Annotated in this window: 396 protein-coding genes, 4 tRNA genes, 3 rRNA genes, 2 other RNA genes, 8 pseudogenes and 1 riboswitch (2 of these 414 cut by a window edge); of the genes and pseudogenes, 252 read left to right on the forward strand and 161 right to left on the reverse strand. The window is 69.9% G+C overall.

Going from position 1 to position 452,742, the window contains the following annotated elements:
* Positions 1-298: the 3' portion of a hypothetical protein gene (locus ACW7GZ_RS08405; RefSeq protein WP_457004256.1), read on the forward strand. 20 nt of this gene lie to the left of the window's left edge; the window shows 298 of its 318 coding nt (coding positions 21-318); the start codon falls outside the window, past its left edge; its stop codon occupies positions 296-298.
* Positions 299-433: 135 nt separating this feature from the next.
* On the opposite strand, the gene ACW7GZ_RS08410 is transcribed toward ACW7GZ_RS08405, so the two are convergent.
* The 4 genes from ACW7GZ_RS08410 to ACW7GZ_RS08425 form a co-directional block, all read right to left on the reverse strand.
* Positions 434-1,081 (reverse strand): hypothetical protein, encoded by a 648-nt coding sequence (locus ACW7GZ_RS08410; protein ID WP_457004258.1) that lies wholly within the window; start codon positions 1,079-1,081, stop codon positions 434-436.
* 60 nt (positions 1,082-1,141) lie between these two features.
* On the reverse strand, positions 1,142-2,080 hold the full coding sequence (locus tag ACW7GZ_RS08415) for a hypothetical protein (RefSeq protein ID WP_457008764.1): 939 nt from the start codon (positions 2,078-2,080) through the stop codon (positions 1,142-1,144).
* A gap of 873 nt (positions 2,081-2,953) precedes the next feature.
* Positions 2,954-3,898 carry a 5'-nucleotidase, lipoprotein e(P4) family gene (locus ACW7GZ_RS08420; RefSeq protein WP_457004261.1) on the reverse strand — a complete coding sequence of 315 codons (945 nt, stop codon included), beginning with the start codon at positions 3,896-3,898 and terminating at the stop codon, positions 2,954-2,956.
* Positions 3,899-3,971: 73 nt separating this feature from the next.
* A complete protein-coding gene (locus tag ACW7GZ_RS08425; RefSeq protein WP_457008765.1) occupies positions 3,972-5,951 on the reverse strand; it encodes a UvrD-helicase domain-containing protein in 1,980 nt (659 codons plus the stop codon).
* A gap of 108 nt (positions 5,952-6,059) precedes the next feature.
* Between ACW7GZ_RS08425 and ACW7GZ_RS08430 the strand changes: the two genes are divergently transcribed.
* Positions 6,060-6,683, forward strand: a complete 624-nt coding sequence (locus ACW7GZ_RS08430; RefSeq protein WP_457004266.1) for a thymidine kinase — start codon at positions 6,060-6,062, stop codon at positions 6,681-6,683.
* Position 6,684: 1 nt separating this feature from the next.
* On the opposite strand, the gene ACW7GZ_RS08435 is transcribed toward ACW7GZ_RS08430, so the two are convergent.
* Genes ACW7GZ_RS08435 through mutM form a run of 3 tightly spaced genes read right to left on the reverse strand, consistent with a single transcriptional unit; the run spans position 6,685 to position 10,978 of the window.
* Positions 6,685-9,522 (reverse strand): protein kinase domain-containing protein, encoded by a 2,838-nt coding sequence (locus ACW7GZ_RS08435; protein WP_457008767.1) that lies wholly within the window; start codon positions 9,520-9,522, stop codon positions 6,685-6,687.
* 30 nt (positions 9,523-9,552) lie between these two features.
* A complete protein-coding gene (locus ACW7GZ_RS08440) occupies positions 9,553-10,116 on the reverse strand; it encodes an ECF-type sigma factor (protein WP_457004270.1) in 564 nt (187 codons plus the stop codon).
* Positions 10,117-10,153: 37 nt separating this feature from the next.
* Positions 10,154-10,978: a bifunctional DNA-formamidopyrimidine glycosylase/DNA-(apurinic or apyrimidinic site) lyase gene (gene mutM / locus ACW7GZ_RS08445; RefSeq protein WP_457008769.1), complete on the reverse strand. Its 825-nt coding sequence runs from the start codon at positions 10,976-10,978 to the stop codon at positions 10,154-10,156.
* A gap of 154 nt (positions 10,979-11,132) precedes the next feature.
* On the opposite strand from mutM, the gene ACW7GZ_RS08450 reads away from it, so the two are divergent.
* The 3 genes from ACW7GZ_RS08450 to ACW7GZ_RS08460 all read left to right on the forward strand — a co-directional run bounded on the left by ACW7GZ_RS08450 (position 11,133) and on the right by ACW7GZ_RS08460 (position 14,104).
* On the forward strand, positions 11,133-12,341 hold the full coding sequence (locus tag ACW7GZ_RS08450; protein WP_457004274.1) for a DesA family fatty acid desaturase: 1,209 nt from the start codon (positions 11,133-11,135) through the stop codon (positions 12,339-12,341).
* Positions 12,342-12,465: 124 nt separating this feature from the next.
* Positions 12,466-12,759, forward strand: a complete 294-nt coding sequence (locus ACW7GZ_RS08455) for a hypothetical protein (RefSeq protein WP_457004740.1) — start codon at positions 12,466-12,468, stop codon at positions 12,757-12,759.
* A gap of 88 nt (positions 12,760-12,847) precedes the next feature.
* Entirely contained in the window at positions 12,848-14,104 is a 1,257-nt protein-coding gene (locus tag ACW7GZ_RS08460; protein WP_457004276.1) for a putative Na+/H+ antiporter, read from the forward strand.
* Positions 14,105-14,125: 21 nt separating this feature from the next.
* Here ACW7GZ_RS08460 and ACW7GZ_RS08465 read toward each other — a convergent pair whose 3' ends face one another.
* From ACW7GZ_RS08465 to ACW7GZ_RS08490, 6 genes are all read right to left on the reverse strand, one after another.
* Positions 14,126-14,644, reverse strand: coding sequence for a hypothetical protein (locus ACW7GZ_RS08465; RefSeq protein ID WP_457004278.1), 519 nt, complete (start codon positions 14,642-14,644; stop codon positions 14,126-14,128).
* Between the two features lie 137 nt (positions 14,645-14,781).
* Positions 14,782-16,557: a sodium:solute symporter family protein gene (locus ACW7GZ_RS08470; protein WP_457004280.1), complete on the reverse strand. Its 1,776-nt coding sequence runs from the start codon at positions 16,555-16,557 to the stop codon at positions 14,782-14,784.
* 10 nt (positions 16,558-16,567) lie between these two features.
* Positions 16,568-16,825, reverse strand: a complete 258-nt coding sequence (locus ACW7GZ_RS08475; protein WP_132985879.1) for a DUF4212 domain-containing protein — start codon at positions 16,823-16,825, stop codon at positions 16,568-16,570.
* Positions 16,826-16,853: 28 nt separating this feature from the next.
* On the reverse strand, positions 16,854-18,248 hold the full coding sequence (locus ACW7GZ_RS08480) for a DcaP family trimeric outer membrane transporter (protein ID WP_457008771.1): 1,395 nt from the start codon (positions 18,246-18,248) through the stop codon (positions 16,854-16,856).
* Positions 18,249-18,362: 114 nt separating this feature from the next.
* A complete protein-coding gene (locus ACW7GZ_RS08485) occupies positions 18,363-18,980 on the reverse strand; it encodes an exonuclease domain-containing protein (protein WP_457004284.1) in 618 nt (205 codons plus the stop codon).
* A 1-nt stretch (position 18,981) separates the two neighbouring features.
* Entirely contained in the window at positions 18,982-20,799 is a 1,818-nt protein-coding gene (locus ACW7GZ_RS08490) for a putative nucleotidyltransferase substrate binding domain-containing protein (protein ID WP_457008773.1), read from the reverse strand.
* Between the two features lie 111 nt (positions 20,800-20,910).
* On the opposite strand from ACW7GZ_RS08490, the gene acs reads away from it, so the two are divergent.
* Together acs and ACW7GZ_RS08500 are read left to right on the forward strand one after the other, a co-directional pair.
* Positions 20,911-22,857 carry an acetate--CoA ligase gene (gene acs / locus ACW7GZ_RS08495; RefSeq protein WP_457008775.1) on the forward strand — a complete coding sequence of 649 codons (1,947 nt, stop codon included), beginning with the start codon at positions 20,911-20,913 and terminating at the stop codon, positions 22,855-22,857.
* Between the two features lie 6 nt (positions 22,858-22,863).
* On the forward strand, positions 22,864-23,532 hold the full coding sequence (locus tag ACW7GZ_RS08500) for a response regulator (protein WP_457004290.1): 669 nt from the start codon (positions 22,864-22,866) through the stop codon (positions 23,530-23,532).
* A gap of 2 nt (positions 23,533-23,534) precedes the next feature.
* Here the strand turns inward: ACW7GZ_RS08500 and ACW7GZ_RS08505 are convergent, their stop codons facing one another.
* The 12 genes from ACW7GZ_RS08505 to ACW7GZ_RS08560 all read right to left on the reverse strand — a co-directional run bounded on the left by ACW7GZ_RS08505 (position 23,535) and on the right by ACW7GZ_RS08560 (position 40,883).
* Entirely contained in the window at positions 23,535-24,638 is a 1,104-nt protein-coding gene (locus ACW7GZ_RS08505; protein WP_457004292.1) for a toxic anion resistance protein, read from the reverse strand.
* A 19-nt stretch (positions 24,639-24,657) separates the two neighbouring features.
* Positions 24,658-25,404, reverse strand: a complete 747-nt coding sequence (locus ACW7GZ_RS08510) for a hypothetical protein (RefSeq protein WP_457008777.1) — start codon at positions 25,402-25,404, stop codon at positions 24,658-24,660.
* A 2-nt stretch (positions 25,405-25,406) separates the two neighbouring features.
* Positions 25,407-30,758 (reverse strand): DNA repair ATPase, encoded by a 5,352-nt coding sequence (locus ACW7GZ_RS08515; protein WP_457008779.1) that lies wholly within the window; start codon positions 30,756-30,758, stop codon positions 25,407-25,409.
* Positions 30,759-30,819: 61 nt separating this feature from the next.
* Complete coding sequence (locus tag ACW7GZ_RS08520) at positions 30,820-32,694, reverse strand: hypothetical protein (protein WP_457004297.1); 1,875 nt, start codon at positions 32,692-32,694, stop codon at positions 30,820-30,822.
* A gap of 34 nt (positions 32,695-32,728) precedes the next feature.
* Positions 32,729-33,358: a hypothetical protein gene (locus ACW7GZ_RS08525; RefSeq protein WP_457004299.1), complete on the reverse strand. Its 630-nt coding sequence runs from the start codon at positions 33,356-33,358 to the stop codon at positions 32,729-32,731.
* Positions 33,359-33,485: 127 nt separating this feature from the next.
* Positions 33,486-36,944: a hybrid sensor histidine kinase/response regulator gene (locus ACW7GZ_RS08530; RefSeq protein ID WP_457004301.1), complete on the reverse strand. Its 3,459-nt coding sequence runs from the start codon at positions 36,942-36,944 to the stop codon at positions 33,486-33,488.
* A 215-nt stretch (positions 36,945-37,159) separates the two neighbouring features.
* A complete protein-coding gene (gene rpmG / locus ACW7GZ_RS08535) occupies positions 37,160-37,324 on the reverse strand; it encodes a 50S ribosomal protein L33 (protein WP_133322566.1) in 165 nt (54 codons plus the stop codon).
* A 10-nt stretch (positions 37,325-37,334) separates the two neighbouring features.
* A complete protein-coding gene (gene rpmB / locus ACW7GZ_RS08540; protein ID WP_343276403.1) occupies positions 37,335-37,571 on the reverse strand; it encodes a 50S ribosomal protein L28 in 237 nt (78 codons plus the stop codon).
* Positions 37,572-37,838: 267 nt separating this feature from the next.
* On the reverse strand, positions 37,839-38,771 hold the full coding sequence (locus ACW7GZ_RS08545; protein ID WP_457008781.1) for a ParB/RepB/Spo0J family partition protein: 933 nt from the start codon (positions 38,769-38,771) through the stop codon (positions 37,839-37,841).
* A complete protein-coding gene (locus ACW7GZ_RS08550) occupies positions 38,768-39,556 on the reverse strand; it encodes a ParA family protein (RefSeq protein ID WP_457008783.1) in 789 nt (262 codons plus the stop codon). The genes ACW7GZ_RS08545 and ACW7GZ_RS08550 overlap by 4 nt, the downstream gene beginning before the upstream one ends.
* A 67-nt stretch (positions 39,557-39,623) precedes the next feature.
* Complete coding sequence (gene rsmG, locus ACW7GZ_RS08555) at positions 39,624-40,265, reverse strand: 16S rRNA (guanine(527)-N(7))-methyltransferase RsmG (RefSeq protein WP_457008784.1); 642 nt, start codon at positions 40,263-40,265, stop codon at positions 39,624-39,626.
* Positions 40,266-40,289: 24 nt separating this feature from the next.
* Positions 40,290-40,883, reverse strand: a complete 594-nt coding sequence (locus ACW7GZ_RS08560) for a 4'-phosphopantetheinyl transferase family protein (protein ID WP_457004309.1) — start codon at positions 40,881-40,883, stop codon at positions 40,290-40,292.
* A 115-nt stretch (positions 40,884-40,998) separates the two neighbouring features.
* Between ACW7GZ_RS08560 and ACW7GZ_RS08565 the strand changes: the two genes are divergently transcribed.
* Together ACW7GZ_RS08565 and ACW7GZ_RS08570 are read left to right on the forward strand one after the other, a co-directional pair.
* Positions 40,999-42,378: an AMP-binding protein gene (locus tag ACW7GZ_RS08565; protein WP_457008786.1), complete on the forward strand. Its 1,380-nt coding sequence runs from the start codon at positions 40,999-41,001 to the stop codon at positions 42,376-42,378.
* Positions 42,379-42,466: 88 nt separating this feature from the next.
* Positions 42,467-42,724, forward strand: coding sequence for a GlsB/YeaQ/YmgE family stress response membrane protein (locus tag ACW7GZ_RS08570; protein ID WP_457004312.1), 258 nt, complete (start codon positions 42,467-42,469; stop codon positions 42,722-42,724).
* 82 nt (positions 42,725-42,806) lie between these two features.
* On the opposite strand, the gene xth is transcribed toward ACW7GZ_RS08570, so the two are convergent.
* A complete protein-coding gene (gene xth / locus ACW7GZ_RS08575; RefSeq protein WP_457008788.1) occupies positions 42,807-43,586 on the reverse strand; it encodes an exodeoxyribonuclease III in 780 nt (259 codons plus the stop codon).
* Between the two features lie 84 nt (positions 43,587-43,670).
* Here xth and ACW7GZ_RS08580 point away from each other — a divergent pair, with 84 nt between their 5' ends.
* Positions 43,671-44,216, forward strand: coding sequence for a gamma carbonic anhydrase family protein (locus ACW7GZ_RS08580; RefSeq protein WP_457008790.1), 546 nt, complete (start codon positions 43,671-43,673; stop codon positions 44,214-44,216).
* Between the two features lie 84 nt (positions 44,217-44,300).
* Here the strand turns inward: ACW7GZ_RS08580 and aroE are convergent, their stop codons facing one another.
* The 5 genes from aroE to ACW7GZ_RS08605 all read right to left on the reverse strand — a co-directional run bounded on the left by aroE (position 44,301) and on the right by ACW7GZ_RS08605 (position 49,507).
* Positions 44,301-45,140 carry a shikimate dehydrogenase gene (aroE, locus tag ACW7GZ_RS08585; protein WP_457008792.1) on the reverse strand — a complete coding sequence of 280 codons (840 nt, stop codon included), beginning with the start codon at positions 45,138-45,140 and terminating at the stop codon, positions 44,301-44,303.
* Positions 45,141-45,207: 67 nt separating this feature from the next.
* Positions 45,208-46,197 (reverse strand): porphobilinogen synthase, encoded by a 990-nt coding sequence (gene hemB, locus ACW7GZ_RS08590; RefSeq protein ID WP_457008794.1) that lies wholly within the window; start codon positions 46,195-46,197, stop codon positions 45,208-45,210.
* A 101-nt stretch (positions 46,198-46,298) separates the two neighbouring features.
* Complete coding sequence (locus tag ACW7GZ_RS08595; RefSeq protein WP_457008796.1) at positions 46,299-47,903, reverse strand: PA domain-containing protein; 1,605 nt, start codon at positions 47,901-47,903, stop codon at positions 46,299-46,301.
* Complete coding sequence (locus ACW7GZ_RS08600) at positions 47,896-48,330, reverse strand: post-PEP-CTERM-1 domain-containing protein (RefSeq protein ID WP_457008797.1); 435 nt, start codon at positions 48,328-48,330, stop codon at positions 47,896-47,898. The genes ACW7GZ_RS08595 and ACW7GZ_RS08600 overlap by 8 nt, the downstream gene beginning before the upstream one ends.
* 193 nt (positions 48,331-48,523) lie before the next feature.
* A complete protein-coding gene (locus tag ACW7GZ_RS08605; RefSeq protein WP_457004326.1) occupies positions 48,524-49,507 on the reverse strand; it encodes a chorismate transformation enzyme, FkbO/Hyg5 family in 984 nt (327 codons plus the stop codon).
* Positions 49,508-49,646: 139 nt separating this feature from the next.
* Between ACW7GZ_RS08605 and ACW7GZ_RS08610 the strand changes: the two genes are divergently transcribed.
* The 10 genes and pseudogenes from ACW7GZ_RS08610 (at position 49,647) to ACW7GZ_RS08655 (ending at position 57,562) form a co-directional block, all read left to right on the forward strand.
* Complete coding sequence (locus ACW7GZ_RS08610; RefSeq protein ID WP_343255523.1) at positions 49,647-49,913, forward strand: phosphopantetheine-binding protein; 267 nt, start codon at positions 49,647-49,649, stop codon at positions 49,911-49,913.
* 22 nt (positions 49,914-49,935) lie between these two features.
* Positions 49,936-50,619 (forward strand): ketosynthase, encoded by a 684-nt coding sequence (locus tag ACW7GZ_RS08615; protein WP_457008799.1) that lies wholly within the window; start codon positions 49,936-49,938, stop codon positions 50,617-50,619.
* 38 nt (positions 50,620-50,657) lie between these two features.
* Positions 50,658-51,434 carry a lysophospholipid acyltransferase family protein gene (locus ACW7GZ_RS08620; RefSeq protein ID WP_457004329.1) on the forward strand — a complete coding sequence of 259 codons (777 nt, stop codon included), beginning with the start codon at positions 50,658-50,660 and terminating at the stop codon, positions 51,432-51,434.
* 18 nt (positions 51,435-51,452) lie between these two features.
* Complete coding sequence (locus ACW7GZ_RS08625) at positions 51,453-51,731, forward strand: hypothetical protein (protein ID WP_457004331.1); 279 nt, start codon at positions 51,453-51,455, stop codon at positions 51,729-51,731.
* Positions 51,728-52,615, forward strand: a pseudogene (locus tag ACW7GZ_RS08630) (LpxL/LpxP family acyltransferase); the annotation flags it as partial. The gene ACW7GZ_RS08625 and the pseudogene ACW7GZ_RS08630, both read left to right, overlap by 4 nt.
* Positions 52,616-52,745: 130 nt before the next feature.
* Positions 52,746-53,366: a LolA-related protein gene (locus tag ACW7GZ_RS08635; RefSeq protein ID WP_457009143.1), complete on the forward strand. Its 621-nt coding sequence runs from the start codon at positions 52,746-52,748 to the stop codon at positions 53,364-53,366.
* Positions 53,367-53,475: 109 nt separating this feature from the next.
* Positions 53,476-55,770, forward strand: coding sequence for an MMPL family transporter (locus ACW7GZ_RS08640; protein ID WP_457009145.1), 2,295 nt, complete (start codon positions 53,476-53,478; stop codon positions 55,768-55,770).
* The gene (locus tag ACW7GZ_RS08645) at positions 55,767-56,213 is read left to right on the forward strand and encodes a phosphotransferase (protein ID WP_457008801.1); all 447 of its coding nucleotides are present in this window, start codon (positions 55,767-55,769) and stop codon (positions 56,211-56,213) included. The genes ACW7GZ_RS08640 and ACW7GZ_RS08645 overlap by 4 nt, the downstream gene beginning before the upstream one ends.
* Positions 56,214-56,220: 7 nt before the next feature.
* Positions 56,221-56,988: a 3-oxoacyl-ACP reductase FabG gene (fabG, locus tag ACW7GZ_RS08650; RefSeq protein WP_457008803.1), complete on the forward strand. Its 768-nt coding sequence runs from the start codon at positions 56,221-56,223 to the stop codon at positions 56,986-56,988.
* Positions 56,989-57,076: 88 nt separating this feature from the next.
* Complete coding sequence (locus ACW7GZ_RS08655) at positions 57,077-57,562, forward strand: hypothetical protein (protein WP_457008805.1); 486 nt, start codon at positions 57,077-57,079, stop codon at positions 57,560-57,562.
* 9 nt (positions 57,563-57,571) lie between these two features.
* On the opposite strand, the gene ACW7GZ_RS08660 is transcribed toward ACW7GZ_RS08655, so the two are convergent.
* The 7 genes from ACW7GZ_RS08660 to ACW7GZ_RS08690 all read right to left on the reverse strand — a co-directional run bounded on the left by ACW7GZ_RS08660 (position 57,572) and on the right by ACW7GZ_RS08690 (position 66,477).
* Positions 57,572-58,855, reverse strand: a complete 1,284-nt coding sequence (locus ACW7GZ_RS08660; protein ID WP_457004340.1) for a cation:proton antiporter — start codon at positions 58,853-58,855, stop codon at positions 57,572-57,574.
* Positions 58,856-58,873: 18 nt separating this feature from the next.
* On the reverse strand, positions 58,874-60,493 hold the full coding sequence (locus ACW7GZ_RS08665) for an NAD(P)/FAD-dependent oxidoreductase (protein WP_457008807.1): 1,620 nt from the start codon (positions 60,491-60,493) through the stop codon (positions 58,874-58,876).
* Positions 60,493-61,332 (reverse strand): glycosyltransferase family 2 protein, encoded by an 840-nt coding sequence (locus tag ACW7GZ_RS08670; RefSeq protein WP_457004344.1) that lies wholly within the window; start codon positions 61,330-61,332, stop codon positions 60,493-60,495. Before ACW7GZ_RS08670 ends, ACW7GZ_RS08665 begins: the two co-directional genes overlap by 1 nt.
* The gene (locus tag ACW7GZ_RS08675; protein WP_457008809.1) at positions 61,325-62,134 is read right to left on the reverse strand and encodes a beta-ketoacyl synthase chain length factor; all 810 of its coding nucleotides are present in this window, start codon (positions 62,132-62,134) and stop codon (positions 61,325-61,327) included. The genes ACW7GZ_RS08670 and ACW7GZ_RS08675 overlap by 8 nt, the downstream gene beginning before the upstream one ends.
* A complete protein-coding gene (locus ACW7GZ_RS08680) occupies positions 62,131-63,327 on the reverse strand; it encodes a beta-ketoacyl-[acyl-carrier-protein] synthase family protein (RefSeq protein WP_457008811.1) in 1,197 nt (398 codons plus the stop codon). The genes ACW7GZ_RS08675 and ACW7GZ_RS08680 overlap by 4 nt, the downstream gene beginning before the upstream one ends.
* Positions 63,328-63,428: 101 nt before the next feature.
* Positions 63,429-65,684, reverse strand: a complete 2,256-nt coding sequence (locus ACW7GZ_RS08685) for a S9 family peptidase (RefSeq protein ID WP_457008813.1) — start codon at positions 65,682-65,684, stop codon at positions 63,429-63,431.
* Positions 65,685-65,775: 91 nt separating this feature from the next.
* The gene (locus ACW7GZ_RS08690; protein ID WP_457008815.1) at positions 65,776-66,477 is read right to left on the reverse strand and encodes a glutathione S-transferase N-terminal domain-containing protein; all 702 of its coding nucleotides are present in this window, start codon (positions 66,475-66,477) and stop codon (positions 65,776-65,778) included.
* A gap of 194 nt (positions 66,478-66,671) precedes the next feature.
* Between ACW7GZ_RS08690 and ACW7GZ_RS08695 the strand changes: the two genes are divergently transcribed.
* Together ACW7GZ_RS08695 and uvrD are read left to right on the forward strand one after the other, a co-directional pair.
* A complete protein-coding gene (locus ACW7GZ_RS08695; RefSeq protein ID WP_457008817.1) occupies positions 66,672-69,347 on the forward strand; it encodes a bifunctional diguanylate cyclase/phosphodiesterase in 2,676 nt (891 codons plus the stop codon).
* A 9-nt stretch (positions 69,348-69,356) separates the two neighbouring features.
* Entirely contained in the window at positions 69,357-71,537 is a 2,181-nt protein-coding gene (gene uvrD, locus ACW7GZ_RS08700) for a DNA helicase II (RefSeq protein WP_457004355.1), read from the forward strand.
* 118 nt (positions 71,538-71,655) lie between these two features.
* Here uvrD and ACW7GZ_RS08705 read toward each other — a convergent pair whose 3' ends face one another.
* Genes ACW7GZ_RS08705 through ACW7GZ_RS08715 form a run of 3 tightly spaced genes read right to left on the reverse strand, consistent with a single transcriptional unit; the run spans position 71,656 to position 73,256 of the window.
* Positions 71,656-72,231 (reverse strand): manganese efflux pump MntP, encoded by a 576-nt coding sequence (locus ACW7GZ_RS08705; RefSeq protein WP_457008819.1) that lies wholly within the window; start codon positions 72,229-72,231, stop codon positions 71,656-71,658.
* A gap of 24 nt (positions 72,232-72,255) precedes the next feature.
* A complete protein-coding gene (locus ACW7GZ_RS08710) occupies positions 72,256-72,966 on the reverse strand; it encodes a DUF502 domain-containing protein (protein ID WP_457008821.1) in 711 nt (236 codons plus the stop codon).
* Entirely contained in the window at positions 72,957-73,256 is a 300-nt protein-coding gene (locus tag ACW7GZ_RS08715; protein ID WP_457008822.1) for a DUF2782 domain-containing protein, read from the reverse strand. Before ACW7GZ_RS08715 ends, ACW7GZ_RS08710 begins: the two co-directional genes overlap by 10 nt.
* A gap of 74 nt (positions 73,257-73,330) precedes the next feature.
* Between ACW7GZ_RS08715 and polA the strand changes: the two genes are divergently transcribed.
* The 3 genes from polA to ACW7GZ_RS08730 all read left to right on the forward strand — a co-directional run bounded on the left by polA (position 73,331) and on the right by ACW7GZ_RS08730 (position 78,174).
* Positions 73,331-76,096 (forward strand): DNA polymerase I, encoded by a 2,766-nt coding sequence (gene polA, locus ACW7GZ_RS08720; protein ID WP_457004362.1) that lies wholly within the window; start codon positions 73,331-73,333, stop codon positions 76,094-76,096.
* 501 nt (positions 76,097-76,597) lie between these two features.
* On the forward strand, positions 76,598-77,605 hold the full coding sequence (gene glk / locus ACW7GZ_RS08725) for a glucokinase (RefSeq protein ID WP_457008824.1): 1,008 nt from the start codon (positions 76,598-76,600) through the stop codon (positions 77,603-77,605).
* 83 nt (positions 77,606-77,688) lie between these two features.
* A complete protein-coding gene (locus tag ACW7GZ_RS08730; RefSeq protein WP_457004366.1) occupies positions 77,689-78,174 on the forward strand; it encodes a DUF421 domain-containing protein in 486 nt (161 codons plus the stop codon).
* 3 nt (positions 78,175-78,177) lie between these two features.
* Here the strand turns inward: ACW7GZ_RS08730 and hemF are convergent, their stop codons facing one another.
* The 5 genes from hemF to ACW7GZ_RS08755 all read right to left on the reverse strand — a co-directional run bounded on the left by hemF (position 78,178) and on the right by ACW7GZ_RS08755 (position 82,454).
* A complete protein-coding gene (gene hemF / locus ACW7GZ_RS08735) occupies positions 78,178-79,110 on the reverse strand; it encodes an oxygen-dependent coproporphyrinogen oxidase (protein ID WP_457008826.1) in 933 nt (310 codons plus the stop codon).
* 79 nt (positions 79,111-79,189) lie between these two features.
* Positions 79,190-79,888, reverse strand: coding sequence for a DUF4755 domain-containing protein (locus tag ACW7GZ_RS08740; protein ID WP_457008827.1), 699 nt, complete (start codon positions 79,886-79,888; stop codon positions 79,190-79,192).
* A 28-nt stretch (positions 79,889-79,916) separates the two neighbouring features.
* Positions 79,917-80,750, reverse strand: a complete 834-nt coding sequence (locus tag ACW7GZ_RS08745; RefSeq protein WP_457008829.1) for a hypothetical protein — start codon at positions 80,748-80,750, stop codon at positions 79,917-79,919.
* A gap of 27 nt (positions 80,751-80,777) precedes the next feature.
* A complete protein-coding gene (locus ACW7GZ_RS08750) occupies positions 80,778-81,626 on the reverse strand; it encodes a hypothetical protein (protein ID WP_457008831.1) in 849 nt (282 codons plus the stop codon).
* 51 nt (positions 81,627-81,677) lie between these two features.
* On the reverse strand, positions 81,678-82,454 hold the full coding sequence (locus tag ACW7GZ_RS08755; protein ID WP_457004375.1) for a hypothetical protein: 777 nt from the start codon (positions 82,452-82,454) through the stop codon (positions 81,678-81,680).
* A 194-nt stretch (positions 82,455-82,648) separates the two neighbouring features.
* Between ACW7GZ_RS08755 and ACW7GZ_RS08760 the strand changes: the two genes are divergently transcribed.
* The gene (locus ACW7GZ_RS08760) at positions 82,649-85,384 is read left to right on the forward strand and encodes a protein kinase domain-containing protein (RefSeq protein WP_457004377.1); all 2,736 of its coding nucleotides are present in this window, start codon (positions 82,649-82,651) and stop codon (positions 85,382-85,384) included.
* Positions 85,385-85,488: 104 nt separating this feature from the next.
* Here ACW7GZ_RS08760 and ACW7GZ_RS08765 read toward each other — a convergent pair whose 3' ends face one another.
* A complete protein-coding gene (locus tag ACW7GZ_RS08765; RefSeq protein WP_457004379.1) occupies positions 85,489-87,876 on the reverse strand; it encodes a prolyl oligopeptidase family serine peptidase in 2,388 nt (795 codons plus the stop codon).
* A 192-nt stretch (positions 87,877-88,068) separates the two neighbouring features.
* On the opposite strand from ACW7GZ_RS08765, the gene ACW7GZ_RS08770 reads away from it, so the two are divergent.
* The 4 genes from ACW7GZ_RS08770 to ACW7GZ_RS08785 are packed head-to-tail and all read left to right on the forward strand — an operon-like array spanning position 88,069 to position 94,081.
* A complete protein-coding gene (locus ACW7GZ_RS08770; protein ID WP_457004381.1) occupies positions 88,069-89,478 on the forward strand; it encodes a cytochrome ubiquinol oxidase subunit I in 1,410 nt (469 codons plus the stop codon).
* Positions 89,478-90,491 (forward strand): cytochrome d ubiquinol oxidase subunit II, encoded by a 1,014-nt coding sequence (cydB, locus tag ACW7GZ_RS08775; RefSeq protein ID WP_457008833.1) that lies wholly within the window; start codon positions 89,478-89,480, stop codon positions 90,489-90,491. Before ACW7GZ_RS08770 ends, cydB begins: the two co-directional genes overlap by 1 nt.
* Positions 90,492-90,546: 55 nt before the next feature.
* Positions 90,547-90,819, forward strand: coding sequence for a YcgL domain-containing protein (locus ACW7GZ_RS08780; RefSeq protein WP_457004385.1), 273 nt, complete (start codon positions 90,547-90,549; stop codon positions 90,817-90,819).
* Entirely contained in the window at positions 90,812-94,081 is a 3,270-nt protein-coding gene (locus ACW7GZ_RS08785; RefSeq protein ID WP_457008835.1) for an ankyrin repeat domain-containing protein, read from the forward strand. The genes ACW7GZ_RS08780 and ACW7GZ_RS08785 overlap by 8 nt, the downstream gene beginning before the upstream one ends.
* Positions 94,082-94,090: 9 nt before the next feature.
* Here ACW7GZ_RS08785 and ACW7GZ_RS08790 read toward each other — a convergent pair whose 3' ends face one another.
* Together ACW7GZ_RS08790 and ACW7GZ_RS08795 are read right to left on the reverse strand one after the other, a co-directional pair.
* The gene (locus ACW7GZ_RS08790; protein WP_457004389.1) at positions 94,091-94,948 is read right to left on the reverse strand and encodes an energy transducer TonB; all 858 of its coding nucleotides are present in this window, start codon (positions 94,946-94,948) and stop codon (positions 94,091-94,093) included.
* A gap of 57 nt (positions 94,949-95,005) precedes the next feature.
* Entirely contained in the window at positions 95,006-97,045 is a 2,040-nt protein-coding gene (locus tag ACW7GZ_RS08795; RefSeq protein ID WP_457008837.1) for a choice-of-anchor V domain-containing protein, read from the reverse strand.
* Positions 97,046-97,205: 160 nt separating this feature from the next.
* Between ACW7GZ_RS08795 and ACW7GZ_RS08800 the strand changes: the two genes are divergently transcribed.
* The gene (locus tag ACW7GZ_RS08800; RefSeq protein ID WP_457008839.1) at positions 97,206-98,051 is read left to right on the forward strand and encodes an energy transducer TonB; all 846 of its coding nucleotides are present in this window, start codon (positions 97,206-97,208) and stop codon (positions 98,049-98,051) included.
* A gap of 89 nt (positions 98,052-98,140) precedes the next feature.
* Here ACW7GZ_RS08800 and rho read toward each other — a convergent pair.
* A pseudogene (rho, locus tag ACW7GZ_RS08805) lies at positions 98,141-99,427 on the reverse strand (transcription termination factor Rho); the annotation flags it as partial.
* An 899-nt stretch (positions 99,428-100,326) separates the two neighbouring features.
* Positions 100,327-100,653, reverse strand: coding sequence for a thioredoxin (trxA, locus tag ACW7GZ_RS08810; RefSeq protein WP_457004397.1), 327 nt, complete (start codon positions 100,651-100,653; stop codon positions 100,327-100,329).
* A 218-nt stretch (positions 100,654-100,871) separates the two neighbouring features.
* Between trxA and rhlB the strand changes: the two are divergent.
* The 10 genes and pseudogenes from rhlB to rpoH all read left to right on the forward strand — a co-directional run.
* Positions 100,872-102,554 (forward strand): annotated as a pseudogene (gene rhlB, locus ACW7GZ_RS08815) (ATP-dependent RNA helicase RhlB); the annotation flags it as partial.
* Between the two features lie 278 nt (positions 102,555-102,832).
* The gene (locus ACW7GZ_RS08820) at positions 102,833-103,525 is read left to right on the forward strand and encodes a cell division ATP-binding protein FtsE (protein ID WP_457004401.1); all 693 of its coding nucleotides are present in this window, start codon (positions 102,833-102,835) and stop codon (positions 103,523-103,525) included.
* Complete coding sequence (gene ftsX, locus ACW7GZ_RS08825) at positions 103,518-104,465, forward strand: permease-like cell division protein FtsX (RefSeq protein ID WP_457004403.1); 948 nt, start codon at positions 103,518-103,520, stop codon at positions 104,463-104,465. The genes ACW7GZ_RS08820 and ftsX overlap by 8 nt, the downstream gene beginning before the upstream one ends.
* A 50-nt stretch (positions 104,466-104,515) precedes the next feature.
* The gene (locus ACW7GZ_RS08830; RefSeq protein WP_457009147.1) at positions 104,516-105,313 is read left to right on the forward strand and encodes a response regulator; all 798 of its coding nucleotides are present in this window, start codon (positions 104,516-104,518) and stop codon (positions 105,311-105,313) included.
* Positions 105,310-106,023, forward strand: a complete 714-nt coding sequence (ung, locus tag ACW7GZ_RS08835) for a uracil-DNA glycosylase (RefSeq protein WP_457004405.1) — start codon at positions 105,310-105,312, stop codon at positions 106,021-106,023. Before ACW7GZ_RS08830 ends, ung begins: the two co-directional genes overlap by 4 nt.
* The gene (locus tag ACW7GZ_RS08840; RefSeq protein ID WP_457004407.1) at positions 106,020-106,703 is read left to right on the forward strand and encodes a hypothetical protein; all 684 of its coding nucleotides are present in this window, start codon (positions 106,020-106,022) and stop codon (positions 106,701-106,703) included. Before ung ends, ACW7GZ_RS08840 begins: the two co-directional genes overlap by 4 nt.
* A gap of 98 nt (positions 106,704-106,801) precedes the next feature.
* Entirely contained in the window at positions 106,802-107,317 is a 516-nt protein-coding gene (locus ACW7GZ_RS08845) for a hypothetical protein (protein ID WP_457004409.1), read from the forward strand.
* Positions 107,318-107,354: 37 nt separating this feature from the next.
* Positions 107,355-107,873: a hypothetical protein gene (locus ACW7GZ_RS08850; protein ID WP_457004411.1), complete on the forward strand. Its 519-nt coding sequence runs from the start codon at positions 107,355-107,357 to the stop codon at positions 107,871-107,873.
* Positions 107,874-107,900: 27 nt separating this feature from the next.
* Positions 107,901-108,422, forward strand: coding sequence for a hypothetical protein (locus ACW7GZ_RS08855; protein ID WP_457008841.1), 522 nt, complete (start codon positions 107,901-107,903; stop codon positions 108,420-108,422).
* Positions 108,423-108,601: 179 nt separating this feature from the next.
* Entirely contained in the window at positions 108,602-109,480 is an 879-nt protein-coding gene (gene rpoH, locus ACW7GZ_RS08860) for an RNA polymerase sigma factor RpoH (protein ID WP_457004414.1), read from the forward strand.
* A 100-nt stretch (positions 109,481-109,580) separates the two neighbouring features.
* On the opposite strand, the gene zupT is transcribed toward rpoH, so the two are convergent.
* On the reverse strand, positions 109,581-110,390 hold the full coding sequence (gene zupT / locus ACW7GZ_RS08865; RefSeq protein ID WP_457004416.1) for a zinc transporter ZupT: 810 nt from the start codon (positions 110,388-110,390) through the stop codon (positions 109,581-109,583).
* 164 nt (positions 110,391-110,554) lie between these two features.
* On the opposite strand from zupT, the gene ACW7GZ_RS08870 reads away from it, so the two are divergent.
* Complete coding sequence (locus ACW7GZ_RS08870) at positions 110,555-111,388, forward strand: NYN domain-containing protein (RefSeq protein ID WP_457008843.1); 834 nt, start codon at positions 110,555-110,557, stop codon at positions 111,386-111,388.
* A 75-nt stretch (positions 111,389-111,463) separates the two neighbouring features.
* On the opposite strand, the gene ACW7GZ_RS08875 is transcribed toward ACW7GZ_RS08870, so the two are convergent.
* Positions 111,464-113,689, reverse strand: coding sequence for a primosomal protein N' (locus tag ACW7GZ_RS08875; protein WP_457008845.1), 2,226 nt, complete (start codon positions 113,687-113,689; stop codon positions 111,464-111,466).
* A gap of 440 nt (positions 113,690-114,129) precedes the next feature.
* On the opposite strand from ACW7GZ_RS08875, the gene ACW7GZ_RS08880 reads away from it, so the two are divergent.
* The 6 genes from ACW7GZ_RS08880 (at position 114,130) to ACW7GZ_RS08905 (ending at position 122,627) form a co-directional block, all read left to right on the forward strand.
* Positions 114,130-115,593 carry a DUF3106 domain-containing protein gene (locus tag ACW7GZ_RS08880; protein ID WP_457008847.1) on the forward strand — a complete coding sequence of 488 codons (1,464 nt, stop codon included), beginning with the start codon at positions 114,130-114,132 and terminating at the stop codon, positions 115,591-115,593.
* Positions 115,590-116,975: an MATE family efflux transporter gene (locus ACW7GZ_RS08885; RefSeq protein ID WP_457004424.1), complete on the forward strand. Its 1,386-nt coding sequence runs from the start codon at positions 115,590-115,592 to the stop codon at positions 116,973-116,975. The genes ACW7GZ_RS08880 and ACW7GZ_RS08885 overlap by 4 nt, the downstream gene beginning before the upstream one ends.
* Before the next feature lie 105 nt (positions 116,976-117,080).
* On the forward strand, positions 117,081-118,973 hold the full coding sequence (sppA, locus tag ACW7GZ_RS08890) for a signal peptide peptidase SppA (protein ID WP_457004426.1): 1,893 nt from the start codon (positions 117,081-117,083) through the stop codon (positions 118,971-118,973).
* Between the two features lie 5 nt (positions 118,974-118,978).
* On the forward strand, positions 118,979-119,755 hold the full coding sequence (locus ACW7GZ_RS08895) for an SDR family oxidoreductase (RefSeq protein WP_457004428.1): 777 nt from the start codon (positions 118,979-118,981) through the stop codon (positions 119,753-119,755).
* A gap of 281 nt (positions 119,756-120,036) precedes the next feature.
* A complete protein-coding gene (locus ACW7GZ_RS08900) occupies positions 120,037-122,043 on the forward strand; it encodes a vWA domain-containing protein (RefSeq protein ID WP_457004430.1) in 2,007 nt (668 codons plus the stop codon).
* Between the two features lie 20 nt (positions 122,044-122,063).
* A complete protein-coding gene (locus ACW7GZ_RS08905; RefSeq protein ID WP_457008848.1) occupies positions 122,064-122,627 on the forward strand; it encodes a hypothetical protein in 564 nt (187 codons plus the stop codon).
* Between the two features lie 9 nt (positions 122,628-122,636).
* Here ACW7GZ_RS08905 and ACW7GZ_RS08910 read toward each other — a convergent pair whose 3' ends face one another.
* From ACW7GZ_RS08910 to ACW7GZ_RS08945, 8 genes are all read right to left on the reverse strand, one after another.
* Complete coding sequence (locus ACW7GZ_RS08910) at positions 122,637-123,326, reverse strand: DUF4124 domain-containing protein (protein WP_457008850.1); 690 nt, start codon at positions 123,324-123,326, stop codon at positions 122,637-122,639.
* Positions 123,326-124,108 carry a DUF4124 domain-containing protein gene (locus ACW7GZ_RS08915; RefSeq protein WP_457004436.1) on the reverse strand — a complete coding sequence of 261 codons (783 nt, stop codon included), beginning with the start codon at positions 124,106-124,108 and terminating at the stop codon, positions 123,326-123,328. Before ACW7GZ_RS08915 ends, ACW7GZ_RS08910 begins: the two co-directional genes overlap by 1 nt.
* Before the next feature lie 39 nt (positions 124,109-124,147).
* Positions 124,148-124,708, reverse strand: a complete 561-nt coding sequence (locus ACW7GZ_RS08920; RefSeq protein WP_457004437.1) for a Sua5/YciO/YrdC/YwlC family protein — start codon at positions 124,706-124,708, stop codon at positions 124,148-124,150.
* Positions 124,709-124,715: 7 nt separating this feature from the next.
* Positions 124,716-127,250, reverse strand: a complete 2,535-nt coding sequence (locus ACW7GZ_RS08925; protein ID WP_457004438.1) for a DNA topoisomerase I — start codon at positions 127,248-127,250, stop codon at positions 124,716-124,718.
* A gap of 157 nt (positions 127,251-127,407) precedes the next feature.
* Positions 127,408-127,593, reverse strand: coding sequence for a pilin (locus tag ACW7GZ_RS08930; RefSeq protein ID WP_457004440.1), 186 nt, complete (start codon positions 127,591-127,593; stop codon positions 127,408-127,410).
* A gap of 135 nt (positions 127,594-127,728) precedes the next feature.
* The gene (locus tag ACW7GZ_RS08935; RefSeq protein ID WP_457004441.1) at positions 127,729-128,202 is read right to left on the reverse strand and encodes a DUF494 family protein; all 474 of its coding nucleotides are present in this window, start codon (positions 128,200-128,202) and stop codon (positions 127,729-127,731) included.
* A 27-nt stretch (positions 128,203-128,229) separates the two neighbouring features.
* On the reverse strand, positions 128,230-129,378 hold the full coding sequence (gene dprA / locus ACW7GZ_RS08940) for a DNA-processing protein DprA (RefSeq protein WP_457008852.1): 1,149 nt from the start codon (positions 129,376-129,378) through the stop codon (positions 128,230-128,232).
* 74 nt (positions 129,379-129,452) lie between these two features.
* The gene (locus ACW7GZ_RS08945; RefSeq protein WP_457008854.1) at positions 129,453-130,574 is read right to left on the reverse strand and encodes a LysM peptidoglycan-binding domain-containing protein; all 1,122 of its coding nucleotides are present in this window, start codon (positions 130,572-130,574) and stop codon (positions 129,453-129,455) included.
* Positions 130,575-130,772: 198 nt separating this feature from the next.
* Between ACW7GZ_RS08945 and def the strand changes: the two genes are divergently transcribed.
* Both def and fmt read left to right on the forward strand, forming a co-directional pair.
* Positions 130,773-131,288: a peptide deformylase gene (def, locus tag ACW7GZ_RS08950; RefSeq protein WP_457008856.1), complete on the forward strand. Its 516-nt coding sequence runs from the start codon at positions 130,773-130,775 to the stop codon at positions 131,286-131,288.
* A gap of 24 nt (positions 131,289-131,312) precedes the next feature.
* Positions 131,313-132,239 carry a methionyl-tRNA formyltransferase gene (gene fmt / locus ACW7GZ_RS08955; RefSeq protein ID WP_457004448.1) on the forward strand — a complete coding sequence of 309 codons (927 nt, stop codon included), beginning with the start codon at positions 131,313-131,315 and terminating at the stop codon, positions 132,237-132,239.
* On the opposite strand, the gene ACW7GZ_RS08960 is transcribed toward fmt, so the two are convergent.
* Positions 132,236-132,991: a class I SAM-dependent methyltransferase gene (locus tag ACW7GZ_RS08960; protein WP_457004450.1), complete on the reverse strand. Its 756-nt coding sequence runs from the start codon at positions 132,989-132,991 to the stop codon at positions 132,236-132,238. The genes fmt and ACW7GZ_RS08960 overlap by 4 nt on opposite strands.
* Before the next feature lie 82 nt (positions 132,992-133,073).
* Between ACW7GZ_RS08960 and rsmB the strand changes: the two genes are divergently transcribed.
* Entirely contained in the window at positions 133,074-134,393 is a 1,320-nt protein-coding gene (gene rsmB / locus ACW7GZ_RS08965; RefSeq protein ID WP_457004452.1) for a 16S rRNA (cytosine(967)-C(5))-methyltransferase RsmB, read from the forward strand.
* Here the strand turns inward: rsmB and ACW7GZ_RS08970 are convergent.
* Positions 134,390-135,262: a glycosyltransferase family 2 protein gene (locus ACW7GZ_RS08970; RefSeq protein ID WP_457009149.1), complete on the reverse strand. Its 873-nt coding sequence runs from the start codon at positions 135,260-135,262 to the stop codon at positions 134,390-134,392. The two genes, rsmB and ACW7GZ_RS08970, sit on opposite strands and share 4 nt — an antisense overlap.
* Before the next feature lie 230 nt (positions 135,263-135,492).
* Here ACW7GZ_RS08970 and ACW7GZ_RS08975 point away from each other — a divergent pair.
* The 5 genes and pseudogenes from ACW7GZ_RS08975 to ACW7GZ_RS08995 all read left to right on the forward strand — a co-directional run bounded on the left by ACW7GZ_RS08975 (position 135,493) and on the right by ACW7GZ_RS08995 (position 139,104).
* Positions 135,493-136,310, forward strand: a pseudogene (locus tag ACW7GZ_RS08975) (glycosyltransferase family 2 protein).
* A gap of 41 nt (positions 136,311-136,351) precedes the next feature.
* Positions 136,352-137,389, forward strand: coding sequence for a CDP-glycerol glycerophosphotransferase family protein (locus tag ACW7GZ_RS08980; protein WP_457008857.1), 1,038 nt, complete (start codon positions 136,352-136,354; stop codon positions 137,387-137,389).
* A 99-nt stretch (positions 137,390-137,488) separates the two neighbouring features.
* Positions 137,489-137,695: a hypothetical protein gene (locus tag ACW7GZ_RS08985; RefSeq protein WP_457008859.1), complete on the forward strand. Its 207-nt coding sequence runs from the start codon at positions 137,489-137,491 to the stop codon at positions 137,693-137,695.
* Between the two features lie 110 nt (positions 137,696-137,805).
* Positions 137,806-138,045 (forward strand): annotated as a pseudogene (locus tag ACW7GZ_RS08990) (CDP-glycerol glycerophosphotransferase); the annotation flags it as partial.
* A gap of 105 nt (positions 138,046-138,150) precedes the next feature.
* The gene (locus tag ACW7GZ_RS08995; RefSeq protein WP_457004458.1) at positions 138,151-139,104 is read left to right on the forward strand and encodes a glycosyltransferase family 2 protein; all 954 of its coding nucleotides are present in this window, start codon (positions 138,151-138,153) and stop codon (positions 139,102-139,104) included.
* Here ACW7GZ_RS08995 and ACW7GZ_RS09000 read toward each other — a convergent pair.
* Genes ACW7GZ_RS09000 through ACW7GZ_RS09010 form a run of 3 tightly spaced genes read right to left on the reverse strand, consistent with a single transcriptional unit; the run spans position 139,028 to position 141,991 of the window.
* Positions 139,028-140,554 carry a PH domain-containing protein gene (locus ACW7GZ_RS09000; protein WP_457008861.1) on the reverse strand — a complete coding sequence of 509 codons (1,527 nt, stop codon included), beginning with the start codon at positions 140,552-140,554 and terminating at the stop codon, positions 139,028-139,030. The two genes, ACW7GZ_RS08995 and ACW7GZ_RS09000, sit on opposite strands and share 77 nt — an antisense overlap.
* A complete protein-coding gene (locus ACW7GZ_RS09005) occupies positions 140,538-141,068 on the reverse strand; it encodes a PH domain-containing protein (RefSeq protein ID WP_457008863.1) in 531 nt (176 codons plus the stop codon). Before ACW7GZ_RS09005 ends, ACW7GZ_RS09000 begins: the two co-directional genes overlap by 17 nt.
* Complete coding sequence (locus tag ACW7GZ_RS09010; RefSeq protein WP_457004464.1) at positions 141,065-141,991, reverse strand: lauroyl acyltransferase; 927 nt, start codon at positions 141,989-141,991, stop codon at positions 141,065-141,067. The genes ACW7GZ_RS09005 and ACW7GZ_RS09010 overlap by 4 nt, the downstream gene beginning before the upstream one ends.
* A 46-nt stretch (positions 141,992-142,037) precedes the next feature.
* Here ACW7GZ_RS09010 and dtd point away from each other — a divergent pair, with 46 nt between their 5' ends.
* From dtd to ACW7GZ_RS09050, 8 genes are all read left to right on the forward strand, one after another.
* Positions 142,038-142,478, forward strand: coding sequence for a D-aminoacyl-tRNA deacylase (gene dtd, locus ACW7GZ_RS09015; protein WP_457004466.1), 441 nt, complete (start codon positions 142,038-142,040; stop codon positions 142,476-142,478).
* Positions 142,479-142,533: 55 nt separating this feature from the next.
* Positions 142,534-144,432 (forward strand): RNA polymerase sigma factor RpoD, encoded by a 1,899-nt coding sequence (gene rpoD, locus ACW7GZ_RS09020; protein WP_457004468.1) that lies wholly within the window; start codon positions 142,534-142,536, stop codon positions 144,430-144,432.
* A 167-nt stretch (positions 144,433-144,599) separates the two neighbouring features.
* Positions 144,600-144,980, forward strand: coding sequence for a hypothetical protein (locus ACW7GZ_RS09025; protein ID WP_457008865.1), 381 nt, complete (start codon positions 144,600-144,602; stop codon positions 144,978-144,980).
* A 137-nt stretch (positions 144,981-145,117) separates the two neighbouring features.
* Positions 145,118-145,193 (forward strand) — tRNA-Ile (locus tag ACW7GZ_RS09030).
* A 142-nt stretch (positions 145,194-145,335) separates the two neighbouring features.
* On the forward strand, positions 145,336-145,851 hold the full coding sequence (gene fabA, locus ACW7GZ_RS09035) for a bifunctional 3-hydroxydecanoyl-ACP dehydratase/trans-2-decenoyl-ACP isomerase (protein WP_457004471.1): 516 nt from the start codon (positions 145,336-145,338) through the stop codon (positions 145,849-145,851).
* On the forward strand, positions 145,851-147,059 hold the full coding sequence (gene fabB / locus ACW7GZ_RS09040; protein WP_457004473.1) for a beta-ketoacyl-ACP synthase I: 1,209 nt from the start codon (positions 145,851-145,853) through the stop codon (positions 147,057-147,059). Before fabA ends, fabB begins: the two co-directional genes overlap by 1 nt.
* A gap of 234 nt (positions 147,060-147,293) precedes the next feature.
* Entirely contained in the window at positions 147,294-148,418 is a 1,125-nt protein-coding gene (locus ACW7GZ_RS09045) for an alkene reductase (protein WP_457008867.1), read from the forward strand.
* A gap of 236 nt (positions 148,419-148,654) precedes the next feature.
* Entirely contained in the window at positions 148,655-149,554 is a 900-nt protein-coding gene (locus ACW7GZ_RS09050; protein WP_457008869.1) for a pirin family protein, read from the forward strand.
* A gap of 262 nt (positions 149,555-149,816) precedes the next feature.
* Here the strand turns inward: ACW7GZ_RS09050 and ACW7GZ_RS09055 are convergent, their stop codons facing one another.
* From ACW7GZ_RS09055 to ACW7GZ_RS09065, 3 genes are read right to left on the reverse strand one after another with little or no spacing between them, the layout of a single operon-like run.
* The gene (locus ACW7GZ_RS09055; protein WP_457008870.1) at positions 149,817-150,389 is read right to left on the reverse strand and encodes a YceI family protein; all 573 of its coding nucleotides are present in this window, start codon (positions 150,387-150,389) and stop codon (positions 149,817-149,819) included.
* A gap of 1 nt (position 150,390) precedes the next feature.
* Positions 150,391-150,972 carry a cytochrome b gene (locus ACW7GZ_RS09060; protein ID WP_457004478.1) on the reverse strand — a complete coding sequence of 194 codons (582 nt, stop codon included), beginning with the start codon at positions 150,970-150,972 and terminating at the stop codon, positions 150,391-150,393.
* A 12-nt stretch (positions 150,973-150,984) separates the two neighbouring features.
* Positions 150,985-151,692, reverse strand: a complete 708-nt coding sequence (locus tag ACW7GZ_RS09065) for a pirin family protein (RefSeq protein WP_457004480.1) — start codon at positions 151,690-151,692, stop codon at positions 150,985-150,987.
* Between the two features lie 301 nt (positions 151,693-151,993).
* On the opposite strand from ACW7GZ_RS09065, the gene ACW7GZ_RS09070 reads away from it, so the two are divergent.
* On the forward strand, positions 151,994-152,587 hold the full coding sequence (locus tag ACW7GZ_RS09070; RefSeq protein WP_457008872.1) for a YceI family protein: 594 nt from the start codon (positions 151,994-151,996) through the stop codon (positions 152,585-152,587).
* A gap of 66 nt (positions 152,588-152,653) precedes the next feature.
* Here ACW7GZ_RS09070 and ACW7GZ_RS09075 read toward each other — a convergent pair whose 3' ends face one another.
* Positions 152,654-153,298 (reverse strand): TetR family transcriptional regulator, encoded by a 645-nt coding sequence (locus ACW7GZ_RS09075; protein WP_457004483.1) that lies wholly within the window; start codon positions 153,296-153,298, stop codon positions 152,654-152,656.
* Positions 153,299-153,458: 160 nt separating this feature from the next.
* Here ACW7GZ_RS09075 and ACW7GZ_RS09080 point away from each other — a divergent pair, with 160 nt between their 5' ends.
* Genes ACW7GZ_RS09080 through ACW7GZ_RS09090 form a run of 3 tightly spaced genes read left to right on the forward strand, consistent with a single transcriptional unit; the run spans position 153,459 to position 159,344 of the window.
* Entirely contained in the window at positions 153,459-154,679 is a 1,221-nt protein-coding gene (locus tag ACW7GZ_RS09080; protein ID WP_457004485.1) for an efflux RND transporter periplasmic adaptor subunit, read from the forward strand.
* An 11-nt stretch (positions 154,680-154,690) separates the two neighbouring features.
* On the forward strand, positions 154,691-157,858 hold the full coding sequence (locus ACW7GZ_RS09085; protein WP_457004487.1) for an efflux RND transporter permease subunit: 3,168 nt from the start codon (positions 154,691-154,693) through the stop codon (positions 157,856-157,858).
* Positions 157,851-159,344: an efflux transporter outer membrane subunit gene (locus ACW7GZ_RS09090; RefSeq protein ID WP_457008874.1), complete on the forward strand. Its 1,494-nt coding sequence runs from the start codon at positions 157,851-157,853 to the stop codon at positions 159,342-159,344. Before ACW7GZ_RS09085 ends, ACW7GZ_RS09090 begins: the two co-directional genes overlap by 8 nt.
* Positions 159,345-159,483: 139 nt before the next feature.
* Here ACW7GZ_RS09090 and ACW7GZ_RS09095 read toward each other — a convergent pair whose 3' ends face one another.
* Positions 159,484-160,737: a TerC family protein gene (locus ACW7GZ_RS09095; protein ID WP_457004491.1), complete on the reverse strand. Its 1,254-nt coding sequence runs from the start codon at positions 160,735-160,737 to the stop codon at positions 159,484-159,486.
* Between the two features lie 156 nt (positions 160,738-160,893).
* Between ACW7GZ_RS09095 and ACW7GZ_RS09100 the strand changes: the two genes are divergently transcribed.
* From ACW7GZ_RS09100 to ACW7GZ_RS09120, 5 genes are all read left to right on the forward strand, one after another.
* Entirely contained in the window at positions 160,894-162,408 is a 1,515-nt protein-coding gene (locus ACW7GZ_RS09100) for a glucan biosynthesis protein (RefSeq protein ID WP_457004493.1), read from the forward strand.
* Entirely contained in the window at positions 162,396-164,324 is a 1,929-nt protein-coding gene (gene mdoH / locus ACW7GZ_RS09105; protein WP_457004495.1) for a glucans biosynthesis glucosyltransferase MdoH, read from the forward strand. The genes ACW7GZ_RS09100 and mdoH overlap by 13 nt, the downstream gene beginning before the upstream one ends.
* A gap of 78 nt (positions 164,325-164,402) precedes the next feature.
* The gene (locus ACW7GZ_RS09110; RefSeq protein ID WP_457004497.1) at positions 164,403-165,071 is read left to right on the forward strand and encodes an alpha/beta hydrolase; all 669 of its coding nucleotides are present in this window, start codon (positions 164,403-164,405) and stop codon (positions 165,069-165,071) included.
* A 5-nt stretch (positions 165,072-165,076) separates the two neighbouring features.
* Positions 165,077-166,147, forward strand: a complete 1,071-nt coding sequence (locus ACW7GZ_RS09115) for a sensor histidine kinase (RefSeq protein ID WP_457004499.1) — start codon at positions 165,077-165,079, stop codon at positions 166,145-166,147.
* Positions 166,144-166,872, forward strand: coding sequence for a LytR/AlgR family response regulator transcription factor (locus tag ACW7GZ_RS09120; RefSeq protein WP_457004501.1), 729 nt, complete (start codon positions 166,144-166,146; stop codon positions 166,870-166,872). Before ACW7GZ_RS09115 ends, ACW7GZ_RS09120 begins: the two co-directional genes overlap by 4 nt.
* 47 nt (positions 166,873-166,919) lie before the next feature.
* Here the strand turns inward: ACW7GZ_RS09120 and alr are convergent, their stop codons facing one another.
* Both alr and ACW7GZ_RS09130 read right to left on the reverse strand, forming a co-directional pair.
* Positions 166,920-168,002: an alanine racemase gene (gene alr, locus ACW7GZ_RS09125; protein WP_457004503.1), complete on the reverse strand. Its 1,083-nt coding sequence runs from the start codon at positions 168,000-168,002 to the stop codon at positions 166,920-166,922.
* On the reverse strand, positions 168,002-169,288 hold the full coding sequence (locus ACW7GZ_RS09130; protein WP_457008876.1) for a D-amino acid dehydrogenase: 1,287 nt from the start codon (positions 169,286-169,288) through the stop codon (positions 168,002-168,004). The genes alr and ACW7GZ_RS09130 overlap by 1 nt, the downstream gene beginning before the upstream one ends.
* 372 nt (positions 169,289-169,660) lie before the next feature.
* Between ACW7GZ_RS09130 and hemC the strand changes: the two genes are divergently transcribed.
* Complete coding sequence (hemC, locus tag ACW7GZ_RS09135) at positions 169,661-170,575, forward strand: hydroxymethylbilane synthase (RefSeq protein ID WP_457004507.1); 915 nt, start codon at positions 169,661-169,663, stop codon at positions 170,573-170,575.
* On the opposite strand, the gene ACW7GZ_RS09140 is transcribed toward hemC, so the two are convergent.
* The 3 genes from ACW7GZ_RS09140 to ACW7GZ_RS09150 form a co-directional block, all read right to left on the reverse strand.
* Positions 170,572-171,252, reverse strand: a complete 681-nt coding sequence (locus tag ACW7GZ_RS09140; protein ID WP_457004509.1) for a DUF481 domain-containing protein — start codon at positions 171,250-171,252, stop codon at positions 170,572-170,574. The genes hemC and ACW7GZ_RS09140 overlap by 4 nt on opposite strands.
* An 82-nt stretch (positions 171,253-171,334) precedes the next feature.
* Entirely contained in the window at positions 171,335-172,237 is a 903-nt protein-coding gene (locus tag ACW7GZ_RS09145) for a DmsC/YnfH family molybdoenzyme membrane anchor subunit (protein ID WP_457008878.1), read from the reverse strand.
* Positions 172,238-172,244: 7 nt separating this feature from the next.
* Positions 172,245-174,014: an SLC13 family permease gene (locus ACW7GZ_RS09150; protein ID WP_457004512.1), complete on the reverse strand. Its 1,770-nt coding sequence runs from the start codon at positions 174,012-174,014 to the stop codon at positions 172,245-172,247.
* A 267-nt stretch (positions 174,015-174,281) separates the two neighbouring features.
* Here ACW7GZ_RS09150 and ACW7GZ_RS09155 point away from each other — a divergent pair, with 267 nt between their 5' ends.
* Together ACW7GZ_RS09155 and ACW7GZ_RS09160 are read left to right on the forward strand one after the other, a co-directional pair.
* Positions 174,282-175,676, forward strand: a complete 1,395-nt coding sequence (locus ACW7GZ_RS09155; RefSeq protein WP_457004514.1) for an FAD/NAD(P)-binding protein — start codon at positions 174,282-174,284, stop codon at positions 175,674-175,676.
* A 7-nt stretch (positions 175,677-175,683) separates the two neighbouring features.
* A complete protein-coding gene (locus tag ACW7GZ_RS09160; protein WP_457004516.1) occupies positions 175,684-176,649 on the forward strand; it encodes a helix-turn-helix transcriptional regulator in 966 nt (321 codons plus the stop codon).
* A 15-nt stretch (positions 176,650-176,664) separates the two neighbouring features.
* Here ACW7GZ_RS09160 and ACW7GZ_RS09165 read toward each other — a convergent pair whose 3' ends face one another.
* Positions 176,665-177,288, reverse strand: a complete 624-nt coding sequence (locus tag ACW7GZ_RS09165) for a lipocalin family protein (protein WP_457008880.1) — start codon at positions 177,286-177,288, stop codon at positions 176,665-176,667.
* Positions 177,289-177,409: 121 nt separating this feature from the next.
* On the opposite strand from ACW7GZ_RS09165, the gene ACW7GZ_RS09170 reads away from it, so the two are divergent.
* The 11 genes from ACW7GZ_RS09170 (at position 177,410) to ACW7GZ_RS09220 (ending at position 188,336) form a co-directional block, all read left to right on the forward strand.
* Complete coding sequence (locus tag ACW7GZ_RS09170; RefSeq protein WP_457008882.1) at positions 177,410-177,655, forward strand: hypothetical protein; 246 nt, start codon at positions 177,410-177,412, stop codon at positions 177,653-177,655.
* Positions 177,656-177,729: 74 nt separating this feature from the next.
* Positions 177,730-179,838: a prolyl oligopeptidase family serine peptidase gene (locus tag ACW7GZ_RS09175; RefSeq protein ID WP_457008884.1), complete on the forward strand. Its 2,109-nt coding sequence runs from the start codon at positions 177,730-177,732 to the stop codon at positions 179,836-179,838.
* A 70-nt stretch (positions 179,839-179,908) separates the two neighbouring features.
* Positions 179,909-182,128, forward strand: coding sequence for a S9 family peptidase (locus ACW7GZ_RS09180; RefSeq protein WP_457008885.1), 2,220 nt, complete (start codon positions 179,909-179,911; stop codon positions 182,126-182,128).
* A gap of 263 nt (positions 182,129-182,391) precedes the next feature.
* Positions 182,392-182,832 (forward strand): YbaN family protein, encoded by a 441-nt coding sequence (locus tag ACW7GZ_RS09185; RefSeq protein WP_457008887.1) that lies wholly within the window; start codon positions 182,392-182,394, stop codon positions 182,830-182,832.
* Positions 182,833-182,841: 9 nt separating this feature from the next.
* Complete coding sequence (gene lptM / locus ACW7GZ_RS09190) at positions 182,842-183,177, forward strand: LPS translocon maturation chaperone LptM (protein ID WP_457008889.1); 336 nt, start codon at positions 182,842-182,844, stop codon at positions 183,175-183,177.
* The gene (gene dapF / locus ACW7GZ_RS09195) at positions 183,164-184,036 is read left to right on the forward strand and encodes a diaminopimelate epimerase (protein WP_457008890.1); all 873 of its coding nucleotides are present in this window, start codon (positions 183,164-183,166) and stop codon (positions 184,034-184,036) included. The genes lptM and dapF overlap by 14 nt, the downstream gene beginning before the upstream one ends.
* Positions 184,033-184,707, forward strand: coding sequence for a DUF484 family protein (locus ACW7GZ_RS09200; RefSeq protein ID WP_457004529.1), 675 nt, complete (start codon positions 184,033-184,035; stop codon positions 184,705-184,707). The genes dapF and ACW7GZ_RS09200 overlap by 4 nt, the downstream gene beginning before the upstream one ends.
* A gap of 38 nt (positions 184,708-184,745) precedes the next feature.
* Positions 184,746-185,696 carry a tyrosine recombinase XerC gene (gene xerC / locus ACW7GZ_RS09205; protein WP_457008892.1) on the forward strand — a complete coding sequence of 317 codons (951 nt, stop codon included), beginning with the start codon at positions 184,746-184,748 and terminating at the stop codon, positions 185,694-185,696.
* A gap of 112 nt (positions 185,697-185,808) precedes the next feature.
* Positions 185,809-186,360: an ATP-dependent protease subunit HslV gene (hslV, locus tag ACW7GZ_RS09210; RefSeq protein ID WP_457004532.1), complete on the forward strand. Its 552-nt coding sequence runs from the start codon at positions 185,809-185,811 to the stop codon at positions 186,358-186,360.
* An 8-nt stretch (positions 186,361-186,368) separates the two neighbouring features.
* Entirely contained in the window at positions 186,369-187,763 is a 1,395-nt protein-coding gene (gene hslU, locus ACW7GZ_RS09215) for an ATP-dependent protease ATPase subunit HslU (RefSeq protein WP_457004752.1), read from the forward strand.
* A gap of 138 nt (positions 187,764-187,901) precedes the next feature.
* Entirely contained in the window at positions 187,902-188,336 is a 435-nt protein-coding gene (locus ACW7GZ_RS09220) for a hypothetical protein (RefSeq protein WP_457004533.1), read from the forward strand.
* Positions 188,337-188,354: 18 nt separating this feature from the next.
* Here ACW7GZ_RS09220 and ACW7GZ_RS09225 read toward each other — a convergent pair whose 3' ends face one another.
* Positions 188,355-188,810 carry a nucleoside deaminase gene (locus ACW7GZ_RS09225; protein ID WP_457004535.1) on the reverse strand — a complete coding sequence of 152 codons (456 nt, stop codon included), beginning with the start codon at positions 188,808-188,810 and terminating at the stop codon, positions 188,355-188,357.
* Between the two features lie 108 nt (positions 188,811-188,918).
* On the opposite strand from ACW7GZ_RS09225, the gene ubiE reads away from it, so the two are divergent.
* The 3 genes from ubiE to ACW7GZ_RS09240 all read left to right on the forward strand — a co-directional run bounded on the left by ubiE (position 188,919) and on the right by ACW7GZ_RS09240 (position 192,676).
* Positions 188,919-189,677 (forward strand): bifunctional demethylmenaquinone methyltransferase/2-methoxy-6-polyprenyl-1,4-benzoquinol methylase UbiE, encoded by a 759-nt coding sequence (ubiE, locus tag ACW7GZ_RS09230; RefSeq protein WP_457004537.1) that lies wholly within the window; start codon positions 188,919-188,921, stop codon positions 189,675-189,677.
* Positions 189,678-189,774: 97 nt separating this feature from the next.
* The gene (locus ACW7GZ_RS09235) at positions 189,775-191,835 is read left to right on the forward strand and encodes a M1 family metallopeptidase (protein ID WP_457008894.1); all 2,061 of its coding nucleotides are present in this window, start codon (positions 189,775-189,777) and stop codon (positions 191,833-191,835) included.
* Between the two features lie 124 nt (positions 191,836-191,959).
* The gene (locus ACW7GZ_RS09240; protein ID WP_457004754.1) at positions 191,960-192,676 is read left to right on the forward strand and encodes a hypothetical protein; all 717 of its coding nucleotides are present in this window, start codon (positions 191,960-191,962) and stop codon (positions 192,674-192,676) included.
* Between the two features lie 74 nt (positions 192,677-192,750).
* Here the strand turns inward: ACW7GZ_RS09240 and ACW7GZ_RS09245 are convergent, their stop codons facing one another.
* A complete protein-coding gene (locus ACW7GZ_RS09245; RefSeq protein ID WP_457004541.1) occupies positions 192,751-193,683 on the reverse strand; it encodes a carbohydrate kinase family protein in 933 nt (310 codons plus the stop codon).
* A gap of 274 nt (positions 193,684-193,957) precedes the next feature.
* Between ACW7GZ_RS09245 and ACW7GZ_RS09250 the strand changes: the two genes are divergently transcribed.
* From ACW7GZ_RS09250 to rodA, 5 genes are read left to right on the forward strand one after another with little or no spacing between them, the layout of a single operon-like run.
* Positions 193,958-195,001 (forward strand): rod shape-determining protein, encoded by a 1,044-nt coding sequence (locus tag ACW7GZ_RS09250; protein ID WP_457004543.1) that lies wholly within the window; start codon positions 193,958-193,960, stop codon positions 194,999-195,001.
* A 23-nt stretch (positions 195,002-195,024) separates the two neighbouring features.
* Positions 195,025-195,975, forward strand: a complete 951-nt coding sequence (mreC, locus tag ACW7GZ_RS09255) for a rod shape-determining protein MreC (protein WP_457004545.1) — start codon at positions 195,025-195,027, stop codon at positions 195,973-195,975.
* Positions 195,972-196,457, forward strand: coding sequence for a rod shape-determining protein MreD (mreD, locus tag ACW7GZ_RS09260; RefSeq protein ID WP_457004547.1), 486 nt, complete (start codon positions 195,972-195,974; stop codon positions 196,455-196,457). Before mreC ends, mreD begins: the two co-directional genes overlap by 4 nt.
* Positions 196,457-198,469, forward strand: a complete 2,013-nt coding sequence (gene mrdA / locus ACW7GZ_RS09265) for a penicillin-binding protein 2 (protein ID WP_457008896.1) — start codon at positions 196,457-196,459, stop codon at positions 198,467-198,469. The genes mreD and mrdA overlap by 1 nt, the downstream gene beginning before the upstream one ends.
* Positions 198,466-199,578 (forward strand): rod shape-determining protein RodA, encoded by a 1,113-nt coding sequence (rodA, locus tag ACW7GZ_RS09270; protein ID WP_457004551.1) that lies wholly within the window; start codon positions 198,466-198,468, stop codon positions 199,576-199,578. The genes mrdA and rodA overlap by 4 nt, the downstream gene beginning before the upstream one ends.
* Before the next feature lie 57 nt (positions 199,579-199,635).
* Here the strand turns inward: rodA and ACW7GZ_RS09275 are convergent, their stop codons facing one another.
* Positions 199,636-200,376: a hypothetical protein gene (locus tag ACW7GZ_RS09275; protein ID WP_457004553.1), complete on the reverse strand. Its 741-nt coding sequence runs from the start codon at positions 200,374-200,376 to the stop codon at positions 199,636-199,638.
* Positions 200,377-200,573: 197 nt separating this feature from the next.
* Here ACW7GZ_RS09275 and mltB point away from each other — a divergent pair, with 197 nt between their 5' ends.
* The 9 genes and pseudogenes from mltB (at position 200,574) to rarD (ending at position 211,215) form a co-directional block, all read left to right on the forward strand.
* Positions 200,574-201,692 (forward strand): lytic murein transglycosylase B, encoded by a 1,119-nt coding sequence (gene mltB / locus ACW7GZ_RS09280; protein ID WP_457004555.1) that lies wholly within the window; start codon positions 200,574-200,576, stop codon positions 201,690-201,692.
* Positions 201,689-203,092, forward strand: coding sequence for a septal ring lytic transglycosylase RlpA family protein (locus ACW7GZ_RS09285; protein ID WP_457004557.1), 1,404 nt, complete (start codon positions 201,689-201,691; stop codon positions 203,090-203,092). Before mltB ends, ACW7GZ_RS09285 begins: the two co-directional genes overlap by 4 nt.
* 102 nt (positions 203,093-203,194) lie before the next feature.
* Positions 203,195-204,415 (forward strand): D-alanyl-D-alanine carboxypeptidase family protein, encoded by a 1,221-nt coding sequence (locus ACW7GZ_RS09290; protein WP_457008898.1) that lies wholly within the window; start codon positions 203,195-203,197, stop codon positions 204,413-204,415.
* A gap of 91 nt (positions 204,416-204,506) precedes the next feature.
* Entirely contained in the window at positions 204,507-204,785 is a 279-nt protein-coding gene (locus ACW7GZ_RS09295) for a DUF493 family protein (protein ID WP_457004561.1), read from the forward strand.
* Positions 204,773-205,456 (forward strand): lipoyl(octanoyl) transferase LipB, encoded by a 684-nt coding sequence (gene lipB / locus ACW7GZ_RS09300; protein ID WP_457004563.1) that lies wholly within the window; start codon positions 204,773-204,775, stop codon positions 205,454-205,456. The genes ACW7GZ_RS09295 and lipB overlap by 13 nt, the downstream gene beginning before the upstream one ends.
* Positions 205,457-205,619: 163 nt before the next feature.
* Positions 205,620-206,630, forward strand: a complete 1,011-nt coding sequence (lipA, locus tag ACW7GZ_RS09305) for a lipoyl synthase (protein ID WP_457004565.1) — start codon at positions 205,620-205,622, stop codon at positions 206,628-206,630.
* Positions 206,631-206,807: 177 nt separating this feature from the next.
* The gene (locus ACW7GZ_RS09310) at positions 206,808-208,991 is read left to right on the forward strand and encodes a carboxy terminal-processing peptidase (protein ID WP_457004567.1); all 2,184 of its coding nucleotides are present in this window, start codon (positions 206,808-206,810) and stop codon (positions 208,989-208,991) included.
* Positions 208,992-209,257: 266 nt separating this feature from the next.
* Positions 209,258-210,160 (forward strand): annotated as a pseudogene (gene yedA / locus ACW7GZ_RS09315) (drug/metabolite exporter YedA); the annotation flags it as partial.
* A gap of 179 nt (positions 210,161-210,339) precedes the next feature.
* The gene (gene rarD, locus ACW7GZ_RS09320) at positions 210,340-211,215 is read left to right on the forward strand and encodes an EamA family transporter RarD (protein ID WP_457009151.1); all 876 of its coding nucleotides are present in this window, start codon (positions 210,340-210,342) and stop codon (positions 211,213-211,215) included.
* 20 nt (positions 211,216-211,235) lie between these two features.
* Here rarD and ACW7GZ_RS09325 read toward each other — a convergent pair whose 3' ends face one another.
* The 4 genes from ACW7GZ_RS09325 to ACW7GZ_RS09340 form a co-directional block, all read right to left on the reverse strand.
* Entirely contained in the window at positions 211,236-212,561 is a 1,326-nt protein-coding gene (locus tag ACW7GZ_RS09325; RefSeq protein WP_457008900.1) for an ABC transporter permease, read from the reverse strand.
* Between the two features lie 15 nt (positions 212,562-212,576).
* On the reverse strand, positions 212,577-213,743 hold the full coding sequence (locus ACW7GZ_RS09330; RefSeq protein WP_457004570.1) for an ABC transporter permease: 1,167 nt from the start codon (positions 213,741-213,743) through the stop codon (positions 212,577-212,579).
* A 25-nt stretch (positions 213,744-213,768) separates the two neighbouring features.
* A complete protein-coding gene (locus ACW7GZ_RS09335; protein WP_457004572.1) occupies positions 213,769-214,461 on the reverse strand; it encodes an ABC transporter ATP-binding protein in 693 nt (230 codons plus the stop codon).
* Positions 214,462-214,538: 77 nt separating this feature from the next.
* Positions 214,539-215,768 (reverse strand): efflux RND transporter periplasmic adaptor subunit, encoded by a 1,230-nt coding sequence (locus ACW7GZ_RS09340; protein ID WP_457004574.1) that lies wholly within the window; start codon positions 215,766-215,768, stop codon positions 214,539-214,541.
* Positions 215,769-215,916: 148 nt separating this feature from the next.
* Between ACW7GZ_RS09340 and ACW7GZ_RS09345 the strand changes: the two genes are divergently transcribed.
* The 5 genes from ACW7GZ_RS09345 (at position 215,917) to ACW7GZ_RS09365 (ending at position 221,380) form a co-directional block, all read left to right on the forward strand.
* Entirely contained in the window at positions 215,917-216,831 is a 915-nt protein-coding gene (locus tag ACW7GZ_RS09345; protein ID WP_457008902.1) for an ABC transporter ATP-binding protein, read from the forward strand.
* Positions 216,831-217,607: an ABC transporter permease gene (locus ACW7GZ_RS09350; RefSeq protein WP_457004576.1), complete on the forward strand. Its 777-nt coding sequence runs from the start codon at positions 216,831-216,833 to the stop codon at positions 217,605-217,607. Before ACW7GZ_RS09345 ends, ACW7GZ_RS09350 begins: the two co-directional genes overlap by 1 nt.
* Positions 217,608-217,696: 89 nt before the next feature.
* Positions 217,697-219,574, forward strand: coding sequence for a CIA30 family protein (locus tag ACW7GZ_RS09355; protein ID WP_457008904.1), 1,878 nt, complete (start codon positions 217,697-217,699; stop codon positions 219,572-219,574).
* Positions 219,575-219,593: 19 nt separating this feature from the next.
* Complete coding sequence (locus ACW7GZ_RS09360; protein WP_457004580.1) at positions 219,594-220,781, forward strand: sensor histidine kinase; 1,188 nt, start codon at positions 219,594-219,596, stop codon at positions 220,779-220,781.
* The gene (locus ACW7GZ_RS09365; RefSeq protein ID WP_457004758.1) at positions 220,778-221,380 is read left to right on the forward strand and encodes a response regulator; all 603 of its coding nucleotides are present in this window, start codon (positions 220,778-220,780) and stop codon (positions 221,378-221,380) included. Before ACW7GZ_RS09360 ends, ACW7GZ_RS09365 begins: the two co-directional genes overlap by 4 nt.
* A gap of 49 nt (positions 221,381-221,429) precedes the next feature.
* On the opposite strand, the gene ACW7GZ_RS09370 is transcribed toward ACW7GZ_RS09365, so the two are convergent.
* The 7 genes from ACW7GZ_RS09370 to ACW7GZ_RS09400 are packed head-to-tail and all read right to left on the reverse strand — an operon-like array spanning position 221,430 to position 227,627.
* Complete coding sequence (locus ACW7GZ_RS09370; protein ID WP_457008906.1) at positions 221,430-222,806, reverse strand: leucyl aminopeptidase family protein; 1,377 nt, start codon at positions 222,804-222,806, stop codon at positions 221,430-221,432.
* Complete coding sequence (locus ACW7GZ_RS09375; protein ID WP_457004583.1) at positions 222,803-223,549, reverse strand: HAD family hydrolase; 747 nt, start codon at positions 223,547-223,549, stop codon at positions 222,803-222,805. The genes ACW7GZ_RS09370 and ACW7GZ_RS09375 overlap by 4 nt, the downstream gene beginning before the upstream one ends.
* A 19-nt stretch (positions 223,550-223,568) precedes the next feature.
* Positions 223,569-224,705: an AI-2E family transporter gene (locus tag ACW7GZ_RS09380; protein WP_457008908.1), complete on the reverse strand. Its 1,137-nt coding sequence runs from the start codon at positions 224,703-224,705 to the stop codon at positions 223,569-223,571.
* Between the two features lie 11 nt (positions 224,706-224,716).
* On the reverse strand, positions 224,717-225,172 hold the full coding sequence (locus ACW7GZ_RS09385) for a protein sip-5 (protein WP_457004587.1): 456 nt from the start codon (positions 225,170-225,172) through the stop codon (positions 224,717-224,719).
* A gap of 10 nt (positions 225,173-225,182) precedes the next feature.
* Positions 225,183-225,749 carry a phage holin family protein gene (locus ACW7GZ_RS09390; RefSeq protein WP_457008910.1) on the reverse strand — a complete coding sequence of 189 codons (567 nt, stop codon included), beginning with the start codon at positions 225,747-225,749 and terminating at the stop codon, positions 225,183-225,185.
* Between the two features lie 2 nt (positions 225,750-225,751).
* Positions 225,752-226,114: a hypothetical protein gene (locus ACW7GZ_RS09395; RefSeq protein WP_457008912.1), complete on the reverse strand. Its 363-nt coding sequence runs from the start codon at positions 226,112-226,114 to the stop codon at positions 225,752-225,754.
* Positions 226,115-226,154: 40 nt separating this feature from the next.
* A complete protein-coding gene (locus tag ACW7GZ_RS09400; RefSeq protein WP_457008914.1) occupies positions 226,155-227,627 on the reverse strand; it encodes a Do family serine endopeptidase in 1,473 nt (490 codons plus the stop codon).
* A gap of 455 nt (positions 227,628-228,082) precedes the next feature.
* Here ACW7GZ_RS09400 and ACW7GZ_RS09405 point away from each other — a divergent pair, with 455 nt between their 5' ends.
* The 6 genes from ACW7GZ_RS09405 to ACW7GZ_RS09430 all read left to right on the forward strand — a co-directional run bounded on the left by ACW7GZ_RS09405 (position 228,083) and on the right by ACW7GZ_RS09430 (position 233,582).
* A complete protein-coding gene (locus tag ACW7GZ_RS09405) occupies positions 228,083-230,242 on the forward strand; it encodes an adenosylcobalamin-dependent ribonucleoside-diphosphate reductase (protein ID WP_457008916.1) in 2,160 nt (719 codons plus the stop codon).
* An 82-nt stretch (positions 230,243-230,324) separates the two neighbouring features.
* Complete coding sequence (locus ACW7GZ_RS09410) at positions 230,325-230,861, forward strand: hypothetical protein (RefSeq protein ID WP_457004595.1); 537 nt, start codon at positions 230,325-230,327, stop codon at positions 230,859-230,861.
* A 62-nt stretch (positions 230,862-230,923) separates the two neighbouring features.
* Positions 230,924-231,736, forward strand: a complete 813-nt coding sequence (locus tag ACW7GZ_RS09415) for a TSCPD domain-containing protein (protein WP_457004596.1) — start codon at positions 230,924-230,926, stop codon at positions 231,734-231,736.
* A gap of 16 nt (positions 231,737-231,752) precedes the next feature.
* Entirely contained in the window at positions 231,753-232,205 is a 453-nt protein-coding gene (locus tag ACW7GZ_RS09420) for a hypothetical protein (RefSeq protein WP_457008918.1), read from the forward strand.
* The gene (locus ACW7GZ_RS09425) at positions 232,202-233,080 is read left to right on the forward strand and encodes an EcsC family protein (RefSeq protein ID WP_457008920.1); all 879 of its coding nucleotides are present in this window, start codon (positions 232,202-232,204) and stop codon (positions 233,078-233,080) included. The genes ACW7GZ_RS09420 and ACW7GZ_RS09425 overlap by 4 nt, the downstream gene beginning before the upstream one ends.
* Before the next feature lie 28 nt (positions 233,081-233,108).
* Entirely contained in the window at positions 233,109-233,582 is a 474-nt protein-coding gene (locus tag ACW7GZ_RS09430; protein ID WP_457004602.1) for a YbjN domain-containing protein, read from the forward strand.
* 33 nt (positions 233,583-233,615) lie between these two features.
* Here ACW7GZ_RS09430 and ACW7GZ_RS09435 read toward each other — a convergent pair whose 3' ends face one another.
* Positions 233,616-233,894 (reverse strand): hypothetical protein, encoded by a 279-nt coding sequence (locus ACW7GZ_RS09435; protein WP_457004604.1) that lies wholly within the window; start codon positions 233,892-233,894, stop codon positions 233,616-233,618.
* A gap of 109 nt (positions 233,895-234,003) precedes the next feature.
* Here ACW7GZ_RS09435 and ACW7GZ_RS09440 point away from each other — a divergent pair, with 109 nt between their 5' ends.
* Complete coding sequence (locus ACW7GZ_RS09440; protein ID WP_457008921.1) at positions 234,004-234,396, forward strand: hypothetical protein; 393 nt, start codon at positions 234,004-234,006, stop codon at positions 234,394-234,396.
* Here the strand turns inward: ACW7GZ_RS09440 and ACW7GZ_RS09445 are convergent, their stop codons facing one another.
* Positions 234,397-235,575, reverse strand: coding sequence for a PQQ-dependent sugar dehydrogenase (locus ACW7GZ_RS09445; RefSeq protein WP_457004608.1), 1,179 nt, complete (start codon positions 235,573-235,575; stop codon positions 234,397-234,399).
* Between the two features lie 236 nt (positions 235,576-235,811).
* Here ACW7GZ_RS09445 and ACW7GZ_RS09450 point away from each other — a divergent pair, with 236 nt between their 5' ends.
* From ACW7GZ_RS09450 to ACW7GZ_RS09490, 9 genes are all read left to right on the forward strand, one after another.
* The gene (locus ACW7GZ_RS09450) at positions 235,812-236,204 is read left to right on the forward strand and encodes an EF-hand domain-containing protein (RefSeq protein WP_457004610.1); all 393 of its coding nucleotides are present in this window, start codon (positions 235,812-235,814) and stop codon (positions 236,202-236,204) included.
* 96 nt (positions 236,205-236,300) lie between these two features.
* Positions 236,301-237,014 (forward strand): HAD family hydrolase, encoded by a 714-nt coding sequence (locus tag ACW7GZ_RS09455; RefSeq protein ID WP_457004612.1) that lies wholly within the window; start codon positions 236,301-236,303, stop codon positions 237,012-237,014.
* Positions 237,015-237,073: 59 nt separating this feature from the next.
* A complete protein-coding gene (locus tag ACW7GZ_RS09460) occupies positions 237,074-237,508 on the forward strand; it encodes a copper resistance protein NlpE N-terminal domain-containing protein (protein ID WP_457004614.1) in 435 nt (144 codons plus the stop codon).
* Between the two features lie 14 nt (positions 237,509-237,522).
* Positions 237,523-238,029, forward strand: a complete 507-nt coding sequence (locus ACW7GZ_RS09465; protein WP_457008923.1) for a hypothetical protein — start codon at positions 237,523-237,525, stop codon at positions 238,027-238,029.
* Between the two features lie 97 nt (positions 238,030-238,126).
* A complete protein-coding gene (dusA, locus tag ACW7GZ_RS09470; RefSeq protein WP_457008925.1) occupies positions 238,127-239,170 on the forward strand; it encodes a tRNA dihydrouridine(20/20a) synthase DusA in 1,044 nt (347 codons plus the stop codon).
* 43 nt (positions 239,171-239,213) lie between these two features.
* Positions 239,214-240,125, forward strand: coding sequence for an arginine deiminase-related protein (locus ACW7GZ_RS09475; RefSeq protein WP_457004617.1), 912 nt, complete (start codon positions 239,214-239,216; stop codon positions 240,123-240,125).
* Between the two features lie 160 nt (positions 240,126-240,285).
* Positions 240,286-240,669, forward strand: a complete 384-nt coding sequence (locus ACW7GZ_RS09480) for a hypothetical protein (RefSeq protein WP_457008927.1) — start codon at positions 240,286-240,288, stop codon at positions 240,667-240,669.
* A 67-nt stretch (positions 240,670-240,736) separates the two neighbouring features.
* Positions 240,737-241,423 (forward strand): response regulator transcription factor, encoded by a 687-nt coding sequence (locus tag ACW7GZ_RS09485; protein ID WP_457004620.1) that lies wholly within the window; start codon positions 240,737-240,739, stop codon positions 241,421-241,423.
* A gap of 73 nt (positions 241,424-241,496) precedes the next feature.
* Positions 241,497-242,891: an ATP-binding protein gene (locus tag ACW7GZ_RS09490; RefSeq protein ID WP_457004622.1), complete on the forward strand. Its 1,395-nt coding sequence runs from the start codon at positions 241,497-241,499 to the stop codon at positions 242,889-242,891.
* A 3-nt stretch (positions 242,892-242,894) separates the two neighbouring features.
* On the opposite strand, the gene ACW7GZ_RS09495 is transcribed toward ACW7GZ_RS09490, so the two are convergent.
* The gene (locus ACW7GZ_RS09495; RefSeq protein WP_457009153.1) at positions 242,895-243,641 is read right to left on the reverse strand and encodes a M90 family metallopeptidase; all 747 of its coding nucleotides are present in this window, start codon (positions 243,639-243,641) and stop codon (positions 242,895-242,897) included.
* 10 nt (positions 243,642-243,651) lie between these two features.
* The gene (locus ACW7GZ_RS09500; RefSeq protein ID WP_457004625.1) at positions 243,652-243,912 is read right to left on the reverse strand and encodes a hypothetical protein; all 261 of its coding nucleotides are present in this window, start codon (positions 243,910-243,912) and stop codon (positions 243,652-243,654) included.
* Positions 243,913-244,019: 107 nt separating this feature from the next.
* Between ACW7GZ_RS09500 and ACW7GZ_RS09505 the strand changes: the two genes are divergently transcribed.
* From ACW7GZ_RS09505 to ACW7GZ_RS09550, 10 genes are all read left to right on the forward strand, one after another.
* Positions 244,020-245,060, forward strand: a complete 1,041-nt coding sequence (locus ACW7GZ_RS09505; protein ID WP_457004627.1) for a biotin--[acetyl-CoA-carboxylase] ligase — start codon at positions 244,020-244,022, stop codon at positions 245,058-245,060.
* On the forward strand, positions 245,057-245,797 hold the full coding sequence (locus ACW7GZ_RS09510; protein WP_457008929.1) for a type III pantothenate kinase: 741 nt from the start codon (positions 245,057-245,059) through the stop codon (positions 245,795-245,797). Before ACW7GZ_RS09505 ends, ACW7GZ_RS09510 begins: the two co-directional genes overlap by 4 nt.
* Positions 245,798-245,806: 9 nt before the next feature.
* Positions 245,807-246,646, forward strand: a complete 840-nt coding sequence (locus ACW7GZ_RS09515) for an SPOR domain-containing protein (protein ID WP_457008931.1) — start codon at positions 245,807-245,809, stop codon at positions 246,644-246,646.
* A 28-nt stretch (positions 246,647-246,674) separates the two neighbouring features.
* Positions 246,675-246,750 (forward strand) — tRNA-Thr (locus ACW7GZ_RS09520).
* Positions 246,751-246,864: 114 nt separating this feature from the next.
* A complete protein-coding gene (rocF, locus tag ACW7GZ_RS09525) occupies positions 246,865-247,788 on the forward strand; it encodes an arginase (RefSeq protein ID WP_457004633.1) in 924 nt (307 codons plus the stop codon).
* Positions 247,789-247,924: 136 nt separating this feature from the next.
* Positions 247,925-248,080 carry an entericidin A/B family lipoprotein gene (locus ACW7GZ_RS09530; protein ID WP_457004635.1) on the forward strand — a complete coding sequence of 52 codons (156 nt, stop codon included), beginning with the start codon at positions 247,925-247,927 and terminating at the stop codon, positions 248,078-248,080.
* Positions 248,081-248,208: 128 nt separating this feature from the next.
* A complete protein-coding gene (locus ACW7GZ_RS09535) occupies positions 248,209-248,409 on the forward strand; it encodes a CsbD family protein (RefSeq protein ID WP_457004637.1) in 201 nt (66 codons plus the stop codon).
* Between the two features lie 153 nt (positions 248,410-248,562).
* Positions 248,563-249,903 (forward strand): tryptophan--tRNA ligase, encoded by a 1,341-nt coding sequence (locus ACW7GZ_RS09540; protein WP_457008933.1) that lies wholly within the window; start codon positions 248,563-248,565, stop codon positions 249,901-249,903.
* Entirely contained in the window at positions 249,900-250,208 is a 309-nt protein-coding gene (locus ACW7GZ_RS09545; protein WP_457004639.1) for a hypothetical protein, read from the forward strand. Before ACW7GZ_RS09540 ends, ACW7GZ_RS09545 begins: the two co-directional genes overlap by 4 nt.
* A 12-nt stretch (positions 250,209-250,220) precedes the next feature.
* The gene (locus ACW7GZ_RS09550; protein ID WP_457008935.1) at positions 250,221-251,174 is read left to right on the forward strand and encodes an MBL fold metallo-hydrolase; all 954 of its coding nucleotides are present in this window, start codon (positions 250,221-250,223) and stop codon (positions 251,172-251,174) included.
* A 57-nt stretch (positions 251,175-251,231) separates the two neighbouring features.
* Here the strand turns inward: ACW7GZ_RS09550 and ACW7GZ_RS09555 are convergent, their stop codons facing one another.
* The 4 genes from ACW7GZ_RS09555 to ACW7GZ_RS09570 form a co-directional block, all read right to left on the reverse strand.
* Complete coding sequence (locus tag ACW7GZ_RS09555) at positions 251,232-252,692, reverse strand: dihydrolipoamide acetyltransferase family protein (RefSeq protein WP_457008937.1); 1,461 nt, start codon at positions 252,690-252,692, stop codon at positions 251,232-251,234.
* Positions 252,693-252,818: 126 nt separating this feature from the next.
* A complete protein-coding gene (locus tag ACW7GZ_RS09560) occupies positions 252,819-253,826 on the reverse strand; it encodes an alpha-ketoacid dehydrogenase subunit beta (protein WP_457004645.1) in 1,008 nt (335 codons plus the stop codon).
* Entirely contained in the window at positions 253,823-254,896 is a 1,074-nt protein-coding gene (gene pdhA, locus ACW7GZ_RS09565) for a pyruvate dehydrogenase (acetyl-transferring) E1 component subunit alpha (RefSeq protein ID WP_457004647.1), read from the reverse strand. The genes ACW7GZ_RS09560 and pdhA overlap by 4 nt, the downstream gene beginning before the upstream one ends.
* Before the next feature lie 141 nt (positions 254,897-255,037).
* Entirely contained in the window at positions 255,038-258,697 is a 3,660-nt protein-coding gene (locus ACW7GZ_RS09570) for a Calx-beta domain-containing protein (RefSeq protein ID WP_457008939.1), read from the reverse strand.
* A gap of 134 nt (positions 258,698-258,831) precedes the next feature.
* On the opposite strand from ACW7GZ_RS09570, the gene ACW7GZ_RS09575 reads away from it, so the two are divergent.
* Both ACW7GZ_RS09575 and ACW7GZ_RS09580 read left to right on the forward strand, forming a co-directional pair.
* A complete protein-coding gene (locus ACW7GZ_RS09575) occupies positions 258,832-259,704 on the forward strand; it encodes a tryptophan 2,3-dioxygenase (protein ID WP_457008941.1) in 873 nt (290 codons plus the stop codon).
* 109 nt (positions 259,705-259,813) lie between these two features.
* Positions 259,814-261,385, forward strand: a complete 1,572-nt coding sequence (locus ACW7GZ_RS09580; protein ID WP_457004653.1) for a peptide MFS transporter — start codon at positions 259,814-259,816, stop codon at positions 261,383-261,385.
* Between the two features lie 74 nt (positions 261,386-261,459).
* Here ACW7GZ_RS09580 and ACW7GZ_RS09585 read toward each other — a convergent pair whose 3' ends face one another.
* Positions 261,460-263,067 carry a sulfotransferase gene (locus tag ACW7GZ_RS09585; protein ID WP_457008943.1) on the reverse strand — a complete coding sequence of 536 codons (1,608 nt, stop codon included), beginning with the start codon at positions 263,065-263,067 and terminating at the stop codon, positions 261,460-261,462.
* 13 nt (positions 263,068-263,080) lie between these two features.
* Complete coding sequence (locus ACW7GZ_RS09590) at positions 263,081-263,572, reverse strand: MarR family winged helix-turn-helix transcriptional regulator (RefSeq protein ID WP_457008945.1); 492 nt, start codon at positions 263,570-263,572, stop codon at positions 263,081-263,083.
* A 76-nt stretch (positions 263,573-263,648) separates the two neighbouring features.
* Between ACW7GZ_RS09590 and hppD the strand changes: the two genes are divergently transcribed.
* From hppD to ACW7GZ_RS09610, 4 genes are all read left to right on the forward strand, one after another.
* The gene (hppD, locus tag ACW7GZ_RS09595; protein ID WP_457004659.1) at positions 263,649-264,743 is read left to right on the forward strand and encodes a 4-hydroxyphenylpyruvate dioxygenase; all 1,095 of its coding nucleotides are present in this window, start codon (positions 263,649-263,651) and stop codon (positions 264,741-264,743) included.
* 323 nt (positions 264,744-265,066) lie between these two features.
* Positions 265,067-266,365, forward strand: a complete 1,299-nt coding sequence (hmgA, locus tag ACW7GZ_RS09600) for a homogentisate 1,2-dioxygenase (protein WP_457004760.1) — start codon at positions 265,067-265,069, stop codon at positions 266,363-266,365.
* A gap of 110 nt (positions 266,366-266,475) precedes the next feature.
* On the forward strand, positions 266,476-267,111 hold the full coding sequence (locus ACW7GZ_RS09605) for a lectin (protein WP_457008947.1): 636 nt from the start codon (positions 266,476-266,478) through the stop codon (positions 267,109-267,111).
* 96 nt (positions 267,112-267,207) lie between these two features.
* A complete protein-coding gene (locus tag ACW7GZ_RS09610; protein WP_457004663.1) occupies positions 267,208-268,161 on the forward strand; it encodes a sodium:calcium antiporter in 954 nt (317 codons plus the stop codon).
* Positions 268,162-268,197: 36 nt separating this feature from the next.
* Here the strand turns inward: ACW7GZ_RS09610 and ACW7GZ_RS09615 are convergent, their stop codons facing one another.
* The 6 genes from ACW7GZ_RS09615 to ACW7GZ_RS09640 form a co-directional block, all read right to left on the reverse strand.
* Positions 268,198-268,575, reverse strand: coding sequence for a Na+/H+ antiporter subunit G (locus ACW7GZ_RS09615; protein WP_457004665.1), 378 nt, complete (start codon positions 268,573-268,575; stop codon positions 268,198-268,200).
* On the reverse strand, positions 268,572-268,814 hold the full coding sequence (locus ACW7GZ_RS09620; RefSeq protein ID WP_457004762.1) for a K+/H+ antiporter subunit F: 243 nt from the start codon (positions 268,812-268,814) through the stop codon (positions 268,572-268,574). The genes ACW7GZ_RS09615 and ACW7GZ_RS09620 overlap by 4 nt, the downstream gene beginning before the upstream one ends.
* 68 nt (positions 268,815-268,882) lie before the next feature.
* Entirely contained in the window at positions 268,883-269,374 is a 492-nt protein-coding gene (locus ACW7GZ_RS09625) for a Na+/H+ antiporter subunit E (protein WP_457004667.1), read from the reverse strand.
* Entirely contained in the window at positions 269,371-270,921 is a 1,551-nt protein-coding gene (locus ACW7GZ_RS09630) for a monovalent cation/H+ antiporter subunit D (RefSeq protein WP_457004668.1), read from the reverse strand. Before ACW7GZ_RS09630 ends, ACW7GZ_RS09625 begins: the two co-directional genes overlap by 4 nt.
* Positions 270,918-271,280 carry a Na+/H+ antiporter subunit C gene (locus ACW7GZ_RS09635; protein ID WP_457004670.1) on the reverse strand — a complete coding sequence of 121 codons (363 nt, stop codon included), beginning with the start codon at positions 271,278-271,280 and terminating at the stop codon, positions 270,918-270,920. Before ACW7GZ_RS09635 ends, ACW7GZ_RS09630 begins: the two co-directional genes overlap by 4 nt.
* A complete protein-coding gene (locus ACW7GZ_RS09640) occupies positions 271,280-274,111 on the reverse strand; it encodes a monovalent cation/H+ antiporter subunit A (RefSeq protein ID WP_457008949.1) in 2,832 nt (943 codons plus the stop codon). Before ACW7GZ_RS09640 ends, ACW7GZ_RS09635 begins: the two co-directional genes overlap by 1 nt.
* Before the next feature lie 157 nt (positions 274,112-274,268).
* Between ACW7GZ_RS09640 and ACW7GZ_RS09645 the strand changes: the two genes are divergently transcribed.
* Positions 274,269-275,141 (forward strand): NAD-dependent epimerase/dehydratase family protein, encoded by an 873-nt coding sequence (locus ACW7GZ_RS09645; RefSeq protein ID WP_457004675.1) that lies wholly within the window; start codon positions 274,269-274,271, stop codon positions 275,139-275,141.
* A 32-nt stretch (positions 275,142-275,173) separates the two neighbouring features.
* Here the strand turns inward: ACW7GZ_RS09645 and ACW7GZ_RS09650 are convergent, their stop codons facing one another.
* The 3 genes from ACW7GZ_RS09650 to ACW7GZ_RS09660 form a co-directional block, all read right to left on the reverse strand.
* Positions 275,174-276,061, reverse strand: a complete 888-nt coding sequence (locus ACW7GZ_RS09650) for a DMT family transporter (RefSeq protein WP_457004677.1) — start codon at positions 276,059-276,061, stop codon at positions 275,174-275,176.
* Positions 276,062-276,139: 78 nt separating this feature from the next.
* Positions 276,140-276,625 (reverse strand): Mpo1 family 2-hydroxy fatty acid dioxygenase, encoded by a 486-nt coding sequence (locus ACW7GZ_RS09655; protein WP_457004679.1) that lies wholly within the window; start codon positions 276,623-276,625, stop codon positions 276,140-276,142.
* A gap of 71 nt (positions 276,626-276,696) precedes the next feature.
* Positions 276,697-277,668 (reverse strand): mitochondrial fission ELM1 family protein, encoded by a 972-nt coding sequence (locus tag ACW7GZ_RS09660; protein ID WP_457004681.1) that lies wholly within the window; start codon positions 277,666-277,668, stop codon positions 276,697-276,699.
* A gap of 85 nt (positions 277,669-277,753) precedes the next feature.
* Between ACW7GZ_RS09660 and ACW7GZ_RS09665 the strand changes: the two genes are divergently transcribed.
* The 5 genes from ACW7GZ_RS09665 to ACW7GZ_RS09685 all read left to right on the forward strand — a co-directional run bounded on the left by ACW7GZ_RS09665 (position 277,754) and on the right by ACW7GZ_RS09685 (position 281,913).
* Positions 277,754-278,344 carry a malonic semialdehyde reductase gene (locus tag ACW7GZ_RS09665; protein ID WP_457004683.1) on the forward strand — a complete coding sequence of 197 codons (591 nt, stop codon included), beginning with the start codon at positions 277,754-277,756 and terminating at the stop codon, positions 278,342-278,344.
* A gap of 97 nt (positions 278,345-278,441) precedes the next feature.
* A complete protein-coding gene (locus ACW7GZ_RS09670) occupies positions 278,442-279,104 on the forward strand; it encodes a pirin family protein (RefSeq protein WP_457008951.1) in 663 nt (220 codons plus the stop codon).
* Between the two features lie 65 nt (positions 279,105-279,169).
* A complete protein-coding gene (locus ACW7GZ_RS09675) occupies positions 279,170-279,370 on the forward strand; it encodes a zinc-finger domain-containing protein (protein WP_457004687.1) in 201 nt (66 codons plus the stop codon).
* Positions 279,371-279,395: 25 nt separating this feature from the next.
* Entirely contained in the window at positions 279,396-280,553 is a 1,158-nt protein-coding gene (locus ACW7GZ_RS09680; RefSeq protein ID WP_457008953.1) for a glycosyltransferase, read from the forward strand.
* Positions 280,537-281,913 carry an O-antigen ligase family protein gene (locus ACW7GZ_RS09685; protein ID WP_457008955.1) on the forward strand — a complete coding sequence of 459 codons (1,377 nt, stop codon included), beginning with the start codon at positions 280,537-280,539 and terminating at the stop codon, positions 281,911-281,913. Before ACW7GZ_RS09680 ends, ACW7GZ_RS09685 begins: the two co-directional genes overlap by 17 nt.
* On the opposite strand, the gene lpxL is transcribed toward ACW7GZ_RS09685, so the two are convergent.
* Complete coding sequence (lpxL, locus tag ACW7GZ_RS09690; protein ID WP_457008957.1) at positions 281,907-282,812, reverse strand: LpxL/LpxP family Kdo(2)-lipid IV(A) lauroyl/palmitoleoyl acyltransferase; 906 nt, start codon at positions 282,810-282,812, stop codon at positions 281,907-281,909. The genes ACW7GZ_RS09685 and lpxL overlap by 7 nt on opposite strands.
* A 67-nt stretch (positions 282,813-282,879) precedes the next feature.
* Here lpxL and waaA point away from each other — a divergent pair, with 67 nt between their 5' ends.
* Positions 282,880-284,184, forward strand: a complete 1,305-nt coding sequence (gene waaA, locus ACW7GZ_RS09695) for a lipid IV(A) 3-deoxy-D-manno-octulosonic acid transferase (RefSeq protein ID WP_457004695.1) — start codon at positions 282,880-282,882, stop codon at positions 284,182-284,184.
* Positions 284,185-284,199: 15 nt separating this feature from the next.
* Here the strand turns inward: waaA and ACW7GZ_RS09700 are convergent, their stop codons facing one another.
* The 3 genes from ACW7GZ_RS09700 to ACW7GZ_RS09710 all read right to left on the reverse strand — a co-directional run bounded on the left by ACW7GZ_RS09700 (position 284,200) and on the right by ACW7GZ_RS09710 (position 287,022).
* Positions 284,200-285,543: a TolC family outer membrane protein gene (locus ACW7GZ_RS09700; protein WP_457008959.1), complete on the reverse strand. Its 1,344-nt coding sequence runs from the start codon at positions 285,541-285,543 to the stop codon at positions 284,200-284,202.
* Between the two features lie 40 nt (positions 285,544-285,583).
* The gene (locus ACW7GZ_RS09705; RefSeq protein WP_457008961.1) at positions 285,584-286,237 is read right to left on the reverse strand and encodes a protein-L-isoaspartate O-methyltransferase family protein; all 654 of its coding nucleotides are present in this window, start codon (positions 286,235-286,237) and stop codon (positions 285,584-285,586) included.
* Between the two features lie 128 nt (positions 286,238-286,365).
* Positions 286,366-287,022, reverse strand: coding sequence for a TetR/AcrR family transcriptional regulator (locus ACW7GZ_RS09710; protein ID WP_457004701.1), 657 nt, complete (start codon positions 287,020-287,022; stop codon positions 286,366-286,368).
* A 93-nt stretch (positions 287,023-287,115) separates the two neighbouring features.
* Between ACW7GZ_RS09710 and ACW7GZ_RS09715 the strand changes: the two genes are divergently transcribed.
* Positions 287,116-288,252 carry an efflux RND transporter periplasmic adaptor subunit gene (locus ACW7GZ_RS09715; RefSeq protein WP_457009155.1) on the forward strand — a complete coding sequence of 379 codons (1,137 nt, stop codon included), beginning with the start codon at positions 287,116-287,118 and terminating at the stop codon, positions 288,250-288,252.
* 19 nt (positions 288,253-288,271) lie between these two features.
* Positions 288,272-291,358, forward strand: a complete 3,087-nt coding sequence (locus ACW7GZ_RS09720) for an efflux RND transporter permease subunit (protein WP_457004705.1) — start codon at positions 288,272-288,274, stop codon at positions 291,356-291,358.
* Positions 291,359-291,364: 6 nt separating this feature from the next.
* Here ACW7GZ_RS09720 and ACW7GZ_RS09725 read toward each other — a convergent pair whose 3' ends face one another.
* Positions 291,365-292,345 (reverse strand): homoserine kinase, encoded by a 981-nt coding sequence (locus tag ACW7GZ_RS09725; protein ID WP_457008963.1) that lies wholly within the window; start codon positions 292,343-292,345, stop codon positions 291,365-291,367.
* A 138-nt stretch (positions 292,346-292,483) separates the two neighbouring features.
* On the opposite strand from ACW7GZ_RS09725, the gene ACW7GZ_RS09730 reads away from it, so the two are divergent.
* The 5 genes from ACW7GZ_RS09730 to ACW7GZ_RS09750 all read left to right on the forward strand — a co-directional run bounded on the left by ACW7GZ_RS09730 (position 292,484) and on the right by ACW7GZ_RS09750 (position 300,241).
* The gene (locus ACW7GZ_RS09730; protein WP_457008965.1) at positions 292,484-294,322 is read left to right on the forward strand and encodes an FAD-dependent oxidoreductase; all 1,839 of its coding nucleotides are present in this window, start codon (positions 292,484-292,486) and stop codon (positions 294,320-294,322) included.
* Entirely contained in the window at positions 294,319-296,157 is a 1,839-nt protein-coding gene (locus tag ACW7GZ_RS09735) for a 2-oxoacid:acceptor oxidoreductase subunit alpha (RefSeq protein WP_457008966.1), read from the forward strand. The genes ACW7GZ_RS09730 and ACW7GZ_RS09735 overlap by 4 nt, the downstream gene beginning before the upstream one ends.
* A complete protein-coding gene (locus ACW7GZ_RS09740) occupies positions 296,154-297,209 on the forward strand; it encodes a 2-oxoacid:ferredoxin oxidoreductase subunit beta (protein WP_457004713.1) in 1,056 nt (351 codons plus the stop codon). The genes ACW7GZ_RS09735 and ACW7GZ_RS09740 overlap by 4 nt, the downstream gene beginning before the upstream one ends.
* A 175-nt stretch (positions 297,210-297,384) precedes the next feature.
* A riboswitch (TPP riboswitch) is annotated at positions 297,385-297,486 on the forward strand.
* A gap of 78 nt (positions 297,487-297,564) precedes the next feature.
* Complete coding sequence (thiC, locus tag ACW7GZ_RS09745) at positions 297,565-299,550, forward strand: phosphomethylpyrimidine synthase ThiC (RefSeq protein ID WP_457008968.1); 1,986 nt, start codon at positions 297,565-297,567, stop codon at positions 299,548-299,550.
* A 106-nt stretch (positions 299,551-299,656) separates the two neighbouring features.
* Positions 299,657-300,241, forward strand: coding sequence for a DUF4136 domain-containing protein (locus tag ACW7GZ_RS09750; RefSeq protein WP_457008970.1), 585 nt, complete (start codon positions 299,657-299,659; stop codon positions 300,239-300,241).
* Positions 300,242-300,318: 77 nt separating this feature from the next.
* Here ACW7GZ_RS09750 and ACW7GZ_RS09755 read toward each other — a convergent pair whose 3' ends face one another.
* On the reverse strand, positions 300,319-300,606 hold the full coding sequence (locus ACW7GZ_RS09755) for a contact-dependent growth inhibition system immunity protein (RefSeq protein WP_457008972.1): 288 nt from the start codon (positions 300,604-300,606) through the stop codon (positions 300,319-300,321).
* Between the two features lie 21 nt (positions 300,607-300,627).
* Positions 300,628-301,404, reverse strand: a complete 777-nt coding sequence (locus ACW7GZ_RS09760; protein ID WP_457008974.1) for an RNase A-like domain-containing protein — start codon at positions 301,402-301,404, stop codon at positions 300,628-300,630.
* 136 nt (positions 301,405-301,540) lie between these two features.
* On the opposite strand from ACW7GZ_RS09760, the gene ACW7GZ_RS09765 reads away from it, so the two are divergent.
* A complete protein-coding gene (locus ACW7GZ_RS09765; protein WP_457004723.1) occupies positions 301,541-302,233 on the forward strand; it encodes an ion channel in 693 nt (230 codons plus the stop codon).
* Positions 302,234-302,308: 75 nt separating this feature from the next.
* Here ACW7GZ_RS09765 and ppa read toward each other — a convergent pair whose 3' ends face one another.
* A complete protein-coding gene (ppa, locus tag ACW7GZ_RS09770) occupies positions 302,309-302,839 on the reverse strand; it encodes an inorganic diphosphatase (RefSeq protein ID WP_457008976.1) in 531 nt (176 codons plus the stop codon).
* Positions 302,840-303,060: 221 nt separating this feature from the next.
* Between ppa and ACW7GZ_RS09775 the strand changes: the two genes are divergently transcribed.
* Positions 303,061-304,635, forward strand: a complete 1,575-nt coding sequence (locus ACW7GZ_RS09775) for a M91 family zinc metallopeptidase (protein WP_457004727.1) — start codon at positions 303,061-303,063, stop codon at positions 304,633-304,635.
* 100 nt (positions 304,636-304,735) lie between these two features.
* A complete protein-coding gene (locus ACW7GZ_RS09780; RefSeq protein WP_457008978.1) occupies positions 304,736-305,386 on the forward strand; it encodes a hypothetical protein in 651 nt (216 codons plus the stop codon).
* 495 nt (positions 305,387-305,881) lie between these two features.
* Here the strand turns inward: ACW7GZ_RS09780 and ACW7GZ_RS09785 are convergent, their stop codons facing one another.
* Complete coding sequence (locus ACW7GZ_RS09785; RefSeq protein ID WP_457005424.1) at positions 305,882-307,912, reverse strand: sodium-translocating pyrophosphatase; 2,031 nt, start codon at positions 307,910-307,912, stop codon at positions 305,882-305,884.
* Positions 307,913-307,969: 57 nt separating this feature from the next.
* On the opposite strand from ACW7GZ_RS09785, the gene ACW7GZ_RS09790 reads away from it, so the two are divergent.
* Positions 307,970-308,602 (forward strand): hypothetical protein, encoded by a 633-nt coding sequence (locus ACW7GZ_RS09790; protein WP_457008980.1) that lies wholly within the window; start codon positions 307,970-307,972, stop codon positions 308,600-308,602.
* Positions 308,603-308,647: 45 nt separating this feature from the next.
* Here the strand turns inward: ACW7GZ_RS09790 and ACW7GZ_RS09795 are convergent, their stop codons facing one another.
* Positions 308,648-309,904, reverse strand: a complete 1,257-nt coding sequence (locus ACW7GZ_RS09795; RefSeq protein ID WP_457008982.1) for a 6-phosphofructokinase — start codon at positions 309,902-309,904, stop codon at positions 308,648-308,650.
* 125 nt (positions 309,905-310,029) lie between these two features.
* Between ACW7GZ_RS09795 and ACW7GZ_RS09800 the strand changes: the two genes are divergently transcribed.
* From ACW7GZ_RS09800 to ACW7GZ_RS09810, 3 genes are all read left to right on the forward strand, one after another.
* Positions 310,030-310,596 (forward strand): adenylate kinase, encoded by a 567-nt coding sequence (locus ACW7GZ_RS09800; protein ID WP_457005418.1) that lies wholly within the window; start codon positions 310,030-310,032, stop codon positions 310,594-310,596.
* Between the two features lie 4 nt (positions 310,597-310,600).
* Positions 310,601-312,007, forward strand: a complete 1,407-nt coding sequence (gene mpl, locus ACW7GZ_RS09805; RefSeq protein WP_457008984.1) for a UDP-N-acetylmuramate:L-alanyl-gamma-D-glutamyl-meso-diaminopimelate ligase — start codon at positions 310,601-310,603, stop codon at positions 312,005-312,007.
* Positions 312,008-312,068: 61 nt separating this feature from the next.
* Complete coding sequence (locus ACW7GZ_RS09810) at positions 312,069-312,653, forward strand: LON peptidase substrate-binding domain-containing protein (protein WP_457005415.1); 585 nt, start codon at positions 312,069-312,071, stop codon at positions 312,651-312,653.
* On the opposite strand, the gene ACW7GZ_RS09815 is transcribed toward ACW7GZ_RS09810, so the two are convergent.
* Complete coding sequence (locus ACW7GZ_RS09815) at positions 312,650-314,680, reverse strand: VTT domain-containing protein (RefSeq protein WP_457008986.1); 2,031 nt, start codon at positions 314,678-314,680, stop codon at positions 312,650-312,652. The two genes, ACW7GZ_RS09810 and ACW7GZ_RS09815, sit on opposite strands and share 4 nt — an antisense overlap.
* Positions 314,681-314,701: 21 nt before the next feature.
* On the opposite strand from ACW7GZ_RS09815, the gene ACW7GZ_RS09820 reads away from it, so the two are divergent.
* The 3 genes from ACW7GZ_RS09820 (at position 314,702) to ACW7GZ_RS09830 (ending at position 317,606) form a co-directional block, all read left to right on the forward strand.
* Complete coding sequence (locus ACW7GZ_RS09820; protein ID WP_457008988.1) at positions 314,702-315,409, forward strand: serine/threonine protein kinase; 708 nt, start codon at positions 314,702-314,704, stop codon at positions 315,407-315,409.
* Between the two features lie 145 nt (positions 315,410-315,554).
* Positions 315,555-316,376, forward strand: coding sequence for an SDR family oxidoreductase (locus ACW7GZ_RS09825; protein ID WP_457008989.1), 822 nt, complete (start codon positions 315,555-315,557; stop codon positions 316,374-316,376).
* 9 nt (positions 316,377-316,385) lie between these two features.
* Entirely contained in the window at positions 316,386-317,606 is a 1,221-nt protein-coding gene (locus ACW7GZ_RS09830; protein ID WP_457008991.1) for an acetylornithine transaminase, read from the forward strand.
* A 117-nt stretch (positions 317,607-317,723) separates the two neighbouring features.
* Here the strand turns inward: ACW7GZ_RS09830 and hemL are convergent, their stop codons facing one another.
* Both hemL and thiE read right to left on the reverse strand, forming a co-directional pair.
* Complete coding sequence (gene hemL / locus ACW7GZ_RS09835; RefSeq protein WP_457005405.1) at positions 317,724-319,016, reverse strand: glutamate-1-semialdehyde 2,1-aminomutase; 1,293 nt, start codon at positions 319,014-319,016, stop codon at positions 317,724-317,726.
* Between the two features lie 106 nt (positions 319,017-319,122).
* The gene (gene thiE, locus ACW7GZ_RS09840; RefSeq protein ID WP_457005458.1) at positions 319,123-319,761 is read right to left on the reverse strand and encodes a thiamine phosphate synthase; all 639 of its coding nucleotides are present in this window, start codon (positions 319,759-319,761) and stop codon (positions 319,123-319,125) included.
* An 87-nt stretch (positions 319,762-319,848) separates the two neighbouring features.
* Here thiE and ACW7GZ_RS09845 point away from each other — a divergent pair, with 87 nt between their 5' ends.
* Complete coding sequence (locus tag ACW7GZ_RS09845; RefSeq protein WP_457005403.1) at positions 319,849-320,031, forward strand: rubredoxin; 183 nt, start codon at positions 319,849-319,851, stop codon at positions 320,029-320,031.
* Positions 320,032-320,051: 20 nt separating this feature from the next.
* Here ACW7GZ_RS09845 and ACW7GZ_RS09850 read toward each other — a convergent pair whose 3' ends face one another.
* Positions 320,052-320,504, reverse strand: a complete 453-nt coding sequence (locus ACW7GZ_RS09850; RefSeq protein WP_457008993.1) for a DUF192 domain-containing protein — start codon at positions 320,502-320,504, stop codon at positions 320,052-320,054.
* A 769-nt stretch (positions 320,505-321,273) separates the two neighbouring features.
* Between ACW7GZ_RS09850 and ACW7GZ_RS09855 the strand changes: the two genes are divergently transcribed.
* The 7 genes from ACW7GZ_RS09855 to ACW7GZ_RS09885 all read left to right on the forward strand — a co-directional run bounded on the left by ACW7GZ_RS09855 (position 321,274) and on the right by ACW7GZ_RS09885 (position 327,677).
* Positions 321,274-322,818: ribosomal RNA gene (locus ACW7GZ_RS09855) — 16S ribosomal RNA — on the forward strand.
* A gap of 96 nt (positions 322,819-322,914) precedes the next feature.
* Positions 322,915-322,990: transfer RNA gene (locus ACW7GZ_RS09860), tRNA-Ala, on the forward strand.
* A 17-nt stretch (positions 322,991-323,007) separates the two neighbouring features.
* Positions 323,008-323,084 (forward strand) — tRNA-Ile (locus ACW7GZ_RS09865).
* 230 nt (positions 323,085-323,314) lie between these two features.
* A 23S ribosomal RNA gene (locus tag ACW7GZ_RS09870) occupies positions 323,315-326,198 on the forward strand.
* Positions 326,199-326,369: 171 nt separating this feature from the next.
* Positions 326,370-326,483 (forward strand): 5S ribosomal RNA (rrf, locus tag ACW7GZ_RS09875).
* The 16S, 23S and 5S rRNA genes sit together here with 2 tRNA genes alongside, the layout of an rRNA operon.
* Positions 326,484-326,605: 122 nt before the next feature.
* Positions 326,606-327,133: a hypothetical protein gene (locus ACW7GZ_RS09880; protein ID WP_457008995.1), complete on the forward strand. Its 528-nt coding sequence runs from the start codon at positions 326,606-326,608 to the stop codon at positions 327,131-327,133.
* Entirely contained in the window at positions 327,120-327,677 is a 558-nt protein-coding gene (locus ACW7GZ_RS09885; protein WP_457008997.1) for a hypothetical protein, read from the forward strand. The genes ACW7GZ_RS09880 and ACW7GZ_RS09885 overlap by 14 nt, the downstream gene beginning before the upstream one ends.
* Positions 327,678-327,718: 41 nt before the next feature.
* Here ACW7GZ_RS09885 and rpiA read toward each other — a convergent pair whose 3' ends face one another.
* The 7 genes from rpiA to ACW7GZ_RS09920 form a co-directional block, all read right to left on the reverse strand.
* Positions 327,719-328,366, reverse strand: a complete 648-nt coding sequence (rpiA, locus tag ACW7GZ_RS09890; protein WP_457008999.1) for a ribose-5-phosphate isomerase RpiA — start codon at positions 328,364-328,366, stop codon at positions 327,719-327,721.
* A complete protein-coding gene (locus ACW7GZ_RS09895) occupies positions 328,363-328,845 on the reverse strand; it encodes an EVE domain-containing protein (protein WP_457005395.1) in 483 nt (160 codons plus the stop codon). Before ACW7GZ_RS09895 ends, rpiA begins: the two co-directional genes overlap by 4 nt.
* The gene (locus ACW7GZ_RS09900; protein ID WP_457009157.1) at positions 328,842-329,390 is read right to left on the reverse strand and encodes a 5-formyltetrahydrofolate cyclo-ligase; all 549 of its coding nucleotides are present in this window, start codon (positions 329,388-329,390) and stop codon (positions 328,842-328,844) included. The genes ACW7GZ_RS09895 and ACW7GZ_RS09900 overlap by 4 nt, the downstream gene beginning before the upstream one ends.
* Positions 329,391-329,471: 81 nt before the next feature.
* Positions 329,472-329,657, reverse strand: a non-coding RNA gene (ssrS, locus tag ACW7GZ_RS09905) — 6S RNA.
* A gap of 93 nt (positions 329,658-329,750) precedes the next feature.
* Positions 329,751-330,044, reverse strand: coding sequence for a cell division protein ZapA (locus tag ACW7GZ_RS09910; RefSeq protein WP_457005393.1), 294 nt, complete (start codon positions 330,042-330,044; stop codon positions 329,751-329,753).
* On the reverse strand, positions 330,041-330,262 hold the full coding sequence (locus ACW7GZ_RS09915) for a TIGR02449 family protein (RefSeq protein ID WP_457005391.1): 222 nt from the start codon (positions 330,260-330,262) through the stop codon (positions 330,041-330,043). Before ACW7GZ_RS09915 ends, ACW7GZ_RS09910 begins: the two co-directional genes overlap by 4 nt.
* Positions 330,263-330,293: 31 nt before the next feature.
* Positions 330,294-332,486 (reverse strand): putative bifunctional diguanylate cyclase/phosphodiesterase, encoded by a 2,193-nt coding sequence (locus ACW7GZ_RS09920; protein WP_457009001.1) that lies wholly within the window; start codon positions 332,484-332,486, stop codon positions 330,294-330,296.
* A gap of 141 nt (positions 332,487-332,627) precedes the next feature.
* Here ACW7GZ_RS09920 and ACW7GZ_RS09925 point away from each other — a divergent pair, with 141 nt between their 5' ends.
* A complete protein-coding gene (locus tag ACW7GZ_RS09925; protein ID WP_457009003.1) occupies positions 332,628-333,176 on the forward strand; it encodes a UPF0149 family protein in 549 nt (182 codons plus the stop codon).
* Positions 333,177-333,186: 10 nt separating this feature from the next.
* Entirely contained in the window at positions 333,187-334,503 is a 1,317-nt protein-coding gene (locus ACW7GZ_RS09930) for an aminopeptidase P N-terminal domain-containing protein (RefSeq protein ID WP_457005385.1), read from the forward strand.
* A gap of 57 nt (positions 334,504-334,560) precedes the next feature.
* Here ACW7GZ_RS09930 and pepQ read toward each other — a convergent pair whose 3' ends face one another.
* The 6 genes from pepQ to rph form a co-directional block, all read right to left on the reverse strand.
* Positions 334,561-335,898 (reverse strand): Xaa-Pro dipeptidase, encoded by a 1,338-nt coding sequence (pepQ, locus tag ACW7GZ_RS09935; protein ID WP_457005383.1) that lies wholly within the window; start codon positions 335,896-335,898, stop codon positions 334,561-334,563.
* 65 nt (positions 335,899-335,963) lie between these two features.
* Positions 335,964-336,314, reverse strand: a complete 351-nt coding sequence (locus tag ACW7GZ_RS09940; protein ID WP_457005381.1) for a PilZ domain-containing protein — start codon at positions 336,312-336,314, stop codon at positions 335,964-335,966.
* Positions 336,311-338,785, reverse strand: coding sequence for a DUF1631 family protein (locus ACW7GZ_RS09945; RefSeq protein WP_457005379.1), 2,475 nt, complete (start codon positions 338,783-338,785; stop codon positions 336,311-336,313). Before ACW7GZ_RS09945 ends, ACW7GZ_RS09940 begins: the two co-directional genes overlap by 4 nt.
* A 101-nt stretch (positions 338,786-338,886) precedes the next feature.
* Entirely contained in the window at positions 338,887-340,038 is a 1,152-nt protein-coding gene (gene hemW, locus ACW7GZ_RS09950) for a radical SAM family heme chaperone HemW (protein ID WP_457005377.1), read from the reverse strand.
* 3 nt (positions 340,039-340,041) lie between these two features.
* On the reverse strand, positions 340,042-340,635 hold the full coding sequence (gene rdgB / locus ACW7GZ_RS09955; RefSeq protein WP_457005375.1) for an RdgB/HAM1 family non-canonical purine NTP pyrophosphatase: 594 nt from the start codon (positions 340,633-340,635) through the stop codon (positions 340,042-340,044).
* A gap of 3 nt (positions 340,636-340,638) precedes the next feature.
* Entirely contained in the window at positions 340,639-341,370 is a 732-nt protein-coding gene (gene rph, locus ACW7GZ_RS09960) for a ribonuclease PH (RefSeq protein WP_457005373.1), read from the reverse strand.
* 63 nt (positions 341,371-341,433) lie between these two features.
* Between rph and ACW7GZ_RS09965 the strand changes: the two genes are divergently transcribed.
* From ACW7GZ_RS09965 to ACW7GZ_RS10005, 9 genes are all read left to right on the forward strand, one after another.
* Positions 341,434-342,294: a YicC/YloC family endoribonuclease gene (locus ACW7GZ_RS09965; protein WP_457005371.1), complete on the forward strand. Its 861-nt coding sequence runs from the start codon at positions 341,434-341,436 to the stop codon at positions 342,292-342,294.
* A 10-nt stretch (positions 342,295-342,304) separates the two neighbouring features.
* Positions 342,305-342,922: a guanylate kinase gene (gene gmk / locus ACW7GZ_RS09970; RefSeq protein WP_457005454.1), complete on the forward strand. Its 618-nt coding sequence runs from the start codon at positions 342,305-342,307 to the stop codon at positions 342,920-342,922.
* A 120-nt stretch (positions 342,923-343,042) separates the two neighbouring features.
* Positions 343,043-343,345, forward strand: coding sequence for a DNA-directed RNA polymerase subunit omega (rpoZ, locus tag ACW7GZ_RS09975; protein WP_457005369.1), 303 nt, complete (start codon positions 343,043-343,045; stop codon positions 343,343-343,345).
* Positions 343,346-343,506: 161 nt separating this feature from the next.
* Positions 343,507-345,663 carry a RelA/SpoT family protein gene (locus tag ACW7GZ_RS09980; RefSeq protein ID WP_457005367.1) on the forward strand — a complete coding sequence of 719 codons (2,157 nt, stop codon included), beginning with the start codon at positions 343,507-343,509 and terminating at the stop codon, positions 345,661-345,663.
* Positions 345,664-345,737: 74 nt separating this feature from the next.
* Positions 345,738-346,121, forward strand: coding sequence for a RidA family protein (locus tag ACW7GZ_RS09985; protein ID WP_457005366.1), 384 nt, complete (start codon positions 345,738-345,740; stop codon positions 346,119-346,121).
* 3 nt (positions 346,122-346,124) lie between these two features.
* Positions 346,125-348,242, forward strand: a complete 2,118-nt coding sequence (gene recG / locus ACW7GZ_RS09990; RefSeq protein WP_457009005.1) for an ATP-dependent DNA helicase RecG — start codon at positions 346,125-346,127, stop codon at positions 348,240-348,242.
* Between the two features lie 17 nt (positions 348,243-348,259).
* Positions 348,260-349,192, forward strand: a complete 933-nt coding sequence (locus tag ACW7GZ_RS09995) for a nucleoside hydrolase (protein ID WP_457009007.1) — start codon at positions 348,260-348,262, stop codon at positions 349,190-349,192.
* 66 nt (positions 349,193-349,258) lie between these two features.
* Positions 349,259-349,501: a type B 50S ribosomal protein L31 gene (locus tag ACW7GZ_RS10000; protein WP_343254709.1), complete on the forward strand. Its 243-nt coding sequence runs from the start codon at positions 349,259-349,261 to the stop codon at positions 349,499-349,501.
* Positions 349,502-349,772: 271 nt separating this feature from the next.
* Positions 349,773-351,047, forward strand: coding sequence for a citrate synthase (locus tag ACW7GZ_RS10005; RefSeq protein ID WP_457005451.1), 1,275 nt, complete (start codon positions 349,773-349,775; stop codon positions 351,045-351,047).
* Between the two features lie 185 nt (positions 351,048-351,232).
* On the opposite strand, the gene ACW7GZ_RS10010 is transcribed toward ACW7GZ_RS10005, so the two are convergent.
* On the reverse strand, positions 351,233-351,910 hold the full coding sequence (locus tag ACW7GZ_RS10010) for a hypothetical protein (protein ID WP_457009009.1): 678 nt from the start codon (positions 351,908-351,910) through the stop codon (positions 351,233-351,235).
* A 45-nt stretch (positions 351,911-351,955) separates the two neighbouring features.
* Complete coding sequence (locus ACW7GZ_RS10015; protein WP_457009011.1) at positions 351,956-354,436, reverse strand: penicillin-binding protein 1A; 2,481 nt, start codon at positions 354,434-354,436, stop codon at positions 351,956-351,958.
* 244 nt (positions 354,437-354,680) lie between these two features.
* Between ACW7GZ_RS10015 and ACW7GZ_RS10020 the strand changes: the two genes are divergently transcribed.
* From ACW7GZ_RS10020 to ACW7GZ_RS10085, 14 genes are all read left to right on the forward strand, one after another.
* Positions 354,681-355,739 carry a pilus assembly protein PilM gene (locus ACW7GZ_RS10020; protein WP_457009013.1) on the forward strand — a complete coding sequence of 353 codons (1,059 nt, stop codon included), beginning with the start codon at positions 354,681-354,683 and terminating at the stop codon, positions 355,737-355,739.
* A complete protein-coding gene (locus ACW7GZ_RS10025; RefSeq protein ID WP_457005356.1) occupies positions 355,739-356,497 on the forward strand; it encodes a PilN domain-containing protein in 759 nt (252 codons plus the stop codon). Before ACW7GZ_RS10020 ends, ACW7GZ_RS10025 begins: the two co-directional genes overlap by 1 nt.
* Before the next feature lie 11 nt (positions 356,498-356,508).
* Positions 356,509-357,165 carry a type 4a pilus biogenesis protein PilO gene (locus ACW7GZ_RS10030; RefSeq protein ID WP_457005449.1) on the forward strand — a complete coding sequence of 219 codons (657 nt, stop codon included), beginning with the start codon at positions 356,509-356,511 and terminating at the stop codon, positions 357,163-357,165.
* Between the two features lie 7 nt (positions 357,166-357,172).
* Positions 357,173-357,706, forward strand: coding sequence for a pilus assembly protein PilP (locus tag ACW7GZ_RS10035; protein WP_457005447.1), 534 nt, complete (start codon positions 357,173-357,175; stop codon positions 357,704-357,706).
* Between the two features lie 14 nt (positions 357,707-357,720).
* Positions 357,721-359,664, forward strand: coding sequence for a type IV pilus secretin PilQ (locus ACW7GZ_RS10040; protein WP_457009015.1), 1,944 nt, complete (start codon positions 357,721-357,723; stop codon positions 359,662-359,664).
* Positions 359,665-359,802: 138 nt separating this feature from the next.
* Positions 359,803-360,795, forward strand: coding sequence for an AAA family ATPase (locus ACW7GZ_RS10045; protein ID WP_457005352.1), 993 nt, complete (start codon positions 359,803-359,805; stop codon positions 360,793-360,795).
* Positions 360,796-360,866: 71 nt separating this feature from the next.
* Positions 360,867-361,808 carry a DUF58 domain-containing protein gene (locus ACW7GZ_RS10050; RefSeq protein ID WP_457005350.1) on the forward strand — a complete coding sequence of 314 codons (942 nt, stop codon included), beginning with the start codon at positions 360,867-360,869 and terminating at the stop codon, positions 361,806-361,808.
* Positions 361,808-362,263 (forward strand): DUF4381 domain-containing protein, encoded by a 456-nt coding sequence (locus tag ACW7GZ_RS10055; protein WP_457009017.1) that lies wholly within the window; start codon positions 361,808-361,810, stop codon positions 362,261-362,263. Before ACW7GZ_RS10050 ends, ACW7GZ_RS10055 begins: the two co-directional genes overlap by 1 nt.
* Positions 362,260-363,273 (forward strand): vWA domain-containing protein, encoded by a 1,014-nt coding sequence (locus ACW7GZ_RS10060; protein ID WP_457005347.1) that lies wholly within the window; start codon positions 362,260-362,262, stop codon positions 363,271-363,273. The genes ACW7GZ_RS10055 and ACW7GZ_RS10060 overlap by 4 nt, the downstream gene beginning before the upstream one ends.
* The gene (locus ACW7GZ_RS10065) at positions 363,270-365,072 is read left to right on the forward strand and encodes a VWA domain-containing protein (RefSeq protein WP_457009019.1); all 1,803 of its coding nucleotides are present in this window, start codon (positions 363,270-363,272) and stop codon (positions 365,070-365,072) included. Before ACW7GZ_RS10060 ends, ACW7GZ_RS10065 begins: the two co-directional genes overlap by 4 nt.
* A gap of 4 nt (positions 365,073-365,076) precedes the next feature.
* On the forward strand, positions 365,077-366,738 hold the full coding sequence (locus ACW7GZ_RS10070) for a BatD family protein (RefSeq protein WP_457009021.1): 1,662 nt from the start codon (positions 365,077-365,079) through the stop codon (positions 366,736-366,738).
* 60 nt (positions 366,739-366,798) lie between these two features.
* A complete protein-coding gene (locus ACW7GZ_RS10075; protein ID WP_457005341.1) occupies positions 366,799-368,133 on the forward strand; it encodes a dicarboxylate/amino acid:cation symporter in 1,335 nt (444 codons plus the stop codon).
* Between the two features lie 206 nt (positions 368,134-368,339).
* Positions 368,340-370,328: a transketolase gene (gene tkt, locus ACW7GZ_RS10080; RefSeq protein WP_457005339.1), complete on the forward strand. Its 1,989-nt coding sequence runs from the start codon at positions 368,340-368,342 to the stop codon at positions 370,326-370,328.
* Between the two features lie 22 nt (positions 370,329-370,350).
* Positions 370,351-371,454: a PLP-dependent cysteine synthase family protein gene (locus ACW7GZ_RS10085; RefSeq protein WP_457005337.1), complete on the forward strand. Its 1,104-nt coding sequence runs from the start codon at positions 370,351-370,353 to the stop codon at positions 371,452-371,454.
* A gap of 19 nt (positions 371,455-371,473) precedes the next feature.
* Here ACW7GZ_RS10085 and modC read toward each other — a convergent pair whose 3' ends face one another.
* The 5 genes from modC to ACW7GZ_RS10110 form a co-directional block, all read right to left on the reverse strand.
* Positions 371,474-372,094 carry a molybdenum ABC transporter ATP-binding protein gene (modC, locus tag ACW7GZ_RS10090; RefSeq protein WP_457005445.1) on the reverse strand — a complete coding sequence of 207 codons (621 nt, stop codon included), beginning with the start codon at positions 372,092-372,094 and terminating at the stop codon, positions 371,474-371,476.
* Positions 372,095-372,126: 32 nt separating this feature from the next.
* A complete protein-coding gene (gene modB, locus ACW7GZ_RS10095) occupies positions 372,127-372,831 on the reverse strand; it encodes a molybdate ABC transporter permease subunit (protein ID WP_457005335.1) in 705 nt (234 codons plus the stop codon).
* 27 nt (positions 372,832-372,858) lie between these two features.
* On the reverse strand, positions 372,859-373,647 hold the full coding sequence (gene modA / locus ACW7GZ_RS10100) for a molybdate ABC transporter substrate-binding protein (RefSeq protein ID WP_457005333.1): 789 nt from the start codon (positions 373,645-373,647) through the stop codon (positions 372,859-372,861).
* 90 nt (positions 373,648-373,737) lie between these two features.
* Positions 373,738-374,553: a S1/P1 nuclease gene (locus tag ACW7GZ_RS10105; RefSeq protein WP_457005331.1), complete on the reverse strand. Its 816-nt coding sequence runs from the start codon at positions 374,551-374,553 to the stop codon at positions 373,738-373,740.
* A gap of 70 nt (positions 374,554-374,623) precedes the next feature.
* Positions 374,624-375,262 (reverse strand): OmpW/AlkL family protein, encoded by a 639-nt coding sequence (locus ACW7GZ_RS10110; protein ID WP_457009023.1) that lies wholly within the window; start codon positions 375,260-375,262, stop codon positions 374,624-374,626.
* A 168-nt stretch (positions 375,263-375,430) separates the two neighbouring features.
* Between ACW7GZ_RS10110 and gap the strand changes: the two genes are divergently transcribed.
* Together gap and ACW7GZ_RS10120 are read left to right on the forward strand one after the other, a co-directional pair.
* Positions 375,431-376,435 (forward strand): type I glyceraldehyde-3-phosphate dehydrogenase, encoded by a 1,005-nt coding sequence (gap, locus tag ACW7GZ_RS10115; protein WP_457005327.1) that lies wholly within the window; start codon positions 375,431-375,433, stop codon positions 376,433-376,435.
* Positions 376,436-376,787: 352 nt separating this feature from the next.
* Positions 376,788-379,499: a DUF2339 domain-containing protein gene (locus tag ACW7GZ_RS10120; protein ID WP_457009025.1), complete on the forward strand. Its 2,712-nt coding sequence runs from the start codon at positions 376,788-376,790 to the stop codon at positions 379,497-379,499.
* A gap of 46 nt (positions 379,500-379,545) precedes the next feature.
* Here ACW7GZ_RS10120 and ACW7GZ_RS10125 read toward each other — a convergent pair whose 3' ends face one another.
* Positions 379,546-380,229: a DsbA family oxidoreductase gene (locus tag ACW7GZ_RS10125; protein ID WP_457009027.1), complete on the reverse strand. Its 684-nt coding sequence runs from the start codon at positions 380,227-380,229 to the stop codon at positions 379,546-379,548.
* 5 nt (positions 380,230-380,234) lie between these two features.
* Positions 380,235-380,714, reverse strand: coding sequence for an RDD family protein (locus tag ACW7GZ_RS10130; RefSeq protein ID WP_457005322.1), 480 nt, complete (start codon positions 380,712-380,714; stop codon positions 380,235-380,237).
* A gap of 41 nt (positions 380,715-380,755) precedes the next feature.
* Between ACW7GZ_RS10130 and xerD the strand changes: the two genes are divergently transcribed.
* From xerD to purL, 3 genes are all read left to right on the forward strand, one after another.
* Complete coding sequence (gene xerD / locus ACW7GZ_RS10135; protein WP_457005320.1) at positions 380,756-381,730, forward strand: site-specific tyrosine recombinase XerD; 975 nt, start codon at positions 380,756-380,758, stop codon at positions 381,728-381,730.
* 154 nt (positions 381,731-381,884) lie between these two features.
* A complete protein-coding gene (locus ACW7GZ_RS10140) occupies positions 381,885-382,745 on the forward strand; it encodes a DsbC family protein (RefSeq protein WP_457009029.1) in 861 nt (286 codons plus the stop codon).
* 76 nt (positions 382,746-382,821) lie between these two features.
* Complete coding sequence (gene purL, locus ACW7GZ_RS10145) at positions 382,822-386,838, forward strand: phosphoribosylformylglycinamidine synthase (protein ID WP_457005316.1); 4,017 nt, start codon at positions 382,822-382,824, stop codon at positions 386,836-386,838.
* 37 nt (positions 386,839-386,875) lie between these two features.
* Here purL and ACW7GZ_RS10150 read toward each other — a convergent pair whose 3' ends face one another.
* Positions 386,876-387,394, reverse strand: a complete 519-nt coding sequence (locus ACW7GZ_RS10150) for a hypothetical protein (protein ID WP_457005315.1) — start codon at positions 387,392-387,394, stop codon at positions 386,876-386,878.
* Between the two features lie 40 nt (positions 387,395-387,434).
* Here ACW7GZ_RS10150 and ACW7GZ_RS10155 point away from each other — a divergent pair, with 40 nt between their 5' ends.
* Complete coding sequence (locus ACW7GZ_RS10155) at positions 387,435-387,566, forward strand: hypothetical protein (protein WP_457005313.1); 132 nt, start codon at positions 387,435-387,437, stop codon at positions 387,564-387,566.
* Between the two features lie 134 nt (positions 387,567-387,700).
* The gene (locus tag ACW7GZ_RS10160; protein WP_457005311.1) at positions 387,701-388,288 is read left to right on the forward strand and encodes an ECF-type sigma factor; all 588 of its coding nucleotides are present in this window, start codon (positions 387,701-387,703) and stop codon (positions 388,286-388,288) included.
* Here the strand turns inward: ACW7GZ_RS10160 and ACW7GZ_RS10165 are convergent.
* Positions 388,209-390,695 (reverse strand): protein kinase domain-containing protein, encoded by a 2,487-nt coding sequence (locus ACW7GZ_RS10165; RefSeq protein ID WP_457009031.1) that lies wholly within the window; start codon positions 390,693-390,695, stop codon positions 388,209-388,211. The two genes, ACW7GZ_RS10160 and ACW7GZ_RS10165, sit on opposite strands and share 80 nt — an antisense overlap.
* Positions 390,696-390,886: 191 nt before the next feature.
* Here ACW7GZ_RS10165 and gspE point away from each other — a divergent pair, with 191 nt between their 5' ends.
* From gspE to pncB, 15 genes and pseudogenes are all read left to right on the forward strand, one after another.
* On the forward strand, positions 390,887-392,599 hold the full coding sequence (gene gspE, locus ACW7GZ_RS10170; RefSeq protein WP_457005443.1) for a type II secretion system ATPase GspE: 1,713 nt from the start codon (positions 390,887-390,889) through the stop codon (positions 392,597-392,599).
* Positions 392,600-392,688: 89 nt separating this feature from the next.
* Positions 392,689-393,189 carry a hypothetical protein gene (locus ACW7GZ_RS10175; RefSeq protein WP_457005307.1) on the forward strand — a complete coding sequence of 167 codons (501 nt, stop codon included), beginning with the start codon at positions 392,689-392,691 and terminating at the stop codon, positions 393,187-393,189.
* Positions 393,190-393,319: 130 nt separating this feature from the next.
* On the forward strand, positions 393,320-394,537 hold the full coding sequence (gene xpsF, locus ACW7GZ_RS10180; RefSeq protein ID WP_457005441.1) for a type II secretion system protein XpsF: 1,218 nt from the start codon (positions 393,320-393,322) through the stop codon (positions 394,535-394,537).
* Positions 394,538-394,591: 54 nt separating this feature from the next.
* On the forward strand, positions 394,592-395,020 hold the full coding sequence (gene gspG, locus ACW7GZ_RS10185) for a type II secretion system major pseudopilin GspG (RefSeq protein WP_457005305.1): 429 nt from the start codon (positions 394,592-394,594) through the stop codon (positions 395,018-395,020).
* Positions 395,021-395,032: 12 nt separating this feature from the next.
* Entirely contained in the window at positions 395,033-395,506 is a 474-nt protein-coding gene (xpsH, locus tag ACW7GZ_RS10190; protein WP_457005303.1) for a type II secretion system protein XpsH, read from the forward strand.
* Positions 395,503-395,925 (forward strand): type II secretion system protein XpsI, encoded by a 423-nt coding sequence (gene xpsI / locus ACW7GZ_RS10195; protein WP_457005302.1) that lies wholly within the window; start codon positions 395,503-395,505, stop codon positions 395,923-395,925. The genes xpsH and xpsI overlap by 4 nt, the downstream gene beginning before the upstream one ends.
* Positions 395,922-396,533, forward strand: a pseudogene (locus ACW7GZ_RS10200) (prepilin-type N-terminal cleavage/methylation domain-containing protein); the annotation flags it as partial. The gene xpsI and the pseudogene ACW7GZ_RS10200, both read left to right, overlap by 4 nt.
* A 152-nt stretch (positions 396,534-396,685) precedes the next feature.
* The gene (locus ACW7GZ_RS10205; RefSeq protein WP_457009033.1) at positions 396,686-397,534 is read left to right on the forward strand and encodes a general secretion pathway protein GspK; all 849 of its coding nucleotides are present in this window, start codon (positions 396,686-396,688) and stop codon (positions 397,532-397,534) included.
* Positions 397,534-398,706 carry a PilN domain-containing protein gene (locus ACW7GZ_RS10210; protein WP_457009035.1) on the forward strand — a complete coding sequence of 391 codons (1,173 nt, stop codon included), beginning with the start codon at positions 397,534-397,536 and terminating at the stop codon, positions 398,704-398,706. Before ACW7GZ_RS10205 ends, ACW7GZ_RS10210 begins: the two co-directional genes overlap by 1 nt.
* Complete coding sequence (gene gspM, locus ACW7GZ_RS10215) at positions 398,687-399,316, forward strand: type II secretion system protein GspM (protein WP_457005297.1); 630 nt, start codon at positions 398,687-398,689, stop codon at positions 399,314-399,316. Before ACW7GZ_RS10210 ends, gspM begins: the two co-directional genes overlap by 20 nt.
* Complete coding sequence (locus ACW7GZ_RS10220; protein ID WP_457009037.1) at positions 399,306-400,106, forward strand: type II secretion system protein XpsN; 801 nt, start codon at positions 399,306-399,308, stop codon at positions 400,104-400,106. The genes gspM and ACW7GZ_RS10220 overlap by 11 nt, the downstream gene beginning before the upstream one ends.
* A 27-nt stretch (positions 400,107-400,133) precedes the next feature.
* Positions 400,134-402,356, forward strand: a complete 2,223-nt coding sequence (gspD, locus tag ACW7GZ_RS10225) for a type II secretion system secretin GspD (RefSeq protein WP_457009038.1) — start codon at positions 400,134-400,136, stop codon at positions 402,354-402,356.
* Positions 402,357-402,358: 2 nt separating this feature from the next.
* Complete coding sequence (locus ACW7GZ_RS10230; RefSeq protein ID WP_457005291.1) at positions 402,359-403,246, forward strand: glycosyltransferase family 2 protein; 888 nt, start codon at positions 402,359-402,361, stop codon at positions 403,244-403,246.
* A 17-nt stretch (positions 403,247-403,263) separates the two neighbouring features.
* A complete protein-coding gene (locus ACW7GZ_RS10235) occupies positions 403,264-404,133 on the forward strand; it encodes a glycosyltransferase family 2 protein (RefSeq protein ID WP_457009159.1) in 870 nt (289 codons plus the stop codon).
* Positions 404,130-405,311 carry a nicotinate phosphoribosyltransferase gene (pncB, locus tag ACW7GZ_RS10240; RefSeq protein ID WP_457005289.1) on the forward strand — a complete coding sequence of 394 codons (1,182 nt, stop codon included), beginning with the start codon at positions 404,130-404,132 and terminating at the stop codon, positions 405,309-405,311. The genes ACW7GZ_RS10235 and pncB overlap by 4 nt, the downstream gene beginning before the upstream one ends.
* A gap of 125 nt (positions 405,312-405,436) precedes the next feature.
* On the opposite strand, the gene ACW7GZ_RS10245 is transcribed toward pncB, so the two are convergent.
* The 3 genes from ACW7GZ_RS10245 to ettA all read right to left on the reverse strand — a co-directional run bounded on the left by ACW7GZ_RS10245 (position 405,437) and on the right by ettA (position 409,012).
* Positions 405,437-406,093: a hypothetical protein gene (locus ACW7GZ_RS10245; RefSeq protein WP_457009040.1), complete on the reverse strand. Its 657-nt coding sequence runs from the start codon at positions 406,091-406,093 to the stop codon at positions 405,437-405,439.
* A gap of 108 nt (positions 406,094-406,201) precedes the next feature.
* Positions 406,202-407,041, reverse strand: coding sequence for an orotidine-5'-phosphate decarboxylase (pyrF, locus tag ACW7GZ_RS10250; RefSeq protein WP_457009042.1), 840 nt, complete (start codon positions 407,039-407,041; stop codon positions 406,202-406,204).
* A gap of 309 nt (positions 407,042-407,350) precedes the next feature.
* On the reverse strand, positions 407,351-409,012 hold the full coding sequence (ettA, locus tag ACW7GZ_RS10255) for an energy-dependent translational throttle protein EttA (RefSeq protein ID WP_457009044.1): 1,662 nt from the start codon (positions 409,010-409,012) through the stop codon (positions 407,351-407,353).
* Between the two features lie 170 nt (positions 409,013-409,182).
* Between ettA and ACW7GZ_RS10260 the strand changes: the two genes are divergently transcribed.
* The 10 genes from ACW7GZ_RS10260 (at position 409,183) to thiL (ending at position 417,391) form a co-directional block, all read left to right on the forward strand.
* The gene (locus ACW7GZ_RS10260; protein WP_457005282.1) at positions 409,183-409,668 is read left to right on the forward strand and encodes an RcnB family protein; all 486 of its coding nucleotides are present in this window, start codon (positions 409,183-409,185) and stop codon (positions 409,666-409,668) included.
* Positions 409,669-409,797: 129 nt separating this feature from the next.
* Entirely contained in the window at positions 409,798-411,066 is a 1,269-nt protein-coding gene (glyA, locus tag ACW7GZ_RS10265) for a serine hydroxymethyltransferase (RefSeq protein WP_457005281.1), read from the forward strand.
* Positions 411,067-411,149: 83 nt separating this feature from the next.
* Positions 411,150-411,683, forward strand: a complete 534-nt coding sequence (nrdR, locus tag ACW7GZ_RS10270) for a transcriptional regulator NrdR (protein ID WP_457005279.1) — start codon at positions 411,150-411,152, stop codon at positions 411,681-411,683.
* Positions 411,684-411,688: 5 nt separating this feature from the next.
* Positions 411,689-412,408 (forward strand): DUF4272 domain-containing protein, encoded by a 720-nt coding sequence (locus tag ACW7GZ_RS10275; RefSeq protein ID WP_457009046.1) that lies wholly within the window; start codon positions 411,689-411,691, stop codon positions 412,406-412,408.
* Entirely contained in the window at positions 412,408-413,526 is a 1,119-nt protein-coding gene (gene ribD / locus ACW7GZ_RS10280) for a bifunctional diaminohydroxyphosphoribosylaminopyrimidine deaminase/5-amino-6-(5-phosphoribosylamino)uracil reductase RibD (RefSeq protein WP_457009048.1), read from the forward strand. The genes ACW7GZ_RS10275 and ribD overlap by 1 nt, the downstream gene beginning before the upstream one ends.
* A gap of 12 nt (positions 413,527-413,538) precedes the next feature.
* On the forward strand, positions 413,539-414,132 hold the full coding sequence (locus tag ACW7GZ_RS10285) for a riboflavin synthase (protein WP_457005274.1): 594 nt from the start codon (positions 413,539-413,541) through the stop codon (positions 414,130-414,132).
* Positions 414,133-414,221: 89 nt separating this feature from the next.
* The gene (gene ribB, locus ACW7GZ_RS10290) at positions 414,222-415,325 is read left to right on the forward strand and encodes a 3,4-dihydroxy-2-butanone-4-phosphate synthase (RefSeq protein WP_457005272.1); all 1,104 of its coding nucleotides are present in this window, start codon (positions 414,222-414,224) and stop codon (positions 415,323-415,325) included.
* Positions 415,326-415,441: 116 nt separating this feature from the next.
* The gene (ribH, locus tag ACW7GZ_RS10295; protein WP_457009050.1) at positions 415,442-415,909 is read left to right on the forward strand and encodes a 6,7-dimethyl-8-ribityllumazine synthase; all 468 of its coding nucleotides are present in this window, start codon (positions 415,442-415,444) and stop codon (positions 415,907-415,909) included.
* Positions 415,906-416,385 carry a transcription antitermination factor NusB gene (nusB, locus tag ACW7GZ_RS10300; protein ID WP_457009052.1) on the forward strand — a complete coding sequence of 160 codons (480 nt, stop codon included), beginning with the start codon at positions 415,906-415,908 and terminating at the stop codon, positions 416,383-416,385. Before ribH ends, nusB begins: the two co-directional genes overlap by 4 nt.
* 16 nt (positions 416,386-416,401) lie before the next feature.
* Positions 416,402-417,391, forward strand: a complete 990-nt coding sequence (gene thiL, locus ACW7GZ_RS10305) for a thiamine-phosphate kinase (protein WP_457009054.1) — start codon at positions 416,402-416,404, stop codon at positions 417,389-417,391.
* Positions 417,392-417,476: 85 nt separating this feature from the next.
* Here the strand turns inward: thiL and ACW7GZ_RS10310 are convergent, their stop codons facing one another.
* Positions 417,477-417,848, reverse strand: a complete 372-nt coding sequence (locus ACW7GZ_RS10310; RefSeq protein WP_457005264.1) for a YraN family protein — start codon at positions 417,846-417,848, stop codon at positions 417,477-417,479.
* Positions 417,845-419,026, reverse strand: coding sequence for a penicillin-binding protein activator (locus ACW7GZ_RS10315; RefSeq protein ID WP_457005262.1), 1,182 nt, complete (start codon positions 419,024-419,026; stop codon positions 417,845-417,847). The genes ACW7GZ_RS10310 and ACW7GZ_RS10315 overlap by 4 nt, the downstream gene beginning before the upstream one ends.
* 57 nt (positions 419,027-419,083) lie before the next feature.
* Here ACW7GZ_RS10315 and rsmI point away from each other — a divergent pair, with 57 nt between their 5' ends.
* The 16 genes and pseudogenes from rsmI to lpxC all read left to right on the forward strand — a co-directional run bounded on the left by rsmI (position 419,084) and on the right by lpxC (position 436,437).
* Positions 419,084-419,908, forward strand: coding sequence for a 16S rRNA (cytidine(1402)-2'-O)-methyltransferase (gene rsmI, locus ACW7GZ_RS10320; RefSeq protein WP_457005437.1), 825 nt, complete (start codon positions 419,084-419,086; stop codon positions 419,906-419,908).
* A 68-nt stretch (positions 419,909-419,976) separates the two neighbouring features.
* An RNA gene (gene rnpB / locus ACW7GZ_RS10325) (RNase P RNA component class A) lies at positions 419,977-420,357 on the forward strand.
* Between the two features lie 374 nt (positions 420,358-420,731).
* The gene (locus tag ACW7GZ_RS10330) at positions 420,732-421,178 is read left to right on the forward strand and encodes a division/cell wall cluster transcriptional repressor MraZ (RefSeq protein WP_343254290.1); all 447 of its coding nucleotides are present in this window, start codon (positions 420,732-420,734) and stop codon (positions 421,176-421,178) included.
* A gap of 56 nt (positions 421,179-421,234) precedes the next feature.
* Positions 421,235-422,131, forward strand: a complete 897-nt coding sequence (gene rsmH / locus ACW7GZ_RS10335; protein ID WP_457005435.1) for a 16S rRNA (cytosine(1402)-N(4))-methyltransferase RsmH — start codon at positions 421,235-421,237, stop codon at positions 422,129-422,131.
* Positions 422,128-422,391, forward strand: coding sequence for a cell division protein FtsL (gene ftsL / locus ACW7GZ_RS10340; protein ID WP_457005260.1), 264 nt, complete (start codon positions 422,128-422,130; stop codon positions 422,389-422,391). Before rsmH ends, ftsL begins: the two co-directional genes overlap by 4 nt.
* Positions 422,388-424,208, forward strand: a complete 1,821-nt coding sequence (locus tag ACW7GZ_RS10345) for a peptidoglycan D,D-transpeptidase FtsI family protein (protein ID WP_457005258.1) — start codon at positions 422,388-422,390, stop codon at positions 424,206-424,208. The genes ftsL and ACW7GZ_RS10345 overlap by 4 nt, the downstream gene beginning before the upstream one ends.
* Entirely contained in the window at positions 424,205-425,680 is a 1,476-nt protein-coding gene (locus ACW7GZ_RS10350) for a UDP-N-acetylmuramoyl-L-alanyl-D-glutamate--2,6-diaminopimelate ligase (RefSeq protein ID WP_457009056.1), read from the forward strand. The genes ACW7GZ_RS10345 and ACW7GZ_RS10350 overlap by 4 nt, the downstream gene beginning before the upstream one ends.
* Positions 425,677-427,095, forward strand: coding sequence for a UDP-N-acetylmuramoyl-tripeptide--D-alanyl-D-alanine ligase (locus ACW7GZ_RS10355; RefSeq protein ID WP_457005255.1), 1,419 nt, complete (start codon positions 425,677-425,679; stop codon positions 427,093-427,095). Before ACW7GZ_RS10350 ends, ACW7GZ_RS10355 begins: the two co-directional genes overlap by 4 nt.
* A complete protein-coding gene (mraY, locus tag ACW7GZ_RS10360) occupies positions 427,085-428,170 on the forward strand; it encodes a phospho-N-acetylmuramoyl-pentapeptide-transferase (RefSeq protein WP_457005254.1) in 1,086 nt (361 codons plus the stop codon). Before ACW7GZ_RS10355 ends, mraY begins: the two co-directional genes overlap by 11 nt.
* The gene (gene ftsW / locus ACW7GZ_RS10365; RefSeq protein WP_457005252.1) at positions 428,170-429,471 is read left to right on the forward strand and encodes a putative lipid II flippase FtsW; all 1,302 of its coding nucleotides are present in this window, start codon (positions 428,170-428,172) and stop codon (positions 429,469-429,471) included. The genes mraY and ftsW overlap by 1 nt, the downstream gene beginning before the upstream one ends.
* A complete protein-coding gene (murC, locus tag ACW7GZ_RS10370; RefSeq protein ID WP_457009058.1) occupies positions 429,468-430,922 on the forward strand; it encodes a UDP-N-acetylmuramate--L-alanine ligase in 1,455 nt (484 codons plus the stop codon). The genes ftsW and murC overlap by 4 nt, the downstream gene beginning before the upstream one ends.
* Complete coding sequence (locus ACW7GZ_RS10375) at positions 430,919-431,857, forward strand: D-alanine--D-alanine ligase (protein ID WP_457009060.1); 939 nt, start codon at positions 430,919-430,921, stop codon at positions 431,855-431,857. Before murC ends, ACW7GZ_RS10375 begins: the two co-directional genes overlap by 4 nt.
* The gene (locus tag ACW7GZ_RS10380; RefSeq protein ID WP_457005246.1) at positions 431,854-432,561 is read left to right on the forward strand and encodes a cell division protein FtsQ/DivIB; all 708 of its coding nucleotides are present in this window, start codon (positions 431,854-431,856) and stop codon (positions 432,559-432,561) included. Before ACW7GZ_RS10375 ends, ACW7GZ_RS10380 begins: the two co-directional genes overlap by 4 nt.
* The gene (gene ftsA, locus ACW7GZ_RS10385) at positions 432,558-433,793 is read left to right on the forward strand and encodes a cell division protein FtsA (protein WP_343254280.1); all 1,236 of its coding nucleotides are present in this window, start codon (positions 432,558-432,560) and stop codon (positions 433,791-433,793) included. The genes ACW7GZ_RS10380 and ftsA overlap by 4 nt, the downstream gene beginning before the upstream one ends.
* Positions 433,794-433,998: 205 nt before the next feature.
* A pseudogene (gene ftsZ, locus ACW7GZ_RS10390) lies at positions 433,999-434,977 on the forward strand (cell division protein FtsZ); the annotation flags it as partial.
* Positions 434,978-435,525: 548 nt separating this feature from the next.
* Positions 435,526-436,437 carry a UDP-3-O-acyl-N-acetylglucosamine deacetylase gene (gene lpxC, locus ACW7GZ_RS10395; protein WP_457009062.1) on the forward strand — a complete coding sequence of 304 codons (912 nt, stop codon included), beginning with the start codon at positions 435,526-435,528 and terminating at the stop codon, positions 436,435-436,437.
* A gap of 268 nt (positions 436,438-436,705) precedes the next feature.
* Here the strand turns inward: lpxC and ACW7GZ_RS10400 are convergent, their stop codons facing one another.
* Entirely contained in the window at positions 436,706-437,152 is a 447-nt protein-coding gene (locus ACW7GZ_RS10400) for a DciA family protein (RefSeq protein ID WP_457005243.1), read from the reverse strand.
* Between the two features lie 46 nt (positions 437,153-437,198).
* Between ACW7GZ_RS10400 and ACW7GZ_RS10405 the strand changes: the two genes are divergently transcribed.
* The 3 genes from ACW7GZ_RS10405 to mutT all read left to right on the forward strand — a co-directional run bounded on the left by ACW7GZ_RS10405 (position 437,199) and on the right by mutT (position 442,094).
* On the forward strand, positions 437,199-438,074 hold the full coding sequence (locus tag ACW7GZ_RS10405) for a M23 family metallopeptidase (RefSeq protein WP_457005241.1): 876 nt from the start codon (positions 437,199-437,201) through the stop codon (positions 438,072-438,074).
* 111 nt (positions 438,075-438,185) lie between these two features.
* Complete coding sequence (gene secA, locus ACW7GZ_RS10410; protein WP_457005239.1) at positions 438,186-440,915, forward strand: preprotein translocase subunit SecA; 2,730 nt, start codon at positions 438,186-438,188, stop codon at positions 440,913-440,915.
* 153 nt (positions 440,916-441,068) lie between these two features.
* Positions 441,069-442,094, forward strand: coding sequence for an 8-oxo-dGTP diphosphatase MutT (mutT, locus tag ACW7GZ_RS10415; protein ID WP_457009064.1), 1,026 nt, complete (start codon positions 441,069-441,071; stop codon positions 442,092-442,094).
* Positions 442,095-442,152: 58 nt separating this feature from the next.
* On the opposite strand, the gene coaE is transcribed toward mutT, so the two are convergent.
* The 5 genes from coaE to pilB form a co-directional block, all read right to left on the reverse strand.
* The gene (gene coaE, locus ACW7GZ_RS10420) at positions 442,153-442,785 is read right to left on the reverse strand and encodes a dephospho-CoA kinase (protein WP_457009066.1); all 633 of its coding nucleotides are present in this window, start codon (positions 442,783-442,785) and stop codon (positions 442,153-442,155) included.
* A gap of 55 nt (positions 442,786-442,840) precedes the next feature.
* Entirely contained in the window at positions 442,841-443,104 is a 264-nt protein-coding gene (locus ACW7GZ_RS10425; protein ID WP_457005233.1) for a BrnA antitoxin family protein, read from the reverse strand.
* Between the two features lie 50 nt (positions 443,105-443,154).
* On the reverse strand, positions 443,155-444,015 hold the full coding sequence (locus ACW7GZ_RS10430) for a prepilin peptidase (protein ID WP_457009067.1): 861 nt from the start codon (positions 444,013-444,015) through the stop codon (positions 443,155-443,157).
* Positions 444,016-444,022: 7 nt separating this feature from the next.
* A complete protein-coding gene (locus tag ACW7GZ_RS10435; RefSeq protein WP_457009069.1) occupies positions 444,023-445,294 on the reverse strand; it encodes a type II secretion system F family protein in 1,272 nt (423 codons plus the stop codon).
* A 172-nt stretch (positions 445,295-445,466) separates the two neighbouring features.
* On the reverse strand, positions 445,467-447,191 hold the full coding sequence (gene pilB, locus ACW7GZ_RS10440) for a type IV-A pilus assembly ATPase PilB (protein WP_457009071.1): 1,725 nt from the start codon (positions 447,189-447,191) through the stop codon (positions 445,467-445,469).
* A gap of 131 nt (positions 447,192-447,322) precedes the next feature.
* On the opposite strand from pilB, the gene ACW7GZ_RS10445 reads away from it, so the two are divergent.
* The 3 genes from ACW7GZ_RS10445 to ACW7GZ_RS10455 all read left to right on the forward strand — a co-directional run bounded on the left by ACW7GZ_RS10445 (position 447,323) and on the right by ACW7GZ_RS10455 (position 450,518).
* Positions 447,323-448,174 carry a glycosyltransferase family 2 protein gene (locus ACW7GZ_RS10445; protein WP_457009161.1) on the forward strand — a complete coding sequence of 284 codons (852 nt, stop codon included), beginning with the start codon at positions 447,323-447,325 and terminating at the stop codon, positions 448,172-448,174.
* The gene (locus ACW7GZ_RS10450; protein WP_457009073.1) at positions 448,167-449,402 is read left to right on the forward strand and encodes a glycosyltransferase; all 1,236 of its coding nucleotides are present in this window, start codon (positions 448,167-448,169) and stop codon (positions 449,400-449,402) included. The genes ACW7GZ_RS10445 and ACW7GZ_RS10450 overlap by 8 nt, the downstream gene beginning before the upstream one ends.
* A 66-nt stretch (positions 449,403-449,468) precedes the next feature.
* Positions 449,469-450,518: a glycosyltransferase family 4 protein gene (locus ACW7GZ_RS10455; protein ID WP_457009075.1), complete on the forward strand. Its 1,050-nt coding sequence runs from the start codon at positions 449,469-449,471 to the stop codon at positions 450,516-450,518.
* A gap of 61 nt (positions 450,519-450,579) precedes the next feature.
* Here the strand turns inward: ACW7GZ_RS10455 and ACW7GZ_RS10460 are convergent, their stop codons facing one another.
* Both ACW7GZ_RS10460 and ACW7GZ_RS10465 read right to left on the reverse strand, forming a co-directional pair.
* Entirely contained in the window at positions 450,580-451,461 is an 882-nt protein-coding gene (locus ACW7GZ_RS10460; RefSeq protein ID WP_457009077.1) for a glycosyltransferase, read from the reverse strand.
* A 7-nt stretch (positions 451,462-451,468) separates the two neighbouring features.
* Positions 451,469-452,742, reverse strand: the 3' portion of a protein-coding gene (locus tag ACW7GZ_RS10465) for an MOP flippase family protein (protein ID WP_457009079.1). Its footprint extends 184 nt past the window's final position; the window shows 1,274 of its 1,458 coding nt (coding positions 185-1,458); its start codon lies off the right edge, out of view; it ends in the stop codon at positions 451,469-451,471.

Below are 452,742 nucleotides of genomic sequence, written 5' to 3' on the forward strand. Positions count from 1 at the left end.
CTTTGTTGCCAACGCCACCAGCATGCGTGAGGCCGAGGCCAAGCTTTCCTCCGCCCGTGGTGGCGGCTGGCTGATCGCCCTCGCCCAGGTGCTGGGCAAGATCGCCGACAAGATGGGCGAAGCGATCGTCGCCAAGGCCAAGGAGATCGATACCGCCGGCCCCGACGCCGACAACATCAACGAGCTCAACGCCGAGCTGACTGCCATGAGCCAGGTCTTCAAGATGTTCATGGAAGCCGCGAGCAGCGTGGTCAAGACCATCGGTGAAGGCAACGCCTCCATGGCCCGCAAGCAGTAAGCGGAAACCATCGGAAAAAGAACGCCCTGCTTCGGCAGGGCGTTTTTTTTTGTTCTTCTCCCGGTTGAGGGAGCTTTCGGATGATTGCTCCGGGAGGGTGCGCGCTGCCCGCCGTGGATGCAGGGGGATGCCCGCTCAGTCCCTGCAGACGGGCATCCTGCGCATCACGAGGGTGCCGCCGGCAGGGTCGGGAACCGGCCGCACCTCATATTCCACTTTCCTGCAGTCCTTCATGTCGGCATGGCGCCTGCGGGCGCGTGACGCGGGTGCCTGCATCGCGCCCGGCTGCTCGAGGTCGTAGCTGAACCGCATTTGCGTGCCCTGCGGCAAGCCTCCCGCGTTGGCTTCCAGCAGTTCGATGACGACGACCAGGTCGAGCGACGAGGGCGACACGTTGCCGGTGATGGTGAATGCCTGGGGTGCAGCCACGCCGCCGCCGGCAATGCGCCCGCCGGGTTCGATGTCGACACGGATATCGCCCATGACACCGCTCCAGCCACCGTCCCTGGTCGCCCTGCCGTCGACTTCGAGTCCGGCGTCGCCGCGTGGATCCACGATGGCGCCGATGACGCGGAGTTGCGTGCCGCCGCTTCCGTCGGGAATGAACCGCGCCGTGCCCTTGCCGTGTTCGTCGTAGGCGGTGCCGCCGGGCGGCGACACCAGTACTTCGACGCGGCCTTCGTATGGGGTCAAGGGGAACGGCAGCTTGGGGTCGCCGCCGCCGTGGCACGCGCCAGCGGCAAGAACGAAGGCGAACGGCAGGCAGTTGGTCACGGGGCGCATGGTGTCTCGTCGGAAGGTGCGGTCCAGCCGGTGCGGCGCCGTGCCGGCGACGCTCCCGGATCAATCCTGGCGACGCGAACCCAGCCTTCTCGCGAGCAGCCAGGCCACCGCGGCGCTGAGCAGGCCGAACAGCGCGAATCCGGCGGTGGACGTCCGCGCCGCAGTATCGCCCACGGCCCCCGCACCGACCGGCAGCAGCGCCACGATCGCGAACGCGACGCAGCCATAGGCGATGATCGCCAGCAGCCAGAACAGCCACTGCATCATGCCTTCACGCAGCTCGCGCTCCACGGCAGCCGGATCCCGGTTGGCAGTGGCCGTATTGCCCTGTGCACCCAGGGCCATGAGCAGCGTCGACAGCCCGCCGGGCAGTGCATGCACCGCCCGGCGCAGCCCCCGGCGATGGGGACCTTCGCCGGTATAGGTCCCCGCAATGTCGGTGCGTGCGATGACCTGTGCACGATCCGCCGCCGCCAGCGGATTTCCGCTTCGGGCGTCGGCAGCCTGGACCTGGGTGGCCGCCGGTGCCGCGGGCGCGGCGACCACCGTGCTGCCAGCGGCCAGCGCCGTGGCGCTCGCGGGTGCCGCCGTTGCCGCGGTCGTGGCACTTGCCGCCGCCGGCAAGGTGCTCGCGGCAAGGGTTGTTGGTGCGGCGGTAGCGCGCGGCGGCATTGCTACCCGCTCATTCCCGGCCGCGTCGGCACGCGGAGGCGCGATCTCGGCGCGCTGCGGTGCCGGCACCGACGGCTCGGCGCGCGCGGCCGGTGCGGCGGCATGCGCCAGCGGCACGGCCTGGTGTGCAGGTTCCGCGCGCGCCGGAGCCATGGCGAGCTGTGCGTGCTGCGCCACGGGTACCTGGGTTTGCGCGGCGTGCATCAGGCCGGCACCGGCATGGGTCGAAGCCGCGGCATGCGTCACCGCGACCATGGGCACGACGCTGTGCATCGCCCCGGGCGCCGCCGGCGCGCGCCCGGCGTGCTCGGGGTGCGCGACATTCACGCCCTGCCCGGGAGCAGGGTGGGCGGGCGCCGCCGCCTGTGCTGCCTGGGAGCCGGCCTGGCCCGGCACGTGGCCCGGCGGATGGCCGGTGTGCAGCGGAGGCAGCCCCAGCAGCTGTTGCGGTAGACCGAGGACCTCCCGGAGCAGGCCTTGCCCCGGGTTGCCGTAGTGGCCGGGACCAGGGAGCCCCTGTCCGGGATGGCCATGGTGGGCGGGACCGGGGATGCCTTGGCCCGGGGGGCCGGGAATGCCGGGACCGGGAATGCCTTGGCCGGGATGGCCGGGAATGCCGGGACCGGGAATGCCTTGGCCGGGATGGCCGGGAATGCCGGGACCGGGGATGCCTAGTCCGGGGGGGCCGGGAATGCCAGGCCCGGGAATGCCTTGGCCTGGCTTGCCCTGACCGCCGCTGCTCCAACCCGGGAGCGCGCGTCCAGCACTCCCTCCCGGATCGCTGCCGAATCCGAGCGGAAAGCCGCCGCGATTGCCGCCGTGGAGCCCGGTATGGTTGGTCAACCAGCTCAAGTTGTGCGCGCCGGGCAGGAGCCCGGGACCCTTGGCGAGCGCGTTGTGGAGCGGGTTGACGGGAAGGATGGGCATCGCGCGCCTCATACTGGGCAGAAAACGGCATCAGGTGCCGCAGATGGATCGCCCCCAAGCCACCTTAGTCCGGTGCACGGGCTAAGGCACCCTCGGGTGGACCCGAGGTGGTCCGCGTCCGGCCTGGCTGTATCGCAGGCAAAAAAACGGGAGACCCGAGGTCTCCCGTGAAGCCGGCCTTGGCCGGAGGACTATGTTGTGGCGCGGACAGCCTACTCCCAGCCACTTCCTGATGCAATGCCTGAAATGTAGGCCGCTAAGTCATTGAAAATGTTACCGGTCGATCCGGAGCGCTTCGCGCTTCAGGGCACGCCGACTGGTGCGCGACTGCGTCCAGTCGTTGCCGAACGATGCCGGCTCCCAGGCACCGTAGGTCGGATTGGGCAGCATCCACCAGCGGTCGCCGAACCACCCGCGATGTTCGCCGTGCTGCGCGGCGTGTTGCTGCGGGGTATTCGCGGTGACCTGCACGAAGTCGCCGAGCTGGTCGCCGAACTGCATCAGGACCCGATGGCTGCGCCCGACCGCCTGGCGGCGGCAGGTCTTGCCGGAACCGGCCTGCTCGCAGCCGGGCACCTGCATCCCCTGGCCGAGGAAGACGTCCTCGTGCTGTACCGGCAGGCCTTCGCTGCGCAGGTTGGCGAGGGTGGCTTCGGTGAGCGTGGCGCTCCGGTTGGAGATGTAGAACACGGTGATGCCCTTCGCCGCTGCGGCGCGGGTGAAGGCGACCGCGCCCGGCACCGCGACCGCCCTGCGCTCCTCCACCCATGCGTCCCACGCGGGATCGGCGAACTCGGTGCCGTCGATCACCAGGCGCGCCTGGTAGGCGGAATTGTCGAGCACGGTCTCGTCGATATCGAGGATCACCGCGGGCGGCAGCGCAGCGGCATCCCCGGCCGCGGAGCGCTCGGCCGGGACCAGCGCATCCCACGACGGATCCGCGAGCGCGGCGTCCAGGCGTTCGGTGGCGGCGCGGAACACGGTTTCCGAGATCGCGCGGTATTCCACCGAGCGCTGCAGCCACAGCACCGCGTTGAGGTTGTCATCGGCCGGCACGGCATCGGGCGCGGGCGCGGCCGATGCGGCAGGGGAGCCGGATGCCGCGGGCGGCACGCTGGCGTCAGCGGCCAATGGGACGTGCCGGCATGCACCCAACGCCAGGGCGATGGCGAACAGGGCGGCGGTGCGTGAGACGGTCAAGCGCGGCTGGAGACGCATGGATGATTCCGGGTGCGGGACAGTCCCGGAGTCTATCCGGAACCCCACCGGTCCAAGGCGGGGGAGGGGTGGCTCAGCCTTCGAGCAGCGCCTTGATCGCGGCGAAGCCGACGTCGGCGCGCTCCTTCTTCCTTGCCGCGTCGACCACCGGGTCGGCGCCGTCGCGCTGCAGCTCGGCGGCCGGCAGTTCGTCGAGGAAGCGGCTCGGCACCAGCCGCAGGCGTTCGCCCCATCGCTGCGCCTCGCGTGCGTACGACAGCCACAGCTGTTCCTTGGCACGCGTGATGCCGACGTACAGCAGCCGGCGCTCTTCGTCGATGCGGCCCTCGTCGACGCTGGCCTCGTGCGGCAGGGTGTCGTCGTCCACGCCGACGATGAACACGTAGCGGAACTCGAGGCCCTTGGCCGCGTGCAGGCTCATCAGCCGCACCTGGTTGCCGGCGTCGCCCTTGTCGGCGTGGCTGAGGAGGGCGAGCGATGCTGCCAGCTCGCCCGGCCCTGCCCCGCCGCGTGCGCCGTCGAACCAGTCGGCGAGCTCGTCGAGGTTGCCGCGGCGGATGCGGAACATCTCCTCGGTCTTGCACTGCGCGCGAAGTGCGGCCAGCAGGCCCGAGCGTTCGTTGAGCGCACGCACCAGCTCCGCGGGCGTCAGCCGCGCGGCGTCGGCGCGCAGGCCGCGGACCACGTCGGCGAAGCCGGAAAGCGCGCTCGCTGCGCGAGGGGCCAGCTGTTTGAGCAGGCCGACCGATTCGATCGCGCGCGACATCGGCATGCCGGCGTTGCGTGACAGCTCGGCGAGCTTCGCCAGCGTGGTCGCGCCGACGCCGCGCCCCGGCGACTGCACCGCGCGCAGGAAGGCCGAATCGTCGTCCGGGTTGGCCAGCATGCGCAGCCAGGCCAGCGCATCCTTGACCTCGCCCCGGTCCAGGAACGCCGTGCCGCCGGTCAGGTGATAGGGCACGCGCAGCATCTGCAGCGCCTTTTCCAGCGCGCGCGACTGGAACTTGCCGCGGAACAGGATGCAGAACTCGCTCCACTCGACCTGGCGCGCGGCCTGGATGAACTGGATTTCCGCGGCCACGCGCTCGGCCTCGTGCGCCGCGTCGCGGCACTCGAGGATCCGGATGCGTTCGCCGTCGGCCTGCGCGCTCCACAGCGTCTTCAGGTGTTCGTGCGGGTTGTTGGCGATCAGCGCGTTGGCTGCGCGCAGCACGCGGTTGGAGCAGCGGTAGTTCTGCTCCAGCTTGATGACCTTCAGCGCCGGGTAGTCGCGCGCCATCTGCGACAGGTTTTCCGGATTGGCGCCGCGCCAGGCGTAGATCGACTGGTCGTCGTCGCCCACGCAGGTGAAGTTGCCCGTGTCCCCGGCCAGCGCCTTGAGCAGCCGGTACTGGGCGTCGTTGGTGTCCTGGCATTCGTCCACCAGCAGGTAGCCGATGCGTTCGCGCCAGCCCAGCGCGCAATCGGCGTCGTTCTCGAGCAAATGCACCGGAAGCCGGATCAGGTCGTCGAAATCGACCGCGTTGAAGGCCGCCAGGCGCGCCTGGTAGAGCTCGTAGACCATCGCCGCGTCGTGCTCGGGCGTGGAACGCGCCAGCGCGCGCGCCTGTTCGGGCGAGAGCCCGCCGTTCTTGGCACGCGACACCAGGCCCTGCATCGCCTGGATGGCATCGGGCTTGGCGCCCGGCATCAGGTCCTTGAACTGGGCCAATGAGTCGTCGGAATCGAAGATCGAGAAGCCGCGGCGCAGGCCGGCGCGCTCGTGCTCGATCTGCAGCATGCGCAGCCCGAGCGCATGGAAGGTGCAGATGGTCAGCCCTTCGGTGGCGTCGCCGCGGATCCGCCGCGCCACGCGCTCGCGCATTTCCTTCGCCGACTTGTTGGTGAAGGTGATCGCGGCGATGCGTTTTGCGGGATAGCGCCCGGAATCGATCAGGTGCGCGATCTTTTCCACGATCACCCGGGTCTTGCCGCTGCCGGCGCCGGCAAGCACGAGCAGCGGGCCTTCGACGTGTGCGACGGCCGCGGATTGCTGGGGGTTGAGGCCGTGCATGGGGGCTCCTGGACGACCGTTGATTGTATCAACGGCGGCGGGACCGAACGCGTGGCGGGCCGCGCGCCGCCGTCGCGCGGGGCCTCGCGCTGCCGCTAGACTTCCACGATGGCCAAGCTCTACTTCTACTATTCGGCGATGAACGCCGGGAAGACCACCACCCTGCTGCAGTCCGCGCACAACTACCGCGAGCGCGGGATGCGTGTGCTGATCCTCGCGCCGGCGCTGGACCATCGCGCCGGCAGCGGCACCGTGGCCTCGCGGATAGGCCTGCAGGCCGAGGCCCTGGCATTCGCCCGCGGCGATGACCTGCAGGCCATCGTGCAGGCGGATATCACCGCACAGGGCCGGCTGCACTGCGTGCTGGTGGACGAGGCGCAGTTCCTGACCCGCCCGCAGGCCTGGCAGCTGTCGGAGGTGGTCGATGCGCTGGGCGTGCCGGTGCTCTGCTACGGCCTGCGCACGGACTTCCGTGGCGAGCTCTTCGAAGGCAGCCAGTACCTGCTGGCCTGGGCGGACGAGATCCAGGAGATCAAGACCATCTGCCACAGCGGCAGCAAGGCGACCATGACCGTGCGCGTCGACGACCAGGGGCGCGCCGTGCAGGACGGCCCCCAGGTCGAGATCGGCGGCAACGAGCGTTACGTCTCTGTCAGCCGCGCCGAATTCAAGCGCGTCGTGCGCGGCGAGGGGCGCATCGAACCCTCGCAGCCGTCGCTGCCATTGGCCTGACTCAGGCCGGCGGTGGAGGCGGTGGCGCGTCGCATCGCTGCCTCCAGCGCTGCAGATCGCGCGCCACCGCGCCGCCTTCGGGTCGCGCCATCGCCACCATCTGTTCGAGTGCGGTGAACACCGCCAGCGACTCCTCGCGACGCGGCCCGTGGCAGCGCAGCGCGGCGGCCGTGGCCCGCGCCCGCCAGGCGATCTTGCGCAGCTCGGTATCGCTCTCCGGCAGGGTGGCGAGATGGTCGAGCCGGGCCAGGGCGCCCTCGGTGCCGAGCTCGGCTTCCAGCTGCGCCAGGGCCAGCTCGGCATGCCGGACAACCGGGCGGGTGGCGCCGTAGGCCGCGCTGGTCAGTGCCACCGCGCGGCGGAGCGCCGCGAGACCATCCTGCGTCCGGCCGCGCGCGGCGTCGACCTCGCCGGCCAGGCGCAGGGTGATGCCCACCAGGCCGTGATCACTGCCGAAGCGTCCACGGCGCAGGCGCAGCGACTCCTCGAGCAGTTCCGCCGCGCGCGCCTGGTCGCCGGTTTCGTGGAGCACCAATGCCTGGTTGAACAGGCCGCTGGCCAGCATCGCGTCGTTGCCGAGCTGCCGCCAGGTCGCATTCGCCTGCTCCAGGCCGGCGAGTGCCTCTTCGAAATCGCCGCGCTCCCAGGCCACGATCGCCAGGCTGCTCTGGTTGCGGGCCACGTCGCCGTGGGCAGGGCCCAGTCGCGAGACCAGCCAGGCGTGCGCATCGAGGAAGATCGCCTCGGCCTCTCCAAGCCGGCCGTTGTCCACCAGCAGCGCGGCCAGCTGGCGGCGCGCATCGACGGTCTCGCGGTGCTGCGGCCCGCGGACATCCAGCGCAAGCCCCAGGGCCTCGCGGCAGTCGGCTTCGGCCGCATGCAGGTCGCCCAGCTCGCGCTGCAGGGAGCAGGTCGCACGCAGGATGCCGATCGCCAGGGGATGCTGGGTGCCGAGGCGGTCGTGCAGCAGGTCGAGCGCAGCGCGCTGTTCGCGCAGGGCCAACGCACTTTCGCCCGCGGCCGCGCGCAGGATCGCGAGCTCGTGGAGACTCTCGACCACGCCGGCATCCTGCAGCGGATCACCGCGGCGGATCGCGAGTGCGCGCTGGAAGCCGGCGCGCGCCACGTCCAGTTCGCCGCTGTCGCGTTGGCAGCGTGCCCGCTGGGTATGGAAGTCGGCAGCCAGCTGTGGCAGTCGTTCCTGTTCGCGCAGGGCCAGGGCCTGCAGCGGTTGCATCACCGCGCGGCAGGCCCCGGGATCCCCAAGCAGGCGGCGGATGCGGCCCATGTCGATAGCGGCCTGCAGGGTCAGGCCGGGCGGCGGGTGTTCGATGCCGGCGATGATCGCCGCCTGGCGCTGCTGGAGTTCGAGGGCCTGGGAGTAGTCGCCCAGGCCCGTGCGCAGGCGGGCGATCACGCCCAGCAGTTCGGCCAGGGCCAGCGGTTGCTGGGCGAGCTCGACTTCGCCGCGACGCACGCCGTCGTCGAGGAGCCGATTCACGTCGATATGCGCGCCGCCGCGGGCGCTGCCGGCATTCTCGAACAGCCCGACCATGAAGCTCTGCAGCGCGCGCGCACGGGTGGCCTGCTGCACCGCCTGCTGCGCCTGCCACGCCACCATCGCCAGCGCCGCAACCAGCACCGCCGCGGTCGCGGTCCCGATGACCAGGGCCCAGCGGTGGCGGCCGAGGTATTTGCGCGCCCGGTAGGCCACGCTCTGCGGGCGCGCGCGCACCGGCTTGCCGTCGAGGTGGCGGCGGATGTCCTGGGCCAGGGCCTCGACCGAGGGATAGCGGTGCTCGGGCTGCTTGGACAGCGCCTTGAGCACGATGTTGTCGAGGTCGCCGGCGATGCGGCGGGCGTCACGGCGCGCTAGCGCGCGGGACTGCGCGGTGGCGGAATCGCCGCCGGCACCCTGCTGCCGCGCGAGTGAAGGCCGCGATGGATCGGCGCTGAGGATCGCTTCTTCCCACTCCGCGTCACTCTTGCGCTTGAGCCGGTAGGGCTTGCAGCCCGACAGCATCTCGTACAGCACCACGCCCATCGAATAGACGTCGGTCATGGTGGTGACCGGCTCGCCGCGGATCTGCTCGGGCGCGGCGTAGTGCAGGGTGAAGGCGCGCACGCCGGTGCGCGTGCCCTCGGCGCCGACGTCGGGCGTGTCGAGCAGCTTGGCGATGCCGAAGTCGAGCAGGCGGACCTCGTCGAGCGGGGTCACGAGGATGTTGGAAGGCTTCAGGTCGCGGTGGACGATCAGATTGGCGTGGGCGTGGCTGACCGCCTCGCAGACCTGCAGGAACAGCCGAAGGCGCGCCTCCACGGTCGGCGCGCGCAGGCGACACCAGTCGGTGATGGGCTCGCCGTCGACGTATTCAAGCGCGAGATAGGGCTGCTGGTCGGCACTGATGCCGGCGTCGAGCAGGCGCGCGATGTGCGCGTGCCCCAGGCGGGCCAGGATCTGCCGCTCGCGGGTGAAGCGCAGCCGCAGGTTGGGGTCGGCCAGCCCCGGCCGCAGCAGCTTCAGCGCCACCCGGCGCTGGTAGAGGCCGTCGGCACGGCTGGCCAGCCACACCTGGCCCATGCCGCCTTCGCCGAGCATGCGCTCCAGCCGGTAGGGACCGATCACCGCACCGCTGCGCGCCAGCGGCAGCTGCGAGACCACGGGTTCGGACAGGAAATCGTCCTGGCCCTCCTCGAGATCCAGCAGGCCTTCCAGGTCGTCGGCCAGCGCCGGGTCGTCCTCGCGCAGCGAAGCCAGGCTCTGCGCGCGCGCGTCGGGCCCGAGCTCGAGCAGGGCGTCGAGCAGCGGGGACAGGCGTTGCCAGCGATCGGGATCCATCAGCCGCGCGCGTGCCCGCCGGGCGCCCCGTCAGTCGGCCTTCAGCGAAGCCAACAGATACAGCCTCGCCTTCTGCCAGTCGCGGCGGATGCTGCGCTCCGAGCGCTCCAGCAGCTCCGCGATCTCGACCTCGGACAGGCCGCCGAAGTAGCGCAGTTCGACCACGTGGGCGAGCCGCTGGTCGACCGCGGCCAGGCGGGTGAGGGCGGTATCGAGCGCGAGCATGTCCTCGTCCAGGCGCAGGCCGCCCTCGAGGTCCTCGGGCAGGTCGGTGACCCGGTGCAGGTCGCCGCCTCGCTTCTGCGCCATGCGCTGGCGGGCGTAGTCGACCACCACGCTGCGCATGGCGGACGCGGCATAGGCGAAGAAATGGGCGCGGTCGTCGAACTGGGCCTCGCGGCGCCCGATCAGCTTGAGGTAGGCCTCGTGCACCAGGGCGGTGGCGTCGAGCGTCTGCCCGTACTGCCCGGCCAGCTGGCGCCGCGCCATGCTGTGCAGCTCCTGGTAGAGGGTGGCCAGCACGTTGTCGAGCGCGGCGCGGTCGCCGCCGCGGGCGGCATCGAGCAACAGCGTGATGTCTGCAGAGTCGACCATGGCACTCCCCCGTGACACCCGATCATAGCGCCTGTGATCAGCGCTGGCAGTTTCCGCACCAGACCGTGGCCCGCTGCGCGACCAACGCCTGGTTCAGCGGGCGGCCGCAGCGTGGGCAGGGCGCGCCGCCGCGGCCATAGACCGACAGCTCCTGCTCGAAGTAGCCCGGAGTGCCGTCGGGCGAGATGAAGTCGCGCAGCGTGGTGCCGCCCCTGACGATGGCCCGCGACAGCACCGCGCGGATTTCGACGGCGATGGCGGCGTAGCGCTCCCGCGATATGCGGCCGGCCGCACGCAGCGGCGACACGCCTGCGGCGAACAGCGCCTCGGCGACGTAGATGTTGCCCACGCCCACCACCACCCGCTGGTCCATCAGGAAGGTCTTCACCGGCGCCCGGCGGCCGCGGCTGCGGGCGAACAGGTAGTCGCCATCGAAGGCGTCGCCCAGCGGCTCGGGGCCGAGGGCGGCAAGCAGCGGGTGCATGTCGCCGGGCGGCTGCCACAGCAGGCAGCCGAAGCGCCGGGGGTCGGTGAGGCGCAGCACGCGGGCGGCGCCCGTGGGGTCGGCGAGGGCGATGTCGACGTGGTCGTGCAGCCCGGCCGGCGTGTCCGCGGGCAGCACCCGCAGGCTGCCCGACATCCCGAGGTGAAGCAGGGCGCTGCCGGTGGCGGTGTCGAGCAGCAGGTACTTCGCGCGCCGGCGCACGGCGTCGATGCGCTGGCCCGGCAGCAGCTCGCCGACCTCGGGCGGGATCGGCCAGCGCAGGTCGGGCCGGCGCAGCAGCACGCCCTGCACGCGCGCGCCTTCCAGGTGCGGCGCCAGGCCGCGGCGGGTGGTCTCGACTTCGGGCAGTTCGGGCATGGAGGCAGCGTGGAGGCGCTCGTGCCCGCGCGCAAGCCGCGCGCGCGTGGCCGACGAACGTGAAGCGGAGCCCGGCCATACGCCTGCGCAGGGGTGGCAATCGCCCGGGGCACATCCCATGATTGGAAGCGAACCCCCCCACTATCCCCACGCCATGCCTGCTTCCCTGCTCGACTTCCTCGCCGGTGGCCTCGTCCAGTCCGGTTTCTGGGGTCTCTTCGCGTTCTTCCTGATCGTCACCCAGCTGACCATCTTCACGGTGACCCTGTACCTGCACCGCAGCCAGACCCACCGCGGCGTCGACTTCCACCCGGTGCTGGCGCACTTCTTCCGGTTCTGGGGCTGGCTGACCACCTCGATGATCACCAAGGAGTGGGTGGCCATCCATCGCAAGCACCACGCGCGCTGCGAAACCGAAGAAGACCCGCACAGCCCCATGCACAAGGGCATCAAGGAAGTCTTCTGGAAGGGTGCCGAGCTCTACCGGGAAGCGCGGACGCACCGCGCCGACATGGAACAGTACGGCCGCGGCACGCCCGACGACTGGATCGAGCGCAAGCTCTATACCCCGCACGCGACGATGGGCCCGGTGCTGATGCTGGCCATCAACGCCACCCTGTTCGGCGCCGCGGGCGTTGCGATCTGGGCGATCCAGATGCTGTGGATCCCGTTCTGGGCCGCCGGCGTGGTCAACGGCCTGGGCCACTGGTGGGGCTACCGCAACTTCGAGACCACCGACACCGCCACCAACCTCAGCCCGTGGGCGGTGTGGATCGGTGGCGAAGAGCTGCACAACAACCACCACGCCTTCCCCAGTTCGGCCAAGTTCGCGCTGCGCCGCTGGGAGTTCGACATCGGCTGGGCGGTGATCAAGGGCCTGCAGGCGGTGCGCCTGGCCAAGGTCCTGCGCGTGGCGCCCTCGCTGGACGTGCGCCCGAACATCAACGTGCCGGACTCCGACACCCTCAAGGCCCTGCTGGCGCTGCGCTTCCAGGCCATGACCGACTACCAGAAGCGCGTGCTCAAGCCCGCCCTGCGCGAAGAGGCCGCCGCGGCCGGGGCGAAGCTTCGCGCGCTGCTGCCGCGCAAGCTGCGCCGGGGCCTGGTGGACGACGGCCGCTGGCTGAAGCCCGAGGCCCGCGCGGAGCTTCATGACTGGGTCGAGCAGCGCCCGCGCATCCGCACCCTGGTCGAGTATCGCGCCCGCCTGGCGGCCGTGCTTGAAGCGCGCAGCCAGAATGCCGCCGACTCGCTGGCCCACCTGCAAGCCTGGTGCCACGAGGCCGAGGCCAGCGGCATCCGCGTGCTGCAGGACTATGCCGCGCGGCTGAAGGGGTATTCGCTGCAGCCGGCGCGCGGCTGAGGCAGAGGGCGCCTCCGTGCCCGCAGTGACCGACATGGATACGCGGCGGCCCGGCTGGAAACAGCCGGGCCGCCGTGCGTTCGGCCCGGCGTTGCTGGGTGGCGCACTGGTTGCCGTGATCTCCATGGTCGCCGCGGCGCAGGTCACCGCCACCGGTGACTACCTCGAACGCATGGACTCCGATGGCGATGGCCGGGTGTCGCTGGCCGAGTACCTCGACTGGATGGGCTACGCGTTCCGGGAGATGGACCGCGACGGCGACGGCGTGCTGGCGTCGGCCGAGCTGCCCGGCGGAAAGGGCGGGCCGCTCACTCTCGAACAGCACCGCACGCGGCTGGCGGCGCGCTTCGCCAAGCAGGACGCGGACGGCGACGGGTTCCTTGATGCACGGGAGCTGGTCGCGCCCCCGCAAGCCTGAGCCGACGCGTCGGCGCGCGTGCCGCGCTGCCCGGCCGGCGACGAACTGCTAGCATCCTGCCAATGCCGGGACACGCCGCACAGCGCCGATGAATCCTGCGACGATCGAAGTCGTCGCCAGCGTGCTGTTCGCGCTGGCGATCGTGCATACCTTCAGCACCACCCTGTTCCTGCGCCTGGCGCAACGGCAGCCGGCGCACGCCGGCAGCTGGCACCTGCTGGGCGAAGTGGAAGTGGTCTTCGGCTTCTGGGCGATGCTGCTGGTGGTGGCCTTCGCCTTGCTCGAGGGCGTGCCCGAGGCCACCGCCTACGTCGATTCGCGCAACTACACCGAGCCCATGTTCGTGTTCGCGATCATGGTGATCGCGGGCACGCGGCCGATCCTGTGGGCGGCCACGCACCTGGTGGACGGCCTGGCGCGGCTGCTGCCCTGGCGCAACGGCCTGGAGTTCTGCTTCAGCGTGCTGGCCCTGGTGCCACTGCTGGGCTCGTTCATCACCGAGCCGGCGGCAATGACGCTGGCGGCGATGATGCTGGCGCGGCGCGTCTACGCGGTGAAGGTGTCCAACAAGGTCAAGTACGCGTTGCTCGGCACGCTGTTTGTCAACGTCTCGATCGGCGGCGTGCTGACGCCGTTCGCCGCGCCACCGGTGCTGATGGTCGCCGGCAAGTGGAACTGGGACATCGCCTTCATGATGGCGAACTTCGGCTGGAAGGCGGCGCTCGCGGTCGCGTTCAACGCCGCGGCCGTGGTGTTCGTGTTCCGCAAGGAGCTGGGCAGGCTGCCTTCGGCGAAGGAAGACACGAAGGTGCCGATGTCGATCCCGCTGGTCATCGTGCACCTGCTGTTCCTGGTCGGCCTGGTGGTGTTCGCGCACCATCCCGCGATGTTCATGGCGATCTTCCTGGTGTTCCTCGGCGTCGCCACCGCCTATCGCCAGTACCAGGATCGCCTGATCCTGCGCGAGGGCCTGCTGGTCGCCTTCTTCCTGGCCGGCCTGGTGGTGCTGGGCGGCATGCAGCGGTGGTGGCTGGAGCCGCTGCTGATGAACATGAGCAGCGACGCGGTGTTCTTCGGCGCGGCCGGCCTGACCGCGATCACCGACAACGCCGCGCTGACCTACCTCGGCTCCCTGGTCGAGGGCCTGAGCGACGAGTTCAAGTACATGCTGGTGGCCGGCGCGGTGGCTGGCGGCGGCCTGACGGTGATCGCGAACGCGCCCAACCCGGCCGGCATGTCCATCGTGCGGCGGCACTTCAACAACGAGTCGGTGCATCCGCTGGGCCTGTTGATCGCGGCCCTGCCACCGACCCTGGTGGCGATCGTGGCGCTGCGCTGGCTCTGAGCCCGCGTCCCGCGCCGGGGATCAGCTGCCGCAGGCGTTGCGCAGCACCGGATCATCCGCGGACAGCTGCACCCAGTTCGCATTCTTCAAGTGTCCGCCGTCCTCCAGTTCGACCTGATCGAGCAGGTCGGCCCGGCGGTGCGCGTCGCAATCGAACACCGCGCCGTACTGCCGCGTCGGCTCCCAGCGGCCGGCGAGGATGACCCGGGTCAGCACCTGGCCGGGCACGTCCGCGTGGCGGCGGTCGAAGCGGTGGTCGACGGCGATCAGCCGGTTGGTCAACGGCACCACGTAGGTCCAGGGGCGGTACCAGGAGCGCACGTGGTTGGTGGACGCGATCTCCACGCCGTCGGGGAAGGTGCCGGTGGTGCGGTCGAGCCAGGAATACTCGAACCAGATCGCCATCAGCAGCATCCCGGCGCCCGCGGCGGCGGGAACGATCCACTGCGGCAGGCGTTTGCGCAGGGCGATGTTGATCGAGAGCGCGATGCCGGCCAGGCCGAAGCCGGCGGCGATGATGGCGATGAACTCCAGCAGCATGGAAGCTCCCGATGCGGTGGCTGACAGGTGGACGGGAATTGTAGTCGTGACCCGGTGCGCCGGACCGCACGCGCCGGAAGCAGAGCGGCCCGCCCCCGTCGCCGGGAGCGGGCCGCCGTTTCAGTACCGCAGGCGGATCAGTGGCCGGTGGCCGCGCCCGCACCGCGCGGGACGCGGATGTCCTCGACCAGGTGCTGGATGTGTTCCGGCACCGGTGCAGTCACCTTCATCGTGATGTAGGCGGCGATGAAGTTCAGGAGCGCGCCGATCGCGCCGAAGGCCAGCGGCGAGATGCCGAACAGCCAGTTCTCGGGGGTGTCGGCCAGCATGTTGGTCCCCGGGATGAAGAACCAGCCCTTGTAGGTGAACAGGTACACGCTGGTGGCGACCAGGCCGGTCAGCATGCCGACGATCGCACCGGTGGAGTTCATCTTCGTGGAGAAGATGCCCATCATGATCGCCGGGAACAGGGAGCTTGCCGCCAGTCCGAACGCGAACGCCACGGTTTGCGCCGCGAATCCGGGTGGATTCATGCCCAGCCAAGTGGCGAGCACGATCGCCGCCGCCATCGACACCCGTGCTGCCAGCAGTTCCCCCTTTTCGGTGATGTCGGGTTTGAACGTGCGCTTGATCAGGTCATGGCTCACCGCCGACGAGATCGCCAGCAGCAGGCCTGCCGCCGTCGACAGCGCCGCCGCCAGGCCACCGGCCGCGATCAGGGCGATCACCCAGCCGGGCAGGCCGGCGATTTCCGGATTCGCCAGCACCAGGATGTCCTGGTTGAAGGTAACCATCTCGTTGCCCTGCCAGCCGCGCTCGGCCGCGATCGCCGCGAACTCGGTGCTCGCCTCGTTGTACGACTGGATCATGCCGTCGCCGTTCTTGTCCTCGAACGCCAGCAGGCCGGTCTGCTCCCAGTTGTGCATCCAGTCCGGGCGCGCTTCATAGGTGAGCGATTCGGCGGCACGGGTGCCTTCGGGGTAGATCGTGGTCAGGATGTTCAGGCGTGCCATCGCGCCCACTGCCGGGGCGACGGTGTAGAGCAGGGCGATGAACACCAGCGCCCAGCCCGCCGACTTGCGGGCGTCGGACACCTTGGGCACGGTGAAGAAGCGGACGATCACGTGCGGCAGGCCGGCGGTGCCGACCATCAGCGACAGCGTGAACAGCGTCATGTTGAGGGTGGAATCATGCAGCCCGGTGTAGTCGTTGAAGCCCAGGTCCACCAGGATCTGGTCGAGCCTGGCCAGCAGCGGCATGCCGCTGTCGACATGGGTGGAGAACAGGCCCAGCTGCGGGATCGGATTGCCGGTCAGCTGCAGCGAGATGAACACCGCCGGGATGGTGTAGGCGATGATCAGCACGATGTACTGCGCCACCTGGGTGTAGGTGATGCCCTTCATGCCGCCCAGCACCGCATACACGAACACCACCGCCGAAGCGATCAGCAGGCCGGTGTTGGTGTCGACCTCCAGGAAGCGCGAGAACGCCACGCCGGCGCCGGTCATCTGCCCGATCACGTAGGTGATCGAGATCATCAAGAGCGCCGCCACCGCCACCAGGCGCGCGGTCCGACTGTAGTACCGGTCGCCGATGAATTCGGGCACGGTGAAGCGGCCGAACTTGCGCAGGTAGGGCGCCAGCAGCATCGCCAGCAGCACGTAGCCGCCGGTCCAGCCCATCAAGTACGCCGAATTGCCGTAGCCGATGAAGGCGATCAGGCCCGCCATCGAGATGAACGAGGCCGCCGACATCCAGTCCGCGGCGATCGCCATGCCGTTCATCACCGGATGGACGCTGCGGCCCGCGGCGTAGAACTCGGAGGTGGAAGCGGCCCGCGCCCAGATCGCGATCGCGATGTAGACCAGGAACGAGCCGCCGACGAAGATGAGGTTGAGAGTGAATTGATCCATGGTCGGCCCCTTATTGCTCGTCCACGTCGTACTCGCGATCGAGCCGGTTCATGTACCAGGTGTAGAAAACGATGAGCGCGATGAAGGTCAGGATCGAACCCTGCTGCGCGAACCAGAAGCCGAGGTCGGTGCCGCCGATGCGGATGCCCGCGAGCAGCGGACGCAGGATGATGCCGAACCCGTACGACACCAGGGCCCAGATGCCCATGCAGATGAAGATGATCCGGAGATTGGCCTTCCAGTAGTTTTGTGGTGATTTCTCGGACATGGCTGTCTTTGCCCCTCAGGCAGGTGGATCAGAAGGTGTACTTGACGGTCGTCTGGATGCGCTTGAGGTCGCCCTTGCGGCTGTCCTCGAGCTCACGCTGGCCCCAGCCGATCTCCGCGCCGATGTCGAGCTTGGGGAACGGCGAATAGATCAGGTTGGCGTGGAACGACTGCGAGCGCTCGGTCGCGCCGAAGCTCTGCACGATTCCATTGGCATCGATGACGCTTCCCCAGCCGGCAAGCCCGCGGTCGTTGTCGAACTCCGCCACCGAATACATCAGGTTGCTGCGCAGCTTGCCGTTGAAGGCGTGCCGCCAGGCGACGAAGCCGCCGGCGCCGTCCTGCGCATGCAGGTTGCCGTTGGCGTCGAGCACCGAATCCGCGCCCAGGCCGAAGCCCAGGTAGCGGCCGATGCCGCTGCCGTAGTTGGCCATCCAGCGGATGTCGTCGTTGGCGCCGATGTTGAACCGGCCCGAGAGGCTGACCGCGGCCCCGGTCTCGCTTTCGTCGCCGGATTTGAGCTGGCGCAGCAGGCCGGCGGCGCTGAAGTGGCCCCAGTCGCCCTTCATGACGTAGCGCGCGGTCACGTCGGGCATCGAATCGCTGCCGCCGCCGTTGTTGCGCGCGGCGGTGGCGATGGTGCCGACCGTGGTGTGCGGGTTCTCCAGGGCCACCGAGAACGGGCCGCTGGTATAGCGGATCTGCGCCTGGCGGACGAAGGTGGTGCCTTCGGTGACGCCGACGAAGTCCACGGCCTCCGGCAGCGCCGCCACGTCCTGGAAGTTCGACCAGGTCTGGCCGGCCAGCCAGCTGTTCCAGCTGACGAAGGCCTGGCGCACGGTGATGCCGTGGGTGTTGGTGTTGACCTCGTTGCCGAGGTTGGCGCTGCCGCCGCCGTACATGTCGGCCTCGATGTAGGCGCGGAACTTGTCGCCGTCCTCGGTGGTGTGGTCGGCGGCGAACCAGAACCGCGAGAACGCGGCGTGGAAGTCGGTATAGGGATCGCTGTCGGGCTCGGCGCCGTTGGCGGTGACCGGGATCGTGCCCGGCACGTAGAACATGCGGCCGGCGGAACCTTCGGCGATCGCGCCGTCGCTGGTATCGGTGACCATGGCGTCGAACTTGATGAAGCCGCCGTAGGTGAACACCGCGTCCGGGTTGGCGAGGATCGGCTTGGACTGCAGCGGCGTCGCCGCCGGCTGCGCGACCTGGACCTGGTCGAGCCGGGTCTGCGCCCGGGTGATGCTTTCCTGCTGCTGTTGCTGCCCCTGCAGCAGGGTCTGGATCTGCGCTTCGAGCTGGGCCACGCGTGCCTCGAGCTCCTGTTCCTTCGCGCTCTGCGCGAAGGCCATGCCGGGTGCCGCCAGTGCGACCAGCACCGCGGTCGCCAGCAATCGCCGCGAGTTGCGTCGTTTCGTCATCATCGCTCCCTCCCACAGGATGCCCGCGCAGTGCGCGGTGTCCCGAGCCTGACCGCGTGGCGGGTGCCCGCCTATTCGCCATTGGTCGAATACGGCGGGCCGGACGCGCCTGCGGTGCTACCGGCCCGTGGTTCGGCGCGACCCCTGCAGCGCCAGCCAGCAGAGGCCGACGGTGACCGCGTCGCCCAGCGCGCTGTGGCGGTCCAGCAGCGGAACGCCGAGGTCGCCGGCGATGTGCTGGAAGTCGAGGTTGGGCGGCGCATTGGGCTGGGCGCGGCGTTCGCGCGCGGCGAAGGCATCCGCCAGGTCCGCGCGCGGGTTGGGCAGGCTGAAGCCGGTGAGTGCGCGCACGTGCGGCGACAGCATCGCCAGGTCGAAGGACAGGTTGTAGCCAAGCAGGGTGCGTCCCTCCAGCCAGTGCAGGAAATCGCGCACCGCGGCCGTGACCGCCACGCCTTCCGCGGCCTCGTCGGGGGTGATGCGGTGGTGGCGGATGGACTCGATGCCGAAGGCGCGGTCGGCGCGGATGCGGCGCTCAAAGCGCTCGGAGGTGACCACGCGACCGTCGCGCACGGGCACCGCGGCGAGGCTGAGGATATGGTCCTGCTTCGGGTCCAGGCCGGTGGTTTCCAGGTCCAGGCTGACCCATTCGCCGGGTGGCGCGGGCCGCAGCAGGGCGGCCCATTCGCCGTCGCCGGCCTTCCGCTTCAGCAGCCATCGCCGGAAAGCCCGCATCCTAGTCCCGCAGGTGGAAGCTTTGGCGGATGTGGCTGCGGAAGTCCTTGACCACGTGCAGTGCGTCGCGCATCAGCTCGCGGTCGAGCCGGCGCAGCCGCGACGGATCGATGTGGTTGCCGGGCGCCTTGCCGGCTTCCAGCGCGGCGAACTGCGCGTCCAGGCGCATGTGCTGGAACACGTTGAGTGCCTGCGGCAGGTCGCGGCCCAGGCCCGGCGACAGCTCGCCGCACTCGACCAGCGCGGCGCAGCGGTCGCGGCTTCCGGTGGCGGTGATCCCGTGGCGCAGCGCCAGGCAGCGCAGGCCGTGGACCACCGGGAAGATGCCGCCCTTTTTGATGTCGGTGCCGCCGCCACCGCCGCGGACCCGGCCGAAAAAGGTCAGCGGGGTGTCGAACTCGAGCGTGGCCGCGGCCAGGTGGTGGAGCAGGATCGCGTCGTCGCCCAGCGCCATCAGCGCGTCCTTGACCGGCGCGAACAGCGCCGCGTTGCCGGCCACCGGCCGCGCGTCGAGCGCGATCGACAGGTCCAGCGCGCCCTGGCCGCCATGCACGTGCTTCCACTGGCCGATGCGCTCGCGCCACTGCGTCGCGCCCATCCGCCAGTGCGGGTTGTCGACCATCACCCGGCCCGGGCACGGCGGATAGCCGACCTGGGCGAGCGCCGCGCTGAAGCGGTCCATCGCTTCCGCCAGCCCGGGCCAGTCGAGGTCGTCGGCGAGCACCAGGGCGTTGTCCTGGTCGGTCTTGAGCAGCTGTTCGCGGCGGCCCTCGCTGCCCATGGCCAGCAGGCAGATCCGGTCGCGGAGCTCGACCGGGACCACCAGCTCGAAGACCCGGCCCATGATCAGGCTGTTGAGCGCGCTGACCAGCTCGCTCATGTAGGCGATGCGCGCGCCGTGGACGTTCAGGCTGCGCACCAGCCGGGTCATGCCGGAGGCGGCCTCGGCGATGGCGTCGATGTCGCGGGCGCGCGCCAGGCGCAGGCTGATCAGGTGCGAATGACTGGCGAAGTGCGCCAGTACCTCGGCCATGCCCAGGGTGCCCGCCACCCGGCTGCCCTCGGTGACCACCACGCGCTCGATCTGGCGCTCGGTCATGTCGATCAGGGCCTGGAACAGCACTTCGCCGGTGCCGATGGTGGCCAGCGGGCGCGTGGCCAGCGGGCCGATCGGCGCGTCCAGCGGCAGGCGCTGCTGCGTCAGCGCATCCAGCAGGTCGGTGCGGGTGACGATGCCCGGCGCGTCGTGGTCGCGGTCGTAGACCAGCAGGCAGTCCACGCGCCGCTCGCGCAGGCGCGCGCTGGCCGCGGCGATCGTGGTCGTGGCGTCGACGCGCTCGGGCGGCGCCAGGTCGGCCTCGCCTACCCGGATCACCATCAGCTCGCCGGCGTCGCGCCGTTCGCTGCTGCTGGAGAGCCGGCCCTTGGTGGCCAGGCCTTCGTTGAAGTACGCCGCCACGCGCGGGTTGTCGGCCAGCAGCTGGCGGAACGTGGCGGCCGGGACCAGGTGGCTCAGGCAATCGCCTTCGCTGCGGTAGCTCAGGCGCGCGCGCCCGGCCATGACCGCCCAGGCGCCGATGACGTCGCCAGGCCCGTAGTCGGCGAAGCGCTCCTCGCGGCCGCGGTCATCGACCTGGAAGGCGTGGACCAGGCCCTTGAGGATGACGAAGACGTGCGGCGAGTCCTTGCCGGCTTCGATCAGGGTGGTGCCGCCGGGATGGAAGCCGATGTCGACGCTGGCCTGCAGGCGGTGGCGCCCCGCGTCGTCGAGCAGGTCGAACGGCGGCAGGCTGAGGTCCAGGCCGGGCACGGGATCCATGGCCGCATTGTGCGTCGCCCGCGCGGGGCGGTGAATAGACCAAGGTCTAAAAACCGCGCCGCCTGGCAATGCGGCAAACTGACCTGTACACGTTCCAGAGGGTGAGCCGCCATGTCCGAAGATATCTACCCCGTCCCCGAGGACTTCGCCGCGCAGGCCAACGTCACGCAGGCTGACTACGACCGCGACTACGCCGAGTCCATCCGCGATCCCGACGCGTTCTGGGGCCGCATCGCCGGGCGCCTGGACTGGATGAAGCCGCCGACCCGCATCCGCGACGTCAGCTTCGACCGCGAGGACTTCAGGATCCGCTGGTTCGCCGATGGCGAGCTCAACGTCAGCGTGAACTGCCTCGACCGCCATCTCGCCACCCGCGGGGACAAGACCGCGCTGGTATTCGAGCCCGACAGCCCCGATGGCGAGGCCAGGCGCGTCAGCTACCGCGAGCTGCACGCCCGCGTCTGCCGCCTGGCCAACGCCCTGCGCAGCCTCGGCATCGCCAAGGGTGACCGCGTCACCATCTATCTGCCGATGATCGTCGAAGCGGCCGTCGCCATGCTTGCCTGTGCGCGCATCGGCGCGGTGCACAACGTGGTCTTCGGCGGCTTCTCTGCCAACTCGATCGCAGATCGCGTCGGCGACAGCGGCGCCAAGCTCATCATCACCGCCGACGAGGGCCTGCGCGGCAGCAAGAGGGTGCCGCTGAAGGCGAACGTCGACGCCGCGCTCAAGCTGCCGGGCACCACCACTGTCGAGACGGTGCTGGTGGTGCGCCATACCGGCGGCGCGGTCGACATGCAGATGCCGCGCGACCGCTGGTACGACGCCGTGGTCGACGGCCAGCCGGACACCTGCGAGCCCGAGCGCATGAACGCCGAGGACCCGCTGTTCATCCTTTACACCTCGGGGTCCACCGGCAAGCCCAAGGGCGTGCTGCACACCACCGGCGGCTACCTGCTGTTCGCCGCCTACACCCACGAGTGCGTGTTCGACCTCAAGGAAGACGACGTCTACTGGTGCACCGCCGACGTCGGCTGGGTCACCGGCCACAGCTACATCGTCTATGGGCCGCTGGCCAACGGCGCCACCTCGCTGATCTTCGAGGGCGTGCCCAGCTATCCGGACGCCTCGCGCTTCTGGCAGGTCATCGACAAGCACCAGGTCACCATCTTCTATACGGCCCCGACCGCCATCCGCGCTCTGATGCGCGAGGGCGACGAGCCGGTGAAGCGCACCTCGCGCAAGTCGCTGCGCCTCCTGGGCAGCGTCGGCGAGCCGATCAATCCCGAGGCCTGGCGCTGGTACAACGACGTGGTCGGCGACGGCCGTTGCCCGATCGTCGACACCTGGTGGCAGACCGAGAACGGCGGCATCCTGATCTCGCCGCTGCCCGGCGCCTGGGCGACCAAGCCGGGTTCGGCCACCAAGCCCTTCTTCGGCGTGCAGCCGGCGATCGTGGACGCCGCCGGCAACATCCTGGAGGGCGAGGCCGAGGGCAACCTGGTGATCATGGACTCCTGGCCCGGCCAGATGCGCACCGTCTATGGCGACGACCAGCGCTTCTTCGACACCTACTTCGCCGCCTATCCCGGCAGCTACTTCACCGGCGACGGCGTGCGCCGCGATGCCGACGGCTACTACTGGATCACCGGCCGCGTCGACGACGTGATCAACGTGTCCGGCCATCGCATCGGCACCGCGGAAGTGGAAAGCGCGCTGGTGCTGCATCCCAAGGTGGCCGAGGCCGCCGTGGTCGGCTTCCCGCACGACATCAAGGGCCAGGGCATCTACGCCTACGTGACCCTGATCGCGGGCGAGGTCGAAAGCGACGAACTGCTCAAGGAGCTGGTCGCGCACGTGCGCAAGGAGATCGGCCCGATCGCCTCGCCCGACTTCCTGCAGTGGGCGCCGGCGCTGCCGAAGACGCGTTCGGGCAAGATCATGCGGCGCATCCTGCGCAAGATCGCCGAGAACGCGCCCGACCAGCTCGGTGACACCAGTACGCTCGCCGACCCGTCCGTGGTCGACGCGCTGCTGGGCAACCGACGGGGTGCGTGAGCGCACGTGGCCACCCTGCTGATCGCCGACGACCACCCCCTGTTCCGCGAAGCGCTGCGGGGGGTCGTTGCACGCGTGATGCCCGAGGCCACCCTGCGCGAAGCCGATAACGTCGACAAGCTCTACGCCCTGGTGGAGTCCGAGCCCGACGCCGACCTGCTGCTGCTTGACCTCAACATGCCGGGTGCACAGGGCTTCAGCGCCCTGGTGCACCTGCGCGCGCAGCACCCGGAGCTCCCGGTGGTGGTGGTGTCCGCGCGCGAGGAGCCTGCGGTGATGCGCCGCGCGCTGGATCACGGCGCCATGGGCTTCATCCCCAAGTCGGTGGACTCGGCCACGCTGGGCCGGGCGCTGGCGCAGGTGCTGGACGGCGACCGCTGGGCGCCGGCGGCCGCGCTTGCCGCCCCGGCCGCGGGTGCGGAGGAGCACGACGCCGCCAAGCGCGTGGCCGACCTCACCCCGCAGCAGTTCCGCGTGCTGCAGATGCTGGGCATGGGCCTGCTCAACAAGCAGATCGCGTGGGAGCTGGATGTATCCGAGGCCACCGTCAAGGCCCACATGACCGCGGTCCTGCGCAAGCTTGGCGCCAGCAACCGCACCCAGGCGGTGCTGATCGCCGGCAAGCTTGCCCTGGAGCCCGGCGCGATCGCGCCGCAGCCCGACGAAGGCGACTGAGCTCAGCCTTCCTGCGCGGGGGCGACCAGTCGCTTCTGCACGTCCTCGCGCAGCTGCACCAGCTCGACCTCGGCCTGGCGACGGGCCTGCATGCCGTCGCGATGGATGGTGCGGACTTCTTCCACGGTCTGGATCAGCTGTTCGTGGACGTGGCGCAGGGTGCCGATGTCGATCACCGCGCGCTGGTTCGCCTTCGCGGTCTCGACCGAGGTCTGCCGCATCATGTCGGCGTTCCTGCGCATGATCTCGTTGGTGGCATCGTCGATCGCGTTCGAGAGCTCGACCGCGTTCTTCTGCTCGTTGAGCGAGAGCTGGATCGCGAACTGGCGCTTCCAAGACGGGATCGTGATGTTGCGCACCGCGTTGAACTTCTCGATCAGCTGGATCGCGTTGGCCTGGATCAAACGGATCATCGGCAGTGACTGATCGGCGGCGTGCTGCATCACGGTCAGGTCGCCGACGCGTTTGTCGAGCAGGCGCATCGCGTTCTCGACCCCGGCGCGGCGGTCGCGCGAGGCCGGGTCTTCCTGGCCGGCCAGCGACTGCTGCTCGGCGGCCAGTTCGGCCAGGCGAACCTTGCCGGCAGCGACGTGCAGCCCCAGCGCGTGGCGCTCGTCGCGGACGATGTCGTGCATGCGGTCGAACTCGCCCACGCGCTGCGCCTGGGTGCCCTGCTTCTGCGCCACGTCGCGCATCAGCTGCTCGATCTGCTGGTTGGTGCTGCCGAACTTCTGCACCAGGTCGTCCTTCGACGCGCGCATGCGGTCGATCAGGCCGCCGATCACCGGCACCTTGGAACGCCCGGCGAAGCTCTCCAGATCCAGCGAACGCGCGATGCGCACGACTTCGCCGAGCTTGTCGCCGGCCTCGTCGAGGTCGCGGTTGCGCACCTGGTCGAGCATCTGGCTGGAGAAGGCCGCGGTCTTGCCCGCGGCCTCGCGGCCGAAGACATGCAGGTTGCCGGGCGTGATGTCCTGTAGGGACTTGCCGATCTCGGCGATGGCGCCGGCGTCGGCCGTGGTCAGCCCGAGGGTCTTGAGCGTGGCGTCGTCGAGCACGTCGGCGGCGGGGACGAGGGCGCCGTGGTCCGTGGGGTCCTGGCTCATGCGGGTTCTCCGTGATGGATCAATCGAGTTTACCGGCCATCGCGTCCACTTCGGACTCGATGGCCGCCCAGGCTTTGGCGGCATCGCCGGCGCGGCGACGGCCCGACGTGCCGGCCTCGGCCAGCGCCTGCTGGCGCCAGGCGGGAAGCAGGACGTCGCGGATGCGCCGGTAGCGTGCGAGCAGTTCGAGGTCTTGCGCATGCAGCAGTTCCAGCTGGCGCAGGCCGAGCTGTCGCGCGGTTTGCACGGTGGCGAGCTGTCCCAGGCGGCGCTCGAGGTTCGCGCGCCCCGGGGCTGCCGTGCCTGGCGGGGCGGCATCGGTGGTTGCGCCGGCATCCGCATGCGCTTCCAGCCAGTCGCGGGCACGCGAGATCGCGGAATCGAGGCCGGTGATGGCGGCTTCGGTCCTGGCCTGCAACTGCTGCTGGATGACTCCACGTGCTTCCAGCGCAGCCGCACTGCGGTCGGCCGCGGCGACCAGGGTGCCCATGCGCGTGCGCAGCGCCACGGCTTCCGATTCAGCCAGCACGTCGCGGCCCATGAGCCGTCCGACCAGGCCCACGCCGCGGCGCGCGCTGCGCGGGTCATGGGCTTGCAGGGCGCGACGCAGATCCTCCAGGCACGCCACGAGGGCGGCCGCGTCGGCGTGGTCGAGCGCGGCGGCGACCCGCGCTTCGAGTCCACTGTCCAGCGCATCCTGCCCATAGTGCAGCACGGCCAGCGCATCATCGAGATCGACGGGCGGATCCCCTTGCCCATTGGCCATGCTCAGACCTCGTCCGGCTTTTCGCCGTTGCGGATGCGCAGCTGGCGCAGCAGTTCCTCCAGCTCGATCTCCTGCGCAGTGGGAGTGCGCCTGCGCCGCGTCGGCGCGCTGCCAGGGGCCGGGGCGTCGGCCAGCTTCGTGCGCAGCAGGTCGAGGAGCTTCACCAGCGCGACGTTGAGCTCCGCCTGCCTGTCCTGGCCCTGCGACAGGTGCGCGAGCATCGGCTCGAACGCGCCGCGCATCGCTTCGGGAAGCGCCTGCAGCCAGGGCGTGTCGGTGGCACCGGTATCGGTCAAGGCATCGGCGGAGCGGACGGCATTTGCCTGCAGCGATGCAAGTAGCGCGTCCCATGGCACCTCGGCCTGCGCCGGGGCGCCGGCGCGCAGGTCCTGCAGCGACTGCAGGCCGGATGCGATGTCGGCCAGCTGAGCGACCACGCGGGCGCCGGTGTCGGCATCCTCGCCGCCCATGGCCTTGTTGCGCAGGAAGTCGCGCTTGACCTGCTCCCAGCGCGCGGACTGCTCCGTGGTCATCGTGCCGCGCAGCTCGGCCAGCTTGAGCAGGTTCTCCTCGGCGCCGGTGGTCAAGAGCTGCGACTCGCCCATGTAGTGGTCGGCGATCAGCTGCTGCAGCTCGGCGGCGTTCATCACCGGCGAGACCTTTTCCGCCAGCTTGTTCATGTTGCGGTAGCTGCCCTGGAGCTTGAACGGCGGCTCGGTGCGGTAGCGGTCGGACTGCGCGGCGCTGGCGATGTACTGCTGGTTGACGCGGTAGACCACGTCGCGCACCTGCATCAGCCGCTGCAGCGTGGCCACGATCTCGTTGACCTCGGCGCCGCTGTAGACGTGCGAAAGGTTGTTGGTGGACACGTCGTGACCCGAGGCCTTGTCGGCCAGCAGGTGCAGGTCGGACAGCTCGCGCGTGGCCAGTGGGGCCAGCACCGGGCTCGAGGTCAGGCTGTTCTCGATGTAGCTGAGCTTGAACGCCTCTTCCATGCCGCCAAGCACGTCGCCGAGATTGTAGATGTCGGCGCGGTTGGCAAGCATGTCCGGGATCCGGAACACCTCGCCGGACTCCGTGTAGGGGTTGCCGGCCATCACCACGCAGAATTTCTTGCCGCGCATGTCATAGGTGCGCGTGCGCCCCTTCCATACACCCTCGATGCGGCGCGTGCCGTCGCACAGCGAGATGAACTTCTGCAGGAACTCGGGATGGGTGTGCTGGATGTCGTCGACATACAGCATCGTGTTGTTGCCCATCTCCAGCGCCAGGTTGAGTTTTTCCAGCTCTTGGCGCGAGGTGGCGTCGGGCGCCTGCTCCGGGTCCAGTGACTTCACCTCGTGCCCCAGCGCCGGGCCGTTGATTTTCATGAAAACCAGGCCCAGGCGGTCGGCCACGTACTCCATCAGCGTGGTCTTGCCGTAGCCGGGCGGCGAGATCAGCATCAAAAGACCCATCAGGTCGCTGCGCTTGTTCTCGCCCACGGTGCCCATCTGCTTGGCGAGGTTGTCGCCGATGATCGGCAGGTAGACCTCGTCGAGCAGGCGGTTGCGGACGAAGGAGCTCAGGGGCCGCGCCTTGAATTCGGACAGGCGCAGCGCCTCGCGCTCGCGGCTGGCGATGCGCTGGCGAATCGCCTGGTAGCCCTCGAATCCCGGGATGAAGTGGCTGCAGTGCCGGCGAAAGCGCAGCAGGAAGTCGTCGATGGGCAGGGCCATGCGGCCGCCGGCCATGCGCGGGTGTTCGCCGAGCAGGCCCTCTACCCGCGCGATCAGGGTCGTGTCGACGATGCGGTGGCGCAGCGCGCGCCCGGTGAGCAGCAGGGCGATGGCTTCCGGCACGTAGCCGGCGAGCTCGGCGTACGCGCCCTGCGCGCACATCGCCTGCAGCCACTGCGCCGCCAGCGCCCACTGCGCGGCGGGGCGCACGGCCAGGCGCTCCAGCGAACGGTCGAAGCTGTCCTCCATGTCCGCGGCCTGCAGCTTCGCGCGCAGCGCGTCGACCAGGTCGCGCGCGTAGTGGCTGAAGCCGAAGGTCGGGTCGCCGCTGCGCAGCTCTTCGACCAGGTAGTCGGCGCCGATGCCGGCCAGCGAGGCGTCGACGGGGAGCGCGTGGTCGGCGACGAAGGTGCCCAGAGTTGTCGCGATGTCCCCGCGCAGCGCGTCCAGTCCTTCGCGCGAACCGAACAGGGTGTGCACGGCCTCTGCGCCGACGGCGCGCTGCGGCCAGGCCTTTGCTTCGGCATCGCCCTGCAGCTGCTGCCAGGCGACCAGCGCGAGCGCGCGCGCGACCGGCGCGTGCACCAGGGCGCCGGCATTGCGGTGCAGCGGCAGCAGGGCGCGGAGCAGCAGGGCGGCATCGTGGTCGTGGATGCCCTTCTCGTAGCCTTCGCGATAGCGCGGAGCCGCGAAGTCGCGGACCAGGCGCTCCAGGGCCTCCGGGTCGGCGGCGGCCTTGTCCAGGGCGTCCATGTCGAGGTTGTCGCGCCCGGCGACCGCGGCGTCCAGCACCAGGCCGGCCAGGTATTCGCCGCGATACAGCGCAGGTGACTCGGATTCCAGCGCCACCTGCCACCAGTCGCGCAGCGCTTCGAGCTCGTCGTCGTGAATGGTTTCGTAGTAGTCGGTACCGGTCAGGTGGATCGCCAGTGCGTCGCCCCGCGGCAGGATGGTCAGGTCCAGCGGCTGGGTGTTGACGCTGAAGCGGTGTCGCGGGCCGAGGCGGATGACATTGCCGCCGTCCTCGAACAGGTCGCTGCGGTCACGCAGGCTGCGCACCGCCTGGTCGCGCACGCCCTTCAGCCGTGCCTCGACGTCGTCGGCCTTGACGCTGTCGCGCAGCGCACGCAGCCGGTCCGCCAGCTCGCGCAGCTTGAGGATCAGCGGGTCGCCGGCGAAGAAGGCGTTGAGCTCGTCGGCGCTTGCGAAACGCTCGGTGCGCCGCGGCAGGCCGTCGAGGATACGCGCGGCGGCGTCGAACACCGCCTGTGCGCGGCGCTGGCGGTCGTCGAGGAGCGTCTGCTTGTGCCCCTCGAAGGTGTCCAGCAACTCCTCGCGCTTGGCGAGGATGTCGCCCAGGAATTGTTCGTGCTCGCCGAACTGGCTCTCCAGCTCCTCCAGCTGGACCATCAGCCGCGACAGCTGCTCGTCGGCGCGCTCCGGATCGGTGGCCAGGCCCAGGGCGCTGGTGATCGATTGGCCGAACAGGGTGAACTGCGCGCCGAACTGGGCCACGGCCTCGGCCGACCCCAGGCTGCGGCGCTTCTGTTCCGCGCGCGCGCGGGTCTGGTTCAGGCGCGCATAGATCGCGGAGATCGCCTCGACCACGGCCGTGCGCCGGGTGGCGTCGTCGACCTTCAGGCTGGCCATCAGCTCGGACAGCATGTCGAGCTCGGCGGACATCGCGCGCAGGCCGTCGAGCGCCTCGGCCAGTGTGCGTGCGGTCTCCGCCGCCTGCGCGTCCGCATCAAGCTGCTTCAGGCGCTCATGGAAGGGCTGCAGCGCCTTGTCGCCGCCGAGGAACCCGCCGGTGGCGGCGCCGATGGCGTCGTGCGCCTCCTGCAGCTCCGCGCCCATCGCGTCGATGGCGGCGGTGTCGATGTAGCGGAGGTCGCGGACGGTCAGCAGGTGGCCGCGCTGGCGCGAGATGTCGCGCAGCGCGTCGACGTATTCGCCGATGCCGGCCCAGTTCTCCGGCCGCAGCCGTCCGAGCAGGGCCTTCTGCTCCGCGTTCGCCTCGGCGATGGCGGCGCCGGACTGGCGGCGGATGTCCTCGACCTTCTCGTACTCGTCGAGCACCGATTCGCCGGTGGCGCTGATTGCGTGCAGCAGGTCCGCGGCGCCCTCGCAGTGTGCGTCGTCGATCCAGTGGTGCGCGTCGAACATGCGCCGCGCGTCGTCGACCAGCAGCTGGTAGCGCTGCAGCGAGGCCCGTGGTTCGTCGATCGTGCGCGCCAGCTCCAGCAGGTCGGAGACGCCGCGCACCAGGGCGGCGTTGCCGATCCGGCCCATGAAGCTGGTGCCCGGCGGGCGCCGGGCGGCGAACTCCTCGCTGGTGAACGGCGTCCGCCAGACCTGCATCGGGTGGATGCGGGTCGGCGCGTCGCCCTCGGCGTGGAACAGCACCATGCGCCCGTCGGCCAGCAGCGCATAGCCGTGGCCGAACACCGGGTTCTGCAGCGCGCGCCGGATCGAGTTGTAGACGAACAACGCCGAACGCCCGGCCTCGCGGTGGTAGAAGACGTACATCACGTCCTCGCCGTTGGGCGAGCGGATGCTGCGGCGGTACTGCATGCCGTCCATCTGCGCGTCGAAGGCCTTGTGCTCGCCGTTCTGCAGGTAGTAGCCGCCAGGGAACACGATGCCGTGATCCTCGGGGAGCTGCACGCAGGCCTGCACGATGGCGTCGATGCGGGTCACGGTGCCGGTGATCGTGTTGTAGACCAGGCCGCGCCATTCGGTCTCGCGGTAGGGCAGGATCTTCAGCAGCACCAGCGAGCCGACGCGCGCGAAGTCGATCGTGGCGTCGTCGAGCGACTGGGTCGCGTCCTCCACCGGCTCGCTGTACACGCCCTGGCCGGTCTCGGTGTTGTTCTCGACCTTGACCGTCAGGTCGCCGCCGGTGGTCTCGACAAAGACGGTGTCGAGGATGTTGAGGTGCGGATGGCGCCCGGTCTCCTCGAGGTCGCGGGTTGCGCGGGACCATTCGAAGTCGAAGGCCGGCGGCAGCGCGATGTCGCGCTCGCCGCGGGAGTCGATCCAGGTGAATTCGCCGCGGCTGGAGATCGCCCAGCGGAACACGCGCACGTCGCTGCTGCGCTCGCCGATCTGGAACGCGGCCAGCAGCTTGCCGTCGCGCACGATCAGCTGGAGCAGGCGCGCGTGCTTGTAATAGGCGTAGAGCTCGGTGAAGTCGTGGACGAAGCCGGGATCGGCGAGGAGCGTGTCCCTGAAGTCGACCGGGGTCACGTCGTAGCCGTCGGGGCCTTCGACCAGCCGGTACAGGCCGAACACGTCCTCGATCCGGGTCCGCGTCTTCAGGCCGAGGTAGACGTTGTAGCCGAACAGCAGCAGGTCGTCGCCGACCTGGACGATGTCGCGGCCGACGCAGTTGTTCTCGGTGCGGATGCGGAAGCGTCCGGCGACCTCCATCCGGCTGTCGCCGAATTCCTCCAGGCGGCGGGCGTTGAGCCCGTCGACGATGCCGCGGAGCTGTGCGCCCTGTTCGGCGAGGCGGCGCCTGAGCACTTCGTAGGCGCCACCCTGGGTGACGGCCTGGTCGACTGCGGCGGCATTGCCGGCGCCGGCCTCGGCTGCGGCTTGCGCGGGATCGGTGGTCGGGTTCGGTTCGGTCATCGACTGCGTCATTCCTGTACTGCGATGGCGCCCGCGCGGATCGCCACGCGGGCGTGCCGGGTCAGCGAGGCTCGCCGCTGTTCGCGGGCAGCGCGCGGCCGCCGCCGACGCCCAGGTACTTCTGCATCAGCTCCTGCACCACCGGGCTCTTGTCGGTCAGGCCCTCGATCGACTTGCCCAGCGAGATCGCCTTGATCAGGCTGTCGAACATGCCGCCGTCGCCGCCGACCATGTCGATGTTGGCGTTGCGCAGCGCGGTGGCGACGACCTCGGCGTTCTCCTTCGACACTTCCTTGCCCGCCTCGATCGAGGCCAGCGCCTGCTTGAGGCTGGTGTCGAGCGCCATGCGGTATTCCTCGTGGCTGCGCGCGTTGTCGGTCAGGGCGTCGATGGCCAGGAACTTTCTGGTCAGGCCCTCGGCCTCGGCGAACAGCTTCTCGGCCAGGATCGTGGCCTCGGTCTTGCCCTGCTTGAGGTTGGCGTCGGCCATGGCATCGACCACGCGGGCCTCGGCCACGCCGACCTTCTCGATCGCGATCGCGCCGGCTTCCTTGACCTGGGCCTCGGCCAGGCCGGGTGCCGCCTGCTCGGCGCGCACGCCCTCGGCCAGGGACTTCTTGGCCTCGGCCTGCTTGTGCGCGGCCTCCAGCTCGGCCTGGGCCAGGGTGGTGATCTCAACCGCGCGATGCCTGGCGGCGGTCTCGCTGGCCTCGGCCTCCTTGACCTGCTCAAGCAGCGCCTGCTGCGCGCGCGCCTCGGCGTCGAGGATCGCGATCTGCTTCAGGCGGTCGGCCTCGGAGACTTCGCGTACTTCCTTGATGCGCTCCTCCTCCTGCGCCACCGTCTTGTCGATGGCGATGCGCTCGCGGGTGATGTTGGCAACGTCCATCCGTCCCTGCTCGACGACCTTGTCGCGCTCGACGCCCTGCAGCTGCACTTCGCGATCGGTGGTGACCTGCTCCAGCTGCTTCGCGCGCTCGACGCGCTCGGCCTCGATGGCCACCGCGCGCTGGCGGTTCTGCTCGGCGACCTCCACCTCGCGCATGCGGTTCTGGTCGCGGATGTCGATCAGCTGCTGGGCCTCGATGCGTGCGTTCTCGGACAGCTGGCGCTGCTCTTCCTGCACGCGCAAGGTCTCGGCGGTCTCGCGCGCCTGGATGGTTTCGATCTCGCGCTTCTGGCGGGCCTCGGCCTCGGCCTGCTGGCGTTCCAGTGCCAGCGTCGCCTCGCGGGTCTCGACGTTCTTCTTGGTGATCGCCAGGTGCTCGTTCTGCGACAGCTCGTTGGTGATCACGTTCTGCGACGCGGTCAGCTCGGTGATCTTGCGGATGCCCTCGGCGTCGAGGATGTTGTTCGGATCCAGGACCTGCTTGGGCGTCTGCTCCAGGTAGTCGATCGCGACGTCTTCCAGCACGTAGCCGTTGAGGTCGTTGCCGATGACCTTGATGATCTCGTCGCGAAACTCCTGGCGCTTCTCGAACAGGTCGGTGAACTCGAACTTCTTGCCCACCGTCTTCAGCGCTTCGGAGAACTTGGCGTTGAACAGCTCGTCGACCGCGTGCTTGTCCGAGGCGCGGTCGGCGCCCAACGACTTGGCCACGCGCAGCACGTCGGCTTGGGTCTCGTTGACGCGCAGGTAGAAGGCCACCGCGATGTCGGCGCGCATGTTGTCGCGACAGATCAGGCCCTCCTTGCCGCGGCGATCGATCTGCAGCGTGATCAGGCTGATCTTCATCAACTCGGCGCGGTACAGCACCGGGATGATCAGCCCGCCGGTGAAGCGCACCTTGGGCGTGGAGCTGAGGTCGTTCACGATCAAGGCGGTGCCCTGGTCGACCTTCTTGTAGAAGGCCTTGAACAGACCGGCGATGCCGACCAGCACGACCAACAGCATGCCGATGCCGATCAGGAAGGGGGCGAACAGGGCGAATTCCATCGATGTTTCTCCAGTCGTGTCTTGTTCGTTTCGATCAAAGGTGTTCGTAGTCGCGCTCGGGCACGACGTTCCAGGTGTTTCTGTCGAGCGCATGTGCGATCAGGACGACCCGGTCGCCGCGCTTCATCCCGGCCGCCACGTCCCCGCGCACCTGCAGCACCAGCCCGGCGCCACCGTCGTCGAGATCGGCCATGCCGTGCGAGGCGTCCACGTCCGGGGTGCGCACCACCGCCACGCGGCCGAGCAGGGAGGTGGCCGCCGGCGGGCGCAGGCGCAGCAGCCAGCGCCGGACCGGCCGCAGCGCGGTGGCCGTGGCAAGGACTGCCGGCGGCAGCGCGAGCAGGGCAACGCCGGCGCCAAGCAGCCAGCGCAGCGGACCGGGGAAGTGTTGCAGCACCAGCAGCTGCACGAAATAGGTCGCCAGCCAGGCGAAGAACACCACCAGGGTGGCCACCAGCATCGTCGGCACCCCGGCCAGCCCGAGGCGGCCGAAGAGTCCGGCGATGCCGCCCGGTTCGGCGTCGACGCCCAGGTCGAGGGCGTCGAGGCCGTCGATCTCGACCAGGCCGATGGACGCCAGCAGCCAATAGGCCAGGCAGCCGCCAAGCAGGACGCTGTAGAGCAGCGTCGGAAATTCAAGCGATGTAGTGAGGAATGCCTCCATCTTGCCCTCCTGTCGGCCGATGCGATGCGAGCGGCCGGTTCCCCGGGCCGGACATGATGCCAGCCCCGGATGCCATCTGTTCAGTACAGGACGCGGACGAATGGTTGGATGTGACCGTCTTGAGGCATCAGGGCACATGACCCGCCACGTGTGCGCTCCGCTGCGCAGCCAGGAACGCACGCAGCGATGCCGGCTTGATCGGTTTGGTCAGCACGCGGTAGCCACGGGCACGCGCATCGCGCTTCACCTGGTCACTGCCGTCGGCGGTCACCAGCGCGCCGGGCACGCGCGGCCCGTGCTCGCGCAGTGCATCCAGCGTGTCCAGGCCATCCATCCGGTCGTGCAGGTGGTAGTCCACGAGCAGCACGTCGGGTGCCTGGGCCATCTTCTCCAGCGCCTCGTCCACGGTGGTCGCACGCAGCACGTCGATCTTCCAGCGTCCCAGCAGCATCGCCATGCCGGCGAGGATGTCGACGTCGTTGTCGACGCACAGCACGCACATGCCCTCGAGCGAATCCGGAAGCCCGGCCGCGGGCGTGGCCGCCGGTCGCGGCTCGGCGTGGGCGGCGCGCGGTGCGCTGATCGAGAACATGCTGCCGCGGCCGCTGCGCGAACTCACGTTGAGCGGATGGTCGAGCACATGGGAAATGCGCTGGCAGATCGAGAGCCCCAGGCCCAGGCCCTGCGCGTCCCAGCTCTCGGGGTGTTCGATGCGGAAGAACTCGTCGAAGATCTGCTGCAGGTGATACTCGGGTATGCCCGGGCCGGTATCCCAGACCTGCAGTTCGACCACCTCGCCACGGGCGCGCGCGGCCAGCACCACGCGGCCTTCGCGGGTGTAGCGCAAGGCATTGGCGAGGAAGTTCTGAAGCACGCGGCGCAGCAGGCGGCGGTCGCTGCGCACCGGCAGGCGCGGGGCATGTACGCGCAGGTCGATGCCACGCGCGGCGGCGAGCGGGGCGTACTGCGCGGCCAGTTCCGCCAGCAGCTCGGCGGCGTCGAAATCGAGCAGCTGCGGCTGCAGGGCCCCGGCATCCAGGCGGGAGACGTCAAGCAGGCCCTCCAGCAGCTCCTCGGCGGCGCGCAGCGAGGTGTCGACGCGCTCGGCAAGGTGGCGCTGCTCGGCCACGGTCTCGCTTTCGCGCAGCGCCGAGGCGAACAGGCGCGCGGCGTTGAGTGGCTGCAGCACGTCGTGGCTGACCGCGGCCAGGAAGCGGGTGCGCGAGGCCTGCGCGGCCTCGGCCTCCCGGGTGCGGATGGCCACGCGCTGTTCGAGCGTTTCGTTGACCTCGCGCAGCTCGCGCTCCACCCGTTTGTATTCGGTGACATCGCTGTAGCTGGTGACATAGCCGCCGCCAGGCAGTGGCTGGCCGCGCATCTCCACCACCTGGCCGTTGCTGCGCACGCGCTCGAACACGTAGGGAGAACCCGCGCGCATGTAGTCCATGCGCTTCTCGACCTCGGCCTCGATGTCGGGGTTGCCGCCGCCGAGTTCCCCGCGCAGCGCGTTGTAGCGGATCAGGTCGGCCACCTGGCGGCCGACGTAGAGCATGCCTTCGGGGTAGTCGTACAGCTCCGCATAGCGCAGGTTCCAGGACACCAGGCGCATCCCGCGGTCGACCACGCTCACGCCCTGGTCGAGGTTGTCGAGCGTGGCCGACAGGATGGCGCGGTCGAAGCGCAGGTCCTGGCCGGCCTCGTCGAGCACCGCGACCACTTCGGCCACGTCCATGCCGGAGCCCTTCAGCGCGCTGGTCATCACCAGCCGCGCCGAAGAGGCGCCGATCGCGGCGGCCAGCAGGCGTTCGGTGAACTGGGCCCAGCCGCGGTCGGTGGGCGTGGCCGGCTCCAGCTCGCGACCGCTGGCGACGGCGTGGTCGGCGAAGGCGCGGCGCGCGGTGGTGCCGCCGACGAAGCGACCGGCCAGGACCAGCAGGTCGCCAACCTGCATCGAGCTGTAAGGCACGCCGGTCCCCAGCGGGAGCTGCGCGGCGGCGTAGGGATCGAGGAAGGGCGCGATCCGCAGCCGTTCCTCGAAGCCCGGCCGCCAGCGCGCGGACACCAGGAGCAGCGCGCCGACGTTGACCAGCAGCGACCAGAAGGTGCCGTGTGTCAGTGCGTCCCAGCCTTCGAGCCCGAACAGCTGGCGCGGCCGCAGCCAGCCAATGCCGAAGGGGCCGTCGCGCAGCCACGCGCCATCAAGCCAGCCCGCATCGGTCAGCGTGGGCAGCAACAGCGTGTAGAGCCACATCGCGAAGCCCAGCAGAAGGCCGGCCTCCACGCCCTGGCGGCTGGCGCCGCGCCAGTACAGCCCGCCGATCAGCGCCGGCGCGAACTGCGCCACGGCCGCGAACGACATCAGCCCGTAGGAGGCCAGCGTGGTGTCGCTGCCGCTGACCCGGTAATAGCCCCAGGCCAGTGCGGCCAGGCAGACGATGGTCGCGCGCCGGATCCACAGCACGGTGGAGGCCACGTTGCCGTCGTGGCGCTGCGCCCAGCCCCGCGCCAAGAGCGGCGGCATGATGAGGTCGTTGGAGACCATGGTCGCCAGCGCCACGCTGGACACGATCACCATGCCGGTGGCCGCGGAGAAGCCGCCGACGTAGGCGAACAGCGCCAGCAGGTCGCGGCCCTCGCCGAGCGGCAGCCCGAGCACGAAGGTGTCCGCCGAAGCGACCGAGCCGTCGCCGTACATCGCCAGGCCCGCGGCGGTGATCGGCAGCACCGCCAGCGACACCAGCGCCAGGTAGCTGCCGAACATCCAGCGCGCGCGCCGGATGTCGGCCACGTCCATGCATTCCACCACCGCGACGTGGAACTGCCGCGGCAGGCAGATGATCGCGGTGAATGCGAGCAGGGTCTGGCCGATGAAGCCCACCGGCGGGGCCTCGGCCAGCAGCGTGCGCGTGGCATCGGCCAGCTGGAGCTCGCTGCCGGAGAACCAGAACACGGCGAACACGCCCACGAACAGCAGCGCCACCAGCTTGACCATCGACTCCAGCGCGATGGCCAACATCATGCCCGGGCGGTGCTCGGTGGCGTCCACCTGGCGGGTGCCGTAGAGGATCGCGAACAGCGCCATCAGCACGGCCACGTACAGCGCCGGGTCGCCGATGCTGGCCAGCAGCTCGTCGCCGCCACCGAGCACCTGCAGGCTCAGCGCCACCGCCTTGTACTGCAGTGCGAGGTAGGGCACCGCGGCGATCAGAGCGATCAGGGTGACCAGGGCCGCCAGCCGCTGCGCGCGCCCGTAGCGGGCGGCGATGAAGTCGGCGATCGACACTGTGCTTTGCGACTGCGCGATCAGCGCCAGGCGCTCGAGGATGCGCCAGCCGAACAGCAGCATGAGCAGCGGACCAAGGTAGATCGCGAAGTAGCCGATGCCGTTGTGGGCCGCGCTACCGACCGCACCGTAGAACGTCCACGACGAGCAGTACACCGCCAACGACAGGCTGTAGACCAGCGGCCGCATCCACGTGCCGCCGGCGCGCATGTGCACCGGGTGGCGGTCGCCCCACCACGCCACCGCGAACAGCAGCGCCGCGTAGCCCAGCGACACCAGCAACAGGATCCAGCCCGGCAGCATCCGCGTCCCCCTCCACGAGGAAAGAAGGCCCACCCCGCAGTCTTGTGGGAGCGGCTACAGCCGCGATCGGGGTCCGGGACTGTCAATCGCGGCTATAGCCGCTCCCACGGGCCATCGGGGGAGGATAGCGCGTGCCATCGCGGTCATGGCCGCTCCCACGAACGAAAAGGCCCGCCTTGCGGCGGGCCTTTCGAAAATCGCGTGAGGCCGGGGCCTTACTTGATCTTGCCTTCCTTGTAGATCACGTGCTTGCGGACGACGGGATCGTACTTCTTGATCTCCATCTTGCCGGGCGTGTTCTTCTTGTTCTTGTCGGTGGTGTAGAAGTGGCCGGTGTTGGCCGAAGAGATCAGGCGGATTTTGTCGCGCTTGCTGGGCATGTTGTTCTCCTCAGACCTTTTCGCCGCGGGCACGCAGCTCGGACAGGACCGAGTCGATGCCATTCTTGTCGATGGTGCGCATGGCAGCCGCGGAAACGCGCAGCTTCACCCAGCGGTTCTCGCTGGCAACCCAGAACCGGCGCTCGTGCAGGTTGGGAAGGAAACGGCGACGGGTCTTGTTGTTGGCGTGCGAGACATTGTTGCCGGTCTGCACGCGCTTGCCGGTCACCTGGCAAACTCGGGACATAACGCACCTCGATGGTGATTGGGTGTTCCCCATGGCCTGGGGGACGGCGGCCCCGGCGACTCCCGTGTGGGATGCGCCATGCGATGCGGGTCATTGGTTGCTGCCGGGCAGGCGCCGGATCGCATTCCGGGCCGCCGGGACCGCCTTGTGGGGCGGCCGGACGCAGCGAGCCAAGCATTATGCGGGTTCGCACCCATCCAAGGCAAGCCCGGACCCGTTCCTGGTCCCGACCCCGTTCCTGGCCCAGGCCAGGGCGTGCGATGTGTCTCAGCGCTGGCCGCGCAGCCGCTCCAGCACCCCGTCCAGCGAATCCAGGTCGCTGTAATGGATCACCAGCTTGCCCTTGTTCCCGCGGCCATGGGCGATGGTGACCTTGGCCGCGAGGACGCCGGACAGCTCGTTCTCCAGCGCCACGATGTCGGCCTGCGGGCGTGCGGTGCTGCCGCTGCCCTTTTTCTTCGCGGTCGTCGGCACCCGGCCGGCGGCGAACTGCTGGGCGCGATGCTCGACCTCGCGCACCGACCAGCCGTGTTCGGCGGCGTCGGCGGCAAGCTTGCTGGCCAGCTCCGGCGACAGCGTCAGCAGCGCGCGGGCGTGGCCCATCTCCAGGCGCCGGGCCTCGACCAGTGCGCGGATCGCCGGCGGCAGCTCAAGCAGGCGCAGCAGGTTGGAGACCGCCGCGCGCGAGCGGCCCACGGCTTCGGCAGCGGCGGCATGGGTCAGGTCGAACTCGTCGATCAGGCGCTGCAGGGCCTGGGCTTCTTCAAGCGGGTTCAGGTCTTCGCGCTGGATGTTCTCGATCAGCGCCATCGCCACGACCGTGCGGTCGTCGACTTCGCGCACCACCACGGGGATCTCGGCCAGGCCGGCTTCGCGCGTGGCGCGCCAGCGGCGCTCGCCGGCGATGATTTCGTAGGTGCGGTCGGGCAGGCGGCGGACCACGATCGGCTGGATCACGCCCTGGGCGCGGATTGATTCGGCAAGCTCGGTCAGTTTCGCCGGATCCATGTGCCGCCGCGGCTGGTACTTGCCCGGCGCCAGCGCGTCCACGGGCAGGGTGCGCAGGGCGTCGCCGGGGCGCGCCTCGAGCGCCGGCGCGTCTTCGGCGGCCTTGGGGCCGAGCAGGGCCTCAAGGCCGCGGCCGAGGCCGCGCTTCTTCGCCGCGCCGGCCTTGGCCGGCGGCTTCCTGGCTGCGGTCATGCCGCCTTCTCCTTCTGTTCGCGCTCGCGCTGGCGGCGGATCACTTCCCCGGCAAGGCCAAGGTAGGCGATGGCGCCGCGCGAGGCGCGGTCGTAGCCGACGATGCTCTGGCCATGGCTGGGCGCTTCGGCCAGGCGCACGTTGCGCGGCACGATGGTGCGGAAGACCTTGTCGCCGAAGTGGGTGACGAGCTCGGCCGAAACCGCGTTGGTGAGGTTGTTGCGGACGTCGAACATGGTACGCAGCACGCCTTCGATCTCGAGCGCCGGATTGAGCTTCTGCTTCAGCGCCTCGATGGTCTGCAGCAGCGAGCTCAGGCCTTCCAGCGCGTAGTACTCGCACTGCATCGGCACCAGCACGCTGTCGGCGGCGGTGAGCGCGTTCAGCGTGAGCAGCGACAGCGCCGGCGGGCAGTCGATGATGATGTAGTCGTACTTCGGGCGCAGCGGGTCGAGCGCGCGCTTGAGGCGCTGCTCGCGACCCTCCTCGTCCATCAGCTCGATCTCGGCCGCGGTCAGGTCGGTGTTGCCGGGCAGCAGGTCGAAGCCTTCGGGCGTGCGCACCAGGGCATCGGCGGCACTGACTTCTTCCAGCAGCACGTCGCAGGTGGATGCGGCCAGCTCGCGCTTGTCCACGCCGCTGCCCATGGTCGCGTTGCCCTGCGAGTCGAGGTCGACCAGCAGCACGCGCTTGGGCGTCTGCGCGAGCGCGGAGGCAAGGTTCACCGCCGTGGTCGTCTTTCCGACGCCGCCTTTCTGGTTGGCGATGGCGATGATGCGGGCCATGGGCTCGGTCTGCCTCGATGCAGGGGTGCGGCGGGAACCCGGAACGGAATCGTGACCGGGTCGGTGATTATGCCCCGGCGGGCGCCGCGCGGCCCACCACCACCAGGTGGCGTTCTGCGGCAAGCCCTGGCACGGCCAGCGGACGCACGGCTTCGACCTGCCAACCCGCGGGCAGCGCGGCGAGTTCGGCCTCGGGGCGCGCGCCCTTCATTGCCAGCAGCCGGCCGCCAGGCGCCAGCAGGTGGCCACCGACGGCGAGGATGTCGGCCAGGGTGGCCATGGCGCGCGCGGTGATCGCCTCGAAGGCGCCGGGCATGTCCACGGCCTCGGCCCGCGATTCGGCCACCTGCGCGTTGGCGAGTCCCAATGTGCGCACGGCCTCGCGCAGGAAGCGCGCCTTCTTGCCGTTGGATTCGACCAGGGTGACCTGCAGCCCGGGCAGCGCGATCGCCAGCGGGATGCCGGGCAGGCCGGCGCCGGTGCCGAGGTCGGCCAGGCTGGCGATGCCACGCACATGGGCCTGCATCGACAGCGAATCGAGCAGGTGCAGGGTCACCATCTCGCGCGGGTCGCGGATGGCGGTCAGGTTGTAGGTGCGGTTCCAGCGCGCCAGCAGCTCGAGGTAGCGGCGCAGCGGCGGGGCCAGCGCGGGATCCAGGCCAAGCTCGGCAAGGCCGGCATCGAGCGCGGCGTGGGGGTCGGTGTGCATGCGGCCATTGTAGGCGGCGCCGCGTCAGGTCCAGCGCGTGCGCCAGGCCACGGTCGCCAGGTAGTCGGGTGCCGGGCGGAACGTTTCCAGGGTCCAGTCGGCGGGGACGCCCAGCGCGGGGTCGCAGGCGGCCAGCTGCCAGGCCTCGCCCACGCACGCGAACACCAGCCGGTGCAGGCCGAAGGACAGGCCTTGGCCGTGCGCCTTGAGCACGGCCTCCTTCGCGCACCACAGGCGGACGAACGCCGCTTCGCGCGTCGCATCGGGCATCACCGCCAGGGCCGCGGCTTCTTCGGGCGCGAAGAAGCGGTCGGCCAGGACCTGGGCCTTGGGCCGCGGCCGCTTCACCTCGATGTCGATGCCCACGCGAAAGCCGCGCGCCAGCGCCATCAGCAGGCCTACTCCGCTGTGGCTCCAGCTGGCGTCCCAGTCCTGGTGTGGCGGGCCCAGCTGCGGGCGTCCGTGCGCGCTGCGACTGATCGACAGGCTGGCGGCGGGGACGGCGAGCTCGCTGGACAGCCAGTCCCGCACCAGAGGCTCCGCCGGCTGGCCGTGGCGATAGGGTCGCCATGCGCAGCGGACGGGGCCGAGCCGGACCTGGCCTGCAGACAGCGGCATCGGTGCGGGATTCCTTTGGATGGGGCGGACCACCAGCGTAAAGTACCGCCTCTGCCGGAGGGAATCGGCAGTCCGTACACAGGGGGGCGCAGGCGCGTCCGGGAGAATGCAGCGCATGTCGGCAGTCATTACCATCCACGGACGGCAGGACGTCGCCACCGGTCCATCGTCGCCGCTTGCGGCCGGTGCGCCGGGCCGCACGGTCGCCTATGGCCAGGGCGGCAGCGTGGCGCTGGAGGATTTCCTTGCCGAAGTGCGCGGCGTCGCTGCGCTGCTGCCCGAGCAGCCATTCGCCGTGAACCTGTGCGAGGACCGCTACCGCTTCCTGGTCGCGTTTGCCGCCGCCGCCGTGCGCGGCCAAGTGACACTGTTGCCCCCCTCGCGCACGCGCGCTGCGATCGACGAGGTCCGCGCCCGGCACCCCGACAGCTATTGCCTGGGCGATGCCGATGCCTGTGGCTGCGCCGACATGGCGCCGCTGCCGCACTACCTGCGCCTGCCCGACGTCCTGCCGCGCCTGGCCGGTGGCATGCCGCGGCTGCCCGACTCGGCCACTGTCGCCATCGGCTACACCTCGGGCAGCACCGGTGCGCCCAAGGCCAATCGCAAGACCTGGGGCAGCTTTGCCACCAGCACCGCGCAGAACATGGCCGCGCTGGACGGCCTGCTGCCCGCCGGCGCCACCGCGCACGTGGTGGCGACCGTGCCGCCGCAGCACATGTACGGCATGGAGATGTCGGTGCTGCTGCCGCTGGCCGGTGGCGTGGCGGTGCACCAGGCGCGTCCGTTCTTCCCGGTCGACATCGCCGCCGCGCTGGCTGCCGCGCCGCTGCCGCCGCTGCTGGTGACCACGCCGGTGCACCTGCGCGCGCTGGTCGAATCCGGCGTGGCGCTGCCGCCGCTGGCCGGCATCATCGCCTCCACCGCGCCGCTGCCGCCGGCGCTGGCCGCGGCCGCGGAAGCCGCCTTCGGCTGCGAGGTGCGCGAATTGTTCGGCTCCACCGAAACCTGCATCCTCGCGCGCCGGCGCACCGCCATCGACGAGGCCTGGACGCTCTTGCCCGACGTTGAGCTGCAGCCGCAGCCCGATGGCACCCTGGTGCATGCGGCGCACCTGGACGCACCTGTGGCGCTGGCCGACATCGTCGAACTCCAGCCCGGCGGCCGCTTCCGGCTGCGCGGGCGGCAGTCGGACCTGCTGGAGATCGCCGGCAAGCGCGCCTCGCTGGGCGACCTCACCCATCGCCTGCTCGCGATCGACGGCGTCCGCGACGCGGCGCTTATGCAGCTCGCGCCCGATGCCTGCGGCGTCTCCCGGCTTGCCGCCGCGGTGGTGGCCCCGGGCCTGGACGAGGCCGCGATCAGGGACGCGCTGCGCCAGGTAATGGATCCGGTGTTCCTGCCCCGGCCACTGCGCCTGGTGGACAAGCTGCCGCGCAACGACACCGGAAAGCTCCCGCGGCAGGCATTGCTGGACCTGCTTTCGGGGGCATGAGCCGCCGCTCGAACGCCCACGTCGCCATCACGAGTGAATCCCCAGACTGGCGTTGCGCCGTACCGGCGAGGACCAATCCGGAGGATCCATGAATTTCATCGTCTATCTCATTGTCGGCGGCATCGCCGGCTGGCTTGCCAGCATCATCATGCGCACCGACGGCCAGCAGGGCCTCCTGCTGAACATCATCATCGGCATCATCGGCGGCTTCCTGGGCGGCTGGCTGCTGCCCATGCTCGGCCTCGGCCTGGGTGGCGGTTGGCTCGGCTTCCTGATCACCGCGCTGATCGGCGCGATCGTGCTGCTCGCGATCGTCAACCTGTTCCGGCGCGGCAGCGTGCGCTGACACACCGCCGCAGACGTGTTTCGAGGAGGCCCGGGATTCCCGGGCCTTTCTCGTTCTCCAGTAGGAGCAGCTATAGCTGCTCCTACTGGGGGATTGCGAGGTCTACCCAGGCGGGGGCGTGGTCGCTGGGGCGCTCCCAGGTCCGCGGTTCGCGGTCGATGCCCGAGGCGACCGCGGCATCCCGCAGCGCATCCGACACCAGGGTGAAATCGATGCGCAGGCCGAGGTCGCGGCGGAACGCGGCTTGGCGGTAGTCCCACCAGCTGAAGATCCCGCCCTCGTCGCTGTGCAGGCGGAAAGCATCGTGCAGGCCGAGGTCCAGCAGCGCCTGCAGCGCGGCGCGCTCCGCCGTGGACGTCAGGATGTGGGTGTCGTTCCATACCTCCGGGTCGTGCACGTCGCGCGCGTCCGGGGCGATGTTGAAGTCGCCCAGCACCACCATCTTCGGGTGCCGCTGCAGCTCGTCGGCCAGCCAGGCGTGCACCGCCGCCAGCCAGCGCAGCTTGTAGGCGTACTTGTCGGTGCCCACGTCCTGGCCGTTGACCACGTAGAGGTTGACGATGCGCACGCCGTCGACGGTGGCCGCGATCACCCGCTTCTGCTCGTCCTCGAAGCCGGGAATGCCGTATTGCACGTCGGCGATGGCGCGCTCGCGGGCAAGGATGGCGACGCCGTTGTAGGTCTTCTGGCCCAGGAACACGCTGCGGTAGCCGAGCGCGGCCAGCGCGTCGTCCGGGAAACGCGCGTCGTCGAGCTTGGTCTCCTGCAGGCCGACCACGTCCGGCGCGAAGGCCTGCAGCCACTGCTGCAGGTGCGGCAGGCGGACGTTGAGGGAGTTGACGTTCCAGCTGGCGATTTTCATGCGGCAATGATCGTCGGTCCGTAGCGTCCAGGGCAAACACGCCCTGGCTCATGGCCGCGATCATGGCCGGGCTAGAATCCGCCCATGGCCAACAACAACATCAGACCCTACCGCGGCACGCTGCCGAAACTTGGCGAACGCGTCTACGTCGATCCGGCCGCCGTCGTCATCGGTGACGTCGAGATCGGCGACGACAGTTCCATCTGGCCGACAACCGTCGTCCGCGGAGACGTCAACTTCGTGCGCATCGGCGCGCGCTGCAACCTGCAGGACGGCACCATCGTCCACGTCAGCCACGCCGGCCCGCATTCGCGCATGGACGGCTATCCCACCCTCATCGGTGACGACGTCACCATCGGCCACGGCGCGATCGTGCACGCCTGCCGTATCGGAAACGGTGCCCTGATCGGCATGGGCGCGACGGTGATGGACGGGGTGGTGGTCGAAGACCACGGCTACGTCGGCGCCGGCGCGCTGGTGGCGCCGGGCAAGGTGGTGCGCAGCCGCGAGCTGTGGCTCGGCAACCCCGCGAAGATGGTGCGCGTGATCGACGACGCGGCGGTGGACGGCCTGCTGTACAGCGCCGCGCACTACGTGCGGCTCAAGGACGAGTACCTCGCCGCCGGCTGAGCCGGTGGTGTCCTGGCACGGCTGTGGGAGCGACTACGGCCGTGTCGCATCGCTCCCACGCAAGCCGGAAGAGGCGGCAAGGGGTCAGTCGGCAGTGACCAGGTGCGCATGCTCCGCGCGCAGTTCGCCGTAGATCTCGTCGGTCTCCGGCCGCACGCCGTGCCAGCGTGCGAACGACAGCGCCGCCTGCTCCACCAGCATGCCCAGGCCGTCGACCACGGCGTACGCGCCGCTGGCGCGGCCCCAGGCAAGGAAGGGAACGGCGGCCTCGCCGTAGTTGAGGTCGACCGCGGCCATGCGCCGGCCGACCAGCGAGCGCGGCAAGGTCGGCAGGCCGCCGCTGCGCGCGGCCGAGGTGGCGTTGACCACCAGTTCGAACTCGCCCAGCGTGCCGATGTCGGCCATGTGCCGCGGATGCACGCGGCCGGGTTGCCCGAGCAGGTCGGCCAGTGCGTCGGTGCGGGCCGACGTTCGGTTGACGATGTAGAGGTCGCCGATGCCGGCGTCCAGCAGCGCGGGCGCGACGCCGCGCGCGGCGCCGCCCGCGCCGATCAGGAGTGTGCGGCGCGCGCGCAGGTCGAGTGCGTGGCGACCGGTGAGATCGCGAACCAGTCCTTCGCCGTCGGTGTTGTCGCCATGCCAGTCTTCGCCGTTGCGCACCAGCGTGTTGACCGCGCCGGCGCGGCGCGCGCGCTCGGTGGTGTCGGCGCAGAGCGCGAGCGCGTCCTGCTTCAGCGGCAGGGTGACGTTGGCGCCGGCGCCGCCGCGATCGGCGAATTCCGCCAAGCGCGTGCGGAAGTCGCCGATGTCGGCGTCGATGGCGGCGTAGTCGATGGCGATGTCGGCGTCGCGGCCGAAGGCGGCGTGGATGCGCGGCGACAGCGAGTGCGCGACCGGATGCCCGAACACTGCGTAGTGCTTCATGACTGCCTCCCGGGTGGCCGTGGCGGCACATGGCGCACCGCCGATGGGTTCGAGTCTACGCCTCGGCTCAGCCTTCGCGCAGCCAGCGCGCGGCGTCGAGCGCGAAGTAGGTCAGCACGCCGTCTGCGCCGGCGCGCTTGAAGCCGAGCAGCGACTCGAGCACGCACTCGCGTTCGTCCAGCCAGCCGTTGGCGGCGGCGGCCTTCAACATCGCGTACTCGCCGCTGACCTGGTAGGCGAAGGTCGGCACTCCGAAGGCGTCCTTCACCCGGCGCACCACGTCCAGGTAGGGCATGCCCGGCTTCACCATCACCATGTCGGCGCCCTCGTCGAGGTCGGCGGCGACTTCGCGCAGCGCCTCGTCGATGTTGCCGGGATCCATCTGGTAGGTGCGCTTGTCGGCCTTGCCCAGCGCCGACGCCGAGCCGACCGCGTCGCGGAACGGGCCGTAGAAAGCCGAGGCGTACTTGGCGGCGTAGGCCAGGATCCGCGCATGCACGTGGCCCTCTTCTTCAAGCGCCATGCGGATCGCGCCAATGCGGCCATCCATCATGTCGCTGGGCGCGACCACGTCGGCGCCGGCGCGGGCGTGCGACAGCGCCTGTTTCACCAGCGCCTCGACGGTGATGTCGTTCTGCACGTAGCCGGTGGCGTCGACGATGCCGTCCTGGCCATGGCTGGTGTAGGGATCGAGCGCGACGTCGGTGATCACGCCGAGCTCCGGGAAGCGCGACTTCAGCGCACGTACGGCGCGCTGGCAGAGGCCTTGGTCGTCCCAGGCCGCGGCGGCGTCGAGCGACTTGGCCTCTGGCGCGGTGACCGGGAACAGTGCCAGCGCGGGCACGCCGAGTTCGCAGGCCTGATCCGCTTCGCGCAGCAGTTCGTCGATCGAAAGGCGCTCAACGCCGGGCATCGAAGGCACGACGGCGCGGCCGTCGGGCTCGTGCACGAACACGGGATAGATCAGGTCGTCGACGGTGAGGGTGTGCTCGCGCATCAGCCGGCGCGAGAATGCGTCGCGGCGCATGCGCCGGTAGCGGGTGTCTGGGTAGGCCATGCGGCCATTCTACGCCGGCCTGCCAGGATCGAAGTCCGGAGCAGGGAACAAAGAAGGCCGGCGCCCGTGGGCGCCGGCCTATGCTCAAAACCGCAGAGCGATCAGCGCTTGGTGCAGACCGTCACCGCGCTTGCCTTGGACCTCGGCACGAAGCCCAGATCGCGCAGGCGAGCCACGAACGGTGCGATGCAGCCGCGGTAGGCCGCGTTGCCGCTGCCGTGGGTGTCGCGGCACAGCGCATCGGCTGCCTGCAGGTTGGCGCCACCGGCCAGGCCGACCAGGCCGACCGCAGGCACGCCGGTGTTGCAGCTGCCTCCGTTGGTGGTTGCGTTGCCTGCGTTCAACGTCCAGCCCAGGTCCTCGTACAGGGCCGGGGTCAGGTCCAGGCGCACGCTGGAGTCCAGGTCCTGGTTGATCGACGGCTCCATCAGCGCGTTCGGGGAGTGGCTGACGTCGAAGTGCGAGAACGTGGAACCCTGGGCCAGAACGGCCGGCGAGTACATCAGCGCACGACCGGAGTCGTCGGTGCCGGCGAAGCTGCCCTCGACCAGCTCCATGCCCAGTGTCGCACCCGGAATGCCGGCCTTCAGCAGGTTGGCGTCGGCCAGCGAAACGCTGAGCGTGGGCACGGTGGCGTTCACGGTGGCGTCTTCGGCCATCTGGATCACGCCGGCGACGTTGTTGGCGACCACGACCGCGATCGCACCGGCATCCTCGGCCATCTTCGCTTTGATCTCGAACGCGCAGGTACCGCGGTCGACCACGGCGATCTTGCCGGCATAGGCACCAGCAGGCGAAGCCTCGCAGCCAAAGCTCGGGTCGGCGCTGCCGTCATCGACGAGCACCAGCTCGCCGTTGAAGTTGGCCGGAGTGGCCTCGGGGCCGAACTCCGCCGTGCCGAACAGGAACTCGCCGCTGACGGTGCCACCGCCGGTGAGCGCGATCTTCGATGCCAGCGCCATCGGCACCTGGGCGGTGACGTTGGCACCGGTCCAGGCCAGGCCGCCGCCGATTGCCGCCGTCCGGCGCTGGGCGTCGGTCATGTCGATCCAGTTCAGTCCCGAGACGTTGTCGAACACGAAGCTCGAATAGATGTCCGGGTAGCCGCTCTGCGGGGCGCCGCTGGCGAGGCTGTAGAAGCCCTGGAAGTTCAGGCCGTGGCCGATTTCGTGCATCACCACGTCGAGGAAGTTGATCATCCCCGCCGGGGTGTTGCCGTCCAGGCCGTAGTACCAGCCCGAAGTGTCCATGCAGCCGGGCGAGCCCAGGTTGGCGTTGAAGTTGCTGCTGATCTCGTCCTCGCCCTCCGACAGGTCGACGCCGGTGATCGAGTTGGCCAGTGCTTCGCCGTACCAGGTGCCGGGCACGGCGCCATCGAAGTCGCGCTGGATGAAGCGTGCGCCGGCCGAGCCGAGCACGCCGCCGGTGGCGGTGCAGGCGAGTGCGGTGAACTGGGCCTGGACGCGGATGTCCTCCTCGCTCTCCAGCACGGCGCCCCAGAGGTCGGCGGCGAACTGGTAGGCGATCTGGCGCTGCTCGCCGACGGTGGTGCCGGGGTTGTTGCCCACCGGCGTTGCCGGGGTGGGGTCGTTGAGGCCGACGCCCGGCGCGTTCATGTTGACCGGGATGATGGTCGCGGCGCTGGCTGCGCCGATGGCGAAGGTCGAGGCGGCCGCGAGTGCGCAGGCAAGGATCGTCTTATTCACGGGCGGACTCCACGGTGGTCGCGGGTGCGGAATGGCCGTTGGCATCGCCGTGGCCGATGACGATCGAACCGTCCTCGAGCTGGGTGGCGGTCACGTAGGACATCATGTCATCGGACACCTGCATGCTGACGCGGCCGTCGCGGTGGCGCTTCATCGTGCGCTCGGCTTCGGCGCGGGTCTTCGGGCCCGGCTTCGCGATCGACATGCGGTCGGCGGTGCGCAGGCGCGAGTTGGCTACGGCGGCGGCGCGCAGTTCGGCCTGTTCGGCTGCGGTCGGGGCGCGCAGGCGGCCGGTGGCGGGATCGATGGCGACGGTGACGCCGGCATAGGAGCCGGTGGCAGGTGCGTCGGCAGTGGCCGGTTCGGCCGCGTGCGCGGCGAAGCCGGCGGACAAGCCGGCCAGCAACAGCAAGGTGGTGCGTTTCATCGGAGTCAATCCTCGGAGTCGGGGCACCCGGGAAAATCGTGGCCTGAGCCACCGTTCCCCCCGAACGGTGCCTTCGTGGTCAATGCGAAGGTGTGCAGGCCGTGTCGCGTGGCCCGCCCCGAATATGCGCTGTGTCCGGATTTCACTCAATCATGCACTGCAACAAAACGGGTGCGAATGGTCGTTCCGGCGCTCAGGCCGCCGGGGCGCCATGCACGCCATCGATTTCCACCGCAAGTTCCTGGCGGCAGATGGCCGCGTGCAGCAGCAGCCGCGGCACGGCGTCGCCGAAGCGTCGATCCAGCGCTACGGCCACCAGCGGCAGGTCGTGGGCGTCACGCACGTAGACCTTGAGCCGCGTGCCGGCGCCAAAGCGCGCTGGCAGTGACGGGTCGTGGCGCCGCGCCGCGCCGACAAGCGCATCGAAGTTGGCGAAGGTTTCCTCGAGCTGGGCCAGCAGCTCGCCGTCGTGCATCGACGCATGGCCGACCACCGCCGCGGTGCCCGACAGCAGCAGTGGCATGGCGCTGCCGGCCGGGGGCAGCATCGCGCGCGCGAAGCTTGGCGCCTGCGGGCCGTACTGGCGCGGGTAGCGGTAGGCGCTGACCTGGCGCGGATTCTCCACCGGCGTGCCCGGCGCCGCCGAGGCCAGCCAGTACACCTGCACCACGCGCTCGCCGTCGCAGCGGCCGATGGCGGTGGCCGCCGGCAGCGTGCGCACATCGAAATCGCCCAGCCCGTGGGCGCGGCCGACGCAGAAGGCGCGGTAGCGCTCGTCGTCGCCGCTGCCCAGGGTGATCGCGTCGACGTAGTTCCACACGCGCAGCAGGTGCGGGGTGCGGCTGCCGGTGGTGAAGGCCGCCAGCCGCGCATAGGCGTGCCGTGCGGCGCCCTGGATATCGCCCTCGCGCTCCGGAACCTCGACCACGCCGAACAGCAGCTGGCCATCGCTGGCCCAGCGCACGCCATCGTCACGGCCGCGGATCACCGGCGCGCTGCCGCGCCAGACTTCGAAACCCGTGGTGCCGTGGGGCTCCAGCGGCACCCGCAGGTAGCGCGGATCATCGTGCGTGGCCGGCGCCGCGCCACCGAAGCCGAAAACCGCCAGCACGTCGTCGCAGCCCAGCAGGGGCGACGGGTCCGGTGCATCGACGTACTCGATCGAGAGCCGGGGCATGCCGGCGATTGCGGGGGCGTCACGGCGGACCGTGGTCCGGGAGCCGGTGTGTGTGTCTTCTGCGGGGTTGTGCATTTCGCGGCGCGCGTGGCCATGCGATCATCGGGGGCAAGATGATAGCCGCAACGGAAGCCGCAGCATGTCCACACAGTCCCCAGCCGAACGCGAACTTGCCGAACTCCTGGTCGAAGCATTGAGCCTCGATGACGTCGAGCCCGGTTCGATCGACCCCGAAGCGCCGCTGTTCAACGCCGGCCTGGGACTGGATTCGATCGACGCGCTGGAGCTGGCGCTGGCGGTGGGCAAGCGCTATGGCTTCCAGCTGCGTTCGGACAGCGAGGAGAATCTCCGGATCTTCGCCTCGCTGCGCGCGCTGTCGGCGCACGTCGAAGCCAACCGCGCCTGACGCCGGCGGCCCGGTGCCGGCCATGGGCCTGGCCCTCGCGGTCGCGATGGCGGTGGCCTACGCGGTGCTTGCGCACCTGGCCAGCGCCACCCTGGATGACCGCTACGCGTATGCCGCCCTGCTCTCGCTGGTGGTGATGATGCTTGCCGCGGGCCTGGCCGCGCGCCGCGCCTGGGCCTGGGCCGCGCTGCCGCTGGCGGTCGCCGCCTGCCACCTCCTGTACCGATCGGGCCACGCCGGGCTGCCGCTGCTGGTGGCGCCGGTGGTCTTCGTCGGCGTGATCGCGTGGCTGTTCGCCCGCAGCCTGTGGTCGCCGCGCGGTGCGCTGATCACGCGCATCGTCGTCGCCGTCGATGGCAGCACCCCGGACACGCTGGCACCCGGGCTGCTCGCCTACAGCCGCCGGCTGACCGCGGCCTGGGCGGGCGTCCTGCTGCTGCTGGGCACGGCCAACCTGGCGTTGGCGATGGTCGCCCAACCCGGCGGTCTGCTGTCCAGCCTCGGCCTGCCAGCGCCGGTCAGCATCACCCGCGAGCAGTGGTCGCTGTTCGCAAACATCCTCAACTATGGTCTGCTTGGCGGGTTCTCCGCCATCGAGTTTGCCTGGCGCAAGCATCGCCTTCCAGGGCACCACGGCAGCTTCGTCCACTTCCTCCGGCAGATGGCGGGGCTGGGGCCGGCATTCTGGCGAGATTTCCTGCGCTGAACAGGGGGTTGGCCGCGCCCTTTGGGTATGCTTTGCCGATGCAGCAGCGCGTCGACAACATGGAAGTGGCCGAACCGGCCCTGCAACGACTGGCCTGGGGCGTCCACAACGCAGCGGGCTTCGTCTTCATGCTGGCATGGACCTCAGGCCTGATCAGCCTGTCGCTGCTGGCGCTGCTCATTACCCGCCGCCGCGACCGGGCGCTGCGCATGGCCGCGCGCTGCTGGGCGCCCGTACTCCTCGCCGGGACCGCCGCGCGCCTGGAAGTGGAAGGCGCCGAGCGCATCGACTGGTCGCAGCCGCGCCTGCTGGTGTCCAACCACCAGTCGATCATCGACGTTTGCGCGCTGTTCCGCGCGGTGCCGGTGCCGCTGCGCTTCCTGCTCAAGCAGGAGATGGCCCGGGTGCCGTTCGTGGGCTGGTACGCGCGCGCCTGCGGCATGCTGTTCATCGAGCGCGACAATCCGCGCGCCGGGCCGCGCCTGCGCCGCGAGGCCGCGGCGCTGCTGCGCGACGGCCACACGCTGTGCCTGTTCCCCGAGGGCACGCGCAGCCGCTGCGGCGCGGTGGCGCCATTCAAGGGCGGTGCGTTCCAGTCGGCGATCGACGCCGGCGTGGAGGTGCTGCCGGTGGCGATCGAGGGTGCCGGCGCGGTGTTGCCGCCCGACGGCTTCCGCGCGCGGCCGGGGGTGATCCGGGTCCGTTTCGGCACGCCGCTGCCGACCGCAGGCAACGGCTCCAGCGCGACGGCCCGCCAGGCGCTGGCCGAAGCGGCCCACGCCTCGGTGGTCGCGCTGCTGCGCCAGGCATCCTGAGGCACCGTGCACGACCCGATGGAGTTCGTTGTCGCACACGATCATCCCTGCCTGCCGGGGCACTTCCCCGGCCGTGCGCTGGTGCCGGGCGTGGTGGTCCTCGACCATGTGCTGGCGGCGATCGAAGCCGCGCACGGGCCGCTGGGCCCACTGCGCCTGCCGCAGGTGAAGTTCGCCAGCCCGCTGCTTCCCGGCGAGGTCGCGCGCGTCGAGCTCGCCGGTGACGCACCCCGCTGGCGCTTCCGCGTGCTGCGCGAAACCACGCTGATCGCCTCGGGCGAGGTGGTGCGGGCATGAACGGCAGCTGGAAGCAGCGTCGCGAGGGTGGCGGCCGGCTCGCGGTATGGCTGCTGGGCAAGGTCAGCCTGTGTGGCGGCCGCGCGCTGGCGCGGCTGCTGCTGTATCCGATCACGGGCTACTTCCTTCTTCGCCGCGGCGAGGAGCGGCGTGATTCGCGTGCCTATCTCGGCCGCGTGCTGGGGCGCCCGGCAACACTCGCGGATGTCGCGCGCCACATCCACACCTTCGCCGCCACCATCCTTGATCGCGTGTTCCTGCTTGGCGGCGACATGCGCCGCTTCGACATCCGGGTCAGCGGCCTGGAGTCGCTGCACGCCGCGCTCGACCGCGGCCAGGGCGTGCTGGTGTTCGGCTCCCACCTGGGCAGCTTCGAGGTGCTGCGCGTGCTTGGCCGGCAGCGGCCGGAGCAGAAGATCCGGGTGGTGCTGGACAAGGCCCACAGCCCGGCGGTCACCCAGCTGCTGGATGCGCTGAACCCGGATATCGCGGCCTCGGTGATCGACGCCGGCCAGGACGGTCCGGCGATCATGTTCGAGATCCAGCAGGCCACGGCCGAGGGCGCGCTGGTGGCGCTGCTGGTCGACCGCACGCAGCCCGGCGGGGCGTCGATCGGCGCAGCCTTCCTCGGCAGCGAAGCCCGGTTCCCGATGGCACCGTGGCTGCTGGCCGCGGTGCTGCAGGTGCCGGTGCAGCTGGCCTTCGGCATCTATCGCGGCGGCAGGCGCTACGATCTCGTGTTCGAGCATTTCAGCGACGGCGTCGCGATCCCGCGGCGCGAACGCGCAGCGGCGCTGCCCGTGCTTATCCAGCGTTACGCTGCCCGGCTTGAACATCATCTCCGCGATGCACCGTTCAACTGGTTCAATTTCTACGACTTCTGGGGTGACCTTGAACACAGCCGAGGCCAGCAACACCGTATGCCGCACGAACACGGACAAGGGGCCGGAACGCGGGAATCCCCCGACCCGGAAGCGCACGCCCGGGACGCCGGCGTGGACGCTGGCGGCACTGCTGCTGGCGGCGATCGCGCTGCCGTCGGCCGCGCAGCCGGCGGCGGTCGATAGCGCCTGGATCCTGCAGCGCCTGGCGCGGCCGGCGCCGGTGCGCACGCCCTTCGTCGAACTGCGCGGCTCGCCCATGCTGAAGGCGCCGCTGCGCATCGAGGGCGAATACGCGCGCCCCGACGACAGCACCCTGGTGCGCGACGTCCGCGTGCCCTATGCCGAGACCACCACCATCCGCGGCGGCGAGGCGACCATCGCCCGCGGCGACCGCAGGCCGCGCACGTTCGCGCTGTCGCGCGCGCCCGAGCTTGCCGGCCTGCAGGCCAGCTTCGGCGCGCTGCTGGCCGGCGATGCGGCCGCGCTGCAGCGCGACTACCGCATCAGCGCCCGCGGCAGCCGCGAGGACTGGACCCTGGTGCTGGTGCCGCGCGACGCGGCGCTGGCCGCGAGCGTCCGCGACATCACCCTGCACGGCCGCGGCGCCGAGCTGCGCTGCATCGAGACCCGCCCGGCCGAGGGCGAGCTGCAGCGCAGCCTGCTCGCGGGCGCCGCGCGCGCCGCCATTGCCGCCGGCGACGGCGCCGCCTACGAGGCGCTGTGCCGCGACCCCGGCGCTGCGGCGCAATGAGTCCCGCGCGTCCGGGTCCGACGGGTCGCGCCGCGGTGGCGCGTTGAGTTCCGCGCGTCGCACCGCGCTGGCGCTGCTGTGGCTGGCGGCGCTGCTGGTCGCGGGCTGGATGATCGGCCAGCACCTTGAACTCAGCGGCGACCTGCGCCGCTTCATGCCCGAGCCGCGCACGCCGGCCCAGGCCCTGCTGGTCGACGAGCTCGGCGACGGGCCGGGGACGCGACTGCTGCTGGTGTCGCTTTCCGGCGCGCCGCCGGAGCTGCTGGCCGCGCAGTCGCAGGCGCTGGCCGACGCCCTGGCCGCCAGTCCCGATTTCGAATTCGTCACCAACGGCGCCGACGCCGGCCTGGACGCCGTGCCGGAATCGCTGCGTCCGTACCGCTACCTGCTTTCGCCCACCTTCGACGGCCGGCCGCTGGACGCCGCCTACCTTGGCGAACAGCTCGACGAGCGCCTGCAGGACCTGGGCTCGCCGATGGCAGCGTTCGTGGAGCCGCTGCTGCCCGCCGATCCCACGTTGGAGATGCTGGTCCTGGCCGAGGCCTGGCAACCGAAGGCCGCGCCGCAGCGCCTGCACGGGGTCTGGTTCGACGCCGCCGGCCGCGAGGCGCTGCTGCTCGCGCAGACCGGCGCCGCGGGCTTCGACCCCAGCGCGCAGCAACGCGCCTACGACGCCGTCTACGCCGGCTTCGCCGACGTGGCGGGCGACAGCGGCGCTGCGCTGCGCATGACCGGCCCCGGCGCGTTCTCGGTCGAGATCGGCGGCCGCACCGCGCGCGAGGCGCAGTGGATCGGCACCATCGACAGCATCGCTCTGGTCCTGCTGTTGCTGGTCGCCTACCGCAGCTGGCGCGCACCGCTTTTGGGCGTGCTGCCGCTGGCCACCGCGGGGCTGGCCGGGCTGGGCGCGGTGGCGCTGGTGTTCGAGGCCGTGCACGGCATTACCGTCGCCTTCGGCTTCACCCTGATCGGCGTGGTCCAGGACTATCCGATCCACTTCCTCAGCCAGCAGCGCGCCGGCATCAGCCCGCGCGACAACGTGCGCGCGCTGTGGCCGGCGCTGGTGACCGGCGTGGTCGCGACCTGCATCGCCTACCTCACCTTCCTGTTCTCCGGCGTCGACGGCCTGCGCCAGCTGGCGGTGTTCACCATCTCCGCGCTGGCGGCGGCGGCGCTGGCCACCCGCTTCGGGCTGCCGCCCCTGGTCGATCCCGCGCCGCGCGACCTGGCCGACTCGCCGGTGCTGCAGGCGCTGTGGCGCGGCATCGGGCGCCTGCCGCGGCCGCGCTGGTCGCTGCTGGTGCTGGCGCTGGCCTGCGTCGCGGTGCTTGCCAGCGCGCGCGGGCCGTTCTGGGAGAACGACCTTTCGAAGCTGACCCCGGTGCCCGCCGAAGGCATGGCGCTGGACGCGCGCTTGCGCGCCGAGCTGGGCGCGCCGGACGTCCGCTACGTGGCGGTGCTGCGCGGCGCCGACGCCGACGCCGCCCTGGCCGCGACCGAGGCGCTGCACCCGCGCCTGGACGCGATGGTCGCCGCGGGCGCCCTGGACGGCTACGACAGCGCCGCGCGCTACCTTCCGTCCGCGGCCACCCAGCGCGCGCGCCAGCAGGGCCTGCCGGCGCCTGCCGCGCTGCGCGCATCGCTTGCCGATGCCCTGGCCGGCACGCCCTTCCGCGAAGACGCCTTCGCCCCCTTCCTGGCCGACGTCGAGCGCGCGCGCGGCGCGCCGCCGCTGCGCCCCGGAGACCTTGCCGGCACGCCGCTCGCCAGCACCGTCCAGGGGCTCCTGCTCGACGGCGACGGCGGCGCGATCGCCCTGGTCTCGCTCAGCGGGCTGAACGACGTCGATGCCGTGGCGCAGGCGGCGGCCGATGCCGGCGGCGAGCTGCTGGACATGAAGGCCGCGTCCGAATCGCTGGTGGCCGAGTACCGCGGCCGCGTGCTCGCCGCGCTGGCGCTGGCCGCACTGCTGCTGGCGGCCACGGTGTGGATCGCACTGCGCGCCCCGGGACGGGTCCTGCGCGTGCTGCTGCCGATGGCGCTGACCACCCTGGTGATCCTGGCGGTGCTGCGCGGCCTGGGCGTCGAGCTCAACCTGTTCCACCTGGTGGCGCTGATCCTCGCCGCCGGCCTGGGCCTGGACTACGCCCTGTTCTTCGAGCACGCCGGCGACCGCCGCGAGGACCAGCTGCGCACCCTGCACGCGGTGCTGGTCTGCAGCCTGATGACCGCGCTGGTGTTCAGCCTGCTCGCGCTGTCGTCGATCCCGGTGCTGCGCGCGATCGGAAGCACGGTCGCGATCGGCGTGGTCTCGAACTTCGTGCTCGCACTGCTCGTCTCCCGCCACGACGCCGGTCCTGGACCCGCGGGGGCAGCCGCTCCCGCGGCGGAGGGCGACACATGATCAGCCGGGCGGAGATCCTGTCGCTGGTGCCGCACCAGGGCGCGATGTGCCTGTGGGACGAAGTCACGGCCTGGGACGCCACGCGCATCGCGCTGCGCGCCCGCAACCACCGCGACCCGGAGCATCCGCTGCGCAGCGCCGGGCTGCTGCGCGCGGTGCACCTGTGCGAATACGGCGCCCAGGCGATGGCCGTGCACGGCGGCCTGCGCGGGCGCGATTCCGGCGGCGCGGTGCGCCCGGGCATGCTGGTCGCGCTGCGCGGCGTGGACCTGCACGTGGCGCGGATCGACGATTTGGCGGGTGATCTCGAAGGCGAAGCCGAGCTGCTGATGGAAGGCGAGGCCAGCCAGCAGTACGCGTTCCGCATCCACCACGCCGGCGTGCTGCTCGCCGAAGGCCGCGCGGCGGTGGTGCTCGCGGATGCGGCGTCGATGCCGGGATAATCGCCGCATGAACCAGAACGCCACGTCCCCGGAAACCACCCCGCCGCAAGCCACCCCGCGCCGCGCGCTCGTCACCGGCGGCAGCGGCGACCTCGGCGGTGCGATCTGCCGCCAGCTGGCGGCCGACGGCGTCCACGTCATCGTCCACGCCAACGGCAACCGCGCGCGCGCCGAAGCGGTGGTGGCCGACATCTTCGCCGCCGGCGGCAGCGCCGAAGCCGTCGCCTTCGACGTCGCCGATGGCGAGGCCACGGCCGCTGGCATCGCCGCGCTGCTCGAATCCGGCCTGGTGCAGATCGTGGTCAACAACGCCGGCATCCACGACGACGCGCCCATGGCGGGCATGTCCGTGGAGCAGTGGCGGCGAGTGATCGACGTGTCGTTGCATGGCTTCTTCAACGTCACCCAGCCGCTGCTGCTGCCGATGGCGCGCACGCGCTGGGGGCGCATCGTCAGCGTGTCGAGCGTGGCGGCGGTGCTCGGCAATCGGGGCCAGGTGAACTACGCGGCGGCCAAGGCTGCGCTGCACGGCGCTTCGAAATCGCTGGCGCGCGAGATGGCCAGCCGCGGCATCACCGTGAACGTGGTGGCGCCGGGCGTGGTCGCAGGGCGCATGGCCGAAGCCGCCTTCCCGCCCGAGGTGGTGAAGCAGATGGTGCCCGCCGGTCGCGCCGGGACGCCGGACGAGATCGCCGCGGTGGTGCGCTTCCTGTGTTCGGACGCCTCCGCCTACGTCACCGGCCAGGTGATCGGCGTCAACGGCGGCATGGGATGAAGGCGGCCGGACGCCGATCCCGGCGGCAGTGACAGCGGATTCACCCGGGTGGGAAGATGATCCATCTCCATCCAACCCAGGTGATGCCATGACCGCCGCCCGCTTGTTCCGCATCGCCGCCGCCAGCGCCGTGTTGCTCCTGGCAGGCTGCGCCTCGTCGCACATCCTCACCGGCACGCCGCGTGCGCCGATCGACCCGGCGCTTGTGCGCGTGTACCACGGCGCGCCGGGCGTCCCCTATGAAGAGGTGGCCCTGCTCGAGACCGCCAGTGGCGCCTTCACCTACGGCGAGCAGAACAAGGCCGACTCGGTGATGCGCAAGCTGCGCGAGGAAGCTGCGTCGCTGGGTGCCAACGGCATCCTGTTCCAGGGCACGGCCCACGGCTACGGCGGCGGCGGGGTCAGCGTCGGCGCCGGGACCGGTCGCGTCGGCAGCCGCAGCTTCAGCAGTGGCGGCGTCGGCGTGAACATCAGTCCGCGGCAGAAGCACGCCCGCGGCGTGGCCATTTACCTGCCCAACCCGCCGCCCGAGCAGATGCCGCCGCCGCCGCCGGTGCTGCAGCCGGTCGACTGAGCCGCGGCGTCAGCCGCGCTGCCGTGCCCGCGCGGGCGCCTCGGCCACCGCGCGGTCCGGGGCCACCACGGCCGGCGCCGCGCGCCGACCCAGTGACAGGGTCACCAGCGGCCCGGTCATCACCGTGGTCAGGATCGCCATCACCAGCAGCATGGTGAACAGGTCCGGTCCGATGATCCCCGCGTCCAGGCCGACCTTGATCACGATCAGCTCCATCAGCGCGCGCGCGTTCATCAGCGAACCCACCGCGAAGCTCTCGCGCCAGCCGTGGCCTGACAGGCGTGCCCCGATCGCACCGCCGGCGACCTTGCCCACGACCGCCACCGCCAGGATCAGAAGCATCGCGCCGAGCGCCGCGCCGCTGAATGCGTCGGCGGTGGTGCCCAGCCCGGCAAGGGCGAAGAAGATCGGCATCAGGACCACGATCGCGAGGTACTCGACGCGCTCGATCAGCGACTTCAGCAGGCGATCGTCCCGCGGCAGGCAGGCACCGAACAGGAAGGCCCCGAAGACGGCGTGCACGCCCAGCCGGTCGGTGGCCGCGCCGCAGGCGAACGCGCCGATCAGCAGCGCCGCCAGCACCATCAGCGAAGGCACGCCGTCGGCGGCGTGCGTGCGCAGCAGCCAGGCATAGAGCGGCCGCAGCAGGACGAACACGATCACGGCGACGATCGCAAGGCCCGCGGTGGCGCGGATGAAGCCGCCGTAGCCGTCGCCGGCGCCGACCAGGGCCACCACCAGCGCCAGCATGATCCAGGCCAGCACGTCGGCGATCGCGGCGCCGCCCAGGGCCAGCCGTCCCAGGGGGGTGTGGGTCATCCCGCGCTCCTTGAGGATGCGCGCCAGGATCGGGAAGGCGGTGATCGACATCGCCGCGGCCATGAACAGTCCGAACGGCAGCAGGCCCACGCCCGCGGGCGCGTAGGGATGCAGCAGCGGCGACACCGCGAGGCCGAGCGCCATCGGAACCAGCACGCTGGCCACGCCGACCAGGCCGGCGGACTTCAGCTGCGCCCGAACGCCGTCTGGAGCGCGCAGCTCGACGCCGACGATGAACATGAAGAGTACGAGTCCCAGCTCGGCCAGCGATGCGAGGCCCGGCAGCGACTCCGGCGCGAACACCACGGCGTGGAGTTCCGGGAACCAGGCGCCGAACACGATCGGCCCTAGCAGCAGGCCGGCGGCCATCTCGCCGATGACCGGCGGCTGGCCGACGTGGCGCAGCAGCAGGCCGCAGGCGCGGGCGGTGAGCAGGATGATGACGAGCTGCAGCAGGAGGGGGCTGTGGTGCATGCGATTCTCCGCAGCGGCTCAGGCCGCGCTGTACCAGGCGTCGCCGAGCGAGGCCGGCTGGGCGCCCGTCCCGGCCAGCAGCGCGTCGAGGCCGTGGTCGCCGATCGCGGGATGCATGTCGCGCACGCGGGCCAGGACCTCGGTGGCCAGCGCTTCCATGCGACCGACGTTTTCGGCGATGCGCGCATCGAAGGCAGCGTCGTCGAGCGGGTCGCGCAGCGCGCGGTTGAGTTCGTGGAACCACTGGATCCCGTGCTGGTCGAGCGAGCGCCCGGTCCCCGCCGGCGCTGCCCCGGCGGCCGCATTGCGTTCGCCCCATTCGCGCAGCAGCGGCTGCATCGCGGCGTTGAGCGCGCTGGCGCGTTCGAACAAAGGCTGCAGGCGCACGTACATGCCGATGTCGGTGATGCGCCCGGTGAAGAACGCGGGCGCAAGCAGCGCCCAGTAGAAGGTGTAGTCCCAGATCACCTTGACCGGCAATACGCGCTCATCGCCGAACAGCGCGTACTGGCCCCGGTAGAGCGTCAGGGTGTTTTCGTAGAAGGAGAAGTACAGGCGTTCGTGCACCGCTGCGTACTGGGCGAACGGCCCGCCCGCGCGGTCGCGCGCGACCAGGTCGCAGATCTGGGTGTTCGCGATCGCGATGAAGTCGCTTCCCGGTGAATAGAAGGGATCCAGGAACAGGCCCGCCTCCCCGGTCAGCGCCCAGCGATCGCCGTACAGCCGGCGGCAGCCGTGCGAGAAGCCGCGCAGGAAGCGGAAGTCCTTCACCGCGTGTCCTTCGAGTGCATTGGCCACGCGCGGCTGGTGCCTGCGCAGCCACTCCATGGCCTTGTCGTGGCTGTTCATGCCCTCCAGCGGATGCATCCCGGCGTCGCAGACGATGCCGAGCGAGTGCGCCCCCGAAGCCAGCGGGATCATCCAGAACCAGTAGCCGGTGCCGCACATGTGGTTGGTCGAGCGCCAGCGGTCGGGCGGCGTGCAGCGGGTGCGCCAGGCCTCGTCCGCGGACCAGTCGTTGGGATCGAGGATGCCTTCGACCCGCCACCAGGCAGCGTTGGCATCGTGGCCGTTGGCCTCGGCCAGGCCCAGCTGGCGCTTGAGCAGGCCGGCGCGGCCGCTGGCGTCGACCACCCAGCGCGCGGCCAGGCTGCCCTCGGCGCCGTCGCGCGACCAGGCGATGCGATGGTCGTCGTCGCCCTCGCCGAATTCGACGCCGCGCACCACCACGCCGGCGCGGAACCCGATGCCCATCGTCCGCGCGCGCTCGCCGAGCATGTTCTCGAAGCGGCCGCGATCGATCTGCCAGGACGGCGTCGGCAGCCGCTGGCTGACGCCGATCTCGGTGCAGCGGTCGACGTCGCCGCGGCCGTCGGAGAAGAAGAAGCGGAAGCCGAACTTGCGGATCTGCTCCCGGTCGAGGTGCTCGCGCAGGCCAAGCACCTGGGCGAAGTAGTGGGCGCCGATCTCGACCGTGGATTCGCCGACCTTGAACGCGGCTTCGGGCGCCGGATGCGCGCGCCGCTCGAGCACTGCGATCGAGAGCGCCGGGTCCGCCTGCCGCAGCTGCAGCGCCAGCGTCAGTCCGGCCAGCCCGCCGCCGAGGATCGCGACGTCGACGCGATTCGCTTCGTCCATCAGTACTGGCCTCCGTCGGCCTGTGCGGTGCCGCCGCCGGCCTCGCCGGGCGCGGACGCCCCGCTGCAGTCGTCGATGACCGGCGGGTGCCGGCGTGCGCGCGCGTATCCGGTCATGACATCGCCGTGTCGCCAGATCTGGGCCACCACGTGCGAGGTGATCGCCCAGAGGTCGCGGAACAGGCGGAAGTGGCTCTTGCGGAACTCGACCGGGACGTCGGCGCAGGCATAGCGGGTCTCGATCGGTACCGCGACGACGCCGGCACCGGCCTCGCGGGCGGCCGAGATCAGCATCTGCGCCTCGAACGCGAAGCCTTCTCCGGCCACGTCGCTGAGCGTGAACACGTCGCGCGGGTACAGGCGCTGGCCGCTCTGGCTGTCGACCACGCGGAACCCGCAGGCCCAGCTGATGCCCCAGTCGCCGAAGTCGTTGCCCAGGCGCCGGTGCGGCGGCTGCGAGGCCCGCTTGCGCAGGCGGGCGCCCACGATCACGCAGCCCGGGTGGCGGTTCGCGGCGGCCAGCAGGCGCGGGATGTCCGCGGCGTCGTGCTGGCCGTCGCCGTCCATGGTGACCACCGCGCGCGCGCCCAGGCGCGCGGCCTCGGCAAAGCCGCTGCGCAGCGCCGCGCCCTTGCCCATGCGCCGTGGGTGCCGGACCACGCGGACGGGCAGGTCGGCGATGCGCGCGACGGTGTCGTCGTCCGAGCCGTCGTCGATCACGATCACCGTCTGCGCCTGCGCCAGCGCGCCTTCGACCACGTCGCGGATGCGCAGCGCCTCGTTGAGCGCGGGGATGACCACCGCGGTGTCTTCGCGGCGCAGCGGGAGGGACTCAGCCATGGGCAAGCTCCACCCGCAGCGTGCGGCCGTGCCCGGCGTGCAGCAGCGCGAGATCGCCGCCGGAGGCCAGCGCGTCGAACAGCGGCAGCATCGGCGCCATGGCGTTGGCTCCGCCGTGGCGGGCCAGGGCGCCCTGGCCCGCGGGCGCGTCGCCGTCGATCAGGGTGGCGCGCAGGCGGATGCCGCCGCCTTCCCGGTCGATGCCGTGGTGCGGGCCGGCGGCCAGCACGAAGGCGCCGCCCAGCAGGCCGGTGCTTTGCGCCATCGCCCCCAGCGGACCGGCGCCGGCGGCGTCGTACGCGGCCAGGAGCACCGCATCGTCGCCGCAGGCGAGCTGGACCAGCGCTTCCAGCAGGCCCTGGGCGAAGCTCGCGCGGTGCGCGCTCAGCGCGGTCGCCGGGCGCAGGCAGCCGGCACCGATGGTCCAGTAGCCGGCGGCGGCGTTGTGCACGGAGTTGTGGAATTTCGTCGGCGAGATCGCGCGCGGGTCGTCGGCCAGCGTCGCGCACATGTAGTCGGTGATCGCGAGGTCGCCGTGGGTGGAGGCGAACACCGATGGCAGTGACGCCGGGTCGCGGCCCGCGGCTTCGCAGGCGGCAAGCGCCACGTCCAGGGCCACCGCCACGGTTGGCGGCGCGCGACGGCGCTCGTTGGGCGCCAGCATGCGCGGCGACGGCTTGCCGCTGCCGGTGGCGGGGGTCCCGGTCCGTGCGTGGTCCACCGCGTCCTGCCAGGACGGCAGGCCGTCGGCCCAGAAGCCGATGCCTTCGATGCGTGCGATCAGCGTGTTGAGCTTCTTCATGCGCGTCCGAACACCAGCGCGGCGTTGTTGCCGCCAAAGCCGAAGGAGTTGTTCATGGCGTAGCGGATATCCGCGTCCTCCGCGTTGTCGAAGCGGATCTGCGGGCCGCAGGCCGGGTCCGGCGTCTCGCTGTGCAGGATGCCGGGCAGCAGGCCGTGCTCCAGCGCGAGCAGGGCGAACACCGATTCGACGATTCCCGCCGCGCCCAGGGTGTGCCCGGTCCAGCCCTTGGTCGAACTGGCGTGCAGGGTGGCCGGGAACATCGCCGCGACCGCCGCGGCTTCGATGGTGTCGTTGGCCGGGGTCGACGTGCCGTGCAGGTTGAGGTAGCCGACATCGCCCGCATCGATCCCGGCGCGTGCGAGCGCATCGCGCATGGCCAGGCGCGCGCCGAGGCCTTCGGGATGGGGCGCCGACATGTGGTGCGCGTCGCTGGACTCGCCGTAGCCGCAGAGTCGCGGCGCGTCGCCGCCGGGCACGGCGCGCTCCAGCAATGCGAAGCCGCCGGCCTCGCCAAGCGAGAGGCCGTCGCGGTCGCGGTCGAAGGGGCGGCACGGAGTGGCCGAGACCAGCCCCAGCGAGTTGAAGCCGAACAGCACGCTGCCGCACAGGGTGTCGACGCCGCCGACCAGGGCCGCGTCGACCAGGCCGGCGTGGACCAGGCGGGCCGCCTGCGCGAACACCTTGGCGCTGGACGAACAGGCCGTGGCCACGGTGACGCAGGGTCCGCGCAGACCGGTGGCCGCCCGCACGAAATCGCCCAGCGAGTGCGGCGTGTGCACGATCGGCCGCGCCAAGTCGGCCGGGAAGCGGGTTCCACCATCGGCGTCGTGCTCGAGGCGTGCGTAGGCCTCCTCGCTGGCGCCGATGCTCGACGTGGAGGTGCCGATGGCCACGGCCACGCGTTCGGCGCCGTGGCGCCGGCGGGCGCTGGCGATGGCATCCATCAGCCCGTCCTGCTGCAGCGCCATCCACGCCAGGCGGTTGTTGCGGCAGTCCCACTGCGCGAGCCCGTCCGGCAGCGCGGCCTCCTCCAGTCCGTCCACGCGCCCGATCCAGGCCGCCAGCGGATCGGGCCCGAAGTCGTTGCTTCGCAGTCCGCCGCGGCGCGAGCGGAGCGCGGCGAGCTGCGACGCGCGGCCGCGACCGAGCGCGGTGGTGGCGGTGTAGGCGGTGATCGCCAGGGCCGGCATGGGGGAAGGCGGCTGCGATGACGGCAAGGCGTGCACCCGGTGCGGGAAAGGCGCCGAGTATAGCGATGGCCGCGGGAGCGCCGTGGGAAGGGCGCGAGGGCTCAGTCGCCCAGGCAGCCTGCGAAGAAGCGCTCCGACAGGCGGTACCTGTGCAGCGCATCCGCGCCGCGCAGCCCGTGCTTGGCGCCCGGGTAGGTCATCAGCTCGAAGCGCGTGCCCGCCGCCTGCAGCCGCGACATCAGCGCGGTGGCGTTGCTGAAGAGCACGTTGTCGTCGGCCATGCCGTGGATGAGCAGCAGGGCGTCGTCGCGGATGCCGTCGAGGTGGGTGAACACGCTCGCGGTGCGGTAGCCGTCGACGTTGGCCTTCGGCAGGCCCATGTAGCGCTCGGTGTAGTGGGTGTCGTATAGCGCCCAGTCGGCGACCGGCGCGCCGGCGATGCCGCAGGCGTAGTGCCCGGGTGCCTGGCCGAGCAGCATCAGGGTCATGTAGCCGCCGTTCGACCAGCCGTGCACGCCGATGCGCCCGCCGTCGGCCCAGGGCTGCGCGCGCAGCCATTCAACGCCCGCGCGCTGGTCCTCGACCTCGACCGTGCCCTGCCTGCCGTACAGCGAGCCACCGAACTCCTGCCCGCGCCGCGGCGTGCCGCGGTTGTCGAGCGAGAACACCACGTAGCCCTGCTGCGCCAGGTACTGGTTGAAGAAGGCGTCGGCGCGGCCCGGCCAGGCGTCGAGCACGGTCTGCGCGGCCGGGCCGCCGTAGACATGGACGACGACCGGATGGCGCTTGGCCGGATCGAAGCCGGCGGGCCTGATCAGGCTGTAGTGCAGCGGGGTCCTGCCGTCGGCCGCGGTGAGCGTGCCGAACTCCGTGGGCAGGTGCGCGTCCAGGTGGCCGGCGTAGGGATGGCCCGGGTCGCGGGGATCGTTATCGACCAGCGCGGCGATGCGGCTGCCGTCGGCGCGGTACAGCTCGAGCTGCGGCGGCGTGCGCGTGTTCGACCAGCTGTCGACGTAGACGCTGGCGTTGCCGGCGAAGGTGATCGCATGCATGCCGGGCGTGGACGTGAGTTCGACGATGTCGCCGCCGTCCAGCGGGACCGAATACAGCGCGCGCCGGGTGGGCGAACCGCGGCCCGCGGTGAAGTAGGCCAGGCCCTTCGCCTCGTCCACCGCCTCCAGCGCGTCCACCGGCCAGTCGCCGCGGGTCAGCTGGCGCAGCCCGGCGCCGTCGGCGCCGGCGATGTACAGGTGCTCGAAGCCGTCGCGCTCGCTCGACCACAGGAAGCGGCCGTCGGCGAGGAAGCGCAGGTTGTCGTGCAGCGGCACCCAGGTGGCGGAGGTCTCGGTGGCGAGGCTGCGCTGGCGCCCGTTGGCCAGAGTGACCTCGACAAGCTCCAGCCGCTGCTGTCCGCGCGACTGGCGCTGGAAGGTGAGCCGCTGCGGATCGCGCCAGTCGACGCGGGCCAGGTAGATGTCCTGCTCCGGTCCCAGGTCGACGCGCGTCGGCGCCTCGTCCGGACGACCGGGACGGGCGACGAACAGTTCGACGCGGACGTTGTCGTCACCGGCCGAGGGATAGCGCTGCTCGACCACTTCGGTGCGGTCGGGATAGACCTCGTAGCGCTTCTGCATCGGCACCGGCGACTCGTCGATGCGGGCATAGGCGATGGCGGAGTCGTCCGGCGCCCACCAGTAGCCGGTGTGGCGGGCCATCTCCTCGTCGGCGACGAACTCGGCCACGCCGTTGCCGATGGCGCCGCCGCCGTCGCGGGTGAGCTGCACTTCGTCGCCGCTGGCCAGATCGACCACCCACAGGTTGCGGCCGCGGATGAAGCTGACGTAGCCGCCCTTCGGCGAGACCTTGGGATCGGTGGCGAAGCCGCCGCCGGAGGTCAGCTTGCGCACCGCGTCGCCGCCGCGCTCCGACAGGTCGTACAGGTAGAGCTCGCCGCCGAGCGGGAACAGCAGGCGCTGCGAGTCCGGGGCCCAGTGGTAGTCGACGATGCCCGACAGCGCGGCGATGCGCTGGCGCTCGCGGCGCGCCTTCTCCTCGTCGCTCAGCACCTCCTCGCCGGGGAGCACCACGGCTGAATCGACCAGCAGCGCGGTGTCGCCACTGGTGACGTCGTAGGCCCAGAGGTCAAGGCGGTTGCGGTCGTCCTCGCGGCCGCGCAGGAAGGTGACCTTCGAGCCGTCGGGCGCCACCTTGGGCCGCAGCAGCGTCGGTCCCGACAGCGCCGCGTCGCCGGTGATCGCCTCGAGGGTGAGCGGCTCGGCGCGCGCGGCATCGGGCGTGGCGGCGTGGGCGTTGGAGAGGGCAAGGGTCATGAGGGCGGTGGCCAGGAGCAGGCGCATGTGGCGGTCCGGGGAGCGGGCGAATGCCGCATGATGCCGCAGCCCCCGGCGCCGTGGGAGCGGCGCCGGGGGCGGGCGATGGCCCGGCGGTTCAGGCCGGGCCTGTGTTCCGGCCGAACAGGATGGCCTTCTGCTCGTCGCTCATCGGCTTGCCGGCGTCGGGGTTCACCTGCTTCGCGAGCGCATAGGCGCGCCCGGTGGCGGGGCGGGCTGCGATCGCGGCCTGCCAGCGCAGCACTTCGGGGAAGGGCTGCATGTCCAGCGGCGCGCTGGCGTAGGCGTTGATCCACGGATAGGCCGCCATGTCGGCGATGCCGTAGTCGTCGCCGGTGATGAAGGCACGGCCGGCCAGGCGGCGGTCGAGCACGCCCAGCAGGCGCTGGGCCTCCTTCCTGTAGCGATCGATGGCGTAGGGGATCTTCTCGGGCGCGTAGACGTTGAAGTGGCCGTACTGGCCGGTCATCGGCCCCAGCCCGGCCATCTGCCAGAACAGCCATTCCAGCGCTTCGATGCGGCCGCGCGGCTCGGCGGGCAGGAAGCGGCCGGTCTTCTCGGCCAGGTAGAGCAGGATCGCGCCGGATTCGAACACGCTCTGCGGCGCGCCGCCGTCGGCGGGGGCGTGGTCGACGATCGCCGGCATCTTGTTGTTGGGCGAGATCGCCAGGAAGTCCGGCTCGAACTGCGCGCCCTTGCCGATGTCGACCGGATGGATGCGGTAGTCGAGGCCCGCCTCCTCCAGCAGCAGCGTGACCTTGTGGCCGTTGGGGGTGGGCCAGTAGTGGAGGTCGATCATCCGTGGGCTCCGTGAAGGCGAGGCCCCAAGTCTAGGCCCGCGTGGCGCCCGCGAGGGTGGTGCCGCGCGCAACGCAACGTCGCCGGGGCACGGGACGGTTGGATCGCGTTGGGGCACGGACTCCGGTGCGAGTTAGGCTGCAGCTGCCGCATGTCGACGCGAACGGGCAACATCGACCGATGGAAGTGGAACCCTTGGACAGTGGGCGAGGGACGCCCGGCAGGAGCGACCGCGGCCATGACGGCCCGGATGCGGGTGTCGTGCGCTTCCGCCGCGCCTGGTGGTTCGGCGGCACCCTGGTGCTTTGCGTGCTGCTGGCCACGGTGGCCGTCGCCTGGAACGATCTCCGCGTGCGCCGCGACGCGGGCGCGCGCTACCTGCAGGCCCTGGTGGACAGCCATGCCCGCCAGACCGGGCAGCAGATCCGCAGCATCGAGCGCGCGCTGCATGGGCTGGCCGTCGGCCTCGAGGCGCTGGAGGGCGCGGCACCGGAGGCGACGCCTGTGTTCATGGAGGGCGCGATCGACAGGATCGCGCTGGGCCACCGCCGCGTGCTCGGCCTTCGCGTGGAAGCCGGGGCCCCGGCCTTCGCGTCCACGACCGGATCCGAACCCTACCGCCTGCAGTTCGGGCCCGCCGGACCGGATGCCGCGGGCCGCTGGGTCCTGCCGCTGGCGATGCCCTTCCGCCTGGCCGCGGACGACGGCCAGCCGACGCAGTGGCTGCGCGCCGACCTCGACGCCGACGCCTTCACGGAAGTGCTGCAGGAGCATGAGGTCGGTCCCGACGGCGTGTCGTCGCTGCTCGACCAGGACGGCGTGCTCATCGCGCGTTCCGACACCGGCACCCTGCATGCGGGCCTGGATGCCGGCGCGTCGCCGGTGTTCAGGGCGGTGGCCGAGCGGGACGGAGGGCTCGTGACATCGCGCAACCCCCTGGACGGCGTGGAGCGCATGGTCGACTACCGGCGCATCGGCGACCGGTCGCTGATCGCGACCGTCGGCATGACGCCCGACGCACTGTACGGTGGCTGGCGCGCGTTCGTGGCCACCCTGGCCTCCGGCATGCTGTTGTTGACCACGGCCTGGCTCGTCGGCATGTGGTTCCTGCGCCGGGCCGCGCTGAGGGAGGTGCGGATGCGACGGAGCGTGGCCGCCAGCCGCGACGCGGTGGGCCATCTGCGCGAGCACATGCGCGTCATGCGACGCGCGATCGAAACCTCGGACCAGGGCACGTTCATCCTGGAGGCGCCGCGCAACCAGCTGGTGTACGCCAACGCCGCATTCACCCGCCTGACCGGCGTGGATCCCGGTGATCCGCCGTCCGCCGTGCGCGCGTCGCTCAAGGCGCTGCTCGATCCGGCGGACGTCCGCCGCCTGCGCGGGGCCATGAGGCAGCCCCGCGGTGACGCCCTCGAGGTCACCGACCGCCGCGATCCCCTCGACATCCGCGACCTCGAGATCCGGCTGGCCGCGGTGCTGGATGTCGATGGCGCCGCGGCCAGCCTCGTCGGGGTCGTCGACGACGTCACCCTGCGCAAGCGCGCCGCCGAGGAAGTGGCGTTCCGTGCCAGCCACGACCTGCTGACCGGCCTGGCCAACCGCGACCTGCTGATCGGCTGCATCGACCGGGAGGTGGCCGATACCGAGGGCCGGGTCGCTGTCTGCCACCTCGACCTGGATCGCTTCCAGCTGGTCAACGACAGCCTCGGCCACGGCGTGGGCGACGAATTGCTGATCTCGGTCGCGCGCCGGCTCGAAGCCGCGGCCGGACCCCGGGCCACCGTGGCGCGCCTGGGCGGGGACGAGTTCGGCATCCTGCTTCCCGTCGGGCCGGGCGCCACGGTGCCGGCGCGCGTCGAGGCCCTGCGCCTGGCGGTGGCGGGGACCGTGGACGTGCGCGGCGCCACGCTGCACGTGACGCCCAGCCTCGGCTACAGCTGCTTCCCGGGTGACGGCGTCGATGGCACCGCCCTGCTGCGTGCGGCCAGCCAGGCCGGCGCGCGGGCCAAGCGCCTGGGGCGCAATCGCAGCGTGGGCTACAGGAGCGAGTTCGACTCCCGCGCAGGCGACCGGCTGCGGCTGGTCAAGGAGCTGCACGACGCGCTTGAGCGCGAAGAGTTCGAACTGGCCTTCCAGCTGCAGTTCGACGGCGAAGACCACCCCTGCGGCCTGGAGGCCCTGGTGCGCTGGCGGCATCCGGAGCGCGGCCTCCTCGCGCCGGGGGCCTTCATGGACGCCTGCGAGGACTCCGGGCTGGTGCTCACGCTGGGCCGCTGGGTGCTGCGCGAGGCGATGAGCCGGTGGTGCCTGCTGGACGCGTGCGGCTGGGGCGCACTGCGGATCGGCGTGAACGTGTCGGCGCTGCAGTTCCAGGAGGGACTGGTGCAGGAGGTCGGGCAGCTGCTCGCGGAGTTCGGGCTGCCGCGCGGCAGGCTGGAGCTGGAGCTGACCGAGAGCGTGTTGCTGGACAACCCGGCCGAGGCCCGCTCCGCCATGAAGGCGCTCGGCGAGCTGGGCGCCTCGTTGGCCATCGACGACTTCGGCACCGGGTACTCCAGCATGGCCTACCTCAAGGACCTGCCGGTCCAGCGCCTGAAGCTGGACCAGTCCTTCGTCCGCGACCTGGGGCGCGACCCGGAAAGCGAGGCGATCTGCGAGGCCATCCTGCGCATGGCCAAGGGCTTGGGCCTGGGCGTCGTCGCCGAAGGCGTGGAAGCCAGGCACCAGCAGGAATGGCTGCGCAAGCGCGGCTGCGACGCCTTCCAGGGCTACCTGCTTGCGCGGCCCCAGGACTTCGATTCCGTGCTCGAACGCCTGCAGCAGTTCGCCCGCGGCGAAGCCATGGGGCGGGCGCCGGGCCTGGCGTAACATGCGGGCATGGATGTTTCCCACCTGCTCGATGGGCTGAACGACGCCCAGCGCGAAGCCGTGTCCGCGCCCCCCGGCCACTACCTGGTGCTGGCCGGCGCCGGCTCCGGCAAGACCCGCGTGCTCACCCACCGCATCGCCTGGATGAACGAGGTGTTCGGCGTGCCGGTGCACGGCATCTTCGCGGTCACCTTCACCAACAAGGCCGCGGCCGAGATGCGCCACCGCGCCGACGCGCTGCTGCGCAACGGTGCCCGCGGGCTCTGGATCGGCACCTTCCACGGCCTGGCCCACCGCCTGCTGCGCCTGCACTGGCAGGACGCGAAGCTGCCGGAGGCCTTCCAGATCCTGGACTCCGACGACCAACTGCGCCTGGTCAAGCGCGTGGTGCAGCAGCTGGAGCTCGACGAAGCCCGCTTCCCGCCGCGGCAGATCGCCTGGTGGATCAACGCCCAGAAGGACGAGGGCCGGCGCCCGCCGCACATCCAGGACGGCCAGGACGAATGGTCATCGGTGATGCTCAAGGCCTATGCGCTGTACCAGGAGCGCTGCGACCGCGCCGGACTGGTCGACTTCGCCGAGATCCTGCTGCGCGCCCACGAGCTGCTGCGCGACACGCCGGTGCTGCTGGCGCACTACCGCCAGCGTTTCGCCCACCTGCTGGTCGACGAGTTCCAGGACACCAACGCCATCCAGTACGGCTTCATCCGCCTGCTTGCGGGTGACAGCGGGCAGGTGTTCGTGGTCGGCGACGACGACCAGGCCATCTATGGCTGGCGCGGCGCCAAGGTCGAGAACGTGCAGCGCTTCCTGCAGGACTACCCCGGCGCGCGGACGATCCGCCTGGAGCAGAACTACCGCTCCACCGCCGCGATCCTCGACGCCGCCAACGCGGTGATCGCGCACAACCCGGGGCGGATGGGCAAGAAACTCTGGACCGACAGCGGGCAGGGCGATCCGATCGACCTGTTCGCCGCCTACAACGAGATCGACGAGGCCGAATACATCGTCGGCCGCGTCAACGAATGGGTGCGCGACGGCGGCAGCCACGGCGATTGCGCGGTGCTTTACCGCAGCAACGCGCAGTCGCGGATCATCGAGGAAAAGCTGCTGGCCGCGCAGCTGCCGTATCGCGTGTACGGCGGCGTGCGTTTCTTCGAGCGTGCCGAGGTCAAGGACACACTGGCGTACCTGCGCCTGGTCGCCAACCGCGCCGACGACGCGGCCTTCGAGCGCGCGGTCAACACGCCCACCCGCGGCATCGGCGGGCGCACGCTGGACGAAGTGCGCATGCGCGCCCGCGCCGACGGCGTCTCGCTGTGGGAGGCGTCGCTGCGCTGCGCGCAGGGCGCGGGCCTGGCAGGGCGTGCGCGCAACGCGCTGGCCGCCTTCCATGCGCTGATCGACGCGATCGAAGACGAGCTTGGCGACCTGCCGCTGAAGGACAAGATCGACCACGTGCTGCTGCGGTCCGGGCTGCGCGAGCACTATGCGCGCGAATCGAAGGGCAGCCTGGACTCGCGCGTCGACAACCTGGACGAACTGGTCTCGGTCGCCTCGCGCTTCGTGCGCGGCGAGGATGACGAATCGGCCGCGCTGTCCGAGCTGGTCGCGTTCCTCGCCTACGCCGCCCTGGAGGCCGGCGAGGGCCAGGCCCAGGCCGGCGAGGACGGCGTGCAGCTGATGACCCTGCACAGCGCCAAGGGCCTGGAATTCCCGCTGGTGTTCCTGGCGGGGCTGGAGGAGGGCCTGTTCCCGAACGCGCGCTCGATCGAGGAAAGCGGGCGATTGGAGGAGGAGCGCCGGCTGGCCTACGTCGGCATCACCCGCGCGCGCCAGAAGCTGGTGCTCAGCCACGCCGAGACCCGGCGCCTGCACGGCCAGGACATGTACGGCATGCCCTCGCGCTTCCTGCGCGAGATCCCGCCGGCGCTGCTCAACGACGTGCGGCCGAAGGTGGAGGTGTCGCGGCCGCGCTACGCACCGGCGCCGCGGCGCGACTACGGGCACGCGGCGATGGAGGACACGCCGGGCATCGCGGTGGGCCAGGAGGTGGTGCACGCGAGCTTCGGCAACGGCGTGGTCACCGACATCGAGGGTGCCGGCGCGCATGCGCGCGTGCAGGTCAATTTCGACGATGCCGGCAGCAAGTGGCTGGTGCTGGCCTATGCCAAGCTGCAGGCGGTCTGACGGAGTCCCCGCCGCGCCGCGGCCCGGCTAGTCGCGCAGCCGGAAGCCCGGCGACTCGTTGAGCTCGCCGTCGGCCTCCAGCACCGCCCAGCGCTACCCGCGGGGCGTGGCCGGCCGTTCAGGCGGCGCCGCTGAGGTGCTCGAACAGGATCCAGGCGCCGATCGCCATCAGCAGCACGCCGCCTGCGGCCTCGGCGCGCTTGCCGGCGAGCGCGCCCAGCGCGCGCCCGAGCAGGATGCCCAGGGTGACCATCACCAGCGTGGTCAAGCCGATGGTCAGCGCCACGGCGAGGATGTTGACGTCGAGGAAGGCCAGGCCGACGCCGACCGCCATGGCGTCGATGCTGGTGGCGAAGCCGGTGGCGGCCAGCGCCCAGAAGCCGTGGCGTCGCCGTGCGTCGGCCGGGTCCCCGTCGCCGTCGTCGCGCAGCCCGACCCAGGCCATGCGCAGGCCCAGCAGGGTGAGCACGGTGAATGCGATCCAGTGGTCCCACGTGGTCACGTACGGTGCCGCCGTGGTGCCCAGCATCCAGCCCGCCAGCGGCGTCAGGCCTTCGATGACGCCGAAGATCAGCCCGGCGCGCAGCGCGTCGCGCAGGCGCGGCGTACGCATCGCCGCGCCCTTGCCGATGGCCGCGGCAAAGGCGTCGGTCGACATCGCGATGCCGAGCATGAGGATCGAAAGAGGGTGCATGCGGGATCCAGGGTCGGAAGCCGGCTACTCCCCAACGGAACCCGGAATTTTGCCACGCGGCAGGGTGATGCCCATCGACAGGTAGACGCTGGTCAGGACGTCGATGCCGAAATCGGCGGGCTTCACCCAGTCCGATGGTACGTACAGCAGGCCGCCGCCGACCGGGATCGGCGCGGTGGGCACCAGCACGGTCAGGTAGGTGCGGCCGTCGATGTGCACCGGCTCCGGGTTGGGCAGCAGGCCCAGCACCGCCACCCCGTCGCCGCCGAAGAAGCACCACACCGGGCTCATTGCCGCGATGTCGGCCTGCTGGCGGTCGCCGATCACCGAGACGAAGCGTTCGGCCAGCGCGTACACGCTGCCGACCAGGGGAATGCGGCGCATGGTGTTGTCGAGCAGCGCCTTGAACGGCGCCTTGAGCCGCGACTGCACCAGCAGGCCCAGCAGGTAGATCGCGGCGATGGTCAGCAGGGTGCCAAGCAGCCAGGCGACCACGGGATGGGCGGCGAACCAGTCGCCGAACACCGTGAACGAGCGCCCGAACAGGCTGCTGGGGCCGAGGGCGCGGTTGACGATGCCCACCGCCCAGCCCAGCAGCACCAGGGTGAGCACCAGCGGCAGCACCGCGAGCAGGCCGGTCAGCCAGGTTGCGACCATCGGCGGCAGGCGCTTCGACGGGTCGGCAGGTGCCCGATCCTGACCCTGGCCGTGGTGCGGCGGGGTGATCAGTTCCATTCGAACAGTTTGAAGTACACCGGCGACACGCCGTCGCGCTCGCTGTCGACGATGCCGTCGCCGTCGCGGTCGAACAGGTAGTAGGGCGCGCCGCGCGACGGCACGACCTTGAGCGCGCGCAGGCGGCCGTCGACGCGGTACTCGGTGACCACGTCGCCGTTGGCCTCGGTGCGGGTGGCCTCGACCGCGTCGGCCGGGATCACGTCGGCCGGCGCGCCGCTGGTGGCGCAGGCGCCGAGCAGGAGGCTTGCGGCGAGCACGGTGGCGAATGCGGCGGCGGAACGGTTCATGGCGATCTCCCGGGGCTGGCCACGATTATGCGCCAGCGGCACGGGCGAAGCCGGGGACACGTAGAATCCGCGGCATGACGCGACTCGTGCTGATCGATGGTTCCTCCTACCTGTATCGCGCGTTCCACGCGCTGCCGCCGCTGACCAATGCCGATGGCGAGCCCACCGGCGCGCTGTTCGGCGTGGTCAACATGCTGCGGGCGACGCTGAAGGAGCAGCCCGAGCACCTCGCCTTCGTGGTCGATGCGCCCGGCAAGACATTCCGCGACGACATCTACCCGCAGTACAAGGCCAACCGCCCGCCGATGCCCGACGACCTGCGCACGCAGGTGCAGCCGATGTGCGACGTGGTCGAGGCGCTGGGCATCCCGATCCTGCGCGTGCCCGGCGTCGAGGCCGACGACGTCATCGGCACCCTGGCGCTGGCGGCGGTAGGCCAGGGCATGGACGTCACCATCTCCACCGGCGACAAGGACTTCGCCCAGCTGGTGCGTCCGGGCGTGGCGCTGGTGAACACCATGAGCGGCACCCGCACCGATTCCGACGATGCGGTGTTCGCGAAGTTCGGCGTGCGGCCCGACCAGATCATCGACCTGCTGGCGCTGATGGGTGACAGCGTCGACAACATCCCGGGGGTCGAAAAATGCGGGCCGAAGACCGCGGCGAAGTGGCTGGCGGCCTACGACAGCCTCGACGGCGTGATCGCCTCGGCCGGGGAGATCAAGGGCAAGGTCGGCGACAACCTGCGCGCCGCGCTCGACCGGCTGCCGCTGAGCCGCACGCTTGCGACCATCCGCACCGATGTCGCGCTGGACGTGGGTCCGGCCGACCTCGCCCTGCGTGCGCCCGACGCCGACGTCCTGCGCACGCTGTACCAGCGCTACGGGTTCGTGCAGGCCCTGAAGGAGCTCGATGGTGGCAGCGCCAGCGGCGTGGTTCCGGCGCGCGCCTCGATGCCGCGCGCGGGCAGCGGCTTCGTCGCCCCGGCGCCGACGGCGGGCGATGCCGCGCTGGATCCGGCGCTGGCCGCGCCCGGCAGCCACGACCTGGTCCTGGACGTCGAATCACTCGAGGCCTGGATCACGCGCCTGCGCGACGCCGGGCTGTTCGCGCTCGACACCGAGACCGATTCGCTCGACGCGCTGCGCGCCAACCTGGTGGGCATGAGCTTCAGCTGCGAGCCGGGCCAGGCCGCCTACCTGCCACTGGCGCACGACTATCCCGGCGCGCCGGCGCAGCTCGACCGCGCCCGGGCGCTGGAGATGCTGCGCCCGTTGCTTGAAGACGCCGCGGTGCGCAAGGTCGGGCAGAACGGCAAGTACGACCTGCACGTCCTGCGCCGCCACGGCATCGACGTGGCCGGATACGCAGAGGACACGCTGCTGGAGAGCTTCGTGCTCGACGCCGGGCGTGCGCGCCACGACATGGATTCGATGGCCCGGCGCGAGCTGGGCTACCAGACCACCGCATACGCCGACGTGGCCGGGAAGGGTGCCAAGCAGATCCCGTTCTCCCAGGTCGCCCTCGACGACGCCACCGCCTATGCCGCCGAGGATGCCGACGTCACCCTGCGCCTGCACCGCGTGCTGTCGGCGCGGCTGGACGCCGAGCCCTCGCTGGCGGCCGTGTACCGCGACATCGAGATGCCGCTGGTGCAGGTGCTCGCGCGCGTGGAGGCCAACGGCGTGCTGCTCGACGCCGACGGACTGCGCGCCCAGGGCGCGGGGCTGGGGCGTCGCATGCTGGAGCTGCAGCAGCGCGCCACCGGGCTTGCCGGCCGCACGTTCAACCTCGATTCGCCCAAGCAGGTCTGCGCCCTGCTGTACGACGAGCTCAAACTGCCGATGCTGGTGAAGACGCCCAAGGGCCAGCCCTCGGCCAACGAGGAGGCGCTGGAGGCCATCGCCGACCTGCACGAGCTGCCGCGGGTGATCCTGGACTACCGCAGCCTGGCCAAGCTGCGCGGCACCTACACCGACAAGCTGCCGGAGATGGTCAACCCGGAGACCGGCCGCCTGCACACCAGCTACCAGCAGGCCGGCGCCGCCACCGGCCGCCTGGCGTCGAGCGACCCCAATCTGCAGAACATCCCGATCCGCACCGAGGACGGCCGCCGCATCCGCACCGCCTTCGTGGCGCCGCCGGGGCGGAAGATCGTGGCCTGCGACTACTCGCAGATCGAACTCCGGATCATGGCCCACATCTCGCAGGACGCCGGCCTGGTGGCGGCGTTCGAGGCCGGCGCCGACATCCACCGCGCCACCGCGGCGGAGGTCTTCGGCCGCGCGATCGACCAGGTCAGCGGCGACGAGCGCCGCGCCGCCAAGGCGATCAACTTCGGCCTGATGTACGGCATGGGCGCGTTCGGCCTGGCGCGCAACCTGGGCATCGGCCGCGCCGAGGCGCAGGACTACATCGCGCTGTATTTCTCGCGCTATCCGGGCGTGCGCGACTTCATGGAGCGCACCCGCGTGCAGGCGCGGGAGCAGGGCTACGTAGAAACCGTCTTCGGCCGCCGCCTGTACCTCGAATACATCAGCCGTGGCACCCAGCCGCAGCGCGCCGGCGCCGAGCGCGCTGCGATCAATGCGCCGATGCAGGGCACCGCCGCCGACATCATCAAGCGCGCGATGGTGTCGGTGGACGCCTGGCTCGCGCCGCACCGCGACCGCGCGCGGATGATCCTGCAGGTGCACGACGAACTGGTGTTCGAAGTCGACGCCGGGTTCGTCGAAACCCTGCTTTCCGAAGTGGTCGCGCGCATGACCGGCGCCGCCAGCCTGCGGGTGCCGCTGGTGGTCGACAGCGGGGTCGGCGACAACTGGGAACAGGCGCATTGACCCATTCAGGAGGCGGCCGGGGGCCGCTTCGGAGGCTGCCACGGAAGCACCGCCGACGCGTGCGCAGGCTGCCGGTAAACGCCCGCTGAATCCAACAAAAACTTAACCCCTGTCTTCACGAACCATCCATGTGCGGAGTGGTCATATAGCCCGTGACAGATGCAAGGTCTGTCGCAGATCACCTCCCCTCCCCTGGAGTTGATCGACCGGAACGAAGGCTTCTCCCCGAGCCCCGTTCTCCAGCCCCGCCGGCCCCCCCTGCCTGCGGGGCTTTTTATTGGTTCTTTTCCCAACTGCTCCGTTCTGGTCCGCGCCGCCCGTCCCGCGCACAGGGGGTGCGCTCCCCCGGCCTGTCCGCGGCCTGCTCCCAAGCCGGCCGCCGGCCATCCATGGCCGGCAGCAGGCATCGCACCACGGCGCCGCCAAGCGTCCGTGCGGGCCGTGCGGCGGCGTTCGCCTGGGTTAGCCTGTCGGGACCCATCGCATGCCGGAAGGGCGGACATGAGCGCGAACGAGCACCTGGCCCTGGTTGCCGACATCGGAGGCACCAACGCCCGCTTCGCCCTGTGCGACCCGGCGGCGGCCGTGCCGCGGCTGCTGCAGCCGCAGCGGCTGCGCAACGCCGGGTTCGCCAGCCTGCAGCACGCCGCGGAGCACTACCTGGCGCAGGTCGGGCTGCGCCCGCGGCGCGCGGCGATCGCGCTCGCCTGCCCGGTCGACGGCGACGAAATGCGCCTGACCAACCGCGCCTGGTCGTTCAACAGGCACGAGCTGCGCGAATCGCTCGGGCTCCGGGAGTTGCGCCTGGTCAACGATTTCGGCGCCATCGCACGCGCCGTCCCCGTGCTCGCAGCCGGGCAGCGCGCGTTCCTGCACGGGCCGGTGGACCCGCCCCTGCGCGGCCCGGTCAGCGTGTTGGGACCCGGCACCGGCTTTGGCGTGAGCCTGCTCGTGGAGCGCGCTGGCGGCGGCTGGCAGGTGGTGGAAACCGAGGGCGGGCACGTCGGATTCGCCCCGCTGGATGAGGAAGAGCGCGCGCTGGCCGACCGGGCGACGGCACGCCACGGTCGCGCGTCCTGGGAGCGGCTGCTGTCGGGAGCGGGACTGTCCGCGATCGACGCGGTGCTGCGCGAGCGTGCAGGTGGGCCGCCGGGCCCGCCGCGTGAGCCGGCCCAGGTCGTGGCCGCGGCGCTGGACGGCCATGACGCGGCCGCGCGCCGCGCGCTGGCCCGCTTCTGCGCCATCCTCGGCAGCGTCGCGGGCGACGTGGCCCTGCTGCACGGCGCGCGCACGGTGGTCATCGCCGGCGGGATCGTGCCGCGCTTCCTGCCTTTCCTCCGGAGCAGCGCGTTCCGCGAACGCTTCCTCGCCAAGGGACGCTTTGCCGCCTGGCTGGAGCCGGTGTCGGTCCAGGTCGTGACGCATCCCGATCCCGGGCTGCTGGGTGCAGCGGTGGCACTTCGCGACACGGACGCGGCGTGCGGCGGCGGAGTGGCGTCGGCGCACTGACGCAGCCTCCCTCCCGGGATGTGTCCGCGGCATCTTCACGACACGGCAGGCTGAATGATGGAATTCCCTTCGGAGCCATCGCCATGTCCGACCTGTTCGAACTCGCAATGCCGTGGTGGGAGTTCATCCTGCGCGCGGTGATCGTCTACTTCATCCTGCTGGCGATGCTGCGTCTGGCGGGCAAGCGTACCGTCGGCCAGTTCACGCCGTTCGACATGCTGGTGGTCGTGCTGCTCGGCACGGCGGTGCAGAACTCGCTGATCGGCGAGGATTTCTCGCTCCTGGGCGGCCTGATCCTTGCCATGACGCTGATCACCTGCAACTGGCTGGTCGGCTTCCTGACCGCGCGCAGTCCGCGCCTGGATCGGCTGGTGGAAGGCAGCCCGGTGCTGCTGGCGCGTGACGGCGAACTGTTCAAGCAGGCTTTGCGCAAGCAGAACCTGAACCAGCTGGACGTGGACGAAGCCGTGCGCGACAGCGGCCTGGACGGCCTTGCCGACGTCGGGCTGATGACCCTGGAGGTGGACGGCACCCTGACCATCGTTCCGCGCAAGGACGCCAAGGGCTGAGCCTCAGTCGAGCTCCGCCAGCCAGTCGCGCGGCCGCAGGTAGTCGGCCAGCCGTGCTTCGGCGCTCCCGGGCTCCGGCTGGTAGCCGTATTCCCAGCGCGCCAGCGGCGGCATGCTCATCAGGATCGATTCGCTGCGGCCGCCGGACTGCAGGCCGAAGTGGGTGCCGCGGTCCCAGACCAGGTTGAACTCGACGTAGCGGCCGCGGCGGTAGAGCTGGAACTCGCGCTCGCGCTCGTCGTACTGCATGGCGCGACGGCGTTCGACGATCGGCAGCCAGGCGTCGAGGAAGCCGTCGCCGACGGCGCGGGTATAGGCGAAGTCGCGCTCGAAGTCCCCGGCCAGGTCGTCGTAGAACAGGCCGCCGACGCCGCGGGTCTCATCGCGGTGCTTGAGGAAGAAGTACTCGTCGCACCACTTCTTGTGCGCGTCGTAGCGCGCCTGGCCACCGAAGGGCTCGCACAGCGCGCGCGCGGTGCGGTGCCAGTGCAGCACGTCCTCGTCGAAGGGGTAGAAGGGGGTGAGGTCGAAGCCGCCGCCGAACCACGACGCCACGGTCTCGCCGTCGCGTTCGGCGCGGAAATGGCGGACGTTGGCGTGGGTGGTGGGCAGGTAGGGATTGCGCGGGTGGAACACCAGCGAGACGCCGACCGCGCGCCAGGAGGCGCCGGTGAGCTGCGGCCGCGAGGCGGTCGCCGACGGTGGCAGGGCGCTGCCGGAGACGTCAGAAAAGCCGATGCCGGCCTGCTCGAACACCGCGCCCTCGCGCAGGATGCGGGTGCGTCCGCCACCGGACAGGCCGCCGGCAGCACTGTCGTCGGCGCGCGTCCAGGCGTCCTCGTGGAAGCGGGCGCCGCCGTCGGCGGCCTCGATGGCCGCACAGATGCGGTCCTGCAGGTCGGTGAGATAGCCGCGGACGGCGTCGAAATCGTTCATGCGGCAATTGTAAGGCGACCAACATCGCCCCGCAGGCAAGGACGAATTAGCTGGGGAATCATCGTCGGATCGGCCCGCCTCAGTCGCGGTTGATCGACTGGCGCATGATCTCCATCCACCGCTTCTGGTTGTTTTCGTTCGGCATGTCGATGCGCCATTCGGGATTGTCGATGTCGCGCACGCTCACGAACAGGCCGCTGTTCTTCCGGTTCTCGCGTTCGTTGCGCAGGTTGGCGCCTCCGGCCGCGATGGCCGTATATCCGGTGCCTCCAATGATCTCGCCACCGGATGCGAGATTGGTTTTCCATCCGCGGACAGCAGAGAACGGGTACGTCTGGATGGTGCTTCCGTTCTTCAATCGAACCGTCTCCTGGCCGGGATCGACGGCGATGCCGGTGTTGTCGGCGACATAGACGTACTGGGCTCCCTGGCCGAAGGCCTTGGCTGCAGTCGAGGTCTCGCTGCCGGAATCACCCTTGGTGCCGAACAGCAGATCCAGCAGGAAGCCGAATCCAACGAGCCAGCCAATCAAGGGGATCACGCCGCAAACCGCACCGAGGATCACCCAGCGCCCGACGGGCTTGTGCCTCCAACTGGCCAGCAGCCCGAATATGACCGCGCCAAAGCCGGCGCCAAGTGTGAGAGTAAAAAAGGCGGCAGTTGAGTCGTCCATGCTGTTTTCCTTGGATGTCCCACGGGTGACGGGGACGGTGTTGACACTGTTGATGATCTGGACCAGATCTTTGTCCAGCGGTCTCGTTCCGGTTGTCGCGGGCACGTACGGCTCAAAGCGACAAGTTCAAGGATTAGCGGCCTCGATGTCCGTCGGAGTCGAAGCCGGCGATCCACATGCGCCAGTCAAGAAACGAAGAGGTCATTCCGGTGTCTTCCAGGGTAATGAAGCCGGAAACCCACATCGCGTTGATCGCGGCGTCGAAGACCTTCTCGCCCATGTCCCTGTCGACGTCCACCATGAACAGCTTCCTCGGTGGGTTGGGCCCCGCTGTCCTTTTTGTTCCGGTCGTTTCAACGTACCCGAACAGCGGCTGCGCACTTTCGAAGCGCCTCAACTTCGCGCGGGTCAAGGCATCGCGCTTGTCGAAGCTGCTGGTCCTTCCCAGATCGTCCAGCTTGGTGAGCCGTGCGTTCAGGCAGGTCTGGAAACGTTCGGTTGTGGACTGTGTCGCGCTCGTCCAGATGCGGGCATCGATCGTCCAGCACGGAAGCGTCTCTCCGTACTCGACGAAGGTCAGCGCCACGCGGGGCCATGACAGCCTGCCCTGGATGGCGAGGTCGCGGTTCCCATGGGAGAAGACCCCTTCGAACGTGTTGGCCGCGCCGATAGGCGTGTAGATCGCCGTTCCGCCGCCTGCGTCGTTTGCGTCGTTTGCGTTGGGACGAGTCAGCGAGATGCCTGTTGCCTTCTTCAACCGATCACCAAGGCCCGCGAGTCCGGACCGCCTCGCGGGCCTGTTCTCCTGCGTGCTTGCTTCACTCTGCTGTTGTGCCTGGAGCTCGGCCACTTGTGCCTTGAGGCGTGCGTTTTCATCATTCAGTTCTGCGTTGCTCTGGGCGACGGCGGGAAGGGACGCCGTCATTGCGAGCGCCATCAGAAGTCGACAAGTCATGAGACGGTTCATACGGGTTTTCCTTGAAGTGTGCGGTGGTCAGAAGCCGAAATGCGCCGCTGCGCAGGTGGCTGCATCACCCTGGCAATCGTCGTCTGCCGGCACGTCTGCCGGCACGTCTGCCGGCACGCTGCCGTCGGGTCCATAGCTGGCAAGCACGCGGCCGGACTTGTCGGTGATCTGCACATGGGTGACCACCGCGTTGACCTTCTGGTCGTTCAGGTCCGCGGACTGGGCAAAGAAATGGACCTTCAGCTGCGGCCTGTCGTTGTAGCCGGTGCGCATGGACTCGATCCGGCGCGCGGCCGCTTCGTCCGCGACCGGGGCGAATGCAAGCTGGTTGTAATTGCTCCAGCCGATCTTGTAGCCGTAGTTGTCGTTGAAGTAGCGAGTCGTGCTGTCCGCGAACTCGCCGACAGCAAAGCCCTTGCGATCGAAGTCGTAGCTGCCCAGGTTCGCGTCGCTCACTTTCATCCAGCCGTAGGGGTTGGCCGCGGCCTGCGCGATCTGCTGATCCAGCTGCGGCCGGATTGCCTGCAGCAGGTCGTTCCTGCGGAAGGTGTCGCTCGTGCTGCGGTACTCCTTCGAGAACGGCTCGGCGAGCTTGGCGTAGTCCGGCGGCAGCTTCGAGGCGGCAACGTAATGGAACATGATCTGGTTGCCGCCTTCGAGTTGCGGGTACTCGGAAACCGGCTTGTTGGCGTCGGGTTGCGGCAGTGCGGCGGCCGCGCTTTCGACCTTGGCCTTGTCGGCGGCTGCGCCGAGCAAGCCGCTGGGCGCTGCAGCGTCGGCATTGGCGGCGGTGGTGTCGGCATTCCCGGCGTCCTTGCTGCAGGCGGACAGGGCCAGTGCCGAGGTGGCGATGAACACGAGCGTGGTTTTGCGCATGGAGGGATCTCCCTTTTGCGTGGATGTGTGGATTTCGTCGGTGAGGTGGAGTCAGGCGGCCGGCGGCAGCAGCACGCGCTTCAGGCCGACGCAGGCGACGAACAGCGCGGCCAACAGGCAGGCCCAGGCACCGAAGCCGGTGTCGATCATGTCGGCCATCTGGCTGGCCATCTGGCTGCTGATGTCGCCTCCGAAGGCGTCGCCCATGGCACGCGACGCCTTGCCCGCGGCGCCGATGATGTCGAACGCAGGCTTCAGCGTGGCGAGCAAGGGCAGCAGCAGGGCCAACCAGGCGAAGCGGCTGCGCCAGAAGACCGGCAGTGCGATCGACAGGATCGCCAGCCAGGGCCAGAACGCACCGCCGACCGAAGCACCCAGCGCCTCGGACAGCTCGCCCAGGCCGACGAGGCTGTAGCTCCGCCCGCCCATCCCGAACGGAGAGCTGACGGAAATGAAAGGCAGCCCCAGCGCGGACACAGCGAACACGCCGTAGGCGGCCAGCAGCGGAATGCCGAGCCTCTGGCGCCAGCCGGAGGCTGCGTTGCCGCCGGTGGTCGGGGCTGCGTCCCTGATCGACTGCAGGGCGGCGGCGCCGGACGAACCCAGCTTGCTGGCAAGTTGCCCGGCGCGCTCCTTGATCAGGACGTCTTCGGGCACCCGCGCGACGGATTCAAGATCGTCGCCGGCCAGGGCGATGTCGACCACCTGGTTCACGGTCGGCGCGATGTCGCTGCGCCAATGCCCGATCTCGAAGGGGAGCTGGCGGTTGTCGGCGGCGATCAAGCCGCGTCCGTCGCTGCCGTTGTAGTGGATGATCTTGCCTCGCATGCGGTGGCCCTCCCCCTGCGGCATCGGAATGGCCGCGTGGCCAGAACCGTGGCCCGGGAGGCGCAAACCTGTCCCCACGGCCTGCAAACGAAATTCAAACGAATCGCAAGCCCTTGTTTTCAAAGACAGGTCTTGCATTCGCCCCTGATTGCCCGCGAAGCTGCACCACAGCAACGGAGCCGGGGGGCGATGGAATGCAGGAGCAGGGGGATGCCGGCCAGCCGGTCAAGGCGTATTGCTGGAGTTTCGGCAACGCCGAGTTCGACGAGTCGCGCTGGCAGCTCAGGGTCGCGGACAACGCCGTCGAGCTGGAGCGCAAGCCGCTGGAGGTGCTGCAATATCTGTTGCGGCACGCCGGCGAAGCGGTGACCAAGGAAGAACTGCTGGGCGCGGTCTGGGCCGGGAGGATCGTGGTCGAGGCGGTGCTGACCAATGCGGTCGGCAAGCTGCGCAAGGCCTTGCGCGACGACGCGCAGGAGTTCGTCACGACCTTGCCGCGGGTTGGATACAGGCTGAGCGTGCCGGTGTCGCGCCGGGTGGTTGAGTTCCTGCCGGAGGCCAGTCGGCTCCAGGAGGGGGATGCGGTGCCGCGCAGGCCCAACTGGCGGCTGGAGGCGCCCCTGGCGCGAACGGAGGGCAACGAAGTCTGGCTGGCGCGGCACGCCAAGACTCGGGAGGAACGGGTATTCAAGTTCAGCCTTGCCGGCAAGGGCCTGGCGGGGCTGAAGCGCGAGGTGACGATCGCGCGCCTGCTGCGCGAGGCGCTGGGTAAGCGCGATGACTTTATCCGTGTACTGGACTGGGATTTCGAAGAGGCGCCGTATTTCGTCGAGTCCGAGTACGGCGGCACCAGTCTCGACCAGTGGCAGGGATTGCAGGAAGCCGCGCCGGCGGCGCGCGAGCGCAGGCTGGGGCTGTTCGTGTCTGCAACCGATGCCGTGGCAGCGGCGCATGGCATAGGTGTGCTGCACAAGGACATCAAACCGGCGAACCTGCTGGTGCAAGATGGGCCCGAGGGTACGAAACTGCGCGTGGCGGACTTCGGCAGCAGCCGGCTGTTCGATTCCTCCCGGCTCGACGAGTTGGGCATCACCCACCTCGGGTTGACCCGCACCCAGGCCATTTCCAGCGAGAGCGGCACGCCTCTGTACCTTGCGCCGGAGGTCGCCACCGGGCAGTCAGCGACCATCCGCAGCGACGTGTACGCGCTGGGCGTGACCCTGTATCAGTTGCTGGTCGGCGACTTCCGGCGTCCCATGGCACCCGGTTGGGAACGCGACATCGACGACCCGCTGCTGCGCGAGGACATTGCCGCGGCCGCGCACGGGAATCCGGAGCGTCGGCTGGATTCGGCCGCGGCTCTGGCCGACCGAGTCCGCAATCTGGCCGCGCGCCGGGAAAAGCGCGAACTGGAACTGGCGGTGCGCGCTCGCGTGGAAGAAGGCGAGAAGCGTCTGGCGCGCATGCGTGCGCGGAGGCCATGGATGATCGCGGCGATGGTAGCGTTGCTGGCCGGTACGACTGGCTCGCTGCTGCTGGCCCAGCGTGCGCACCGGGCTGAACAGCGTGCGCAGGAAGAGGCGGCGCGTGCGCAGGCCAGCCTCCGCACTCAGGCCATGCTCAATGACTTTCTCAGCGAGGACGTGATCGGCGCGGCAGCGCCGGATCGCAATAGCGGGCACCAGCCGACGGTTCTCGAAGCACTGGACAGCGCCGCGTCGGGTATCGGTGAACGGTTCAAAGACGATGCGGGTTCGGCAGGCACAATGCACCTGGTGCTTGCGGGTGCCTACCAGGCCGTAGCTCAGGTCGAGAAAGCGGAGGCGCAGTACGCGTTGGCCGCGACACATCTTGAGCAGGCGTTCGGCATCCATGACGCACGTGGAAGCGAGGCCCGCCTGGGGCGCAGCCACATGCTGCTGGAGCTGGGCCGATTCGACGAGGCGCGTGTGCAGCTCGACACGGCTGCCTCGCAGTTGGCCGGCATGGCCGACGCCACGGTGTCGCAGCGCTATCGCTTGGGACACACGCGGGCCTATCTCCACGAACGCCAAGCAGATTACAAGACGGCGGCAGCCGAGTATCGAAAGCTAGTCGAACTTGGCGAACAAGAGTCAGAGCTCGGTCGTGATCTACTGTTGAAATCGCGCGCCGAGCTCGGCTTCGCGCTGCTGGCCACGGGTGAGGCCGTCGAAGCCGAGCGCGAGCTGTCTGAGGCGCTGGCTGGGCTTGAACAGATCAACGGCAGGCTGCACTCACAGACCATCCAGGCGCGTCAGAACCTGGTGCAGGCCTTGATGCAGGTCGGCCGGCGGGTTGAAGCGCTCAAGCAGATCGACATGCTCGAGGCGGACCTGGTGCAGGTGCTGGGCACGAGCCACCCACAGCTTGGCAACGTCCATACCTTGCGCGCGATTTCGCTGGTGGCCGAGGAGCAGTTTGCCGAAGCCGCGGACGAGTATGGCAAGGCAAGCCGTCTGTTCGCCGAGACCCTCGGTGAAGATTCGCCATTCACTTTGAGCACGCTGCAGTATCGCGGCGAGGCGCTGCGCTGGGCGGGGCGCTCGGCCGATGCCGCACAGGCGCTGTCGGCGCGGCTTGCTGATGCTCATCGGGTATTCCAGGACCCCTCACCTGCCTTCGCCGAGTTCTCGATCATCTTGGCAATGGCCTATCTCGATCTCCATGATGAGGAGAGGGCGCACGCCCTGCTACAGGGTATCCACGCCGATGACGGCAAGATCGCCTTGGATGCGAACTCGCAGCGTCGTCCCTACCTGCGCCTGTTGGAGGGACGCATCAGCGAATTGCGGGGTGATCGGGGTACGGCGCTGGCCAAGTATCGAGACGCACTCGAAGCGCTGCCCAAGGACAGCGACTATTCCAGGGAGGTCCGTCTCCGCTTGTCGGCGGTGGAGGACGCAGGATAGATGGTCAGACGTAATCCGTCGCTTGGCCCAAGCAGGCGCTGGCGGCGGGCTGGTTACAGATGCCACTGCCGACAGCGGCAGGTCGCTCGAGCAGCCAGCCATTGCTACTTCAGCGCGCGCTCGAACAGCTCGTAAATCCGCCGGTATTCGTCGTACCAGGAGTCCGGATGCACGAAGCCGTGGCGTTCCATCGGATAGCTCGCCAGCTCCCACTTGTCCTTGCGCAGCTCGATCAGGCGCTGCGCCAGCATCACCGAGTCCCGGTAGAACACGTTGTCGTCGATCATGCCGTGGGCGATCAGCAGGTGGTCCTGCAGGCCCTCGGCGTACTCCATCGGCGATGACTTCGCGTAGGCCTCGGGATCGAGCTCCGGCGTGTTGAGGATGTTGGCGGTGTAGCCGTGGTTGTACTGCGACCAGTCGGTCACCGGGCGCAGCGCGGCGCCGGCCTTGAACACGCCCGGCTCGCGGAACAGGCCCATGAAGGTCAGGAAGCCGCCGTAGCTGCCGCCGTAGATGCCGACGCGATCGCGGTCGCCCTGGCGGCTTTCGACGATCCAGTCGATGCCGTCAAGGTAGTCCTCGAGCTCCGGATGCCCCATCTGCCGGTAAATCGCCGTGCGCCAGTCGCGGCCGTAGCCTTCGGATGCGCGGAAATCCAGGTCCAGCACGATGTAGCCCTGCTCGACCAGCAGGTTGTGGAACATCTGCTCGCGGAAATAGTTCGGGTAGCGGTCGCTGACGTTCTGCAGGTAGCCGGCGCCGTGCACGAACAGCACCACCGGGTACTCGCGGCCGGGCTCCATCGTCTCCGGGCCGTAGTACTTGCCCCAGATGGTGCCGGCGCCGTGCTTGGAGGGCACCTGCACGGTCTCGGGCTGGATCCATTCGCGCGCCTTGAACGCCGCGGTGCGGGTGTCGGTGAGCTGGCGCGCGGCACCGCCGGCGGCGTCGACCACCGACAGCTGCGGCGGCATGTAGCTGGTGGAGTGCCGCACCAGCACGCGGGCACCGTCGGGCGAGGCCACGAAGTCCTCGACGCCGTCGAGCGCGGTCAGCTCGCGCACCTCGCCGCCGCCGGTGCCGACGTGGCAGACCTCGTAGTCACCGGGGCGCGCGCGGTTGCACAGGAACAGGAAGCCCTGGCCATCGGCGGCCAGCACCGGCATCGAGGCCTCCCAGCGGCCGGAGGTCAGCGCGCGCGCGCGGCCGCCGGACGACAGGTACAGGTGCGACCAGCCGGATTCCTCGGAGAGGAACCACAGCGTGCGCGCGTCCGGCATCCAGCCGAACTCGTTGAAGCCCCAGTTGATCCAGGCGTCGTCGGTCAGCCGGTGCACCGGCTGCAGGGTCGCGGCCGACAGGTCGACCGTGGCCAGCCAGCGGTCCTTGTTGTCGACCGAATGCAGCATCAGCGCCAGGCCGCGGCCGTCGTCGCTCCAGCGTGCGCCGCCGGACACGTCGCCGCCCCAGCCTTCGATGCGCACGGCGCGGTTGCCCTCCAGCGCGTCCTTGCCGGCGGCCTTGCGCAGCGCGGCCAGCGGATCGGTGGTGATGCCCGGCAGCACGTCGGTCTCCAGCTCCCGCGCCTTGCCGTCGGCCACCGACACCAGCCAGAACGACTGCGGCGCCGGGTCGTTGCGGCCCACGCGGGTGCGCACGTCCTCGAACTCTTCGTAGCCGGACTCGGTGACGTACTTCGGCATCTTGCCGTCCTGGCCCTGGTCGGCGCCCTTGGCCTGGGTGACCGCGAACAGCCAGCGGCCGTCGGGCGACAGCGCGCTGCCCTGGATCTCGACGTCCTTGCCCAGGTAGGCCGCGGCCGGGGCGCGGGACGGGTCGGCGCTGCGCCAGGCCTCGGCCTGGGTGCGCATCTCCTCGCGGCGCTCGCGCTCGGTGCGCAATGTTTCGATGTAGCGGAGCTGGCGTTCGCGCAGGGCGTCGGCCTTTGGTGGCGTGCCGGGCGCGTCCTCGGCGCGGAGGCTGGCAGCCTGGCCGACGCCGGTGGCGGCGGTCCAGCGGAACCAGTCGTTGCCGCTGCGCCAGGACAACGAGCCGTCGCGGCCCCACTGCAGCTGGGATTCGCCGCCTTCGGTGCGGGTCAGCTGGGTCAGCGCGCCACCGCGCAGGTCGCGCACGAAGACATCGCCGTTGCGCAGGAAGGCCATGCGCGCGCGGCTGGCGTCGTACAGCGGATCGGCGGCGTCGATGCCGGCGCGCGCCGCGCCGTCCATCGGCACCACCGCGCCGCCGGTGACCGGCTGCGCGAAGGTGTCGCGCACGTTGCTGCCCTTGCGCTTGGCCACGTAGTACGCGGTGCCGCCGTCCCAGGACCACCACGCCCGCTCCACCGGTGGACCGATCCAGTCCGGGTCGGCCATGACCTGGTGCAGGTCGAGCGCCTGCCCGGGCTGGGCTGAAACCGTGGACGCCGGCGCGATGGCCAGCAGCAGGGAAAGCGGCAGGAGTGCGAGAACGGAGCGGTGGCGCATGGTGCGGGGATCCCCGGGAACAGTCGACGCGCCAGCGTATCAGCGCGCGCGCGCCGCGACTCTGGGCCGGTCGTCATGGCCCGGTGCCTGCACGCCGCAGCGGCAGGCGATTTCACGTCGTTTGGACACGACACGCGACGTTCGCGCGCAGAATGCAGGCTCGCGGCGCCCGGTCACGCTGCGGAGAACGGCGTGGACGCCCTGCTGCTGTCGCGGATCCAGTTCGGCTTCGTGATCTCCTTCCACATCCTGTTCCCGGCCTTCACCATCGGCCTGGCGCACTGGCTGGCCTTCCTGGAATGGCGCTGGCTGCGCACCCGCGACGCGATGTGGCGCGACCTCTACTTCTTCTGGCTCAGGATCTTCGCGATCTCCTTCGGCATGGGCGTGGTGTCGGGGATCGTGATGAGCTTCCAGTTCGGCACCAACTGGGCGGTGCTGTCCGAACGCGCCGGTGCCATCCTCGGCCCGCTGCTGGCCTACGAGGTGCTGACCGCGTTCTTCCTCGAGGCCAGCTTCCTGGGCGTGATGCTGTTCGGCTGGAAGCGGGTGTCGCCGAAGCTGCACTTCTTCGCGACCTGCATGGTCGCGCTGGGCACGCTGTTCTCGACGTTCTGGATCCTGGCCGCCAACAGCTGGATGCAGACGCCGCAGGGGCACGAGATCGTCGACGGCATGTTCCAGCCGCTGGACTGGTGGGCGATCATCTTCAATCCCTCCTTCCCCTACCGGCTGGCGCACATGGTGCTGGCCGCGTTCATCACCACCTGCATGGTGATCGGCGGGGTCAGCGCCTGGCACCTGCGCCGCGGCGTCCACGTCGACGCGGGGCGGCGGACGTTGAAGCTCGCGGTCGCCTTCGCCGCGATCGCGCTGCCGCTGCAGGTGCTGGTGGGCGACCTGCACGGGCTCAACGTCGGCAAGCACCAGCCGGTGAAGCTGGCGGCGATGGAAGGCCACTGGGAGCATGGCGAACCCGGCGCCGGCGTGCCGCTGGTCCTGTTCGCATGGCCGGACGCCGCCGCCGAGCGCAACCGCTACGAAGTCGCGGTCCCGCGCCTGGGCAGCCTGCTGCTGACCCACAGCTGGGACGGCGAGATCGAGCCCCTGACCGCGGTCCCGGCCAGCGAGCGCCCGCCGGTGGCGCCGGTGTTCTGGGGCTTCCGGATCATGGTCGGGCTGGGGGTCGCGATGCTGCTGTTGGCGCTGGCTTCGGCCTGGGCCTGGTGGCGGGGCTGGTTGTTCGAGTCGAAATGGCTGCTCAACGGCTGGCGGCTGCTGAGCCCGGCCGGGTTCATCGCGCTGCTGGCGGGCTGGTACGTGGTCGAGATCGGGCGCCAGCCCTGGGTGGTCTACGGCCTGCTGCGCACCAGCGAGGCGCTGAGCCCCAACATCACCGCCGCCGCGGTGCTGTCATCGCTCATCACCTATGCCGTGGCCTACGCGGTGATCTTCGGCGCCGGCATCCGCTACCTGCTGGGCCTGGTGCGCAAGGGTCCGCAGCCGTTCGAGGACGCGCCCGACACCGAGGGCGGCGAAAAGACCCCGGCACGCCCGCTGTCGGTCGGCGACCGCGACGACGCACGCACGGAGGGCACGTGATGGAGACCGCGACCTGGCTGCCGGTGGCCTGGTACTTCGTGATCGGCTTCGGCGTGCTGATGTACGTGCTGCTGGACGGTTTCGTGCTGGGCCTGGGCATCCTCGCGCCCTTCGCCGAGGACGGCGACCAGCTCGACAACATGATGAACACCGCCGCGCCGATCTGGGACGGCAACGAGACCTGGCTGGTCCTTGGCGGCACGGCGCTCTTGGCCGCGTTCCCGAAGGCGTACGCGATCCTGTTGTCGGCGCTCTACCTGCCGGTGCTGGTGATGCTGATCGCGCTGATCTTCCGCGGCGTGGCCTTCGAGTTCCGCTTCAAGGCGCGGCGCGCCAGGCGCTTCTGGGGCGGCGCGTTCGCGCTGGGTTCGATGGTGGCGGCGTTCGCGCAAGGGCTGATCCTCGGCGCGCTGGTCGAGGGCATGCCGCTGGAAGAGGGCAAGTACCTGGGCGGCGCCTTCGACTGGTTCAGCCCGTTCTCGATGCTGACCGGGGCCGCGGTGCTGTTCGGCTACGCCCTGCTCGGCGCCTGTTGGCTGATCCTCAAGACCGAGGGCCCGCTGCAGCGGGTGGCGCGCAACCTCACTCGCCCGCTGGTGCTGGTGGTGGTGGTGTTCATGGGCCTGGTCAGCGCCTGGCTGCCGTTCCTGGATTCGCAGGTCATGGCGCGCTGGTTCGAGGGCGGCAACTTCTGGTGGCTGGCGCCGGTGCCGCTGCTGGCGCTGGCGAACGCCTTCCTGCTGTGGCGCGCGGTGATGCGCGAGGGCCGGGACGTGGCGCCGTTCCTGCTGACGCTGAGCTTCTTCGTGCTCGGCTTCATCGGCCTGGTGATCGGCATCTGGCCCAACATCATCCCGCCCTCGCTGAGCATCTGGGACGCGGCCTCGCCGCCGTCGACCCAGGCCTTCACCCTGGTCGGGCTGGTCGCGCTGCTGCCGATCATCCTCGGCTACACGGCGTGGTCGTATTCGGTGTTCCGCGGCAAGGTGCAGGCCGACGCCGGCTACCACTGACGCGCCTTGCTTTATGCTTCCCGGTGCGCGCGTGCGCCCGCCGCCGGACCAGCAGATGCAAGCCTTCGTCTACAAGAGCCTGAAAAAGGCCGATACCTACATTTACCTCGCCGGCCGCGATGATTTCGGCCGCATCGCCGATCCGGTCCGCGCCGAGCTCGGCGAACTGCGCTTCGTGCTCGAGGTCGCGCTCGATCCCGGCCGCCGGCTGGCCCGCGAAGACGCCGACGTGGTGCGCGCCAACCTGGTGGCCCGCGGCTTCCACCTGCAGATGCCGCCGCGCGCGGACGTCGATCCCCTGACCGACGACTGGGGCACCGATGCCTGAGGGTGCGCCCCTGAAGCACGGGCTGCTGCTTGCCGCCGGCGTGGTGTTCGCACTGCTGGCCGGCGTGCCCGAAGCTCCCGTTGCAGCCGCCGCCGCCTGGCTGGCGCAGCCGGTACTGGCGCTTGGCCTGCGCGGCCTCCGTGGCGGCAGCCTGCCGGCCGGCGCCGGGCTTCGCCGCGACCTGCTGGCGCTGGCCCTGCTGTGGGCGCTGGCCATGGCGAGCACGGCGCTGCTGGTGGGTTGGCCGCTGTCGGCCCTGCTCGCAAGCGGCGGCGCATCGCTGGGCGCCGCGGTTGCCCTCAGTGCGACGGCGGGCCTGGGCGTGATCGCGCTGTGGCGGCTGTGGCCGCTGTGGCATCTGGTCGAGGGCGAAGGGGGCCGCGGGCTTGCGGGCCACTGGCATGCCCTGGATGGACACGATGGTTCCAGCTGGCGCGGCCTCGGCGCCGCGCTGGCGATCGCGGCGGTCCTGGCGCTGGGGCTGGCACTTGCCTGGCCGGGGCTGGTGGCCGGTGGCCTGCGCTGGCCGCTGGCTGCGCTGGCCGCGCTGGCCTGGCCGCTGCTGCACCTGGCCCTGTTGCGCACGCCGCTGCCGGTGGCGGAGCTTGAAGTGCTCGAGATGCCGGAGCCGACGAGCGCCGCGGAGGTCGACGACGCCGATGCCGATCCCGCCGTCGCCCTTTACGCTGCCGCCCGCAGCGGCCGCGTCGAGCGCGCGCTGGCCCTGCTCGGCGACGGCGCCGATCCACGTGCGCTTCCCGACCCCGAAGGCCGCGACCAGCGAGCGCTGCCGGTGCTTGCAGCGGTGCTGCCCGACCTGCGCCTGCTGCGGGCCCTGATCACGGCCGGTGTCGACCTCAATCACGCCCACGCCGGTCTGACGCCACTGCTGGCGGCCACGCGTGACAGCTGGCACGGCCGCCCTGAGGCGGTCATGACCCTGCTGGCCAACGGCGCCGACCCGCGCGCCGCCGACCGCGATGGCAATACTCCGCTGCACCACGCCGCGCGCAGCTCCGATCCAGGCGTCGCCGCCCTGCTGCATGACGCCGCCGCCGAGGTCGACGCACGCAACATCGAAGGAGTGACCCCGCTCGGAATCGCCTGCGGCTGCGGCAACTGGCGAATCGCGCGCTTCCTGCTGGAGCGGGGCGCGCGCACGGAGCCCGAAGGCGGGTCGCCGCCCCTGCTGGCCGCGGCCGGCGGCGAGGACGACGACGTCGCGGGCGTCGCGCTGCTGCTCAAGCACAAGGCGAAGCTGGATGCCCGCGATGCGCACGGTCGCAGCGCCCTGCACGAAGCGGCGCTTGCCGGCCACGTCGAAACCATGGCCGCGCTGATCGAAGCCCGTGCCGACGCCGATGCCCGCGACCGGCACGGCAGGAGCCCGCTGCACGAGGCCGCCGTGGGCGGCCACGCCGCCGCGCTGGACCTGCTTGCCGACCGCGCCGACCTGCATGCGGTCGATGGCGAAGGTCGGAACGCCCTGCATCTGGCCTGCCTGGGCGGGACCGGCACCGCGGCGCTGGCCTCGCGCCTGCTGGAGCTCGGGGTCGACGCCGGGCTCGTCGACGGTACGGGCAAGCGCCCCGTCGACCACGCCGCGGCCGGCGGGCGCTGGGCCATGGTGGCCGCGCTCGATCCCGAACACCCGCTGCCAGCCAGCGTGCTCGGCGACGACAGCGAGCTGCCGGCCGACCGGGCGCCACTGGAGGTGCTCCGCGAACAGCTGGGCGAAGGCCGCTTCGAGGGCCTAGAGCCGCTGGCCCAGCTGGTATCGCCGGCCGAACTCGGCGGCCTGCTGGTGGACGGCGACGTGGTGCCGGCGCCGGCGCGGATCGACTGGCTGCTGCTCAACGGCGCCGATCCCGACGCCCGCGAAGAAGCTGGCGACACCGCCCTGATGCAGCTGCTCGGCCGGGGGACCAAGGCCCTTGCAGCCACCCAGGCCCTGCTGCGTGGCGGCGCGTCCCCGGCCGGCGCCGGCGGCCTTGCGCGTTTCCTCGAGGCCTGCGTGCGCGAGGACCAGGCCGGTCGCGGCCTGGAACAGTTCGCGATGGAACTCATTGAACGTGGTGCCGACGTGTTCGCGCCTTCGCCATCCGGCGAACCCGCGGCGGCGCTGGCCGTGCGCCTGGGCTGGATGCGCCTGCTTGAACGCCTGGTCGCCGACGGCGTCGACCTCGACCACCGCGACGGCCACGGCATGACCGCCCTGCACCTGGCCGCGGCCCTCGCCCGCGAGCCCGCGCTCAAGCTGCTGGTCCAGGGCGGCGCCTCGCCGGACGTGCGCGCCGCAGATGGCCAGACCCCGCTCGGCGTGGCGCTTTCAGCGGGGCGCCGCGATCTTGCCGAGTGGCTCGACTGGCGCGGGTGGGCGCTGCCGCGGCGCCCGCTGCAGGCCAGCGACCTGCCGGCCGCGGCCATGGTTGGCGACAGCGACGCCGTGCGCCGCCTGCTCGACCTCGGCTTCCCGATCGATGCCGCCGACGACAAGGGTTGCACCGCACTGCTGCGCGCGGCCGGTGGCGGACACGCCGGAACCCTGGAGCTGCTGCTCGAGCGCGGGGCCGATCCGCAGCGCGCCGCGCACACCGGCGCCACGCCGCTCTCGGCCGCGGTCAGCATGCGCCACGTCGCGATCGTCGACCGCCTGCTTGTGGCCAAGGCCGCGTTGGAACATCGCCTGCCCGGCGACGTGACCGTGCTGATGCTGGCCGCGGCGCTCGGCATGCCCGATGTCTGCGCGCGCCTGCTCACCGCCGGCGCCAACATCCAGGCCGCCGACGCCCAGGGCCTGACGCCGCTGCACTGCGCCGCGCTCTACGGCTTCACCGCGCGCGACCGCCCGCGCCTGCTCGCCCTGTTCGACACCCTGCTGCTGGCCGGCGCAGAGCCCGACGCCGTCGCCGCCGGCGGGGTCACTCCGCTGCTGCTGCTGCTCGGCGCGCGCGCCGAGCCCGGCACTGCCTGCGACGAGGACGTGGTGCTGTCGGCCGTCGATCGCCTGCTCGACGAGGACACCCGCCTGGATGCGCAGGACCCGCGCGGCTTCGGTCCGCTGCACCTGGCCGCGCTACACGGCCTGCTGCGCCTGGCTCGCCACCTGCTGCGAGCCGGCTGCGATCCCGACCTGCGCGACGCCCTCAACCGGACCCCGCGCGAAGTCGCGGTGATGCGTGGCTTCATCGATGTCGCCGCCGAGTTCGCCCCGGCACAGGCCGGAGTGTCGATGGCCCGGTTCCTGCGCGACCGCAGCTGAGCCCCCGCCTCAGCTTCCCGGTTCGAGCGCCGAACGCAGTCGCAGTCCGGTCCCCGCCAGCATGGGCCGGCCGGGGATGCCCGCCATGCGGGCGTTGCCGTCGTCCTCGAGTGTCCAGGAAGGCCGGGTCTGCTCGCCTGGAACGTGCACGGTCCACTGGCCGTAGCCGGTCGGCTCGCCGAGGACGAACTCCACGGGAATGCGCATCACGTAGTCCGGTTTGCCGGCATGCGGCCCGGTGCTTGGGGGATGGAAGGTCCAGGTGCGGGCCTTGTCGGCGGCCGCCTCCGCCAGGCGCGAGCGGACGTGCGCCGCTTCCCTGGGCCGGGCCAGCACGGTGAGATTCACCTGTTCGACGTGCGTGTCCACCACCTGGCCGGAGGCATCCACGCGCAGTATCAGGTACACGATGCCGCTGGCGCCGGCGCGCAACATGTCGGTCGGGTAGCGCGGCGGTTGCATGATGGCCTTTTGCAGCCGCGCCTCTTCGGGCAGCTCGTCCTCGATCGAAGCCCCGGTGATCGAAATGCCGTACTGGTCGTCATCGATGCGGCGGGCCACCAGGCGCACCGAGAAGGGCGTCGATGAGGCCACCGGAATGCCGTCCACGGTCGCGGGATGGACGGTCCAGTGCGGCGCGTGCCGCATGACGTGCTGCAGCGCGAGCGGATCGACCTGTTCGCTGTCCTGGATCGAAAATCCGGTCACCGAGCCGTCTGCCGCCACGTCGATGCGCCCCTTGAGCAACATCGAGCCTTCCAGCTGCTTCATCAGTCCGCTGCGGGTCTGTGCCGGCGCCGGTCCGGCCAGCGCGAGCAGCAGAACCATCAATCCGCCGGCCAGGCGGCGCGTCCATTTGCCTTCCATGCGGTCTCTCCCTTTCCCCGATGTCCAGGCCGCGGAGCTTGCCACAATCGCCCGCGTTCAGTCCGCGGGCGAAAGCACCCAGGCCTGGCTGTCGATGCCGCTGCAGGTCGAGGCCTGCACCTTGCGGCGCATCGTGCGCGAGTGGTCCAGGCACAAGCCGTTCACGCGCAGCTCGCTGGCCGGCGTGGACGTGAAGCGCTGGTTGGCCTGGCCGCTGCAGGCCTGGAGCTGCACCGCGGCGCCATGCCGCGTCCCGGCCACCGTCGCGCAGCGGTCCGACGCCGGGTTGTACAGCGAACCGTCGCCTCGCAGCACCCAGCTCTGCCCGTCCGCGCCGGTGCAGGGCCATGCCGACAGGCCCGCCCCGGACACGGGGAAAGCAGGGTGCAGGCACTGCCCCGACAGTGTCGAGACCCTGGATGCGACCGTGTCGCCGGTGCCGACGATGCGGTACAGCGTGCCGGTCAGGCTGGCCAGGTACAGCTCGCCGTCGACGTCTTCGCCGAACGCGACCGGCTGGCTGATCATGCCGGCGGGGATCGGGTCTTCGACCCGCGGCTGGCCGTTGTCGAAGGTGATCGTGCGCACCGCGGTGTTGCAGTAGTCGGTGAAGAAGTAGCGCCCCGCCAGCGAGGGGTGGGACGATCCCCGGTAGACGCGGCCGCCGGTGATCGAGCAGTTGCCACCCGAATGGCTGGTCGTCACCAGCGGCTCCAAGTACGCGCCGCTGCAGCCGGAGGTGTTGTAGGGCTGGTCGCCCTCGTAGCAGCGCCAGCCAAGGTTCAGCCCGCCGCCGGTGCCCGCGGCGATGAAGTTGATCTCCTCGTACGCGTTCTGGCCGACGTCCGCGATCCAGAGGTCGCCGGTGAGCGAGTCGAAGGCGATGCGCCATGGGTTGCGCAGGCCCAGCGCGTAGACCTCGTCACAGCCGGCTCCGCCGTCACCGTCGGTATAGGCGTTGTCGGGCGGGATGCCGTAGTGGTCGCCAGTGGCCAGGCTGCAGTCAGGCGCGGTGCCGCCGCCGGCCCCGTCCACGTCGATGCGCAGCAGCTTGCCCAGCAGGCGGTTCGGGTTCTGGGAGTTGTTGTGGGGGTCGCCACCGCTGCCGCCGTCGCCCGAGGCGATGTAGAGGTAGCCGTCCGGGCCGAACTGGATGTCACCGCCGTTGTGGTTGCTGTACGGCTGCTCGAACTCCATCAGCACCAGCTCGGAAGCGGGGTCGGCCACGTCGGGATTGCCGCCGACGGTGAAGCGCGAGATGCGGGTGCGGTCCAGGCCGCTGCCCGGCGGGTCCCAGGTGTAGTTGACGTAAAAGTGGCCATTGCTCGCGTAGTCCGGATGGAAGGCCAGGCCGAGCAGGCCCTGCTCGTTGCCCGAGTCGTCCACGCGCGCGGTGATGTCGAGGAAGGGCACGGGCAGCACCACGCCGCTGTCGATCACGCGGATGCGGCCCGGCTGTTCGGCCACGAACAGCCGGGCGTCGCCGGCGTGGGTGATCACTACCGGCTGGCCGAGCCCGCTCACGAAGGGCTCCAGCACGGCGTCGGCCTCTGGCGGCGGCAGCGGCGGTGGCGGTTCGGAATCCCCGTTCTGCACGTTGACGGTCAGCTGGCGGGTGCCGATGCCGTCGCCGAGCAGGTCGAGTTGGCCATTGCTGGAGTTGCCGGCGGCGTACAGGGTCACCGGCCCGTTCCAGGCCGGCGCCTGCCAGCGGAAGCTGAAGCTGGTGCTGCCGTTGGCAAAGGCCTTGGGCTGCGTGTGCGAAATCTCGCCGCCGATCACATGCACGTCCTTGCCGGTCGCGCTGAAGCTCCCGGCGTCGCCCGATGCGGACACGCCAAGGCCGCCGGTGCCGCCGGGACCACCGCTGATGGTCACGGTGTAATCGGCGATCGTGCCGGCATCCAGGACCTGCGGGCCGCTGATGGTGACCGTGGGCGTCGCTGCGCCGGGCGCATGGCAGGCGGTGCAGGTGGATCCGCCGTTGGTACCGGGGTTACCCGAGAAGCCGTCGCGCCCGAAGCGACTGGCGTCGGCGCTGCCCCAGGCGAACAGGATGACGATGGCGGCACACGCGCGGATCCTGCTCTTGCCCATTGAACTCACCGATTCAGCCCCGAAGCCGCCGAGTATTGCGCATCGATGGATCGCGCGTCAGCCCGGGCCGACCCCACGGCCTGCGCTGCCCCGGGGGCGGACGCTATGATCGGCCGGGGAACATCGGGAAGGGAGACTCATGGGCAGGATATGGATTGGTTTGGCATCGGTACTGCTGGCAGCTGCCGTGTTCACGTTCCCGGCCGGGGCGTCGACGATGCTCAAGCGGACAGAGGCGAGCATGCTGGTGACCGGCTCGGTCGTGGTCGAGCCTGATGGGCGGGTGTCGACCTGGGAGGTCGACCAGCGCGACAGGCTTCCAGCGGAAGTGGTGAGACTGGTCGGCCAAACCGCGCCAACCTGGCGCTTCGAGCCGGTCCTCGTCGACGGCGAGGCGGTCAGGGCAAGGGCGCCCATGAGCCTGCGCGTGGTTGTCAAGGCGCTGGACGAAGGCAGCTACCAGCTCAGCATCCGCAGTGGCCACTTTGGTGACGACGCGACGGCTGGTGCGGGTGCGGGTACCGACCGCGTCACCTCACTGAAGATGGGGCCGCCGGCGTATCCGGAAAGGGCGCTGCGGGAGTTCGTCAGGGGCACCGTATATCTGGTGCTACGGATCAACCGCGCCGGAGCGGTGGAGGACGTGTTCGCAGAACAAGTCAATCTGAGGACCGCCGGCAGCGAAGCCGAGATGAAGCGGATGCGCGCGTTGCTGTCGCGCCCGGCGCTTGCCGCCGCGCGCAATTGGACCTTTCGCATCCCCACGACCGGCGAAGACGCGGATGCGGAGGGCTGGTCGTTGCGCGTTCCCGTGGACTATATGATCGGCGACGAGTCGGCGCCGGCCTATGGCGAGTGGCAGGCCTATATTCCCGGGCCGCTGCAAAGGGCGCCCTGGAGCGGTCGCGAGCTCCGCGCCGACGAAGGTCCGGACGCGATGATCGCAGGGCGTCTTTACCAGGAAGGCGCGGGGATGAAGCTGCTGACGCCGCTGGCCGAGGGCTGATCCGGAGGCGATCCGCGGCGCGAACGTTCCAAACGCAATGGGCCCCGCGATCGCGGGGCCCATTGGTTGAACGGTGGATCTTCGGAGGCTCAGCGCTTCATCGAAGCGAAGAACTCGTCGTTGGACTTGGAGGTCTTCATCTTGTCGAGCAGGAACTCCATCGCCGCGATCTCGTCCATCGGGTGCAGCAGCTTGCGCAGGATCCAGATCTTCTGCAGCAGCTCCGGCTCGATGAGGTAATCCTCGCGGCGGGTACCCGACTGGTTGACGTTGATCGCAGGGTAGACGCGCTTCTCGGTGATGCGGCGGTCCAGGTGCACTTCCGAGTTGCCGGTGCCCTTGAACTCCTCGTAGATCACCTTGTCCATCGCGCTGCCGGTGTCGACAAGCGCCGTGGCGATGATGGTCAGCGAGCCGCCTTCCTCGACGTTGCGCGCGGCGCCGAAGAAGCGCTTCGGGCGATGCAGGGCATTGGCGTCGACGCCGCCGGTGAGCACCTTTCCGGAGCTCGGCAACACATTGTTGTAGGCGCGGGCCAGGCGGGTGATCGAGTCGAGCAGGATCACCACGTCCTTCTTGTGCTCGACCAGGCGCTTGGCGCGCTCGATCACCATCTCGGCGACCTGCACGTGGCGCGCGGCCGGCTCGTCGAAGGTCGAGCTGATCACTTCGCCGCGCACGGTGCGCTGCATCTCGGTGACTTCCTCGGGCCGCTCGTCGATGAGCAGCACGATCAGGTGCACGTCGGGATGGTTGTAGGTAATCGCGCTGGCGATCTGCTGCATCATGATCGTCTTGCCGGCCTTGGGCGGCGACACGATCAGCGCGCGCTGGCCCTTGCCCTGCGGGGCCATCAGGTCGAGGACGCGACCGGCGATGTCCTCGCTGCTGCCGTCGCCGCGCTCGAGCTTGAACTTCTTGCGCGGGAACAGCGGCGTCAGGTTCTCGAACAGCACCTTGTTCTTCGACGCCTCGATCGGCTCGCCGTTGATGGTGTCGACCACGTTGAGCGCGAAGTAGCGTTCGCCGTCCTTGGGCCAGCGGATGCGGCCGGACAGGTGGTCGCCGGTGCGCAGGTTGAAGCGGCGCACCTGGCTGGGCGAAATGTAGGTGTCGTCGGGGCCGGCGAGATAGCTCGCCTCGGCCGCGCGCAGGAAGCCGAAACCGTCCGGTAGCAGCTCGAGCACGCCGTCGGCGACCACACCCTCGCCGTGGCGGGTCAGGACCTTCAGCAGGGCGAAGATCACGTCCTGCTTGCGGGCGCGGGCCACGCCTTCGTGGATGTTCAGCTGGTCGGCGATGTCGAGCAGCTTCTGCGCCGGCATCCGCTTGAGGTCCGACAGCGAGTACTGCGGGAAGCCCTCGGGAATGTTCGGCGGCGGCAGGCGGTTGGCCTGGTCGTTGTTGTCGGTCGGCAGGCCGTCGTCGCGCGGGCGATCGTTGCGGGGGCGGTCGCGGTCGCGGCGGTTGCGCGAACGGTCGCGGCGGTTGCCCTGCCCCTGCTGCTGGTCGCCGCCCTGGGCCTGGCCGTGCTGCTGGCCACCCTGGTGCTGGTTGCCCTGCGCGTGGCGCGGGCTGCCACCGTCCTGCGAGCCGGAGCGATCACCGCTGCCGGCTTCGGCCTGCGGCGTCGACTGGGGGGAAGCGGGAGCTGGAACTGGAGCCGGAGTCTGGGTCTGAGCCGGAGCCGGAGCCTGGGCCTGGGCCTGGGCCTGGGCCTGGGCCTGGGCGGGGGCCGGGGGCTGTGTGGCGGGCGCCGCGGCTGCCGCGGGTGCATCCGCCGCGGGCGCGGGCTTCTTCGCGGGGGCGTCGACCTTGAGCTCGGCCTGGACCGGCTTCTCGGCCTGGGTCCCGGTGGAGGCGTCGGCCTGGGCGGCGGCTGCCTTGGTTACGCGCGGCTTGCGCACGCGCTTCACGGCGGTTTCGCCGGGATCGGAAGGATTGTCTGACAAGTGCTGAACCTCGCTTGCTGCGAGCGCCCTGGACGGGCGGCCTGCGAATGGGCTGGTGGGGTGTTGCAGAAGGTGCGGCGCGATGGAGCGCGCCGGGGTACCGGTGAAACTAGCATCCTGCGGAGCTGGCGGCAAGCGCCGGCCTGCGGTGCCCGGAGCGGTTGAACGGGAAACCGGAACGGGGAGCCGCTGTAGGAGCAGCTATAGCTGCGACCCGGTGGATCAGAGCGTCTGCCCCGATCCTGGGTTTCCGCTCGCAGCTATAGCTGCTCCTACGGTGGCGACGCGCTCATGGTGGCAGCGCGTCAGGCGGCGGACGGGCCTCAGAGGGCCTTGTCGATCATCTGGGCGAGGACCGGCTTGCCGACGGCGCCGATCTGGGTGGCCTGGACCTGGCCGCCCTTGAACAGCAGCAGCATCGGGATCGAGCGCACGTGGTATTTCAGGGCGGTGGCGCGGTTCTGGTCGATGTCGATCTTCACCACCTTGGCGCGCCCGGCGTATTCGCCGGCGAGCTCGTCCAGGGCGGGGGCGATCATCTTGCACGGACCGCACCAGGGCGCCCAGAAGTCGACCAGGACCGGCTCCTCGGAGGCGAGGACGGTGGTGTCGAAATCGGTATCGCTGGCGTGGATGACGGCTTGGGTCACGGGGGTCTCCTGCATGGGGCGATCGGGCCGGCCCCGGTGGGCGGGCCGGTTGGCGGCCGCGGTAGCTGCTAAGCTTGGGCGATTCGCGGCCGATTCAAGTGGCTGCCCCGTCGGAGGGGGCGGGCCTGGAGCGGGCAAGCCGCCGCGACATCTCCACGGCAGTCTGCTTGGCTGCCGCCTTCCACGCAAGCGCGCCACGCCGCGCAGACTTCCGACGAATGACCGACAAACCACTTACCGACCTTACCTTCTCTTCCTTTGACCTCCACCCGCGGCTGCAGGCCGGCCTGGCGATCGCCGGATTCACGCGCTGCACGCCGATCCAGGCGCTGAGCCTGCCGGTGGCACTCCCCGGCGGTGACGTCGCCGGCCAGGCCCAGACCGGCACCGGCAAGACGCTGGCCTTCCTGGTCACGGTGATGAATCGCCTGCTGACCCGCCCGGCGCTGGCCGACCGCAAGCCCGAAGACCCGCGCGCGCTGATCCTTGCGCCTACCCGCGAGCTCGCCATCCAGATCCACAAGGACGCGGTGAAGTTCGGCCCCGACCTGGGCCTGCGCTTCGCCCTGGTCTACGGCGGCGTCGACTACGACAAGCAGCGCCAGCTGCTGCAAGAGGGTGTCGACGTCATCATCGCAACGCCCGGCCGCCTGATCGACTACGTCAAGCAGCACAAGGTGGTCAGCTTGCACGCCTGCGAAGTCTGCGTGCTGGACGAGGCCGACCGCATGTTCGACCTCGGCTTCATCAAGGACATCCGCTTCCTGCTGCGCCGCATGCCGGTGCGCACCGAGCGCCAAACCCTGCTGTATTCGGCCACGCTGAGCCATCGCGTGCTGGAGCTCGCCTACGAGCACATGAACGAGCCGACGAAGCTGGTGGTCGAGACCGAGACCATCACCGCGGCCCGCGTGCGCCAGAAGCTTTACTACCCGTCCGACGAGGAAAAGCTGCCGCTGCTGCTGGGACTGCTGTCCCGCGGCGAGGGCGCGCGCACGATGGTGTTCGTGAACACGAAGGTGTTCGTCGAGCGCGTCGCGCGCTCGCTCGAACGCGCCGGCTACCGCGTCGGCGTGCTGTCGGGCGACGTGCCGCAGAAGAAGCGCGAGAGCCTGCTGAAAAAGTTCCAGGCCGGCCAGCTCGAGATCCTGGTCGCCACCGACGTCGCCGCCCGCGGCCTGCACATCGACGGCGTGAAGTACGTCTACAACTACGACCTGCCTTTCGACGCGGAAGACTATGTCCACCGCATCGGCCGCACCGCGCGCCTGGGCGAGGAGGGCGATGCGATCAGCTTCGCCTGCGAGCGCTACGCGATCGGCCTGCCCGACATCGAGGCCTTCATCGAGCAGAAGATCCCGTCGGAGCCGGTGAGCGCCGAGCTCCTGACCGCGCTGCCGCGCAAGCCGCGCGAAGGCGTCGAGCTCCAGCCGGAAGAGGGCGAGAGCGTCAGCGAGATCTTCCGCGAGGCGCGCGAGCAGCGTGCCGCCGACGATGCCCGCCGCGGCGGTGGTCGCCGCGAGGGTGGTGGTCGTTCCAGCGGTCCGCGCAGTGGCGCTGATGGCCGGCCAGAGCGCGGCCCGCGCAAGCCGCGTTCGGACGTTGCCACGACGGCTGCGGATGGCGCAGTGGTCGGGAGCGTTGCGTCGCCAGTCGCGGCTCCGGACGCCGCGCCGCCAGCCGCAGCTCCGGTCGCGGCCTCGGGCGCTCCCGCTGCGCCGGCCACCGGAACAGGCGATGCCGCCCCGGGTGCCGAGGGCGAGCGCGCACCGCGCAAGCGCCGTCGTCGTCGCGGTGGTCGCCGCGTCAACGCTGAAGGCCAGCAGGTCGAGGGTGGCCCGCAGGCGGAAGACGGGCAGCCGAAAAGCGGCGGGGAAGCCGGTGCCGGGTCTGCGCGCGCTCCGCGGCCCAGGCCGCAGCCGCAGCCGCAGTCGAAGCAGCAGCCGCAGCCGCAGCCCAAGCCGCCACAGGCAGCCGGCCAGGCGGCTCCGTCAGCAGCGTCCGGCCCGGTGCAGGGGCCGTCGCTTCTGGGCCGCATCGGCCAGGGCCTGCGCAAGCTGGTCAAGCGCGCGCCGCGCTCGCAGCACTGAACCGGTCCGGTCACCCGACCGGATCCGCACGTCTGGCCGCAAAGCGGCCATCAAGCGATACTCGCGTCTCCCCCGACGCGAGTATCGCGATGCCGCAGGTCCTGCGCTTCGACAACGTCTGCAAGCAGTATCCAGGCGGCCACGTCGCGCTGGATGGCGTCAGCTTCGGCGTTGACGCTGGTGAAATGCTCTTCGTCACCGGACATTCCGGTGCCGGCAAGAGCACCCTGCTCAGACTCATCCATCTTTCCGAGCGGCCCAGCCGCGGCGCGGTGCTGTTCGGCGAGCGCAACCTGCTCAAGGTCCGCGGCGGCCGCGTGGCCCTGCACCGGCGCGAGGTCGGCGTGGTGTTCCAGGATCACCGCCTGCTCGCCGACCGCAGCGTGCACGACAACGTCGCCCTGCCACTGGTGCTGCGCGGCATGCGCCGCGGCGATGCCGGGCGCCGGGTGCGCCCGGTGCTCGAGCGCCTGGGCCTGGGTGCGCGCGGCAATGCCCTGCCCGGCGAACTGTCGGCGGGCGAACAGCAGCGAGTCGGCATTGCCCGCGCGGTGGTGGCCGAGCCGCGCCTGCTGGTGGCCGACGAACCCACCGGCAATCTCGACCCCACGCTGGCCGCGGAGATCATGGCGCTGTTCGCCTCCCTGCCCGGGCAGGGCACCAGCGTGCTGATCGCCAGCCACGACCTTGGTCTGGTCAAGCGCATGAAGAAGCGCGTGCTGGTGCTTGACCATGGTCGCCTGGCCGACGACATCGCGCCCGAGGACCTGGCCGATGAATGAACCCATCGCACGCGCCAAGGCATCGACCCGCTCGCGCCCCGGTGCCTGGCTCGACCACCATGCCTACAGCATCGTCGCCAGCCTCGGTCGCCTGTTGCGCCGGCCGGGCTCCACCGCGCTCACCATCGGCGTGATGGCGGTGGCGCTGGCGCTGCCGCTGGGACTGTGGCTGGTGCTGGCCAACGTCGAGCGCTTTGCCGGCGATGTCCAGGCCTCGCGCCAGCTGAGCATTTTCCTCAAGCAGGACACCGCGCCCGGGCGCGTGGCCGAACTGGTGGCGGAGCTCGGCGGCCGCGCCGACGTCGGCGTGGTCGAACACCGCACGCCGGAGCAGGGCCTGGAGGAACTGCGCGAACGCAGCGGCCTGGACGAGGCCATCGACCTGCTTGGCGAGAACCCGCTGCCGCACGTGCTGCTGCTGACGCCCGCCGGCGACGAGGTGCTGCTGGCCGACTCGCTGCGCACCCTGCCGGAGGCCGAGCTGGTCCAGCACGACGCCGCATGGCGGCAGCGCCTGGACGGCTGGCTGCGCTTCGGCGGCCGCGTGGCCTGGGTGCTGGCGACTCTGCTCGGCCTGGGCGCGCTGCTTGTGGTCGGCAACACCGTGCGCCTGGATATCCAGTCGCGGCGCGAGGAACTCGGCGTGCTGCAGCTGCTGGGCGCCAGTGACGGCTTCATCCGCCGGCCCTTCCTCTACCTCGGTGCCTGGTATGGCCTCGCCGCGGGCGCGCTGGCGCTGGGCCTGCTCACGGCGGCCGGCGCCGCCCTGCGTGTGCCGCTGGCGGAGCTTGCCGCAAGCTATGGCAGCAGCTTCGCGCTGACCGGCTTCGCGCCGCGCCAGGCACTTGCGGTCATCGCCGGTGCGACCGTGCTCGGCTGGATTGGCGCCGGGGCGGTCACCGGGCACTTCCTGCGCCAGACCCGGCCCACGGAGACCTGACCGTGACGGTGACCGATATCCGCCATCTCGATGGCAGCAATCCACGGATCATGGTGGTCGACGGTTCGCGGCTGGTGCGCAAGCTGATCGGCGACGTGCTGCGTGACCAGTTGCCGCAGGCCGAGGTCGTGTCCTGCGCCGGCCTGGCCGAAGCCCATGCCGCGCTGGCGGCCGCGCCCATCGACCTCGCCACCACCTCGCTGGTCCTTCCCGACGGGCACGGCCAGGAGCTGGCCATGGCCGTGCGTGCCGCAGCCGGCCAGCGCTACGTGCCGGTGATCGTGGTTTCGGGCAATGCGCAGGAACACCTCGAGGGCCGGCGCTTCAGCGACGACATCACCGACTATTTCGACAAGTCGCACGGCCATCGCGCACTGGCTGAATTCATCCGTGGCTACGTGCAGCCGGCGCCGATCCCAGGCGCGCGCGTGCTGTACGTCGAAGACAGCCGCACCGTGGCGCTTGCGACCACGCGCATGCTCAAGGCGCAGCAGATGGACGTGGTGCACCTGACCAGCGTCGAAGCCGCGCTGGAGTTCCTGCACGAACGCATCGCGGCCGGCGAGGCGCCGGGCATCGACCTCGTGCTGACCGACGTCTACCTCAAGGGCGAACTCGACGGCGGCCACCTGGTGCAGGCGATCCGCGGCGAATTCGGCTGGTCCAAGCGCCGGCTGCCGGTGCTGGTGATGACCGGCGATGCCAATGCCGAGAACCAGGCCACGCTGCTCCGCGATGGCGCCAATGACCTCGTGCTCAAGCCGATCGAGGAGCGGCTGCTGGTGACCAAGGCGCTGTTCCAGTTGCGGCTGTCGCGCCTGCCCGAAACCGCGGTGGCCGGAGGATGAGCGAAGCGGGAAGCCGCGTTCGCCTGGAATCATCCTGGAAGGCGCGGGTAGGCGACTGGTTCGAGCGCGATGACATGCTGGCGCTGTCGGCCTTCCTGCGCGAGCGCCAGGCCGCCGGCGTGCGGATCTTTCCTCCGGGTCCGGACATCTTCGCCGCCTTCGACGCCACGCCTTTCGAGGACGTGCGGGTGGTCGTGCTCGGCCAGGATCCCTATCACGGTGCCGGCCAGGCACATGGCCTGTCTTTCTCGGTTCGCCCGGGCGTGCGCGTGCCGCCATCGCTGGACAACATCTACAAGGAGATCCAGCGCGACCTCGGCATCGGTCGCCCCGACCACGGCTGCCTGCTTCCCTGGGCACGCCGCGGCGTGCTGCTGCTCAATGCCGTGCTGACGGTCGAAGAAGGATGCGCGGGCTCGCACCAGCGCAAGGGCTGGGAAGGCTTCACCGACCATGTGGTCGATGTGCTCAACCGCGAGCGCGAAGGCCTGGTGTTCATGCTCTGGGGCGCGTATGCGCAGGCCAAGGGCAAGGTGATAGACGCCCGTCGGCACCGCGTCCTGCGCAGCACGCATCCGTCGCCGCTGTCCGCGCACCGCGGTTTCCTCGGTTGCGGGCACTTCTCCGCGGCCAACGGGTACCTCGCCCGCAACGGCGGCGCGGCGCTGGACTGGTCGCTGCCGCCGCGCGCGCAGCTGGAGGCGCGATGAGCCACGCGCCGCTGCTGGTCTCGCTGCACCTGCCTAAAACCGCCGGAACCAGCTTTTCCGAAACCCTGCGCGCGGCCAGTGGCGAGGGCTATCGCGACGACTATGCCGACCTGCCCATGCAGTACGGCACGCTGTCCAGGCGCATGCACGCGGTGCGTGGCGGCTTGGCGCTGCGTGGACGCGTCCCGGTCGATGCGACCTGCATCCATGGGCATTTCCTGGCCTTGAAGTACCGCATCGCGCTGGGCCGGCGGCCGGCGCGCTGGATCACGTGGATGCGCGATCCCGTGCAGCGCCTGGCCTCGCACTACGCGTTCTGGCGCCGCGACTACGACGGCGGCGACCCTGCCCAGCCGCTGCGCAACCGGATGCTGGGCGAACGATGGACGTTCGAGCGTTTCGCGCTGGGGCCGGAGATGCGCGACGTCTACCGGCAGTACCTGTGGGGCTTCGACCCCGCGCGCTTCGACTTCATCGGCATCACCGAACACCACCATGCCGACCTCGAGCGCCTCGCGCGGCGCCTGGGCTGGGAGGCGGTGGCGGCCGCCGCGCTGGTGAATCCGGAGCGCGGGGCGTCGGGCTACGACATCGATCCGCGGCTGCAGGCCCGCATCGAACGCCACCATGCCGGCGACATCGCCCTGTACCGGTGGGCGCTGGCGCGACGCGGCGCCTGAAACCGCCGCCGGCGCTGGCGGGAGCAGCGCGCTTTCCTCGATAGGAGTGGTCAGGGCCGCCGGTTGGCGCGTCCGCAACCCGAGAGGAGACCTGTTCCATGCGCACTTCCACGATGCCGCCCCTGCTGGCGGCCAGCTGTGTCCTCGGCCTGGCGGCCGGACTGCACGTGCCGGATGCCGAGGCCGCCGCCCAGCGCCCCCGCTACACCCGTCCGAGCGGGATCTGCGAGGCGCCCCTGCCCGTCTACGACGCCCACCTGCGCAAGGCGCCGCTGAGGGTCGACAACGTCGGGAACCAGACAGTCTTCGTCAACTGCGCGATGCCGAGCGATCCGGTGGGCGACGTCGGGGAGGCCTGGGTCGAGATCCATTTCGCGTCCACGGCGGCGGCAAGTGCCACCGTGAACTGCACCCTGGTCACCGGTACCGCCGAGCTGCCGGTGTACGACGTGCGGTCGCGCTCGATCGCGCCGGGCAGCAGGAACTGGTTCACCTGGAGCAGCCTCGACAAGCAGAGCGCGGACGGCCTGTTCGCCTTCATGTGTTCGCTGGCACCGGGGATCCAGCTGACCAATGTCTACGCCCGCGAATACGACAGCGCCGGCGGCATCTGACATGTCCATTCTTCTTCCCGCATCCCGGAGCACATCCATGTTCGATCGCCGCATTCCACGCGCCCTGGCTTCGGCCGGCCTGTGCGTGTTCGCATCCCTCCTCCTGCAGCCCTTCGACGCGTCCGCCGCGACCACGCGCACCATCAATGTGTCGGCCACCGGCATCTGCGATGCGCCGCTGCCGCACTTCAACGTCAACCTGCGCCGGCGGCCGGTCGCGGTCCAGAACCAGGGCGCCCAGCCGGTCTTCGTCTCCTGCACGCTGGCCACCGACGACTACGGCCAGTCCAATACCGGCGCCGTGCAGGTCACGTTCAAGAGCAGCGGCAACGCCGCCAGCGTCAGCTGCACCATGGTGTCCGGGACGCGCGACGCGCAGGTGTTCTACGTGACCGCGGAGCAGGCGATCCCCGCCGGTGGCCGCGCCACCGTCGCCTGGCAGCAGATCAACAAGTGGAGCGGCTCGGGGACCTATTCCTTCAACTGCCACCTGCCCGTCGGCGTGGCCATGGAAACCGTCAGCTACACCCAGACCGACACCTCGGGCCGGCTCTGAGCCGTCCCACCCATGGAGAACCGATTCATGACCATGTCCTTCCATTGCCGCATGTCCGCCGCCGCCAGCTGCGCCCTGGCGCTTTTCGTGGTGCTGCACGCGTCTGCAGCCAGCGCCGCCACCGAGCGCGTGCAGCGCGTCAGCGCCACCGCGGTGTGCGAGGCGCCGCTGCCGGTCTTCGACACCACCCTTCGCAAGCGCCCGATCGGCATCAACAACGAGGGCGGCGCGTCGGTCTTCGTGTCGTGCTCGCTGCCCGCCGATTCCGCGGCGCCTCCCGGCGGTGCGTCGGTGAGCGCGCGCTTTGCCATGATCGGAGGCGCGGTGCCGGTCACGGTCGAATGCCAGCTGGTGGCCGGGACCCCCGACGCCCTGACGTACACCGCCGGCAGCATCGTGGTGCCGGCCGCCGGGAGCGCCTGGCTGACGTGGAACGGCGTCGACAAGGGCGCGGCCAGCGGGACCTTGAACTTCAGCTGCAACTTGCCGCCCCGCGTCGACCTGAGCACCATCATGTACAGGGAGGTGGATGCCGCCGGAGGCCTTTGATGGTGCGCGCGCCCTTGGCCGCACGGGGCCGGGGCGCGCTCCCGCGGCCGCCCGGCGGTCTCAATTCGCCTTTTTTATGCGGCGAGCCGTGATTTTCCGCGGCCATTGTTCTATCTGTAGGATGAATGAACTTTCTCATCGCTCAGCAGTCTTAACGGGCCACTGTTAAAATCGTCGCCATGACCGCAACCGCCCCCAGCTATCCGCTCGTTCCCAACAACCTGCCGATCCCCAGCGCGCTCGGCTCGCTGGACGCGTATATCGGCGCCGTGCACCAGATCCCGATCCTCTCGGTGGAGGACGAGCAGGCGCTTGCCCGCCGCTTCCACGACGAAGAGGACCTCGGTGCCGCCCGTGACCTGGTGATGTCGCACCTGCGCTTCGTGGTCCACGTGGCCCGCGGCTACAACGGCTACGGCCTGCCGCTGGGCGACCTGATCCAGGAGGGCAACATCGGCCTGATGAAGGCGGTGAAGCGCTTCGACCCCGACGTCGGCGTGCGCCTGGTTTCGTTCGCGGTGCACTGGATCCGCGCCGAGATGCACGAGTACATCATCAAGAACTGGCGCATCGTCAAGGTCGCCACGACCAAGGCGCAGCGCAAGCTGTTCTTCAACCTGCGCCGCAGCAAGAAGCGCCTGGGCTGGCTCAACGCCGCCGAGGTCAGCGCGGTGGCCAAGGACCTCAACGTGTCCGAGCGCGAGGTGCTGGAGATGGAGTCGCGCCTGTCCGGGCGTGACATCGGCTTCGACATGTCCGCCGACGAGGACGACGAGCGCGCGCCGCCGGCGCCGGCCGCCTACCTGATGTCGCGCGACGAGGATCCTTCGCAGGCCTACGAGCGCGAGGACAGCGAATCCAGCCAGCTCGAGCTGCTGCGCGAGGGCATGTCGCGGCTGGACGCGCGCTCGCGCGACATCGTCAAGCGTCGCTGGCTGGACGCGGACAACAAGGTCACCCTGCAGGAACTGGCCGACGAATACGGCGTCTCCGCCGAACGCATCCGCCAGGTCGAGGCCAACGCGCTGAAGAAGATGAAGGCGCTGTTCGCGGCCTGATCGCAGCGCGGATCGCTCGTCGAAAGCCCGGCCCAGGCCGGGCTTTTTCGTGATTGCGCCGCGTGCCGGACGCCGGGTCAGGCAGTCGCCGGCGCCGTGCTCACCACTTGAACAGCACCAGGCTGATCGCCAGCACGGCCATGCCGCTGACCAGCCCATACACGGTCTCGTGGCCCTTCGAGTAGCGCTTCGCCGCCGGCAGCAGTTCGTCCAGCGCCAGGAACACCATTACCCCGGCGATGACGCCGAACACGCTGCCGAACACCGCGTCGGATAGCCAGGGCCGCAGCAGCGCATAGCCGATGATCGCGCCCAGCGGCTCGGCCAGGCCCGAGAGCAGGCAGGCGCCGAAGGCATAGGCCTTGCTATTGGTGGCGAAGTACACCGGCACCGCGATCGCGATGCCCTCGGGCACGTTGTGGATGGCGATGGCGAAGGCCAGCGGCATGCCCACGCCGGGATTCTCCAGGGTGGCGAAGAAGGTCGCCAGGCCCTCGGGGAAGTTGTGCACGGTGATCGCCAGCGCGGTCAGCAGGCCGACGCGCTTGATGTAGGCGGCGTTGTGCTCGCGGAAGAAGGGGTCGTCGGCTTCCAGCCGCTCGTGCGGGTTCGGCACCAGGCGGTCGACCAGCATGATCAGGCCGACGCCGCACAGGAAGGCCATCGTGCCGAAACTGAAACCCAGGCGCTCGCCATAGCCCTGGCTGAAGGCGTCGATCGACTTGTTGAGGATCTCCGACAGCGACACGTAGACCATCGCGCCGCCGGCGAAGGCCAGGCCGAAGGCGAGCAGGCGCGCATTGGGCCGTGCCTGGGCGAACACCAGCAAGCCGCCGACGCCGGTGGCAAGGCCCGCCGCGGTGGTCACCGCCAGCGCGACGAGCAGGTTGGCGGGGGCGACTTCGATCATGCGTGGAGGCTCCTGCCTGGTCGATTGCAGCGAGGCCAAAGCGGCCGGCGGTGGCGTGGCGAGCACGCCAAGGTAGTCGAAAGGCCGCGGACGCGGGAAGGGCGGTGCGCCGGTTGCTATTGTGCGCGCATCGCGCCGCACCGGCGCCTGTCGAGGGTCCCCGCATGTCCGACCGGGAAAAGCGCATCGCACTGTTGATCGACGCCGACAACGCGCCGGCCTCGAAGATCGAAGTGATCCTCGCCGAGATCGCACGCCACGGCGTGGCCAACGTGCGCCGCGCCTACGGCAACTGGAAAAGCCAGCACCTGGTGGGCTGGGAGAAGTGCCTGCACACCTGGGCCATCCGCCCGATCCAGCAGTTCGCCTATACCAGCGGCAAGAACGCGTCCGACATGGCGATGGTGATCGATGCCATGGACCTGCTGTACGCGCGCAACCTCGACGGCTTCGCCATCGTGTCGTCGGATGCGGACTTCACTCCGCTGGTGATGCGCCTGCGCAACGACGGCGTGGCGGTGTACGGCTTCGGCCAGGAGAAGACGCCGGAGCCGTTCGTGCGTGCCTGCTCGACCTTCCTGTACCTGGAGAAGCTCGGCGAGCCCGACGAAGACAACGGCGACGCTCGCCAGGCGCCTTCGCCGGCGCAGCTGCAGCACGACGCTGACCTGGTGCGCCTGCTGCGCGGCGCGGTCGACGCCACCCAGGGCGAAGATGGCTGGTCGAAGCTGGGCGCGGTCGGCAGCCACGTTGGCAACCAGGGCTCGTTCGATTCGCGCAACCACGGCTATCGGAAGCTGAGCGACCTGATCGAAGCGATCGGCCTGTTCGAGCTGCGTCGCCAGGGACCGGTGATCGAGGTGCGCAATCCCAGTGCCCGCGGCGCCGTCCGCAAGCAGTCGTCCAAAGCCCCCGCGGAAGTAAGCGCCGCGAAGGCCGCCAGGAAGGGTGCGAAAACCACCAAGACCAGGTCCCCGCCGAAAGCCGACACCGTGTAGGAGCAGCTGTAGCTGCTCCCACAGGGTCGCGCGTAGGGAGCGGATGTTGCGGATGGCGCAAATGGCGCGGATCGTTCAGTAGAGGTCGGTGGGGTCCACGTCGAGCGACCAGCGGACGCGGCGTGCTTCCGGCCGCGCGTGCAGGCCCGCGATCACGGCATCGAGCACCGCGTGCAGCGCCGGCCGCCCGGGCGATGACAGCAGCAGCTGGGCGCGGTGCATGCCGGCGCGGCGCGGCATCGGCGCCGGGATCGGGCCGGCGACCAGCAGCGTCCGCGCCTGCGCAGGTGGCAGCGCGGTGCGCGCCTGCTGGAAGGCTTCAGCCGCCGCCTGCAGGAACGTGTCCGGCAGCCCTGCCTGCTGGGCTTCGGCGCGCAGCAGCGCCATGTGCGCGAACGGCGGGAAGCCCGCGGCGGCGCGCTGCGCCAGTTCGGCGTCGGCAAAGGCGCGGTATCCGCCGTTGACCAGCACGTCCAGCAACGGGTGCTCGGGATGGTGCGTCTGCAGCAGCACCTCGCCGGGGCGTTCGGCGCGGCCGGCGCGGCCCGAGACCTGGATCAGCAGCTGGGCCAGCTTCTCGCTGGCGCGGAAGTCGGCCGAGAACAGGCCTTCGTCGATCCCGACCACGCACACCAGCACCAGCTTCGGCAGGTCGTGGCCCTTGGCCAGCATCTGCGTGCCGACGAGGATCCCGGGGCCGTCCTCGAGCTTCGCCAGCTCGCGCGCCAGGCCGTCGCGGCGGCGGGTGCTGGCGCTGTCGATACGCAGCACCGGCACGTCGCCGAAGCGCGCGGCCAGCAGTTCTTCGATGCGTTCGGTGCCCACGCCCTGCGGCTGCAGCGCAAGGCCCGCGCAGTCGGGGCAGGCCATCGGCACCGGCCGCCGCGAGCCGCAGTGGTGGCACTGCAGGCGGCGGCCGCCCGAGTGCACGGTCATCGGGATCGCGCGTTCGGGCGTGCTGCAGCGCGGGCAGGCCGCGCTCCAGCCGCAGTCGTGGCAGAGCAGCACCGGCGCATAGCCGCGCCGGTTCTTGAACACCAGCACCTGGCCGCCGGCGTCGAGGGCGCGGCGGGTCGCGGCCAGGAGTTCGTCGGACAGCCCGGCGTGCAGGGGCCGCTTGCGGACGTCATGCACGCGCACCCGAGGCGGCCGGGCTTCGCCCGCGCGCTGGCGCAGCCGGAGGTGGGCATGGCGGCCGGCGCGCGCGTTGTGCAGGGTTTCAAGCGACGGCGTCGCGCTGCCCAGAAGCACCGGCACGTCCAGGGCCTTGCCGCGCACCAGGGCGACGTCGCGGGCGTGGTAGCGGATGCCGTCCTGCTGCTTGTAGCTGCCGTCGTGCTCTTCGTCGACCACGATCAGCCCGGCGTTTGGCAGCGGCGCGAAGACGGCCGAGCGCGTGCCCACGATCACCTGCGCCTCGCCGCGCCATGCCGCGGCCCAGGCGCGCGCGCGTTCGCCGTCCGCGAGTCCGGAATGCAGCGCATGCACCGGCACCCCCAGGCGTGCGCGGAAGCGCGCCAGCATCTGCGGGGTCAGGCCGATCTCCGGCACCAGCACCAGCGCCTGGCGGCCGTGGGCCAGGCAGCGTTCGGCGATGGCCTGTAGGTAGACCTCGGTCTTGCCGCTGCCGGTCACGCCTTCGAGCAATACCGATGCGAAGCCCCGGGCGGCGCGCAGCGATTCCAGGGCCGCGGCCTGCTCCGCGTTGGGCGTGTGCACGGGTCCGCCGGTAGCCGCCGCCGCCGGGGGGCCGGTGATGGCCGTCCGTTCAAGCAGGCCGCGGGCCTCCAGGCTGCGCGCCGCGGTGCGCCAGCCTTCGATGGCGTCATCCAGCAGGTCTTCGGCGACCACGCCGTCGCGCAGCGCCTCGGCCAGGCGCCGCGGGCGCCCGCCGCTCCTCAGGTCTCCGATCGCCGCGACGCCGGCCGGCGTCAGCGCCCGGCCCCAGACGACGGTCTCGGGCACCGGGCCGCCGCGGCGCAGCGCCGCGGGCAGGGCGGTGGCCAGGACCTCGCCCAGGGGCGCGTGCAGGTAGCGCGCCAGCCATCGGGTGGTGGCCAGCAGTTCGCCATGGAGCAGGGGCTCGGGATCAAGCCAGGCCAACGCCTCACGCAGCACCGGTGCGCCTGCGGCGGCCGCGCCGGTGGCCGCCACCACGCCCACGAGTTCGCGCGGGCCGAAGGGAACCCGGACGCGCCTGCCGACATCCCCCGTGGAGGCGCTGGTGGCACCGGGAGCAAGGTAGTCGAACAGCCGCGGCATCGGCAGCGGCAGGGCGACGCGCAGGACGTTTGCGGGCATTGCGGCAGTCTAGCGAGTCGCCTCTCCGCTACCCACGCCGCTTGCGAGCCAATGTTGCCTTGCAAACTACGATTCGGCTGCAAGTCCCGGGCGGGTAAAGGAATTTTGTTTATCCACACAAGCTGTGGATAAGTCTGTGCATGGTCCCTGTGCCGGACCCCCCAAACGGCGTGGGAACAACGTTCAGGGAGCGTTGGCTAAAAAAGCGCCATTCGCTGAAAAGTCAATGGATACAGCCACTTGGCCGTGAAACATGACTGTCGCAATGCTCCACGTTGCCGTGAAGGACCCGTCAATGACATTTGCGTGACCGCTGTGAACAACCTTTTGCAGCCCGAAACGGCCCGGTGTCCGGGTCGAAGCGCAAACTGTGCGCTCCGTCAAGGGCCAGTCGCCGCCGCCGCCGCGGCTAGAATGGCGCCCTCCACGCGCCTGTCCCCATGACCCCACCACGCCCTTCCGACCCCGCCGACCTCGCCGCGCCCACTGCGTTGCGGGCGTTCCTGCGCGGCGTCGAGCGACGCGGCCACGCCTTCGCATCACTGCTTGCGGGCTCCGGGGAGGCCGGCGACGAGGCCCTGGCCTGGGCACTGGAGCGGTTCGCCCGCGAGGCGGGACGGACGCCGTTCGGGGAATGGCCGCGTCGCTTCTGGTCACTCCTGCTGGCGGCACCGGCGATGCGCAGGCCGCCGCCGGATCCGCGCTGGGAGTCCGATTTCGAATGGCTGGCCCGGATCGGCCACGGTCCGCGCGCGGCCCTGCTGCTGCGCCTGGTTGCAGGGCTGGCCGAGTCCGACGCCGCGATCGTCCTCGGCATCGCGCGACCGACCTATCGCCTGGGACTGCAGCGCGCGCTTCCCCGAAACGCCGATGGCAGCGCCGACGTCGAGGCCTGGCAGGCGCTGGGCCGGGCCATGCAGGGCATGCTGCGTGCGCAGCCGCAGGTGCAGTCGGCGCCGTCGACGAGTCCCGCCGCGGCGCCGCGCGGGGCACCGGATCATGGTGGTGACGCCGGAACGCGCAGCTCCGCCAGCCGCGGCCTGCGTACAGCGCTGTGGGCGGTGGCGATCCTCACCGTGCTGGGCCTGGCCGCGACCTTCGTCCGCTTCGACAGCCTTCCCGCGGGCCTGGCCCAGGCACCGGATGGCATCCTGGTCGAAGCACTCCCCGAGGCCGAAGCACCGGCCGGCCGCTACCCGGAACAGGACGCGCTGGCGCTGCACCCGGACCTGGCCCTGCTGCTCGATGCCGATGCCGATGCCGATGCCGAAGCCGGCCCGGCCGCTGCCGATCCGGCCTTCCATGCCTGGATGCTGGCCGAGGGCGAAGCCGATGCGGACTCCGAGCCCTACGGCACCGCGGCGGCGAGCCAGGGTTCCGCGGAACGATCCGGGCGACCGGTGGAAGAGCGCCTGGGCGCGCTCGACCCCGCGGCGCTTGCGCAGCTTGCCCAGCGTCGCGAGCTTTGGGACGCACTGCCGCACGAAGAGCGCGGCGAGCGCCGCGAACGCTGGCTGGCCTGGCGCGATCTCTCCGCAGCGGAGCGCGAGTCACTGCGTGGGGTCGCGGCGCGCCACGCACTGCGAGCACCGGACGAGCAGGCCGCGCTGCGCGCCCGCTTCGACGCGCTCGACGCCAGCGTCCGCCGTGGTTGGCTGCTCGGCCCGGACCTCGGTGCCGACTACCCCCAGTTGCATCCGCTGCTTGCCCAGGTGCCGCTGGATGCACGCACCGCGCTGCTCGAGGCCCTGCGCGGCCTTGACCCGCAGGCGCGCGCCGATCTCGTCGTGCTTGCCGTGCGCACCCCGCCGCAGGCCCGCGCCGAGCTGCGCATCGAGCTGCTTGCAACGCCGCCGGCCCAGCGCGGACGCTGGCTGCGGCGCAAGGTGGCACCGGTCCAATGAACCCCGCACCGGGCAGGCTGCGCGACGCCCCCGTCCCGGGCTTCGCCAGCGACCTGCGCGCGACCGCCGTGCTCGCCCTGCCGCTGGTGGCCGGGCATCTTTCGACCGGGCTGATCGGTTTTGTCGACAGCGTGATCGCCGGTCGCCACGGCACCGCCACCTTGGCCGCGGTGTCCGTGGGCACGGCCGTGTTCTGGCTGCCGATGATGGTGCCGATGGGCACGTTGATGGCACTGCCGCCGGCGGTTTCGCAGCTCGACGGCTCCGGTCGCCGCGACGCCATCGCAGCGCTGTTCCGGCAGTCGCTGTGGCTGGCGCTCGCGCTTGGCGTGCTGCTGTTCGCGTTCCTCAGCCTCGCGCCGCTGCTGCTGGCGCCGATGGGCATCGCCGAAGACATCCGTGCGGGTGCCCGCGACTTCCTGCACGGCATCCGCTGGGGGGTGCCGGCGCTGACCCTGTACTACGCGATGCGCTATTTGAGCGACGGCCTGCACTGGACGCTGCCGACCATGCTGCTCGGCTTCGGCGGGCTGCTGCTGCTTGTGCCGCTGGGCTATGTGTTCGCCTTCGGCGCCTTCGGGCTGCCGGAGATGGGCGCCGCGGGCCTTGGCCTGGCGTCGTCGGTGATGATGTGGGCGCAGGCGATCGCGTTCGCCGCCTACCTCGCGCGTGCGAAGCGCTTCGCCGCACTGGGGCTGTTCGCATCCTTCGACCCGCCACGACGGGAGCCGATCACTGAACTGCTGCGCACCGGCCTTCCGATCGGAGTGACGGTGGCGATGGAAGGCGGGCTGTTCATCGTCACCGCGCTGCTGATCGGCCGGCTGGGCCAGTTCGAGGCCGCCGCGCACCAGATCGCGATGAACGTCGCCAGCCTGTGTTTCATGATCCCCTTTGGCGTGGCCGAGGCCACCACGGTGCGCGTCGGCCACGTCCTGGGCAGCGGCGGAGGTCGCGAGGGCGTGCGCCGGACGATGCTCGCGGGCCTGGCCCTGGTCCTGGGCACCCAGGCGCTGTCGGCGCTGGTGCTGGTGCTGGGCCACGACGCGATCGCCGCGGTCTACACCGCCGATGAAGCGGTGGCGGGGCTGGCCGCCTCGCTGCTTCTGTTCGCGGCGGCGTTCCAGTTTCCCGATGGCGTCCAGGTGCTGTCGGCCGGCGCGCTGCGCGGACTGAAGGACACGCGCGTGCCGATGCTGTTGGCGGCGTTCGCCTACTGGGGCGTGGGCATGGTGGTCGGCGCCGGGCTCGGGCTCGGGCTGGGCATGGGCCCGCGCGGGATGTGGATCGGCCTGATCGCCGGACTGTCGGTCGCCGCGGTACTGATGGCCTGGCGCTTCATGCACAGCAGTGGCCTGCTGCCCCGGCGGCACGCCGGCTGACCAGCCCCGCCTGGCGGCGGACCCCGAAGCACAGTGACCGATGGCGGGTGACGCCGCCCGGCGCCAGCGGCGATACTGGAGGCATTGCCTCCTCGGTTGTCCGCCATGTCAGCACTGCCCTCCACCGCGCCGCGTCGACGCGGCCCCATCGTCCGCGTGATCGTGGGTGCCTGGGATGCGCTCAATTTCACTCGTCGCCTGGTGTTCAACCTGCTGTTCCTGCTGCTGGTGCTGCTCGTTCTGGTGGCGATATTCAGCACCGGGCGCGCCAAGCCGCTGCTTGACCGCACCACGCTCGTGATCGCGCCCGAGGGTGCCCTGGTCGAACAGTTCAGCGTCGATCCGGTCGGCCGTGCGGTCGGCAAGATGACCGGACAGGACACGCCGGAGGTGCGCCTGCGCGACCTGCTGCAGGTGATCGAGAAGGCCGCCGGCGACACGCGCATCGAGCGCGTGCTGCTGCGCACCGACCGCATGGCGTTCTCCGGCTATGCGTCGATGCGCGAGCTCGCCGATGCGATCGGCACGCTGCGCGAGGCCGGCAAGGAGGTCGTCGCCTACGGCGACTACTTCGGCCAGGCGCAGTACCTGCTGGCGGCGCAGGCCGACGAGGTCTACATGGATCCCTACGGCGGCCTGGTGCTCGAGGGACTGGGCCGCTATCGCCAGTACTACCGCGAAGGCCTGCAGGAAAAGCTCGGCGTCGACATCCACCTGTTCAAGGTCGGCGAGTTCAAGTCCGCGGCCGAGCCCTACGTGCTCGACCAGGCCTCGCCCGAGGCCAAGGAAGCCGACCTGTACTGGATGAACGACATCTGGCAGCGCTTCATCGGCGACATCGCGACCGCGCGCGGGATCGACCCCGCGGCCCTCGCGGCCGGCGTGGACAACCTGCCGCAGGGCGTGCAGGCCGCCGGTGGCGACCTGGCGAAGCTGGCGGTGGACCAGAAGCTGGTCGACGGCCTCAAGACGCTCGAGGAAGTGCAGCAGCTGCTGGCCGAGCGCGGCGAGTCCGACGATGACAACGACAGCGGCGTGCGCGAGATCGCCTACGACGCCTACCTCAAGCACGTCACCAGCCCGATGGCCGTGGCCGACGCCCGGCCGCAGGTCGCAGTGGTGGTCGCCGAAGGCGCGATCATGGGCGGCAAGCAGAACCCGGGCAGCGTCGGCGGCGAGTCCACCTCGGCCCTGCTGCGCGCCGCGCGTGACGACGACAAGGTCAAGGCCGTGGTGCTGCGCGTGGACTCGCCGGGCGGCGAGGTCTTCGCCTCCGAGCAGATCCGCCGCGAAGTGGTGGCGCTGAAGCAGGCCGGAAAGCCCGTCGTGGTATCGATGGGTGACATGGCCGCGTCCGGCGGCTACTGGATCAGCATGGACGCCGACGCGATCTACGCCGATCCGTCCACCATCACCGGCTCGATCGGCATCTTCGGCATGTTCCCGACCATCCCGCGCACGCTCGAGAAGATCGGCGTGCGCACCGACGGCGTCGGCACCACGCGCTTCGCCGGCGCCTTCGATCCGACGCGTCCGCTGCAGCCCGAAGTAGGCACGGTGATCCAGAGCGTGATCGACAAGGGCTACCGCGACTTCATCGGCAAGGTGGCGACCGCGCGCGAGCGCAGCGTGGAACAGATCGACGCCGTGGCACGCGGCCGGGTGTGGAGCGGCGCGCAGGCCAAGGAGCGCGGGCTGGTCGACGAATTCGGTGGCCTGCGCGATGCGCTGGCCAATGCCGCGTCCCGCGCGGAGCTGGGCGAGGACGGCTGGGGCGTGAACTACATCGAGAAGCCGATGACGCCATTCGAGAACTTCGTCGCCGGCATGGCCGAGACCCGCGTCGGTGCCGGCGTGCTGGTCCGCAGCGGCCTGGCGCAGGGCCTGCTGGCCAGGGTGGCGCCCGAACTCGTCGCCGAGCTGCGCTTCATCGAACAGGTCATGGCGCGCGGCGGCCAGCCGGTGAAGGCCGTGGCCCACTGCTTCTGCATGCCGTGAGCGACATGGCCCGGTCGCGCTGGCGCCTGGATGGACAGCTGGCCCTGGTCACCGGCGGCAGCGCCGGCATCGGCCGGGCGATCGCCTCCGAACTGCTGGGCTTCGGCGCGCGCGTGCTGATCGCCGCGCGCGACGGCGATGCGCTGGAATCGGCGCGCGAGGAGCTGCTCGAGCTGCACCCGGACGGCGACGTGCGCGCGCTGATCTCCGACGTCGCCGACGACGAGCAGCGCCGCGAGCTGCTGGACTGGGTCGAGGACCAGGGCGAAGGCCTCAACATCCTGGTCAACAACGCCGGCGGCAACCTGGGCAAGGCCGCGATCGACTACACCGAGGACGAGTGGCGCGAGATCTTCGAGGTCAACCTGTTCAGCGCCTTCGAGCTGTCGCGTTACGCGCACCCGCTGCTGGCGCAGCATGCGGCCAGCTGCATCGTCAACGTCGGCAGCGTGTCCGGCGTGACCCACGTGCGCACCGGCGCGCCCTACGGAATGAGCAAGGCCGCGATGCACCAGATGACCCGCAACCTGGCCTGCGAATGGGCCGAGGACGGCGTGCGCGTGAACTGCGTGGCGCCCTGGTACATCCGCACCCGCCGCACCTCCCCCAGCCTTGCCGATCCCGACTACCTGGACGACGTGCTGATGCGCACGCCGATGGGTCGCATCGGTGAACCCGAAGAAGTGGCCGCCGCGGTGGCCTTCCTGTGCCTGCCGGCGTCGTCATACGTCACCGGCGAGTGCATCGCGGTGGACGGCGGCTTCCTGCGCTACGGGTTCTAGAACCGCAGCACGTCCTGGAATGCCGCGGCGTTCGCGGCCGCGTGTCCGTGCGCGGTGTTGTCGAACACGAACCGGGCGTCGCCTCCGGCGCGCCTCGCCGCGCCTCGCCGCGCTTGAGCGCAAGCCCGCCGGATGCCGCTGTTGCGATGTCCGCCGGATGTCCGCTTTCCGTGCCCGGGATCGTGTACTGCTGGATGCGCCGTCATGCCTGCCGGGTCACGCGCAGGCATGTGCCGTCCATGGCGGTGTCGTCCATCAAACGAAAAGACAGGGAAACCATCATGCTTCGACACCTGACGCTCGCACTCGTCGTCGGCCTCGCCACTCCGGTGGCCGGTGCCCAGACCCGGCAAGCCGTGGCAAACGACACCGTCCTGGTGTTCGATGCCTCCGGTTCGATGTGGGGACAGATCGATGGCGTGCCCAAGATCACCATCGCCCGCGAAGTCGTGCAGGGGCTGTTGGACGACCTGCCACCCGAGCGGCGCCTGGGGCTGGTGGCCTACGGACATAACCGGAAGGGCGACTGCAGCGACATCCAGACGCTGGTTCCCGTGGGCACCGACCGTGATGCGATCGGCAAGGCCATTGCGGGCGTCAATCCGGTCGGCATGACCCCGATGACCGCGGCCGTCGAACATGCGGCAGACGTCCTGAAGTCCACCGAGAACCAAGCCACGGTGATCCTGGTTTCCGACGGCCAGGAGACCTGCCACAAGGACCCCTGCCAGGCCGCGGCCAACCTCAAGAAGATGGGCATCGGCCTGACCGTGCACACCGTTGGTTTCGGCCTGGGCGCGGAAGAGGCCGGCGCGAAAGGTGAGCTGAGCTGCATTGCCGAAGCCACCGGCGGCCGCTTCTTCGTCGCCGACGATGCCGACGAGCTGCGCGCGGCGCTTGATCAGATCAGTGCCGTGCAGGCCGCGGCCGCGGCAAAGCCGGTGCCGGCAGCCGAACCGAAGCCCGTCGCAACCGTGGAAATCAGCCTGTCGGCGACCGACCAGGAGAAGGGACCGACCATCCGGCAGGGCCTGGCGTGGACCGTCCGCCATGGTGCGACCGGCGAGATCCTCCACGAGGAAGCCGATGCCGGCGCCATCAAGGTGAAGCTGCCCCGCGGCGTGCATGACGTCAGCGTGCAGCGCGCATCCGACGGTGCGAGCGCGGAAGGCCAGATCACCGGCTCCAGCCTGGAACTGCCGATCATCGTCAAGCTGGACGCCAGCATCGACGCGCCAGCGACCGGGGCGGCCGGGGCCACGGTGCGCGTGGCCTGGACCGGCCCGGACCAGCCTGGCGACTTCATCTCGGTGGCCAGGCCCGACGCAGCCGGTCATGCATACGAGAACTACACCTACACGAAGAAGGGAAACCCCCTGCAGCTGCTGTTGCCGAAGGACCCGGGCACGTATGAGGTGCGCTACATCCTGGACAGCGGGCGCAAGGTGCTGGTGCGTGAAACGATTACCGTCACCGATACCACGGCGAGCGTGGAGATCCCCGCGACTGCGGAAGCGGGCTCCACGCTGACGATGGCGTGGACCGGCCCGGACTATTCAGGCGATTTCATTTCGGTGGCCAAGCCCGAGGTGCGCGGCGAGTCCTACGAGAACTACACCTATACCCGCGATGGAAACCCGCTGGGGCTGCTGATGCCGGCGGATGCCGGGACCTATGAGGTGCGCTATATCCAGGCCCAGGGACGGAAGGTGCTGGCGCGGGAGGCGATCACCATCACCGCGGTCGACGCGAGCGTGGAGATCCCCGCGACCGCAGCGGCCGGGTCCACGTTGACGATGGCCTGGACCGGCCCCGACTATTCCGGCGACTTCATCTCTGTGGCCAAGCCCGACGTGGGCGGCGAGGCCTACGAAAGCTATACCTACACCCGCGAGGGAAGTCCGCTGCAGCTGCTGATGCCGGCCGTGGCCGGGACGTATGAGGTGCGTTATATCCAGAAGCAGAAGCGCAAGGTGATGGCGCGCGAGACGATCACCATCACCCCCGTCACGGCGAGCCTCCAGGAGGTCCCCGCGACCGCCACGGCCGGTTCGAGGGTCACGGTGGCCTGGACGGGTCCCGACTATTCCGGGGACTACATTTCCGTGGCCAAGCCGGCTGCAGCTGGCAACTCATACGAGAGCTACACCTACACCCGCGATGGAAGCCCCTTGCAACTGCGGATGCCGGCGACTGCGGGGACGTATGAAGTGCGCTATGTGCAGAAGCAGAAAGGAACGGTACTTGCCCGCGAGACGATCAGCGTGACGCCTGCGGACAGCCCCTGATGGAGACCGGAATGAAACACATGCATCGGACCCGTACGGATGCGAGCCGCCGCTTCGGACGCGCGCTGGCCGTGGCGGGATTCTGCAGCCTGCTCGTCGCCTGCGGTGCGGCACCGGCCGATGGCGCCGCTGCCGGATCATCCGACGGCACCGCGCCGGCGGCGACCGTGGCACCCGCACCCGGCGGAGCAGCGGAGCCCGGCTTCCAGGCCACGGTGACCGGCGATCGGGAGCTGGCGCTGGAAGGCGCGAACGCCATGTCCGGTGCCAGGTATGGCCGCTACCACCTCGGTTTTTCCGGCCAGCCGGGCGGCGGATCCGGCCCGGTCGTGATCTCGCTTGCGCGCGATGACACCGCGTCTCCAGCGCCCGGAACCTACGCGCTTGGCGACGATGACGACTTCGACGGCAACATCGAGATCCATCCGGGCCCGGTCGATTACGCCATCGAGGACGGCGAGCTGGTGATTTCCTCCGCTTCGGGCGACGCGTTGACGGGTCGCTACGCGTTCTCGGCGCGAGAGCGCGCCGGCACCGCCTCGGTCACGGTCGAGGGCAGCTTCCAGACCCGCGCGGTGGACTGACGGCGCGCGCTAGGGGAGGCCGCAGCTGGTGTCGCTGAGGATGGTGGATACCCGCGCGAACTCCTCCTGCAGCGGGCTCTTTGCGTCGCCGCGGGCATAGCGCCAGCCGGACTCGATCTCGCGTCCGCGCTGGCGCCAGCCGTCGCAGGCTTCGCCATCGGGGATGCGTTCGCAGCGGTCGTACTGCCATTCGCAGGCGGCGCCGGCGGCAAGGCCCGGGTCGCCGTTGATGCCCACGGTCTGCATCGGGACGCAGCGCGGCTGCGGCTCGGAGGATTCGCTCACGTAGCGGTCGTTGCCGGGCGTATGGCAGCGGTAGATCGGCGGCGGTGGCAGGCGGTCGGCGTCGGCGATGCGCGCGGGTTGCGGTGCGTCGGGCCTCGGCGGGCCGTCGGGCTCGGGCTCTGCCGCGGGTGCGGGTGCAGGTGCCCCCGGTGGCGGCGCCTGCGGCACGTAGACCGGCATCGGCGGCGGCGGCTCGATCACCGTGCGCTCCTCCCGGCTGCCGGCGGGGCAGGGTTCGTCGTTCTGCACGGTCAGCGAGCCGCTGGCGTCGGTGCAGCGGTAGATCACGACCTGGGACGCCGCGGCGATCGCGGGGATGGCGAAGGCAAGGGGAACGGCAAGGGTGACGGCGAGGGCAAGGTCGGCAACGTGGGCTGCCGCCAGGCGAAGGCGGGGTCGGGTGGATCCAAGCATCAATACATCCTGCAGTCGCGGGCGATGCGGGCGTTGAGGCCACGCTCCTCGATGCGCAGGGTATCGCGCTCGCGCTGCTGGGCGTTGAAGAAGCGGCGGCGGATGTCGTCGAGGCGGTCGCCGAGGCGCGCGCAGGTTTCGGCCGGCGGCAGCGCATGGCACTGGTCGCGTTCCCAGGTGCCGGGACCGCCGGGCCAGGCTTGGCCGCCATGGGGCGGGCGCGGGCGCGGGCCGGCATTGCCCGGCTCGGGTCGCGGCGGATCCGGTGGAGTGCTGATGCGGCTGACCGGTGGTGCGCTCAGGCCGCTGCCGGCGCTGCCGGTCCGGCCGCGGCTGCCGATGTCGCCGCGGCCGCCGTGGCCGCGGGGCCCGGCGCCGATTCCCATGGGGTAGCCCATGGTCCACAGCGGCACCCAGCGTGATTCGCCGTCACCGCTGTCGCTTTCGTACGCGCTGCCGTCCGGGCGCACGCACTCGTACAGGGGCTGCGGGGGCTGCGCGACCACGTATTGAACGGTCGGCGGGGACTCGGGCACGGGCGCCGATGGAGCGGCCAACGGTGCCGGCGCAGGCTCGCCATCCACCGGGCGCACCATGTTGCGCATTTGCTGCTGCGCGTCGCCAGTGCAAGGCACGTTGCCGATCACCATCTGGCCGTCGGCGGCCGTGCAGCGGTAGATCGTGATGTCGCCCGCGTCCTGCCCGGCGGCGCCCGCCGCTGCGGCGACCAGGCAGGCCGGCAGCAGGATGGTCGCGGCGATGCGTGCGGACACGGTCCTCATGCGCCCATCTTGCGCGCAGCGGTACCGGGACGAAAGCCCTCACTCCCGCAGCGCGACTCCGGTCCGGGCGTCGCGGATCGGGGTCGGACGCTCCAGGCCGCCGGTGGCACCGGGGAGTACGGCGTCGACGGCGGCGCGCAGTGGGGGAGCAAGATCGGCTTCGCTGCGGGCAGGGGGCTGGCCGGTGGCGTTCGCGCTCGTCGACACCAGCGCTCCGCCGAAACCGCGGCACAGCGCGGCGACCAGCGGATGCGCGCTGACCCGCACCGCAACGCCGTCATGGGCGCCGGTGATCCAGCGCGGCACGCGCGGGGTGGCCGGCAGCACCCAGGTGTTGGCGCCGGGCCAGGATGCAAGCACGGCGTCGCGGCGTGCGGCCGGCAACGCGCCCCAATCGACCAGGCCCTCGAACTGGGCCACGTCCGCCGCGACCAGCAGCAGGCCTTTGCCCACGGCGCGCTGCTTGAGCGCCAGCAGGCGCAGCACCGCGGCTTCGTGGAAGGGATCGCAGCCCAGGCCCCACACGGCTTCGGTGGGGTACGCGACCACCGCCCCTTCGCGGAGCGCGTCAATGACCTTCTGCAGCTGCACCCCGTCCATCCCGGGGTCAGAAGGGGGCGGCGTCGTCCGCTGCCGCGGCCTTCTTCGCCGGAGCCTTCTTCGCGACGGCCTTCTTTGCGACGGTTTTCTTCGCCGCGGTCTTCGTGGCCGTGGCCTTCTTCGCCGCGGTGGATGTCGTCTTCTTCGCGACCTTCTTCTTGGCGGCCTTCTTCGTCGTGGTCTTCTTCACCGCAGCCTTCTTCGCCGGCACCTTCTTCGCAGCGGCCTTCTTGCCGAAGCGGCCACGCGCGGGCTTGCCGGTTTCTTCCAGCAGCGTCACGACCTCTTCGAAGGTCAGCGAAGCGGGCTCGCGATCCTTGGGGATCTTGCCGTTGAGCTTGCCGTCGCTGATGTAGGGCCCGTAGCGGCCGTTGAGCACCTGGATGTCGCTGTCGGGGAAGGCCTTGATGATGCGGTTGCGCGCGATCTCTTCCTTTTCCTCGATCAGGAACACCGCGCGCGCGAGGTCGATCGTGTACGGGTCGTCCTCCTTCTTGAGCGAGGCATACACGCTGCCGCGCTTGGCGAAGGGCCCGAAGCGGCCAACGCCAACGCTCACTTCCTCTTCCTTGTCCTGGCCGAGGGTGCGCGGCAGGCGGAACAGGTCGATCGCGGCCTCGAGCGTGATGGTGTGCATGCTCTGGCCCGGGCGCAGCGAGGCGAAGCGCGGCTTCTCCTCTTCGCCCTCGGCCATGCTGCCGATCGCGGCGTAGGGTCCGTAGCGGCCCAGGCGCACGCTGACCGGCTTGCCGGTCTTGGGATCGGTGCCGAGCTCGCGCGCGCCGGTGGCCTGGCTGCGGTCGACGCTCTCGGTCTTCTCGTCCACCAGTTCCTTGAACGGACCCCAGAACTTCTCCATCAGCGGCACCCACTCTTCCTCGCCGCGCGACACCGCGTCGAGCTCGTCCTCAAGCTTCGCGGTGAAGTCGTAGTCGACGTAGCGGGTGAAGTGGCTGCTCAGGAAGTTGGACACCGCGCGGCCGACGTCGCTGGGGCGGAAGGCGCGGCCTTCCATTTCGACGTACTTGCGGAACTGCAGGGTCTGGATGATCGAAGCGTAGGTGGACGGCCGGCCGATGCCGTACTCCTCCAGCGTCTTCACCAGCGACGCTTCGGTGAAGCGCGGCGGCGGCTGGGTGAAGTGCTGGTCGGCGTGGATACGGTCGAGCGGCACGCGGTCGCCGGGCTTCATCGCCGGGAGCTTGCGGCCTTCGTCGTCGTCGTCCTTGCCCTTGTTGTCCTTGCCTTCCTCGTACACGGCCAGGAAGCCGGGGTCGACCACGGTGGTGCCGCTGGCGCGGAAGGTGTGCTCGCTGCCGGCGGCCAGGTCGACCGACACGGTGTTGAGGATCGCCGGCACCATCTGCGAGGCCACCGCGCGCTTCCAGACCAGTTCGTACAGACGGCGTTCGTCGTCGGACAGGAAGCGCGCCACCTGGGTCGGCGTGCGCAGTGCGGACGTCGGGCGCACGGCCTCGTGGGCCTCCTGCGCGTTCTTGGCCTTGGTCTGGTAGAAATTGGGCTTGTCGGGCAGCGCACCGGTGCCGAAGTCACGCGCGATCACGTCGCGGATCTCGCCCAGCGCCTCGGCCGACAGGCTGACCGAGTCGGTACGCATGTAGCTGATCAGGCCGACCGCGCCTTCCTCGCCGATTGCGACGCCCTCGTACAGCTTCTGCGCCACCTGCATGGTGCGGCGGGTGGTGAAGCCGAGCTTGCGCGAGGCTTCCTGCTGCAGGGTCGAGGTGGTGAAGGGCGGCGCCGGGCGGCGCTTGCGCTCCTTGCTGGCGACATCGGTGACGTGCAGCGCGCCCTGCGCCGCGGCCACGATGCGGCTGCGCGCGTCCTCGGCGGTGTCGCCATCGGTGACGGTGAACTGCTCGAACTTCTTGCCGTCGAGCCTGGTGAGCTTGGCGCTGAAGGCCTGCGTCGGGTGCGCGCATTCGGCTTCGATCGACCAGTACTCGCGGGCGATGAAGGCCTCGATCTCTTCCTCGCGCTCCACGATCATGCGCAGCGCCGGCGACTGCACGCGGCCGGCGGACAGGCCGCGCTGCACCTTGCGCCACAGCACCGGCGACAGGTTGAAGCCGACCAGGTAGTCCAGCGCGCGGCGCGCCTGCTGCGCATCGACAAGGTCGGCGGCGATCGCGCGTGGCGTCAGCATTGCTTCCTTGATCGCGCGCGGCGTGATCTCGGTGAACACCACCCGCTGCAGCTCCTTGCCCTCGAGCAGGCCGCGTTCCTTCAGGATCTCCGCGATATGCCAGCTGATCGCCTCGCCCTCGCGGTCCGGGTCGGTCGCGAGGTAGATGCCGTCCGCCGCCTTCGCCGCCTTGGCGATTGCCTCGACGTGCTTCTCGTTCTTGTCGATCAGGTCGTAGCGCATCCGGAAGCCGTTTTCGGGATCGACCGCACCCTCTTTTGGCACCAGGTCGCGGACGTGGCCGTACGAGGCCAGCACCTGGAAATCCTTGCCGAGGTACTTGTTGATCGTCTTGGCCTTGGCGGGCGACTCGACAATGAGGAGGTTTTTGGCCATTGCGGCTGGGGTTCCGGGGACGGCGGGCGCCGCGCCTTGATGTGGGGTGATGTAGACGCCGACGCCCGGGACAGGTGCCCCGGGCGTTCGATGCTGCTCTTTATAGTGGAATCACGGCCGCGATGGCACTGTCAAGCGCGACGTGGGCCGAATGCGTTCAGCCGCGGCACTCCGGCGGAAGCCAGCGGTCGTCGATGCTGGACGAGCAGGTCCACCGGGCGGAGCCGGGCTCCAGCTGCCACCAGACCCGGCCCCCGTCCATGTCCGCGCTGCCGGTGCCGCCAAGTTCCAGCTCGATGCGGCAGCTGCCGTCATCGTCTTCGTCCACCGTCATGACTTGCATCTGCTTCCCCCGGGGCAGGATCGTGCCGCGGCCGTGGGCCGCGGTGGTCTTCTGGATTGCCGGCTCGCGGCCGGAACCCCGCCATTGTGGCGGTTTCGCGATGCAAACGCCCCGTCGGTGGCGTCGACGGGGGGCTCAGTGCACCGTTTCGGGCTCGTCCACGAACATCTGGGTTTCCATCCAGGCGTAGGCGGCTTCGGATCCGGGCTGGTTGAACAGGACCATCAGGACGACCCACTTGAGGTCGTCAAGGTCGAGTTCGTCCTGGTCGAGGGCCATGGCGCGGTCGACGACCAGTTCGCGGCGGTCGGCGTCGATCACGCCGTGCTGCTCGAGGAACATCAGGAAGCCGCGGCACTCCACGTCCAGCTTGGCCTCTTCCGGGGCCGAGAACAGGCGCGTGGGACCGTTGGCGCGCGACGGGCCGTCCGCGGGCCGCTGGGCGGCGAGCGCATCGAGCCAATCGAAGGCCTTGCTGGTTTCCGCGGGGCTGAATCCGGCCTGGAGCAGGCCGCTCTGGAGGGAGTCGCGGTCGCGGGCGAGGTCCGCGTCTTCGGTGAAATAGTGTTCGAACAGGTAGAGCAGGACGTCCAGGATGCTCTCTTTCATTACCCCCGGCCTGCGCCCGGGGGCGCGTTACTGAGACTTTCGGGAATACCGGCCATGCTCGACCGCGACACGACCCTCCAGCTCCATGAGCAGCAGCATGCTTCCTAGCTCCGCAACCGTCAATGCGGTGCGCGAGACCAGTTCATCCATACCGGTGGGGTCGTGTCCCAGCGCATGCCACAAGCGCTGGTGGTCGGAGCCTGCGGGCGGATCGGCAGTGCCGGCCGCCCGGGCGTTGTTCCCGACGCCATCAATGGGGACGCGGAGGCGTCCACGCAAGTCGTCGCCGAGGCTGATCGCAAGCGGGGCCAGTGCTTCCGCCACTTCGGCCGGTGATTCCACGAGGGCGGCGCCGTCGCGGATCAGGCGGTGGCAGCCGCGGGCCTTGGGGTTGTGGATCGAGCCCGGGATGGCGAACACCTCGCGCCCGGCCTCTCCGGCCAGCCGTGCGGTGATGGCGGCTCCCGAACGCAGGGCCGCCTCGACCACCACCACGCCGAGCGAGAGGCCCATCAGGATCCGGTTGCGACTGGGGAACGCGCCGCGCCCGTACGCCGCGCCCGGAGGCAGCTCGCTGACGACCGCCCCGGTGCGGGCGATGTCCCGGTACAGGCCGGCGTTGCGCCGCGGGTAGGGCTGGTCGATGGCGGTGCCGAGCACGGCCACGGTGCGGCCGGCTGGCGCCGCGAGCGCGCCCTCGTGGGCGGCGGTGTCGATGCCGGCGGCCATGCCGCTGCACACCGACAGGCCGGACGTGGCGAAGGCGCGGGCGAAGTCGTAGGCGTTTCTCAGGCCGCCGGCGCTGGCCGCGCGGCTGCCGACCACGGCCACCGTCGGATGCCAGAGCAGGTTGGCGTCGCCCACGACCCAGAGCGCCAGCGGCGCGGTGTCCAGGCGGCGCAGCAGGGGTGGATAGTCCGGATCCTGCACGCCGATGAGCCGGCGCCCGGGTCCGGCATCGAGCCAACGCAGGCGTTGCAGCAGGTCTTCGCCACCGTCGCGGGCGCAGAGGGCGCCCTGCTGGGCGGTGTCCAGGCCGGCGGCGCGCCAGGCGGTGCGCCCGGAGCCTAGCGCCGCGCGGGGGCTGCCGTGGCTTTCCAGCAGCCTGCGGCGGGGGGCGCTGCGGCCGCCTGCGGCCAGCAGGCGCAGCAATGCCAGAGTGTCTTCGCTGTCCATGGCCCAGCCTTGCCCGGATACGACGACGGCGCCCTCGGGCGCCGTCGCGTGTACAGGTCAGGGAAGGCCGCGCCTCAGTAGGTCGCGTCCGGATGCTTGAGGTGGTAGCCGACGCGGCTGGGCTTGATGCTGTCCATGACCAGGCCGTAGCTGACCTTGTCGAAGGTGCGGAACACCATCACGTGGCCGGCGAACTCGTCGGGCAGGCGCACCTTGTTCTCGAAGAACACGGTGGCCTCGTCGCGGGCCAGGCCCTTCTCGACGCGGTCGACGGTGTTGGTGCCTTCGCGCCAGATCGAGAACACGGTGCCGTTGTCCACGCCTTCGCGGGCGCCGACCGACAGCGCGATAACGTCGCGCGGGCCGCCGGAGGTGAGCATGTCGGTCACCGCCAGCACGCGCGCCTTGCCGTAGTCGGTCTGGACCGCCGGCGGGTGCGGGAAGAACTGCAGGTCGTAGGGCTGGGCGTCCACCGCAACCACGCGGTCGCCGATGCGGACCTCGCGGCCCTCCTCGTCGAGCAGCAGGGTGCTGGCCTGGATGCCGCCGACTTCGCCGCGGGTCAGGGTGCCGGCGGTCACGCGCATCAGCTCGTGGCCCAGCACTTCCTGGCCCTTGTCGGGCATGACCACGTTGGCCCAGTACTGGCCCCAGTCGATACTGCGGCGACCGGTGGCGTCGAGCTCGTCACGGCCGAAGGTGTCGCAGCACATGCCGGCGCGCAGCAGGTGGGTGTAGCGCACGGTCGGGCGCAGCACCGCGTAGCGGGTGCCGGGCGATGCGTCGCCAAGCCCGCGCACGTAGACGACCTGGCCGCGGCTGGCGCGCATCCGATCCTCTTCAAGGCCGACCACGTAGGGCATGTGGTCGAACGCGTCGACCACGCTCAGGTCCTTGAGGAAGGGCTCGATCTCGGACAGCGGGACGGCGTTGATCGGCGCGGCCTCGGTCCGCGGGCCCGGCGTGACGCTGACGCCGACGCGGTTCAAGTAGGCCAGGCTGATCACGTCACCCGGATAGATCAGGTGCGGATTGGCGATCTGCGGATTGGCCTGCCAGATTTCCGGCCACAGCCAAGGCTTCTCGAGGAAGCGGCCCGAGATGTCCCACAGCGTGTCGCCACGCTGGACGACATAAGTATCCGGGTGGTCGCCGCGCAGGCCTTGGGCCGCCGCGTACGTAGCCACCGTGAGCATCGCTACCGCAATACCCGTGCGTAGCGCATTAGAAAGGCGCTGAAGCTTGCCGGCCATCTACTTGCTCCCCTTGGAGATTTCCCCGTATAGCGGCCGCACTATGCCTACAGGAACCGATCCGGCGCAAGCCTGCTGGCGCTACAATTGCAAGCCGTGCCGCACGGTTGTGACGGCGGCCTCCCTTTATCGCCCACCTGTATGTCTCTGATCAGCATCCTCGAACACCCCCATCCGAACCTGCGCAAGGTCGCTGCCGAGCGCGAAGCGGCCGGCATTGCCGATCCTTCCTTCCAGCGCCTGCTCGACGACATGTTCGAGACCATGTACGAAGCCCCGGGCATCGGCCTGGCGGCAACCCAGGTCGACGTCCACGAACGTTTCATGGTGCTCGACGTCACCGATACCCGCGACCAGCCGCTGGTGTTCATCAACCCGGTGATCCGCGAGCGTTCGGCCGAACTGCGCGTGCACCAGGAAGGCTGCCTGTCGATCCCGGGTATCTTCGCCGACGTCACCCGCGCCGACGGCATCGAAGTCGAGGCGCTCGACCGCTACGGCAAGCCGTTCACCATGGCCGTCGACGGCCTTCTGGCCACCTGCGTGCAGCACGAGATCGACCACCTGGACGGCACGCTGTTCATCGACCATCTCTCGCCCTTCAAGCGCGACCGCGCGATGAAGAAATACGAGAAGCTGCGCCGGCATGGCGACTGATCGCCCCGGCAGGGGCGCCGTCCGATGAGGATCGTGTTCGCGGGCACGCCGGAGTTCGCGGTGGCTTCCCTGCGCGCTGCCTGCACGAAGGCGGAAGTGGTGGCGGTCTATACCCAGCCGGACCGCCCCGCGGGGCGTGGCCGCGGGCTGCAGGCTTCGCCGGTGAAGCTTGAGGCGCTGGCGCGCGGCATCCCCGTGCTGCAGCCGGAAAGCCTGAAGACGCAGGTGGCGCGTGATGCGCTGCGTGCGCTCAGGCCCGACCTCATGGTGGTGGTGGCCTACGGCCTGCTGCTGCCACAGAAGATCCTCGATATCCCCGAAGACGGCTGCTGGAACGTGCACGCCTCGCTGCTGCCGCGCTGGCGCGGCGCCGCGCCGATCCAGCGCGCGATCGAGGCCGGCGACGCACAGACCGGCGTCTGCCTGATGAAGATGGAGAAGGGCCTGGATACCGGCCCGGTGCTGCTGTCGCAGTCGCTGGCCATCGGCGCGGAGGAGACCGGCGGCCAGCTGCACGACCGGCTGGCTGAACTCGGCGCCCAGGTGCTGGCCGACGGCCTCGGCCTGCTGCGTGCCGGCATCCGCCCGGTGCCGCGGCCGCAGCCCGAGCAGGGCGTGACCTACGCCCACAAGCTCGACAAGGCGGAGGCGAAGCTGGACTGGTCGCAGCCGGCCGACGCGCTGGCGCGCAAGGTCCGTGCCTTCAGCCCCTGGCCGGTTGCCGAGGCCACCCTGGCCGGTGAGCGCGTGCGCATCCACGCCGCGGTCGCCGTGGATGCGCCGGCGGGCGCGCCCCCCGGCGCCGTGCTGGCCGCCGGTCGCGACGGCATCGATGTCGCCTGCGGCACCGGTGCGCTGCGCATCCGCACGCTGCAGCGCGACGGCGGCAAGGCGATCGCCGCGGCCGACTACCTCAACGCCCGCCGCGACCTCGTCGCGCCCGGACCCTAGACGGCCTCGGCCTCGACCAGCCAGACCTCGCCCCGACGCGCGCGGGGCAGGCCGCCCAGCAGTGCGAAAAGCGGCGCCAGCAGGCGCACGCCCCAGCCCAGTTTGCGCACGCGCCGGAACGGGTTGGACACCGCCCGCTCGCCGCGGATCGCGAAGCCGGCCTCCGCGAGGGCCTTTTCCAGCATCCAGGGGCTTTGCGGGCTGATGTGGCCCTGCTCGCGGTAATCCACGTCCCGGAACCACTGGAACTCGCCGCGGCGCAGGAACAGCGCCTGCGAGACCGGGTTGGCGATGTTCGGCGTCGACAGCACCAGCCGGCCGCCTTTCGGCAGCAGCTCGCGGATCTGCCGCAGCATGTGCCGAGGGTTCTCCAGGTGCTCGACGATCTCCAGCGCCATGACCGCATCGAAGCCCTCCGGCCACTGCGCCGCGAACGGGCCGTTGAGGTCGGCCGCAACGAACGGCACGTGCGCGGGCTTGAAGCTCTCCGCGAACAGGTCGCTGGCGGTAACCCGGTAGCCGGCGTCGTCCAGGCGCAGCGACATCGCGCCGCTGCCGGCGCCGAACTCCAGCACCCGCGCACCGGGTGCGACCGCGGCGCCCAGCAGCGCCGCGGCGGCCTCGTGCAGGCCCGGGGCAGCGTAGATCGGCAGGCCCCGGTACTCGCGCATGCGGCGGCCGTCGAAGCCGGTGCGGAAGCTGTCGGCGCGGCCGGTGGCGGCGTCCGGCGGCGGGGCTGGCGTGTCGGGCATGGGCGGGTCGGCCGAGGGCGGGGGCGTGCCAGTCTGGCATGGCCGCCCGCACCGGGCCGCCGCATCGCGCGACAATGCCGGGATGAAGACTTCATCCGGCAGCCTGCCGCGCGTGGTGGCCGCGCGCATCCTCGACGCGGTGCTGCACCGCGGACATTCGCTGCGCGCCGAGCTCGCCGCGCACCTCGATTCGCTCGACGACGTGCGCGACCGGGCGCTGGTGGAGGCGATCTGCTTCGCCGCCCTGCGCCAGCACGCGCGCGCCGATGCCGCACTGTCGGCGTGGATGGCGAAGCCGCCCGGCCGCCGCGATGGAGACCTGCGCGCGCTGCTGCACGCCGGCTTCGCCCAGCTCGACCCGCTGGGCCTGGCACCGCACGCCGCCGTGGCCGAAACCGTCGACGCCGCCCGCGGCATCGGCCGCGCGCACCAGGCGAAGCTGGTCAATGCCCTGCTGCGCCGAGCGCAGCGCGACGGCCTGCCCGCCGCCGCTCCGGTCGATGCCTGGCCGGGCTGGCTGCGCGACCGCATCCGCGCCGACTGGCCGGACGATGCGGACGCCATCTTCGCGGCCAGCGCGCAGCCGGCGCCGACCTGGCTGCGGGTGAACCGCCGCCGCGGGACGCGCGACGCCTACCTCGCCCGCCTGCACGAGGCCGGCATCGATGCCGTGGCCGAGGCGACGCTGGATGACGCCCTGCGGCTGCCCCAGTCCATCGCCGTGGGCGCGCTGCCGGGGTTCGCCGATGGCGACGCCTCGGTGCAGGACGGTGCCGCCCAGGCCGTGGCCGACGCCCTGGCACCGGCGCCCGGCGCGCGCGTTCTCGACGCCTGCGCCGCGCCCGGCGGCAAGTCCGCGCACCTGCTCGAGCGCGATCCCACGCAGCGCCTGCTGGCCATCGACGTCGACGCCCGGCGCCTGGCGCGGGTGCGTGACACCTGGCGCCGGCTGGGCCTGGGCGAAGGCATCGATCCCGCCGCCGCGACGCGCGTGGCCGACGCCACCGACCCCGCCGCGTGGTGGGACGGGGAGCCCTTCGACGCCATCCTGGTCGACGCACCCTGCTCGGCCACCGGCATCGTCCGCCGCCAGCCCGACGTGCTGCTGCACCGCCGCGCCGCCGACGTCGACGCCCTGGTGGCGCTGCAGGCCAGGCTGCTCGATGCGGCCTGGACGATGCTGCGCCCCGGCGGGGCGCTGCTTTACGCCACCTGCTCGATCCTGGCCGCGGAGAACGCGGACCAGATCGATGGCTTCCTCGCCCGCCATGCGGATGCCGCGGCCGAACCGCTGGACGCGCGTTCCGGCCGCGAAAGCGGCGCCGGCCGGCAGCGCCTGCCCGGCGAGGGCGGGATGGACGGTTTCTACGTCGCGCGCCTGCGCAGGGTGGCCGTGCCCTAGGCCGCGGCCGCACCCGCACCCGCACCCGCGCATCGTGCCTTTGCAGGCGTACGCAGTTCCTGTCGCGGGTTCAGGGCGGCTGCGGCGAGGTGTGCGTCCAGGCCGAGCTCGCAGCGCGTCAGCCGGTGCCGCCGGGTTTCGGCGACGTAGCGGTCGTTGGGGCTGGCGCCGTCCTCGTGCCGTTCCTGGTGGTGCAAGTGGTAGGCGACTCCCGCGAAGCGCAGCTGCCTGCACTGGATGCCGTCGTTGTGCGCGCGCCAGGCCAGCTCCACGTCCTCGCGGCCCCAGCCCTCCATGCGCTCGTCGAAGCCGTTGAGGCGCACCAGGTCGTCGCGCCACCAGCCCTGGTTGCAGGTCTTGATGGTGCGCGGCGCGGTCGTGCGGTTGGCGGCCAGCCACGCGCCGGACAGCAGCAGCGAGCGCAGCGCGTTGCGGCGCCGGGACACGTCGCGCGCGAACGGTGTTGGCCTCTCGCCTGGATCCGCGAGCATGCGTTCGCGGAAGCAGGGGCCGGTCAGGACGCGCGAGCCCTGGATGAAGCTCCCGCGGCGGGCGGCGCGGACATGGTCGGCGATGAAGTGGCGCTCGAGCACCATGTCGCCGTCGAGCAGGAGCACGTAGTCGCCGCAGGCCGCGGCGATCGCCAGGTTGCGCGCCCGGCCCACGCGGAAGCCCCTGTCGGGTTGCCAGACGTGGCGCAGCGGCACCGGACAGGTGCGCGCGAGCGACGCCACGAGGTCCGCGGTGTCGCTGCGGGAGCCGTCGTCGGCGACGATCACCTCGTCCGGAAGGCGGGTCTGCCGCGCCGCGCTTTCCAGCACGCGCTGCAGGGCCTGCTTCCAGTTGTAGGTCGTCACCAGCAGGCTGATGGACGCGGGAGGCGCATGGCGCCGAAGGAGGCGGGAGACGGGGCGAGGTGCACGGAGCGCTGTGTGGAGGGGCATGGGGGCCGGTTCTGGTCGTTGTGGTGCTTCGCCACCTGCCCCCCCAGGTGATCATGTGGTGAAGTGCGATAGCCTCGGCCCTCGGGCATTAGCGCGTCAAGGCCATAGCGGAGCCGGGCACGCGCGGGCGAACCGCGCTCCGCTACCATGCCCGGATGACAACCTTGCCGGTCACCCTGCTGGTGATAACCCACAACGAAGCGGTCAACATCGGCCGCTGCCTGGACAGCGTGCCCTTCGCCGCCGAGAAGGTGGTGGTGGACAGCGGCAGCGACGATGGCACCGTGGCCATCGCCCGCGAGCACGGCGCGCGTGTGGTGCACCAAGACTGGCTGGGCTTTGGTGCCCAGCGTAACTTCGCCACCACCCAGGCCAGCCATGAGTGGATCCTGGTGCTCGACGCCGACGAGTATTTCTTGCCTGATGCCGCGGCTGCCCTGTCGCACGCCATGGACGCGCTGCTGTGCGGGGACGCCGCGGCGGCGGTGCTGCGCCGCCGCACCCTATACATGGGGGCGCCGATGCGCTGGTACCGGCCCATGGTTGGGGAGCGCATGGCGCGGATCTATCACCGCGCGCGCGCGCGCGGTGGAGCGATGCCCGGGTGCACGAATCCCTGCGTTGGGAAGGCCCCGTGGTGACGCTCGACGTGGCCTTCGAGCACCTGCACAACCCAACGCTGGCGCACAAGCAGCTCAAGGTGCTGCGCTACGCTGAACTCAAGTGCCTCGACTGGCTCGACCGCGGCCGCCCGCCGCGGCCATGGATGGCGCCGCTGGTCTACCTGGCCTCGTTTGCCAAGGAGGCGCTGCTGCGGCTCGCTCTGCTCGACGGCTGGCGTGGCCTGGCGGTGGCTCATACCGCGTCCGCCTACGCCGTCTACAAGCGCCTGCGCTACTACGAGATGGTGCGCAACCCCGAGTCGGTCGAGCAGGCGCGCGCGATCCTGCTGCGCCATGGAATCGGCCGCTGAACGCCCCCCAGCGCCCCCCCGGATACCACTACGAGACCCCCATGACACAGAAGCGCCGCTATCTCCTCTACGGTTCGGAGCGCTACGCGCTGGCGATTCTCCGGCCCATCCAGGAGGCCATCCGCGCCCGCGGCGACGAGGCGGCCTGGTTCTTCGACGGCCCGGGGGGCGCCGACTTGGTGGAAGGCGAGACCCTGCTCGACGTTGCAGGGGTCCGCCGGTGGCGACCTGACGCGGTGCTGACGCCCGGCAACCATCTGCCGCACTTCTTCCCGGGTGCCAAGGTGGAGGTCTTCCATGGCTTCGACGCCGGCAAGCCCCGGCACATCTACATACGCGGCTTCTTTGACCTCTACTGCACCACCGGCCCGCGCGACACCGCGCAATTCCAGGCGCTGGCTGACAGGCTCGGCCACTTCAGCGTGGTCGAGACCGGCTGGCCGAAGCTGGATCCGTTCATGCGCAGGATCGCCGGCCCGCTACCGCCGGTGCGCGACGTCCCGGTGATCCTGTACCACTCGACGTTCTCGCCGTCGTGGAGCGCCGCGGAAATCCTCTACGAGGAGGTGAAGCGGCTCTCGCGCAACGGTCGCTGGCGCTGGATCGTCACCTTCCATCCCAAGATGGCTGCGGAAACAGTGGCGAAGTTCAAGGCGCTGCAGAACGAGCACCTCACCTTTGCCGAGAACGACAACATCCTCGACCTGTTCCCCGAGGTCGACATGATGTGTTCGGACACCTCGTCCGCGCTCAGCGAGTTCCTCCTTACTGGCAAGCCGGTGGTGACGTTCCGCAACCGCCGTCCGGGGGGCCAGCTGATCGATATCGACGACGCGGCCGACTTCGAGCCGGCGATCGTGCGCGCGCTATCGCGGCCGCCGGAGCTGATGGCCGCGATTCGCGACTTCGGCGACGCGATCCACCCTTGGCGCGATGGGCGCAGCAGCGAGCGCGTGCTCGCGGCCATCGATGACTTCCTCGGGCGTGGCGGTCGCAACCGCAAACCTAAGCCGCGGAACCTTTGGCGCAAGTTCAAACTGCGTCGCCGGATCGGCTACTGGGGGGTTGCGCGGTATTGAGCCTCCGTTCCAGCAGCCTCAGGCGGTCTTCTGGCGCGCTGAAGCCCCTGTTGCCGATGCGGTGCGCCACCTGTGGCAGGTCGACGAGGGCTTCCGCAAGTGCAAGGCGCTGGACATGACGATCGCGCGCCCGGGCGTTTCCTCCGCTTCGATCAGCGCACGCGCTACGGCGGCCAGGACCGGGAGTTCGGCGAACGACTGGAGACCGCCAGGATCCGCGGCAAGCGCATCCGCCATCGCGCGATCGTGGGGCATCTGGACCATCCGCGCGGCTATGCCACCGAAGAGAGCCTCGCCTTCAACTGAACGCCGCGCGCGGAGACCGGGCGCAGCGGGCGTGCTTGGACGGCGCATGGGGTCGAGGCCGGGCCGGCGCCTAAAGCGGCAGGCCTGTCGACTTCGACGACCCGGCGGTGCTGCCTGCGCTGCTTGCGCGGGCCTTCGCGCCCACGCCGGAGCTGCAGGACGCGCTGGCGGCCTATGCGGACCGGATCCACCCGTTCAGGGACGGCCGCTCGTCGCAGCGTGTCATCGCGGCGACCGATGCAGTGCTGGCTGGCACCATGGGGCGTTTGCGCAGGCGCCCGCTTACCGCCGCGTACCGCGGCTTGCAGATTCGCAGGGAGCTCGGGTACTGGGGGCCGGCAGCGCGTTGAGCTCGCACTCCCGTCGGCATCGGCTGGGCGTTGCCGCCCGACATTGCAATCGGACTGTCACCCGGGCGTATGTTCGACGCCACCAAGCTCTGTGATGATGTTGCAATGAATCGTGCGATCGCCGCGAGCGTCATCTTCACCACCTACAACCAGCCGGACTGGCTGGAGAAGGTGCTGTTCGGCTTCGCAGCCCAGGATCGCGCCGATTTCGAAGTGCTGGTCGCCGACGACGGCAGCGACGATCGCACCCGCGAACGCGTGCTGGCGCTGCGCCCGCTGTTGCCGATGCCGGTGCGCCACCTCTGGCAGCCTGACGACGGCTTCCGCAAGTGCGAGGCGCTGAACATGGCCATCGCCGCGGCGCGGTCGGACTACCTGTTGTTCACCGATGGTGACTGCATCCCGCGCGCGGACTTTGTGTCCACGCACCTGCGGGAACGCGCGCCGGGTCGCTTCCTTTCAGGTGGTTACCACAAGCTTCCGATGACGACGAGCCACGCGATCACCGCCGACGACATCCGCGACCAGCGCTGCTTCGATGCGCGCTGGCTGCATGCCCGGGGCATGCCGCGCACGCTTCGCGACCGCAAGCTCACTGCCGGCCCGACCGCCGCGCGCCTGCTCGACGCGGTCAGCACCGCGCGCGCGAGCTGGAACGGTCACAACGCTTCGGGCTGGACCCTGGACGTGCTGTCGGTGAATGGCTTCGACCAGCGCATGCGTTACGGCGGCGAGGATCGCGAGTTCGGCGAGCGGCTCGAAAACGCCGGTATCCGCGGCAAGCGCATCCGCCACCGGGCGATCGCCGTCCACCTCGAACACCCGCGTGGCTACGTGACCCCGGAGGGCATCGCCTTCAACCGCGCACTGCGTGCGGAGACCCGGCGCCACGGGCGGGCGTGGACCGATTTCGGGATCCGGCCGGGTCCGGCCATGGCCCCGGCCGACTCCGCGCGGCCTGCCGCGCTTCCGCTGTCGGCCGTCACCAGCGCAATGGAAGTCGTGACAGCTCTGCCGCAAGCCGGCCGTGCAGAGCACGGGCCTCGACCTCCGGCATGAAGCGCAGGCGCAGCAGGGTCGTGGGCCGGGCGCCGGCGGTGTCGAGCGACAGCGTCGCCATGCCGAACCAGCGGTCCAGCGGGGACTGCTCCAGGCGCAGGGCCTGCAGCTTGTCGATCTCGGCGAAGCGCCACTGTCGCGACCACCAGCCCCAGCGCGCGGCCACCATGCGCGCGTCGAGCGCGTAGCCCGCGCGCTGCGCGTTCTGGCGCGCCGCGTGGACGGCCCACGGCGCCCAGGCCAGGGCCAGCAGGCCCACTGGTCCGAAATACCAGCAGGCGCCCACGGTCCCCATCCCGGCAAGCATCAGTCCGGGCAGCGCCAGCCGCTGCCATGCGCGTGGGTGCACGCGCCTCCATCCCGCAGGTGGCCAGGCGGGGGCGCCCGCGAGCACCTCGCGCACCAGCGCGTCGCAGGCCTCCGGGGTGGCGATCGGGGCCAGTTCGCGCAGGCCGCGCTGTTCGCCGCCCTCACCGGCGCTGGCGACGGTGTCGACGTGCAGCGAACGACGCCGCAACAGGCGGTGGAGCAGGCCCTCGCGCAGGGACCAGGACTGGATGCGCCGCCGCGGGGCGCTGGTGCGCAGGCGGGTGAGCAGGCCGCGCTCGACGGTCAGGCGCCGGCCCTGGAGCAGCAGCCGGAAGCCGTGGTACTGGAGCAGCGCGAGTGCCACCGAAAGCACGCGCAACAGGGCAAGCGCCACGAGTATCACAAGGGCCACCGCCGCCGCACGCGCCAGCATGCCGTCGGCGAAGCCGCTGGCGTAGCCGAACACCCTGTCCGCGGCGTCGCGGACCACGCTCGCGAGCATGTGGTCGGGCAGCACCTGCCAGGACACCGCGAAGGCGCCGGCGACCACCACCATGCCGCGGTTGCTGACCAGCCCCAGGCGCACGAGTTCGGCGCCCTGGAGCGAGAGCAGCAGCCTGCCGTCGCCGTGGCCGGCCGCACCTTCGCCTGCAGGCGCATCGGGATCGGCATCCGCGGCGACCGCACCGTGGGTGCGGATCAGCCGTTCCAGCGCCAGCGCATCCTCCATGCGCAGTACGCGCATCTCGGCCTCGGGCTTGTTGCCGCCCGCTGATTCCAGCCGTACCTCGGCGACCCCGAACACGCGGTGCAGCAGCGTCTGGTGCAGCGCCACGTTGTGGATCCGCGCGAACGGGATTTGCCGGACCTGCCGCTCCAGCAAGCCTTCGCGCACGACCAGGCGGTCGCCATCGACACGGTAGCGGTAGGTGAAGTAGCGCCAGACCGAGGCGGCCGCGAGCACCGCCACGCCGGCCAGGGGCCAGAGCGCATAGCGATCGCCGCGGCCGAGGAACACCAGTACCAGCAGCGGCACGATGAACTGGCGCAACTGCTGCAGCAGCACGAACAGCCAGGACCAGGGGTGCAGGCGGCGTTCGTCGCCATTCGCCGGCGCGTGGGGTTCAGGCGTTGCCGGCATCGTCCTCGTCCACCTGCTGCGCCAGCAGGTCGCGCAGCCTTGCGGCATCGTCGGCATCAAGGCCGGCCACCGCGACCGCGCTGTCGCGGGTGCCGGCGGTGTGGACCACCAGGGTGGCAAGCCGGAAGCGCCGCTCCAGCGGCCCGTGCTTGAGGTCGACGTGTTGCACGCGCGTTCGCGGAACGCGGGTCTCGACCTGCCACATGCGTCCGCGGCGATAGCCGAGGCCGGTGTTGTCGAGCAGCCAGCGCGTGTGGCGATAGCGCCGGGCAGCCAGCCACAGGCCCCAGGCCGGGAGCAGCAGCAGGCTTGCCAGCGCGACCGCGAACGCCGGCAGCGGCTTGGGCAACAGCAGTCCGATCGGTACCAGGCTGGCCAGCGCCAGGCCGCCCCAGCCGGCACCGTGGGCGAGCAGGAACAGGGTGCGCGCGCGCGGCGGCAGCGGCTGCCAGCCGTCGCGGGCCGGGACCGCTGCGGCGTCGCCGGGCGGTGCCGGCACGAAGGGTTCGCTCATCGCCGGCGTTCCAGGTCGCGATAGGGATTGGGTTCGTTGCTGCCGGGCGGGCGCAGCTTGTAGCGCTTGTAGGTCCACTGGTACTGCGCCGGCGCGCGCCGCGCCATGTGTTCGACGCCGGCGTTGAGCGCGGCGACCGATGCCGTGGTGTCACGGTCATGGATGCCCGCCGGTGCCGGGTCGATGCGCAGCGCATAGGCCAGGTCGCGGCCTTCCAGGCGCTCGCAGCAAGCGAACAGCACGGTCGCACCGCTGCGTTCGGCCAGGCGCGAGAGCAGGGTCATCGTCAGCGCCTCCATGCCGAAGAAGGGCGCAAACGCGCCGTCGCCGGCCTTGGGCTGCTGGTCGGGCAGGATCCCGACCACGCCGCCATCCTTGAGCGTCTTGTACAGCTGGCGGATGCCCGGGCCCTCGGCGCGGACCTGGGTGATGCGGCCGGCGTCGGTGTCGGCGCGCACGCGGCGCAGGAAGGCCTCACCGATCGCCGACTCCGGCGGCTTGTACAGGATCGCCAGCGGCGTGCGCGCGGCCAGCCACTGGTTGAGCAGCTCCCAGTTGCCGTGGTGCGGCGCGGCCACGATCACCCCGCGGCCGGCGGCCATCGCGGCATCGAACAGCGCCTCGCCGTGCGACTCGCGGATCAGCGACAGGTTTTCCGCGTGCGGCCGGGTCCACAGGCGCAGGGTTTCGATCATCTGCCGGCCGGTGGTGCGCATCACGTCGTGGTGCAGCCGTTCGCGCTCGGCGGCAGCGAGGGCGGGCATCGCCAGCTCCAGGTTGCGCAGCGCCACCACGCTCTCGCGCGTACGCAGCGTGCGCGCCAGCCAGCCCAGCGCGTCGCCCAGCGCGCGTTGCGCGCCCCAGGGCAAACGCCCGATGGCGGAAGCGGCGGCGTGCAGCAGGCTTGCGGGCAGCTCGGTCATCGCTAGAGTCTATCCGTCGGACCCGCCATCACGAGGATGCCCATCGATGCTCCTGCTCCTGCAACGCGTGACACGGGCCAGCGTCGAGGTGGACGGCGAAGAGGTCGGTGCCATCGGCCCGGGCCTGCTGGTGCTGGCGGGGATCGAGCCCGGAGACGGCGCAGTGCAGATCGCGAAGATGGCGCCGCGCCTGCTCGCCTATCGGGTCTTCGGCGACGAGGCCGGGCGCATGAACCGTTCGTTGGCAGATACCTGCGGCGGGCTGCTCCTGGTCAGCCAGTTCACCCTGGTCGCCGACACCCGCTCCGGGCTCAGGCCGGGCTTCAGCACCGCCGCCGCGCCGGCCGAAGCTGAACCGACGTTCAGCGCCCTGGTGGGGGAATGCCGCCGACTTCATGCCGGGGGGGTGGAAAGTGGCCGCTTCGGGGCCCATATGACGGTAAGCCTGGTCAATGACGGGCCAACCACCTTCCTGCTGCGGTCATGAGCCCTCGCGCGGAATGGTATAATTACGGGTTCCCCTTTTCTACGGTGCGCGCCACATGGCGATCGAGCGTCCAGCCCCGCAGTCCGACATCAAGATCCTGATCTCCAAGGGTCTCGAGCAGGGCTACCTCACCTATGCCGAAGTCAACGACCACCTGCCCGACGATCTCGTCGACGCGGAGCAGCTCGAAGACATCATCGGCATGATCAACAGCATGGGCATCCAGGTGCATGAAACCACCCCGGATGCCGAGACGCTGTTGCTGGCCGGCGAGTCCAGCGGTGGCCGCGAGGTCGATGACACCGCCGCCGAGGAGGCAGCCGCCACGCTGACCGCACTCGACGGAGAAGGCGGCCGCACCACGGACCCGGTGCGCATGTACATGCGCGAGATGGGCACGGTCGAGCTGCTGACCCGCGAAGGCGAGATCGCGATCGCCAAGCGCATCGAGGAAGGCCTGAACCAGATGGCCGCCGCCCTGGCGACCTTCCCGGGCACGATCGCGCACCTGCTCGGCGACTACGAACTGCACAAGGCCGGCAAGAAGCGCCTGCCCGAAATCGTGGTCGGCTTCACCGACGGCCTCGACGATCCCGTGCCGCCGCCTGCAGCGCCGCCGGCCCCCGCGACGCCGGCCGCCAACAACGACGCCACGGATGCCAAGGCCTCCGATGACGACGCCGATGCGGACGAGGAAGACGAGAAGGACGACACCGCTGCCGAGGAGACCGGTCCCACCGGCCCCGACCCGGCCGAGGTCGCCCGCCGCATGGAGGAGATGGCCGCCAACTACGCCAAGTTCGAAAAGGCCGTGGCCAAGGGTGGCCCGACCGCCAAGGCGGCGATCAAGCTCCGCGAGGAAATGGCCGAAACCTTCACCAGCCTCAAGTTGCCGCTGCCGCTGACCGATGTCCTGGTCCGCGAGCTGCGCGACGTGGTCGGCGAGATCAAGGACCACGAACGCCGCATCCTCGACCTGTCGACGCGCGTCGCCCGGATGCCGCGCAAGGACTTCATCCGTGCGTGGGACGGCAACCAGACCAACCTCGAGTGGGTCGACGAGCTGCTCAAGCGCAAGCAGAAGTGGGCCAGCGGCCTGCGTGACGTCAAGGACCAGATCGTCGCCGGCCAGGAAGCGACCATCGCCATCGAGAAGGGCATGATGGTGACGCTGGCCGACCTGCGCGAGATCAACCGCACCATGGCCATCGGCGAAGCCAAGGCGCGCAAGGCCAAGAAGGAAATGGTCGAGGCCAACCTGCGCCTGGTGATCTCGATCGCCAAGAAGTACACCAACCGCGGCCTGCAGTTCCTGGACCTGATCCAGGAGGGCAACATCGGCCTGATGAAGGCGGTCGACAAGTTCGAATACCGCCGCGGCTACAAGTTCTCGACCTATGCCACCTGGTGGATCCGCCAGGCGATCACCCGCTCGATCGCCGACCAGGCGCGCACCATTCGCATCCCGGTGCACATGATCGAGACGATCAACAAGCTCAACCGCATTTCCCGCCAGATGCTCCAGCAGTTCGGCCGCGAGGCCACGCCGGAGGAGCTCGCCAAGGAAATGGAAATGCCCGAGGACAAGATCCGCAAGGTGATGAAAATCGCCAAGGAGCCGATCTCGATGGAGACTCCGATCGGCGACGACGAGGACTCCCACCTGGGCGACTTCATCGAGGACACCAACGTGGAGTCCCCGATCGACGCGACCACCAACACCAACCTCTCCGAGACCGTGCACGACGTGCTGGCCGGCCTCACCCCGAGGGAGGCCAAGGTGCTGCGCATGCGCTTCGGCATCGACATGAACACCGACCACACTCTCGAGGAAGTCGGCAAGCAGTTCGACGTCACCCGCGAGCGCATCCGCCAGATCGAGGCCAAGGCGTTGCGCAAGCTGCGCCACCCGAGCCGTTCGGAGCAGCTGCGGAGCTTCCTCGACATCGAGTGAGCGCCCACGCAAGGTGATCCAGGAAAAGCCCCGCCATTGGCGGGGCTTTTTCGTTGGCGCGAATATGAATGGCACCGCCGACACCGGGTCGCCTTCGCATGATCGCTACACCGGGGCATGCAATGTGACCGCCACGGCGCACCACGGCGCCCGAACAGGAGACCTCAATGAATTCCACTGCCAAGACCCTTCTCGCCCTCGGCTTCGCCACCGCCCTCGCGGCCTGCAGCAACACCGACCAGGCCGCCAACTCCGCCCAGGAAGCCGCCGAGTCGGCGACCGAAGCGCAGGAAGCCGCGCAGCACGCGTCGGCGACCGGTGACATGGCCGCCACGCAGTCGGCCCAGGCCGCCGCCGACGCCGCCGATGCCGCCGCGGATGCATCCGCCCACATCGCCGGCCAGGTCGACACCGGTGACGAGATGACCCGTCGCGAAGACCTTGCGGACGCTGCCGAGAAGGCCGCCGACGCCGCCGAGCAGGCGCAGGACGCGGCCGAGGAAGCCAATGCGGCGGCCGATGGCGAGAACAACACCGACGGCATGTAAGCCGCCACAGCAACGAACCTTGCGACGGGTTCCGTCGCGGGATCGTGTCGCGCAGTCGCGGCCAGTCCTCGTCGTCTGGTCGCGCCTGCGCGATTCTCGTTTTGCGGCGCGCAGCGCCGGCCTACAATTGGCGCTGCGGGCCTATAGCTCAATGGTCAGAGCAGAGGACTCATAATCCTTTGGTTCCAGGTTCGAGTCCTGGTGGGCCCACCAACCAGCTGCACCGTACGCACGCGCATCGAAATTCCCGCCGCCGCCGCGGCCGGATTGCTGACCGGGATCAGGCGCGCCGCCGCCTGCGTGGTGCACAATGTCGGTCTTTCCGGCGCCTGCGCCGCACTGATCCGGGAGTCCCATGACGCGACCTTCTTCCATCGACCGTGAGCAACTGCTGGCCTGTGGCCGCGGTGAAATGTTCGGCGAAGGCAATGCCCGCCTGCCGGCCCCTCCGATGTTGATGATGGATCGCATCACCCACATCGCAAGCGAGGGCGGTGCCTACGGCAAGGGCGTGATCGTCGCCGAGCTCGACATCGACCCGTCCATGTGGTTTTTCGAATGCCACTTCCTCGGCGACCCGGTGATGCCCGGCTGCCTGGGCCTTGACGCGATGTTCCAGCTTGCCGGTTTCTACTTGCCCTGGCTGGGCGAACCCGGCCGCGGCCGGGCACTGGGCTGCGGCGAACTCAAGTTCTCCGGCCAGGTGCTGCCGACCGCGAAGCGCGTGCGCTACGAGATCGACATCAAACGCGTGATGCGCGGCAAGGTGCCGCTGGTGATCGCCGACGGCCGAACCTTCGTCGACGACAAGGAAATCTACGTCGTCCGCAGCATGCGGGTAGGCCTGTTCAAGGATCTGGAGGACAACTGATGCGCCGCGTAGTCGTGACAGGCATGGGCATCGTGTCCTGCCTTGGCAACAAGCTTGATGACGTCTCGCGCGCGCTGCGCGAGGGACGCAGTGGAATCACCGCGGCGCCGGAGTACGCAGAGCTGGGCCTGCGCAGCCAGGTCGCGGGCATGCCGGTGATCGACCTCGACGCCGAGATCGACCGCAAGCGCAAGCGCTTCATGGGCGATGCCGCGGCGTACGCCTGGGTGGCGATGCGCGATGCGCTCGCGCACGCCGGGCTGTCGGCCGAGCAGGTCAGCAACCCGCGCGTGGGCGTGATCGCCGGCTCCGGCGGCGGCTCGGCCGAGTGGCAGGTCGCCACCGCGGACCTGCTGCGCGCCAAGGGCGTGCGCAAGGTCGGTCCGTACATGGTGCCGCGCACGATGTGCTCGACGGTGTCGGCAACGTTGGCCACCGCGTTCGGCATCCTCGGCCTGAGCTATTCGATCTCGGCCGCCTGCGCCACCTCGGCGCACTGCATCGGCGCCGGCGCGGACCTGATCCGCCACGGTGCCCAGGACGTGGTCATCGCCGGCGGCGGCGAGGAAGAGCATTGGGCGATGAGCGTCATGTTCGACGCCATGGGCGCGCTCTCGTCCGGCTACAACGACACGCCCGCGGTGGCCTCGCGCCCCTATGACGCAGGCCGCGACGGCTTTGTCATCGCCGGTGGCGGCGGCATGCTGGTGCTGGAGGAGTACGAGCACGCGAAGGCGCGCGGCGCCACCATCCATGCCGAGCTTGTCGGCTACGGCGTGACCTCCGACGGCGCCGACATGGTCGCGCCCAGTGGCGAAGGCGCAGTGCGCTGCATGCAGAACGCGTTGGCCACGGTGCACGCGCCGGTGGACTACCTCAACACCCACGGCACCTCGACGCCGCTTGGCGACATCGTCGAGCTCGAGGCGGTGCGCGCAGCCTTCGGCGAGCGGATGCCGCCGCTGTCCTCGACCAAGGCGCTGACCGGGCACTCGCTCGGCGCGGCCAGCGTGCACGAGGCGATCTACAGCCTGCTGATGATGCGCGACGGCTTCATCGCCGGCTCCGCGCATATCGATACGCTCGATCCGCGCGCGGAAGGCTTCCCCATCGTGCGTGAAAGCCGCGATGCGAAGCTGGACACGGTGATGTCGAACAGCTTCGGCTTCGGCGGCACCAACGGCAGCCTGGTGTTCGCGCGGGTCTGACCGCCCAACCCGGGCCACCCCGCACCTTCCAGTAGGAGCAGCTACAGCTGCGACCGGCACTCGCTGCTTTCTGGTCGCAGCTGTAGCTGCTCCTACCGGTTTCCGGTGCTCCTGTGGCTTCCTCCGCGCCGGCACGCGCCGTCCGGGATCCATCGTTCCATGGCCGCGCACCCGCGACGGGTGCCGGCGACGTAGATTGGATGCATACGTCACTGGAACCATTCGGACCCCTTCATGAGCACACTTTTCGATCGCTGTGACCTCGGCGCCCTGGCGCTGCGCAACCGCATCGTCATGGCCCCCATGACCCGCTCCCGCGCCGTCAGCACCGTGCCCGACGCGCTCACCGCGACCTATTACGCGCAGCGCGCCGGCGCCGGCCTGATCGTTACCGAGGGCGCGCAGGTCTCGGAGCAGGCGCGCGGCTATCTGTTCACGCCCGGCCTGCATACCAGGGCCCAGGTCGCCGGCTGGAAGGCGGTGACCGCCGCGGTGCACGCCGAGGGCGGCGCCGTGTTCGCGCAGCTCTGGCACGTGGGGCGCCTGTCGCACGTGTCGCTGCAGCCCGGCGAACGCGCGCCGGTGGGGGCCGTGGCGAAGGCCGCCGAAGGCGTGCAGGCCTTCGGCTATCGCGAGGACGGCACGCCGGGACAGATGCCGGCGAGCACCCCGCGCGCGCTGGCCGCGGGCGAACTCCCGGGCATCACCGCGCACTTCGTCGCCGCGGCGCGCAACGCGATCGAAGCCGGCTTCGACGGCATCGAGATCCACGGTGCCAACGGCTACCTGTTCGAGCAGTTCATCAACGGCGGGCTCAACACGCGCGACGACGCCTACGGCGGCAGCGACATCGCCAACCGCCTGCGCTTCGTGCTCGAAACCGTCGACGCGGTCGTGGCCGCCATCGGTAGCCGGCGCGTCGGCATCCGGCTGTCGCCCTTCAACCGCATCTTCGACATGCCGGCCTTTGATGGCGAGGCCGACACCTGGCTGGCGCTGGCCCGCGAGCTGGCCACGCGCAACCTGGCATACGTGCACCTCAGCAACCGCGAGGCGATCGTGGCCGCGGCCGGCGAACGCTTTCTCACCACGTTCCGCGAGGCGTATGCCGGTGGCACGCTGATCCTGGCGGGCAACTACACGCGCGAAAGCGCTGCGGCAGACGTGGCGGGCGGACTTGCCGACCTGGTCGCCTTCGGCCGCCCGTTCATCGCCAACCCCGACCTGGTGGAGCGCCTGCGCAACGACTGGCCGCTGGCCGAGGGCGACAGCTCCACGTTCTATGGCGGCGGGGAGGAGGGCTATATCGACTATCCGGCGTACCGCGTCGAGCCTGAAACCGAGGCCGAGTCGACCTGAAGCCGGGGCGGGGTGCGCCGGTCGCCCACTCGCGTGGATGCGTCCGGCGCCCTCGGGCAGCTGCGCGGCTTCAGGGCTCGCGCCGCGGCCGTCTCTCGCATGCTGCAGGCACCCTCGGCAGCGCGTAGGCTGGATGTCGACATGAACGTTCCCGAAGGCGCGTGGTAGCCGCGACTGTCCGGATCCATGTGCAAGGCGATCCGCTGTCGGCGGCGCAGGTCCACCGGAGGTTTCCCATGATCGAACTCATCATCAAGCAGCGCACGCGTGATCTTGGCGCCTTCGAAGTCGGCCGCGTACTGCCGTTCGCGAAGCGTCGGATGGTCGGCCCCTATATCTTTTTCGATCGCATGGGTCCCAAGCTGATGGAGCCGGGCCTGCCGCGCGAGGCCGATGTCCGCCCGCATCCGCATATCGGCCTGTCGACAATCACCTACCTGTTCGACGGCGAGATCATGCATCGCGACAGCCTGGGTTCCGAGCAGTCGATCCGGCCGGGCGAAGTCAACTGGATGACCTCGGGCCGCGGCATCACCCACTCCGAGCGTTTCGAGGAACTGCGTGCCAATGGCGGTCCCATGGACGGCATCCAGGCCTGGGTCGCGCTGCCGGACGAGCGCGAGGAAGTCGATCCCGGCTTCTGGCACTACGGCAGCAATGCGCTGCCGGTGTTCGAAGGCGACGGCATCGTCGGCCGCCTGATCGCGGGGCGGCTGGCGGGCATCGAATCGCCGGTGAAGACCGATTCGCCGCAGTTCTACGTGCATTGGCAGCTGCGAGCGGGTTCGCGCGCGTCGTTGCCGGCGGAGTACAGCGAGCGTGCGGTGTATGTCGTGCGAGGTGATGTCGAAGTGGCCGGCCAGCGCGTCGAGGCCGGGAGCATGGCGCTCCTGACGCCAGGCAAGGCGGCGACGATCGCGGCGCTCAGCGATGCGGTGGTCATGGCGCTGGGCGGCGAGCCCGTGGGGCCGCGCTACATCGACTGGAACTTCGTCTCATCGTCGAAGGAGCGCATCGAGCAGGCACGCGCGGACTGGGCCGCAGGCCGGATGAAGCTGCCGGACCTGGACAACGGCGAGTTCATCCCGCTGCCGCCGAAAGTCGGCCGGATGGTGGAGCCGGAGCCGATGTCCTGAGTCGCGCGCGAAGGTCGGGTTCGACATACCGACCCTTCGATAATCCGCGACCTTGGCATCCCGATCCGCCGGCAATCCGGGACTGTAGGAGCAGTCATGGCTGCGATGCTTTTCAGCGAAGGCGATCGCAGCTATAGCTGCTCCCACAGTATTCGTCGTGCGTCGTGCGCCGTGCGCGGTTGGTTCTGCGCCGTTCGCCGTCGGTCGTTGATGGGTTTCAGTTGCAGTTGCAGTTGCGGTTGGCGGTTGGCGGTTCGCGCGATCAGCGCGCGGGGGTGAAGGTCACCTTGGTGGAAATCGCGACGTCGTCGGGGATGATCGACACGTCGCCCCAATCACCGGCGCCGACGCCGAAGTCCAGGCGCTTGACCGTGGCATTGCCGACCAGAACCGGCTGCTGGCCCGGGGTCCAGGTGATCGCCAGCGCCACCGGCTTCTTTACTCCGCGCAGCTCCAGCGTGCCGTCGGCGACGTAGCGGTTGTCGCCCAGGCTGCGGAAGCCGGTTGCCATGTAGCGAGCGGTGGCGAACTTGGCGATGTTGAAGAAGTCGCCGGTCTTGAGCGTGCCGTCGCGGTCGTCGTTCTTGGTGTCCGCAGTGGCCAGCGGGATGGTGACGTCGAGCTTCGCCTCCTGAGGTGCAGCCGGGTCGAAGCTCAGCGTGGTCCTGAAGTCGGGGAACAGGCCGACGAAGGTCTCGCCCTGGTATTCGCTGGCGAAGCTCAGCGCGCCGGAGGACTGGACGTAGTCGGCGGCGGTGGCCGGTGCGGCGGCCGCGGTGATCGCAGCGGCGAGGGCGAGGGGCAGGAGGCGGTTGCGAAGGCTGCGGGTGTTCATGTCAGTGCTCCGAAGTCGGGTCGGGGGCGTCGGCGCGGCGCAGCGAGGGCAGCATGCGCCGCAGGGTGTCGTCGCCCTGGAAAATGTGGTGGTAGAACGCGGCGCCGGCATGCGCCAGCACCAGCAGGATCAGCAGCCAGAAGCCGTATTCGTGCACCTGGATCGCGGTTGCGGCCAGGTCTTCGCTGCGTCCGGCGATCGACGGCAGGTTGAACTGCTTGAACCACTGCAGCGGATAGCCGGAGGCCGAGTTGAAGACCCAGCCGCTCAGCGGGATCGCGAACAGCAGCACGTACAGGGCGATGTGGGTGACGCTCGCGATGCGCTCCTGCCAGGCCGGAGTGCCCGGCACCGGCTTCGGTGCACCGGCGAACAGCCGCCAGGCCATGCGCACTGCCACCAACGCCAGCAGCGTCAGGCCCAGCGACTTGTGCAGCGCGTAGGTGTTGATCTTCGCAGGCGTCGGCGGCAGGTCGACCATGGTCAGGCCCAGCCAGGCCATCCAGCCGACCAGGAGCACGATCGCCCAGTGCAGCAACATGCTGACAGGACCCCAACGGTGTTCGGAATTTCGGATTTGCACGGTTGCTGTCCCTTATTGGAGTCGTGGCAGGTCGAAGACCAGGATCTCGGCATTGTCGCCGCTGGCGATCTCGACGTGCGGCTCGTCGGCGTACAGCAGCGCGTCGCCGGCGGAAACGGCGTGGCCGTTGACCATCGCCGCGCCGCGCACGACGTGCATGTAGGCCAGGCGCCCGGGGGCGATGTCGAGCGTGGCCGCCTCGTCGCCGTCGAACAGGCCTGCGTACATGCGCGCGTCCTGGTAAATGGTGACCGATCCCTCGCTGCCGTCGCGGCTGGCGACCAGGCGCAGGCGGCCGCGCTTGTCGGCGTCGGTCCACGCTTTCTGCTCGTAGCTGGGCGTGATGCCCTGGGCCTCGGGGATGATCCAGATCTGCAGGAAGTGCGTCAGGCCTTCCTGGTCGTGGTTGTACTCGGAGTGGGTGATGCCGCTGCCCGCGCTCAGGCGCTGCACTTCACCGGGCACGATGGCCGCGCTGTTGCCCATCGAATCCCTGTGCGCCAGCGCGCCGTCGATCACGTAGCTGATGATCTCCATGTCGCGGTGGCTGTGGGTGCCGAAGCCCTGGCCGGCCTGTACGCGATCCTCGTTGATCACGCGCAACGGACCCCAGTGCACGTGCTCGGGATCGTTGTAACCTGCGAAGGAGAAGCTGTGCCAGGACTCGAGCCAGCCGTGCCGGGCGTGGCCGCGTTCATTTGCGGGACGGTAGGTGATCATGATGCGGACTCCGTTGCGAGCGACTCTGCGCGCTGGAGGAGTAGTGTGATTGGCATCGCTTGTAGAATAAACACCGCGAGGAACCAATCATTGTTCTATTTTAGCGGTCAATTGGCGCCCAGGACGAACGCCGCAGATTAAACCGGTTGCTGTTCTATATTTGCGATCAGTCGTTGCAATATTGTTAAACAAAACGATAATTCAGAACGATAGACTGTCGGCCTCGGTTGATGACCTGTGTCCCGCGGTCCTCTCGAGCCCGCCACCATCCGCGAAGCACTACCTCATCCAGGAGTCCGTCATGTCCAGCCGCATCCCTTGCACCATCCTCGGCCTTGCCCTCGCCGCCGCGTCGGCCTACGCCTTTGCCGCCCCGGTGACCTACACCATCGACGCCAGCCACACCGACGTCGTTGCGCAGTGGAACCACCTCGGCTTCTCCAACCCGATCGCCCATTTCGGCCAGGTCGAAGGCACCATCACCTATGACGCCGACAATGTCGCCGCCTCCAGCGTCGAGGTCATCCTGCCGCTGGCCGGCCTGTCCTCGCACGTGAAGGCCTTCGACGAGCACCTGCTGAGCGATGACTTCTTCGACGCCGCCAAGTATCCGCAGGCGACCTTCAAGAGCACCGCCGTGGAATCCGCGGGCGAAGGCAAGCTCAAGATCACCGGTGACCTGACCATCAAGGACATCACCAAGCCGGTGGTACTCGACGCCACCATCAACAAAGTGGCCAACCATCCGATGACCAGCCAGCCGGCCGCCGGCTTCGACGCCGTGGCCACGCTCAAGCGCACCGACTTCGGCCTGGGCATGAACGCGCCCTACGTCAGCGACGAGGTGCAGCTGCGCATCACCACCGAAGCCGCGGTGCCCAAGCAGGGCGAGTAAGCGCAGCGTCCGCGCGCCGGGTCCGTCCCGGCCGCGGCCCCCACCTGCCCGAAGACCGGGAAGGAATCAGCCCTTCGCGTCGAGCTGCGAGGGGTCGCGCGCGCAGCCGCGCAGGACGAGCTCGACCGCGGCCAGGCCGTCGCGCTCCAGGTCGATTTCCTCGGGATCCACCAGGTGCATGCGCAGCGCACCGCCGATGATGAAGTGCAGGGTGCGCGCGCAGCTCTCCACGCTCATGTCCTCGCGCAGTTGGCCCAGCGCTTCCGCGCGGCGGAAGGCGGCCTTGATGCGTGACAGGGTCTGGTGCATGCCGGTCTTGCGCAGCGTGGCCAAGGCGTCGTCGGCAGCCGGGATCTCACAGCGCAGTTCGAGCACCTCGAGCGTGGCGCGCACCCGCGGCGTGTGCACCAGGTCGGCGAAGGACTGCCGCAGCAATTCTCGCAGGTCCAGCAGCGGCGTTATGCCGTCGGGGCGCGACACGCGCTCCAGTCCGTGGAAGAAGGGCAGGCTGACGCGGTTGATCATCGCCTCCAGCACTTCGGCCTTGTTCTTGAAGTGCCAGTAGACGGCGCCGCGCGTCACCCCGGCGCGCACCGCGATGGCTTCCAGGCTGGTGCCGGACAGGCCCTTCTCGCGGAAGCAGTCCTCCGCCGCGTCGAGGATGCCCTCGCGCGTGGCCAACGCGTCTTCCTTCGTCCTTCTCGCCATCATTCATTGTTCCATTACGGGCGCGAATTCGCCCTTTGACATACATACATCCATGTATGTATATTACATCACATCACCTGAAACGCCCAGCACCGATGCCGCACCAGCGGGGTCCCGGTCGCTGGGCGTGCCGTTTTCGAATCCCCACAAGGCCTCTCCCCACATGACCACGACCCTCCGCCGTGTCCGCCCCGTGCTTCTCGTCCTTGCCACCGCATTGCTTGCTGCCTGCAGCGGTGGCCAAGAGGGCGCCGAGGCCCCGAAGCCCGCGGTCACCGTCGCCACCCTCGAGGCCCGTCCGGTGACCATCACCCGCGAGCTCCCGGGGCGGACCAACGCATGGCTGGTGGCCGAGGTCCGGCCGCAGGTCAACGGCATCGTGGCCAAGCGCCTGTTCACCGAGGGCAGCCTGGTCGAGGCCGGGGAGCCGCTGTACCAGATCGACGACGCCAGCTATCGCGCCGCGGCCAACAGCGCCCGCGCCCAGCTCAAACGCGCCGAGGCCACCCGCACCGCCGCCCGCCTGACCGCCAGCCGCACCGCCGAGCTGGTGAAGGTGTCCGCGGTCAGCAAGCAGGACCACGACAACGCCACCGCTGCGCTCGCGCAGGCCGAGGCCGATGTCGGTGCCGCGCGCGCCGCGCTCGATGCGGCCAACGTGACCCTGGGCTATGCCCGGATCACGTCGCCCATCAGCGGCCGCATCGGCAAATCCAGCGTCACCCAGGGCGCGCTGGTAACCGCGAACCAGCCGGCCGCGCTGGCGACCGTGCAGCAACTCGATCCGATCCATGTCGACCTCACCCAGTCCGCCACCGAGCTCCTGGACCTGCGCCGTTCGCTGGAAGCCGGGCGCCTGGAGAGCACCGAAGGCATGCCGGTGACGATCCTGCTGGAGGACGGCAGCGAGTTCACGCATCCCGGCAGCCTCAAGTTCTCGGAAGTGGCCGTGGACCCCTCCACCGGCAGCTTCTCGCTGCGCGTCGAAGTGCCCAACCCCGACCATGTGCTGATGCCCGGCATGTACGTGCGCGCAAAGCTCGGCGCCGGCGTGCGCCAGAACGCGCTGCTGGTGCCGCAGCAGGGCGTGGCCCGCGATCCGAAGGGCGATACCTCGGCGCTGGTGGTCAATGCCGAGGGCGTGGTCGAGCAGCGTCCGGTGGTGGTCAGCCAGACCATCGGCGACCAGTGGCTGGTCGAGTCCGGCCTGGCCGCCGGCGACCGCGTGGTGGTCGAGGGCCTGCAGAAGATCGCGCCGGGCGCCACGGTCGAAGTGACGGAGGAGGCGCGCGCGCCGCGCCTGCCCGGCGCCGGCAATGCTGACGCCGCGGACACCGCCGCGGCCGACGCCGCCACCGGGCCCGCGCCGGCTGCGCAGGAATAACGGAGACCGCCATGGCACGTTTCTTCATTGACCGACCCATCTTCGCGTGGGTCATCGCGATCATCATCATGCTTGCCGGCGCGCTGTCGATCTTCAGCCTGCCGGTGTCGATGTATCCCACCGTGGCGCCGCCGAGCGTCGAGATCCGGGCAACGTATCCCGGTGCGTCGGCCAAGGTGGTCGAGGACTCGGTGACCCAGATCATCGAGCAGAACATGAAGGGCCTGGACGGCCTGATGTACTTCTCGTCGCAGTCGTCGTCCAACGGCATGGCGACCATCACCGTGACCTTCGAAACCGGCACCGACGGCGACATTGCCCAGGTGCAGGTGCAGAACAAGCTGCAGCTGGCCATGCCGCTGCTGCCGCAGGAGGTGCAGCGCCAGGGCGTGAACGTCAGCAAGTCGACGTCGAGCTTCCTGCAGGTGATCGGCTTCGTGTCCGAAGACGGCAGCATGGACAAGGTCGACATCGCCGACTACGTCGGCGCCAACATCGTCGACCCGCTCAGCCGCGTGCCGGGCGTCGGCACCATCCAGGTGTTCGGCGGCAAGTACGCCATGCGCATCTGGCTGGACCCGAACAAGCTGCACACCTACGCGCTGTCGATCCCCGAGGTCACCGCCGCGATCACGGCCCAGAACGCACAGGTCGCGATCGGTTCGCTGGGCGGTGCGCCGGCGATCGACGGCCAGCAGATCAACGCCACGATCAACGCCCAGGACCGGCTGCAGACGCCGGAGCAGTTCCGCGACATCATCGTGCGCAGCAATCCCGACGGCTCGGCGCTGCGACTTGGCGACATCGCGCGCGTCGAAATGGGCACCGAGAGCTACGAGTTCGACTCCCGCTACAACGGCCAGCAGGCCACCGGCGTCGCGATTTCGCTGGCCACCGGCGCCAACGCGCTCGATACCGCCGAGGGCGTGAAGCAGGCCCTGGCCGAGCTGGAACCGTACTACCCGCCGGGCCTGAAGGCGGTCGTGCCGTTCGACACCACGCCCTTCGTGCAGGTGTCGATCAAGGGCGTGATCGTGACCCTGCTCGAGGCCATCGTGCTGGTGTTCCTGGTGATGTACCTGTTCCTGCAGAACTTCCGCGCGACCCTGATCCCGACGATCGCGGTGCCGGTGGTACTGCTGGGCACCTTCGGCGTGCTCGCGGCGCTGGGCTTCTCGGTGAACATGCTGACCATGTTCGCGATGGTGCTGGCGATCGGCCTTCTGGTCGACGACGCCATCGTGGTGGTGGAGAACGTCGAACGCATCATGGCCGAAGAGGGGCTGTCGCCGCTTGAAGCCACGCGCAAGTCGATGGACCAGATCACCGGCGCCCTGGTCGGCATCGGCGTGGTGCTGTCGGCGGTGTTCGTGCCGATGGCCTTCATGTCGGGCTCCACCGGGGTGATCTACCGGCAGTTCACCGTGACGATCGTCTCGGCGATGACGCTGTCGGTGATCGTTGCCATCGTGCTGACCCCGGCGCTGTGCGCGACCATGCTCAAGCCGCTGAAGAAGGGCGAGTCGCATGACAGCGGCACCGGCTGGTTCGCCCGCTTCTTCGGCTGGTTCAACCGTAGCTTCGAGAAGACCAGCGGCAAGTACCAGCGCGGCGTGCGCGGCATCCTCGAGCGTCCGTGGCGCTTCATGGCCGTGTTCGCGGCGCTGGCGCTGGTGATGGGGCTGCTGTTCGCACGCATGCCCAGCTCCTTCCTGCCCAACGAAGACCAGGGCGTGCTGATGGTGATGGTGCAGACTCCGGTCGGCGCGACGCAGGAGCGCACGCTGGAGTCGATTGCGGCGCTTGAGAAGCACTTCCTCGAAAACGAGAAAGACGCGGTCGAGTCGGTGTTCGCGATCCAGGGCTTCAGCTTCGCGGGCATGGGCCAGAACACGGGCATCGCCTTCGTCAAGCTCAAGGACTGGAGCGAACGCGGCAACGCCGATCTCAGCGCCGAAGCAGTCGCTGCGCGTGGCAATGCCGCACTTGGCGGAATCAAGGATGCCTTCATCTTCGTGATTGCCCCCCCGGCCATGCCCGAGCTCGGTATTGCCAGCGGCTACTCCTTCTACCTCCAGGACACCGGGGCCCAGGGCCATGACGCGTTGATTGCCGCGCGCAACCAGCTGCTTGGCCTGGCCGGAGAAAGCGCACTGCTCGCCAACGTGCGTCCCAATGGCCAGGAGGACACGCCGCAGCTTCGGATCGACGTGGACGTGGCCAGGGCGGGTGCGCTCGGGCTGTCGCAGGACATGATCAATGCCACCCTCGCAGCGGCCTGGGGCGGCCAGTACATCGACGACTTCATCGACCGTGGCCGCATCAAGCGCGTCTACATCCAGGCCGATGCGCCGTTTCGCATGACCCCGGAGGATTTCAATCTGTGGTCGGTGAAGAACAGCGTCGGCGAGATGGTGCCGTTCAGCGCCTTCGGCAGCTCGCACTGGGACTACGGCTCGCCACGACTGGAGCGCTACGACGGCGTGCCGTCGGTGGAGATCCAGGGCGAGGCCGCGCCGGGCCTGTCGTCGGGCGAGGCCATGGACGAGATCGAACGCCTGGCCGAACAGTTGCCACCGGGTTTCGGCATTGAATGGACGGCCGTCTCCTACCAGGAGCGCGAGTCCGGCTCGCAGACGCCGCTGCTGTACACGCTGTCGCTGCTCATCATCTTCCTGTGCCTCGCCGCGCTGTACGAGAGCTGGACGGTGCCGACGGCAGTGTTGCTGGTGGCGCCATTGGGCATCTTGGGCGCGGTGCTGGCCAACACGCTGATGGGCATGGAGCGCGACGTCTACTTCCAGGTGGCGATGCTGACCACGGTGGGACTCACCAGCAAGAACGCGATCCTGATCGTGGAGTTCGCGAAGGCCAACGTGGAAAGCGGCATGGAGGTGGTGGCGGCCACCATGCAGGCTGTCCGTGATCGCCTGCGTCCGATCATCATGACCTCGCTCGCCTTTGGCCTGGGCGTACTGCCGCTGGCCATCGCAACGGGCGCCGGTTCCGGTGCGCAGCGCGCGATCGGTACCGGCGTGGTCGGCGGCATGGTCGTCGGCACGCTGCTGGGCGTGTTCTTCATCCCGCTGTTCTTCGTGGTGATCCAGAAGCTGTTCAGCGGCAGGCGCGGCAAGGCCGACTCGCAGCCCGCCTCCGCGGGAGCCATCGACCATGAGTAAGCATGCAAGCCTCGCGCTCGCCCTGGCGGCGGTCCTCGCCGCCAGCGGCTGCGCCACCCTGGTACCCGCCACGCCCGCAGCGCAGGCCGGAATTCCCGCGGCCTGGCCGATGCCCGAAGTGACGGCCGGGGATGCGAAATCGGCCGCGCGCGATGCGGACGCCGCGGGCGTCGATGCGCGTGGACCCGGCAGCACCGGCGCCATGGCATCGCGGCCGATGGCCGACATCGGCTGGCGCGACTTCTTCGCCGATGCGCGGCTGGAGGGCGTCGTTGCGCTGGCGCTCGACAACAACCGCGACCTGCGGGTGGCGATCGTCAACGTCGAGCGTGCGCGGTCGCAGTACCGCATCCAGCGCGCCGATCGGCTGCCTTCGATCGGCGCGGAAGCGATGCTCGAGCGCGTGGGCGGCGACATCCCGGTGACGGAGCAATACACCGCGGGCATCGGACTCGCCGCGTTCGAACTCGATCTGTTCGGCCGCGTGCGCAACCTCGGCGAGTCGGCGTTGCAGCACTACCTCGCCACCGAAGAAGCGCAGCGCGCGGCGCAGCTGTCTCTTGTCGCCGAGGTCGCCGGTACCTGGCTGGCGCTGGCCGCCGACCAGGAGCAGCTGCGGCTGTCCGAGGCCGCGCTGGCGACCTACCGGCAGACCCTGGACCTGAGCACGCAGCGCTTCGAACTGGGCGCAACGTCAGCGCTGGAGTTGGAGCAGGTCCGCACCCAGGTGGCCGGCGCGCGCGTCGACGTCGAACGCCTGGCCGGCCAGGTGGCGCAGGACCGCAATGCGCTCAACCTGCTGGCAGGTGCGCAGGTGGATGCCGCACTGCTGCCCGATGCCAGGGTCGGCCCGGTCACCGGGCTGGCCGCGGTACCGGGCGGGCTCGATGCAGAGGTGCTGCTGCGCCGTCCAGACGTGATCGCTGCCGAGCACCGGCTGCTGGCCGCGAGCGCCAACATCGGCGCCGCGCGCGCGGCGTTCTTCCCGTCGATCACGCTGACCGGAAGCGTCGGTTCCGCAAGCGACGAGCTGTCGGGGCTGTTCGACGGCGGCACCAGGCTCTGGAGTTTCATCCCGCGCATCAACCTGCCGATCTTCCAAGGGGGCCGGCTGAAGGCGGCGCTCGGCATGGCCACCGCCGATCGCGACATCGCGCTGGCGCAGTACGAGCAGGCCATCCAGTCCGGCTTCCGCGAGGTCGCCGACGCGCTGGTGCTGTCGCAGACCCTGGCGGCGCAGGTCGCCGCGCAGCAGGACCTGGTCGATGCCGCCACTCGTGCCGAGTCGCTGGCGCGCGTGCGCTTCGAGGCCGGCTTCGACAGCTATCTGTCGCAGCTCGACGCCCAGCGCACGCTGTACAGCGCACAGCAGGCGCTGGTGGCCACGCGCCTGGCCGAACAGGCCAATCGCGTCACCCTGTATCGCGTGCTCGGCGGTGGCTGGCTCGAAGACAGCGCACTACCGGCGGCAGCGACGCAGGGCTGATTCCCCACCAGGGGTCCGGCAGCCCACTCGGAAGCCCCATGTAGGAGCGGCTACAGCCGCATTGTGGGGGCAGCTATAGCTGCTCCCACAAGGGGGCTGTCCACAGGAAATGTGGTCTGCTGCGCCTTGGGGAGCCGCCTCAGTGGCCGCCGTCGCCGTCTTCGTTGTCCGGCGGGGGCGGCAGGTCGAGCCGGCTCGACCGCAGCGGCGTTCCGGTCGCTGCGGCATGCGCCTCGTGCGCGCGCTGCAGGTCTTGCTGCAGCACGTCGGGCCGCTTCACCATCGCCTTGAAGCGTGGCTCCAGCGCGCCCACGCGCGCCTGGCTGGCCCGGATGTCGTCGAACATCCCGCGTCGCACCGCCGGCGCAACGTCGGGCGGTAGCGACAGGTAGTCGGCGACCTTCTGCCGCAGCGCCGACACCGCCACCTTCGCCTTGCCCTTGGGACTGGTCAGCGAGGACACCACGGTCACCAGCAGGATCGCCACGATCACCACCAGCGAGGTCCAGGTGCCGATTTCGATCACCGGCACCGGTTGGCCATCATTGATGAAGGGCAGGTTGTTCTCGTGCAGCGCGTGCAGCACCAGCTTGATGCCGATGAAGGCCAGCACCGCCGCCAGGCCGATCGACAGGTAGACCAGGCGTTCGAGCAGCCCGCCGACCAGGAAGTACAGCTGGCGCAGGCCCAGCAGCGAGAACGCGGTGGCGGTGAACACGATGAAGACGTTCTGGGTCAGGCCGAAGATCGCCGGAATCGAGTCGAATGCGAACAGGATGTCGGTGCCGCCGATCGCCAGCATCACCAGCAGCATCGGCGTCAGCGCGCGCTTGCCCTGCCAGGTGGTGAACAGCCTGTCGCCGTCGTAATGCGGGCTGGAATGGAACATCCGCCGCACGACGCGGACCACGATGTTGGGCTTGTCCTCGCCGTGGTCGTCGGGTGCCAGCAGGTTGCCCGCGGTGATCAGCAGCGCCAGGCCGAACAGGTAGAACACCCAGGCGAAGTTGTCGATCAGGGCCGCGCCCAGCAGGATGAACACCGTGCGTGCCATCAGCGCAAAGGTGATCCCGAACAGCAGCACCTTCTGCTGGTATTCGCGCGGGACCTTGAAGCTGGACATGATCACCAGGAACACGAAGACGTTGTCGATCGACAGCGCCTTCTCGGTGATGTAGCCGGAGAAATATTCCGCGCCCATGTCGGCGCCGCCCCAGGTCCACACCGCGACGCCGAACAGCAGCGCGATGCCGATATACAGCGCGGACCAGATGGTGGCTTCGCGCAGCGTCGGCGCGTGCGCCTTGCGCACGTGGAAAAAATAGTCGAACGCCAGCAGGCCGATGATCAGGACGATCGTGGCTTCCCAGACAAGCGGGGTGGTCGTCGGCATCGGGGTCCCGTGGGGTGTGCAGCGCGGCGAGCATCGCATGCGGCACGTGGCCTGCGCGTCACGGCTTCGCGCCGGGCAAAAAGTTAGCCATGCGTGAAGGCCACCGGCAGGCGCAGGCTATATTCCGGCGCGATCCCCCGACCCTTGGCAACCACCTTGCACCGACGAGAACTCCTGCTGGCAGGCCTGGCCCTGCCGGCGGCCTTTACGCTGCCCGGCCGCGCCCTGGCCGCCACCGGTGATGGCGCCGCGTTCGACGACGCTTCGGTGCCGGCGCTGGCCGCGGCGCTTGCCGCCGCCGCGTATCGCGCCCCCTCGCGCGAGCTGCCGGCCGTGCTCGACGACATCGGCTACGACCGCTACCGCGATTACCGCTACAGGCCGGAGCGTGCGCTGTGGAGCGGGCAGGGGCGTGGCTTCGAGGCACAGTTTTTCCACCGCGGCTACATGTTCCGCGACCGGGTGGAGATGCACGTGGTGGAAGGCGGGCGCAGCCGGCCGTTCGCCTATTCGCCTTCGTTGTTCCGCTTCGACCATGGCGCGCCGCAGCCGCCGGCGGGAACGGACCTGGGATTTGCCGGCTTCCGCCTGCACGCCACGGGGCGGGCCGGCGCAGCGCTGGACGAGTTCGCGTCGTTCCTTGGCGGCAGCTACTTCCGCGCCGTGGCGCGCGGCCTGGGCTACGGGCTGTCGGCGCGCGCGCTGGCGCTGGGCAGCGGCGACCCGGGTGCCGAAGAGTTCCCGTTGTTCCGCGCCTTCTGGCTTGAGACGCCGGCAACCGGTGCCGGGAAGGTCGTGGTGCACGCGCTGCTGGACTCGCCAAGCGTGGCGGGCGCGTACCGCTTCGCGATCACGCCCGGCGACGAGACCGTGTTCGATGTCGATGCGCGGCTCTACCCGCGCGTGGAGCTGGCCAACGCCGGCATCGCGCCCCTGACCAGCATGTACGAATTCGATGCCCACGATCGCGCGGGCATCGACGATCCGCGTCCGGCGGTGCATGACTCCGACGGCCTGGCCCTGCTCAATGGCAGCGGCGAGCAGGCCTGGCGCCCGCTGCGCAACCCGGGCACGGTCGAGCACAGCGGCTTCCAGGATCGTGATCCGCGCGGTTTCGGCCTGATCCAGCGCAAGCGCCACTTCGAGGATTACCAGGATCTTGAGGCCGGCTACGAAAAGCGCGCCAGCTGCTGGATCGAGCCGCTTGATCCATGGGGCGAGGGCGAGGTGCATCTGGTCGAGATTCCCACCGCCAACGAGTACGCCGACAACGTCGTCGCCTTCTGGCGTCCGGGCGCCTCGCTGGCTGCGGGCCGCGAACACCGCTGGCGCTACAGGCTGCACTGGGCCGCCGATCACGGCTGGAACCCGGGCCTTGCGCGCGTGGTCGCAACCCGCAGTGGTGCGCTGGATGGCGCACAGGCGCGGCAGTACTTCGTGGACTTCGCCGGAGGTGCGTTGCCGGAGGCCGACGCCGGCGTGCGCGTGCAGGCAGCCGCGAGCGCCGGCACGCTGCGCAACGCGGTCGCCTATCGCAATCCCGAGGGTGGTGGCTGGCGCGTCGGCTTCGAACTCGAACCCGGCAGCGCGGCAGCGGTCGAAATGCGGCTGTGGCTTGAGGGTGACGGCGGGCGCCTCTCCGAAACATGGCTGTCGCGATGGACACCGTGATCCCTTCCGCCGAGAGGCCGGGCGGCGCGGTCACAGCGCACCCCGCGTTGCCGCCGCTGCCGCCGGGTTCACCGCTCGAGATGCCGGTGCAGGCGCTCGACCGGGGCACGATCAGCAACCCGACGCGCCCGACCACGCCGCCGAACATGGCCTGGCGCCGCTTCGCCGTGATCGCCGCCGCCGTGCTGCTGACCGCCATCGCCACCTACCAGCTGTGGTGGCTGCTGCGCGGCGACGGCATCGATCCGCTCGAGGGCACGATGCTGGTGCTGTTCGTCGGCCTGTTCGCCTGGATCGTGCAGGCCTTCGTGGGCGCGATCGCCGGCTTCGTGCTGTTGCTGCAGCGGCGGCCGCTGCGCATGGGCATGAGCGCACACGGCCCGTTGCCGGCGCTCGCCACGCGCACCGCGCTGCTGGTGCCGATCTACAACGAGGATCCCGCGCGGTTGATGGCCGGCGTACAGGCCATGCATGAATCGCTGGCGGCCACCGGGCAGCTCGAGCGCTTCGATTTCTTCGTGCTCAGCGATACGCGCAACGCCGCCATCCAGGCGGAAGAAGCGGCGACGCTCCTCGCCCTGTGCGAACGCCTGGGGCCGGGCGCGAGGGTGTACTACCGCCTGCGCGAGGACAACAGCGAGCGCAAGGCCGGCAACATCGCCGACTGGGTGCGGCGCTGGGGCGGCGGCTGGCCGCAGTTCCTGATCCTCGACGCCGACAGCGTGATGGACGGCGGCACCCTGGTGCGCCTGGCCGCTGCGATGGAGCGCCACGACGATGTCGCGCTCATCCAGACGCTGCCGGTGATCGTCAACGGCAACACCCTGTTCGCGCGCATGCAGCAGTTCGCCGGGCGCGTGTACGGGCCGGTCATCGCCTATGGCGTGGCCTGGTGGCACGGCGCCGAGAGCAACTATTGGGGCCACAACGCGATGGTGCGCACGCGCGCCTTCGCCGAGTGCGCCGGCCTGCCGGCGCTGAGCGGCGTGAAGCCGTTCGCCGGCACCGTGCTCAGCCACGACTTCGTCGAGGCGGCGCTGATGCGCCGCGGCGGCTGGGCGCTGCACATGATCCCGGGCCTGGGCGGCAGCTACGAGGAGGGTCCGCCTTCGCTGACCGACATGCTGGTGCGCGACCGCCGCTGGTGCCAGGGCAACCTGCAGCATGGCGCGGTGCTGCCCGGGCGCGGCCTGCACTGGGTCAGCCGCTGGCACCTGCTGATCGGCATCGGCCACTATTTCACCGCGCCGATGTGGGCGATGCTGATGATCGTGGGCGTGTCGATTCCGCTGTTGCACGCGGGCTTTTCATGGGGCCATTTTTCCCTGGAGGGCTTCACGCCCACGGCCTACTGGCGCGAGCAGGACGCGAACCGATTCATCGCCGTGTTCGTGGTGACGATGACCATGTTGCTGTCGCCCAAGCTGATGGGCTACTTCGCCACCATGGTCGACCCGGCCATGCGCCGCGGCTGTGGCGGTGCGTGGCGGACTTTCGTCGGCATGCTGCTTGAAACCCTGCTCGCCGCGCTGATGGCACCGGTGACCATGTACGTGCAGTCGCGCGGCGTGGCCGGGGTGCTGGCCGGCAAGGACTCCGGATGGGAATCGCAGCGCCGCGATGACGGCACGCTGCCGCTGCGCGAGCTGCTGCGCCTGTACGGCGGATTGACGCTTGCCGGCATCGTCGCCGGCGTGGCCGCGTGGATGGTCTCGCCGGCGCTTGCGGCGTGGATGTCGCCGGTGATCCTGGGCCTGGTGCTGGCGATTCCGATCGTCGCCCTGGGTGCGTCGTACGCAGCCGGACAATGGCTGCGCAGGCGGCGCATCTTCGCCACGCCCGAGGAGTTGGCGCCGCCGCCTGTGCTGGTGCGCGCGACCGAGCTGCGCGCGACGCGTCCCGACGCACCGGCCTGATCGCCGGCGGTGGCGGCCCCGCGGGGCCGCCGTGGCAGCGCCATGCATAATGGCGCGCCAACCGTATTGAGGCTTGCCATGCTGCTGGACTGCATCGAGCGCGAGACCGGACCGAACCCGGGCTGGAGCATCATCTGGCTGCACGGCCTCGGCGCCGACGGCGGCGACTTCGTGCCGATCGTGCCCGAACTGGTGCGCCCGGGCTGGCCGGCGCTGCGCTTCGTGTTCCCGCACGCGCCGGTGCGCCCGGTGACCATCAACAACCGCGTGCCGATGCGCGCGTGGTACGACATCGTCGACATCGACCTGGCCAACCGCGCCGACGAAACCGGCGTGGCCGAGTCGATGGTCCAGGTCGAGGCGCTCATCGCGCGCGAGGTCGAGCGCGGCGTGCCGCGTTCGCGCGTGGTGCTGGCCGGATTCTCGCAGGGTGGTGCCGTCACTCTGGCCGCGGGCCTGCGCAGTGCCGCACCGCTTGCCGGGCTGGTCGCGCTGTCCACCTACGTGCCTTCCGCGAACAAGGCCCGCGACGCGCTGGCTGACGGCGCGAACAAGCAGCCGGTGTTCATGGGCCACGGCAGCCAGGATCCGGTGGTGCCGTTCCAGGCCGGCCAGCAGAGCGCGGCGCTGCTGCGCGAGCTGGGTTTCACGATCGACTGGCACGCCTACCCGATGCCGCATTCGGTCTGCGCCGAGGAGATCCGCGACCTCGGCGACTGGCTCGCGCGGCGGTTCGCGGCGGGCTGAGGTCCATGGGCAACGCGCGCGCCGACGAGCCGTGGCTGCCCGACCTGTGCCGGCTGCGGCGGCTGGCAGCGATGCTCGGCATCGCCCAACTGGTGGTCGTCGTCGTGGTGCTGGTGCCCGATGCGGGCAGCCACTGGGACCTGCCGCGCGTTCTTTCCACCAGCGGCTTCGCACTGTGGCTGGCGCTGTCGGTATCGGTGCTGCTGTGCGTGTCGCGGCGCGCGCTGTCGCGCCTGCCGCGGCGCACCGGCGCGCTGGTCGCGGTGGCGCTTGCCGCAGCCGTCGCCGGCGTCGTGGCGGCGGTGGTGCATGCGCTGTTCGCCAGCGTCGGCGAAGCGGGGAGCTGGCCGACGGCGATGCGCTTTGTCACCGGTTCGGCCGGCGTGGTCACCCTGATCACGGCGCTCGCGCTGCGCTACTTCTACGTCATCGACCGCTGGCAGGCGCAGCTGGCGGCGCACGCGCGCGCCGAGGCCGACGCGCTGCAGGCGCGCATCCGCCCGCACTTCCTGTTCAACAGCATGAACATGATCGCCGCCCTGCTGAAGCGCGACCCTGAGGTCGCCGAACGCGCGGTACTGGATCTTTCAGACCTGTTCCGCGCCGCGCTCGGCGCCGGCGAGGGCGACTCGTCGCTGGCCGAAGAAGTGCGGCTGGTCGAGCACTACCTGCGCATCGAACAGCTGCGCCTGGGTGAGCGCCTGCGCGTGGAGTGGCAGCGCGAAGAGCCGCTGCCCTGGGACCTGCCGATGCCGCGGCTGGTGCTGCAGCCGCTGCTCGAGAACGCGGTGCTGCACGGCATCTCGCGGCTGCCCGAGGGCGGCACGGTGGGGATCACGCTGGCCGCGGACGACGACATGCTGCGGATCAGCGTGCGCAACCCGTCGCTGCCGCCGGATGCGCCGGGGGTACACGGCGCGGGACATGCGCAGCGCAGTATCGTGCACCGCCTGGGCTACGCCTTCGGCCCGCGCGCGCGCATGACCTGCGGCTGGGACGCGGGCTACTATGCCTGCGAGCTGCAGCTGCCACTGGGCGAGCTGTCGCTGGGAGCGGGGGGGAGGAGGACGCCATGAAAGTGGTCATCGCCGACGACGAGCCGCTGGCCCGCGAGCGCCTGCGCAGCCTGCTGGCCGCGCACGCCGACATCGAGGTGGTCGCCGAAGCCGGCGACGGCCGCAGCGCATTGCAGGCCTGCGCCGAGCACGAGCCCGACCTGGTGCTGCTCGACATCGCCATGCCCGGCATCGACGGCCTCGAGGCCGCGCGCCACCTGTCCGCTTTCGAACCGCGCCCGGCGGTGGTGTTCTGCACCGCCTACGACGCGCACGCGCTCTCCGCCTTCGACGCTGCCGCCGTCGACTACCTGGTCAAGCCGGTGCGCCCCGAACGCCTGCAGGCGGCGATCGACCGCGTGCGCACCTTTGCCGCGGGCCTGGAGCGCAGCCGCGGCGACGGTGGCGGCAAGCGCCGCACCCACCTGTGCGCGCGCCTGCGCGGCAGCCTGCGCCTGGTCCCGATCGAGGACATCCACTACCTGCAGGCCGATGAGAAATACGTGGTGGTGCACCACGCCCGCGGCGAGGACCTGATCGAGGAATCGCTGAAGTCGCTGGAGGAGGAGTTCGGCGACCGCTTCCTGCGCATCCACCGCAACTGCCTGGTCGCCCGCCACGAACTGGTCGAACTCCGCCGCGACCCCGAGGGCCACGTCCACGCCATCCTCCGCCACGGCGCCCAGCCGCTGGAGGTCAGCCGCCGCTGCGTGGCACCGCTGCGCGAGATGCTGCGCGGGCGCTGAGTGACGCAGGTTCGGCGGCGCCGGGCATGGCCCGTGCGCAACCGGGCTCAGGAGCGCTCGACCACCTGCCGCTGCGCGCGCTTCAGCCCCGTCAGCAGCCGGTACGGGCTGTTCCCGCTGCGCGCCGCGACCTCGGCGACCGACAAGCGCGCGCCCCACAGTTCGATATCGCTGCCGATGCCGGCACCGGGGTGGTCGGTCAGGTCCACGGTCAGCATGTCCATCGAGACGCGCCCGATCAGCTCGCCCGGCTGGCCGTCGATGATCACCGGAGTGCCCGAGGTCGCGTACTGCGGATAGCCGTCGGCATAGCCGGCAGCGACCACGCCCACGCGCGTCGGGCGCGAGGTGATGAAGGCACCCGCGTAGCCGATCGGTTCGCCCGCGGCGAGCTCGCGCACGGCGATGACCTTGGATGCCAGCGCCATCACCGCGCGCAGCGGCTCGGCCTCCGCGCACGGCGCATCGAGCATGTGCGAGCCATAGAGCATCAGGCCGGGGCGCACCCAGCCGCCGCGTGCCGCTGGCCAGGCCATCAGCGCGGCGGAGTTGGCAAGACTGGTGGTGGTGCCGGGCGGAAGCCGCGCCAGCACCGCGTCGAAGGTGGCCAGCTGCGCGGGCGTACTGGGCTGGCCAAGTTCATCGGCGCGCGAGAAGTGGCTCATCGCGACCATGTCGCCCACCCAGGGAAGCGCGCGCAGGCGCCGCCAGGCATCGGGATAGTCCCCGGGTGCGAGGCCCAGGCGATGCATGCCCGAGTCGAGCTTCAGCCAGACCGGCAGCGGCTCGCGCAGCGGATGGCGCTCGAGCACGTCCACTTGCCACGGCGAGGCCACCACCGACCACAGCGCATGCCGTTCGATCAGCGGCAGCTCGTCGGCGTCGAAGAAGCCTTCCAGCAGCAGGATGGGCGCGCGGATGCCAGCCTCGCGCAGCTCGATCGCCTCCTCGATGCAGGCCACGCCGAAGCCGTCGGCTTCGCCGTCGAGCGCGCGTGCGCAGGCCACGGCGCCGTGCCCGTAGGCGTCGGCCTTGACCACGGCCAGCGCCTTGCCGCCGCCCAGCGTTCGCGCGTGGCGGTAGTTGTGGCGCAGGGCGTCGAGGTCGATGGTGGCGCGCGCAGGACGCATCAGCGCAGCCCCGTCGGAGCGGCGGGCCAGGCCCGCCCGTAGCGGGAGATGTCGAGGCCTTCACTGTCGATCGCGGGCGCACGGCCGTCGACCAGGTCGGCCAGGTAGCGGCCCGAGCCACAGGCCATCGTCCAGCCCAGGGTGCCGTGGCCGGTGTTGAGCAGCAGGTTGCGGTACGCCGTGGGGCCGACGACGGGCGGGCCATCCGGTGTGGACGGGCGCAGGCCGCTCCAGAAGCTGGCGTTGGCGAGGTCGCCGCCGTCGGGATACAGGCTCTTCACCACCATCTCCAGGGTGTCGCGGCGGCGCTTCGGCAGCGACAGGTCATAGCCGCTGACCTCGGCCATGCCGCCGACGCGGATGCGCTCGTCGAAGCGGGTGATGGCGACCTTGTAGCTTTCGTCGAGCACGGTCGAGTGCGGCGCCAGCCCGGGGTTCGTGATCGGGATGGTCAGGGAGTAACCCTTGAGCGGGTACACCGGCAGGCGGATGCCGATCGGCGCCAGCAGGCGCTGCGACCACGCGCCCAGCGCGAGCACGTAGCGGTCGGCGGTTTCGGTCCGGCCCTGGATGCGCACGCCGGAGATGCGATCACCGTCGCCAAGCAGGGCTTCGACGTCCTGCCCGTAGCGGAACTCGACGCCTGCGGCCTCGGCCATCGCTGCCAGCCTGGTGGCGAACAGGTGGCCGTCGCCGGTTTCGTCGCCCGGCAGGCGCAGCGCGCCGGCCAGCGTGTCGGCGACCGCGGCCAGCGCCGGCTCCACGCGGACAATGCCCGCGCGGTCGAGGAGTTCATAGGGCACGCCGTACTGGCGCAGGATCGCGATGTCCTTGGCGGCACCGTCGAGCTGCGCCTGCGTGCGGAACAGCTGCGTGGTGCCGAGCGTGCGCTCCTCGTACGCGATGCCGGTGTCGCGGCGCAGGTCCTCCAGGCAGGCACGGCTGTACTCGGCAAGCCGCACCATCCGCGCCTTGCTGATGGCATAGCGGTGATGGGTGCAGTTGCGCAGCATCTGCCACATCCAGCGGTACTGTGCGGGGTCGGCCGTTGGCCGGATCGCCAGCGGTGCGTGCCGCGACAGCAGCCAGCCCACCGCTTTCAGCGGGATGCCCGGCGCGGGCCAGGGCGAGGCGTAGCCGGGCGACACCTGGCCGGCATTGGCAAAGCTGGTTTCCATCGCGGGCCCGGACGCGCGGTCGATGACGACGACGTCGTGCCCCTGTTGCCGCAGATACCACGCGCTGGTCACGCCGATCACACCGGAGCCCAGGATCAGGATACGCATTGGATTGACTCGGTCGGGCGGGTCGGCCAGGGGGCGGCGTGGCCGGCGGGTTCATGGAATCCGCCAGTATATGGATCGGAATCCACGGTGGCTCGTGCGGAAGGGAGTAATGGCGCGGTGACCACCCTCCGCCATGACGCACAGCCGCTGGAGGTCAGCCGCCGCTGCGTGGCGCCGCTCGCGAGGTGCTGCGGCAGTTCTAGGCTAAGCGCGACTCAGTTCGCGGCGATTTCGCGCGCGATCATGGTCACGTGCCGCTTCAGGCCTTCCCCAACGGCAACTACTGACTGCGCGAATCCGCCATGCCGGGTCGCGGACGAAGGCCGACACCGGCACGCCACGCACGTCGGCGGCGCGGGCGATAATGGCCCCATGACCACCCTCCGCATCGCCACCCGCAAAAGCCCGCTCGCCCTCTGGCAGAGCGAACACGTTGCCGAGCTGCTGCGCGCCGCGCACCCCGGCCTGAGGGTCGAACTCGTGCCCATGTCCACCCGCGGCGACGAAGTGCTGGACCGCTCGCTGGCGGCGATCGGCGGCAAGGGCCTGTTCCTGAAGGAGCTGGAGTTGGCGATGCTGCGCGGCGAGGCCGACTGCGCGGTGCATTCGCTCAAGGACGTGCCGATGGAGGTCGACGCGCCGTTCGCGCTGCCGGCCTTCCTCGAGCGCGCCGACCACGCCGACGCCTTCATCAGCAGCCAGTTCGCGACCTTCGATGCGCTGCCGCCGGGCGCCTGCGTCGGCACCTCGTCGCTGCGCCGGCAGGCGCAGCTGCGCGCGCTGCGGCCGGACCTCGAGATCCGCGACCTGCGCGGCAACGTCAACACGCGGCTGGCGAAGCTGGATGCCGGCGAGTACGACGCGATCATCCTCGCCTGCGCGGGCCTGGAGCGCTTGGGCCTGGGCGAACGCATCCGCGCGCGCCTGGACGCGCCGGAGTGGCTGCCGGCGCCGGCGCAGGGCGTGATCGCGATCGAGTGCCGCGGCGACGATGAGGCGGTCATGGCGCTGTGCCGCGGGCTGGACCATGCGCCCACGCGCACCAGTGCGTCCGCGGAGCGCGCGCTGAACCTGGCGCTGCACGGCAGCTGCCACGTGCCGGTGGCGGCGTTCGCGCAGCTGGACGGAGACCTGCTGCGGCTGCAGGCACTGGTGGGCTCCGCAAGCGACGGGCGCGCGGTGCGGGCAGAGGCTGAAGGGCCGGCGTCGGAGCCGGAGGCACTGGGCAGCGAGGTCGCGGCGAAGCTGCTGGCCGGCGGCGCCGGGGAGTTCCTGCCGGCCAGCTAGAAGCGGTAGCGAAGGTTCATCGAGCCTTCGGTGTTGGTCGCGCCGCTGCCGCCATTGCCGGCGCTGTCATGCCGCAGCTCGAAGTTCGAATGCAGCGTCCACTGGTTCTGCAGCTTCAGGTCCAGGCCGATCACCTGCCGGGTGGTGGTGTTGAACCTGCCGGTTTCGACCAGCAGGTTCTGGGTGAGCAGGGCGCGCTCGGCGATGCTCTGGCGCAGTTCGAGCCTGCCGCGGGCGATCATGCCTTCGCCGGCGGTGCCGTAGTCGGCGTAGGGTTGCAGGCGGTAGCCGGTGCCGAACTCCAGTTTCACGTTGGTGTCCGGCGTGCGCACGGCCTCGTAGCCGAAGCCCGCGGTGAAGCGCGAGTGGCTGCCGTGGTTGATCCGCCAGTCGCGGCGCGAGGCCGGCGAGTACAGCGGGTAGCGGCGCGCGGCGATCGCCGGCAGGCGCATCGGCACCAGCGGGTCGACGCTTCCGGGCACTTTGGGCTGCCGGATGCGCGTGAACCGGGTCGGTGGCTGCCAGGCGGCGTCCTCGCAGACCAGGCGGTAGCAGGGGCGGCGCAGGTCGGCGCGGCCCGCCGCCAGGGCGACCATCGCCGGCTCGCCCGGGGATTCCGGCAAGGGCTGGATGAAGACGGGCGGGGCGGCGAGCGCCAGCCAGAGGGCCGCGAGCATGGGTCGGTCCGGTGGAAACGGTTACATCGCGCCATTATCGCGGGCATCGGTGGCCGTTCCAAGACGGCGGCCACGGTCCGGTTCAGCAATGGGCGCTGACCTCGTGGCGGGCCTGGGCGAAGAGCAGCCAGCGTTCGGCGAAGGCGCCCGCCAGCAGCCCAAGCGCCGCCAGCAGGGTGGCCGCCAGCGCCGGGATCCAGCCAAGCGCCACCAGCAGCGTGGCCAGCAGTGGTGCCGCGACCAGCCCGGCCAGCGCCGCCCGGCGCAGCCGCGCCGCCTGCCGGCCGGCCGCGTCGTCGCGGGTGGCCGGCGCGGCGGCGGCGTCGAGGGCGCGCCAGTACAGCCATTTGAGCACCGCCAGCACCAGTCCCGACAGCACCAGCGTCGGCAGCATCCCGGCCGGACCCTGGCCGCGCAGCATCGCCGCCATGGTCACCAGCTGCAGGGCCAATCCGGTCAGCAGCGCGAACAGCAGGTACACCGGCAGCACCAGTGGATGCCGCCACGCCGGGATCGGCTTCAGCGCGGCGTAGCTCATCGCCGTGCAGGCCACGGTGGCCAGTGCCAGCACGGCCAGCAGCAGGCCCAGGCAGGCCAGCCAAGCGGCGCGCGTGGCGCCGGATGGCATCCACAGCAGCAGCGCCATCGTGGCGGCGGCCGTCGGCGCGGTGGCCACCGCCAGCATGCCCTCGCGCGACAGCCACGAGCTGCGCCACTGGCTGAAGGCGCGCCAGGCGCGGCCGGACTTGCCCAAGCGGGCCAGCCAGCAGGGCAGGCCGATGGTCGAGAGCAGCAGGCCCAGGCCAAGGCCGGCCAGCTGCACGCCTTCCAACGCCGGCGACAGGCCGCCGCGCAGCGCCAGCATGGTGATGGTCAGGCCCGACCAGGCCAGCAGGCCGTAGCCGGCGCCGGACAGGGTGTTGAAGACCATGGCGGACAGGGCCGGTTGCATCGGATCCGGCGGTGGTGATGGCAGGTCGGTCACGGCAGGCTCAAGCGCTGAAGGGGAAGTAGCGCGGGATCAGCACCACGGCCATCACGATGAAAATGATGTTCAGGGGCAGCCCGACTTTCACGAAGTCGCGGAAGCGGTAGCCGCCGGCGGCGTAGACCATGGTGTTGGTCTGGTAGCTGATGGGCGTGGCGAAGCTGGTGGACGCGGCGAAGGCGACCGCGACCAGGAAGGGCTTGCTGTCGAGGCCGAGCGACTCGGCGGTGGCGATCGCGATCGGCACCACCACGGCCGCCGAAGCGTTGTTGCTCATGATCTCGGTCAGGGCCGAGGTCAGTACGTAGATCACCGCCAGGGTTGCGACCGGCCCGAAGCCTCCGAACAGGCCGATCGAAAAATCCGCGACCAGCGCCGCGGCGCCGCTGTTCTGCAGGGCGATGCCCAGCGGCAGCACGCCGGCCAGCAGCAGCACTACGCGCCAGTCGATGGCGGCGTACGCATCTTCCGGCTCCAGCACGCGCAGCAGCAGCAGCATGCAGCAGCCGATGATCGCCGAGGCGACGATGCTCATCAGCCCCGCGGCGGCCACGGCGACCACGGCGGTCAGGATGCCCAGCGCCAGCAGCGAGCGGCGGATGGAGGTGCGGGTCTGCTCGCGCTCGCCCAGCACCACCAGGCCGGGGTCGGCGCGCATCAGGTCGAGCGCGCTTTCCGGCGCATCAAGCAGCAGCACGTCGCCGACGGCCAGCGGTACGCGATCCAGCGGCTGCCTGGAGGACAGGCGGTGGCGGTGCAGGCCCTGCACGCGGGCATGGTAGGTATGGGCGAAGCGCAGGCTGGCCAGGGTGTGGCCGATGAGGTGCGAGCTTGGCGCCACCATCACTTCGGCGTGCACGCGCTCGTCCTCGTCGTCGCCCTCGAGGTCGCCGGCTACGTCGTCATGGCGCAGCTTGAGCTTGCGCCGCGCGGCCTCGATGTCGGTCCAGTTGCCGCGCACCATCAGGCGGTCGCCGGCCTCGATCCCGGTGCCCCGCGGCGAGGGCACTGCGGCGCGGCCGCGGTAGATCTCCAGCACCACCACGTCGCCGCTGTCGTCGGGCAGCAGTTCGCTGCCCCGCTTGCCGATCGCGCTCGACTTTTCCGGCACCAGCAGCTCGGCGACGTAGCGGCCGGCATGGCCGCTGTCGGCCTGCTGCGGCACGCCGAGGTCGGGCAGCAGGAAGTGGCGCGCGATCATCAGGTAGACGGTGCCGACCACCACGAAAATGATGCCCAGACTGCTGAACTCGAAGATGGTGAAACCTTCGTGCCCCGCCTGCCGCGCCATGGAATCGACAAGCAGGTTGGTGGAGGTACCGATCAACGTGCACACACCGCCGAACTGGGCCGCGTACGACAGCGGGATCAGGAACTTCGACGGCGGAAGATTGTTGGCCACCGCCGCGGCGATGATCAGCGGCAGGAACACCGCGACTGCGGCGGTGTTGTTGATGAACGCCGACACCGCCGCGGTCAGCAGCATCATCACCAGCGCCAGCAGCCAGCCCCAGCGGATGCGCGCGATGGTTTCGCCCAAGCGGTTCAGAGACCCGCTCTGCTGCAGCCCGGCGCTGAGCACGAACATCGCAGCCACGGTCACCGTGGCCGGACTGCTGAAGCCCGACAGCGCTTCCTCGGTGCTGACCAGGCGCAGGGTGAGCAGCGCGGCCAGGACCAGCATCGCCACCACTTCAGGCGGCATTTTTTCGCTGATGAACAGCGCGACCGCGCCGGCAAGCACCAGGAAGGTGAGCAGCATGTCCGGAGTCATGGGCGGCGCGCTCCTTGGCCGAGCGGCGGAAGCATGGTCATCGCGGCGATGCTCACCAGCAGGTTCAGAGGCATTCCATTCTCTCGGGCCCAGGGGACGCGCATTTCACCTCCGGTGGGAGCCGGCGCGCAGGAGGTCAGGATATCCGCAGGCCGTGGAGGTGCAATGTCGACGGCACAGGGTGCCACCGCTGGCGGACGAGGGCATGGATGCGCGTCACGCGCGGGTGGGATACTGGCGTCCTGTTCCCGCCCTGCGAGGCACCGCTTGTCCAGCCCAGACCCTTCCCGGTTCGACGTCGTCGTGGTCGGCGGTGGCGCCAGCGGCGCGCTGGTCGCGACCCATCTGCTCGGCGACGGTGCATGCCCGCACACCGTGGCCCTGGTCGAAGCGCGGCCGGCCATGGCCGAAGGCGTCGCGTATTCCACCCGGCACCCCGAGCACCTGTTGAACGTGCGTGCCGCCGGCATGAGCGCGTTCGGCGACAGCCCGTGGGATTTCGTCCGCTTCCTGGAGGGCCTGCCCGAGCATGCCGGACAGGAACCGGCCACGCTCGGCGCGCGGTTCATGCCGCGCATGGTCTATGCGCGCTACCTGGCGGCGCTGGCTGGAGGCCGTCCGGGGCTGGAGCGCTTGAGCCGGATCACCGATGCCGCCGTGGACGTGGTGCCGCTAGAGGACGGCTTCGAGGTGGTGCTGGCGTCGGGCGGCCGGCTGCGGGCGCGGGCGGTGGTGCTGGCGGTGGGCAACCGTCCCGCGAGGCTGCCGGTGGCCGACGGCGGGGCCGCAAGCGGGATGGCCGTGGTCGAAGCCTGGGACTATGCCGGGGTCGCGGCGATCCCGCCGGATGCCGATGTCTGCATCCTCGGCGCCGGGCTGAGCATGGTCGACGTGGTCCTGGGCCTGTGTGCCAACGGACATCGTGGGCGCATCACTTCGCTGTCCCGGCGCGGACTGGTGCCGCTGCCACATGCCGAGCCGGCGCCGCCGTCGGACGTGGAAATCGCCGGCCTGCTGGACGAGCCGGACCTGCGCGCCCGGCTGCGCGCAGTCCGCCGCGTGGTCGCGCGCGAGCAGGCGCAGGGTCGGCCCTGGCAGGCGGTGATGGATGCGCTGAGGCCCCACGTCCAGGCGCTGTGGACCAGCCTGGACGCAGCCGGGCAGCGACGCTTCCTGCGCCACCTGGTTCGCCATTGGGACGTGCACCGCCACCGCATCGCTCCGGAGGTCGCGCGGCAGCTGGACGCAGCCACCGCGTCCGGGCAGTTGCGGAGGCTGGCCGGCCGGCTGGTGGTGGTCGATGGCGGACCCCGGCCCGGCATCACCTGGCGTCCGCGCGGTCGCGACGGCCTGGAGCGCTTCGAGGCCGACGTGCTGGTCAATGCGCTCGGCGTGGACAAGCGGATCGATGTCGGCGACGGGCTGCTGGCGCGGCTGTGCGGACGCGGGCTGCTGCGTCCCGGGCCGCATCGCATCGGTGCGGCAACCGCGGCCGACGGCGTTCCCCTCGGCGCCGACGGCGCGCCGGTGCCGGGACTCTGGACCCTGGGGGCGCTGCGGGTGGGCGACCTCTGGGAAAGCATCGCCATGCCCGAGCTTCGCGGCCAGGCGCTGGACGTCGCCGGCGCGGTGCGCGCCCATCTCGACGCGACCGGGCCATAATCGGGCCATGGACCGCTACGAACGCATCCTCTCGCTGCACCGCATCCTCGGCTCTGCGCGCTATCCGGTCACGGTCGCGCGCCTGCAGGAGGAGCTGGACTGCTCGCGTGCCACCGTCTACCGCGACGTGGCCTTCCTGCGCGACGCGCTGATGGCGCCGATCGTGGGCGACGATGCCGGCATCCGCTACGACGCTGAAGAGAGCGGCCGCTTCGAACTGCCGGGCCTGTGGCTGAGTTCCGAAGAACTGCACGCGCTGCTGGCCGCGAAGCAGCTCCTGTCGCGCAGCAGCGGTGGCGTCCTGTCCTCGGCGCTGGCGCCGCTGCAGTCGCGCATCGAGAAGCTGCTGAGCGAGCACGCCAGCGGCAAGCAGTGGCCGATGGAGCGCGTGCGCGTGATCCCGCACCGCACCCGGCGCCTGGATGAACAGGCGTTCCGCGCGGTGTGTTCGGCGGTGCTCGGGCGCAAGCGCCTGGCCTTCGAATACCGTGCGCGCTCGACCGATGAGAAAACCCGGCGCACCGTGTCGCCGCAGCGCATCACCCACTACCGCGACAACTGGTACCTCGATGCCTGGGACCACGAACGCGACGGCCTGCGCAGCTTTTCGGTCGACCGCGTCACCCACGCGCGCGGGCTGGAAGACGCCGCGATCGACGTCGACGAGGGCGAGCTCGACCGCCATCTCGGCGGCAGCTACGGCATTTTCTCGGGTGCGCCCAAGGGCGTGGCGACCATCCTCTTCAGCGCCAAGGCCGCGCGCTGGGTGGCCGACGAGCACTGGCACTCGCAGCAGCAGGGCCGCCACCTCGCCGACGGCCGTTACGAATTGAAGGTGCCTTACAGCGCCGCGCGCGAGCTGCTGATGGACGTGCTGCACTACGGCAGCGACGCCGAAATCCTCGAGCCGCCGTCGCTGCGCGAACAGGCCAAGTCGCTGCTCGAGCTGGCGCTGTCGAACTACGAGCGCTGAGGCGCGTCCCCCGCCTCAGCTGCCGGGTGTGGGGCTGGCGGCAGGCTCGAAGCCGAGCCGCCCCTCCTGTTCCGGGACCTGGGGCACGCGGCGCAGCCGGTCGGTATTGACGCCATGGCTGCGGATGCGCCGCTCGAGTTCGAGATAGGCCTCGTCTTCGACCTGCTGTGCCCGGGTGAGGATCCAGGCGTGGTCGCGCCCGGGCGAGTCGATCAGAAGCCAGCTGCCGTCGGTGGCCATTTCCAGCATGCGCAGCCGCGTGGGCACGACGCCATAGGCGCGCACTTTCCAGGTGCGATCGCCCTGGCCGTCGCGGCGGGCGGTGGAGCTGGCGGACTCCAGCGGCTGGCCGAAGCCCTCGCGCCAGTGGCGGCCGAGTTCGATCCGGTCGTCGTCGGCCATCGCCAGATGGGTGGTGGAAGCGACCTGTCCGCGTTCGCCGAACCACGGCACCCGCGCCACGACGTACCAGTCGCCCATCAGGACTTCGAGTGGCGGCATGCGGGCGTCGCGGCCGCCGGCCGCGGTGCCGTCGCGCCCGCTGGCACAGGCGGCCAGCAGCAGGCACAGCACAAGCGCGCACAGAGCGCGGATGGCAGAAGGACGTTGGAAGGGAACTCGTCTGGAATGCTGGGTCATCACGTATTCCGTGGTGCCGCGGCAGGCTGCCAGCGGGCCGGCGAAGGAGGCGTCAATGCCAGGGTCGCAGTCCTTGAGATGGGGCGGTTGCAGGCTGGGCTCCACATTCTGGAGAGCCATCATGACACCACGCACAAGCCACCGGTTCCACCCCGTCCGCCTTGCCGCCGCCGCTGGGCCTGCCAGCCCGGACTGGGTGGCGCGCGGAGTGCTGGCGCTGATGTTCCTGGCCCTGGTGGCCATGCTCTCGCTGCCGCAGGCGCGCGGCGACAGCGCCAGCTTCGGCTGGGTGCCGCTGTGGCTGGCCGGCCTTCCCGTCACTGCCTGGCTGGCACTGGCCGTGGCCCGCCGGCGCGCCGGCGACTGATCAAGACATTCGGCCCGGGTCCGCGCTTCGCGGCCTGTGCTAGCGTTGCCGGCCCACCCGCCGGAGCCTGCCGCATGTCCAAGCTGCCTTATGCCTGCCTGTTTGCCGCGCTTGCCGTTGCCTCCTTCGGCGCGACCGCGCAGGAGGACGCCGAAGTGACCGATCCATACCAGTGGCTCGAGGACGTAGAGGGCGAAAAGCAGCTCGCCTGGGTCCGCGAACAGAACGCGAAGGCGGAGGCCGAACTGGCCGACACGCCTGGTTTCAAGGCGCTCGAGGCCGACCTGCTCGCCGTCTATGACTCCGACGACAAGATCCCCGGCGTCTACAAGCAGGGCGACTGGTACTACAACTTCTGGAAAGACAGCAGGCACGAGCGCGGCATCTGGCGCCGCACCACGCTGGACGAGTATCGCAAGCCGCAGCCCAAGTGGGAGACCGTGCTCGATCTCGACGCGCTCAACAAGGCCGAGGGCGAGAACTGGGTCTGGCACGGCGCCAACTGCCTGCGTCCTGAATACGAGCGCTGCCTGGTCGCGCTGTCGCGCGGCGGCGCGGACGCCGACGTCACCCGCGAGTTCGACCTGTCCACGCAGACCTGGGTCGAGGACGGTTTCTTCCGCGACGAGGCCAAGGGCGCGCTGCAGTGGATCGACCGCGACACGGTCTATGTCTTCACCGATTTCGGCGACGGCACGCTGACCAGCTCCGGCTACCCGCGTATCGCCAAGGAATGGAAGCGCGGCACACCGATGGATGCGGCCACGGTGGTTTACGAAGGCCAGGCCGATGACATGTACATCTCCGCCGGGCACGACCACACGCCGGGCTTCGAGCGCGACTTCGTCATCCGCACCATCGCTTTCTACAACGACGAGCTCTACCTGCGCGAAGACGACGGCAGCCTGACGAAGGTTGACGTGCCGAACTCGGCGCAGAAGTCGGTGCAGCGCGAATGGCTCGGCCTCGAGCTGCGCGAACCCTGGGAGATTGGCGGCAAGACCTACAAGGCGGGCTCGCTGCTGGCGGCGAAGTTCGACGACTACATGGCCGGCAAGCGCGAGTTCGACGTGTTGTTCGAGCCCACCGACACCACCTCGCTGGCCGGCGCCACGTTCACGAAGAGCCATCTGGTGCTGAACGTGCTCGACGACGTCAAGAACCGGCTGCACGTGCTCACGCCGGGCGCCGACGGCTGGACCCGCAGCGAGTTCGCCGGCGCGCCCGAAATCGGCACGGTGGGTGTCTCGGCGGTAGACAGCGACGAGTCCGACGCGCTGTGGATGACCGTCACCGACTACCTCACGCCCAGTACGCTGTCGCTGGTGGAAGTGGGCGGAAAGCCGGAAGTGCTCAAGACCATGCCGGCGTTCTTCGACGCATCGAAGCATGTGATCGAACAGCACTTCGCCACCTCCAAGGACGGTACCAAGGTCCCGTACTTCCTGGTGCATCCCAAGGGCATGGCGCTGGATGGCAGCAACCCGACGCTGCTGTACGGCTACGGCGGCTTCGAGATCTCGCTGACGCCGGGCTACTCCGGCGGCGTCGGCAAGGGCTGGCTGGAGAAGGGCGGCACCTATGCCGTGGCCAATATCCGCGGCGGCGGCGAGTACGGCCCGCGCTGGCACCAGGCCGCGCTCAAGGCCAACCGCCACAAGGCCTACGAGGACTTCGCCGCGGTGGCACGCGACATGATCGAACGCAAGATCACCTCGCCCGCGCACCTCGGCATCCGCGGCGGCAGCAACGGCGGGCTCCTCACCGGCAACATGCTGACGCAGTACCCGGAGCTGTTCGGCGCGGTCGTGATCCAGGTGCCGCTGCTCGACATGCAGCGCTACCACAAGCTGCTGGCCGGCGCCTCGTGGATGGCCGAGTACGGCAACCCGGACATCCCGGAGGAGTGGGAGTTCATCAAGACCTTCTCGCCCTACCATCTGTTCGATGAAGCGAAGGACTATCCGCCGACCCTGATCCTGACCTCGACCCGCGACGACCGCGTCCACCCGGGCCACGCCCGCAAGATGCACGCGCTGATGTCGGAAGCGGGCAAGGACGTGCGCTACTACGAGAACATCGAAGGTGGCCATGGCGGCGCGGCCAACAACAGGCAGGCCGCGCACATGGACGCGCTGTACCTGACCTTCCTCTGGCAGCAGATCGGCCGCGACGCCGACTGACCTCGCCAGCAACGACCCCGGGGCGCCGCAAGGCGCCCCGGTTGCATCCGCCACCCGTGGACCCCATCCAATGAAGCCCATCGCACTTGCCGGCCTCCTGCTCATGACCCTCACCAGCCACGCCGCCACGCCCACGCCGCCCGACGTCGAGAAGCGCGCCCACGAGGTCCGTGCCCCGCACGGCGCGGTGCGCCAGGACGAGTACTACTGGCTGCGTGACGACGCGCGCGAAGACAAGGCCATGCTGGCCTACCTCGAAGCCGAGAACGCCTACGTCGACCAGGTGGTGGCGCCGCTGAAGCCGGTCGAGGACGCGCTGTACGACGAGTTCATCGCCCGCATCAAGCAGGACGATGCCAGCGTGCCCTTCCGCGAGCATGGCTGGTGGTACTACTCGCGCTACGAGGCCGGCAAGGACTACCCGGTACACGCGCGCCGCAAGGACGCCGAGGGCCTGGATGCCGCCGCGATCATGCGCCTGAACGAAGCCGGCGATTTCGCCGCCGAGCAGGTGCTGCTCGACGTCAACGCCATGGCCGAGGGCAAGGAGTACTTCAGCGTCGGCGTGTACGAGGTCAGCCCGGACAACCGCACCCTGGCCTGGGCCGACGACAGCATCGGCCGACGCCAGTACACGATCCGCTTCCGCGACCTGGAGACCGGCAAGGATTACCCGGAATCCATTCCCGGCCTGTCCGCCGACATGGCCTGGGCGGATGACAACAGGACCCTGTTCTACGTCGAGAACGACCCCGACACGCTGCTGACCGTGCGCGTGAAGAAGCACGTGCTCGGTACCCCGGTGGCCGACGACGTGCTGGTGTACGAAGAGGAAGACGACAGCTTCTACATGGGACTGTCGCGCACCCGCGACGAACGCTTCATCTGCATCGGCGTGGAGAGCACGGTGTCCAGCGAGCTGCGCTGCACCCCGGCCTCCGACCCGGGCGAATTCACCGTGCTTGCGCCGCGCGAGCGTGACGTCGAGTACGACGCCGACCATTTCGACGGCCGCTGGGTGATCCTCACCAATGCCCCCGGCGCCGACGGCGACAAGGCGCCGAACTACCGCATCGCCACCGCGCCCACCGCCGCCACTTCGCGCGCGGAGTGGAAGGAGTGGATCGCGCACCGCGACGACGTGCTGCTGGAAGGCTACGAGCTGTTCGACGGCTTCACCGCGATCGCCGAGCGCTCCAACGCCCTGGAGCGGGTGCGCGTGCTGAAGGCCGGTGGTGGCGACGAGTACGTCGCCGCGGACGAACCGGCGTACTCGATGGGCCTGTCGGTCAACGCCGAACCCGACACCGAGTGGCTGCGCTACGGCTATACCTCGATGACCACGCCGGGCACCACCTACGAGCTCAACGTGCGGACCGGCGAGCGTCGCCTGTTGAAGCAGCAGCCGGTGATCGGCTACGACCCCTCGAAGTACGTCACCGAGCGCAGCTGGGCCACCGCCCGCGACGGCACCCGCATCCCGGTGTCGCTGGTCTACCGCAAGGGCTTCGAAAAGGACGGCACCGCGGCGCTGCTGCAGTACGCCTACGGCAGCTACGGCATGTCGATGGACCCGGGTTACAGCCTGACCACGACCAGCCTGCTGGACCGCGGCATGGTCTACGCCATCGCCCACATCCGCGGCGGCCAGGAGATGGGCCGGAAGTGGTACGACGACGGCAAGCTGCAGAACAAGATCAATACCTTCACCGACTTCATCGACGTCACCGACCATCTGGTGGCCGAAGGCTGGGCGTCGAAGAACCGCGTGGCCGCCTACGGCGGCAGTGCCGGCGGCCTGCTGATGGGCGCGATCTCGAACATGGCGCCGGAAAAATACCGGCTGATCCTGTCGCAGGTGCCCTTCGTCGACGTGGTCACCACGATGCTCGATCGCAGCATTCCGCTGACCACCAACGAGTACGACGAGTGGGGCAATCCCGAGCGCAAGGCCGACTACGACTACATGGTCACGTACTCGCCCTACGACAATCTGGAGGCCAGGGCCTATCCGGCGATGTTCATCGGCACCGGCCTGTGGGATTCGCAGGTGCAGTACTGGGAGCCGGCGAAGTACGTTGCCCGCCTGCGCGACCTCAACACCTCGGGCGCGCCGGTGCTGTTCCGCACCAACATGGACGCCGGTCATGGCGGCAAGTCGGGCCGCTTCCGCCGCTACCGCGAGCTGGCGGAGATGTACGCCTTCATGCTCGACCAGCTTGGCGTCGCCGCCGACGCACCCGCGGCTCCGGCTCCGGCGCCCCCCGCGAACCCCGCCCCGGCACTGTAGGAGCAGCTACAGCTGCGACTGCCCATCCGTGCTTTCGTGTGGCATGGCCGCGGCGACGCCATCCCTGCTTTTTGTGGGGCATGGCCGCGGCGACGCCATCCCTGCTTTTTGTGGGAGCGGCTATAGCCGCGAAATGGGCTGGCGGCCAAAGGGCGTCGCGGCTATAGCCGCTCCCACAAAAGCAGCTCCTGCAACGGTCGCTCCTGCAACGGCCGCTCCTGCAACAGCGGGCGCCCCGGCGCTGCCAAAGGCATGATGGCGGGATGGATGAGCATTCCCGCACGCCAACGCCGCCCCGGGCCGCGCCGCCCGACGCACGGCCCGTGCGCTTCCGCTGGGCGTGGTGGCTGCTGGCCTACGCCGCGCTCGGCCTCGGGCTGCTCGGCGTACTGCTGCCCGGGCTGCCCACGGTGCCATTCATCCTGCTCTCCGCATGGGCGGCGGCCCAGGGCTCCGAGCGGCTGCATCGCTGGCTGCTGGCGCACCCGGGTTTCGGGCCGATGATCCGGGACTGGCACGAGCATGGCGCCGTTACCCGGCGCTCCAAGTGGATGGCCACGGGGGCCATGGCGGCCTCGGCGCTGATCCTGCTGGCCGTGGCCTGGATGACCGGCTACGCGCGCTGGTGGGCCATCGCGCTGCCGATCGCCTGCATGGTCGCGGTGTGTGCGTGGCTGTGGATGCGGCCGGAGCCGCCGCGCTAGACTGCGGCCATGAATATCCGCGCCTTGCTGCCACTCGCCCTGCTGTCGTCCGTGCTCGCGCTGTCCGCCTGCGGCAACAAGGGCCCGCTGCTGCCGCCACCGGCGCCGGACGACGAGGATTGGCCGGCCGGATCCGCTGACGAAGCCGACGATGATGCCGATGCAGGCACCGACGGCGAGCCGGTGGACGACGATGCGGACGCTGACGTGGACACTGATATCGACACCGATATCGACACCGATATCGACGCCGATACGGACGTCGATCCCGAAGCCGGCGTCGACGGCGAGGGCGACGACCCGGCCGCGGCTGCTGCGGGCGACGAGGGTGATGGCGTCGCCTGATCCCGCGATGGCCGCGGCCGCTCCGGCCGCACTGCGCTTCAGCAAGATGCACGGGGCCGGCAACGACTTCGTGGTCCTGGACCTGCGCGACGGCCGGTCGTCGCCGGACGCCGCGCTGTGCCGGCTGCTCGCCGACCGCCACCGCGGCGCGGGCTGCGACCAGATCCTGACCATCGCCGCGCCGCGCAGCGCGGACGCGCTGGCGTCCTACGCCATCTGGAACGCCGACGGCTCGCCTTCGCAGCAGTGCGGCAACGGCGCGCGCTGCGTGGCCGCCTGGCTGGTGCGCGACGGCGCCGCGGCCGCCGACTTCATCCTCGACAGCCCGGTGGCCAGCCATCGCGCGCGTGCGCTGGGCGAGGGCATGTTCGACATCGCGATGGGCGCGCCGGTGTTCGCGCCCCAGGCGATCCCCCTGGCCGGCTTCGCCGCCGCGGCTGATGCGTACGCGATCGAGGTCGACGGCCTCGCGCTGCGCGTCGGCGCGGTCTCGATGGGCAACCCGCACGCCGTGCTCGAGGTCGACGACGTTGACGCCGCGCCGGTGGCGGAGCTGGGCCCGGCGCTGCAGCGGCACGCGGCGTTCCCGGAGTCGTGCAACGTCGGCTTCGCCGAGGTCATCGACCGCAACCGCATCCGCCTGCGCGTGTTCGAACGCGGCGTCGGCGAAACGCTGGCCTGCGGCAGCGGCGCCTGCGCCGCGGTGGCGGTGCTGGCGCGCCGCGGCCGCGTGGACGCGGCGGCGGGGGTGGATGTCGTGCTGCCCGGCGGCACGCTTCGCATTTACCATGGTGCCGACGGCGGCCTGCGCATGGCCGGACCGGCGGCATTCGTCTACGAAGGGGTATTCAACGCATGAACGACACCGTCGAGAAGCTCGGCGCCCACGAGGTCGCGGCCTGGCTGCGCCGGCACCCCAGGTTCCTGCAGCAGTTCCCGGACCTTGCGATCAGCATGGTGGTCCCGCGCGAGGACGGGCCCGCCGCCTCGCTGGCCAGCTACCAGCTGGAAGTGCTGCGCGACAAGAACCGCGAACTCTCGCGCCGCCTGCAGGACCTGTACGCGGTATCGCAGGAGAACGAGCGGCTGGCGGTGCGCACCCATCAGCTGACCCTGGCGCTGATGCGCCCCCGCAGCGCCGCCGGCGTGGTCCGGGCCATGGTTGCGACGCTTGCCGAGGACTTCAACGGCGACCTGGTGCGCGTGGTGCTGTTCGAGCCGCTGCCCGGCCTGCAGGACGAGGAATGGCTGCAGGTCATCGCCCGCGACGACCGCAGCCTGCAGCCCTTCGCCGACTGCCTCCGCGACGGCGAACCGCTGTGCGGCCGGCTGCACCCGGACAAGCAGGCGCTGCTGTACGCCGCACGCGTCGACGAGGTCGCGTCCACGGCGCTGCTGCCGATCGACGGCGTGGGCGTGGTGGCGGTCGGCAGCAGCGACCCCAACCGCTTCTATCCGGGCATGGGCACGCTGTTCCTGCGCATGATGGCCGAGGCCTTCGCGGTGGCGCTGTTGCGGCATCGGGATTGAGCCCTGCGAAAGCGCGAAGACGCGAGGGAGGTCGGCTTGTGGGCGCGAAGAACGCGGGAGGCGCGGCGGTCGCTGGCACGCATCCGGCGGTCGTCGACTTCCTCGCCCACATCGAGTTCGAGCGCCGGATGTCGGCGCACACCCTGGACGCCTACCGCCGCGACCTGGCCGCGCTGGCGGGGTGGTCTGCAGGCGCGGGCCATGACGACCTGCTGGCGCTCGACAGCGCCGCGCTGCGCGCCTTTGTCGCCGCAGAGCATCGCCGCGGGCTGGCGCCCAAGAGCCTGCAGCGTCGGCTGTCGGGCTGTCGCAGCTTCTACCAGTGGCTGCTGAAGCACGGTCGCATCGCCGCCAATCCCGCCACCGGCGTGCGCGCCCCGCGCGCGCCGCGCAAGCTGCCGCAGGTGCTGGATGTCGACGAAGCCATGGCCCTGGTGGAGGTGCCGACCGACGCGCCGCTGGGCCTGCGCGACCGCGCTTTGCTGGAGCTGTTCTATTCCTCGGGCCTGCGCCTGACCGAGCTGCGCCTGCTGCGCTGGCGCGACCTGGACATGGACCAGGGCCTGGTGACGGTACTCGGCAAGGGCAGCCGCCAGCGCACCGTGCCGGTGGGCTCGCACGCCTGCAAGGCGCTTGCAGAGTGGCGCGCGGAAGGTAGCGCGAGCGGCTCGGATGCGGGTTCGCTGCCGGGCCCTGACGCGCCGGTCTTTCCCGGCCGCGGCGGTGCACCGATCAGTGCGCGTGCAGTGCAGCTCCGGCTGCGCGAGCTGGCGCGGCGGCAGGGTCTGTTCAAGCGCGTGCATCCCCATCTGCTGCGGCATTCATTCGCCAGCCACATGCTGGAATCGTCCGGTGACCTGCGCGGCGTGCAGGAGCTGCTGGGACACGCGGACATCGCGACCACGCAGATCTACACGCACCTGGATTTCCAGCACCTGGCGAAGGTCTACGACGACGCGCATCCGCGGGCCAAGCGCCGCAAGGACTGACCCGGCCCGGGTCGCAGCTATAGCTGCTCCTACAGAGGCGCGGCGCGCCGACGGGACCCTTGCATCCCTCCGCGACCAACCCCATCCAGAGGATTCAGCCCACGGAGGCCGCATGGACCCCAGCCAGAATCCCCACGTATTCCACGCCACGACCATCGTGTCGGTGCGCCGCGAGGGCCGCGTCGCCATCGCCGGCGACGGCCAGGTGACCCTCGGCAACACGGTGATGAAGTCGAACGCGCGCAAGGTGCGCCGCCTCGGCAAGGACGGCCAGATCCTCGCGGGCTTCGCCGGCGCGGCCGCCGATGCCTTCACTCTGTTCGAACTCTTCGAATCCAAGCTCGAGAAGCACGGCCAGCTCACCCGCGCCGCGGTGGAGCTTGCGAAGGACTGGCGCACCGAGCGCCGCTTCGGGAAGCTCGAAGCGCTGCTCGCGGTGGCCGACAGGGACACCTCGCTGATCATCAGCGGCACCGGCGACGTGATCGAGCCCGAGGACGGGCTGATCGCGATCGGCTCCGGCGGCCCGTTCGCGCTGTCCGCGGCGCGCGCGCTGCTCGCGCACACGCAGATGGACGCGCGCATGGTCGCCACCGAGTCGCTCAACATCGCCGGCGACATCTGCATCTACACCAACCGCAACGTCGTGGTCGAGGAGCTCTGAGCATGGCCATGAAGATCGACACCTCCCACGCCACCATGACCCCGCGCGAGATCGTGCAGGAGCTTGACCGCCACATCGTCGGCCAGCAGGAGGCCAAGCGCGCGGTCGCGATCGCGCTGCGCAACCGCTGGCGCCGCGCCCAGCTCGGCGACGAGCTGCGCAACGAGGTCATGCCCAAGAACATCCTGATGATCGGCCCCACCGGCGTCGGCAAGACCGAGATCGCGCGCCGCCTGGCGACGCTGGCCAACGCGCCGTTCGTGAAGGTGGAGGCCACGCGCTTCACCGAGGTCGGCTACGTCGGCAAGGACGTCGAGCAGATCATCCGCGACCTCGCCGACACCGCGGTCAAGCTCTACCGCGAGCAGGCCAAGCAGAAGATGCGCACCCAGGCCGAGGAGCGCGCCGAGGACCGGATCCTCGACGCACTGCTGCCCAAGCGCGAGCAGTCCCAGTCGCCCGGCTTCGGCTTCGGCGCCGCGGCGCAGGGCAGCACCACCGTCGACATCGGTGCCGAGCCGTCGTCGCAGGAGTCGGAGACCCGCCAGAAGCTGCGCCGCCAGCTGCGCTCCGGCGAGCTCGACGGGCGCGAGATCGAACTCGACCTTGCCGCCGGCGGTGGCGTCGACATCATGACCCCGCCGGGCATGGAGGAAATGGGCCAGCAGCTGCGGCAGATGTTCGCCAACCTCGGCAGTGGCAAGACCAACAAGCGCAGCATGCCGATCCACGCCGCGCGTCCGCTGCTCATCGAGGAAGAGGCCGGCAAGCTGGTCAACGAGGACGAAGTGCGCGCGGCCGCGATCGAGGCCTGCGAACAGCACGGCATCGTCTTCATCGACGAGATCGACAAGGTCGCCAAGCGCAGCGAGGGCATGGGCGCCGACGTCAGCCGCGAGGGCGTGCAGCGCGACCTGCTGCCGCTGGTCGAAGGCAGCACCGTCAGCACCAAGTACGGCCCGGTGAAGACCGACCACATCCTGTTCATCGCATCCGGCGCCTTCCACCTGGCCAAGCCCAGCGACCTGATCCCGGAGATGCAGGGCCGGTTCCCGATCCGGGTCGAGCTCACGGCGCTGCTGAAGGACGACTTCGTGCGCATCCTGACCGAGCCCAAGGCCGCGTTGACCAAGCAGTACGTCGAGCTGATGAAGACCGAAGGCCTGGAGCTCGACTTCACCGACGACGCCATCGACCGCCTGGCCGAGATCGCCGCCGAGGTCAACGAGCGCCAGGAAAACATCGGCGCGCGCCGCCTGCACACCGTGCTCGAGCGGCTGCTGGACAGCCTGAGCTTCGAGGCGCCCGACCGCGGCGGCGTCGTCAGCATCGACCGCGCCTATGTCGATGCACAGCTGGGCGAGCTGGTGCAGGACCAGGACCTGAGCCGCTACATCCTGTAAGCGCGCCGGCAGGACGCATCCCGCTCCCGCTCCCGCGACCGCGCGGGGGCGGGGGAGGGCCGGCATTCAGCAGGCGGCGCGCATCCGGGCATGTCCGGCTGGCAGACTGGTCCCCCGGACCGCTTCCGCGAGGCCACCATGCACCGTCCCCTTTCGATCACCGGCGCCGCGCTCGTGCTGCTGCTGGCCGCCGCGCCCGCCGCCGCCGGCGACGTGTCCTGCCGCCTGGATTTCGACATGTCCGGCTGGTCCGTGTTCTACAAGACCGGCTCGGGCAGCGGCCGGGTCAGCTGCGACAACGGCCAGTCGCGCGCCGTGACCATCGAAGCCCGCGGCGGTGGCCTGACCGTCGGCAAGTCCGAGATCCGCGGCGGCCGCGGCCAGTTCTCCGGCGTGGACTCGATCAGCGAGGTGCTTGGCACCTACGTCTCGGGCGAAGCCCACGCCGGCGTGGTGAAGTCCAGCAAGGCCCAGGTGATGACCAAGGGCGAAGTCTCGCTCGCCCTGGCCGGCACCGGCGAGGGCGTGGATCTGGGCGTGGCATTCGGGGCGTTCACGATCGAGGGGCGGTGAGAAAGCCGCACCGCGGCCTCACTCCTCCCCGATATCCTCGTTCCAAAGCCCCGGATTGGCCTCGATCCACTCGCCCATCATCGTGACGCAGCGTTCGTCATCCAGCACCACCACCTCGGTGCCGCTCTCCCGCAGCCATTCAACCCCGCCGGCGAAGTTCACCGCCTCGCCCACCACCACCGTGCCGATGTTGAACTGCCGCACCAGCCCGCTGCAGTACCAGCAGGGCGCCAGCGTGGTGACCATGATCGTGTCGCGGTAGGAGCGCTGGCGGCCGGCCTTGCGGAAGGCGTCGGTCTCGCCGTGGATGGACGGGTCGTCCTCCTGCACGCGGCGGTTGTGGCCGCAGCCGAGCAGGCGGCCGTCGGCGTGGTACAGGGCGGCGCCGATCGGGATCCCGCCCTCGGCCAGGCCCTGGCGGGCCTCGTCGATGGCGGTGTCGAGCAGGGCGCGGTAGTCCGGGGTGGCGATCATGGCGGGCGCTCCAGGCGGGCGGGGGAGGGCCGGCATCGTGCCATGCCGCGGGGCCTGCGGTCCGCGATGCGCGCGCGCCGCTGCCGCCACGGTGCGATAATCGCCGCCATGACCGACCGCGACCCCCGCCCCGACACCACCCACTTCGGCTTCCGCGACGTGCCGGTGGGCGAGAAGCAGAAGCTGGTGGGCGAGGTGTTCTCGTCGGTGGCCGGCAGCTACGACCTGATGAACGACCTGATGTCGTTCGGCATCCACCGGCTGTGGAAGCGCTACTTCACCGCCACCGCGCAGGTCAGCCGCGGCGACCGCGTGCTCGATCTCGCCGGCGGCACCGGCGACGTGGCCGCGCTGCTGCGCCCGCGCGTGGGCGAGACCGGGGAACTGGTGCTGGGCGACATCAACGGCAACATGCTGCGCGTGGGCCGCGACCGCATGGTCGACCGCGGCCACGTGCGCGGCTTCAGCTATGTGCAGTGCAACGCGCAGTCGCTGCCGTTCCCGGACGCCAGCTTCGACCTGGTCACGATCGCCTTCGGGCTGCGCAACGTGACCGACAAGGACGCCGGCCTGCGCGAGATGCTGCGCGTGCTCAAGGTCGGCGGGCAGGCACGCGTGCTGGAGTTCTCCGAGGTGCCGGACTGGTTCAAGCCCGCGTACGACTTCCACTCCTTCAAGGTGTTGCCGCGCCTGGGCCGGCTGTTCGCCAGCGACGCCGACAGCTACCAGTATTTGGCCGAATCCATCCGCAAGCATCCGCCGCAGGAAGAGCTCAAGTCGATGATGGAGGCCGCGGGCTTCGCGCGCTGCCGTTACCGCAACCTGTCGGGCGGGATCGTCGCCATCCACGACGGCTACAAGGCCTGAGCGCGGCGCAAATCGCCGCACGAATCGCCGCGCGGGCGCATCCGGCGGCGACCACCGGCTAGAATCGGGGGCTGTTCCAATCACCGGGCCCCCGTCCATGACCCTGAGCCGCACCCTTCGCCTGGCCGCCATCGCGGCACTGGTCCTGTTCGCCGCTGTCGCCTGCAAGCGCGAGCCGACCCCCACCGATGCGCCGCCGGCGCCCAAGCCGCAGGCCGCCGCCAGCGGCGACGACTACGACGAGCACTCCTACGCAGACCCCGACAAGGTCGCCATCGACGACCTGGCGCTCGACCTGGCGCTTGATTTCGACGCCCGCACCATCAGCGGCACCGCCACCTACACCCTCGACTGGCGCGATGACGCGGCTACCGAGCTCGTGCTCGACACCCGCGACCTCAAGATCGAACGCGTGGAAGGCGAGGGCGAGGGCGGCGCCTGGCAACCGCTGGAATACGCGCTGGCCGGGCGCGACGACCTGCTCGGCAGCAAGCTCACCATCCAGGCGCCGGAGCGCAACGCGCACATCCGCGTGGCCTACCGCACGGTGCCCGAGGCCTCGGGCCTGCAGTGGCTCGATGCTGCGATGACCGAGGGCAAGGCCACGCCCTTCATGTTCAGCCAGTCGCAGGCGATCCACGCGCGCTCGTGGGTGCCGCTGCAGGACACGCCGCGCGTGCGCTACACCTACAGCGCGCACGTGACCGCGCCGGCTGACGTGATGGTGCTGATGAGCGCCGACAATGATCCGGTGGCCGCACGCGATGGCGACTACAGCTTCAGCATGCCGCAGCGCATTCCCTCGTACCTGATGGCGATCGCCGCCGGCGACCTGGTGTTCAAGCCGATCTCGGCGCGCTCCGGCGTCTGGGCCGAGCCGGCCGCGGTCGACCGCGCGGTGGCCGAGTTCGAAGACACCGAGAAGATGATCGCCACCGCCGAGTCGCTCTACGGCCCCTACCGCTGGGAGCGCTACGACATCCTGGTGCTGCCGCCGTCGTTCCCCTATGGCGGCATGGAAAACCCGCGCCTGACCTTCGCCACGCCCACCGTGATCGTCGGCGACAAGTCGTTGGTGGCGCTGATCGCGCACGAGCTGGCGCACAGCTGGTCCGGCAACCTGGTGACCAACTCCAGCGCCAAGGACGGCTGGCTCAACGAGGGCTTCACCAGCTACGTCGAGAACCGCATCATCGAGGCGCTGTTCGGCAAGGAACGCGCCGACATGGAATACGTGATCTCGCGCAACGGCCTGAAGGCCGAGATCGCGAACATGAGTCCGGAGGAGCAGGCGCTGGCGGTGCGCCCGGGCGTGGTCAAGGATCCGGACGACTCGCTCAGCGCCGTGTCCTACGACAAGGGCGCGTGGTTCCTGCAGTTCCTTGAAGAGCGCTTCGGCCGTGCCGAGTTCGACGCCTTCCTGCGCGGCTATTTCGATCATTTCGCGTTCCAGTCGATCCCCACGTCGCGCTTCGTCGAGTACGCCAACGAGCACCTGCTGGGCAAGTACCCCGGCAAGGTGAGCCGTGCCGAGTTCGACGCCTGGCTGTACGAGCCCGGGATTCCGGCCACCGCGCCGCAGGTGCTGTCGCGCAACTTCGGCGTGGTCGACAGCGCGCGCCTGGGCTGGCTGGGCAGCGGCACGGTGCCGCCGGCGGTGATCACCGACGAGTGGAGCACGCAGGAATGGGTGCATTTCCTCGAAGGCATGCCGGAGACGCTTTCGGCCGAGCAGCTGTCGCAGCTCGACACCGCCTACGCCTTCACCGGCACGCCCAACGGCGAGATCGCGCAGCGCTGGTACCCACTGGCGGTGCGCAGCGGCTACGTGCAGGCCTACCCGGCGATCGCCGACTTCCTGCGCACCATCGGCCGCCGCAAGCTGATCATGCCGACCTACCAGGCGCTGGTCGCCACCGAGGCCGGCCTGGCGTTCGCCAAGGAGCAGCTGGCCGCCGCGCGCCCGGGCTACCACCCGATCACCACCGGTTCGGTGGAGAAAGTCATCGCCGAAGCGAAGCCGGCGCCGGGCACCGGCACGCCGGTGGCGCCGGCGGCGGTCGAGCCCGCCGAGCCCGTGCCGCCGCCGGCCGCGACGGAACCGGCGATGCCGGCCGCGGACGGCGACCCCACGCGCCCGGCGCCCACCGGTCGCTGACCAGGCCGCGGGCGCTGGCGATCACCCGCGCACGGTCGTTTCCGGCACCGTTGGTCAAAACGTTCACCGCAAGACGAGGTTCCGCATGAACACGCCACGCCCTGACAGCGCACGACGCCCCACCATGGTCGCGGTAGCTCTTTCCGCCGCGCTGCTGGCGCTGGCCGCCTGCCAGGACCCGGCCGCGCAGGCCGAAGCCCAGGCCGCTTCGCAGGCGCAGGCCAACGAAGCCGCGGCCGAGCAGGCCGCAGCCGACTTCGACACCGCCTACGCCGCGGAAAACTGGGTGCTGGCCGGCGCCCAGGGCGACGTGCTGCTGGCGCGCTACCCGGACACGGCCGCGGCCGAACGCATCCGCCCGCTGCACGAAGAGGCGCGGGCCAAGGGCAACCAGGTGCGCGAGGAGGCCCGCGTGGAAGCGCTCTGGGCCTACAACAGCGAGCCGGTGAAGGGCGGCAACCAGCTTTCAGCGGCGATTTTTTCACGCCAGGGCGTCGACAGCGACGGCAGCGGCGAAAAGCCCGTGCGCCTGATCTTCCGCGACCATCCGGACTGGGGCCGCAGCAGCTACCTGGTGATGCAGGCCGGCGACTTCGACTGCTACGGGGCCTGCCGGGTCACGGTCACGGTGGACGATGCGACGCCGAAGAAGATGGCCGCCAACCGTCCCGACACCGACGAAGCCATCGCCATGTTCATCGATGATGAAAAGGCGCTGTGGCGGATGATCGACGGCGCGAAGCGGCTGGTGGTGGAGTATCCGGTCAAGGCCGGCGGCACGCGTACCGTCGAGTTCGAAGTCGCTGGCCTGGACCGCAAGCAGTTGCCGGCCTGGAACTGAGGCAGCCGGGCCCTCTGCTCTTGTAGGCAAAAGTTGTGGCCATGGCCGCTCCTGCAGGAGCGGCGGATGCCGGATTACAGCGCGTAGCCGAACTGCTGCCTGAACTGCGCCGCGAACTCGTCGTAGTCGAATCGCTGGTTCTGCGTGCCCGGGTGCTCGACCTTCAGTGCGCCCATCAGGTTGCCGATGCGGCCGATGGTTTCCCAGTCGTACCCTTTCTCGATGCCGAACAGCAGGCCGGCGCGGAACGCGTCGCCGCAGCCGGTCGGGTCGGTGACGCGGGTCTCGTGCGCAGGCGGCACGTCGTAGGTCTTGCCGTCGGCGTAGATCACCACGCCCCTGGGACCGCGCGTGGTGATGTAGGCCTTGACCTTGCCGGCGATGGTGGCTTCGTCCCAGCCGGTGCGCTCCTGCAGCAGGTTCGACTCGTAGTCGTTGACTGTGACGTAGTCGGCCTGCTCGATGAAGGCGCGCAGCTCCGCGCCGTTGAACAGCGGCATCGCCTGGCCCGGGTCGAAGATGAAGGGAATGCCGGCCTCGGCGAACTCCTTCGAATTCTGGATCATGCCTTCGTAGCCGTCCGGGCTGACGATGCCGATGCTCACGCCGGGCACGTCGCGCACGTGGTTTTCGTACGAGCGCATCATCGCGCCGGGGTGGAAGGCGGTGATCTGGTTGTTGTCGAGGTCGGTGGTGATGAACGCCTGCGGCGTGAACAGCTCCGGGATTTCCTTGACGTGGGCGAGCGGGATCCCGAGCTCGGCGAAGTAATCGCGATAGGGTCCGAAGTCCTGGCCGACGGTCGCCATCGGGATCGGGTCGCCACCCAGCAGCTTCAGGTTGTAGGCGATGTTGCCGGCGCAGCCGCCGAATTCGCGGCGCATCCGCGGCACCAGGAACGACACGTTCAGGATGTGCACCTTGTCCGGCAGGATGTGGTTCTTGAACTGGTCGGGGAACACCATGATGGTGTCGTAGGCCAGGGAACCGCAGATCAGTGCAGGCATCGGGAAAGTGCTCCGGGGGCTGGTGCCGGCCCGGTGGGACGGCGTTTTTCGGGGATATCGTGCAATGCCGCGGACCGGCGGCGATGTTGGCGCGGCCCCTTCGGGGCCAGACCGCCGCACAGGTTAGCCCCGCCGTCGCGCCGGGCCAAGCCGCACGGCGTGCGCCGGGGCGTTTTTCCTTGCCGGGGCAGGGGGTGGTTGCTACGCTTGATGATCCGGTTTTCTCCGGGAATTCCCCCGTTCCCGCCCCCCTCCTGACGGACGCGCGCCCCCGATGTTCAAGAAGTTCCGCGGCATGTTCTCCAATGACCTGTCCATCGACCTGGGCACGGCCAACACCCTTATTTTCGTCCGCGGCCAGGGCATCGTGCTCAACGAGCCGTCGGTGGTGGCCATCCGCCAGGACCGCAACGGCGGCCCAAGGGCGGTCGCCGCGGTGGGCAGCGAGGCCAAGCAGATGCTCGGCCGCACGCCAGGCCACCTCACCACCCACCGGCCGATGAAGGACGGCGTGATCGCCGACTTCACCTATACCGAGGAAATGCTCAAGTACTTCATCCGCAAGGTGCACAAGGGCCGCTTCCTGCGGCCCAGCCCGCGGGTGCTGATCTGCGTCCCGGCCGGGTCCACCCAGGTGGAGAAGCGCGCCATCAAGGACTCGGCGATGGAGGCCGGTGCCCGCGATGTCTCCCTGATCGAAGAGCCCATGGCCGCCGCGATCGGTGCCGGCATGCCGGTCACCGAGGCGCGCGGCTCGATGGTGGTCGACATCGGCGGCGGCACCACGGAAGTCGCGGTGATCGCGCTCAACGGCATCGTCTATTCGCAGTCCGCGCGCATCGGCGGCGACCGCTTCGACGAGTCGATCATCAACTACGTGCGCCGCAACCACGGCATGCTGATCGGCGAGGCCACGGCCGAGCGGGTCAAGATCGAACTCGGCTGCGCCTACCCGCAGGAAAAGGTCCTGGAAACCGAGATCTCCGGCCGTCACCTGGCCGAGGGCGTGCCGAAGATGGTCAAGATCAACTCGAACGAGGTGCTCGATGCGCTGCGCGAACCGCTGATGGGCATCGTGGCCGCGGTGCGCCAGGCGCTGGAACAGACCCCGCCGGAGCTCAGCGCCGACGTCGCCGAGCGCGGCATCGTGCTCACCGGCGGCGGCGCCCTCTTGCGCGACATCGACCGCCTGCTGAGCGAGGAGACCGGCCTGCATGTACAGGTGGCCGAGGACCCGTTGACCTGCGTGGCCCGCGGCGGTGGCCGTGCGCTGGAGCTGCTGGACATGCACGGCAACGAGTTCTTCGCCTCGGAGTGACCTGACCGACCCCCGCCAACACCGTGCCCAACTACGCCGGTCCCGCCGCACCCCGATCCAGTGACGTCACCGGCACGCTGAAGCTGCTGGCCTACCTCGCGCTGTCGGTGACGCTGCTTGTGCTTGATCACCGCGGTGACTGGCTGGCCCAGGCGCGCGGCCACGCCAGCGTGGCCATGCAGCCGGTGTGGTGGCTGGCCGGATTGCCCGCGCGCCTGGGCGAGAGCGTCCGCGACGACGCCGCCAGCCGGACCCGGCTGTCCGAAGAGAACCGCCACCTGCGCAACGAGCTCCTGCTCGGTGCCGCCCGGCAGGCGCGGCTGCAGGTCGAAGCCGAGGAGAGCGCGCGCCTGCGCGGCCTGCTTGGTGCCGCCGAACGCGGCAGCCAGGACGTGCAGCTGGCGCCGATCCTCGATGTCGACCTCGACCCCACCCGCCAGCGCTTGATGCTCAACGCCGGCACCCGCACCGGGGTGCGTCGCGGCCAGGCGGTGATCGATGCCGGCGGCCTGGTCGGGCAGGTGATCGAGGCCACGCCGACCACGGCCGTGGTGCTGCTGCTGACCGACCCCGACCACGCCGTGCCGGTGGCGGTGGCGCGCACCGGCGTGCGCCTGATCGTATACGGCACCGGCCGCAGCGACGTGCTGGAACTGCGCAACGTGCCGCTGTCAAGCGACGTGCGCGCCGGCGACGTGCTGATCACCTCCGGGCTTGGCGGCCGCTTCCCTCCGGGCTTTCCGGTGGGCACGATCGCGGCCCTGCGCCCCGATGACAGTCGCGCGTTCCTGCTCGGCGACGTCAACGCCGCGGCCCAGCTCGACCGCGGTCGCGACGTGCTGCTGCTGCGCGAGCAACCGATGGCGCGGGACGAGGCGCCGCCGGCCGCGGCAGCCGATGCCGTGCCCGGTGCCGGGCAAGCGGCTGCGGACGTGGTGGATGCGGCGACGCCAGCGCCAGGAGTCGTGCCATGAGCGCCCGCGACCGCGGCTGGTTGCTGCCGGTCAGCGTACTGCTGGCCCTGCTGCTCGGCCTGCTGCCCATGCCCGCCCTGCTGCAGCCGCTGCGCCCGTACTGGCTGGCCCTGGTGCTGGCCTACTGGGTGATCGAGGACAGCGAACGCGTCGGCCTGGGCTTCGCCTTCGGCGCGGGCCTGGTGGCCGACCTCGCCTTCGGCGGCCTGCTCGGCGAACAGGCGCTGCGGCTGGTGGTGATGACCTTCATCCTGCAGCGCTTCCGCACCCAGCTGCGCTTTTTCCCGATGCCGCAGCAGGCGCTGGCGATCGGTGGCCTGCTGCTCAACGACCGCGTGATCAGCACCGTGATCCATTTCGGCCTGGGCGAGCCGGTGCTGCCGCTGGCGTACTGGTGGGCGCCGCTGCCAGGCATGCTGCTGTGGGCACCGCTGTTCGTGCTGCTTGACGCGCTGCGGATCCGCCGCGGCGCGCACCGGTGATGTCGGGTCCGCGGGGCCGTCGGCTTCGCAACGCCGAGGCCGAGGCGCGCCTGTTCCGCGGGCGTGCCCTGATCGGCTTTGCCGTGGTCGTGCTGGCGCTGGGGGGCTTGGCCGGCTGGTATTTCAAGCTGCAGGTGCTCGATCACGACGACTACGCCAAGCGTTCGCACGCCAACCGCATCAAGCCGCGGCCGGTGGTGCCGGGGCGCGGCCTGATCCTGGACCGCGAAGGCCGGATCCTGGCCGACAACGTGCCCGCCTACCGCCTCGACGTGACCCCCGAGGAGGCCGGCGACATCCCCGCGCTGGTGGATGCGCTGTCGGAGCTGGTGGAGCTCGCGCCCGAGGACATCGAGCGTTTCGAGGTCGCGCGCAAGTCCACTCGTTCCTTCCGTGCGATTCCGCTGAAGCTGCGCATCAGCGACGAGGAGGCCGCGCGCTTCGCGGTCGAACGCTGGCGCTTCCCGGGCGTCGAGCTGGTGCCCTACCTCAATCGCCGCTACCCCTATGGCGATCTGCTGGCGCACGTGGTCGGCTACGTCGGGCGCACCGATGACAGCGACATCGAGCGCTTCGGTGAAGCCCATGCGGTGTTCACCCATACCGGGCGCGCCGGCCTGGAGCGGTATTACGACGAAGCCCTGCGCGGCGTGGTCGGCTATGAGCAGGTCGAAACCAACGTCGAGGGCCGGGCACTGCGCAGGGTCGGCCTGGTGCCGGCCACCGCGGGCGCCGACCTGAAGCTGTCGCTGGACGTCGAGCTGCAGCGAGCGATGGTGGTGGCCTTCGGCGAGATGCAGGGCTCGGCGGTGGCGGTGGACCCGGCCACGGGCCAGGTGCTGGCGATGGTCAGCCTGCCCAGCTACGACCCCAACCTGTTCGTCAACGGAATTTCCACCACCGATTACCGCGGGCTGATGGACGACCCGGCGCGGCCGCTGTTCAACCGCAACGTGCTGGGCGGCGGGCCGCTGGGCTCGATCGTGAAGCCCTTCATGGCCCTGGCCGGCCTCGACAGCGGCCTGCGCACGCCGGAAAGCCGGGTGTTCTCCACCGGCGAGTTCTTCATCCCCGGGCAGAGCCGCGGCTACCGCGACGCCGGGCGTGGCGCCGGCTGGGTCGACCTGCGCGACTCGATCTCGCGTTCGATCAATTATTACTACTACAAGCTCGCCTACGACATGGGCATCGACCGCCTGGCGGAGTACATGCACCGCTACGGCTTCGGCGAACCCACCGGCATCGACCTGACCGGGGAGACGTCGGGGATCGTGCCTTCGCGCGAATGGAAACTGGGCAACAGCCGCGAGCCCTGGTATCCGGGCGAGACGGTGATCGCCGGCATCGGCCAGGGCTACTGGGTCGCCACGGCGCTGCAGATGGCGCGCGGCACCGCGGCCATCGCCAACGGCGGCATGCTGCATCCGCTGCGCCTGGCGGCCGAGCGGCGCAGCGGCTACGACCTGCCCTGGGCGCCGCTGGCGGCCGCGCCCGCGGCGCGCATCAGCGATAGCCCGGCGCACGTGCGCGCGGTGCAGGAGGGCATGGAGGCGACCATCCACGGCCGCGGCACGGCGACGGCCATGGCCCGCGGCGCGCCGTACCGGATGGCCGGCAAGACCGGCACCGCGCAGCGCGTCAGTCGTCGCGGCAGCGTCAGCCTGGACCCCCGCAGCTTGCCCTACCACCTCCGCCACCAGGCGCTGTTCGCGGGCTACGCGCCGGCTGAGCAGCCGACCATCGCGCTGGTGGTGGTGGTCGAGCACGGCGGCTACGGCGGCGCCACCGCGGCGCCGATCGCGCGGAAGATCTTCGATGCCTGGCTGCTGGGCGAGGTGCCGGAGCCCACCGCCGTGGCCGATGGCGTGGCCGTGCCGCCGGTCGACTTGTTTGAAGACGTGGTCGGTGCCGTGTTCCCGGGCCCGGGGGCGCAGCTGCTGGAACCGGCGGCAGTCGATCCCCCGGCAGTCCACGACGCACGCCCGGGCGTGCCCGTGGAGCCGCAGCCATGAACGAGATCCTCCGCTTCCTGCTGGACCTGGTGCTGCGCTTCGTGCGCACCCTGGACTGGATGCTGCTGGGCGCCCTGCTGGCGCTGATGGGCATCGGCCTGGCGGTGCTGCACAGCGCCGGGGGCCAGAACCCCGCCCTGGTGACGTCGCAGGGTGCGCGCTACGGCGTCGGGTTGGGGGTGCTGTGGCTGCTGTCGCGGGTGCCGCCGCTGCGCCTGCGCGATGCATCGCCGGCCGTGTACCTGCTGTCGCTGCTGCCGCTGGTGGCGGTGCTGTTCCTCGGCACCGGGCGCAGCGGCGCGCACTGGCTCGACCTCGGCGTGTTCTATTTCCAGCCGGCGGAGCTGCTCAAGCTCAGCCTGCCGATGATGGTGGCCTGGTACCTCAACGCGCGCCCGCAGCCGGCCGGTTTCGCGGTCACGGTGGTGGCGATGCTGCTGGTGGCACTGCCCACGGGGCTGATCCTGCTGCAGCCGGACTTCGGCACCGCGATGCTGGTGGCCGCCAGCGGCGTGTTCGCGCTCTACCTGGCCGGCATGTCGTGGTGGTGGTTCGTGGCCGCGGGCGCGGCGGCGGCGGCGGCGGCGCCGGCGGCCTGGTTCTGGATGCTGCGGCCCTACCAGAAGGACCGCATCCTCACCTTCCTCGACCCCGAGTCGGATCCCCTGGGCGCGGGCTGGAACATCATCCAGTCGAAGATCGCCATCGGTTCCGGCGGGCTGCGCGGCCAGGGCTGGGGCGAGGGCTCGCAGTCGCACCTGAACTATGTACCCGAGCACACCACCGACTTCATCTTCGCGGTGCTGTCGGAGGAATTCGGCTGGGTCGGCGTGGTGACCGTCCTCTCGCTGTACATGGTGGTGGTGGGCCGCTGCCTGTGGATCGCGGCGGAGTCGCGCGACGGCTTCGGGCGCCTGCTGGTCGGCGCGCTCGGCCTGTCGCTGTTCGTCTACGTGCTGGTCAACGGCGGCATGATTTCCGGGCTGCTGCCGGTGGTCGGCGTGCCGATGCCGCTGCTGAGCTTCGGCGGCACCGCCGCGGTGTCGCTGCTGGCCGGCATGGGCGTGGTGATGGCGGTGGGTGCGCACCGCCCGGTGCGCAAGCGCTGAGGCCACCGCAGCGGCCGGCGCGGTCGGCTGGCGCGGTGGCGTCGGCGCTCTCGGGACTCAGTCCGCCTGCGTCGTAGCGGCAGGTACGGAGTCCGGAGTCAGGCTGCCCACGACCGTGCCCTGGTCATCCAGGAAATCGATCGAGGCACCGCCATCAGCTGCAACTTTCAGCTGCATCCGCGGGTTGCCCTTGGCGTCGCTCATGACCAGGGTTGCGTCGCCGCCGCCGTTGCGGCCGACGAACAGGCGATCCGCGCCGTAGTGGTTCCCGGCACGGCGGCCTGCCATCAGCGCCTTGCGCTCACCCTCGGGCATCGCTTCGATCTCCGCGTTCTCCTCGAAGTCGATCGCGATAGAGCGTGACGGGCGGTCGGAGACCTGCATGCCGGCCAGGGTCCGGTCGCCGCCCTGGTCGAGGCCCATGATCTGCACGATCTGGTCCTGCTCGTAGCGGTCGAACGTCAGGCTGCCACCTGAGCGGATCTTGCCGTTGGCGTCGCGGCTGCCTGCGAAGATCAGCCCACCGACCTCCGAGCCTTCATCGTTGTAGAACAACATGCCCGCCTGGGGCCGCGGGTGCGCGTATTCCCTGTCCTTGATGATCGCGCCCGGGAAACGGGCGGAGCTCGACAGTACGTAGCGCAGCGTACCGTCGGGTTCACGAAGGTTGAGCCGCTGCACGTCGATTTCCTCGAACGAGGTCTTGTTGCCCGAAGTGGCGCCGGTCAGCAGTGCCGTGGCGACGGCGAGCGTCAGCACGCCGGAGTACAGGGTGAGCAAGCGTTCCGCACGGGTCATGGTCAGTCCTTCCTTTGCTGGTGGGTATCCTTTCCGGCAGGGTGGATGCCGCGTGATCCCCGCGGATGTGCGGATCGTCATGCGGACGCCAGGCAGGCCTTCCAGATGGCGTGCGCTCCGTCACGGATTGTCGTGCCCACTGCCGTTCACCTGGCGCCAGGCCATGCCCGTCGTGTCGCGTGATAACCTCGCGACCGATGGTCAAACGCCCCCTAGCACTCGTATCCGCCTCCCTGGTGTCGCTCGCGCTGTTCGCCTGCGCGACTCCGGCCGAGACCGCCCACAACGCCACGTCCGTGGACGCGGCATCGCCGCCCGCAGCAGCCGGACCTGCGCCGCTGCCCGCAGTGCCGCAGCCGCCGGAACGCCCGGTGGCGCCGCCGTCGGTGACCGACCCGGCGATCCCCGAAGCGCAGCGCATCGCCGCCTTCGTCGACTACACCGCGGACACGTATGGCGTCGATCGCCAGCGCATCCGCGACGTGCTTGCCGGCGCCGCGCACAAGCAGTCGATCATCGATGCGATGTCGCGTCCGGCCGAGGCCGTGCGCCCCTGGAGCGACTACCGCCCGATCTTCATCAACGATGCCCGCATCAGCGGCGGCAAGGCCTTCTACGCCGAGAACCGGGCCGCGCTCGACCGGGTTGCCGCGGAGACCGGCGTCCCGGCCGAGTACATCGTCGCGATCATCGGTGTCGAGACCAGCTATGGCCGCATCACCGGCAACCATCGCGTGGTCGATGCGCTGTACACGCTGGCCTTCGGCTTCCCCAAGCGCGCGCCGTTTTTCGCCGGCGAGCTGGCGCAGCTGTTCGCGCTTAACGCCGAAGAGCCGCAGCTCGACATCGCCGCGCTCAAGGGCAGCTATGCCGGCGCCATGGGCATGGGCCAGTTCATGCCCTCCAGCTATCGCCTGTGGGCGAAGGACGGTGACGGCGATGGCCGCCGCGACCTGCTCACGCACAAGCCCGACGTGTTCGCCTCCATCGCCAACTACTTCGTGATCCACGGTTGGGAGCGCGATGCGCCGGTGGTGGCGCGCGCCGGTCGCGATGCCGGTGCGGCCGACTTCAAGCCCGAGGGCCTGGACCCGGCGCATCGCCTGTCCGAGCTCGCCGAACGCGGCTATCGCCCGCTGCCCGGGCAGCCCGTGGCCGAGGGTGCCACGCTGCTTTCGTTCGATGGCGCCAACGGCCGCGAATACTGGCTCGGCTATCGCAACTTCTACGTCATCAGCCGATACAACCGTTCGCCGATGTATTCGCTGGCCGTGCACCAGCTGGCGCAGGCGATCGCGGGGCGCGAACCGCAATGAGCAACCGGCGGGCGAGGCTCGCGTGCTGGTGGACCGCCGCCGCGGCTGCTGCACTGCTGGCTGGCTGCGCGGGTTCGCCCAGCAAGGACGCGCCTCCCGAAGACCAGGTTCCGCGCACGGTTGATGGCAAGGGCCCCCGGGTCTCGCCCTATGCGCCGGCGCAGGAAGACCCGTCGACGCGCGGCGACTACGTGGCCGGGGGCCTGTACAAGCCCGGCGTCGCGGACACGACGCCGGACTACGTCCCCGACGTGGATGCGATCCCGGAGCCGGACATCGTGGCCCTGGAGCGCTCGCGCTACGGCAACCGCTCTCCGTACAAGGTGCAGGGCAGGTCCTACCGGGTGCTTGACGATGCCAAGGGCTTCGTCGAGACCGGGCAGGCGTCCTATTACGGCCAGAAGTTCCACGGCCGCCGGACCTCCAACCAGGAGGTCTACGACATGTACGCGTTCACCGCGGCCCACAAGTCGCTGCCGCTGCCCAGCTTCGCGCGGGTGACCAACCTCGACAACGGCCAGTCGGTGGTAGTGCGCGTGAACGACCGCGGCCCCTTCCACGAAGGCCGCGTGGTCGACCTGAGCTACGCCGCCGCGGTCAAGATCGGCGTGCATCCGCGCGGCACCGCGAGGGTCGAGGTGCGCGCGCTGAGTGCCGGCGAGAACGCACGCCACGAACCCGATGCCCGCCTCGCCGCGATCGACCCGGCCACCGGGCTGCCGCCCGGGGTGCGCGTGGCCACCGGCCGCCCGCAGCCCGCACCGCCGAGCGGGCTGGATGGGCTGGTCGCCGCGCTGCCGGCACCGCAGGCGGCGGCCCCCGGGCCGGCCGCCGCGGATGCGCAGGCAGTGACGCCTGCAGCCGCGGTGGCCGCGCCAGTCGCTGCGCCCGGTTCAGCAAATGGCGACTGGCGTTTCGACATGCACCAGGACGGCCGCGCGATGACCGCCGACGAGTTCGACGCCTGGATGAAGTCCCGCCGCGCGCGCGTCGCGACCGGACGGCCGGGAAAGCCCGATCCCTATGGCTCGGCCGCCGTCGGTGCGGCCGTGGCGGCGTCCTCCACGGCGGACGCCGGCACCGGCACTGTGGCCCCGGCCGCCAGCGCACCGGTGAAGGTCGCCGCGGCTGCTGTCGCGGCGGGCGATCCTTCGCCGGCCACATCGGTTGCCGGCGTCCTGCTCCAGGTCGCAGCCTTCGGTTCCCGCGACAACGCCGAGCGTGCGCTCGCCCTGCTGCGCGGTGCCGGGATCGGCGACGCACGGCTGCATGACGGCACTGCCGCGGGCAAGCCGGTGTGGCGCCTGCGCGTGGGCCCGGTGGCGCCCGCGGGCGTCGCCGAGCTAGGCGCGCGCGTCGCCAGCCTGGGCTTCGGTGCGCCGCATCCCGTGCGCGAGTGATGCAGAACGTTAACGCGCATGGCTGACGCGCACGGTTAAAATGAGCGTCTGTCCCCGCCGTCCGCCCGCGGATGGCCCGAAATTCCCGGAGTCCCACGCCTGATGAAAGCCCACGCCGTCCGCGTCGCGCTGCTCGCCGCTGTTTCCGTCGCCACGCTCGGCCTCGCCTTTGCCCAGGACCCCGCGCCCGCTGCACCCGCTCCCGCAGCGCTCGCCGCGCTGAGCGAGGAACTGCCGGTGCCCGACGCGCCTGCCATCACCGGCACGGCGTGGGCGCTGATGGATTTCGCAACCGGGCAGGTCCTCGCCGGCGACAAGGTCGATGAGCGCGTCGAGCCGGCCAGCATCACCAAGGTGATGACCAGCTATGTGATCGCGGCCGAGATGGCCGCGGGCAAGGTTGGCGCCGACGACGACGTGATGATGAGCGTCAATGCCTGGCGCACCGGCGGCGCCGGCACCGACGGCAGCTACAGCGGCTTCGAGGTCAACAAGACCGCCAAGCTGCTCGACATGGAAAAGGGCATGACGGTGCAGTCGGGCAACGACGCCGCGATCGCCCTGGCCGAGCACATCGCCGGTTCCGAGGACGCCTTCGCTTCGCTGATGAACGCCTATGCCGCGCGCATCGGCATGAAGAACTCGCACTTCGTCAATTCCCATGGCCTGTCGGCGCCGGAGCACTATTCGACCGCGCGCGACCTGGCGCTGCTGGGCCGTGCGCTGGCGCGTGATTTCCCCGAGCACTACGCGTTCAACGCGATCAAGGAATTCACGGTCGGGCCGATCACCCAGCGCAACCGCAACATCCTGCTGTGGCGCGACCAGAGCGTGGACGGGATCAAGACCGGCCATCACTCCGGGGCAGGCTACTGCCTGATGGCCTCGGCCAAGCGCGGTGACCAGCGCCTGATCTCGGTGGTGATGGGTTCCACCAGCGAAGCCCAGCGCGCCACCGATTCGCAGGCGCTGCTGAACTGGGGCTTCCGTTTCTTCGAGACCCACGAGCTCTATCCCGCCGGTGAGCCGGTGGCGACGCAGAAGGTCTGGAAGGGCGAGGCCAGGGAGCTCGACCTGGGCGTGGCCGAGCCGCTGCTGGTCAGCATGCAGCGCGGCCAGTACGCGAAGCTGCAGCCGAGCATGGACGTGCCGCGCACGCTGGTGGCGCCGATCGAGCTTGGCCAGGCCGTGGGCAAGGTGCGGGTGATGCTTGATGGCAAGCTGGTGGCCGAGGCGCCGCTGGTGGCTTTGCAAGAGGTTCCGGAAGCCGGGTTCTTCAAGCGCCTGTGGCACGAGCTGCTGATGTGGTGGCAGTCGCTCTGAGCGCAGGCGGACGCCGCGGGTTCCGGAAGCGGGCCACGGCGTTGCAGTGATGGCGTTGGGATCCCCGGGTCCCGGCCCCATAATCGGGTGCATGGAAATCAAGTCCGACAACCCTGAGCACGGCTTCCAGTTCCCGGGTGATTTCGAGATCACCGCCATGGGCCCGGCCTCCGCCGGACTGGAAGTCGAAGTCCCCAACCTGCTGCGCGCCGCCGGCCTGACCGTGGTCCACGAGACGCTTACGGCCCGGCCGTCCAGCGGCGGCCGCTTCGTCTCGGTGCGGATCAGCTTCCGCGCCAACTCGCGAGAGGAGTACGACAGCGCGCACGCCGCGCTGCGCGAGCATCCCGAGGTGAAGTGGACGCTGTAGCCGCCACGCGCGCGCTGTTGGTCCACGACCTCGGCCGGCGCGCCTACGAGCCGGTCTGGCGCGCGATGCAGGCCTTCACCGATGCCCGCGACGACGACACGCCCGACGAGCTGTGGCTGGTCGAGCACGAGCCGGTGTTCACCCTCGGCCAGGCCGGCAAGCCCGAACATGTGCTGGCGGCGGGCGATATTCCGGTACTCAAGGTCGACCGCGGTGGTCAGGTGACCTACCACGGGCCCGGCCAGCTGGTCGCGTATCCGCTGCTCGACCTCCGGCGCCTGGGCATCGGCGTGCGCGATTACGTCTGCCGCATCGAACAGGCACTCATCGATACCTTGGCCGGTTGGGGCATCCATGCGCAGCGCCGCGAGGGCGCGCCGGGCGTGTACGTGGACAGCGGCGCCAAGATCGCCGCGCTCGGCATCCGCGTCCGCCGCGGCTGCACCTTCCACGGCCTGGCCTTCAACATCGCGATGGATCCCGAGCCGTTCCACCGCATCAACCCCTGCGGCTACGCCGGGCTGGAAACGACCTCGGTGGTAGAATGCGGCGGTCCCGCAAGCCTCGACGCCGCCCGGCCCGCGCTGGTCGCGGCGCTTGCCGCGCAGTTTGGTTTGGCGGCTGTGGAGGCGGCGGAAGAAAGAGCTTTTGCCACGGATTTACGCGGATAAGAGCGGATTTGCGCGGATGAAGCGAAGAGCTTTTTCAGTGGTTTTGCTCTATCCGCGTAAATCCGCGCAGATCCGTGGCCAAAGCTCCTGCCCCTGCTTTTTCTGCCTTTCTGCTCTATCTGTGTAAATCCGCTCTTATCCGCGCAAATCCGTGGCAAAAAACATGACCAACACCTCCGCCGCCAAGTCCATCCCGCTCGCAGTCGTCAGCAGCGACGCGCCGCCGTCGCTGGTGCCGGGGGTGAAGCAGGTGGCGGGGGACAAGATCGGGCGTTCGCCGGTGGAGTTCGTGGACGCGCCGGTGTTGCGCAAGCCGTCGTGGATCCGGGTGCGGATCCCGTCCAACGGCGCGGTCGCGGCGCTGAAGTCGAAGCTGCGCAAGAACCGCCTGGTCACGGTGTGCGAGGACGCGAGCTGCCCGAACATCCATGAATGCTTCGGGCACGGCACCGCGACCTTCATGATCCTGGGCGAGGTCTGCACCCGCCGCTGCAGCTTCTGCGACGTCGCCCACGGCCGGCCAAAGCCGCCGGACGCCGACGAGCCGCGTCGCCTGGCCGAGACCGTCGCCGACATGGGGCTGAAGTACGTCGTGGTGACCTCGGTCGACCGCGACGACCTGCGCGACGGTGGGGCCCAGCACTTCGTCGACTGCATCGCAGCCATCCGTGCTGCCACGCCCGGCACGAAAATCGAGATCCTGACCCCGGACTTCCGTGGCAAGGGCCGCATGGACCGCGCGCTGGAGATCCTTGCTGTCAATCCGCCGGACGTCTTCAACCACAACGTTGAAACCGTCCCGGACCTGTACCGCAACGTGCGCCCGGGCGCCGACTACCAGTGGTCGCTGACCCTGCTGCAGCGCTTCAAGGCCCAGCACCCGGAGGTCGCCTCCAAGTCCGGGATCATGCTCGGCCTCGGCGAGACCCGGGAGCAGGTCGAAGCCACGCTCCGCGACCTGCGTGCGCACGACGTCGAGATGATCACCATCGGCCAGTACCTGCAGCCCAGCGCGCACCACCACCCGGTGCTGCGCTACTGGACGCCGGAGGAATTCAAGGCCTTCGAGGACTACGGCATGGCGCTGGGCTTCACCCACGTCGCGTCGGGCCCGCTGGTGCGTTCGTCGTATCACGCCGACCGCCAGGCAGCGGACGCGGGCTTCGCCACCTGAGCGGCCGCGTCATTCCGCCTGGTGCCGCGTGGCGAATTGTTCACACCCAGCCCCGCGGCCGCGGTTAGAGTGGTTTCGGGCGTCAATACGCGACTTCCAGCACTGTACGGCCTATGTTCGGGCCGGCACGGTGCAGGGTAGCGACGCACCTCCCCACGTGAGCATCGAGCCGACCGCATGAAAGCACGCCAAGCCCTGTCCGCAACCGTCGTCGCCCTTGCGCTGGCCATGCCCCTGGCGTTGATGGCGCGCGCCGACGGCGACGCGATCGCGGCGCCGACCACGGATCACGAGACCACCTCCAAACTGGTCTACGGGCTGCTGTCCGACAGTCGCTACGCCTATCGCCCGCGCGGTCTCGACGCCACCCTGTCGCAGGACATCTTCAAGCGTTACCTCGAGGCGCTGGACGGCAACAAGCTGTTCCTCGATGCGGACGACGTTGCGCGCTTCCAGCGCTACGAGGCGCAGATGGGCGACGCCGTCCGCCAGGGCGACACCGGCCCGGCGATGGAGATGTACGCGATCTACAAGCAGCGCGTGGCCGAGCGGGTGGAGTACGCGCGCGGGCTGCTGGAGCAGGACATCTTCGATTTCGAGGGCGAGGAACGCTGGTATTACGATCGCGAGGACGCGCCCTGGGCTGCCGACCGCGCCGAGCTCGACGCACTGTGGAAGAAATCGGTGCGCAACGACTGGCTGCGGCTGAAGCTTGCCGGCAAGGAGCCCGCCGAGATGCGAGCGACGCTGGACAAGCGCTACGCCAACATCGCGACCAGCATCGAACAGCTGAACAGCGAGGACGCGTTCCAGACCTTCCTCAACGCCTACACCGCGTCCATCGATCCGCATACCGACTATTTCAATCCGCGCACCGCCGGCCTGTTCAACCAGAGCATGTCGCTGTCGCTGGAAGGCATCGGCGCGCAGTTGCAGAAGCAGGACGACGTGGTGGTGATCCGCGAACTGATCCCCGGCGGTCCGGCGGCGGCCAGCGACAAGTTCACCCCCGGCGATCGCATCGTCGGCGTGGGGCAGGGCACGAGCGGGCCGATGGACGACGTGATCGGCTGGCGCATCGACGACGTGGTCGAGAAGATCAAGGGCAGTGCGGGCACCCAGGTGCGCCTTGACGTAGTGCCGGTGGAGGCGCTGCTCGACAGCGCGCCGGTGCGCATCACCCTGACCCGCGCCAAGATCCGCCTGGAGGAACAGGCCGCCAAGTCCAAGCTGATCGAGATCCCCGCAGGTCCGACCGGCGACGCCAAGCGCATCGGCGTGATCGAGCTGCCGGCGTTCTACCAGGACTTCGAGGGCCGGCGCAGCCGCAATGGCGACTACGCCTCGGCCACGCGCGACGTGGCCCGGATCCTAGGCGAGTTCCGCGAGCAGGGCATCGACGGCATCGTGCTCGACCTGCGCAACAACGGCGGCGGCTCGCTCAACGAGGCGGTCGAGCTCACCGGCCTCTTCATCGATACCGGCCCGGTGGTGCAGGTGCGCGAATCCGGCGGACGGGTTGCGGTGGAATCCGACCGCAAGGCCGGCGTCTCCTGGGACGGACCGCTGGCGGTGCTGGTCAACCGCGCATCCGCCTCGGCGTCGGAGATCGTCGCCGGTGCCATCCAGGACTACGGCCGCGGCCTGGTGATCGGCGAGACCACCTTCGGCAAGGGCACGGTGCAGAACCTGTTCGACCTCGACCGCTGGCCGGCCAACGAGGGCAAGCGCCATGGCCAGGTCAAGATGACCATCGCGCAGTTCTTCCTGCCCGGCGGCAGCAGCACCCAGAACAAGGGCGTGGTGCCCGACATCCGCTTCCCGGCGACGATCAACGCCACCGAGTTCGGCGAAAGCACCTACGACAACGCACTGCCCTGGACCCGGATTTCCGCCGTGCCGCACACCCGCTACGGCAACTTCGCGCCGCTGCTGCCGCGCCTGGATGAACTCCATGCGGGGCGCGTGTCCAGCGATCGCGAGTTCCAGTGGTGGAAGGAAGACGTGGCCGAGTTCCGCGCCGAGGCCGACAAGGACTACATCTCGCTCAACGAGGCCGAACGCCGCACCGAGCGCGACCGCCAGGCCGCCAAGCGCAAGGACCGCCAGGAAGAGCGCAAGCGCCTGGGCCTGGACCTGGACCCGCTGGCCGAACTCTCCGCCGACGACGGCCTGACCGCGAACGAGCGCGACATCGCCGCCGACACCGCGCGCGAGGAGGCCGCCGAGAAGCGCCCGGACCCGCTGCTGCGCGAGTCCGCCGCGATCCTCGCCGACGCCGTGCGCCTGCTCGATGCCGACCGCCAGCTTTCGTCGGCGGTGCTGCCCGAGTCCACCGGCCCGGGACGCTGGGCGCGCTGAGGGGAGCAGCGGCCCGTAACCGTCGTACTGCGCGCTGGCGGACCGCATCCGTCGAATCGCACCCCTGTAGGAGCAGCTATAGCTGCGACCACGGGATGGGATCGGGCTCCCGTCGGAGATCCCGATCGCAGCTGTAGCTGCTCCTACTGTGGGAGCGGCTACAGCCGCGATCCGCGAGGCGTTCGCGCGGCGTAGAATCTCTGCCTCGGCGGATTGATCGAAACCGCCGCTCTTCCACTCCGCAACTTTTCCGCCCGGACGCCGCAATGGGTGCTGCTTCGCCGTTTTCCGTTCCCGCCCGCACGCCGCCCGGCGCGATGGCGGTCGTCATGGCCCTGGGCGCGGTGTACCTCGTCTGGGGGTCGACCTATCTCGGCATCCGCTTCGCGCTCGAGGGCGGCTATCCGCCGCTGCTGATGGCGGGGATGCGTTTCGTGGCCGCGGGCGCGCTGTTGTACGCCGTGCTGCGCCTGCGCGGCCTGCCGGCGCCCACCCGCGCGCAGTGGCGCGACCTCGCGATCATGGGCACGTTGCTGCTCGGCCTGGGCAACGGCATGGTCTGCATCGCGCAGCAGACGGTGTCGTCGGGGCTTGCGGCGGTGGCGGTGGCCTCGTGTCCGCTGTGGATGGGCCTGTTCGCGGCGCTGCGCGGCGAGCGGCCCACGCGGATCGAGCTCGCCGGCCTCGCGGTCGGCTTCGCCGGCGTGCTCTGGCTCAACGCCGGCAGCTCGCTCACCGCTTCGCCCCAGGGTTTGATCTCACTAATGGTGGCGCCACTGGCCTGGGCCTTCGGCTCGGTCTGGAGCCGCAGCCGCGCGCTGCCCTCGCCGTTCATGACCGCGGCCGGGCAGATGCTCTGCGGCGGGGTGCTTATGGTCGCCGCGGGCTGGCTGCTGGGTGAGCGCTTTGCCGAAGCGCCGACCCTTCGTGGCACGCTGGCGGTGGCCTATCTGACGGTGTTCGGCTCGATCCTCGCCTTCTCCGCCTACGCCTGGCTGCTGCAGAACGTGCGTGCGAGCCTCGCCAGCAGTTATGCCTACGTCAATCCGCTGATCGCGGTGGCGCTTGGTGCGTGGCTTGCCGGTGAACGCTTCAGCGCGCACGACCTTGGCGCGATGGCGGTGATCCTGGCCGGCGTGGTGGCGATCACCCTGGCCAGCGCCGGCAGGCGCAGGCGCAGCGCGCGCCAGGCCGTGGCGACAGTGCCCGTGGTGGCTGCAGCGCTGGCGCTCGCCGCCGAACCGCCGCTGCCGGATGCGCCGATGCCTGGCGTCGCCGCTCCGGTGGCGTCGCATGCAGCGCCGGATACGCATCCGTGAGCGGCAGCGCGCACACCCGCGGACTGTGGATGGCGGTCGGCGCCTTCGTGATCTGGGGCCTGATGCCGCTGTACTGGCACCTGCTCAAATCCGTGCCGTCGATGCACGTGGTGCTGCACCGCGCGCTGTGGTCGGCGGTGCTGGTGGCGGCGTTCCTCACGCTTACCCGTGGCCGCGGCTGGCTGCGCGCGGTGCTGTCGCAGCCGCGCCTGGCGGGCATGCTGCTGGCCTCGGGGCTCCTGATCGGCTTCAACTGGAGCCTGTACGTGTGGGCGGTCAACGCCGGGCACGTGGTCGAGGCCAGCCTCGGCTACTTCATCAATCCGCTGCTCAACGTGGTGATCGGCGTGGTGTTCCTGCGCGAGCGCCTGGCGCCGGCGCAGTGGGTGGCGGTGGCGCTGGCGGCCTGTGGCGTGCTCTGGCTGACCTTCAACTACGGCAGCTTTCCGTGGATCGCACTGCTGCTGGCTGGTTCGTTCGCGATCTATGGCCTGATCCGCCGCTATGCCGCGGTCGACGCGGTGGCAGGGCTTGGCGTGGAGAACCTGTACCTGCTGGTGCCCGCGGCGCTGGCCTTGGCGTGGCTTGAAACGCAGGGCAGCGGAGGCTTCGTGTCCCTGGACTGGGGCGTTGGCAGCAACCTGCTGCTGGTGCTTGGCGGTGCGCTGACCGCGCTGCCGCTGATCGGCTTCGCCTACGCGGTGCGGCAGGTGTCGCTGACCACGGTGGGCGTGCTGCAGTACCTGGCGCCGACGCTGCAGCTGCTGTGCGGCGTGCTGGTGCTGGGCGAGCCGTTCGGCCGCGACCGCGCGATCGGCTTTTCCGTCATCTGGCTGGGCCTGGCGGTATTCGCGGTCGACGGCTTCATCCGCGCGCGGCGGCGGATCGTGGCCCAGCAGGCCTGATCCGCGCACCGCGCGCCTGCTCAGGCCGCGCGCAGGGCGTCGGTTACAGGCATCGTCGCCGCACGCAGGGCCGGGAACAAGCCGCCGATGAAGCCGATCGCGAGCGCCCACTTCAAGCCCTGCCACAGCAGTTCCGGTGACACCTTGAACTCGAAGGTGAGCTGGGACATGCCACCGGCCATGGTCGACGCTGTGTAGCCGTTGAACACCAGCCACGCCAGCAGCCCGCCGAGGGCGCCGCCGAGCGCGGCCAGCAGCATGGTCTCAAGCATCACCGCCACCACCACCGGCATGCCGCGGAAGCCGATCGCGCGCAGGGTCGCGATCTCGCTCGCGCGCGAGGCGACGCTTGCGAACATGGTGTTGAGCGCGCCGAACACCGCGCCGATGGCCATGATCGAGCCGACCACGATGCCGATGATGCGCAGCACTTTCGAAATGCCTTCCGACTGTGCCTGGAAGTACTTCAGCGTGGTCTGGGCTTCGACCTGCAGGCGCGGGTCAGCTGCCAGCGTGGCCTTGAAGGCGTTGAACGCCGAGGCATCGGTGAGGCGCGCGAATACCGAGGCCCGGCTGCTGCCGCGACGATAGGTGGTGGCGACGACTTCGGCGTCGGCCCACATCTCGGATGCCATCGAGTCACCGGATTCGAACACGCCGACCACCGTCCAGGATTGGTTGCCCAGGCGGATCTCGCTGCCCGGGTCGAGGCCGAGGAACTGGCGGCGCGCGCCGCTCCCGACCACCAGCTCGCGCTTGCCGGTCTCGAAGCGGCGGCCTTCGACCAGCTGCACGTTGGGACGCACGGCCCAGGCCATGTCGCCGACGCCGCGCAGCTGCACGCTGCCGTCGACATCGGCTTCGGCGCCGCGGATCGGCAGGTTGGCCGCGACCACGAGCTCCGGCGATGCCAGCGGCCGGCCCTCGGCGTCGCGTGCGATTTCCGGCGCGCGCTCGATGGTGGTGATCGCGTCGCGCGTGAGCACCGACATCAGTTCGGCGGCCGAGCCGCCGCGCAGCACGATCGCGGTCTTGTCGTCGCCGCTGCTGGACACCGTGTGCTGGTAGCCCTCGGCCATCGCCAGCAGCGCCACCAGCACGCCGACCACGCCGGCGATGCCGATGATCACCACCGACGACGAGCCCAGGCGCTGCGACAGGGTGCTGACGCCGACCCCGGTCACCGATGCCGCCTGGCGACCGCTGTGCGTGAACAGCATCCACAGGGCGAATGCCACGGCGATCGCGAGCAGCGCGGGCCATGGCAGGAGGATCCAGGCCGCGAGGAATGCGGTCAGCAACAGGAACAGGCCAAAGCCCCGGAGCATCTTCTTCACTGTGTTCATCTGGATATTCCCTCTTCAGCGGCCCGCGAGCGCATCGACGATATTCAGGCGCATTGCGCGGATCGCCGGCAGCGCGCCGACCAGCAGGCCGATGGCCAGCATCAGTCCCAGCCCCAGGATCCAGCTCTCGGCGCCCACGGGCGGCAGGTTGATCATGCCGCCGCTGCCGGCGGTCGCCACCTTGCCGACCACCGCGGCCAGGCCCAGGCCGAGCGTGCCGCCGATCACCACCATCAGCATCGACTCGGCAAGCACCATCGCCAGCACGCTGGTGCTGGAAAACCCGATCGTCTTCAGCACCGCGAGTTCGGAGGTCCGCTCGCGCACCGCCTGCGCCATCGTGTTGCCGGTGAGCAGCAGCAGGGTGAAGAACACCGCGCCCATGATCGAACCCACGATCAGGCCGATGTCGGCCATCTGCTTGAGCTGCGAGGCCATCGCCGCCTGCTCGCTCATGGACTTGGTCTCGTGCGGCGAGTTGGCCGAGAGCGCGTCGATGGCCTTCGCCGCGGCGTCGCTGCGGCGCACGTCGGAGACGCGGCTGATGTACCAGCCGACGTCGCCGTCGACGTAGGGCGTGGATTCCTCGAAGTAGTCGTAGTGCATCAGCATCATCGCCCCGGTGAAGCCGGCGCTTTCGCCTTCCTTCGCGCGCAGCACGCCGACGATGTCGAACGCCCAGTCGAGCGTGCCGTCGCTGTTGGGGTAGATCGCCGACTGCAGCGGGATGCGCTGCCCGACCTTCCAGTCGAAGCGCTTCATCATGGTCTCGCCGACCAGCATGCCGGTACGGTTGCGCTTCCAGGCCTCGAGCTGGGCCGGATCGACCTCGACTTCGGGATAGAGCTCGAGGTAGTTCTGCGCCACGGCGAGCGTGAACAGCTGGTTGCGCGGCCCCTGGTAGGTGCCGCCGAACCAGTTGGCGTGGGTCACCGCCTCGATGTTGTCGATGGCGGTGATCCGCGGTTGCAGCGACAGCGGCAGTGTCTCGATGAACGACAGCTTGGAGGCCGTCTGCAGGCGCTGCGCACCATCCGCGTTCTGTCCGAGCTGGGCGAAGCTGGAGCGGATGCCGTCGAGCAGGCCGAACAGCAGGAACGCGGCCATGATCGAGGCCAGCGTCAGAAAGGTGCGGGTCTTGCGCCGGAACAGCGCCGCCCAGACCAGGTGGAAGTACTTCATGTCGACCTCCTCCGGTTGCGCGGCATCAGGCTGCGTGGGACTGCTGTTCGACCAGCACGCCCTTGTCCAGGTGCAGGGTGTGGCTGGCGTACTCCGCCGCCTTCGGGTCGTGCGTCACCATGACGATGGTCTTGCCGTGCTCGCGGTTGAGCTCCTGCAGCAGGCCCAGGATCTCCTCGGCCGACTGGCGGTCGAGGTCGCCGGTGGGCTCGTCGCAGATCAAGAGCGTCGGGTCGGAGACGATGGCGCGCGCGATTGCCACGCGCTGTTGCTGGCCGCCGGACAGCTCCGCCGGCTTGTGCGACACGCGGTCGGACAGGCCGACCAGTTCAAGCGCTATCTGCGCGTTGCGCTTGCGCTGCGCGCCGTTGAGCTTCGTCAGCAGCAGCGGCAGCTCCACGTTTTTCTGGGCGCTGAGCGCCGGCATCAGGTTGTAGAACTGGAACACGTAGCCGACGTTCCGGCTGCGCCAGGTGGCAAGTTGCCCGGCGCCCATGCTGTCGATGCGCTGGCCGGCGATTTCGATCTCGCCGCCCGTGGGCGCGTCCAGCCCGCCGATGAGGTTGAGCAGGGTGGTCTTGCCGGAGCCGGACGGCCCCATCAGCGCGACGAAGTCGCCGGACGCGATGTCCAGGTCCAGGCCGTGCAGCACTTCGACCTTTTCGGGGCCGCGCTGGTAGGACTTGCCGAGGTTGCGGATCGATACCAGGGTGGTCATGGCTTGCCTCCGGTGGAATGCGGGATTCTGGAACGTTGATGCGTTGATGCGGTCAAGCGGGTGCGCCTGACGGGGACCTATTCGGCGATGACGATCCTGTCGCCGTCGCCGAGTCCGGCCGGCGGATCAAGCACGACGGTTTCCCCGGGCGCGAGCCCGGAAAGCACGGTGCGCTGGGCACCGCTGCCGCCACCGGTGCTGACCTTGCGCAATTCGGCAAGGTCGTCCGCGGCGACCACGAAGACGGTGTCATCGCCGTCGCGCGTCACGACTGCCGCCGCCGGCACGCGTACGCCGCGCGGCTCGTCGGTGCCCGGCTCCGGCGCGGACTCCAGGAAGCTCACGGTCACGCCCATGTCGGGGACGATCCGCGGATCCTTCTCCTTCAGCGCCACGCGCACCTTGACCGTGGCCTTGCCGCGGTCCGCGGTGGGGATGATCGCGATCACTTCCGCCGGGATCTTCCAGTCCTGGTAGGCGTTGAGCGTGGCCTCGACCGGCATCTTCGCCTGCACCCGGCCGATGTAGGCCTCGCCGACGTCGACCTCGACCTCGAGCGAGTCCATGTCGACGATGGTGCCGATGCCGGTGCGGGTGAAGCCGCCGCCGGCCGAGAGCGGCGACACGATCTCGCCCGGCTGCGCGGCCTTGGCGATGACCACGCCGGCAAATGGCGCGCGCACGATGGTGTTGTCGACGCCGATGTCGCTGATCCGCAGCTGCTCGCCGGCAACCTGGGTGTTGCGCTGCGCGGTGGCGAGCTGTGCGCGCAGGGTGTCGCGTTGTGCCACCGCCTGGTCGTGCTGTGCGCGCGACACCAGCTGCTGTTCCACCAGCGACGACAGCCGCCCGGCCTGGGCCTCGGCTTCGACCAGTTGCGCCCGGACGCCTTCCACCTGGCTGCGCGCGGCGACAAGTTGCGCGCGTGCGAGGTCGTTCTGCGCATCGGCGTCGATCGGGTCCAGGGTGGCCATGACCTGGCCTTCCTCGACCGCCATGCCTTCCTCGATCAGCACTTCGCGCACGCGGCCGGTGATCTTCGACGACACCGTGGCCATGCGCCGCGCGACGACGTAGCCGCTGGCGTCGAGCACCGAGTTGGCGCCGCTGCCGCCGCCGGTGGCGACCGCGGTGGCCGTCTCCACCTCGACGCCGCGCTCGCCGCCGAGCAGCGCCCAGGCCAGGCCCGTGGCAAGCAGCACGGCCGCGGCCACGGCGAGTCCGATCCACAACCCGCGGCGCGAGGGCGGCGGCGTGGGCTGGCGGTCGATGCGGAGCTCGCGCAGCAGGTCTGCTTTCGTGTTCATGGATTCCCCGACGGTGGCAGGGGGTCGAGTGTGACGGCATCGGGCCGGCGCCGTCACCTGACGCCTGTCATGTGCGATGGATGATCGCGGGGACTGCAGCCGGCGGCGGCCAGCGCCCAGTCTGGACACATCCAGAAGGAGACGTGCCATGGACCACCGCTTCGAGATACCGCTGGCCAGCCTTGAAGGCGCCCGCAAGTGCTACGGCAAGGTCGCCGCGCTGGACGGCGTCGACCTGCAATTGCATGCCGGCCAGGTGCTGGCCCTGCTGGGCGCGAACGGCGCCGGCAAGACCACCGCGATCTCGCTGCTGCTGGGCCTGCTGGAGCCCGACGCCGGCCAGGCGCGCCTGTTCGGCCATGCGCCGCAGGCGCTGCAGGCGCGGCAGGGCATCGGCGTGATGCTGCAGTCCGGCGCACTCGCCGACACGCTGCGGGTCGACGAACTCCTGGACCTGGTCCGTAGCTACTACCCGGATCCGCGCAGCGTCGCCGACTGCGTCGCGCTTGCCGGCCTGGATGGCCTGCTCAAGCGCCGCTACGGCAGGCTCTCCGGCGGCCAGCAGCGGCGCGTGCAGTTCGCGCTCGCGGTCTGCGGCCGGCCGCGGCTGCTGTTCCTCGACGAACCCACGACGGGCCTCGACATCGAAGCGCGCCAGGGACTCTGGCGCGGTCTGCGCGAACTGGTCGCCGAGGGCACCGCGGTGCTGTTGACCACGCATTACCTGGAGGAAGCCGAGGCGCTGGCCGATCGCGTCGTGATGCTGGCCGACGGCCGCGTGGTGGCCAGCGGCAGCCTCGACGAAGTGCGTGCGCGGGTCGACCAGCGCCGCATCCGCTGCGTGACCACGGTCGATGCCGCCGACATCGTGCGCTGGCCGCGCGTGCGTTCGGCAGTGCGCGACGGCGATCGCCTGGAGGTGGTGGCCGACGCCGCCGAGGACGTGGTCCGCCGCCTGCTCGCCGTGGACCCGGCTCTGTCCGGGCTTGATGTCAGCCGCGCAGGCCTCGCCGAGGCCTTCCTCGAAATCACCCGTTGCACCGCGCTCAAGGAGGCTGCGTGATGAACGCCATCGCCCATGTTCCGTCCCCCGCCCATCGCCACCCGCTGTTGCGCGCCTATGCGCAGGAAGCGAAGTACGAGTTCCTGCGCCTGCTGCGCACTCCGATGTTCGCGCTGCCCACGCTGCTGTTCCCGGCGATGTTCTACCTGCTGTTCGGCGTGGCCATGAACCGCGGCGGCGGCGATGCCGCGCAGTACCTGCTCGCCACCTACGGCGTGTTCGGGGTGATGGGCGCGGCCCTGTTCGGTTTCGGCGTCACCGTGGCGATGGATCGCTCCGAGGGCCTGCTCGCCCTCAAGCGCGCGCTGCCGATGCCGCCAGGCGCCTACCTGCTGGCGAAGATCGCGATGGCGCTGCTGTTCTCGGCCATCGTCTCGTTGCTGCTGGCCGTGATCGCGGCCACGCTGGCAGGAGTGTCACTGGCGCCTTCGCAATGGCTGCTGCTGTGGGCCGTGCACGTGGCCGGCGCGCTGCCGTTCTGTGCCATCGGACTTTATATCGGCGTGCTCGTGGGCGGTTCCGCCGCGCCGGTCGTGGTCAACCTGCTGTACCTGCCGATGGCCTTCCTGTCCGGCCTGTGGCTGCCGCTGTCGATGCTGCCCGCCGCGCTTGCCCGGTTGGCGCCCGCGTGGCCGTCCTACCACCACGCGCAGCTCGCCCTGAAGGTGGTGGGCATGGATGCCGGCCAACCGCTCGCGCTGCACCTGGGCGTGCTCGCGGCGGTCACGGTCGGCTTCTTCGTCCTGGCCCGCGCGCGCCTGGCGCGTCGCGGCTGAGTGCCGTCGGACCGCGACCATCCATTGCGACCATCCCGCGTCTCCACCCCGCTGTGTCCGAACGTTCCCCATCTGCAAGGAGTGATGCCATGAAACGCTGGCCCGAAATCCTCGCCGCAAGCGCCATTGCCGCCGCCATCGCCGGCGCCGTCCTCGCCCAGGGGCCATCCGCCGAGTCGCGGGCCGCCGCAGACGGTCCGGCTGCCGACGCCGCGGCCAGCGCCGCGCTGCCGTCCGGAGGCTCGGGTGAGGCCTTCGCCATCTCCGGTGTGCGCATCTTCGACGGCGAACGCGTGCTGCCCGCCGCCAATGTCATCGTCCGCGACGGTCGCATCGAGGCCGTGGGTGCCGATGTCGCGATCCCCGCAGGCATCGAGGTGGTCGACGGCGGCGGCAGGACCCTGCTGCCGGGCCTCATCGACGCGCATACCCACAGCTGGGGCGACGCGCAGCGCGATGCCCTGCGCTTTGGGGTCACTACCGAGCTGGACATGTTCGGCGACTGGAACCGCATCCCGCAGCTGCGCGCGCAGCGCGAATCGCTGGATGCCGTCGACGGGGCCGACCTGTGGACCGCCGGCGCCACCGTCACCACCGAGGGCGGCCACGGCACGCAGTTCGGCATCCCGGTGCCCACGCTCGCCGCCGATGGCGACGCCGCGGCCTTCGTCGCCGCGCGAGTGGCCGAGGGATCGGACTACATCAAGCTGATCGTCGAGGACTTCAGCACCCATTCCGACGAACGCCGCCTGCCGACGATCACGCCGGTGCAGGTGACGGAGGCGATCGCCGCCGCGCAGGCGCACGGGCGCCTGGCCGTGGTCCACGCCGCCACGCAGGCCGATGCGCTGCACGCGGTGGCGTCGGGCGCCGACGGCCTGGTGCATGTCTTCCACGACGTGGCCGCGTCGCCGGACTTCGTCGCCGCCGCGAAGGATGCCGGCAGCTTCGTCGTGCCGACGCTGTCGGTGATCGCGGGCTTCGCCCAGGACGGCAGCGGCGCCGCGCTCGCGGACGACGCGCGGCTGTCGCCATGGACGGGCGCGGAGCAGCGCGCCACGCTCGCGGCCGCCTTCCCCGGTCCGCCGCGCCCTCAGAAGCTCGACGCGGCGCTGCGCAGCGTGGCTGCGCTGCACGCCGCCGGTGTCGACATCCTCGCCGGCACCGACGCCGGCAATCCCGGCACTTCGCACGGCATCAGCATGCACGGCGAACTGGCGCTGCTGGTGCGCGCCGGCCTGTCGCCGGCCGCGGCGCTGGCCGCCGCGACCTCCCTGCCCGCGCGCCGCTTCGGACTCGACGACCGCGGCCGCATCGCGCCCGGCCTGCGCGCCGACCTGCTGCTGGTCGAGGGCGATCCGACCGCCGACATCGAAGCCACGCGCGCCATCGTCGGCATCTGGAAGAACGGCCACGCCGTCGCCCGTCAGCGCATCGACCAGGCGTCGGCGGCGCCCGTGATCGCCGAGGGCGCCCTGGTCGCCGACTTCGAGGATGGCGGTACCGGCGTGCGCTTCGGCCACGGCTGGCAGATCACCACCGACGCCATGGCCGGCGGCACGTCGGTCGCGGAGCAGGCCTGGATTGCGGGCGGCGCCGACGGTTCCAGCGGCGCGCTGCGGGTTACCGGCGAGATCCGTCCCGGCTTCGCCTTCCCCTGGGCCGGCACCATGTTCCATCCCGGCGCGCAGCCGATGCAGCCGGTCGACGCCTCGGCGCGCAGCGAGCTGGTGTTCCAGGCGCGCGGCGACGGCCGCAGCTACCAGGCGATGCTGTTCTCCGGCCCGTCGATGCAGGCGATGCCGAGCATGCAGTCCTTCGTCGCCGGGCCGGACTGGCAGGAGGTGCGGATGCCGCTGTCCTCGTTCGCGGGCGCGGAAGCGGCCACGCTGCGCGCGATCGCGATCACCGCCGGCCAGCCGGACGGTGCGTTCGAGCTGTACATCGACCGGGTCGAGCTGCGCTGACATGGGGCATCATCGCCGCATGCGGCAAGCGGTCATTCCATCTCCGGCGTTGAAGGGCTGGCGCGCCTGGCTGTCGCCGGCGCCGGACTCGTTGATGGCGGCGACGCTGCGCCAGGGCCGGCCGCCGTGGATCGAGTGGGTGCACCTGATGTGGACGGTGTGGGTGTTCATCACCCCGCTGTTCGCTCCCGGCGGCTACGACCTGCGCTGGGCGGCGCTGACCCTGCTGTCGTATCCGCTGTTCTTGCTGCTGTACGCGGCGGTGCTGCTGCGTCCCGGGCGTGAAGCGCTGCGCTACGCGCTCGGGATGGTCGCGCTGAGCCTGGTGCTGCTGCCCTGGTATCCCTCGGGCATGAGCTACTTCGTGTTCGGCTGCGTGATGCTCCGTGGCTGGCGCGCCGGTTCGCTGCGCCGCTACCTGCTGCTGCTCGCGGTGCTCAATGCCGCGTTCGTCGGCCTTGCGCTGGCGGTCGGCTATCCCTGGCAGGCCCTGGTCTGGCTGCCGCTGGTCACGGTGATCGTCGGCCTGCTGATCCATGCCGAACACGTCGGCCAGCGCAAGGACGCCGCGCTGAGGCTCTCGCACGACGAGGTCCGCCGCCTGGCCGCGCTCGCCGAGCGCGAGCGCATCGGCCGCGACCTGCACGACCTGCTGGGGCACACGCTGTCGCTGGTGGCGCTGAAGTCCGACCTCGCCGCGCGCCTGGTCGAGCGCGATCCCGCCGCGGCGCGCACCGAGATCGATGCCGTGAGCCGCGTCGCGCGCGATGCGTTGGCGCAGGTGCGCTCGGCGGTGAGCGGCATCCGTTCGGCGGGCATGGCCGCCGAACTGGCCTCGGCGAAGCTGCTGCTCGAATGCGATGGCGTCGCTCTGCACCACGACTGGGACGAACGCAGCCTGGCCGGTGGCGCGCTGCCGGCGCGCATGGAGAACGCACTGGCGCTGGTGGTGCGCGAGGCGGTGACCAACATCCAGCGCCATGCCCATGCGCGCAGCGCCGAGGTCGCGCTGCGCGCCGCGTCCGGCGACGGCGTGGTGCTGCGGATCAGCGATGACGGCCGCGGCGGCGCGATCACACCGGGCAACGGCCTGGGCGGCATGCGCGAACGGATCGAGGCATTGGGAGGGCGCCTGCAGGTGGATTCGGAGCGCGGACGCGGCACGGTGGTCGAGGCGTGGTTGCCGCTGGCGGCGAACGACCGGTGATCCGCATCGTGCTCGCCGAGGACCAGGCCATGCTGCGCGGTGCGCTGGCCGCGTTGCTGGCGATGGAGGTGGACATCGAGGTTGTCGGCACCGCAGCCGACGGCGAGGCGGCATGGCGCGAACTGCAGCGCATGGCTCCCGACATGCTGGTGACCGATATCGAGATGCCCGGACTCACCGGCCTGGAGCTGGCCCAGCGCATCCAGCGCCACGGGCTGGCGACGAAGGTGGTCATCGTCACCACCTTCGCGCGCGGCGGCTACCTGCGCCGCGCGCTCGACGCCGGCGTGCAGGGCTACCTGCTCAAAGACGCGCCGGTGGAGGAGCTGGCAGCGGCGCTGCGCAAGGTGCACGACGGCGGCCGCGCGATCGATCCGCAGCTGGCGCTCGAGGCCTGGTCCGAAGCCGATCCCCTCAACGAACGCGAGCGCCAGGTGCTGCGGCTTGCCGGCGAGGGACAGTCGGCGGGCGAGATCGCCGCCGTGTTGAACCTCTCGCAGGGCACGGTGCGCAACTATCTTTCCGAGGCCATCGGCAAGCTGGGTGTCGGCAACCGCATCGAGGCGTATCGGCTGGCTCGCCAGAAGGGCTGGCTGTAGCCGCTCCCACAAGGGCGCTCCCAAGGACTCGAAGATCGATGTTGCGCGGCTAGCCTGCGCGGGTCTTCAGCATTTCAAACGCCGCGCGCAGGCCCAGCGCTTCGCCGCCGGCGGGGCGGCCGGGTCGGTCGCTGTCGTTCCAGGCGTAGGTGTCCAGGTGGGCCCAGGGCATGCCCTTGGGCACGAAGCGCTCCAGGTACAGCGCCGCGGTCACGCTGCCGGCCATCTTCGAACCGGCATTGGCCATGTCGGCGACCTTGCTGGCCAGGTAGCGCAGGTAGGGGCGCCACAGCGGCATGCGCCACAGCGGATCGCGCACCTGCATGCCCGCGTCCAGCCAGGCCTGGGCCAGTGCGTCGTCGTTGCTGAAGAGCGCCGGCAGGTCCGGACCCAGCGCGATGCGCGCGGCGCCGGTGAGGGTGGCGAAGTCGAGCAGCAGGTCCGGCTTCTGCTCACCGGCATAGGCCAGCGCGTCGCCCAGGATCACCCGCCCTTCGGCATCGGTGTTGTCGATCTCGACGCTGACGCCGGTGCGCGTGGCGATGACCTCGCCCGGGCGGAATGCGTCGGGACCGATCGCGTTTTCCACCGCCGGCACCAGCAGCGTGATGCGCAGCGGCAGCCTGCGCGCCATCACCAGCTCGGCCAGGGCGATCGCGTGCGCGGCGCCGCCCATGTCCTTCTTCATGTTGCGCATGCCGTCGGCGGGCTTGATGTCGAGGCCGCCGGTGTCGAAGCACACGCCCTTGCCGACGATGGCCACGTGCGGATGCGAGGCCTCGCCCCAGCGCAGCGCCAGCAGCCGTGGCGCGCGATGCGAGGCGCGGCCCACGGCGTGGATGGCGGGGAAGTTCTGTTCCAGCAGGGCGTTGCCGGTGATCGCGCTGAAGTCCGCGCCGTGCGCCAGGGCGATGTCGCGGGCCACGCCTTCCAGCTGCTCCGGGCCCATGTCTTGCGTCGGCGTGTTGACCAGGTCGCGCACGCGCGTGGTCGCGGCGAGCAGGTCCAGTGCTTCGGCATCGCTTGCGTCCAGCGCCAGCCGCGCGCGCACCGGCCTCGGCTTGCGGTAGCGGTCGAAGGCGTAGCTGCCCAGCCCCCAACCCAGCTGCAGCGCGTGCAGGGCGTCCGCGCCGATGTCTCCGGCAGGCGCCCAGTCGCCGGCGGGCAGTGCGCGTGGCGCGTGGGCGTAGGCGCAGGGGTCGAGCCTGTCGCCGACGCCGATCACCGCGGAGGCCGGCGTGCCGTCGGCCGCCGGAAGGACCAGGCAGCTGCATGCGGAGCCGTCGAAGGCGTGCGCGTCCAGCCAGGCGCCGACCGCGGCCGGCTGCGTCGCGCGCCAGGTGGCGAGTCCGTCGCGGTCGACGATATGCAGCGGCCGCGCCTGCGCGGCGTCGGCGGCGGGGGCGTAGCAGGCGGGGAGGTTCATGCGTGGGTACTCCGTATGCGGTCGCCCGGCGCGGGCAGGGCCGCGTCGAGCCAGTCGGCCAGTCCGGCCAGGGAATCGAAATGGAGGTCGGGCTCGATCTCGTCGTGGCGCCATTGCAGGCGCCGGCCGTGGTCGTCGGCGCGGTTGATCCAGCAGCTGCGCAGCCCGGCGCGCGCGGCGCCGGCGACGTCGGCCTCGGGGTGGTCGCCGACGTGCAGCACCTCGGCCGGCGGCACGCCCAGCTGCTTGCAGGCGGCGAGGAAGATGGCGGGATCCGGCTTGGCTTGGCCGAACGAGCAGGCGCTCAGCTGCACGCTGAAGAGGTGGTCCAGGCCGATGCGCGCCAGGTCGGCATTGCCGTTGCTGAGCGCCGCGATCGGCAGCCTGGCGCTGATGCGTTCCAGCGCGTGGATCGCGTCCGGATAGCACTCGACCCGGTTGCGCTCGGCGAAGAAGGCGTCGTATGCGGCATCGGCCATGGCCACGTCGCCGCCGCTTTCGCGCAGCGCAGCCTCCAGCGTCATCCGCCGCAGCGCCGACATGTCGTGGGCCAGCGACGGGTTCTCCGCACCCACGCGCTCGCGCAGCGTGCGCATCGCCTCCGCCGGGAACATCTCCGCGGTGGCCGGGCTGTGTCGCCGCATCCATTCGTCAAGCACGCGTTCGATGCGCACGCCGATGGGCGCGAACGGCCACACGGTGTCGTCAAGGTCGAGGCTGATGGCGCGGACAGTGAAGGCCATGGCGCCATTGTACGGCGGCCTACCCCAACAGCCGCGCCCACCCCTCCAGCCCATCGATGCGCGCCAGCACGCGCTTCACGCAGACCAGCAGCGGCACCGCCAGCAGCAGGCCGACGATGCCCCACAGCCAGCCGAACAACAGCAGCGCCAGCATCAGGACGAGTGGCGACAGCTGCATGCGCTGGCCAAGCACCAACGGCGTCACCAGCTGCCCTTCCAGCGTGTGCAGGCCAAGGTAGATCGCCGCCGGCAGCAGCGAGGCCCCGACGTCGTCCCAGGTCACGAAGCCCATCAGCAGCATCGCCACCAAACCGATCGCCGGCCCCACGTAGGGCGCGAAGTTGAGCAACATGGCGATCGTGCCCCAGAGCAGCGCCTCCTGCATGTCTACGCCCAGGCCCCAGTGCAGCACGGCTGCAAGCAGCACGCCCACGCCGGCGTTGATCAGGGTGATGGTGAAGACGTAGCGCGACACGTCGCGCTCGATCGATTGCATGATCTCCACAGTGACCCGCTGCCGCTGGCGCGTGGGCAGCAGGGCGATCGCGCGGCGCTGCAGGTCCTCGCCGAAGACCATGAAAAAGAAAGTCAGCAGCACCACCGCAAGCACGCTGCCCGCCATCCGCGGCGCCCTGGCCAGCGCCGAGTAGGGGTCGTCGACCTGGGTGCGCACCACCTCGACCTTGCGCCCGTCGCCGCTGGCCTGGCGGGCGATGTCCTCGGCGACGCGGTTGGCCTCGCGCACGGGCTCGGCCAGCTCGCCGAGCTCCTTGCCGAGCTGGCGCATCTGCCGCGGGGCTTCCTGCATCCAGTCGATCGCCGGTGCCAGCAGCTGCTGGCCGAGGAGGGCGGTGCCCGCGATGCCTCCGCACAGCACCAGCAGCGCGGCGAGGAAGCGCGGCAGGCAGATCCTGCGAAGGGCGCGTATGACCGGGTTGCCGATCAGGGCGAGGAACATGGCCAGCAGCACCGGCAGGATCACGCCCTGGGCCGCCCAGAGCGTGTACCCGATGGCAAGCAGGGCAAGGACCATGACCGGCGTGGACGCGCGCGGGCGCGGCGCCGGCCCCTGGGCCGCAGCTTCGTCGGTGGCGACAGGGATTGCGTTCGCGGCGGCGGGCGCTTCGCTTGAAGCGGGGGTGTCACGCGTCGCCATGGGAGTGCGCCTCAGCGCGATTCGGAGAGTTCGGTCGCGGCCTCGGCCGGGCGGGGCGGGGTCTCCCACGCGGGATCGGGCCTTCTTGCACGCTCTGCGGGATTTTCCGCAACGGTGACGCCGCCGTCCGGCGGTGCGTCTGCGCCCCGCGCAGCGGCCCCCGCGTCCTCGGCAGCCTCTTCCGCCGCGCCGGCGGCGAAGGCCGCCTGGACCGATCCGATCAGCCCGGCCACGCTGCCGAGCATCTGCAGCCAGCGCGCCGGCTGCGCCCCGGCGATGGCCTGGCCGGGCCGCACCCAGCCGGCAAGCAGGCCACTGGCGAGGCCGGCGACGATGATGCGCGGCGGCGTCCATCCCGAGCGCCAGATCCCGCCGAACACGCGAAAATCCGCGGCCGTCTGGCGCTCGCGCGCCTCGAGCGCGGCTTCCGCGCGCTCCACCTTCGCTTGCAGTTCTTCGAAGCTCATGCCGGGCTCCTCATGGCGGGGTGACTCCCGCGGCCGTGGAATCGCCCGGCACGCCGCCGCTGCGCGGGCGGGCCCGGTCCTCGGCATCGTGGGCACATTCCGCCGAGCCCGGGTCTGGCATGAACTCCGCCAGCTCGCCGATGCCCAGCCGCGCCAGCTGGCGGCGGGTGGCCTTCATCCGGGTATGTTCGAAATAGGCCATGGCCTTGCGCAGCGCCAGCCATGCCGCCAGGCTGCTGGCGGTCCCGCAGCAGGCCAGGGACAGCCACCAGGGCAGCCCGACCTGGTTGCTCAGTGCCACCACCAGCGCGGTCATCAGCAGCATCCAGGCCGAGACGGCGAACACTACCGCCACGCCGGCAAAGACCGCGCTGCGCCCTGCGGCGCTGCGTGCCAGCGAGACGTCGGCGGTGACCAGGGTACGCAGCGCGCCGGCCGCCTCGCGCGCGGCGCCGATGCCGGCCACGCCGCTGTCGCGCAGCTCCCGGACCGCCTCGGCGATGCCGGGCGCACCGTCACCCTTGCCCGGGGCCTGGCCGGGCGAGGGGTCCGATGCGGGTGGCGGCGTTTGCTCCACGCTTACCTGCCGCTGCCGCGGGCCAGCTTGGCGATGATCCAGCCGGCGGCGAACGCGGCGCCGAAGGATGCGATCGGGCGCTCGCGGATCAGGTCGGCGGCGCTGTCGATCAGGTCGCGGCCCTTGTCGAGCAGCACGTCGACCTGCTCGCTGCCGGCGCCGGCGACATCCTCGAGCGCGGACAGGCCGGCAAGCGCGCCGTCGGCGAGGTCGGACTTCAGGTTGGCCTTGCCCAGGCGCACTTCCTCGCCCGCGGCGGCTGCGGCACCGCGCACAGCGTCGGCGGTGTCGGTGGCGGCCTGCTTCAAGTGGCCGCCGGCCTGGGACAGGTTGGTTTTCAGGTTGTCAGTGTGGGTGGGGCTCATCACGATCTCCTTCGGGGGTGTTTTGGGGGTGTTTTGGGTGTCACTCCATCGCGAGGCTGCCCAAGGCGCGACCGCGCTGGATGCCCAGCACGAGCTGCGCCGGGGCATTCGACAGCGCCGCGCGCAGCGCGGACAGGTCGCTGGCTTCGGCGCCGGCGGCGGCAACCACCACGTCGCCGGTGCGCAGCCCGCTGCGTGCAGCGCGGCTGCCGCGTTCGACCTCCTCGACCAGCACGCCGGACACGCCGCCGCGGCGCAGGGCCTCGGGCAGCTCGGTGAAGCTGGCGCCGGAGAGGCGCGGGTCGAGCTGCTGCCCGGACAGCGCGCGCGGCTGCTCGCGCAGTGTGGCCTGCAGCTGCATGGCCTTGCCATCGCGGCGCAGCTCCAGGGTGACGCGGGCATCGGCAGCCTGCAGGCCCTGGAAGTTGCGCAAGGTCTCGCCATCGCCGATGCGCTCGCCATTGGCGGCCACGATCACGTCGCCCGCACGCAGTCCCGCGGCCGCGCCGGCGGAGTCGGCGTGGACGCGGGTCACCACCGCGCCGCGGCTGCCGGCGGGCAGCCCGAGGCTTGCCGCCAGGCGGTCGTCGAGGTCCTGGGTGTCGATGCCGAGCGTGCCGCGGCGGACCTCGCCGGTGGCGGCGAGCTGCTGCATCACGCCCCGCGCCAGGTTGGCGGGGATGGCGAAGCCCAGCCCGATGTTGCCGGCCATGCTGCCGCGCGGGTTGAAGCTGGCGGTGTTGATGCCGACCAGCTCCCCGCGCAGGTTGACCAGCGCGCCGCCGGAGTTGCCCGGGTTGATGCTGGCGTCGGTCTGGATGAAGTTCTGGTAGCCCACGCCGGGCACGTTGCTGCGGCCGACCGCGGACACGATGCCCGAGGTCACCGTCTGGCCGACGCCGAAAGGATTGCCGACCGCGACCACGAAGTCCCCCACCTGCAGCGCGCTGCTGTCGGCGAGGGCGATCGCCTGCAGCGCGCCTTCGTTCCCGGACACGGGGATTTTCATCAGCGCCACGTCGGTGTCGACATCGGAGCCGATGAACTCGGCGGCCAGGGTGCGGCCATCGGCAAGGGTCACCGAGACTTCGTCTGCGCCTTCGATCACGTGGTGGTTCGTGAGCACATAGCCGTGGGTGGCGTCCACGATCACGCCCGAGCCCAGCGATTCGTTGATCCGCTCCTCGGGGATGCCCGGGAACATCCGCCGGAAGAAGGGGTCGTTGGCAAACGGGTTGTTGATGCGCACGCGCTGCTTGGTGTGCACGCTGACCACGGCCGGGGTGACCCGGCGCAGCATCGGCGCCAGCGACGGCAGGGCCTGGCCCTCAACGGTGGCCGGCAGGCCCATGGCCATCGGCACGGCGGCGGCCGGGGACACCGGCGACACCGGCGACAGGGACTCTGCGCGAGCCGGCGCCTGAAGGTCATCGAGGATCAGGGTCGCGGCGGCGCCACCGAAGGCGGCGGCGGCGGCGAGGGCGAGGAGCGTGGTGCGGGTGGATGCTTGCATCGGTCTGTCGTTATGCGGGTTCGGGGGTCTTTGGACCGTGAAGTGTGGCGCGGCGGACCGCGTGGGTCGAGGCTGAACGGATGTGCGGTGCGTCTCAGCTTGGACTGCGAACCGCGACACTGCTGGGCTGCCGCCGCAAGCGTCAAAGAGCGATTGACTTCGCCCCCCGGCAGCCCTTACGGTCAATGCCCTGCCGCCACAACATGTTGGGGTCAGGCAGGCAGGTTTGGCCCAGTTCTAGTTGTTTGCGATCAAGGCGGTCGCAGGAACCAGGGGGTGGTTTGCATGCGCGGACTCGAGACCAGCCAACGAAAACAATGACGACGCAAGGCGCGCAGTGCGCGCCTGCGGATTCGCCGTCGGCGCGTCCCGCACACCGGGCCCGCGATTGACGCCATGGAACGACTACACCCGGTTCGCGCGCGGCCGGGCAGGATGAAGGAGACAGAAGCAGCATGAGTACGGTTCGCCTGGAGGCTGTGAGGAACACGATGGCTGGCACCGACCAGGACATCCCGATGCAGCCGGCGTCGGTCGATATCTGGGACAAGAAGTACCGGCTGAAGACCAAGCAGGGCGATGCCCTGGACGCCGATATCGACGGCACCTGCCAGCGCGTCGCCCGCGCCCTGGCCGAGGCCGAGACGACCGCGGAGAAGCGCAAGCACTGGAACGAGCGCTTCCTGTGGGCGCTGCGCCGCGGGGCGATCCCCGCCGGCCGCATCACCTCGAATGCCGGGGCACTCGAGCACAAGCCCGCCACCAGCACCATCAACTGCACGGTGTCCGGCACCATCGTCGATTCGATGGACGGCATCCTGGAGAAGGTCCACGAGGCCGGGCTGACGCTCAAGGCCGGCTGTGGCATCGGCTACGAGTTCTCGACCCTGCGCCCGCGCGGTGCGTTCGTCGCCGGCGCCGGCGCCTATACCTCGGGCCCGATGTCCTTCATGGATATCTACGACAAGATGTGTTTCACGGTGTCGTCGGCCGGTGGCCGTCGCGGCGCGCAGATGGGCACCTTCGACGTGTCGCATCCCGACGTGCGCGACTTCATCCGCGCCAAGCGCGAGGACGGCCGCCTGCGCCAGTTCAACCTGTCGCTGCTGGTCACGGACGATTTCATCGAAGCGGTGAAGTCCGATGCCGACTGGCCGCTGGTGTTCCCGATCAACGCCAAGGAGGCCGGGGACATCGACGTCGATGACGCCGGCCAGGTGGTCTGGCGCGACTGGCCGCAGCACGACGGCTACATCACCCGTGACGATGGCCTGGTCGCCTGCAAGATCTACGGCAAGGTGCGTGCCCGCCACCTGTGGGACATGATCATGGTCTCGACGTATGACTACGCCGAGCCGGGGTTCATCCTGATCGACCGCGTCAACGAAATGAACAACAACTGGTGGTGCGAGACCATCCGCGCGACCAATCCCTGCGGCGAGCAGCCGCTGCCGCCGTATGGCGCCTGTCTGCTGGGCTCGGTCAACCTGACCCGGTTCGTGCGCAAGCCCTTCACCGACCAGGCCGAGTTCGACTGGGAGGAATACAAGGAGGTCGTGCGCGTGTTCACCCGCATGCTCGACAACGTGGTCGAGGTCAACGGCCTGCCGCTGAAGCAGCAGCGCGACGAGATCATGCGCAAGCGCCGCCACGGCATGGGCTTCCTCGGCCTGGGTTCGACCGTGACCATGTTGCAGATGAAGTACGGCTCGAAGGAGAGCTGCGAGTTCACCGAGCGCATTGCCCGCGACATGGCCGTGGCCGGCTGGGAAACCGGCCTGGCGCTGGCGCAGGAAAAGGGCCCGGCGCCGATCATGGAGGAGCGCTTCGAGGTCACCGCGGAAATGCTGCGCAAGCGCCCGGAGATGGTCGCCGACGGCTGGAAGCCCGGCCAGCAGGTTCCCGGCAAGGTGCTGCACGCGCGCTACTCGCGCTACATGCAGCGGGTCGCGGAAGTGGCGCCGGAGCTTGTCGAGCAACTGGCCGAGAGCGGCGCGCGCTTCACCCACCACAGCTCGATCGCGCCCACCGGCACCATCAGCCTGTCGCTGGCCAACAACGCCTCCAACGGCATCGAGCCCTCGTTCGCGCACCACTACAGCCGCAACGTGATCCGCGAAGGCAAGAAGTCGAAGGAGAAGGTGGACGTGTTCTCTTTCGAGCTGCTGGCCTATCGCCACCTGGTCAACGCCGACGCGATGCCTTTCAGCGAGGATCCCGCCACGCAGCTGCCGGACTACTTCATCTCCGCCGACGACATCAGCCCGAAGGCGCACGTCGACGTCCAGGCCGCGGCGCAGAAGTGGGTCGACTCGTCGATCTCCAAGACCGCCAACGTCCCGACCGACTTCCCCTACGAGGACTTCAAGGACATCTACCTGTACGCCCACGCGCAGGGCCTGAAGGGCTGCACGACCTTCCGCTTCAACCCGGCCGCCTTCCAGGGCGTGCTGGTCAAGGAGTCCGATCTTGCCGGCACCACCTACCGCTTCGAGCTCGAGGACGGCAGCACGGTGGAGGTGAAGGGCAACGAGGAGATCGAGTACGACGGCGAGACCCACACCGCGGCCAACCTGTTCGACGCCCTGAAAGAGGGCTACTACGGCAAATTCTGATGAAGGCTCACGGCAGGTTCCGGGCGCGCTACATTCCGTCCTGCGGGCGCCCGCCCGCGACCATGACGACGAGGGAGCAACGATGAGCAACGGCAATGGGGTCGCGACGACGATCGGTACGGCCGCCGAGGTCGTCGCCGACAAGGCGAAGACGGTGCGCAGTGCGGTCTCCAAGCGCGCATCGACGGCGGTGACGAAGGCGAAGCAGGCCGCGGGCAAGGCCGAGAAGGCCGTGGCAAGGACTGCCGGCAAGGCCAGGACCGCGGTGGCGAAGACGGCGGGCACGGCGAAAAAGGCCGTGGCCAGGCGCGTCGCGGGGGCCAAGCAGTCGCTGGCCGCCACCAGTGCCGGTGCAAAGGCCGAAGCCGCCGCCCTCAAGCGCAAGCGCTCGGTCAAGAAGGCGGCGAAGAAGGCGGTGAAGAAGGCCGCCGCGAAGAAGGCGGTGGCGAAGAAGGCCGGGACCAGGACCTCGGTGGCCAAGAAGACGGTTTCGAAGAAGGCCGTCGTCAGCAAGGCGGCCACGAAGAAGGCCGCCGTCAAGAAGGTCGCTGTCAAGAAGGTCGCCGTGAGGAAGGCCGCTGCCCGCAAGGCGGCGCCGCGGAAGGCCACCAGCAAGTAACCCGCCGGGCCTCCCCGCAGCAGCAGGGAGGCGGGCACCAACGAATACCAGGGAACAGCGTCATGGCAGTCAGGATCGAGAAGAAAATCACCGGATACTCCGTCGCCACCGCCGATGACGGGCGCAAGGCCGCAGCCGCGCTGCCCGCCGCAGCCGGGCCGGAGGCCGCCGCGGCGCGCCCGTCGGCGGAAGTCATCCAGATGCACGAGCGCATCGAGCGCCCGGAAGTGCTGATCGGCAGCACCTACAAGATCAAGTCGCCGCTGGTCGAGCACGCCATGTACGTGACCATCAACGACATCGTGCTCAACGCCGGCAGCGAGCACGAGCAGCGCCGTCCGTTCGAGATCTTCGTGAACTCGAAGTCGATGGAGCACTTCCAGTGGATCGTCGCGCTCACCCGCATCATGTCGGCGGTGTTCCGCAAGGGCGGCGACGTGACCTTCCTGGTGGAGGAGATGAAGGCCGTGTTCGATCCGCGCGGCGGCTACTTCAAGGCCGGCGGCGTGTACATGCCTTCGCTGGTGGCCGAGCTCGGCGCGATCGTCGAGGACCACCTGAAGTCGATCGGCATGATCCATGACCCCGATATGAGCCCGGAGCAGCGCGCGCTGATCGAAGAGAAGCGCCGCCAGTACGAGGCCCGCTCAAAAAAAAACGCTGACGCCGACGTAGCCGCCGCCGAGGCCGGCCCGGTCGGCGAGCTCCTGGCCGACCAGGGCCGCGACCGCAGCGGCGAAGACGTGGCGGTCACCGGTGACGGCACCAGCTTCCCGCCGTCGGCCACCATGTGCCACAAGTGCAGCACCAAGGCCGTGGTGGTCATGGATGGCTGCGCCACCTGCCTGAACTGCGGCTACTCCAAGTGCGGCTGAGGCCGGGGCGGGCCGCTTGAACGCGGTCCGGACGCTGGCGGTGGTGGTCGCCGCCGCCGGCGCCTTCGTGCTCTGGGATGCGTTCAAGCCGGAGGGCGGCCTGGGCTCGGTGGTCGACCAGGTGGCGTCGCGAGGTGCCTCCGACGGGACCGCCAGCGCGCGGGGCTTCGTCGAGATCCCGATGCCCGATGGCCTGCCGGCGCGCGGCGTGGTGGTCTTCGCGCCGGCCAACTGCCCTCAGGATGCCGGCCAACGGGCCGATGCCATCGTCAGCCACCTGCAGGCGCAGGGCATCCCGCACCGCCGCTCCAGCAGTGCCAACTACAGCAGCCTGGCCAGCGCCGACGAGGCGCGACGGGTGACGGCGGTGATGAACGGACCGATTCCGGTGGTCTACGTCAATGGCCGCGCGCGCGCGAACCCGTCGGCGCAGGACGTGGTGGCCGAGTACCGCAACGTGAGCCGATGACCATGCCGCTGCCGACCCCAGCCCCGTCGCCCGCGGGGCCCGCGGGGCCCGCCGCGCTCGATGCCGCAGCCCTGTCCGAACTGCGGCAGGCCCGGGTGCTGCTTGAAAACCCGGGGCTGGCGGCACAGCTCGCCAACCTGGTCGGCGCTCCACTCGAGTACGTGATGGAAAAGCGCCTGCCGGCGTCGGTGACGCGGCTGGTGAACGCGCTGGTGCGCACGGCGTTGCGGCAATCCCTGCGCATGGCGGTGGCGACACTGGGCAAGGACGCGACGTCGTCCGCACGCAGTCACACCATTGCGGCGGCAACCAGCGGCGCAGTTGGCGGTGCCTTCGGCTTCGCCGGGCTCGCGGTCGAACTGCCGCTGACCACCACCCTGATCCTGCGTTCGATCGCCGGGATCGCGCGTGCCGAGGGCGAGCCGCTGGATGATCCGGCCACCATGCTTGCCTGTTTCGAAGTGCTGACCATGGGTGGTCGTGCCAGCGCCGACGACGGCGCGGAGTCGGGCTACTTCGCCGCGCGCGCGGTGCTGGCGCAGCAGGTGGCGGCGGCGGCCGAGTACGTGGCGGTGCACGGCCTGGTCGGCAAGGGCGGGCCGCTGATCGTGCAGCTGCTGTCGGCCATCGCCTCGCGGTTCTCGGTCAACCTCAGCCAGAAAATCGCGCTGCAGGCGGTGCCCGTGGTCGGCGCGGCGAGCGGTGCCGCGCTCAACACGCTGTTCATGCGCCACTTCCAGGCCGTGGCGCGCGGCCACTTCACCATCCGCCGCCTGGAGCGGCTGCACGGAGCGGTGGCGGTGCGCCGGGCCTATGACGCGCTTCGCGCGCCGGATGGCTCCGGACACGCGCGCGTCGAGCCCCGTTCAGGCTAGGATTCGGCACCATCCAAGAGGAAGCACGATGAAGGGACTATTGGGAGCGGGCCTGCTGGCACCGCTGCTGGCACTGGCCGCCGCGCCGGCGCTGGCCGATGCCGGTCGCGGTATCACCGGCGAAGAAGCCATGGCGACGCTGCAGGGCATGGAGCTGGAGCTGGAGCCGGAACTGCGGACCGACGAAGCCGGCGATCCGATGATCAAGTTCCAGATCAACGATCTCACCGCCTATCTCAATTTCTACGACTGCGACGACGGGCGTTGCGGTTCGCTGCAGCTCCAGGTCGGCCTTGATCTGGAGAACGGCACCACGCTGCAGGTCGCCAACGTCTACAACAACCGCTACCGCTATGGGCGGATGTCGCTGGATGACGAGATGGATCCGTTCCTGCGTTACGACTTCGAGGTGTTGCACGGCAAGCACGCCGCGCAGATCCAGAGCCAGGTCGAGATCTTCGGCCAGCTGCTGGTCGACTTCGTGCAGGCGGTCGATTTCTGAGCGTTGCGCCCGGCGCCGCGCGGGCCGTCCGGATCAGGCCTCGCGCAGTGCCGGGAACTGCGCGGTCATGCGCACGCCGTCGGCCAGTCCCCAGCGGATGGCGATGCGACGCAGGCGCGCACTGGTTTGGTCATGCAGGTGCGGCGGTGCCAGCTGCATGACCGCATCGTGGCGCTCCGCCCAGGCGTTGGCGTAGGCGAACAGATCGCGGTGGCGGAGCTGGAGATCGGCCATTTCGTCCTCGAGCCCGACGATCGCCTGCTCGAGGTCGGTATCGATATCGGTACGGTCGGCGGACGGAGTGACAGTCATTCGGTATCGGATCAAGCGGGGGCACCGTACTATGGCAGCTATGCGTGCAGGTGCAATGAACATGGCGGGTGGCTGCGGGACTGTCGATGCGGCACGGCCGGGGGCGTTCTTGCGTCTTGTCCCGATGCTGCTGTTGCCGCTTGCACTCGCCGCCTGCGGTGACGCGACGCAGGTGCCTGCCGTCGCCACTCCGGCGCCGCCGCCCCTCGACTACCAGGCCAAGCGCCCGATCCCGGTCCGGCTGGACATGCGCGCCACCGCCGACGGCGGCCGTGCCGTCGCGATCTCGGGAGCGTGGCGCGGCGAAGTGGATTTCGATGGCGGCGACCCGGCCGCGCATTGCGGCATCAAACGCGATGGCATCGCCGCCATCGAGCCGGGCAGCAGCAACGAAGTGCACATGCTGTGTGCACGGACCGTGCGGCTGCCGGACGATGGCAGCCGCGGTTTCCGCGTGCTGGAAGACGGCCGCGAAATCGCCTCCGGCGTCGTCCTTCCCTGATCAGCCGCCGGCGGCGGGGAGCAGCTTCAGCAGGCGACCCTGTGCGCCGTCTTCAAGCAGCCACAGGCCGCCTTCCGGGCCCTGTTCGACCTCGCGGATGCGCTGCCCCATGTCGAAGCGCTCGGCCTCGCGTGCCCGGGTGCCTTCGACCTCTACCCGCACCAGTGACTGCGACGACAGGCCGCCGATGAAGGCGCTGCCCTGCCAGTCCGGGAATACCTCTCCGCTGTAGAACACCAGGCTCGATGGCGAGATCACCGGCGTCCAGCTGATCGCAGGCGCATTGAAGTCGGGCCGGGTGGCGTGGTCGGGAATCGGCCTGCCGTCGTAGTGGTCGCCGTCGGAGACAGTCGGGTAACCATAGTTGCCGCCGCGTTCGACGAGGTTGAGCTCATCGCCGCCGGCGGGACCCATCTCCACGTCCCACAGTTGGCCGCCAGCGTCGAATGCGATTCCAAGCACGTTGCGATGGCCCAGCGACCATACCTCCGCGGCCACGCCGCCGGCATCGGCGAATGGATTGCCGGCGGCCGGCTTGCCGTCTTCCCCGAGGCGCAGGATCTTGCCCATGTTGGAAGCCATGTCCTGGGCGGGATCGAACTTCTGCCGCTCGCTCGAACTCAGCCACAGCGTGCCCTCGCCGTCGATCGCGATGCGATGGCCGTAGTGGCCCTCGCCGGACACCTTGGGGACCTGGCGCCAGATCACTTCAAGGCCTTCAAGCCGCCCGCCACCGGCGTCGTCGGGGATGAGCTTCGCTCGCGCCAGCGCCGCGCCGCGCGTGTCGCCGCGGCCGGCCTCGGCATAGCTGAGATAGACGATGCCGTTGTCTGCGAAGTCGGGATGCGGCAGCACGTCGCCGAAGCCGCCCTGGCCGCCATAGGCGACCTCGGGTACGCCCGTGACCTCGTGCGTGGCACCGCTCTCGACATCGACCAGCTGCAGGCGCCCCTGCTTCTCGGTGACCAGCAGGCGCCCGTCGGGCAGGAACGACATTGCCCAGGGCTCGTCGAACACGGCGATGACGTCGACTTCGAAAGGGCGCTCGGCGGTGGCGGCAGCGGAGTCCGCGACGCGTGCAGCCAGGTCCGCGGGACCGGCGGCCTGCCGTGCCTCGCCGTTGCAGGCAGTGACGGCCAGGGCAAGCACGGCGGCGCCGGCAAGGGGGTGCAGTTTCATCGCATTGATCTCCGGTCGGGGCGGATTGCCAGTATCGGACAGGCGATGTCCGCGTGCACGCCGCGCAATAGCCGCTGCCGCGCCCGAAGTGGTTAAGAACGTGTCCACGCGGGAATCGCGGGGGGCGCGGGGTTAATGGTGGCCGCGCCAGGATGTCGCCGTGGTCCCGGGTATCCGGTCGCCACGTACCCAACAGACATATGGATGCCCCCGCATCCGCAAGGAGAGTCCCCCTGATGAACAATGCACGCACGCAGCTCACCGCCATCCTCGCCCTGGGCGCCGCGCTGGCCATGCCGATGGCCCTTGCCCAGAGCGCAGTGACCCCCGAGGTCCGCGATGCCCAGAAGGCTGCCACTGAAGCGGCGGATGCCGAGCAGGCGGCCGTTGCCCAGGAAGCAGCCGTTGCCCAGGATGCACAGGCCACCGGCGCGCAGGACGCGCAGCCGGCGGCTCGCCAGCTTGGCTGGGCCGACGTCGACGCGGATGGCAACGGCACGATCTCGCGCGAGGAATCCGCTGCGTTGCCGGCACTGGCCGCGGTGTTTGCCGAAGCCGATGCCGACGCCGACGGCGAGCTGACCGCCGACGAATACCGCGAACATGCCGCCAAGGCTGGCGGCGAGTAAGCGGCGTGCGGCGCGGCACGTCCTGCCGGGGCGTGCCGTAGCCGGTGCGTGGCGGCGGAGATGCCCGCCGCCACGCCTTTCCCGGATAATCGGCCCATGGCCAACATCAAGATGGTCGGCTTCGACGCCGACGACACCCTCTGGCGCAGCCAGGACTATTTCGACCGCGCGCAGGACGACTTCGAAACCATCATCGCCGGCTACGTCAACGGCGACGCGCGCACCAGCGAGCGCCTGTACGCGGTCGAGAAGGCCAATCTCGCGGTGTTCGGCTACGGCGTGAAGGGCATGGCCCTGTCCATGATCGAGGCCGCGATCGACATTACCGAAGGCCGTATCAGCGCTGCCGACCTGCACCGCATCGTCGCGCTGGCCAAGGCGCTGCTGCGCCACCCGGTGGAGCTGCTGCCCGGCGTGCGCGACGCGGTCGAAGCGGTGGCATCCGACCTCCCGGTCGTACTGATCACCAAGGGCGACCTGTTCCACCAGGAGGCCAAGGTGCGCGATTCGGGGATGTCGAGCCTGTTCCGGCGCATCGAGATCGTCAGCGAGAAGGACGTGTCGACCTATCGCCGGCTGCTTGAAGAATTCGCGATTGCGCCGGAGGAGTTCGTGATGGTGGGCAATTCGCTGCGCTCCGACATCGCACCGGTGCTCGAACTCGGCGGCTGGGGCGTGCATGTGCCCTATCACCTGACCTGGGTCCACGAGCGCGAGGCCGAGGTGTCGACGGCCCACGCGGCACGCCTGCGAACGCTTGGATCCGCCGCCGCACTGCCGGCCGCCCTGCGCCTGATCGTGGCCGCCTGACGCTGCCGCCTGGGCCGCGCGCCGCAGCGTGCGCAGCCGGGCTGCTGCACAATCAGCGCATGCCACGCGCCCACGCTTCCGCTCTCGCGCTACTGCTTGCCGGCCTGCTGTCCGCCTGCATGCGCGAGGATGATGCCGCCAGCCACGCCAGCCTGCCCGGCCTGGGTGCGGGACAGGACGCGGTCGAGTGGCGCGGCAGCCTGCCCTGCGCGGACTGCGAAGCCATCGATACCCGGCTGGTGCTGGAGCGCCGCGGCGGCCAGCAGCTGTACGAACTGGTCGAGGTGTACGTGGCCCTGGATGGCAGCGTCAGCTTCGAGGAAACCGGCGAATGGCAACTTGAGCGATCGATGCTCAGTCTCGAGCCGGGCACAGGCGGCCTGCGTCGCTATGCGCTGGTGCACGGCGGCGTTCTGCAGGTGCGCGACCTCCGCGGCCGCGTGTTCCCGGGGCGCGAACACGACATCCTGTTGCCCGCCCGCCGCGATCCCTGACAGAGGACCACATCGTGAACAATCGACTGCCGTTATTGTTTTCCTGCCTCCTTTGCCTGCTGCTGGCGGGTGCGGCCCAGGCGCAGGACGCTGCTGCGGCCGATGCCGCCGACCTGGCAGCCGATGCCGATGCCGATACCGATGCCGCTTGGGCGCCGCGTACCGGCGATGCCGTGGTCGACGCGCGCCTTGCGGACATCAACGTCTATGCAGCGCGCTACCCCGGGGCTTTCGTCGACGAGCTGGAGCGTTATTTCGACGCGCCGCGGCCGCTGCTGGAAAAGCTTCTCGGCGAGGGGCGCGCGCCCGGCGACCTCTATTACGCCTGCGCCCTGGCCCGCGTGTCGGGGCGTCCGTGCCGCGGCGTGATCGAAGCCTGGCAGGGCCGTGGCGATGGCGGCTGGGAAGCGATCGCGCGCGGGTTCGGGGTCGAGCCCAGCGACGAGCGCGCGAAGCGCCTGCGCCAGGGCATCGAACAAAGCTACGCGCATTGGGGCCGGCCACTGCCAGGCGGCGATTGATGCCGGCGCCGCGCGGGCCTGTATCGCCCATGGCCCTGTAACCTGTACTGCTTCTCCACCGCTGCCGCGGCGAAAACCGCCTGGCCCGACCACGACCATGACCGCAACCGGGCACGCCGGAACCCAGGATCCAGCCGCGGAATCGCGCGGAAATCCGCGCTACGACGCCTCCATCCGCCTGTCCGTCGCGCCGATGATGGACTGGACCGACAGCCATTGCCGCGTCTTCCATCGCCTGCTGGCGCCGCATGCGCGGCTGTACTCCGAGATGGTGCACGCCAACGCCGTGATCCACGGCGACCGGGCCAAACTCCTGGCCAAGGACCCGGCCGAACATCCCGTCGCGCTACAGCTCGGCGGCAGCGAGCCGGCGCTGCTGGCGCAGGCCGCGCGCATCGGCGCCGAGCACGGCTTCGACGAGGTCAACCTCAACTGCGGCTGTCCGTCGGACCGGGTTCAGGCCGGGCGCTTCGGCGCCTGCCTGATGCGCGAGCCGGCGCTGGTTGCCGACGGCGTCGCCGCGATGATCGCCGCCTGCGACGTGCCGGTGACCGTGAAGTGCCGGCTGGGCGTGGATGACGACCACGACTACGCGCGCTTCCTTGCCTTCATCGATAGCGTGGCGGCCGCCGGCTGCAACACCTTCGTGGTCCACGCGCGCAACGCGTGGCTCAAGGGGCTGTCGCCGAAGGAGAACCGCGAAGTGCCGCCGCTGCGCTATGACTGGGCGTATGCGCTCAAGCGCGAGCGGCCGGCGCTGTCCGTCATCGTCAATGGCGGCATTGCCGACGAAGGCGAGGCGACCTCCCACCTCGAGCACGCGGACGGCGCCATGCTCGGCCGCGCCGCCTACCACGATCCGTGGCTGCTGCACCGGCTGGACGTCGCCTGGTACGGCGGTACGCTGTCGACGCGCGCCGACGTGCTGCGCTCGATGCGGCCCTACGTCGAAGCGCAGCTCGCGCGTGGCGCGCAGCTCAAGCACATCACCCGCCACGTGCTCGGCCTGTTCCACGGCCAGCGCGGCGGGCGTGCGTTCCGCCAGGTGCTGAGCGAAGGGGCGCACCGCCCCGGCGCCGACTGGTCGCTGGTGGAGGAGGCGATCGCGGTCACCGTCGACGATGGCCGGTCCGGGGCTTGAAACTCGGCTCCGCGTCCCCTCCCCGATTCCCGAGAGCACGTCCATGCCGACCCGCGACATCGCCCGCTTCCTCGCCTTCGCCCGCGACTGCGCCCCGGACTTCGGCCCGGCCACCGCGCGCGCTGCCTTCCTGGTCGCACCCGACGGCTTCGGCCATGCCGCCGAGTCCGCCACCGACAATCGCTACATGGCCACGGCCGAAGGCTTCGACGCGGTGCGTGCCTCGGCGCAGCACCGCGACCTGCAGCGCGCGCTGTCGTCGGTGCTGCCGACGCTGTGCTTCCCGGGCGACCCAGGGGCTCCGGATGCGCTGTTCCCCAACAATGTCTTCGCCACCGTGCCCGGTGCGCTGGTGGTTGGCCGCATGCGCCACGCGGTGCGACGGCGCGAGGCGGGTCGCGCCGACATCCGCGGCTTCTTCCGCGATGTCCTCGGCTACGCGGTGCGGGACCTGTCCACGCAGCCGCATCCCGGCGAACTGACCGGCGCGATGGTCATCGACCGCGCCCGCGGAATCGGCCTGTGCGGCCTCTCCGAGCGCTGCGACGAAGAGGGCGCGCGCCTGATGCACGAGGCCCTGGGGCTGCGCGCCACGCTGCTGTTCGACCTCGCGCCCGGCGAATACCACACCAACGTCGTGCTCGCGGTGCTGGCCGGGCGCGCGGCGATCATCTGCCCTGCCGGATTCGCCGACCCGGGCGTGGTCGACGCCATCGCCACGCTGTATGCACCGCACGCCATCCTGCTTCCACCAGCCGCGCAGGCGGCGTTCGCCGGCAATGCCATCAGCCTGACCGATGACGTCGTGTGGATGAGCCGGCGGGCCTGCGATGCCCTGGACCCGGCCAGCCGCCGCGCGCTCGCGGACGCCGGCTTCGAGGTCCGCGCGGTTCCACTTGATGCGATCGAGGCCGCCGGCGGCTCGCTGCGCTGCTGCGTGGCGGAGATCTACTGAGGCGCGGGGGCAGGAACAGGCCCGATATGAACGGGGCCTGCGGGCCATGGGAAAAGTTAAGTGGCAATTCACCGCCCGACTCCGAGAATCATCTGAACGCTCCTGCCGTGGCTCGCTGTGTGCGTGCGTAACTTTCTGTATTCTCTGGAAAATGGTTTCCATGACCGCTCGTTATCTGTCGCCGACGCTGTGCCTTGCCGCCGCATTCATGCTGGCCGGCGCGGTGCATGCCGATGACGGCCGTCGACAGGCGCGCGGCTCTCGCGCTGCGCCACCGCGCGCCGTTGAACAGCCCGCCCGGCCGGCGCCGTCTGCGCGATCGTCGCGAGGCCGCCCGGACGCGCTGGCCGACTCGGTTCGCCGCGTGCGCGCGCGGACCGGTGGCCAGGTGCTGAGCGCCGAGCCGATTTCGTTCGACGGCCGCAGCCTGAACCGGGTGAAGGTGGTGGATGAGGGCGGACGGGTCCGGGTCTACATGGACGATCCATCCGCCCGCCCACGCCGCCTGCCGCGGCCCGCGCCTACACGTGGCGACGACGACTGAATTCGCACCCTAGCCTGCAACTCTCCCCGCGACGACAACCCGGCGCCGGGACATACCGGAGAAACCGATGCGCATCCTTCTGGTCGAAGACGAAGCTCCCCTGCGGGAGACCCTGGCCGCGCGCCTGAAACGCGAGGGCTATGCCGTGGATGCCGCGCAGGACGGCGAAGAGGGCCTGTACATGGGACGCGAAGTCCCGTTCGACGTCGGCATCATCGACCTCGGCCTGCCGAAGATGTCGGGCATGGAGCTGATCAAGGCCCTGCGCGACGAGGGCAAGCAGTTCCCGGTGCTGATCCTGACCGCGCGCTCTAGCTGGCAGGACAAGGTCGACGGCCTGAAGCAGGGCGCCGACGACTACCTGGTCAAGCCCTTCCACGTCGAGGAGCTGCTGGCGCGCATCAACGCACTGGTGCGCCGCGCCGCGGGCTGGAGCAAGCCGACGCTGGAATGCGGCGCGGTGGTGCTGGACCTGGCCGCGCAGACGGTCAGCGTCGACGGCGCCAACGTCGACCTCACCAGCTACGAGTACAAGGTGCTGGAATACCTGATGATGCACGCCGGTGAGCTGGTCTCGAAGGCCGACCTGACCGAGCACATCTACCAGCAGGACTTCGACCGCGACTCCAACGTGCTTGAGGTCTTCATCGGCCGCCTGCGCAAGAAGCTGGACCCGGACGGCACGCTGAAGCCGATCGAGACCGTGCGCGGCCGCGGCTACCGCTTCGCGATCCCGCGCAGCAACGAAGGCTGAGCCCGGCGGGCGCGCGCTGCGCGTCCGGCGTGCAGGGGAGGGCGGCGTGGCGCAGGCGCGCAAGGATCGGAGATTGGCCTGGCGCCCGCGTTCGCTGCAGGCACGCCAGCTGCTGGCCGCAAGCCTTGGCCTGCTCGCCTTCCTGGCCGCCGCGGGCTACGCGCTCGACCGCGCCTTCGTCGACGTCGCCGGCCAGCTGCAGCGTGACCGGCTGCGCAACTACGCGACCTCCTACGCCCGCGACATCGAGTTCGACCGCGGCGGCAACCTGATCCCGCCTTACACCCAGGCCGACCCGCGCTTCGAGCGGCCCGACAGCGGCCTGTATGCCGAGGTCGTGCTGCCGCAGGGCAGCTGGGGCTCGGAATCGACGCGTGGCCCGCAGCTGCCGGACGCGGAGCTGCTTGAAGGCGGGGTCGAGAAGTTCGAGGGCCCGCTGCCGATGACCGGCGCCGATGGCAGCCCGCGCGAAGTGCTGCGCTACGGCAAGGGCTTCATCTGGGACATGGAGCAGCGCGCCGAGGCCGAATTCCCGTACACCATCTACATCATGGAAGACGCCGGCACCCTGCCGCAGCAGGTGCGCGTGTTCCGCGCCGCGCTGTGGGGGTACCTCGGCATCGCCGGCCTGGTCCTGCTGCTGCTGCAGGCGCTGGTGCTGCGCTGGAGCCTGCTGCCGCTGCGGCGCGTGGAGGCCGAGCTCAAGCGCGTGCAGCTGGGCCAGGCCAACCGCATGAGCGAGCTGCATCCGCGCGAGCTCGAGCCGCTCACCGAGAGCATCAACGCGCTGGTGGAAAGCGAACGCCAGAACCTGGAGCACCAGCGCAACACCATGGCCGACCTTGCGCACAGCCTGAAGACGCCGCTGGCGGTGCTGCGCACGCGCCTGGACAGCGATGCCAGCGAAGACGAGCTCCGCGACGAGGTCGCAACCCAGGTGCGGCGCATGAACGAGCTGGTGGGCTACCAGCTCGGCCGCGCGGCCTCGGCAGGCCACGCGCTGTTCGCCGCTCCGGTGGAAGTCGAGCCCTGCGCCGAGGAGATCGTGCGCGGGCTGGAGAAGATCTACGCCGGCAAGGGCACCGTGTGCGAGTTCGAGATCGACCCGGCGGCCCGCTTCCACGGCGAGTCCGGCGACCTGCAGGAGCTGCTCGGCAACCTGCTGGAAAACGCGTTCAAGTGGTCGAAGTCGCGGGTGCTGCTGACCGTCGAGGTGGGCGCCTGCGCGCCGCGGCGACGCCCCGGCCTGGTGCTGGCGGTCGACGACGATGGCCCGGGCATCCCGGCCGAGCGCATCGCACACGTGCTGCAGCGCGGCGTGCGCGGCGACGAGCGCGTGCAGGGCCATGGCATCGGGCTGTCGATCGTGCAGGACATCGTTCGTGGCTATCGGGGCGAGCTCGAGGTCACGGCGTCCCGGGAGCTTGGCGGCGCGCGCTTCCTGGTGCGGCTGCCGCCGGGGCTGTAGCGCTCAGCCGGCGGCGAACGGCGAGGGGCCGTACAGCCTGCGCAGGTGCGTCGCCACGGCCGGCTGCTCGCGTTCGAGCAGCGCCGGATCGCTGAAGTGGTACTCGCTGCAGACCGCGAAGAACTCCTCCGGCGCCTCGGCCGCGTAGGGATCGAGCGCAGTGTGCAGGCCGCGATCCACGCGCGCCGCGAACGCGTCGTACGCCTGCTGGAAGTCCCGCGCCCACTCGCGCTGCCAGGCGCGCGGCAGCGGCGGGGTGCCGTCGAGCAGGCCGTCGAGCGCGTCGAGCTTGTGCACCATCTCGTGCACCGCCACGCAGCAGCCGTCGCGCGGACTGTCGAGGTCGGCCAGGATGTCGGCCCATGAGAGCACCAGCGGGCCGTATTCCCAGGCTTCGCCCGCGAGTTCGTCCTCGCCTTCGTGCATCACCCCGGCGGCATCGACGTGGCTGCGGTCGACCCGGAACGCATCGGGGTACACCAGCAGCTGCGACCAGCCGTGCAGGCCTTCGGCACCGAACTCCATCAGCGGCAGGCAGGACAGCGCGGCCAGCGTGGTACGGGCGACCTGGTCGAGCTCAAGCCCGCCGAGCGGGGTGATGGTCTTGTCGTGCAGGAAGCGCGCCGCCAGGGTGCGCAGGCGTTCGCTGCGGGGATCGTCGAGCGCGGCCACCCATGGCACGCGTTCGCGCACGTCCTGCCAGGTGCGTGGATCGACGTCGGCGGGCTGGCGCCGGAACAGGCGCCTGATCACGCCATGCCTAGCGGAACATCCCCGGCAGGAAGCTGTGCCAGCGCGGCGGCCGCGCCGCGTCGGGGTCGGCGCCCCGGGGAGTGACCGGCTTTTCAGCCTCGGGGCGCCTGATTGCACGCGCCGGATCGACATCCGGGGTGCCGCTGGTCGGGTAGTCGGCGCTGCAGCCCGAGCCGTCGACTCCGGCCCCGGCCATGCGTGCTTCACGGGCCTCGGCCTGGCAGGCCAGGGACAGCAGGGAAATGGCAAGGATGGCGCGGACGGACATGGCGGGTGCCTGTTCGGTGACCAGTAGCATCCTCGTGATCATACAACGCCCGCGTACGGGCACGCGGGTGTCGATGAGGTCGGGCGTTCAGGGGTGATAATCCGGGGATGTCCGCCCATGTCCCTGCCACCGCGCCGAGTGAAACCGACGCCGTCGAAAAGGCGCTGCTGCTACGCCTGGCCGCGGGGCCGGTCCCCGGTGACGACCTTGCGCGCGAATACGGCCTGACCCGGGCCGCAGTGTGGAAGCGGGTCGAGGCACTGCGCGCGGCGGGCATCGCGATCAGCGCGCGTCGCGGCCATGGTTATGCGCTGGACGCGCCGCTGGAACTCCTCGATGCCGAAGCAATCGCCGCCGCGTTGCCCGCAGGCTTGCGCGCGGGAATGCAGGGGCCGGAAGTCGCCTGGACCATCGACTCCACCAACAGCGAACTCCTGCGCCGGCGCACGCCGGACAGCGGCGTGGCCGTGCTGCTGGCGGAGCGGCAGCTCGGCGGGCGCGGCCGGCTTGGCCGCGACTGGACCTCGCCGTTGGCGGCAAACCTCTACCTGTCGCTGGCGCGCGCGTTCGACGGCGGGCTTGCGCGGCTTGGCGGGCTGGGCCTTGTCGCCGGCGTTGCCAGCGCCGAGGCCCTGCACGCGGCTGGATACGGCATGGTGCGACTCAAGTGGCCGAACGACCTGGTGGTCGTCGATCCGGCGGGCGCTGCCCTGCGCAAGCTCGGTGGCCTGTTGGTGGAAGGCGGCGGCGAGCACGCCGGACCGGTGCGGGCGGTGCTTGGCCTGGGGCTCAACGTGGGCATGCCCGCTGCGGCGGCGGCCGCGATCGACCAGCCCTGGTGCGACCTTGCGACCCTTGCACACTCTGGCCGGCCTTCGCGAAGCGCGCTTGCGGCAACGCTGATTGCGCACCTGGTGCCGGCGCTGGACCAGTTCGACCGCGAAGGCCTGGCGCCGTTCCTGCCGCGACACGCGGCGCTGGATGCGCTGGCCGGGCGCGAAATCGAAGTGCGCGTGGGCAGCGGCCTGCAGGCGGGTCACGCGCTGGGGCTTGCGGCCGACGGCGCGCTTCGCGTGGACGTCGGCGGCACCGAACGTCATTTCCATGCCGGCGAGGCCGGCCTGCGCACGCGGCTGGCCACGTCGTGAGCGACTGGCTGTTCGACCTCGGCAACACCAGGCTCAAGCTCGCGCCGCTGGACCCGGGTGGCGCCGGCCCGGTGGCGGCCTTCGGCCACGGCGGCGAGGAGCTTGATCCTGCATGGTCATCGACACTGCCATCCAGGATCGACGTCGCATGGCTGGCCAGCGTGGGTCCGGCGGCGCTGCGGGCGTCGCTGCTTCAGGTGCTGGTGCCGCGGGCCGCGCGCGTGGTCGAAGTGCGCGTGGAGCGTGAGATGGCCGGGGTGCGGATCGGCTACGCCGAACCTGCGCGGCTTGGCGTGGACCGCGCGCTGGCCCTGGTGGGTGCCCGTGCCCGGGAGCCTGGCTGGGTGCTCGTGATCGGCGTCGGTACCGCGCTCACCGTCGACCTGCTGGCGGCCGACGGGCAACACCATGGCGGCAGCATCGCGCCCTCGCCGACGCTGATGCGCGAAACCCTGCATGCGCGCGCACCGCAGCTTCCGGCGACCGGCGGCGACGCCATGGTCTTCGCCATCGACACCACCGATGCGCTCGCCGCAGGCTGCCTGGGTGCTGCACTCGGGCTGGTGGAGCGCAGCCGTCGCGAGGCCTGTGCGCGTGCTGGCGTGCCGGTTGGCGTGCTCCTTCACGGCGGCGGCGCCGGCGACCTGCTTCCGCACGTGCCGGGCGCGCTGCTTGCCCCGTCCCTGGTCGTCGACGGCCTGGCGCGGCTGGCGCGGCAGCCCGCAGGCACAGGCTAGAATCCGCGCATGTCACTGCGCGCGCTGCTGGTCCTGCTGGTCATGCTCAACTTCGGTGTCGCCACCTGGTGGCTGCTGCGTCCCGGGCCGTCGGCGCCGGCGCCGTGGGTGCAGCCTGATGCCGTGCCGCGCCTTCTGCTGCTGGGTGAGCCGGCACAGGCGCAGGCCGGGGACTCATCGCGCGTGGACGGGCCTGCGACCGTGGAAATCGAGCCGCGTGGCGAAGCGGAGCAGTCCGCGATGGCCGGAACGCCGGACGCGGTGCAGGACGACGGCCAGGGCAGCGGATTGCACGAATCGCCGGAACCCGCGCAATCGCCGACCGACACTGCTCCCGTGTCCCCGCCAGTGTCCCCGCCAGTGTCCACGGCGCTTCGCTGCATGAGCTTCGGCCCATATGCCGATGCCGCCCAGGTCGCGGCCGCACGGGCCGCACTGCAGCCGCTCGGTGCTGCGCGGACCCGCGTGCGCGACGTGGTCGAAGCACCTCGAGGTTGGAGCGTGGCGATGGCACCGCAATCCGACCGCGACACGGCCAACGCACTGGCCGTGAAGATCAGGGAGGCCGGCTTCGACGACCTCCTGGTCGTGCCCTCGGGCGCCGACGCCAACGGGATTGCACTCGGGCGTTACGCCAGCGAGCCAGCCGCCCGCCGCCGCGAGGCCGCGCTGCGTGCCGCGGGCTTCCCGGCGTCGGCACAGCCCTTGGGCGACGCCAATGTCAGCCACTGGCTGGACGTCGCCGCCGGTCCCGGCTTTGATGCCGCAGCGGCCCGGCGTGTCGCGAAGGCACCGCGGCTGCAGGACATCGACTGCGCCCCCGTCGTCGCCGCGGGCGTCGCGCGCTAGAATGCGCGCGCCCCACCGGGCGCATCGTGCCGGCATAGCTCAGCTGGTAGAGCAACCGCCTTGTAAGCGGTAGGTCGTCCGTTCGATTCGGACTGCCGGCACCACGATGCACGTCCGTGCATCGTGGATTTTCAGCCCGATGCCACAGCGCACATTCTGGACCTGCCGCCTTCGCTGCAGGATCATGGAAAGTCCCGTTCCGCCCGCTGGAGGCACCCATGTCCTTGAAACTGCTGCCCGTATCCGTGTTCGGCGTCCCTACCGACGTCGGTGCGGGGCGACGCGGGGCGTCCATGGGGCCCGAGGCGCTGCGCGTCGCCGGCCTGGTCGAAGCGCTGGTCGCGCGCGGCATCGACGCGGTCGATCGCGGCGACGTTCAGGGGCCGCGCAATCCCTGGCAGGCGCCCGTGGACGGCTATCGCCACCTCGACGAGGTGGTGGCATGGAACCGCGCGGTGATGGAGATGTCCGGCGCCGAACTGGCGGCCGGCCGGATGCCGGTGATGCTGGGCGGCGACCACTGCCTGGCGATGGGCTCGATCACCGCCGTTGCGCGCCATTGCCGTGCGCAGGGGAAGCGCCTGCGCGTGCTGTGGCTCGACGCCCATGCGGACTTCAACACCTCGGCGATCACGCCGTCGGGCAACGTCCACGGCATGCCCGTCGCCTGCCTGTGCGGGCTCGGCCCGGACGCGCTCGTCAACCTCGGCGGGCAGGGGCCGATGATCTCGCCGGCCGACGTGCGCCAGATCGGCATCCGCTCGGTGGACCTGGAGGAAAAACGCCTGGTCCGTGAGCACGGCCTGGACATCTACGACATGCGCTACGTCGACGAAGTGGGCATGAAGCAGGTGATGGAGGAGGCGCTGGCGGGCATGGGCGACGACACCCACCTCCACGTCAGCTTCGACGTCGACGTGCTCGATCCCACCATCGCGCCCGGCACCGGCACCCGCGTGCCGGGAGGCCTCGACTACCGCGAGGCGCAGCTGATGATGGAAATGATCGCCGATGCCGGCGGTGCCGATTCGCTGGACGTGGTCGAGGTGAACCCGGCGCTGGACGTCCGCAACCGGACTGCGCGCCTGGCGGTGGACCTGGTGGAAAGCCTGTTCGGAAAATCCACGCTGATGCGCGACTGAGCCCCCGAATATGAATGGGAGACGATCACGCTGACGCGCGACGTGGCGGCCTCAACGCGGATTTCACCCGCACCTGCGTTTGATGGCGGCAACGGGGCACCGCCGCCCCGTGATCGTCCATCAACGGAGAGTTCCCATGAAGCGCATTGCAATCCTCGTTTTTGTCTCGCTGTTTTCCGCCGGCATGCTTTCCGCCTGCAACACCATGGCCGGTGCTGGCAAGGACGTGCAGAAGGTCGGCGAGCAGGTCGAAGAAGCGGCCGATGACACCGGCGCCACCGATCCCCGCTGAATCCGCAGTCATCCAAGTGAAGGCCAGGCAACAAAATCTTGACCTTGCCGACATGTGGAGGCCCGCATGATGGATCCAGATCCACCGCAGCAGCGGTGATCTTTCCCCCATCAATCGAGGTGACGCATATGAACAAGGACATCATTTCCGGCAAGTGGACCCAGCTCAAGGGCCAGGCGCAGGCGCGGTGGGGCGATCTCACCGACGATGTGTTCGATGTCGCCGAAGGTAATGGCGAATACCTGGCGGGCAAGCTGCAGGAGCAGTACGGCTGGGAGCGTGACCGCGCCGAGCGCGAGGTCCGCGACTTCGAGAAGGGCCTGGGCTGACCGAACAGGTGAGTAGCATCGACGGGCCGGTTCGCCGGCCCGTCTTTTTTTGCCCGGGGATCCGGCGGCTGCGGCGGGCCGACCTCGCTTCCGAACGGCGGGCCGCGGCGGGCCACTGGACTAGAATGGCGTTTTCCCGTTCCTGGTCCCCGAATGAGCCTGCGCGTCCTCACCGGCATCAAGCCCACCGGCATCCCGCACCTGGGCAACTACGTCGGTGCCATCCGCCCCGCGGTGGTCGCCAGCGTGGCACCCGATGTCGAAAGCTTTTTCTTCCTTGCCGACTACCACGCCCTGATCAGCACCCAGGATCCGCTGCGGGTGCAGCGTTCGACGCTGGAGATCGCGGCCAGCTGGATTGCCTGCGGACTGGATCCGGAGCGCGTGGCGTTCTATCGCCAGTCGGACATCCCCGAGACTACCGAGCTGACCTGGCTGCTCACCTGCGTGGCGGGCAAGGGGCTGCTCAACCGCGCCCATGCCTACAAGGCCGCGGTTGACCGCAACCGCGCCGAAGGCAGCGACGACGATGCCGGCGTGACCGCGGGGCTCTACATGTACCCGGTGCTGATGGCCGCCGACATCCTGCTGTTCAACGCGCACAAGGTGCCGGTGGGCCGCGACCAGGTGCAGCACATCGAAATGGCGCGCGACTTCGCGCAGCGCTTCAACCATCTGTATGGCGCGCACTTCACCCTGCCCGAGGCGGTGGTGGAGGAGCAGGTCGCGACCCTGCCGGGCCTGGACGGCCGCAAGATGTCGAAGAGCTACGACAACGTCATCCCGCTGTTCGCGCCGCGCGAGACGCTGCGCAAGCTGGTGCTCTCGATCGTGACCGACTCGCGTGCGCCGGGCGAGCCGAAGGACACCGCGGGCTCGGCCGTGTTCCAGCTCTACCAGGCTTTCGCCGGGGCCGACGACACCGGGGCGATGCGCCGTGCGTTCGCCGATGGCATTTCCTGGGGTGAGGCCAAGGAGCGGCTGGTCGAGCGCATCGATACCGAGCTTGCGCCGATGCGCGAGCGCTACGAGGCGCTGGTGGCCGACCCGGCCGGCATCGAACGCATGCTGCGCCTGGGCGGCGAACGCCTGCGCGACGAGCGCGCGCGGCCGCTGCTGGCGCGGCTGCGCGATGCGGTCGGGCTGCGCGACCTGGGCACGTCTGGCGGTGGTGGAATCGCGATGCCTTCGCCTGCGGGCGAAGGCGCCGCCAAGCCGGCGCCGCCGGTGTTCAAGCAGTACCGCGAGGCCGATGGCCGCTTCCACTTCAAGCTCGTCGACGGCGAGCGCCTGCTGCTGCAGGGCGCCGGCTTCGAGTCGCCGCGCGACTGCGGCCGCGTGGTGGCGGCGCTGAAGGCGGGAACCGCGCCCCCCCGCATCGACGACGCCGGCCAGGTCCTGCTCGACGGCGCGACCGTGGGCGCGCTGGGCGAGGGCGTGGACGCAGCCGCGCTGGTGCAGGCGCTTGAGCGCTTCGGGGAAGACGAGGGATGAACCCGCTGGTCGAAGTGAACCTCACCCTGATCCTGTTCCTGCCCTGGTTCCTGATCCTGGCCACGCTGTTCTGGATCTATCCGCGCCAGCCGCGGGGCGTCATGCGGCGGCTGTACGACGTGGTCGCGCTCCTGGCGGCGCTGGCGGTGTTCGTGGCCAGCCTGTACTGGTCGCACCAGATCGCAGACCCGGCCCACGGCCGCATGTGGCGGCAGATCCTCGCCACCGCGCTCGGCTACGGGGTGTTCCTGGCGGCCATGCTGTTCGCGGTGGTGCTGCGGATGCTGCTGTTCCGCCGGCGCTGAGGAGTACAGGGCGTGGATCCGGGCGACGGCATCACCATCATCGACACCGGCTTCGGCGAGCGACCGGACTTCTGCGCCGCCTACCTGGTGGCGGAGGCCGGGCGCGCGGCGCTGATCGACTGCGGCACCCTGCACAGCGTGCCGCGCATGCTTGCCGCGCTGGACGGCGCCGGGGTGGCGCGCGATGCCGTCGACTACCTCATCGCCACCCACGTCCACCTCGACCATGCGGGTGGTGCCGGCGCGCTGCTGCGCGAACTGCCCGCCGCGCGCCTGGTGGTGCATCCGCGCGGTGCGCCGCACCTGGTCGATCCGGCCAGGCTGATCGCGAGCGCGCGGCAGGTGTACGGCGATGCGCTGTTCGAGCGTGCCTACGGCGGGCTGGTGCCGGCGCCGGCGGAACGCGTGCTGGAGGCCGCGGACGGCCAGGTGCTGGACCTGGCGGGCCGCCCGCTGCTGCTGGCGCACACGCCCGGGCATGCGCTGCACCACCTGTCGGTGTGGGACGCGCGCACGCGCGCCTGGTTCACCGGCGACGTCTTCGGCATTTCCTATCGGGAGTTCGACGTCGGCGGTCGGCCGTTCGCGATCCCGACCACGTCACCGGTGCAGTTTGATCCGGTGCAGATGAAGGACTCCGTGCGACGCCTGATGGCGGCGGAGCCGGAGGTCTGCTACGTCACCCACTTCGGCGCCGTGCGCGACGTCCGGCGCGTGGGCCTGCGCCTGGTCGAGCAGGTTGACGCGATGGTCGCGCTGGCACAGTTCCTGGCCGATGCGCCGGACGCGCATGCCGCGCTGAAGCAGGCGTTGACGACGCTCTACGTGGACCGCGCGCGCATCCACGGCGTCGACGCCCCAGAACAGCTGGTGCCCGCGCTGCTGGAGATGGACATCGAACTCAACGCGCAGGGCTTGGCCGCGTGGCTGGAGCGCGGGCGCAGGCAGGCCGCGCGGGGCGGCTGAACGCCGCGGGCCACTCCCTCGCGGGAGTGGCGATGTCACGCGGCGCGGCAGGTGGAGTCAGTTCGCCAGCGCCATGTCGTCCAGCAGCGCCTTGAGGAAGCGCGCGGCCTCGCCGCCGGTCGCGGCGCGGTGGTCGAAGGTCAGCGAGATCGGCATCCGGCGGTGCACCTCGATGCCGCCAATCACCGCCACCACGTCCTGACTCAGCTTGCCGGCGCCGACGATGGCCACGCACGGTGGCACCACCACCGGAGTGGCGTAGCGGCCGGCGAACATGCCGAAGTTCGACAGGCTGATGGTGTAGCCCGAAAGCTCGCTGGCCGGGATGCTGCGGTCCTCGACCTGGGCGCGCAGGCGCTGGATTCCGGCACGCACGCCGGCGGCGTCGAGCACGTCGGCGTTGCGCAGCGCCGGCACGAACAGGCCGTCGTCGGTGTCCACGGCGATGCCGATATCCACCTGCGGGTGCATGGTGCGGGTGAGGTTGTCACCGTCGAACCAGGCGTTGAGCGCGGGCACGGCCTTGGCCGCGGTGCAGATCGCGCGGATCAGGCGCGCGGTGATGTCTTGCTTGCCGGCCCAGGCGTGCAGGTCGGCATCGTCCACCAGGGTGGTCGGCACGACCTGCGCGTGCGCGGCGGCCATGACGCGCGCCATGTTGCGGCGCACGCCCTTGAGCTGCTCCGGCTGGCCGCTGGCGACCACGCCCGGCGGCTGGGTGCGCATGGGCTTGCCGGAGGCGGAGAGGCGGGTACGGTCGGCGGCGTCGCGGCCGGCGGCGGCCCCTCCTGCTGCACCTGTGGGAGCGGCCATGGCCGCGATCGGCGCTGCGGTAGTCGCGGCTGTAGCCGCTCCCACAGGAGCGCGACCGGCCGCGCCCATGGGCGCGCTGCCGTCGGCTGCGGCGCGCTTCACGTCGGCCATGGTCACGGTGCCGTCGGTACCGGTGCCGTTGACGCGGCTGATGTCGACCTTGAGCTTGCGCGCCTGCGCGCGCACGGCGGGCATGGCGCGCACGCCGCCCACGGCCACGGCCTGTTCGCTGCGCACCGCGTCCGACGACTGCATGGCACCGACCACGGTGCCGCTGTCGCTGCGCTCGCCGCCGACCTCGCCCGTGGGCGCGGACTCGCCGGCGTCGCTGATCGCGCCGCCCTCGTCGGAGGCCACGACCTTGTCGTCGGGCGCCGGGTCCTGGCTGCCCACGCCGTGCCCGCCACCACCGCCGTGGTGGTGGCCGGTGTCCTGGCCCTCCGCGCGCTGCGGCAGGCCGGGATCGATCTCGAATTCGGCCAGCATCGCGCCGGTGATCACCACGTCGCCGGCGGCGCCGGCGAGCCTGAGTACCTTGCCCGAGACCGGCGAAGGCACGTCGACCACGGCCTTGGCGGTTTCCATCGACACCAGGTTCTCGTCCAGGCGGATGATGTCGCCCTCCTTGATGAACCACTCGACGATGGTGGCGTCGGGCAGGCCTTCGCCGAGGTCGGGGAGGTAAAAGGTCTTTTTGTCGGCCATGGTGTCCTCGGGAAATCTGGTGCTCCAGCGGGAGCGGTTGCGTTCGGTTCGCCGACCCGGTGCCAGGGACTGCGGTGTGCTCGTGTCGCCTGCTGCGTCGCGCAGCGGTCCGGCAGGGCGGGGCGGTCAGCCGGCGGCCATCGCCCGCTTCGCCGCGGCGACGATCTTCTCGACGCTCGGCAGGTACTTCATTTCAAGCCGGAACAGCGGGATGTGCGTGTCGTAGCCGGTGACGCGCTCGACCGGTGCCAGCAGGTCGTACATGCACTCCTCGGCCAGGCGCGCGGCGATCTCGCCGCCGAAGCCCGCGGTCTTGGGGGCCTCGTGCACGATCACGCAGCGGCCGGTCTTGGCCACGGATTCGGCGATGGTGTCGAAGTCCAGCGGCGTGAGCGTGGCGACGTCGATGACCTCGGCGCTGATGCCGTCCTTCGCCAGCGCATCGGCGGCCTCGAGCGTCTCCTTCACCTGCGCGCCCCAGGTCACCAGGGTCACGTCGGTGCCGTCGCGCAGCACGAAGCACACGTCCAGCGGCAGCGCTTCGCCGTCGTCGGGCACGATCTCCTTGTACTGGCGGTAGATGCGCTTGGGTTCGAAGAAGATCACCGGATCCGGCTCGCGGATCGCGGCCAGCAGCAGGCCGTAGGCACGTGCGGGCGACGAGGGCAGGACCACGCGCAGGCCGGGAACGTTGGTGAACAGCGCCTCGTTGGCCTCGGAGTGGTGCTCAGGCGCGCGGATGCCGCCGCCCCACGGCACGCGCAGCACCATCGGGCAGGTCAGCCGGCCGCGGGTGCGGTAACGGAAGCGCGCGGCGTGGCAGATCACGTGGTCGAGCATCGGATAGACGAAGCCGTCGAACTGGGCCTCGGCCACCGGCTTCATGCCCTGCGCGGCCATGCCGACGGTCAGGCCGGCGATGGTGGTCTCGTCCAACGGGGTGTCGATCACGCGCAGGTCGCCGAACTCGGCGTGCAGGCCGGCGGTGGCGCGGAACACGCCACCGTTGACGCCCACGTCCTCGCCCAGCACCACGACCGAGTCGTCGTGGCGCATCTCATAGGCCAGGGCCTGGGTCACTGCTTCGATCAGGGTGATGGCGGCGGGTGCCGCGTCCTTCGCCACGGCGCTCACGAGCGCTTCTCCAGGGCGATGGCGGCCGCGCGCTGCTCGAGCAGGTCGGCGGGCGGATCGGCATACAGATAGTCGAACATCGCTTCCACGGGCTGCACCTTGCACTCCAGGTAGGCGTTGATTTCCACGTCGACCATGCGGCCGCACTCTTCGATCCAGGCCTTTTCCTGGGCCTCGTCCCACACGCCCTGGGCGCTGAGCCAGGTGCGCAGGCGGGTCATCGGCTCGCGGGTCCAGCCGTCCTTGACCTCGGCCTCGTCGCGGTAGCGGCGGGCGTCGTCGGCGGTGGTGTGGTCGTGCAGGCGGTAGGTCATGAATTCGATCACGCTGCCGCCGCCGCCCGAGCGCGCGCGCTCCATGGCGCGGCGCATGCCCTCGAGCACGGCGAACAGGTCGTTGCCGTCCACCTGCAGGCAGTGCAGGCCGCCGGCCAGGCCCTTCTGCGCCAACGTTTTGGCGCCGGTTTGCGACTTGCGCGGCACCGAGATCGCCCAGCCGTTGTTGATGATGCACTGGATGAAGGGCAGGGCGTAGGCGCCGGCCGAGTTGATCGCGGCGTAGGTGTCGGTCTTCGACGAGCCGCCGTCGCCGCAGCAGGTCACGGCCACGCGGTCTTCGCCGCGGAGCTTGAACGACAGCGCCGCGCCGGCGGCGTGCAGGCACTGGGTGGCGATCGGCACGCACCACGGGAAATCGTGCTTCGGGCCGGAGAAATCGTTGCCGCGCTCGTCGCCGCCCCAGTACATCAGGACGTCGCGGGGCTTCACGCCGCGCATGAACTGCGCGCCGTATTCACGGTAGCTGGGGGCGAACACGTCTTCGGGACGCATCGCGGCGCCGATGCCGATGTGCGTGGCCTCGTGGCCCAGGCAGGCGGCGTAGGTGCCGAGCTTGCCGGTGCGCTGCAGCGCGATGGCCTTGGTGTCGAAGGTGCGCACCATCAGCATCTGCTTGAACAGCGGCAGGATTTCCGCCGCCGGAAGGGCCTCCGGGGGCAGGTCGGCCACCAGGGTGCCGTCCGGGCCAAGGTACTGGAGGTATTCGATTTCAAAGGTCGCGGCAACGCTCATGCGGGCACGTGCTCGGTCATCCACGGGAGCCGGACATGATACCCGCAGGGCGTTTCGGGTTCGTTGCGCGCTGCGGCAACGCCGTCCGTGGCGTGGCCGGAGGCGGAGCGGCGTGCGGGGCACGCCGCTTCCGGTGGCGCGTCAGTCGCCGCGGACGGTCTGGATCCGCGCGCGGGCCTCGTTGTTGCCGGTGTCGGGATCGTGGACGTCCGATTCCACCTGGACCGTGACGTCGTACCTGGGCGGGGTGAGGCGACCGCCGGTCCCGGTCATGAACTGCAGGTTGTGGGTCTGGCCGGGCGCGAACAGGCCCTCCAGGACGCAAAGCGCGCGGAAGGGATTGGCCGACTCGGTGACGCATTCGAGGCGGCTATCGACCCAGACGAGGGATTCACTCACCCCCGCCGAAAGACGGACCACCACGTCGCTGGCGGCCACCGGGCCATCGTTGCGGAGCTGGATCGAATGGTGCCCCCAGGCGCCCCTCACGATCCGCTCGGCCGCCGCCATCGTCACCGCCAGGTCGGCCTGTGCATCGACGGCGACCGTGGCGCTGTCGCTGTCGTTGCCCGCCTCGGGGTCGTCGGTCAGCGAAGTGGCCGCAGCGCTCAGGGTGATGCCGGTCCCCGACGCCGCTTCCGGTGCCGTGGCGGTCACGGTGAATGCGGCATCGCCGCCGTTGGCAAGTGCGTCCGTGGTGCAGGTGGCGGTGGTTTCGCCGCCCGCGAGCGCGGGGTCTTCGCAGATCCAGCCAGCCGGGGCGGCGATGGCGAAATCGCCCAGATGGGCATCCACGGCCAGGCCCAGTCCGGGGAACGTGGCCGCGTCCGGGCCCTCGTTGGCCGCGGTGACCTGCCAGGTCATCGTGCCACCAACGGCCACCGCCGCCTGCGGTGCCGCGACCACCGTGGCCATGTCGGCGAACTGCACCGCCTGCAGCCGCAGCATCAGCACCGAGGGGTCATGGTCGGACAGGCGCGCGGCGCTGTCGGGGTCGTTGCGCGCGGTTTCCGGGAAGTCGGCGTTGAGGCGGGCGTGGCTGATCGTCCACGAGTTGATCATCGAGCCCAGTGCTGCCTGATTGACCAGGATGTGGTCGAGCGACTGCGCGTTGCTCTCGAACACGAACGAATAGCGCTCGGATGGCTCCAGCATGTGGGTCGCGTTGACCAGGTCCGGTTCGACCAGGTCGGCGCCGTCGCCGTTGACCGCCGTGGCGTCGTCGGCCGAGGGCATGCCGACCACGGTGCCCATGATGTCGGCATAGCCGTCGTTGAACTCGAAGGCGTTGAAGTCGCCCAGCACCACCAGGCTGCGCCCGGGATCGTCGGCCTGGAGGTCCTGCAGCAGGCCGGCGAGGAACTCCGCCTGCAGCTGGCGCTTCTGGCGCACGCGGTCGCCGAGGGTGCCGGTACCGGCCGGTTCCTCGCTGTCGACGCCGTTGAGCGAGCGTTGGTGCACGGTGACCACGGTGACCGGCAGCGCGCGGCCGTCGGCGAAGTTCACCACCGCGTCGAGCACCAGCGGCGGACGGTCGTTGAGCAGGCTGGCGGCGCCGGTGCCGGCATAGGTCCAGCTGACGTCGGCGCCGACCTGCTCCACCGAGAGCACGTCCACGCGCGGCAGCGCGGCGGCGATGTCGCCGGCCTTGACCAGGAAGCCGACGTCGATGCCGCCGACGTCGTTGCCTTCCTCGAGGTAGGCGACGTAGCCCGGGTCGGGCCCGCCCAGCACCACCGCGTCGGCGTTGATCTTGTCGGCGAGTGCCTGCAGCGCGGAGAGGTTCTCGACCTCGCTGACGCCGATGACGTCGGGCGAATGCATGTAGGCGCGGATGCCGAGCGAGGCCTTGTTGAGCCGGGCCGCGAACGCGTCGGCGGTGAGCACCGGCTCGCTGGTGGCGGGGTCGTTCACCGTGTCGAAGAAGCGCTGCAGGTTGTAGGTGGCGAAGGTGGCGTGGTCCTCGCTGGGCACCACCGCGCCGCGCGGCTGGTCGAGGCCGTCACAGGCCGTCGCCAGCGGGCCTTCCGGATAGATCGTGTAGCGGCGGAAGGTGTAGTCCAGCGGACCGGTCAGGGTGCCGTCGACGATCCGGCAGCCGGCGGCCAGGTCGGCCTGCGGCGCGCCGATGGTGTCGCTGTCGACCGCGATGACTTCGGGGTTGAAGTCCCAGCGCGGGATGGCGGTGGCGGTGGTGCCGCTCGGATCGGGGTCGGGCACCTGGATGCCGGCCTCGCGCAGCGGGCGCGGCACGCCGGTCACCACCACCGCGAACTGGCCGTTGCCGGTCGACGTGGCGTTGGCTTCGCTGGTGTTGCCGCGGGTGGGCGCGACCACCGTGGCGCTGGGGATGCTGACGCGCATGCCCTCGAAGGCCTCGAGCTGGTCAAGGTCGCCGTCGGGCAGCACGCTGTCGGCCGCCAGCACCACCGGCGCCGGCAGCGCATGGCCGGTGCCGAGCTGGGTGACGGTGGCGAAGGTGAGCTCGGTCATCGGCAGCTGGTACGGATCGGCGGCGGGGATGTATTCCTCCACCATGGCCTGCACGCGCACGCGGTGGCCGATCGAGGCCGCCGCCGGCGGCGCGCCCGCGGTGAACACGAAGATGCCCTCGGAGGTGGCGGCGTCGCCATCGTCCTCGCCGTCGGCGCTCTGCATGAAGAAGCCATTGTTCTTGCGCGCCGTGACGATGCCCTCGGTCACGACCGACTGGCCGGCGAGCGGCGAGGTCGCGCCCGGGCCCTGGATGGCGGCGATCGGCACGATCGTGAAATCGTCGTTGACGATGGTCCCGGTGCCAACGAGGGTGCCGTCCTCCGCGCCGGAGATGTTCGACAACGCAAGGCCGAAGGCCTCGTCGGGCTCGGCCACGGTGTCGCCGATCACGCTGACCGAGAGCGAGACCGAGGTGTCGCCTTCGTCGATGGACGCGGTGCCGCTCTTGGCGACGTAGTCCTGGCCGGCCAGCGCCGTGCCGTCGACGGTCGCATAGTCGAAGCTGACGCCGCCGGGGCCGGCGGGCCGGGTCAGGCTGACCTGGAAGAACATCTCGCTGGTGCCCGAGTCGCCCTCGGCCGCGCTGCCGTTGCCGACGTTGATCACCGTGACGGATCCGCCGCCAGCGGCGACCACGCTGATGTCGTCGATGCCGATCCATTCGTCGTTGCCGGCGGCGTTCGTGGTCATGATCCGCAGTTCGACCAGCGCCTGGTTGTCGGCGTCGGCGGGCAGGGTCACCGACACCGGCGTGTCGCGCGTGCCGCCGGGACTGCTGGCGTCGGCCACGTAGGCTTCGGGCACGTTGGTGAAGTCGCCGATGCCGCCCACGCGGTAGTGCAGCGCGACCTGCTGGGCGGCGTCGTCCGCCGAAGCGTCGACGTCGCGCAGGAGGTAGGACACCTGGATGCCGCTCGCGCCGCGGGTGTCGAGGTGGATCCTGAGATAGGGCGCATCCGCCGACCCGCTGCCCTGCAGCCCCACCACCGGATTGCCGATGTGGAACTCGGCCACGCCGCCGTTGGTGATGCTGGTATTGGTCTGGTTGGCGATCACGTCGACGACGCCGGCGGCATCGGCGCCGAGCACCGTGCGCGGGTCGACCCCGTTGGCCGAGGTCAGGTCGCCGCCGAGGTAGCCGAGGATGCCGGGCACGTTCGACCAGTCGTCGTTGCTGGTGATCAGCCCGGTATCGGTCCAGTCCTGCGCGAACGGCAGGCCCTGGGGCGTGGAATCGGCCTGGGCGGCGCCGATGGCCGCGGACAGGGCAAGAGCGAGCGCCAGGCGGCGCGGAGTCGGTTGCATGGTGTGGTTCCCCCGGAAGATGTCTGGTGCGGCCCCCGCCGCAGCCCCGTGATTCTGCACCAGTCATGCGGCAGCGGTGTGACCTGCCGGATCCCGGTCCCGCCACGGGGCGGGCCTGCGCTACCCTTTCACGCATGAGCATCGAGAAGAACGAACGGGCCCTCGAGGCCGGCATCCACACCGAACTGTCCGGGCGCATGACCTACGGCGGCTACCTGCACCTGGACCGGCTGCTGTCGGCGCAGCAGCCGGTGACTGATCCGCCGCACCACGACGAGATGCTGTTCATCATCCAGCATCAGGTCTCGGAACTGTGGCTGAAGCTGCTGGTCCACGAGCTGCAGGCGGCGGTCGGCCACCTGCGCGCGGGCCGGCTCGATCCGTGCCAGAAGATCTTCGCGCGCTGCAAGAGCGTGCTGCGCCAGCTGACCGCGATGTGGTCGGTGCTGGAAACGCTCACGCCCTCGGAATACGCCGAGTTCCGCGACCTGCTGGGGCCGTCCTCGGGCTTCCAGTCCGCGCAGTACCGCACCGTGGAGTTCCTGCTCGGCAACAAGAACGCCGGCATGCTCAAGGTCTTCGCCCATGACCCGGCGGCCGAGGCCATGCTGCGCGGCGCGCTCGAGGCGCCCAGCCTGTACGACGAGGCCCTGCGCCACCTGGCGCGCAGCGGGCACGCCGTCCCCGCGCGCCACCTGGAGCGCGACTGGACCCGGCCGCACGTGATGGACGAAGCGCTGATGCCGGTCTTCGAGGGCATCTACCGCGATACCGCCTCGCACTGGGAGGCCTACCACCTTTGCGAGGACCTGGTGGACCTGGAAACCGAGTTCCAGCTGTGGCGCTTCCGCCACATGCGCACGGTGATGCGGATCATCGGCTTCAAGCGCGGCACCGGCGGCTCCAGCGGCGTGGGCTTCCTGAAGCAGGCGCTGGACCTGACCTTCTTCCCGGAGCTGTTCGAGGTGCGCACGCGCATCGGCGGCGCGCCGGACAGCGCCTACTGAGCGGATGATGGAGGCCGGCGCCGGGCCCCGCACTTCCCCTTGGCGGCGCCATCACGCTAAGTTAACCGGTCGGCCAGCGCGGCCGGACCCAACCAGCCAGGAGTAGCGAGTGACCCCGAATCCCTACGCAGCCGAGGAAAAGAAGACCATCCTCGGCCATCCGCGCGGCCTGTTCGTGCTGTTCTTCGCCGAGATGTGGGAGCGCTTCTCCTACTACGGCATGCGCGCGCTGCTGATCTTCTACCTCGTCCAGCACTGGATGTTCTCCGACGGCGAGGCCTCGGTGATCTACGGTGCCTATACCGCGCTGGTGTACATCGCGCCGGTGGTGGGCGGTTATCTCGCCGACCGCTACCTGGGGCAACGCAAGGCGGTGCTGTTCGGTGCGGTGCTGCTGACCTTCGGCCATTTCCTGATGGCGTTCGAAGGCACCGGTGGCCAGGGCGCGGCCGAGATCAACATCTTCTGGCTGGCGCTGTCGTTCATCATCGTCGGCTCGGGCTTCCTCAAGGCCAACATCTCGGTGATGGTCGGCCAGCTGTACCCGCGCACCGACATCCGGCGCGACCCGGCGTACACGATCTTCTACATGGGCATCAACCTGGGCGCGATGCTCGGTTCGCTGATCGCCGGCTACCTGGGCCAGACCTACGGCTGGAAGTACGGCTTCGGCGCCGCCGGCGTCGGCATGCTGCTGGGCCTGGTGGTGTTCATCATCGGCAAGCCGATGCTGATGGGGCGCGGCGAGCCGCGTGATCCGCAGCGGCTTGCGGCGCCGCTGTTCGGCATCCGCTTCGAGTGGCTGCTGTACGTCCTCAGCTTCCTGACCGTGGGCCTGGTGTGGTGGATGATCCAGCACCAGAAGCTGGTCGGCTTCCTGCTGGGTGGCGCGGGCCTGATCCTGGTCGGCTACGTGCTCTACAAGGCGGTGTTCTCGATGCAGCGCGAAGAGCGCAACCGGATCTTCGCCGCGATGTACCTGATCATCGGCTCGATCCTGTTCTGGGCGCTGTTCGAGCAGGCCGGCGCGTCGCTGAACCTGTTCACCGACCGCTCGGTCGACCGCAACATCCTCGGCTGGGAAGTGCCGGCGTCGATGTTCCAGTCGCTGAACTCGATCTATATCGTCTGCCTCGCGCCGCTGTTCGCGATGCTGTGGCTGTGGCTGGCCAAGCGCGGCTGGGAGCCTTCGACCCCGGCCAAGTTCGCCATCGGCGTGGTGCTGGTGGGCGCGGGCTTCCTGGCCCTGGTCGCCGGCGCCAACGCGTCGACCGTGGGCGCGACCCCGGTGATCTTCATCTTCGTGATCTACCTGATCCACACCCTCGGCGAGCTGTGCCTGTCGCCGGTCGGGCTGTCGGCGATGAACCGGCTGACGCCGGCGCACATGGCCAGCCTGATCATGGGCACCTGGTTCTTCGCCTCGGCCACCGGCAACTTCGCCGCGGGCCTGATCTCGGCCGCCACCGGCGGCGAGGGCGCGGGCCCGGAGAAGGTGCTGGAGGTCTACTCCAACGTCGGCTGGCTGGCGGTGGGCGTGGGCGTGGTGATGCTGGTGATCGCACCGCTGGTGAAGAAGCTGATGCACCTCGACACCCTGCGCGACGACGACCTCGCTGGCCAGGACGAGCTGGCCGAGCCGGCCGCTGCCGGGATCGACGTCACCGAAGAGCGCCGCTGAGCGACGCCCACGCGTACTCCCGGCATGAGTGACAGGCCGCGCCCTCCGGGGCGCGGCTTTTTTTTGCGCGGAGTTCAGTCCAGCGTGACCCCGAGGCCCGCCGCTAGCGGGCCGAGGTGATCGCGGTAGGGCAGCCAGTCGGGCGCGCGCGGCGCCCGCAGGCCTGAGCGCACCTGCGCTGCGCTGGCGGTCGCCACGGCGCCACCGCTGCGTTCGGGCTTCAGCACCGAGGGATCGAACGCCAGGCCGAGATGGCCGAGTACGCGACGCATCGTGGCGTCGGGGTCGCGCAGCAGGTCGTCGTGGCGGACATCGAGCAGCCTCGGGCCCAGTACCCCGCGCCAGTGCGACATCAATGCCGCGTGCGCCTGGTGCCACGCGGCAAGCTCGCGCTGGTCGTAGGACCAGCGCGCCGAGCCGCCATAGAGCATGCGCAGGTTGGAGAAGCACACGTCCATCGGCGCGCGCTCGGTATGGATGAACCGCGCCCGCGGCAGTGCGCGTGCGATGCAGCCCAGCAGCAGGGAGTTGGTGGGCAGCTTCTCCGTCCACAGGCCGCGGCCGCGCGCGCGCCATGCGTTGGCCTCGAGGAAGGCCCGGCCCAGCGCCGGCCAGTCGATCGTTTCCAGGCGCTCGAGCAGGCCGGCGTCGACCAGGCCCTGTCCGCGATGGTCCGCGGCCAGCCGCAGCGCCGCGGCAAAGCCCATGCTTTCGCCGCCCTCGGCCACCGCGGGATGGCCGCCGAGCATGCGTTCGAGCACGGTGGAACCCGAGCGGAACAGGCCGACGATGAACACGGGCTGCTGCGCGCCAGTGCCCGGGTCATGGCCCGGACCGGCCAGGAATCCCGCGTCGCAGCGGTCGCGGATAGCCTCGAGCAGGCGCAGGTCGTCGGCGACGTCGTAGCGCATGGCGGCGCGCTTGGCGCGCATGCCGCGCTCGAGTTCGGGCCAGGCGGCCTCGTGTTCGCCGAGGTCGTGCAGCTCGTCGAACAGGGAGTGGCTGAAATGGATGTCGTGCTCGCTGCCGGGCGCGACGCGTGCGCGCTCGTCGCGCAGGCGGGCGATGCGCGCCCGGGTGCCGGCCACGTCGTGCGCGCGCAGCTGCGACAGCCGGCGGTGGGCATGGGCGAAGTGCGGCGTCACCGCGATCGCCCGGTCCAGGTCCTCGCGGGCGCCGGCCATGTCGCCCAGGAACAGGCGCGTGCTGCCGCGCACGTAGCGCGCGGGAGCGTGGCCGGGGTCGCGGTCCACCGCGCGGTCCAGCCAGGCCAGTCCGGCGTCGTGCAGGTCCTCGGCGCCGAGCAGGTCCGCCAGCGCGACCATGTCGTCGACGCTGGCCTGGCCGGCCCGTTCGGCCAGCGCAAGCGACAGCTCGGTCAGCGCGTGCGGCTCGTGCAGGTCGCGCAGCAGTCGCGCGAGCGCCAGCGCGTGCGGCCAGGAGCGCGGACCCGCAGCGTGCGCCCGCATCGTGGCCGCGTGCATGTCGCGGTAGTGGCCGGCGCGCCCCTGGGCCTTGGCCAGGCCGAGCCATGGCGCCGCATCGCCGGGTGCCGCTTCGGCCAGTCGCGCATAGGCAGCGGCGGCGCCGGCCCAGTCGCAGGCCGCGGCGAGGGCGTTGGCTTCCAGCCAGGCCCGGGCGTCGGGCAGGCTGGCAGCGTCCGGACGGGTGTCTGCTTGCATCGTGGTCAATCTACTAGAGCCCGTAGCGTTCGCCGAGTCTGTCCAGCATGCGCGAAAACTGCACGCGCTCGTCCCCGCTCAGCGGCGCCAGCAGCTCGCGCTCGTAGGCCAGCGCCAGCGGTGCGACCTGCGAATACACCTCGCGCCCGCCCTCGCTGAGTTCCAGCACCGAGCGCCGGCGGTCGTCGTCGTGCATTTCCCGGTGCAGCAGGCCGCGTTCGAGCAAGCGGGCCACGGCGCGGCTCACCGCCACCTTGTCCATGGCGCTGCGTTCGGCCACGCCCGCGGCTGACAGCCCGGGGAACCTGCCGAGCACGGCGATGATCCGCCACTCGGTGACCGCCAGGCCGAAGCGTTCGCCGTAGGCCTGGGCGATTTCCTGGCTGACCACGTTGGACAGCAGGCTGAGCTGGTAGGGCACGAAGCGCTCGAGGTCGAGGACCGCGTCGTGGGCGGCGTCGATTGCGGCGCCGGTGTGGGCTTTCCTGTCTGGAGGCTGGGACATTGCTGCGCTGCGCCTTGCAACTGGTTTCATATGAAACTATAACACCGCATCCCTCCCGTCCACTGCAGGAGCCGCCATGAGCGCCCAGACCCAGACCCGGCCGAACCTCGGCATGCAGGTCACCACCTTTGAAAACCCGATGGGCATCAACGGCTTCGAGTTCGTCGAATTCGCAGCCCCCGCCGGCCGCGCGGACGCGATGCGCACCTACCTGCAGCAGCTCGGCTTCACCGCGGTCGCGAAGCACCGCAGCCGCGCGATCACGCTGTTCCGCCAGGGCACGATCAACTTCCTGCTCAACGAGGAGCCGGACTCCTTCGCATCGGACTTCGCCGCCAGCCACGGCCCCTCGGCCTGCGGCTTCGCGATCCGCTTCAAGCGTCCGGCGGGCGAGGTGCTCGAGCACGTGCTCGCCAACGGCGGCGAGAAGGCCGACCACAAGGCCGCCACCGGCGCCGTCGACTTCCCGGCGATCAAGGGCATCGGCGACTGCATGCTGTACCTCGTCGACGACGGCGCCGACGTCTACGCCGACTACGAGCCGCTGCCGGGCGTCGACCAGCACCCCAAGGGCTTCGGCCTGACCTTCATCGACCACCTGACGCACAACCTGTTCCTGGGCAACATGCAGAAGTGGTCGGACTACTACGAGAAGCTGTTCAACTTCCGCGAGATCCGCTACTTCGACATCAAGGGCTCGAAGACCGGCCTGCTGTCGAAGGCGATGACCGCGCCCGACGGCGTGGTGCGCATCCCGCTCAACGAGTCCTCCGACGAGAAGAGCCAGATCAACGAATACCTGCGCGACTACAAGGGCGAGGGCATCCAGCACATCGCGCTGTTCACCGATGACATCTACGAGTCGGTGGAGAAGATGCGCGAGGCGGGGATCGCCTTCCTCGACACGCCGGCGGCGTATTTCGACGTCATCGACCAGCGCGTGCCGGATCATGGCGAGGACGTCGAGCGGCTGCGTCGCAACGCGATCCTCATCGATGCCGATCCGGAGACCAAGCAGCGCAAGCTGCTGCAGATCTTCGGCAAGAACGCGTTCGGGCCGATCTTCTTCGAGATCATCCAGCGCAAGGGCAACGAGGGTTTTGGCGAGGGCAATTTCCAGGCCCTGTTCGAGTCGATCGAGCGCGACCAGATGGAGCGCGGCGTCCTCTAGAAAACCTTGCCACGGATCGACGCTGAAAAGGCGCGGATTTACACGGATAGAGCGGGAAGGGCGTAAAGAGCGAAGAGCGTTTGGCCACGGATTTGCGCGGATTACGCGGATCAGGGCGAGGCCAGCGTAAACATCACGCCCGTACCAGCTTTTTCTTCCGATGGGCCTTCGGCAACAATCTTGCCTCCGGCCAGATCCGCGTAATCCGCGTAAATCCGTGGCTGAAAGGGCTTTCTGCTCTATCCGTGTAAATCCGCGCCTTCTCAGCGTAAATCCGTGGCAAAAAGTTCTTGATCTTCCGGGAGACAACCGTGGTCGGATACATGTCCGGGTTTGGCAACGAGTTCGCCACCGAGGCGGTGGCCGGGGCGCTGCCGGTGGGGCGGAACTCGCCGCAGAGGGTGGCGCACGGGCTATACGCCGAGCAGCTAACCGGCACGGCGTTCACCGCGCCGCGCCATGCCAACCGCCGCAGCTGGCTGTACCGGATCCGTCCGGCGGCGATGCACGGCAGCTTCGAGCCGTACGCGCAGCCGCGGCTGCACGAGGATTTCGGCGATGGGCCGGTGACGCCGGACCAGCTGCGCTGGGATCCGCTGCCGATGCCGGCGGACGGGACCCGCGTCGACTTCGTCGATGGCCTGTTCACCATGGCCGGCAACGGCGGATCGCGTGCCGGCACCGGCGTCGGCATCCACATGTACGCCGCCAACGCCTCGATGCGCGACCGCTTCTTCTACAGCGCCGACGGCGAGCTGCTGGTCGTCCCCCAGCAGGGGCGCCTGCGCATCGCCACCGAGCTCGGCGTGCTTGAAGTCGAGCCGCAGGAGATCGCGGTCATCCCCCGCGGCGTGCGCTTCCGGGTCGAACTTCCGGACGCCGACCGCGATGGCGGCACGGTGCGCGGCTACGTTTGCGAGAACTACGGCGCGCTGCTGCAGCTGCCCGACCTCGGGCCGATCGGCTCCAACGGCCTGGCCAACCCGCGGGACTTCCTCGCGCCGGTCGCGGCCTACGAGGACGGGGAGGGCGCGTTCGAGCTCATCGCGAAGTTCCAGGGCCACCTGTGGCGCGCCGACATCGGCCATTCGCCGCTGGACGTGGTCGCCTGGCACGGCAACTACGCGCCGTACAAGTACGACCTGCGCCGCTTCAACGCCATCGGCTCGATCAGCTTCGACCATCCGGACCCGTCGATCTTCCTGGTGCTGCATTCGCCCAGCGACACGCCCGGCACCAGCAACATGGACTTCGCGATCTTCCCGCCGCGCTGGCTGGTGCAGCAGGACACGTTCCGTCCGCCATGGTTCCACCGCAACATCGCCAGCGAGTTCATGGGCCTGGTGCACGGCGCCTACGACGCCAAGGCCGAAGGCTTCGCGCCCGGCGGCTGCAGCCTGCACAACTGCATGACCGGCCACGGACCCGACGCCGCGACCTTCGAGAAGGCCTCGGCCGCCGACCTGTCGCAGCCCGACGTGATCACCGACACCATGGCCTTCATGTTCGAAACCCGCGCGGTGATCCGGCCGACCCGGCAGGCGCTCGATGCCGCGCACCGCCAGCGCGGCTACCAGGCCTGCTGGGCGGGGCTGCGCAGGCACTTCCAGGCCGGCGGCTGAGCGACGGGCGGCGCGCCGCTCAGCCGCGCTGCCGCCGCGTCGCGGGGTCTCCACGCCGTCCGCGCACGGTTTTGTCGTAGCCTTGGACTTCCGCCATCCGGAGCAAGCGCATGCGTCGTGCCCCCAACGTTGTCCTGCTGTCCCTGTCCCTGTCCCTGTCCCTGGCGCTCGCCGCCTGCAACGCCGAGCGCAGCGCCGAGAACGGCGTGGACGCGGCCGCCAACGCCATCGAGGCGATCGAACCCGTGACCGAACCTGCCGCGGCAGCCGCGGCGATCCCGGCCGCGGGCGATTCGCGCATGGACGGTTACGCGGACCTGGAGTTCGGCATGACCGCGGACGAGGCGCGCACGGGCTGGAGCGGCAACCCGCTCGAATCCCTTGGCGAGCCGGCCGACGGCTCCACCTGCCACCACCTGGTCCCGGCAGGCCAGGCGACGCCGTCCGACCTGGCCTTCATGTTCGAGAACGACCTGTTCGTGCGCTACAGCGTCGAGTCGGCCGAGGTCACCGCACCCGGCGGCGGCCGCGTCGGCATGGACGAGGCCACCCTGCAGGGCCTCTACGGCGAGCGGCTGCAATCGGCCCCGCACAAGTACGTCGAAGGTGGCAGGGTGCTGATGAGCCCCGAGGACGGCGGCGCGCTGCCGTCGCGGCTGTTCTTCGAGCTCGGTGCCGACGGCGTCGTGACCAGCTGGCGCGTCGGCATGGTGCCGCAGGTCGGCTACGTCGAAGGCTGCAGCTGACGCTGGACACGGGAGCGGCCAACGGCCGCGACCTGCTGTGAAGTCGCGGCCATGGCCGCCCCCCCCAACGGGAATGAGCGGCTCGGAGACAAGGCGATGTTCGAGGCAATAGGCTTCACGGTCCTGGGCCTGGTGCTCCTGGCCCTGGGTGGCGACTCGCTGGTCAAGGGTGCGGCGGGTCTGGGCGAGCGCCTGGGCATCCCCCGCTTCGCGGTCGGGCTGGGGCTGGTGGCGGTGGCGACCTCGCTGCCGGAGCTGGCGGTCAACGCCCGCGCGGTGGCCGCGGGCGACAGTGCACTGGCCCTGGGCAACGCGGTTGGCAGCAACATCGCCAACATCGGCCTGACCCTGGGCGCGGCCGCGCTGGCGGCGCCGCTGGTGCTGCGCTGGCGCGCGCTTTCACCGCTCCTTGCGGTGCTGCTGCTGTCCACGCTGGTGGTCGCCGGGTTGGGCCTGGACGGCGGGATTTCGCGCCTCGAGGGCGTGGCCCTGCTGCTGGTGTTCGTGGGCGTGGTGGCGTTCGTGGCGATGCGCGGCGATGACGAGTCGCCCGACGTGCGCGCGCAGATCGATGCGTTCGCCGCCACCCGCGGCGGCCTGGGCCTGCACCTGGTGCGGATCGTGCTGGCCGTCGTGCTGCTGTGGTTCGGCGCGGGCTGGATCGTGGCCCACGTGCCGGTGATCGGCCACGCGCTGGGCATGGATTCGCTGGTGGCCGGCCTGGTCCTGGTCGCGGTCGGCACCGCCCTGCCCGAGGCGGCCGCGGCGATCGCCGCGGCGCGTCGGGGCCAGGGCGACATCGTCGCCGGCCACGTGATCGGCTCCAGCCTGTTCAACCTGCTGGTGGTGCTGGGCGGCATGGCGGCGATCGGCGGCAGCGTCCCGGTGCCGGCCTCGTTCGTGCGCCTCGAGCTGCCGGTGGCCTTCCTGTTCGCGCTGCTGCTGGTGCCGCTGCTGCGCGGCAACACCACGGTCAGCCGGGGCGAAGGCGGGCTGCTGCTGGCCGCGCTGGCCGCCTGGCTCGTATTGGAGGCAGCGCTGCTCGGCTGAGTCGACCCGGCCGGCGTCGCTCCGCCGGGACGGGACTCAGAAGCCTTCGTCGTCGCTGCCGTCCGGGCGCGGCGGCACGTGGGTGTCCTCGTCGGACTTGCCGGGCAGCTGCGGCCATTCGTCCATGCGCAGGGAGAGCGCGGCCTTGGACATCAGGTGCGCGCTGATCGGCGCGGTGATCAGCAGGAAGGCGATGATCAGCAGTTCGCGCGGCTGCGGGTCGCTGCCCACGAACATGTGGTAGCCGACCGAGGCGCTCAGCACGCAGCCGACGCCCAGGGTGCTGGCCTTGGTCGGCGCGTGCAGGCGGCGGAAGAATTCGGACAGCTTCACCAGGCCGATGCCGCCCATCAGGATGAAGAAGCTGCCCACGAGCAGCAGCACCACCAGCAGCAGCTCCCAGAACACGTTCATTCGACGATGTCCCTCCGCATCACGTACTTGCTCAGCACCACCGTGCTGACGAAGCCGAGCATGGCGATGATCAGCGCCGCCTCGAAGTAGACCGCGGTCTTCAGGTGCATGCCCAGTAGCATCAGCTCGGCGATGGCGGTGACGTTGAGGGTGTCCAGGGCAAGGATGCGGTCGGGCACGGTGGGGCCGCGCAGCAGCCGCCACAGGGCGAGCAGCATGGCGGCGCCGACCACGTACATCGACACGCCGATGGCGACGTCGATCAGGCCGTGGCCGTAGACCTGGATGCCGGCGAGCTCGGGGGGATTCACGGGAAGATCTCCATCAACGGGCACTCGTAGCGGCGCTTGATGTCGGCCACCAGCGTGGCCTCGTCGGCGAGGTCGAGCACGTGCACCAGCAGGTAGCGGCGGTCGTCCGACAGTGCGGCGGTGACCGTGCCCGGGGTCAGGGTGATGCAGCACGCCAGCGCGGTGATGCCGTGGATGTTGCCGATGTCCAGCGGGTACCAGATGAAGCCGGAATGGATCCGCGACTCCCGGCCCAGCACCTGCCGCGCCACGCGCAGGTTGCACATCAGGATGTCCCAGAGCAGCACCACCACCAGCTTGGGCAGCGGGCGCAGGCTGCCGAAATTCGCGAACTCGCGGTCGATGCGGGTGGCGTACAGCGGGATCACCAGGCCCAGCACCAGCGCCAGGGTGAACTGCGCGGCGTTGACCTCGGACACCATCAGCAGCCAGAACGCGGTGATGGACAGGGTCAGCGGCAGCGAGGGCAGCCAGCGGCGGCGGTTCATGGCAGCCTCCTCTGCGGCAGGGCGGCGCGCACCTGGTCGACGTAGGTCGCCGGTGCCAGCAGCTGCTCGGCGGCCGCGCGCGTGTACGCCGTCACCGGCCCCGGGGCGACGGCCATCGCCACGCCGTAGGACAGCAGCAGCATGGTGGCCATGGTCTCCGGCAGGCGCAGCCGCCCGCGCGCGTTGCGGGGCGCGTCGCCGGGCGGCGATGCCTGGATCGCCGCCGGCTTCCAGAAGATGCGCGTGCCGGCGCGGGTCAGCCCCACGATCACCAGCATGCTGCTGCCGAGGATCGCCGGCCACGCCCAGCGGACGTCGGCATCCGGCACCGCCTGCAGCAGCAGGGTCTTGCCGATGAAGCCGGACAGCGGCGGCAGGCCCGCGACGGAAATCGCGCCGACCATGAACATGGCGCCCGCCATGATCCGCACGCCGGGCGCGGGGGCGAAGGCGCGCAGCGCGTCGCCGGCGTCACCGCGCCCGCGGCGGACCAGGTCGGCCACCAGGAACAGCGCTGCGGCGACGAAGGTGCTGTGCACCAGGTAGTAGAGGCCGGCGCCGATGGTGCCGGCGGTGCGCAGGCCGAAGGCGATGAACAGCGTGGTCGCCGAAACCAGGACCACGTAGGCCACCAGCACGCGCAGGCGCGAGGCCGCGAGCACGCCGAGCGTGGCCAGCGCGAGCCCGCCGACCGCGGCGGGAAGCATCCAGTCCCAGCCGTAGCCGGCCATCGGCCCGGCGCCTTCGCCCAGCATCAGCGAGCCCACGCGCAGCACGGCGTAGATGCCGACCTTGGTCATGATCGCAAACAGCGCCGCGACCGCGGCCGGGGCGCGGGTATAGGCCTCGGGCAGCCACAGGTACAGCGGCATCAGCGCGGCCTTGGAGCAGAACACGACCAGCAGCAGGCCGATGGTGGCCTTGGCCAGCTTCAGGTCGCCGGGCGGGACCGTGGCTACGCGCGCGGCGAGTTCGGCCATGTTGAGCGTGCCGAACACGCCGTAGACCAGGCCCAGCGCCACCAGGAACAGGGTCGAGGCGGCGATGTTGAAGGCCACGTAGTGCAGGCCCGCGCTCATGCGCACGCCGCGGCCGCCGGACAGCAGCAGGCCGTAGGACGCGATCAGCATGACCTCGAAGAACACGAACAGGTTGAAGATGTCGCCGGTCAGGAAGGCGCCGTTGATGCCCATCAGCTGCAGCTGGAACAGGGCGTGGAAGTGCGGCGCGCGCCGGTCCCAGCCCGAGCAGGCGTGCAGCAGGCAGGCCACGCCCAGCAGCGACGTGGTGAGCACCATCAGTGCCGAGAGCCGGTCGACCATCAGCGCGATGCCGATGCGCGCCGGCCAGTCGCCCAGCAGGTACACCACCACCGTGCCCTCGTGGGCCCGGGCCACGAGCAGGACCGAGACCAGCACCGTGGCCAGCATGAAGGTCCATGCCACCGAGCGCTGCACGATCGTGCCCACGCGCCGGTGCTCGACGAACAGCGACAGCGCGCCGCCCAGCAGCGGCAGCAGGATCGGGAGGATGGGAAGCTGGCTCATCCGCGGTTGTCCCGGTCGTCGCGCACGTCGCCCGCGTCGACATGGTCGCTGTCGTTGTCGGCGCGGCTGCGCATGGCCAGCACGATGAGGACCGCCGTCATCGCGAACGAGATCACGATCGCGGTCAGCACCAGCGCCTGCGGCAGCGGGTCGGTGTGGTTGGCGAGCGTCGCCTCCAGCCCCTCCCGCAGCACCGGCGGCTTGCCGATGGTGAGCCGGCCGCTGGAGAAGATCAGCAGGTTGGTGCCGTAGGACAGCAGGGTGAGGCCCAGGATCACGTCGAAGCTGCGCGCGCGCAAGACCAGGTACACGCCGGCGAACACCAGCACGGCGATACCGCTGGCAATGGCCAGTTCCATCAGACGGCCTCCCCGGTGGTGGCGGAGCGTGTGGCCGGATCAATCGTGCCGCGGTGGGCGATCATTTTCTTGGAGGACTCGACGGTGCCCATCATCGACAGGATCAGCATGGTGCTACCGAATACGACCAGGTAGACGCCGAGGTCGAAGACGGCGGCGCTGGCCAGCGGGATCGTGCCCAGCAGCGGCAGCTCGAGGTCGTAGTGGCCGCTGGACAGGAAGGGCAGGTCGAGCACCATCGAAGCGGCGCCGCCGAAGAGTGCGATCAGCAGGCCGAGGCCGATGGCGCGGATGTAGTCGAAGCCGAAGCGCGATTCCACCGACGCCGCGCCCTGGATCACGTACTGGATCAGCAAGGGCACCGCCAAGGTCAGGCCGGCGATGAAGCCGCCGCCAGGCGAGTTGTGGCCGCGCAGGAACAGGAAGATCGACACCACGAGCGTCAGCGGGAACATCATCTGCGCAAGGTCGGCGGGTACCGGCAGCTTGACCGGTGGCCCCGGCATCACCTTTTCCGGCGCCATGCGTGCGCGGCGCAGCATGGCGTGCACCACCAGGCCGGCGATGCCGAACACGGTGATCTCGCCCAGGGTGTCGAAGCCGCGGAAGTCGACCAGGATCACGTTGACGATGTTGCTGCCCCAGGCTTCGGGGAGCGAGCGGGCGGTGATCTCCGCGGCGACGCCGTTCGACGGCGGGCGGGTCATCATCGCCCAGGCCAGGCCGCCGGTGCCGACGCCCGCGACCAGGGCCACCGCGCCATCGCGCAGGCGGCGCGGCAGTGAGCGCAGGGGTGGTGAATCCTTGGGCAGGTAGTGCAGGCCCAGCAGCATCAGCGCCACCGTCACCAGCTCCACCAGCAGTTGGGTGAGCGCGAGGTCCGGCGCCGACAGCGCCACGAAGGTCATGCTCACCGCCAGGCCGCAGCCGCCCATCACCAGCACCGCCAGCAGGCGGTGGCGATACAGTGCCAGGGTGCCGAACGCGCAGCACACCAGCAGAAGCCACAGTACCCAGGCCAGGCGCACCATCGGCTGGCCGACGAACACCGTGGGTACGCCGGGCTCGCCCCAGGCGGCAACGAACGGCGCCGCGCCCGCGGCGATGGCCACCAGCACCAGCCACAGCAGGCTGCGCTGCATGCTGCCGTTGGCGATGGTGTGGGTGAAGCGGCGCCCGAGCCGGAACAGCGCCTCGATGTTGAGGTGGAACAGCTTGCGCCCCTGCGACTGGCGCACGATCGCGTGCAGGTCCAGCAGCCGGCGCAGGCCCAGGTACAGCAGCACGCCGCAGACCACGCCGCCCAGGCTCATCAGCAGCGGCGTGTTGATGCCATGCCAGACGGCCAGGCTGTATTCGGGCAGTGCGTCACCGAGCACGCCGCGCGCGGCGGTCTGCAGGAAGGGCCCGATCGTCCACTGCGGGGCGATGCCCACCGCGACGCAGGCCACCACCAGGATCGCCACCGGCACCTGCATGAAGCGCGGCGGCTCGTGGACTTCGTTCTCGACCGCGCGCGGACCGCGTCCGAGGAAAATGTCATAGACGAAGCGCAGGCTGTAGGCGACGCCGAAGGTCGCGAACAGGAAGGCGGCCACGGTGATGAAGATCCGCATCTCCTCGTGGCCCTCGATCTCCAGCGCCTGGGCGAAGAACATTTCCTTGGACAGGAAGCCGTTGAGCAGCGGGATGCCGGCCATCGCCAGCGAGGCGATGATCGCCAAGGCGCTGGTATAGGGCATCAGCCGGCGCAGCCCGCCCAGGCGGCGCATGTCGCGGGTCCCGGTCTCGTGGTCGATGATGCCCGCGGCCATGAACAGCGAGGCCTTGAAGGTGGCGTGATTGAGGATATGGAACATCGCCGCCACCACCGCCATCGGCGTCGACAGCCCGAGTAGCAGGGTGATCAGGCCGAGGTGGGAGATCGTGGAGTACGCCAGCACGCCCTTCATGTCGTGCTGGAAGATCGCGTTCCAGGCGCCGATGAGCAGCGTCAGCCCGCCGACGATGCTGACCGTGTAGAAGAACAGGTCGGTGCCCGCCAGCGACGGATGCAGCCGCGCCAGCAGGAACACGCCGGCCTTCACCATGGTCGCCGAGTGCAGGTAGGCCGAGACCGGGGTCGGCGCCGCCATCGCGTGCGGCAGCCAGAAATGGAACGGGAACTGCGCGCTCTTGGTGAACACGCCGGCCAGCACCAGGCCCAGGATCCACGGGTACAGCTCGTGGGCCCGGATCGCGTCGCCGGCGGCCAGCACGGCGTCGAGTTCGTAGCTGCCGACCACGCGGCCGATCAGCACCACGCCGCCGAGCAGCGCCAAGCCGCCGGCGGCGGTGATGGTCAGCGCCATGCGCGCGCCCTCGCGGGCGTCGTCGCGGTGGAACCAGAAGCCGATCAGCAGGAAGGAGCTGATCGAGGTGAGTTCCCAGAACACCACGGTCAGCAGCAGGTTGCCCGACAGCACCATGCCGAGCATGGAGCCCATGAACAGCAGCAGGAAGCAGAAGAAGCGCCGGGTCTTTTCCTGCGGGCCGAGATAGTAGTGCGCGTACAGCACCACCAGCGCGCCGATGCCCAGCACCATGGCCGAGAACATCCAGCCCAGGCCGTCCAGGCGCAGGCTGAAGGCGAGGCCGGCCTGCGGCAGCCACTCGTGCATGGCGCGCGGGATGTCGCCGGCCATCACCCCCGGGGTCAGCCAGGCCAGCACCGCCAGCGCGAGCAGCGGAGCCAGGCCCGCCAGCCACGCGACCGCGCGCGCCGGTGCATTGCGCAGGATCGCGAGCACCAGCGCCAGCACGAAGGGCAGGGCCAGCATGAGTTCGAGCATCGGTGTCCTTGGTCTTGCATGGGGGAGACCGCGCTCCGCACGGTCATCCGGGGATTCTAACAGCGCCGGATATTGCTCCCTGCCATGCGTCGCCTATCCTGAGCCGATGCACTTTCCATCACCCAGCCGCGGCCACGCCGCCATGGATTCCACGCGCATGAGCACCGGGAACGGGCGTGCGCTGCTGCTCGGTGGCAGCGGCCAGGTCGGCGCCGCGGTGCTCGCGCGACTGCTGCATGCGGGGTGGACGGTCGATGCGCTCTCGCGCGCCCCGCGCGAACCGATGCCGGGGCTGCGCTGGCTGCGCGGCGGCTTCGAGGCCATGCCGGCGCTGGAACCCGGCTACGACGCGATCCTGAGCTGCGGGCCGCTGGACCGGTTCGCGCGCTGGTACGCGGCGGGCGGCCCGGCGTCGCCGCGGGTGGTCGCGTTCGGCTCGACCAGCCTGGCGGTGAAGCGCGCGTCGCTCGACGCCGCCGAACGCGACCTTGCCGCGCGCCTTGCCGGCGCCGAGGACGTGCTGTTCGCGGCGGCCGCCACGCGCGATGGCGATGCCATCGTGCTGCGCCCGACCCTGGTCTACGGCGCCGGGCGCGACCAGACGCTGAGCCGCATCGCCACGATGGCCAGGCGGCGCGGACTGTTCGTGCTGCCGCGCGGGGCCACGGGCCTGCGCCAGCCGGTGCACGTCGACGACCTTGCCGCGACCGCGATGGCCGCGCTGGATGCGCGCGGAGCGGGCGGGCGCGGTTATGAGCTGCCCGGTGGCGAAACCCTGGCCTATCGCGAGATGGTGGCGCGCGTGCTGGCCGCGCTGCGGCCGCCGGCGCGGCTGGTGGAGCTGCCTGCGCCGCTGTTCGCGTTGCTGGCCGCGGCGCTGCGCGCGGGCGGGGGGCTGCAGGGCTTCGGCGCGCAGGCACAGGCCCGCCTGCGCGAAGACCTGGTGTTCGACATCGCCCCGGCCGCGGCCGCCCTGAGCCATGCGCCGCGGCCGTTCCGGCCGGATGCGGCGATGCTCGGCGCGGAGTGATCCTGGCGTCGCGTCGGTTCAGGCGCGTCGATTCAGATCTCGCGCGCGGGCGGCAGCGGCCGCGCCTTGGCCAGCGCGCGCAGCGCGATCGCCACCACCCCGCCCAGCACCAGCGCACCGCCGATCCACAGCTGTGGCCCGGGCCGGTCGCCCCAGACCAGGATGCCGAGCAGCACCGCCAGCAGCGGGGTCAGCATCAGCCACGGCGTGAGCTGCGCCACCGGATGGCGCTGCAGCAGCAGGAAATAGACGCCGTGGCCGAGCAGCGAGGCCACCAGCGCCGAGTAGGACACGCCGATCCACGCCCGCGGGCTGGCGGTCGCCAGGGCCGCGATGCCCTCGGGTTCGAACACCAGGCTGAGCGCCATGAGCGGCAGCACCGCGATCAGCGCGCTCCAGCCCTGCTGGGTGAGCATGCCGATGCCGCCCAGGCGGCGCATCAGCACCGTGCCCAGCGCCAGGAAGCCGGCCGAAACCAGCATCGCCGCGATCGCCGCCGGCTTCTCCACGATCGAGGGATCGAAGCCGATCACCAGCACGCCGATGAAGCTGGCCGCGATCGCGGTGCCGGTGCGCCAGGCGAAGCGCTCGCCCAGCACCACCCAGGCCAGCAGCGCCGACATCGGCACGTAGCTCTGCATCACGATCGCCACCGCCGAAAGCTCGCCGGCCAGGCGCAGCGCCCAGAAGCTCAGCCCGAAGTGGAACACGTTCATGCACAGCGCCACGGCGAGGAAGCGCGGCCACTGCTCGCGCCGCACGGGCTTCAGGAACGGCAGCAGCACCAGGGCCACGATTCCCATCCGCAGCGCGGTGTACAGGAAGGCGGGCATCTCGAGCAGCGCATAGGCCGAGAACAGGAAATTGCCCGCCCAGGCCGCGCAGATGGTGAGGATCAGCAGGAGGTCACGGGGAGACATGCGCCATTGTCTCCCGCCGGCGGGGGCCGCGGGGTGCCGCGCGCGCCGCCTTCACGGCACGCAGCGTTGCGCCGGCTGCTACCAGTGCCAGCCGAGGCGGCGATAGGCCTTGGACAGCACCCAGGCCGGGCCGATCAGCAGGTAGACCAGGTCGGTGAGGAAGCTCGGCTTGCGACCCTCGATCCGGTGGCCGACGAACTGCGCGATCCAGGCCACCACGAACACCGCGATCGCGAGCGTGAGCAGCCCGCGGGTCCCCAGCGCCCCGTGCAGCCACCAGGTCAGCGACGCCATCGCCAGCAGCACCAGCGCCATGCCGGCGCCCAGCGGCCGCGAGCTGCGCTGGTAGAACAGCCAGGCCGCGAACATCGGCAGCGCCGCCCAGATCCCCGGCTTGAACAGCGTGCCTGGCGCCGGGATGCACCACAGCAGCGCGATCACGCTCCACAGGATCGCCGGCACCGCGAAGTAATGGATGGCCTGGTTGGTGTCGTTGCGATGGTCGCCGGAGTAACTGGCGAACCAGCGGTCGATCGGACGGTCTGCTTGGCTGCTGCCTGCCATGGTGGAACCCCCTGGACGCGTGTCCGCCGAGGATAGGGCAATCGGCCGGGGATCGGCCGCGCGATCGACGCTCAGGGCAGGCCGAGGCGGGCGCGCACTTCGGCGGCCACCCGCGGGGTCTCGCGCAGCGGGTCGGCATCGAACGGCATCGCCATGGCGTCGAGCGGACGCACCCGGCCGCGCGCCAGCAGTTCGTCGACGAAGCGCCGCGGTCGGCCGCGCACGGCCGCCGGCCGGTGCACGAACACCGGGGCCGCGGTGGCACAGGCTTCCGACAGCATGTTCACCGAATCCGCGCTGCAGGCGATGCGGTCGGCCCAGGCCAGCATGCCGGCGTAGGGGTTGGCGCCGTCCGCGGCATCGACCCAGGCCACGGTCGGCACCCGTCCTGGGCGGGCGCGCAGGGCGGCGCGCACATCCGGTGGAGTGCGCCGTGACGCGGTGACCAGCAGGCTGCCGCCGGCGCGATCGGCCATGGCTTCGGCCGCGGCCATCAGGGCATCGAGATCGCCGGGGTCGAAGCCGGCGTGGGCGCTGGGCCCGCCGACCAGCACCGCGATCCGCGGTGCGGGGAGCGCCGCGAAAGCGGCGAAGGCGTCGCGGCCGTGGGCCAACCAGGCATCGTCCACCGCATGCAGGCTGCCAAGCAGGGTCACGACGTTGTCGCCGCGCAGCCCGTCGTGCAGCGGCGCGACCACCACGTCCCAATGCCGTGGCGGCAGGCGTGGGTCGAGGACCTGGACCACGCGCGTGCCGCGGGCGCGGAGGATGCGCGTGGCCAGCGCCGCCTGGCGCCCGCAGCCGACGGCCAAGGGAGGCGGTGCCGCCAGCGCCCGTGCGAACGCATCCCCGAGCGCGCGCGCATCGGCCGGCAGCCGGCGCGGCGCCAGCCAGCGCCAGGGTGCGCGCGGGTCGAGCACCAGTTCCCGCGGCGCGGCCGGTGCTGCAAGCGCCGAGGCAAGGGCCTGCGCCTGGCGCGCATTGCCCGCGCGCCCGTCGCTCAGCGCGACCACGCCGGTAGGGCGTGCGTCGATCGTGCTCATGACCATGCGTTGCGGCCGTGGGACGGTGGAGTCATCGCCGAAACTCTACACTGCGACCTCCACCTGCCGACCACGAGGGAACCCGATGTCCGATGTGCTGCCCGATGCCACGCTTGCCCGCCTGTTCCGCGAGGGCCGCACCCACAACGCCATCGGCGGCGAAGTCGATGACGCCACCCTGCGTACGCTCTACGACCTGGTGAAATTCGGACCCACCGAGGCCAACTCCTGTCCGGCGCGCTTCGTGTTCGTGCGTTCCCCCGAGGCCAAGGCCAGGCTGGCGCCGGCGCTGAGCGACGGCAACCGCGACAAGACCCTGGCGGCGCCGGTGACGGTGATCGTCGGCCACGACATGGCCTTCTACGACAAGCTGCCGGTGCTGTTCCCGCACACGGATGCGCGCTCGTGGTTCGCCGGCTCCGACGAGGCGCGGCTGGAGCGCGTGGGCCTGCGCGGCTCGAGCATGCAGGGCGCCTACCTGATCATGGCCGCGCGCGCGCTCGGCCTGGACTGCGGGCCGATGAGCGGTTTCGACAACGCCATGGTCGACGAAGCATTCTTCAAGGGCACCGCGGTCCGCTCCAACATCCTGGTCAACCTGGGCAAGGGCGACCCGGCGCAGCTCTTCCCGCGCTCGCCGCGGCTGCCCTTCGAAGAGGCCGCGCGCATCGAATGAGCGCGGCTGGCAGCCACGCTGCGGCAGCGTCGCGACCGAGGCCTTCTCCCGCGGCGATGCGATAGACCGCGACTGGATGGGATGGGGCGCGCTCCGCGTGCTCTCCCGGCAGGACTGGAGTCCTGGCGCCTCGCGCGACAATGGCCGCGTAGCCAACATGGAGCGGCTGCTGCTGGTGATCGAGGGCGCCCTGGAGGTCGACTGCGGCAGCCTTGGCCAGCATCGGCTGGAGGCCGGCGACCTGCTGTGGATGGGCACCGGGCACGGCCTGCAGTCACGACTCGGGAATGGATCGGCCACCGCGCCGCTGCGCCTGGTCGAGTGCTGGCTGCAGCCCGGTCGCGTCAACGCTGACCCGGCGGTCGCCCGGCGCGCTGCGGATCACGGCGATGCCGGCCAGGGTGCCGGTGCGGACGGGTGCTGGGTCACGCTCGCGGCCGATGATCGTGGCCACGGCAGTGATGGCCATACCGGTGCCCGGGAGCATGAGCCGCCGTTGCCACTGCGGCAGCGGGCGCGTTTGATGGCGGTGCGCGTCGCCGCGGGCAAAGCCGTCGACCTGCCCGCCTGCGACGGCGGCAGGTGCTGGCTCGAGGTGCTCGACGGCGGCGTGATGGCTGCCGACGCTGGCGGCACCTGCACGCGGCTCGCTTCCGGCGACGGCATCGGCTGGATCGGCGGCACCACCTGTGCGCCGTCCGCGCTGACCGCCACCGGAACGGGTCCGGCCTGGCTGCTGCTGTTCGTGCTTCCCGCCTGATCCGGGCCACGCGGGCGCCGGCGCGGTAAACTGTGCGGGTCCCCGCAGCCCCCGGTCACGTCACGATGTCCACCGCCACGTCGCAGCCCGTCCAGGCCAACGCCGAAAAGCAGTACGAGGTGCGTCGCGCCGACCTTCCGCTGAGCTGCCCGCTGCCGTCCATGGCGCTGTGGAACTCGCACCCGCGCGTGTACCTGCCGATCGAGACCGAAGGCGGGCAGTCCGACTGCCCCTACTGCGGCGCCCACTTCGTCCTGGTCGACTGAGTCCGGCACGCGGCGCCGCCGGCGCATGCCCCGGCCGCTGACCGTCCTGCAGCTGCTTCCGGCCCTGGAGGCGGGGGGCGTCGAGCGTTCCACCCTCGAAGTGTCGGCGGCCCTGGTTGCCGCGGGACATCGCGCGCTCGTGGCATCGGCCGGTGGCCGGCTGCTGCCAGCGCTGCTCGCGTGCGGAGCGGAGCACGTCGCCCTCGATATCGGCCGCAAATCGCTTGCCACCCTGCGCCTGGTGCGTCCGCTGCGGCAGCTGATGGTCGAGCAGGGCGTGGATATCGTGCACGCGCGTTCGCGGCTGCCGGCCTGGATCGGCTGGCGCGCGCTGGCAGGGCTGTCCGCGGAGGCGCGGCCGCGCTTCGCCACCACGGTCCACGGCCTCAATTCGCCGTCGCGCTACAGCCAGGTGATGGCCCGCGGCGAACGCATCATCTGCGTCTCGGCCACCGTGCGCGAACACGTGCTGCGGCACTATCCGGGGACCGATCCCGGTCGGCTGCGCGTGATCCCCCGCGGCATCGATCCTGCGGCCTTCCCGCGCGCAGCGCTGCCGGATCCGGCAGCGCGGGCCGCGGCGGCCACGGAGCACCCGCAGCTGGATGGCGACGGCCCGCTGCTGTTGATGCCGGGTCGCGGCACCCGGCTGAAGGGCCATGTCGACGCGCTCGAACTGCTTGCCGGCCTGCGCGCCGGTGGCCTCGACGCCAAGCTGTGGATGCCCGGCGCACGCGATCCCGCGCGCGCGGCCTACGTCTCCGAACTTGAAGCGCAAGCGCAGGCCCTTGGCGTCGCCGCTGCCGTGGCGATCACGCCACCGACCGCGGCGATCGCCGAAGCCTATGCCGCCTGCGACCTGGTGCTGCAACTTTCGCGCAAGCCCGAAGCCTTTGGCCGCACCGTGATCGAAGCCCTGTCCGTGGGCCGGCCCGTGCTTGGCTGGGACCACGGCGGCGTCGGTGAACTGCTGCGCGAACTGCAGCCGGATGGCGCGGTACCGGTTTTCGACTCAGCTGCGCTGGGCGAGGGCGCACGCGGGATGCTTGCGCTGGGCGAGGGCGCACGCGGGATGCTTGCGCGCGACACGCGGCTTCCAGCTACGATTCCACCGGCTCCAGCCAGGTATTCGCTCCGGTCCATGCAGGACGCCACCCTCTCGGTTTATGACGAACTCCGCTGACACCATCCCCGCAACGCCGCATGCGACCGCCGCCGGGTGGCGCTGGGCGCCGCACTGGGTGTTGGTCTTCGTCGCGCTGTGGCCCGCGCCCGGTTATGCCGAAGCCATCGTGGCCCTGGGTGCGCTGGCGGTCATCATCAAGCTCGCGGCCACGCGCTTCCGCGGTGGCGCGACGCTGCTCAGCGGCCCGGCCTGGGCCCTGACCAGCGTGCTGTTCTTCGCCTACTGGCTGCCCGAGCTGCTGTCGGCGGTCGGCTCGGTCGACCCGGCGCGTGCGCTGCGCGAGGCGGCGGTCGACCTGCGCTACCTGCCCTTCCTGTGGCTGGTGGCGATCGCGGTTGCCGACGACCGCGGCAGGCGGCTGACGTTCGGCGGCCTGGCCGTGATCATCGCGGTGTGGACCATGGACGCGCTGGTGGAGGTGGCGTTCGACACCAGCCCGTTGTTCTGGGGCATCGATATCGCCAAGCAGCTGATCAGCGGTGGGCCGATGTGCGACCTCGAGCAAATCGCGCGCGCCGATCGCCTGGGCGGCGTGCTGGGTCCATGCAACCTCAAGCTCGGCCTGGTGCTGGCCAGCCTGTCGCCATTCCTGCTCTACGCCGCGGGACGGCGCTGGAAGACCGCGGGCTGGGTGCTTGCGGCGGCGGCAGTGGGCATCGCCATCGTGTTCGCAGGTTCGCGCGCCTCCTGGCTGACCTACGGCCTGGTGCTGCTGCTCTCCGGCTGGCGCCTGCTGGGCTGGAAGCAACTGCTGCTGGTGTTCGCCGCCGGCGCCGTGGTGACGGTCGCCGTGGGCCTGGCATCGCCGGAGGTGCGCCTGCGCCTGGAGCGAACCTCGCACGCCTTCCAGGCCGGCGAGCATGGCGTCGATACCGCGCTTTCGGGCCGCACCCGGATCTGGGGCGCCGCGCTGTGCATGGTGCGCGAACACCCGTTCAACGGCGTCGGTGCCCGCGGCTTCCGCGAAGCGTTCCCGGACTGCGATCCGGACGCAGGGACGGTGGCCGCCTGGGGTGAGGGACCGGCCCTGCATGCGCACCAGATCGTGCTCGAGATACTCAGCGAAACCGGCCTCATCGGACTGCTGCTGTGGCTGTCGGGCGTGGCGCTGGCGGTGCGCGCCTGGCGCTATGCGGGCACGGCGGCGCGCGAACGCGCACGGCCGGCGATGCTTGCGCTGCTGGTGACGGTGTTCCCGCTCAACACCCACCTGGCGTTCTATTCGACCTTCTGGGGCGCGCTGACCCTGATGCTGGCCGCGCTGTATGCCGGCAGTCTGCTGGCCCGCGCCAACGCGGGCGCGAAGGGTACGAACGCGACGCTCCCGCCTCCAGCCGCCGCACCCGCGCCTCAGTAGGCCGAGCTGCCGTCAGGCTGCCGCTTGAAGCGGCGGTGGATCCACAGGTACTGCTCCGGCGCCGCGCGCGCCATGTTTTCGATCGCGGCCATCACCTCGGCGGTGTCCGCGGTCGCATCGCGCGAGGGATAGCCTTCGCTGGCCGGGAACAGTCGCAGCGTATAGCCGCCGTCCTCGCGCCGCGCATGCTGGTAGAACAGCACCGCGGCGCCGGACATGCGTGCCAGCTGGTGGGTCGAGGTCAGGCTGTGCGCCGGCTGGCCGAAGAAGGGCACGTACACGCTGTCGCCGCGGCTCGGGTCCTGGTCGGGCGCGTACCAGAGCAGGCCGCCGCGCTTGAGGTGGCGCACGGTGCCGCGCAGGTCCTGCTTGGGGAACATCGCCGCGGCGTAGCGCAAGCGGCCCCGGCGCACCGCCCATTCCATCGCCGGCTGCGCGTGCGGGCGGTACATGCCGGCCAACGGCACGTAGTCGCACATCAGCCGGCCGCAGACCTCCAGCGTGGTGAAGTGGCCGCTGACCACGATCACCCCGCGGCCACCGGCGCGCGCCGCCTCCATGTGCTCCAGGCCCTCGACCACGAGCCCGCGGCGCAGCGGCTCCACCGAGCCCCACCAGGCACGGGCGAATTCGAACAGGCCGATGCCGATGGCGGCGAAGTGCCGGCGCAGCAGTGCCTCGCGGGCGACGGCGTCGAGCTCCGGGAAGCACAGTTCGAGGTTGCGCGCGGCTACGCGGCGGCGCGCGGGCAGCGCGCGCCGCAGCAGCCCGCCAATGGCGCGGCCGAGTGCGCGCTGCAACGGCCACGGCAGACGCGCCAGCAGCGCCATCGCGCCGATTCCCATCCATGTGGGCCAGTGGCGTGGTCCCAGCGGCGGTCTGTCCCGGTGTGTGGCCATGCGTTGATTCTAAGGGCTGCGCCGCGGCATGCGCCCGCGCACGCCGCGGCTTCGCTATCCTTGGCGCATGGAGGCCGCCCCCCGTGATCGCGCTGTCGAACGCCTGCTGCGCGGCCTGTATTCGGCCGCGCTGTACCTGCTCGTGCCGGTCACGGTCTACCACCTGATCTGGCGCGGTTTCCGCCAGCCCGAGTACCTGGAGCGCTGGGGCGAACGCTACGCTGCCTACCGCACGCCGCCGCTGGAGGGCTGCGTGTGGGTGCACGCGGTCTCGGTGGGCGAGGTCACCGCCGCCGCGCCGCTGGTCAACGCCCTGCTCGAGCGCCGTCCCGACCTGCGCCTGCTGGTCACCACCATCACCCCGACCGGTTCGGCGCGCGTGCGCGCGCTGTGGGGCGATCGCGTCGAGCATGTCTACCTGCCCTACGACCTGTCCGGCGCGGTGCGCCGCTTCCTCGGGCATTTCCGCCCGCGGCTGGCGCTGGTGCTGGAAACCGAACTCTGGCCGAACCTGCTGTTCTGCTGCCGCGACCACGGCATTCCCGCCTACCTGGTCAACGCGCGCCTGTCCGAGCGCTCGCTGCGCGGCTACCGCGCGCTGCGTCCACTGATCGGCCGCGCGCTGCGCACCCTGGCCTGCGTGGCCGCGCAGTCCGACGCCGACGGCGCGCGCTTCGTGCGCCTGGGCGCGGAGCCGGCGGCGGTCTCGGTGCTCGGCAACCTGAAGTTCGACGTCAAGGTGGACGACGCCGCGCGCCGGGTCGCGGCCGCGTTCGACGGACACAGCGGTGGCCGCGCGGCGTGGATCGCCGCCAGCACGCACCCGGACGAAGAGGCCGCGGTGATCGCCATCCACCGTCGGCTGCGCGAGCGCTGGCCGGACCTGGTTCTGCTGTGGGCGCCGCGCCATCCCGAACGCTTCCGCCCGGTGGCCCAGGCCTGCGTCGAGGCCGGCTGGCGGGTGGCCACGCGCAAGCTCACGCAATGGCCCGATCACGACGACGATGTCTTCGTGATCGATACCCTGGGCGAGCTGGTGAATTTCTATGCCTGCGCGAAGGTGGCCTTCGTCGGCGGCAGCCTGCAGCCGGTGGGCGGGCACAACCTGCTGGAGCCTGCGGCGCTTGGCGTGGCCGTGGTCACCGGGCCGCACCTGCACAATTTCGCCGACATCGCGCGGCAGATGGACGCTGCCGGCGCCGTGCGCATCGGCGCGGACGCCGAGGCCGTGGGTGATGCGGTGGAAGCGCTGCTGGCCGACGCCGATGCGCGCGCGGCGATGTCGGCGCAGGGGCTGCGGCTGGTGATGGAGGGCCGCGGCGCGCTGGCGCGGACGATCGCGATGATCACGCCTGAGCTGCCCCCGGCGTGATCATCGTGGCGTTGCTCAGCGCCCGGCGCTGGTGTCCGGGGTGGCCGCGTCGACCGTGAGCAGGCGGTTGATCTCCTGCACGTTGCCGATATCCAGCGTGCCCGCGGCCTGGGCCAGGAGCAGCCGGTTCTGCAGGTAGTTGTAGCGCGCCAGCGCGTACTGCTGTTCGGCGTTGAACAGGTTCTGCTGGTTGATCAGCACGTCGACCACGGTGCGGGTGCCCACTTCCAGGCCAACCTGGGAGGCCTCGTACGCACTGCGCGCCGAGATCAGCGCCTGGCGGCGGGCCTCGATCTCGCTGACGCCGGCGACCACCGTCTGGTACGCGTTGCGGGTGTTGCGGTCGAGCGCGCGGCGGGCCTGTTCGAGCTGCTGCCCGGAGATATCGCGGCGCGACAGCGCCTGGCGGACCTGCGACTGGGTGGCGCCACCGCTGAAGATCGGCACGCTCAGGGTCAGGCCGATGCTGTGTCCTTCGCCAGTGGACGTGCCGGTGCCGCCGCCGGTGCCGAGATCGCCCCAGGCAGCGCCGTTGTCATAGCCGGCGCCAAGGGTGAGCCGCGGCAGGTGGCCCGAACGGGCGGTGTTGACGTTGTGCTCGGCGGCGCTGACGTTGTACTCGGCGGCGCGCAGCGAGGGGTTGTTCTCCAGCGCGCTTGCGAGCCAGCGGTCGAGGCCGTTGCCTTCCGGCGCTTGGGGCTGGAAGTCCTCGGGCAGCGCGCGCAGGGTGCGCACCGGCCGGCCGGTGATCTCGGCCAGTGCCTGGTAGGCGTCCTCGAGGGCATTGCGCGCGAGGATGGTGTTGGCGCGCGCGGCGTCGTACTGGGCGCGCGCTTCGTGCACGTCGGTGATCGGTGCCAGGCCCACTTCAAGGCGCTTGTCGGCGAAGTCGAACTGCTTCTGCAGCGCTTCTTCCGCGGCCTCGGCGGCGGCCAGGGTCTCGATCGCCACCAGCACGTTGAAATAGTTGGCCGAGGTGCGCGTGATCAACTCGTCGTTGGCGGCCTCGAGGTCAAGCCCGGCGGCTGCGTCCAGGTCACGCTGCGCGCGCAGGTTGGAGATCGCGCCGAGGTCGAACACCGTCTGGCTGAGGTCCACGCCGACGCTGCGACGACGCGCATCGCCGTCGACGCCGGCGGCGTAGCTGCGGTTGATCGATGCGCTGCCGTTGATCTGCGGCAGCAGGCTGGCGCGGGCCTGGACGCGGCCCTCGCGGCTGATGTCGCGGTTGGCTTCGGAAATCGCCAGCTGCGGATCGCTGCCGCGCGCCAGCTCGTAGGTCTGCAGCAGGTCTTCGGCCGATGCCGCGGCGGGCAGCATGGCGAGGAGGAGCGCAAGGGCGAGGGGGCGACGGATCATCAGGGGAAGTCCTTGGTCGGGCCGGCCGTCAGGCCGGCGGTCAGAACGTGAATGCAGGCACCGGCGCGGCGCCGGCGAGATAGGCGATTTCGGTTTCAAACAACGATTCAATGCGGTTGCCGTTGACGTCGGGGTGCACGAGCACCGCCTCCATGGCCGGCGCGCGGCCACGCACGATGAACATGCGGCCGCCGGGGCGCAGCCAGCCGATGAAGCGCTCCGGCACGATGTCGGCCGCGGCGCTGACGCAGATCGCGTCGAACTGGCGGCCCGGCTCCCAGGCGAACGCGTCGGCATGGACCACCGAGACGTTGCTGGCGCCCTGCGCCAGCAGCGCGGCCTGCGCGCCCCGGGCAAGGTCGGCGTGGCGTTCGATCGTGGTCACTGCGCGCGCAAGCCGGCCCAGGCACGCGGCCATGAAGCCGCTACCGGTGCCGATCTCGAGCACGTCCTCGGAACCTTCCAGCGCCAGCGCCTGCAGCGCGCGGCCTTCGACCACAGGCTTCATCATCGATTCGCCGTGGGCCAGGGGCAGGGCGATGTCGGCATAGGCCAGTGCACGATGCGCGGCCGGCGCGAAGGCGTCGCGCGGCAGGCGCAGCAGCACGTCCAGCACGCCGGGTTCAAGCACGTCCCATGGGCGGATCTGCTGCTCGACCATGGCTTCACGTGCTTTGGCGAAATCGAGGGTCATGGTGTCGGGGCCTGGCGGGTCTGGGTGACCGGCCATTTTACGGTGTATTTGCGGGGGGTGCCGACAGCATCGCCGCGACAGGGTGCCCTGCCTGAGTGCCGGAAGTCACCGGGCCGCTCGGCGGGGGCTCACGGCGCCGGGCGGCGGGCGTAGGCGCGCAGGAAGAGCTCCACCGTGGCCTCCAGGTGCGCATCGACGTCGAAACCGGGCGTGTCGCCGCAGCCCATCATCAGCCGGGGATGGAGTTCGCCCCTGAGCAGGGCGAAGAACTGGCTCGCCGCGCGCCCGGTGTCGGCCACGTCCAGTTCGCCGGTGGCGGTGCGGCGCGCCAGGAGCGCCGCGAACCCGGCCTGCAGGTGGCCGGCGCCTGCGTCCCAGAACATGCGCGACAGCCTGGGATCCACGCGCGCGGGCATGCATACCAGGCGGAAGCCGGCGAGCGCTTCGGGCGAGGTCATCAGCGCGTGCACCGCGCGCGCGATGCCGACCAGGCGCGGCCGCAGCGCCGTGCCCGGCGATGGCGTGAACAGGGATGGCGGCACCTGCTGCTCGCAGTAGTGCTCGACCGCGGCGGCGAACAGCGTGTCCTTGTCGCCGAAGTGGCTGTAGACGGTGAGCTTGGACACGCCGGCCCCGGCCGCGATCTGGTCCATGCTCACGCCCTCGAAGCCATGCTCGAGGAACATGCGCTGGGCCGCGTCGAGGATTGCCGCGCGCTTGGCAAGGTCCTTGGGGCGGCCCGGTGCGGGACGCGGCGCCACCGGCTGGTCGCTGGGCGTGGACATCGGCAAATACTAGACCGTGGAGTTTTGTAAATATAGCATCGCGCCTTGAAGCCCGGGTCCCGGGCCCGTGACAGGAGCGGCGCCATGGTTGGCATGCGCGGGATCCGATGGCTGGGCGGCGCCGCGCTTGGGCTGGCGCTGGCCGCGTGCGGTGGCGCGGAGCCGGAGCAGGCAGCGTCGCGCCCGGTGCTGGTGGCCCGGCCGCAGGCGGCGGCCGGCGTCGCGCGCAGCTATTCCGGCGAGGTCCGCGCGCGCGAGGAAAGCCCGCTGGCCTTCCGCGTGGGCGGCAAGCTGCTCCGGCGCGAGGTCGATGTCGGAGACCGGGTGGCCCGGGGCGACCTGCTGGCGGTGATCGACGCCGGTGATTTCGAGGCCCAGGCCCGCGCGGCCGAGGCCCGGCTGTCCGCCGCCGAGGCCCAGCGCAAGCGCGCCGCCGCCGATCGCGCCCGCTACGCCACGCTTGCCGGGGAGCAACTGGTCAGCCGCTCCGCGCTTGACGCCCAGGATGCCGCCTGGCGCGCCGCCGAGGGCGAGGCCCGCGCCGCGCGTGCCCAGGTCGACGTCGCGCGCAACCAGGCCGGCTATGCGGAGCTCCGCGCCCCCGCCGACGGCGTGATCGCCAGCCGCCAGGCCGAGGCCGGGCAGGTGGTGGCGGCCGGGCAGGCGGTGTTCACCCTGGCCGGCGACGACGGTCGCGAGGTCGCGATCGCGCTGCCGGAGTCCGCGATTGGCGATTACGCCGTGGGCCAGCCGGTCGAGGTCGAACTCTGGACCGCGCCCGGCGAGCGCCTGCCGGGGCATTTCCGCGAGATTTCCCCGGCGGCCGACGCCACCGCGCGCACCTACGCGGCCCGCGTGGCGCTGGACGGCGAGGCCGCCGCGCGCGTGGCGCTGGGACAGAGCGCGAGGGTGCGCGTGGCCAATGGCGGTTCTTCGCTTTCGGTGCCATTGGCAGCGGTGCAGGCCGGGGGCTCCGGCAAGGCTGGTGACGGCAAGGCTGGCAGCAGCACGGCTTCGGTGTGGGTATTCAAGGACGGCCGCGTCCACGCCGTCGCCGTGGGGACCGGCGATTTCGGCGCCGAGCGGGTCCCGGTGACCGCGGGCCTGGATGCCGATGACTGGGTGGTGGTCGCCGGCGGCCATCTGCTCCGCGATGGCCAGGAAGTGACCGCGGTCGATCTGCACAATCGTCCGGTCGACGCACATGCCCCGGTGGAGCCGTCGGAGTGACTGCCGGAACCGCGGCGCGATGAGCGGCCCGCGCTTCAACCTGTCCGCATGGGCGCTGCGCAACCGTGCCCTGGTGGTGTACGTGATGCTGGTGGCGGCCCTGGTGGGCGCCTGGTCGTACAAGCAGCTCGGGCAGTCCGAAGACCCGCCCTTCACCTTCAAGGCCATGGTGGTGCGCACCGTGTGGCCGGGCGCCACCGCCGACCAGGTCGCGCGCCAGGTCACCGACCGCGTCGAGCGCGCGCTGATGGAGACCGGGCGCTACGAGATGATCCGTTCGTACTCGCGGCCCGGCGAGTCGCAGGTCATCTTCATGGCCTCCGATTCGCTGCCGCAGCGCGACGTCCCGGAGCTCTGGTACCAGGTGCGCAAGAAGGTCGGTGACATCCGGCCGATGCTGCCTGCGGAAGTGATCGGCCCGTTCTTCAACGACGAATTCGGCGACACCTTCGGCAACATCTATGCGCTGACCGGCGAGGGCTTCGACTACGCCGTGCTCGAGGACTACGCCGAGCGCATCGAACTGGAACTCCAACGCCTGCCCGACGTCGGCAAGGTGGAGCTGATCGGCCTCCAGGACGAGAAGGTCTTCGTCGAGGCCAGCAACACGCGCCTGGCCACGCTGGGCGTGCCGATGGAGGCGCTGCAGCAGGCGCTGGCGCAGCAGAACGCGGTGGCGCCGGCGGGCTTTGTCGAAACCGCGACCGACCGCGTGCAGCTGCGCGTGGACGGCGCCTTCCGTTCGGTGGACGAGATCCGCGCGCTGCCGGTGCGCGCCGGTGATCGCACCCTGCGTCTGGGCGACGTGGCCGAGGTGCGGCGCGGGTACGCCGACCCGGCCGCGCCGCGGATGCGCTTCATGGGCGAGGACGCGATCGGCATCGGCGTGGCCCTGCGCGACGGCGGCGACATCCTGGCCTTGGGCGACACGCTGGCCGCGGAGGCCGCGCGCCTGCGCGACACGCTGCCGGTCGGGATGGAGCTGCGCAAGGTGTCCGACCAGCCGGCGGCGGTGCGCGAGTCGGTGGGCGAGTTCGTGAAGGTGCTGGCCGAGGCGGTGGTGATCGTGCTGCTGGTCTGCTTCTTCTCGCTCGGCCTGCGCACGGGCCTGGTGGTGGCGGTGTCGATACCGCTGGTGCTGGCGATGACCTTCGCGCTGATGCACTGGTTCGGCATCGGCCTGCACAAGGTTTCGCTGGGCGCGCTGGTGCTGGCGCTGGGCCTGCTGGTGGACGACGCGATCATCGCGGTCGAGATGATGGCCATCCGCATGGAGCAGGGCGACGACCGGCTCACCGCCGCAAGCTACGCCTGGTCGCATACCGCGTTCCCGATGCTGACCGGCACCCTGGTGACGGCGGCCGGCTTCCTGCCGATCGCGACCGCGGCCTCGTCGGTGGGCGAGTACACGCGCTCGCTGTTCCAGGTGGTCGGCATCGCCCTGGTGGTGTCGTGGATCGCGGCGGTGTTGTTCATCCCGCTGCTGGGCGAGAAGATGCTGCCGGACTTCGCGACGCAGGCGCACGACCACGATCCCTACCAGCGCCCGTTCTATCGGCGCCTGCGCAGGATGCTGGACTGGTGCCTGGTGCACCGCTGGCTGGTGATCGCGGCGACGGTGGCGCTGCTGGTGATGTCGCTGATCGGCTTCCGCTTCGTGCCGCAGCAGTTCTTCCCGGACTCGCAGCGGCTGGAGCTGATGGTCGACCTGGAGCTGGCCGAGGGCGCTTCGCTGCGCGCGACCGGCGACGCCGCCACGCGGCTTGAAGCGCTGCTCGCGGACCATCCCGGCATCGAGAACCACGTCGCCTATATCGGCAGCGGTTCGCCGCGCTTCTACCTGCCGCTGGACCAGCAGCTGCCGCAGACCAACTTCGCCCAGTTCGTGGTCCTGGCGCGTGACGTCGACGCCCGCGAGACGCTGCGCGACTGGCTGATCGACGAGGTCACGCCGCTGTTCCCGGAGCTGCAGCTGCGCGTGACCCGGCTCGAGAACGGGCCGCCGGTCGGCTATCCGGTGCAGTTCCGGGTCTCGGGCGAGCATGCCGACGAGGCGCGCGCGATCGCGCGCGAGGTCGCCGACAAGGTGCGCGCCAATCCGCACGTGGCCAACGTCAACCTCGACTGGGACGAGCCGAGCAAGGTCGTGCGCCTGGTGATCGACCAGGAGCGCGCGCGCGTGCTGGGCGTCGACTCGCAGCAGCTGGCGCGGTTCCTGTCGGCCTCGCTGTCGGGCCAGGCGGTGGGCGTGTACCGCGAGGGCAACGAGCTGATCGAAGTGGTGATGCGCGGACCCGTCGACGAGCGCACCGCGCTCGACCAGCTTGGCAGCCTCACCGTGCACGGCGCCGACGACAAGCCGATCCCGATGTCGCAGGTGGCGCGGCTGGAATACGCCTTCGAGGACGGCATCATCTGGCACCGCGACCGCCTGCCGACGGTGACCGTGCGTGCCGACGTGCGCGGCGATGCGATGCCGGCGACGGTGGTGTCGGAGCTGCTGCCCGGGCTGGAAGGCATCCGCGACGCGCTGCCGCCCGGCTACCTGCTGGAGACCGGGGGCACGATGGAGGATTCCGCGCGCGGCCAGGACTCGATCGCCGCGGGCATGCCGCTGTTCCTGTTCGCGGTGGCGACGCTGTTGATGCTGCAGCTGCGCAGCTTCTCGCGCAGCGCGATGGTCTTCGCCACCGCCCCACTGGGGCTGGTGGGCGCGGTGCTGTTCCTGCTGGTGTTTCGCGTGCCCTTCGGCTTCGTGGCCCTGCTCGGCACGATCGCGCTGGCGGGCATGGTGATGCGCAACTCGATCATCCTGGTCGACCAGATCCAGCAGGACATCGACGCCGGGCACGCGCGCTGGGACGCGGTGATCGATGCCACCGTGCGCCGCTTCCGCCCGATCGTGCTGACCGCGCTGGCCGCGATCCTGGCGATGATCCCGCTGTCACGCAGCGTGTTCTTCGGGCCGATGGCGGTGGCGATCATGGGCGGACTGACAGTGGCCACCGTGCTGACCCTGGTGTTCGTGCCGGCGCTGTACGCGGCGTGGTTCCGGGTGCGCCGCGAAGAACCTGCGCAGCCCTCATCCGATCCATCGCTTCTGTAGCCGCTCCTACAGCAAGCGCGGGTCGGAGTGGGCGCAGGGGCCGGTGCGGATGAGCAGCTCCGCGCGCGGCCCTGCCACGGGCGACACATGCGCCTGCGCGGCCACGCCGGCGCCTGCGAAACCCGCCACCATCGCGGGCGCCGCCGCTTCCGCCGCCGCCCGCGATGCGAACCACGCGAAGCACGCGGGACCGCCGCCGGAGATGCTGGCACCGAGTGCGCCGTGGTCGAGCGCGGCCTGCTTGACCGCGGCGAAGCCCGGGATCAGCGGCGCGCGCCGGGGCTCCACCAGCACGTCGCGCAGGCCTTCGCCGATCAGGGTGGCATCGCCCCGCGCCAGCCCGGTCAGGAACAGCGCCAGGTGCGTGGAGTGCGCGACCACCTGTGGCAGCGGATAGGGCTCGGCCAGGACCGCGCGCGCGCGCCGCGTTTCCAGCACCAGATCCGGCTGCACGACTACGCAGTGCAGCCAATCCGGAACCTCCAGGCGCAGCAGCCGCGTGGGGGTGGCCAGCGCCACGCCGCCGAGCAGCATCGGGCCGACGTTGTCACCCTGGCGGCTGTGGGTCGACGCCCACTCGCCTTCCAGCGCGAACGGGTAGAGCGCTTCGCGCGAGAGCGGCTGCCCAAGCAGGGTGTTCGCCGCGACCAGGGCGGCCACGCAGGACGCCGCCGAGCCGCCGAGTCCCGAGCCCAGCGGGATGCCCTTGTCGAGTTCGATCGCGAAGCCGTGGCCAAGTCCCAGCGCCTCGCGCAGCGCCATCAGCGCACGCCCGGCGGTGTTGGCCGCGGCGTCCAGCGGAATCCCCTCGATACCGCGCACCGCCCCGCGCACGGCATCCACGCGAACCAGGGGCTCTTCAATGACGCGTACGGTGGCGACGTCGCGCGGCCCTTCGATGACGTGCCCGAGCAGGTCGAAGCCGACGCCGATGTTGCCGACGCTTGCGGGGGCGAACGCGCGGGCCTGCCGATGGTCGAGGGTCATGCCCGGGATTGTCCCATCCCGCACCGCGGCGCGCAGCGCGGCCTTGCTGCGGCGCGGCAAGACCTGCGCGCGCTTGCGCCTAGACTGTCCGCGCGAGCGACGACCGGCGCGTCCGGCCAGCCAGCAGCGAGGGTCGCAGTGAAGCCGACCGATATCCGCAATCCCGACACCTTCCACAAGGTCGTCGACTGCCAGTGGGCATGTCCCGCGCACACCCCGGTTCCCGAATACATCCGCCTGATCGCCGCCGGCCGCCACGCCGACGCGTACATGGTCAATTGGGTGAGCAACGTGTTTCCGGGCATCCTTGGCCGCACCTGCGACCGCCCTTGCGAGCCGGCCTGCCGCCGCGGCCGGGTCGAGGAAAACAACGGTCCGCCGTCGATGCGCGACAAGCCCGAGCCGGTGGCGATCTGCCGCCTCAAGCGCGTTGCCGCCGACCACAAGGGCGATGTCCGCGGGCGCATGCCCAAGGTGCCGGCGGAGGGCAACGGCCGGCGCATCGCCTGCGTCGGCGCGGGGCCGTCGTCGCTGACCGTGGCCCGCGACCTGGCGCCGCTGGGCTACGACATCACGATATTTGAAGCCGATCCGAAGGCCGGCGGCTTCATGCGCACCCAGGTGCCGCGCTTCCGCCTGCCGGAAGAGGTGATCGACGAGGAGACCGGCTACATCCTCGACCTGGGGGTGAAATTTGTCGGCGACACGCGCATCGAATCGATGAAGTCGCTGCTGGCGCAGGGCTTTGATGCGGTCTTCGTCGGCAGCGGCGCGCCGCGCGGGCGCGACCTTGACCTGCCCGGCCGGCAGGAATGCGCGGACAGCATCCATGTCGGCCTCGACTGGCTGGCGAAGGTCTATTTCGGTCACGTCACCCGCGTCGGCCGCCGGGTGCTGGTGCTGGGCGGCGGCAATACCGCGATGGACTGCTGCCGCTCGGCGCGCCGGATGGGCGGCGAAGACGTGACGGTCGTGGTGCGCTCGGGCTTCGACGAAATGAAGGCCAGCCCGTGGGAGAAAGAGGACGCGATGCATGAGGGCATCCCGATCCTCGACTGCCGCGTGCCCAAGGCCTTCGAGCACGCCAGCGGCAGGCTCACGGGCATGCGCTTCGAGCGCGTGCGCGCCGAGTACGACGGGCGCGGCCGCCGCAGGCTGGTGCCGACCGGCGAGCCCGATGACGTGATCCCCTGCGACGAAGTGCTGGTCGCGGTCGGCCAGGAGAATGCCTTCCCGTGGATCGAACGCGACCTCGGCATCGACTTCGACGAGTGGGGCATGCCGGTGGTCGACAAGGTGACCCACCAGTCGACGCTGCCGCAGCTGTTCTTCGGCGGCGACGCCGCGTTCGGGCCCAAGAACATCATCTGGGCGGTGGCGCACGGCCATGCCGCGGCGATCTCGATCGACCGCCTGCTCAACGGAGATGACGTGCGCATCCGTCCGGCGCCCGGCACCTGGCTGGAATCGCAGAAGATGGGCATCCACGAGTGGCAGTACGACAACGCGGTCTCGCCCGACGAGCGCTTCGCGGTGCCGTGGTCGGAGGCGGCGAAGAAGCTCGACAGCATGCACATCGAGGTCGAGCTCGGCTTCGACGCGGCGACCGCGTGGAAGGAAACCCAGCGCTGCCTCAACTGCGACGTGCAGACGGTGTTCACCGCCGAAAAATGCATCGAGTGCGATGCCTGCGTCGACATCTGCCCGACCGACTGCATCACCTTCACCGCCAACGGCGAGGAAGAAGAGCTGCGTACGCGGCTGACCGCACCGGCCTTGAACCTCGAACAGGATCTGTATGTGTCCGGGCCGCTGAAGACGCCGCGGGTGATGGTCAAGGACGAGGACGTCTGCCTGCACTGCAGCCTGTGCGCCGAACGCTGCCCCACCGGCGCCTGGGACATGCAGAAGTTCCTGCTGCTGGAGACCCATGCCGGCGGCGACCGCCGCGGCGCCAGGAAGAAGGAGGCGGCATGACCCCCGGGTATTCGCCGCTGCAGTCGGTCAATGATTTCGTGGTCAAGTTCGCCAACGTCAACGGCTCCGGCTCGGCTTCGGCCAACGAGCTCTTCGCCAAGGCGATCCTGCGCATGGGCGTGCCGGTCAGCCCGCGCAACATCTTCCCGTCCAACATCCAGGGGCTGCCGACCTGGTACGAGGTGCGGGTGTGCGAGCGCGGCTGGCTGGGGCGCCGCGGCGGCGTCGACATGATGGTGGCGATGAACCCGCAGACCTGGGATGTCGATGTCGCCGAGATCGAGCCTGGGGGCTACCTGTTCTACGACAGCAGCAGGCCGCTGTCGCGCTCGCGCCTGCGCGACGACATCAACGTCATCGGCGTGCCGCTGACCGAAATGTGCAACGCCGCCTGGGACGATCCGCGCCAGCGCCAGCTGTTCAAGAACATCATGTACGTGGGCGCGCTGTCGGCGCTGCTGGACATCGACCCGGCGGTGGTGGAGGCCCTGATCGGCGAGCAGTACAAGAGCAAACCGAAGCTCCAAGCGCCCAATATCCAGGCGCTGGACCTGGGGCGCGACTGGGTACGCGAGCACCTGCCGCGCCCCATCGGCCTGCGCGTGCAGCAGGCGGACGCGGTTGGCGACCGGATCTTCGTCGAGGGCAACGACGCCGCGGCCCTGGGCTGCGTCTACGGCGGCGCCACGGTCTGTGCCTGGTACCCGATCACGCCGTCGTCGTCGCTGGCCGAGGGCTTCCAGAAGTACTGCCAGAAATTCCGCGTCGACGACGAGGGCGGGGCGCGCTACGCGATGATCCAGGCCGAGGACGAGATCGCTTCGATCGGCATGGTGGTCGGCGCCGGCTGGAACGGCGCGCGCGCGTTCACCACCACTTCGGGGCCCGGCGTGTCGCTGATGAACGAGTTCATCGGCCTGGCCTACTTCGCCGAGATCCCGGTGACGATCATCAACGTGCAGCGCGGCGGCCCGTCCACCGGCATGCCCACCCGCACCCAGCAGTCCGACGTGCTGGCCTGCGCGCACGCCTCGCATGGCGACACCAAACACGTACTGTTGTTTCCGGAGGATCCGCGCGAGTGCTTCGACTTCGCCGCCGCTTCGTTCGATCTCGCCGACCGGCTGCAGACGCCGGTGTTCGTGATGAGCGATCTCGACATCGGCATGAACCAGCGGTTGTGCGCACCCTTTGAATGGGACGACGCGCGCGTCTACGACCGCGGCAAGGTGATGACCGCCGAAATGCTCGATTCCGGGCGCGAGTTCGCGCGCTACAAGGACGTCGACGGCGACGGCATTCCCTGGCGCACCTGGCCCGGAACGCATCCCGGCAAGGGCGCGTATTTCACCCGCGGCACCTCGCGCAACCCGCACGCGCAGTATTCGGAGCGCGGCGCTGACTATGTCTACAACATGCAGCGCCTGCTGCAGAAGTTCGACACCGCCAAGGCCCTGTTGCCGCAGCCGATTGTCGGGCAGGCGGCGCTGCCTGCGCGCTTCGGCGTGATCTTCTACGGGTCCACCAGCCCGGCGATGGCCGAGGCGATCGAACAGCTGCGCGACGCCGGCATCGCGCTCGATACGTTGCGGGTGCGTGCATACCCGTTCCCGGATTCCGTACGCGGGTTCATCGACGCCCATGAACAGGTGTTCGTGGTCGAACAGAACCGCGACGCCCAACTGCGCCTGCTGCTGATCGACGCCTTCGACATCGATCCGGCGCGGCTGCCCGCGGTGCTGCACTACGACGGCACGCCGATCACCGCGCGCTTCATTTCCGGCGCGATCCAGGCGCATATGCAGCTCGAAGCCAGACAGGAAAACGTGGCATGACCTATCTTGCCAAGCCCGCGCTCCACCATCCGACGTTGCGCTGCAACGCCATCGGCTTCACCCGCCGCGACTACGAGGGCAAGATCAGCACCCTGTGCGCCGGCTGCGGCCACGACTCGATCTCGGCGGCGATCATCCAGGCCTGCTGGGAACTCGACATCGAGCCGCACCGCATCGCCAAGCTGTCGGGCATCGGCTGCAGCTCCAAGACTCCGGACTATTTCCTCGGCCAGTCGCACGGCTTCAACACCGTGCACGGACGCATGCCTTCGGTGCTGACCGGCGCCAACCTCGCCAACCGCACGCTTACCTACCTCGGCGTCTCCGGCGATGGCGACTCGGCCTCGATCGGCATCGGCCAGTTCGTGCATGCCATCCGCCGCGGCGTGAACATGACCTACATCGTCGAGAACAACGGTGTCTACGGCCTGACCAAGGGCCAGTTTTCGGCCACTGCCGACCAGGGCTCGGTGTCCAAGCGCGGCGTGGCCAACGCCGACAGCCCGCTGGACTTGGTGACCATGGCGCTGCAGCTTGGCGCAAGCTACGTCGGGCGCAGCTTCTCCGGCGACAAGCAGCAGCTGGTGCCGCTGATCAAGGGTGCGCTGTCGCATCGCGGCGCGGCGTTCATCGACGTGATCAGCCCCTGCGTCGCGTTCAACAACCACGCCGGAAGCACCAAGAGTTACGACTACGTGCGCGAGCACAACGATGCCGTCAACCGGCTCGACGTGATGCCGCCGCGCGCGGCGATCGAAGTCGAACAGGCCGCCGGCAGCACGATCGATGTGGCCCAGCACGACGGCAGCGTGTTGCGCCTGCACAAGCTCGACGCCGGCTACGACCCGCGCGACCGGATCGGTGCGCTGAACCTGATTCACCAGCGCCAGGCACGCGGCGAGGTTGCCACCGGCCTGCTCTACGTCGATCCCGAAGCCGGCGACCTGCACAGCCACCTGGGCACGGTCGCAACGCCGCTCAACGCGCTCGGCCCCGGGGAACTCGGGCCGGGGAGCGCCGCGCTTGCCAGGCTCAACGCCACCCTGCGCTGAAGGTCCGCTATCCCGGTTGGCGGCACCCCGTGGCTCGTGGTCGCGGGAAATCTGTGGGAGCGGCTATAGCCACGATCCGGGCTGGGAAAAGATCGTTCGCGGCTATAGCCGCTCCCACAGACATCGCCCGAGGGCTGCTGGACATTGGCGGACAGCGTACGCCGTGCTCAAATGGCAGCCGAAGCGGGGGTACCGCGGCCGGCACGGCGTGGTTGAGACAGACCCTTCGAACCTGATGCGGTTTATACCGCCGTAGGGAAGCTTCGCGACAGCGCCACCGGTCCCGGTGGGGCTGCTGCGCCTTCGCTTCGTCCAGCACGCGGGAGCCTCCCGCGGCACCCACAGGACGATGCCGATGAACGCAGTGCCTTCGCCCCTGCAGCAGCAGGCGCAACAGCTTTCCCAATCCGTCACCCGCCCGATCTCCGGATCGCGCAAGGTCTTCGTCGAGGGTTCGCGCCCCGACCTGCAGGTGGCCATGCGCGAGATCGTGCAGACCGCGACCCCGACCCTGTTCGGTGGCGAGGACAACCCGTCGATCCCCGTATACGACACCTCGGGGCCGTATACCGACCCGGACGCCGACATCGACCTTTCCGGCGGTCTGCCGGCGAGGCGCGCTGGCTGGATCGCCGAGCGCGGCGACACCGAGCACCTGGATGCGCTGAGCTCCGCCTTCGGCCGCGCGCGCGAGGTCGATGCCCGCCTTGACGCGGTGCGATTCTCGTCGCGCGCGCTGCCGCTGCGGGCCAGGGCCGGCGCCAACGTCACCCAGATGCATTACGCGCGGCGCGGCATCGTCACTCCGGAGATGGAGTACGTCGCGATCCGCGAGAACCAGCGGCTGGACAAGTTGTTGGAGGAGATGCAACTGCGAGCCGGTGGAGAGATCGCAGCCATAGCTGCTCCTACAGATGCGGAGGTCGCAGCTATAGTCGCCCCTACGGGTGGGGTGGTTGGCAAGGGAGGGGGGCCGCTGCTGGCGCAGCACGCGGGGCAGTCGTTCGGGGCGTCGATCCCGGCGCGGATCACGCCGGAATTCGTGCGCGACGAGATCGCGCGCGGTCGCGCCATCCTGCCCTGCAACATCAACCACCCCGAAAGCGAGCCGATGATCATCGGCCGCAACTTCCTCACCAAGATCAACGCCAACATCGGCAACAGCGCCGTGAGCTCCGGTATCGCGGAAGAGGTTGAAAAGCTGGTCTGGGCGATCCGCTGGGGCGCGGACAACGTCATGGACCTCAGCACCGGCAAGCACATCCACGAGACCCGCGAGTGGATCATCCGCAACTCGCCGGTGCCCATTGGCACGGTGCCGATCTACCAGGCGTTGGAGAAGGTCGACGGCCGCGCCGAGGAGCTGAGCTGGGAGATCTTCCGCGACACGCTGGTCGAACAGGCCGAGCAGGGCGTGGACTACTTCACCATCCACGCCGGCGTCCTGCTGCGCCATGTACCGCTGACCGCGAAGCGTGTCACCGGCATTGTCAGCCGCGGCGGCTCGATCATGGCCAAGTGGTGCCTGTCGCACCACAGGGAAAGCTTCCTCTACGAACACTTCGAGGACATCTGCGAAATCATGAAGGCCTACGACGTGGCCTTTTCGCTGGGTGACGGTCTGCGCCCGGGTTGCATCGCCGATGCCAACGACGCCGCCCAGTTCGCGGAGCTCGAAACACTGGGCGAGCTCACGAAGATCGCCTGGAAGCACGACGTCCAATGCATGGTCGAAGGCCCGGGGCACGTGCCGATGCAGCTGATCAAGGAGAACATGGACAAGCAGCTGGCCGAATGCGGCGAGGCGCCGTTCTACACCTTGGGCCCGCTGACCACCGACATCGCCCCGGGCTACGACCACATCACCAGCGCGATCGGTGCGGCCATGATCGGCTGGTTCGGCACCGCCATGCTCTGCTACGTGACGCCCAAGGAGCACCTGGGCCTGCCCAACCGCCAGGACGTGCGCGACGGGATCATGGCCTATCGGATCGCGGCGCACGCCGCCGACCTGGCCAAGGGTCATCCCGGTGCCCAGGTGCGCGACAACGCCCTGAGCAAGGCGCGCTTCGAGTTCCGCTGGGAAGACCAGTTCAACCTCGGCCTGGATCCGGAGAAGGCAAAAGAGTTCCACGACGAGACCCTGCCCAAGGATGCACACAAGCTGGCCCACTTCTGTTCCATGTGCGGTCCGCACTTCTGCAGCATGAAGATCACCCAGGACGTGCGGGACTACGCCGCCGGACGGGAGATCGACGAGGCCGCCGCGTTGGAGGCGGGCATGGCCGACAAGGCCGCCGAGTTCAGGGCGGCGGGGGCCGAGGTCTACCGCCGCGACTGAACGAAGGGAAACCAACCGGACGGCGGGGCGCCTCCAGGCGCCCCGCATCACATGCGCGCGGCCGGCCGCATGCTAGCGTCCAAGCACCCGCGAAAGGAGGTTCGCCATGGCACGCATCCGACCGTCATTCCGCTGGCTGCTGGCCGCGATTCTTCTGGGCCTGCTCACCGCCTGCGCCACGGGTCCACGCATCAGTTCGGATTCCGATCCGCGTGCGGACTTCTCCGCCTACCGGACCTTCGCCTTCTATTCGCCGCTGGCGATCGAGCGCGAGGGCTACGCCAGTCTGGTCAGCGGCCGGATGAAGGCCGCGGCGCGCGCGCAGATGGAATCACGCGGCTACCGCTACAGCGAACAGGATCCCGACCTGTGGCTCAACATCAACGCCTACATGCAGCAGCGCACCGACGTCAGCACCATTCCCGACGTCGACTACGCCTACTACTACAGCTACCGGCACCGTGGCTACGTGGCCATGCCGTACTGGAACGAGCGCACCACCGTCAGCCGCTACACCGAGGGCACGATGAACATCGACTTGGTGGATGCGGGCCGCAATGCCCTGGTCTGGGAAGGCATCGCCGTGGGTCGGGTCACGCGCAACCAGGATCCCCTCCAGCGCGATGCGGCCATCGACAGCACGATCGCCGAGATCTTTGCGGCGTATCCGCACCGCGCGGGAGCGCGCTGAGCCGGCTGTTGCCCGGGCGCAGCCCTGCCCGGGAGCAGGAGTCCGCCGCCGCCGCGAGACGGCCGGCGTTTCGCCGATCAGCGCGTAAAGGCGGCTTGCAGGGACGCCAGCCAGCCCTGCCAGTTGCCGCCGTCGCGGCTCGGGTCGTATTCGCTGCCCAAGGACTGCATGCGCGCGCCAAGCGCGGCTTCGTCAAGGCCTTCACCCGCCAGTTTTGAAAGATCGTCGCGCACGGCAATGATCTCCGCGTCGGCTTCGCTGCCCAGATAGGCATCGACCACGCCGGTGGCCGTGTCGTGTTCCATCGCCCAGTCCTGGTGGAAATAGGCGGACAGGAAGTTCTCAAGCGCGGGGGTGTCGCTCATGCAGGGGCCTCGGGATCGTGATCAGGGCGTCGAAGGATAGCCGGTGACGATGCGATACCCGGTATCGAGCCGGTCCGAGCGCTCCAGCACCAGGCGCACCGAGAACACGTCTTCGGCGCTGCTGTCGCCGCGCTTGACCGAGATGCCGGTGGTGGCGTCGAAGCTGGCGTCGATCACCAGACGGTTGCCGCCCTGGCCGTCGACCCAGGCGTCGATGCGGCCCTGGTGCTCGGACAGGGTGGCGGCCACGAAGTGCTCTGCTTCCTCGATGTCGCGGAAGCTGGAGGCGGCGCTGATGTTGTCGTTGCGCACGCGATCGACCAGCCACTCCTCGCTCTTGCCGACGTGGCGCTCGATCAGGTGGCCGCCGGCGTCCTCGTGGGCCTGGAGGCCGCCGCCGGGAACTTGGCCGGGCGCGTCGGGACCATCCGGGACATCCGGACCATCGACATCATCGACGCCCAAGTGGGCGTCGAGTTCGTTGACCGTGGCCTCGACCGCGTTGCGCTCGGCGCGCGGAAGCTGGCTCGTGTCGAGTTCGCCCAGCGCATCGCGGATGCGGCCCAGCAGCGGGTCGAGATGCTCGCCGAAGGTCTGGTCGCCGCCGGCGAGGGAGATCGCGTCCCGCACCTGCCCCAGGAAACCTTCGATGTCGCCGCCGTCGGCGAGGTCCTGGATGTGGGATACGAGATCGGCATCGGGATCCGCTGCCGCGGCCATGGCCGTGCGGCTGGACGGCTGCTGCAGCGACGCCAACGACCATTGGCTTGCCGGTGAAAGGGCTTGGGTGACATCCATCACGTGCGGCGCCTCGTGTTCGGGGGAGCCATGAAGCCTAGGGAGCGCATGCCGGCGCGGACAGCTGGTGCCTGCCCGAGGGTGGGCGCCGCGCGCCATGCGTGCGCACGCGGCCCCGGCGCGGCACACTCCGCCGATGGTCAACATCCTCCGCAATCCGATGCGCTGGTCCGCGGCCGCGGCGAGGCATCCCTCGGCGCTGCTCCTGGCTGTGCAGTTGGTCAGCCTGCTGCTCTATCCGCTGATGGACGGCAGCGAAAGCCGCGTGCTGTTCAGCGCGTTCACCCTGGTGGCGGTGCCGCTGGCGGTCTGGGTGGTCTCGCGCAGCCACGCCGCGAACGGATTCGCATGGGCGCTGGCGGTGCCCGCGATGCTGCTGGCCGGCGCCGCGATCGGGTTCGACCTGCCGCTGCTCGCGGTGGCTTCGGCCGCGCTGGAGTCAGTGCTTTACTTCTACGCCGCCGGCGCGCTGATCGTGTACATGCTCGAAGACCACACGGTCACCGTCGACGAGCTGTTCGCGGCCGCCGCGGCGTTCACCCTGCTGGCCTGGGGCTTCGCCTATGCCTTCCTGGTCTGCCAGGCGATCCTGCCGGCCAGCTTCACCGGCCTGGTCGAGCCGGAGCGGCCGCGGCGCTGGATCGAGCTGCTGTTCCTGAGCTTCTCGACGCTGTCGGGCACCGGCAACGGCGACATCATGCCGCTGACGCCATATGCGCGGGTGCTGGTGATGCTGGAGCAGTTCGCGGGCGTGGGCTATATCGCAGCCGTGGTGTCACGGCTGATCGCGCTGAGTATCGTGCGCCAGCGCGGGCGCAGCCGGGACTGAGCGCCGGCAATCCGGGAAACCCGGCTTGCCGGCGACTTTTCGGGGCTCCGTTGCCGGGCCCATGTCTGGCGCCTGTTACGCGGTGCGGTAGCGCTCGATCGCCTCGAGCAGCAGGCCCTTGGCCTCGGCGGCGTTGCCCCAGCCCTCGATCTTGACCCACTTGCCCTTCTCGAGGTCCTTGTAGTGCTCGAAGAAGTGGCCGATGCGCTCCAGCCAGTGCCCGGATACCTGGTCGATGTCGTGGATGTGCGCGTAGCCGGCGAACACCTTCGGCTCCGGCACCGCCAGCAGCTTCTCGTCGCTGCCGGCCTCGTCGGTCATCTTCAGCACGCCCACCGGGCGGCAGCGGATCACCGAGCCCGGCACCAGCGGCAGCGGCAGGATCACCATCACGTCGGCCGGGTCGCCGTCGCCGCAGACGGTGTTGGGCACGTAGCCGTAATTGCAGGGGTAGCGCATGGGGGTCGACAGCACGCGGTCGACGAAGATCGCCCCGGACTCCTTGTCGACCTCGTACTTGACGGGCTCGGCGTCCTTGGGGATCTCGATGATGACGTTGATTTCGTCCGGCGGACTCTTGCCGGTGGTCACATGATCCAGGCCCATGGGTGCTCCAGTGGTGCGGGCGAACCGGAATGGGCCGCTGCCGCGTAAGGGAAGGCGTCCATTCTACGCGTCGCTGTTGCGACGCAGCAAAGGGCGTCGCAGGTGACGCGTGGGGGATGAACAGGAGGCGGGCAGACCCGAGGTGGGGTACGCCCCAGCTTGGTGTCGGTGACGGTCCGGTTACACAGTACGGCACCGTATCCACAAGCAGAGACCTCCGTATGAGCATCCAGTCCGCCAGTTTCGACCCCGGCGTCAGCGCCATGGCCCAGTTCGAGCGCGCGGGCTATTGGAACAACCCCGACGCCCCGCACCAGCACGACCACGGTGCCGAAGCCCTGGGCAGCGATGCCCCGGCGCCGCGGCCGGTCGACGTGGGCGGCAGCGACGTCGTGGACGCCGACCTGGACTCGCCCCAGGCTGAAGGCCAGAAGATCGACGGTGGTTCCGACAATCCCGCCGAGCGCAGCCAGCGCAGCACCGTGGACGGCAAGCCGATCGTGGTGGATCCGCTGCATTCGGACAAGGGCGTGGAGGTGGCGCGCGAGCGCACCATCGACGCATGGAACCAGGTCAGCAGCGACCAGCTGGTGTTCACCACCGGCGCCGGCGATGACAGCTTCGGCGTCAAGCAGCGCGACGACGGCACGCTCGACGTGAACATCAACGGCGAAAGCTACGAGGTCCGCCTGGACCGCGGGCAGGAGCTGACCATCCGCGCCGGCGCCGGCGACGACGTCATCGAGGTGGCGCCCAACGTCAAGGTCAACATCGTGGTTGAAGGCGGCGATGGCGACGACACCATCACCACCGGTGCCGGCGACGACCGTATCGACGGCGGGCGCGGCAATGACACGATCTTCTCCGGTGCCGGTCGCGACGACATCTTCGGCGGCAGCGGCGACGATGTCCTGGTCGGCGGTGATGGCGTCAACATCATCCACGGCGCCGACGGCAACGACGAGATCACCGCCGGCTCGGGCACCAACTTCATCGAGGGCGGCGCCGGCGACGACATGATCCAGGGCGCCGGCAAGAGCGACATCCTGTCCGGTGGCACGGGCAACGACCGCATCGCCGTGGGCGAGGGCAAGAGCACCGTCTACACCGGTGCCGGCGACGATACCGTCGACGCTGCGGGCGCCAACGCCACCGTCTATGCCGAGGTCGGCGACCTGATCAATTCCGCGACCGGCAGCAAGCCGACGGTACTCAACGTCGCCATCGACGCCAATGCCGGCCACACCATCAAGGTCGAGGGTTCGGAAGGCTTCGTGCAGCGCATCCAGGCCGAGCTCGACTTCCTGCGCGCCTCCCCGGTGGGCCAGCAGATGCTGGCCGAGTTCGACAAGGCCGCCGACGTGAAGGGCAACATGGTCACGATCAAGGAGCTGGCCAACGAGCAGAACGGCTATGCCCAGACCTTCAGCCGCGACGCCGACATCGTGAACGGTCGCGCCGGCGCCGGCGGCAACGTCGACATCGTCTACAACCCCTCCTTCCACATGGACGCCTTCCCGGCCCCCGTGGTCGTGCTTTACCACGAGATGTCGCATGCCTATAACGGCGTGAACGGCACCTTCCAGCCTGGTGAGTACACCGGCCCGGGCCCTGACAACGGCACCGCCAACGCCGAGCGCCAGGCCGTGGGCCTGGAGACCAGCGCCCCCGCCTTTGATTTCGATGGCGATCGCTCCACCGCGCCGACCACCGCCAACCCTGACCACCTGACCGAGAACGGCATCCGCGAGGAGCTGGGCATGCCGGACCGCCCGAGCTACGCGATCGAGTTCTGATCATCCCCGGATTGACGATCGTTCCCGCGCAGCCTGCGTTCACCGCAGGCTGCGCGCTTTCGGTCATCCTGAGTGGAACCAACGAGGACACAGGTGAGGCATGGCCCTGAACATGATCCAGCGCGCGGGCGGCATCCTGGCCGCCGTCCTGTCGACGGCCGCAGTGATCCCGCATCCCGCCGCCGCCCAGCCACAAATGGAGTCCGAAGCCGTGAATGAAGAAGAGCGGGTGGCGCGCACAAGCGTCAGTGGAGAGGGCGCCATGCTCGAGGCCGCTTTCGATCCCGATGGCCAGCGCCTGGCGGTGCGCTACCGCATCAGCAATACCGGCGACGCGCCGCTTGCCGTGTTCGACCGCGGCGACAGCCACTCGGTGCTGACCAAGCGCCTGGTCGCCGGCGATGTGCCGGCGCCGAGGGTGGAAGACGGCGAGGACGGCCTGACGCTTTCGCATGCGGCGCAGCCGCTGCCGCACCCCGCGCCGACGTCGCCGCCGACGCCGCTGGCCACGAAGCTCGGCCCCGGTGAAAGCCTGGATGCCGGCTTCGACATCGACCTGTCGCTGGTCGCCACCGCCGCCCGGGTGCGCTGGTGCCTGGGCGTGCTGCCCTTCGACGAGGCGGGGTTCAGGTCGGCAACGTCGGCAGGCGACGTGGCGGTGTGGTCGGCGCCCTTCAGCGTCGTCGAGCACCAGCAGCTGCTTTGCACGCCGTGGTTCGACATGGCGGCGGGGACGTTCGAGGACGCGTGACGTTCGGGGCGATGCCGTGCGGTTGGTGTGTTGGCGCGGCGTCGCGTCTTTCGTTGGGGTTTGCACTGCCCGCCGCGGCCCCGACCTGTTTGGCGATCTGGCGGAGGGCAAAGTCGCAGCGTTGAGGTGGAACCGGTCGGTTCGTAACGACCAGGAGCGTCCCAGCCGCGACGCTCTTGATCTCCGTCACGAAGCCGAAGAAGGACCGGAGCCCGTCCCGCGCACAGGGGGTGTGCGGAGAGCCGGCCATGGATGGCCGGCGCCCGGCGCTGGTAGCAGGACGCGGAGACGCCGGCGCAGCACACCCCCTGTGCGCGGGACGGGCCGCGCGGACCCCAACGGAACGGCGACCATCCCCAGACGCGCATCAACGCCCCAGCTGCAAGCCATCACCCCCGCAGCCCGGAGAAGAGCCAAAGAAAAGCGGCCGCAGGGGCCGCTTTTCTGCTCCTGCGTGGGATGCCCCGCGCAGGAATGTGCCGTCTCAGGTATCGCCTAGAGCAGCGGCACCAACAGCAGGGCCACGATGTTGGTCACCTTGATCAGCGGGTTGATGGCGGGGCCGGCAGTGTCCTTGTAGGGATCGCCCACGGTATCGCCGGTGACCGCGGCCTTGTGCGCCTCGGAGCCCTTGCCGCCGTGGTGGCCTTCCTCGATGTACTTCTTGGCGTTGTCCCAGGCGCCGCCGCCGGTGCACATCGAGATCGCCAGGAACAGGCCGGTGACGATGGTGCCCATCAGCAGGCCGCCGAGCGCGTCCGCGCCCAGCACCAGGCCGACGATGATCGGAATGGCCAGCGGCAGCAGCGAAGGCACGATCATTTCCCGGATCGCCGAGCGCGTCAGCAGGTCGACCGCGCGGTCGTACTGCGGCTTTCCGGTGCCTTCCATGATCCCGGGGATCTCGCGGAACTGGCGCCGCACCTCCTCCACTACCGCACCGGCCGCGCGGCCGACGGCCTGCATCGCCAGCGCGCCGAAGAGGTAGGGGATCATGCCGCCGATCAGCAGCCCGATCACCACGTTCGGGTTGTCGATGGAGAAGTTCACCGCGCGGCCCGAGGCCTCCAGCTTGTGCGCGTAGTCGGCGAACAGCACCAGCGCGGCCAGGCCCGCCGAACCGATCGCATAGCCCTTGGTCACCGCCTTGGTGGTGTTGCCGACGGCGTCGAGCGCGTCGGTGGTCTCGCGGATCTCCGGCGGCAGGCCGCTCATCTCGGCGATGCCGCCGGCGTTGTCGGTGATCGGGCCGTAGGCGTCGAGCGCCACGATCATGCCGGCCATCGACAGCATGGCGGTGGCGGCGATCGCCAGGCCGTACAGGCCCGCGATTGCGTAGCAGCACCAGATCGCGGCCGCGACCACGATCACCGGTGCCGCGGTCGACTTCATCGACACCGCAAGTCCCGCGATCACGTTCGTGCCGTGGCCGGTCTCGGAAGCTCGCGCCACGTCCTGCACCGGCGCGTACTCGGTCGCGGTGTAGTACTCGGTGATCACCACCAGCATGCCGGTCAACACCAGGCCGACGATCGCGCACCAGAACAGCGGCAGCGCCAGCGAGGCTTCGAACATGCTGCCGGTGATGAACCAGAATGCGATCGCCGCCAGCACGCCGGACACGCCCAGGCCGCGGTACAGCGCGTTCATGATCTTGCCACCCGGCCGCGCCTTGACGAAGAAGGTGCCGATGATCGAGGCGATGATGGACGCCGCACCCAGTACCAGCGGCAGCACCACGCCGGCCCAGCCGTAGGTCGCGAAGCTGATGCCGGCGACCAGCATCGAGGCGATGATGGTCACCGCGTAGGTCTCGAACAGGTCGGCCGCCATGCCGGCGCAATCACCCACGTTGTCGCCGACGTTGTCGGCGATCACCGCCGGGTTGCGCGGATCGTCCTCGGGGATCCCGGCTTCGACCTTGCCCACCAGGTCCGCGCCGACGTCGGCGCCCTTGGTGAAGATGCCGCCGCCAAGCCGCGCGAAGATCGAGATCAGCGAGGAACCGAAGGCAAGTCCGATCATCGGCTGCAGCGCGGCCTCGACCGCCAGCGCGTCGCGGCCGTCGCCGACCACGAACATGAAGTAGCCGGCCACGCCCAGCAGGCCCAGGCCGACGACCAGCATGCCGGTGACCGCGCCGCCGCGGAAGCTGACCGCCAGCGCCTCGTTCAGGCCCACGGTCGCCGCCTGCGTGGTGCGCACGTTGGCACGCACCGAAACGAACATGCCGATGAAGCCGGCCAGGCCCGAGAGTACCGCGCCGATCAGGAAGCCGATGGCCGTCGGCCAGCCGAGGGCCGGCACGAAGCCGGTGACCAGGAACAGCACCACGCCGACGATGGCGATGGTGATGTATTGCCGCCGCAGGTAGGCCCCGGCGCCCTCCTGGATCGCGGCCGCGATCTGCTGCATGCGCTCGTTGCCCGCGGGCTGCGCAAGGATCCATCGCGCAGAAACAATGCCGTAGATGATCGCCAGGCCGGCACAGGCAAGTGCCAGCCACAAAGCTTGTTGCTCGAGCATGAATCCCTCCCCAGGGTGTGGTCGATAGCATCTGAGTGGAGCTGGAACCACCCGACTATGGCATACGCCCCGGGCCCGGTATTGCCGCGCTGCAGCGCGTGCGGGCCGCGCCGCGGCAGGGCGGATTCAGGCGCCGCATGCCAGCCTGACCATCGCCCCGGCCCAAGGAGTCCCGCGATGCGATCCGCCGCTGCCATCTGCCTGCTTGCCTTCGCCGCCGCGCCCGCGCTGGCCGCCGACCCGAAGCCCGAGATCAGCCGGCCGGCGGCGGCACCGCAGGCGGTGGGCGTGGTCCACACGCTGCGCCAGATCCCGGAGGCCTGCGCACGCATCGAGGGTGCGTTCACCGGCGATGCCGCTGATCCCTACCGTTTCGCCGTGGTCCGCACCAGCGCGAACTGCCAGCCGCGCGCACGCTTCGTAGACGCGGCCAAGGCCAGGCCGTCGGTCGCGTCAGGCTGGGTGTTCAACGATGTGCTCAGGGTGCCGAGCGCCGAGTGCGCCTCGCGGCGGGCAGTGGTGCGCGTGTGGCGCAAGCCGGTGGACCAGACGATGGAGCTGGACGGCCAGGGCCAGTCGCGGATCTACATCGAAGAGTCGAAGCAGGCCGCCGCCGCCGGCAGGATCGCGGCGACCCCGATGTACGCCGCCGAGATGGGCGTGGAAGGCAAGGCCTGCGCCGGCGGCTGACGCGGCTCCCGCTCGATCGCTATCGCCACCCCCGAGGGCAGGAACTCATTCTTCCCAGGTCGGCAGCTTCTTTGGAACGGCGACATTCTTCAGGGTGACGTACTTCGGCAGGCCGTCGCGGCCGTAGGGCGGGTAGGCTTCGCCGCGGATCAGCGGCTCGAGATAGGTTCTCGCCGCGGCCGTGATGCCGTAGCCGTCGCGGCGGATGAAGCCCCTGGGCATGGTCTTTTCGCGGTTGGCGATCCGGGCCAGCGGCGCCGGCTCGATCTTCCAGCGATAGGGCGCGTCGGAGGTGCGGACGATTGCCGGCATGGTCGCGTTGCGGCCCTCCAGCGCGAGGCGCACCGCGGCCTTGCCCACGGCCATGGCGTGGTCGAGATCGGTCTTCGAGGCGATGTGGCGCGCCGAGCGCTGCAGGTAGTCGGGCAGCGTCCAGTGCACCTTCAGGTCGAGGCGATCCTTCACCCGTCCCGCCAGGTACGAGGCGACCCCGCCAAGCTGGGTGTGGCCGAAGGAGTCCTTGCCGCCGCCCGCGTCCGCCACGAAGCGGCCGTCCGCGGTGCGGATGCCCTCGCTGGCCACGACCACGCAGTAGCCGACGCGATCGACGACCTTGCGCACCCGGGCCAGGAAGTGCTCCTCGTCGTAGGCGCGCTCCGGGAACAGGATCAGGTGCGGCGCGGCATCGGGGCCGTCGCCAGCGAGGCCCGCCGCGGCCGCCAGCCAGCCGGCGTGGCGGCCCATGGCCTCGTAGACGAAGACCTTGGTCGAGGTGTCTGCCATCGCCGCGACGTCCAGCGCTGCCTCGCGCACCGAGACCGCGGTGTACTTGGCCGCCGAACCGAAGCCCGGGCAGCAGTCGGTCACCACCAGGTCGTTGTCGACCGTCTTCGGCACGCCGATGCAGGTCAGCGGGTAGTCGAACTCAGCGGCCAGCTGCGAGACCTTGTTGGCGGTGTCGGCGGAATCGTTGCCGCCGTTGTAGAGGAACCAGCGCACGTCGTGGGCGCGCAGCACGTCGAGCAGGCGCTCGTACTTCGCGCGGTCCTCGTCCAGTGATTTCAGCTTGTAGCGGCACGAGCCAAAGGCGCCGCCGGGGGTGTGGGCCAGGGCGCGGATCGCCGCCGCCGGCTCCTTCGACGTGTCGATCAGCTCCTCGCGCAGGGCGCCGAGGATGCCGTTGCGGCCGGCCAGCACGCGCACCTTGCGCGCGCGGGCCTCGCTGATCACAGCGGAGGCGGTGGCGTTGATGACGGCGGTGACGCCGCCGGACTGGGCGTAGAACAGGCAACCTTTGGGCATCTCGGGTCCGTTGGAAAGGGGCTTCGGGCCGGGGGGTGATTACGGTAAGCTGGCGCGGTCGTGGCCGCAGGCGGTGGATTCTACGCCCCGCGCCGTCCACGCCCAGAGACCACATGGAGCGTTCGATGCGACTGGTACTGCTTGGTGCGCCGGGTTCCGGCAAAGGGACGCAGGCCACGCGCCTGAAGGAGCACCTGCAGGTGCCACACGTGTCGACCGGCGACCTGCTGCGCGCCGAGGTCAAGGCCGGCAGCGCGCTGGGCCTGCAGGCGAAAGAGGTGATGGCCCGCGGCGAGCTGGTGTCCGACGCGATCCTGCTCGGCATGCTCGAGGACCGGCTCTCTCGCGCCGACGTGGCCAATGGCTTCATCCTCGACGGCTATCCGCGCAACCTGGCCCAGGCGGCCGCGCTTGACGCCCTGCTGCAGCGCATCGGCCAGCCGATGGACGCCGCGATCCAGCTTGAGGTCGACAATGAACTGCTGATCGACCGCCTTGCCGGGCGCGCACAGGCCGAAGGCCGTTCCGACGACAACCCCGAATCGGTCCGCAAGCGCCTGCAGGTCTATGACGAGCAGACCGCGCCGGTGATCGGCTACTACCGCGACGCCGGCAGGCTCGGCGTGGTCGACGGCGTCGGTACGCTCGACGAGGTCTTCGACCGCATCCTGGTGGCGCTCGACCGGTCCTGACGCCTTGAAGCTGCATATCCTCGGCATCGCCGGCACTTTCATGGGCGGCGTGGCCGCGCTGGCGCGCGAGCTCGGCCACGAGGTCGAGGGCAGCGACCAGGCGGTGTACCCGCCGATGTCGACCCAGCTCGAGCGCCTCGGCATCGAACTGCGCCAAGGCTACGACCCCGCCAATATTTCGGCCGACTGCGACCAGGTGGTGATCGGCAACGCGCTGTCGCGCGGCAATGCCGCGGTGGAGCACGTGCTGGACAACGGGCTTGCCTATACCTCCGGCGCGGAGTGGCTGCGCGACAAGGTGTTGCCGGGGCGCGACACGATCGCGGTGGCGGGCACGCACGGAAAAACCACGACCACCACGATCCTCGCCTGGCTGCTCGAGGCCGCGGGGCGTCATCCCGGATTCCTGATCGGGGGCGTGGCGGAGGATTTCGGGGTCTCGGCGCGGGTTGGCGGCATGCACGACGGTGCCAGGCGCGAAGGCCTGGAAAACTCCCCCTTCGTGGTCGAAGCCGACGAATACGACACCGCCTTCTTCGACAAGCGCTCGAAATTCGTGCACTACCGGCCGCTGGTCGCGGTGCTCAACAACCTCGAGTTCGACCACGCCGACATCTTCCCGGACCTGGCCGCGATCCAGCGCCAGTTCCACCATTTCGTGCGCACGATCCCGGGTCGGGGGCGTCTGGTGGTCAACGGCGAGGACCCGCACCTGGCCGAGGTGTTGGCCATGGGCTGCTGGACGCCGGTCGTGCGCTTTGGCATGGACGCGGGCCAGGGCGCGCCGCTGGACTGGAGCGCGCGGCTGCTCGCCGACGACGGCAGTGCATTCGCCGTCTTGCAGGCCGGACGCGAGGTCGGCGAGGTGCGCTGGCCGCTGCTCGGCCGCCACAACGTGATGAACGCGCTCGGCGCCCTTGCCGCCTGCGATGCGGTTGGCGTCGATGTCGCCTCCGTGCTGCCGGCGCTGGGGGCTTTCCGCAGCGTCAAGCGACGCATGGAGCTGCTCGGCGAGGCCGGCGGGATCAGCGTCTATGACGACTTCGCCCACCATCCCACCGCCATCGCCACGACCCTGGAGGGCCTGCGGGCACGCGTCGGCGACGGGCGGATCGTGGTGGCGATGGAGCCGCGCAGCAACTCGATGCGCCTGGGTGCGCACGCGAAGGCGCTGGCGCCCTCGCTCGCGCTGGCCGATGCGGTGGTGTTCCTCCATCGCGCCGGGCTGGAGTGGGATGCGGGCGCCGTGGTCGGCGGGCTCCGCGGCCAGGGCACTGCGGTATCCGATGCGGACACCTTGCTGGCGAGCCTGCGTGCCCTCGTGCATGAAGGCGACCATGTGGTGTTCATGTCCAACGGTGGCTTCGACGGCGCGCCGCGTCGCTTCCTCGGCATGCTGCGCGGCGACTGAGGTCGCACGATGCGGCCGTCTCGCCGTGGCCTTGACGCGCACGGCGGGTAAACTGCGGTCGATGGCCGATCCACCGCTGCTTCCGCTGCTTCCGCTGTTCCCGCTGCAGACCGTGCTGGTGCCCGGTGCGATGCTGGGCCTGCGCGTGTTCGAACCGCGCTACCTCGACCTGGTGGGTGAATGCGGCCGGCGCGGCAGCGGCTTCGGCGTTTGCCTGATCGCCGAGGGCAGCGAAGTCGGCTCACCCGCGGTTCCGGCGAAGTTCGGCACCGAAGCGCTGATCGAGGACTTCGGCACCGATGAGGACGGCCTGCTGACCCTGCGCGTACGCGGCGCGCGCCGGTTTCGCGTCGCGCGTACGGCCGTGCGTGACAGCGGCCTGGTCGAGGCCGAAGTGGAGTGGCGCGCGGACGAACCCGCCCATGCCCGGCTGCGCCCCGAGCACGCGCTGCTCGGCACCCTGCTGGAACGCATCTTCGACCAGGTCGGCCGGCCACCCGGCTTCGAGCCGGGTTTCCAGGATGCCGCCTGGGTCGGTTGGCGCCTGCTCGAACTGTTGCCGATGCCTGAAGAGCGGCGCGTCGAACTGCTGGCCATGGACGATCCCCACGCCCGGCTCGAGGGCCTGCTGGCGCTGATCGGCTAGGGCCCGGCTCCGGCCGCCAGGGGCAGCCGCAGGCGCAACACCTGTTCGCCGGACGCCGGGTGCGGGTCTTCCCGCAGATCGAATCCGGCGAGGTCCTCGCGCAGCAGGGCGTAGGCGCTGCTGGTGTCCGCGTCGGGCGACCACAGTCCGAACAGGTCGAAGGGGCGCGCGTGGGTGAGGGTCTGGACCGTGCCGATCCAAAGCGGCGTGCCGTCGCGCGGCTGTCGCGGTGCGTGCCACAGGCGGAGCACCAGGATGCGGCCGTCATCGAGCGTGCGGCGCGCCAGCAGGGTTTCGGCGCTGGCGCCCAGGGTGGCCGGCAACACCTTCTGCTCCAGCGCCGGGGTGTCATCGTCAAGCAGCAGCAGTGTGTCGCTCCAGTCCGCCTGGGCCTGGACGGTCCAGCCGCGCTGGCCGAGGTGCGCCTCAAGGGGCTGCAGTGGCCCGGCGACCTGCACATCCAGCGGCCAGCGACGGCTGGCGTCGCGTTCGTTGCGCTGCCAGGGCAGGGCCGCCCAGCCGTCTCGCCACCAGCTGTCCAGGTCGATGTTGGCCGGTGCCGGCTGCGGTGCGAAGCGCTCCAGCAACGGATCCACCGCCCGCGGTGCGTGCCACAGCGCGGCCAGCAGGAAGGCGCCGTAGAACAGGCCTGCAAGTGGCCGCATCCAGAACGAGCGCGCCACGTGGCGGCGGTAGGCGATGCCCAGCGCCAGCAGCCAGGCAATGCCCAGCAGCATCCCGCCCACGAGGTCGGTCAGCCAGTGCGCGCCCAGGTACAGCCGCGCGAAGCCCAGCACCGCCACCACCGCGCCGGATACCAGGTAGGGCCAGACCCGCTGCCGCCCGGGGAGTTCGCGCGCAATCAGCACGGCGAAGAAGCCGAAGGTGATGGTGGTCATCGTCAGGCCCACCGAGGGGAAGCCGAAGCCGCTGAGCGCGGTCGGCGGGCGCGGCATGTCGATCGCCGCCTCCAGGGCCGCGGTCAGCACCAGGCCGAAGGCCAGCGCCGCCAGCCAGTGCGCCGCCGCCATCCAGCGCCGTCGCCACAGCAGCCACAGCGTGGACAGCGCGATCGGCAGGCCGAGGACCACCGGGTCGCCGATCGACGCCAGCCCGGCCATCAGCCGGTCGGCCAGCGGATTGCGCAGCGCGTACATCGCGTCGTGGATGCGCAGGTCCAGCGCCAGCGGCTCGCCGCGCGCCAGCATCGTCGCCAGCAGGGTGAACCAGGCCACGCCGATTGCGAGCAGGCAGGCGGCCAGCAGCGCCAGCGAGGCGGATTCCGGGCGGTTGGGCGAGATCAGCGCGGCGGCGTAGCGACCCAGGCGCGGATGGTCGCGGGTCCAGCGCAGGGCGCGCGCCAGCAGCGCATCGGCGTGGTTGGCGAACCAGCGATAGGTATAGAGGACCAGCGACCAGGCCAGCGCGATCGCCGCCAGCAGCGCGGCGACCACCAGCGCCAGGCGATCGGCGACCGCCGCCACCGCGTCGTAGGCCTCGCCGAGCAGCCAACCCGGGGCGAGGAACAGCATCGCCCACGAGATCGCGGCGACGATGCTCGCGGGTACGTAGCGCCGCAGGGGCATCCGCGACATGCCGGCGATCGCGGGCACGAAAGGGCGCACCGGGCCGACATAGCGGGCGATGAAGATGCCCTTGATCTCGTTGCGGCGGAACAGCACCCCGGCGCGGTCGAGCAGCTGCGGGTATTTCCTGAACGGCCAGGTGGCGCGCAGCTGCGGGCCCCAGCGGTAACCGATCCAGTAGCTGCTGGCATCGCCGGCCAGCGCGCCAAGCGCTGCGCAGGCGATCGCGTACGGCCCCGAGATCTCGCCGAAGCCGATCAGCACGCCGATCGCGAACAGCAGCGGCAGCGCGGGCACCACGGCACCGAGCACGATGACGGCATCGCAGAACGCAATTGCGAAAATGGCCACGCCGGCGGCCACGGGATGGGCGCCGATCCATGCAACGAGGGTGTCGAACCAGGCACTCACCGCAGCAATTATGGCAGCCGGAGGGCGCATCGCGCCGCCTACAATGCAGTAATGGATGACTCGGGTTCAGTCGAAGTGCGCGCGCTGAAGGCGGACAGCTTCGGCCGCATCGGACTGATGCGCCGCGAAGGCGGGGCCGCTGTGCCCGGCGCCGGGAACGCCGGCGCGGCCGGCGGCACCCTGTTCGTGCGCCGCGACCTGCGCCACGTGCCGTGGTGGCTGCGGCTCCCCGCCTGGTGGCTGGCGCGGCGCGAGGCGCGCGGACTCGAAGCGGTGGCGGGCATGGCCGACGTCCCGCAGCTGCTGCGCTGGGACGGTCGCATGCTCGACCGCAGCTACATGCCCGGCGATGCGATGTACCAGCGCCCGCCGCGCGGCGACATCGCGTACTTCCGTCGCGCGCGCCGGCTGCTGCGGCAACTGCACCGCCACGGCCTGGCCCACAACGATCTTGCCAAGGAAGCCAACTGGCTGGTGCTCGAGGACGGGCGCCCGGCGATCATCGACTTCCAGCTGGCGGTGCGCGGCCATCCGCGCTCGCGCTGGATGCGCCTGCTCGCGCGCGAGGACCTGCGCCACCTGCTCAAGCACAAACGTACCTACTGCCCGGACCGCATCACCCCGATCGAGCGCCGCGTGCTCAAGCGCACTTCATGGCTGCGCGACGCCTGGTTCGCCACCGGCAAGCCCGTCTACCGCTTCGTCACCCGCAGGCTCCTGAAGTGGGAAGACAACGAAGGCCAGGGCCCGAAGCCCTGAGGGCATCCGCCACGACCCCAGCGCCGGACCGCATGCGCCGCCCCCCACCGCAGGCGCAGCTGTCGCTGCGACGCACCCCTCTTGAAGCCATGTCCTATCATCATCCGATCGCAGCTATAGCTGCTCCTACAGGCGGTGTCCTGCCATGACGTCCACACTTTCCGGCAAGACCCTCTTCATCACCGGCGGCTCGCGCGGCATCGGCCTGGCGATCGCGCTGCGAGCCGCGCGCGACGGCGCCAACGTCGCCATCGCGGCCAAGTCGGATGTCGCCAATCCGCGGCTGCCGGGCACCATCCACACCGCGGCGAAGGCGATCACCGACGCCGGCGGCCAGGCCCTGGCGCTGAAGTGCGACATCCGCGAGGAGGATCAGGTACGCGCCGCGGTCGCCGCCACGGTCGACGCCTATGGCGGCATCGACATCCTGGTCAACAACGCCAGCGCGATCTGGCTGCGCGGCACGCTCGATACGCCGATGAAGCGCTTCGACCTGATGCAGCAGGTCAATGCCCGCGGCAGCTTCCTCTGTGCCCAGGCCTGCCTGCCGCATCTGCTGGAGGCGCCTAATCCGCACATCCTGACGCTCGCGCCGCCGCCGTCGCTGGACCCGAAGTGGTGGGGTCCGCACACCGGCTACACGCTGGCCAAGATGGGCATGAGTTTCGTGACCCTTGGGCTTGCGGCCGAGTTCGGGCCCAGGGGCGTGGCGGTCAACGCGCTGTGGCCGCGCACGATCATCGGCACCGATGCGCTGAACATGATCCCGGGCGTGGAGCCTGGCAACGGCCGCTCGCCGGAGATCATGGCCGACGCCGCCCACGCCGTGCTGGTGCGCCCGGCGACCGGCTTCGCCGGCAATTTCCTCATCGACGACGAGGTGCTGGCCGAAGCGGGCATCACCGACCTCTCGGGCTACGCGGTGGATCCGTCGATGCCGCTGTTCCCCGACCTGTTCCTCGACTGAGCCCGCCCCATGCCGGATACCGCCTCCCTCCTCGCCCTCGGGCGCGACCGCTACCTTCCGGTATACCGCCAGCGCGAGGTGGTGCTCGTGCGCGGCCAGGGCGCGCGGGTCTGGGACAGCGAAGGCCGCGACTACATCGACTTCTCGGCCGGCATCGCGGTCTGCAGCCTGGGCCATGCCGACCCCGACCTCGTCGCCGCGCTGGTCGAGCAGGCCGGCAGGCTTTGGCACACCAGCAACGTCTTCCACAGCGAACCGCCGCTGCGCCTGGCCCAGGAGCTGGTGGAGGCTTCGCGCTTCGCCGAACGCGTCTTCCTGTGCAACTCCGGCGCCGAGGCCAACGAGGCCGCGATCAAGCTGGTGCGGAAGTGGGCGAGCGTGCAGGGGCGGGGGCCGGAGCGGCGGGTGGTTCTCACCTTCCGCGGCAGCTTCCATGGCCGCACGCTCGCGACCGTGACCGCAACTGCGCAGCCGAAGTACCAGGCCGGCTACGAGCCGCTGCCGGAAGGCTTCCGCTACGTGGACTTCAACGCGATCGACCAGCTGGAAGCGGCGATGTCCGCGGGCGACGTGGCCGCGGTCATGCTCGAGCCGGTGCAGGGCGAGGGCGGGGTGGTCGCGGCCGCGCCCGGCTTCCTGCAGGCGGTGCGCGCGCTGTGCGACCAGCACGGCGCGCTGCTGGTCCTGGACGAGATCCAGAGCGGCATGGGGCGTACCGGTGCCCTGTTCGCCCACTGGCATGACGGCGTGGTGCCGGACATCGTCACCCTGGCCAAGGCCCTGGGCGGCGGCTTTCCGGTGGGCGCCATGCTTGCGGGGCCGCGCGTGGCGGAGGCGATGCAGTTCGGCGACCACGGCACCACCTTCGGCGGCAATCCACTGGCCGCGGCGGTGGCCCGGGTGGCGCTGCGCAAGCTGGCCTCGCCGCAGATCGAAACCAACGTGGCGCGGCAATCCGGTGCCTTGCGCGCCGGGCTGGCGACGATCGGTGCGGAATTCGACCTGTTCTCTGAAGTGCGCGGGCGTGGATTGATGCTGGGCGCGGTGCTCAAGGCGGCGCATGCCGGTCGCGCCGGTGAATTCCTCGATCACGCCGCGGCCGAAGGCCTGCTGCTGTTGCAGGCGGGCGCCGACGTGCTGCGCCTGGTGCCGGCGTTGAACATCAGTGACGCGGAGGTTGCCGACGGCCTGGCACGCCTGCACGCCGCCGGGGCCCGGATGGTTCGCTGAAAGCATGGGGGATGCCGCGATCCGAAGCGCCGGGAGCGCCGGCACTTCGGGCAGCCCTGGTGGAAAGGCGGCCGGCCAGTGCGCCGCCGGGTCCGGCGGCGCCTGCGCTCCGCGGGCTCAGCCGGCGGCGACGACCTTGAACGCCTCGCGCGCGGCGGCCAGCGTGGCCTCGACCACCGCCTCGTCGTGGGCGCTGGAGACGAAACCGGCCTCGTAGGCCGATGGCGCCAGGAACACGCCGCGCTCCAGCATCGCGTGGAAGAAGCGGTTGAACGCCGCGCTGTCGCAGGCCACGGCGTCGGCATAGGTATCGACCTTGCGGTCGGTGAAGAACAGCCCGTACATCGCGCCGACGCGGTTGGTGGTCAGCGGTACGCCGGCCTCGCGCGCGGCGGCCTCGAAGCCGTCGCACAGCGTGTTGGCCGTGGCTTCCAGGCGGTCGTGGAAGCCGGGCGCTTGCACCAGCTCCAGCATCGCCAGGCCCGCGGCCATCGCCACCGGATTGCCGCTGAGCGTGCCGGCCTGGTAGATCGGGCCGGCTGGCGCGATCTGCTGCATCAGCTCGCGGCGGCCGCCATAGGCGCCCACCGGCATGCCGCCGCCGATGATCTTGCCGAACGTGGTCAGGTCGGGAGTGACGCCGTAGCGCGCCTGCGCGCCGCCCAGGGCCACGCGGAACCCGGTCATCACTTCGTCGAAGATCAGCAGCGCGCCGTGCTTCGTGCAGAGTTCGCGCAGGTGCTGCAGATAGCCTTCGCGCGGCGGCAGGCAGTTGGCGTTGCCCACCACCGGTTCGATGATCACCGCCGCGACCTCGCTGCCAATGTCATCGAACAGCTGCGTCGCGGCCTCGAAATCGTTGTAGCTGATGGTCGAGGTCAGCTCGCCCAGCGCGGCCGGCACGCCCGGCGACGTCGGCACGCCGAGGGTGAGCATGCCGCTGCCGGCCTTCACCAGGAAGGAGTCGCCGTGGCCGTGGTAGCAGCCCTCGAACTTGACGATGCGCTGGCGCCCGGTGGCGCCTCGCGCCAGGCGCACCGCCGACAGCGTGGCCTCGGTGCCGGAGTTGACCATGCGCACCATTTCGCAGGACGGCACCAGGCGGGTGATGGTCTCGGCCATGGTCACTTCGGCCGGGCAGGGTGCGCCGAACGAGAGGCCGTTGCCGATCGCCGCCTGCACGGCCTCGCGCACCTTCGGATGGTTGTGGCCGACGATCATCGGCCCCCAGGAGCCGACATAGTCGATGTAGCGGTTGCCATCGACGTCATGCAGATAGGCGCCGTCGGCGCTCTCGACGAAGAACGGCTCGCCGCCGACCGACTTGAACGCGCGTACCGGCGAATTGACCCCGCCCGGGATCAGTTCCACGGCGCGGGAGAACAGGGCGTGTGACTTGTCGTGCTTCATCGCAATGAATTCCTGTAGTGGCGCCTGAAGGCGCGAATGGCGTGATGGTGATTGCCGCGGACGCTCCATGGCGCCCGTGCGGGACGTGCCCGGTGCATCCGGCTCTCTACGCGACAGGTGCTTCGAACGCCTGGAGGTAGGACTGCGCCGCGGCCACCGGGTCGGGCGCGTCGAACACGCCGCTGATCACCGCGACCAGGTCCGCGCCGGCATCGACCACGATGCGGGCATTGTCCGGCGTGATCCCGCCAATGGCCACCCGCGGCACGCCGAACTTCGCCGCGCTGCGCAGCAGTCCGGGCGTCGCGCGGCGGGCCAGCGGCTTGGTCGGCGATGGAAAGAACGCGCCGAACGCGAGATAGTCGGCGCCCGCGGCCGCTGCGCGCTCCGCGTGCTGCAGGCTGTCATAGCAGGAGGCGCCGATGATCGCGCCTTCGCCAAGCGCCTCGCGCGCGGCGCGGATGTCGCCGTCGCCTTCGCCCAGGTGCGCCCCATCGGCGCCGCAGGCACGCGCAAGCCGCCAGTCGTCGTTGATCAGGAGCGGTACGCCGCGCTCACGGCAAAGCGGCAGCAAGGCTGCAATCTGTGCGCGCGCCAGCGTGGCGTCGGCAAGCTTGTTGCGGTACTGCAGCAGCGCCGCCTTCGCGAGCACCGCCGAGACCCGGGCCAGCAGGCGCGACGTGTCGGGCTCGTCCGGCGTCAGCAGATAAAGGCCGCGCGCGTGGGCGCCCGGACGCGAAGGCATTGCCTCGGACATTGCGTGGTTTCCTGTCGATGGGCGTGATGGGACAATGGTGGCCCGCGCCGTGCGCGACCGGAACCGCATTATCCGATGAACGACACCACCGCCTACCGCACCTGGATGTGCGTGGTCTGCGGCTTCATCTATGAAGAAGCCGTGGGCCTGCCCGAAGAAGGCATCGCCCCCGGAACGCGCTGGGAGGATGTCCCGGACACCTGGACCTGCCCGGACTGCGGCGTAACCAAGGACGATTTCGAGATGATGGCGCTCTGAAGAGCCCCGCGTGACCGCATTCAGCGGCCGCGAGCGACGTCCGGGCCGAGTTCCAGCGCGGCGCCGTCCTCCAGCCCCAGCCGGTGGGCTTCACCGGCGTTGAGTTCAAGCACGTACAGCGCCGGTGCCCGGCTTGGATACGGCGGACAGCGGTCTCCCGCCGAACACGGCGGCACTCCCCGCTGCTGTGACACCAGGCGCAGCGATGCGTCGAAATAGAGGATGTCCAGCGGGATCCGCGTGTTCTTCATCCAGTAGGCCTGGCGCTCTTCGCGTTCGTGGATGAACAGCATGCCGTGGCCATCCGCCAGCGAGTCCCGGAACATCAGGCCGCGCGCCCGGGCCTCGTCGTCGTCGGCTACCTCGACCACGTAACGCTCACCGGCAAGCTCCACCCAGCGCCCGTCACTGGCGCACGCGGTCGCAAGCAGGGTCGTGCAGCACAGCAACAGCGCGAAAAAGGGTATTCGCATGGGCAGCGTCTCTCGTCATATATAGGGAGTGCGCCAACAGTCCCGGAGAGGCGCGGCGCGGTCAAGTCGAAAAAAAACACTGGACCCCTTCCCAAATCCTCCCGGGCGCTGCACAATGCGCGCCCCGCCAAGCAGCGGTCGGCACCGCCGGCAGCTACGAAGCGGGGAAGAACGAAAAAGCCGCTTCACAGGGTGTTGACGTTCTTCGAAACCGCGCTAAGATGTGCGGCTCCCCTGACGGAAACGGCCTCCGGGCCACGACGAAAAGGGAGGCTGAAATCAACCCCACACAGGGTGTTGACGGAAGCGAAAGTCGCGCTAAGATGGGCGGCTCGCTTCGGACAAAACGGTCACTGACCGCCACCTCCGAAGCACGCTGAAGGAAGCGCCCGCAGGGTGTTGACGGAAGCAAAAGTCGCGCTATAATGGGCGGCTCGCTTCGGACAAACGGTCACTGACCGCCACCTCCGAAGCACGCTGAAGAAGACGCCTCACAGGGTGTTGACGAAAGCAAAAACCGCGCTACAATGTGCGGCTCGCCTCGGAGGAAACGACGGGGCAACGGGAAAGGCGCTGAGGCCGATCCCCATGATCTTTGACAGTGTGCGCAGGTGACTTGTGCGGACGTCTGGCAAGTGGATGGTTGTCCATTTGCAGACGTACGTAACAAGAGCAACAAATCAAGCAAATGCAGAAATGCATGCGAGTGATTCGAGCTCGGGTAACGACGACTGCACTCAAAGCGTTTGGACTTCGGTCCATGCAATTTTAAGTGAAGAGTTTGATCCTGGCTCAGAGTGAACGCTGGCGGCAGGCCTAACACATGCAAGTCGAACGGCAGCACAGGAGAGCTTGCTCTCCGGGTGGCGAGTGGCGGACGGGTGAGGAATACATCGGAATCTGCCTATTTGTGGGGGATAACCTCGGGAAACCGGGACTAATACCGCATACGACCTACGGGTGAAAGCGGAGGACCTTCGGGCTTCGCGCAGATAGATGAGCCGATGTCGGATTAGCTAGTTGGAGGGGTAATGGCCCACCAAGGCGACGATCCGTAGCTGGTCTGAGAGGATGATCAGCCACACTGGGACTGAGACACGGCCCAGACTCCTACGGGAGGCAGCAGTGGGGAATATTGGACAATGGGCGAAAGCCTGATCCAGCCATGCCGCGTGAGTGAAGAAGGCCTTCGGGTTGTAAAGCTCTTTTGTTGGGGAAGAAAAGCAATCGGTTAATACCCGGTTGTTCTGACGGTACCCAAAGAATAAGCACCGGCTAACTTCGTGCCAGCAGCCGCGGTAATACGAAGGGTGCAAGCGTTACTCGGAATTACTGGGCGTAAAGCGTGCGTAGGTGGTTCGTTAAGTCTGATGTGAAAGCCCCGGGCTCAACCTGGGAATTGCATTGGATACTGGCGGGCTAGAGTACGGTAGAGGGTGGCGGAATTCCTGGTGTAGCAGTGAAATGCGTAGATATCAGGAGGAACATCCGTGGCGAAGGCGGCCACCTGGACCAGTACTGACACTGAGGCACGAAAGCGTGGGGAGCAAACAGGATTAGATACCCTGGTAGTCCACGCCCTAAACGATGCGAACTGGATGTTGGGGACAATTGAGTCTTCAGTATCGAAGCTAACGCGTTAAGTTCGCCGCCTGGGGAGTACGGTCGCAAGACTGAAACTCAAAGGAATTGACGGGGGCCCGCACAAGCGGTGGAGTATGTGGTTTAATTCGATGCAACGCGAAGAACCTTACCTGGCCTTGACATGTCGAGAACTTTCCAGAGATGGATTGGTGCCTTCGGGAACTCGAACACAGGTGCTGCATGGCTGTCGTCAGCTCGTGTCGTGAGATGTTGGGTTAAGTCCCGCAACGAGCGCAACCCTTGTCCTTATTTGCCAGCACGTAATGGTGGGAACTCTAAGGAGACCGCCGGTGACAAACCGGAGGAAGGTGGGGATGACGTCAAGTCATCATGGCCCTTACGGCCAGGGCTACACACGTACTACAATGGTCAGGACAGAGGGCTGCAAACCCGCGAGGGCTAGCCAATCCCAGAAACCTGATCTCAGTCCGGATCGGAGTCTGCAACTCGACTCCGTGAAGTCGGAATCGCTAGTAATCGCAGATCAGCATTGCTGCGGTGAATACGTTCCCGGGCCTTGTACACACCGCCCGTCACACCACGGGAGTCTGTTGCACCAGAAGCAGGTAGCTTAACCTTCGGGAGGGCGCTTGCCACGGTGTGGCCGATGACTGGGGTGAAGTCGTAACAAGGTAGCCGTATCGGAAGGTGCGGCTGGATCACCTCCTTTAGAGACTAAAGACAGCTAATTGCCTGTCAGGCGTCCGCACAAGTGACCTGCATCCAGGAGTTCCACGGCGAAAGCCGGGGGACCGACCCCTTTTATGGGGCCTTAGCTCAGCTGGGAGAGCACCTGCTTTGCAAGCAGGGGGTCGTCGGTTCGATCCCGACAGGCTCCACCACGCTGGGGAAAGACATTGGGTCTGTAGCTCAGGTGGTTAGAGCGCACCCCTGATAAGGGTGAGGCCGGTGGTTCGAGTCCTCCCAGACCCACCATTCCTGGATGATCTGCGCACACACTAAAGATTTAGAAGCGGGGCGGCATTGTGGCCGAACCGTGTTCTTTGAAAATCAGGGACGTAGCGAGCGTTTGAGACGAATATCCAAACGTGTCGTTGAGGCTAAGGCGGGGCCCTAGAGGCCCTACATAAATTGAGTGGTTATATTCACGTCCGTGCTTTGTACGCATGGGCTGCATATGGCTCCGAGGCGACTTGGGGTTATATGGTCAAGTGAATAAGCGCACACGGTGGATGCCTTGGCGGTCAGAGGCGATGAAGGACGTGGTAGCCTGCGAAAAGTGTCGGGGAGCTGGCAACAAGCTTTGATCCGGCAATGTCCGAATGGGGAAACCCACTCCGCAAGGAGTATTGCATGGTGAATACATAGCCATGCAAGGCGAACCCGGGGAACTGAAATATCTAAGTACCCGGAGGAAAAGAAATCAACCGAGATTCCCCTAGTAGCGACGAGCGAACGGGGAGCAGCCCAAAAGTTGTTCCGGTTCTAGCAAAACAGTCTGGAAAGACTGGCCATAGAAGGTGAAAGCCCTGTATGCGAAAGTGCCGGAATGATGATAAGTGAGTAGGGCGGGGCACGAGAAACCCTGTCTGAACATGGGGGGACCATCCTCCAAGGCTAAATACTCCTGACCGACCGATAGTGAACCAGTACCGTGAGGGAAAGGCGAAAAGAACCCCGGTGAGGGGAGTGAAATAGACCCTGAAACCGTGTGCGTACAAGCAGTAGGAGCTCCTTCGTGGAGTGACTGCGTACCTTTTGTATAATGGGTCAGCGACTTACTGTTCGTGGCGAGCTTAACCGTATAGGGGAGGCGAAGGGAAACCGAGTCTGATAAGGGCGCATAGTCGCGGGCAGTAGACCCGAAACCGGGTGATCTAGTCATGCCCAGGGTGAAGGTACCGTAACAGGTACTGGAGGCCCGAACCCACTCCCGTTGCAAAGGTAGGGGATGAGGTGTGATTAGGAGTGAAAAGCTAATCGAACCCGGAGATAGCTGGTTCTCCTCGAAAGCTATTTAGGTAGCGCCTCGCACGAATCTTCTTGGGGGTAGAGCACTGTTATGGCTAGGGGGTCATTGCGACTTACCAAACCATTGCAAACTCCGAATACCAAGACAGAATATGCGGGAGACACACGGCGGGTGCTAACGTTCGTCGTGAAAAGGGAAACAACCCAGACCCACAGCTAAGGTCCCAAATTCCATGCTGAGTGGAAAACCATGTGGAAAGGCACAGACAGCCAGGAGGTTGGCTTAGAAGCAGCCATCCTTTAAAGAAAGCGTAATAGCTCACTGGTCGAGTCGGTCTGCGGGGAAGATTTAACGGGGCTAAGCATGGAACCGAAGCTTGGGGTGCATCACTTTGTGATGCGCGGTAGAGGAGCGTTCCGTAAGCCGTTGAAGGTGGATTGAGAAGTCTGCTGGAGGTATCGGAAGTGCGAATGCTGACATGAGTAACGATAATGGGGGTGAAAAGCCCCCACGCCGAAAGCCCAAGGTTTCCTTGCGCAACGTTAATCGACGCAGGGTGAGTCGGCCCCTAAGGCGAGGCAGAAATGCGTAGTCGATGGGAAGCTGGTTAATATTCCAGCACCTCGCACAAGTGCGATGGAGGGACGGAGAAGGTTAGGTCTACCAGGCGTTGGTTGTCCTGGGGAAAGGAGGTAGGTTTGGGTCTTTGGCAAATCCGGGACCCTTCAAGACCGAGCACCGAGACGAGCTCATTAGAGCGAAGTGACTGATACCACGCTTCCAGGAAAAGCTCCTAAGCTTCAGCTTGTGCAGACCGTACCGTAAACCGACACAGGTGGGTAGGATGAGAATTCTCAGGCGCTTGAGAGAACTCGGGTGAAGGAACTAGGCAAAATGGTACCGTAACTTCGGGAGAAGGTACGCCCTCTTTGGTGGCCACATGCGTGGCTGGGCTGAGGAGGGCCGCAGATACCAGGCCGCTGCGACTGTTTATCAAAAACACAGGACTCTGCAAACACGAAAGTGGACGTATAGGGTCTGACGCCTGCCCGGTGCCGGAAGGTTAATTGATGGGGTCAGCCGCAAGGCGAAGCTCTTGATCGAAGCCCCGGTAAACGGCGGCCGTAACTATAACGGTCCTAAGGTAGCGAAATTCCTTGTCGGGTAAGTTCCGACCTGCACGAATGGCGTAACGATGGCGGCACTGTCTCCACCCGAGACTCAGTGAAATTGAAATCGCTGTGAAGATGCAGCGTTCCCGTGGCAAGACGGAAAGACCCCGTGAACCTTTACTATAGCTTTACACTGAACGTTGAGTTCGTCTGTGTAGGATAGGTGGGAGGCTGTGAAACCCTGGCGCTAGCTGGGGTGGAGCCAACCTTGAAATACCACCCTGTCGTGCTTGACGTTCTAACCTAGGTCCGTTATCCGGATCGGGGACCGTGTATGGTGGGTAGTTTGACTGGGGCGGTCTCCTCCCAAAGAGTAACGGAGGAGCTCGAAGGTACGCTCAGCGCGGTCGGACATCGCGCACTGTGTGCAAAGGCATAAGCGTGCTTGACTGCAAGATCGACGGATCAAGCAGGTACGAAAGTAGGACTTAGTGATCCGGTGGTTCTGTATGGAAGGGCCATCGCTCAACGGATAAAAGGTACTCCGGGGATAACAGGCTGATACCGCCCAAGAGTTCATATCGACGGCGGTGTTTGGCACCTCGATGTCGGCTCATCACATCCTGGGGCTGTAGCCGGTCCCAAGGGTATGGCTGTTCGCCATTTAAAGTGGTACGCGAGCTGGGTTCAGAACGTCGTGAGACAGTTCGGTCCCTATCTGCCATGGGCGTTGGAGATTTGAGAGGGGCTGCTCCTAGTACGAGAGGACCGGAGTGGACGAACCTCTGGTGTTCCGGTTGTCACGCCAGTGGCATTGCCGGGTAGCTACGTTCGGAAGCGATAACCGCTGAAAGCATCTAAGCGGGAAGCGCGCCTCAAGATGAGATCTCCCGGGGCACAAGCCCCCTGAAGGAACCATCAAGACTAGGTGGTTGATAGGCTGGGTGTGTAAGCACAGCAATGTGTTGAGCTAACCAGTACTAATGATCCGTGTGGCTTGACCATATAACCTCAAGTGGCCTTGGACTCGACGACGCGTCGATGTTCGACCCAAAAGTTCGCTACGTCCCTATTTATTCGCCAACGGCGGAGCTGATTTCTGGCTCCGTTCCGAGGCAAACCAACGAGAGCGTGTGCGCGTCAAGCCGGTAACGGCCCGCGACCCTCCACCCTCTCCCTGGTGACAATAGCTGCGTGGAACCACCCGATCCCATTCCGAACTCGGAAGTGAAACGCGCATGCGCCGATGGTAGTGTGCATCTAGCATGCGAGAGTAGGTCATCGCCAGGGTTTTACCCCAAAACCCCGCAGCCACGGCTGCGGGGTTTTTCTTTGTGCATCACCCTGTCCCGGCCTTGCCTAGCAGGGCCGCCTCCGATAACGTGGGCAACCTTTCAAGACCGGTGAATCCAATGCGTCGTGCCGCCAGCTTTCTGTTTATCGCCAGTTGCCTCCTGGCGCTGTCGCCGAGTTCAGACGCCGCCGAGTTGGGGCGCGTGGATGTCCAGGGTGCGGTCGGCATGTGCAGGGCGATCACGCAGCTCGACGCGGCAGGCATCCGCTACCGGCCCCTCGCCCTGACGAACGAGTCGAATGGGATCGCCCGCGTTGCCTGCAACTGGCAGGGCGACGACAGCCCGCAGACCGTGCGCGCGGCCAAGCGGCTCGCGGTCACGATCAGCAATTTCGGCGCTGCGCCGGTCGAAGTGAGCTGCACCCTGGTCAACGGCCACCAGACGGGTGCCCTGGTCTATGCCAGCTACGCGCCCAAGACCGTGGCGATCGCCGCCGGCGCTTCGGCCGAGCTTGCATGGCTTCCGGGCGACGTCGCGAATTCCAAGCCTTCGGGTATCGACAGGCCCTCCATGAGCTGCCTGCTGCCGCCGCAGGCGGCGATGATGTACACCACCCGCGAGTACAACGAAAATGTCGGCGCCTGAGGTCCGCGCGAGCGCGCCGCTCGCGGCATCCGCCCTGTTCGCGGCGCTCGTGGTCGCCGCGCCGGCGCTTTCGCTCGATGCTCGAAGCGCCGAAGTATCCCGCTACGATTTCCAGGGGGCGGCGGCGATCTGCCAGCCCGCGACCGCTGCGTACGCACAGGGCGTGCGCTCGCGTCCATTGGCCGTGGTGAACGAGGGCACGAGCAACACGTTCGTGACCTGCGCGCTGCGCGGCGATCCGCGTCCCGGTGGCCGCGGTGCAATGAAGGTCCTGGTTGAAACCGGGGCGCCGGTGGGCAGGAGCGGCATCGTGTCCTGCACCTTCGTCGATGGTACCCAGCAGGGCGATGTGGTCGACGCCGTGTATCGCACCAAGTCCTCGAGCGTTGCCGCGGGAAGCCGGGGCGTTGCGCTGACCTGGCAGCCCGTCGAGATCGCCGGTGCACCCGAGCACATCTTCCGACCGGCCGTGCAGTGCATGCTCAGCCCGGGAACCGCGCTGCACTACCTCAGCGTGACCTACGACGAGGACATCGGAAGCTGAAGCGTCTCATCCGGGATCGGTGACGCGGGCCCTGCCCGCGCTCAGCGCGCCCGCGGCGGCGTGCCGCCGACGATCACCACGTCGGCGGGACGCCGCGCGAACAGTCCGACGCTGACCACGCCCGGCACCTGGTTGAGCATCTGCTCGAGCGCCACCGGGTCGGTGATCGACAGGCCGTGGATGTCGATCACCCAGTTGCCGTTGTCGGTGACCGTGCCTTGGCGCCAGACTGGCTGGCCGCCGGTCAGCGCCACGATCTCGCGCCCCACCAGACTGCGCGCCATCGGGATGACCTCGACGGGCAACGGAAAGCGCCCGAGCACCGGCACTTCCTTGGATGGATCGATGATGCAGACGAATTTCGCCGCCGCCTCGGCGATGATCTTCTCGCGGGTGAGCGCAGCGCCGCCGCCCTTGATGAGGCGCTTGCCCGGATCGCATTCATCGGCGCCGTCAACGTAAAGCGGGATCGGGCCGCAGGCATTCAGATCCAACACCTCGATGCCATGCCCGCGCAGTCGTTCCGTGCTTTGGTCCGAACTCGACACCGCACCGGCAATCCGGTCGCGGACGCCGGCGAGCGCATCGATGAAGAAGGCCACGGTCGATCCCGTGCCCACGCCCACCACCATGCCGTCTTCGACGTAGTCGAGGGCCTTTTCGCCGGCCAGGCGCTTGGCTTCACTCATTTCGGCTCCATGGCCAGCAGGATCTTCCACTGCGCGGCGCCCACCGGCAGCACGGACAGGCGGGTGCCCTTGCGGATCAGGGCGAAGTCCTCGCCCAGGGATTCCGAACGGGCGCGGATGGCTTCAAGCGTGACGGGTGCGGCGAGCCTGCGTACGAAGCCGACGTCGACCAGCATCCAGCGCGGTTCCTCCGGGCTCGCCTTGGAATCGAAGTACTTCGATTCGCGGTCGAACTGCGTCGGGTCCGGGTAGGCCGCGCTCGCGACTTCGGCGATGCCGTAGATGCCGGGCACCTTGCAGTTGGAGTGGTAGAACAGCACGCCGTCGCCAAGCTGCATGCCGTCGCGCATGAAATTGCGCGCCTGGTAGTTGCGCACGCCCGTCCAGGGCTCGGTGCCGACCCGTTCAAGGTCGTCGATCGAGAAATCCTCGGGTTCCGACTTCATCAGCCAGTATCGTTTGCGCTTGCCAGTGGTCATGTCGGTCGGTAATGGGTGGATTGATCGGTGCATACCATGTCGAGCTGGACGTCCCAGTCTTCGCTGGGAAGGTCTTCGTCGACATGCTGGAATTCAAACGCAGCACCAACCAGCCGCGGTGGCGCGGATTGCCGGTGCCGGAACGCGAAGCTGCGATCGTACCAGCCGCCGCCCATGCCAAGCCGGTGGCAGCGGGTGTCGAAGGCGACCAGGGGCACGACCGCCAGATCCAGCGCCGACGGCTCCAGGAGTGCCCCGGGCGCAACCGCGGGTTCCGGGATGCCATAGCGATTCGGTACGACGGGTTCGCCCGGGCGCCATGGAGCGAAGCGCAGGCAGCCGTCATCCTGCAGCACGGGCAGGCAATAGATGCAGTCCGCGGGAAGTCGCAGCTGCCAGACATGGAGGGCGATTTCACCGTCAGAGGCCCAGTAGCCGGCAACAGCGGCTCGAGGCGCAAGCGGCAGCGAAAGCAGCTGCCCGGCGAGGGCACTGGCCGAACCGATGCGCGCCGCCGTGGGAACCCCGCGTCGACGCTCGCGCATGAGGCGGCGGGTGTCGCCGCGGTTCGGGGGACTCACGTCACGTCCGGCGCAAGGCTCGCCGGCGGGAGTCGGAAAGGAGATACGTCCTCCACCATGTCGATGCATACCAAACGACCTTGAACCCGGGGTTCAAGTGGAGACGCTTGGCTGCCATCGGGCTTTCCGCTCGGGGGCGGACATGCACGCCAGGCTACCGTCGCGTCCCCGTGGTCGTGATTAAGGGACAAGGCGAATGTTTGTGTACGCCGTCGGTCACGGCAGAGGACGCAGCCGCAGTATACCCCTTGGACTTCCGACCCGAAGGCCATCCGTCGGTGGCCGTTCACCTTGTGCCTGGCCCCGCGGTCGATGCGCTCGCCTTCAAGCATGGAGCAGCGCGTCGAGCTTCAGCTCCAGCGCCGACAGCGCATCCGCCAGTTCCCGGTCGCGGCGTTCCGCGTCCCTGCGCAGCTGTTCGAGTTCGTGGGCCAGGTTGAGTGCGGCAAGCACCGCGACGCGATCGATCGCGGCCATGCGGTTGGCGCCGCGCACTTCGCGCATGCGCGCATCCAGCACGCGTGCCGCAGCCATGAGGCCTTCGACTTCGCCCGCGCCCACGCCAACGGTGTACTCGCGATCAAGCACCCGTACGCTGACGGCCTCGGTACCGCTCACGTGTGCTGCTCCAGTGATTTGAGGTGCGCGATCATCGCCTCGACCCGGCTGCGCGCCTGTTCGTTCCTGGTCAGCAGCTGGGCCCGTTCCCCCGAGGCCTGTTCATGCTGCTGGCGGAGGCTGCGGTTCTCCTCGCCCAACCGGCGCGTGCGCACCGCGAGCTCGTCGAAGCGTTCTGAAAGCCGCCGCAGCTGGGCAAGCACGTCCGGAGTGTCCATCAGCGGCACGATAGCAGGCGGGCGGGAGTGGTCAAGGCGTCCCGATGGTGGTGGCAGTGGCCGGACCCCCGGAATGGCGGCGGTTGTGGATGTAGGCCATGCAGGACACCGCGTCCAGGGGATGCGACACCCAGAAGCCCTGGATCTCGTCGCAGTGGTTGCGGGCCAGGAACCGGGCCTGGTCCGCGGTCTCCACCCCTTCGGCGACCACGGTCAGCCCGAGTCCGTGGGCCATCGCGATCACCGTGGTCGTGATCGACGCGCCTTCGCGGTCGTTGCAGACGTCGGCGATGAACGTCTTGTCGATCTTGATCGTGGTGATCGGCAGCCGCTTGAGGTACGCAAGCGACGAGTAGCCGGTGCCGAAATCGTCGATGGCCAGCGAGACGCCCAGCTCGCGGAAGGCCTGCAGCTTGTGCGCGGTCTGCGCGGCGTTGGCCATGAGCATGCTTTCGGTCAGTTCCAGCTCCAGTGCCTGCGCCGGTACGCCGGTATCGTCCAGTACGCCGCGCACGACTTCGGCGAAGTCCCCGCGCAGCAGCTGCAGTACCGACATGTTCACCGATACCCGGACATCGGACAGGCCATGGTCGCGCCAGCGGCGGGCCGCCAGGCAGGCCTCGCGCAGGACCCATTCGCCGATCTCGAGGATCATGCCGTTCTCTTCGGCAAGCGGGATGAAGTCGGCCGGCGGGATTTCGCCGTGTTCGGGACTGGTCCAGCGCAGCAGCGCTTCGGCGCCGGTGATGAGCGAAGACGCCAATGCCTGCCGTGGCTGGTAGACCACCCGCAGCTCGCCGCGGTCAAGCGCCTTGTGCAGCGCGCCGGCGAGGATCGCACGCCGGCGGATCGCGGCTTCCATGCTGTCGTCGTAGCGCATCCAGGTGCGGCGGCCGGCGGCCTTGGCCTGGTACATGGCGGCGTCGGCGCGCTTGAGGAGTTCGGTGGGCACCTGGGCGTGGTCGGGGTACAGGCTGACGCCGATCGAGGCCGATACCGAGACCTCCTGGCCGTCCTCGGGGACCAGTGGCGCCTCGAACGCCATGATGATCTCCCGCGCCACGCGCTCGGCGTCCTCGGGTGCGGCCAGGCCCTCGAGGATCACCGTGAACTCATCGCCGGCCAGTCGGGCCACGGTCTGCCCCGGACCGACCGCCTGTTGCAGGCGGGCCGCGGCCGCGCGCAGGATGCGGTCGCCGACGGCGTGGCCAAGCGAATCGTTGATGTCCTTGAAACGGTCGAGGTCGAGGAACAGCACGGCGACCCGGGAGCCGTCGCGCCGGGCGTGGACGATCGCGCGCGACAGGCGCTCCGCAAGCAGCGAGCGGTTGGGCAGGTCGGTCAGCGAATCGAAGTTGGCCAGGTAGCGCAGCTCTTCCTCGGCGCGCTTCTGCAGCGTGATGTCGCTGAGCATCAGCACGTGCATGCGTTCGCCGCCGGCGTTGCCATCAAGCACGGTGGCGGCCTCCACGGCGCACAGGAGTTCCTCGCCGTTGTGTTCACGCTGCCACATTTCGCCCGACCAGCGGCCGTCGCGCCGGAGGGCCTCGCGCATGCTGCGCCCGCGTGAGTGATCGTGCTGGATGCTGTCGAGGACATCCACGCTGCGCCCGATGACGTCGGCCGCGCCGTGGCCGGTGATCCGCGTGAACGCGGGATTCACCGAGAGGAACCGGAAGCGGTCGTCAAGGACCGCAACCGCCTCGCTCATGCTGCGCAGCACTTCGCTGGCGATGCGGTTCTCGCGCTCCACCGCGCGGGTGGCGCCGATGTCGAGCGAGGTTCCGGCGACCCGCAGGATCGCGCCGTCGGCCTGGTGCTCGACCGCGCGGCCGCGGGCCCGGATCCACGTCCAGTCGCCTTGGGTCGACGCCGGGCTGTCGGCGCGGACCCGGTGTTCGGACGAGAACTCCGCGGTCTCGCCGGCGGCGTAACGATGCATGGCATCGACAACGCCCGGCAGGTCGTCGGGATGGATCACGGCGGCCGGCTCCGCCTGCTCGGAGCTGAAATCGTGCCTGCAGCCATCGCCATCGTGGCGGGCGACCAGGTATTGCAGGCGCGCGCTCGGCACATGGAAGTCCCAATAGCGCTGGCCGCTCGCCCACAGGGCCATGCGAAAGCTCTGCTCGCGCGCGTGCAGCGATGCCACCAACCTGCGCGCCCGTCGCGCACGCATGGCGAGGACGACGCAGGCCGCTGCCAGCATCGCCGCGATGATCACAGGTCCAGCTCCATCGGCCACTGGCAAGGCGGCTCTCCCCATCGCCTCCCCTGGCGGACATCGCAGTGTAGGCGCGCGTGCGCGCCGGCAACAAGCCGCGCCCGACGGTACACTGCCGTGGTCCATCGCAGACTCCTTGCCATGTCCGAAAAATCATTGCCTACCCTGTCCGAAGTCGAGCAGACCTGCCGCGAGTCCGGCCTCGCCACGCCCGCGCCCGAACTGCACGGCAGCCTGTGCGGCTGGTTGGCCGGTGGCGGCGACGCCGCGGGCAACTGGCTGGCCCGGGTGATGGTGGACGACAGCCTCCCGGCCCCGGCCGAAGGCTCGGTGCTGGCGCGCCTGCAGTCGGCAACGCGCAGCCAGTTCGAAGACCGCGAGTTCGGGCTGGTCCTGCTCGGCCCCGACGACGATGCCTCCCTGGCCGCGCGCAGCGGCGCCCTGTTCGACTGGTGCCGCGGTTTCGTTGGCGCGTTCGGACTCGCCGCCGGTAGTGGGGCGAAGCTTTCGGAGGAGGGCGAGGAAGCCCTTGCCGACCTTGCACGCCTGGCGCGCGCCACGGCCCAGGATGATGGTGACGAGGAAGACGAAGCCGCGCTGGCCGAGATCGAAGAGTTCGTCCGCGTCGCCGCACTGCTCCTGCACGGAGATTGCGCGCTGGCCGCCCGCCACCGCAACAGCCTCAACTGAGTTCCGCTGCATGGCCTTTGCCGCACCGACCAGCATCTGCAAGCGCCGTCGCCGCCAGCTCATGCGGATGGCCGGTGACGACGCGATCATCATCCTTCCCGCCGCGCCCGAGCGCGTGCGCAGTCGCGACACCTTCCATCCCTACCGGCCGGATTCCGACGTCCTGTACCTCAGCGGGTTCGACGAGCCGGAAGCGGTCCTGGTGCTGGTGCCGGGCCGCGCGCACGGCGAAAGCCTGCTGTTCTGCCGCGAACGCGATGCCGCGCGCGAAGCCTGGGACGGCTCCCGCGTCGGCCCCGAAGGCGCCCCGGACGCGCTTGGCATCGACGACGCCTATGCGATCGACGACATCGACGACATCCTGCCCGGCCTGATCGAAGGCCGCCGCCGCGTCTACTACCACTTCGGCCGCGACACCGACTTCGACCTCAAGCTGATCGGCTGGGTCAACAGCGTCCGCGCCCAGGTCCGCCACGGTGCGCAGCCGCCGCACGAATTCCTCGATCTGGGCCACCTGCTGGACGAGATGCGCCTGTTCAAGGGCGCCGACGAGCTGCGGCTGATGCGCCGCGCCGCGGCGATCAGCGTGCAGGCCCACGAAGCGGTGATGCGCGCGGCACGTGCCGGCATGCGCGAATACGAACTGCAGGCCGAGCTCGAGCGCGTGTTCCGCGCCGCCGGCGCCGAACCCGCCTATTCCAGCATCATCGGCGCGGGTGCCAATGCCTGCATCCTCCATTACCGCGGCAACCGCGCCACGGTGCGCCGCGGCGACCTGGTGCTGGTCGACGCCGGCGCCGAGCATCGCGGCTATGCCGCCGACATCACCCGCACCTTCCCGGTCGACGGCGCCTACAGCCGCGAGCAGCGGATCCTGCACGACCTGGTCGATGCCGCCTACGCCGCGGCGCTCGCGCAGGCGCGGCCCGGCGTGCCCTACGAGGCCGGCCACCTGGCCGCAGTGGAGGTGCTCACCGAGGGCATGCTTTCGCTGGGGCTGCTGAAGGGCACGCTGCGCAAGGCGCTGGCGGACGAGGCCTACAAGCGCTATTACCCGCACAAGACCGGCCACTGGATCGGCCTGGACGTGCACGACGTGGGCGACTACCGCATCGACGGCGAGTCGCGCCTGCTCGAACCGGGCATGGTCTACACCATCGAGCCCGGGATCTACATCCCGCCGGGCGATACCGACGTTGCCGCCAAGTGGCGCGGCATCGGCATCCGCACCGAAGACGACGTCGCCATCACCCGTGACGGCCACGAGCTGCTGACCGCTGGGCTGGCCCGCAGCGCCGACGAGATCGAAGCGTTCATGGCGGGCTGAACGGCGGCGCGGGCAAACGCACATGCCGCCGTCGTCGCGCCCGTTGCCGGTGGCCGGTCAGCCCAGCGAGGCGAACTCTTCGCGGGTCAGGTTCACCGGCTCGCCGTCCGTGCACACCACGTTGTCCTCGATGCGCACGCCGCCGAAGCGCCGGAAGTCATCCACGCGGTCCCAGTCCACCAGACGGGCGTTGTCGCTGGCCTTGAGGTCTTCGAGCAGCATGTCGCCGAAGTACAGGCCGGGTTCGATCGTCACCACCATGCCCGGCGCCAGCTCGCGCGTCAGCCGCAGGTAGGGATGGCCCTCGGGCTTGTCGATGCTGCCGCCGGCGTCGGAGGCTGCGAAGCCGGCGACGTCGTGCACCTGCAGGCCCAGGCCGTGGCCGATGCCATGCGGGAAGAAGCTCGCGCTGAGGCCGCTGGCCACGGCCTCCTCGGCGCCGCAGCCGATCACCCCGAATTCCTTCAGCACGCCCGACAGGGCCAGGTGGGCATCGAGGTGCAGCTGCCGGTAGTCGACGCCGGCGCGGACCTGGTCGCACATCGCCAGCTCGGCGCGATCGACGGCATCGATGAAGGCCTGGAATTCGCCCTCGCGATCCATGGCATGGGTGCGGGTGATGTCGGCCGCGTAGCCGGCGTGGCCGGCGCCGGCGTCGAGCAGGAAACTCAGTACCGGCTTCGGCGGCAGGCGGTCGCGCTCGGTGTAGTGCAGCACCGCGCCATGGCCGTTGAGGGCGACGATGTTGCTGTACGGAAGTTCGTTGGCGTCCTGGCCCACCGCCTGGCAATAGGCCAGGTGGATGCCGAATTCGCTGGCGCCGGCCCGGAAGGCGCGTTCGGCCGCGCGATGGCCGCGGACCGCGCGCCGGTTGGCCTGGCGCAGCATGGCCAGTTCGTAGGGCGTCTTGTAGGCACGGTGGTAGTCGAGGTAGTCGAGCACCGGCTGCGGGTTGTTTGGGGCGAAGGCACCGTAACGGCCGAGCGCGCTCTGCGCCTCGCCGAGGATGGCGCAGCGCGTCGCGTCCCGCGGCAGGTGCTGCAAGGCCTCGTCGGGCGTGCGCACCACGGTGATGTCGAAGTGCTCGACCCAGTCGCCCGACGGCGACTCGGGTACCACGTGCCAGTAGTCGCGCGGCTGCAGGTAGACCAGCTTCGGGCGCGCGCCGGGCGTGGCCACAAGCCAGCTGCCGGGATTGGCCAGCAGCGGCACCCAGGCCTTGAACTGCGGATTGACCGCGTAGGGATAGTCGCGGTCGTCGAAGACCTGGTAATGCAGGGTGCCGCTGGGAACCACGAGGTGGTCGAAGCCGCCGCGCTCAAGCGCGATCGCGGTGCGCGCGGCCAGCGTCTCGAGGTGGGCGGCGTAGAGGGATGCGGGGGTCTGGACGGTCATGGCGGCTACACAGGGGGGGGGCTTGCCGCCATTTTGCCGCATCGGCCGGATCGTCGCCGGACCCGCTATTCGTAGCGGCTGCCCGGGGCGTCGATCCACGCGCGGAGCGGCCGCGCCTGCAGTTCGGTGATGCCGAGGAACCTGAAGCCGGCCCAGACCTGGCCTGGCGCGCTGGCCTGGTCCATCCACAGCAGGTGGGCGCCGATCTCGACGCTGGACTCGTCGTCGCCTTCCGTCGGCAGGCTGAAGCGGAACTGGTACAAGGCGTCGTCCACCAACGGCGTCCCGGCCATCAGCAGCATGCCGGTTTCCGACAGGTTGCCGATCCGCCCGACCACGCGTTCGGTCATGGCGTCGATCACCAGGATGGTCGCGGGGGCCTTGCGTCGCCGGGCGCGCCGGAACTCGTTGATCATGCGTGCGGATCCGCGTCGATGGACAGGGCGTCGCTGCGCCCGGCGAAGCTGCGCAGGGTACGCAGCGCGGCCTGCCAGGCGCGGTCGACCAGTCGGCCGCGCTCGGCGGTGACGATGCGTGCCTGCCCGGCCACGATCATCCGCGCCAGCGAGTCCAGCGAATGCTCGCCGATGCGCTGGCCGCGCTGGTTCACGAACAGCGCGTTGTCGGTGACCGGGCTGAACCACGACATGCGGCGGCGGACGACGTCGCCCTGCTGGTTGGTGGTGAATTCGATCCAGGTGCCGAAGGGCATCACCCGGAGCTGCTCGTAACGCGCCTGCTCCCCGGGCGTGCGCGGAGGCAGGTCGGGGCGGCGCGCCCGTTCGGCGTCCTCGCCGAGCCGGGTGCGCGCCTTGAGCTTCATCGCCAGCTCGGTGCGCGAGGCGGGATCGTCCTCGTCGCTGCGGCTGCTGGTCAGGCGCGCGGCGATGATGCCGGCCTCGTCGGCGTGGTAGCCAACCTGCGACAGGGCGGCTTCGACGTGGGTCGTCAGCGCCGGGTCGGCGACCGCTTCACCGCGTACGCAGGCGGTGATGATGCGCCGGGTGGCACCAAGCTGGGCCTGCCATTCGGGCGAATCCTCGCCCTGGCGAAGCAGGCTGAGGGTCAGGACATCGGTCCAGGCCTGGTTGAGCAGCGCCCGGGAGAATTTCGGGATCCGCTGGTCGCCGAGGAGCTTTTCAAGCACGGCCGCCGAGCGGAGCTTGGCGACCTCGAGCTTTTCCTTGCCGCGGGCGGCTTCGACGTGCCGGCGCTCGAGCATTTCGGCCTTGCGCACCTGCGCCTGCAGGTGTGCCTGCAGCTGCTCGTTGCTGGCCTCGAACACCTTGTTGTCGCCGTCGTACTTCTCGACGACCTGGCTGACCGCCTGCTGCAGCGGGAGCAGCAGCTGGGGGTCGACGTCGTCCTTGTCGAGCCAGCTTGCGGCGGTTTCGGCGACGGTGTTGAGGAGTTCGCGCGCCGGGTGCGTCGCCTGGACGAAGAAGGCCTGGTCCTGCAGCGCGACCCGCAGCAGCGGCAACTGCAGCCTGCGGATCAGGGCGGCAGCCGGGGCATCGGTCCGGATCTCGCCTTCGAGCTGGCCGTACAGCAGGTGCAGGAGTTCGAAGGTGTCGTTGTCGCGCTGGGACAGGCTGGCGCCCTTGCCATGGCGCTGGCGTGCCTGCGCCAGCAGCATCTGGCGCACGTCCATCAGGCTCGGCCTGGTGCCACCGGGAGCATCCGGCTGGCGCTGTATCGACCCCAGCGCGTGCATCAGCTCGCTGGTTCCCAGCGTCGCCATCGGGCCCGCGGGACTGGTGGCGCGCAGCTTGCCGATCAGTGCGCGGCGTCCGGCCAGCAGCTGCTGCAGGGCACCGTACGACGCCTGCTCGTCGCTGCCGGCGAATGCGGTGGTGGTTTCCGCCATCCATCCGGTGTGTGGATGCCGGGTGCCTGCGGGACCCGGGCCTGTTCCCGACGGCTTCGAGCCGCGCTGCGCGCCGCCACCCGTGCCGCCGCCATTGCCAGCAGCGCCAGCGCGCGATCCACCGGCCACTGCGGCATCGCCTTGCCCGGCGTTCCGCGGCGCATTGTCCGCACCGCGCTGTTCGACCTCGCCATCGCGCCCGGAGCCGCTCCGCCCGTCCGGCGTCCCGCGGGCCCCACGGTTGTTGGACCGCCCCGGGGCCGCGCTCTCGGCGGCTTCCTCGGCCTGGTCGCGTGGCGAGGCGCGCAGCCGCGCGGGTACATAGGTCAGTCCCTTGAGGACACCCGCCTGGTCGAGGGTGGCGTCGAGCTTCTCGAGCACCGGCGCGTAGTGGGCCATGACCATGCGGTCGAACAACCGATACAGCAGTTCGCGCGCCTCGGCGCCGAGCTGGAGGGCGTGGCAGGCGCTGCGCAGGGCGCGGCACACGGCCTGTGGCCCCAGCGGCAGGCGTTCGGCGTCAGGCGCCGGCGTCCCGGCCAGCACGCCGAAGCGCTGGCCAAGCAGGTGCATCGGCAGGCTGGCGCGGCCTTCCTGCCGGATCGCGATCTCGCGCAGCAGCGTGTCCTCGTCGATCATCGAGTCGTCGACCAGGCCCAGGATCCGTCCGGCGGCCGGCGCTGCCGGAGGCGGGTTCGCCGCGGCCACCGGTGGCGCGCGCAGCGTGGCCAGGCCGATCTCCAGCTCGAGCATGAACTGCGGCACCAGGTCCGAGCGGTTCATGCGGAAGCTGCGCAGCGCCTGCACGTATGCGGACTCGCTGCCCGGGTGCCTGGAGCGCTCGGCCAGGCGGAACAGCTCCTGCTCGTACTCGTCGAGCATCGAGGCCAGGTACGGATCGAGCTCCATCGACACGAGCTTCAATGCCGCGTCCAAGGCCTTGCGTATGCGCCTTGGGAGGTCGACGGCCGCAAGGCCGCGCCGACCCGGACCATCGTTGGAATGTGTCGTCAATGACATGAGTGTTCGCTGGTTCCCCTGTGGGTTTCATATCACGGGCATCGAGTGACGGCCAGCACGGAAAGCGCAGGCCCGCGCGGCCACCCGGGCGCAGGTCGGCGTCAGGCCAGGAAGAGCGAGACCACGTCGTTGCCCAAGCGCCGCCCGAGGATGGTCGGGACCACGCGATCGCCATCGATCCGGAGCCAGTCGCGAGCCACTGCTTCATCAAGTTCGGCCGCGATCGCCGTGCGCGGCAGGCCGGTGCGTGCCTCGAAGTCGCCCAGGGCGAAACCTTCGTGCAGGCGCAGCGCATTGAGCATGTATTCGAAGGGCAGGCGCGCGGTCTCGACGTCCTCGTCGCCGCCCAGGGCGGCGGCGGTGCCGGCGACGCCCATCCACGCCGTGGGGTGCTTGAGCTTCCAGCGCCGGCGCACCGTCTGCGTTGCCCCAAGGCTGATCTTGCCGTGCGCGCCGGCGCCGATGCCGAGGTAGTCGCCGAAGCGCCAGTAGTTGAGGTTGTGCGCGCACTGCCGGCCGGGGCGCGCGTAGGCGCTGACTTCGTAGTGCTCGAAACCGGCTTCGGCCAGCATCGCCTGGCAGTGCTCCTGCATGTCCCAGGCGGCGTCCTCGTCCGGGATCGCGTCGGGCGGGCGCGCGGCGAACAGGGTGTTGGGCTCCAGCGTGAGCTGGTAATGCGAGACGTGCGCGGGCTGCAGCGCGAAGGCGCGCTCGAGGTCGCGCGCGGCGCCGGCCAGGTCCTGGCCCGGTAGCGCGTACATGAGGTCGACGTTGATGTTGTCGTAGCCGGCGTCCTGGGCCAGCTTCACGGCGGCGTCGGCCTCGCGGCTGTCGTGGATGCGCCCCAGGCGCTGGAGGCAGCCGTCGTCGAAGCTCTGGATGCCGAAGCTGAGCCGGTTCACGCCGGCGGCGAGGTAACCCTCGAAGCGCCCGTGCTCGGCGGTGCCGGGATTGGTCTCCAGCGTGATCTCGCAGCCGGGCGCGAAGCGCAGCCGCGCGCTGGCCTGCTGCAGGAAATCGTCGATGGCATCCGCCGGGAACAGCGAGGGCGTGCCGCCGCCGAAGAACACGCTGTGCACGGTGCGGCCCCAGGCCAGCGGCAGGTCGTGCTCGAGGTCGGCGATCAGCGCCTGCACGTAGCCGGCGAAGGGCAGGGCGCCGCGCTGTTCGTGCGAGTTGAAGTCGCAATAGGGGCATTTGCGCACGCACCAGGGCAGGTGCACGTACAGCGACAGCGGCGGCGGCACCAGCATGGCCTAGGCCAGTTCGTGCAGGCGCGCGCGCAGCGCGGCCAGGGCGCGGCCGCGGTGGCTGGTCGCGTTCTTGCGCGCGGCCGGCAGCTCGGCGGCGGTCAGGCCGCTGTCGGGATCCAGGAACAGCGGGTCGTAGCCGAAGCCGCCGTCGCCGCGCGGCGCGCGCAGGATGCGGCCGCGCCAGCTGCCCTCGACGACCAGCGGCCGCGGGTCGGTGGCGTGGCGCAACAGGACGATGCAGCAGTGGAAACTGGCGCTGCGGGCGTCGTCGGGCACGCCGTCGAGTTCATGCAGCAGGCGCTCGATGTTGCGCGCGGCGTTGCCGCCCTCGCCGGCGTAGCGCGCCGAATACAGGCCGGGCGCGCCGTCGAGCGCGTCCACGCACAGGCCGGAGTCATCGCCCAGCGCCGGCAGGCCGGTGGCCTGCGCCGCGTTGCGGGCCTTCAGCAGGGCGTTCTCGACGAAGCTGAGCCCGGTCTCATCGATATCCACGACGCCGAGCTCCGACTGCGCGCGCAGCCTGAAGCCCGCCTCGCCGAGCAGCTCGCGCAGTTCGACCAGCTTGCCGGCGTTGCCGCTGGCCAGCACCAGGTCCATGGCTCAGCCCGCGGCCAGCGCGGCCTGCTGGGCCGCGAACAGCTCGCTGCAGCCCTTGGCGGCCAGCTCCAGCATCGCGTCCAGCTCGTCGCGACGGAAGGCGTGGCCTTCGGCCGTGCCCTGCAGCTCGATGAAGCCGCCGCCGTCGTTCATCACCACGTTCATGTCGGTGTCGCAGTCGCTGTCCTCGGCGTAGTCGAGGTCGAGCACCGGCACGCCGCCGTGGATCCCGACCGAGACCGCGGCCACCGCGCCGTGGACCGGGTCGCGCTTGATGTCGCCGCGCGCCTGCAGCCAGCGCGTCGCGTCGACCAGGGCCACGTAGGCGCCGGTGATCGCGGCGGTGCGGGTGCCGCCGTCGGCCTGCAGCACGTCGCAGTCAAGGGTGATGGTGCGCTCGCCCAGGGCGTCGCGGTTCACGCAGGCGCGCAGGCTGCGCCCGATCAGGCGCTGGATCTCCAGGGTGCGCCCGCCCTGCTTGCCGCGCGAGGCCTCGCGGTCGTTGCGGGTGTGGGTGGCGCGCGGAAGCATGCCGTATTCGGCGGTGACCCAGCCGGTGCCCTTGCCGCGCAGGAAGCCGGGCACGCGGTTCTCGACGCTGGCGGTGCACAGCACGCGGGTTTCGCCGAAGGCGACCAGCACCGAGCCCTCGGCGTGGCGGGTATAGCCGCGCTGGATGCGCACTTCGCGCATCTGGCCGGCCGTGCGGCCGCTGGGGCGTGGGGTCTGGGACATGTCGATTACCGCTGGAATGGCGCGCGAGTTTACCATCGGCACCCCGATCCCCTGGATGCCGGCATGATCCGCAGCATGACCGCCTACGCGTCTGGCGAGCGCACAACCCCCTGGGGCACGCTTGCCTGCGAGCTGCGTGCGGTCAACCACCGCTTCCTCGAGATCGGCATGCGCGCGCCCGATGAACTGCGCGCGCTGGAGCCGCAGCTGCGCGAGCGGATCTCGGCCCGGGTCGCGCGGGGCAAGCTCGACCTGTCGCTGCGCCTGCGCCCCGCCGAGGGCGCGGCTTCGCTGCACGTCGACGATGCGCTGCTCGGCCAGCTGTCCGCGATCGCGCAGGACGCCGGCGCGCGCTTCCCCGGGCTGCGCACCCAGTTCGTCGACCTCCTCCAGTTCCCGGGCGTGCTGCGTTCCGCCGCGCCGGAGCCGGAAGCGCTGCAGGCGGAGCTGCTGGCGCTGCTCGACCAGGTGCTTGGCGAGTTCATCGCCGCGCGCGAGCGCGAGGGCGGCAAGCTGGTGGCAAACATGCTCGAACGCGTCGACGGCATCGAAGCGCGCGCGGCGGAGGTCCGGACGCTTGTGCCGCTGATCCGCGCCGGGCAGCGCACCAAGCTCGAGGCGCGCCTGGCCGACCTTGCGCAGGCGGCGGATCCGGGTCGCGTCGAACAGGAGCTGGTGCTGGCGCTGCAGAAGCTCGACGTCGACGAGGAGCTCGATCGCCTCGACAGCCACGTCGCCGAGATCCGTCGCGTGCTCGGCCAGCCCGAGCCCGCCGGCCGCCGCCTCGACTTCCTGCTGCAGGAGTTCAATCGCGAGGCCAACACCCTGGGTTCGAAGTCGGTCGATGCCCGCACCACCAACATCGCGGTGGAGCTGAAGGTGCTGATCGACCAGGTCCGCGAACAGGTGCAGAACATTGAGTAGCGACGCCCCGATGCGCGGGACCCTGTTCATGGTCGCGGCGCCGTCGGGCGCCGGGAAGTCGAGCATCGTCAACGCCTGCCTTGCGCGCGACCCGAACATCAGCCTGTCGGTCTCGTTCACCTCGCGCGCGCCGCGCCCGGGCGAGCGCCAAGGCGAGCATTACCACTTCGTCGACGACGCGGAATTCCAGCGGATGATCGATGCCGGCGATTTCTTCGAACATGCCCGCGTCCACGGCGACTGGAAGGGCACCGCGCGGCAGTCGGTCGATCCGCAGCTGGCGGCGGGCCGCGACGTGCTGCTGGAGATCGACTGGCAGGGCGCGCGCCAGGTGCGCGCCGCGGTTCCGGACTCGGTAGGTGTGTTCATCCTGCCGCCCTCGCGCGCCGCGCTCGACCAGCGCATGCGCAAGCGCGGCCAGGACAGCGAGGAGGTCATGGCCCGGCGCCTGGCGGCCGCGCGCGAGGAAATGTCGCACTACGGCGAGTTCGACTTCGTCATCGTCAACGAGGACTTCGACACCGCGGTGGCCGAGATGTGCGCGGTGTTCAGCGCCAGCCGCCTGCGGCGCGAGGCGCAGGCGCGACGCCACCAAGCGCTCATCCGCGCCCTGCTGGCGGGGGAGTGACCCGGCCCGCCCCGCAAGTCACTGATTTTCATTGCGCGTTACTTGTTTCTGCAAGTTGCGTGGGGTATCATTTCCGGTTCCTTACACCGCATCGACGGCCCGCCGGCCGCCCGGAGATTTATGGCCCGCATCACCGTTGAGGATTGCCTCCAGGTCATCGACAACCGCTTCGAGCTGGTCATGATGGCCGCCAAGCGCGCCCGCCAGCTTGCCAATGGCGTCGATTCGCAGCTCGACAACAGCGAGAACGACGACAAGCCGACCGTGCTGGCGCTGCGTGAAATCGCCGCCCGCCGCATCGATGCCGACTACGTCGAAGCGGTCGAGAAGTCCGAGCGCGAGCGCCGCGAGCGCGAAGCGCTGGAATGGGCTGCCGCCGAGGTGGTTGCCGACGACGAGCTCGGCAAGGGCGACGACGCCTGAGCCACCCGCGCGCGCCGACAGGTGCGTTGCCGCAGCACCCGCGCTGTCGCATTGACGGCCCCGCCCTGGCGGGGCCGTTCGCGTTTTGCCAAACGAAGTCGCCTGGCCGGGAGCGGAGGCGCTCCATTGCCGGCCCGCAGGCGCGCGCGTACGCTCGCTGCATGAACGCAGCTGAACTTGCGCTGGTCACCGTGCCGGTCCCCGGGGATGAGGAGATCCCGGGGTACATGCGTGCGCTCGAGGCCGCCGCCGCCTATCTCCCGGCCGAGCAGATGCGGCTGCTGCGTCGCGCCTGGGCGGTTGGTGCCGCGGCGCACGCCGGCCAGGTGCGGAAGTCCGGCGAACCCTACATCACCCATCCGGTGGCGGTGGCCGGCGTGCTGGCCGAGCAGAAGGTCGACCTCGAGACCCTGGTCGCAGCGATCCTGCACGACACCATCGAAGACACCCCACTGACCCGCGTCGCCCTTGCCAGCGAGTTCGGTGAATCGGTGGCGGAACTGGTCGAAGGCGTCACCAAGCTCGACAAGCTGCATTTCGCCAGCCGCCGCGAGGCCGACGCCGAAAGCTTCCGCAAGATGATGCTGGCGATGGCGCGCGACCTGCGGGTGATCCTGATCAAGCTCGCCGACCGTCTGCACAACATGCGCACGCTCGGCGCGCAGTCGGGCGAGGCGCGGGCACGCATCGCCCGCGAGACGCTGGAGGTCTACGCACCAATCGCGCAGCGCCTGGGCATGAACCTGATCAAGTCGGAGTTGCAGGACCTGGGCTTCCGCGCGCTGTATCCCATGCGGCACCGGATCCTCGACAAGCGGATCCGCACCCAACCGCAGCTGCGTCGCGAGGCGATGGCCAAGATCGAGGCCCAGTTGGCGCAGCGGCTGACCAAGGAAGGGTTGAACTACCGGCTGGTGAGCCGGGTGAAGTCGCCCTGGAGCATCTACAACAAGATGCGCGCCGAAGCCAAGACCTTCGCCCAGGTGATCGACGTCTTCGGCTTCCGGCTGATTCTTGGCACGGTCCCCGACTGCTACCACGCGCTCGGCGTGGCGCACTCGGTATACAAGCCGGTCGACGGCCGCTTCCGCGACTTCATCGCCATCCCCAAGGCCAACGGTTACCAGTCCCTGCATACGGTGTTGTTCGGACCGTACGGCTCGCCGATCGAGGTCCAGATCCGTACCGAGGAAATGGACCTGATCGCCGAACGCGGCATCGCCGCGCACTGGGCCTACAAGCACGGTGGCGGTGGTCCCAACAGCGCCCAGCAGCGTGCGCACGCGTGGATCTCCGGGCTGCTGGAGTCGCAGAGCGGCACCGGTTCGTCGCTGGAGTTCCTGGAAAACGTCAAGGTCGACCTGTTCCCCGACGAGGTTTACCTGTTCACGCCCAAGGGCGAAATCATGTCGATGCCGCGCAACGCGACCGCGGTGGACTTCGCCTATGCCGTGCACACCGATGTCGGCAACCAGGCCGTGGCCGCGCGGGTGGACCGCAAGCTGGTGCCGTTGCGCACGCGCCTGGTCAGCGGGCAGACGGTCGAGGTGGTGACCGCGAAGTCGTCATTGCCGCGGCCGCAGTGGCTGGAGTTCGTGGTCACCGGCAAGGCGCGCACGGCGATCCGGCAGCAGCTCAAGCAGCTCGAGCACGAGGATGCCGTGCAGCTTGGCCATCGCATGCTCGACAGCGCGCTCGAGGATCTCGACAGCTCGCTCGAGCGCCTGCCGCCGGCCCAGCTCGAGGCCTACCTGGCCGAACACCGGTATCCGCGGCTGGAAGCGCTGCTGGCCGATGTCGCGCTTGGCAACCGGATGCCGGCGCACGTGGCGCAGTCGCTCAGCCACAAGGATCCCGCAAGCGCGCGCGCGCACCGCGAGGACCGCATCCTGATCACCGGTGCCGAACGCGGCGTGGTGACTTTCGCCAACTGCTGCATGCCGATCCCGGGCGACGACATCATGGGTTACCACACCGCCGGGCGCGGCGTGATGGTGCATCGGATCGAGTGCCCGAACGTGGCCGAGTACCGCAAGTCGCCCGAACGCTGGGTCGACATCGGCTGGGACCGCGAGGTTACCGGCGACTACAACGTCGCGCTGCGCTTCCAGGTCGAGAACCGCCCCGGCGTGCTGGCCCAGGTGGCGGCGGCGGTGGCCAAGGCCGACTCCAACATCGATGCGGTGGAGTACCTGGAGCGCGATACCAACGTCTCGGTGATCCAGTTCGCCATCGAAGTGCGCGACCGCACCCACCTGGCCGACGTGATCCGCAAGGTGCGCAGGCTCGGCGTGGTCCATGGCGTACAGCGCCAGTAGGCCTGCGCTCGATGGCGGTGGGCGCCTGCCGCGGTCATAATCGGCGGCCACGTACAGTCGCAAGGATGTCGCGCATGCCCAGGCAACCCGTCCGCACCGGCGATGCACCCGCCGCGATCGGCCCGTATTCGCAGGCCGTGCGCGCCGGCAATACCGTCTTCGTGTCGGGCCAGATCCCGCTGGATCCAGCCACCGGCGAGCTGGTGCCCGGCGATCTCGCCGCCCACGCGCGCCGCGCCTTCGACAACCTGCGCGCGGTCTGCCAGGCCGGCGGTGGTTCGCTCGACGACGTCGCCCGCGTCGGCCTGTACCTGACCGACCTGTCGCAGTTCGCGGTGGTCAACGCCGTGATGGCCGAGTACTTCACCGAACCGTATCCCGCGCGTTCGACCATCGAAGTGTCGGCGCTGCCCAAGGGCGCGCAGTTCGAGGTCGACGCGGTGATGGTCCTCGACTGAGGCGTGGCCGCGCGGCGCACGCCGGGTACGCCGGCGCCCGGACTGGCGCCGGCCGGTGCGACCGCACTGTCCACGCTTGCCGGCGTGGGGCCGAAGATCGCTGAAAAGCTCGCCGCGCGTGGCCTGGAAACCCTCCAGGACCTCTGGCTGCAGCTACCGCGTGGCTATGAGGACCGCACCGCGTTGACGCCGTTCCGCCTGCTGCAGCCTGGCGTCGCGGCGCAGGTCGAGGGCCGGGTCGAGGCCGTCGAACGGGGGTTCCGCTACCGGCCGCTGCTGCGCGTTGCGCTCTGCGACGATTCGCACGCGACGCTGGTGCTGCGCTTCTTCCATTTCCGCGCCGTGCAGGCCGCGCAGTTCCAGCCCGGCGTGCGCGTGCGCGCCTATGGCACGCCGCGGCCGGGACAGCGCGGGCTGGAAATCGTGCATCCCAGCTACAGCCTGCTCGATGACGCTGACGATGCCGGACTCGGCGATCGCCTCGATCCCGTCTATCCCGCGGTGGAGGGCATCGGTCCGGCAACGATGAAGCGCCTGATCGCGCAGGCGCTCGACCGCCTCCCGGGCGACGACGTGCTGGAGTTGCTGCCCCCGGGGCTGCTGCGCGCGCACCGCCTGCCGGCGCTGCGCGAGGCGCTGCTCACCGTGCACCGGCCCCCGCACGACGCAGATGTCGATGCGCTGATCGCAGGGACCCATCCGGCGCAGCGGCGGCTGGCGTTCGAGGAACTGCTCGCGCACCACCTCAGCATGCGCAGCCAGCGCCTCGCCCGCCAGGCCCATGCGGCCACGCCGCTTGCCGATGCACGCCTGGCCGAGCGCCTGCGCGCTGGTCTGCCGTTTGCGCTCACCGGCGCGCAGGAGCGCGTGCTGGCCGAAGTACGCGCGGACCTTGCGCGGCCGGTGCCGATGCTGCGCCTGGTACAGGGCGACGTCGGCTCGGGCAAGACCGTGGTCGCGGCGATGGCGGCGCTGATGGCGGTGGCCGATGGCCGCCAGGCGGCGCTGATGGCACCCACCGAGTTGCTCGCCGAACAGCATCTCGGCAACCTGCGTGGCTGGCTCGAACCCCTGGGCGTCGAGATCGCGTGGCTGGCGGGCAAGGTCACCGGTCGAGCGCGCGGCCGCGCACTGGCCGCGGTTGCCGACGGCGGCGCGCAGGTGGTGGTCGGGACCCATGCGCTGATGCAGCAGGCGGTGGCGTTCCACGACCTGGCGCTGGCGATCGTGGATGAGCAGCATCGCTTCGGCGTCCACCAGCGCCTGGCGCTCCGCGACAAGGGCGGCGAGGGCGGTCGCGTGCCACACCAGCTGGTGATGACCGCGACCCCGATCCCGCGGACGCTCGCGATGGCCGCCTACGCCGACCTGGACGTGTCCGCCATCGACGAGCTGCCGCCCGGGCGCACGCCGGTGCAGACCGTGGTCATGGCCGAGGGCCGTCGCCCGGAGCTGATCGAACGCATCCGCGTCGCCTGCGCGGAAGGCCGCCAGGCCTACTGGGTGTGCACGATCATCGACGAGTCCGACGAAGTGGTCGCGCAGGCCGCGCAGGCGACGTTCGAAGGGCTGTCGGCCGCGCTTCCCGGGCTGCGCGTGGGCCTGGTGCACGGGCGCATGAAGGCTGCCGAGAAGCAGGCCGCGATGCGCGCGTTCAAGGATGGCGAATGCGACTTGCTGGTGGCGACCACGGTGATCGAGGTCGGCGTGGACGTGCCCAACGCCTCGCTGATGGTGATCGAGAACGCCGAGCGCCTCGGGCTCGCGCAGCTGCACCAGCTGCGCGGGCGGGTGGGGCGGGGCAGCGAAGCCTCCAGCTGCGTCCTGCTCTACCAGGCACCGCTGTCGCGCACCGCGCGCGAGCGCCTGGCGACCATGCGCGAAACCGGCGACGGCTTCGTCATCGCCGAAAAGGACCTGGAGCTGCGCGGTCCCGGCGAACTGCTGGGCACGCGCCAGACCGGATTGGCCACGTTCCGCGTCGCCGACCTCGCGCGCGACGCGGGCATGCTGCCGCTGGTGCACGCGCTTGGCGAAGGGCTGCTGCACGACCATCCGGCGGTGGCCGCGCGCCTGGTCGCGCGCTGGGTTGGCGGCGCGGCCCGGTACGCCTCGGCCTGATCGGGGATAATCCGGCGATGGACGAACGCATTCCGCTGTTGATCGATACCGACCCGGGCGTCGATGACGCACTGGCCCTGCTGATGGCCTTCGCCGATCCGCGGCACGAGGTCGTGGGCCTGACCATCGCCGCCGGCAACGTCGGCCTCGGGCACACCGTCGCCAATGCCCTGAAGCTGTGCGAGGTGCTGGGTCGCGACGACGTGCCGGTGTTCGCCGGCTGCGACCACCCGCTGCTGCACCCCTCGCCGGATGCCGCCAACGTGCACGGCCGCGACGGCTTCGGCGACGCCGGCCTGGCTCCGGCCACGCGCGGCGCCGAGTCGCGCCACGCCGCCGAGGCCATCATCGAGCTCTCGCACCGGCATGCCGGCCGCCTGCTGCTGGTGGCACTCGGGCCGCTGACCAACGTCGCGCTGGCGCTGCGCCTGGACCCGACGCTGCCTTCGCGCGTGGCGCGGCTGGTGGTGATGGGCGGCGCGGTCACCGGGCACGGCAACATCACGCCATCGGCCGAATTCAACGTGTTCTTTGATCCGGAGGCGGCGCACATCGTGTTCGGCGCTTTCGAGCGTTTCGACCTCTGCGACTGGGAGGCGACCATGGCCCATGGCTTCCTCCACGCCGACGTCGAGCGCTGGCTGGCGGCGCCGGGTCCGGTCGCCGCGTTCTACGAGGCCGTGTCGCGGCATACCCGCCTGTGGTCTGCCGACGCCCGCGGCGAGCGCTGGCACTCCGCCGATTCGCTGGCCATGGCCATGGCGCTGCGCCCCGACGGCGTGCGTGAAGCGCAGGAGCGACCGATCGAAGTCGTGCTGGGGCATTCAGCCGCCCGTGGAGCGACGCTGGTGGACTGGCAGCGCCAGCTGGGGCGCCCGGACCGGGCGCGGATCCTGCTCCGTTACGACCAGGTGGCCTACGAGGCGCAGGTGCGCGATTGCCTCGCTTGAAGGCTTGCGGGCGGTTCTGCTGCCGGCTATAATGCCGCTCTTCCCTCGATCACTCTGGTGCCCGCCATGAAGGCCGACATCCACCCCGAATACCGCGACGTCGTCTTTCAGGACGTGACCTCGGACTTCAAGATCCTCACCCGTTCCACGCTCTCCAGCAAAGAGACCGTGAAGTGGGAGGATGGCAATGAATATCCGCTGGTCAAGATCGAAGTCTCCTCGGCTTCGCATCCGTTCTACACCGGCCAGAACAAGCTGATGGACACCAGCGGTCGCGTCGACAAGTTCCGCAAGCGCTACGCCAAGTAAGCGCCTGCCATCGCGCACGCCCGACGGCCGCCGAAAGGTGGCCGTCGTCGTTTCCGGCGCACGCCCGCGCGCGGAGGGCAGACGCAGCATCCCGGCGATCACCGGCCGCATGGATACGGCGGCGCACGTTGCTATGCGATAATTGCCGCATCGCGTCAAAGCCGCGATCCGCCTGATTCCCCGACCGCCTGCCGCACCGCGCCGGCGTGGGACGCCAAGAAGGAGTGCGAGAGTGTCCGCCAACCAGAACACGGCCGGCAGCGAGCCGTCCATCGCCACCGTCCAGGTCGACGGTGCATCCGTCGAGCTGCCGGTCATCAAGCCAACGCTCGGCAACGAGTGCATCGACATCGCGAAGCTGCCCAAGGCCACCGGGCGCTTCACCTACGATTCCGGCTTCACCGCGACTGCCAGCTGCAAGTCCGCCATCACCTATATCGACGGCGACGAGGGCGTGCTGCTGTACCGCGGCTACCCGATCGAACAGCTGGCCGAGCACTCGAACTTCCTCGAGGTCGCCTACCTGCTGATGAACGGCGAACTGCCGGACCAGGCCGAAATGGCCGCGTTCGACCACGACGTCACCCATCACACGATGATGCACGAGGCGTTCAAGAGCTTCATCGGTGGTTTCCGCCACGACGCCCATCCGATGGCGATGCTGGTCGGCATGCTCGGTTCGATGGCGAGCTTCTACCACAACGACCTCGACTACGACGATCCCGCGCAGCGCCGCCTGGCCGGCATCCGCCTGATCGCGAAGCTGCCGACCATAGCGGCTGCGTGCTACCGCTATTCCATGGGTTGGCCGGCGAACTATCCGCGCAACGACCTCGGCTACGTCGAGCGCTTCCTGCACATGATGTTCGAGCTGCCCAGCGGTCCGCTGGAGCTGTCGCCGGTCGCGGCGAAGGCGATGGACCTGCTCTTCATCCTGCACGCCGACCACGAGCAGAACGCGTCCACCTCGACCGTGCGCCTGGTCGGTTCCACCGGCGCCAATCCGTACGCGTGCATCGCCGCCGGCGTCGCCGCGCTGTGGGGGCCCGCGCATGGCGGTGCCAACGAGGCCGTGCTGAAGATGCTCGCCGAGATCGGCGACGTGAAGAACGTGCAGTCGGCCGTCGACCGCGCCAAGGACAAGGAGTCCGGGTTCCGCCTGATGGGCTTCGGCCACCGCGTCTACAAGAACTTCGACCCGCGCGCCCGGATCATCCGCGAGATGACCCACAAGGTGCTGGGCGAACTCGGCATCGACGACCCGATGCTCGAAGTCGCGATGCGCCTGGAAGAGGCCGCGCTGAAGGACGACTACTTCGTGCAGCGCAAGCTGTACCCGAACGTCGATTTCTACAGCGGCATCATCTACAAGGCGCTGAAGATCCCGACCGAGATGTTCACGGTGATGTTCGCCATCGCGCGCACCGCCGGCTGGGTCTCGCACTGGCTGGAACAGCAGACCGATCCCGAGTTCAAGATCGGCCGCCCGCGCCAGGTCTATACCGGCGCGGCATCGCGCGACTACGTGGCCACCGCGAAGCGCTGACCGGTTCGCCAGTCGGCCGTGCCAGGAACGCCCCGCATCCGCGGGGCGTTCCGCGTTTCCGGGCAGGGAATTCCGACATGGATCCGGTCGGCGGCGGATGGTGCGCCATGGCGCCGGCACGGGAGCTCGAAGTGCGCACGGGCATCGTCACGGCCATGCAGCCTTGCCGCGCAAGCGCTTCCGCGTCATCGCCGGGCGGCAGTGGGTCCGACGCCGGCGCCGGTGCCGACGCCGGCGACGACGTCGTCCGCGGCAAGCAGCTCCTGCAGCTGGGCACGCGAGGCGCGTGGCATTGGCCGTTCATCAATGCCCGACAGCGGCGCCTGGCGCAGCGTGTCCAATGGCAACACGGTCAGGTCGAATGCCAGGCCGTCGGCGTTGAATGTCCAGACCGGTGCATCGCAGTCGCGCGCCCGGTCCAGGCGGATGCGGCGCGAGCCCGCCTCGGCCGGAATGCCGGCGTCGGCCAGGAAGCGCGTGACCTCGTCGGCGTCATCGATGTGCAGGTGCAGGGACACGGCCGTGTGCTGGTCGGCGGTGCCGTCGAGCACGCGGCCGACCAGGCGCGGCTGGAACGGCCCGAAGAAGTCGAGCGCCTGCAGTGCCGCGTCGCGGCGCGTGCGCAACGTGACGGCCTGTGCATCGCCCAGGAACAGGCGCTGGTACTCGCGAAGCGCATCTTCGATCTCGCGGTTCCGCGGCAGCGAGGCGTCGTCGTGGATGCCCAGGCGGTCGGCGGCCTTGCGCTTGGCCTGGTGGTAGTCGCGGATGCCGCCTTCGGCCATCAGCCTGGCGGCTTCGTTGGCGAGCCTGTGGCGGCGTTCGCGGGTGTTTCGCTCGGCGTGTTGTCGGGCGCGGCGCATGCATCGACCTCCGTGCTGGCCCGGCAAGCCTAGCGGATACACATGTCAGAAGATGTCGAAGGCTTCCTCGGCGGGCATCTCGTCATCAAAGTCGTCGAAGGTCGATTCCATGCGCTCGAGATCCTCGGCCTTCACCCATTCGGTGATCCCGTCCTCGCCGGCGGGCAACAGGCGCCCGCTGGCGCTGACCGACACCTTTACCATGCCCTCGGGCGGCTCGTTGGCCGCGATCGGCACGCCGTCGAGCGCTGCGCGCATGTAGTCGATCCAGATCGGCAGCGCCGAGCGGCCGCCGTATTCGCGGCTGCCCAGCGAGCGGTTGTCGTCGCGGCCCACCCAGACCACGGTGACCAGGTTGCCGCCGAAGCCGGAGAACCAGGCGTCGCGGTGGTCGTTGGTGGAGCCGGTCTTGCCGCCGACATCCTCGCGGCCCAGCACCTTGGCCTGGGTGCCGGTGCCGCGCTGGACCACGTCGCGCATCATCGACACCAGCTGGTAGGCGACGCGCGGGTCGATCGCGCGCGGCGCGACCACGGCATCCGGACCGGGCGCCTGCGCGGGCTCTTCGGTGCTGGTGTCCGCAACCACTTCAGGGGCCGGCAGCGACGGGCCGAGGTTGAAGCCGTCGACGACCGTGGACGGCACTCCCGGCCTGCCACCGGTGCCGCAGCTGCGGCAGGCCACCGCCGGGTTCTCCTTGAAGATCACCTGGCCGTCGCGATCGCGGACCTCGTCGATGTACCAGGGCGTGACCAGGAATCCGCCGTTGGCGAAGACGCTGTAGCCGCGTGCGATGTCCATCGGTGCGAGCGACGGCGTGCCCAGCGAGATCGACAGGTTGGGCGGCAGCTCGGATTCGTCAAAGCCCATGTGGCTGATGTAGCGGCGTGCGTAATCCACGCCGATGGCATCGAGCAGGCGCACCGAAACCAGGTTGCGCGAACGCACCAGTGCTTCGCGCAGGCGCATCGGGCCGACGAACCTGCCGTCGTCGTTCTGCGGCCTCCAGTCCTGGCCGCGACGCATTCGGAACACCACCGGCGCGTCGGGGACGATGGATGCCGGGTTGAAACCGCGCTCGAAGGCGGCGGCGTAGATGAAGGGCTTGAAGCTCGAGCCCGGCTGGCGCCGCGCCTGCGTCGCGCGGTTGAACTTCTGTCCGGCGAAGCTGAAGCCGCCGACCAGCGCCCGCAGCGCGCCGCTGTCCGGCTCCAGCGACACCAGCGTCGCCTGGGCGCGCGGCAGCTGGTCAAGCTGCCACGTCGGTTTGGCGTCCGCCGCCGGTGGCTCGCCGTCCTTGCCTTTGGGTTCGATGCGGCGCACGCGCGTGAGGTCGCCGCGCGTGAGGAGCGCGGCCGGGTTGCGACCGGTCCAGCGGCTCGAAGCGGCATCCAGCGTGACCACGGTGGCATCGGCCAGCACCACGTCGGCGGTGCCGCCGTCGGCGCGCAGCACCACTGCCGGCAGGAGCCCTCCCTGCGCGAAGATCCCGCGCAGGCGCGCGGCGGCCGTCGCGGCGTCCTCGTCGTCGGCAAGTTCGAAGGTCTGCTCGACCTTGGACCAGCCATGGCGATGGTCGTACGCCGAAAGCCCACTGCGCACCGACTGGTCTGCGGCGGCCTGCTTTACCGGGTCGATGGTCGTGGTGACGTGGTAACCACGGGTCAGCACGTCGCCGCCGTAGCGCGCGATCATTTCCTGGCGGACCATCTCGGCAACGTAGGGCGCGTAGACCTCGACCGGACGCTCGTGCGGACGCGCGTGCATTTCCACGGCCTGCGCCGCGGTCGCCTGGGCGCGGGTGATGAAACCCAGGTCGGCCATGCGCTCGAGCACGTAGTCGCGACGGATCTGCGCGCGCTCGGGGTTGGAGATCGGGTTGCCGCTGGACGGGAACTTGGGAATCGCCGCTAGCGCGGCGACCTCGTCGAGATCGAGCTCGGACAGCTGCTTGCCGTAGTAGAACTCGGCGGCGGCGGCGATGCCGTAGGCGCGGTTGCCGAAGAAACTCTTGTTGAGGTAGAGCTCGAAGATCTCGTCCTTGCTGAGCTCGCGCTCCATCTTCATCGCGAGCAGCATTTCCTCGAACTTGCGCGTGTAGCTGACCTCGGGGCTGAGGTAGAACTGCCGCGCCACCTGCTGGGTGATGGTCGAGCCGCCCGGCACGCCTTCCTTCGAACCGGTCTTGGCGATCAGCCAGATGGCGCGCGCCACGCCCTTGTAGTCGACGCCGTCGTGTTCGTAGAAGCGGTTGTCCTCGATCGCGATGAAGGCCTGCTTGATCGCCTCCGGAACCTCTGCGATGTCGACCGGGTAGCGCCGCATCTCGCCGAACAGCGCCATCAGGCGGCCGTCGTTGGCGTAGACGTACATCGGCTCCTGCAGTTCGATGTTGCGCAGGCTGTCGACTTCGGGCAGGCGCGAGGACACGACGTAGTAGAGTGTGCCCGCCGCGAGCAGGCCGAGGACGGTAGCAAGTGCGGCCAGCAGCAGCAGCCAGCGAAACAGACGACGAAAGCGTGACATCGGATTGATCCTGGGCCGTATCGGGGCTTGGCGGGCCGTGGAGAGTCGCGCAGTATATATATGGTTGGGCCGGGCGGCCGCGAGGCGCACTGTCCAGAGGGGTGACGTTCTACGTCAAGACGTGACCGAACGCGCAGTGCGACACGCTTTGGCGTGCCGCTTATTGCCATTCGGTAAAAACTCCGTTATTTAATGCACCGGGGCACGAAGCGCACGTAAGCGCCCGTGACATGGGGAGAAAAGCGTGGGGCTCATCACAAAAAGCCAGGCACCGCTGGTCGGGGTCGATATCAGCTCGACAGCGGTGAAGCTGTTGCAGCTGTCGCGGTCGGGCGACCGTTATCGGGTCGAGCACTACGCCGTCGAGCCGCTGCCACCGAATGCGGTGGTCGAGAAGGGCATCGTCGAGGTCGAGGCCGTCGGCGAGGCGATCCGCCGCGCGATGGCGCGTTCGGGCAGCAAGGCCAAGCATGCGGCCGCGGCCGTTGCGGGCTCCGCCGTCATCATCAAGCTGATCCCGATGCCGGCCGACCTCGACGAGGAGGAAATGGAGTCTCAGGTCGAGCTTGAGGCGGTCAACTACATTCCGTACCCGATCGAAGAAGTGAACCTTGATTTCGAGGTGCTTGGTCCGATGCCGGGCAACACCGAGATGGTGCAGGTGATGCTGGCCGCGTCGCGTTCGGAAAGCGTGGAGATGCGCGCTTCCGCCCTCGAACTCGGTGGCCTTGCCGCCAAGGTCATGGACGTCGAGGCCTTCGCGATCGAGAACGCCTTCGCGCTGCTGGCCAACACGCTCAGCGTGCCGCGCGAGGGCATCGTCGCCCTGGTCGACGTCGGCGCGACCATGACCACGCTCAGCATCCTGCGCAACGACCGCAGCCTGTACACCCGCGAGCAGGTGTTCGGCGGCAAGCAGCTCACCGACGAGGTCATGCGCCGCTACGGCCTTTCCTACGAGGAAGCCGGACTGGCCAAGCGCCAGGGCGGGCTGCCGGAAAGCTACGAGGTCGAGGTGCTGGAGCCGTTCAAGGAGGCGCTGGTCCAGCAGATCAGCCGCCTGCTGCAGTTCTTCTACGCCGGCAGCGAGTTCAACCGCGTCGACCAGGTGGTGCTGGCCGGGGGCTGCGCCTCCATCGCCGGCATCTCCGAGATGGTCGAAGAGCAGCTTGGCGTGCAGACCGTGGTCGCCAACCCGCTTGCGCAGATGACCCTGGGTCCGCGCGTGCAGGCCCATGCGCTGGCGCAGGATGCGCCCGCCCTGATGATCGCCTGCGGACTGGCCCTGAGGAGCTTCGACTGATGGCCCGCATCAACCTCCTGCCGTGGCGCGCCGAACGCCGCAAGCAGCGACAGAAGGAATTCGGCGTCATGCTGGCCTTCGCCGCGCTGGCCGGCGTGCTGCTCTGGTTCCTGGTCAACGGGTATTACAACGCCCAGATCGACGGCCAGAACACGCGCAACGCCTACCTGCAGGACCAGATCAAGCAGGTCGAAGAGCGCATCACCGAGATCGACGAGCTCGACCGGCAGAAGGCGCGCCTGCTGGCGCGCAAGGAAGTGATCGAGCAACTGCAGGCCAACCGCTCGCAGATGGTCCACCTGTTCGACTCGCTGGTGCGCACCATTCCCGACGGCGTGGTCCTGACCGCGATCAAGCAGGTCGGCGAGAAGCTGACGCTGGAAGGTCGCTCGCAGTCCAATGCGCGCGTCAGCACCTACATGCGCAACCTCGAGGGCTCGGGCTGGATGACCAAGCCGGACCTCTCGATCATCGAGGCCCGCGACGGCGTGGCCGGCCTGCCCTACGCCTTCACCCTGGCCGTGGAGCTTGCCAACCCCAACGCGCCGAAGGACGAAGACGGCGACGGCATCCCGGATGCGGTTCCGCCGGTCGATTCCGCGGACGCCGCGGCGCCTGCCGGCGTCGCCGCCGATCCGGCGCCGGACGCCGCTGGAGCTGCCGGTGCCGCGCCCGCCGCGAATGCCGAACCCGCCGTCGAGGCCCCCGCGGACGCTGAAGACGCCGTGCCGGCCGCTGAAGAAGGAGCCGCATCGTGAGCAAGCGCAAGATGTCGCTCAAGGAACTTGATTTCAACAATATCGGTTCCTGGCCGCGCGAGTACAAGATCGGCTTCTGCGCGATCGTTGGCCTGTTGATCTTTGGCCTGGCGTGGTGGGTGTTCACCCGTGAAAAGGGCGACCAGCTCGAAGGCCTGGAGCGCACCGAGTCCGACCTGCGCGCCGAGTTCGAGACCAAGCAGGGCCGCGCCGCCAACCTCGAGCCGCTCAAGCTCCAGTTGGTGCAGATGGAACAGCAGCTGCAGCAGATGCTGCGCCAGCTGCCCAGCCGCACCGAGATGCCCGACCTCATCGTCGACATCTCGCAGACCGCGCTGGCCACCGGCATCCAGAACGAACTCTTCCAGCCCGGTCCGGAAACGCCCAAGGAGTTCTACGCCGAGAAGCCGATCGCGCTGCGCATGGTCGGCACGTACCACCAGTTCGGCGCCTTCGTCAGCGGCGTGGCCTCGCTGCCGCGCGTGGTGATCATGACCATGCACGACATCCAGCTGCGCCCGCGTGGTGCCGACAAGGATCCGCGCGCCGGCATCCGCGCCAACTCGCCGCTCGAGCTTGCCGGCACGGTGAAGACCTATCGCTACCTGGACGAGGAAGAGGCCGCTGCCCAGGAAGCCGCGGCCGCTGCAGCCGGGGGGAGCCGCTGACATGCGCATGACATCCAACGCCATCCGCGGGCTGGCCCTGGTCGCGGCCATCGCCGCACTGGCCGGCTGCGGCCGCGGCATCACCAGCGAACCCGGCGGCGCGCCGAACCTGGAGGAGTGGGCCGCCAACGTCCGCGCCCGTCCGGCGCCACCGCTTGATCCACTGCCGGTGATGCAGCAGTTCGAGACCTTCGAATACGCGGCACAGGGCATGCGCGATCCGTTCAGCGCCGCCTTCACCAACGAAGGTGGTGGCAGCGGGCCGCGGCCCGACTCCAACCGCCGCAAGCAGACGCTCGAGCAGTTCCCGCTCGACAGCCTCGACATGGTCGGGTCGCTGGGCGCGGGCAACAGTTTGACGGCGCTGGTGATGGCGCCCGACAAGGTCACCTACCGGGTCGGCCCGGGTGTGTACATGGGCCAGAACGACGGCCGCGTCACCAGCGTTACCGATGACCGCATCGAACTCGTGGAACTCGTGCCCGATGGCTCGGGTGGCTGGCTGGAACGGCCGGCCTCGATCGCGCTCGAAGACAATTGATTAGGGGAAGCCAGATGACGTTCACCAACGCGCAACGCCGTTCGCCCACCCAGCGGGCACTTCCGCTCCGGGCAGGCGCCTGCGGACTCCTCGCCGGCCTGCTTGGCGCCTTCGGAACGGTCAGCGCCGCTCCCAACCCGGGCGTGCCCGTGGCCAGCTTCGCCCAGTCGTCCGTGGCGGCGACGGATCCGGCAAAGCAGGTCCCGGCCGAAGTGGCCGTGGCCGACATCGACTTCAAGCGCGGCGACGGCGGCGCGGGGCGGCTCGTGCTCCGCTTCGACGGCGAAGGTGCCGCCCCGGACCTGCGTACCGAAGGCGGCTCCGTGATCATCAACGTCGGCAATGCGTCCCTGCCGGCCTCGCTGCAGCGGCCGCTGAACGTCACCGACTTCGCGACCCCGGTGCAGCGGATCGACGCCAACCAAGGCGCCAAGGGCACCCAGATCGTGCTCAGCACGCAGGGTGCGTTCGAACCGCTGGCCTACCAGACCGGCCGCGACTACATCGTCGAGATCGTGCCGCGCGCCGAAGCACCGGACCGCGCCGTGGGCGCAGCCGCCGCCAACACCGTGGCGGCCACCGGCCAGGTCGTCGCGGCCCAGGCCGCGCAGGGCGAGACCCGCGCGTACCGCGGCCGTCCGGTCACGTTCAACTTCCAGGACGTGCCGGTGCGCACCGTGCTGCAGCTGATCGCCGAGCTGTCCGACCTCAACATCGTCGCCAGCGACAACGTCACCGGCAACGTCACCCTGCGCCTGATCAACGTGCCGTGGGACCAGGCGCTGGACATCGTCCTGCAGGCCAAGTCGTTGGACAAGCGCCGCAACGGCAACGTGGTCTGGGTGGCGCCGCAGTCGGAAATCGCGAAGTTCGAGCAGGACATCGCCAATGCCCGCATCGCGCTGGAGAACAGCGCGGAAATGGTCACCGAGTACATTCCGATTTCCTATGGCAGCGCTGAAGACATCGCCAAGCTGCTGACCGACGAGAGCAAGAGCAGCCAGGGCGGCGGCGGTGGGCAAGCCAATTCCAGCCGCGGCTTCCTGTCGCCGCGCGGCAGCCTGAGCTTCGATCGCCGGACCAATACGCTGCTGGTGATCGATATTCCGGATCGCGTGCGGGAAATCCAGAACCTGGTCGACGAGCTGGACAAGCCGGTGGACCAGGTGGTGATCGAGTCGCGGATCGTGATCGCGAACGAGTCGTTTGCGCGGGACCTGGGCGCGCGCTTCGGCGTCCGCGGCGTCAAGGATCGTCTTATCGGCTCGGGTTCTCTGCAGGCCAACCAAGGCCTGATCCAGTCGGCGGCAGAGGCCGAGCCGGGCGATCTCATCGAATGGGGCTCGCCTTCGCTCAACAACGATTTCAGCATCCGCAACCTCAATCCGGGCTCGATCGCCTTCACGATCCTGGGCAACACTATTGACTGGGATCTGGAGTTGCAGGCGCTGCAGCAGGAGCAGCGTGGTGAAGTGGTATCCAACCCGCGCGTGGTTACCAGCAACCAGCGCGAGGCGGTCATCCGCCAGGGCCGCGAGGTCGGCTATCTGACGGTGACCGGCGGCCAGAGCAACAACGTGCCGACAGTGCAGTTCAAGGAAGCGCTGCTGGAACTGAAGGTTACGCCGACCATCACGGCCGACGGCCGCGTGTTCCTGACCCTTGCGGTCAAGAAGGACGAGATCGAGGACTACACCGAGATCACCGGCTTCGGCTCGATCCCGAACCTGGCCAAGCGCGAGGTCACCACCGCGGTCCTGATCGAGGACGGCCAGACCGTTGTCATCGGTGGCGTGTACGAGTTCAGCGACCGCAACTCGGTGTCCAAGGTTCCGTTCCTCGGCGACCTGCCCATCCTGGGCAACCTGTTCAAGACCAAAAGCCGCTCCAAGGCCAAGGCCGAGCTGCTGATCTTCGTGACCCCGCGCGTGCTGCGCGTGGCGCCGCGCGGATACTGATCCCGCAAGGCCAGGTGTGACCCACGACGGGGCCCTTGCGGCCCCGTCGTCGTTCCAGTGACCAGTGGCGCTTGAACCAAGTCGCCCGGTTGGGGTCAAACTGGTCCCGGCGCAGCCCGCGTCGCAGACCGGCTTCAAATGGAAACGACCAGCGACGAAAGTGTCCGCCTCCACGGCCTTTTCTCCAGCCTCCGCGACGCGCTCGCCGAAGAGATCATCGGCCAGGCGGCGCTTGTCGAGCGCCTGCTGATCGCGCTGCTCGCAGACGGCCACCTGCTTGTGGAAGGCGCGCCCGGGCTGGCCAAGACCAGCGCCATCCGCGCGCTGGCCGCGCGCGTTGAAGCCGACTTCGCCCGCGTCCAGTTCACCCCCGACCTGTTGCCCGGCGACCTGACCGGGACCGAGGTCTGGCGGCCGCAGGACGGCCGCTTCGAGTTCCTGCCGGGGCCGGTGTTCCACTCGCTGCTGCTGGCCGACGAGGTCAACCGCGCGCCCGCCAAGGTGCAGTCGGCGCTGCTCGAGGCCATGGGCGAGCGGCAGGTGACCGTGGGCCGCCAGACCTATGCGCTGCCACCGCTGTTCCTGGTCATGGCGACCCAGAACCCGATCGAGCAGGAAGGCACCTTCCCGCTGCCGGAAGCCCAGCTTGACCGTTTCCTGATGCATGTCCGCGTCGGCTATCCGGAAGCGGACGCCGAGACCGCGATCCTGCGCCTGGCGCGCGAGCGCGCGATTGCGACGCTGGAGGCGCCGTCGGTTCCCGCCGAACGCATCTCGCAAGCCGATGTGATGGCCGCGCGCTCCGCCGTGCTGGCGCTGCACATGGCGCCAGCGGTCGAGCGCTACCTGGTCGAGATCGTGCTGGCTTCGCGCGACGCTGCGCGCTACGACGAAACACTTGCACCGCGCATCGCCTGGGGTGCCAGCCCCCGCGGCTCGATCGCGCTGGAGCGCTGCGCGCGCGCCCACGCCTGGCTTGCGGGGCGTGACTTCGTGACCCCGGACGACGTGCGCGCGGTCGCGCCCGATGTCCTTCGCCACCGCGTGCTGCCGAGCTACGAGGCCACCGCCGAGGGCTGGGACGGGGAGCGCCTGGTGCAGGCGCTGCTGGCGCAGGTGCCGTTGCCGTGATCGGAGGGGCCGTAGTCGATGCCCTGCGCGGGCGACTGCGGGTTCGCGCAGGGGCGCCAGCAGGGAGCCTGATGCCGGCAGCGACTCCGCCACGCGAAGGCGATGGCATCGTGCCGACCCTTCCCGAACTGATCGCGCTGCGCGGCCTGGCGCAGGCGCGCGGCGCGGCGCGTCGCGGGGCCGCGGGCCTGCGCGCCCAGGCGCCATCGGTGCTGCGCGGGCGCGGCATGGAGTACGCGGAGTCGCGCGGCTATGCGATCGGCGACGACGCCCGCCACATCGACTGGCGCCTGACCGCTCGCAGCGGCAAGCCGCACACGAAGCTGTTCCAGGCCGAGCGCGAGCGACTCAGCCTGATCGTGGCCGACACTGCGCCGGCGCTGTATTTCGGCACCCGCGTGCGCTTCAAGTCGGTGCAGGCCGCGCGTGCCGGCGCGATCGCGGCGTGGCGCGCGGTGGCCGACGGCGACCGCGTCGCCGCGCTCCGTGGCAGCGACGCGTCACCGCCGGTGCCCGCGGGTTCCGGCGCCCGCGGCGCGCTGCGCGTCCTCGATGCCCTGGTGCGCTGGTACGCGCGGCCGCCGGACGCCGATGCGGGCCTGGATGTCGCCCTCGACCATGCCCATCGCCTGCTTCGGCCCGGCTCGCGCCTGCTGGTGCTGGCCGACCCGGCCAGCGTGGCGGCGGTCCCCGCGCGGCGCTGGCCGGCGCTGGCCGCGCACAGCCAGGTGGTCGTGCTGCTGTTGACCGATCCGCTGGAGACGGCACCGCCCGCGGCCCTGCTTGCGTTCACGCCCGCGGGCGCAGGGCAGGCCTCCGGCGCGCGCATCAGCGTGGACCTGGCGGCCGATGCCCAGCGCAGGCGGTGGCAGGAGGCATTCGCTGGTAGCGTTTCGGCCACGGTCGCGAGCCTGGCGGCCCGCGGGGTGCGCGCGGTGCCGCTGTCCTGCGACGCGCCCAGCGATGCCTGGCTCGCGGGGCTCGGGGCCGGTGCGGGAGCAGGGCGCGGCTGATGGACGACGGGCTGGTCCTGCGCGACATCCATCTGTCGACGGCGCCCTCGTGGTGGCCGCCGGCACCGGGCTGGTGGATGCTGGCCGCAGCGCTGCTGCTCGTGCTTGCCGCGATCATCGCCTGGCGCTGGTGGCGTGCCCGTCGTCGTCGTCGGCTGCAGGCCCTGTTCGACGCCGAGGTGGACGCCGCCCGGGGACCTGCCGAGTCCGTCGCCGCGATCTCGACCCTGCTGCGCCGCGCGGCGCGGCTGCGCGATCCCGCGGCGGACCGGTTGGAAGGCGAGGCCTGGCTCGCGTTCCTGGATGCCGGTCGCGAGGCCCCGCGCTTTGACGGCGCCCGTGGGACGCTGCTGCTTGAAGGCCCGTTCCGACGCGATGCGGATGCTGCCGGGGTGGCCGACCTGCGCCACGTCGCGCGCGAGCGCTTCGTTGAATGGATGGAGGGCCGCAAATGAGTGCGCTGTCTTCCGCCTGGCCGGCGTTCGCGGGCTTCGCCTGGCCCTGGCTGCTGCTCGCGCTGCCGCTGCCCCTGCTGCTGCGCGCCGTCCTGCCACCGCTGCGCGACGCGGGCCCCGCGCTGCGCGTGCCCTGGGCGGCGCGGCTGGCCCCGATCGTCGCCCCGTCCGGCCTGCAGCCGCGCGCGGGCGGGCAGCCCTGGCTGGCCTGGGTCGGCTGGGCGCTGCTGTGCCTGGCGGCTGCCCGCCCCCTGGCCTGGGGCGAGGTCGTCACGCCACCGCAGGCCGCGCGCGAGCTGATGCTCGCCGTCGATCTTTCCGCGAGCATGGGCGAGCGCGACATGCTGGTCGGCAACGAGGTCGTCGACCGGCTCGGGGCGGCCAAGGCCGTGATCGCCGATTTCCTGGACCGGCGCGAGGGCGACCGCGTCGGCCTGCTGGTGTTCGGCCGCGGCGCGTACGTGCTGGCGCCGGCCACCGCCGACCTCGACACGGTGCGCGAACAGCTGCTGGCGACCGAGGTCTCGCTGGCCGGCCGCGAAACCGCCATCGGCGATGCGATCGGGCTCGGGGTCAAGCGCCTGCAGGCGCAGCGCGAGGGTGAGCGCGTGCTGGTGCTGCTCACCGATGGCGTCAACACCGCCGGCGCCCTGGATCCGGTGAAGGCCGCTGAAATCGCCCGCGACGAGGGCGTGCGCGTCCACACCATCGCCTTCGGCGGCAGCGGCGAACAGCTGTCGGTCTTCGGCTTCCGGCTGCCCTCGGGCGGAAGCGAAATCGACGAGGAATCGCTGGCACGGATCGCGGAGATGACCGGCGGGCGCAGCTTCCGCGCCCGCGACACCGAAGCCCTGGCCGGCATCTACGCCGAAATCGACCGCATTGAACCGGTCGAGGCGCCGGGCGAGGCCATGCGCCCACGCCTCGAGCGCTACCACTGGCCGCTGGCCCTCGCGCTGCTCGCCGGCCTGCTTGCAGCGGCGCTGGCATGGCGCAGGGACGGACGATGACCCTGCCGATCGCCGACCTCCAGTTCCTGCGCCCGGCCTGGCTGCTGGCGCTGCTGCTCCTGCCGCTGCTGGCCTGGGCCTGGAGGCGGCGCGCGCGCCGGCGCAGCGGCTGGCGCACGGCGGTCGATGCACATCTTTTGCCGCACCTGATCGATGCACGCGGTGGTGGGCGCGACAGCTCGCTGGCCGGCGTCGCCACGCTCGCCGGCCTCGCCCTGGCGATCGTCGCACTGGCCGGACCAAGCTGGCGCGGCGTGCCGCAGCCGCTGCAGGGTGGCGGCAGTGCCCTGGTCATCGTCCTCGACCTGTCGAGCGCGACCTTGGCCAATGACCTCCAGCCTTCGCGCCTGGTGCAGGCCCGCGCCAGGATCGACGCCCTGCTGCACGCGCACGCCGGCGAGGTCGCGCTGGTGGCGTATGCGGACGATGCCTTCGTGGTGTCGCCGGTCACGTCCGATCCGGACAACGTCGCCGTCTTCCTCGATGCGCTCGCACCTGACGTCATGCCCGTGGATGGCCAGCGGGCCGGGCGCGGCATCGACCGCGCGAGCGAGCTGCTGGCACGGGCCGGGCATGCCCGCGGCGACATCCTGCTGCTGGCTCCAGGGGCCGGGCGCGACGCGGTGCGCGCCGCCACCCGCGCCGCCGCGGACGGCTACCGTGTCTCGGTGCTGGCGATGGGCACCGAAGCCGGTGCCGGCTATCGCGGCCGCGACGGTGAAATCCATCGCAGCGCGCTCGATCCCGGGTCCCTGCGCGCGCTGGCCGCGGCGGGAGGCGGCAGCACCCACGCCTGGGGTGAACCCCCGGCCGAGGTTGTCGCCACGCTCGGCGGCGGCGGGGCCTCGGGTGCCAGGGCAGGCGCCGCGGCCGCCGACGCGTCGCGCGGCCTGGTGCGCGAGGACGGCGGCTACTGGCTGCTGCCGCTGGCCATGGTCCTGTTGCTGGTCGCGTTCCGGCGCGGCGGCGTGCTCGCGGTGCTGGCGCTTTGCATGGTGCTGCCGATGCAGCCAGGCTTCGCGGCCGGCGCCGGGCCGCCGGTGGCCGATGCCTGGCGCCGGGCGGACCAGGCCGCGCATGCACGCAGCGCGGAAGCCGAAGCCGCCTACCGCGAGGGCGATTTCGCGGCCGCCGCCCGAGGCTTCGACGGACTGCCGGGCGCCGACGCCGCGTACAACCGCGGCAACGCCCTGGCCCGCGCGGGCCGCTATGAAGAAGCGATCGCCGCGTATGACGAAGCCCTGGGCGAAGTCCCGGGCATGCCCGATGCGCTCGCCAACCGCGCCGCTGTCGAAGCGGTGATGGCCCGCGAACCGCCCGACGGCGGTGCCGGCGGCGGCGACATGCCTCCCGATGGTGGCAAGGGCGACCTTGGCGCGGGCGACGAAACGGGCGACCGCGGCGACGACGGGCGCGCGCCGCCGGATGCCGATGCCGGGAAGGAGCCTGGCCAGGACCCGCCATCGCCCCCGCCACAGCCTCCGGATCCAGGCGACGACGCCGGGCCGCCGCCCGCGGCCGACGAGATCGGCGACGCCGAGGCCCGCGCCCGCCAGCAGGCCGCCGACGAAGCACAGCGCGAGGCGATGCAGCGCGCCATCGACGCCGGCGACGCGCGCGACGGTGGCAGCGAGCCGGGTGACGGGCGCGACGCGTCCGAACGCACGGATTTCACCGCCGCCGCCGAGCGCGAGCAGGCCAACGCGGCATGGCTGCGCCGCGTGCCCGACGACCCGGGGGCGCTGCTGCGCGCCCGCTTCCGCAACGAACACCTGCGCCGCCGCGCCGGGGAGCGCTGACCACATGTCCATGTCCAACGCGTTCCGACGGCCGCTCGCGCTGCTCCTGCTGCTGGCTATGCTCGTCCCCGGCTTCGCCCACGCCGAGATCCGCGCCTGGCTGGACCGCGACCGCATCGAGCTCGGCGAAACCGTCACCCTCAACGTCGAGACCGACGGCGGCGGCCGTCCGGACTACGCGCCGCTCGAGGACGACTTCCGCATCGAACAGCGCAGCAGCCGCCAGTCCTTCGGGCAGCAGGGTGGGCAGGCGGTGGCGCGCACGCTGTACGCGGTGGCGCTGCAGCCCGACCGCGAGGGCAGGATCACGATCCCGGCGCTGCGGGTCGGCGGCGAACGCACCGCGCCCATCGTGCTCACCGTGACTGCCGCCCGTGCGGCGCCGGCGCGCGCCCGCGGGCCCGCCTACATCGAAGCCGAGGTCGACGACACCGCGCCCTATGTGCAGCAGGCCGTGGGACTGCGCCTGCGGCTGTACTACTCGGCACAGCTGGTGTCCGGGCAGCTGGACCAGCCGGAGCCCGATGGTGCCGCGCTGCGGCGCGTCGGCAGCGACCTGCAGTTCACGCGCGAGGTCGACGGCCGCCGCTTCCACGTGGTCGAACGCAACTACCTGCTGGTGCCCGAGCGCAGCGGCCGGATCGAACTGCCGCCGGCGCGCTTCCGCGGCCGCGGCGTGGGCGGCTGGCTCGACGACCTGTTCGGCGACGGGCAGCGCGCACTGTCCGCGGACGGCCCGGCGATCGCGCTGGACACGAAGCCGGTGCCCGACGCGGCGGCCCGGCCCTGGCTGCCGCTGCACGGGCTGCAGCTGCGCTGGCTGGAGACGCCCGCCACGGCGCGCGCGGGCGATGCGTTCACGGTCGAACTGGAGCTTGTCGCCGATGGCGCGATCGCCGCCCAGATCGAGCCGCCGGTGCTTGCCGTCGACCAGGGTGCGCAGGTCTTCCCCGAACCCGTCCAGCACGACGAGACCGTCGCGGACGGCCGCCCACGCGTGCGCATGGTGCGCCGCTTCTCGATCCTCCCCGCGCGCGAGGGCCGCGTCCGCGTCGAGGCGCCGCGCCTGCAATGGTGGGACGTGGATGCCGAACGCGCCCGCGTGGCGACGCTGCCGCCGCTGGAGCTCGATGTCGCGGCATCGGCATCCGGCGGCGATGCCACGACCACGTCGCCGCGCGACGGGGGATGGATGCGCGTCCCCGGCGTGCAGGGAGAAGTACGCACCTGGGCGCTGGCGACGGTGGCGTTCGCCCTGCTGTGGCTGGTGACCCTGGGCTGGGCGCTGGGCTTGCGACAGCGTGCAGGCGCCGGTATCCGGGATGCAGGCGGCGGACAGGCCGCCGATGCCGCGCCGGCCCGCCGCGCGGGGCCATCGCCCGCGTTGCGCAAGGCGCTCGACACGGGCGACCTCGGCGACGTCGCCGCTGCCCTGTGCGCGCTTGCGTCGCCGCCAGCCGCCGACCTGGACGCGCTGTCGCGGATGCTGGCGGCCGGCCCGCAGCGCGAAGCCGTCGCCGAACTGCAGCGCGCACGCTGGGGACAGGGCGACGCCACGGCGGCACAGGCCCGCGCCGCCGTGCGCGCCGCCTTCGCGCGCGGTCCCGACTGGCTCGCACGGGACGTCGACCGCGACGGCTCGCTGCCGCCGCTCTATCCGCCCTGAGCTGCCGCGGCGGGCCGCTTTGCTAAGCTCCGCCGTCCACACCGTTCCGGGGAACACCGCATGACCGAGCCGAACGCGCCCAGCCGCAAGCGCATGCCGCTGCACTGGAAGATCGCCATCGGCTTCGTCGCCGGCCTGGTCCTCGGCCTGTTCGTGCACTACGTCGCCGGCGCCGAGACCGCCTGGGTGCAGGGCCTTACGCGCTACGTGACCCAGCCGCTGTCGACCCTGTTCCTCAGCCTGATCTTCATGATGATCGTGCCGCTGCTGTTCTCGGCGCTGGTGGTCGGCGTGTCGGAGATGGGCGACGTGAAGTCGCTGGGCCGCATCGGCTGGCGCACCCTGGTCTGCACCGTGCTGTTCTCGGGCATCGCCGTGTTGCTGGGCCTGGTGATGGTGAACGTGTTCAAGCCCGGCGTGGGCGTCGACCCGGTGCTGGCGCAGCAACTGCTGACCGAGGGCGCCGAGCGCGCCGCGGCCATCGTCCGCGACAGCAGCGAGCAGCCGTCCGGCATGCAGATGCTGCTCGACATCGTGCCCCAGAACGTGGTCGGCGCGGCGGCGAACAACGCCAACATCCTGGCGCTGATGTTCTTCGCGCTGATGTTCGGCATCGGCATCGTGATGAGCCCGGACACGGCGCCGATCCGCACGCTGCGCCGCGGCATCGAGGGCATCTTCGAGATCTCGATGACCCTGATCGGCCTGATCATCCGCATGGCGCCGGTGGCGGTGTTCTGCTTCATGTTCAACCTCGCCGCGCTGTTCGGCTGGGACCTGCTGCTGCGCCTGGGCGCCTTCGTGCTGGTGGTGGTCGGAGCGCTGGCGCTGCACATGGTGGTGACCTATTCGCTGGCGCTGAAATTCATCGGCGGCTATTCACCGGTGAAGTTCTTCAAGGGCGTGCAGGAGGCGATGCTGATGGCCTTCTCCACGGCCTCCAGCAACGCCACGCTGCCGACGGCGCTGAAGGTGGCCGACCAGGACCTGCACCTGCCGTCGAAGGTCTCGCGCTTCGTTCTGACCATCGGCGCCACCGCCAACCAGAACGGCACCGCGCTGTTCGAGGGCGTGACGGTGATCTTCCTGGCGCAGTTCTTCGGCGTGGATCTGACCTGGGGCCAGCAGTTCATGGTGATGCTGGTCTGCATCCTGGGCGGCATCGGCACCGCCGGCGTGCCCTCGGGCTCGCTGCCGGTGGTGGCGCTGATCTGCGCCATGGTCGGCGTGCCGCCGGAAGGCATCGGCCTGATCCTGGGCGTGAACCACTTCCTCGACATGTGCCGGACCACGGTGAACGTGACCGGCGACCTCGGGATCGCTGCGATCGTGTCGAAGGGCGAGGTGGGCGCGCCGCTCGACCCCGCCCCGGACACCCCTGCAGCCACGACCTGACAATAGGAGCAGCTATAGCTGCGACCGAACCAATCGGTTGAGCCAATTTTCGTTCAGTGGGGGACCGTGGTCGCAGCTATAGCTGCTCCTACGGAGGGGGCGCTCCGGACGGAGCGAGGCGGCGGGGCGGGGCGGGGCGGGAGACTCCGCGGGCGGGGGATGGGACAATGGCGGCTTCGCCCGCCGTCCCAGCCGCCCGAGACCCCATGACCAGCCCCAGCCGCCGCGACCTTGCCAACGCCATCCGCATCCTCGCCATGGACGCCGTCCAGGCGGCCAACTCCGGCCATCCCGGCATGCCCATGGGCATGGCCGACATCGCCGAGGTGCTGTGGAACGACTACCTGAACCACAGTCCGGGCAATCCGAAGTGGTTCAACCGCGACCGCTTCGTGCTGTCCAACGGCCACGGCTCGATGCTGCAGTACGCGCTTCTGCACCTTTCGGGCTATGACCTGCCGATCGAAGAGCTGAAGCACTTCCGCCAGCTTGGCCACCGCACCCCGGGGCATCCGGAGAACTTCGTCACCGACGGCGTCGAGACCACCACCGGGCCGCTCGGCCAGGGCTTCGCGAATGCCGTCGGCTTCGCGCTGGCGGAGAAGCTGATGGCGCAGCGCTTCAACCGTCCGGAACACGCGGTCGTCGACCACCGCACCTGGGTGTTCATGGGCGACGGCTGCCTGATGGAGGGCATCAGCCACGAGGCCGCATCGCTCGCCGGCACCTGGGGCCTGGGCAAGCTGGTGGCGTTCTGGGACGACAACCACATCTCGATCGACGGCGACACCGCCGGCTGGTTCACCGATGACACCCCGGCGCGCTTCGAGGCCTACGGCTGGCGCGTGATCCGCGACGTCGACGGCCACGATGCGGATTCGATCAAGGCCGCGATCGACCAGGCGATGCAGCACGACGACAAGCCGGTGCTGGTCTGCTGCCGCACCACGATCGGCTTCGGCTCGCCTGCCAAGGCCGGCAGCGAGTCCTCGCACGGCGCGCCGCTGGGCAAGGACGAGATCGCCGCCACGCGCAAGGCGCTGGGCTGGACGCACGGCGAGTTCGAGATCCCGCAGGCGATCCGCGACGGCTGGCGCGCGAACAACGCCGGCACGGTGCGCGAGGACCAGTGGAACCGCATGTTCGACGCCTACGCCCAGCGCCACCCGGAGCTGGCCGCCGAGCTGACGCGTCGTTCGCACGGCGACCTTCCGGAGGGCTTCGCGGCCGAGGCTGACGCGTACATCGCAAAGCTGCAGGCCGAGAGCCCAAAGGTTGCCTCGCGCAAGGCTTCGCAGATGGCAATCGAAGCCTTTGCGCCGCTGCTGCCGGAGCTCATCGGCGGTTCGGCCGACCTCGCCGGCTCGAACCTCACCCTGTGGAGTGGCAGCAAGTCGGTGGCCGGTGACGACCCGGACGCCAACTACATCTATTACGGCGTGCGCGAGTTCGCGATGACCGCGATCTCGAACGGTCTTGCGGTGCACGGCGGCTTCATCCCCTACGACGCCACCTTCCTGGTGTTCAGCGACTACGCCCGCAACGCGGTGCGCATGAGCGCGCTGATGGGTGCGCACGCGATCCACGTCTACACCCACGACTCCATCGGCCTGGGCGAGGACGGCCCGACGCACCAGCCGATCGAACATATCGCGAGCCTGCGCTACATCCCCGGCAACGACGTCTGGCGTCCCTGCGACGCGGTCGAGTCGGCGGTGTGCTGGAAGGCCGCGATCGAGCGTCGCGACGGCCCGAGCTGCCTGGTGTTCTCGCGCCAGAACCTGGCGCCGCAACAGCGCGACGCCGGCCAGGTTGCTGCGATCGCGCGCGGCGGCTACGTGCTCAGGGATTCGGTCGGCGCGCCGGGAATCATTCTGATCGCCACCGGTTCGGAAGTGGGCCTGGCGATGGACGCCGCGGCGCAGCTCGGCGACTCGGTGCGCGTGGTGTCGATGCCTTGCAGCGATGTCTTCGATCGCCAGGACGCGGCCTGGCGCGAATCGGTGCTGCCCGATGCATGCCGCAAGCGCGTCGCCGTCGAAGCCGGCGTGTCCGACTTCTGGCGCAAGTACGTCGGCCTGGACGGCGCGGTGATCGGCATCGACCGCTTCGGCGCCAGCGCCCCGGCCGAGGTTCTGTTCCCGCACTTCGGCTTCACGGTCGAGGCGGTGGTCGACGCCGCGCGCGCGCTGTAAGGCGCGCGGGGAGCACGGCGACATGGCACAGCGGGACTGGGTGGCGCGCGCCATCCACACCATCGAGGCCGACTTCAACCGGTCGGCCGACACCCACCTGATACCGATGCCGCTGCCCGGCTACCCGGGCATCGACGTCTACCTGAAGGACGAGTCCAGCCACCCGACCGGCAGCCTGAAGCACCGGCTGGCGCGCTCGCTGTTCCTGTACGCGCTGGCCAACGGCTGGCTGCGCGAGGGGCGGCCGGTGGTGGAGGCCTCCAGCGGCTCGACGGCGGTGTCGGAAGCGTATTTCGCGCGCCTGCTGGGCCTGCCCTTCATCGCCGTGATCCCGGCGTCGACCTCGCCGGAGAAGATCGCCGCGATCGAGTTCCACGGCGGCCGCTGCCAGTTGGTCGACACCGCCTGCGGCCTGGACGCCGAGTCGCACCGCGTGGCGCAGGAAACCGGCGGTCATTTCATGGACCAGTTCACCTACGCCGAGCGCGCGACCGACTGGCGTGCGAACAACAACATCGCCGAGTCGATCTTCCGGCAGATGGCCGAAGAGCCGCACCCGGTGCCCGCGTGGATCGTGTGCAGCCCCGGCACCGGTGGCACCGCGGCCACGCTGGGCCGCTACGCGCGCTATCGCCGCCACGACACCCGCGTGCTGTGCGCGGACCCACAGGAGTCGGTGTTCCACCAGGCCTACCGCGCGGCGCTGGCGGACGAACCCTGGCGCGACTTCACCCATCCCTGCGGCTCGCGGGTGGAAGGCATCGGCCGGCCGCGCGTGGAGGCGAGCTTCATCCCCAGCTGCATCGACGGCATGGTCAAGGTGCCCGACGCACTGGCACTGGCGGGGATGCGCCACGTCAGCGCGACCCTCGGCCGGCGCGTGGGCGGCTCCACCGGCACCAACTTCGTCGGCGTGCTGCACGCCGCGCGGCGCATGAGCGAGCAGGGGCGCGACGGCTCCATCGTCACCATCCTCTGCGACGCCGGCGACCGCTACGCCCACAGCTACTACGCGCCCGCCTGGTACGTGGACAACGGCATCGACACCGCGCGTTCCGACGCGGCGATCGCCGCGGCCGTCGCCGGCGGCGACCTCGAGCCCCTGGACCCGCTCGGCGAAGCCTGAGGCGCACCGGCACGCCGCGTCAGTCGAGCCGGTGCACGGCCTCGGCCAGCCGGCGGACTTCGTCGGGATGGTGGCTGACGTAGAGCATCGGCAGCCGCACCTCGTCGCGCACGCGCTGCAGCCAGGGGATCAGCTCCTCCCGCCGCGCCTGGTCCAGCGCCGACAGCGGCTCGTCGAACAGCAGGATCGCCGGCTGCGACAGCAGCGCCCGGCCGATCGCCACGCGCTGCGCTTCGCCGCCGGAGAGGTTCGCGGTCCGCCGCGGCAGCAGCGCTTCGATGCCGAGCAAGGCGACCACGGCGTCGAGCTCGAAGCGCCTGCCGCCCGCCACCGCGGCGTGGCGGCCATAGAGCAGGTTGCCGCGCACGTCGAGGTGCGGGAACAGCCGTGCATCCTGGAACACATAGCCGACGCGGCGCCGGTGCGCGGGCAGGTCGATCCGGCGCGCGCTGTCGAACAGCACGCGGCCGTCGACCTCGATGCGCCCGGACCGCGGCTTCACCAGCCCGGCGATGGCATTGAGCACCGTGGTCTTGCCCGAGCCGGACGGGCCGGTGAGCGCGACCACCCGCGCGCCGTCCTCGATCCGGACATGGCGCTGGAAGCGGCCCCGGCGCAGCTCGATGTCCAGGCTCAGCATCGGCCGGCGTCCGGACACCAGGCCTGGGGCGCTCATGCCTCGTCCCCATCGTCGCGACGCCCGTGCTGCCGCCGCACCAGCCACTCCGAGGCCAGCAGCGCCAGCAGCGAAATCGCCACCGCCACGATTGCCATGCGCCAGATCCCCAGCTCGCCGCCGGGGACCTGCATCAGCTCGTAGATCGCCGAAGAAATGGTTTGCGTCTCGCCCGGGATGTTGGACACGAAGGTGATCGTGGCGCCGAACTCGCCCAGCGCCTTGGCGAACGCCAGCACGCCGCCGGCGACGATGCCCGGCCAGGCCAGCGGCAGGGTGACGGTGGCGAAGACGCGCCAGGGGCTGGCGCCCAGCGTGGCCGCGGCATGCTCCAGCCGGCGGTCGACCGCTTCGATCGACAGGCGGATCGCGCGCACCATCAGCGGGAAGCCCATGATCGCGCTGGCCAGCGCCGCGCCCGTCCAGCGGAACGCGAAGGTGATCCCGAAGCGTTCGGCCAGGAAGGCGCCCACCGCGCCCTGGCTGCCGAACACCACCAGGAGCGCGTAGCCGACCACCACCGGCGGCAGCACCAGCGGCAGGTGCACCAGGGCATCGAGCAAGGCCTTGCCGGGGAAGCGCCGGCGCGCCAGCAGCCAGGCCACCGCGATCCCGAAGGGCAGGCTGGCCAGCGCCGCCACGCAGGCCACTTTCAGGCTGAGCGCGATCGCGGCGAGTTCGGCGGGACTGAAGTCGGGCATGGCGGGGGCGGCGCGCCGGGTCGGGCGTCAGCGCAGGCTGAAGCCATGGCGGGCGAAGATCGCGCGCGCCGCGGGCCCGCGCAGCCAGCGCACCAGGCCGGCCGCCTGCGGATGCCTGCTCGCGGCCACCCGCGCCGCCGGATAGACGATCTGCGGATGCGAATCCGCCGGGAAGGTCGCCAGCACGCGCACCCGCGGCTCGGCGCGCGCGTCGCTGCCGTAGACCACGCCCAGCGGCGCTTCGCCACGCGCGACCAGCATCAGCGCGGCGCGCACGTTTTCCACGCCGGCCACGCGCGGCGCGAGCATGTCCCACATGCCCAGCGATTCGAAGCCGGCCCTGGCATACCTGCCCGCGGGCACACTGTCGACCATGCCGAGCGCGATGCGTCCGCGTTCGCCCAGCAGCGGACGCAGGTCCAGGCCCGGGCGCAGCGTGAGGGCGCTGGCAGCGGACTTCGCGGGCGCCACCAGCACCAGGGTATTGCCGAGCAGCTCGCTCCGGGTCGAGGCGTCGACCAGGCCCCTGTCCTGCAGCGCGTCCATCCAGTCCAGGTCGGCGGAAACGAAGACATCGGCCGGCGCGCCCTGGGCGATCTGCCGCGCCAGCGCGGAACTGGCGGCGTAGGACACGCGCACCGCCTGCCCGCTGGCGGCGGTATACGCGGCGGCCGCGTCGTCCATCGACTCCTTGAGGCTGGCGGCGGCGAACACGGTCAGCGGCGCGCCGGCGGCCTGCACGGCGGGCGCCAGGCACAGCGCCGCGACCGCGGCCAAGCCGCGCAGGGCAAGCATGGCGCGTCGGGAAATCAGCATGGTCCGGCGGGACTCAGCAGGCGTCCGCCGCCGCGCCGCGCCGGCTGCCGCCATGCTGGAGCGGTGCGACGGCGACGGGCGCGGCCCTGGTCACGGGACGTTCTTGGGCCGTGCCAGCGCGTAGTTGAGCATCTTCGCCAGGCGATAGCCGGCCTCGCGCAGGCGGCGCTCGGCCAGCGGGCGCTGCGCGTCGAGGAAAGCCTCGTCGATCACATGCGTGCCCTCGGCTGGATAGAGTTCGCCGGACTCCACCAGGCGGCAGGACTCCAGCGCCCACTCCAGCGTCGGCCGGTCGGAGGCGAGGGTCGGGTCGTCGGGCAGGGGCTGCTGCAGCAGTTCGGCGGCATAGGCCTCCGCCCCCAGGTCGCGGCGCTTGAGGATGGTGCCGTCCCAGATGCGGTGCATGTTGCTGCCTTCACCGTCCAGGTTCACCTGGTAGTCGTTGCCGCCCTTGTCGTCGCGCATGCTGGCGTGCATCGGCTGGTGCAGGTCGCCGATAAGGTGCACGAGCCATTTCAGCGCCCCGGTGCGCTCGGCATCATCCTTGCCGCGGTTGGCCAGGACACCGAACATCAGGTTGGCCTGGGTGACCACGCAGTTGTTGCCCGGGCAGTCCTTCGGCGGCTCGAAACCGCAGCGGCCATCAAAGTTGATGTAGTGCCACTTGGCCGTGCGCTTGGCGACCTCGGGAAGGGTGTCGCGCAGTTCGTCGGCCCAGGTGGAGATGCCGGCCAGGGTCGGGTCGGGCTCGGCGGCGAGCAGGCGATCGACCTCGGCGCGGGCGGCCGGCGTGAGGCCGGCCTCGGCGATGCGGGCGACGATGCGGTGGCCTTCGGCGCTCCAGGCCAGGGCGTCGCCGGCGAACAGGGCGCCGGCAAGCACGAGGAGGGAGAGGTATCGGTGCATTCGGGGGGCTCGGTTCGGGTGCATGCGGCGATTCTAGCCGCATGCGCCCGGTGATCCCGCCCGGGGTGGATCAGAAGCGCATGACGTAGGCGGCGCCGTACACCAGCGGGTCGATCTTCGCGCTGCCCAGCTTCACGCCGTCGAGCTTGACGTCGCTGTCGATGTCCATCCAGCGCACGTCGACGCGGATCGCGCCCTTTTCGCCGACCTTGAAGTCGACGCCGGCGTGCAGCGCGAGGCCGAAGGAATCGTCGAGTTCGAGCTTCGAACCCGCGAGCGCGCCGCGGGCGTCTTCGCTGAAGAAGGTGGTGTAGTTCAGGCCCACTCCCAGCAACGGCGAGACCTTGCCCTGGCCGTTGAAGTGGTACTGCAGGCTGACGGTCGGCGGCAGGTGCTTCGTGCTGCCGACGCGGCCCAGGCCGTCGATGGCGATGTCGTGCTGGAACGGCAGTGCGGCCAGCACTTCCAGGCCGAGGTTGTCGCGCAGGAAGTATTCGAAGGCGATGGTCGGGCGGGTGCTGGAGCCGATGTCCAGCGGCAGGGTGCCGGCGGCGAGCTTGCCGTTGTCGGAATCCGGGTTGACCTGGTGGGCGCCGATGGCGACGGTCCAGTCGCCGGCGGACTGGGCGAAGGCGGCCGGGGCGGCGAGGGCGCCGGCAACGGCAAGGGCGAGCAGGGGGAGCGGGAGGGAGCGGGTCTTGCGGGCCATCGAGGCACCTGTTCTCTGTGGGGATGCCGCCATGGTCCGCTGTCCCATACGGCCCCGCATTGATCGTGGTCAAGCCCGGCCCCTGCCTGCCCGGGCCTGCTAAAATGGGCGTTCTGCGTGTTCCATCCACTTCTGCCGCGGCGCGCGGCGTTACGGAGTCAGCATCCCATGGCGATCAAGGTTGGCATCAACGGTTTCGGGCGCATCGGGCGCAACGTCCTGCGTTCGGCGGTGGCGAATTTCGGCAGCGACATCGAGATCGTCGCCATCAACGACCTGCTTGAGCCGGACTACCTGGCCTACATGCTGAAGTACGACTCCGTGCACGGCCGCTTCGATGGCGAGGTGTCGGTCGACGGCGGCACGCTGGTGGTCAACGGCAAGCGCATCCGCCTGACCCAGGAGCGCGATCCGGCCAACCTGAAGTGGGACGAGGTCGGCGCCGACGTCGTCATCGAGTCCACCGGCCTGTTCCTGGACAAGACCACGGCGCAGAAGCACCTGGATGCCGGCGCGAAGAAGGTGATCCTGTCGGCGCCGTCGAAGGACGACACGCCGATGTTCGTGTACGGCGTGAACCACGAAAAATACGCCGGCGAGGCCATCGTCTCCAACGCGTCCTGCACCACCAACTGCCTGGCCCCGATCGCCAAGGTGCTCAACGACAAGTGGGGCATCAAGCGCGGCCTGATGACCACCGTGCACGCCGCCACTGCCAGCCAGAAGGTGGTCGACGGCCCGTCGAACAAGGACTGGCGCGGCGGCCGCGGCATCCTCGAGAACATCATTCCCTCGTCCACCGGCGCGGCCAAGGCCGTGGGCAAGGTGATCCCCGAGCTCAACGGCAAGCTCACCGGCATGTCGTTCCGCATCCCGACCTCCGATGTCTCCGTGGTCGACCTGACCGTCGAGCTTGAAAAGGGCGCGAGCTACGAAGAGATCAAGGCCGAGATGAAGGCGCAGTCGGAAGGCGCGCTGAAGGGCATCCTCGGCTACACCGAGGACAAGGTGGTCGCCACCGATTTCCGCGGCGACACCCGCACCTCGATCTTCGACGCCGAGGCCGGCATCCAGCTCGACGACACCTTCGTCAAGCTGGTGGCCTGGTACGACAACGAGTGGGGCTATTCCACCAAGTGCCTGGAAATGGTGCGCGTGGTGGCGGCGAAGTAAGCGCCGCGCCAAGGCGATATCCGAAGCCCCGCCCAGTGCGGGGCTTCTTTTTGGTTCTTCTTCCGATTGAGGGGGCGGGTGATTGCTCCGGGAGGGTGCGCGTTGCCCGCCGTGGAGGCCGGGGGAGTACACCCCCTGTGCACGGGACGGGCAGCGCGGACCAGGGCGGAGCAGCTCACGGCGCAACGCTCCCACTGCACTTCACCATCCCAGAGCCTCGAGAAGAACCAGCCACCCCGCCGGGCCGGCCATACGCCTCCCCTCAGTCGGGAGATGAACCTTCTTTTTTCCGGACCCGCGTCGGTTAAGGTTCCGGCCGGGGCCGCGGATGCGGCGGAGGCGGGATCGGGGAATGGAATCGATGTTGGTGCTGTTGGCGCTCGCCGTATTGGCGGTGCCCGTGCTGCTGGTCGTGGTGCTTGTGGGGCTCGGCAACCTGAAGCGGCGTGTCGACGAGCTGGAGGGTGAGCTGGGGCGGCTGCGCGCGGCGGAATGGACCGACGCTGCACGATCGCCCGCTGAACCGACGGCTGTTGCGGCGCCGAAGCCGCCCGCCGCGCCGGCAATCGTCGAGACGTCGAGGCCGCCCGCCTCGCCGGCAACCATCGAGACGCCGAAGCCGCCCGCCGCGCCGGCACGCGCCGTGCCGCCGCTGCCGCCGCGCATCGAATCGGTCCCGGCGACGGCCCGGCCCGCGATCGCCGCCCCGCTGCCTTTCGACCGCCTGGCCACGATGGCCAAGCGCTGGTTCACCGAGGGCAACGTGCCGGTGAAGGTCGGCGTGCTGGTGCTGCTGGCCGGCGTGGCCGCGCTGCTCAAGTACGCCAGCGACCAGGGCTGGCTGACCCTGCCCATCGGCATGCGCCTGGCGGCGGTTGCGCTGGCGGCGCTGGCCGCGCTGGCGTTCGCGTGGCGCAAGCGCGACAGCCACCGCAGCTTCGCGCTGGCGGTGCAGGGCGGTGCGATCGGCGTGCTGCTGCTGGTGGTGTTCGCCGCGTTCAAGCTCTACGGCATGCTGCCGGCGGCCGCCGCGTTCGCGCTCAGCGTGGGACTGGTGGTGGCGCTGGGCCTGCTGGCGGTGCTGCAGGGTTCGCGCACCATGGCGGTGCTCGGCATCCTGGCCGGCTTCCTGGCGCCGATCTGGCTGTCCACAGGCAGCGGCAACCACGTGGTGCTGTTCTCGTATTACGCGCTGCTCAACGCCGCGATCTTCGCCATCGCCTGGCTGCGCCCGTGGCGCGAGCTCAACCTGCTGGGCTGGATCTTCACCTGGGGCATCGGCGTGGCCTGGGGCGTGCTTGCCTACGACCCGGACAAATACGCCAGCACCCAGCCCTTCCTGCTGCTGTTCTTCGCGTTCTACCTGCTGCTGCCGGTCCTGTACGCGCGCAAGCGTGCGCCCGGCCGGCGCGACGTGGTCGACGGCTGCATGCTGTTCGGCACGCCACTGGTGGCGTTCAGCCTGCAGGCGGCGCTGCTCGAGGGCGAGCGCATGCCCCTGGCACTGTGTGCCCTGGCGCTGGCGGCGATCTATGCGGCGTTCGCATGGTGGCAGCGGCGCGGCGCGCATCCGGTGCTCGGCGAATCCTACGTGCTGCTCGCAGCGGGCTTTGCCACGTTGGCGGTGCCGCTGGCACTCTCGGCACGGGCGACGGCGGCGGTGTTCGCGATCGAAGGCGCGGCGCTGGTCTGGTTGGGCCTGCGCGAGGAACGTCGACTGCCGCAATGGACCGGCGCCGGTCTCCAGATCGCAGCGGCAGTGGCGTTTTTCATCGGCGTGGGCGACCTGCTCCGGCCTGCGCCTGCGCTCGCCAATCCGGTATTCACCGGCGCCCTGCTGCTGGCACTGTCCGGCTTCGCCAGCGCGTGGTGGTATCGCGGCGCCGGGCGGTCACCGGCAGCGGCGGCGTTCTATTGCTGGGGCCTGGCGTGGTGGTGCGGCAACGTGCTGCACGAGGTGGGCGCGCATGTCGCGCATGCGCTGCGCGCCGATGCGTTGCTTGCCGCGTTGGCGGTGACCGCCGTGCTGGCGGCGCTGGTGCACCGGCGGCGGCCCGCGCCCGCGCTGGCGCTGACCGTGCTCGGCGCGTTCCTGCTCGCGGTCCCGCTGGCATTCGCCCAGGTCGGGATTCGTGGCCAACCGCTTGCAGGCTGGGGCGCGGCGGCCTGGCTGCTCTTTGCCGCCTGCGGGGTGCAGAGCCTGGTGAGCCTGCGTGGAGATGGCGGACGCTTTGCAATCTGGGCGCAGTTCGCCTGGTGGCTGCTGTGGCCGCTGGTGCTGTCGCTGGCGGCGGGTGAGTGGGCACGCGCGCAGGCGCTGGGCGGCGGTTGGCGCTTGGCCCTGCCCGCCCTGCCGTGGCTGGCCCTGCTGGCCCTGCTGGCGCTGCTGCAGTTCCGCTGGCGCTGGCTGCGGCAGCCGCTGGGTGCGGGTTTCGATGCGTCGCGCGGCGCGCTGCTCGGCGTGACCCTGGCCGTGGTGGGCCTGGGCTGGCTGCGCGCCCTGCGCGATGCCGGTGACAGCGCGCCGCTGCCCTGGCTGCCGCTGCTCAACCCGCTGGACCTCGCCCAGCTCGCGACGCTGGGGCTGTCCGCATGCTGGCTGTGGTCGACGCTGGCGCCGGTGGAGTTCGCCCGGCGGCGGATCGCCCTGCTGTCGGCGGCCGGCTTCCTGCTGGCGACCTGCGTGACCCTGCGTGCGGTGCATCACTGGGGCGGTGCGCCCTGGGGCGAGGGACTGTGGTCGAGCAGCCTGGCGCAGACCGCGCTCACCGTGGTCTGGAGCGTGCTCGGGGTCGGTGGCTGGATCGCGGGATCGCGCCGCGGGCAACGCGCGCTGTGGCTGGCGGGCGCGGTGCTGATGGGTCTGGTGCTGGCCAAGCTGGTGCTGGTCGATCGCCAGCACCTCGGCAACCTGCTGGGCATCGGCTCGTTCATGGCCTACGGCCTGCTGTGCACCCTGGTCGGGTGGTTTGCGCCGGCGCCGCCGCGCGCAGACGGCGGCGCAGACGATGGCGCAGACGATGGCGCAGACGATGGCGAGGCGGCGGCACCGGCAGGCACCTGAGCAGGCCGGGCCGGGACACGCGACTCGCGGTTCCGGCCGGGGACCCTCAGGTGTTGCAGCCCTCCGGGCCGCAGGCGCCGCCGTCGCCAGCGGCGGCGGGCTTCGGCGCCAGCTTGCGCAGCGCGTCCGCGAGCACCTCCGGAGGATGCGCGCCCTGGATGCCGTGTTCGCCATCGATGACGAAGGTCGGCACCGCACGGATGCCCATCGCCTGCGCGCGGCCGAGTCCGGCCTGGACTTCCGCCAAGCCTTCGTCGGACGCGAGCATCGCGCGCACGCGGGCCGCGTCGAGGCCGCCGGCGGCGCCTGCAGCCACCAGCACCTCCGGATCCGCCAGGTTGCGGCCTTCGGCGAAGTGGGCGTGGAACAGCGCTTCGCCGACCGCATCGGCATCGCCCTCGCGCGCCGCCAGCCACATCAGGCGGTGGCCGGGCAGGGTGGTGACCCGCACCTGGCCACGCTCGAAGTCCATCGGCAGGCCTTCGCCGCGCGCGGTGCCCTGGGTACGCGCAAGCATCTGTGCGGCCTGCTCCGCGCCGCCGAACTTGGCTGCATAGGCATCGCGCAGCGGAACCGGCGTGGCGTCGGCGTCCGGATCGAGCAGGTAGGGATGCCAGTGCACCTCGACCGCGGGCGGGTCTTCGCCAAGCAGCGCGAGCGCGCGCTGCAGGCGGTGCTTGCCGATCCAGCACCAGGGGCAGACCAGGTCGGACCAGATGTCGATGCGCATGGGCTTCACCTCTGCGGTTTGCGTTCGTGGACGACGCGCGTGCCGGCCGCGCGGTCGTGCCAGGTCAGGCGGTCGCGGTCGATCCACGCCCACCAGAAGCCGAGCCCGGCCGCTGCCAGCGAAAGCGTGGCCACGGCGTAGCGCAGCCACATCACCTGCCAGGAGGGCACGGCGCCGTCGGCGGCGACCACGCGCAGCCGCCAGGGCCGCATGCCCAGCGTCTGCCCGCCGCGGCGCCAGCTCACGGTCGCATAGCCACCGGTGACCGCCCAGCAGCACAGCCACAGCAGCCACTGCAGCGGGCTCCAGGGCGCGATGTTCTCGCGTGGCGCATGCCCGGCCAGGGTGTAGCCCAGCGCAAACAGGAAGCCGAGCAGGAACCACAGCGCCAGCACCGGCAGCAGGTCGTACAGCATGGACAGCATGCGCCGGCCGATGAAGGCGCCGTGCCGGGCGCTGGCGTCGGGGTGGGGTGCGGAGGACATCGCCACAGGATAGCCGGCGTGGCCCGCGCACCGCTAAGCTGGTGGCGATGACCGCGTCCACGCCCGCCGAGCGCCGCACGCGCGCGATGCGGCTGCCGCCGCTGCGCGACGCGGACGCGCGCGCCATCGATGCCTTCATCGATGCCTGGTGGGCCGAATCCGGCGCCGCGCGCCAGACCCTGGACAGCTATCGCCGCGACCTGGGCGGCTTCGCACGCTGGCGCGACCGTGGCGACATCGCCGACGCAGGCCGCGGCGACCTCTTCGACTACCTCGCATGGCGCAGCCGCGGCGGCTGGTCACCGCGCAGCAACGCGCGCCTGCTCTCGGCCCTGCGCGCCTTCTATCGCTGGCGCTTGCGCCAGGGCCTGCGCGCGGACGACCCGACCGCGCTGCTGGAGCCGCCCAAGCTGCCACGGCTGCTGCCCAAGGCGCTGGGCGAGGGCGAGATCGACCGCCTGCTGGCCGCGCCCGGGGTCGACAGCGCCGATGGCCTGCGCGACCGCGCCATGCTCGAGCTGATGTACGCCTGCGGCCTGCGGGTGAGCGAGCTCGTGGGGATCGCGGCCAACGGCGTCAACTTGCGCCAAGGCGTGCTGCGGGTGTCGGGCAAGGGCGGCAGGGACCGGGTGGTGCCGCTGGGCGAGGAGGCGCGGCACTGGCTCGAGCGCTACCTGGCCGACGCGCGCCCGGTGCTGGCCGGTGGCCGCGCGATCCCGGTGGATGACAGCGGCGAAGCCCCCCTGTTCATCGGCCGCGGCCTGGCGCCGCCCAGCCGCCAGGCGTTCTGGGCGACGGTGAAGCGCCACGCGGCCGCCGCCGGCATCGACCCGGCGCGCGTGAGTCCGCACGGCCTGCGCCACAGCTTCGCCACCCACCTGCTCAACCACGGCGCCGACCTGCGCTCGTTGCAGATGCTGCTGGGCCACAGTTCGCTGTCCACCACCCAGATCTACACCCTGGTCGCGCGCGAGCAGCTCAAGCGGTTGCACGCGAAGCACCACCCGCGCGCCTGAGGGCCGCGCAGCGCCCGACGCCGGGCGCGCGCCCCTCCTCTGCCTGAAAGCCGGCGCAACGCGAAGCCGGAGCCGGGCCCTCGCCGCCGGGACGCGTGCGAGAATGCCGGGCCAGCCGCCGGATCCGGGCGGCACCGTCGAGCCGAGATCGCGAATGAAGTCCTTGCTGCCCCTCCTCCTGTGTGCCGTCAGCCTCACCGCCTGCGCCCAGTCACCGGGCGATGCCGCCGCGGGTGACGCGTCCCCGGGCGCGGCCACGGCCGGCGGCCAGGGCCTGGCAAGCGCCGCGGCCGGTTCGGCCGACGAGCGCGCGATCCAGGCGCTGCAGTCGATCAATCCGCGGATCGAGGTCGACCACGTCGGCGCGGCGCCGCTGCCGGGCTTCCGCGAGGCGGTGGTGGGCGGGCAGATGGTCTACATCAGCGACGACGGCCGCTACCTGCTGCAGGGCGCGCTGTTCGACGTCCGCGAAAAGAAGGACCTCAGCCAGGCCGGCATGGCCGAGGTGCGCCGCGAGCTGCTGGCGACGATCCCGGCGTCCGAGCGCATCGTGTTCGCGCCCGCCAATCCCGAGTACACGGTCAGCGTGTTCACCGACGTGGAGTGCGGTTACTGCCAGAAGCTCCACGAGGACATCGAGGAATACAACCGCCTCGGCATCGCCATCGAGTACCTGGCGTTCCCGCGCATGGGGCCGGCCAGCGAGGACTTCGGCAAGATGGTGTCGGTGTGGTGCGCGGCCGACCGCGGCGCGGCGCTGTCGGCGGCCAAGCAGGGCCGCAAGGTGCCCGCGAGCGATTGCACCAACCCCGTTGCCAGGCATTACGACATCGGCCGCCGCGTGGGCCTGACCGGCACGCCGATGATCGTCACCGCCGACGGCACGCAGATGCCGGGCTACATGCCGCCGGCCGACCTGCGCGCCGCGCTGGACCGGCTGGCCGCGGACGCCGGCGCCACGGTGCCCGCCGCAGCCCCGGGCGCGGCCGCCCCGGGCGCAGCCGGCAGCCGCTGAGCCGCCGGGCCGCGCGCCGGCAGCGCCGCGGCTTCGCTACAATGGCCGGCCCGTTCCATCACGGTCGAATCCGGTCATGATCGTCCTCGAAGGCGCTCCCGCGCTGCCGCCGTTCCGGCGCGAACGCCTCCAGGCCCGCCTGCAGTCCATCGATCCCGGCATCCGCATCAGCGGCGCCTGGCATGTGTACTGGGTGCTCGCCGAACCCGACGCCGGCGCCGCGATCGACCGGCCGGCCCTGCACCGCATCCTCAAGGCCTCCGACGCGGCCGCGCCGGTGGAGCCGGGCGCCACCACGCGCTATGTCTCGCCGCGCCTGGGCACGCTGTCGCCGTGGGCGAGCAAGGCCGCCGAGCTGCTGCGCGGGGCCCGCCTGCCGGTGGCGCGCGTGGAGCGCGGAACCCGCCTGGACATCGTCGGCTGGCCGGCCGACCCCGCAGTCGCCGCCGCGCTGGCGCAGGCGCTGCACGACCCGATGACCCAGTCGCTGCTGGCCGCGCACGCGGACGCGGCCGCGCTGTTCGCGCTGCCGCCGCGCGGCGCCGTCGAAGCCATTCCGCTGGCGGGCCTGGAAGAAGCCAACCAGCGCCTGGGCCTGGCGCTGGCCGAGGACGAGATCGCCTACCTGCGCGAGCGCTACGGCGCGCTGGGCCGCGACCCGCACGACGTCGAACTGATGATGTTCGCGCAGGCCAACTCCGAGCACTGCCGCCACAAGATCTTCAACGCGTCGTGGACCATCGACGGCGAGGACATGCTGGCCGGGGGCGGGGCTGCCAGCGGTCCGCAGTCGCTGTTCGGGATGATCCGCCACACCCACGCGCAGACCCCGGAGCACACGCTCTCGGCCTACAGCGACAACGCCGCGGTGGTTGAAGGCTACCCGGCGCAACGCTTTCGCCCGGATCCCGCAAGCGCCGTGTATCGCGCCGAACCGGAGCTCGGCAGCGCGTTTTGCATCAAGGTCGAGACCCACAACCACCCGACCGCGATCTCGCCGTTCGCGGGCGCCTCCACCGGCGCCGGCGGCGAGATCCGCGACGAGGGCGCCACCGGCCGCGGCGGCAAGCCCAAGGCCGGCCTGGTTGGCTTCAGCGTCTCCCACTTGCGCATTCCCTCGCTGCCGCAGCCTTGGGAGGCGCCGCGCGCGCTGAACCCGCGCATGGCGCCGGCGCTGGAGATCATGACCGACGGCCCACTGGGCGCGGCGGCGTTCAACAACGAATTCGGCCGGCCGAGCCTGACCGGCTATTTCCGCAGCTTCGAGCTCGCCGAGGGCCAGGGCCTGGTGCGGGCCTACGACAAGCCGATCATGCTTGCCGGCGGCCTTGGCGCGATCGATCGCGACCAGGTCGCGAAGCGCCGGCTGTCGCCGGGCGACGCGGTGGTGGTGCTGGGCGGCCCGGCGATGCTGATCGGCCTGGGCGGCGGCGCCGCAAGCTCGGTCGCCTCGGGCGAAAGCGCCGAGGAGCTCGACTTCGCCAGCGTCCAGCGCGACAACCCGGAGATGGAGCGCCGCTGCCAGGAGGTCCTCGACCGCTGCACGGCGCTGGGCGAGGAGGGCAACCCGATCAAGTGGTGCCATGACGTCGGCGCCGGCGGCCTGTCCAACGCGATCCCGGAGCTGCTGCACGACTCGGGCGTGGGCGGCGTGATCGACCTCGGCCGCGTGCCCAGCGACGATCCATCGCTGTCGCCGATGCAGCTGTGGTGCAACGAGTCGCAGGAGCGCTACGTGCTCGGCGTTGCGCCAGGGCGCATCGCCGAGTTCGCGGCGCTGTGCGAGCGCGAGCGCTGTCCGTTCGCGGTGGTGGGCTACGCCACCGCCGAGGAGCGGCTGGTGGTCGGTTACGGCGTGCTGCCGACGCCGGCCGCGGCGGAGCACCTCGAGACCGTGACGCCCGCTGCGGCGGCCGACGGCCCGGGGCAGGGCGCGGGCGATACCGCCACGCGGCCCGTGCTGCCGATCGACCTGCCGATGGACGTGATATTCGGCAAGCCGCCGAAGATGCACCGCGACACCGCGCGCACCACGCCGCACCGCTGGCCACAGCTCAACGCCGTTGCCCTGGCCGCCGCCGGCCGCCCCGGCGAGGCCCTGCACGAAGCCGGCCTGCGCGTGCTTGCGCACCCGACGGTCGCCTCGAAGCAGTTCCTGGTCACCATCGGCGACCGCAGCGTCGGCGGCCTGACCGCGCGCGACCAGATGGTCGGGCCCTGGCAGCTGCCGGTGGCCGACTGTGCGATCACCCTGGCCGGGTTCCACGGCCATGCCGGTGAAGCCATGGCGATCGGCGAGCGCACGCCGCTGGCCCTGATCGACGCCGCCGCCAGCGCGCGCATGGCCGTGGGCGAGGCGATCACCAACCTTTGCGCGGCGCCGGTGGAATCGCTGGCCCGCACCAAGCTGTCGGCCAACTGGATGGCCGCCGCCGGCCATCCGGGCGAAGACGCGCGCCTGTTCGACGCCGTGCACGCGGTTGGCATGGAGTTGTGCCCGGAGATCGAGCTGTCGATCCCGGTCGGAAAGGATTCGCTGTCGATGCAGGCGCAGTGGCAGGCCGATGGCCAGGCGCAGGCATCGGTGTCGCCGGTATCGCTGGTGGTCACCGCCTTCGCGCCGGTGGCCGACGTGCGCGCGCAGCTCACGCCGCTGCTGGTGCGCGAGCCCGGCACCGAGCTGTGGCTGATCGGCCTGGGCGCCGGCAAGCAGCGCCTGGGCGGCTCGATCCTGTCGCAAGTGCACGGTGCCTTTGGCGGCGCCTGCCCGGACCTGGACGATCCACAGCGCCTGCGCGCCTTCTTCGAACTCATCCGCGATGCGCGCGAGGCCGGCCTGCTGCTGGCCTACCACGACCGCTCCGACGGCGGCGTTTTCGCCACCCTGTGCGAAATGGCCTTCTGTTCACGCGTCGGCATGGACATCGACCTCGACACCTGGGGCGACGACCGCACCGAGAACGTGTTCCGCACCCTGTTCAACGAAGAACTGGGCGCGGTGGTGCAGATCGCCGCGGGGGACCGGGTCGAGTTCGTCGATCTCATCGAGCGCCACGGCCTGGTCGAATGCGCGCAGCGCATCGCACGCCCCACCACGGCCTCCTCGGTGCGCGTGCTCGACGACGGCGAGGTGATGGCGGAGTGGGCCTGGCAGGACCTGATGGGCGCCTGGTGGTCGGTCAGCCATGCCATGCAGCGCCAGCGCGACAACCCCGACTGCGCCGACGCCGAGCGTGCTGCGGCGCTACGCTTCGACGCGCCCGGCCTGCAGCCGGTACTCACGTTCGACCCGTCCGACGACATCGCCGCGCCCTACATCGCCAGGGGCGCCGCGCCGCGGGTCGCGATCCTGCGCGAGCAGGGCGTCAACGGCCAGGTGGAGATGGGCGCGGCGTTCACGCTCGCCGGCTTCGAGGCGGTCGACGTGCATATGAGCGATCTCATCGAGGGCCGCGCGCGGCTGGATGACTTCGCCGGCTTCGCGGCCTGCGGCGGCTTCAGCTACGGCGACGTGCTGGGTGCCGGCCGCGGCTGGGCGACTTCGATCCTCGAGCGCGAAGCGCTGCGCGACATGTTCACGCGCTTTTTCGCCCGCGGCGACAGCTTCGCCCTGGGCGTGTGCAACGGCTGCCAGATGATGTCGCAGCTCAAGGAGATCATTCCCGGCGCCGCGCACTGGCCGGGCTTCCAGCGCAACCTGAGCGAGCAGTTCGAGGCGCGCCTGTCGATGCTGGAGGTGGTGGAATCGCCCTCGCTGTTCTTGCGCGGCATGGCCGGCTCAAGGATCCCGGTGGTGGTTTCGCATGGCGAGGGCCGGGCGGAGTTTGCTGGCGCGGCCGACCGTGCCGCCGCGTGCGTGGCGCTGCGCTACGTCGAGGGCGACGGCCGCGTTGCGGCCGGCTATCCGGAAAATCCCAACGGCTCCGACGACGCCGTCGCCGGGCTGGCCAGCGACGATGGCCGGGTGACGCTGCTGATGCCGCATCCCGAACGCACCCTGGCCACCGCCAACTTCAGCTGGGCGCCGGCGGCTTGGTCGGAGGCCTCGCCGTGGCTCAGGATGTTCTGCAACGCGCGGGTGGCGATCGGCTGATCCGCCACCCGTTGTCCAGTCTTTCCGCCGGCCAGGGTCAGGCCCCGATTTCCGCCTGCTGTACCGAGCCCAGATGTCCGATGCCGGTGCCGGCCGGCAGGTTGCAGGACAGGCTGGTCCAGCGCGAGAACGGGTTGCCGCCGTTGTCGACCGGAAGCCAGTGGAGACCCGTGGCTCCGCCGGGATCATTGGCGGGCACTTCCCGGGTCTTCGTCACGCTGAGGAACACGTCGCCCGCGTGGCTGTTGACGAGCGTGCAGGTGATTGAAGCCGGCGCGTCGTTGAGGTTGATCAGATAGACGAATATTTGTTGGGTTCCTCCCAGGCTGTTTCCGTCACCAATCAGCGCGCAGCTCACGAACGCGTTGGTGGAGCTCTCGTTCTGTACGGCCAAGGGCCTTTTGCGGATCCTGCCGTCGTACGCCGGCAATGCGGGCTGGCAAAGCGCGGGCGCGCTGGCGGTGGTCATGCGCGAGGTGGTGGCCGCATCGGTGTCGCCCGAAGCGAGGGCGAGCAAGGCGACGATGGACGTGGCGAGGAGGATCGGACGCTGCATGTGTACTCCCTGGTTGATACCGCGTGACAGTAGCGGTCTCATGGAATACGTGAACGGGCGCGGCAACCGGACGGAATTCGCCGGCGAAGCCGCCCGCGCCGCTGCCCGCGTGACGCTGCTGATGCCGCATCGTGAACCGCAGCGTCAGGGCGATTTCGGCATCACTTGCTAGTATCCGTTGCTGCACGGTCGAACCTCCACATGCGCCACCGGTCCGGGGCCAGGTCACGGTGGGGGCGGGACGCGGCGATTGGCTGGCGGGCACGGAATGCCGCGGCACCCACTGCGATGGAACGGGGTACGGATTTGCCAAACGATTCCACGGAAGAGATCTGCGCCAGCGCGGTCGAGCTCGCGCCACTGCTGTATCCGGACCTGCGGCGCGCGGCGCGTGGCATCCGCGCCGGCTACCGCGGCGGGGGAACCCTGCAGACCACGGCCCTGATCCACGAGGCCTGGCTCAAGGTGCTGCGCGGCGGTCCCTGGGAAAGCCGCAGGCATTTCCTCGCGGCCGCGGCGGTGGCCATGCGCCACGTGCTGGTGGACCAGGCGCGGTCGCGCTCACGGCAGCGCCGGGGCGGTGGCGTGGCGGCGGTCAGCCTGGACGAGGCCTTCCATTCGTTCGAGGCGGCCACGGACGTCGCGGGGCCGGATGACGACGCCAGCATCGCGATCGGCGATGCCATCCGTGACCTGGAGCGGATCAGTCCGCGCCTGGCGCGGGTGGTCGAGTGCCGCTATTTCGCCGGCTATACCGAGGCCGAGACGGCCGAGATCCTCGCTGTCACCGAACGCACGGTGCGGCGCGACTGGGTCAAGGCCCGTGACTGGCTGCAGCACCAGCTCCGTGACTTCGGGGGGCCGCTGGCGCCTGCGGAGCCTGCGACGGATTGACCGTGGGCGGCGGGTCGCCGTCGCGCCAGCCTGCCTCCAGCCGATCCAGCTGCTCAAGCGCGCCGGTGCCCCCGGGACCCAGCGTCGCCAGTACCTGGCGGGCACTCGCGGCGGCCTGCATCGCGCTGTCGCGCGCACCTGTCGAATTGTGGATTCGCGCCCGCGAGACGCCCAGCATCGCCGCCAGCAGGTGCTGCTCGCCGTGGGCATCGCGGATCAGGGGCAGGAGTCCGTCCAGTACGGCGTGGCCTTCGACCGGGTTGCCGATGCCTGCCAGCGCCTCGGCGAGGCCGAGCCCGGCGGCCAGCGACACCGGCGCCGCCGGCCCGCCGGCGTGGGCTTGGCCCATCTCGATCGCTTCGCGCAGGAGCGGGATCGCCTCCTGGTGCCGACCGAGCTGGCTGAGGGTCTTGCCGAGGTTGTTCAGCAGGGCCGCAGTCGCGGTGGACGGGCCGTAGAGTTCCCGTCGCAGCTGAAGGGCCGCGCGCATGCTGGCCGCGGCCTGCTCGGAGCGCAGCAGGCGCGCTTCGACCGCAGCCAGATTGTTGAGCGTGTTCAGCGCATCGGCGCTGCGCTCCTGGCCGAGTGCGCTCCACAGGGAGTGGGCCTGCTGGAACCGGTCGCTGGCCTGTTCCAGCTGGCCGGCCTGGAAGTAGGTGATGCCGAGGTTGTTGATCAGCACCGCGGTTTCGCGATGCTTCCGCCCCGAGAGCGCGATCCGCTGCCCAAGCGCCTGTTCAAGCGTTGCCAACGCCCGCGGGAAGTCGCCGTCGGCGCGTTCCAGCTGCGACTGGATCAGGCGGCTGTCGAGCAGCTCGGACAGATAGCGCCGCGGTTCGGCGGACCAGAATGCCTGCGCCTGGCGCAGGAGGGCCCAGGCGTCCTCCATCCGGCTTTCGCGATAGTTCACCTGCGCCAGATCGTGCTGCGCCATCGCCCGAACGTCCGCGGAGATCCGGTCGCCCTGCTCGACCAGGCGCTCGAGCAGCGGCCGGGCGCCGGTGTAGTCGTTGAGCTGGAAGAACAGTTCGGAAAGCGCGATGGAGATGTCGGCGTGGGCCTCGGGGTCGTTGGCGAACTGTTCGTCGACCTCGTCCGCGGCACGGGCAAGCACGTCGCGCGCGGTCATGTCGTCGTTGCCCTGCAGCTCACCGGCGGACCGGAACATCAGCATCAGGTACTGGCGCACGGCGTTGTTGCGGACCACCTCGCGCCGGGCATGGTCGCGCTCCATGGCGGCTTCGCGGCCTTGCACGATCACGCCGCCAAGGCCCAGCAGCAGGCTGGCGACGGCGACGCCGGCCAGCGCGGTGGCGAGCCTGTGCCGACGCACGGTGCGCACCACGACGTATGCAAGCGTCGGTTTGCGCGCCCTGATCGGCCGTTGCTCCAGGTGCGCCTTCAGGTCGTATGCGAGTTCGTCGGTGTTGCGGTAGCGCTTGCCGGGTTCGGGCTGCAGCGCCTTCAGCACGATGGTGTCCAGATCCCCGCGCACGGCGCGTGCGGCCGCTCCGCGCAGCCGGCTGCTCGGCCGCGGGGTGTCCTGCACCCACAACCGCTCCAGCGCGCGCATCAATGGCAGGCCACCAAGCTGCCAGGGCCGCTCGCCGGTCAGCAGCTCGAACATGATCACGCCGAGTGCGAACACGTCGGTGGCGGTGGAGATCGTGCCGCCGTCGAGCTGCTCCGGTGCGCAGTAGTCCGGGGAGGCACGGATCACCTGGGTGGCGTCGTCGTCGACGCTGGACAAGTGCTTCGCGATGCCGAAATCGAGCAGGCGCAGGCGTCCGTCGGCCGATACCAGCATGTTCCCGGGCTTCAGGTCGCGATGCACCACCAGGTGCCGGTGTGCATGCCCGACCGCGTCGCAGGCCTGCAGCACCAGCTCCAGGCGCTCCCGCAGGGGAAGGTCGCGTGCGTAGTCGGTCACCGACTGGCCGTCGACGTACTCCATGACGGCATACGGCGTGCCCTGGTATTCGCTGCCGTCCAGCAGGCGCGCGATCGAGGGGTGCTCGAGGCGGGCGAGGATGCGCCGCTCGGCGGCAAACCGGGCCCGGTCCTCCTCCGACTCCATCCGCAGCAGCAGCTTCAGCGCCGCGCGCTGCTCGAAATCCGCGTCCACCCGCTGCGCAAGGTAGACCTCGCCCATTCCGCCGCGGCCGATCAGGCGCTCCACGCGCCAGTTGTCGACCAGCGTCCCGGGCTGCAAGCGTGGCTGCAGCGCCGGGGCCGGGTCCGGGGCGGTGACGTCGCTGGTATGGCTCGCCTGCAGCAGGCGCTCCACTTCGGCGCGGATGCCGGCATCCGCTTCAAGCGACATCAGCAGCGCGGACTGCTCCCCGGCCGACACGTCGACGACCTGGTCGAACAGCTCCCACGTCCGCTTCCAGCGTGCTGCATCCATGTCTTCCCGCTCCTGACTGTGCGACGGGCGTCGATACCCACAGCCGACCCCCGTGCTCCCCTCGGCCGATGGTATCCGAAGCCACTACCACGGGCCGCCACCCTGGCCACGGCGGGTTCCTGCCCGGCATCGGGCAAGGACCGGGTGGAGCGCGACCGGTCTGCTAAAGTCGGCCACCGCACGAAATCCCGCTGGAACGAGTGAATACCGACACGATCCAAGCCTCCGCCGACGAACGCATCGTCGCTGCCCTGCTTGAAAAGGGCCGGGTGAAAGACGCCGACCTTGGCCGCGCGCGGCGCCTGCAGGAGGAAACCGGCGGCAGCCTGCTGTCGCTGCTCGGCCGGCTGGGCCTGGTGTCCGAACGCGACCACGCCGAGGCCTGCGCCCAGGTCATGGAGCTGCCGCTGGCCAGCGCCAAGGACCTGCCGGAGATGCCACCTGACGGCACGCCGCTGACCGCGCGCTTCATGACCCAGTTCCACGTCGTGCCGGTGGGCGAGGGCGAAGGCTTCATCGATGTGCTTGCCGCCGACCCGCAGGATCCCTATGCGCTCGACGCCGTGCGCCTGGCCACGGGCAAGGCGGTGCGCGTCAACGTTGCGCTGCGTTCGGAAATCGCCGGGCTGGTCGAGCGCTGGCATGGCCAGGGCCGCAGCGCGATGGGCGCGATCGTCGAAAGCGCCGAAGGCGACGGCGGCGACATGGACGACGTCGAGCACCTGCGCGACCTCGCCTCCGAGGCGCCGGTGATCCGGCTGGTGAACCTGGTGATCCAGCGGGCGGTGGAGCTGCGTGCGTCCGACATCCACGTCGAGCCCTTCGAGAACCGGCTGAAGGTGCGCTATCGCGTCGACGGCGTGCTGGAGGAGGGCGAAAGCCCGCCGACCAACCTCACCGCCGCGGTGATCAGCCGCATCAAGATCATGGCCAAGCTCAACATCGCCGAGCGCCGCCTGCCGCAGGACGGCCGCATCATGCTGCGGGTACAGGGCAAGGAGCTCGACCTGCGCGTGTCCACCGTGCCCACGGCGCACGGCGAGAGCGTGGTGATGCGCCTGCTTGACCGCGAGACGGTGGTGTTCGACTTCCACAAGCTCGGCTTCACCGACAATTTCCTGCCGCAGTTCGAGGCAGTGCTGCAGCAGCCGCACGGCATCCTGCTGGTCACCGGGCCGACCGGCTCCGGCAAGACCACCACGCTCTACACCGCGCTGTCGAAGCTCAACACCGCCGACGTCAAGATCATCACCGTCGAGGATCCGGTCGAGTACCAGATCGAGGGCATCAACCAGATCCAGGCCAAGCCGCAGATCGGGTTGGACTTCTCTCATGCGCTGCGCTCGATCGTGCGCCAGGATCCGGACATCATCATGATCGGCGAGATGCGCGACCTCGAGACCGCGCGCATCGCGATCCAGTCGGCGCTGACCGGGCACCTGGTGCTGAGCACGCTGCATACCAACAACGCCGCCGGCGGCATCACCCGCATGCTCGACATGGGGGTGGAGGACTACCTGCTCACGTCGACCATCAACGGCATCCTGGCCCAGCGCCTGGTGCGCCGCCTGGAGCCTTCGCACGCGGAGAAGTACCTGGCGTCGCCGGAGGAAGTCGAGAAGTTCGGGCTGCGGAAGTACCAGCCCGAGGGCGAGATCTTCCTGTACCGCCCGCGCGGCTCGGCCATCGCGCCCACCGGCTACCTCGGCCGTACCACGATCATGGAGTTCCTGGTGATGAACGACGCGCTGCGCCGCGCGGTCATGCGCCACGCCGGCATGGGCGAAATCGAGCAGCTCGCCCGCGACGCGGGCATGCGCACGATGTACGAGGACGGCATCATCAAGGCGATGGCGGGCATGACCACCATCGAGGAAGTGCTGCGGGTGACCGAGGACGCGTAAGCCGACGCGCAGGCCGGGATGAATCCGTGATAAACAGCATGCGGCGTAGCCGGCGCGCCATTCTTTCCGCCGGTACCAGGGGGAATTGGATGAAGTTCTTGATGAAGTCGCTGCTGTGTTCGGCCGTCGTGGCCGCGGGCGTCGCCCAGGCCGGAGTTCCGGCCATGGTGGAGCGCACCCAGTATTTCAACGCGGCGGCGCACTGCCAGGCCTCGCTGTCGAAATTCGATGACGCACTGCGCAAGCGTCCGCTCGCCCTGCAGAACGAGGGCACGACCAGCGCCTTCGTGACCTGCGCGATCCCCACCCAGGGCCAGGTGGACGGACTCGAGGTCTACGTGTCGAGCCACGACGGCAGCGCCGCGCCGGTTGCATGCACCGCGGTGACCGGCTGGCACGGTGGCACCAACTACTACGTGACCCAGGTCACCGATACCGCCTCCGGCTACGCCGGGTTCTACTGGGCTGCGTCGGACTTCGTCGAAGGGGCCACCGTGTTCCCGAACGGCTACCTCGCGCTGTCGTGCAACCTCGCACCTGGCACGGGCCTGAACGATTTCTGGCTGCATTACTCCGAAACCGTCGGCTGAACCCGGCTGCCGTCGCGTCGCCGCCCATCCGGCGGCGGCCCGTCACGCGACGCCTTGCCCGTCCGCCGCGCCCAGCACCGGCGCGACCTGCGGTAACGTGTCGGCCCTGCCCGATGCCCGCCCCCGACCGATGCCGCTTTACCGCTACAAAGCACTGAACAGCCGCGGCGAGACCCTGGACGGCCAGATGGAGGCTGCCAGCGACGCCGAGGTGGCGCTGCGCCTGCAGGAGCAGGGCCACCTGCCGGTCGAAGCCCGCCTGGCCAGCGAAGGCGGCGGCGAGGGTTCGCTCAGGTCGCTGTTCAAGCCCAAGCCGTTCTCGGGCGAACGCCTGGTGCAGTTCACCCAGCAGCTGGCGACGCTGCTTGGCGCCGGACAGCCGCTTGATCGCGCACTGACCATCCTGCTCGACCTGCCCGAGGACGAGGCCGCCAAGCGCACCATCACCGACGTCCGCGACCAGGTGCGCGGCGGCACGGCGCTGTCGACCGCGCTCGAGCGCCAGCACGGCAGCTTCTCGCGCCTGTACATCAACATGGTCCGCGCCGGCGAGGCCGGCGGCACCCTGCAAGACACCCTGCAGCGCCTGGCGGACTACCTGGAGCGCTCGCGTTCGCTGCGCGGCCGGGTGATGAACGCGCTGATCTACCCGGCGATCCTGATCCTGATGGTGGGCCTGGCGCTGCTGTTCCTGCTTGGCTACGTGGTGCCCCAGTTCGGCGTGATGTACGAAAGCCTGGACGCGGAGCTTCCGTTCTTCACCAAAATCGTCCTTGGCCTGGGCGAGCTGGTGCGCGACTGGTGGATCGTGCTGCTGGCGGTACCGGCGATGGCGGCGCTGTGGTTCGACCGGCGCCTGCGCGACCCGGCGTTCCGCGCACGTTTCGACGAGTGGCTGCTCGGGCGCAAATTCATAGGCGGGCTGGTGGCGCGGATCGAGACCGCGCGCCTGATGCGTACCCTGGGCACCCTGCTGAAGAACGGCGTGCCGCTGATCGCGGCCCTGGGCATCGGCCGCAACGTCCTCGGGAACCGTGCGCTCGCCGCCGATGTCGAAGCAGCGGGCGAGGAGGTCAAGAACGGCGTCGCGCTGTCCACGGCGCTGGCGCGCGGCAAGCGATTCCCGCGGCTGGCACTGCAGATGGTGCAGGTCGGCGAGGAGTCCGGCGCGCTGGACACGATGCTGCTCAAGACCGCCGACACCTTCGAGGCCGAGACCGGCCAGGCCCTGGACCGCATGCTGGCCGCGCTGGTCCCGGTGATCACCCTGCTGCTGGCGGTGGTGGTCATGGTGGTGATCCTGGCGGTGCTGGTACCGATCTACGACCTCACCAATGTCATAGGCTAGCCGCCTGCCCGGCGCCCGGGCACCCGACACCTCATATCAATACAGGCAGGTTCCATGCACAAGCGACCCTTCACCCGTTCTCCCCGCCAGTCCCAGGGCGGCTTTAGCCTCATCGAGATCATCGTGGTGGTGATGCTCATGGGCGGCATCGTCGCGTTCGCGGCCTCGCGCATCATGGGCGGTGGCGATCGAGCCAAGGTCCGCCTGGCCGAAGCGCAGGTGCAGACCATGGCCGAGAAGATCAACCAGTTCGAGATGGACACCGGCAGCCTGCCCAACGCGCTGTCGGAGCTGGTCAATTCGCCCGGTGGCGCGGCAGGCTGGCTTGGCCCCTATGCGAAGGCCTCGGAGCTCAACGATCCCTGGAACACGCCCTTCGAGTACCGCGTGCCCGGCGATGCCGGCGCCTTCGACATCGTCAGCTATGGCGCCGACCGCAAGCCCGGTGGCGAAAGCGTGGACGCGGACATCCGTTACGAATAAGGAGTCGCGGCAATGAACGCCGGGTGCGGCGGTGCGGGCCGCTGCGGCGGCTTTTCCCTGCTCGAACTGTTGCTGGTCATGGTGCTGATCGCCGCGACCGGCGTGCTGGCCGCGGGCGTGGTCGGCGGCGGCTTCGCGCGCATGGAACTGCGCAGCCAGACCCGCGACGTCGCTACCCAGCTGCGCTTCACCCGCGCCCGCGCGCTCGATACCGGCGTGCCGCAGACCTTCAGCATCGATCCCCGCGGCCACCGGTGGCAGGGCGCGGACGGACGCAGCGGCGAGGTGCCGGCGTCGCTGGGCATCCACTTCACCGGTGCGCGCGAGCTGCAGCCGACCGAAGGCGTCGGCGCGATCATGTTCTTCGGCGACGGCGCGTCCACGGGCGGGCGCGTGCAGCTGAGCCGCGACCAGGCCGCGTTCGACATCGACGTGGCCTGGCTGACCGGCGAGGTGACCGTGCACCGGGCCGAGGGCGTGCGATGACCAGGCAACGGCAACGCGGGTACACCCTGCTCGAGGTGCTGGTGGCCTTCGTGGTGCTGGCGCTGGCGCTGACGTTCCTGCTGGGCACGCTGTCCGGCGGCACGCGCCAGGTGCGCTGGTCGGCGGACGCAGGGCGGGCGGCGCTGCACGCGCAGTCCCTGCTGGCCGATGTCGGCGTCGGCGAGGCGCTGCGGCCCGGGCGCGATGAAGGTGATCTCGAGGACGGCCGCTATCGCTGGCAGCTCGAGGTCGCGCCCTATATCGATCCGCTGCGTCCGGGCGGTGCGCCCCAGGATCCGTTTGCCGCGCAGCTCATGCAACTGCGTCTCGAGCTTGCATGGGGCGACGGCACGCGCGCGCAGCGGCTGGTGGTCGACTCGTTGCGCCTGGTGCAGCCGGAGCCGGGGACGGAGCCATGAGCCGTACCCGGGCCGCCGGCTTCACCCTGATCGAGGTCCTGCTGGCCACGGCGCTGCTGGCCAGCGGTCTTGCGCTGGGCTTCGCGACCTTGCGCGCGGCCACGGCCACCGTCGAGCGCGGCGAAGCCATGGCCGCGCGCAGCGAACGCATGCGTGCGGTTGAAGGCTTCCTGCGCCGGCGCCTTGCGGCGGCGCAGGCCATCGCCTTCGACCAGGATCCGGACAACGGCGGCGCGCTGCGCTTCATCGGGGAGCCGGACCGCATCCGCTTCGTCGCCGACCTCCCGAGCTACCTCGGCCGCGGCGGTCCGCACCTGCATGACATCGCCGTGTACGGCCAGGGCGATGACACGACATTGGCAGTGTCGTTCGCGATGGTGCTGGCCGGCGAAACCATCGAGGAGGACCAGCCGCGCGAACCGGAGCCGCTGGTCGAGGGCCTGACCGGGCTGCGCATCCTCTACCGCGGGCTTGATGACGAGAACGGCCTGACCGACTGGCTGGATGCGTGGGAGTCGAGCGAGACGCTGCCGCTGCAGGTGTCGATAGAAATCGAGAGCGCCGGTGGCGGTGCCTGGCCGCCGCTGGTGGTCGCGCTGCCGCAGGCGGGGACCACGCCGCACATGGGCAGCGGGCGCTCGCGCCTGGGGCCCGCGCAACGGCCCGGCCAGCGGCCCGTGCAGCGACCCGGCCAGCGGCCGGGACGGGGCGATGGCAACGGCCGGTCCCGCGTGCGCGACCGGTTCCCGGGGAGGCGATGATGTCGACGCAGCGGGGTGCGGCCCTGATCCTGGTGATGTGGCTGGTGGCGCTGTTGACCGCGCTGATCGGCGCCTATGCGGCCACCGCGCGCATCGAGTACATGCAGGGGCGCGGCCTGCACGGCGCGGTCGCCGCCGAGTCCGCCGCGCGCGCCGGCCTGGAGTACGCGCTGGTCCGGGTGCAGGCGGAGGAGCCCGACTATGCCTGGATGCCCGATGGCCGCCCGTATCGCTGGAGCTTTGGCGCGGCGACGGTCGAGGTCCGGATCGTGGACGAGTCGGGCAAGGTCGATCTCAACGCCGCGGACGTGGGCCTGCTGTCGTCGCTGATCCGTGCGGTCGGCACCGAACAGGAGCGGGCCGATGCGGTCGCGGCCGCGATCGTCGACTGGCGCGATGCCGACGACCTCACCCAGCCGATGGGCGGCGCCGAGGGTCCGCAATACGCACAGGCCGGAAGGCCGTACGGCGCCAAGAACGCACCCTTCGAGACCGTGCCCGAGCTCGAGCAGGTGCTCGGCATGGACCGCACCCTGTTTGAAGCCGTCGCACCCCACCTCACCGTGTTCAGCGGCCTGCCGCAGCCCGACCAGCGCTTTGCCGGCGGCCCGGTGCTGCAGGCGCTTGGCGTCGATCCGCAGGCGACGCTGATGCAGCGCGACGCGGACGATGCATTCACGCCCGATCTCGTGGGCGGCGGCAGTGGCACGTATAGTATCGACAGCCGCGCCCGGCTCGCCGATGGTCGCCAGGCCGTGTTGCGCGCCGTGGTTCGCGCAGGAGGGGGCGGATTGCCGGGTTCGGCGTACGTCCCGCTGCAATGGGAAGAGGGAGCCACGCCGCGCTGATGGCAGTCGCAAACGACACCGCTGCTGTAACACCGCGTCGCCAGGCGCTCGGCCGCCTGGGTGGCTCGCTGCGCCCGCGCGCCGCAGGCTTCTGGCGTTGGTGGACGCAGGCGCTTGCCACCTGGCTGCCGCTGCGCCTGCGCGAGCTGTTCGGGCTTGCGCGCGAGCGCCTGCTGCTGCACGTGACCGCCGACGGCCTGCGCGTATCCATCGACGGCGGCACCGGGGCGCGCACCTTGGGCGACCTGCCGCCGCTGCCGGAAGGCGTCGATGATCCGCTGGCCTCGCTGCTGGCACAGCGCGTGGCCAAGCTGCCGCGCTGGCTGCTGCTGCCCGAAGCCGCCGCGCTGCGCCGGCGCATGCCGCTGCCGGCGGCGGCCAGTGCGCGCCTGCACGAGGTCCTCGGCTTCGAGATCGAGCGGCAGACGCCATTCCCCGCCGCCGAGGTCGAATACGACGCGCGCGTGGTCGGCCACCGCGCCGACGGCCAGGTCGAAGCCGAACTCGTGGTGGTCCCGCGCCACGCGCTCGAGGCGCGGCTGGCCGCGCTCGGCCCGCTGGCCACCACCCTGACCGGCGTCGACGTGGATGCCGGCGACGGCACCGGCCGGGGCGTGAACCTGCTGCCCGGCGCGCGCCGCCACCGCCGCGTCGACCCGTGGATGAGCTGGAACCTGGCCCTGGGCCTGGTGGCCGTGGTCGCCACCGCCGCCGCGCTGTGGCAGGTCCTGGACAACCGCCGTGCCGCCGCCGACGCCTTCGAAGCCGAAGTCGCGCAGGCCGCGACCCGCGCCCGCGGTGCCTCCACGCAGCGCCAGGCCCTGGTGGACCTGGTCGAAGGCATGGCCTTCCTGCAGGCCACCCGCGCCGCGCGCCCGACCACGGTTGAAGTGATGGACGAACTGTCGCGGCGCCTGCCGGACTCGACCTACCTGGAAAAACTGTCCATCGAGGACACCCGGATCCTGCTGATCGGCCTGAGCAACGAGGCGCCGTCGCTGGTGCAGAGGCTGGAAGGGTCGCCGCTGTGGCGTTCGCCGGCGCTGGCCGGGGCGCTGCAGCCGGATCCACGCAGCGGCCGAGACCGCTTCACCCTGACCGCCGAACTGGTGGTGGCGCCGGCCGCGGCCGCGCAGGACCGGGAGCCCGCGCGTGCGCGAAGCAATCCCTGACCGCGACCGCTGGCTGGCGCTGGCGATCCTTGCCGGCGCACTGGCCGTGGCCTACCTGGTGCTGGTGCACCCCTGGTGGACCGCGCCGATGCTCGAGGTCGGCGAACGCATCGAAAACCTGCAGCAACGCGACCTGCGCGTGCGCATGGAGCTCGCACAGGCCCCGCACGTGCAGGAGCGGATGGCCGAAGTGCAGGACATCGCCGCGCGCGTGCCCGGCTTCATGGCCGAGGGCAGCACGGAGCTCGCCACCGCCGCGCTGATCGCGCGCCTGGAAACCGCGGTGCTCGAAGCCAGCCCCGGCAACCGCAGCTGCGCCATCCGCAACCGCTCGCCGATGACCGAGCCGCGCCAGGGCCGCTTCCCGCGCGCGGTGGTCCAGGTGCGCCTGCACTGCGGCAATCCCGAGCTCGCGGCGGTGCTGCACTCGCTGGAAGGCGGCGCGCCGCGGCTGTTCGTCGACAACCTCAACGTGCTGGCCCCGCGCCAGGTCTTCGGCCGCAGCGGCAACGGCGCCCAGGGCGCAGGGCTGGACATCACCTTCGACCTGTATGGCTACCTGCGGCCGGTGCCCGCCGCCCCGGGCCAGGGAGGCGACGATGCGCGCTGAGGTCCCGGGCGCGCGTACCTGGGTGCTCGGCGCCGTGGCGCTGTGGGCGCTCGCGACCTGGGCGCTGGGCCTGTTCGGGCTCGGTGGGCGCGTCGACCGCCTGCCGCCGGATCCCGAGCTGGTACAGGCCCTGCCCGCGGCCATCCAGCCCGGCGAAGAGCGCCTGGGTCCGCTTACGCAGTACGCCGAGCTGGGTGACCGGCCGATGTTCACCACCGACCGCCGGCCGCAGCCCTTCTTCATCAATCCGCAGGGCGAGGAAGCGCCGGCGGAGTTCGAGTACGTGTTGACCAGCATCCTGCTCACGCCGGGGCTCGAGGTGGCGATCGTGCAGCCTGCCGAGGGCGGCGAGTCGCTGCGGCTCAAGGTGGGCGAAAGCGCCGCGGGTGCGCCGGGCTGGCAGCTGGCGTCGATGACGCCGCGCAGCGCCGTGTTCGACGGCCCCGAGGGCCAGCGCACGCTGGAGCTGCGGGTGTTCGACGGCGTTGGCGGCGAGGCCCCGACGGCGATGTCCACCCCGTCCGCACCCCGGGATGCTCCGGTGCGTGGGCGCGCGGCCGCCGACGAAGATGGCAACAGCGCGGCCGGCAACCGCCCGGTGGTGGTGACGACCTCGAGCTCGCCCGCGCCCACCGAAGTCGAAGTCCCGGCGCCCGGCCAGCCGGCGCAGGACGCCGGAGTGCCCGCCGAGGCCGCCCCCGAAGACCAGGTCAATGCCATCCGCCAGCGCATCGAGGCGCGCCGCGCACGCCAGCGCGAGCAGGCCCAGCAGGAAGCAGAAAGCCAGTGACCGGCCCGAATCCCTAGAATGCCCGAGATGACCCTGACCAAGACCCTCAAGCCGGCGTTTGCCGCATTCCTTGCCACCCTGCTGGCCGCCTGCGCTTCGGCGCCGGTGCCCGACGTGCGCCGGGAGGCGCGCATGCCGGCCCCGGTGATCCAGGTCGACGGGGTCCCGCGTGACGCGAGCGCAGCCCTTGGCACCGACGGCATCGCCGAGCAGGCGCTCCCCGAAGGCCCGCGGGCGCAGAAGCACCGCGGCGATGGCCGGGTCATCAATGAATCGCTGGCGGCCTCGGCGCCGCCCAACCTTGCCGGCACCACCGGCGAGGCCACCTTCAACTTCGAAGGCGAGTCGCTGCACGCCGTGGTCAAGGTGATCCTGGGCGACATGCTCGGCCAGAACTACGTGATCGCCCCGGGCGTGCAGGGCACGGTGACCCTGGCCACGCCGAAGACGGTCAGCCCGGCACAGGCGCTCAGCCTGCTGGAGATGGTGCTGGGCTGGAACAACGCCCGCATGATCTATGCCGAAGGCCGCTACAACATCGTGCCCGCCGAAGGCGCGGTTGCCAGCGGCGCGGTCGCGGCGCGCACCGGCACCGCCACCGGCGCGCGCGGCTTCGAAACCCGCGTGGTGCCGCTGCAGTACATCTCCGCGGTCGAAATGGAGAAGGTGCTGCAGCCGTATGCGCGCGCCAACGCCATCGTCGGCGTCGATGCCGGCCGCAACGTCATCACCGTTGCCGGCTCGCGCCAGGAGCTGGAAAACTACCTGCGAACGATCCAGATCTTCGACGTCGACTGGCTGTCGGGCATGTCGGTGGGCGTGTTCCCGCTGGTTGCCGGGCGTGCGCCGCAGGTGGTCGCGGACCTGGAAAAGGTCTTCGGCGCGGAAAGCAGTTCGCCGGTGGCCGGCATGTTCCGCTTCATGCCGCTGGAAGGCGCCAATGCGGTGCTGGTGATCACCTCGCAGCCGGCCTACCTCGACCAGATCGAACAGTGGATCAACCGCATCGACGGCGCCGGCGGCGGCGTGCAGCTGTTTTCCTACGAGCTGAAATACGTCACCGCCAAGGACCTGGCCGAGCGCCTGTCGGAGGTCTACGGTAGCGGCGGCGGGCGCTCCGGCGGCGGTGGCCGCGGCGGTGCATCGCTGATGCCGGGCCTCGAGTCCACGGAAATCGACGACGGTGGCATGGACGGAGGAATGTCCAGCGCAAACCTTGGCCGCGATGGCGGTGGCAGCGGCAGCGGCAGCGGCGGTCTCGGCGGTGGCACGCTGTCACTGGGTGAACGCCAGGGTGGCAATGCCTCGGTGACCCTCGAGGTCGACGGCAGCGAAGTGGGCGTTTCCGCGGTCGACGAGAGCAACACGCTGCTGGTGCGTTCCACCGGCCAGGCCTGGCGCTCGATCCGCGAGGTCATCGACCGCCTGGACGTGATGCCGCTGCAGGTGCATATCGAGGCGCAGGTGGTCAAGGTGACCTTGACCGGCGGCTTGGAGTACGGCGTGAGCTGGTTCCTTGAAAAGGGCATGACCGACAACGGCATCGGTCCCTTCCCGGCGCCGGCCGCGGGTGGCCCGAGCGGCTGGAGCACGCTGGGCGCCGCGCTCGGTACCGCGGCGAACCCGGGCGCGGTCTGGAGCCTGGTCAAGAACGATGCCGCCGCGGTCATCCGCGCGCTGGACCAGGTGTCGGACGTGCAGATGCTGCAGACCCCGTCGGTGCTGGTGCGCAACAACTACGAGGCGACGCTCAACGTGGGCGACAGGATCCCGATCACGTCGGTGTCCTACAACCCCGGCTTTGGCGGTGGCGACACCGTCGGCCAGGTGCAGTACCTCGACACCGGCACCATCCTCAAGGTGCGCCCGCGCGTGACCCGCGACGGCACCGTGTTCCTGGACATCGTGCAGGAAGTCAGCGCGCCGACCGACACCGATGCCAACGGCAACCGCACCATCAATACCAACCGGCTCAAGACCAACGCGGTGGTGCAGAGCGGTGACACGGTGTTCCTGGCCGGCCTGATCACCGACGGCGTGACCCGGGGCGCATCCGGCATCCCGGGGCTGAGCCGGATCCCGGTGATCGGCGGACTGTTCGGGTCGCAGAATACGCGTACCGAGCGCAGCGAGATCGTGGTGCTGCTGACGCCGACGCTGGTTCGCGATGGCAACGACGCTCGCAACCTGACCGACGAATACGGCCGCCGCTTCCGCGCGCTGGAGCCGCTGAACCGGACCACCGACTGAGCATGGCCGGCGGGCAGGGCGCCGGCGTGCCCGGACCGCGGAGCGAAGCCTCGGGCGAGCTTCCGATCGTGCTGCTCCCGGTGGCGGTGGATGACGACGTGCTCGATGCCTGCCTGGCGGCGCTCGATGCCGGCACGCCCGCGGGCACGCGGGTCTGGTTGGCCGATGATGCCCAAGCCGGTCCCCGGGGCCTCGCGATCATCGAACGCTGGCTGGAACGCACGCCGCTGCGCGCCGAGTACACGCGGCGCCAGCGACGCCTGGGCGAAGTCGCGCACCTGGACGAAGCCCTGGCCGCCTGCGGCCACGCCGACGTGATCGTGCTGGCCGCCGATGCGGTGCCGGGTCCCGGCTGGGCAGGGCGGCTGGCGGCCTGCGCTGCACGCGATGGCGCCATCGCCACCGCCACGCCCTGGTGCAACGCCGGCGAGACCGCGGCTTGGCCGGACTGCGGCGAGGTCTCTCCACGGCCGGACGAAGCCGAGCTCGTGCGCTTGGCGCGGGCCGCCGAACGCATGCCGTCGACCTGCCCCGAACTGCCTTCCGCGATCGACCACGCGGTCTTCATCCGCGGTCGTGCGCGTGCGAAGGCCGGTGGCCTGGACGCCGCAAGCTACGCCTCCTGGTATGCGGCCCTGATCGACCTGTCGCTGCGCATGGCCGGGCTGGGCTGGCGCAACGTGTTGTGCGAAACCGCCTTCGTCGCACGCGGCGGCGAGGGCGGCCCGGCCGAAGGCGACCTGGATGCACTGGCCGCGCGCTGGCCGGGTTGGCGGCCGCGGCTCGCGGAATTCCTGATGCACGATCCGATCAGCGACTGCCGCCGCGGGCTTGCGCACCGCCTCGATGGTCTTGAGCCGCCGTCGCAGCACGAGTTGTTCGCGCCGTGAGCGCGCCTGTCGCCGCCGTGGGCGCGCCGTCGGTCGCCGCCGTCGTCGTCAGCCACCAGAGTGCAAGCAGCATCGACGCTTGCCTGTCACGGTTGTGCGCCGCCGCCGGCGTCGCCGAAATCCGGGTGGTCGACAACGCGTCCACCGACGACACGCTGGCGGTGGTCCAGCGCCATGCACTGGCCGATGCGCGCCTGCGCTTCATCGCCAATCCCGACAACCCGGGCTTCGCCGCCGCCTGCAACCAGGGCGCGGCCGACAGCACGGCGCCGTGGCTGGCCTTCATCAATCCCGACTGCATGGTCGAGGCCGACACCCTGGATCGGATGCTGCGCCACGCTGGCGCGGCCGGTGGCGAGTTGCTGCTGGGTGCGGATCTTGTCGACGAGGCCGGCGTGCGCGACGGCGCGGCGCGGCGCAACGATCCCGATTTCGCCGCCATGCTGCGCGGCCCGCTGCGCGCGGGTCGCGGACGGCCGCTGGACGTGGAGGTCGATGAAACCTTGCCGCTGCAGCCGGTGCAGGCGGTCTCGGGGGCGCTGATGCTGCTGCCGCGGGCGCTGTTCGATCGCATCGGCGGCTTCGATGCAGGCTATCGGCTGCACGCCGAGGACCTCGACCTGTGCCGCCGCGCCCGCGAGGCGGGTGCCGGGATCGCGGTGGCCAACGACGTGCGCGTGCTGCACCTGCGCGGCGTGTCCGCGCGCTCGCGGCCGTTCTTCGTGGAGTGGCACAAGCATCGCGGGCTGTGGCGTTACTTCAGCCGCTTCGAGGCGCCAGTGCGCGGCCCGCTGCTGCGTGCCGGTGTGTGGCTTGCAGTCTGGATGCACTGGCTTGCGGGCCTTCCGCGCATGCTGCTCGAGTCGATGCGGGAAGATGCCTCATGATCACTTCCCTGCTCGACACCGACCTCTACAAGTTCACGATGATGCAGGCGGTGCTGCACCGGTATCCGGCGGCGCACGCCGAATACCGCTTCCGCTGCCGCACGCCCGGCGTCGACCTGGCGCGGCATATCGACGTGATCTCGGACGCCATCGACGCCCTGTGCGCGCTGCGCCTGTCCAGCGATGAGCTTGACTACCTGCGCGGCCTGCGCTTCATCAAGCCCGACTTCGTCGACTTCCTCGGCCTGTTCCACCTCGACCGCAAGCATGTGCGCCTGGAGCGCTCGCGTGACGAGCCCGGCGGGATCTCGCTGACCCTGTCTGGACCCTGGCTGCACACCATCCTGTTCGAAGTGCCGCTGCTGGCGATCGTCAGCGAAGCCTGGATGGTCGGCGAGCACGGACCGGCCGACGAAGCCGAGGGACTGCGCCGGCTGCAGGCCAAGGTTGACCGTCTCGACGCCGCGGTTGGATACGAGGATTGCCGGATCACCGATTTCGGCACCCGCCGCCGCTATTCGCGGAGCTGGCAGGACCTGCTGGTGCCGCGCGTGGCGCAACTGCTGGGCCCGAAGTTCGCCGGCAGCAGCAACGTCGACATCGCCCGCCGCCACGGCCTGGTGCCGCAGGGCACGATGGCGCACGAATGGCTGCAGGCGCACCAGGCGCTGGGCCCGCGCCTGCGTGATTCGCAGACCGCCGCGTTCGAGGCCTGGGCGCAAGAGTACCGCGGCGACCTCGGCATCGCGCTCACCGACGTGATCGGCATGGACGCGTTCCTGCGCGACTTCGATCTCTACTTCTGCAAGCTGTTCGACGGCATGCGCCACGATTCCGGCGATCCGGTGGAGTGGGGCGAGCGCATGCTCGCCCACCTCGAGGCGCTGCGGATCGATCCACACACCAAGACGCTCGTGTTCAGCGACGGCCTGGACATGGAGCAGGTGATGCGCCTGTACGCGCATTTCCGCGGCCGCTGCCGGATGTCGTTCGGCATTGGCACCAACCTTACCAACGACACCGGCCCGAAAGCGCTGCAGATCGTGCTGAAGATGGTCGCCTGCAACGGCCAGCCGGTGGCCAAGCTGAGCGATTCGCCGGGCAAGACCATGGTCGACGACGAGGGCTACCTGCGCTACCTGCGGCAGGTGTTCGAAGTCCCGCAATCCCCGACCTGAAGCCACCGCGCTGCACTGTGGGAGCGGCGGCTCAAGGGGCAGCTGAAGGCAGCCCTGTGGGAGCAGCTGAAGGCAGCCAAGGCAGCCCTGTGGGAGCGGCTATAGCCGCTCCCGCAGGGTCGGGTTCAGCGCGGGGGAATCTCGACCCGCTGCTGCTCGAACATGCTGTCGCCTTCGGGGCTCACCATCACCACGCCCGGCTCGAGCGCACTGATCGTGGCGTTGCCGACGAGCTTCGTGCCCAGGGGAAAGTCCGCCACCGCCTTCCATGCGCCATCGACCTCGCGCAGGACGTAGCCGCTGCGGTCGTAGTAGTTCCCGCCGCCGCCGCAGCCTTCCATCGTGTACAGCAGGAGCGCCTCATCGCCTGGCTGGCCATCGAGGTCGAGCATGAACAGGCGTTCGCCCTCGGGGTAGGTGCCGCATTCGCGCTCCTCGCCGGTAGCGTCGACGAGGCGCCGGGCTGCATCACGCAGCTCCGGCGTGGCCGCGCGCCCTGCGTTGCGCACCTTTTCCAGGGCCGGGCCGCTGAAGTCGAAATACTGCGTGTCTTCGGCGTCGCTGCCGGCGGTCGCCACGACTTCGTCGGTCGCGGGCGCGGCGGCCGGCGTAGCGTCACCGGTACCTGCGATGAGAGTGGTGCCGGTCGCCCTCGCCGATGGCTCCGACGCGCCGGCAAGGGCCTCGGGTGACGCGGTGTCCATGGACGTGGCAGGTGCGTTCGACTGGCCGCAGGCGACGAGCACCAGGGCAAGGGCGACGGTCAGGGGCAGGCGTGTCATCGGCATCCTTCCAGCTTCAGGGCGGCAGCCCCGTTGGCCAGCAGGATATCCATGCCGCGTGAGGTCGGCGGCAATCTTTTTTGCCAGGCCCGTGCCAGTGTGCCGGGCTCAGTCCGTGGCGCGGTGGCGGTTGAGCGTGTCGCGCAGCTCGCGCGCAGCATCGGCGGCAGCTTCGGCGTAATCCTCGCCAGTGGATGCATACAGGATCGCGCGCGACGAGCTCACCATCAGCCCGGCGCCCTCATCGCTGCGCGCGTTGCGCACCACGGCCGCCGCATCGCCGCCCTGCGCGCCGACGCCCGGCACCAGCAGCGGCATGTCGCCGACGATCGCGCGCACCTCGCGCAGTTGCTCCGGCCAGGTCGCACCCACCACCAGCGCGACGTTGCCGTTGCCGTTCCACTCGCGCGCCGCGCGCTCGGCGACGGACTGGTACAGCGGCCGCGCGCGACCATCGGCGCTGCCCTGGACCGGCAGATCCTGAAGGTCCGCCGCGCCCGGGTTGGACGTGCGGCAGAGAATGACCACGCCGCGGTCCGCACGATCGAGGAACGGTTGCAGCGAGTCACCGCCGAGGTAGGGATTCACGGTCACCGCATCGGCCGCGTACCGGTCGAAGGCTTCCGATGCGTAGCGCTGTGCCGTGGACCCGATATCGCCGCGCTTGGCATCCAGGATCACCGGGATGCCCGGATGCGCGGCATGCACGTGGGCGATCAGCCGCTCCAGCGCCTTTTCGGCACCCAGCGCCGCGAAGTGCGCGATCTGCGGCTTGAACGCACAGGCGTACTCCGCCGTGGCATCCACGATGTCCCGGCAAAACCCGAACACCGCGTCCGCATCGTTGGCGAACCGCGCCGGAAACCTGCCCGGCTCCGGGTCCAGGCCGACACAGACCAGCGACCCGGACGTGTCCCAGCGGTGTCGCAGCTGCTGCATGAAGGTCATCGGGACGTCCTTGTTGCTGGGACCCAAACGGGAGAGGAGTGATCTGTGGAGATAGAGCGGAAGAGCATTTTTGCCACGGATTTACGCGGATAAACGCGGATAGGGCAAAAGCAGATAGGAGCAGGTGAAGCCAAGGCGGATTTCAGTCGCATATCGCGGGGAATTCGCAGCAGAGAAGGGGTGGGGTTCTGGAAGCCTGCATCAACGTGCAAGCACACGGCCCGGCCAGAACCCATCCATATCTTTTGCCCTATCCGCGTTTATCCGCGTAAATCCGTGGCCAAAAAGCTCTTGCTCCTGCTCTTGCCCTTACTTCAACGCCTTGAACCGCAGCCGCTTCGGACCGGCGTCGTCACCCATGCGGCGCTTCTTGTCTTCCTCGTATTCGCGGTAGTTGCCCTGGAAGAACTCGACGTGCGAGTCGCCTTCGAACGCCAGGATATGGGTCGCGATGCGGTCCAGGAACCAGCGGTCATGGCTGATCACGAAGGTGTTTCCCGGGAACTCCAGCAGCGCGTCTTCAAGCGCGCGCAGGGTCTCGATGTCGAGGTCGTTGGACGGTTCGTCCAGCAGCAGCACGTTGCCGCCCTGCAGCAGGGTCTTGGCCATGTGCAGGCGGCCGCGTTCGCCGCCCGACAGCGTGCCGACCATCTTCTGCTGGTCCTGGCCCTTGAAGTTGAAGCGGCCGATGTAGGCGCGCGACTGGATCTCGATGCCCTTGATGTTGAGGATGTCGGCACCGCCGGAGATTTCCTGGAACACGTTGTGGTTGCCCTCCAGCTTGTCGCGGCTCTGGTCGACGTAGGCGACCTCGACCGTCGGACCCATGTCGATCGAACCCGAGTCGGGCTTTTCCTGGCCGGTGATCATCTTGAACAGCGTCGATTTGCCGGCGCCGTTGGGGCCGATGATGCCGATGATCGCGCCAGGCGGCGCGATGAAGCTCAGCTTGTCGATCAGCAGGCGGTCGCCGAAGCTCTTGGAAACGTTGTTGAACTCGATCACCTTGTTGCCCAGGCGGTCGCCCGGCGGGATGAAGATCTCGTTGGTTTCCTGGCGCCGCTGGTAGTCGACCGCCTGCAGCTCCTCGATCCGCGCCAGTCGCGCCTTGCCCTTGGAACGGCCGCCCTTGGCGTTCGAGCGCGCCCACTCCAGTTCCTTGGTGATCGCCTTCTGCCGCGCCTTCTCCGTGGAGTCTTCGCGCTTCAGGCGGTCTTCCTTCTGCACCAGCCAGTCGGTGTAGTTGCCCTTCCACGGAATGCCACGGCCGCGGTCGAGCTCGAGGATCCACTCGGCGGCGTTGTCCAGGAAGTAGCGGTCATGGGTGACCGCCACCACGGTGCCGGTGTAGCGGGCCAGGAACTGCTCCAGCCACTCCACCGACTCGGCGTCCAGGTGGTTGGTGGGTTCGTCGAGCAGCAGCATGTCGGGCTTCTGCAGCAGCAGGCGGCACAGTGCGACCCGGCGCTTCTCGCCGCCGGACAGCTTGTCGATCACCGCGTCCCACGGCGGCAGGCGCAGCGCGTCGGCGGCGACTTCAAGCTGGTTCTCGAGCGTGTGCGCATCGCCGGCGGCGAGGATCGCCTCCAGGCGCTCCTGCTCCTTGGCCAGGGCATCGAAGTCCGCGCCTTCCTCGGCATAGGCGTTGTAGACCTCGTCCAGGCGCTTCTGCGCCTGCAGCACTTCGCCCACGCCTTCCTCGACGGCCTCGCGCACGGTGTGCTCCGGATCCAGCTCCGGCTCCTGGGCCAGGTAGCCGACCTTGATGCCGGCCTGCGGGCGCGCCTCGCCGCTGAAATCGGTGTCGACGCCGGCCATGATCCGCAGCACGGTGGACTTGCCGGACCCGTTCAGGCCCAGCAGGCCGATCTTCGCGCCGGGGAAGAACGACAGCGAGATGTCCTTGATGATCTGGCGCTTCGGCGGCACGGTCTTCGAGACGCCGTTCATGGTGTAGATGTATTGCGACATGGGGGACTCCGGTGCAACGTGACCGCCGCCCGCGCGGATGCAGCGGGCGGGAACGGTGGATTGGGGATGGCGCGATTATACGGCCACCGCCGCCGGCTGGCGGTTGGATAGGGCGTCTGTTCAGCCGCTGCGGGCAATAGTCGGGCCAGTCCACCGCCGGAGTCCGCACCATGATGTCCGCCAGCCGCCTTGCACTAGCCGCCGCCACCCTGGTGATGGCCTTCGCCTTCGCACTGCCCGCCGAAGCCCGCGACAACCACCGCCGCGGCCATGACCGCGGAAACGATCGTGGCCATGTCCAGCGTGACTGGCGCGGCGACAGCCGGTCGCGCGGCAATGACCGGCATGATCGCCGCGACCGCCGTCATGCGCGCGGGTACGACCGGCGCCATGACCGTCGTGATACCCGCGTGGTCTACGTTCCGCGGCCGCTGGTCGTGCACCACCCGCGGGGCCATCGCGGACCGCCGCCGTGGGCGCGCGGCCGCCATTACGGCTATTCCGGCTATGCGCCGACCTACGTCGTCAACCAGTACGGCCACTACGGCCTGCGCCAGCCGCCGCGCGGCCACCATTGGCGCCGCAGCGATGCCGGTGACTTCCTGCTCGTGGCGATCGCCACCGGGATCATCGCCGACGTGATCACCGGGCGCTGAGGCTCCGCCGGAGCGGCCGGGCCTGCAACAGAGCGTCGCGGCCATGGCTGCTCCCACGCCGGCCCCGGGACCTTCCCGGGGAATGGGGGGAGCTACAATGGCGGCCTTTCCCGGCCATTGGAGCGCACGATGTTCCCCCGCGACGCACGTATCGAAGGTTACGACCCCGAACTGGCCGCAGCCATCGCCGCCGAGAACCAGCGCCAGGAAGACCACGTCGAGCTGATCGCGAGCGAAAACTACGCCAGCCCCCGGGTCATGGAGGCCCAGGGCAGCCAGCTCACCAACAAGTACGCCGAAGGCTATCCGGGCAAGCGCTATTACGGCGGCTGCGAGCATGTCGACGTCGCCGAGCAGCTGGCCATCGACCGCGTGAAGGAGCTTTTCGGGGCCGACTACGCGAACGTGCAGCCGCATTCAGGCTCGCAGGCCAACCAGGCCGTGTACCTGGCCCTGCTCGAGCCCGGTGACACCATCCTCGGCATGTCGCTCGCCCACGGTGGCCACCTGACCCACGGCGCCAGGGTCAACGTCAGCGGCAAGCTGTTCAACGCCGTGCAGTACGGCGTCGACGACAAGGGCCTGATCGATTACGACGAGGTCGAGCGCCTGGCGGTGGAACACAGGCCGAAGATGCTGGTGGGCGGCTTCAGCGCCTATTCGCAGGAAATCGACTGGGCGCGCTTCCGCGCCATTGCCGACAAGGTCGGCGCGATCCTGTTCGTCGACATGGCCCACGTCGCCGGCCTGGTCGCGGCAGGCGTGTACCCGAATCCGGTGCCGCACGCGCACGTGGTGACCTCCACCACCCACAAGACCCTGCGCGGGCCGCGCGGCGGCATCATCGTCGCCAGCCGCAAGGCCATGGGCGAGGGCGCCGACGACATGGTCAAGAAGCTGCAGTCGATCGTGTTCCCCGGCATCCAGGGCGGCCCGCTGATGCACGTCATCGCGGCCAAGGCCGTGGCCTTCAAGGAAGCGCTCGAGCCTGGTTTCAAGGCCTACCAGCAGCAGGTGGTGAAGAACGCGCAGGCGATGGCGAAGGTGATCATCGACCGCGGCTACAAGATCGTCTCCGGCGGCACGATGAACCACCTGATGCTGGTCGACATGATCGGCAAGGGCGTGACCGGCAAGGCCGCGGAAGAAGCGCTGGGCCGCGCCCACATCACCGTCAACAAGAACGCGGTGCCCAACGACCCGCAGAAACCCTTCGTGACCTCGGGCCTGCGCCTGGGCACCCCGGCGGTGACCACGCGCGGCTACACCGAAGCGGACTGCATCGAGCTCGCCGGCTGGATCTGCGACGTGCTTGACGCCCCCGCCGACGAATCGGTGATCGAGGCGGTGCGGGCGAAGGTCGAAGCCCAGTGCCGCCGGCTGCCGGTGTACGGCTGATGGCGGGGCAGGCGGAGCGCGCGGGACCGGCGGCCGCTGCCCGCCCGCGCCGCACGCACGGCGCCTGACGGCGTCGCCCGACGATGCATTGCCCTTTCTGCCAGCACGTGGATACCCGGGTCATCGATTCCCGGGTGAGCGACGACGGCGCAACCATCCGCCGCCGGCGCGAATGCGAGGCCTGCGGCGAGCGTTTCTCCACCATGGAGACCATCGAGCTCAAGCTGCCGGCGATCATCAAGACCGACGGCCGCCGCGAGCACTTCGATGCGCGCAAGCTGCGCCAGAGCTTCGACCGCGCCGTGCACAAGCGCGCGGTGTCGGAAGAACAGATCGAGTCGGCGGTGCGCGCGGTGATCCACCAGCTGCGCATGACCACCGAGCGCGAGCTGGCATCGCGCCGCGTGGGCGAGTTCGTGATGGCCGAACTGCGCAAGATCGACCACGTCGCCTACGTGCGCTTCGCCTCGGTCTACCGCTCGTTCCAGGACGTCGCCGATTTCCGCGACGAGCTTGACCGCCTGGAGCGCGACCTGCCCGGCGAGGGCCAGCTGCCGCTGCTCGATGGCGAACCTGCCGCCTTCGATTCCAGATCCGGCAAGGGCCGGAAGCGCTGAGCGCGGTGCGCGATCCCGGCGAACCAGGGCGCTACCCGAGGCCTCCGGCGGCCGACGTGCTGCGTCGTGCATTGGCCCTGGCAAGCGTGGTCGCGCGCGCGGGGCTCGAGCCGCGTGCGGACGGACCCGAGGCCGCGGAAATGCACCGGCGCATGCTCGACTGGCTGCGCGTCACCGGCCTGCATGCGGCGCTCGAACCCGCCGAGGCAGCGCTGGTGGAGGCGCCGCTGGGCAGCCTTTCCGACGCCGCGGTGGTCGATGCCAGCTGGCGTGCCGAAGGGATCCAGGTGCTGGCCTGGGCGCTCGACCGGCATGGGCCGGTGCCACACGATCGCATGGTCGATCCCGACGACGTCGCCTGGACGCTGGGCTTCCTCGATGACGCCGCGCCGGACATGCTGCATGACGCGGCGCTGCGCGGCGATCGCGAAATCGATACCTTCCTCGCCCGCCAGCTTGCGCTGCACTGGCGGCTGCGCGAGTACTCGCTGCGCCCGGGCCCGATGGATTTCGCCGCCGTGGTCGCCAACGGCGGCTGGGCGCGGCTGGACATCGACGATGCCGACCTGGTCGACGACGACCTCGCCATCGACGGCCTCCGCATCGATCGCGCCGACGCCGCCCAACTGGCGCGCTGCACCAGCATCGCCGGCGAGCGCCACCGCGCGGCCAGCTGGCTGGCCGGCGCCGACCCCGTCTATTCAAGCGTGGAGAACATCACCTGATGCAGGGCCATTCCGATATCGACCATCTGATGATGGCGCGCGCGCTGCGCCTGGCCGAACGCGGCGCATGGACCACGCGCCCCAACCCGATGGTCGGCTGCGTGCTGGCGCAGGCCGACGAGGTGGTGGGCGAGGGCTGGCACCAGCGGCCGGGCGGCCCGCACGCCGAAGTCTTCGCGATCGAGGCCGCCGGCGAGCGTGCCCGCGGCGCCACTGCCTACGTCAGCCTGGAACCCTGCGCGCACACCGGCCGCACCGGCCCCTGCGCCGACGCGCTGGTCGCGGCCGGCGTGTCCCGCGTGGTCGCGGCGATGCGCGACCCGTTCCCGCAGGTCGATGGAAACGGCTTCGATCGCCTGCGCGAAGCCGGCATCGAGGTCGAGCACGGGCTGATGGAGGCGGCGGCGCAGGAGCTCAACCGCGGCTACGTATCGCGCCTGGTGCGCGGCCGGCCCTGGCTGCGCGTGAAGCTGGCCATGAGCCTGGACGGCCACACCGCGCTTGAAAGCGGCGAGTCCAAGTGGATCAGCGGCGAGGCCTCGCGCCGCGACGTGATGCGCTGGCGCGCGCGCAGCGGCGCGCTGTTGACCGGCTCCGGCACGGTGATGGCCGATGATCCGCAGCTGACCGTGCGCCTGGACGACGACGCCGAATTCTCGCCGCCGCTGCGCGTGGTGCTTGACCCGGGACTTGCCACCATCGCCCGTGGCCGCGTCCGCGAGGGCGACGCGCCCACGCTGTACGTGCACGCCGCCAACGCCAAGCCGCCGCGCGAGCTCGGCAGCGAGCGCGTCGCGGTGCCCGCGAACGGCAATGCCCTGGATCTCGCAGCCGTGCTTCGCGTGCTCGCCGACCGCGCCATCAACGAGGTGCAGGTGGAGGCGGGTGCCACGCTGGCCGGCGCCTTCATGCGCGCAGGCCTGGTGGACGAAGTGCTGCTGTACGTGGCGCCGGTGCTGCTGGGCACGCAGGCGCGGCCGCTGTTCGCCGGCCTGCAGATCCAGGACATGGCGCAGCGCATGGCGCTGCGGATCGTCGACAACGTCAGCGTGGGCGATGACCTGCGGCTGCGCCTGGTCCCCGAGCGCGCGGTGGTCGACGCCGGCGCGGTGGGCTGAGGAGGCACGCCGATGTTTACCGGAATCATCGAAGCCGTCGGCAGCCTGGTTGCGCGCGACGCCCGCGGCGGCGACGCCCGCCTGCGGATCGCCGTCGGCGCGCTGCCGTTCGCGGACGCACGGCTGGGCGAAAGCGTTTCGGTCAACGGCGTCTGCCTGACCGTGGTCGCCTTCGACGCTGGCCATTTCGAGGCCGACGCCAGCAACGAAACCCTCGCCCTGACCACGCTTGGCGGCCTCGGCGAGGGCGCGCCGCTGAACCTCGAGCGCGCCATGCGCCCGACCGACCGCCTCGGCGGCCACCTCGTCAGCGGCCACGTCGACGGCGTCGGTCGCGTGCTCGAGGTGCGCGAGGATGCGCGTGCGCAGCGCTGGCGCTTCGCCATGCCGAAGGCTTTGGCGAAGTACGTCGCGCAGAAGGGATCGATCTGCGTCGACGGTGTCAGCCTGACCGTCAATGTCGCCGAGGCGGAGGCCTTCGAAGTCGCCCTGGTGCCGCACACCGTCGCCAACACGGCCTTCGCGTCGGCGAAGCCCGGCGACCCGGTCAACCTCGAAGTCGACCTCATCGCGCGCTATCTGGAACGCCTGCGCAGCGTCCCCTGAAACGCCAGCAGGCCCAGGGCCACCGCTGTGGGAGCGGCAATCCCCGCAATCCCGCAATCCCCCGCAATCCCAACCCAGGTCGCAGTCCCATGTCCTTCGCCCCCATCCCTGAACTGCTTGAAGAACTCCGCGCCGGCCGCATGGTCGTCATCGTCGACGACGAGGACCGCGAAAACGAAGGCGACCTGATCATGGCCGCCGAGCTGGTGCGCCCGGCCGACATCAACTTCATGGTCACCCACGCCCGCGGCCTGGTCTGCCTGTCGCTGACCCGCGAGCGCTGCGCGCAGCTGGGCCTGCCGCCGATGGTGCAGTCCAACACCTCGTCGCACCACACCAACTTCACCGTTTCTATCGAGGCCGCCGAGGGCGTCACCACCGGCATCTCGGCCTATGACCGCGCGCATACCGTGCGCACCGCGGTGCGGCCCAATGCCTCGCCGGCCGACCTTGCGCAGCCGGGCCACATCTTCCCGCTCACCGCGCAGCCCGGCGGCGTGCTGGCGCGCGCCGGTCACACCGAGGCCGCGGCCGACCTGGCGATGCTGGCCGGCCTGGAGCCGGCGGGCGTGCTGGTCGAGATCCTCAACCCCGACGGCACCATGGCGCGCCGGCCCGAGCTTGAAGTGTTCGCTCGCGAGCACGGCCTGAAGATGGGTTCGATCGAGGCACTGATCCGCCACCGGCTCGAGACCGAGCACACCGTCGAGCGCGTCGACAGCCGCGACATCGAGACCGAGCATGGCCGGTTCCGCCTGCACACCTATCACGACCGCCTCGGCCATGCGCTGCACTTCGCCCTGGTCCGCGGCGAGCCGGATGCGGACACCCCGACCCTGGTGCGCGTGCAGGTGCGCAATGCCCTGGCCGACGTGCTGCGCTGGTGCCGCCCGGACTTCGGTCCCGCGGTGGGCGAGGTGCTGGCGATGATCGCCAACGAGGGCCGCGGCGCGCTGGTGCTGCTGGATGGCGGCCAGACGCCGGAAGCGCTGCTGGAGCGCCTGCGCGCGGAGGACGAGGCGCCCACGCCGCCGCGCGGCGGCGCCCTGGTCGAGTGGCGCCGCAACGGCGCCGGCAGCCAGATCCTGGCCGACCTCGGCCTGGGCAAGCTGCGCGTGCTGGGCACCGCCCGCAAGCAGGTCGGCCTGGCCGGCTTCGGCCTCGAAGTCGTCGAATACCTCGACCCCGCCTGATTCCCCGTAGGAGCAGCTATAGCTGCTCCTGCAGAGGGCGTCGGGGCGATGTGCGGCGTGTTCCGGCAGCGGCGCGGCGCAGGGCTTAGAATGCGCGTCCGTCCAAGGAACATGCCATGACCCATCACGAAGGCGACCTGCACGCGCCCGAAGGCGCGCGCTTCGCGATCATCGCCAGCCGCTGGAACCCGCGCATCGTCGACGCGCTGGTGACCGCCGCGCGCGCCACCTTCGAGGGCAATGGCGTGGCTGCCGACGCGGTCGACGTCATCCGCGTGCCCGGCGCCTGGGAAATCCCGATGGTCGCCGCACGCGTCGCACGCGACGGCCGCCACGCTGCCGTCGTTGCCCTCGGCTGCGTGGTCCGCGGCGATACCCGCCACTTCGAGCACGTCGCCGACACCTGTGCCGAGGGCCTGGCGCGGGTGCAGCTCGACCACGGCGTGCCGGTGGCCAACGGCGTGCTTGCCGTCGACGACATGGTCGACGCCGAGAACCGCGCCGGTGGCAGCCATGGCAACAAGGGCGAGGAATGTGCCCTGGTCGCGCTGGAAATGGCCAGCCTGCTGGGGACGCTGTCGTGAGGCCGCAGCGCGGCGGTGGTGCGGGTGGCCGCAACGCAGGCATCGACACCGTCGGGCGTTCACGCTCGCGCCGGCGCGCCCTGCAGGCGGTGTACGCGATGCAGCTGTCCGGCGTGGACGCGCGCAATGCGATCGCCCAGTTCGCCCACGAGCAGGCGCACGAAGTCGCCGACCTCGAGTATTTCGAAGACCTGGTGCGCGGCGTGGAAACCCATCGCCGCGACCTCGACGCCGCCCTGGAACCTTTCCTCGACCGCGCCATCGGCGAAGTCGACCCGATCGAGCGCGCGATGCTGCGCATTTCCGCCTACGAGCTGCGCCACCGCATCGACGTGCCCTACCGGGTGGTGATCGACGAGGCCCTGAAGACGGTCAAGCGTTTCGGCTCCGAGCACGGCCACACCTACGTCAACGGCGTCCTTGACCACGCGGCGGCCGAGTGGCGCGCAACCGAAGTGCGGGCCGGCCGCGGCTGAGCCCGCGGCCGAGGCGATGGCCGAGTTCACGCTGATCGACCTCATCCGCGCGCGCGCCGCGCATGCGCGCGACGACGTGGTGCTGGGCATCGGCGACGACGCCGCACTGCTGCAGCCACCGCCAGGCATGCAGCTGGTGGTGGCGATGGACACGCTCAATGAAGGCGTGCATTTCCCGTCCGGCACCGATGCAGCCAGTGTCGGCTGGAAGGCGCTGGCGGTGAACCTGTCCGATCTTGCCGCGATGGGTGCCGAGCCCGCCTGGTGCACGCTGTCGCTGTCGCTTCCGGATGGCGACCCGGCGTGGGTCGCCGGCTTCCTCGACGGCTTCTTCGCGCTGGCCGGGCAGCACCGCGTCGCCCTGGTCGGCGGCGACACCACGCGCGGGCCACTGTCGGTGTCGGTGACCGTGCACGGTTTCGCCGACCCGGGCCGCGCGCTGCGTCGCGACGGCGCGCGCATCGGTGACTCGGTCTGGGTGAGCGGCACGCTTGGCGGCGCCGCCGGCGCGCTGGCGCAGTGGCGCGAGGGCCGGGCGATCGCCCCCGCGCTGCGCGAGCGCCTGGAGCGGCCGCGGCCCCGGATCGCGCTGGGGCGCACGCTCGCCGGCGTGGCCAGCGCGTGTATCGATGTCTCCGACGGCGTGCTGGCCGATCTTGGCCACGTCTGCGCCGCCAGCGGTGTCGGCGCGCATCTGGAAATCGACGCGCTGCCCGGGCGTGACGCCTTGGGCCCGCACTTCTCCGGTGACGCGCTGCGCGCGCTGCAGGCTTCGGGCGGCGACGACTACGAACTCTGCTTCACCGTGCCTGCGACAAAGGACGCGACCGTTGCCGCCGCTGCAACCGCCGCGGCTACCGGCGTCACGGTCACCCGCATCGGCACGGTGGTGGCCGGGCAGGGCGTGCAGGCCTTCGACAGCGATGGCCGCATCTGGCAGCCCGCACAAGCCGGCCACGAACACTTTTCCACCCCATCAAACCCCGCCGCCCCCACGCATTTGTAGGAGCGGCTAAAGCCGCGACCGCCGTTTGATCGCCAAGTCGGTCGCGGCTATAGCCGCTCCTACAGCGGGGGTGGCGGGTGCGACGTCAGGCGTCGTCCAGGCGGAACGCGTCGCGGTGCCAGATGAAGTCCGGCGCCTCGGGATCGCCGCTGGCATCAATAACGTCGAAGCGGCAGAAGTCCTCCGCCAGCGCCGGGTGCTGCAGCAGGAACAGCTGCGCCGCGCGTACGATGCGGCGTCGCTTGCCACGGTCAACCGATTCCGCGCCACCGCCGTAGTCGGCGCTGGCGCGATAGCGCACTTCCACGAACACCAGGGTGTCGCCGTCGCGCATCACCAGGTCGAGCTCGCCAAGGCGGTAGCCGGCATTGGCCGCGATCGCGTGCAGGCCGGCGCGCAGCAGGTGCGTGCGCGCGGCGGCCTCGACCCCGGCGCCGCGGCGCCGGGTCTCGCTCAATTTGCGACGCCCGCCAGCGGCACCACATGACCGCCGTTGAAGGTCGACCAGGCCGGCACGCGCTGGACGTGGCCGTCAACGTTCATCCGCAGCACGCCGCTGGCGCTGGAGACCGAGGCCTCGGAGCTGGTTGCCAGGTGTCCCAGGTAGGCCGAGAGCAGCCAGGCGTCGTAGCCGAATGCGAACAGGCGCGCGGCCGGGCCACGCGCCGTGGGCAGGGCATCGGCCACGGTGCGCGCGGGCGGCAGGCCCGGCACTCCCGACACGCTCCAGGCATCGCTCGGGAAGGCGATCCCGTCCAGCACCGCGTCCTCGTCCGGCTTGCCGGTGCCCGACAGCAGCTGCGAGGTCGCCACCCGCGGACGACCCGCCAGACCGGCGGCCGACACTTGGGCCGCGGCCAATCGCGCCTGCGGCCCGCGCAGGGCGAGGAAGATCGCGTCCACGCCGCCCTCGCGCTGCAACGCAGCCTGCATCGGGCCGATCAGGTCGGGCGGACTGTCGCCGACCACGGGCAGCAGCTGCACCATGCCGCCGCCAAGCTCCTGCAGGCGTGCGTTGAGCGCATCGATGCTGCGGCGCGCGTTGTCATCGCCGGAACTGAGCACCAGCACCCGCAGCGCGTTGCGCGCGGCAAGGAAGTTGGCCGCGGCCACGCCCTCGTCCTCGGGCGCGAGCGCATAGCTGGCGCTGTTGAGCGGCGGCGCGCCGGCGCGGTTCAGCGCCAGCACCGGCACGGTAGCCGTGGTCTGCGCGAAGACCGCATCGACTCCGTCACGGCCCAGCGGCCCGACCACCTGGTCGGCGCCCTCGGCGACCGCGCGCTGGTAGGCGGAGACCGCACCATAAGCCGTGCCCATGGTGTCGTAGAACTCCAGGTCCGGACGCCGCCGGTGCTCGCCGTAATAGCCGGCCAGCAGGCCGTCGCGCACGGGGCCCGCGGCGGTGGCCAGGCTGCCGGTCAGCGGCAGCAGCACCGCGAGCTTGCGCGGCGGGCGGTAGCCGTCGCGCTCGGCGGGCGGGCGGTCACCGGCATCGAACTGCCAGTGGCCGGTTGCCACCGGCGCAGGCGCGCTGTCCGGAGCATCGGTGGGCCGCGTGACCTGCACGGTCGAACAGCCCGCGATCACGAACGCGGCGAAGGTGGCTGCGAGGGCCTGCTTCCAGGGATGGCGCATCAAGGCGTTCCGGCTGCGAGAATGCCCGGATTCTACCGCCACCCCAGCAGGGACACGATGCAGCCCGCCGCCGGAACCCTCCACGTCGTCGCCACGCCGATCGGAAACCTCGCCGACCTGTCGCCGCGCGCGCTGGACACCCTGCGCGCGGTCGACGCGATCTGCGCAGAAGACACGCGCCATACCCGCCGCCTGCTCGCGCACTTCGGCGTCGATCGCCCGCTGCTCGCCCTGCACGAGCACAACGAGGCCGAGGTCGCAGCGCGGCTGGTCGCACGCCTGGCCGCCGGCGAATCGCTGGCCCTGGTCTCCGACGCCGGCACCCCGCTGGTCAGCGACCCCGGTTTTCGCCTGGTGCGCGCCGCGCGCGAGGCCGGCATCCGCGTCAGTCCCGTGCCCGGCCCGAGCGCGATCATCGCCGCGCTGAGCGTGGCCGGACTGCCGAGCGACCGCTTCACCTTCGAAGGATTCCTTCCGGCGAAGGCCTCCGCGCGCCGCGAGCGCCTGGCGTCGCTGGCCGGAGAAACGCGCACCCTGGTGTTCTACGAGTCCTCGCACCGCATCGCCGATACCCTGGCCGACTGCGTCGCGGCCTTCGGCGCCGAGCGCCCCGCGGTGCTGGCGCGCGAGCTGACCAAGCTGTTTGAAACCGTGCTCGATGGTGGCCTGGCCGAGCTTCACGCTCGCGTCGAAGCCGATGCCAACCAGCGCAAGGGCGAGTTCGTGCTGCTGGTGGGCGGCGTCGGCGACGACGCGGAAGCAAAGGTGGCGCAGGGCAGGCTGCTGTACGCCAAGCTCGCCGTGCACCTGCCGCCATCAACCGCCGCGAAGCTGGCCGCGGAGATCAGCGGGGCGCCGAGGAAGGAGTTGTACGGGGGCTGAGGCGAACCTGATCGCGGCCATGGCCGCTCCCACAGGACCGTCGCCATGCGTGCGAGAATGCACGTGGCGGAGTCGGCCAGACAGTCGCGTCACCGTTCCCGTTTCGACGGGAGCCGGTGCCGAGGAAAGTCCGGGCTCCACAGGGCACGGTGCCAGGTAACTCCTGGGCGGCGCGAGCCGACGGAAAGTGCAACAGAGAGCAGACCGCCGAACGGTCGAGTATTCGAAAGAGTGCTGGATGCGTGGCAAGGGTGAAACGGTGCGGTAAGAGCGCACCGCGAGTCTGGCAACAGACCGGCATGGCAAACCCCACCGGGAGCAAGGCCAAATAGGGACCTCATGGCGCTGCCCGCGTCGGGTCCGGGTAGGTTGCTTGAGCGTATCGGTGACGATGCGCCTAGAGGAATGACTGTCCACGACAGAACCCGGCTTATCGGCCGGCTCCGCCACCTTTTCCTCTTCATCGCGTGGCCGCCATGGCGGCGCTGGACCCCTGCGCGCGAAACCTCCCCGCCATCGCGGGCATGGTCGCTCCCGCATGGCCTCCTGTCGTCCGGGGCCGGTGCGGGATGCCGCATGTGAAAATCATGTGAAGACCATCACATATTCGCAGAATCTGTGACTAAACAGCAGCTTGTGGATAAAGCTTGAACAAGTCTCTGAAGTTCGCTGCAAGTCATTGACCTGCCTGATGAAAATTCCTGGCCAAGCTGTTGACAAGGGTGGGGAGCGCTCCTAATGTGGCCATGCGTGGGGAGACCGGGAATATCGTGGTTTTCCCAAGCATGAAACCCGCCGCAGACGGGTACTGGAGTGGCAGAAGGTGTTGCAGGGCGAAACCGCCATCACGATCGACGACAAGGGACGGCTGGCGATTCCGACCGGCTACCGGGAGATCGTTGCGTCCGAATTCGGCAATCGCCTGGTCATCACCTACAACCCGTTCGAGAAGGGTTCGCTCTACATCTATCCCTATGCCGCCTGGGGGCAGGTGCGCGACGGCGTCAATGCGCTGCCCCGGGTGAAGGAAGCCAACCGCCGCCTGCAGCTGAAGCTGGTGGGCGCGGCGGCGATCGTCGAGCCCGACGGCAACGGCCGGATCCCGATCCCGGCCAGCATGCGCAACGCGCTCGGCATCGAGAAAAAGGCTGTCCTGCTGGGCATGGGCGACAAATTCGAGCTCTGGAGCGAGCAGGCGCACCGCACGCAGATCGAGACGCCCCTGGGCGACGACGATTTCGGCGACGACCTGGTCGGGCTGCAGTTGTGACCGCGGGTGCCGCGGATGTCCGCTCCGCGCACCTTCCGGTCTTGTTTGTGCAGGTCATGGAAGGGCTGCGCGTGCGCGAGGACGGAACGTACCTGGATGGCACCTTCGGCCGCGGCGGGCATGCCCGTGGCGTGCTGCAGGCGCTCGGGGCTGGAGGCCGGCTGCTGCTGATGGACAAGGATCCCGACGCGATCACCGTGGCCGAACGCGAGTTCGGTGCGGATCCGCGCGTCTCGATCTTCCGCGGCAGCTTCGCCGACCTCGGCCGCTGGGACGCGACCGCCGGCGGCCTCGACGGCGTGCTGTTCGACCTCGGCGTGTCCTCGCCGCAGCTTGACGTCGCCGAGCGCGGCTTCAGCTTCGGCAAGGATGGTCCGCTGGACATGCGCATGGACCCTGATGCCGGCGAGAGCGCGGCGCAGTGGCTCGCGCATGCGGGCGCCGACGAGATCGCCGACGTGCTCTGGACCTATGGCGAGGAGCGCATGAGCCGCCGCATCGCGCGCACCATCGTCGAGCGCCGCGCCGAAGCGCCGCTGGTCCGCACCGCGCAGCTCGCGGAGCTGATCGCCTCGGTGATGCCACGGCCGAAGCCCGGCCGCCACGAGATCCACCCGGCCACGCGTTCCTTCCAGGCCATCCGCATCCACGTCAACCGCGAGCTGGCCGACCTCGAAGCCGGCCTCGACGCGGCGCTGGCCGCGCTGAAGCCGGGCGGCCGGCTGGCGGTGATCAGCTTCCATTCGCTCGAGGACCGCATCGCCAAGCGCTTCATCGCCGCGCAGTCGAAGGCGCCCCCGGGTAACCGCCGCCTGCCCGAGGCGACGGATTTCGTGCCCACCCTGCGCGCGATCGGTGGCGCGCAGAAGGCTGACGGCGCCGAGCTCGCCGGTAACCCGCGCGCGCGCAGCGCCGTGCTGCGCGTGGCCGAAAAGCTGGAGGTGGCGGCGTGACCCGCTTCCTGGTCTTCGTGCTGCTGGCGGCCAACGTGGTCGCGGCCATCGGCGTGGTGCATGCGCGCCACGCGCACCGCCAGCTCTTCGTCGAGCTGACGCGGCTGGTGGACGAGCGCGACGAACTCAATATCGATTTCGGCCGCCTGCAGCTGGAGCAGGCCACCTGGGCCGAAGCCAACCGCATCGACCATGTGGCACGCACCCGGCTGGGCATGAAGTTCCCGGAAGCCGGGGACATCGTGGTGGTGCGGCCATGAAGTTCCGCCGCGATCGCAATGGCACAGTCCGCCCCCGCGGCCGCGCGCAGTTCGACCTGCGCGGGCGGCTGAAACTTGTGGTGGGCGCGCTCGGCCTGTGCGGCGTGGTGCTGGTGGCGCGCGCGGTCGACCTGCAGCTGGTCGACAACGCCTACTACCAGCAGAAGGCCGACTCGCGCTTCCTGCGCGAGATCCCGATCCCGACCTCGCGCGGCATGATCACCGACCGCAACGGCGAGCCGCTGGCGGTGTCGTCGCCGGTCGACAGCGTCTGGGGCAACCCGCAGGAGATGCTCAAGCATCCCGAGCGCCTGCCCGAGCTGGCCGAGGCCCTGGGCGTGCCGCTCGACCATCTCGAGCGCCGCGTGGCGCAGCGCGCGGACAAGGAGTTCGTTTACCTCAAGCGCCGCATCAACCCGGCCGAGGCGCAGCAGATCCTGGCGCACAAGGTGCCGGGCGTGTTCTCACAGCGCGAGTTCCGCCGCTTCTACCCGCAGGGCGAGGCGCTGGCCCACGTGCTCGGCTTCACCAATATCGACGACGCCGGGCAGGAAGGCGTGGAGCTGGCGTTCGACGAATGGCTCAGCGGCGAGCCGGGCGCGCAGAAGGTGATCCGCGACCGCCGCGGCCGCACCGTCGAGAACGTCGACCTGGTGCGCGCCGCGCAGCCGGGCAAGGACCTCACCCTCAGCATCGACCGCCGCATCCAGTACCTGGTGCACCGCGAACTGCGCGCGACACTCGAGCGCACCGGTGCGGTCGCGGGCTCGGCGGTGGTGCTCGACGTCGCCACCGGCGAGATCCTCGCCATGGCCAACCTGCCGACCTACAACCCGAACGCGGTCACCGGCGAGCACCGCGATGCGCGCCGCAACCGTGCGGTCACCGACCTGATCGAACCCGGCTCCACCATCAAGCCGATCACCGTGGCCGCAGGGCTTTCGGCCGGCGTGATCACGCCGGAGACCATCTTCGACACCAACCCGGGCTGGATCCCGAACGGCCGCTACCGCACCACCGACCATCGCAACCTGGGCGTGCTCGATACCACGGGCGTGATCACCAAGAGCTCCAACATCGGCGTCGCGCGCATCGTGCAGCGCCTGGACGACGACTACTACCACGACTACATCGCACGCCTGGGCTTCGGCCACAGCACCGGCAGCGGCTTCCCGGGCGAAGCGTCCGGCGTGCTGCCGCCCGCGGCAAGCTGGAGCGGCACCAGCAAGCAGACCATGAGCTACGGCTACGGGCTGTCGGCCACGCCGCTGCAGATCGCGCGGTCCTACGCGACCATCGCCAACCACGGGCGCGCGGTGCGGCCGACCCTGGTCAAGGGCCAGCACGGCGAGTCCGAGCAGGTGATGGATGCCGCGGTCGCCGACACCGTGCTGGCGATGATGCAGACGGTCACCGAGCCCGGCGGCACCGCCATCCAGGCGGCGATCCCCGGCTATCACGTCGCCGGCAAGACCGGCACCGCGCGCAAGGCATCCGGTGGCGGCTATTCGCGCCGCTACGTGTCCTTTTTCGCCGGCGTGGTGCCGGTGGAGAACCCGCGCTTTTCGATGGTGGTGGTGATCGACGATCCCGATCCGGCCAAGGGCATCTACGGCGGCCAGGTTTCGGCCCCGGTGTTCCAGAGCGTCATGGACGGCGCGCTGCGGCTGATGGACGTGCCGCCGGACGACATCGAGACCTGGCTGGCCGAGCAGGCGAAGCAGCAGGCGAAGGAGCGCGCGCGCAATGCGCCGCGCGTCGCGGCCGGGCGTGCAGCCACCGCCGCCGCGCCCCCCGCGTCCGGAGGTGGCCAGTGAGCCGCCGCATGGCCCTGCGCGAACTGCTGCCCGACGTCGTCGACGTCCCGGCGGCGCTGGAGGTGTCCGGCCTGGTGCTGGACAGCCGCTCCGTGCGCGCCGGCGACGGCTTCGTCGCCATCGGCGGCTTCGGCACCCATGGCCTGCACTTCGCCGGACAGGCGCTTGTCGATGGCGCTGCAGTGGTGATGTACGAACCACCCGTGCCGGCCGACGTGCCTGCGCCGCCCGCGGATGCGATCGCGGTGCCCGGCCTGCGCGCGCGCATGGGCGCGATGGCCGATGAATTCCACGGCCGGCCGTCGGCGGCGATGTCGACCGTCGCCGTCACCGGCACCAACGGCAAGACCTCGACCGTGCAGCTGCTGGCCCAGGCCTGGGAGCTGCTCGGCCGCCGCGCGGCCACCATCGGCACGCTGGGCGCGGGCCTGCACGGCGACGTGCGCCCGACCGGCTTCACCACGCCGCTGGTATTGCAGGTGCACGAGCTGCTGGCCGGGTTGCGTGACGCCGGCGCGCAGGCGGTGGCGATGGAAACCAGTTCGCATGCGCTGGACCAGGGTCGCGTGGATGCCGTCCATTTCGAGGTCGGCGTGTTCACCAACCTCACCCGCGACCACCTCGATTACCACGGTGACATGGCCACCTATGGCGCGGCCAAGGAGCGCCTGTTCGGCGTGGCCGGACTGTCGGCGGCAGTGGTGAACATCGATGACGGCTTCGGCCGCGGCCTGTTCGCGCGGCTGCCGTCGACGCTGCGCCGGATCGGTACCAGCGCGCGCGGCGATGCCGAAGCGCTCGTGGCCGCCACGGATATCGTGCTCGATGCCGCGGGCATCGCCTTCCAGCTGCGCATCGACAGCGAACGGCTGCCGGTGCGCTCGCCGCTGCTCGGTCGCTTCAACGTCGAAAACCTGCTGGCGGTGGCCGGCGTGCTGCACGCGCAGGGCGTGGCCGCGGCGGACATCGCGCGCGTGCTTGGCCGACTCGAGCCGATCGCCGGACGCATGAACCGCTTCGGTGGCCATGACGGCCTGCCGCTGGTGGTGGTCGACTACGCGCACACGCCCGACGCGCTTGAGCAGGCCCTGGCCGCGGTGCGCGCGCACGCTGCCGGCCGCATCACCTGCGTTTTCGGCTGCGGTGGCGAACGCGACCGCGGCAAGCGCCCGGAGATGGGCGCGGCTGCGCTCGGTGGCGCCGATTTCGTGGTGGTCACCGACGACAATCCGCGCGGCGAAGACGGCAACGCCATCGTCGTCGACATCATGGCCGGCATCCCCGATACCGCGGTGGTGGTGGTCGAGCGCGATCGCGCTGCCGCCATCACCCGCGCGATCGGCATCGCCGATTCCGGCGACATCGTGCTGGTCGCCGGCAAGGGCCACGAGCCATACCAGGAAATCGACGGCGTGCGCCATCCATTCGACGATCGCGACGTCGCGCGCCGCGCGCTGGAGGCCCGGGCATGAAGCCGATCACGCTCTCGCGCATCGCCCAGGCATGCAACGGCCGCCTGCAGGGCGAAGACGTCCCGGTCGAGGCGATCGCGACCGACAGCCGTACCTTTGTCCCGCACGCCGGGGGCACGCTGTTCGTCGCCATCGCGGGCGAGAATTTCGACGGCCATGAGCATGTGGCCGCGATCGCCGCCGCCGGCGCGACCGCCGCGCTGGTGTCACGCCCACTGGACGTGGCGCTGCCGCAGGTCGTGGTAGGCGACACTGTCGAGGCCCTGGGCTCGCTCGCGGCCGCGCTGCAGGCCACGCGTCCGGCGCAGGCCGTGGTCGCGATCACCGGCAGCAACGGCAAGACCAGCGTCAAGGAGCTGCTGCTGTCGATCCTCGGCCGCTGCGGCAGCGTCACTGCCAGTCCCGGCAACCGCAACAACGAGATCGGCCTGCCGCTGGCGATCATCGATGCCGACGACGCCGCCGCCTTCGCCGTGTACGAGATGGGCGCCGGCAAGCCTGGCGACATCGCCTACCTGGCGGCGATCGCGCGCCCGCGCGTCGCGCTGGTGAACAACATCGCACCCGCGCACCTCGAGCGCATGGGCAGCCTGCAGGGCGTGGCCGATACCAAGGCCGCGATCTACGACGCGCTGCCGACCGATGGCACCGCGGTGATCAATGCCGACGATGCGTTCGAGTCGTTTTTCGCCGAGCGTGCCCATGGCCGCCGCGTGCTGCGCTTCGGCTTCGGCGCGCGCGCGGACGTGCATGTGCGTGAGGTGGTGCTGCACGAAGGCGGCAGCGATTTCGTGCTGGTGACGCCGGAAGGCGAGGCCGCCGTTTCGCTGTCGCTGCCCGGCCGGCACAGCGTTGCCAATGCAATGGCGGCGGCGTCGCTGGCGCTGGCCTGCGGCGCGCCGCTGCCGGCGATTGCCGAAGGCCTGACGCACGCGCAGCCGGTGGCTGGCCGCCAGGTGCGCCGGCAGTTGCCGGGCGGCGCGTGGCTGGTGGATGACAGTTACAACGCCAATCCCGGATCGCTTGCCGCCGCCATCGATACCCTGGCCGCGGCCAGTGGCGGCGGCTGGCTGGTGCTGGGCGACATGCGCGAACTGGGCGCTGACGCGGTGGCGCTGCACGAAGCCGCCGGGCGCCGCGCGCGCGAGGGCGGCGTGGAGCGGGTGTTCGCGCTTGGGGAGCTGGCGGCGAAGGCGGCCGAGGCGTTTGGTGAGGGAGGCCAGGTGTTCGCTTCGCACGAGGCATTGGTCGCGGGCTTGTTCGCGGCTATAGCCGCTCCCACAAAGGCCGCGCCACCCGTGGGAGCGGCTACAGCCGCGATCGCTCCCACCATTCTCGTCAAGGGCTCGCGCGGCAGCGCGATGGATCGCGTGGTCCGCGCGCTGCTGGAAGGAGTCGATACCGATGCTGCTTGAAATCACCCGCTGGCTCGAGCAGCTCGAGGGTCTGTTCGGCCTCTTCGGCTACCTGACCTTCCGCGGCATCCTCGCCGCGCTGACCGCGCTCTTCCTGTCGCTGTGGTGGGGCCCGGCGGTGATCCGCAAGCTCGCCCAGTACAAGGGCGGCCAGCCGATCCGCCAGGATGGCCCGAAGACGCATTTCTCAAAGGCCGGCACGCCCACCATGGGCGGCGGGCTGATCCTGCTCACCGTGCTGGCTTCGGTGCTGCTGTGGGGCGATCTGCGCAACAAATACGTGTGGCTGGTGCTGCTGATCATGGTCGCGTTCGGCGCCATCGGCTGGTGGGACGACTGGATCAAGATCGTGAAGCGCGATCCCAACGGCATGCGCTCGCGCACCAAGTACCTGCTGCAGTCGATCTTCGGCCTGGCGGCGGGCCTGTTCCTGTGGTTCAGCGCAGACACGCCGGTCGCGACCACCTTCTACATCCCCTTCTTCAAGGCGGTGGCGCTGCCGCTTGCCGGCGTCTCGTTCGTGACCATCGCCTACTTCTGGATCGTCGGCTTTTCCAACGCGGTCAACCTGACCGACGGCCTCGACGGCCTCGCGATCATGCCGACCGTGCTGGTGGCCTGCGCGCTGGGCGTGTTCGCCTACGCCTCGGGACATGCGCAGTTCGCCGAATACCTGCAGATCCCGCGCGTGCCCGGCGCCGGCGAGCTCGTCATCATCTGTGCGGCGATTGCCGGGGCGGGGCTGGGCTTCCTCTGGTTCAACACCTATCCGGCCATGGTGTTCATGGGCGACATCGGCGCGCTTGCCCTCGGCGCCGTGCTCGGCAGCATCGCGGTGATCGTGCGCCAGGAGCTGGTGCTGGTGGTGATGGGCGGCATCTTCGTGATCGAGACGCTGTCGGTGATCATCCAGGTCGCGTCGTTCAAGCTCACCGGCAAGCGCGTGTTCCGGATGGCACCGATCCACCACCACTTCGAACTCAAGGGCTGGCCGGAGCCACGCGTGATCGTGCGCTTCTGGATCATCTCGGTGATCCTGGTCCTGGTCGGCCTGGCCACGTTGAAGGTGCGCTGATGGACAGGACCCACGACCGCGGCAGCCAGGCCGTCCGCCTCGAATCGATCGGCGGCCGTTTCGACCCGTGGATGCTCGGCGCCGTGTTCGGCCTGGGCGCACTCGGCATCGTGATGGTGGGCTCAAGCTCCATCGCCGTCGGCGAAGAGCTCGGCGTCGGTCCGTACTACTTCCTGATCCGGCACGTGGTCTTCATGGCCCTGGGCGCGGCGCTCGCGTTCTGGGCGATGCGCACCGAGCTCAAGACCATCGAGCGCTTCGACCGCCTGCTGTTGGTGGCTTGCTTCCTTGCGCTGCTGCTGGTGTTCGTGCCCGGCATAGGCAGCAGCGTCAACGGCGCGCAGCGCTGGATCAACCTCGGCGTGTCCAAGTTCCAGGCGGTCGAGGCGGTCAAGGTGATGTACATCGTCTGGCTTGCCAGCTACCTGGTGCGTTTCCGCGACGAGGTCAACGCCACCTGGGGCGCGATGCTCAAGCCCATCGGCGTCGCCATCGTGCTGATGGTCCTGCTGGCCTTGCAGCCCGACTTCGGTTCGCTTGCGCTGCTGCTGGCGATCACCGCCGGCATGCTGGTCCTGGGCGGCGTGCACCTGCCGCGCATGGCGGCACCGGTGCTGCTGCTGCTGCCGGTGCTGGCGATCGTGGCGATCGCCGAGCCTTACCGCATGCGTCGCCTGACCTCGTTCATGGATCCCTTCGCCGACCCCTTCAACAGCGGTTACCAGCTGGCCAACGCGCTGATGGCGGTGGGCCGTGGCGAGTTCTGGGGCGTGGGCCTGGGCGCTTCGATCCAGAAGCTCAACTACCTGCCCGAAGCGCATACCGACTTCATCCTCGCGGTGATCGCGGAAGAGCTCGGCTTCGTCGGCGTGTGCCTGGTGATCGGCCTGTACGCGCTGCTGGTCGGCCGCGCGTTCCTGATCGGCCTGCGCTGCGTGGAGACGCGCCGCCACTTCGCCGGCTACGTCGCCTTTGGCATCGCGCTGTGGATGAGCCTGCAGGCGCTGGTGTCGATCGGCGTCAACCTCGGCCTGCTGCCGACCAAGGGCCTGACGCTGCCACTGGTGTCGTCGGGCGGCTCCAGCGTGATGATGACCTGCGTCGCCGTGGGCCTGCTGCTGCGCGTGTCCTATGAACTCGACCGTACCCAGCGCCAGGTCGCGCGCCTGCGCGGCGAGGCCGTTGCAGCGCCCGCCACGCCGCCGCCCACCGCACAGCCGGTGCCGTCGCTGGCCGCGCGCGGCACCAGCCGCCTGCGCCAGCGCATCGAACCCAGGATTGCCCCCGGAGTGAACGCATGACCCGCCGCCTCCACGACACCCACGGCGTGGCCATGGCCGACTTCGCGCGGCGGCATTCGCGCGTGCATTTCATCGGCATCGGCGGCACCGGCATGAGCGGGATCGCGGAGGTGCTGTGCACGCTCGGCTACCAGGTGTCGGGATCCGATACCGCCGACAGCGCGGTCACCCGGCGTCTTGCGAGCCTGGGCGCAACCGTGCATCTCGGGCATGCCGCGGCCAACGTGATCGCCAGCGACTGCGTGGTGGTGTCCAGTGCCATCAAGCCGGACAACCCGGAGCTGGTGGAAGCGCGCGCGCAACGCATCCCGGTGGTGCCGCGCGCGGAGATGCTGGCCGAACTGATGCGATTCCGCCGCGGCGTGGCCGTGGCCGGAACCCACGGTAAGACCACCACCACCTCGCTGCTCGCCAGCGTGCTCGCCGAAGGCGGGCTCGACCCGACCTTCGTGATCGGCGGCAAGCTGCTGGCAGCCGACGCCAATGCGCGCCTGGGCGGTGGTGACTGGCTGGTGGCCGAGGCCGACGAGAGCGACGGCAGCTTCCTGCGCCTGAACCCGCTGGTCGCAATCGTCACCAACATCGACGTCGATCACCTCGAGAACTACGGCGGCGACTTCGCGCGCGTGCAGCAGGCGTTCTCCGAGTTCCTGCACCGGCTGCCGTTCTACGGCCTGGCCGTGCTGTGCATCGATGATCCCGAAGTCGAGGCCCTGGCCGGCGCGGTCTCGCGCCACGTCATGACCTACGGCTTCCATGCCGATGCCGACGTCCGCGCCGAGAACGTGCGCCAGGAAGGGCCGACCATGTATTTCGACCTGGTCCTGCCCGATGCGTCCACGACGTCCATGGAGCTTGCGCTGCCCGGCCGCCACAACGTGCAGAACGCGCTGGCCGCGGCCGCGGTCGCCTGGCAGCTGGGCGTGCAGCCCGAAGCCATCCGCGACGCGCTGGCGAAGTTCGAAGGCATCGGCCGCCGCTTCAACCGCCTTGCCGAACTGACCACCGCACGCGGCGCCAGGGTGCAGCTGGTCGACGACTACGGCCACCATCCGCGCGAGCTTGCCGCGGTGTTCGAGGCCGCTCGTGGCGGCTGGCCCGACCATCGTCTGGTGGTCGCATTCCAGCCGCACCGCTACAGCCGCACCCGCGACCTGCTCGACGACTTCGCCGGGGTACTGTCCGAGGTCGACGCGCTGGTGCTGACCGAGGTGTATCCGGCCGGCGAACAGCCGATGGCCAATGCCGACGCGCGTGCGCTGGCGCGTGCAATCCGCGCCCGCGGCCGCATCGACCCGGTGGTGGTCAACGGCCCCGGCGACCTGCGTGACGTGCTGCCCGACATCCTCGAAGACGGTGACCTGCTGCTGGTGATGGGTGCCGGCGACATCGGCCAGGTGGCGCAGAACCTGGTGGCCGAAGGCTTCCCGACGGCGGGGGAGGGCGGATGAGCGAGCAGCTGCCGCCGCTGCGCCTGACCGACCCGGCCGACTTCGGCCGCGTCGCCGTGCTCATGGGTGGTGACACCAGTGAGCGCGAGGTGTCGCTCGACTCCGGCGCCGGCGTGCTCGAAGCGCTGCGTTCGCGCGGCGTCGATGCCGAAGCCGTCGACGGCGTGCCCGCCCTGCTCGCCGCGCTCCTGGCCGGCCGCTTCGACCGCGTGTTCAACATCCTCCACGGCGGCGTCGGCGAGAACGGCGTGCTGCAGGGGCTGCTGCAGGCGCTCGATGTGCCGTTCACCGGCTCCGATGTGCTCGGCTGCGCGCTCACCCTCGACAAGATCCGCACCAAGCAGGTGTGGCTGTCCGAAGGCCTGTCGACGCCGCGCTACGAGCGCCTGGCGAAGGGTGCCGACCTGCGCGCGGCCGCGCAGCGGCTCGGCTATCCGGTGTTCGTGAAGCCTTCCAGCGAAGGCTCCAGCGTCGGCGTGTTCCGCGTGCTTGCCGAAGCCGACCTCGCTCCCGCCATCGAATTCGCCGCCCACTACGACGGCGAGCTGCTGATGGAGCAGATGGTGCGCGGCGACGAGCTCACCGTCGGCATCCTCGGCGACGTCGCGCTGCCGTCGATCCGGATCGTGCCCGCAGGCGAGTGGTACGACTACCACGCCAAGTACGTCGCCGAAGACACGCAGTACCTGTGTCCCGGGCTTGAAGGCGATGACGAGGCCGCGATCCGCGACCTCGCGCTGCGCGCCTTCCGCGCCGCCGGCTGCAGCGGCTGGGGTCGCGTGGACATCATGCGCGACCGCGAGCGCGGCCTGCAGCTGATCGAAGTGAACACCGCGCCGGGCATGACCGGCCATTCGCTGGTACCCAAGGCCGCCGGCCAACTGGGCTGCGACTACGCGGACCTGTGCTGGCGCGTGCTGGAGCAGACGCTGTGAACGCGCTCGCCCGCATCCTTGCCTGGACGCTCGCGGTGGCGCTGATCGCGCTGCCGGTGGTGGCCGTGGTCCAGGGCTGGATCGGCGCCGAGCGCTGGCCGTTGCGCACGCTGCGCATCAACGACAACCTGCAGCAGGTCGATCCCGCGCGTGTGCGCGAAGTGGTGCTGCCCTATGCGCAGCAGGGCTTCTTCGCCGTGCGCCTGGACGAGGCCCGCGAGTCGGTCGCCCGCCTGCCCTGGGTGGAGCAGGCCGACGTCGGCAAGCGCTGGCCGGACGTGCTTGAAGTGCGCGTGCAGGAGCACCGCCCGTTCGCGCGCTGGGGCGATGAACGCCTGCTTTCGCTGCAGGGCAAGCTGTTCCCGGCCGAAGGCATCGACGTGCCGCAGGGCCTGCCGCTGCTGCACGGCCCCGACGCCCGCTCGGAAGAAGTGGTCGAGCTCTACCAGGCCGCGCGCGAGCTGTTCGCGCCGGCGGGTTACGGCGTGCGCGCGCTGCTGCTCGACAGCCGCGGCAGCTGGACCATGGTCCTGTCCAACGGCACCCGGGTACTCATCGGCAGCCACCAGGTGCGCACCCGCATGGCCCGCTTCGCCCGCCTGCTGCCGCAGCTCCTGACCCAACGGCACCAGCCGCTGGCACGCGCCGATCTCCGCTACACCAATGGATTCGCCCTGACATGGGCCGAGGAACACACCGCATGAACCGCAAAGGCGACAAGGCCCTGATCGTAGGCCTCGATATCGGCACCTCCAAGGTGGTGGCCCTGGTCGGCGAGTACTCGCCGGGCAACCCCATCGAGGTGATCGGGATCGGCAGTCACGAATCGCGCGGGCTCAAGCGCGGCGTGGTGGTGGACATCGAATCGACCGTGCAGTCGATCCAGCGCGCGATCGAGGAGGCCGAGCTGATGGCCGGCTGCGACATCCGCTCGGTCTACGCTTCGATCTCGGGCAGCCACGTGCAGTGCAAGAACTCGCCGGGCATCGTCCCGATCCGCGACGGCGAAGTGACCTGGTCGGACCTCGACCGCGTGCTCGACGCTGCCAAGGCGGTCGCGATCCCGGCCGACCAGAAGATCCTGCACGCGATCCCGCGCGAATACGTGCTCGACGATTCCCAGGAAGGCATCCGCAATCCCGTCGGCATGACCGGCGTGCGCCTGGAGGTGCATGCGCACCTGGTGGTCTGCGCGCAGTCGGCCGCGGCCAACATCTCCAAGTGCGTGCAGCGCTGCGACCTGCAGATCGACGACCTGGTGCTGTCGTCGCTGGCGTCAAGCACCGCGGTGCTGACCAGCGACGAGCGCGAGCTTGGCGTGGTGATGGTCGACATCGGCGCCGGCACCACCGATCTGGCGGTGTTCGTGCAAGGCGCGATCTGCCACACCTCCAGCCTGCCGATCGCCGGCGACAAGGTCACCGAGGACATCGCGCACATGCTGCGCACGCCCACGCCCGAGGCCGAGCAGATCAAGGTCCGCTATGCCTGTGCGCTGGCGCAGCTGGCGACCAGCGAAGAATCGATCCAGGTCCCGAGCGTCGGCGACCGCCCGCCGCGTCGCCTGCCGCGGCAGTCGCTGGCGCAGGCCGTGCAGGCCCGCTACGAGGAGATCTTCGAGATGGTGCAGGCCGAACTGCGCCGCTCGGGCTTTGAGCAGCACGTGCGCGCCGGCATGGTGCTCACCGGCGGCGCCGCGAAGATGGAAGGCGTGGTCGAACTGGCCGAGGAAATGCTGCAGATGCCGGTGCGCGTGGGCATTCCCCAGCACGTCACCGGCCTCGGCGAAGTGGTCAACAACCCGGTGCATGCCACCGGCGTCGGCCTGCTGCTGATGGGCAGCCAGATTGAAAACCCGCGCCGCCCGGTGCTGCCCACCGGGCGCGCCGGCAGCCTGCTGAAGAAGCTCAAGACCTGGTTCAACGGGGAGTTCTAGACCGATGGCCGCATTCCACCAAAACCCGTGTAGGAGCAGCTATAGCTGCGACCCACCCCGCGACCCACCTCGCGACACCCGGCTTTTGTGGGAGCGGCCATGGCCGCGAAGAAAGACAAGGCGACGACGAAAGCGGCACGCGACAGCAACAAACAACAACTAGAAAACACCAGCAACACATAACGACATCAAAAGGACTACGGACATGGCGCATTTCGAACTGGTTGAAAAGATGGCCCCCAACGCCATCATCAAGGTCATCGGCGTGGGTGGCGGCGGCGGCAACGCGGTCAACCACATGGTCAGCAGCAGCGTGGACGGCGTGGAGTTCATCACCGCCAACACCGACTCGCAGGCAATCAAGAACTGCGGTTCCAAGCTGCAGCTGCAGCTCGGCACCGGCGTCACCAAGGGCCTGGGCGCGGGCGCGAACCCGGAGGTCGGCCGCCAGGCCGCGCTTGAGGACCGCGACCAGATCATGGAAGCGCTGCAGGGCGCCGACATGGTGTTCATCACCGCCGGCATGGGCGGCGGCACCGGCACCGGTGCGGCACCCGTGGTCGCGCAGCTGGCCAAGGAGATGGGCATCCTGACCGTCGCCGTGGTCACCAAGCCGTTCCCGTTCGAAGGCCGCCGCCGCATGCAGGTGGCGCTGAAGGGCATCGAAGAGCTGTCGGCGCACTGCGACTCGCTGATCACCATCCCCAACGAGAAGCTGATCACCGTGCTCGGCCGCAACGCCACCATGGTGCAGGCCTTCCGTGCGGCGAACGACGTGCTGCTGGGCGCCGTGCAGGGCATCGCCGATCTCATCGTGCGCCCGGGCCTGATCAACGTCGACTTCGCCGACGTCCGCACCGTCATGTCCGAGATGGGCCTGGCGATGATGGGCACCGGGCATGCCCGCGGCGACGACCGCGCCCAGGCCGCTGCCGAGTCCGCGATCCAGAACCCGCTGCTCGACGACGTCAATCTGGCCGGCGCCAACGGCATCCTGGTCAACATCACCGCCGGCCCGGACTTCACCATGGCCGAGTTCGACGAGGTCGGTCGTACGGTGGAGAACTTCGCAAGCGAAGACGCCACCATCGTCATCGGCACCGTGCTCGATCCCGACATGCAGGACGACGTGCGCGTGACCGTGGTTGCCACCGGCCTCAACCGTGCCCAGGCGCGCGGCGTGGTCCGCGACAGCGGCTACGGCCGTGACGCAAGCTTCAACGAGGCTCAGCGCCGCCCGCACGTGCAGCTGATCAACACCGGCGGCCGTCGCGACGGCACCACCGGCATGCTGGTCGAGGAAGACGACGTGGCGCAGCCGATGGCGGCCGGCGGTGGCATGGGCATGGGCCTCGGCCTGCGCCGCGGCTCCGCCGAGCCCGCCGCCCCGAGCACCCCGGCCGTGGCCGATTTCGGCAGCAACAGCGACGGCGGCTACCTCGACATCCCCGCCTTCCTCCGCCGCCAGGCCGACTGAGCAGAACCCGCGCCCCGCCCCTGCAGGAGCAGCCCTGGCTGCGACCCCGCAGTGGCGGGACCGCTCGATCCGCTCTTGCAGGAGCAGCTATAGCTGCTCCTGCAGGTGGTTGTTCCGCGTTGGGTCGGGGTTGCGCTCCTGCAGCATGAGGGCGCCTGCGCTCCGTTCAGGTTCAGCGGCACGCGTGCTAAATTGCGAACCGCTTCCATTTGCCGGCTGCTTGTCTGCCGCCGGCGCTTCCCCCAGAGTCCGTGAATGGTCCAGCAGCGCACCATCAAGAACATCACCCGCGCCACCGGCGTGGGGCTGCACAGCGGTGAGAAGGTCTATATGACCCTGCGTCCGGCGCCGCCGGACTCGGGCATCGTGTTCCGCCGTGTCGACGTCGAGCCCGCGGTCGAGATCCCGGCCAGGGCCACCCTGGTCACCGAGACCACGCTGTGCACCGGCCTGTCGGTGGATGGCGCCAACGTGCAGACCGTCGAACACCTGATGTCGGCCCTGGCCGGCCTTGGCATCGACAACATCATGGTCGAGCTCTCGGCCGCCGAAGTGCCGATCATGGATGGCTCGTCGGGCCCGTTCGTGTTCCTGCTGCAGTCCGCGGGCGTCGTCGAGCAGGCCGCGCCCAAGCGCTTCATCCGCATCACGCGCACCGTCGAGGTCCGCGATGGCGACAAGATCGCCCGCTTCGAGCCCTTCGACGGCTTCCGCCTGGGCTTCACCATCGACTTCAACCACCCCGCCATCCCGACCGCCCGGTCGCGCGCGGAGGTGGAGTTCACCACCGAGAACTACATCCGCGAAGTCAGCCGCGCCCGCACCTTCGGCTTCATGCGCGACCTGGAATACATGCGCGACCGCAACCTCGGCCTGGGCGGCTCGATGGACAATGCGATCGTGCTCGACGACTTCCGCGTGCTCAACGACGACGGCCTGCGCTACGCCGACGAATTCGTGCGCCACAAGATCCTTGATGCCGTGGGCGACCTGTATCTTGCCGGCCGGCCGATCATCGGCGCCTTCGAGGGCTACAAGTCCGGGCACGCGCTGAACAACACGCTGGTGCGCGCGCTGCTGGCGGAGCAGGACGCCTGGGAAGAGGTGACCTTCCCCGAGGCCAAGGTCGGACCCGTGGCCTACGGCGAACTGCAGCCAGTCGCCTGAGGGGTAGGGCGGCTCGCGTGCTTTTGTGGGAGCGGCCATGGCCGCGATCGCCGCTATAGCGGCTCCTACAAAGGCACGGGCGAGCGGCTCCTGCAAAGCGGACTCCGGACCTGTCTGCGGCCTGTAGGACTTTCACGGGTTGTTGCCGCCCAGGTCACATCTTTACGAAAAATTAACGAAATCGGTCTAAAAACGTTCCGCCCGGTTAACGTTTCGGGTGCCAATGGCCGTTAGGATGCCCCGTCCGCGCCAAAAGCGCGGTCTGATTTCAGGACTCGTTCTTGCCGTTGCCGATGGCTTCGCGCAGGGACGCCAAGGCGGCCCGCAGCCCTTCCGGTGCGGACGCCGACAACGGACGTACAGCCGCTTCGACCCGCGCAGGCGGGAACAGCGGTTGGGTGGTCGTCTTGACCCTGAGCTCCCGGACCTTCAGCCCGTGCGAACGGGCGGCATCCAGGAGCGCTGGAGCGGCAAGCCTCAGGCTGGCGTTCCACAGCGGCGAATCCACCAGGTACACCAGCCTTGCGCCATCCACATTTGCAAGCCGCGCGTGCGCGGACAGTGAAGGTGGGAGGTGGGGACGCAGGGTGCGGTCCAGTGCGTCGAGCCACATGGCGCGCTGGATCGGGGAACGGCCGGAGACATCGGCCGCCAGCGCGTCGAAGACGGCGCGCGGACCTTTTGGGGAGACCGAATTGGCATTGCCAGCAGACATCCAGATGACTTTACACCGTACGCTTCAACACTCACACGATTGGCTCATGCATTACGCCCGCCTCGGTGGGCGCCGCCTGGCGCAGGCCGGAGGCCGGCAGCCGATGGCACTGCTGGGCGCGGCCCTGGTGCTGGGCGCCGCGATCGGCGCCGCCGTGCAGTCGGGCGAAGTCAACGCGCTGCGCGTCGAGATCGCCAGCCAGGACGCCCAGCTCGATGACACCCGCCGCGCCGCGCAGCGCGAGGTCAACGCACTGGCCGCCCGCCTTGGCGAGCTGCAGGCCCAGGCCAACCGCCTCAACGCCCTCGGCGACCGGCTGACCCGCGTCGCCCAGCTTGGCGACGGCGAGTTCGACTTCAACAGCCCGGTGGGCGTCGGTGGCCACGGTCCGGTCCGCGACATGCCGGCCGGCGAGCTGCGCGACGGCATCGCCGGCGTCGACGGCGAGTTCGGCGTCGCCGGCGACCAGCTCTCGGTGCTCGAAATGCTGCTCTTCAACCGCGAGATCGACCGCAACTCGGTTCCTTCGCGCTCGCCGGTGGCCGCCAGCTACATCACCTCCGGCTTCGGCCGCCGCGCCGACCCCTTCGGCGGCGGCTCCGCGTACCACAAGGGTATCGATTTCGATGCCCGCACCGGCGACACGGTGATGGCCGTGGCCGACGGCGTGGTGAGCTACTCCGGCGTGCGCTCCGGCTACGGCAAGGTGGTCGAGATCGATCACGGCAACGGCTACGTCACCCGCTACGCCCACAACTCGGCCAACGTGGTGCAGGTCGGCGACCTGGTGCGCGTGGGCCAGAAGATCGCCCGCGCCGGCAGCACCGGCCGCAGCACCGGCGCCCACGTGCACTTCGAAGTGTGGGAGAACGGCCGCGTGACCAACCCGCGCAAGTTCCTCGGCGAAAAGAAGAAGGCCTGACCGCTTGATAGGCGGGGTCCCGGACCCCACGCTACAATGTCGCAGCCAGCTGGAAAGGGCGCCTTGCGCCCTTTTCCCGTTTTTGCCCCCCTTCCACGAACCGGTCATCCAATGCTCAATCGCCTGCTCACCAGCGTCTTCGGCAGCCGCAACGAACGCATCGTCGGTCAGTACACGAAGATCGTCGCCAAGGTCAACGCGTTCGAACCGCAGATGCAGGCGCTCTCGGACGCCGAACTCCAGGCCAAGACCCCCGAATTCCGGCAGCGCATCGCCAACGGCGAATCGCTCGACAAGCTCCTGCCCGAAGCCTTCGCCGTCTGTCGCGAAGCCTCGGTGCGCGTGCTCGGCATGCGCCACTACGACGTGCAGCTGGTCGGCGGCATGGTGCTGCACACCGGCAAGATCGCCGAGATGCGCACCGGCGAGGGCAAGACCCTGGTCGGCACGCTGCCCACCTATCTCAACGCGCTCGACGGCAAGGGCGTACACGTGGTCACCGTCAACGACTACCTGGCCCGCCGTGACTCGGCGTGGATGGGCAAGCTCTACAACTGGCTGGGCCTGTCGGTGGGCGTGGTCTACCCGGGCATGCCGCACGGCGACAAGAACGCCGCCTACAACGCCGACATCACCTACGGCACCAACAACGAGTTCGGCTTCGACTACCTGCGCGACAACATGGCGCTGTCGAAAGAGCAGCGCTACCAGCGCGGCCTGAACTTCGCGATCATCGACGAGGTCGACTCGATCCTGATCGACGAGGCGCGCACGCCGCTGATCATCTCCGGCCCCGCCGACGAAACCCCCGACCTCTACATCAAGGTCAACCGCATCGTCCCCGAGTTCACCCGCCAGGCCACCGAAGAAGCCGAGGGTGACTACTGGGTGGACGAGAAGGGCAAGCAGGTGCACCTGTCCGAGTCCGGCCAGGAACTTGCCGAGACCCTGCTGCGCGCCGCCGGCATCCTCGACGACGACGCAGGCCTGTACGACCCGCAGAACATCCACGTCGTGCACCACCTCAACGCCGCCATGCGCGCGCACGCGATCTACCAGCGCGACGTCGACTACATCGTCCGCGACGGCGAGGTGATCATCGTCGACGAGTTCACCGGCCGCACCCTGACCGGGCGCCGCTGGTCCGACGGCCTGCACCAGGCGGTCGAGGCCAAGGAAGGCGTGCCGGTGCAGCGCGAGAACCAGACGCTGGCCAGCATCACCTTCCAGAACCTGTTCCGCATGTACAACAAGCTCGCGGGCATGACCGGCACCGCGGACACCGAAGCCTTCGAGTTCCAGTCGATCTACAGCCTGGAAGTGGTGGTCATCCCCACCAACCGCGAGATGGTGCGCAAGGATCATCCGGACGCCGTCTTCCTCAACCGCGCCGGCAAGTACCGCGCCGTGGTCAACGAGCTCAAGGAAGCGCACGCCCGCAACCAGCCGGTGCTGGTCGGCACCACTTCGATCGAAGTCTCGGAGTTGCTCAGCGAGCAGCTGCGCGAAGCCGGCATCCACCACGAAGTGCTCAACGCCAAGCAGCACGAGCGCGAAGCGCAGATCGTCGCCAACGCCGGCACGCCCGGCGCGGTCACCATCGCCACCAACATGGCCGGCCGCGGCACCGACATCGTGCTCGGCGGTTCTCTCGAGGTCGAGATGGCCGAGCTCGAGGCCGCGGGCGAAGTCGACGACGCCACCCGCGAGCGCGTCAAGGCCGAATGGCAGAAGCGCCACGACGCGGTGAAGGCCGCCGGCGGCCTGCACATCGTCGGCACCGAACGCCACGAATCGCGCCGCATCGACAACCAGCTCCGCGGCCGCTCCGGCCGCCAGGGCGACCCGGGTTCCAGCCGCTTCTATCTGTCGCTTGAAGACAACCTGATGCGCATCTTCGCCGCCGACTGGGTGCAGAAGGTGATGGCGCGCATGGGCCTGAAGGAAGACGACATCATCGAGTCGCCTCTCGTCAGCAAGCAGATCGCCAACGCCCAGCGCAAGGTCGAGTCGCACAACTTCGACATCCGCAAGAACCTGCTCGACTTCGACGACGTCAACAACGACCAGCGCAAGGTGATCTACGGCCAGCGCAACGAGCTGCTGGAGTCCGAGGACATCTCCGACAACATCGCCGGCATCCGCGGCGACGTGGTGGCCGATGTGGTGGATCGCTTCGTGCCGCCGGATTCGGTCGATGACCAGTGGGACCTGCCGGGCCTGCAGGCCGCGCTTGAAGCGGACTACAGCCTGCAGAGCGGCCTGGTGGAGTGGGCCGCCGCACAGCAGGAACTGGACGCCGAAGGCATCCTGCGCCACGTGCAGGAGCTGGTGGAGCAGGGCTATGCCGAGAAGGAAGCCAGCACCGGCCCCGAGACCATGCGCATGCTCGAGAAGCACATCATGCTCAGCGTGCTCGACGACAACTGGAAGCAGCACCTCGCGCGCATGGACTACCTGCGCCAGGGCATCCACTTGCGCGGCTATGCCCAGAAGCAGCCCAAGCAGGAGTACAAGAAGGAAGCCTACGAGCTGTTCTCCGAGCTGCTGGAGAAGGTCAAGCGCGAAGTGGTGATGATGCTGGCCCGCGTGCGCGTGCGCACCGAGGAAGAGCTTGCCGCGATGGAAGCCCAGGAGCGCGCCCAGGCCGCCGCCCAGGCCGGCCAGCTGCAGTTCCAGCATGCCGACAGCGGCGGCTACAGCGCCGACGAAGAAGCCGCCCAGCCCGACTACCAGCTGGACGGCGACCCCGCCGACCGCATGCCCAAGGTCGGCCGCAACGACCCCTGCCCCTGCGGCAGCGGCAAGAAGTACAAGCACTGCCATGGGCAGATCACCTGACGCGCACCCCGTGGGAGCGGCTACAGCCGCGATTGATCCTTCGGGCGCAGCCGCGGCCGCGAATCGCCGCTATAGCGGCTCCCACAAGGGCAGGGCTCCAGGCTCCCACAAGGGCGGGGATCCGAGCCTCCACAAGGGCGGCGGAGGTCCAGCGTGAACCCGGTCGAAGTCCTCGCCGCGGTCATCACCGATGCCAGCGGCCGCATCCTGCTGGCGCGCCGCACCGCCGGGCGCGACCTCGCCGGCCTCTGGGAATTCCCCGGTGGCAAGCGCGAGCCGGGCGAGACGCCCGAAGCCGCCCTGGTGCGCGAGCTGCACGAAGAGCTCGGCATCGAAGCCCGCATCGGCGCGCACCTGATCACCGTGCCCCAGGCCTACCCCGGCAAGCGCCTGCGCCTGGACGTGCGCCACGTGACCCGCTGGACCGGCATCCCCCGCGGCCGCGAAGGCCAGGCCCTGGCCTGGGTCCCGCCGCACAAGCTGGCCAGCTACGCCATGCCGCCGGCCGACATCCCGGTCGTCGCCGCCCTCCTGCAGCCCGCCCTCTACGCCATCAGCCCCACCCTGGCCCCGCCCCCCTGTGGGAGCGGCTACAGCCGCGAACCGGTGGCCCCGGTTTCTTCGATCGCGGCTATAGCCGCTCCTACTGGGGGTGATGGGTGGCTCGCTGGTTTGGACCTTGCCCTTGCGGCTGGCGTCAGGCGTATCCAGGTCAGGCTTCCCGGCATCGACTCCACCCAGTGCCGCGAACTCACCATCGCCGCCACCGTGCGCTGCCGCGCGGCCGGCGCCGACATCCTGGTCAACGGTGACGCTAATCTCGCCCGCGAACTCGGCATCGGCCTCCACCTTCGCGCCGCCCAGCTTGCCGGCCTGGATGCGCGGCCCGCGCTTGCGGCCGGCGCCCTGCTGGCCGCCTCGTGCCACAACGCCACCGAACTCTCCCACGCCACCCGCCTGGGCTGCGATTTCGCAGTCGTCGGGGCGGTGAAGCCCACCGCAACGCACCCCGGCGAGCCGGGCATTGGCTGGGATGCCTTCGCCTGCCTGCGTGAGGACGTCAGCCTCCCGATCTACGCCCTCGGTGGCCTGGCCCCCACCGACCTCGAAGACGCCCGCCGCCACGGCGCCCAGGGCATCGCCGCCATCCGCAGTCTGTGGGGTGGCGCCCGGCGATAGCGGCCGCACTCGGCCCTGGTCTCGGCGGCTGGGTCTCTCGGTGCGTTACCCGGGGCTCCTACGGGATGCGGGAGGCGGGCTTGCTTTGGGCGAGGGTGAGGTAGCGCTCATGCAGCGCTGTCACCACACCATCCAGCGCCTCCAGCGGCCCGTCGTTGGCGATGACGTCGTCCGCCACCGCCAGCCGCTGCTCGCGGGTGGCCTGGGCGCGGATCATGTTCCAGGCCAGGGCTTCGTCGATGCCGTCGCGCCGCAGCAGGCGTTCCAGCTGCAGCTCCACCGGCACGTCCACCACCAGGACGCGGTCGATCCACTCCGCGTAGGCGTCGCGGCCGGCTTCGGCGAACAGCGGGATCGCGGCGATGGCGTAAGGGCCGGGCGCGGCATCGCAGGCGGTGCGCAGCGCGGTGCGCACCCGGGGATGGATGATCGCTTCGAGGCGAAGGCGGGCGGTGCCGTCGGCAAAGACGCGTCGGCGCATGGCCGGGCGGTCCATCCCGCCGTCGGCTCCCAGCACGTCGGGGCCGAAGGCCTCCACGATCTCCGCGAGTCCCGGCGTTCCGGGCTCCACCACCTCGCGCGCTGCCACGTCGGCATCGGCCACGTATACGCCCAGGGCGCGGAAACGGCGCTCGACCTCGGACTTGCCCGAGGCGATGCCGCCGGTGAGGGCGATGGTGTAGTGGGCCATGGGAGCGAAGTCTAGCCTGTGCAACGTACGGCGCTACAGCCCCACGGACGCCCTGTCAGCGCTGTGGATGCTTCCCCAGCCATTCCCGCAGCGCGGCATTCATCCGCGATTGCCAGCCGGGGCCGTCGGCCTTGAAGGCTTCCAGCACGTCCTTGTCGAACCGGATCGTATCGGTTTTGAGCAGCTCGCCGAAGTGACCGACAAACCCAGCAAGAGTCTGCATCGCATGCTCTCGTCCCACGGCAATCCGAGCATGGACAACCTGGCGGCGATCTTTGGCGCGGTGCGCGAGCGCCTGGGTGTCGGTCTTGAGGTTCACGCGGTCGAAGCCCACGCTTGAGGAAGAGGGGCGGCTCCTTGCGACGCGAGCTACAGCCCGGCGTACGCCTTGTAAGCGCCGATAATCCCATCACCCCACATGAAGACAATCCACCCCGCTGCCGCCAGGAACGGGCCGAAGGGGATGGGGGTCGCGCGCTCGCGGCCCTTGATCATCAGCCAGGCCCCGCCGATCAGGGCGCCCACCAGCGACGACATCAGGATGATCGGCAGCACGCCCGCCAGCCCGCACCAGGCGCCCAGCGCGGCCAGCAGCTTGAAGTCGCCGTGGCCCATGCCGTCCTTGCCGGTCAGCTGCTTGAACACCCACCACACGCTCCACAGGCTCACATAGCCCGCGATCGCGCCCAGCAGGGCCTCCTTGGGCCCGTGGTACAGGTTCTCGACCGCCGCGATCAGCCCCAGCCACATCAGCGGTAACGTGAGTGAGTCCGGCAGCAACTGGGTGCGCAGGTCGATGCCCGACAGCGCGACCAGGTAGCAGGTCAGGAGTCCCGCGCCGAAGCCCTGCCAGCCGAAGCCGAAGGTCCACACGCAGGCCAGCAGCAGCAGCATGGTCAGCAACTCGACCGCCGGGTACTGCGCCGAGATCGGCGCGCGGCAGCTGCGGCACTTGCCGCGCAGCGCCACCCAGCTCAGCACCGGGATGTTCTCGTACCAGCTCAGCTGGTGGCCGCAGTGCGGGCAGTGCGAGCGCTCCACCACGATGCCCGGCGGCGGCGGATCGTAGAGCTCCGGCTCACCGAGCATCTCGCGGCTGTCGCGCTTCCACTGCCACTCCATGCGCCTGGGCAAGCGCAGGATGACCACGTTGAGGAAACTGCCGACAAGCAGGCCGAGGCCTGCGACCAGCGGGTAGCCGATCTCGGGGTTCTGGTCGAGGAAGGCCACTGGTCGGTCAGACCACCGCGGCGAGTTTGAAGATCGGGAGGTACATGCCGACGACCATGCCGCCCACGATCGTGCCGATGAATACCATGATCAGCGGCTCCAGCAGGCTGGACAGCGCATCCACGGCATTGTTGACCTCTTCCTCGTAGAACTCGGCCACCTTGAACAGCATGGTGTCGAGCGCGCCGGCCTCTTCGCCGATCGCGGCCATTTGCGTCACCATGTGCGGGAACAGGTTCACCTGTTTCATGGACGCATTGAGCTGATAGCCGACAGCGACGTCGTTCTTGATCTCGTGGGTGGCTTTCTCGTACACGGTGTTGCCGGTCGCACCGGCTACGATGTCCAGTGCTTCCACTAGGGGAACGCCGGCCTGGAACGTCGTCGCCAGCGTCCGGGCGAAGCGTGCGATGGCCGAGTTGTGCATGATCTGGCCGATCACCGGGACCTTGAGGATCAACCGGTCGCACAAATGCTGGAACGCGGGTGAGCGCTTGAAGATGAAGATCGTGCCCAGAATGGTGACCACCGTTACCAGCAGGATCATCCACCACCACTTCACCATGAACCGTGAGGCTCCCACGATCAGCTGGGTAAACGCAGGAAGATCTGTGCCAAAGCCCGCGAACACCGATTCGAACTGTGGCACCACGTAGACCAGCAGGATGGCACTGACCAGAAGCGCGACCGCAACCACCGTTGCCGGGTAGAACAGCGCTTTCTTGATCTTGCCCTTGAGGGTCTCGATGTTTTCCTTGTAGGTGGCGATGGTCTCAAGCACGGTCTCCAGCACGCCTGCGCCTTCGCCGGCCTTCACAAGGTTCCGGTACAGCTCGTCGAACTGCACCGGATGCTTGCTCATGGCTTCGTAGATCGACATGCCGCCCTCGAGGTCCAGGCGCAGGGAATCGACCATGGCCTTCATCCGGGGGTTCCGGTTGCCGTTGCCGATGATTTCCAGCGATTGCACGATCGGCACGCCGGACTTGATCATTGTCGCCAACTGCCGGCTGAAGACCGCAATGTCCTTTGCCGAGATGCGCGCGCCTGAGCTGCCGAACAAGGGCTTGCCCTTGGCTTTGACCACCGTGGGCGTGATCCCCTGGCGGCGGAGTTCAGCACGGAGCAGGTTCGCGTTCTTCGCGGACTGCTCGCCCTTCATCTTCTTGCCGCGCTTATCGGTGCCTTGCCAGACGAAAGGCGTCAGCTCAACGCCCTTGCGCTGTTGCGCAACGGGCTTCTTCGCGGCGGTTCGCGCGGCGCTACCGGTCACAGCCATGTTCAGACTCCCCTAAAGGCCCGGAACCCCGACCAGGCCGCAAGAGTCCATCCTAAACCCTTGCGGCGGAAAGTGAAATTTCCGTTTGTGACGTGCCTCCGGGTTCCAGCAACTCCCCAGCCTTTCCTTCCCGCAAAGCGGGGGAAGGTGCCCAAAGGGCGATGGGGCGCTCTCAGTCGACCGTAATCCGGTTGATCTCCGCCAGGCTCGTCAGCCCGTTCCTCGCCTTCAGCAGCGCCGACTGGCGCAGGTCTTTCACCCCTGCCACCTTCGCCGCCTCGGCGATCTGCAGCGCGTTGCCTCCCTGCAGAACGATGGTCTGGATCTCATCACTCATTGGCAGCACCTGGTAGATACCCACCCGGCCCTTGTAGCCACCGGTGCACTCGTCGCAGCCCACGGCTTCGTAAATCGTGAAACCCGCGTGTATCTCGTCGGCGGTAAAGCCTTCGGCCAGCAGGGCGTTGTCGGGCAGGTCCTGTGGGCGTTTGCACCTGGGGCAGAGCCGGCGGCATAGGCGCTGGGCGACCACCACCGTGACGGAACTGGTGATGTTGTAGGGCGCGATGCCCATGTTCATCAAGCGGGCGATGGTCTGCGGCGCGTCGTTAGTGTGCAGGGTGGAAAGCACCATGTGGCCCGTTTGGGCGGCCTTGATGGCGATCTCGGCGGTTTCCAGGTCGCGGATCTCGCCGACCATGATGATGTCCGGGTCCTGGCGCAGGAAGCTGCGCAGGGCGGCGGCGAAGGTCATGCCGCGCTTCACGTTCTGCTGCACCTGGTTCACACCGGGCAGGCGGATTTCCACCGGATCCTCCACGGTGGAGATGTTGCGCATGTCGTCGTTCAAGATGCCGAGCGCCGTGTACAGGCTGACCGTCTTGCCGGAGCCGGTGGGGCCGGTGACCAGCACCATCCCATACGGCTTGTGGATGGCATCCAGGAAGATCTTCTGCTGGTCCGGTTCGTAGCCCAGCTTCTCGATGCCCAGCTTGGCCGCGCTGCCATCCAAGATGCGCAGTACAACCTTTTCGCCGAACAGGGTCGGCAGGGTGCTGACGCGGAAGTCGATCTGCTTGGTCTTGCTCAGGTTGAGCTTGATGCGGCCGTCCTGGGGCACCCGCTTCTCGGCGATGTCCAGCTGGGCCATGACCTTCAGGCGGGCAGTGATGCGCTGGTTCAGCTTGACCGGCATCTTGGCGGCCTGCTTGAGGATGCCATCGATGCGCAGACGAACGCGGAAATCGTCCTCATACGGCTCGAAGTGGATGTCCGACGCCCCTTTCTTAATGGCATCGATCAGGACCTTGTTGACGAACTTGACCACCGGGGTGTCGTCGCCCTTGGCGTCGACGCCGGAATCGCTGCCCTCATCCTCGCCACCGCTGATGTCGAGGTTGTCCAGGCCATCCGAGTTCTGCAAGGCGTCGCCGAAGCTGTCGCCGGCGTCCTGCCACAGTTCCACGCAGCGGCGGATCTTGTCCTCGTCCACCAGGATGGGCTCCACCACCAGGTTGGTGTGGAACTTGACCTCGTCCAGGGCATGGGTGTTGGTGGGGTCTGTGGTGCCCACGAACAGCTTGCCGCCGCGCTTGAACAGGGGAAGGATGGTGTGCTTGGACAGCAACTCATCGCTGACCAGCTTGATCGCGCTCATGCTGCCGTCCATGACTGATGGATCGAACACCGGCATGCCGAACTCCATGGAGTTCGCCGCGGCCATCTGGGCCGTCGTGACCAGTTTGGCCTCGCGCAGGTACAGCGCGACGGGCTTACGCTCCTTGGTGGCCTTGTCCAGCGCCTCGCGGGCGGTGGCCTCGTCCAGGACTCCGTCAAGGACCAGGCGGCGGGCGATGCCGGTGATGCCGACCAGGTTGGCCGATGCGACTGCGTTCATTGGGTTCCTCCGCGATGGGCAGACTTTAGCGCAAGCGTCCGCCGGGCCATAGGCAGGTAGCCGTCCCAGTGTCGGGGCCGACAGCTGCCACCGTCGGACATTTCCGGCTACTCTTGGGCAAAGGGGACCTCATGCGAATTTCAGTCATCCTGCCCGCCAAGAACGAGGCCGAAGGCCTGCGGCGTGTGCTCCCGGCCCTGCGCGCGCAAATGCCGGACGCCGAGATTATCGTGGTGGACGACGGGTCCACCGACGACACCGCGGCGATGGCTGCCGAGTACGGTGCCACAGCCCTGACCTCTCCGTACTCCATGGGCAATGGCGCGGCGATCAAGCGCGGGGCCCGGGCCGCCGGCGGGGACGTCCTGGTGTTCATGGACGCGGATGGGCAGCATGACCCGGCGTGTATTCCGCAGCTGCTGGAGAGGCTGGGTGAGGGATACGACATGGTGGTCGGTGCCCGCAACCGGGCCGGTCAGGCCGGCGTGCACCGCGGGGCCGCCAACGCCTTCTATAACTGGCTGGCCAGCCGCATGACCGGCTCCGACGTGAAGGACCTGACCTCCGGATTCCGGGTGGTGCGGGCGGCGAAGTTCCGCGAGTTCCTGTACCTGCTGCCCAACGGCTTCAGCTACCCCACCACCAGCACCATGGCATTCTTTCGCAGCGCCTATCCGGTGGCCTACGTGCCGGTCCCGGTGGCCAAGCGCATCGGCAGGAGCCACATCCGCCCCATCCGCGACGGCATCCGCTTCATGCTGATCATCTTCAAGATCGCGACCCTGTACGCGCCGCTGAAGCTGTTCGCGCCCACGGCGTTCGCCTTTTTCCTGACCGGCATGGGCTACTACGCCTACACCTACTTGGGCGAAGGTCGGTTCACCAACATGAGCGTACTGCTATTCAGTGCAGCGGTGATCATTTTCCTGATCGGGCTGATTTCCGAGCAGATCACGGCATTGACGTACCGCAGGGATGATTGATAGCGGACCTGCCACCGGGACGGGAACCGACAAACCCACGCTGCTGGTGCTGGCTTCGACCTATCCGCGCTGGGCGGACGATCCGGAGCCGGGCTTTGTGCACGAGTTGGCAAAGCGGTTGACCGACCGCTTCCGCGTGGTCGCTCTTGGCCCCCATGCGCCCGGAGCGAAAACGGCCGAGGTGCTTGATGGCGTCGAGGTGATCCGCTATCGCTACGCGCCCGAGCGGCTGGAAACGCTGGTCAACGATGGCGGGATCGTCACCAACCTGCGCCGCAGCCAATGGAAGTACCTGCTCGTCCCCGGTTTCGTGCTGGCACAGGCCTGGCAGGCCTGGCGGCTGGTCCGCGCGGGCGATGTCGATGTCATCCACGCCCATTGGCTGATCCCGCAGGGCTTGATCGCTGCGATGTTGCGGCGCCTGCCGGGGCGCAGGGTGCCATTCGTGGTCACCTCGCACGGTGCGGACCTGTTCGCACTCAAGGGCCGCTTGCTGCAGCGGATGAAGCGTTTCGTGATCCGGAGCGCATGCGCGGTCACGGTGGTCAGCGAAGCGATGCGGGAACGGATACTGCAAATCGTGCCCGACGCCGACAATGTCAGCGTACAACCGATGGGCGTCGATCTGCGACACCGGTTCGTGCCGGACCCCGACACGCCACGCTCGGACGATGAACTGCTGTTCGTCGGCCGGCTGGTGGAAAAGAAAGGGCTGCGCCATCTGCTTGATGCGATGCCTGCGGTGATCGCCCGCCAGCCCGGCGCCCGTCTGCGCATTGCCGGATTCGGCCCCGAAGAAGCCGCGCTCAGGCGTCGCGTCGCAGGACTCGGGATTGCCGAACACGTCGAGTTTCTCGGTGCGGTTCCCCAGGCGGACCTTCCCAACCTGTATCGGCGGGCCGCGATCTTCGTGGCGCCGTTCGTCGAAGCCTTGTCCGGCGACCAAGAAGGTTTGGGGCTGGTGCTTGTGGAAGCCGTCGGTTGCGGCTGCCCGGTGCTCTCCGGTGACGTGCCGGCGGTGCGTGATGTGCTTGGCCACACGTCACGCAGCCTTGTTGATCCACGCAAGCCAGAGCAACTATTGGATGCTGTTCTCGATGTCCTTGAGAATCCGCGAAGCGCCCGATCTCAGGCTGAAAGCCTGCATGAAGACCTGATCAACCGGTTCGACTGGGAGAGTGTCCGGAACGGCTATGCGGCTATCCTGAGCACCTGCTCGCCCATGTAGCGGCGCTACGTTGGTGTCATCATTCCTCGTTGATCCACAAGATCTTGCGCATCGAGAGGCTTCGCCATGAGTGACCAGCAACTGCGCAAGGCGGCGCGACCTGCAGTCTGGTTCCCGACGGTCAGGACCGGCACTGGCACCGACGTCTTCACCGAGCGTCTGGTCGAGGGCCTGCGGAACCGGGGCATCCAGGCCGAAATCAGCTGGCTGCCCCTGCGTGCGGAGTACGCGCCCTGGACAGTGGCCGTGCCACGGCCGCCTGCATGGGCAAACGTGGCCCACCTGAACACCTGGTTGCATCCTCGATTCATACCTGATCGCCTTCCTGTGGTGGCTACGCTCCATCATTCCATCCATGATCCTGCGTTGCGTCCCTACAAGGGCAGGCTGCGCGCGGCGTACCACCGGTGGTGGATCGCTCCCATCGAGCGTCGCGTCCTCCATCGCGCGCAGCGTGCAGTTGCCGTCAGCCAATTCGTGGCCGACATGGGTCGTCAGACCTTGAGCGATGTGCCGATGGTGGTCATCCACAACGGTATCAACACTGCGCGCTTCCATCCGGGCCACAGGGCGCGTCAGCCCGGTGAGCCATTCCGCTTGCTGTACGTCGGAAGCTGGATGGCGCGCAAAGGCGTTGACCTGCTGGCGCCGATCATGGGTGAGCTGGATGATGGCTTTGAGTTGCGGTACACCGGGGGCTCAGAGGCAGCGCAAGACCTTGCGAACATGCCGACCAACATGATCGACATCGGTCGTTTGCATGGCGACGCCGCCGTGGTGGCTGCGATGCAGAATGCGGATGCACTCCTGTTTCCGTCGCGCAGCGAGGGATTGCCGCTGGTCGTGGCAGAAGCGATGGCATGCGGGCTGCCGGTGATCGCTTCGCACGCTTCCTGCCTGCCCGAAATAGTTGCTGATGGAGTGAGCGGGTTGCTGTGTCCGTGTGATGACGTTGCAGCGTTTGCGGCCGCGGTACGGAGACTGGCTGGTGATGGCGATCTTGCCACAGCCATGTCTGCGGCCGCGCCGGAAATCGCGAAGCAGCGCTTCGGGTTCGAGACGATGGTCGATGCCTACCGTACTCTGTATCCGGTGGCCGTCAGCGCGGAAGAATGACAGACGTCGACACTCGCCTCTCGCGCCAAGTCGACACCGGCCTGTGCCATCGACATTCGTATCAACGCCTCTCAGGCTTGCCACCCAAGCGAAGACGAACGCCTTCGAAGACCGCAGCACCATGTATGAAAGTCGCCACGGTCAGTATCCGCAACCTGTCCCAGTAGCCGAGTTGCCTGTTCTTGAGAATCCATATCGCTGACTGCAAGGAAGAGCGTTGCTTGGCGACCGCCGCATCACCAATGTGAGCCAAGCCAAGCTTCCGCAATCCGGCCCTTCCTGCCACCACCCGTCGCCCTTGGCGAATGGCGCCATGCAGTGAGCTGCGCGGCTCCGTATAGACGACGGCATCGGGTTGATAGGTCATGTCAATCTGGTGCGTGTTCGCCCGCCATGCCCATTCGCGATCCCCACCAGAGAGCAGGCGCTCATCAAACGGGCCGACGGTCTTGAACTGATCCCTGGTGCAGAACAGATTGGCAGTCGCTGAAAATCCCTTGTCGCGAATATTGCCTTCCTGGCCGAAGCCCGTGACCATCTGGTACAGCGCAACACCTGTGGGCGAGTCCTGGGGAGCAAAGATCACGTCCCCGCCTACCGCCCATTTGCCTTCGCCAGCATCCAGCGACGCTATTCCACGCTCAAGCCAGTGCTCGCATGGGACGCAATCCGCATCGGTGAATGCGAGAACGTCGCCTTGGGCAACTGCCGCGCCCGCATTGCGGGCTGCATAGGATCCGGGTGTTTGGCATCGGATCACCTTGACGTGAAAGGGGTGCTCGGAGTGCAGTCTGACTGGATGCTGGGAGCCATTGTCCACAACAATCACTTCAATGAGGTCCACTGGCCAGGACTGCCGGGAGAGTCCTTCAAGCGTTCTGGCTACGCCAGCCACGTCATTGAAAACAGGAATGATGACGCTGGTCAGTTGTGGGGTGCGCATGCTTGATTCATGATCTGCGTACGGGCGCTGGAACACGCAGCAGTTCCGCCATTGCTTCAATCCACTGCCGATTGTAGAACCAACTCAGCAGCAGATACCCGCCGGCGAGAACCAAAGAACCAGCGGGCAGTTGAAATGACGGCGGGAGCACGCTGGCGGCGACGTAGGCAAAGGCCGATGCAAGTACGGTAGCTCCGAGCGGCGGAGCAATGCTGGCATTGTAGGTCGAGAAACCTGCGCCGCAGGCTGGCCGGACGAGACAGCGCCAAGCCAGTACGTAAACCGCCGCCTGCCAGCCGAGCATCGTCCAGGCCAGTGCGGTCAAGCCCCCGAGCTTGGCGGCCACCCATAACAACGGCACGGTGGCAAAGAACAACAGCAGGTTCCAGGCATGGGCGCGTCGTGCCATGCCCACGGCATACAACAGGCTGCCAGAAGGGTTGCCAGTGGACCGAATCAGGCCCCACAAAGCAAACAGGCGGAGGTAGAAGGCGGCGGCATCCCACTGATCGCCAAGCAACAAGGACACGATCTGTTCGGGGAACAGTGCCAAGAGCGCATACAGGGGGAAGTTGAACGAAGCGGTCAGCCCCAGTGTCTTCAGGTAAACGGCCCGCAGCGCGGCCGGATCGTCCTGCAGGCGCGTCATGACAGGCAGGCCAACGCGTGTGATGACTGGATTGATGACGGTGTTGGCAATCTTCAACGTCAGGTCGCGCGGGACTGCGTAAGCGGCTACCACGGCGGGCGCCGCGAACAGCCCCGCGATGAACACATCGGCCTGCATGCGTATGGTGTTCCAGAAGCCGTCGCCCACGCGGTGCAGGCCGAAGGCGACAAATGGGCGGGCAAGCATCGGACGGAATGTGGTCTGGGGCTGCAGCCCGGCCGACAAGCGCCACCAGGCAAGAAGAGAATTGACGGCGGCCGATGCCACTAGTGCCATCACCAGTGCAAACACACCGTAGCCCGCAAGCGCTGCAACGACGGCGATGGCGGTTCCGGCCACGGTGGCAGCAATCTCATTTTGTGCCAGAACCGCGAAACGCAAATCCTTCTCGGCGAGTACTCGGAATTGCTGACCTATCGCAGCGAGCGGGAAGCTGACGGACAGCCAGATCATGACCGACACCAAGTCCGGTTCGCCGTAGACGTAGGCCAGCGGCCAGCCCGCCGCGGCAAACAGCAATGCCAGCAGCAAGGAGAATGCCAGGTTGAGCCAGAACAGCGTCGACAGCGTGGCGGGGTCCGGCCGCGGGAAATGCATCAGCGCACTGCTTA

This window comes from Luteimonas sp. A537, from assembly GCF_054052065.1.

Coding starts and splice junctions, on each gene's coding strand:
- ACW7GZ_RS08410 (WP_457004258.1), bottom strand. CDS start 1,081: ATGCGCCCCGTGACCAACTGCCTGCCGTTCGCCTTCGTTCTTGCCGCT.
- ACW7GZ_RS08420 (WP_457004261.1), bottom strand. CDS start 3,898: ATGCGTCTCCAGCCGCGCTTGACCGTCTCACGCACCGCCGCCCTGTTC.
- ACW7GZ_RS08425 (WP_457008765.1), bottom strand. CDS start 5,951: ATGCACGGCCTCAACCCCCAGCAATCCGCGGCCGTCGCACACGTCGAA.
- ACW7GZ_RS08430 (WP_457004266.1), top strand. CDS start 6,060: ATGGCCAAGCTCTACTTCTACTATTCGGCGATGAACGCCGGGAAGACC.
- ACW7GZ_RS08435 (WP_457008767.1), bottom strand. CDS start 9,522: ATGGATCCCGATCGCTGGCAACGCCTGTCCCCGCTGCTCGACGCCCTG.
- ACW7GZ_RS08440 (WP_457004270.1), bottom strand. CDS start 10,116: ATGGTCGACTCTGCAGACATCACGCTGTTGCTCGATGCCGCCCGCGGC.
- mutM (WP_457008769.1), bottom strand. CDS start 10,978: ATGCCCGAACTGCCCGAAGTCGAGACCACCCGCCGCGGCCTGGCGCCG.
- ACW7GZ_RS08450 (WP_457004274.1), top strand. CDS start 11,133: ATGCCTGCTTCCCTGCTCGACTTCCTCGCCGGTGGCCTCGTCCAGTCC.
- ACW7GZ_RS08455 (WP_457004740.1), top strand. CDS start 12,466: ATGGTCGCCGCGGCGCAGGTCACCGCCACCGGTGACTACCTCGAACGC.
- ACW7GZ_RS08460 (WP_457004276.1), top strand. CDS start 12,848: ATGAATCCTGCGACGATCGAAGTCGTCGCCAGCGTGCTGTTCGCGCTG.
- ACW7GZ_RS08465 (WP_457004278.1), bottom strand. CDS start 14,644: ATGCTGCTGGAGTTCATCGCCATCATCGCCGCCGGCTTCGGCCTGGCC.
- ACW7GZ_RS08470 (WP_457004280.1), bottom strand. CDS start 16,557: ATGGATCAATTCACTCTCAACCTCATCTTCGTCGGCGGCTCGTTCCTG.
- ACW7GZ_RS08475 (WP_132985879.1), bottom strand. CDS start 16,825: ATGTCCGAGAAATCACCACAAAACTACTGGAAGGCCAATCTCCGGATC.
- ACW7GZ_RS08480 (WP_457008771.1), bottom strand. CDS start 18,248: ATGATGACGAAACGACGCAACTCGCGGCGATTGCTGGCGACCGCGGTG.
- ACW7GZ_RS08485 (WP_457004284.1), bottom strand. CDS start 18,980: ATGCGGGCTTTCCGGCGATGGCTGCTGAAGCGGAAGGCCGGCGACGGC.
- ACW7GZ_RS08490 (WP_457008773.1), bottom strand. CDS start 20,799: ATGGATCCCGTGCCCGGCCTGGACCTCAGCCTGCCGCCGTTCGACCTG.
- acs (WP_457008775.1), top strand. CDS start 20,911: ATGTCCGAAGATATCTACCCCGTCCCCGAGGACTTCGCCGCGCAGGCC.
- ACW7GZ_RS08505 (WP_457004292.1), bottom strand. CDS start 24,638: ATGAGCCAGGACCCCACGGACCACGGCGCCCTCGTCCCCGCCGCCGAC.
- ACW7GZ_RS08510 (WP_457008777.1), bottom strand. CDS start 25,404: ATGGCCAATGGGCAAGGGGATCCGCCCGTCGATCTCGATGATGCGCTG.
- ACW7GZ_RS08515 (WP_457008779.1), bottom strand. CDS start 30,758: ATGACCGAACCGAACCCGACCACCGATCCCGCGCAAGCCGCAGCCGAG.
- ACW7GZ_RS08520 (WP_457004297.1), bottom strand. CDS start 32,694: ATGGAATTCGCCCTGTTCGCCCCCTTCCTGATCGGCATCGGCATGCTG.
- ACW7GZ_RS08525 (WP_457004299.1), bottom strand. CDS start 33,358: ATGGAGGCATTCCTCACTACATCGCTTGAATTTCCGACGCTGCTCTAC.
- ACW7GZ_RS08530 (WP_457004301.1), bottom strand. CDS start 36,944: ATGCTGCCGGGCTGGATCCTGTTGCTGGTGTCGCTGGGCTACGCGGCG.
- rpmG (WP_133322566.1), bottom strand. CDS start 37,324: ATGCCCAGCAAGCGCGACAAAATCCGCCTGATCTCTTCGGCCAACACC.
- rpmB (WP_343276403.1), bottom strand. CDS start 37,571: ATGTCCCGAGTTTGCCAGGTGACCGGCAAGCGCGTGCAGACCGGCAAC.
- ACW7GZ_RS08545 (WP_457008781.1), bottom strand. CDS start 38,771: ATGACCGCAGCCAGGAAGCCGCCGGCCAAGGCCGGCGCGGCGAAGAAG.
- ACW7GZ_RS08550 (WP_457008783.1), bottom strand. CDS start 39,556: ATGGCCCGCATCATCGCCATCGCCAACCAGAAAGGCGGCGTCGGAAAG.
- rsmG (WP_457008784.1), bottom strand. CDS start 40,265: ATGCACACCGACCCCCACGCCGCGCTCGATGCCGGCCTTGCCGAGCTT.
- ACW7GZ_RS08560 (WP_457004309.1), bottom strand. CDS start 40,883: ATGCCGCTGTCTGCAGGCCAGGTCCGGCTCGGCCCCGTCCGCTGCGCA.
- ACW7GZ_RS08565 (WP_457008786.1), top strand. CDS start 40,999: ATGTCGGCAGTCATTACCATCCACGGACGGCAGGACGTCGCCACCGGT.
- ACW7GZ_RS08570 (WP_457004312.1), top strand. CDS start 42,467: ATGAATTTCATCGTCTATCTCATTGTCGGCGGCATCGCCGGCTGGCTT.
- xth (WP_457008788.1), bottom strand. CDS start 43,586: ATGAAAATCGCCAGCTGGAACGTCAACTCCCTCAACGTCCGCCTGCCG.
- ACW7GZ_RS08580 (WP_457008790.1), top strand. CDS start 43,671: ATGGCCAACAACAACATCAGACCCTACCGCGGCACGCTGCCGAAACTT.
- aroE (WP_457008792.1), bottom strand. CDS start 45,140: ATGAAGCACTACGCAGTGTTCGGGCATCCGGTCGCGCACTCGCTGTCG.
- hemB (WP_457008794.1), bottom strand. CDS start 46,197: ATGGCCTACCCAGACACCCGCTACCGGCGCATGCGCCGCGACGCATTC.
- ACW7GZ_RS08600 (WP_457008797.1), bottom strand. CDS start 48,330: ATGAAACGCACCACCTTGCTGTTGCTGGCCGGCTTGTCCGCCGGCTTC.
- ACW7GZ_RS08605 (WP_457004326.1), bottom strand. CDS start 49,507: ATGCCCCGGCTCTCGATCGAGTACGTCGATGCACCGGACCCGTCGCCC.
- ACW7GZ_RS08610 (WP_343255523.1), top strand. CDS start 49,647: ATGTCCACACAGTCCCCAGCCGAACGCGAACTTGCCGAACTCCTGGTC.
- ACW7GZ_RS08615 (WP_457008799.1), top strand. CDS start 49,936: ATGGGCCTGGCCCTCGCGGTCGCGATGGCGGTGGCCTACGCGGTGCTT.
- ACW7GZ_RS08620 (WP_457004329.1), top strand. CDS start 50,658: ATGCAGCAGCGCGTCGACAACATGGAAGTGGCCGAACCGGCCCTGCAA.
- ACW7GZ_RS08625 (WP_457004331.1), top strand. CDS start 51,453: ATGGAGTTCGTTGTCGCACACGATCATCCCTGCCTGCCGGGGCACTTC.
- ACW7GZ_RS08640 (WP_457009145.1), top strand. CDS start 53,476: ATGATCGGCCAGCACCTTGAACTCAGCGGCGACCTGCGCCGCTTCATG.
- ACW7GZ_RS08645 (WP_457008801.1), top strand. CDS start 55,767: ATGATCAGCCGGGCGGAGATCCTGTCGCTGGTGCCGCACCAGGGCGCG.
- fabG (WP_457008803.1), top strand. CDS start 56,221: ATGAACCAGAACGCCACGTCCCCGGAAACCACCCCGCCGCAAGCCACC.
- ACW7GZ_RS08655 (WP_457008805.1), top strand. CDS start 57,077: ATGACCGCCGCCCGCTTGTTCCGCATCGCCGCCGCCAGCGCCGTGTTG.
- ACW7GZ_RS08660 (WP_457004340.1), bottom strand. CDS start 58,855: ATGCACCACAGCCCCCTCCTGCTGCAGCTCGTCATCATCCTGCTCACC.
- ACW7GZ_RS08665 (WP_457008807.1), bottom strand. CDS start 60,493: ATGGACGAAGCGAATCGCGTCGACGTCGCGATCCTCGGCGGCGGGCTG.
- ACW7GZ_RS08670 (WP_457004344.1), bottom strand. CDS start 61,332: ATGGCTGAGTCCCTCCCGCTGCGCCGCGAAGACACCGCGGTGGTCATC.
- ACW7GZ_RS08675 (WP_457008809.1), bottom strand. CDS start 62,134: ATGAAGAAGCTCAACACGCTGATCGCACGCATCGAAGGCATCGGCTTC.
- ACW7GZ_RS08680 (WP_457008811.1), bottom strand. CDS start 63,327: ATGCCGGCCCTGGCGATCACCGCCTACACCGCCACCACCGCGCTCGGT.
- ACW7GZ_RS08685 (WP_457008813.1), bottom strand. CDS start 65,684: ATGCGCCTGCTCCTGGCCACCGCCCTCATGACCCTTGCCCTCTCCAAC.
- ACW7GZ_RS08690 (WP_457008815.1), bottom strand. CDS start 66,477: ATGATCGACCTCCACTACTGGCCCACCCCCAACGGCCACAAGGTCACG.
- uvrD (WP_457004355.1), top strand. CDS start 69,357: ATGGATGTTTCCCACCTGCTCGATGGGCTGAACGACGCCCAGCGCGAA.
- ACW7GZ_RS08705 (WP_457008819.1), bottom strand. CDS start 72,231: ATGCACCCTCTTTCGATCCTCATGCTCGGCATCGCGATGTCGACCGAC.
- ACW7GZ_RS08710 (WP_457008821.1), bottom strand. CDS start 72,966: ATGGAACTGATCACCCCGCCGCACCACGGCCAGGGTCAGGATCGGGCA.
- ACW7GZ_RS08715 (WP_457008822.1), bottom strand. CDS start 73,256: ATGAACCGTTCCGCCGCCGCATTCGCCACCGTGCTCGCCGCAAGCCTC.
- polA (WP_457004362.1), top strand. CDS start 73,331: ATGACGCGACTCGTGCTGATCGATGGTTCCTCCTACCTGTATCGCGCG.
- glk (WP_457008824.1), top strand. CDS start 76,598: ATGAGCGCGAACGAGCACCTGGCCCTGGTTGCCGACATCGGAGGCACC.
- ACW7GZ_RS08730 (WP_457004366.1), top strand. CDS start 77,689: ATGTCCGACCTGTTCGAACTCGCAATGCCGTGGTGGGAGTTCATCCTG.
- hemF (WP_457008826.1), bottom strand. CDS start 79,110: ATGAACGATTTCGACGCCGTCCGCGGCTATCTCACCGACCTGCAGGAC.
- ACW7GZ_RS08745 (WP_457008829.1), bottom strand. CDS start 80,750: ATGAACCGTCTCATGACTTGTCGACTTCTGATGGCGCTCGCAATGACG.
- ACW7GZ_RS08750 (WP_457008831.1), bottom strand. CDS start 81,626: ATGCGCAAAACCACGCTCGTGTTCATCGCCACCTCGGCACTGGCCCTG.
- ACW7GZ_RS08755 (WP_457004375.1), bottom strand. CDS start 82,454: ATGCGAGGCAAGATCATCCACTACAACGGCAGCGACGGACGCGGCTTG.
- ACW7GZ_RS08760 (WP_457004377.1), top strand. CDS start 82,649: ATGCAGGAGCAGGGGGATGCCGGCCAGCCGGTCAAGGCGTATTGCTGG.
- ACW7GZ_RS08765 (WP_457004379.1), bottom strand. CDS start 87,876: ATGCGCCACCGCTCCGTTCTCGCACTCCTGCCGCTTTCCCTGCTGCTG.
- cydB (WP_457008833.1), top strand. CDS start 89,478: ATGGAGACCGCGACCTGGCTGCCGGTGGCCTGGTACTTCGTGATCGGC.
- ACW7GZ_RS08780 (WP_457004385.1), top strand. CDS start 90,547: ATGCAAGCCTTCGTCTACAAGAGCCTGAAAAAGGCCGATACCTACATT.
- ACW7GZ_RS08785 (WP_457008835.1), top strand. CDS start 90,812: ATGCCTGAGGGTGCGCCCCTGAAGCACGGGCTGCTGCTTGCCGCCGGC.
- ACW7GZ_RS08790 (WP_457004389.1), bottom strand. CDS start 94,948: ATGGAAGGCAAATGGACGCGCCGCCTGGCCGGCGGATTGATGGTTCTG.
- ACW7GZ_RS08795 (WP_457008837.1), bottom strand. CDS start 97,045: ATGGGCAAGAGCAGGATCCGCGCGTGTGCCGCCATCGTCATCCTGTTC.
- ACW7GZ_RS08820 (WP_457004401.1), top strand. CDS start 102,833: ATGCCGCAGGTCCTGCGCTTCGACAACGTCTGCAAGCAGTATCCAGGC.
- ftsX (WP_457004403.1), top strand. CDS start 103,518: ATGAATGAACCCATCGCACGCGCCAAGGCATCGACCCGCTCGCGCCCC.
- ACW7GZ_RS08830 (WP_457009147.1), top strand. CDS start 104,516: ATGGTGGTCGACGGTTCGCGGCTGGTGCGCAAGCTGATCGGCGACGTG.
- ung (WP_457004405.1), top strand. CDS start 105,310: ATGAGCGAAGCGGGAAGCCGCGTTCGCCTGGAATCATCCTGGAAGGCG.
- ACW7GZ_RS08840 (WP_457004407.1), top strand. CDS start 106,020: ATGAGCCACGCGCCGCTGCTGGTCTCGCTGCACCTGCCTAAAACCGCC.
- ACW7GZ_RS08845 (WP_457004409.1), top strand. CDS start 106,802: ATGCGCACTTCCACGATGCCGCCCCTGCTGGCGGCCAGCTGTGTCCTC.
- ACW7GZ_RS08850 (WP_457004411.1), top strand. CDS start 107,355: ATGTTCGATCGCCGCATTCCACGCGCCCTGGCTTCGGCCGGCCTGTGC.
- ACW7GZ_RS08855 (WP_457008841.1), top strand. CDS start 107,901: ATGACCATGTCCTTCCATTGCCGCATGTCCGCCGCCGCCAGCTGCGCC.
- rpoH (WP_457004414.1), top strand. CDS start 108,602: ATGACCGCAACCGCCCCCAGCTATCCGCTCGTTCCCAACAACCTGCCG.
- zupT (WP_457004416.1), bottom strand. CDS start 110,390: ATGATCGAAGTCGCCCCCGCCAACCTGCTCGTCGCGCTGGCGGTGACC.
- ACW7GZ_RS08870 (WP_457008843.1), top strand. CDS start 110,555: ATGTCCGACCGGGAAAAGCGCATCGCACTGTTGATCGACGCCGACAAC.
- ACW7GZ_RS08875 (WP_457008845.1), bottom strand. CDS start 113,689: ATGCCCGCAAACGTCCTGCGCGTCGCCCTGCCGCTGCCGATGCCGCGG.
- ACW7GZ_RS08880 (WP_457008847.1), top strand. CDS start 114,130: ATGACCCCACCACGCCCTTCCGACCCCGCCGACCTCGCCGCGCCCACT.
- ACW7GZ_RS08885 (WP_457004424.1), top strand. CDS start 115,590: ATGAACCCCGCACCGGGCAGGCTGCGCGACGCCCCCGTCCCGGGCTTC.
- sppA (WP_457004426.1), top strand. CDS start 117,081: ATGTCAGCACTGCCCTCCACCGCGCCGCGTCGACGCGGCCCCATCGTC.
- ACW7GZ_RS08895 (WP_457004428.1), top strand. CDS start 118,979: ATGGCCCGGTCGCGCTGGCGCCTGGATGGACAGCTGGCCCTGGTCACC.
- ACW7GZ_RS08900 (WP_457004430.1), top strand. CDS start 120,037: ATGCTTCGACACCTGACGCTCGCACTCGTCGTCGGCCTCGCCACTCCG.
- ACW7GZ_RS08905 (WP_457008848.1), top strand. CDS start 122,064: ATGCATCGGACCCGTACGGATGCGAGCCGCCGCTTCGGACGCGCGCTG.
- ACW7GZ_RS08910 (WP_457008850.1), bottom strand. CDS start 123,326: ATGCTTGGATCCACCCGACCCCGCCTTCGCCTGGCGGCAGCCCACGTT.
- ACW7GZ_RS08915 (WP_457004436.1), bottom strand. CDS start 124,108: ATGAGGACCGTGTCCGCACGCATCGCCGCGACCATCCTGCTGCCGGCC.
- ACW7GZ_RS08920 (WP_457004437.1), bottom strand. CDS start 124,708: ATGGACGGGGTGCAGCTGCAGAAGGTCATTGACGCGCTCCGCGAAGGG.
- ACW7GZ_RS08925 (WP_457004438.1), bottom strand. CDS start 127,250: ATGGCCAAAAACCTCCTCATTGTCGAGTCGCCCGCCAAGGCCAAGACG.
- ACW7GZ_RS08930 (WP_457004440.1), bottom strand. CDS start 127,593: ATGCAAGTCATGACGGTGGACGAAGACGATGACGGCAGCTGCCGCATC.
- ACW7GZ_RS08935 (WP_457004441.1), bottom strand. CDS start 128,202: ATGAAAGAGAGCATCCTGGACGTCCTGCTCTACCTGTTCGAACACTAT.
- dprA (WP_457008852.1), bottom strand. CDS start 129,378: ATGGACAGCGAAGACACTCTGGCATTGCTGCGCCTGCTGGCCGCAGGC.
- ACW7GZ_RS08945 (WP_457008854.1), bottom strand. CDS start 130,574: ATGCTCACGGTGGCTACGTACGCGGCGGCCCAAGGCCTGCGCGGCGAC.
- def (WP_457008856.1), top strand. CDS start 130,773: ATGTCTCTGATCAGCATCCTCGAACACCCCCATCCGAACCTGCGCAAG.
- fmt (WP_457004448.1), top strand. CDS start 131,313: ATGAGGATCGTGTTCGCGGGCACGCCGGAGTTCGCGGTGGCTTCCCTG.
- ACW7GZ_RS08960 (WP_457004450.1), bottom strand. CDS start 132,991: ATGCCCGACACGCCAGCCCCGCCGCCGGACGCCGCCACCGGCCGCGCC.
- rsmB (WP_457004452.1), top strand. CDS start 133,074: ATGAAGACTTCATCCGGCAGCCTGCCGCGCGTGGTGGCCGCGCGCATC.
- ACW7GZ_RS08980 (WP_457008857.1), top strand. CDS start 136,352: ATGACACAGAAGCGCCGCTATCTCCTCTACGGTTCGGAGCGCTACGCG.
- ACW7GZ_RS08995 (WP_457004458.1), top strand. CDS start 138,151: ATGAATCGTGCGATCGCCGCGAGCGTCATCTTCACCACCTACAACCAG.
- ACW7GZ_RS09000 (WP_457008861.1), bottom strand. CDS start 140,554: ATGCCGGCAACGCCTGAACCCCACGCGCCGGCGAATGGCGACGAACGC.
- ACW7GZ_RS09005 (WP_457008863.1), bottom strand. CDS start 141,068: ATGAGCGAACCCTTCGTGCCGGCACCGCCCGGCGACGCCGCAGCGGTC.
- ACW7GZ_RS09010 (WP_457004464.1), bottom strand. CDS start 141,991: ATGACCGAGCTGCCCGCAAGCCTGCTGCACGCCGCCGCTTCCGCCATC.
- dtd (WP_457004466.1), top strand. CDS start 142,038: ATGCTCCTGCTCCTGCAACGCGTGACACGGGCCAGCGTCGAGGTGGAC.
- rpoD (WP_457004468.1), top strand. CDS start 142,534: ATGGCGATCGAGCGTCCAGCCCCGCAGTCCGACATCAAGATCCTGATC.
- ACW7GZ_RS09025 (WP_457008865.1), top strand. CDS start 144,600: ATGAATTCCACTGCCAAGACCCTTCTCGCCCTCGGCTTCGCCACCGCC.
- fabA (WP_457004471.1), top strand. CDS start 145,336: ATGACGCGACCTTCTTCCATCGACCGTGAGCAACTGCTGGCCTGTGGC.
- fabB (WP_457004473.1), top strand. CDS start 145,851: ATGCGCCGCGTAGTCGTGACAGGCATGGGCATCGTGTCCTGCCTTGGC.
- ACW7GZ_RS09045 (WP_457008867.1), top strand. CDS start 147,294: ATGAGCACACTTTTCGATCGCTGTGACCTCGGCGCCCTGGCGCTGCGC.
- ACW7GZ_RS09050 (WP_457008869.1), top strand. CDS start 148,655: ATGATCGAACTCATCATCAAGCAGCGCACGCGTGATCTTGGCGCCTTC.
- ACW7GZ_RS09055 (WP_457008870.1), bottom strand. CDS start 150,389: ATGAACACCCGCAGCCTTCGCAACCGCCTCCTGCCCCTCGCCCTCGCC.
- ACW7GZ_RS09065 (WP_457004480.1), bottom strand. CDS start 151,692: ATGATCACCTACCGTCCCGCAAATGAACGCGGCCACGCCCGGCACGGC.
- ACW7GZ_RS09070 (WP_457008872.1), top strand. CDS start 151,994: ATGTCCAGCCGCATCCCTTGCACCATCCTCGGCCTTGCCCTCGCCGCC.
- ACW7GZ_RS09075 (WP_457004483.1), bottom strand. CDS start 153,298: ATGATGGCGAGAAGGACGAAGGAAGACGCGTTGGCCACGCGCGAGGGC.
- ACW7GZ_RS09080 (WP_457004485.1), top strand. CDS start 153,459: ATGACCACGACCCTCCGCCGTGTCCGCCCCGTGCTTCTCGTCCTTGCC.
- ACW7GZ_RS09085 (WP_457004487.1), top strand. CDS start 154,691: ATGGCACGTTTCTTCATTGACCGACCCATCTTCGCGTGGGTCATCGCG.
- ACW7GZ_RS09090 (WP_457008874.1), top strand. CDS start 157,851: ATGAGTAAGCATGCAAGCCTCGCGCTCGCCCTGGCGGCGGTCCTCGCC.
- ACW7GZ_RS09095 (WP_457004491.1), bottom strand. CDS start 160,737: ATGCCGACGACCACCCCGCTTGTCTGGGAAGCCACGATCGTCCTGATC.
- mdoH (WP_457004495.1), top strand. CDS start 162,396: ATGGACACCGTGATCCCTTCCGCCGAGAGGCCGGGCGGCGCGGTCACA.
- ACW7GZ_RS09110 (WP_457004497.1), top strand. CDS start 164,403: ATGCTGCTGGACTGCATCGAGCGCGAGACCGGACCGAACCCGGGCTGG.
- ACW7GZ_RS09115 (WP_457004499.1), top strand. CDS start 165,077: ATGGGCAACGCGCGCGCCGACGAGCCGTGGCTGCCCGACCTGTGCCGG.
- ACW7GZ_RS09120 (WP_457004501.1), top strand. CDS start 166,144: ATGAAAGTGGTCATCGCCGACGACGAGCCGCTGGCCCGCGAGCGCCTG.
- alr (WP_457004503.1), bottom strand. CDS start 168,002: ATGCGTCCTGCGCGCGCCACCATCGACCTCGACGCCCTGCGCCACAAC.
- ACW7GZ_RS09130 (WP_457008876.1), bottom strand. CDS start 169,288: ATGCGTATCCTGATCCTGGGCTCCGGTGTGATCGGCGTGACCAGCGCG.
- hemC (WP_457004507.1), top strand. CDS start 169,661: ATGACCACCCTCCGCATCGCCACCCGCAAAAGCCCGCTCGCCCTCTGG.
- ACW7GZ_RS09140 (WP_457004509.1), bottom strand. CDS start 171,252: ATGCTCGCGGCCCTCTGGCTGGCGCTCGCCGCCCCGCCCGTCTTCATC.
- ACW7GZ_RS09150 (WP_457004512.1), bottom strand. CDS start 174,014: ATGACTCCGGACATGCTGCTCACCTTCCTGGTGCTTGCCGGCGCGGTC.
- ACW7GZ_RS09160 (WP_457004516.1), top strand. CDS start 175,684: ATGGACCGCTACGAACGCATCCTCTCGCTGCACCGCATCCTCGGCTCT.
- ACW7GZ_RS09165 (WP_457008880.1), bottom strand. CDS start 177,288: ATGACCCAGCATTCCAGACGAGTTCCCTTCCAACGTCCTTCTGCCATC.
- ACW7GZ_RS09170 (WP_457008882.1), top strand. CDS start 177,410: ATGACACCACGCACAAGCCACCGGTTCCACCCCGTCCGCCTTGCCGCC.
- ACW7GZ_RS09175 (WP_457008884.1), top strand. CDS start 177,730: ATGTCCAAGCTGCCTTATGCCTGCCTGTTTGCCGCGCTTGCCGTTGCC.
- ACW7GZ_RS09180 (WP_457008885.1), top strand. CDS start 179,909: ATGAAGCCCATCGCACTTGCCGGCCTCCTGCTCATGACCCTCACCAGC.
- ACW7GZ_RS09185 (WP_457008887.1), top strand. CDS start 182,392: ATGGATGAGCATTCCCGCACGCCAACGCCGCCCCGGGCCGCGCCGCCC.
- lptM (WP_457008889.1), top strand. CDS start 182,842: ATGAATATCCGCGCCTTGCTGCCACTCGCCCTGCTGTCGTCCGTGCTC.
- dapF (WP_457008890.1), top strand. CDS start 183,164: ATGGCGTCGCCTGATCCCGCGATGGCCGCGGCCGCTCCGGCCGCACTG.
- ACW7GZ_RS09200 (WP_457004529.1), top strand. CDS start 184,033: ATGAACGACACCGTCGAGAAGCTCGGCGCCCACGAGGTCGCGGCCTGG.
- hslV (WP_457004532.1), top strand. CDS start 185,809: ATGGACCCCAGCCAGAATCCCCACGTATTCCACGCCACGACCATCGTG.
- hslU (WP_457004752.1), top strand. CDS start 186,369: ATGAAGATCGACACCTCCCACGCCACCATGACCCCGCGCGAGATCGTG.
- ACW7GZ_RS09220 (WP_457004533.1), top strand. CDS start 187,902: ATGCACCGTCCCCTTTCGATCACCGGCGCCGCGCTCGTGCTGCTGCTG.
- ACW7GZ_RS09225 (WP_457004535.1), bottom strand. CDS start 188,810: ATGATCGCCACCCCGGACTACCGCGCCCTGCTCGACACCGCCATCGAC.
- ubiE (WP_457004537.1), top strand. CDS start 188,919: ATGACCGACCGCGACCCCCGCCCCGACACCACCCACTTCGGCTTCCGC.
- ACW7GZ_RS09235 (WP_457008894.1), top strand. CDS start 189,775: ATGACCCTGAGCCGCACCCTTCGCCTGGCCGCCATCGCGGCACTGGTC.
- ACW7GZ_RS09240 (WP_457004754.1), top strand. CDS start 191,960: ATGGTCGCGGTAGCTCTTTCCGCCGCGCTGCTGGCGCTGGCCGCCTGC.
- ACW7GZ_RS09245 (WP_457004541.1), bottom strand. CDS start 193,683: ATGCCTGCACTGATCTGCGGTTCCCTGGCCTACGACACCATCATGGTG.
- ACW7GZ_RS09250 (WP_457004543.1), top strand. CDS start 193,958: ATGTTCAAGAAGTTCCGCGGCATGTTCTCCAATGACCTGTCCATCGAC.
- mreD (WP_457004547.1), top strand. CDS start 195,972: ATGAGCGCCCGCGACCGCGGCTGGTTGCTGCCGGTCAGCGTACTGCTG.
- mrdA (WP_457008896.1), top strand. CDS start 196,457: ATGTCGGGTCCGCGGGGCCGTCGGCTTCGCAACGCCGAGGCCGAGGCG.
- rodA (WP_457004551.1), top strand. CDS start 198,466: ATGAACGAGATCCTCCGCTTCCTGCTGGACCTGGTGCTGCGCTTCGTG.
- ACW7GZ_RS09275 (WP_457004553.1), bottom strand. CDS start 200,376: ATGACCCGTGCGGAACGCTTGCTCACCCTGTACTCCGGCGTGCTGACG.
- mltB (WP_457004555.1), top strand. CDS start 200,574: ATGGTCAAACGCCCCCTAGCACTCGTATCCGCCTCCCTGGTGTCGCTC.
- ACW7GZ_RS09285 (WP_457004557.1), top strand. CDS start 201,689: ATGAGCAACCGGCGGGCGAGGCTCGCGTGCTGGTGGACCGCCGCCGCG.
- ACW7GZ_RS09290 (WP_457008898.1), top strand. CDS start 203,195: ATGAAAGCCCACGCCGTCCGCGTCGCGCTGCTCGCCGCTGTTTCCGTC.
- ACW7GZ_RS09295 (WP_457004561.1), top strand. CDS start 204,507: ATGGAAATCAAGTCCGACAACCCTGAGCACGGCTTCCAGTTCCCGGGT.
- lipA (WP_457004565.1), top strand. CDS start 205,620: ATGACCAACACCTCCGCCGCCAAGTCCATCCCGCTCGCAGTCGTCAGC.
- ACW7GZ_RS09310 (WP_457004567.1), top strand. CDS start 206,808: ATGAAAGCACGCCAAGCCCTGTCCGCAACCGTCGTCGCCCTTGCGCTG.
- rarD (WP_457009151.1), top strand. CDS start 210,340: ATGGCGGTCGGCGCCTTCGTGATCTGGGGCCTGATGCCGCTGTACTGG.
- ACW7GZ_RS09325 (WP_457008900.1), bottom strand. CDS start 212,561: ATGAACACAGTGAAGAAGATGCTCCGGGGCTTTGGCCTGTTCCTGTTG.
- ACW7GZ_RS09330 (WP_457004570.1), bottom strand. CDS start 213,743: ATGAAGTACTTCCACCTGGTCTGGGCGGCGCTGTTCCGGCGCAAGACC.
- ACW7GZ_RS09335 (WP_457004572.1), bottom strand. CDS start 214,461: ATGACCACCCTGGTATCGATCCGCAACCTCGGCAAGTCCTACCAGCGC.
- ACW7GZ_RS09340 (WP_457004574.1), bottom strand. CDS start 215,768: ATGAACACGAAAGCAGACCTGCTGCGCGAGCTCCGCATCGACCGCCAG.
- ACW7GZ_RS09345 (WP_457008902.1), top strand. CDS start 215,917: ATGGACCACCGCTTCGAGATACCGCTGGCCAGCCTTGAAGGCGCCCGC.
- ACW7GZ_RS09350 (WP_457004576.1), top strand. CDS start 216,831: ATGAACGCCATCGCCCATGTTCCGTCCCCCGCCCATCGCCACCCGCTG.
- ACW7GZ_RS09355 (WP_457008904.1), top strand. CDS start 217,697: ATGAAACGCTGGCCCGAAATCCTCGCCGCAAGCGCCATTGCCGCCGCC.
- ACW7GZ_RS09360 (WP_457004580.1), top strand. CDS start 219,594: ATGCGGCAAGCGGTCATTCCATCTCCGGCGTTGAAGGGCTGGCGCGCC.
- ACW7GZ_RS09370 (WP_457008906.1), bottom strand. CDS start 222,806: ATGAACCTCCCCGCCTGCTACGCCCCCGCCGCCGACGCCGCGCAGGCG.
- ACW7GZ_RS09375 (WP_457004583.1), bottom strand. CDS start 223,549: ATGGCCTTCACTGTCCGCGCCATCAGCCTCGACCTTGACGACACCGTG.
- ACW7GZ_RS09380 (WP_457008908.1), bottom strand. CDS start 224,705: ATGGCGACGCGTGACACCCCCGCTTCAAGCGAAGCGCCCGCCGCCGCG.
- ACW7GZ_RS09385 (WP_457004587.1), bottom strand. CDS start 225,172: ATGAGCTTCGAAGAACTGCAAGCGAAGGTGGAGCGCGCGGAAGCCGCG.
- ACW7GZ_RS09395 (WP_457008912.1), bottom strand. CDS start 226,114: ATGAGCCCCACCCACACTGACAACCTGAAAACCAACCTGTCCCAGGCC.
- ACW7GZ_RS09400 (WP_457008914.1), bottom strand. CDS start 227,627: ATGCAAGCATCCACCCGCACCACGCTCCTCGCCCTCGCCGCCGCCGCC.
- ACW7GZ_RS09405 (WP_457008916.1), top strand. CDS start 228,083: ATGAGTACGGTTCGCCTGGAGGCTGTGAGGAACACGATGGCTGGCACC.
- ACW7GZ_RS09410 (WP_457004595.1), top strand. CDS start 230,325: ATGAGCAACGGCAATGGGGTCGCGACGACGATCGGTACGGCCGCCGAG.
- ACW7GZ_RS09415 (WP_457004596.1), top strand. CDS start 230,924: ATGGCAGTCAGGATCGAGAAGAAAATCACCGGATACTCCGTCGCCACC.
- ACW7GZ_RS09425 (WP_457008920.1), top strand. CDS start 232,202: ATGACCATGCCGCTGCCGACCCCAGCCCCGTCGCCCGCGGGGCCCGCG.
- ACW7GZ_RS09430 (WP_457004602.1), top strand. CDS start 233,109: ATGAAGGGACTATTGGGAGCGGGCCTGCTGGCACCGCTGCTGGCACTG.
- ACW7GZ_RS09435 (WP_457004604.1), bottom strand. CDS start 233,894: ATGACTGTCACTCCGTCCGCCGACCGTACCGATATCGATACCGACCTC.
- ACW7GZ_RS09445 (WP_457004608.1), bottom strand. CDS start 235,575: ATGAAACTGCACCCCCTTGCCGGCGCCGCCGTGCTTGCCCTGGCCGTC.
- ACW7GZ_RS09450 (WP_457004610.1), top strand. CDS start 235,812: ATGAACAATGCACGCACGCAGCTCACCGCCATCCTCGCCCTGGGCGCC.
- ACW7GZ_RS09455 (WP_457004612.1), top strand. CDS start 236,301: ATGGCCAACATCAAGATGGTCGGCTTCGACGCCGACGACACCCTCTGG.
- ACW7GZ_RS09460 (WP_457004614.1), top strand. CDS start 237,074: ATGCCACGCGCCCACGCTTCCGCTCTCGCGCTACTGCTTGCCGGCCTG.
- dusA (WP_457008925.1), top strand. CDS start 238,127: ATGACCGCAACCGGGCACGCCGGAACCCAGGATCCAGCCGCGGAATCG.
- ACW7GZ_RS09475 (WP_457004617.1), top strand. CDS start 239,214: ATGCCGACCCGCGACATCGCCCGCTTCCTCGCCTTCGCCCGCGACTGC.
- ACW7GZ_RS09480 (WP_457008927.1), top strand. CDS start 240,286: ATGACCGCTCGTTATCTGTCGCCGACGCTGTGCCTTGCCGCCGCATTC.
- ACW7GZ_RS09485 (WP_457004620.1), top strand. CDS start 240,737: ATGCGCATCCTTCTGGTCGAAGACGAAGCTCCCCTGCGGGAGACCCTG.
- ACW7GZ_RS09500 (WP_457004625.1), bottom strand. CDS start 243,912: ATGTCCGTCCGCGCCATCCTTGCCATTTCCCTGCTGTCCCTGGCCTGC.
- ACW7GZ_RS09505 (WP_457004627.1), top strand. CDS start 244,020: ATGTCCGCCCATGTCCCTGCCACCGCGCCGAGTGAAACCGACGCCGTC.
- ACW7GZ_RS09515 (WP_457008931.1), top strand. CDS start 245,807: ATGTCACTGCGCGCGCTGCTGGTCCTGCTGGTCATGCTCAACTTCGGT.
- rocF (WP_457004633.1), top strand. CDS start 246,865: ATGTCCTTGAAACTGCTGCCCGTATCCGTGTTCGGCGTCCCTACCGAC.
- ACW7GZ_RS09530 (WP_457004635.1), top strand. CDS start 247,925: ATGAAGCGCATTGCAATCCTCGTTTTTGTCTCGCTGTTTTCCGCCGGC.
- ACW7GZ_RS09535 (WP_457004637.1), top strand. CDS start 248,209: ATGAACAAGGACATCATTTCCGGCAAGTGGACCCAGCTCAAGGGCCAG.
- ACW7GZ_RS09540 (WP_457008933.1), top strand. CDS start 248,563: ATGAGCCTGCGCGTCCTCACCGGCATCAAGCCCACCGGCATCCCGCAC.
- ACW7GZ_RS09545 (WP_457004639.1), top strand. CDS start 249,900: ATGAACCCGCTGGTCGAAGTGAACCTCACCCTGATCCTGTTCCTGCCC.
- ACW7GZ_RS09555 (WP_457008937.1), bottom strand. CDS start 252,692: ATGGCCGACAAAAAGACCTTTTACCTCCCCGACCTCGGCGAAGGCCTG.
- pdhA (WP_457004647.1), bottom strand. CDS start 254,896: ATGAGCGTTGCCGCGACCTTTGAAATCGAATACCTCCAGTACCTTGGC.
- ACW7GZ_RS09570 (WP_457008939.1), bottom strand. CDS start 258,697: ATGCAACCGACTCCGCGCCGCCTGGCGCTCGCTCTTGCCCTGTCCGCG.
- ACW7GZ_RS09575 (WP_457008941.1), top strand. CDS start 258,832: ATGAGCATCGAGAAGAACGAACGGGCCCTCGAGGCCGGCATCCACACC.
- ACW7GZ_RS09585 (WP_457008943.1), bottom strand. CDS start 263,067: ATGCAAGCAGACACCCGTCCGGACGCTGCCAGCCTGCCCGACGCCCGG.
- ACW7GZ_RS09590 (WP_457008945.1), bottom strand. CDS start 263,572: ATGTCCCAGCCTCCAGACAGGAAAGCCCACACCGGCGCCGCAATCGAC.
- hppD (WP_457004659.1), top strand. CDS start 263,649: ATGAGCGCCCAGACCCAGACCCGGCCGAACCTCGGCATGCAGGTCACC.
- hmgA (WP_457004760.1), top strand. CDS start 265,067: ATGTCCGGGTTTGGCAACGAGTTCGCCACCGAGGCGGTGGCCGGGGCG.
- ACW7GZ_RS09605 (WP_457008947.1), top strand. CDS start 266,476: ATGCGTCGTGCCCCCAACGTTGTCCTGCTGTCCCTGTCCCTGTCCCTG.
- ACW7GZ_RS09610 (WP_457004663.1), top strand. CDS start 267,208: ATGTTCGAGGCAATAGGCTTCACGGTCCTGGGCCTGGTGCTCCTGGCC.
- ACW7GZ_RS09615 (WP_457004665.1), bottom strand. CDS start 268,575: ATGAACGTGTTCTGGGAGCTGCTGCTGGTGGTGCTGCTGCTCGTGGGC.
- ACW7GZ_RS09620 (WP_457004762.1), bottom strand. CDS start 268,814: ATGTACGTGGTCGGCGCCGCCATGCTGCTCGCCCTGTGGCGGCTGCTG.
- ACW7GZ_RS09625 (WP_457004667.1), bottom strand. CDS start 269,374: ATGAACCGCCGCCGCTGGCTGCCCTCGCTGCCGCTGACCCTGTCCATC.
- ACW7GZ_RS09630 (WP_457004668.1), bottom strand. CDS start 270,921: ATGAGCCAGCTTCCCATCCTCCCGATCCTGCTGCCGCTGCTGGGCGGC.
- ACW7GZ_RS09635 (WP_457004670.1), bottom strand. CDS start 271,280: ATGGAACTGGCCATTGCCAGCGGTATCGCCGTGCTGGTGTTCGCCGGC.
- ACW7GZ_RS09640 (WP_457008949.1), bottom strand. CDS start 274,111: ATGCTCGAACTCATGCTGGCCCTGCCCTTCGTGCTGGCGCTGGTGCTC.
- ACW7GZ_RS09645 (WP_457004675.1), top strand. CDS start 274,269: ATGAGCACCGGGAACGGGCGTGCGCTGCTGCTCGGTGGCAGCGGCCAG.
- ACW7GZ_RS09650 (WP_457004677.1), bottom strand. CDS start 276,061: ATGTCTCCCCGTGACCTCCTGCTGATCCTCACCATCTGCGCGGCCTGG.
- ACW7GZ_RS09655 (WP_457004679.1), bottom strand. CDS start 276,625: ATGGCAGGCAGCAGCCAAGCAGACCGTCCGATCGACCGCTGGTTCGCC.
- ACW7GZ_RS09660 (WP_457004681.1), bottom strand. CDS start 277,668: ATGAGCACGATCGACGCACGCCCTACCGGCGTGGTCGCGCTGAGCGAC.
- ACW7GZ_RS09665 (WP_457004683.1), top strand. CDS start 277,754: ATGTCCGATGTGCTGCCCGATGCCACGCTTGCCCGCCTGTTCCGCGAG.
- ACW7GZ_RS09675 (WP_457004687.1), top strand. CDS start 279,170: ATGTCCACCGCCACGTCGCAGCCCGTCCAGGCCAACGCCGAAAAGCAG.
- ACW7GZ_RS09680 (WP_457008953.1), top strand. CDS start 279,396: ATGCCCCGGCCGCTGACCGTCCTGCAGCTGCTTCCGGCCCTGGAGGCG.
- ACW7GZ_RS09685 (WP_457008955.1), top strand. CDS start 280,537: ATGACGAACTCCGCTGACACCATCCCCGCAACGCCGCATGCGACCGCC.
- lpxL (WP_457008957.1), bottom strand. CDS start 282,812: ATGGCCACACACCGGGACAGACCGCCGCTGGGACCACGCCACTGGCCC.
- waaA (WP_457004695.1), top strand. CDS start 282,880: ATGGAGGCCGCCCCCCGTGATCGCGCTGTCGAACGCCTGCTGCGCGGC.
- ACW7GZ_RS09700 (WP_457008959.1), bottom strand. CDS start 285,543: ATGATCCGTCGCCCCCTCGCCCTTGCGCTCCTCCTCGCCATGCTGCCC.
- ACW7GZ_RS09705 (WP_457008961.1), bottom strand. CDS start 286,237: ATGACCCTCGATTTCGCCAAAGCACGTGAAGCCATGGTCGAGCAGCAG.
- ACW7GZ_RS09710 (WP_457004701.1), bottom strand. CDS start 287,022: ATGTCCACGCCCAGCGACCAGCCGGTGGCGCCGCGTCCCGCACCGGGC.
- ACW7GZ_RS09715 (WP_457009155.1), top strand. CDS start 287,116: ATGCGCGGGATCCGATGGCTGGGCGGCGCCGCGCTTGGGCTGGCGCTG.
- ACW7GZ_RS09720 (WP_457004705.1), top strand. CDS start 288,272: ATGAGCGGCCCGCGCTTCAACCTGTCCGCATGGGCGCTGCGCAACCGT.
- ACW7GZ_RS09725 (WP_457008963.1), bottom strand. CDS start 292,345: ATGACCCTCGACCATCGGCAGGCCCGCGCGTTCGCCCCCGCAAGCGTC.
- ACW7GZ_RS09735 (WP_457008966.1), top strand. CDS start 294,319: ATGACCCCCGGGTATTCGCCGCTGCAGTCGGTCAATGATTTCGTGGTC.
- ACW7GZ_RS09740 (WP_457004713.1), top strand. CDS start 296,154: ATGACCTATCTTGCCAAGCCCGCGCTCCACCATCCGACGTTGCGCTGC.
- thiC (WP_457008968.1), top strand. CDS start 297,565: ATGAACGCAGTGCCTTCGCCCCTGCAGCAGCAGGCGCAACAGCTTTCC.
- ACW7GZ_RS09750 (WP_457008970.1), top strand. CDS start 299,657: ATGGCACGCATCCGACCGTCATTCCGCTGGCTGCTGGCCGCGATTCTT.
- ACW7GZ_RS09755 (WP_457008972.1), bottom strand. CDS start 300,606: ATGAGCGACACCCCCGCGCTTGAGAACTTCCTGTCCGCCTATTTCCAC.
- ACW7GZ_RS09760 (WP_457008974.1), bottom strand. CDS start 301,404: ATGGATGTCACCCAAGCCCTTTCACCGGCAAGCCAATGGTCGTTGGCG.
- ACW7GZ_RS09765 (WP_457004723.1), top strand. CDS start 301,541: ATGGTCAACATCCTCCGCAATCCGATGCGCTGGTCCGCGGCCGCGGCG.
- ppa (WP_457008976.1), bottom strand. CDS start 302,839: ATGGGCCTGGATCATGTGACCACCGGCAAGAGTCCGCCGGACGAAATC.
- ACW7GZ_RS09775 (WP_457004727.1), top strand. CDS start 303,061: ATGAGCATCCAGTCCGCCAGTTTCGACCCCGGCGTCAGCGCCATGGCC.
- ACW7GZ_RS09780 (WP_457008978.1), top strand. CDS start 304,736: ATGGCCCTGAACATGATCCAGCGCGCGGGCGGCATCCTGGCCGCCGTC.
- ACW7GZ_RS09785 (WP_457005424.1), bottom strand. CDS start 307,912: ATGCTCGAGCAACAAGCTTTGTGGCTGGCACTTGCCTGTGCCGGCCTG.
- ACW7GZ_RS09790 (WP_457008980.1), top strand. CDS start 307,970: ATGGCATACGCCCCGGGCCCGGTATTGCCGCGCTGCAGCGCGTGCGGG.
- ACW7GZ_RS09795 (WP_457008982.1), bottom strand. CDS start 309,904: ATGCCCAAAGGTTGCCTGTTCTACGCCCAGTCCGGCGGCGTCACCGCC.
- ACW7GZ_RS09800 (WP_457005418.1), top strand. CDS start 310,030: ATGCGACTGGTACTGCTTGGTGCGCCGGGTTCCGGCAAAGGGACGCAG.
- ACW7GZ_RS09810 (WP_457005415.1), top strand. CDS start 312,069: ATGGCCGATCCACCGCTGCTTCCGCTGCTTCCGCTGTTCCCGCTGCAG.
- ACW7GZ_RS09815 (WP_457008986.1), bottom strand. CDS start 314,680: ATGCGCCCTCCGGCTGCCATAATTGCTGCGGTGAGTGCCTGGTTCGAC.
- ACW7GZ_RS09820 (WP_457008988.1), top strand. CDS start 314,702: ATGGATGACTCGGGTTCAGTCGAAGTGCGCGCGCTGAAGGCGGACAGC.
- ACW7GZ_RS09825 (WP_457008989.1), top strand. CDS start 315,555: ATGACGTCCACACTTTCCGGCAAGACCCTCTTCATCACCGGCGGCTCG.
- ACW7GZ_RS09830 (WP_457008991.1), top strand. CDS start 316,386: ATGCCGGATACCGCCTCCCTCCTCGCCCTCGGGCGCGACCGCTACCTT.
- hemL (WP_457005405.1), bottom strand. CDS start 319,016: ATGAAGCACGACAAGTCACACGCCCTGTTCTCCCGCGCCGTGGAACTG.
- thiE (WP_457005458.1), bottom strand. CDS start 319,761: ATGCCTTCGCGTCCGGGCGCCCACGCGCGCGGCCTTTATCTGCTGACG.
- ACW7GZ_RS09845 (WP_457005403.1), top strand. CDS start 319,849: ATGAACGACACCACCGCCTACCGCACCTGGATGTGCGTGGTCTGCGGC.
- ACW7GZ_RS09850 (WP_457008993.1), bottom strand. CDS start 320,504: ATGCGAATACCCTTTTTCGCGCTGTTGCTGTGCTGCACGACCCTGCTT.
- ACW7GZ_RS09880 (WP_457008995.1), top strand. CDS start 326,606: ATGCGTCGTGCCGCCAGCTTTCTGTTTATCGCCAGTTGCCTCCTGGCG.
- ACW7GZ_RS09885 (WP_457008997.1), top strand. CDS start 327,120: ATGTCGGCGCCTGAGGTCCGCGCGAGCGCGCCGCTCGCGGCATCCGCC.
- rpiA (WP_457008999.1), bottom strand. CDS start 328,366: ATGAGTGAAGCCAAGCGCCTGGCCGGCGAAAAGGCCCTCGACTACGTC.
- ACW7GZ_RS09895 (WP_457005395.1), bottom strand. CDS start 328,845: ATGACCACTGGCAAGCGCAAACGATACTGGCTGATGAAGTCGGAACCC.
- ACW7GZ_RS09900 (WP_457009157.1), bottom strand. CDS start 329,390: ATGCGCGAGCGTCGACGCGGGGTTCCCACGGCGGCGCGCATCGGTTCG.
- ACW7GZ_RS09915 (WP_457005391.1), bottom strand. CDS start 330,262: ATGGACACTCCGGACGTGCTTGCCCAGCTGCGGCGGCTTTCAGAACGC.
- ACW7GZ_RS09925 (WP_457009003.1), top strand. CDS start 332,628: ATGTCCGAAAAATCATTGCCTACCCTGTCCGAAGTCGAGCAGACCTGC.
- ACW7GZ_RS09930 (WP_457005385.1), top strand. CDS start 333,187: ATGGCCTTTGCCGCACCGACCAGCATCTGCAAGCGCCGTCGCCGCCAG.
- pepQ (WP_457005383.1), bottom strand. CDS start 335,898: ATGACCGTCCAGACCCCCGCATCCCTCTACGCCGCCCACCTCGAGACG.
- ACW7GZ_RS09940 (WP_457005381.1), bottom strand. CDS start 336,314: ATGATCAACGAGTTCCGGCGCGCCCGGCGACGCAAGGCCCCCGCGACC.
- ACW7GZ_RS09945 (WP_457005379.1), bottom strand. CDS start 338,785: ATGTCATTGACGACACATTCCAACGATGGTCCGGGTCGGCGCGGCCTT.
- hemW (WP_457005377.1), bottom strand. CDS start 340,038: ATGCTGGTGCCGCCGCCGCTGTCGCTGTACGTGCACCTGCCCTGGTGC.
- rdgB (WP_457005375.1), bottom strand. CDS start 340,635: ATGGACCTGGTGCTGGCCAGCGGCAACGCCGGCAAGCTGGTCGAACTG.
- rph (WP_457005373.1), bottom strand. CDS start 341,370: ATGTCCCAGACCCCACGCCCCAGCGGCCGCACGGCCGGCCAGATGCGC.
- ACW7GZ_RS09965 (WP_457005371.1), top strand. CDS start 341,434: ATGATCCGCAGCATGACCGCCTACGCGTCTGGCGAGCGCACAACCCCC.
- gmk (WP_457005454.1), top strand. CDS start 342,305: ATGCGCGGGACCCTGTTCATGGTCGCGGCGCCGTCGGGCGCCGGGAAG.
- rpoZ (WP_457005369.1), top strand. CDS start 343,043: ATGGCCCGCATCACCGTTGAGGATTGCCTCCAGGTCATCGACAACCGC.
- ACW7GZ_RS09980 (WP_457005367.1), top strand. CDS start 343,507: ATGAACGCAGCTGAACTTGCGCTGGTCACCGTGCCGGTCCCCGGGGAT.
- ACW7GZ_RS09985 (WP_457005366.1), top strand. CDS start 345,738: ATGCCCAGGCAACCCGTCCGCACCGGCGATGCACCCGCCGCGATCGGC.
- ACW7GZ_RS09995 (WP_457009007.1), top strand. CDS start 348,260: ATGGACGAACGCATTCCGCTGTTGATCGATACCGACCCGGGCGTCGAT.
- ACW7GZ_RS10000 (WP_343254709.1), top strand. CDS start 349,259: ATGAAGGCCGACATCCACCCCGAATACCGCGACGTCGTCTTTCAGGAC.
- ACW7GZ_RS10010 (WP_457009009.1), bottom strand. CDS start 351,910: ATGCGCCGCGCCCGACAACACGCCGAGCGAAACACCCGCGAACGCCGC.
- ACW7GZ_RS10015 (WP_457009011.1), bottom strand. CDS start 354,436: ATGTCACGCTTTCGTCGTCTGTTTCGCTGGCTGCTGCTGCTGGCCGCA.
- ACW7GZ_RS10025 (WP_457005356.1), top strand. CDS start 355,739: ATGGCCCGCATCAACCTCCTGCCGTGGCGCGCCGAACGCCGCAAGCAG.
- ACW7GZ_RS10030 (WP_457005449.1), top strand. CDS start 356,509: ATGTCGCTCAAGGAACTTGATTTCAACAATATCGGTTCCTGGCCGCGC.
- ACW7GZ_RS10035 (WP_457005447.1), top strand. CDS start 357,173: ATGACATCCAACGCCATCCGCGGGCTGGCCCTGGTCGCGGCCATCGCC.
- ACW7GZ_RS10040 (WP_457009015.1), top strand. CDS start 357,721: ATGACGTTCACCAACGCGCAACGCCGTTCGCCCACCCAGCGGGCACTT.
- ACW7GZ_RS10045 (WP_457005352.1), top strand. CDS start 359,803: ATGGAAACGACCAGCGACGAAAGTGTCCGCCTCCACGGCCTTTTCTCC.
- ACW7GZ_RS10050 (WP_457005350.1), top strand. CDS start 360,867: ATGCCGGCAGCGACTCCGCCACGCGAAGGCGATGGCATCGTGCCGACC.
- ACW7GZ_RS10055 (WP_457009017.1), top strand. CDS start 361,808: ATGGACGACGGGCTGGTCCTGCGCGACATCCATCTGTCGACGGCGCCC.
- ACW7GZ_RS10060 (WP_457005347.1), top strand. CDS start 362,260: ATGAGTGCGCTGTCTTCCGCCTGGCCGGCGTTCGCGGGCTTCGCCTGG.
- ACW7GZ_RS10065 (WP_457009019.1), top strand. CDS start 363,270: ATGACCCTGCCGATCGCCGACCTCCAGTTCCTGCGCCCGGCCTGGCTG.
- ACW7GZ_RS10070 (WP_457009021.1), top strand. CDS start 365,077: ATGTCCATGTCCAACGCGTTCCGACGGCCGCTCGCGCTGCTCCTGCTG.
- ACW7GZ_RS10075 (WP_457005341.1), top strand. CDS start 366,799: ATGACCGAGCCGAACGCGCCCAGCCGCAAGCGCATGCCGCTGCACTGG.
- tkt (WP_457005339.1), top strand. CDS start 368,340: ATGACCAGCCCCAGCCGCCGCGACCTTGCCAACGCCATCCGCATCCTC.
- ACW7GZ_RS10085 (WP_457005337.1), top strand. CDS start 370,351: ATGGCACAGCGGGACTGGGTGGCGCGCGCCATCCACACCATCGAGGCC.
- modC (WP_457005445.1), bottom strand. CDS start 372,094: ATGCTGAGCCTGGACATCGAGCTGCGCCGGGGCCGCTTCCAGCGCCAT.
- modB (WP_457005335.1), bottom strand. CDS start 372,831: ATGCCCGACTTCAGTCCCGCCGAACTCGCCGCGATCGCGCTCAGCCTG.
- modA (WP_457005333.1), bottom strand. CDS start 373,647: ATGCTGATTTCCCGACGCGCCATGCTTGCCCTGCGCGGCTTGGCCGCG.
- ACW7GZ_RS10105 (WP_457005331.1), bottom strand. CDS start 374,553: ATGCACCGATACCTCTCCCTCCTCGTGCTTGCCGGCGCCCTGTTCGCC.
- ACW7GZ_RS10110 (WP_457009023.1), bottom strand. CDS start 375,262: ATGGCCCGCAAGACCCGCTCCCTCCCGCTCCCCCTGCTCGCCCTTGCC.
- gap (WP_457005327.1), top strand. CDS start 375,431: ATGGCGATCAAGGTTGGCATCAACGGTTTCGGGCGCATCGGGCGCAAC.
- ACW7GZ_RS10120 (WP_457009025.1), top strand. CDS start 376,788: ATGGAATCGATGTTGGTGCTGTTGGCGCTCGCCGTATTGGCGGTGCCC.
- ACW7GZ_RS10125 (WP_457009027.1), bottom strand. CDS start 380,229: ATGCGCATCGACATCTGGTCCGACCTGGTCTGCCCCTGGTGCTGGATC.
- ACW7GZ_RS10130 (WP_457005322.1), bottom strand. CDS start 380,714: ATGTCCTCCGCACCCCACCCCGACGCCAGCGCCCGGCACGGCGCCTTC.
- ACW7GZ_RS10140 (WP_457009029.1), top strand. CDS start 381,885: ATGAAGTCCTTGCTGCCCCTCCTCCTGTGTGCCGTCAGCCTCACCGCC.
- purL (WP_457005316.1), top strand. CDS start 382,822: ATGATCGTCCTCGAAGGCGCTCCCGCGCTGCCGCCGTTCCGGCGCGAA.
- ACW7GZ_RS10150 (WP_457005315.1), bottom strand. CDS start 387,394: ATGCAGCGTCCGATCCTCCTCGCCACGTCCATCGTCGCCTTGCTCGCC.
- ACW7GZ_RS10155 (WP_457005313.1), top strand. CDS start 387,435: ATGGAATACGTGAACGGGCGCGGCAACCGGACGGAATTCGCCGGCGAA.
- ACW7GZ_RS10165 (WP_457009031.1), bottom strand. CDS start 390,695: ATGGATGCAGCACGCTGGAAGCGGACGTGGGAGCTGTTCGACCAGGTC.
- ACW7GZ_RS10175 (WP_457005307.1), top strand. CDS start 392,689: ATGAAGTTCTTGATGAAGTCGCTGCTGTGTTCGGCCGTCGTGGCCGCG.
- xpsF (WP_457005441.1), top strand. CDS start 393,320: ATGCCGCTTTACCGCTACAAAGCACTGAACAGCCGCGGCGAGACCCTG.
- gspG (WP_457005305.1), top strand. CDS start 394,592: ATGCACAAGCGACCCTTCACCCGTTCTCCCCGCCAGTCCCAGGGCGGC.
- xpsH (WP_457005303.1), top strand. CDS start 395,033: ATGAACGCCGGGTGCGGCGGTGCGGGCCGCTGCGGCGGCTTTTCCCTG.
- xpsI (WP_457005302.1), top strand. CDS start 395,503: ATGACCAGGCAACGGCAACGCGGGTACACCCTGCTCGAGGTGCTGGTG.
- ACW7GZ_RS10205 (WP_457009033.1), top strand. CDS start 396,686: ATGTCGACGCAGCGGGGTGCGGCCCTGATCCTGGTGATGTGGCTGGTG.
- ACW7GZ_RS10210 (WP_457009035.1), top strand. CDS start 397,534: ATGGCAGTCGCAAACGACACCGCTGCTGTAACACCGCGTCGCCAGGCG.
- ACW7GZ_RS10220 (WP_457009037.1), top strand. CDS start 399,306: ATGCGCGCTGAGGTCCCGGGCGCGCGTACCTGGGTGCTCGGCGCCGTG.
- gspD (WP_457009038.1), top strand. CDS start 400,134: ATGACCCTGACCAAGACCCTCAAGCCGGCGTTTGCCGCATTCCTTGCC.
- ACW7GZ_RS10230 (WP_457005291.1), top strand. CDS start 402,359: ATGGCCGGCGGGCAGGGCGCCGGCGTGCCCGGACCGCGGAGCGAAGCC.
- pncB (WP_457005289.1), top strand. CDS start 404,130: ATGATCACTTCCCTGCTCGACACCGACCTCTACAAGTTCACGATGATG.
- ACW7GZ_RS10245 (WP_457009040.1), bottom strand. CDS start 406,093: ATGACACGCCTGCCCCTGACCGTCGCCCTTGCCCTGGTGCTCGTCGCC.
- pyrF (WP_457009042.1), bottom strand. CDS start 407,041: ATGACCTTCATGCAGCAGCTGCGACACCGCTGGGACACGTCCGGGTCG.
- ettA (WP_457009044.1), bottom strand. CDS start 409,012: ATGTCGCAATACATCTACACCATGAACGGCGTCTCGAAGACCGTGCCG.
- ACW7GZ_RS10260 (WP_457005282.1), top strand. CDS start 409,183: ATGATGTCCGCCAGCCGCCTTGCACTAGCCGCCGCCACCCTGGTGATG.
- glyA (WP_457005281.1), top strand. CDS start 409,798: ATGTTCCCCCGCGACGCACGTATCGAAGGTTACGACCCCGAACTGGCC.
- nrdR (WP_457005279.1), top strand. CDS start 411,150: ATGCATTGCCCTTTCTGCCAGCACGTGGATACCCGGGTCATCGATTCC.
- ribD (WP_457009048.1), top strand. CDS start 412,408: ATGCAGGGCCATTCCGATATCGACCATCTGATGATGGCGCGCGCGCTG.
- ACW7GZ_RS10285 (WP_457005274.1), top strand. CDS start 413,539: ATGTTTACCGGAATCATCGAAGCCGTCGGCAGCCTGGTTGCGCGCGAC.
- ribB (WP_457005272.1), top strand. CDS start 414,222: ATGTCCTTCGCCCCCATCCCTGAACTGCTTGAAGAACTCCGCGCCGGC.
- ribH (WP_457009050.1), top strand. CDS start 415,442: ATGACCCATCACGAAGGCGACCTGCACGCGCCCGAAGGCGCGCGCTTC.
- thiL (WP_457009054.1), top strand. CDS start 416,402: ATGGCCGAGTTCACGCTGATCGACCTCATCCGCGCGCGCGCCGCGCAT.
- ACW7GZ_RS10315 (WP_457005262.1), bottom strand. CDS start 419,026: ATGCGCCATCCCTGGAAGCAGGCCCTCGCAGCCACCTTCGCCGCGTTC.
- rsmI (WP_457005437.1), top strand. CDS start 419,084: ATGCAGCCCGCCGCCGGAACCCTCCACGTCGTCGCCACGCCGATCGGA.
- rsmH (WP_457005435.1), top strand. CDS start 421,235: ATGGAAGGGCTGCGCGTGCGCGAGGACGGAACGTACCTGGATGGCACC.
- ACW7GZ_RS10345 (WP_457005258.1), top strand. CDS start 422,388: ATGAAGTTCCGCCGCGATCGCAATGGCACAGTCCGCCCCCGCGGCCGC.
- ACW7GZ_RS10355 (WP_457005255.1), top strand. CDS start 425,677: ATGAAGCCGATCACGCTCTCGCGCATCGCCCAGGCATGCAACGGCCGC.
- mraY (WP_457005254.1), top strand. CDS start 427,085: ATGCTGCTTGAAATCACCCGCTGGCTCGAGCAGCTCGAGGGTCTGTTC.
- ftsW (WP_457005252.1), top strand. CDS start 428,170: ATGGACAGGACCCACGACCGCGGCAGCCAGGCCGTCCGCCTCGAATCG.
- murC (WP_457009058.1), top strand. CDS start 429,468: ATGACCCGCCGCCTCCACGACACCCACGGCGTGGCCATGGCCGACTTC.
- ACW7GZ_RS10375 (WP_457009060.1), top strand. CDS start 430,919: ATGAGCGAGCAGCTGCCGCCGCTGCGCCTGACCGACCCGGCCGACTTC.
- ftsA (WP_343254280.1), top strand. CDS start 432,558: ATGAACCGCAAAGGCGACAAGGCCCTGATCGTAGGCCTCGATATCGGC.
- lpxC (WP_457009062.1), top strand. CDS start 435,526: ATGGTCCAGCAGCGCACCATCAAGAACATCACCCGCGCCACCGGCGTG.
- ACW7GZ_RS10400 (WP_457005243.1), bottom strand. CDS start 437,152: ATGTCTGCTGGCAATGCCAATTCGGTCTCCCCAAAAGGTCCGCGCGCC.
- ACW7GZ_RS10405 (WP_457005241.1), top strand. CDS start 437,199: ATGCATTACGCCCGCCTCGGTGGGCGCCGCCTGGCGCAGGCCGGAGGC.
- secA (WP_457005239.1), top strand. CDS start 438,186: ATGCTCAATCGCCTGCTCACCAGCGTCTTCGGCAGCCGCAACGAACGC.
- coaE (WP_457009066.1), bottom strand. CDS start 442,785: ATGGCCCACTACACCATCGCCCTCACCGGCGGCATCGCCTCGGGCAAG.
- ACW7GZ_RS10435 (WP_457009069.1), bottom strand. CDS start 445,294: ATGGCTGTGACCGGTAGCGCCGCGCGAACCGCCGCGAAGAAGCCCGTT.
- pilB (WP_457009071.1), bottom strand. CDS start 447,191: ATGAACGCAGTCGCATCGGCCAACCTGGTCGGCATCACCGGCATCGCC.
- ACW7GZ_RS10445 (WP_457009161.1), top strand. CDS start 447,323: ATGCGAATTTCAGTCATCCTGCCCGCCAAGAACGAGGCCGAAGGCCTG.
- ACW7GZ_RS10450 (WP_457009073.1), top strand. CDS start 448,167: ATGATTGATAGCGGACCTGCCACCGGGACGGGAACCGACAAACCCACG.
- ACW7GZ_RS10455 (WP_457009075.1), top strand. CDS start 449,469: ATGAGTGACCAGCAACTGCGCAAGGCGGCGCGACCTGCAGTCTGGTTC.
- ACW7GZ_RS10460 (WP_457009077.1), bottom strand. CDS start 451,461: ATGCGCACCCCACAACTGACCAGCGTCATCATTCCTGTTTTCAATGAC.